Source organism: Streptomonospora nanhaiensis (assembly GCF_026642255.1).
GTDB lineage: Bacteria > Actinomycetota > Actinomycetes > Streptosporangiales > Streptosporangiaceae > Nocardiopsis > Nocardiopsis tropica.
This window is the reverse complement of sequence record NZ_CP113264.1, coordinates 4,387,051-4,843,837: the sequence shown is the minus strand read 5'-3', so window position 1 is coordinate 4,843,837 and position 456,787 is coordinate 4,387,051. Positions and strand designations below refer to the sequence as shown.

Sequence of the window (456,787 nt, the reverse complement as noted above, 5' to 3'; positions counted from 1 at the left end):
ACTCGCCGTTCGAGGCTCTGTGGCAGTGGATCGACCTGTTCGTCGACTTCCTCGTCACCAAGCACGGACTCGCGAACGCGCCGCAACCGGACAGCAGCGGCTTCGTCGCGCTCCACACGTACTTCCTCGACCGCCTGCTGCCCGTCGCCGAGCAGTTGCTCGACGCGGCGATCGAGGCGGGGGAGGTCAGGTCGGGTGTGCAGGCCTACGAACTGATGCGCGGCGTCGGCAACCTCTGCATCGGATCGGACGGGGACCCGCGCTACGATCCGCGCAGGCTGGTCGCGCTGCTTCTCCGGGGGCTTCAGGAATTGGGCGCTTCCTGAGATCTACGGTCGGTTCGGGGGAAGGTTGAGCATCCGTTGTGTCGGCTGGCGTCGCAGGTATTCCTTTTGGGGCTTTTGTTGCTTGTGACTGTTTCTCGAGAAGTTGCAAAATCGGCTGCTTGCCGCTGGTAAGTTGCCAGGTCATCGAGTCTGCTCCCCGCGCACGCGGGGATGGACCCATCGTGGAACTGATCGGTCAGCGCGGCGGACGCTGCTCCCCGCGCACGCGGGGATGGACCCACCAAGTGCGGTTCGTCCATCTGGTCGAGGAGCTGCTCCCCGCGCACGCGGGGATGGACCCCGCGGCCGGAGCGGCAGCCCGGCCGGGGCGGGCTGCTCCCCGCGCACGCGGGGATGGACCCGCGAACCTGAATCGTAGGAATTCTCATCGTCGCTGCTCCCCGCGCACGCGGGGATGGACCCATCGTTGCCAGCGTGGGGGCGGCGGCCACGGCCTGCTCCCCGCGCACGCGGGGATGGACCCGCACCCCCGGCGGGGGCGGTGCTCCCTACTCTCTGCTCCCCGCGCACGCGGGGATGGACCTCGGACCTCCTACTCGCCGGGGCCGAGCGGCGGCTGCTCCCCGCGCACGCGGGGATGGACCCTTCACCCAGTCCAGGGGCGACTCACGGACGACCTGCTCCCCGCGCACGCGGGGATGGACCCTCGGTACCGCCCCGGCGGCCACCGAGCTCGAGCTGCTCCCCGCGCACGCGGGGATGGACCCCGCGAACGTCGGTTTGATGATGGTGGTCCACGCTGCTCCCCGCGCACGCGGGGATGGACCCTGCTCGAGGAGGCCTTGCGCGACCTCCAGCGGCTGCTCCCCGCGCACGCGGGGATGGACCTCGGGCTAGGGCTTCGCGCGCTCACGGTGCTTCCTGCTCCCCGCGCACGCGGGGATGGACCCTTCAGCGAGCCCCACGTCCGGGAGGCGGCGGCCTGCTCCCCGCGCACGCGGGGATGGACCCGGGCCCGGGACGCCGCCATTCTCCGCAGGCGCCTGCTCCCCGCGCACGCGGGGATGGACCCTGAAGCTCGCGAAGATTCGCCGGGACGCGGAGCTGCTCCCCGCGCACGCGGGGATGGACCCCGCCCCCGACCCTGGCCGCCGTCGAGGCCCCGCTGCTCCCCGCGCACGCGGGGATGGACCCCTGCGCCTGGCGGTGGGACTGGCCGACCGCCCCTGCTCCCCGCGCACGCGGGGATGGACCCGGTCCCTCGCCGACGAGCGGGCCCGGGTGCTCCTGCTCCCCGCGCACGCGGGGATGGACCCCCGCAAAGGGAGGGGATCTCCGGGGCGATTGCCTGCTCCCCGCGCACGCGGGGATGGACCCGACGTCGATCGGGAACCGAGCAGACTCGCGAACTGCTCCCCGCGCACGCGGGGATGGACCCCTGTGGGGCGTGGACCCCGCCCGCCTGGACCACTGCTCCCCGCGCACGCGGGGATGGACCCCTCAAGGACAACGCCGACGAGATCGCGCACCTCTGCTCCCCGCGCACGCGGGGATGGACCCTCCCGCACCCGCGAAGTGATCGCGACCGGCGACTGCTCCCCGCGTAGCCAGAACCGGCTGTGGCGGTCCAGCTGCACGGCCACAGGCTTCTGAGGTGGCTATTTCGGCCACGGCTGAAATGTATTGCGACGTGCGAAGCGCCTCCCTAGCCTGACTGTAGGTACTCCCATTCCTGGGAATGGAATGGGAAGGCGATTCACATGGTTCTTTTGTTGAGGAAGTTCTCTTGAAGTCTCTCATGAGCATGAAGCGGATTTCAGTCGCGACGGTGGCGCTGGCTGCGGCGTCCACCTTGTTGTCGCCGGCATCGTTGGCTCTCGCTGCGGAATCGACGACCGATCGCGTCCAGGCTGCGGCGAGATGTGAGGTTCGCAGCAACGGCAAGCTCTACTGTGGCAACTACGGGGGTGCTCCGTTGTACGCCACGCGAAGCTATGACAGTGAAGTTCGCGACTATATCGAAACAACGCAAAGCGTTTTCCTGTGCTGGGGGCGTGGAGACCGGCATAACGGCGGGAACAATGTGTGGTATTGGACCAACGGGGACATGTATGGAAGGTGGGGAAACGTTCCCGCTGAATATGTCTTCACCTCGGTCGATCCCCCCGCTGGAATGACGAAGTGCTAATTTTCCCAGCTGGGTGATCCCCGCTCCCGCGAGGACGGTCCCCAGCCTTCTCGACCCACGCAGTACTCGATCCGACTGTGCGGGTTGAGCGGGAAAGCCGTGAGGACCGTCCGGGCGGCCCGACCCTCACGAAGCTAGGAGGGGCGAGGCGGCCCGAGAGCAGTAGCCGGGCGGAGCGGTGCAGAGCCGGGTGGTGAACTCTCACCGCCCCTCCGACCGGTCGATGGCCAATGCGCGCCCGTCGCCCCCGCCAGACGCGCCGGTCTGGGCGCCTGGCGGGGGCGACCACCGCCTACCCGCGACCGCTTCCCCTGCTTCCGCCGGTGCCAGCTCCGCCCCCGTAGGTAAGGCGGCGCAGCGCCACCTCGGCCGGCCCGCGCATGCCCCGGCGGCGCATGAGGTCGGCGAGCAGCACCGTGGTCAGCCACACGGCCACCGCGATACCCACGCCCACGGCAGGCGACGTCAGGTGCACGTCGAGCGTGTAGGAGGAGAACAGCACCGCCCACGCCACCGACTGGGCCAGGTAGAAGGTCATGGAGCGCTGTCCGAGCGCTGCCAGGGCGTTGGTCACCGGCCCCTGGCGACCGGTGAAGCGGACCGCGATCAGGCCGATGAGCGCCGCGTAGCCCAGGGCGCCCGCGTAACCGCTCACCTGGTGCAGGCCGCTGGTGAGCAGGACGTCCCCGGGGGTGGCGTCGGTCCACACCCCCGCCTTGTCCAGCGCCAGGGGGAGGCCGCCCAGCGCGGCCAGGGGGATGCCCACGAACGCGGTCGTGCGCAGCAGCCGCAGGTGTTCGTGGGGCCGCTCCAGGAGCCGGTGCCGGGCCGCCAGGACGCCGATCATGAACGGCACGAGGGTGCTGATGAACATGATCACGGCCAGCACCGCGAACAGGGTCAGGCGGAAGAGGAGTTCGTTCGCGAACCCGTCGGGCATCAGCGGCATGCCCCCGCCGGTGAGGGCGTTGTCGCTGGCGACCAGGGCGTGGACGGCGGCGGCCACGGGGAGCCAGAGCGCCGCCAGGATCACCAGGGTCCGGTCGCGCAGCCGTAGAACACCCATCAGGAGCAGCGTCACCAGGCCGTACACGGCCAGGATGTCCGCAGGGAAGAGCAGCACCGTGTGCGCCAGCCCGAAGACGATCAGCCACAGGCCGCGCCGGCGCAGGAGGCCGCGGGTCCGGGGCCAGGCGTATCCCTGTTCGCTGCGGCGGCGGTGGATCTGGGCCAGGCCGTAGCCGAACAGGGCCGCGAACATGGGGTAGCTGCGCAGGTCGACGAACATGGTCGTGCCCGCGACGGTGAGCTGGTCCGCGGCGGTGGCGATGTTCTCGGGTCCGCCGATGAACACCGTGAACAGGTGCGTGTGGGCGAGCGCGATGAACAGCAGCATGACGCCGCGTGCCAGGTCCGGGGCCAGGGAACGGCGGTCGAGCGGGAGCGGTCGGTCCGGGGCGGACGCGGTGCCGGGCCCGGCAGTGGATGTGTGGGTCATGGTGGCCTCCGAAAGGGCCGTCGATTTCCGGGGGACGGTGTACGCGCTGAGGTGTACGCCTCTGAGTGGTGCACCTTGCGTACAGAGTACACGCGCTCTGGCTTCAAGAAACCCTCTATTGAAAGGCTTTTTTCGTCCAACAGTACTAGTGCACTAGGGGAGTTGAAGGGCTTCTCGGATCGCCCTGGCGTTTTTGTCGAGGTGCTCGATGTTCCGTCGTGCACTAGTACACTCTGGGCAAACGGAGAAGGATCGAGGGGTCTGTGATGTCCACGACTGCGAAACAGGAGCTGCCGCCCTACGCGCGCGTCGTCGCCGACATCCGCGCGCGCATCGACGCCGGGGAGCTGCGACCGGGGGACCGCGTCCCCTCGACGAGGGAGATCATGCGCGAGTGGGGGGTGGCCATGGCCACCGCCACCAAGGCGCTCGCGGCCCTGCGCCAGGAGGGCTTGGTCGAAGGGGTGCGCGGGGTGGGGACTCTCGTGCGGAAGAGGGAGCCGGACTCCGCACCGGACCCACGAGGCTCCCAGGGACGGAGGGAATACCGGATTCCGCCGGAACGCCCGCGTCGGCCAGAGCCGACGGAACGCCGCCCGGCCGCCGACACCGCCCTCACCAGGGAGGCCATCGTCCGGGTCGCGATCACCATCGCCGACGCCGAGGGCATCGAGGGCCTGTCCATGCGCAGGGTCGCCACCCAGCTGGGGGTGAGCACCATGGCCCTGTACCGCCACGTCGCGAACAAGGACGCGCTGGTGACGGCGATGATCGACCAGGTCTACACGGAGCACGCACTGCCCGAACCACCGCCGGCCGGTTGGCGGGAAGCCCTCGAACTGGCGCTCCGCACGGAGTGGGGCATCTACCGGAGGCACCCCTGGACCGTTCGGCTGACCATGCTCGCCGGAGCCGTCCAGTCCCCCCAGCTCCTGGAGAACGCCGAGTGGATGATGAGGGCCGTCAGCTCCCAGGGGCGTTCACCGGACGAGGCCATGGCGGTGCTCACCTTCGTGTCCGCCTACACCTCGGGGATGGCCCTCCAGGCCACGCGGGCGGTGGTGGAGGACTACGAGTTCGGGATGGACGCCGAGCACTGGTGGCGGTCTCGGGGGCCGGAGTTCCTCCGGCTCGCCGAACAGGGCCGGTACCCGCTCACGTTCAGCATCTCGGGGCCGCCCGACGTGCACGGGGTCTTCGAGCTCGGCATGAAGCACCTGCTCGACGGCCTCACGCCCCTGATCGAGGGGGGAGTGGTCACCGCAGAAGGCCGCAGCGGGGCCGTGCCCCACCCCGACGTCCAGGGTTCTGATCCCGGTCCCGGTTCGTGCCCGCTCCGGCACGGGTAGGCGGTTCCGTGGGTCAGGCCATGTCCCTCGCGAACAGCTCCCACCACCCGCCCGCCCCGGCCGCGTGCGCTCCGGCGCGGCACTCGTGTCCTACCGCACGCAGGCACGGCACTGCGCCTTCCGCCCGTGATAGGGAGTTGCGCATGAAGACCTTCACTCTGCCCGGCACCAAGATCACCGCACCCAACGTGGTGCTCGGTCTGATGCGCATCCAGGAGAAGACCGACGAGGAGGTACGCACCCTCGTCCGCACGGCGATCGACGCGGGCATCGCGTTCCTCGACCACGCCGACATCTACGGCAGCGAACCGCACGGCTGCGAGCGCCGCTTCGCCGAGGCGATGCGGCTGAGCCCTGCCGAGCGCGAACAGCTGGTGATCCAGACCAAGGCCGGGATCGTCACCGACGGCCCGTACTTCGACTTCTCCTACGAGCACCTCATGGAGACGGTGCACGGTTCGCTGAAGGCCCTCGACACGGACTACATCGACATCCTGCTGCTGCACCGGCCGGACGCCCTCGTGGAGCCGGAGGAGGTGGCGCGGGCGTTCGACGACCTCGCCGAGGCCGGCAAGGTGCGCGCCTTCGGCGTCTCCAACCACACGCCGAGACAGATCGACCTGCTGCGCCGGTACGTGAGGCAGCCGATCGTGGCGAACCAGGCGCAGCTCTCCATCACGCACGCGCCGCTCATCGCCCAGGGCGTGGCCGCGAACATGCAGGGGCTGGAGCAGTCGGTCAGCCGCGACGACGGCCTCGTCGACTACTGCCGGCTGCACGACATCACCCTGCAGGCGTGGTCCCCGTTCCAGGCCGGTTTCTTCGACGGGCCGTTCCTCGGCTCGCCGCGCTTCCCGGAGCTGAACGCGGTCATCGACCGAATCGCGGCGAAGTACGACGTGCCGCCGCTCGCGATCGCGACCGCGTGGATCACCAGGCACCCCGCGCGGATGCAGGTGGTCATCGGCACCACCACGCCGGAACGCGTCACCGCGGCGGCTCAGGGCTCGGACATACCGCTGACCCGGCCCGAGTGGTACGAGGTGTTCCGCGCCGCCGGGTACACCGTGCCGTAGACCCATCTCGGGCGGCCCTGCCGGACGGATACCGTGCTTCACGGCTGTCCGTTCGGCAGGCGTTCCGGTGGCCTTCCGGGGACGCGGACGCCGGCGCGAATGTGGATCCGTCCGCTCGGGATAGTCTCGCGTCTCGGATTCGCCGTCCTCGTCGCGCTCGCCGTGTCCGAACGCCGAGAAGGGGCGTCGCTACGATGACCGCATGCGCGACGTGTCGGCGAACCCTCCGCCGCAGGAGCCCTTCCCTTCCTCCACCGACCACAGGACCGACGAGCGTGCGGGCGCCTTCACCGCGGTGCTGGTGGACTGGCGCGGCACCCTGGCCGTGACCCTGAGCCCGGAGCAGTGGATCACCACCGCTCTCGAAGAGGTCGGGCGTTCGGCCTCCCCGGTCGACGCCGCCCCGATCCTCGAGCGCCTCGACGCGGTGAACGCCGACAAACGCCTGCTCAGCCCCGGTATGGACGCGGATCCGGCCCTGCACCGGCGCGTCTTCATGGAGGTCCTGGCCGACGCGGGGCTCGACCACGAGCTCGCCGAGGCGCTCTACCGGGTGGAATCCGACCCCGGACACGACCGCTTCGCGGAGGACGCCCTCCCGTTCCTCGCCCGCGCCCGAGCCTCCGGTGTCCGAACCGTCATCGTCAGCGACATCCACGTCGACATACGTCCCAGGTTCGAGTCCGCGGGCCTCGGCGCGTACGTGGACGCCTACGCGCTCTCCTGTGAACAGGGGGCCGAGAAGCCCGACCCGCGTCTGTTCGAGGCCGCGCTCAGCATGGCGGGCGCCCGCCCCGACGAGGCGCTGATGGTCGGCGACCGGCACACCCATGACGGCGGTGCCGTGGCGCTGGGCATCACCACGCTCATTCTTCCTCCCCTCCGCGACGAGAGCGACCGCCGGTTGAACCTCGCGGAGGCCCTTCTGTACCGGCACGCCTGCCAGATCTAGACGCGAGGACCATGCCCCAAGGAGTGCGCTCCCAGGTGTCGAGGAGGCGGGAGCGGGCGGTCTGAGTCCATCGTCACTTTGCTTAACTCGAAGGCAAGTGAAACACTTAACTCCATGGAAAGTCATGAGTCGCCCCACGACAGGACCCCCGACGCCGCCCGGGAGGCCCTCGACACGCTGAACGCCGACCGCTCGACGCTGGCGGACCACATCGTCACGCCGCCCTGGTTCTATCCGGCGCTCGCGGCCATCACCACCGCCTTCGTGGCCTCTCCTGCGGCCCCCACGCCGTTCGTGCAGAGCATGGTCGTCGTCGCGGGAAGCGTCTCGCTGATCTTCCTGGTGCTCGCCTACCAGAAGCGGACCGGACTGGCGATCAGCCGCACGGCAGGTCCGCGGAGCCTCGGGGTGCTGATCGTGGTGGGGGTGGCCATCGTGGTGCTCCTCGGTCTCTCCCAGGCGCTGACGCTCATGGGCATGCGGCCGTGGGTGGCCGCCGTCGCCGTTTTCACCTTCGTCATGGTGCTGGCCGGATGCCGTGTCTACGACCGCTTCTACGACACCGAGCTGCGCAGTGGCCGCTGATCCCCGCTTCGACGACGCCATCCATGCGCCCAACCGCCTGCGCATCTGCGGACTGTTGCGCCCTGTCGACAGTGCCGACTTCGCGGTTCTCCGTTCGGCCCTGGGGCTGAGCGAGGCCAACCTGTCCAAGACGATCCGCAGTCTGGTCGACCTGGGCTACGTGCGCACCGCCAAGTCCGCTTCGGCTTCCCGTGGGGATGCGCGCCGGACCACGACGGTGTCCCTGACCTCCCTGGGGAGGAGGGCCTTCGACGGTCACCTGGCGGCGCTGCGTGATCTGGCGGAGGGGCGACTCTCTCCGTCCGTTGAACATGGTGACGGCTGAACTCTGGCGTGTGGTCTGTACTTCTGGCGTTCGGTGGTGGGCGGAGTCGTTTCCTCGCGCTCATCGAAGGATGGGTTGACCGGCGGCGGCCTGGAACTGTTCGCGACGTATGGGAGAGTTCCCTGTGGCGCTGCTTCGGGTGTGAGCATGGGAATGTTGGGGTGTCATATGGGCGTGTGGGTGACAATGGGCCTTTCCTGTGTTTCGTTCCGAGTGTCTAATTCTCGAGAAGTTGGAAAATCGGCTGCTTGTCGCTGGTAAGTTCGCAGGTCATCGACCTGCTCCCCGCGCACGCGGGGATGGACCCCGCCGTCGGCAGGGCCGCCGCCGTCGTTTTCACTGCTCCCCGCGCACGCGGGGATGGACCCGATCTGTGACCGGAACTGGCCTTTATGTCCCGCTGCTCCCCGCGCACGCGGGGATGGACCCTCACTAGACGTAGTACGTCAAGCATCCTGGTACTGCTCCCCGCGCACGCGGGGATGGACCCCACATGTTCAGGTGGTCGGCGAGTTGGACCACCTGCTCCCCGCGCACGCGGGGATGGACCCAATCGTCAGTCTCGATAATCGTGAACCACGACCTGCTCCCCGCGCACGCGGGGATGGACCTACGGAACTTTTCGGTTGTGCGCAACCTACCGACTGCTCCCCGCGCACGCGGGGATGGACCGACCGGTGCCCGGTCCTGCACGGGTGTCGGCGGCTGCTCCCCGCGCACGCGGGGATGGACCCACAATGACGGAACGGAAACGGAATGACGGAACCTGCTCCCCGCGCACGCGGGGATGGACCCCAATGTCTAGCCGCCGATAACGCTGGCTTATCCTGCTCCCCGCGCACGCGGGGATGGACCCATCGGGTGCAGCCATAGTCACTCATCTACTAGCTGCTCCCCGCGCACGCGGGGATGGACCCGCGGGCTGGAGCCAGGACCAGGCGGCCCGGCCCTGCTCCCCGCGCACGCGGGGATGGACCCTCCTCTGCGACCTCCGGAGCGTGTTTTGCCAGCTGCTCCCCGCGCACGCGGGGATGGACCCGGGACGCGGACCGCGTCCCTGTACCGGCGCAGCTGCTCCCCGCGCACGCGGGGATGGACCCAGGCGCAACCCGCACAGGCTCCAGTCCTCGGACTGCTCCCCGCGCACGCGGGGATGGACCCGACCCGCCTGAACGTGGTTCTCCGCGACGTCCCTGCTCCCCGCGCACGCGGGGATGGACCTGGTGTCAAGCAGGTCGCGTCTGGCATTTGGACGCTGCTCCCCGCGCACGCGGGGATGGACCCCACGCCGGGTCGTAATTCGTCCACACGGTGACCTGCCTCCCCGCGCGCGCGGGGATTGACCCGCCATCATCGAGCGTGGCCCCGCGACCGGTGACTGTTCCCCGTGCACGCGGGGATGGGCTGCCATCCACGAGCCCCAGCCGTTCCGCTGGCTCAGCCTCCGCTCCGGACGGATGTGTCGAACGAGATCCACACATCAGGAGGCATGTCCTTCCGCCCCGGCACCGGCCGGCGTTCCTCGGACCAGGCGTCACCGGCGATCTCCGTCGCGGCCCGGCGCCAGAACCGCACCGCGGCCGTGTTGGCGTCCTGGAAGGCGACCGCCCACGGCCCGGAATGCCTGGCCACGACCTCGCGGACCATACGCAGCCCCACCCCTGACCTTCGCGCGCCCCGCACCACGAAGAAGCTGTTCAGCACCCGTTCCGGTCCGCTCAGCCCGCGCACGAACACGAAGCCGACGGGTTGGTCTCCGATCATCGCCACGTACGGCGCCCAGTCGGAGTCGGTGAAGGCCGCCCGGAGTCGTTCGCCGCGGAAGGCCCCGTCCGGGCCGGGTAGCAGCCCGCGGAACTCCGACATGTCATGGCTGAACATCAGCCACAGCCGCTCCACGACGAGGTGATCGGCGGTGTGTGCGAGGCGCACGGAGACGTCTGACATGGGACTCCTCTGCATGAATGGCTGACCGGCGGTCCCTTCCCCGCCGACGTCACGCGCCGGCGTGAACGGCACCGGAAAGGAGAGCTGACACCCTTGGATCGTCGGTCCCGGGCATGAAAAAAGCCTCCCCGGTGGAGGTGTGTCCGGCCCGGGGAGGCCTTGTCGTCGGTATGGATTCTAGCAGTGGCAGGCTTTCCTTCCAGGTCGGAAATCAGAGCCCCAGAATCCTGCCGCCTGCCCCCGACACGGGGGTGACCCGTCAGAGAAGGGGCGAGAGCACGTGGTGCGCGAAGGCCCCGAGTGCCGCCGCGAGGACGTGGCAGCACAGGGCCAGGCCAAGGCTTCCGCTTTCACAGACCTTGCGATGGGAGCGATGACGGGGGCGAGTCGGCGGGGCCGCAGTCCGCGTCTCCACGGCGGCGAGGGAGAGGCGGGCGTGCTGGACCTCCATCCACGCGGGCAGGATCCCGTGGCGCTGTCGATAGGCCACGCGCGGGTTGTCACCCATCTGGGCGAGGAGGAGCTCTTCCCTGGCGGAGACGGCAGGAATTCGCGGATGTGAGAAGCGCTGTCCCCGGGGCGCGTCCAGGACGGAGCGGACCCCGGGAGCCAACCGTGCGGAGGAGATGGTCATCGTCCGTCCCCGGGGCTCGAAGCGGGGGCCAGGGCGAACTCGGCCCAGATCACGGTGCCCAGTCCTTCGCAGAAGGGGAAGTCCACGACCCGGCGGGCTCCCCACGCCGTGGCCAGGTGGTCGACGAGGAGCAGGCCGCGCCCGCGTTCGGCTTCCTGCCACTCCTCGCGGGTTCGCTGGCGAGGAATCCGGGGGCGGGAGACCCGTACCCCGTCGTCGATGATCGACAGGCGCAGGGCGGCCCCGGCCAGGGAAGCGGCGGGAACCGCCAGGGTGCGAATGACCCGCCCTTCCTCCTCGCCCGACCGTGAGTGCTCGACGGCATTGGCGAACATCTCGCTCGCGCAGAGTACGACGGTCTCCACCAGATCCGGTTTGATCCCGGTGAGCCGGCCCAGGTCGGTGCGCAGGTCGGAGCGGACCCGGCTGGTGGTGGCCAGGGTTCCTGGGTACAGGCGCGGTTCCCAACGTGGGCAGGGCACAGCCGGGGCGGGGGAGGCTGCAGGGGGCTGCGGCACAATGGTCATGTCGGCATCTCCTTCGTTAAGGGGTGATGGGTGCTGGCCGAGCCCTGGGGGTGCTTTTAACACCCGCCGGGGCATTCGTGTGTCCGGCCAGGGACACGGGGGCGCGGCTGTCAGACCGGTGTGGCCGTGCTCTGCGAGGGACGAAGCGCCGAGCCGATCCCGTCGTCGGCGGGTCCGGTCGTGATGGCACGCGGCCTGGGCTTGTCCGGGAAGCGTTCGATCGCCTCGTCCAGGACACGCAGGGAACTCGCGGCGGGCAGGGAGACGCCCTGGAGGGTGGCGAAGAGGTCGCTGTAGCTCTTGACCTGGGTGGCGTCGGTGACGAGGTGGCCGGGACCGTGGGGGAGCGGGGTGTAGGCCAGGTTGTGCCGGGGTGAGAAGGACAGGGTCCAGAACGCGCCGCGCAGGCCGGGGTGGGGAGCCGTGCCTTCCGGGATGACGTGGACGGTGACGCTGTCCGTCATGGCGAGCTTGCGCAGGTGGATCAGTTGTTCGCGCATGACCTTGGGCGGGGCGACAGGCCGGGTGAGCGCGGCTTCGTCGACGATCAGGCAGTAGTAGGGCGCTCCGGAGAACAGGCCCGAGACCTCGCGCACCGCCGGGCGGTCGGTGAGGAAGGAACTCGACTCCATCGGGCGCTCCGCCTGGAGGAGGGCTCGGGCGTACTCCTCGGTCAGGTAGCCGTCGGGCAGGACCAGGGGCGCGTAGTGGCGGACCTGGTAGGTGTGGAACAGGAGGTCGGCCACAGTCGCCCCGGCCTGGAGCCGGGAGCTGAGGAAGATCTGCGCCCAGGCGTCCCACAGGACGCCCTCCGCTTCCAGGACCTTGTCCAGGTGCCGGATGACGGTGCTGTCCGGCTCGGAGGTGCCGGCCTCGATGTCGCGGACCATGTTCGCGTACGTCAGGGCTTTCTTGGCGACGTACTCGACGGAAAGGTCGAGCCGCTCGCGCGCCGCCCGCACCCGCTCCCCGTACCGCTCCCACCTCGAGACGGGGCCATCTCCGCTCGTAGTCGCACGCTCAGTCCTGCCAACTGCCATGACGCCTCCCTGATGCAGTGAAGAGCTTGGCACCAGTAAACTGAACGCCATGAGCATTTGCAAGTAGCTTTTGAAAGTGGCGAATTTTGTCCCGGGTTGTGAAGAAGGGCATCATCGAAGCATGGCTGACAACCCAACGCTCGCGCAGTGGCAACTGGCGCAGGAGCTACGAGAGCTCCGCGGTGCCCGCAAGTTCGGGGATGTGGTCAAGGCTATGCGTACAGCGCCCAGTAGCCTCTCCCGTTGGGAGACGCCAGGTGACGGCGGCGCTGTTCCGGGCGCTGCGGCGATCGAGCGACTGCTGGGCCTGTACGAGGCAGAAGGCCAACTTGATCGGCTTCTTGCGCTACGAAAGCAGGCGCGCGAGCCCGATCGCTGGCAGCCATACGAGCTGGAGCGGAGCTATAGGTCTTACGCCAACATCGAGGCTCAGGCGACTTCCATCGAGATGTACCAGTCGCAACTCATTCCAGGACTGGCCCAGACGGAAGACTATGCTCGCGCTGTCATCGAGGCAACGATGCGTCCGGACAGTGATCTCGATCGCGAGGTTCAGGTCCGACTCACGCGCCAGGAGATTCTCACCAAGGACCAGGCTCCCGAAGTGTGGATAATCGTTGCAGAAGCCGCTTTGAGGCAGCGCATAGGCAGTGGGAGTCTCATGGCGAACCAGCTCGACCACCTCATCGAACTGGCCTCCCTGGCGAACGTAACGTGCCAGGTGCTCCCGTACAGTGCTGGCGCCCACGCTGCGCTGACCCTCGCTTCGTTTTCCGTGTTGCGAGTAGACCACCACGGACTTGTGACCGTGTACCTCCAAGGACCCTCGTCTCACATGTTCATGTCGAGCGATGAGAACATCGAGCACTACGCAGGGACCTTTAACCGACTCCGCACGTCCGCTCTGGACGACGGCAAACCTACCCTCGGACTGCTTCGGAGCATTGCTCGGGAGCACAAGCAGAACAAGGACTAACCGGATGCAGTCATCGGAATCCCGGCTCATCGACCAGGCGATCTTTCGGAAGTCGAGCTACTCCCAGAGCGAGGCCGCGTGCGTCGAGGTATCCGACCTGGACGATGCCACGGCGATGCGAGACTCCAAGCATCCAGAGATCGGTTTTCTTGCCTTCCCTGTCAGGGAGTGGGATGCTTTCATCCGCGAAGTGCGGAAGAGTGATTGAAGTGCGGTTTTGTTCTCGTGTGTGCTCAGGTATGCGGTATGGGTGTCGGTGTTCCTGATGGCTGTTTCTCGACAAGTTGGAAAAACGGCTGCTTTTCGCTGGTAAGTTCGCAGGTCATCGACTCTGCTCCCCGCGCACGCGGGGATGGACCCCCGACCGCCGGACTCCTGCTCGGCGTCGGTGGCTGCTCCCCGCGCACGCGGGGATGGACCCGCTCGCGACCTCCGCACCGCCCTGGATGAGCTGCTGCTCCCCGCGCACGCGGGGATGGACCCGCCTTCCTGTCCGCCCCCGCCGGTGGCGAGAACTGCTCCCCGCGCACGCGGGGATGGACCCGGCGGCGGGGCCGGGATCGCACCCCGGCCCCACTGCTCCCCGCGCACGCGGGGATGGACCCCTGGGAAATCACCTGGACCGATGGGCGAACAGCTGCTCCCCGCGCACGCGGGGATGGACCCTCCGCGCCGGGCCGCACCGTGATCTCGTAGTCCTGCTCCCCGCGCACGCGGGGATGGACCCGGCAGACGGGCGTTGTGCACCGCCAGGACCGACTGCTCCCCGCGCACGCGGGGATGGACCCAGCGAGATCAGGGAGGCCATCAGCGCCGGGCTCTGCTCCCCGCGCACGCGGGGATGGACCCTTCAGCGATCCCCAGGTCCGGGAGGCGGCGGCCTGCTCCCCGCGCACGCGGGGATGGACCCGCGACAACGCCAGCGGCTCGCTTGCTGCGGCTCTGCTCCCCGCGCACGCGGGGATGGACCCGTCGCCCACGCCCGGCGGGTGGGCGACGACCGCTGCTCCCCGCGCACGCGGGGATGGACCCGTCTGGACGGTCCCGGTTCCGGCAATGGAAATCTGCTCCCCGCGCACGCGGGGATGGACCCCCCCACCACGACCCGAAGATGCGCTACCTGACCTGCTCCCCGCGCACGCGGGGATGGACCCGCTTGATCTGTGATGCGGCCATTGGCCAGGGTCTGCTCCCCGCGCACGCGGGGATGGACCCTGGCCCAGATCATCGGGGAGTCACCCAGGTTGCTGCTCCCCGCGCACGCGGGGATGGACCCCGTCCGGGCCTGTTCCTACAGGTCGTAGATGCTGCTCCCCGCGCACGCGGGGATGGACCCGCAGCCAGGAGCACGCCACCAAGCTCCTGGACCTGCTCCCCGCGCACGCGGGGATGGACCCGTGCCCCCACCACCCATCCCGGTTACCCCTGCCTCGTGCGACACTCACGGGACCAGATACCACAAGAGTCCCGATTCCGTGGCTAAACCCACGAGTAGCAATTGGCCAAAAGTGGTCGGACTAATGTTCGAGAAAGTCCGCGAAACCTCACCCGGGTTCGGTTGAATATCCGGCATGACCCTTCCCGGACAGCCCTTGACCTGGGCTGCCACGTTGTCCCCTGCTGCTCGCGCAGTGTGGGCCAAACACGACTTCGAGTCCGACGGCTGGCTTCCGCTGCACCGCCACATGGCCGACAGCGCCGCCGTCGCGGACAAGCTCTGGGACGCATGGCTTCCCGCCCAGGTGCGCGACCACGTCAGCGCCGCGCTCCCGCAGGGCCCCGACGACGCCCGCCTCCTTGCGGTCTGGCTCGCCGCCACCCACGACATCGGCAAGGCCACGCCCGCCTTCGCCTGCCAGGTCGAACACCTCGCGGACGACATGCGCGCGCACGGTCTGGAAATGCCCCTCCAGAAGCAGATGCCCGACCGGAACCTTGCCCCCCACGGCATCGCCGGTCAGCTCATCCTGCGTGACTGGCTCGTGGACCACCACGGCTGGAACCCCCGCGACACCCACCAGCTCACCATCGTCGCCGGCGGCCACCACGGCGTCCAGCCCGGCTACTCGGCCATCGCCGAACTCGACCGGCACCCCCAGCTCCTGCGCACCCCCGGCCACGAGACCGCCTGGTCGACGGCCCAGACCGAACTCCTCGACACCGCCGCCCGGATCACCGGAGCGGCCGAACGCCTCTCCGACTGGAAGTCGCTCAAGCTCCCGCAGACCGTGCAGGTCCTCCTCAGCGCGCTGGTCATCGTCGCGGACTGGATCGCCAGCAACTCCGATTTCTTCCCCTACTTCCCGGGCGAGCGCAGCACCGACCCCGAGCGCACCCGCGAGGCCTGGCGCCTCCTTGCCCTCCCCCGGCAGTGGAAGGCCGAGGAGCCCGGGGGCACCGCGGCGGAACTCTTCTCGGAACGCTTCGACCTCCCCGAGGACGCGACCGTCCGCCCTGTCCAGGAGCAGGCCGTCGAGGCCGCCCGGCAGATGTCCGGCCCCGGCCTGATGATCGTCGAGGCGCCCATGGGCGAGGGCAAGACCGAGGCCGCCCTCGCCGTCGCCGAGATCTTCGCGGCCCGGTCCGGCGCGGGCGGCTGCTTCGTCGCCCTGCCGACCATGGCCACCAGCAACGCCATGTTCGAGCGCTACCTCACCTGGCTCGAACGCCTCCCCGGAATGCCGGACGAGGCAGCCTCGGTGTTCCTCGCCCATTCCAAGGCGCACCTGAACGAGGAGTTCACGCAGCTCATGGGCGGTGGACGCCGCCTGGCCAGCGACATCGACCGCGATGCCGGGGAGAGCGGCTCCGGCACCGGGCGCCGCGCCCCGGCAGCCCTGACCGCCCACCGCTGGCTCCGGGGCCGCAAGAAGGGCATGCTCTCCTCCTTCGCCGTCGGCACCGTCGACCAGCTCCTCTTCACCGGACTCAAGAGCAAGCACCTGGCCCTGCGCCACCTCGCCATGGCGGGCAAGGTCGTCGTCATCGACGAGGCCCACGCCTACGACACCTATATGAACGCCTACCTCGACCGAGCCCTCTCCTGGCTCGGCAGGTACGGCGTCCCCGTCGTCGTCCTCTCCGCGACCCTGCCCGCCCGGCGCAGGCGCGAGCTGGCCGAGGCCTACACCGGCACGTCGGGGGAGGGGTATGACGAGGTCGGGAAGGCCCGCGCCTACCCCCTGATCACCACGGCCGAGACCGGTGCCGCGCCCCGCCTGCACACCCCCGCCGCCTCCGGTCGCGCGACCGACGTCGTCGTGGAACCCCTGGCCGACGACCTGGACGTTCTCACCACACGCCTGGAGGAGGCCCTGACGGACGGCGGTTGCGCCCTGGTTGTACGCAACACTGTCGCGCGCGTTCACGAGGCCGCCGCGCACCTGCGCGCCCACTTCGGAGACGACACGGTCACCGTCACCCACTCGCGCTTCCTCGCCCTGGATCGCGCCGCCAACGACGACGCCCTGGTGGCCGACTACGGGCCGCCCGCCAAGGTCGCCGATCTCGGCGGGAAACGTCCCGCCCGCCACATCGTGGTCGCCAGCCAGGTCGTGGAGCAGTCCCTGGACGTCGACTTCGACCTCCTGGTCACCGACCTCGCCCCCGTCGACCTCATGCTCCAGCGCATGGGCCGCCTCCACCGCCACCCGCGCGGGCAGGACCAGTCCGACCGTCCCGAGCGCGTGCGCCGGGCCCGCTGCCTGGTCACCGGCGTGGACTGGGGCGAGGCGCCGCCCACGCCGGTCCGGGGCTCGCGGACGGTCTACGGCGAGTACGCCCTCTTGCGTGCTCTCGCGGTGCTCCGCACCCGCCTGGAGGCGGAGCCCGCCGACGCGGGCACTGCCCGCACCGTCCGCCTCCCCGACGACATCAGCCCCCTGGTCCAGGACGCCTACGGCGACGGGTCGATCGCCCCCGATACCTGGGACGAGGCGATGGCCCAGGCCCTCAGGGCCCACGAGACCGAGCAGGCGCGCAAGGGCGAGAAGGCCCAGACCTTCCTGCTCAAACCGGCCGCCCGGGACGGGCGGGCGCTCATCGGCTGGATCGAGGCCGGGGTCGGCGACGCCGAGGACACCCAGGCCGGCAAGGCCCAGGTCCGCGACACCCGCGACAGCCTGGAGGTCCTGGTCGCCCGCCGCTCAGCCGACGGCACAGTGACCACCGTCCCCTGGCTGGCCGACGAACGCGGCGGACTGGACCTGCCCACCGACAGCGCGCCGCCGCCCGCCTCCGCGCGGGCCCTGGCCGCCTCCGCACTGCGGCTGCCCTACCAGTTCACGTTCCCCAAGGAGCTGGACCGGGCCATCGCCGAACTCGAGACCGACCTCGTCCTCGCCTGGCAGACCAAGGACGCCCACTGGATCGCCGAGGAACTCGTCCTCTTCCTGGACGAGGACGACCGCGCCGAACTCGCCGGATTCCGGCTGCACTACACCCCGACCGACGGACTGGAGGTCCACCGTGCCGACTGACGCCTCCGGGCCAGCGTCACCCTCGCCAGACGCGTCCCCACCGACGCCCCCGCCCTCCTTCGACCTGACCAGCAGGCCCTGGATCCCCGTCCAGCGGCTCGACGGGACCGAGGCCGAACTCTCCCTCACCGAGATCTTCGAGCAGGCCCCGCAGGTCCGGCGCCTGGTCGGCGACGTGCCCACCCAGGACTTCTCCCTCCTGCGGCTGCTCCTGGCCGTCCTGCACGACGCGATCGACGGCCCGGAGGACATCGACGACTGGGCCGACCTGTGGAACGGAGGCGAGGGAGACCTCCCCACGGACCGCGTCCGCGACTATCTCCACGAGCACCGCGACCGCCTCGACCTGCTGCACCCGACCACGCCCTTCCTCCAGGTCCCGGACCTGCGCACGACCAAGGGCGAGTACTCCTCCCTCGATCCGATCGTGGCCGACGTGCCCAACAACGCGCGCTTCTTCACCATGCGCGCGAACGGCGCCGAACGCCTGGGCTTCGCCGAGGCCGCACGCTGGCTTCTGCACGCCCACGCCTACGACACCTCGGGGATCAAGTCCGGAGTGGTCGGCGACCCCCGGGTCAAGGGCGGCAAGGTCTACCCGCAAGGGGTGGGCTGGGCCGGGAACCTCGGCGGGGTCTACGTGGAGGGCGACGACCTGCGCGCCACCCTCCTCCTCAACCTGCTGCCCCACGACACCGACAACCTGCGCTCGCGCCCCGACGACCTCCCCGCCTGGCGCCGGCCCCCGGCCACCGCCGAGGCTCTCGGGGGAGCGGAGGCCCAGACCCGCCCCCACGGCCTGCGCGACCTCTACACCTGGCAGAGCCGAAGGGTGCGCCTGCACCACGACGGCGAAGCCGTCCACGGCGTCCTGCTCGCCTACGGCGACCCTCTGACCCCGCGCAACAAGCACGACCGCGAACCCATGACCGCCTGGCGGCGCAGCCCCGCCCAGGAGAAGAAGCTCGGTGAGGAGCAGGTCTACCTGCCCCGGGACCACGACCCGGCCCGCAGCGCCTGGCGCGGCCTCGCCGCCCTGGTCACCGGCCGTGTCCGGGGCGCGGAACAGCGCCGCGAGGCCGCCAAGGTCGTGCGCCCCCGGGTTCTGGACTGGATCGCGCGCCTGACCGTGGAGGGGTTCCTGGACAAGGGCTTCCTCATCCGCACGCGCCTGGTCGGCGCGGTCTACGGCACCCAGCAGTCGGTCATCGACGAGATCGTCGACGACACCGTCGCCATGCCCGTGGTCCTGCTGAACGAGCAGGACAGCACCCTCGGTCAGACGGCCGTCGACGCCGTCAACGACGCCGAGGAGGCGGTCATGGTCCTGGGGGACCTGGCCACCGCACTGGCCGAGGCGGCGGGCGCGGCGACCGAGGCGCCCCGAGCCACCGCCCGCGACCGGGGCTTCGCCGCACTGGACGAGCCCTTCCGCAAGTGGCTGCGCGACCTGCGCCCCTCCGACAACCCGCTCTACCCGGCCGAACAGCGCCGCCAGTGGCAGCTCACGGCACGCCAGATCGTGTCCGGCATCGGTGACGACCTCCTCGTATCCGCCGGTGAGGCCGCCTGGACCGGGCGGGTCGTCGCCACCAAGAACGGCTCGGTCTGGCTCAGCGCCTCCCGCGCCGACCTGCGCTTCCGCTCGGGACTGCGCAGGGCGCTCCCCATGGCCACCCCCGACGACCCGGAGACGCAGCAGTGACCACCACCAGCACATCGACCCCCGCCCGCAAGGGCGCCGCCGCGAACACGGCCTACGTGCCCGACCTCCGTGAGGTCGGCACGTTCGTGGACGAGCGCGTCCGCGCGCTCCAGGGCGGCTACCTCAAGGACCTCTCCGCGGCCGTCTCCACCCTGGCCAAGCTGCGCCGGGGAGCGGGCAAGCCCATCGAGGCGGTCCCGGAGCTGGTGGGGCTGACCCTCGACCACCGCTTCTACGAGACCTTCCCGGTCGAGGCCCCCCGCACCGAGGCGGCCGAGGCCGCCGCCCACGAGGCGCTCACCCTCTACGCCTTGCACCAGCAGTCCAAGAGGGAGCGGGGCATGCACAAGCGGGGCAGCGGGCTCGGCGGCGCGGTGCGCCGCCTCATGCCCGGCGGCGACATCGACGAGCCCCTGCGCAAGAGGTTCGTGCAGGCCGGGAGCGCCGCCGACCACGCCACCCGCCTCGACCGGCTCCGCGGCATCGTCAGCCTCCTGCGCACCGAGGACATCCCGCTCGACTACGGGCTCCTCGCCGACCAGCTCCACGACGCCCGCACTCCGGCGGGGGCCGCCCGGGTGCGCCGGGCCTGGGGGCGCGGCTTCCAGGCCCACCGGCCCGAGCGTGCGGACGGCGCCGCACAGGACGCCGAACCTGGTACCCCGGACGGGGACGGTCCGGACGCCGCCCCGGAGAGCTGAACACCGCCGCCCCCGGCGGACCGCACAAGCCCCGGGGCGACCAGCAGATCCCTCGCGCTGCCCCGGCAGCGCTGTCAGCCGACCCCTCCCACGTGCCCTGACGGGCACCGACAAGACGATGAGGACACCACCATGAGCCGCACCATTCTCGACGTGCACGTGTTGCAGACCGTGCCGCCCAGCAACCTCAACAGGGACGACACCGGCGCCCCCAAGACCGCCGTCTACGGCGGGGTCAAGCGGTCCCGCGTCTCCAGCCAGGCGTGGAAGCGCGCCACCCGGCTCGCGTTCGACGCCCTCCTCGACCCACAGGACCTGGGCACCCGGACCAAGCGCGTCGCCGAGCTGATCGCCGCCCGCATCCGTGAACTCGACCCCTCGGTGGAGGAGGCCGAAGCGCTCGTCCTCGCGGCGGAGACCGTGCAGACGGCCACCGGCTCCAAGATCGAGGTGCCCAAGCGCAAGGCTGACGCCGCGAAGAAGAAGGGCGAGAAGGAGCCCGCCCCCGAGTCCGCCTACCTGATGTTCCTCAGCGCCCAGCAGCGGGACGGCCTGGCCGCACTCGCGCTCGACGGTCGCGAGGACATCAAGGCGTTCCTCAAGGAGAAGGAGAACAAGGCGCGCGCCAAGTCCGTCGCCGACACCCGCCACTCGGTGGACATCGCCCTGTTCGGGCGCATGGTCGCGGACGGCGCCGACATCAACGTGGACGCAGCAGCGCAGGTCGCCCACGCCATCAGCGTCCACGCCGTCGAGAACGAGTCCGACTACTACACGGCCGTGGACGACCGGAACCCGGAGGAGGACACCGGGGCGGGCATGATCGGCACCGTCGAGTTCAACTCCGCCACCCTGTACCGGTACGCGGCCGTCGACGTCGACCTGCTCAAGAAGAACCTGGGGGAGGGGCTGCGCGAGGACGAGCCCGTCACCGAACCGCTGCGCCGCGCCGTCGAGGCGTTCGTGCGCGGGTTCGTGGAGTCGCTGCCCACCGGCAAGATCAACACTTTCGGCAACCACACCCTGCCCGACGCGGTTGTCGTCAAGTTGCGCGACTCCCGGCCGATCAGCTTCGTGGGGGCGTTCGAGGAGCCGGTGACGTCCGGGGCCGGACACGTGGCCGAGGCCAGCGCCCGCCTGGCCGACCACGTCTCCCAGGTCGAGCGCGCCTACGGAGCCGAGGACGGCGTGGACACCTGGGTCGTGCACGTGGGGGAGCGCACCGCCAAGCTCTCCGGCCTGGGCTCCGTCGTCTCCCTCCCCGAGCTGGTCATCCAGGTCGGCGCGGCCGTCGCGCAGCGTCAGGCGCCGACGGCATGAGTGCCCTGCCCCTCGTCCTGGCCGGCCCCCTCCAGGCGTGGGGGTCGGCGTCCCGGTTCGCCCGCCGGGGCACCGAGAACGCCCCCACCAAGAGCGGGATCGTCGGCCTGCTCGCCGCGGCCCTGGGACGCGACCGCACCGCCGACCTCTCCGACCTGGCCGCGCTGCGGTTCGGCGTGCGCGTGGACCAGCCCGGCGTGCGCGTGCGCGACTACCAGACCGCGAAACACCTGGTCACCGGGGTCTCCATGCCGGTGTCGGAGCGCTTCTACCTGTCCGACGCGGTGTTCGTGGCGGCGGTCGAGGGCGACCCCGAACTGGTCGCCGACCTGTACCGGGCCGTCCGCGAACCCGTGTACCTGCCCTACCTGGGCCGGCGCTCGTGCCCGCCCGCGCGGCCCGTGGACCTGGGCGCCCCCGTCGACGGCACGGTCGAGGACGTCCTGGAGCGGACGCCCTGGCAGGCCGCCCGCTGGTTCCAGCTCCAGCGGCGCCGGAAGGGGGAGGAGTTGGTGGAGCTCAGCACCCTCGTCGACGCCGCGCCGGGGGAGACCCGGGCCGACACCCTGCGCGACCTGCCGCTCAGCTTCAACCCCCTGCACCGGCGCTACGCCCTGCGGGCGGTGACCCCGGGGGCGGTGCACGTGCCGAACCCGCTGGTCCGCCGCGCCGCACCCCCCGACCACGACCCCGTGTCCGCACTGGGAGGCAGCTGATGTACCTCACCCGATTCCGGTTCAACACCAACAGGCCGGGAAGCAGGAAGCTGCTGTCCTCGCCGCAGGCCGTGCACGCCGCCGTGCTGGGCGGCTTCCCCGACCTGCTCCCGGGCGACCCGGGGAACCAGGGGGCTGCGGGGGCGCCGCGCGTGCTGTGGCGGGTGGACCGCAACGCCAGGGCGGAGGTGCTGCTGTACGTCGTGAGCCCGGCCGCGCCCGACCTGACCCACCTGGTGGAGCAGGCGGGGTGGCCCAAGGCGGAGGGGGACGGATGGCAGACCCACGACTACGGCGGGTTCCTGGGCAGGCTGGAGGCAGGGCAGACGTGGGCGTTCCGGCTCACCGCCAACCCCGTGCACAGCATCCGGCGCAAGGACGGGGAGCCGACCAAGGTCACCGCCCACGTCACCCCCCGGCACCAGGCGGGGTGGCTGCTGCAGCGGCAGGAGGCGAACGGTTTCGAGATCGTGCGCAGGCCGGTCGACCAGCAGTTGATTCCGGGCGAGGACGAACACGAGCTGGTCGTCCACGGGCGTGACGCAACAGGGTTCGACAAGGCCGACCCCCGTCCCGAGAAGAAGGGGAGGTCCCGTATGCGCGTCCCCCTGGTGACCGCGACCTTCGACGGCAGGCTGACCGTCACCGACCCGGACGCCCTGCGCCGTGTGCTGTGCGCCGGCCTGGGACGGGCCAAGGCGTACGGCTGCGGCCTGATGACCCTGGCGCAGGTGGGCCGATGACCACGGTGAGCAAGCGGCGCGCGTCCACACCGCGCGAACTGACCAGGGTCGGCGAACGGCTCTCCTTCGTCTACCTGGAGCGGTGCGTCGTCCACCGCGACGACAACGCGATCACCGCCGAGGACGGCGAGGGCGTGCGGCACATCCCGGGCGCCACGATCGGCACCCTCCTCCTCGGGCCGGGGACGAGGGTGACCCATCAGGCGATGAGCGTCCTGGGGGAGTGCGGGGCCAGCGTCGTGTGGGTGGGAGAGCAGGGGGTGCGCTTCTACGCGGCCGGCCGCGGCCTGACGCGCTCCTCGCACCTGGTGGAGGCCCAGGCGAAGGCCTGGGCCAACCGGCAGAGCCGCCTCGACGTCGCTCGGGCGATGTACCGGATGCGGTTCCCCGACCTGGACGTGGAGCGGTTCGGCCGCCAGGAACTCCTCGGAAAGGAGGGAAAGAGGGTCCAGGCGTGCTACCGGGCCGAGGCGGAGCGGACGGGTGTGCCCTGGCACGGGCGGCGCTATACGCCGGGACACCACGACAACTCCGACGCGCCGAACAAGGCGATCACCTCGGCCGCCCAGTGCTTCTACGGGGTGGCGCACGCGGTGGCGACGGCGCTCGGGTGCAGCCCGGGGCTGGGCTTCGTCCACTCGGGGCACGAACGGGGGTTCGTGATGGACGTCGCCGACCTGTACAAGGTGGAGATCGGCATCCCGGTGGCCTTCGACGCGGCGGCGCAGGGCGAGGAGGACGTGGACGGGGTGACGCGTCGGCTGCTGCGGGACCGGATCAGCCAGGAGAAGCTGCTCGACCGGTGCGTCGACGACATCAAGAGGCTTCTGCTGGGTCAGGGGCACGACGCGGACGACGGCCGGGAGGGCGAGGCGGACGAGGTCGGACTGGTGGGCGACCGGGGCGAGCTGCTCGAAGCCGGGCGCGACTACTCCCACGAGGTGGTCTGGTGACCGTCGTCGTCCTCACCAAGTGCCCGCCGGGGCTGCGGGGTTTCCTCACCCGGTGGCTGCTGGAGATCTCGGCCGGGGTGTTCATCGGCAACCCGTCGCGGAGGGTCAGGGAGGCGCTGTGGGCGGAGGTGAAGGAGTACGCGGGGAACGGCAGGGCGCTGCTGGCGTACAGCAACGACTCCGAGCAGGGGTTCACCTTCGAGACCTTCGAGCACCACTGGCAGCCGGTGGACCACGAGGGGCTGACCCTCATACACCGTCCCCGCAAGGCGGCGGTCGAAGCCGCTCAGGTGCCGAAGACCGGGTGGAGCAAGGCGTCGAAGCGGCGGCGTTTCGGGGGAAGATGAGCTTCATGTCCGAGGTGAGTGCTTTGGGGTCGGTGTCTGTTTCTCGAGAAGTTGGAAAATCAGTCGCTTGTCACTGGTAAGTTGCCAGGTCATCGACTCTGCTCCCCGCGCACGCGGGGATGGACCCGCACGAACGCCCCCACAGCTCCAGCTGTGGGGCTGCTCCCCGCGCACGCGGGGATGGACCCGCCGGGGGATAGATGGCGATCTTCAGCTCCCACTGCTCCCCGCGCACGCGGGGATGGACCCAGCGAGATCAGTTCAGCCACGGCGGCGACCTCCTGCTCCCCGCGCACGCGGGGATGGACCCGGCGACACCGCCTCGGACGCCCTAGGCTTCGACTGCTCCCCGCGCACGCGGGGATGGACCCGGGCGTCGGCGCGGGGGACCCCTCAGCCTCCGCTGCTCCCCGCGCACGCGGGGATGGACCCGGCCAGATGCCGACGCGGACCTCGTGCTCAATCTGCTCCCCGCGCACGCGGGGATGGACCCGACGAGCCCGGCTTCGACTTCGTCCCCGAAGACTGCTCCCCGCGCACGCGGGGATGGACCCGACTGCGTCGAGGTGGCCGAAGGGCACAAGACCTGCTCCCCGCGCACGCGGGGATGGACCCGACACCCCCCGCCACGCCAAGGAGACCACCCCCTGCTCCCCGCGCACGCGGGGATGGACCCCGCTGCTCGATCTGGGCCCGCCGGCGCACAGCCTGCTCCCCGCGCACGCGGGGATGGACCCGGTGTTGCGTTCGACGCCGAGGAACCCCGCGATCTGCTCCCCGCGCACGCGGGGATGGACCCACCGGCAGGATCTCCGGTTGCAGCTCCTCGGACTGCTCCCCGCGCACGCGGGGATGGACCCTCGGCGATCCACAGCGTCGCCGTTCCGACCTGCTGCTCCCCGCGCACGCGGGGATGGACCCACGAGCAGTACCAGACGCACGGCCACCCCCTCCTGCTCCCCGCGCACGCGGGGATGGACCCCTCGCCCTGCCCGGGTCCGGCGAGGTAGGCGACTGCTCCCCGCGCACGCGGGGATGGACCCTACTCGCCGGGGTCGGGCCGGTGGTTGCAGTACTGCTCCCCGCGCACGCGGGGATGGACCCGATTACTGGCGCGGGCCGTGGTGCATCCGTGAGCTGCTCCCCGCGCACGCGGGGATGGACCCCGGCACATGTCCCGGGGCTGTCCAAGCTCGCCCTGCTCCCCGCGCACGCGGGGATGGACCCAGCGGCTTGAGGGTGTTGTGCCACACGTCCTGGCTGCTCCCCGCGCACGCGGGGATGGACCCAGGAGAACCACCATGCCGCAAACACCCGAGCTCTGCTCCCCGCGCACGCGGGGATGGACCCTGCTCGGCGCCCATCCGGGGCGGGAAGGCGTCCTGCTCCCCGCGCACGCGGGGATGGACCACTTCTTGTTCTGCCCGAAACGGCGGCAGTCGTCTGCTCCCCGCGCACGCGGGGATGGACCCGTCGACAGCAAGCTCCGGCTGTCCTTCGAGGACTGCTCCCCGCGCACGCGGGGATGGACCCTGGACTCAGCCACGGCGGCACTCCTTGTCGTGCTGCTCCCCGCGCACGCGGGGATGGACCCGGCCGCCTCCAGGGCGCCCGCTGGGTCATCACCTACTCCCCGCGCATGCGGGGATGGACCCGACCCGGAGCTGATCAAGCCCATCAAGCCGCGCTGCTCCCCGCGCCTTGCGAGGATCGGGGAGGGCGATCGCCTCGGCCGCCGCACTCAGGGGCGTTCGGCCACAGGCGCGGGCTCCTCGGCGGGCTCGGCAACCCCGGTCCCGTCCCCGACTACACCTTCCGCCCCCGGAACGGGCTCCGCGATGGCGGAGGACGGCAGCCCGAAGATCTTGTCGAAGGCCCAGTTGTAGCCGAACGTGTAGAACGGGATGTAGACGATGAACACCAGGTCCAGCAGGAACGCCTGGACCAGGCTGATGTTCAGCCACCACGCGATGAGCGGGATCAGGTAGCACACCAGCGTCAGCTGGAACGCGACCGCGTGCAGGATTCTGCGCCCCACCGTGCGCTCGCGGCTGACCTGCCGGCGCTCCCACGCCTCGAACAGGTAGTTGAAGGCCATGTTCCACAGGGCCGCCACCGTGGCGATCATGATCGCGAGCGGGGCCGTCGTCCCCGGACCGCTTCCTGTCAGGGCCGTCATCACGGCGGTGCCCACGGCGAAGCCGATGACCTCGTAGCCGCCCACGTACACCAGCTTGCGCTTCAGACCTTGCACTTCGCACTCTTTTCGGGATCTTCCGGATGCAACAGGGTCCGACGCTAACGTCAGCTACGGTGATGGAAAAAGTCAGCTTCTTTCAGATCGGTTGACAGAACGTGGGCCTCTCCAGCGACAACATCGACCTCTTCCTCGCCGTGGTCGACCACGGCTCCTTCTCCGCCGCCGCACGCGCGCTGAACCGGGTCCCCTCTGCGGTGAGCATGGGCATCGCCAACATCGAGGCCGAACTCGGCTACCCGCTGTTCGACCGCTCCCGGCGCGAGCCCGTCCCCACGGCGCGGGCGCAGGCCCTCGTGCCGCACGCCCGGCTGGTCGCGAGCAGGCTGCGCCTGCTCCAGGCCCACGCGGTCGAGCTCTCCGATGACCTGGAGAGCACGCTCACGGTCGGGGTGTCGGCGGGGGTCGACCACCGGCCGCTCCTGGACGCGGTGGCGGAGATCGCGGCGCGCCACCCCCTGCTCTCCGTGGAGATCGCCGACGCCCCGCAGGACGACGTCCGGGAGCAGCTGCACTCGGGGACCGTGGACCTGGCGCTGATGTTCGCCCGCACCCGCAACGACCGGGAGGAGGTGTTCCTCAATGTGGCGGAGGAGACGTTCGTGGCGGTGGCGTCCGCCTCCGTGGAGACCTTCGGGATCCCCGCCGACCTGCGGCGCCTGGAGGACCTCGCCGGGGCCCGCCAGATCGTGGTGTCCAGCCTGGAGCGGCAGCTGACGGAGCGGCGGCTCGTCGTCTCGGACGCCTACTGGCGCGCGAACTCGGTGGAGACCGCGCTCGGCCTGGTGGAGCGCGGGGTCGGCTGGGCCAACCTGCCGCTGCCGGTCGTGCGGGCCAGGGCCGCGGCCGGGGCGGTGCGCGTGATGGAGTTCGAGAACCTCAGGAACGGCCTGGCCATGCCGGTGCAGCTGGTGTGGCTGCGCGGCAGCCCGCTCCGCAAGGCGGCGGGGGAGCTGGTCGACCGGATGGGCCGGGACTGGCGCGTGCGGGACCGGCCCCGGCAGGGCGTTCGGCCGCACCAGGCCCCGCCCGGTCCGTGACACGGTCTGCCAGGGCCTGGTTCGCCCCTCGGCGGAGCACTAGGCTGACCCGGTTCGTGAGCGGAACGCGGACACCCTGAGCAGCGAAAGCGAGAAGATGAGCCCTTCGATCGCCACCAACACCAAGGTCGACCTCGACGGTCTGCTGGAGTTCGCCCGCCCCCGCCACCGGGGGCTCCTCATCACCCGCCGGGCCGACGGCGGCCCCCAGGCCTCGCCGGTCACCTGCGGGGTCGACACCGAGGGCCGCATCGTGGTCTCCACCTACCCCGAGCGCGCCAAGGCCCGCAACGCCGGCCGCGACCCGAAGGTGAGCATCGTGGTGCTCTCCGAGGACTTCGACGGCCCGTGGGTCCAGATCGACGGCGACGCCGAGGTCATCGACGGGGAGGAGGCCGTGGAGCCCCTGGTCGAGTACTTCCGGGTGATCTCCGGCGAGCACCCGGACTGGGACGAGTACCGCGAGGCGATGCGCCGGCAGGGCAAGGCCCTGGTCCGGATCACCCCGAGGCGCTGGGGTCCGGTCGCCACCGGCGGGTTCCCCGCCGACCGCGTCTGACACGGCGCAGGGCCGCGCGGACCGGTGTCCGCTCGGCCCTCCGTGCCTTGTTCCGGCCCTCCCGGCGGCCCGGTGCCGCGTGTCGGACCACTACCGCTCCGGCGGTCCGCCCTCCCGGCCGGGCCCCTCGGGGCCTTCCGGCCCGCCTCCGCGCCCGGAACCCTCAGGTCCTTCCTTCCCACCGGACCCTTCCGGCGGCTCCCCGCCTTGATCCGGGTCCCGTCCCGGCGGGCCGCTCTCCGGCGGGGCGTCGGCCCCGTCACCTTCCTCCGGAGGACTTCCTTCCCGGGACTCGCCCCAACCGGTCGGGTAGCGCCGGCCGTCCGGCCGCTCCTTCCAGTAGTCGGGCGAGCGTACGGCCCGCTGCTTGCGGATCGTGTCCCAGCGGATGACCCACAGCACGAAGAAGAACACCACGACCGGCAGCGCCGCGACCACCGCGACCACGGCCACCCCTGTCGGCATCGGCCCGTCCATCGCCTCCCCCTTCCGTCGGAGCGTCCGCGGCCTCAGAGAGCGGCCAGCAGCTCCCGGCACGCCTGCTCGCAGCGGCGGCACGCCTCCGCGCACAGGCGGCAGTGCTCGTGCTCCCCGGCGTGCCTCTCGCACTCCTCGGCGCACTTGCGGCACGCCTCCGCGCAGGCCTCCAGCAGGAGCCGCAGGACGTCGTCCTCCTCGCCGGTCCGGCGGGAGACCGCGCGGCCGGTCACGGCGCACATGTCAGCGCAGTCCAGGTCGGTGCGGACACAGGCGACCAGGTCGGCCACCGTCTCCTCGCCCAGGCAGGCGTCCGCGCACACCGTGCACACCTGCGCGCACTCCCCGCAGGCCTCGACGCACGCGGTGATCTTCGCGCCGACCCCCTCGGGGTCCTCCGGGTGGGTGTACAGGATCTGTCCGACGGTGCTCATGGCCCCTCCTCAGTGGTCCGCCCGGGCTCGGCGCCCGGGCGGGTTCGGTCTCGGTCGTGCTCGGAACCGGGTGAGGAGGGGCCCCGTCCGGGTTCGTCGTCGGCTCAGGCGCCGCGCCCGGGCAGGGTGAAGCGCAGGGCGAAGTGGTTCAGCGAGGCGGGGAGGCCCGACGCGGGCAGCGGGCCGCGCGCGTCGACACGGGTGAGGTCGCGGTCCCGCACCAGGGAGCGCAGGAACAGCGACAGGGTCAGCGGCACCACCTCGCGCCCCGCGCACCCGGCCGGGCCGTAGCTGAAGGGCAGGATCCCCGGGTCCTCCTCGGCCCGGCCGTCGATCCACACCTCCGGTGCGAACTCGTCGGCGTACGGCAGGCGGGACGGGTCGCGGTGGAAGTAGGCGCTCATGACCACGAACGCCGTCCCGGCGGGGAACACGCGGTCCCGCCACACGGTCTCGCGGTTGCTCTCCCGCAGCACCGCCAGCGTCGTCGGCCACAGCCGTACGGACTCCAGCACCGTCGCGCGCAGCAGCGGCAGGTCCAGCCCCTCGGTCTCCTGGATCTCCTCCCGGGCCGCGTGCGCCCCCGGGCTGTACGACGTCAGGAGCGCCAGGGAGCGGAACGCGGCGATCGCCGCGGCGTCGAACGCGAACAGCCAGTGGGCCGCCTGGTCCTCCGGGTGGGACCCGGCCTTCCGGGACAGGCCCGCAGCGAGGCTGCCGGGCTCGGCCCGGTCGACGGCGCGGCCCACCCGGTCGAGGAACTCCGCCCTCACGGTCCGCTGCACCGGCGCCGCGTACGACCAGTTGCCCCGGGCCCGCAGCCTGCGCAGCAGTTCGGTGGTCCGGACGTCCCCCGCCGCGGAGGCGCCGAACACCACCCGCCGGGCCAGCGCGTCGAAGGACGCGGAGTACCGGTTCCAGTCGAGGACTCCGCCGTCCCCCAGGGCGGCCAGCAGGGCCCGCGCCTCCTCGTCGGCCTGGGCCGCGATCACGTCCCCGTCGGGGTGGAGTACGCGGCCGGTGGCCAGGGCCTGCTCGTTGGAGGCCCGCCGGTGTGGCCGCTCCTCGGGCTCGGAGACCAGTACCGCGTGCGGCTCGAAGTGCGAGAGCGCGCCGCGCTTCTCGCGCCCGCCGGACGAGAACGGGTCCGGGGTGCCCTCCAGCAGCGTCCTCACGTCGTCGGCGGCCAGCACCAGGGCGGCGTCCCTGCCGGCCAGGCGCAGCGGCAGCGGTCCGTCGCCGTGCCTCTCGCGCAGGTCCCGCAGGGTGGAGACGATCCCCCGGTCCGCCTCCAGTGCGCTGACCAGGCTCTCCATCAGGGGGCGCCGTACGAGCACGCCCCGCGCCAGGGTGGGGAGCAGCACCTTCGACAGGAAGCGCGCGGTCTCGGCGGCGTCGGGACCGCCCAGCTCCGCTTCGACGGCGCCCTTCGCCTCTCCCGCGAGTGCCTGCGGCGTTCCGGTCGCGCCCGGCTCCGTGTCCCCGGAGGCTCCGCGCCCCTTCGAGCCGTCCGGCCCCTTCCCGTCCCTGCCTGCGGTGTGCGCCTCGGCGCGTCCCCCGGTGGAGGCCATGGTCCTCCTCCCCTCCCGTGTCGCGGATGTCGGTCCTCGTCAGATGTGGTCCCTGGGCACGCTCTCGCTCCACTGCCTGGAGAAGATCCGCTCGTCCCCCTCGAACGCGTCCAGGGTCGCGTATACCCGGAACTCCGTCTCGGTGCACTCGAGGGAGGTATGGGTCTCGGTACGGGTGCTCCAGTCCCCGCGGGCGAACCGCATCGTCCACGTGGACCGGCCCCGGGCGGACGTGAAGTCGTCCGCCACCGACTCGTACAGCTCGTAGGCCCGCCGTCCGACGTCCAGGTCGATGTCCTCGAAGTGGAGGATCCCGCCGTCCTTGACGATCTCCAGGGACGAGCGGGTGTCGACCATGTCCCGCTGGACGGTCCAGCGGTGGTCCGGGGTCTCCCGCCGCGCGGTCTCGATCTGCGGTGTCCCCTCGGGCTCGCCGAAGGGCTGCGGGTGCAGTTCCTCGTCCTCGGGCACGGGCCGCACCGGCAGGTGCAGCGTGCTCCCCTCGGGGTGGACGGTCATCAGCACCGGGCGCGGCGGGGGCCAGGCCAGGGGCCAGTACGACGTGGACAGCGACAGCCGTATGCGGTGGCCCGCCGGGAAGACCTGGGCGACACCGTTGAGGGTGACCTTCACCCGGCAGCGCTCGCCCGGCTCCATCGCCCGCGGCGTCTCGTGCCCGTCCCGGTGGGTGAGGTTGAGCAGGCCGAAGGTCACCCGGGTGGCGCTGCCGTCGGGCGCCACGTCGCACAGGCGGGCGGCGACCATGGCCACCGGCTCGGTGACGGAGAGCTCGAGTTCGACCTCTGCCTCACCGAGGATCTCGACGTCCTCGGTGAGGACGTCGCTGTCGAAGACCAGGGAGCCGCCGTCCTCCTCGCGCTGGTCGTAGGGCAGGTCAGGCGGGGCGTTGTACGAGGCCCACTTGCCGGCGAACTGCCCGGTGGTCAGCGGCGACCGCAGGGTCAGGGACTCGGCGCTGACCTTCTCCCCGGGGGCGCCGATGCGGTACCTGGCCAGCGGCAGCCCGGTCCGCTCGATGCCGGGGGAGGGCCACGCGTCCTCGCGCACCCACCGGCCGGGGCGCTCCTGGTAGGAGGTGGAGGGCGGGACGCTGTCCTGCATCCACGCCCACAGGGAGGGGCCCTCGTCGACGCCGTTCTCCTCGCCCTTGAGCCAGTGGTCCAGCCAGCGCACGACCTCCTGGAGGTAGCCGATGGCGGGGCCGGGCACGCCCATGTGCGGGTAGCGGTGCGACCAGGGGCCGATCAGGCCGCGGCTGGGCACGTCCAGGTTCTCCAGGACGCGCAGGACGGCGTTGGAGTAGCCGTCGGCCCACCCGCTGGAGGCGAGGACCGGGCAGCGCACGTCCGTGTAGTCGTCGCACACCGAGGCGTGCCGCCAGTAGTCGTCGCGGCGCTGGTGCCGCAGCCACTCCAGGACCCACGGCTCGGTGGCCTCCAGGCGCTCGCGCCACATGTCGCGCCAGCTCTCCCCCACGACGGCGGGGTCGGGCGGGCAGGTGCCGAACGCGAACATGGTCCCGGCCTCCGCCAGGTTGTCCGAGAGCAGGCACCCGCCCATGTAGTGGAAGTCGTCGCCGTACCGGTCGTCGGTGAAGGAGCTGATCACGATCGTGCCCAGGCTCGGCGGCTGCCGGGCCGCGACCTGGAGGGCGGCGAACCCGCCCCAGGACAGCCCCAGCATGCTCGTGCTGCCGTCGCACCAGGGCTGGTCGGCCAGCCAGGCCAGGACCTCCTCCGCGTCCTGCTGCTCGCGTTCGAGGTACTCGTCGACGAGCACCCCCTCGGAGTCGCCCGTGCCCCTCAGGTCGACGCGGACGCAGGCGTAGCCGTGCCCCGCGATGTAGGGGTGGTGCTGGGAGTCGCGCACGGCCGTCAGGTCGCGCCTGCGGTAGGGGATGTACTCCAGGACCGCCGGCACCGGGGTCGCGTCGGAGGAGGTGGGGCGCCACATCCTCGCTGCCAGCCGGACCCCGTCCGACATGGGGATCCAGAAGTGCTCGTCGGAGCGGACCGCGTGCGGCAGGGAACTCACCACGTGCATGTACGGTCCTCCTCAGCGCTCGGCGCCCTGCTCGGGCTTCACGTCCTCGTCCTCTTCCACGAACTCGAATCTCAGCGCCTCGACGCAGCGCTCGTACTTGGCGCGCATCTCGGTCTCGTCCGCGGCGCCGATGGTGATCTTGGCGAGCTCGAAACTGTAGCTGTCCTGGGACCGCATCTGCGAGAGCGGCTCGCCGGGCTCGGGCACCACCTTCACGCTCACGCCCGGCAGGGAGCGCTCCAGCTCGGCCACCTCCTCGTCGGTGGGCACACGCACCGGGACGCCGTCGTCCCCGAAGCGCCGGTGGTACCACTCCGCCGCCACGGCGAACTCGCCCCGGGCCTCGGCGGTCATCCGGGGGTCCCTGCCCAGGCTCAGCAGCAGCATGCGCTCGTGGTTGGCGATCCCGTCCACCAGCTCGAACAGCTCGGCGTGGGACTGGGAGTGCCGGGGGTTGACCTCCAGGAGGTTGAGGCCGTCCTCGACGGGGTCGTAGAAGAACTCGACGCTGAACGTGGAGTTGTCCAGCCCGACCTGGCGGATGACCCGCTCGGAGACGTCGGCCATGCGCTCACGGACCTCCTCGGGGAGCCCCGAGGGGTACTGGTGGCGCAGGAAGGCGGGGCTGCCGGGGTAGTCGACCGAGTCGAGGGACGCGTAGACGACCACGTCGCCCCGGTACACGAAGCCCTCGACGGCGGCCTGCACGCCGTGCAGGGCGCCTTCGGCCAGACAGGTGCGTCCGCCCACCTCGGAGATCTCCGGGGGCAGGTCGACCCGGGAGAGGATCTGCTCGAAGGGGCGCCCGATGCGGTCGATGCCCTCGCGCAGTTCGGAGACGGCCCCCTCGAAGTCCTTGTCGTCGAGCACGTGGAAGGCGAGCTCGGAGGAGGCCGACTTCACGGGCTTGAGCCACATGGGGTAGCCGGGCGGGTCCGGCACCGTGGGGTCGCCGTTCAGCTCGACGAGGGCGAAGGGCGGGTACTCGTCGATGACCTTGCGCTGCTCCAGGCGGCTCCAGTACTTGTGCTCGCACTTGACCACCGACTCCAGGCTCGCGGAGGGGAGGCCGCGGCGCTCGCACAGGATCGGCACGAGCAGCGTCACGGGGAAGTCCCAGTAGCCGCAGATGGCGTCGACGGTGTCGGGGAAGTCGTCGAGGACCTTCTCGGCCTTGTCGATCAGCTGGTCGATGTCGACCTCGCCGGTCTGGAGCTCGTCCAGGCTCAGCAGCTGGTGGAAACGGCAGTCGCGTCCGGTGGGGGTCCGGCGCAGGATCTCGTGGTTCCGCTCGTCCAGTCCGACGACGAAGATGTTCTTCATGGGGCGCACCACCTTTTCTCCTCGGGGAAATGATGCTGGTGGTGCGCCTACCCGCGTGAACCGTTACAAACCCGAAATGTGACGAGGTGCTCGTCAGCCGGCGGGTGCGTACCGGTCGATCTCGGCCAGCTCGGAGGCGTCGAAGTCCAGGTTCCCGACCGCGGCCACGTTGTCCTCCAGCTGCCCGATACTGCTCGCGCCGATCACCGCCGAGGTCACCCGCTCGCCGCGCAGCACCCACGCCAGCGCCGTCTGCGCCAGCGTCTGGCCCCGCCGCCCGGCGATCGCGTCGAGGGCGCGCACCCGCTCCAGGACGTCCCCGGTGACGCCCTCGGCGTTCAGGAACGGACTGCTCCCGGCGGCGCGCGAGCCCTCCGGGACGCCGTTCAGGTACCGGTCGGTCAGCAGGCCCTGGGCGAGCGGGGAGTAGGCGATCGAACCGGCGCCCACCTCGTCCAGCACGTCGAGCAGGCCGTCCTCCACCCACCGGTTGAACATCGAGTACGACGGCTGGTGGATCAGCATCGGCGTGCCCAGGTCCCGCAGGATCGCGGCGGCCTCGCGGGTCTGCTCGGGGGAGTAGTTGGACACCCCCGCGTACAGGGCCTTGCCCCGGCGCACCGCCGTGTCGAGCGCGCCCATGGTCTCCTCCAGGGGCGTGTCCGGGTCGGGGCGGTGGGAGTAGAACACGTCCACGTGGTCCAGGCCCATGCGTCCCAGGCTCTGGTCCAGACTGGCCAGCACGGACTTGCGCGAGCCCCACTCGCCGTACGGGCCGGGCCACATCAGGTACCCGGCCTTGGTGGAGACGACGATCTCGTCCCGGTACCGGCCCAGGTCCCCGGCGAGGATCCTGCCGAAGTTCTCCTCGGCGGCCCCCGGCGGCGGTCCGTAGTTGTTGGCGAGGTCGAAGTGGGTCACGCCCAGGTCGAACGCCCGCAGCACGATCTCCTTCTGCCGTGCGAGGTCGCGGTCGTGTCCGAAGTTGTGCCACAGGCCCAGGGAGAGGGCGGGCAGGCGCAGACCGCTGCGCCCCACCCGCCGGTAGGGCATGGAGTCGTACCGCGTGGGGGCGGCGACGTAGGTCATGGGTCATTCCCCGTTCTCGTGGCCGGACGCCGCTCGTCCGGCGTGCGGAGGCTACAGCGCGGACGCGGACCCGAGCGCGAGCGCCCCCCGCGTGGCGGGTCCGGCGCCGTCCGGGAGGGCCGGCCCGGGGCCGTGGTGACGCCGGTGCGGCTCGAACGCCGGCGGACGGGTGTCCGCGAGCGGGTCCGAGGCAAGCGCGCAGCGCGTCCGCGCGGGCCAAGAGACGCCAAAACACCCCCAAGACTACTTTGAGTGATTTTGTGAGTGCATACGGTTACCAGTCGGGCGTCGTGGACATCTATTCCGCGGGGGCCGTTCACCGAATCCGGCCCTCGCATCCGGCTCCTGCGACGCTCCGCCGACATGTCGGAGCGCCAGGCCACAACGAGAGGGAACTCGTATGAACCGCAAGACCGTGACCCGCCTCGCCTTCGCCGCCATCGTGGCCCCCGCCCTCGCCTTCGGCGCCCCGGCGGCGGCCATGGCGGACAGCTTCTTCGCTGCCGGCATGAGCGAGGCGGGCCCCCACGGGGCCTCCCAGGCGGGCGTCATCGCCGGGGCCACGAGCGGCCACGGGAGCGACCACGAGGACGGCAAGGGCGGCAAGGGCGGCAGCTTCTACATCAAGAAGTGGAACGAGGCCGGCCCCCACGGAGCCTCCGAGGGCGGCGTGGTCAGCGCTGCCGGTTAAGGCGCCCCGGCCGCGGGCCCTCGGGCCCGCGGCCGGACCCGGGTGAACTCCGGCGCGGCGACGAGAGAGCGCCGCGCCGGAGCCTTTTTCCGTCTCAGAACACGATTGGCAGGAACGATGCTTCGTCCGTCCCGCGCCCTGGTCACGACCGCCCTCGCCCTGGGCATCGCCCTGGGCGCACCCGCGGTGGCCTCGGCCGACGCCCGATTCCACAGCCAGGACTCCTTCGCCGGGCCGAAGGGGGCCAGTATCACCGTGGTCCGCAGTGTGGTCACCGACGACGGCAGGGTCTCCTACGAGAAGGTGACCTACACCGCCGGTCCCAAGGGCGCCGGGGTGTCCGGCGTCCGCAGCGGCGCCAGGTGATACCGGGCGCGCACCCGTACCGGAGCGCAGGCTTCCCGGCCGGGCCGTCCCGATGACGGTCGGCCCCCCTCCCCGGAGGCGGGGCCGATCTTCGGCGTGCGGGGACGCGGACGGGGAGCGCGCGAACGGCGCCCCGCCCGAGGCCGGCCCCGGCGGGCACGGAACCGTGCCGACCCCGGTCATCCCCGTGCCGCCAGGAGCGCCGGACGCCACCTGGTCAGGCACTCAGCCCGGATCCTCCGGAAGCACCCCCAGCAGGTGGCGTACCGCGGCCGACGGGGGGCCCGGGGGCACGGCGAGCCGGACCCGGGATCGGACCTCGGCCAGGGGCCGGTAGACGATGCCCGGCAGGGGCGGCGGTTCCCCCACACGGTAGAACAGCGTCCACGACGGCGGCGCGTGCGCCATGTCGGGGAGGGTCTCCTGGAGCCGTGTGAACGGCGGGCCCTCGGGCGGGTCGATCCCCGCAGCGTGGAACGCGCGCTCCACGAGGCGGCGGAACGGCGGATTGCGCCGCCGGTCGGCCAACCGCACCGGCAGGTCGCCCAGGTGCTTCAGCGAGAGCGCGTCCGCGTCGGCCAGCGGGTGTCGGGACGGCAGCGCGACGACCAGCGGGTCGGACCACGCCGGAAGCAGGACGAGCCCCGGCTCGCGTTCGAGGTCGCGCACGAGCGCCGCGTCCAGGCCGCCCGAACGCACCCCCTGGAGCCGCTCCGCGAGACCGGCCTTCGCGATCGCGACCCTCAGCTCCGGCGCGCGGGCGGCCAGCGCCGCGAGCACCGGGTAGAGGCGCTCGTCCGGCGCCGGTCCGGTGCCCAGGCGCAGCGACCCGGCCGCCGCCGCGGTCGCCGCGAGGTCGGAGGCGACCCGACGGGTCCGTTCGGCCGCGGCGAGGACCGCGCGGGCCTCGTCCAGCAGCCGCGCGCCCGCCGGTGTCAGGCGGACATGGCGGGTCGAGCGGTCGAACAGCCTGAGGCCGAGTTCGCGTTCGAGCCTGCGCACCTGCTGGCTCACCGCGGGCTGGCCGACGTGGAGCGCCTCGGCGGCGCGGGCGAACCCGCCCTCGTCGGCCACCGTGGCGAAGTAGGCCAGCTGCCGTAGTTCCATCCGCCCACCCCGCCCCGTATTCATCACGATCGGTGATAACTGTAGGTGCGGAACACGCCTGGTTCGTCGGCCCCGGAACCGGTGGGATCTGACCATGACGAACACGACCCTCACCGCCGCAGCAGCCGACCTCGGACGCCGCGTGCGCGGACCGGTGAGCCTGCCCGGGCAGGGGGACCACGAACTGGAACGGGCCGGGTTCAACCTGGCCGCCGAACTGCGCCCCGCACTGGCCGTCGGGGCGACCGGCCCCGCCGACGTACGGGCGGCGGTTGCCTTCGCCGCCGACCACTCCCTCACGGTCGGTGTGCGCGCCACCGGGCACGGCGGGGGCCGCCCGGCGGACGGCGGGCTGCTCCTCTCCACCCGCAGGATGGACCGCGTGCACGTCGACCCGCGCACGCGGACCGCGAGCGTCGGCGCCGGGGTGCGCTGGCAGCAGGTGATCGACCGGGCCGCGCGTTTCGGGCTCGCACCCCTGAACGGCTCCTCGCCGCTCGTGGGGGCCGTCGGTTACACGCTCGGCGGCGGGCTGCCGGTTCTGGGCCGCACCTTCGGGTGGGCCGCCGACCGCGTCCGCGGCGTCGGGCTGGTCACCGCCGACGGCCGCTCCCTCCACGTCGGGCCCGACGAGAACGCCGACCTGTTCTGGGCGCTGCGCGGCGCCAGGAGCGGTTTCGGGGTGGTGACCTCGATGGACGTCGGACTGGTCCCGCTCGCCTCGCTCTACGGCGGGGGCCTGTACTTCCCGGGCGACCGGGCCGCCCGGGTACTGCACGCCTGGAGGGAATGGGTGGCGGGAGTCCCCCAGGAGACGAACTCCTCGGTGGCGCTGCTGCGGCTCCCCGACGTGGAGGGGGTGCCGGACCCGCTGCGCGGCAGGCTCACCGTCCACGTGCGTGTCGCCCACACGGGGACACCGGAGTCCGGCGAGGCCCTGCTACGACCGCTGCGGAAGGCGGCTCCGCCTCTCCGGGACACGGTAGGGCCGATCCCCGCCACCGCGATCGCCTCCGTCCACGAGGACCCCGTACGGCCCCTGCCCTACGACGAGGGCTCGCTCATGTTGCGCTCGTTCGACGAAAGCGCGGTGGACGCCCTGTTGGGGGCCGTCGGGCCGGACTCCGGGGAGGAGGGGGTGGCCATGGCGGAGGTGCGCCACCTCGGCGGCGCGCTGGACCGGGAGCCGGAGCACCCCCGCGCCCTCGACCACCGGGGCGCGGCCTTCAGCCTGCTCGCGCTCACCCCGTCGACGGGCGCGGCAGCGGGGCGGCCGGCGGGAGAGCGCCTGCTGGAGCGCATGGCGCCGTGGGGGACCGGACTCAGGTTCCTCAACTTTCTCGGCGGCCCCGCAGGTGCGGCGCTCGCACACGAGGCGTTCACCCCGGGGACCAGGTCGGCGCTCGCCGAGGTCAAGGCCCGGCACGACCCCGCCGGGCTGTTCCCGGCCGACCACTTCCTGCCCGCCTCCCCGGGAAGTCGCGTGTGAGCGCCGCGACAGGCCCGGGAGCCGTGCTCTACCGGGCCTTGCACGGGAAGCCGGGCGTGAGCGCCGCGAAGCCTGCGCGCACGGCCGCCGCCCCCGTCGGCCCTGCCCGGACGCGGCTTTCGCAGGAGCTGTGCGTGACCGCCCCCTTGCCCGCCTTCCCCACCCTTCCCAAACCCAGGAGCCGCACATGACCACCGACCTGCCCACCCGCGCCGCACCCGGGGCGCGCTCGTCCGGGCTCCGGCTCGGCGCCCTGTTCGGGCCGGCCGTCTTCGGCGTCACCGCCGCGGGCGTCGCGCTGCCCGCCGTGGGCGCCGACCTGGGGACGGCCCCCTCCTCCACGGCGTGGGTGCTCACCGCGCACGCCCTCGCGCTCGGACTGGGCACCGCCCTGTTCGGCCGCCTGTCCGACATCGCCGGGACACGCGCCGTCCTGGCCGCCGGTAGCGTGCTCCTCGCCACGGGGACCGCCCTGTGCCTGGCAGCCCCGGGCCTCGGCGTGCTCGTCGCGGGCAGGTTCGTCCTGGCCGCCGGATCGGGGGCCGTGTCCGCTGCGGCGCTCGGGCTCGTCGCGGGCGTGCGGGCGGAGCACCGCGCGACGGTCCTCGCGGCGTTCGGCGGGGTGATGGCGGTGTTCTCGGCCTGCGCCACCCTCGCCGCGGGCGTGCTCACCGACCTCCTGTCCTGGCGGATCACCCTCGTACTGCCCGCGCTGTCGTTGCTCGCCGCCCCGCTGTGCCTGCGCCTGGCCGACCGGCCGGGCTCCGGACGGTCCGCCGATCCGCTCGGGGCCGGATTCCTCGCGGTGGCGGCCTCGGCCCTCCTCGTGCTCCTCCAGGCGTCGGTGCTCGCGCTGTCGTCCTCGACCGTCGCCGCGACCGCGGGCCTGGGCGCGGCCGCGAGTGTCGCCGTCGTCCTGCGGGTGCGGCGCGTGCCGGACGGGTTCGTGCCCCGGCGGCTGGTCACGGACCGGAACTTCCTGGTGGCGGCGGCCGCGGGCGGAGGCGTCTACGCCGGCCTGTTCGCGGCGATGTACGCGGTGCCCCAGGTCCTCGTGGAGGGCCACGGGTGGGACGTCCTCACCGTGGGCGCCTGGCTGCTGCCGGGGGGTGTGGCCGGCGCGGTACTGTCGCGGCTTGCCGGACGGGCCGCCACGGGGCACCGGGGCAGGCCCCTGGCCGCGGGCGCGGCGGTCGCCTTCGGCGCGGTGCTGGTACTGGCCGGGTGGACGGGTGGCGGGGCAGCGCTCTCGGTGGCAGGAGCGTCCCTGGGGTTCGCCGCGTTCTCGGTCGTGCAGGTCGTGGTCACCGGCCTCATGGCGCAGAGGCTTCCGGAGGCGGAACGGGGGACCGGCCTGGGCCTGCTCAACCTGGCGTTCTTCGTCGTGGGCGGGGCGGGGACCGCGCTGGTCGGGGCGCTCGCCGCGCGGATCGGCCCGTCGGCCGCACTCGCCGTCGTGGCGGTACTGCCACTGGCGGGCGGAGGGCTCGCCCTCCTCCTGCCCCGGGCGCGCCCCTGAAGGAGCGGCGGGTCGTATGCCGGGGTGCGGGGGCCGGGGACCGCGCGAACGGCGCCCCGCCCGAGGCCGGCCCCGGCGGGCACGGGAACGTGCCGACCCCGGTGATCCCCGGGCCGCCCGCGTCCCGCTCCTGCGGGCCGTGGTGTCCTGGGGGAGCCGGAACGCCCGGCCGACGACGACGAAGGACCAGCCGATGAGCTTTCCACCCACGCTCGACCACCTCGTGTACACCGTGCCCGACCTGGCCGGGGGCGTGGCCGCGTTCGAGGCGCGCACCGGCGTGGCCCCCGCGCGCGGCGGCTCCCACCCGGTCGGGACGGCGAACTCGCTCGTCGCCCTGACCGTGGACGGGGCACGCGCGCCGCACTACCTGGAGGTCATCGGCCCCGACCCCGAGCGCGACGACCCCGGCCCGGTCCGCGTGTTCGGCATCGCCGACCTGGAAGGGCCCCGCATCGCCGCGTTCGCGGTGCGCGTGGACGGCGACCTGGCGGAGGCGGTGGAGCGGGCCCGTGCGGTCGGGCACGACCCCGGCGGGATCGAGCCGTGGTCGCGCGCCACCCCCGGGGGGACGGTCCTGCACTGGCTGCTCGCCAGACGCGAACTGCCGGCCTATCCCGCGCCGGTGCCGTTCCTCATCGACTGGGGGCGGACCCCGCAGCCCGGTCTGGGCGACCTGCCCGCCCTCGAACTGGTCTCCCTGCGCGCGGAGCACCCCGACCCCGGCTCGCTGGAGCCGGCACTGCGGGCCCTGGGCGCGGACCTGGAGGTCGCGACCGGTCCCGCGCCGCTCTTGGAGGCGGTCCTGCGCGGTCCGCGGGGGGAGTTCGTGCTGCGCTGACCGGCCGGGCCGCGGCGTGCGCCGCGGCCCGTAAGGGCCCCTCCACGAGGGGGCGCCCCGTCCCGCCCCGGTCGCCGCTTCCCCAGGTCGGGGGCCCGCCCGTCCCCGTTCTCCGGCGCCTTTCCGCGGCCCTCCCGCCGGTTTCACGCGCCCCGACCCGGGTAGCCGAACCCCTACACCCCATCGTCGAGCAGAAGGGGAGTGAACGCGGTGAACGAGGACACACCCCCGATCGAGGGCTACGAGGGACTGCCGATCGCCACGCTCCAGCACAGGGTCCGATCGCTGGACACGGAGCAGATGCGACGGCTCATCGCCTACGAGGAGGCCCACGCCGACCGGACCGGCGTACTGGAGATCCTCAAGAACCGGTTCCACGGCCTGGAGGAGGGCGCCGAGCCGTCCGGGGGGTCGCAGCAGTTCCAGCCGGAGCGGCCGGGGCCGGCCGCCGGGGGGTCTCCCGTGAACACGGACACGGTCGCGCCCCAGGCGAGCCCGCCGCCGCACGGCGTGCCCGCCCAGCCCGCCAAGCCCAAGGGCGACTACCAGCCCGGCAACCAGTAGGCGGTCGCGAGAGGCCCGGGTCCGGGGGACGCGGGGGCGCCCCCGGGCCGGCACCCGCGCCCGCAAGGCGGGAGCCCGGTTTTTCCCATGGGTTCCCACCTGCGGTTTTCGTCCGACGGGCGGCGGGTAGCCGTATACCCACATCCCCCGACCGGCGTACAGCGAACACGGGGAGTGACATGACGGTGGTGCCACGTACACCCACGGAGACCGGCGACCCCGGGGGGAGGGCCCGGTGATCCGCTGGAAGCCCGTCCTGGCCCTGGCCGGAACCCGGTGGGCGGTGTCCCGGCTCCGGAGCGGGCACGAGCCCCGGCCGCGCCGCCGCCGGGGGGTTGTGCCGTGGGCGGTGGCCGGGGCCGCGGTCGGCCTGACCGCCGCCGCCGTGAGCCGGAACCGCACCACGCTCCTGACCGGACGCGTCGTGCTGGTCACCGGCGGGTCCCGCGGACTCGGCCTCCAGATGGCCCGGGAGTTCGGCTCCCGCGGCGCGTCCGTCGTCGTGTGCGCGCGCGACCGCGACGAGCTCGACCGCGCCGTCGCCGACCTGGTGCGCAGGGGGGTCACGGCGCACGGCGTCCGGTGCGACGTCCGCGACGCCGGGCAGGCCGAGAGGATGGTCGAGGAGGCGGCGGCGCGCTTCGGCCGCCTCGACATCGTCGTCAACAACGCGGGCATCATCCAGGTCGGGCCGCAGTCGGTGCTGACCGAGGACCACTTCCGCGACGCCATGGAGACGATGTTCTGGGCGCCCCTGCACATCTCCCGTGCCGCGCTCGGCCCGCTGGAGAGGACCGGGGGACGCCTCGTCACCATCACCTCGATCGGGGGCCACCTCAGCGTCCCGCACCTGCTGCCCTACTCGTGCGCCAAGTTCGCCGAGGTCGCCCTCTCCGAGGGGCTGGGCGCCGAGGTGGCGGGCCGGGGCGTGAAGGTCACCACGGTGGTGCCCGGGCTCATGCGCACCGGGTCCCACAAGGCCGCGGTGTTCACCGGCGACCCCGAGCGCGAGTACTCGTGGTTCTCCCTGGGCGCGGGCCTTCCGCTGGTCTCGGTGAGCGGCGAGCGCGCGGCCGCCCGGATCGCCGAGGCGACCGCCCGGGGCCGCAGCCACCTCGTGCTCACCCCGCTGGCCCGCGCGGTCATCGTCGCCCGCGGGCTCTCCCCGGCCCTCGTCCAGCGGGCCACGGGGATCATGGCGCGGCTCCTGCCCGCCCCGCCCGAGCATGTCGAGGAGCGGCCCGGCAGGGAGGCCGACCACGGCCTCGTCAACCAGGCGCTCAAGGCGCCCACCGCGCTCAACGAGCGCGCGACCAGGAGACTCAACCAGAAACGGGAGTAGGCGGCCGGGTGCGGGCCCGCGCCGCAGACGGCGCTCGGGCCCGGCCCGCCGCGACGGCGATCGGGGGATGGCGACGTGACGCGTTTCGGATACTTTCTCGCCAGCGAGGAACACGGTCCCGCGAGCCTGGTCCGCCAGGCGCAGGGGGCCGAGGAGGCCGGGTTCGACGCACTGTGGATCTCCGACCACTTCCACCCGTGGCTGGACTCCCAGGGGGAGAGCCCGTTCGTGTGGTCGGTCGTCGGCGCGATCGGCCAGGCCACGTCGCTGCCGGTCACCACGGCGGTGACCTGCCCGACCACGCGCATGCACCCGGCGGTGGTGGCGCACGCCGCCGCCACCTCGGCGGCCCTGGTCAGGGGCGGGTTCACGCTGGGGGTCGGCACGGGGGAGGCGCTCAACGAGCACATCCTCGGACTGCCCTGGCCGCCCGCCGCCCAGCGCATCGCCATGCTGGAGGAGGCCGTCGAGGTGATGCGCAAGCTCTGGACGGGCAAGCTCGTCACCCACCGGGGCGAGTACTACGACGTGGACACCGCGCGCCTGTACACGCTGCCCGAGGAGCCGCCGAAGGTCTACATGTCCGCGTTCGGCCCCAAGGCGACCGCGCTGGCCGCGCGGGAGGCGGACGGCCTGATCCAGGTCGCCCCCAGCCCGGAGACCGTCGAGAGGTTCCGCTCCGAGGGGGGTGCGGGCAAACCCGTCCAGGGCGGGCTCAAGGTCTGCTGGGACCGCGACGAGGCCCGGGCCCGGCGCGTGGTCCACGAGCGGTGGCCCAACGAGGCCCTGCAGGGGGAGGCGGCCCAGATCCTCCCCCTGCCCCGCCACTTCCGGCAGCTCACCGAGGGGCTGGTCACGGAGCAGATGGCGGCGGAGCAGGTGACCTGCGGGCCCGACCCCGAGGCGCACCTCGCCGCGATCAGGCCGTACCTGGAGTCCGGGGTGGACGAGGTGTACGTCTGCCAGGTCGGCGACGACCAGGAGGGCTTCTTCGAGTTCTACCGGAAGGAGATCCTGCCCCGGCTCAGGGCCGGGGGCTGAGCCGGCCCGGCGCGCGGGCGGCCCGCCCGCGCGCCGGGCCCGCAAGGACGACCAGTGAGGAGGAGACATGAACGCACGCACCCGTGACGGCACTCCGGCCCCTGCCGCGCGCTACCCGGACCCGATGCCGCCGATGCCGCCGGACCCGTTCCCCCCGACCCCGATGCCGGACCCCCCGTCCCCGCCGGATCCGCTGCCGGAGCCCCCGGGGCCCGCGCCCACGCCCGAGCCGCCCGGCCCGGAACCCGAGCCCGAACCCGCCTGAGGACGGGCCGGTCCCGGGAGGGGCCGGGGCCCGGTTGCCGAGCCCGCGGACGCGCCGCTCCCGGCGCGCCCGCGGGCTCCGCGCTGTTCGCGGTCCGCCGCCGCGGCCGGTCGCGGGGAGCGCGGCGGGCCCGGGCGGTGGGGCGCACGGGAAGGGTGCGTATTCGTCGCGTAAGGGGGCTTGACCGCTCCGTGACCGAAGTCTAGGTTGCGAGAAAAGAAAAGACTCCTTCCGGTTCGGTGCGACGTCCTCCCCCGGACCGCGCCGGGCCGCCACCCCGCTGGAGGAAGCCCGTGGCGCACCACCCCCCGTCCCCCGCCCGCACACGCCGGACCCCCGCCGGCGCCGCGCTCGTGGGAGCGCTCCTGCTCGCCGTGGCGCTCCTCGTCCTCGCGGGGGCGAACGGCCCCACGGGGGCGGCCCTGGCCTCGACCGGGCAGACCCGGGCGCCCTCCGGCCCCGAGTCCGCCGCAGGCCCCGCGGACACCCACGGGCAGCTCACCGTCTGCGGCGTCAAGCTCTGCGACAGCAACGGCGACCCCGTCCAGCTCACCGGGATGAGCTCGCACGGACTCCAGTGGTACAGCGACTGCCTCACCGACGGATCGCTGGACGCGCTCGCCCACGACTGGAACGCCGACGTGCTGCGCGTGTCCATGTACATCCAGGAGGACGGCTACGAGACCGACCCGCGCGGGTTCACCGACCGGGTCCACGAGCTGATCGAGGAGGCCACCGCCCGCGGCATGTACGTCATCGTCGACTGGCACATGCTCACCCCCGGCGACCCCAACCACAACACCGGGCGCGCCCGCACCTTCTTCTCCGAGATCGCCTCGGTGCACGCCGACAAGGACAACGTCCTGTACGAGATCGCCAACGAGCCCAACGGGGTCTCCTGGGACGCGATCAAGGGCTACGCCGAGGAGATCATCCCGGTCATCCGCGCCGAGGACCCCGAGGCCGTCGTGCTCGTCGGCACCCGCGCCTGGTCCTCCCTGGGCATGTCCGAGGGCTCGGACCACACCGAGATCACCGCCGACCCGGTCGACGCCGACAACATCATGTACGTCTTCCACTTCTACGCCGCCACCCACGGCTCCTACCGGGAGGCGTTCCGGGCCGCCGCCCAGGAGCTCCCGCTGTTCGTCACCGAGTTCGGCACCCAGCAGGCCACGGGCGACGGCCCCAACGACTTCGCGTCGGCCCAGGCCTACCTCGACCTCATGGAGGAGGAGCAGATCAGCTGGGTGAACTGGAACTTCTCCGACGACTTCCGCTCCGGCGCGGTCTTCGAGACCGGCACCTGCGCCGCCGGAGGGCCCTGGACCGGCACCGACTCCCTCAAGCCCGCGGGGGAATGGATCCGCGACCGGATCCGGGAGAGCGGCGCCGCCTGACCCCCGCCGCGCGGCGGCCCCCTGCCGGGGAGGCCGCCGAACGCGGCGGGGACCGCCCCGGGCGGTGAGGGGGCGCACCGGGAGAAGGGTGCGCCGCTTCCCGTCGGGGGCTCCGGGCACGCGGGGGCGCGCCGCGACCGCGGCGCGCCCCTCCGGCCGTCCCGGCCCGCCTCAGAAGGCGGGCGCGGTGGAGATCCGCAGGTCCCCGTCGTCGCCCGCGTCCACGATCACCCGGTCGCCCGGGACGACCTGCCCGTCCAGCACCATGCGCGAGAGGCGGTTGCCGACGGTGCGCTGGATCGTGCGCGCCAGCGGCCGGGCGCCGTACGCGGGCTGGTACCCCTGCTCGGCCAGCCACGCGACCGCCTCGTCGGTGAACCGCACCGTGATGTCCTTGGCCCTGAGCCGCTGTTCGAGGCTCTCCAGCATGAGCCGGGTGATCTGGGCCAGCTCCTCGTTCCCGAGCTGCTTGAAGACGATGACCTCGTCGATCCGGTTGACGAACTCGGGCCGGAACTCCTCGCGCAGCCGCCGCATCACCCGCTGCTCGGTGTCGGGGTCCATCTGGCCGTCGGCGGTGAAACCCATCGGGCCGCCGCCGGTGATCGCCTCCGACCCCAGGTTGCTGGTCATGACGACCACCGTGTTGCGGAAGTCCACCGTCCGTCCCTGGCCGTCGGTCAGCCGTCCGTCGTCCAACAGCTGCAGCAGCAGGTTGAACACGTCCGGGTGCGCCTTCTCGATCTCGTCCAGCAGGAGCACGGAGTAGGGGTTGCGGCGCACCGCCTCGGTGAGCTGGCCCGCCTCCTCGTAGCCGACGAACCCGGGAGGCGCGCCGGTCAGGCGGCTGGTGGTGTGCCGCTCCTGGAACTCGCTCATGTCGATGCGCACCATGGCGTCCTCGGACCCGAACAGGGCCTCGGCCAGCGCCCGGGCCAGCTCCGTCTTGCCCACGCCGGTCGGCCCCAGGAACAGGAAGCTGCCCACCGGCCGGTCGGGGTCGCCCAGCCCGGCCCTGGCGCGGCGGATCGCCTCGGAGACCGCCGTGACCGCCTCGTTCTGGCCGATCACCCGCGTGTGCAGCACCTCCTCCAGGTTGACCAGCCGGTCCCGCTCCTCCTGGGTGAGCTGGGAGACCGGGATGCCGGTGCTGCGGGAGACCACGTCGGCGATGTCGTCGCCGGTCACCTCCGGCACCGCGGAGCCGGTGCCGCGGGCCTGGTGGATCGAGCTCCGGGCGGCGGAGATCTCGTCGCGCACCGCCGACGCCCGCTCGTAGTCCTCCTCCTGGACCGCCCTGTCCTTCTGCTCCTCCAGCTCCTTGAGCCTCTTCTCCAGGTCCCGCAGGGAGGAGCTGGAGGTCTTCAGCCGCAGCCGCACCCGGGCGCCCGCCTGGTCGACCAGGTCGATGGCCTTGTCGGGCAGGAACCGGTCGGTGACGTAGCGGTCCGACAGCTCGGCCGCCGCGACCAGGCTCTCGTCGCTGAACCGCACCTGGTGGTGGGCCTCGTAGCGGTCGCGCAGGCCGCGCAGGATCTCGACGGTGTCCTCCACCGACGGCTCGGGCACCTGGATCGGCTGGAAGCGGCGTTCGAGCGCGGCGTCCTTCTCGATGTTCTTGCGGTACTCGTCCACCGTGGTCGCGCCGATGACGTGCAGCTCGCCGCGGGCGAGCGCGGGCTTGAGCATGTTCCCGGCGTTCATCGACCCCTCGGCCGCCCCGGCGCCCACGATCGTGTGGATCTCGTCGATGAAGATGAGCAGGCCCTCGGACTGCGCGCGGATCTCGTCCACGATCGCGGTCAGGCGCTCCTCGAAGTCGCCCCGGTAGCGCGTGCCCGCCACGATCCCGGCCAGGTCGAGCTGGACCAGGCGGCGTCCGCGCAGGGTCTCGGGGACGTCGTCGTCGAAGATGCGCTGGGCGATGCCCTCGGCGATCGCGGTCTTGCCCACGCCGGGGTCGCCGATGAGCACCGGGTTGTTCTTGCGGCGCCGGGCGAGCACCTCGATGCACTGCTCGACCTCGTCGTCGCGGCCCACGACCGGGTCCAGGCGCCCCTCGCGGGCCAGCGCCGTCATGTCGGTGCCGTACTCGTCCAGGGTGGGCGTGGCCGAGGGCTCTTCCTCGCCCCGGTCGGCGGCGGGCACGGGGCCCGCGGCCTTCTGCAGTGCGGGCGGCGTGATCCCGGAGTCGCGCATGAGCTGGCTCACCGGGCTGTCGGGGTTGACCGCCAGGGCGAACAGCAGGTGCTCGGGCGTGATGCTGGAACTGCCGGTGGCCCGTGCGATCTGGAGCGCGTCCAGCAGGGCCCTCTTGGCGGACGGGGTGAGCCTGGCCGACCCGCGCACCGTCCGGGGCGCCTGCGCCACCGCCTGGTCGATCACCGCGGTGAGCTGGTCGGTGTTGGCGTCGGTGCGGCCCATCAGCTCGCGCGTGGGCTGGTGGCGCAGCAGGGACCACAGCAGGTGGACCGTGTCCACGTCGGCGCCGCCGGCCTCCAGGGCGCGGCGCACCGCGGCGTCGGCCACCTCCTGGGCCTCGGCGCTCATCAGCTTGGACAGGTCCACGCGGCGGACCGGGCCCCGGGCCCCGAGGAACCGGGCCAGGAACTCGTCGAAGGACCCGGGGTCGCTGCCGCGGTCGTCGGGAAAGTCGTGTGTCATCTCGTCTCGTCCCCCGTGCGTGTGGTGGCGTGCCATCGCCAAGTAGTTGCTCGGTAACTCTACGTGAATGACCTTGAAACGGGCGTCGGTGCCCTCCGGTGTGGCCGGGCCGTCGGGGCCCGCGGCCACCGGCCCTCCGGCCGTGCCCGGCGCCCTTCCGGCGTGTGCGCGACGATCGCCCCCCTCCTCGGATCCGGTGCCGCCACGGCAGTGCCGACACGGCCGTCGGCGGGACCACCGGTACCGCCGCGGCGATCGCGGGAGCGCCCCCGGGTCGGGCTCCGGTGGGTGCGGTCCGGCGCACCGCCGGTCCCACGCTACCCAGCAGGGCCGGACCCGATGCCTGTCCCCTTCCGGCGGTCGACCCCCGCCCGCCTCCAGGTCTTCCCGGCGGCGGGCGCGAACACGCCGGTGGGCGCGAGGGCGGGGTGTCGGCGGCTGTCGAGCGGCACGCCTCCGAGCCTCGTCGCGGCGCACCTGCGCAACTCCAGGGGCGTGACTTGTTACTCTGAGTGACCATTGTTGTTTCAGCAGGAGGAGTCCCATGAGTCGTGTCCTGGCAACCCTGGCCCTGTCCGCCGCACTGGTGGGGACCGCGATCGCCCCTGCTGCGGCTGCCGCTGAAGACCACGCCGGCATGGGGGTCCTGACCGACGTCATCCCCGCCGTCCTCTTCGGCGGCACGACCTCCCAGGCCTGACGGGGGAGCGTCCGCACGACCGGTCCCGCCGACTCGTCGGCGGGACCGGTCGCGTTTCCGGCGCCTTCCGCCCGGCCCGTCCTCCCCGGCGAGGCCGCGCCCTCCGACGCCCCGCACGCGGCCCCTGCGCCCGGATTCCCGGCCCCGGCGGCACTCCGCCCGCGTGTCCTCCCGGCCCGAGTGCGCTCCTCGTCGTCACCCGGGGTCACGCTGTCGTCGCCTTCTGGTCGCCTCCACTTCTGGAAAAAATAATTAATTAGTATTTATTCTTGACGTTACCTGCGTCACGGTGGCATGCTCTCAGCGAGCCACAGAGGTGTCCGCGCAGGTGAGAGCGGGCGCTGACATATCAGGGAGGTCCCCCATGGAGAGACGACCGCGGCGCTTCCGCGGGCGCGCGCTCGCCGCACTGGCGGTAGCCGTGTGCGCGGTGACGCTCGCAGGGTGCGCCGGAGGAAGACTCGGCGAGGACGGCCGCATCGGCGTCGTCTACATGGACGCCCAGGGCTACTACGCCGGGGTCCGCCAGGGCATGCAGGACCACGCCGAGGAGTCCGGGCGCGAACTCCAGCTCCTCGAGCTCAACGCCCGCGGCGACGCCTCCGAGGAGAGCACCTTCGTGGACGTGACCGCCTCCGCGGGCGTCGACGTGCTCGTCCTGTCCCCGGTCTCGGCCACCGCCTCCATCCCCGCCCTGCGGCTGGCCCACGAGAGCGGCATCCCCGTCGTCTGCTACAACACCTGCATCGAGGACGAGGCCGCCCGCGAGTACGTCACCTCCTACATCCTCGGTGACCCGCACGAGTTCGGCCGCCTGCTGGGCGAGGCCGCCGCGGAGCACTTCGAGGCCGAGAAGGTCGACGACCCCAAGATCGCCGTCCTCAACTGCGAGTTCGTCGAGGTGTGCGTCCAGCGGCGCGAGGGCTTCGAGGAGGCGCTCTTCGACCGCCTCCCGGACGCCGAGATCGTCGCCAACCAGCAGGGCGCCACCATCGACGAGGCCGTCGACGTGGGCGAGCGCGTCCTCACCGCCCACCCCGACCTCGACGCCTTCTACGGCGAGGCCGGCGGAGCCACCATGGGCGCGGTCCGCGCCGTGAACAGCAGGGGCCGCGACGGCGACGTCGTCGTCTTCGGCAGCGACATGTCCACCGACGCCGCCCGCGCCCTGGCCGACCACACGGTTCTCAAGGCCAACGTCGACATCTCCGGCATCGCGGTGGGCCGCATGGCCGGGCAGACGGTCGAGGACATCATCGCGGGCGAGGAGGGCGGCGAGTTCGTCACCAACGCCCCCATCGACCTCTACACCACGCCGGAGGACGGCTCCCGGTGGCTGGAGGAGCACCCGGACGGCATCCCGTGACCGGCGACCCGCACCCCAGCCATCCCACCCGTCCCACCAGTGGAGCACCCATGAGCGACACCTCCCCGGTAGCGGCCGACGCGCCGGTCGTGGCCCGCACCCGGGCCGCCACCAAGACCTACCCCGGGGTCAGGGCCCTGGACGGCGCCGACTTCGAGGTCCGCGCCGGAGAGGTCCGCGCGCTGCTCGGCCGCAACGGAGCCGGAAAGTCCACCCTCATCCGCATGCTCTCCGGGGTGGAGACCCCGGACACGGGCGAGGTCGAGATCGACGGCGCGCCCCTCGGGGAGGGCGGCGTCCGCCGGGCCGCCGAGCTCGGCGTGGGCACCGTCTACCAGGAGCTCAGCCTGGTCCCGCAGCTGTCCGCCGCCGAGAACCTCTACCTCGGGACGTGGCCCACCACCGCCGGGCGCGTCGACCACGCCGCCATCAGGAACGGCGCCCGCGAGGCCTTCGCCGAACTCGGCGTCGACATCGACCCCGCCGCCGCGGCCGGCGACCTGCCCCTCGCCCAGCAGCAGCTCGTGGAGATCGCGCGCGCCCTGCGCTCGCGCCCCCGCCTGCTGATCCTGGACGAGCCGACCAGCGCCCTCGCCGCGGGCGAGGCCGACATCGTCCTGGAGGCGGTCACGCGCGTCGCCGCGAGCGGCGTCGGCGTCATCTACGTCAGCCACCGCCTGGACGAGATCCGCCGCGTCGCCGACACCGTCACGGTCATGCGCGACGGGACCGTCGTGGAGACCGTCCCCGTCAAGGGGGCCACCACCGCCCGGATCGTCTCCCTCATGCTCGGCCACGACGAGCAGGAGCAGGAGAGGCCCGGCGGTAAGGTCGACCGCTCCGGGACCCCGCTGCTGTCCGTGCGGGGCCTGTCCGTCCCGCCCAAGGTCGGCGACGTCTCCTTCGACGTCCACCCCGGCGAGGTCCTGGGCCTGGGCGGGCTGATGGGCTCCGGCCGCACCGAGATCCTGCGCGCGCTGGCCGGCTTCACCCCCGCCACCGGGACGATCGAGGTCGAGGGCACGCCCGTCGCCAGGCCCACGCCGCGGACCATGAAGCGCCTCGGCGTCGGCATCACGCCCGAGGACCGCAAGGGCGAGGGCGTCGTCCCGCTCCTCGGCGTCTCCGAGAACATGGTGATGACCTGGTTCGGCGGCGCCTCCAGGGCGGGCACGGTCCTGCCCTCCCGGGTGTCGGCCATCGGCGGCGGGCTCATCGAGCGCTTCTCCATCAAGGCCGCACGCCCCGACACACCGATCGTCAACCTCAGCGGCGGCAACCAGCAGAAGGCCGTCATCGGCCGCTGGCTGCACGCCGGGAGCCGCATCCTGCTCCTGGACGAGCCCACGCGGGGCGTGGACGTCGAGGCCAAGGCCCAGATCTACCGCATCGTGCGCGAACTGGCCGCCACGGGCGCGGCGGTCGTCTTCGTCTCCAGCGAACTGGAGGAGCTGCCCCTCGTGTGCGACCGCGTGCTCGCGCTGCGCGGCGGACGCCTCGAAGGCGAGTTCACCGGCGACGACATCACCCTGGACAACATCATGGCCGCCGCGATGGCGGCGTGAACGGCGAGGAACTATGACCACCACCACCCAGGTCACCGGCGAGGCGGTCTCCGCCCGCGGCGACCTCATCGGCCGCTTCGGCCCCCGTCTCAACGAGATCGGCCTGCTGGCCGCCATCGTGCTCCTCTACGTCGTGCTCGGCTCCACGGCCGCCGGGTTCCTGAGCCTGGACAACCAGCTCGGACTCCTGCGCAACGCCGCGATGATCGGCATCGCCGCCTGGGGCGTCACCCTGGTGATCGTCGCCGGCGAGATCGACATCAGCATCGGCCCGGCGGTCGCCTTCGCGTCCGTCATCGTCGCCAAGGGCGCCACCGAGTGGAACATCGGCGTGGGCGGGGCGATCGTCCTCACCCTCGTGATGGGCGTCCTGTGGGGAGCCCTCGCCGGGTGGCTGCGCGCCCGGTTCAACGTCCCCTCGTTCATCACCACGCTCGGACTGTGGAGCGTCCTGGGCGGCCTCGCCCTCTACATGACCGACGCCCTGCCGGTCCCGCTCCCCGAGAGCGCCGTGTTCGACGTCCTGGGCGGATCGGTCCTGGGCGTGCCGACCTCCGCGGTGATCATGCTGGTCCTGTTCGCGGTCTTCGCGTACGTCTCCCGCTACACCGCCTACGGCCGCTCCGTCTTCGCCACCGGCGGCAACGCCGCTGCCGCCCGGCTCGCCGGGATCAACGTCTCCCGGGTGCGGATCGCGCTGTTCGCCACGACCGGCCTGCTCGCCGCCATCACCGGCGTGCTCATGGCGGCCCGCCTGGGGTCGGGCAACGGCGGCGCCGCCGCCGGGCTGGAGTTCGACGTCATCGCCGCCGTCGTCATCGGCGGCACCGCCCTGGCGGGCGGGCGCGGCTCGCTCGGCGGGACCTTCCTCGGCGTCATCTTCATCACCGTCATCGCCAACGGGCTGGTCCTGCTCGGGGTCAACTCGTTCTTCCAGGACGTGGTGCGCGGCCTCATCATCGTGGCGGCCGTCCTCGTCAACGTCATCATCAGCAGGCGCGAGTCCGCCCACAGACTCACCTAGCGGAGCGCCCGCGGGACCGCACGGTCCCGCGGGCGCCCCACCCGAGCCGGGGCGGCCCGCCACACCGCCCCGGCCGTACGCCGTCCGCACGAAGAAACGGGGGAGACCCATGAACGCGACCACCGAACCGCTCCCGGACACCATGCCCGGGGTGCGCCTGCCCGGCGACTCCACCGCCGTCCTCGACACCCTGCCCGTGCCCGAGCCCGGCCCCGGGCAGGTCCTGCTGCGGGTCGGCGCGTCCGGCATCTGCGGCAGCGACATCGGGTTCATCTACCACGAGCACAAGACCCACCGGGGCGTCGACGGCCCCGCCTACCGCGGCGTGGTCGCCGGCCACGAGCCCTCCGGCACCGTCGTGCAGGCGGGGCCGGGCTGCCGCCGCTTCGGCGCCGGGGACCGCGTCATCGTCTACCACATCGCCGGCTGCGGGCTCTGCGACAACTGCCGCCGCGGGTTCATGATCAGCTGCACCGACCCCTCCCGCGCGGCCTACGGGTGGCAGCGCGACGGCGGCCACGCCCGCTACCTGCTGGCCGACGAGTCCACCTGCGTGCCCCTCCCCGACGAGCTGTCGTTCGTGGACGGGGCCCTCATCGCGTGCGGGTTCGGCACCGCCTACGAGGGGCTGCGCCGGATCTCGGTCAACGGCGACGGCGACCTCCTCGTCGTCGGACTGGGCCCCGTCGGGCTGGCCGCCGGCATGATCGGCCGCGGCATGGGCGCCGCCCGCGTCATCGGCGTCGAACCCTCGCAGGTGCGCCGCGACTGGGCCGCCGGCCTCGGCGTCTTCGACGCCCTGGCCTCGCCCGAGGAGGCCGCCGAGACGGTCGGCCGCGCCACCGGCGGACGCGGCGCGGCCACCGTCATCGACTGCTCCGGATCGCGCCCCGGCCGCTCCCTGGCGCTGGAGAACGCCGCCGAGTGGGGGCGCGTGTCCCTGGTGGGCGAGGGCGGGACCCTGGAGACGGAGGTCTCCGACACCCTGCTGCACAAGCAGCTCACCCTGTACGCGTCCTGGGTGACCTCCCTGCCCGCCATGGCCGAGCTGGCGCAGAACCTGGTGCGGTGGGGGCTGAGCCCCGAGCGCGTGGTCTCGGACCGCTTCGCGCTGGCCGACGCGGACGAGGCCTACCGGCTCGCCGCGGGCGGCAGCCGGGGCAAGGTCGTCCTGGTGGACGGGGACCGGTCGTGACCGGGGCCGTCACGGTCGAGCGCGACGCCTCCGGGGCGCACGAGCTCGTCGTCCTCGACAACGGACTGCTCAGGGTGACGGCCGCACCCGCGCTGGGCGGGCGGATCCTGTCCGTCCGCCACCTCGGGCGCGAGCACCTGTACCGCAACCCGCGCCTGCTGGGGGAGGACCTCCAGCCGCTCCCGGGCGTCGTGCTCGGCCCGGTCGGCGGGCCGATGAGCGCGTGGCACAACGTGGGCGGCGACAAGACGTGGCCCGCGCCCCAGGGGTGGGACGGCCCCGGCCAGTGGGCCGGACCGCCCGACCCGGTCCTGGACTCGGGGGCCTACGCCGCCGAGACCTCCACGGCCCCGGACGGCTCGGCCACCCTCACCATGACCAGCGGCGACGACCCGCGCTCGGGGCTGCGCCTGGTCCGGCGCCTGACCCTGGAGCCGGGGGCCTCCGGCTACCGCCTGGAGCTGGAGGCGGTCAACACCTCCGGGGTCCCGCGCGAGTGGGCCCTGTGGAACGTCACCCAGATCGACGGCGGCGACGGACCCGGCGGCGCGGACGGCGGGACGCCCGCGGACGCGCGCGGCCACGGGGTCTACGTCGGTGTGCGCGGCGGGGGCCCGCACACCGTGCCCCTGGTCGCGGGCGACGCCAACCCCGCGACCGCCGAGCACACCCCCTCGGTGGTGCGCGTGCCCGCGCAGGACGTCGTCGGCAAGGTCGGCTTCCCCACCGCCTCGGGCTGGCTGGCCCACGTGGGCGCGGCCGGCACCCTCACCCAGCGCTTCGCCGTGGACGAGGGCGCGGCCTACCCCGACGAGGGGTCGCGGGTCGAGGTGTGGCTGGAGTACCCCGTCGAGCAGCCCCTGGAGCACCTGGGCGGCCTGCGCCCCGTCGACAGGGTGGTCGAGTGCGAGGCGCTGGGCCCGCTCACCGTCATCGCCCCGGGCGCGAGCACCGCCCTCACCGTCGAGTTCGGCTTCGGCACGACCGCCGGACCCGTCCTGGGGGTGACCCCGCAGGGCTACTGGTCGCAGCCGTCCGGCCCCGGGACCGGGCCGGACGCGGACCCGTCCCCTCCCGCGGTCTTCACGGCCCTGCGGGAGGGAACACACGACGGGGGCGCCCCGGCGGGGGAGCCCGCAGGACCCCGGCCGGGAACCGCCCACGGCCCCGGCACGCCCGCGTCCGCCGACCGCGCGCGGACCCACGACCACCACCCGGACCAGGAGTGACATGACGAACAGCAGGCACGACGGGGTCACCGCCGTGGTCACCGGCGCGGCCCAGGGCATCGGCGAGGCCACCGCCCGCCGCCTGGCGGACGAGGGCGCCGCGGTGGTGCTGGCCGACCTCTCGCCCCGTGTGGAGGAGGCGGCCGAGCGCGTGCGCGCGGCCGGGGGCCGGGCCGCCGCCGTCCGCGCCGACGTGTCCGACGAGGGCGACTGGGCGCGCCTGGTCGGGACCGCCCGCTCGGAGTTCGGCCCGGTGGGGATCCTGGTGTCCAACGCCTACACCGTCGAGGTCGCCCCGGCCCACGAGACCACGCTCGCCTCCTGGGAGCGCCAGCTGTCGGTGAACCTCACCGGCGCGTTCCTGGGGATGCGCGCCTGCCTGGACGACCTCACCGCCCAGCGGGGCAGCGTCGTCCTCACGTCGTCCGTGCACGCCTGGTTCGGGCTGCCCGGCCGCCCCGCCTACGCCACCACCAAGGGCGGCCTGACCGCACTGACCAGGCAGCTCGCCGTCGAGTACGGCCCGAGCGTGCGCGTGAACTGCGTCCTGCCCGGACCCATCCTCACCTCCGCCTGGGACGGGGTGGACGAGGAGGACCGGCGCGAGAGCGTCGCCCAGACCGCCGCCCGGCGCTTCGGCGACCCCGCGGAGGTCGCCTCCGCCATCTCCTTCCTCGCCTCCGCGGAGGCCTCCTACGTCACCGGGGTGAGCCTGCCGGTCGACGGAGGGTGGAGTATCTACAAGGCGTCGTCGTGACGCACCGGAAGGGGAGGAACTGATGGCGGCCTACTCGGGGCGCGGGGTCCACGGCCAGACCGTGCGGTTGCTGGGGGAGCGCGTGCTCTCCGGCCGGATCGCCGAGGGCGAGACGATCGACCTGGCCGCACTCAGCGACGAACTCGACCTCAGCCTCACCGCGATCCGCGAGGCGATCAAGGTCCTCGCCGCCAAGGGCCTGGTCGGCTCCCGGCAGCGCAAGGGGACCTTCGTGCGGGCGCGCGCGGACTGGAACCTGCTCGACCCCGACGTGGTCAGGTGGCAGATAGCGGCGGGCGCCGGGGACGTGTTCTTCCGCAACCTGGCCGAACTCCGCGAGGCCCTCGAACCGGCCGCCGCCCGCCTGGCCGCCCTGCGCGGGACCGCGGAGGACGTCGCGGCGCTGCGCGCGGCCGTGGCGGACATGGCCGAGTCCGGGGAGGCCACCCCCGAGGCGGCGGCCGACGCCGACCTGCGCTGGCACCGCGCCCTGTTGGCCGCCACCCGCAACGAGCTGTACACACGCACGGACGTCTTCTTCGCGGCCGGGCTCTCCGAGCGCGACCGCCTGGTGCACGGGGGAGCCCACAAGGACCCCGTGCCCAGCCACGCCGCCGTCACCGAGGCGGTCGCGGCCGGCGACCCGGTCGCGGCGGAGCAGGCCATGCGCTCCCTGCTCGACCAGGCCAGGGAGGACCTCCTCCGCGCCACCGGAGAAGGCGCACACGACGACGATCTGGAGAAGCCCCAGTGAGGATCACCCGCATCGAGACGTTCCTCGTCCCGCCCCGGTGGCTGCTGTGCCGCGTCGAGACCGACGACGGGGTCGTCGGCTGGGGCGAACCGGTGGTGGAGGGCCGCGCCGAGACCGTGCGGGCCGCCGTCGGGGAGCTGTCCGACCTCCTCATCGGCGAGGACCCCACACCCGTCGAGCACCACTGGCAGCGCCTGACCAAGGCCGCGTTCTACCGGGGCGGCCCCGTGCTCTCCAGCGCGGTCGCCGGACTCGACCAGGCCCTGTGGGACATCGCGGGCAAGCGCCTGGGGGTCCCCGTGCACCAGCTCCTGGGCGGTCCGGTCCGCGACCGGGTGCGCGTCTACGGCTGGGTCGGGGGCGACGACCCGGCGGAGCTGGCCGACGCGGTCTCCGCGCGGGTGGAGTCCGGCCTCACCGCCGTGAAGATGAACGCCTCCGGCGTCATGGGCCGCTCCGCCACCGTCCGCGAGATCGACGCCGTCGTGGACCGCCTGGCCCAGGTGCGCGACGTCCTCGGGCCCGACCGCGACGTGGCGGTCGACTTCCACGGCCGGTTCAACGCCGCCACCGCCCGCCGTGTCCTGCCGCTGCTGGAGCCGCTGCGCCCCATGTTCGTGGAGGAGCCGCTCCTGCCCGAGTACGGGCACCTGCTCCCCGACATCGTCCGGTGCAGCCCGGTGCCGATCGCCACGGGCGAGCGCCTCTACAGCAGGACCGACTTCCTGCCCGCGCTCCAGGCCGGGATCGCGGTGGCCCAGCCCGACCTGTCCCACGCCGGCGGCATCTCCGAGGTGCGGCGCATCGCCTCCCTGGCCGAGACCTTCGACGCGGTGCTCGCCCCGCACTGCCCGCTGGGCCCGGTCGCCCTCGCCGCCAGCCTCCAGGTCGCCTTCGCCACCCCCAACTTCCTCATCCAGGAACAGAGCATCGGCATCCACTACAACAAGGACGCCGAAATGCTCGACTACGTCGTGGACGCCGGAGTCTTCGCCTTCCCGGACGGGAACATCCACCGTACGGACGCCCCCGGGCTCGGAGTGGAGGTGGACGAGGACGCGGTGCGCCGCGCCGACCGGGTGGGGCACCGGTGGCGTCCGCCGGTGTGGAGTCACGAGGACGGATCTTTCGCGGAATGGTAGGGGGACCGATGGAACCGGTGGTCAGCGTCTGGAGCGAGGACCGCTTCGAGCTCGGGGAGGGGCTGCGCTGGGTCGGCGGCGACCTGCTCATGGTGGACATCCTCCGGGGCCGCCTGCTGAGACTGGCCCCCGGGGACCCGGGGCCCGCCCACGAGCTCGCGGCCCTCGACGTCCCCTTGGGCGCGGTCGCCCCGGTCCGGCACCGCGCCGGCGCGCTCGTGGCGGCGGCGGGCACCGGCATCGCCCTGCTGACAGGCACCGGCGGCGGTTCCGCCGCCGTGGAGTGGCTGGGCCGCCCCGAGGACGGCGCGGCCACGCCGATGCGCATGAACGACGGCTGCTGCGACCCGCACGGACGGTTCTGGGCGGGGTCCATGGCCTACGACGGCACCCCCGGTGCCGGGTCGCTCTACCGGGCCGACCCCGCCGGAGGGGTCACCCGCGTCCTGGACGGCTACACCGTGCCCAACGGCCCCGCCTTCGCCCCGGACGGCTCCGTGATGTACCTGGCCGACAGCGCGGAGGGGCGCATCGACGCCTACGCACTGGACGCCGAGGGCCTGCCCGGGGAGCGGACCGTGCTGGCCCGCGTCAAGGAGGGCAGCCCGGACGGCATGCAGGTCGACGCCGAGGGGCACCTGTGGGTCGCGGTCTGGGGCGGGGGGCGCGTGCACCGCTACGCGCCCGACGGCACGCTGGACCGGGTGGTGGAGGTGCCCGCCGCGCAGCCCACCAGCGTGTGCGTGGTCGGGGACGATGAGCCCGTGCTCATGGTCACCTCCGCGACCGTGGGGCTCACGGACCCGGGGACCGGCGACGGCGCGGTGTTCGCGCTGCCGGTGGAGGTCCCCGCCGCGCCCGCGCACCACTTCGGCTGAGCCCCCGGGGCGGGCGCGGCACGCCCGCCCCGCCCCGGGCCGTCCGGGCCCCGCGCACCGTGCCCTCCGGGGTCCCGTGCGTGCGTTCGCGCTGCGGGGGCCTGCGCCGTCCCCGCGGCCTGCCCACGAAGGGGCACGGGGCCCGTGCCCCTGGGCCGGGCGCGCCCCCGGGGACCGCAGGGCCGCTGCCGCACCCGTCCGGGGCCGCAGTGGAGGGCTCAGCCGCGGCCCCCTCCGGGACCGCCCCCCTGCCCGGCCGTGCCGGACCCCTCGCCGACGGACTCCTGGTAGAGGTCCGCGTAGGTGCGCGAGTCCTTGACCAGGTCGTCGCAGAAGGCGGCGACGTCGTCGCCGATGAGTTCCAGGACCCCCTTGCCGGCCGCGGCGCCCTCCTCGAAGAACTCGACGATCCCCGGAAGCAGGTCACCGTCGGCCAGGTCGACCGGTCCGACCTTGAAGAAGTACCTCTGGATCTCCTTGTAGACGATCCGGTAGTCCGGCGGAAGCGCCTTGACCCGCGCCACGTGCGCCCGCCACTGCCTCTTGCCCTCGATGATGTCCTGGACGCCCACGTCAGCCTCCCAGCCTGCCCAGTTTCCTTGCGACGTTGCGGTTCAACTGCTCGCGCCACCGGTCGCGGTGGTTCCGGGACCCCTTTCCGCCGGCCAGTGCCGCGCAGAAGCCCGCGATGTCGTCGCCCAGCACGTCATGGATGTCCTGCCCGTCCGCCGCCGTCTCCTCGAGCAGCCCCAGGGCGTTGTCGAGGATCGGCACCAGGTTGCGGCCGGTGAAGTCCGAGTAGGGGAAGAGGTGGGCCTTGATCTGCTCCCACGCCGCCCGGTGGCCGTCCGGCAACGCCTCGGCCCGGACCTCGAACGCCTTCCACTCCCTCGTGAGGTCGCTGCCCGTCATGGTCTCCCAGAGGTTCATCTCCCACCCTTCCTGAGCTCGTCGACGCGTGAGGAGAGGTACTCCCACTTCGCCCAGAACGTCGCGAGTTCCGCGCGCCCCGCGTCGTTGAGCGCGTAGAACTTGCGCGGCGGCCCCATCCCGGACGGTCGTTTGGTCACCTGGACGAGCCCGTTCCTCTCCAGCCGCAGGAGGATGGTGTAGACCGTCCCCTCGACGACGTCGGCGAAGCCGAGTTCGTTCAGCCGCCGCGTGATGGCGTAGCCGTAGGTCTCCTCGCCGCCGATGATCTCCAGCACACAGCCCTCGAGCGTGCCCTTCAGCATCTCCGTCAGGTCGTCCATCGCGGAGCCCTCCGGCCTCTCCTTGGTACTACGTGTCATTAGGTACCGCTACAAAGTAGCACAGGGTAGAGGATCCCGTTCCGCGGACGGGGGTGAAGGCCACGGCCGCCCCTTCGCGACACGGGGACCGGGACGGGAACAGGGACGGCGAAGCCCCGGGACGCCCTTTCTCCGGGGCGGCGGCCTGCCCGTCGCCGCGGACCGGACGGACGACGGGTGTTCGTTGCGTGCTCCCGCGGGTACTTTCCGTAGGGGCGGGTCCGCCCCGCCCCGGGCCGCCCGGCCCGGCGGACACCCCTTCCGCGACGTACCGCCCCCTGCCCCCGGCGGTCGGTGACCCCCGCTCCGCACAGACGCCGTCCGCGGCCACCGCCGACGGCCGGCGCGACCCGGCGCCTCCCCCTTCCGCGAGGCGTCCGGCCACCGCTGCCACGCTCCCGACCCGTATCCCACGGGGAGTGCCGACGCGCTCCGGACGACAGCACCTCGGCCGGGACGCCCGCGACCTCCCCCGCCCCCGAGAGGAAGACGACATGCCCCGACACCGCCGCTTCGAGAAGGACCGGGCCCAGACCCTCACCCCCGGCGAGTGGACGTCGCTGGAGTTCGAGACCGTGGTCGACGCCGACCACGGCGGCACCTCCACCGGCAGCCTGTACAGCCTCGTCGGCGTCAACGAGCCGGACGGCGCCCTCTACGACTTCTCCGTGGGGGTGACCATCAGCGACCTGTCCGCCGGTGCGGAGGTGCAGATCCGCGCCACCGAGTACGAGCCGGACGGCGACGGCGGGTGGCGGTACGCCCGCAACCGGCCGGTCGACAGCCCCGTGCAGGCCGGGGGGAACGGCCACTTCACCTACACGTGGAAGGGCAACCTGGCCAAGGGGCGGCGGGTGCGGGTGCGCCTGGCCCAGCAGGGCGACACCGCCGCGACGATCGTGTCGGCCACCGCGGACGTCTTCTACTGGCCCAAGTAGCGCCGCGGAGCGGAAGGCCGGACCCCCGGGGACCCGGAGGTCCCGGAGGGTCCGGCACCGGAGCCCTCCCGTGGCGCGCCGTCGCGGGAGGGGCGACCCGTGTCCGGCGCGGCCCGGGCACTGCGCATGGGCTCCGCGGAGAGCCGATGCGGCGCCACCGCGAGCCCTCTGCGTGCGGCGGGGCCGGTCGAGTCGTCGTCACGCACCGACCGTGGGACCGGGGTCGGGGTCCGGGGCGATGCCGGTTGCGGAGGCCGTGGCCTGCCACAGCCCGCCCGCGAGCACGGTGTCCCGCGCGGTCGCCGACCGGCGGGCGGGACCGGCCGGACCGCGGGTCTCGAACGGCCCCGTCGGGCCCAGGTAGCTGCCGCCGGGGACCGGCCCGGTGGCCGCGAGCAGCTGGGGGCCGATCCCGGCGGCGACCGGCTGGGAGAGGTAGCGGTCCGGCAGCACGAACAGGCGGTCCTTCCACGTGCCCCCGCGGGCGAGGGCGTTGTTCAGCAGCTCCGAGGTGGTCAGCCCCGGGTGGGCGGCGACCGACAGCACGGGGTCGTCGGCGCGTCGCAGCCGTCGGTCGAGCTCGGCGGCGAACAGCAGGTTCGCGAGCTTGGAGGCCCCGTAGGCGCGCGTCGGCGAGTAGCGCCGGCGCTCCCAGTGCAGGTCGGTGAGGTCGAGTCCGCCGGTGCGGTGTCCCAGGCTCGACGTCGTCACCACCCGGGAGGGCCGCCCCGGGGTCCCGGCCGACCGCAACGCGGGCATCAGCAGCCAGGTCAGCGCGGCCGGACCGAGGTGGTTGGTCCCGATCTGCAGCTCGAACCCGTCGCGGGTCCGTTCGTGCGGTCCGAGCGACACGGCGGCGTTGTTGACCAGCACGTCGACCCGGTCCCCGGTGCGTTCCCGGATGTCGGCGGCGGCGGCGCGCACCGAGTCGAGGTCGGCCAGGTCGAGCAGAACGGCCTCGGCCGATCCCGGGCCGTCGATTCCTGCCCGCACCCGCTCGACGGCCGCCTCTCCGCGCCGGGCGTCGCGAACGGTCATCAGGAGCCGGGCCCCGGCCCCCGCCAGCGCACCGGAGAGGGCGAGGCCGAGGCCGGAGGTCGTCCCGGTGACGACGACGGTGCGGCCCGTGAGGTCGGGGAGGTCGTTGGGCGGAGGCGCCATGGGTTCGTGTCTCCTGTTCGGATGGTCCTGCCCGCCCGAGCCGGCCGACGCGGCGCCGCACACGGTTCGCCCGCGCCCACCGGTGCTGTTCCGGAGGCGGTGGGCAGCCCGGACGGGCGGCGCGCGCGGACATCGTCCGCGGACAATTCATGTGACGGTGTCACGTGAACTACGGTCCCCCATACGGATGACGCTGTCAAACGGATGGGCCGCGTGACGCTGCCCGAGGGCGGGGAGCCGGACGACGCGGTGGGCGCGGGAGCCCGGCGGTCCGCCGCGTCCGCGGTCTCAGCCGCGCCGTTCCGCCTCCCGTTCGAGGAGGGCGCGGAAGGAGCCCGGGGGCCGTCCGGTGACGCGCAGGACGGTGTCGGTGACGCGGTCCTCCGCCCCCTGGGAGATGGCGTGGTCCATGTCGGCCAGCAACGCGGCGAACGCGGGCGGCATCTGCGCCGAGAGGAGGTCGCGCATCTGCTCGCGGGTCAGGCGGCGGTGCTCCACGGGCCGGACGGTGACCCCGGTGACGGCCGCGGCGATGTCGTCGTGGCTGAGCGCCTCCGGCCCGGTGAGGACGAGATCGGTGTCGGGGGCGTGTGCGTCGGTCAGGGCACGGGCGGCGACGGCCGCGATGTCCTCGGCGTCGACGAAGCCGATCCTGCCGTCGCCCGTGGCGGTCCGGATGACGCCCTCCTCGCGGATGCCGGCGGCGTGCACGTGTGTGCCGGTGAAGTTCTGCATGAACCACGAGGGCCGCAGCACCGCCCACTGCCCGAACAGGTCGGGCAGGGCGCGGTGCACCTGTCCCACCGCGGGGCCGTCCTCGGGGACGGCCGAGGAGCTGAGGAGCACCGCGCGGCGCACGCCGCAGGCGCGGGCCAGCCGGAGGAACGGCAGCATGACCGCCGCCGGACCGGGGTCGCCCACGGGCGGGACGAGGTAGACGCGGTCGGCGCCGCCGAGTGCGGCGGCGTGGGTGGCGGGGTCGTACCAGTCGAAGCGGACCGGTTCCGCGCCGGGGACCGGGGTGCCGCGGCGGCTCGCGGCCCTGACGCGGTGTCCGGCGGCCGCCAGCCGGGCGGCGGTGCGGCTGCCGGTGGTGCCGGTGGCGCCGATGACCAGGGTGGTGGAGGTGGCGGTCATCGGCTGCTCCCGGTGAAGTCGGCGCCGGTTTCGAGGACGGCGAGGGGGTTCCAGTAGTCGCGGTAGGAGGAGATGAGCCCGTCCCGGGCCGTCACGACGGCGATGTAGGTCATGTCGAAGGGGCTCCCGCTCTCCACCAGGCGGCCGACGCCGCGCATCTCGGCCACGACGGTCTCGGGCTCGGCGGTCAGGTGGATCCGCAGCTCGGGGAAGTCGTGCAGGTCGATGTGGTCCGGGTAGCGGCTCATGTACGCGGCGACGGCATCCCTGCCCTCCAGGCGCTTCGGCCATCCCTCGGGGGCGAAGGGGAACTCCATGAGGCCGTCCTCGGCCCACAGGGCGACCCATGCGGCGATGTCCTTGTCCAGCAGGAGCCGCAGGCCGTGGCGGTGGAGATCCGCCGGGGAAGTCGGTGCGGACACGGGTGTCCTCCCTCTCGCTCGATGTATTCGGACCGTGGGTCCGTTTAAAACATACGGACTGGCGGTCCGCTTTGCAAGTGCGGGAGCGGCCGGGCGGTGGGCTCTCCGTGGGGCCTGACTCCCGTGCGTCTGCTCGGCGCAACCCTTCTTGGGGTGCGCGTTACCCAGGCATTACTCCAATTGGTAATATGACGATCACTCTGAGTGTCGATGGAGTGCTGTGCCGCGGCCTGTCCGCGGTCCGACGCAACCCCTCGTCCCGCCCGGAGCCGCACCCCGTCGTCCCTCTCCCCGGAACGGAGCAACCCCGCATCCCCCACACCCGACTGAGACCCGTGAAAAAGGACATGAGCAACCGTCAGCCCGAACCCCACGTGAAAGAACTCCACGCCACGGCCCAAGCACTGTGGCGCGCCGTCTACGAAGCCAGCGCCGTGGTCTTCGCGGAGCGCACCGTGCACCAGGCACGGCTGGCTGATCTCGACGCCGCCCAGCAGTGGGCCCGGACCCGGGTCGCCTCCGCCCGCAGGGAGCTGGTCAGGGCCTTCGACGCCAGGGACGCCGTACGGGTCGAAGCCGCCCAACGGCACCTGCGGGAGTGCGAGGACGAGGAGGTGCACATCGACCTCGCGGTGACCGCCGAGGCGCGCGCCCTCGTCCGTACGGGACTGGCGGAGCTGAACTCGACCCTGGAACAGGTCTGCCGCGCCCTCGACGCCGACCGGAGGGTGCAGGAGGCCGTCGCCCGCGAGCACGGGGTGCGGCCGGGCGCGAGGGCCTGAGCGGGGAGGCCCGGCGGCGGTCCGGCGGCGGGCCGACTGCCTCGCCGGGCCGCCCCGCCGGACGCGGAGCGCGTCCCCGCCGTGCCTCGCGCTCCGGGACGGCCGGGTCCGGCCGCCGGCCTCCGCCCGGTCAGGCGCGGGGTGTCCCCGGGCCGCGGCGGCCCGGGGGTTGCCGCCCCATGCCGTGACCAGGCCCCGCGCATCGTCTGCCGGCCGAGCTCCGGGGGCACGGCCCTCCGGATCTGGCGTTCCCGATTGTTTGCGCTCCTCCATTCGGGAGAGGCTCAACTACCTGGGGTAATAAAAGGGAACGGAAGGTAGTCATGCGTCGTTTCGCCACCACTCTGACCCTCGTCCTGCTGTGCGGCGCCGCGCCGGCTGCGTCCGCGCACGCCGCGGCCATCCACACCTGCGCCCGGATCGTCTTCGACGAGGCGAGAGCCGTGGCCGAGGGGACGGACTGCGAGAGCAACGGGGAGTCCAGCCCGGGGGAGATGCACTCCGAGGAGGTCGGCACGAGGTACGCCTGCGAGGAGATCACCCCGTCGGCCGACCGTGCGGACGCCACGGGCGCGGGGTGCCGACCGCTCTCCTGACCGCGGTCGCGAGGGGGCCGCGTCGGTCCGCTCCCCGGTGGTCGCCGTCCCGGCCCCGCCGCCACGGCGCGACCGGGCCCCGCGGGCAGGCCGCTCCGCTCCCCGCCGGGCGGCTCAGCCGTCCGAGGCGGGGCTCCACGACACCCGTACCAGGCACTCCACCGATTCGGGCGGCGGACTGAACCCCGCGGTGCGGGCCTCCTCCGGGGTCATCCACAGGATCAGGTCGGGGAGGTCGTCCTCGTCCTCGTAGGCGGACGCCACCGCGCGGACCCGGTCCGCGTCCAGGTCCGGGCCTCCGCGCACGAACCCCGCCGCCCGCCGGATGATCCTCATGCCGTCCGGCACCAGGTGGTCGAGCGCGGGCACGCCGGCCTCCGCCACCCGCGCGATCTCCTCGGAGGGAGCGTTTCGGGCAGGGTCCGCTTCGACGGCTTCCTCCCCGGTGGCGACGTCGGCGCCCGGCACCTCGTGGCCGCACGGCTCGTACCGGGCGCGTGCGTGGGAGAACGCGCCCGGTTCGGAGCCGGGCAGGGCCGAGTACCTGGGGGAGCGGTGAACTCGGACGGCTGGGGTGCCGCATGTAGGGCAGAGGATCATGGTCCGCCGGTACCCGTCAGGTGTGGTGCTCATGCGGAACGGCCCTTCTGCGGGGGCCTCAAACTCGCTGGTCGAGGACCGAAACCCCGTGCGTTGCCGAGGTGGCGCACGGGGCGGTTCCTGCGGACGCGGGCGGCATGCCTGTCATGTGCCGGGTGTTCGCCGAAGCTTCTCGTCCTGTGTGTGCAGGGTGGTGATGAGGTCGTCGATGTGTGCGGCGGTGGTGTGGGCGCCGGTGTCGGTGGCCAGGTCGCGGGCTTCTTGGAGGGTCTGGAGGAGGCGTCCGTGGTCGGGGCGTGCGTCGAGCAGGGTGTGGAGCTGGGTGCGGGGGTAGCGGCGGTGTCCGCCGAGGGTTTTGACCGAGGCGAGGCGGCCGTCTTTTTCCCAGCGGGCGACGGTCTTGGGGTCCACGCGGAAGAGGCGGGCGACCTCTGCGGGGGTGAGCAGGGCCTCGGCACTCTCGAGCAGGTCGGGCAGGGGTGCGGTGGGCACGGTGGTTCTCCGTCGGTGTCGATCGGCGGTTGTCGATTGTGGGCGGCCGGTGGCCTGTGGAGCGGGCTCGGGGCCGGACCGGGGAAGTACGTCCGGCCCCGAGCGGGTGGGGCGGGGCCGCCGGCCCCCCTTTTTCTTGGCGGCGGCCCCGCGGCCCGGTGGTGGTGTGCCACCGGGCGGGGGAGTGGTTCAGCAGCCGAAGACGGCGCGGACGGTGATCGCTCCGCAGGGGGCCTGGGTCCAGTCCCAGTAGGCGCACACGCCCTCGACCAGCCGCAGGCCGTTGCCGCCGACGCGCAGGGGTCCGGGGTCGGGGACGGCCGGGAGTGTGGGGGCGCTTCCGGGGGTGGGGCCGTTGTCGGTGACGTGGAGTTCGAGGTGGCGGCGGGTGCGGTGGATCTCGATGCGCACGGTGCCGCCGGGCAGGCCGGAGGCGGTGTGGCGCAGGGCGTTGGCGGTCAGCTCGGACACCGTGAGGGTGAGGGGGTCGGTCAGGCCGGGGCGGGAGCGGGTGGCGTGGGCGGCCCACTGGCGGGCGGCCTTGACGTGGCTGGGGTGGGGGCCGATGAGGATGCCCGATGTTGTGGGGGTTCCGCACAGGCGGCGTGGAAGTGCGGGGGGAGGGGCGGTAGGCTGCATTTGTTGCACCTCGGGGCTTTCGGGGTGGGACATCAGCTCCGGCGACCGCTCTCTCACTTCGGTCGCCGGAGCTTTTTGATGCCTTCGTGTGGTCATGTACTCCAGCCACGTTCTTGTGTGGCCGGTGTCCTATCCGATTCCCACCATGCCTGAACTGGGGATAGCCCTTCTAGATGTGGTCGGATATTGAATCCGAAGTTCTTCTCAGCCTTCTCGACTGTAGCTACTAGTGGTTTCATGTAGTCATGACCGTCAAGAGAAGCTCCGCTGAACATGCTGCAATCAAGCAATTCGGCAATGAACTCAAGCGTCTGAGGGAATTGTCTGACATGTCGCAGAAGGAACTAGGTGACCGGATTGGGGTTTCGAAACAGCAGGTCGGAGCGGTGGAGCGTGGAGTCCGCAAGCCGTCGAAGCAGTTCGCTGAACTGACTGATGTGGCTCTGGAGTGCCACGGGAGCCTACGAAACCTGTGGCCCGGGGCGCGCCAGACTCAACCGTGGTGGCTGCAGGAATTTGTGGAACTCGAAGCAAAGGCGCAGGTCATCTACGAGTTTCATCCTCAGGCTGTGCCTGGTCTGCTCCAGACGAAAGGCTACGCCTGTGCCTTGGTTGACGCCGCATTCCCACCCCTGCTGCAACATGAGAAGGATCAGGTGATTACGGCACGTTTTGAGCGACAGAAGATCCTCAACCAGAACGCGCCACCCCTGACTCTGTTCGTCATCGATGAAGCGGCCCTTCGCCGTCCAGTGGGTGGAGAGCAGGTCATGGAGGAACAGTTAAGGGCCTTGCTCGCGGTTGCCTGCAAGCCCCGGGTGCAGATCCAAGTCCTCCCCTTCGCGAGGGGTGCCCATAGCGCCATGAACGGCCCACTGGTCATACTGAACATGGCGCATGCGGAGTCTCTTGTGTACGCCGAGACTCCAGGCTCGGGGCAGGTGATCACGGACCCGGGGGTCGTGGCAAACTGCGTTGAGCAGTTCGGAGACCTGCGCGGCGTCTCACTGTCGCCGGTCGAGAGCTTGCGATTCATCGCATCGCTAGGAGGAGAAGGCACGTGACCCACGAGTGGCACAAGTCCAGCTACAGCGGTAACACCGGGCACTGCGTCGAGGTTTGCGAGGGTGTGGTCACGGGCGTGCGTGACACCCAGAACCGAGAGTTGGGACAACTCGACGTCCCCGCTCCCGAATGGACCGCGCTGCTGAACGCGATGCGCAGCTGGTAGTACCACCCTCACACACGCGAAGAACCGCACCCTGCCGTCTGCCTGGGCAGGGGGCGGTTCCCATGTTTAGGAGATCGGTTCACCCACGGGAGGGTGCACCGCCACGGCCGAGCGTCCTTCGACGTGCTCGGAACAACCACTCCGGCCGATGACCACGGACAATGGCGGATCGGCCTTCCCCGGGGGAACGCGGACAACCTCCGATGTCGCCCACACCCGCGCCACTCGTGAGAAGATGAGACACACCGCCCACCAGGAGGAATCGATGGGTCTCCATTTCTCCCGATCTCCTTTCGCGCCTCTGGTCACCGGCTGGACCTGCACGTACGGCAATCACCCGCACCGCCCCGGGGCTTCGATCCTCGAAAGCCCTTTCTGCGAGGACTGATGAAAACCCTTGCCCCTTTCGGGGGAAATGTCCGAATGCCCGGAAGGTAACTTCCGGCGGCTGTCTGACAGAAGAAAGGCCCGCCTGTGAGCCCCCACCCCCCCACTCCCGCCGAAATACCTCTCCCGATCGACGAACCCTCCACCCCTTCCGCGCCCATCCGCGTCATGGTCGTGGACGACCACGCGCTGTTCCGCCGCGGTCTTGTCTCGGTCCTGGACGAGGAGGAGGACATCAACGTCGTCGGTGAGGCCGGACGGGGGTCGGAGGCCGTCCGGCTCGCCGCGGGGGTACGCCCCGACGTCGTCCTGATGGACGTGTGGATGCCCGGTTCCAACGGCATCGACGCCTGCTCACAGATCCGGCAGGCCGCCCCGAGGACCAAGTTCATCATGCTCACCATGAGCGACGAGAACTCGGACCTGTTCGACGCCCTCAAGGCCGGCGCCACCGGGTACCTCCTCAAGGAGATCGCGGTCACCGACATCGCGCGCGCCGTGCGCGCCATCGCGGACGGCCAGTCGTTCATCAACCCGCGGATGGCCAACAAGCTCATCGGGGAGTTCGCGGAGCTGGCCAAGCAGGAGGCCACCCCGCCGTCCGCCCCCGCCATCCCCGACCTGACCCCGCGCGAGACCGAGGTCCTCAAGCTGCTCGCCCGGTCGCTCAACAACCGTGAGATCGGGGAACGGCTGTTCATCACCGAGAACACGGTGAAGAACCACGTGCGCAACATTCTGGAGAAGCTGCAGGTGCACTCCCGCACCGAGGCCGCCATCTACGCGGTGCGCGCCGAGTACGTCAGCTAGGGTTCCGGAGCCGACGGCCCCGACCGGCCGGCGCCCGAGGTCGCCGAGGCGCTGGAGTCGGCCCGTACCTGCTAGGCGGGGTCGGGCTCCGTCGTGGTTCCGATCCAGCGCAGGTAGTCCGGGGAGCCCGCCACGATCGCGGTCGCGACGACCTCGGGGTTCGTCCACGGGTGGTGCTCGACCAGGTGCGCCTCGATCTGCGGGTACCGGTCCGCGCGCGCCTTCAGCAGGAGCTGCCACTCCTGCCCGGCGCCGAACTCGCCCAGGTGCCAGAACACCGACGTGACGGGCCCGACGATCTGCGCGCCGGCCGCGAGCTTGGCCGTTACGAGGGATTTCGCCAGGTCCACCGCCTGCTCGCGGGTCTCGGTCGCCGTGGACACCTGGACGTAGCCGGTCATGGAGGGGTCCGTTCCGTCGTGGGGATTATCCGGCCAGTTTAGAGTTCATCCCCCTTGTCGAATCGGCGGTAGCAGATCAGTGTGCGGGCGATGCGGGCGAAGGCGCGGAAGCGGTCGTCCCGGTGTTCGTGCAGGTGGCGCGGGAAACGGCATCCGGCCGACCTCGGACGGTTCGCGGTGACGAACGCTAATGTCACGCCCTGTTCCTAAACTGCCGACATGCACATATCCGAAGCAGAAATGGCCGATTCGGGCGCCGGTGCGGACAGCTCGCCCCGGGTGACGGCAGCGGTGCGGGACTGCCTCGCGCCGTTGCGGGTGTCGGAGGTCTTCGAGCCGGTGGCCGAGCACGTACTGCGCGGTACCGGTCCGGAGGTCCTGGCGGCGCTGCGTGAGCGGCCGACCGGCGCCGACATGATCGCCAAGCCGGACGTCACCTGGTCGGCCGCGCGGGTGAGGGCCGTCACCGACCTGCATCCCGGCTGGTCGCCGCAGGACGCCGAGGCCGCACGGCTCACGGTCTACCGGACCGCGCAGGCCGACGTCCTCGCCCGGTTCGGGCAGGTGCTGCACGCCGCCGGCGACAGGACCCCGGCCTCCGGGGAGCCGTCGTGGCTCCTCGTGCTGGCCGACGACGTGACCCGTGCGTACGGCGCCGCCGGGGCCGACGCCGAGGACGTCCAGCGGCGGTGGGACCCCCGCTTCCTCACCGAGGTCGCCCGGGCCGGCGACGCCCCCGGCCGGACCCCCGTGCACGCCACCCTGTCGGCGCTGCTGTACGCGGACTCACGCCATTGGGCGCACCGTCGGCACCAGCTTCTGGAGAGCGACGCGGGCATCGCGTTCCTCGCCCGGTACGCCGACGAGCTCGCGGACGTCGCCACCGGGCTCGCGGACCACAACCGGAGGTCTGTGCTGCGCCTGTGCGCGCGCAGACCGGAAGCGCACGCGGCACTCGCCGCCGAGCTGGCGGCCGACGCCGACGCGGGCGTCCGCACGGAGGCGCTGGACACCCTGTCCCGGCTCGACGGGCCACGGCAGGTGGCCCTGCTGCGACAGCACCTGCGGACCGCGTCGCCGGACCGCCTGTCGGACCCCCTGGCCCGCCTGGCCGACCTCGACGGCGGTGTCGTGGCGATCGAGGAGGCCCTGGCCGAAGGCGGCGACGGGCCGGAGGACCCGGAACGCGAGCAGCTGCTGCGCCGGGTCGTGTACCGCGTACGGGTGCTGAGAGCGGCGGAGGCCGTCGTCCCCGTGCCGCCCGTCGCCGCGCCCCAGGACGCGGACCTCGCGGAGGAACTGCGGGCCCTGGGGGCCGACGGTCCCGGCGGAGACGACCGTTCCTGGCACGGTGTCGAGGGGCGGCTTTCGCTGATGCCCGACGTCCGCGCCCTGCGGGACGCGTACCGTGCCGCCGGGATGCCCGACGCGGACCGGCGGGCCGCCGCGCTCCTGGTCACCCGCACGACCCACGCCCGCCGAAAGATCGGCGCCTTCCTGACACCTGAGGACGCCGAGCGCTGGTGGCCCCTCTTCGCCGAGCGCCTCGACCTCGCGGACGAGTACCTCGACGGCGGCGACGGAAAGCGGCACCCGGACCAGTCCGCCGTCGACACGACGACGATGATCCTGACGATCCTCGAACGGTTCCCCGCCGCACCCGAAGCCCTGGTCCCGCGCCTGACCTCGCTCGCGCTCGGTGCGAACCGCCACCGCCTGCCGGCCCGGCGGGTGCTCGGCGACCACCCGGGCGCCCGGGCGGCGGCGACGGCCGCGCTGTCGGACGCCGACGCGGGGACCCGCTCGTCCGCCGCGGAGTGGCTCGCGGGGCTGGGCGAGCCGGGAGCGGTGGCGCCGGAGCCCGGCTGGGAGTTCGGCGCGGGGGTGCTGTCCCCGGCGGTGAGGGCCCTGCCCGCGTCGACGCTGTGGTGGCTGGACCGGTTCCGGGAGCAGGCGCTGGACAAGGGGGTTCCGGCGGACGACGTGGACCGGTGGCTCGGGCTGGCCCGCCCGAAGCTGCGGACTGCGCGCGACGGCTCCGGCCCGGCCGTCGGCCGGCTCGGCGGTCCGCTGATGCTCCCGCCGGACGTGCCCACCCCGGCCACGGTGTGGGGCCCCGACAACTCCTACGAGTACCAGCTCATCGCGACGCTCGACCTGGCGGCGATCCCGCCGGGCGCCACCGACCTCCCGCTCCCGCCCGACGGCCACGTACTCCTGTTCGCGAACGTCGAGCTGGACGAAGAGCTCCTGCCGGGCGGCGCCGTGTACGTCCCGGCGGGAACCCCGGTCGAGGAACGGGAGGTCTCGCTCGACTACGAGCCCTACGAGTACGACTCCCCCGAGGCCCTGGACGACGAGCTGCGGCGCACCGGCGACCTGCGGCTGACCCCCGGCGTGGGACTGCCCTCCTGCCCTGTCGGGGACGAGGCCCTCGCCCTGCACCCCCACGCGGAGACGCTGCAGGAGGTCTGGTCCGAGCAGTCCGACGAGGGAGGCGAGTGGCAGATCGGTGGCTACGCCGCGGACTTCGACGGCTACGGGGACCCGGCGCCCGCCTCGGCGTACTCGGAGGAGGACGGGCAATGGCCGGGCCCCGGGGACTGGGTCCTGCTCGCGCAGTGGGTCGGGGTCCCGATGGGGATCCTGTACTGGACCATCCCCCGCCAGGACCTCGAGGCGCGCCGCTTCGACCGCGTCGTCGTGCAGATGTACGCCAACCCCTGACCGGCCCGTCTCCTGGGCGCGCGGCCCACTGCGTACAGGTGGGCCGCGCGCGGTGCCGCGACCGGTACGCCGGTGGCCGCGCGCCGGCCGGGGACGCCTCCGGCGCACCCGCCCCGGTTCAGGCGCCGGGCAGCAGGAGTCGGGGGAAGGCCACCCCCGTCAGGGTTTCGGAGGCCTCCCACAGGCGTCGCGCGACCTCGGCGTCCCGCGCCCTCGCCGAGCGGCCGACCAGCTCCGGTGCCCCGCGCCCCTCCAGGAACCCGCCCGGCCCCGCGTAGCTGTCGCCCGGGACCTCCGCCACGGCCGCGTACAGCGTCGGCAGGGCCCCGTCCTCGTCGCTCTGCGCCAGGAAGCGGACCACGGCCTGCTCCACGAGGTGGCGCACACGCCGCCGCGGGTCGGTCTTCAACAGGTTCGTGGCCGCCAGGCCGGGGTGCGCGGCGGTGGCGGTCACCGGGGAGCCGGCCCGGGTGAGCAGCCTCTGGAGTTCCGAGGTGAACAGGAGGTTGGCCAGTTTGGACTGCGCGTACGCGGCCGTCGCCCGGTACGGCTTGCGCTCCCAGTTGAGGTCCTCGAAGTCGATCGCGCCCGCCTTGTGGCCGTTGGACGAGACCGTGACGACCCGGCCCCGCAGGCGTGGCAGCAGCAGGTTCGTGAGCGCGAAGTGCCCGAGGTGGTTGGTCCCGAACTGCAGCTCGAAACCGTCGGCGGTGCGTGTGAGCGGAGGGAACATCACCCCCGCGTTGTTGACCAGCACGTCGACGGGCTCGGTGAGGTCCTCGGCGAAGGAGCGGACCGAGGCGAGGTCGGCGAGGTCGAGCCGCCGGACCTCGACGTCGCCCGTCATCGCGTCGGCGGCGTCGCGCCCCTTGGTGGCGGTGCGCACGGCGAGCACCACGCGTGCGCCCCTGGCCGCGAGGAGGCGGGCGGCCGCCCGGCCGATGCCGCTGTTCGCGCCGGTGACCACGACCGTGCGCCCCGCCATGGAAGGGATGTCCGAAGCAGAGAATGTTGCCATGGGCTACAAAGTAGTCAGTGAAAACAAAGTAGTCAACGAAAACATGGCCTGCTAGACTCGGGTCCCATGTCAGACCCCAACGAAGAGCGGCCCTACCACCACGGAAACCTCCGGGCCGTCCTGCTCGACGCGGCCGATCGCTGCCTCCGGGAGCGCGGCGCGGACCAGCTGTCGCTGCGCGACCTCGCCCGGGAGGTGGGCGTCAGCCACGCCGCGCCGCGCAGGCACTTCTCCGACCGGCAGGCGCTGCTGGACGCGCTCGCCGAATCCGGGTTCGCCCAGCTGGACACGGCGCTGCGCACCGCTCTGGCGGGCGCGGGGGAGGACTTCCCGGCGCGCGTGCGGGGCGCGACGACGGCCTACACCCGCTTCGCGACCGAGAACGCCGCGCTCCTGGAACTGATGTACTCCAGCAAGCACCGGCCGGGGGCGACGCGGGTCATCGAGGCGGCCGAGGCGCCGTTCGGCCTGATGGCCGACCTGATCGAACAGGGGCAGGACGAGGGGGCGCTCCGGGCGGGCGACCCCGAGCGGATCGGGCTCGTCCTGTTCGCGACCCTCCAGGGCATCGCCTCGATCATCAACGGCAACTTCGTCGGACCGGACATGCTCGACGCACTCGTGGAGACCGCCGTCGAGCAGTTCCTCTCCGGGAACCGTCCGGTGGAGTGAGACGATCACCCGAAGCGACCACGCGGTCTCCCACGGTGCGCAAGCATGGAGTGGCACGTCAGCCGCACCGACGAGGAGAACACCGTGTCCCAGCTGCCCGAGAACCTGCGCTACACCGACGACCACCTCTGGGTGCGCGTGGACGGAGACACCGTGACGACCGGCCTGACCGCCCACGGGCAGGAGCTGCTCAGCGAGATCGTCCTCGTGGAGCTCCCCGAGGTCGGGGACGAGGTACAGGTCGGCGGCACGGCCGGGGGAGTGGAGTCGGTCAAGGCCTACAACGACCTCTACGCCTCCGTGGCGGGCGAGGTCGTCGCGGTGAACGAGGCGCTCGTCGAGGAGCCCGGTCTGGTCAACGAGGACCCCTACGGGGACGGATGGATCTACAGGCTCAGGCCCTCCGACCCCGGAGCGGTCGACGAACTGCTGGACGCCGCGGTCTACCGGGCGACCATCGACCAGTGACCCGCACCCGGCGGCCGACCGGGTCGGCCGCCGAACGCGGTGCCGTGCCGTGGTTCGGCACGAGGACGACGCGGGGGCGCATGCCCCGCGCACGGAGCTCGCCGGTCACCTGCCGGAGCCCGAGAGGCCGCCGGTCCACGGCGTGAAGTGGGCCGGATCCGCCGCACGGGCGGGGCGCCGGTGCTCAGGGGCGCGGTGTCCGGGCCGTGCGCGCGAAGGGGGCGGCGTATCAGTACTCAGTCGAAGTCCTCCGCGTACACCACACCTCCGCCGAACAGGCCGGCCTCACGCAACCGGTTCTGAGCCTCCCGGGCCATGTGCGGGCCCAGGTCCTCGTCCTCCGACAGGCCGTGGTCGGCACGGAAGGCCGCTTCCAGCTCGGGGGTCATGGCCGGGTGGACGTCGAACTCGTGGATGGTCATGGTGTCAGCCTAGACCGGGGAAGCCCGCCGAGCGCTCAAGCGCCGGACCTCCGTCGGTCCCCGCCGTCACCGCACCGGTCTCCGTGGTCGGGCGAAGGCAAGGGGCCGGCCGGTCCGGGCGAAGTGTGCCATGAATCTGAGCTTCCGGCGGCGGCTCCGGCGTCGGTTGATCCACTTCCTCTCCTCTGTTGTCGGGGGCGGGCCGTTCGTGCTGTGGCGCGGGCGGCCCGCCGTCGTTTCGGGGATGAGGTCCGGGGGAGTGTCCGCCCGGGACTGTGCGGGTGATCGACCCGCCGTACGGGCACGACGGGTTCCTGATCGAGGTAGACCGGGTGGCCGGGCCGGTCCGCGAACTCCTGGCGGACGGGGACCGAGGCCGGGACAGGGCGCCCTGTCCCGGCCTCCCACGACCTCAGGAGACCCCGGATCCTCCCGGGCCGGAGTCCTCGGACAGCAGCTCGGTCGACTCCTCGTCCAGCCGCAGGTGGTTGACGGCCATCAGGTCGGTGAGCTGGTCGGTGTTGCGTGCGCTGGCCAGGACCGACGCCACGGCCGGCCGGTCCGACAGCCACGACAGCGCGACCGAGGCCGGGGAGACGCCGTTGCGGGCCGCGACCGCGTCCAGGGCCCCCAGGACCAGCTCGGCGCGCGGGTCGTCCAGGTAGGCGCGGGCCGTGCCCGCGCGCGGGCTGTCGACCTCCGCACCGCCCCGCCGGTACTTGCCGGTGAGGAACCCGCGGGCCAGGCCGAAGTAGGGCAGCAGGGACAGGCCGCGCTCCAGGGCCAGGGGCACCAGGTCCTCCTCGACCCCGCGCTCCATCAGGTTGTAGTGGGGCTGCACGCACACCGGGGCGTGGAGCCCCTGGTCGGCGCAGATGTCCAGCCACTCGCGGATGCGCCCGGGGCTGTGGTTGGACAGGCCGATGTACCGGATACGGCCGTCGTCCACCAGCTCGGAGAACGCCCGCGCGCTCTCCGCGAGCGGGGTCCCGGGGTCGTCGTGGTGCGCGTAGTAGAGGTCGATCACCTCCACGCCGAGCCGGGCCCGGGAGGCGTCCACGGCAGCGTGGACGTTGGCGGCGGACAGGCCCGGGAACTCCGGGTGCCCGCTGACCTTGGTCGCGAGGACCAGGCCCTCGGGGCGGCCGCGCGCCGCCAGCCAGCGGCCGATGACCGTCTCGGACTCTCCTCCGCTGTTCCCCTCGACCCAGGCGGAGTAGGAGTCGGCAGTGTCGACGAAGTTGCCGCCCCCGGCGACGAACGTGTCGAGGACCTTGAAGGAAGTGCTCTCGTCGGCGGTCCAGCCGAAGACGTTCCCGCCCAGGCACAGGGGGGATACGCGCAGGTCGGTGCGGCCGAGAGGGCGAAGCCGTACGTCGTTCATGCTCACCGTGTTCCGTCGGGTGTGTGGTGCCGCGGACAGGTTAGGCCAGAGCGGGGCGCCGGGCCACCGTTTCCCGGAGAGTGCGCGGGGCTGCCCCGGCCGCCGTGACGGCGCGCCCCGCCACGCGCGGTCCCGGCCGGGTGTCCGGCCCCACCCGGGCCGGAACCGGTCGCGCACGGCCGGCCCGCGTCACCGGACCCCCGGGTTGGCGGGGGTCTGGAGGACCAGCTCCTCCTCCCGCTCGGGAAGGTAGTGCACCGTCAGCACCCGTCCCACCTGCACGCTCACGACCGAGGACGCGGGAAGGACCTTCACGACGGCCGCGTGGAAGAGGCTTCCGTCCGGGCGGGTCACCCCCAGCCCGATCTCCATCTCCGGGTTGCCGTTGAGCAGGCGCCCGGTCGGCCGCACCGAGGAGACGACCCCCTGCGCCCGCACACCGCGCGCCGCGATGTCCAGGTTGCGTTCCGTCGTCAGACCCGCGCGCACCATCACCGCGTTGTAGGCCGCCTGCACCAGGGCCGGGTCCTCCCCGCGGTCCAGGGAGACCACCCCGGGCCGGTCGTGCAGGTACCGGACCGGCAGCACCGTACCCGGGACCAGTTCGGCCACCTGGGTGATGTCGACGACGTGCTTGGCCACCGCGGAGAACCGGTGCCCCTCCGGCGTCTCGACGTCCATGCTGATCGCCAGCTGGGGCTGGTCGTTGACGCTCAACCCGGTACGGGCCACCCCGGTGACGGTCCCGATCCCGACGGGGGCGTCGGCCGCCTCCTTGCGGCCCAACCCGCCTCCGAGTCCGCCGAGCGCCGAAGCGACCCCCAGCATCGGCAGCGTGGTGCCCAGCATCACCAGCGCCCCGATCGGCGCCCACATGTTGCGCAGCCACGGGCTGACGAACGCGTCCGGGGGCGCGGTCACCCCCGCCCACACGTACCAGCCGACCAGGCCGAGCGCCGCGACCGTCTCGACGAGCACCACCGAACGAACCACCGACCTGCCCATGGATGCCTCCCTCTCACGCTCTCGATGTCCACCGGGACCCATCAGACCCCGCCGCCGCGTCCTACCGATCCCAGGTTCGGACCTGCCGTCGACCGGAGGGGCCGGGCCGGTACCCTCGTCCTGTGCCAGCGACTCCCCTCGGGACGCTCCAGCCCCGGTCCCAGGTCATCGACCGGGCCTGGCGAGCGCTCGGCCCCGGACTGGAACCGCTCAGCGGCCCCGGCGGCGCCCCGCTCACCCGCGCCGTCAAACTCCTCGTCCTCCCGCTCGTCCTGCGCCCCGTCCTGCGCCCGGAACTCGCCGGGGACCTCCTCACCGACGAGGCCGCCGACCTGGCCGCCGGCCTCCTGCGCGGGGACGGGCCGCGACTGGCGGCCGCCGCGGGCTGGTTCACGCTGCTCAAGCGGGTCCGCCGGGCCCTGCGCGTGGTCGGGGGCAACCCGCAGGACCTGTACTTCCAGCGCTGCTACGAGCTCGCCGCCGAGCACGGGGCCCCGCGGCCCCCCGACGCGGAGGAGGTCGCGCGGAAGGTCGTCCTGGAGCTGGCCGCGCGCGACGGCGGGCGCACCGTCGAAGCCCTCAAGGCCCACCTGCGCGATCCCGCGACGGAGAGGTCGGTCGCCCAGGCGCTGTCCCGCGCCTGGGGAGCACGCCCCGTACCCGCCGCCCCCGGCGCCGTCCCCGAGGCGGACGCCCTCTCCCTCGCGGACACCGTCCTGGACGGGTGCGCACCGGCCGACCGGGGCGCCTCCGGGAAGCGCGGCGCCCCCGGCGGCGCCTTCCCCGCCGACGGCCACGTCCCCCGGTACCGGGAGCAGGAGTGCGGGACGGACCTCCGGGACCCCGGTGACACCGCGGAGAGCGCCCTCGCCGCCCTGGTCGGGGGCGGCCACGGCACGCGTCTGGGGTCGGCGCTGTGGGCCGCCGGTCCGGCCTCCGCCTGGGGACCCGAAGGCGTACCGCCCCACCTGGGCCTGAGCGCCGACCCCCCGCCGCCGCGCCCCGGCGTGGGGAGCACGGCGTCCACCGCGACCCTGCCGGCGCCCCTGGACCGCACCCTCTACGAGAGGGTCTTCACCGTCCTGAGGGCGCCCGGACACCACGATCTGCCGCCGGTCCCCGAGCTCGTCGCCGCCGAGACCGCGCGCAGCTGCTCGCCGCTCGGCCTGTCCGACGAGTCGCTGCGCGTGGCGCTCCTGGTCGGAGGACGCCTCGCCGCGGGGCTCGACCCGCTCGGCACCGCCCCGGGTCCCACGCGCGCGCACCGCGCCATCGACCGCCGCTGGCGCCGCGAGTCCTCCGTGGCGCGCGCCCGGCGCATGACCGTGTCGCCCTTCGACGCCCCGAGCGCCCACGGCACGGGGGGCGGGGCTCCCGGCGCCGGTCCCCCGGACGGCGGGGCGCCGGGGACGGGGCCGGCCCCCACGCAACCCCCGGCCCCCACCGGCCCCCCGGCCTCCGGGGAGGACCTTCTCACCGACCTCGGCCGCTCCCTGCGGACCCCGTGGATCGCCTACACCCGCCGCCTGTGGGCCCGCCTGCACGGCCGCGACGCCCACGCGGCCGGGATCGACGGCACCGCCGAGCTGTGGTCCCTCCTCGACGGCGTCTCCTACTCCGTGCTCATGGACCACCGGGCCCGCGTGCGCGCGGCCCTGCGGACGCTGACCGACACCACCTCCGGGAGCGCGGCATGACCTGGATCGAGGTGAGGGCGGAGGAGGACGGCGTGAGCGTGGCCGTCGAGGACCGCCTGAGCGTCCCCGAGTTCGGCCGGTCCGTCCTCGACGCGGCCGGCGCGCTCCTCACCTGGCCCGACATCGCCGGGCCGGGCGCGGTCGCCACCGGGGTCCCCCCGGGAACCGCCCTCTCCGATGCGCGGGAGGGGGCCGCCGCGTCCGGGGCCGCCCCGTTCGGCGGCCCCCGTCCCGACCTCCTCCCCGACGCCCTGGTGGAGTCCGCGCCCGAGGCCCAGACGTGGCTGTGGGCCGTCTACGGGGCCGGGGCGGCGCGCGCCGTGGCGGCCTGCGCGAGCGGCCGGGCGCACGCCCTGCGGGTCGCCGCGGAGCCGGGTGCGCTCGCGCGGGACCTGCACCGGCTGGCCACGGGGCACTGGGCGTCCCGCTGGTGGCCCGCCTCCCACCTGGACGGCGTTCCCGCCCTCGACGCCGACCTGCTCGGCCTGGAGCTGGCCGCGCTCACCCACCGGTGCCAGCAGGTGTGGGACCCGGACGCGGACCCCGCCGCCGACCTGGTCCTCGAACACCGCGCGGGCGTCCGGCCGCTGCTCGACCTGTGGCACGCCCGGCCGGGCGCCGTCTCCGACGTCCTCCGGTCCGTGCGGGCGGTGGCCGACGACGCGGGGCTCGACGTCGACGGTCTCGCCGGACCCGACGACCCCGGGGGCCGGGGCGGCTCCGGCCCCGCCGGGTGGACGGCCCCCGCGGGCGGTGCCGTCCCCCGTCGGCCGGGCGCCCTCCCGCAGGACCACGCCCTCGCCGCCGGCGGCGCCGCGGGGCCGCCCCCCGGCGCCAGGGTGATGGGACGGGGGACGGGGACCAACGACTGGTGCCGGTACCCGCCCGGGTTCGTGGACGCCTCCGAGGACGCCGTCACCTGGACCGCCTTCGCCCACGGCTCCCGGCGCGCGGTCCTGGTGGAGGCGGTTGCGGGGGAGGTTCGCCCCGCCCCCGGCGTGCGGCCGGTCGCGGAGGTCCGGGTCGGCGCCACCGCCCCCGTGCGGGTGCGCTGCGAGCGCGCGGGGGACGCCTGGACCGCCCTCGTGGACACCGCCCTGCCGGACACGGCCGCCCCCTCCCCGGACGTCCAGGTGGTCCTGCCGGGGTTCGACCCCGGACCGCAGGACCCCGCCCGCGCCCGCCGGACCCGTGAGGGGCTGCGCGCGCTGGCCCGCCGCCGCCTCGCCGCGGCCGGGGGCGCCACCGGACCGGACGGAGCGGGAGCGGGGGAGGGGTTCGGCCCCGCGCCCTTCCTCGCCGAGATCGTCGCGGCCCACACGGAGGAGGACTTCTGACATGGCCCACCCCCACGACCCCTCCCGCACCCCGGCCGGGGCCGCTCCCGCCGACCCCCTCGACCCGTCCCACGCCTCCGCCGGGGACGCCCCCGAGGACCGACCCATGGGCTTCGGGGAACCCTTCGACTCGGGGCTGGCCCACAGCGAGGCACTCCTCGCCGGGAGGGAGCTCGCCGCCGCCGAGGACGTCCTCCTCCAGCTCCTCGACGCGGCCGAACGCCTCCCGGACAGCCCCGACGTGCGGTTCCTGCGGGGACTGCTGCTCACGGACGTGGGCATGGTCCGCTCCGAGCGCGGCGCACCGGGCGACGGGGTCCCCGCCCTGGACGGCGCGCTCGTCCTCCTGCGCGCCGTGGAGCCCCACGCCACCGGCCCCCGCGGCCGCCCCCTGTGGCTGTCCATCCTCCTCAAGGCCCTCCTGGAACGCGCCGAGGCCGCCCGCAGGTCGGGCGACCACCGCACCGCGCACACCCTGCTGGACGAGGCCGACCTCAGGGCCGGGGAACCGTGCGACGACGGCGCCCGCCGGGCCGAACTCGCCGACTCCCGGGCGCGCCTGCTCATGGAGCGCGGCGACTGGGGCGCGGCCGAGGAGCTCCTCACCGCCGCCCTGGCCACCGCCCCCGAGGGACCGGCCCCCTACCTGCTGACGTCCATGGGCCTGCTCCTGGCGAGCACCGGCCGGCCCGAGCAGGCCGAGGACCACCTGGACCGCGCGGCCGAGCGCTTCCGCGCGCTCGACCCCGCCGGAGCCGAACCGGCCTTCCTCACAGGCCACCGGGGGTTCGCCGCCGTGCGCCGGGGCGACCTCGACGCGGCCGAACGCCTCTACCGCACGGCCTCCGTCGCCCTCGAACGCCAGGGCGACCACGTGTCCCTGGCGGTGTGCGAACAGGCCCGCTCGCTGATCGCGCAGGCCAGGGGATCGGCCGACGCCGCCCGCGAGCTGGCCGCCTCCTCCCTGTCCCGCTTCGAGGACCTCGGGGTGCGCCTGGCGGCGGCGGACGGCCTCGTCGTGACCGCCCGGCAGGCGTTCGAGGCGGGGGACCACCTCGCGATGAAGGACATGTGCGAGCGGGCCCGCGCCGTCTTCGAGGAGATGGGCGCCTACGAGCGGTGCGCCCAGACCGACTTCCTCGTCGCCCGGGCCGTGGACGGGCTGCTGCGGGCGGGCCGCTTCGAGGGGCACGAGCGGGAGGCCCTGGACTCCGCACTGGCCCTGGCGCTCCCCGCGTCCCTCGCCCTGGAGTCCATGCGGGCCGACTTCGCCACCGGGCACGCCCGCGACCAGTGGTCGGCGCTCTCGCGGAGCGCCGTCCGCCTCGTCTTCGAGCTGGCCCTGCTGCGCCGGGACCAGGGGCTGCTGTTCGAGCTGGTGGAGTTCCGCTGCGCCGGCGCCCCCCTGGCACCCGCGCCCGCGGCGGAGGGGGCCTTCCCGGGGCCGGGGGCCAGAGGACCCCTCGCCCCTCCGGACCCGGAGGGACCGGACCTGTCCCCCTCCGGAGGGGGAGCCGTGGACGTCTCCCTCGCAGCCGGGGGAGGGCAGGACCCGGGCGCCCGGGGCGCCGACGGGGTGAGGGTCGAGCTGCCGCCCCGCGTCCTGATGGGGGAGGGCACCGACCGCACCGCGCTCCAGGAGTACGTCGTCGCGGCCGAGGGCCGGTACCGGCGCAGGGTGACCTCCGACCGGACCGTCGTTGCCACCGCCGGGCCGTCCCCCTCGTTCCCGTATCCGGTGCCGACCGTGCTGGTGCGGCTCGCGGACGCCGGGGACCTGTACATGACCTGGCGGTGGACGCTCGGCGCCCAGGGCTTCGGCACCGGGTACGCACCCGGGGACGACGCCGACGCGGTGACGGCCGAACTCGCCGCCGCGCTCCCCGGACCCGGAGAGGACGTGGCCGCGGCCCTCGCCGACGGGGCCATGACCGACCCCGCGCGGGAGCGGGACCTCGCCGCCCGGCTGGCGTCGGTCCTGTGGCCGGCCGAGCTCACCGACCAGATCCGCCAGGTGGGGGAGGGGACGGGCGTCCGCCCGCTGGTGCGGGTGCAGCCGTCCCCGCGCACCGGCCAGGTGCCCTGGGAACTCCTGGCCGTGGACGGCGGCCGGCGGCTGCTCGACCTGGCGGACGTGGTGCTGGCGGTGCCGCTCGCCCTCGGGGCGCCGACCGACGTCCAACCCGCCCCAACCGCTCTACCCGGAACACCGCCCCCACCGGCGGCGTCCGGGGCGCCCGGCCGTCACGGGCCGGGGGAGCACGGGGCCGCCCCGCCCCCCGACCCGGCCGCGCCCACGGGCCGCACCGCCACCGCCCCCGCCGTCCTCGTCCTCGACCCCCGGGTCCCGGGCTTCCGCGCGGACTCACCGCTCGGGTCGGTCCTGGGAAGACCGGGCACCGACCCCGACCTGCTGGCCCTGGTCCGCGCCCACCGGGACGCGGGCGACATGCTGCCCGCGGTCTCCGCCCCGGAGGAGGCCCTGCGCCGCACCGACCAGGACCGGGAGTGGCTGGGACGCGCCCTGCGATCGGGCGCCCGCCGCCTGCTCTACGTCGGCCACGTCACGTCCGCCCCGGTGGAGGGCGGCCAGAGCGAGGACGCCCGCCTGCACCTGTGCTGCGGCCCCGAAACCGAGGGGCACGCCGAGGTCGTCCGCTCCCACCGGCCGCTCTCCGCCAAGGACCTGCTCACGGGCGGCGCCGACGGCCGCCCCGGGGCCGAGCTCTGGCCCTCGCCTCCCCGGGTGGGGCTCATCGCGTGCGAGAGCGGCGCGGACGCCCGCTTCACCGAGTCCTTCGGGCTGGCGTCGGCCGTGCTCCGCAACGGCGCGGACCTGGTCACCTCCGCCCGGTGGGTGCTGCCCACCAACCTCGCCCTGCACCGCTTCGGGAGGGTGCCCCCCGACGAGCGCCCCCTGTCCGCGCTGGTGGCGGCGGTGGACGCCGCCCACGACGCGCCCGACCCCGTGCGTGCGCTGGCCGATTGGCAGCGCACCCGGCTGGACCGCTGGCGCACGGCAGGGGACCCCTCCGCGACCCCGCTGATGTGGGCCGCCCTGGTCACCGCCACCGCCGAGCCGCCCCGGAGCCGCTGACCCGGAGAACACCCCGCCCCGCCGGACCGGCGCCCGCCCGTGCTCCTGCCGCCCCTCCGGGGCCCCCGTCCGCCCGACCGTCCCCACCCGTGAAAGGCGATCCGCCGTGAACGCACCCCGCCCGCTGTTCGACGCCCACCTGCACATCGTCGACGCCCACCTGCACATCGTCGACACCCGCTTCCCGCTGGTGGCCAACGGCGGCTACCTGCCCGCGGAGTTCACCGCCGAGCACTACCGGCGGCGCGTGGCGGACCTGGGGGTGGTGGGCGGGGCGGTCGTCTCCGGATCCTTCCAGGCCTTCGACCAGGGCTACCTCCTGGACGCCCTGGAGCGGCTGGGACCCGGGTTCGTCGGCGTCACCCAGATCCCCCACGACACCCCCGACGCCCGCATCGCCGAACTCGCCGCCAAGGGGGTGCGCGCGGTCCGGTTCAACCTGCGCCGGGGCGGTTCGGAGGGCGCCGAGCACCTGGAGGCCCTCGCCCGGCGTGTGCACGCCGTGGCCGGGATGCACACCGAGCTCTACGTCGACGCCCGCGACCTGGGGCGGATCGCCGACACCGTGGCCGCGCTCCCGGCGGTGAGCGTGGACCACCTGGGCCTGCACGCCGACGGTCTTCCGGACCTGCTCCGCCTGGTGGAGCGGGGGGTGCGGGTCAAGGCCACCGGTTTCGGGCGCGTGGACCTGGACCCGGTGGCGGCGATGCGCGCGGTGCTGGAGGTCGACCCGTCCGCGCTGATGGTCGGCTCCGACCTGCCCTCCACCCGCGCGCGACGGCCGTTCGAGGACACCGACCTGGACCTGGTCTCCCGGGCCGCCGGGGAGCACCTGGACGCGGTGCTCCACGACAACGCCGCCGCCTTCTACCGCGTGGGGAGCCCGGGGGAGCGGCCGTCCCGGCCCCTCTGACCCGGCTCCGCGGAGGCGGCCGGGGGCCCGGGCCCCCGGCTTCTCCCGCGAGGGCCCGCTTTCGCCGGCCCCGGGACGGGCTGTCCCGGCCGAGCCACCCGAGGAGTTCCCCGTCGCCACCACCACGTGACCCCGAGGCGTCGGGACCGGCTGCAAGTACAAGGTCACCGGGGGCCGGGGCGCGCGCCGGACCGGCCTCCGACCGGCTCACCGCGCCCGGACGGCGTCCGACCCGAGGAAGGCGAGCACGAGCGTGACGACCCGCTCGGGGAACTGGTCGTGCGGGTAGTGCCCCGCGCCCTCGATCATCTCCAGGCGTCCGAGGCCGGACGGCAGGGCGTCGACGATCGCCGTCCCCTCGGCGTGCGGGTCGGCCCAGTCGGGGTCGAGCGTGCCCATCACGACCAGGACCGGGCAGCGGACGTCGCCGAGGTGCGCGCCGGCGTCGGCCGGGGCGCTGCGGCCCATGTTCTGCAGGGCCTTCATCCGGCCAGGCTCGCGCAGCATGGAGTCGATGCGGTCGAGCCGCTCGGCCCAGTGGTCCGGCTTGGCGCCGGGGTAGGCCACGTCGAGGTAGGAGCGCCAGAGCGGCACGCTGCCGAGCACTGCCGCGCCGAGCAGCCGCAGCATGCCCTGCCGGAAGCGCCTCACCCGCAGGTCACTGAGGCCGATCGTCTGCTCGCGGGTGAACGGCGCCAGCTCGACGACCGCGGTGACCAGCGAGGGCTCCTGTGCCGCGGCGATGGTGGCGGCCCCGCCGGAGAACGAGTGGCCGACGAGCACGGCCGGGCCGCCCAGGTGGCGGATCACGGCGAGCAGGTCCGCGGCGACGGCGGTGCGGCTCCATTCCGGCCAGTCGACGCCGGACTCCCCGCTGCCGCGCATGTCCACGGCGGCGACCCGGTAGCCCGCCGCCACCAGCGGCGGGACCACGGCGCGGTAGGCGGCGCGGCTGTCGCCCATGCCGTGCGCGAGGACGACCAGCGGCCCGGTGCCCGACACCTCGTAGGCGATCGTGCCGCCGTCGACGGCGAGGTACTCGGTCATGGCATCCCCCAAGTGGCTAAGTGTGTTAGCTAAAAGCTAATGGCATTAGCCAGCCTTGTCAACGGCGTGTCCGCCGGGGGATCCGCGTCCCCGGCGGCACGCGGGACCGCCCGTGCCGTCGCGCGGGGGCGGCGCCGACCGCAGGGCGGAGCGCGGAGCCCCCGCCGCGTCCACATCCCGCACCCGCACCCGAACGCACCCGTGCCCCCGCCCGAGCCGGGCGGGGGCACGGGACCGGGGTCAGACGCCGTGGAGGGACCCGCGCGCCTCCGCGTAGGCGCGCCGTACGAGGGGCGCGTCGACGGGCTCCAGCTCGGCGCCCTCGCCGAGGTCCCAGACCGGCGGCTCGGCGGTGCCCGCCAGTGCCCAGGCCGCCTGGCGGGCCGCGCCGACCGCGACGTACTCGGCGGGCGGCGGCACCGCCACCGGGACCCCCAGGACCGTCGCCGCGACCTCGCGGACCGCGGCCGACCGGGCGGCCCCGCCCACGAGCAGGACCCGCCCGACCGGCACGCCGGTGCGGGTCATGGCGGACAGGCCGTCGGCCAGCCCGCACAGCATCCCCTCCACCGCCGCGCGCGCGACGTTCTCCGGCCGCATGTTGGCCCGCCGCAGCCCGTGCAGGGAACCGGCGGCGTCGGGCAGCACCGGTGTGCGCTCGCCGTCCAGGTAGGGCAGGAGCACGACCCCCTCCGCGCCCGGTTCGGCGGCCAGCGCGAGCGCGTCCAGCCCGGCCAGGTCCACGCCGAGCATCGCCGCGGTAGCCCCGAGGACCCGCGCCGCGTTCAGCGTGCACACGAGCGGCAGGTACCGCCCGGTCGCGTCGGCGAACCCGTTGACGATCCCGTCCGGGTCCCGGCTCGGCCCCTCGCTCACCGCGAACACGGTCCCGCTGGTCCCCAGGGACACCACGGCGTCGCCCGGCCGCAGCCCCAGCCCCAGGGCGGCGCCCATGTTGTCACCGGTCCCGGGGGCGATCACCGCGCCCGACGGAGTGTGCCCCACGACCTCGGAGGGCCCGGCCACCCGGGGCGCCTCCAGTTCGCGTCCGAACGCTTTGGCCATCAGGTCGGTGCGGTAGGACCCCTCGGCCGGCGACCAGTACCCGGTGCCCGAGGCGTCGCCCCGGTCGGTGACGGGGTCGGCCCCGCCGCCGGCCAGCCGCCAGGTCAGCCAGTCGTGGGGGAGCATCACGCGGGTCGTGCGGGCGGCGTTCTCCGGCTCGCGCTCGGCCAGCCAGCGCAGCTTGCTGACGGTGAGGCTGGCGTTGGGCACGTTGCCCACGGCCCCGGCCCACTCCGCGGGCCCGCCCAGTTCGCCGATCAGGTCCAGGGCCGCCTGAGCCGAGCGGGTGTCGTTCCACAGCAGGGCCGGGCGGACGACCCCGCCGTCCGCGTCCACGGCGATCATGCCGTGCTGCTGTCCGGCGACGGCGACCGCCGCCACGTCGTCGAGCAGGCCCGAGGAGGCCTCCTCCAGGGCGGTCCACCACTCGCGGGGATGGACCTCGGTTCCGTCGGGGTGCGGTGCGCGGGCCTCGCGCACCACCGCTCCGCCGTCGGCGTCGCAGACCACGATCTTGCAGGACTGGGTCGAGCTGTCGATTCCGGCGACCAGTGCCATGTCGGCTCCGTGAGGGTGAGGGGGTGGGTGTTCGGAGGGTGGCGGTTCGGAGTGGGAGGAGGGTTCGGCGCGCGGGCCGGTGCGTGGAGGGGAACGGCCGGGGCGGGCCCGCCGGCGGCTCAGAGGACCGCCGCCTCGATGAGCGTTCGCGCCGTCGTGGTGTCGGTGACGAGGGAGGACACCACACCGGTCTTGAGCACGGAGTGGATCGCCTGCGCCTTGCCGGCGCCTCCGGCGACCGCGACGACCTCGGGCACGTCGCGCAGCTGCTCCAGGGTGATGGCGATGATCCGCGAGGTCAGCTCCGGTGCGGTCGGTGTGCCGTGGACGTCCACGGTCCGGGCGCACACCTCGGCCTGCACACCGTCGCGTTCGAGGGCGGCGCCCTCGGCCGGGGAGAGGGCGTCCCGGACCAGGGACAGGGTCGGTGACCAGGATCCGATGGCGACCACCGCCTTGTCCAGCTCCGTGTAGCGCTGCATCGCCCCGGCCACCTGGGGCTGGGCGCGCAGGGCGTCGGCGGTCGCGGGGTCGGAGACCACGAGCGGGGCGTAGATGGGGTAGGCCGGGCCGCGCGCCAGGCTGGCGACCCGCCGGACCAGCTCCACCGAGTTCTCCTCCACGCCGCCGGGGAGCACGCCGGTCAGCTGCACGACCGTGCACCGGGGCAGCTCGTCCAGCGCCAGCGTCATCGCGTTGAGCGTGCGCGAGCAGGCCAGACCCAGGGTGTCGTCCTCCTCCAGGATCTCGGTGAGGTACTCGGCCGCGATCCGCCCCAGGCCGCGGTGCATGGCGCCGCCCTCGCCGGGGTCGACGACCGCGATCGCCTGGTGCAGCCCGTAGGCGGTCCGCAGCTGGTGGGAGAGGTCGGTGTCGACCTCGGTGGGCTCGGCGATCTCGATGCGCACGATGCCCGCCGCGCGCGCGTCGTCGAGGATGCGCGCGACCTTGAACCGGCTGATCCCGAAGTCCTCGGCGATGCGGATCTTCGACTCCCCGGCGATGTAGTACCTGCGCGCGATGGCGGTGGCGCGGATCAGTTCCGCCGGTCGGAACGCGGGTTTCATCGACATCCTCCAGGGGTTCGCTCATATGAGCATGCTGACGCTCATTATTGCATCCCGTCTTGACCCGTGATGCCAGTCACAACTTAAATGAGCCGCACGTTGCTCATCTGCTCAGGAGTCTGCTCATCTGAGCAGACCCGTGGCGGCCTGACACCCCCACGGGACACGGCTCCCCGCAACCCGGGCCGCCCCCCAGGAGGAAGAACATGCTCACACGCACGACGCGGCGCGGACTTCCCGCCGTGGCCGCCGCCACCGGCCTGGCGCTCCTCGCCACCGCTTGCGCCGGCGCGGGAGGCGGCGGCTCCGACGGGGAGCGCGTCGTCACCGTCGCCACGGTGGCCAACCCCCAGATGGACGACATCCAGGCCCTCGCGGACGAGTTCAACGCCTCGCACCCCGGCATCACCGTCGACTTCGTCGTCCTGCCCGAGAACCAGCTCCGCGACCGCGTCACCCAGGACATCGCCACCCGGGGCGGCCAGTACGACGTGGTCACCGTGGGCACCTACGAGGTGCCCATCTGGGCGGAGAACGGCTGGATCCTCGGCCTCGACGAGTACGCCTCCGACCCCGACTACGACATCGACGACATCATCCCGACCGTGCGCTCCGCCCTCTCCCACGAGGACCGGATGTACGGGGCGCCCTTCTACGGCGAGTCGTCGCTGCTGATGTACCGCGAGGACCTGTTCGAGGAGGCGGGCCTGGAGATGCCCGACGAGCCGACCTGGGAGGACGTCGCCGCCTTCGCGGAGGAGCTGGACGACCCCGAGGGCGGCGTCTCCGGGATCTGCCTGCGCGGCGTCCCCGGCTGGGGAGAGCTCCTCGCCCCGCTCAACACGGTCATCCTCACCCACGGCGGCCGGTGGTACGACGAGGACTGGAACGCGCACCTGGACTCCCCCGAGGTCGAGGAGGCCGTCCGGACCTACGTCGACCTGGTGGGCGGGTACGGGCAGCCCGGGGCGCCCAACGCCGGGTTCACCGAGTGCCTGACCACCATGGCCCAGGGCGACGCCGCCATGTTCTACGACTCCACCGTCGCAGCGGGCAACCTGGAGGACCCCGACTCCAGCAGCGTCGCCGGCGACATCGGCTACGCCTCCGCCCCGGTCGCCCGGACCGAGCACGCGGGCTGGCTGTGGGCATGGGCGCTGTCGATCCCCACGACCTCCACCGACCCCGGGGCCGCCTGGGAGTTCGTCTCCTGGGCCACGTCCCGCGAGTACCACCGCCTGGTCGGGGAGCGCCTCGGCTGGGAGCGCGTGCCGCCCGGCGCCCGCGTCTCGACCTACGACATCCCCGAGTACCGGGAGGCGGCCGAGGCCTTCGCCGGTCCCACCTACGAGGCCATCGGCAACGTCGACGTGGAGCGGCCCGGCCTGCACCCGCAGCCGTGGACCGGCGTCCAGTACGTCGCCATCCCCGAGTTCCAGGACCTGGGCACCCGCGTCTCCCAGGAGATCTCCGCGGCCATCGCCGGACAGCAGTCCGTCGAGGAGGCGCTGCGCAAGTCCCAGGAGTACGCGGAGGAGACGGCCCTGTCCGGCGGCTACCGCGACTGAACCGGGTCCGGGCCACCCCGGCCGCACCACACCGCCACCGCCACGACACCTTCGAGGAAGCCCATGACCGCTCAGACCACGCCGGACACGGCGCGGCGCGGGCCCACCACGCGCGAACCCGCGCGGGGGGAGCGCTGGATACGCCGGACCCCGCTGCTGCCGGGCCTGCTGTTCGTCATCGCGATGACGCAGATCCCGTTCCTGTTCACCGTCTACTACAGCTTCCAGGACAGCAACCTGCTGCGGCCGGACTCCGGCTCCTTCGCCGGGATCGCCAACTACGGCCGGGTCCTGGGGGACCCGCTCTTCCGCAACGCCGTCGCGAACACGGTCGTCCTGACCGCCGGCGCCGTCCTGCTCTCCCTGGCCCTCGGGCTGGCGCTCGCGGTCCTCCTCGACCGCTCCTTCCCCGGCCGAGGGGTCGTGCGCACCCTCCTGATCACACCGTTCCTGGTCATGCCCGTCGCCGCGGCACTGCTGTGGAAGACGTCCGTGTACCACCCCGTCTACGGACTGCTCAACTGGGCGCTGTCCCCGTTCGGGATCGAGGCGGACTGGGTCAACGACTTCCCGCTGCTGTCCGTCGTCATGGTCCTCACCTGGCAGTGGACGCCGTTCATGATGCTCATCATGCTCGCCGGCCTGCAGAGCCAGTCGCCGGAGGTGCTGGAGGCGGCGCGCGTCGACGGCGCCCGGCCCCTCGCCGTCTTCCGACGCATCACCTTCCCGCACCTGCGCCGCTTCGTGGAGCTGGCGCTGCTGCTCGGCACGATCTACATCGTCCAGACCTTCGACGCCGTCTACATGATCACCCAGGGAGGCCCCGGCCAGGCCAGCACCAACCTGCCCTACTTCATCTACCTGCAGGCCTTCCGCGCCTTCGACGTGGGCGAGGCCGCGGCCGCCGGGGTCATCGTGGTGGCCGCCACCCTGGTCGTCGCCATGTTCGCCCTGCGGGTGGTCTCCAGCCTCTTCGAGGAGGAGTCGTGACAAGCGTGACCGAGGCGCCGGCCCCCGCCGCAGCCCCCGAGGCGGGGCCCGCCCCCCGCAGGCGCCGACGCCGGCCGCTCCGCCCCGCCGCGGGCCTGCTCGCCTGGGCCGTGGGACTGCTGTTCTTCTTCCCGGTCCTGTGGATGTTCCTCACCGGGTTCAAACAGGAGTCGCAGGCCTCCACCGACCCGCCGACCCTCTTCTTCCGACCCACCCTGGACCAGTACGCCGCCGTGCTCGGCCGCGACTTCGTGCCGTACCTGCTCAACTCGCTCCAGGCCTCGGTCCTGTCCACGCTCCTGGCCGTCGTCCTGGGCCTCCCGGCCGCCTACGCGCTCTCACTGGTGCGCATCCCCCAGTGGCGGGACTCGCTGTTCTTCTTCCTGTCCACCAAGCTGCTGCCGCCGGTGGCCATGATCCTGCCGCTCTACGTCATCGCCCAGAACCTCGGCGCCCTGGACGACGCCCGCACCCTCACCCTCGTGTACACGGCCATGAACATGCCGATCGCGGTGTGGATGATCCGCTCCTTCCTGGTCGAACTGCCCAAGGAGGTGCTGGAGGCCGCCCGGATGGACGGCGCGCCCAGGCTCACCGAGATGCGGCGCGTCATCCTGCCGATGATCGCGCCCGGACTGGCCGCGACCGCCCTGATCTGCTTCATCTTCGCCTGGAACGAGTTCTTCTTCGCCGTCAACCTCACCGCCACCCGAGCCGCCACCGTGCCCGTGTTCCTCGTCGGCTTCATCAGCGGCGAGGGGCTGTTCTGGGCCCGCCTGTCCGCCGCCTCCACCATGGCGGCCCTGCCCGTGATCATCGCCGGATGGACCGCCCAGCGCTGGCTGGTCCGCGGCCTCTCCCTAGGAGCTGTGAAGTAATGCGTGCACTCGTCGTCAGCGAACCCGGCCACTTCTCCCTCGAGCGGGTGGAGGACCCCGCTCCCGGCCCCCGCGAGGTGGTCGTCGCCCCCTCCGCCGTGGGCGTCTGCGGCACCGACCTGCACATCATCGACGGGGAGTTCGCCCCCACGCCCTACCCGATCGTCCCCGGCCACGAGTTCGCGGGAACGGTCGTCGCGCTCGGATCGGAGGTCACCGGCCTGGCCGTGGACGACCGCGTGGCCGTCGACCCCTCCCTGTTCTGCGGCGCGTGCTCCAAGTGCGTCGTCGGCCGGGGGAACCTGTGCGAGAGCTGGAACGCCATCGGCGTCACCGGCCCCGGGGCCTGCGCCGAACTCGCCGTCGCCCCCGCCGCGTCCTGCTACCCGATCCCCGAGCACATGCCCTTCTCCCACGGCGCGCTCATCGAGCCCCTGTCCTGCGCGGTGCACGGCTTCGACCTGCTCCCGGGCCGGGTCGGGGAGCACTACCTCGTGTACGGGGCGGGAACCATGGGCCTGCTGATGGCCCAGCTCGCGCGTTCCGCCGGGGCCGCGAGCGTGTCCGTCGTGGACCCCAACAAGGACCGGCTGGCGGTGGCCGCCTCCCTCGGCACCGACGCCGTCGCCCCCGGCCCCGACGAGCTCGACCGCCGCGACTGGGAGGTCGTCGTCGACTGCACCGGCGTGGTCGCCGCCATCGAGGACGGGCTGACCCGCGTCGCCCGGGGCGGCACCTTCCAGGTGTTCGGGGTGGCGCCGGCCGAGGCCACCGCGTCCTTCTCGCCGTTCCGCGTCTACAACGACGAGATCACCGTCGTGGGCAGTATGGCCGTCCTGCACAGCTACGGGCGGGCGGTGGACCTCATGGCCAAGGGCGTGGTCGACGCCGACGCCATGGTCACCGACACCTTCGCCCTGGACGGCTTCGGCGACGCCGTCGACGCCTTCCGGGCGGGCCGTGGCCGCAAGCTCCAGATCAACCCCCAGCTGTAGAGGAGGGATCCGCCGTGGCATCGGTCGGTTTCGAGAAGGCCACCCACTTCTACCCGGGCACGGAGGCGCCCGCCGTCGACGAGCTGAGCCTGGAGGTGGAGGACGGGGAGTTCCTGGTGCTCGTGGGTCCCTCCGGGTGCGGGAAGTCCACCTCGCTGAGGATGCTCGCGGGGCTGGAGGAGGTGGACTCGGGGACCATCCGCATCGGGGGCGAGGACGTCACCGACAGCAGCCCGCTGGAGCGCGACATCGCGATGGTCTTCCAGTCCTACGCGCTCTACCCGCACATGTCGGTGGCGCAGAACATGGGGTTCGCCCTGGAGATGGCCAAGGTCGCCAGGCCGGAGCGGGAGCGCAGGGTCCTGGAGGCCGCCCGGCTCCTGGACCTGGAGCCCCTGCTGCACCGCAGGCCCAAGGCGCTCTCCGGGGGGCAGCGCCAGCGCGTCGCGATGGGGCGCGCGATCGTGCGCGAGCCCCGGGTGTTCCTCATGGACGAGCCCCTGTCCAACCTGGACGCCCAGCTGCGCGTGTCCACCCGCACGCAGATCGCCGCGCTCCAGAAGCGGCTGGGCGTGACCACCGTCTACGTCACCCACGACCAGGTCGAGGCGATGACCATGGGCGACCGGGTGGCGGTGCTCAAGGACGGGGTGCTCCAGCAGTGCGACAGCCCCGTGCGGCTGTACGAGCACCCCGCCAACGCCTTCGTCGCCGGGTTCATCGGCTCCCCGGCGATGAACCTGAGGGAGTTCCCCCTGAGCCGGGAGGGGGTCCGGGTCGGCGACGCCGCCCTGCCGCTCACCCCAGGCCAACGGCGCAGGCTCGCCGACGAGGGCGCGTCCTCCGCGCTGCTGGGCTTTCGCCCCGAGGCGGTCGACCTGGTGGGGGAGGGCGAGGGGTTCGCGATGGAGGTGGGCCTGGTCGAACACCTGGGCGCCGACTGCTACCTGTACGGCGGCCTCCCCGGGCATCCGGCCGACGGCGATCTGGTGGTGCGGGTGGCGCCGCACGCGGCTCCGGCGGCGGGTGGGACCGTGCGCCTGGGCGTGCGCCCCGGACGGGTGCACGTGTTCTCGCCGGGAACGGGGGAGCGCCTGGACGGCTGAGCGCCCCGCCGCCGCCCGGCCTCCGGGCGGCGGCGGGCTCCACGGTCCGGACGACGCCCCCTCATGCGCGGGCGGCCCCTCCCGGTGGCACGGCCCTCCGGGGGCACCCCGTGCCAGGGACGCCCCCCGAGTGCGGCGCGGTACGGGAAGGGGTCAGCGCAGGGCCGAGACCCCGCCGAACGCACCCCGGTGGTAGACGAGCGGCGGACGCGGGTCGTCCAGCACCAGCGTGTGCGTCACCTCCCCGACCACCAGCCAGTGGTCGCCGATCAGCCGGGTGTCGAACCGGGAGCAGACCAGGTGCGCCGAGGCCCCGTCCAGCAGCGGGACCTGCGACGGCCCCCGGCTCCACGCCGTCGGCGCGGCGAACCGGTCCTCCCCCCTGCGGGCGAACCGGTCGGCCAGGTCGGACTGCTCCTCGGTCAGCAGCTGCACCCCGAACTCGCCCGCCCTGCGCAGCGCCGGCCAGGTCGTGGAGGACTCCGCGATGTAGAAGGACACCAGCGGCGGGGCGAGGCTGACGCTGGTGAAGGAGGTGGCGGTCAGCCCCACGGGCCGCCCCTCCACGCTGGCGGTGATGATGACGACCCCGGCCGGGTGGTTGCGCAGCGTCGCGCGGAAACGGTCGGCCTCCGCCAAGGACGGGGAAGCGGTCTCGGCGATACTCAACGGACTCTCCCTTGTGGTGGGTGAAGAGAGGGGGGAGGACTCAGGCGGCGGCCGACCGGGTGCGCACCGCCGCGCGCAGCACGGGGGCCGCGCGCCCGGCCCACGGCGCGAGCACCCCGTCCAGGCGCGGAGTGCCGTCGGTCCCGCCGTCGGAGGGGACCGCGTCCTGGAGCAGGGCCAGTCCGGACGCCGGAACGGTCGCGCCCAGTTCGAGCAGCAGCGGGCGCAGGTGCACGTCCACGGCCAGGGTGTGGGCCGCGGACGCCATCACCAGCACGGGCACGGCCGTCACCCCCGCCAGCCCGCCGGACGGCAGCAGGTCCAGGAACACCTTCAGCAGACCGGTGTAGGTCGCCTTGTAGGTGGGGCTGGCCACGACCAGCAGGTCGGTGGCGCGCACCCTCTCCAGGGCGGCCTCCACCTCCGGCTGCGGGCCGGGGGCGAGCAGCAGCTGCCGGATCCGCGACAGGTCGAGCAGGTCGTCCGGTCCGGGCACGTCCGGCAGTCCGGCCGCGTCCGCGGCGTGACGGGCCACGGCCAGGCCGGCGGTGGCGGTACGGGAGTTCGGCCGGGGATTGCCGACGAGGACGGTGGTGGTGGTCATGGCGGTCTCCGGTGCGGGGGCGGTCAGGACGTGGCCGGGGCGGACACGGCGAAGGGGACGTGGGGGGCGGCGGACTCCTCCCCTCCCTCCGGGTGCTCCCACAGCCCGCGCTCCCGCAACAGCGGCAGTACCCCCTCGCCGAACCAGTAGGCCTCCTCCAGGTGGGGGTACCCGGACAGGACGAACTCGGTGGCGCCCGCCCGGTGGTACTCCTCGATCAGGTCGGCCACCTGGGCGTGGCTGCCCACCAGTGCGGTGCCGGCCCCGCCCCTGGCCAGGCCCACACCCGCCCACAGGTTGGGGTGGACCTCCAGGTCGGCGGCGCTTCCGCCGTGCAGTTCGAGCATCCGGCGCTGGCCCTCGGACTCGCTCATGGCCAGGTGGTGCTGCACCTGCCCCACGGTGTCGGGGGCCAGCCCGTCGAGCAGGCGCTGGGCCTGCGCCCACGCCTCCTCCGCGGTGTCCCGGCTGATCACGTGCAGCCGCACGCCGTAGTCGAGTGTGCGGCCGCGCTTGGCCGCCAGGGCGCTGACCCGGTCGATCTTGTCGGCGACCGCGCCGGGCGGCTCACCCCACGTCAGGTACGTCTGCACGCGGCGGGAGGCCACGTCGAGCGCGGCGGGGGAGGAGCCGCCGAAGTAGACCGGCGGCAGGGGGTCCGGCGCCTTCGCGAGCCGGGCCCCCTCCACCGTGACGTGCTCCCCCCGGAAGTCGACGGTCTCCCCGCGCCAGAGCCGTCCGACCACCTGGAGGAACTCGTCGGTGCGCGCGTACCGGGCGTCCTTGCCGAGGAAGTCGCCGTGCTGCCTCTGCTCGGCGGACTCGCCGCCGGTCACCACGTTGAGCAGGAGACGTCCGCCGCTGAGCCGCTGGTAGGTCGCGGCCATCTGCGCCGCCAGGGTGGGCGAGAGGAGCCCGGGGCGGAACGCCACCAGGAACTTCAGCCGCCTCGTGCTCCCGGCCAGCATCGCCGTGGTCAGCCAGGCGTCCTCGCACCACGCGCCGGTGGGGGTGAGGACGCCCTCGAACCCCAGCCGCTCGGCGGCTCCGGCGATCTGGGCGAGGTAGTCCAGGGTCGGCTCGCGGGTCCGCCAGGCCGAGGCCACGACGTCCGCGCCGTGGCCGCCGCCGACGATGCCGCGGCTGTCCCCCTGCGTGGGCAGGAACCAGTGGAAGGTCAGGGGCATTGAGGGACGCTCCTCCGTTGCGGGATCAGATCTGACCGTGCCGCGGTGGGCGGCGACGGTTGAGGGAGTACTCCCCGACGTGCTGGACCTTCCAGCGCACCGGGTCGTGGACGGTGTGGGTGCGGGCGTCGCGCCAGTGGCGGTGCAGGTTCTCGGAGTCGGCCGCGGCCCGCGTGCCCGCCACCTCGAACAGGGCGGAGGAGACCTCCACGGCGGCCCGTCCGCCGGCGACCTTGGCGGCGGCCACGGCGACCGAGGCCTCTGCGGTGGCGTCCTCCGCGCCGGGGGCGCCCCCGGCCAGGACGGCGTCGGCGGCGTCCACCCGGTCGGCGGCGGAGGCCAGCAGGGCCTCCGCGGCGCGCACCTGGATCTCCAGCTCGCCGAACCGGTGGACGAGCAGCGGGTCCTCGGGCGCGGTGTCGACGCCGCTCTCGAACCAGGGGCGGCTCTTGGAGCGCACGAAGGCCGCCGCCTCGGCCAGGGCGCCGCGCGCCGCGCCGACGTCGATGGCGGCGTGCAGCAGCTGCGCGAACGCGCCGTAGGTGGTGGGCCCCTCGAACGTCAGGTACTGGGGCAGGACCAGGTCGTCGGGCACGGCCACGTCGGCCAGATGCACCGTTCCGCTGGCGGTGGTGCGCTGGCCCATGCCGGCCCAGTCGTCCTCGACGCGCACGCCCGGGGCGTCGGCCGGGACGAAGGCGATGTGCGGGCGCGGTCCGTCCGGGGTGGCCGCGGGGGCGACCACGGCGATCCAGTCGGCGAGCAGCGAACCCGTGGCGTAGTACTTGCTGCCGTTGACCCGCCAGCCGTCGCCGCCGCGCTCCAGGCGGGTGGCGTGGGTGTGCGCGGTCCTCCCGGACCGCTCGGCCTGGGCGTTGGAGACGAGCGAGCCGGAGAGGACGTCGCCGAACACCCGGGCCCGCGCGGTCCCGCCCCCGCGCAGGCGCAGCGCGTTGAGGAACGCGAAGTGCGGCTGCGGGATCTGCGCCAGGCTGAGGTCGGCGGTGCCGAGCAGGCGCAGGATCTCGGCGACGGTCCCGGCGTCCGCGCCGGCCCCGCACAGGGCGCGGGGCACGGTGATCCCGAGCAGGCCCGACCGGGCCAGCTCGCGGACCTGCTCCCGGGGCAGACAGCGGTCGCGGTCGCGCCCGGAGGCGCCCTCCGCGAACCGGGGGACCAGGGCGCGGGCGGCCTCGACGGCCTCCGCGTCCGAGGCGATGATCCGGACCTCGCCGCCGGTCGTGCCGGGGGTGGGGCCGGTGACGGTCTCGGACATGGTGAACCTCCTGCTGGGACGCACGCCGACGTGTGCCAGTAAATACCTACCGGAATTATGGGGAATCAAAGCACAGGTCGGTGTGCGGCGGGCGGCGGTTCCGTGTCCTCGGCGTGGTGTTCGACCAGGAGTGCCGTGCGGGGGCGGATTCGGTCGGGGGCCTGTGCGGGGTACGCGGCGGTCCCTGTCGGATGTCGGGCATCGGGTCGGCCTCCCGTCCGATCGCGCGGCGTGGAGGGCGTTCCGGGCCGAGGGTCGGGCGGCTCCGCGCATGGCAGCCCCCTCGGCCCGGAACGCCGGGACCGGCCTCGCGTTCGTCCACCCGGCGGGGTGGCCCGGGCGGCGCGGGTGGTCGGCGGGTCCTGGCCGACGGCTCCGCGATTCCGTCGGCCTCGTCCACCAGCCTGATCCGCTAACCCCATTTTGTCAACCGAAAAAGTAGGGAATCTTCGGTGGTGTGTGCGGGAGGAGTGGGAACGTGCAGGTCGGGCGGGGTGTGTCGAGGGGTGTGGTGACGCCGGGGCGGGTGTGACACGTGCGACGGGAGGCTCCTACCAACTAAACCTGTAGGGAATGTGGTTTACTGCGGTCATGGCAGTCAGAACACCGTCACACCTGCGGCCCCCGGCCTTCGACGGGCACTGTTAGCGGCCGCCGGACCAGCGCAGACTCCGACCGCCCACGAATCCGAGAGCAAGAACCCATGACCGACACCGCAGCCGCGCCCGCCGCGCCGACACCGCTCACCCTGGACCGCCTGTCCGAGCTGACCGCCGCGGTCGCCGAGGAGGTCCGCCAGGGGCTCCACGAGATCCGCTTCGACGCCGAGAACCGCTGGTCGGTCCGCCTGCGCGCCGACGACTACACCGACGTCTGGCTCATCTCCTGGACGCCCGACCAGTCCACCCGGCTCCACGACCACGCCGGTTCGCTGGGCGCGCTCACCGTCGTCGCCGGGGAGCTGGTCGAACGCTACTGGGACGCCGGCCTGTGCGAACGCACCCTCGCCGACGGCGGGGGCGGCCGGTTCCCGCTCGGCCACGTGCACGACGTGGTCAACGCCGCCGCCGCGCCCGCCGTCAGCGTGCACGCCTACTCGCCGCCGCTGACCGCCATGCACTACTACGAGGTCAGCGGCGACAACGCGCTGCGCCGCACCGGCAGCATCCTGACCAGCGACCCCGAGCCCGACGTCCCCACGCTGGACGCCGTGCCCACGGCCGGGGCGGGGGAGCGGCGGTGAGCGCGATCGAACGGCTCCTCGACGGCAAGCGCGCCCGACTCGAACGGCTCTCGCCGGCCGAGGCGCTGCGCGCCCAGGGGGAGGGCGCGCTGCTGGTCGACACCCGGCCCGCCGTCAACCGCGAGGCCGAGGGGGAGATCCCGGGGGCGCTGGTGATCGACCGCAACGTCCTGGAGTGGCGGCTGGACCCCAGCAGTCCCGACCGGGTGCCCGAGGCCGACTCCGTTGACCGGCTCATCGTGCTGTTCTGCAACGAGGGGTACGCCTCCAGCCTGGCCGCCGTCCAGCTCCAGGAGCTGGGGCTGGCGAGGGCCACCGACATGGCCGGCGGTTTCCGCGCCTGGCGCGCCCGCGGGCTGCCCACCACCGAGCCCGTGCTCCGCGCCGAGTCCGGACCCGGGGTCGCACACCGGGGCTGAGGTTCCGGCTCCCCGCGCCGGGGCCGGTCCCGTCGCAGTGTGCCGGACACGAGGGCCGTGCTCCCCGTATCGTCACCGCCGGGCCGTCGGGCCCGGTCCCACGCCCCTTCCGGGCGCCGGAAGCGGGTCTGGCGCCTTACTCGGCCATTAACTACACTAAATGAGTAGGTTTAGTGTAGTTAGTCGCCGTTCCGGTCGTATCCCGTCCCGTCCCCCGAGGGCGCCCCCGCGCCCGGAGATCGAGGAGAACCATGAGCGAGACACCCACCACGCCCGCTTCCACGCCCGAACCGGCTCCCCCGCGCCCCCGGTGGCGGATCGGCGAGGACTGGGCGGCCACCGTCACCGGACTCGTGCTGCTCGGCCTGGCCCTGCTCGGGGTCATCCCGGCGGGACTGGTCCCCTGATGGCCATGCACACCCCCGGCCCCGGAGAGGACGCCTCCCGGGCCGACGGCGCCGGCGCGACCGGGACCGCGGACGGCACTGCGGTCGGCCCCGACGACACCGCCGGCGGCCCTGAGGGCGGCGTGACCGGCGACGGCGGGGCCGACGCCCGGGAGGACGCGGATGCCCCGCGCGGACCCGGCGCACCGCTCTGGTCCGCCCTCGGCCTCCTCGTGGTCCTCGCCCTGGCCGCGGCCACCCGCTTCCTGGAGTCCTGGGTCCCCGCCGCCGCGGAGGGGTCCCCGCTGGGCGGCTTCGCCGAGGCCGTCGAGTACCCCGTCTACGCGATCCTGCTCGGCCTGCTGGGCAACCTGGTGCTCTCCCTCCTGGGGGTGCGCGACCGGCTGGCCCCGGCGTTCAGGACCGAGTTCCTCATCAAGACGGGCCTGGTCCTGCTCGGCTCCACGGTCCTGTTCGACGTCATCGCCCAGGCCGCCGGGCCCGCCGTCCTCCAGGCCCTGTTCCTGGTCACGTCGGTGTTCCTGTTCACCTGGTGGGTGGGCGGCAAGCTCGGCCTGGACGACCGGCTGCGGGCGCTGCTCGCCTCGTCGGTGTCCATCTGCGGGGTCAGCGCCGCCATCGCCGCAGCCGGAGCCGTGCAGGCGCGCAGGGAACAGCTCGCCTACACCGCGAGCCTGGTCATCCTGTTCGCCGTCCCCTCGATCTTCCTGCTGCCGTGGCTGGTCGGCGTGCTCGGACTGAGCACCGCCCAGGCCGGCGCGTGGATCGGCGGCAACATCGACACCACGGCGGCGGTCGCGGCCTCCGGGGCGATCGTCGGCGAGGAGGCCCTCCAGATCGCCTCCATCGTCAAGGCCACCCAGAACGTCCTGATGGGCGTCGTGGCGGTGCTGCTGACCGCCTACTTCGCCTTCCGGGTCGCCCCCGCCGAGGGCGGCGGCGCGGTGGAGCGCCCCGGCCTGCGCACCCTGTGGGACCGGTTCCCCAAGTTCGTGCTGGGGTTCCTGGCCGCCTCGGTCGCCGCGACCCTGTGGTCCAACGGCCCGGCCGCCGACCCGCAGGCGGGCCTGGACACCGCCAGGGCCCTGCGCGACTGGTTCCTGATCGCGGCGTTCACCAGTATCGGCCTGGAGTTCAAGCTCGGCTCGCTGCGCGAGGCGGGCTGGCGGCCGATCGGCGTGTTCGGCCTCGCCACGGTGTTCAACCTGGCGGTCGGACTGCTGCTCGCGGTGCTGCTCTTCCGCGGCTTCGCCTTCTAGGGGCGTCCGGCCGGGCCGCTCCGACCGGCGGAGGAGAGGGGCGCGGCGTGTCCGGGCGGAGGCGCCGCGCCCCGCCGTGTCCGGGAGGCCCGCTCCCCGGACGCCGGCGGCCGGTTCCGGCGGCTGACCGCTTCCGCGGGACCGGGCGGTCCCGACGGCCGTCCCGCGGAGGGGCGGGTCTCCGGTGGGGCCGCCCGGCGGCGGCCCCACCGGTCAGACGCCCAGGGGCGGCGACGGGGGGCCGTGGTAGATGTAGCCGACCTTGCGCACGGTCGCGATGAGGTCCCCGGCCCGGCCGAGCTTGCGGCGGAGCCGGTGGATGTGCACGTCGATGGTGCGCGAGTGCAGGTCCTTGCGGGTGCCCCACACGCGCTCCATCAGCTCGCCGCGGGCGATCGCGCGGCCGGGGGAGTCGGCGAGGCACTCCAGGAGCTCGTACTCCTGGTAGGTGAGCTCGACCTCCTGCCCGCCGGACCAGACCCGGCGGGCGTCGCGGTCGATCAGCAGGGCGGCGCCCGGGACGGGGAGCGGTCTGGCGCGGGCGTGGGGCTCGTCCACCACCACCCCGTAGACCAGCATGTACTTGCCGCTCTCGGGCAGGGGCAGCACGCCGAGGAGCGAGTGGTCGGAGCCGGGCTCTTCGGGGGAGGTCAGGACGGGGCCGCCGACGGCACCGCCCGGCCCCGCCTCCGGCCGGGGCAGGGCGGCCAGGGACGGTTCGCCGCGCAGCGGGGCCGCGCTCCGCAGGGGCACGGCACGGGTGTCGACGCTGGGGAGTGAGCTGTGTGCGCTGAGCATGCCCACCATCATGCGCCGTATTCCCGTTAATTTCTACCGGATTAGTCGGTAATATGGTCCATGTGGTTCATGCCACGCGAAGGGCGGGGCGAAACGGATTATTCCTACCAAACAGGTGGGATAGTGTCTGATTGGGTCGGTAATACCCCACGGGGGGCACTACCCGCCCGGGCCGACGGTGTTCGCGCCGACGCCGGGACCCCCGCGATCCTCCACCCCACGATCCCCTAAGGAGTGCACATGCGCACGACCTCAGCCGTCATCGGCGCCGCCGCCGTCACCCTGGCGCTCTCCGCCTGCGGCGCCCCCAGCGAGCAGGCCGCCGAGGCCGAGAACGGCGGCGGGGACGTCCTGACCGTGGGGGTCAGCCCCGTGCCGCACGGCGACATCCTCGCCTTCATCGACGAGAACCTCGCCGAGGAGGCCGGGCTGGACCTGGACATCGTGGAGATCTCGGACTACAACACCCCCAATGCGGCCCTGGTCGAGGGGGAGCTGGACGCCAACTACTTCCAGCACCGCTCGTTCCTCGGCGAGTGGGTCGAGAACGGTCCCGACGCCGAGCTCACCTACATCACCGACGTCCACATCGAGCGCCTCGGCCTCTACTCCGAGAGCGTCGAGAGCGTCGAGGACCTGCCGGACGGAGCCGAGGTCGCGGTGCCCAACGACCCCGCCAACCTCGCCCGCGCGCTCGGCGTCCTGGAGGCCGAGGGCCTGATCACCGTCGACCCGGAGGCCGGCGAGTCCGCCACCGAGAACGACATCACGGACAACCCCCGGGACATCACCGTCACCCCGCTGGAGGCCGCCCAGCTGCCGCGCTCGATCTCCGACGTGGACGCGGCGATCGTCAACGGCAACTACGCCATCGAGGCGAACCTGCCCGAGGAGTCCAACGTCCTGGCCTGGGAGCCGGAGGGCGAGGACTACGTCGAGGCCTACGCCAACGGCCTGGTCGCCCTGGAGGAGAACGCCGAGGACGAGCGCGTCCAGCTGCTCGCGGAGCTGCTGCACGACGAGCGCGTCCTGGAGTTCGTCCAGGAGTCCTGGCAGGGCGTCGTCCTGGCGGTCGACGGCGACGGCAACGTCGTCGAGACCGGTGGGGCGGCCGACGAGGAGTAGCCGTCCGGCGGCCCGGCCGGCCGCCGCGCACCCTTCCCCGTTCCCCCGAGGGCGGTGGAGCCTCCCGGCTCCACCGCCCTTCGGCGTGTCCGGGGTCGGACGCGGGGTCGTCCGGGGCGCGCACGCAGGCCGCCGGTCACGTTCCGGAAGAAGGGTCGGACCCACCGTGACCAGGGCTCTCCCGTGATGGAGAGGCATACGTGTGACCTGCATCACCATGGGGTAAGTTCCACAAAACCTACTCATTTAGTAGAGTTTTACACGACCGGCCCGACCCTCCCCGAACCCCCGAATGAGGACCCGAGATGAGCATGCGCACGTCTGTGCTTCCGACCGCCGCCGCAGTACTGGCACTGGGACTGGTCGCCACCGGGTGCGGGAGCGAGGGGGAAGGGAGCGGCGGGGACGGGGGCTCCGGCACCCTCACCCTGGGCTACTTCCCCAACATCACCCACGTCCCGGCCCTGGTCGGCGTGGAGAACGGGACCCTCGCCGAGGCCCTCGGCGACACCGCGCTGGAGACCCAGACCTTCAACGCGGGCCCCGACGCCGTCAACGCCCTGTTCGCGGGCGAGGTCGACGCGACCTTCATCGGCCCCAACCCCGCCATCAACGGATGGGCGCAGTCGGAGGGCACCGCGCTGCACATCATCGCCGGGTCCACCTCCCGGGGCGCCGGACTCGTGGTCCGGCCCGGCATCGACAGCGTCGAGGACCTGCCCGGCACCACCCTCTCCACGCCGCAGCTGGGCAACACCCAGGACGTGGCGCTGCGCTGGTTCGCCCAGGAGCAGGGCTGGGAGGTCGACACCGAGGGCGGGGGCGAGCTGTCCGTCCTGCCCCAGGACAACGCCGAGATCATAGACAGCTTCGTCCTCGGCGAGATCGACGGCGCGTGGGTGCCCGAACCGCACCTCAGCCGCCTGGTCGACGAGGCGGACGGCGAACTGCTCGTGGACGAGACCGACCTGTGGCCGGAGACCGGAGGCGAGTTCGTCACCACGCACCTGATCGTCAGCGCCGAGTTCCTGGAGTCCGACCCGGAGGCGGTCGAGAACCTGCTGCGCGGCCACATCGAGACCGTCGACTGGATCAACGAGAACCCCGAGGACGCCCAGACGGCAGCCATCGCCCACCTGGAGGCCCTCACCGGCGGCGGGCTCTCCCCCGAGGTCGTCGCCTCCGCGTTCGAGAACGTGACCTTCACGGTCGACCCGATCGCCCCCTCCCTCCAGGGCGGCGCCGAGCACGCCGAGGCCGTCGGCCTCCTCGACCCGGTGGAGCTGGACGGCATCTACGCCCTGGACCCGCTCAACGGCCTCCTCGCCGAGGCGGGCCGCGACGAGGTCGCCGGGCTCGGCTGACGGACGGCGGAGGGCCTCCGACCCCGGGCCGGTATCCCACGGCCCGGGGCGGCGGCCTCTCGCCGGCGATGGGCCGCGGGCCCACCGCGCGGTGGGCCCGTCCGGCTCAGAGGAGCTGGTGGACGCGGACGAGGTTGCCCGCGGGATCGCGGAAGGCGCAGTCGCGGACCCCGTAGTCCTGGTCGGCGGGTTCCTGGACGACGTCGGCGCCCGAGGCCCGGACGCGGGCGAAGAACCCTTCGAGGTCGTCCGTGGCGAGCGTGACGGAGGTGTAGACGCCCTTGGCGATGAGTTCCAGGACGGTGCGGCGCTCGTCCTCGGAGATGCCCGGATCGGTGGCGGGCGGGTGCAGCACGAGGGAGGTGCCGGGCTGCCCGGCCGGTCCGACGGTGATCCAGCGCATGTCCTCGTAGCCCACGTCGTTGCGGACCTCGAAGCCCAGCGCGTCGCGGTAGAAGCCCAGAGCGGCCTCGGGGTCGGTCTGCGGAAGGAAGGCCTGGTGGATGGTGACGTTCATGGGCGCCACGTTACGCAGGACCACCGGGGCGGGCTTCTCGATTCCTGACCGGCCTGTTCACGCGCTTGGCCAGGCAGGGCGGGATCCCCGCCCCGTCCCGGGAGCGGTCGCGGCGGTAGACGCTCGGCGGCACGCCCACCAGTTCGGTGAACCTCGTGCTGAACGTGCCCAGGGAGGAGAAGCCCACCGCGAAGCAGACCTCGGTGACGCCGAGGTCCCCGCGCCGCAGCAGCGTCATCGCCCGTTCGATCCGCCGGGTCATCAGGTACGAGTACGGGGACTCGCCGTAGACGCGGCGGAACTCCCGGCTCAGGTGCCCGGCCGACATGTACGCCCCGCGTGCCAGCGCCTCGACGTTCAGCGGCTCGGCGAACTCGCGGTCGATCCGGTCGCGGACGCGGCGCATCGCGGCGATGTCGCGCAGGCGTTGCGCCTGCGCGCCTCCAGGTTCCATGTCTCCATCGTTCCACGCCGCACCGACGTTCGGGCGGGTTCGGCCCGCGACCGACCGGTGCCGGGACAGCGGGACCGGGGGTTCCGGCCGCCGCGCGGCATGTGTCGGGAGCGGGGCGGGCACGGGTCGGGAGTCGAGAAGCGGCGGGGTTGCGGGCACGATTGGCGTCGGAGGCGTCTCACACCGATTCCGACCAGGGGAGTGGCAGCGATGAGCGCGAACACGGGCACGACGGGCGGCGGGGCCGCGGAGGGCTTCTCGGAGGAGGAGCGCGCGGCGATGAAGGCGCGGGCCGCCGAACTCAGGAAGGAGGCGGAGCGCGGGCGGGGCGCCAAGGCCGCGGCCGGGGAGCTCGACGTCCTGGCGAAGATCGCGGAGATGGATCCCGCGGACCGCGCGGTGGCCGAGCGCGTCCACGCCATCGTCACCGCCAACGCCCCGGAGCTGACACCGAAGCTCTGGTACGGGCAGCCGGCCTACGCCAGGAAGGGGAAGGTCGTGTGCTTCTTCCGGAGTGGGCAGGCCGACAAGGAGCGCTACTCGACCTTCGGTTTCACCCCCGAGGCGAACCTCGACGACGGCGGCCTGTGGCCCACGTCCTTCGCCGTCACCGGTCTCGGCGAGGTGGCCCGGGAGGAGCTCGCCGCCCTCGTCCGCAGGGCTGTGGGCTGACCCGCCGCCCCGGCGGCCCGGCGGGCCGCCGGGGCGGCGGGCCGCCGGGCCATCTCGGGCCTCCGACACACCCGGGCGAGGCGTGGTGATCTGGATCACATTATGCGAAGTGCTGCCGACCGTGCTGGCGTGGCGCGGGGGTGCGGCGGGTGCCCGGTGGCGCGCATCGCGACCGGCGCGCCGTTCTGACCTGGGTCTTCTCGGTGGGTGGGGTCATCCCTGGAGTGCGGTTCGGGGTGTTTGGGCTGGTCATTCGGGAAGCGGGGGACGATTCGCCTGCTTCCACAAAACCTACTTATTAAGTAGAGTTTTGCTCGTCCTCCGACGCAGCACGAAAAGGACCACTCCATGCGTGTGCCCTCCCTCCCCCTGAGAACCGCCCTGGCGGCCCTGGCCGTCGGCCTGGCCGCCACCGGGTGCGGGGCGGCCGGCGCCGAGGAGGCCGACGGGTCCTCGCTGACCCTCGGCTACTTCCCGAACATCACCCACGCCCCGGCCCTCGTGGGCGTCCAGGACGGGATCATCCCCGGCGCCCTCGGCGAGGACGTCGCCTTCGACACCCGCATCTTCAACAGCGGCCCCGACGCCGTCAACGCCCTGTTCTCCGGCGAGGTCGACGCCGCCTACCTCGGCCCCAGCCCCGCCGTCAACGGGTGGGCGCAGTCCGAGGGCCAGGCGCTGCACGTCGTCGCCGGGGCCGCCACCAGGGGGACCGGGCTCGTCGTGCGCGAGGGCATCGACTCCCTGGACGACCTGCGCGGCACCACCCTGGCCACCCCGCAGCTGGGCGGCACCCAGGACGTGGCGCTGCGCTGGATCGCCGAGGAGCAGGGCTGGGACGTCGACACCGCCGGGGGCGGAGACCTGTCGATCGTGCCCCAGGCCAACGCCGAGACCGTGGACGCCTTCGCCCTCGGCGAGATCGACGGCGCCTGGCTGCCCGAGCCCCACCTGAGTCGGGTGCTCGCCGAGGACGACGCGCACCTGCTCATCGACGAGGCCGACCTGTGGCCGCAGACCGACGGCCGGTTCGTCACCACCCACCTCGCGGTCGGCGCCGAGTTCCTCGACCGCAACCCCGAGGTGGTCGAGGACCTGCTGCGCGGCCACATCGCCTCCGTCGACCTGCTCAACGAGGAGCCCGAACGGGCGCGGGCGGCGGCCGGGGACCATCTGGAGTCGCTCACCGGCGCGCGGCTCGACCCCGGCATCACCGCGTCGGCCTTCGACAACGTGGCCTTTACCGTCGACCCCGTCGCCCCCTCGCTGCTCGCCGGCGCCGACAGAGCCGAGGCCGTCGGACTGCTCGAACCCGTCGACCTGAACGGAATCTACGCCCTCGACCTGCTCAACGGTCTCCTCGCCGAGGACGGCCGCGAGCGGGTCGCCGGGTTGGAAGGGTAGAGGCCCATGACCACCGTCACAGAGACGCCCGCGCGCACCGCCGCCGTGGAGATCCAGGACATCTCCAAGGTCTTCGGACACGGCAAGGGCGCCGTGACCGCGATCGACGGGATGTCCGTCACCGTCGGCACCGGGGAGTTCCTCGCCATCGTGGGCGCGTCCGGCTGCGGGAAGAGCACCCTGCTCTCCCTCGTCGCCGGACTCGAACAGCCCACGACGGGCAGCGTGGACGCGGGCGGCCACAAGGTCGCGATGATGTTCCAGGAGGCCGCGCTGTTCCCGTGGCTGACCGTGGGCGCCAACATCGAGGTGCCCATGAAGGTCAACAAGGTGCCCCGGGCCGAGCGCAGGAAGCGCGTCGCCGAACTCCTGGACCTGGTGCGGCTCACCGGCTTCGACCGCAAGCGCCCCCACGAGCTGTCCGGCGGCATGCGCCAGCGCGTCGCCCTGGCCCGCGCGCTGGCCCAGGACGCGGACGTGCTGCTCATGGACGAGCCGTTCGGCGCGCTGGACGCCATGACCCGCGACATCCTCCACGACGAGCTGGAGCGGATCTGGCGCGAGAAGGAGCTGACCATCCTCTTCGTCACCCACAACGTGCGCGAGGCGGTGCGCCTGGGCGACCGGGTCGTGCTGCTGTCCAGCCGCCCCGGCCGGGTGATCGACGCCTTCCCGGTCGAGGGCGAGCGCCCCCGCCGGATCGACTCGGTGCAGATCGCCGAGCAGGCCGCCACCATCACCGACCGACTCCGCGAGGAGGTCTCGCGCCATGCCTGACACCGATGTGCGGGACGACCGGCGCCGCGTCCGCGGACTCGACGCACTCGAACTCCAGCCCCGGCGCGGTACGGGGGAGCGCAGTGCCGCCGAGACCGCCGGGAGGATCTGGGCAGCGACCTGGCCCAAGCTGGCCGCGGTGGCCCTGGTGCTGCTCGCCTGGCAAGCGGTGGTGTGGTCCGGGTGGCGGACCGAGTTCGTCTTCCCCGGACCGGACAGGGTGCTGCCGACCCTCTTCCGGGAGATCACCACACCCGAGTTCTGGGAGGCCGTCCAGGTCACCATGCGGCGGGCCCTGACCGGCTTCGCCCTGGCCCTGGTCGTGGGCGTGATCATCGGCATCGCGGTCTCGCAGTTCAAGCCGCTGCGGGTGGCGATCGGCTCGCTGATCACCGGGCTCCAGACGATGCCCTCCATCGTGTGGTTCCCGTTCGCGATGCTGCTGTACGGCATCAGCGAGTCGGCGATCATGTTCGTGATCGTGCTGGGCGCGGCCCCCTCCATCGCGGGCGGGCTGACCTCGGGCATCGACTACGTGTCCCCGTCGCTGCTGCGGGCCGGGCAGGTGATGGGCCTGCGGGGGGTGCAGCGGTACACGGTGCTGATCATCCCGGCGGCCCTGCCGATGTTCGTCACCGGCCTCAAGCAGGGCTGGGCCTTCGCCTGGCGCTCGCTGATGGCGGGCGAGCTGCTGGTGATCATCAACCAGCAGAACTCCATCGGGTGGGCGCTCAGCCAGGCGCGCCAGCTCAACGACGCCGAACGGCTGCTCAGCTACATCATCATCGTGCTCGTCGTCGGCATCGTCATCGACGTGTTCTTCAACTGGGCCGACCGGGCCCTGCGCCGCCGCTGGGGCATCACCGGCTCCTGACCGGTACGGGCCCGCGGGAAGGGACGGGGAGGACGTGCGCGGGGGCGCGCGTCCTCCCCGTTCTCGGTGTACAGGGCTGGACCGGGGTGTTAACCCAAGCAAAACCAACAAGAACAACAAGAAGCCAACAAAAAAGCCACACAAACCTGGTTTTTGACGGCTGGTGTGTGGTTGACTGCGTTGCGCCACTACCCCCGGCACGTCCCGGTCCCCGCTCGGCCGGCCCGTACCCCCTATGGTTTTTGGAGACGCACATGTCCATCTTCCGCAGAGGCAAGGCCCTGACCTCGTCGGTGCTCGCCGGCCTGCTCCTCACCTTCGGCCTCGCGCTCGCCGCCGCCTCCCCGGCCTCCGCCGCGGGCACCTTCCGGCTCTGCAACGTCGGCTCCGGCTACTCCGCCCAGGCGACCTTCCCGGACCGCGGCGGCTTCTCCACCTACGTCGTCAACTCCGGCCAGTGCACCAGTGTGAGCACCAACGGCAACGAGGGCTACTACGTGACCATCAGGAACAGCGGCGGGCGCTTGAAGTCGACCGGGGGCTACCGCATCCCGAGCGGCAGGAGCGTGGACTTCTCCACCGGCGGCACCTTCGCCGCTCCGCAGTTCCACGCGCAGGTCTACTAGAGGACCGCTCGTACCGGGGCCGGGCCGCGATGCGCGGCCCGGCCCCGTCGTCGTCGGGCGGAAGGGCCATCGCGACGGGTCCCTGTCCCGGCGGCCTCAGGGCAGCAGGCCGGCCAGGTAGACCACGCCGGTGGCCGTGACGAGCGCGCCGAGCAGGAAGCGCAGCGGCTGCTCTCCCAGGCGGCGGGAGAACCCGATTCCCACCAGGGAGCCGAGCGCGCCGCCGAGCCCCAGCGCCAGGCCCACGCCCCAGTCGGGGGCGGCCGGGGCCGCGCCGAAACCGATACGGTCGAACACCGCGTAGGCGGTCAGGCCCACCACGGACGTGGCCAGGGTGGTGGTCAGGGCCACCACGGCGGCCCGCGAGGTCAGCCACCCGGCCGCGCCGATGAGCAGTGGCGACAGCAGGGAGCCGCCGCCGATGCCCACCGCCGCGCCGAACAGCGCCGCGCCGCCCGCCGCGAGCGCGAGCAGGGCGCGGCCCCCGTGTGCGGGCCGCGCGCCCCCGGCCCCTGTCGGCGGGGGAGCGGAAGCCCGTGCCCGGCGGACCGCGAGGAGGCGCGCCCCCATGGCGAGCATGAGCACGGCGAGCAGGCCGCGGAAGAGCGCGGGATCGGACAGCCAGGTGACGCGCACGGCGGCGCCCGCCACCGCGCAGGGCACGGCGGCGGCCGAGGCCACGAGCATCTCCGCGCCGTGGCCGCGCGCCGACCGGGCCAGGCGGCTCAGGCCCAGCGGCGTGGCCACCACGTTGTAGAGCAGGTTGGTGGCACTGACCGCGGGTCCGTGCATCCCCAGGGCGCTGAGCTGCACGGGAAGCAGGAGGACGGCCCCCGAGATCCCCACGGGGGCCGTCACGGCCGCGACGGCGAATCCGGCCATGACGGCGACGAGGATCTCCATGCGGATAACTCTACTAAACAAGTGGGTTTTAGGGGGATTGTGGGTACTCCACCGCGGATGTCCGGTGGCGGCGGTGTCCCCGGCCCCGGGTCCCCCCGGCGGTCCCGCTCCCGCGCCGTTTCCGAGCGCTACAGGGGTTCCACCGCCCGGGACGCGCGCTCGTCGTAGGCCGCGCGCGCCGAGGCGATCTCGTCCATGTGCTCCTCCGACCACAGGCGGATCGACCCCATCAGCGCCTCCACCTCGGCTCCGAGCGCGGTCAGGCTGTACTCCACGCGCGGCGGGGTCGTCGGGTACACCCGGCGGTCGACCAGCCCCGCCCGCTCCATCTCGCGCAGGGTCTGGGTCAGCATCTTCTGCGTGATGCCGTCCAGGCGGCGGCGCAGCTCGCCGAAGCGCGCGGGGCCCTGGGAGAGCACCCCCACCACCAGGCACAGCCACTTGTTGGACAGCAGGGAGAGGACGTTGCGGGACGCACAGTTCCGCAGGTAGACATCGGCGCCGCCGAGTTCTCGCAAGTCAGGAGTGGTATACACCAGGTACCTACAGATGGGGAAAGTGCCTTCTATACAAGGGATACCTTAGCCGGGAAGCTGGGCGCATGACAGAGCACATGCGCACCGTCCAGCAGAAGTCCGTCGGCGGCCCCGAGGTCCTGGAGATCGTCGAGGCCCCCGTGCCCGAGCCCGCGCCCACCCACATCCGGGTGCGGGTGCACGCGGCCGGCGTCAACCCGACCGACTGGAAGATGCGGACCACCGGCTACTGGTACACGCCCCCCTTCGGCCAGGGCTGGGACGTCTCCGGGGTCGTCACCGCCGTCTCCCCGGGGGTCACCCGCTTCGCCGTCGGCGACGAGGTCTACGGGATGCCGAACTTCCCCGACACCCCCGGCGCCTACGCCGACCAGGTCACCGGCCCCGCGCGGCACTTCGCCCCCAAGCCCGCGGGACTCGACCACGTCCACGCCGCCGCCCTCCCGCTCGCCGCGCTCACCGCCTGGCAGGCCCTGGTGGACACCGCGGACGTCGGAGCAGGACAGCGCGTCCTCGTCCACGCCGCGGCGGGGGGCGTGGGCCACCTGGCCGTCCAGATCGCGAGGGCCCGGGGAGCCCACGTGATCGGTACCGCCAGCGCCGCCAAGCACGACCTCCTCCTGGGCCTGGGGGCGAACGAGGTGGTCGACTACGCGGCCGAGGACTTCGCCGAGGCCGTCGGCGACGTGGACGTGGTGCTCGACGCCATCGGCGGCGACTACCTGGAGCGGTCGCTGCGCACCCTGCGGCCCGGCGGGCTGTACATCGGCCTGGCCAACCCCTTCGACACCGAGGGGGTCGCCCGGGCCGCGGAGAAGGCGGGCGCGGGCGTCCGCGGCGTGACCCTGATGGTCGAACCCGACCACAAGGGCCTGGAGGCGGTCACCGCGCTCGTGGAGGAGGGGCGGTTGAAGCCGCTGGTCGCCGCGACCTTCCCCCTGGAGGAGGCCGCCGAGGCGCACGAGCTGGGGGAGACGGGCCGCACCACCGGAAAGATCGTGCTGACCCTGACCTGACCCGGCCACGGGGCGACGCCGGACGCGGGCACGCGGAGAGGAGCCGGGCCCGGCCCCTCCCGGTCGCGGCAGGTTCCCGCTCCGGGGACCTGCGGGGTCCCGAGCGGACCGGGGCACGAATCCCCGGTGCCCGGGGCGGGCACGCCGTACGCGAACCGGCTGCGGGCGCCCGCGGGCCCCGCACGCCGTCCGGCGGTGCGGGGCCCGGACGCCTCAGGCGTGGACGAGCGGGGTGTCCACCAGGTGCTCGGCCACGAACCAGGCCTGCAGCTCGTTGACGCGGATCACCTCCGAGACCAGCAGGTCGTTCGTCCCGTCGTCGCCCATCTCCTGGGTGCGCGCGGCGGCGTCGTGGCAGTCCTCCAGGATGGTCTCGTGCGCCTCCAGGAGGCGGGAGAGCATCGCGGGCACCTCCTCGACGCCGTTCGGCGGACGCGGGACGTTGGTGATCTCGGCGACGTGCCGAGGGTCCCCGACCGCCACGCCGCCCAGGGTCTGGACGCGCTCGGCGATGGTGTCGATCAGCTCGGTCTGCTCGTCGGCGTGCTTGTCCATCAGCAGGTGGAGCTGGTAGAACGTCTGCCCGCGCATCAGCCAGTGGTGCTTCTTGTACAGGTCGTGCAGGATGCGGGTGTCGCACAGCACCTGGTTCAGCCGCTGGCACGAGTACATCCGCGCGTCGTAGGAGAGGCCGACCGGAAGCTGGCGAACCGTGCCGAACTCCTGGATCTCCTTGCCCTTCTGGTGCAGCCACGGCTGGCTGCTCCTGGGCTTGGGCGTCGTTCCGGCCTTGCGGTCTGCGGTCGTCACTCTGGTCCCCCTCCAGTCGGTGTGACTCGTCTCGCGACTGGAGCGCACACGGTGGCGCGCTCCGTGTGTCAGTCTCGGTTACCCACCGGTGCCGGGCGGCTAACGTCCAGCCAACCGGGAGTAAGTTTTCTGTGCTTTCGCCGCTTCCGGTGCGGGCCCGGAAGGGGCCGCCCGCGACGGGCCCCGCCCGCCGCTACCTCCCCGTACGCACGGGCAGGGCGAACAGGCCGTGCATGATCATGCTCGGCCACCACCGCAGCTCGGACTCGTCCACCGCGAGGCGGAGTCCGGGGAACCGGTCGAGGAGGGCGCCGACCGCCACCCGGGCCTCCATCCGCGCCAGCTGCGCCCCGACGCAGAAGTGCGCCCCGTGCCCGAACGCCAGGTGCGCGTCCCCGCGCCCGGGCCGGAACCCGTCGGCGTCGTCGTAGCGCCCGGGGTCCCGGCCCGCGGACAGCAGGGAGACCAGGACCGGCTCGCCCGCCTCCAGCGCGACCCCGCCCACGGTGGTCGGCTTGCCCGGGAACCGCCAGGTCGCGTTCTGCAGGGGGCTCTCCAGGCGCAGGGACTCCTCGACCGCCGGGCCGAGGAGGGCCGGGTCCGCGCACAGGCCCTCCCAGCGCTCCGGGCGGCGCAGCAGGGTGAAGAGCATGTTCCCGATCAGGGCCACCGTGGTCTCGTGCCCGGCGACCAGCAGCAGGAACGCCGTGGACGTCACCTCGTCGCGGCTCAGCTCCCCGGAGCGGTGCGCCTCGACCAGGTCGCCCAGCAGGTCGTCGGAGGGTTCGGCCAGGCGGGCTTCCATTAGTTCCCCCAGGTAGCGGTCGAACCAGTCGGTGGTCGCGGCGACGGCCTCCATCTCCTCGTAGGACGAGGAGTCGATGACCGCGGCCCGCCGGTGGAACTCGGGCCGGTCCGCCCCGGGAACGCCGAGGATGTCGCAGATGATGGCGATGGGCAGCGGATAGGCCAGGTCCCGGACCAGGTCCGGCCGGTCGGAGGCCGCGATGCGGTCCACCAGGTCCGCGGTGACGCGTTCGGCGCTCTCCTTCAGAGCTCTGACCCGGCGCGGGGTGAACGCCCCTCCCGCGACCCGGCGCAGCCGCGTGTGGTCGGGCGCGTCCACGTTGACCATGCTGCGCACCAGGCTGGGCCGGTGGTCGTAGGGGAGACCGAGGCCGGCCGCGCGCCAGGCGGCGTCGCCCGCCGCGGGGTCCTTGAGCATGTCGGGGTCGGCGAGGACCCGCCGCGCGTCGGCGTGGCGGGTCACCAGCCAGGCCCACGCCCCGCCGGGCAGGTCCACGCGGTGCACGGGGGAGTGCTCGCGCAGCCACCGGTAGGCGGGGTGGGGGTCGGACTCGAACTCGGGACCGTGCAGCTGCGGTGGGGAAACGGACATGGCGTGCCTTTCGTACCGGGGGGTGCTCCGGGTGCTTCCTACCCCCGCGCCCCACGGGGCTACGCCGAAGGGCCCCGGCCGGTGGCCGTTCCGGGGGTCGAGGAGGAGTGCTACGGATGTGGCGCCAGGCCTTCCCGGGCCCACCGGTCGGTGGTGAGCGCCTCCAGCGCGCGGGCCTTGTCCACCTCGCTCGGCAGGGTGTAGCGGCGAGTGGTGTTCAGGTCCGCATGGCCCCTCAGCTCGGCCACCAGCACCACGTCGACCGGCGCGGTGGCCACCTTGCCGCGGCCGCGCACCGGGTCGGTGCCGAAGGTGTGGCGCAGCACGTGCGGTCCGAAGGCCTCGCCGTCGTCGGCCGGCCCGATCCCCGCCGCGGCCCCGAGGGTGCACACGACGGTGTCGGCGGCGCGGGTGGACAGCGCGCGGCCGTCGCGGTCGCGGATGAGCGGCCCGGCGGCGGGACGGCCGAGCTCGCCGAGGAGTTCGGCCGGGGTGGTGCGGGCCCGGGCGTACAGGGGCACGCTGTGGTCCCTGCCGCCCGACCGTCCCTTGCCGCGCACCCGCACGCTCCCCTTCCTCGCCGAGAGGTCGGGGGCCGCCGTCGCGGGGGTGCGGGGCATCCAGAATGTAGAGCGGGTCGCGGACGGCGCCGGGCACCGAAGGCGGTGAAATCCGGATGGTGCGAAAGGAGCAGCAGCGCTAGCGTGCGCGTATGAATCTCGAACCCGGAAAGACCGTGCCCGCCGTTCCCGTTCCTCTCGATGCCGAACTTCGGGTCGCTTATGACGCCTACCTGGCGGAGGAGGCGGACTCGGCGCCGATGAGCCTCGAGAAGCTGTCGGTGATCCGCACGGAGACCGACGCCGCAGTGGCGGCGCTCGGGGACCTCAGCCATGGCGGTCGCTTCACCGTCTTCCAGCCTTCGGTGCCCGGGCTGGACGGCGCCCCCGAGATCCCCCTGCTGGTGTGCACACCCTCCGGCGCGCCCGCATCACGGCCGGTGCTCTACTCCATACACGGCGGCGGCTTCTACTGCGGCGATCACCGCACGGAGCTCGACGAGATACTTGAGACGGCCGAGCGGTTCGGGGCCACGCTGATCTCGGTCGGCTACCGGCTCGCGCCCGAGCACCCCTACCCCGCCCAGATCAACGACGCTTACGCCGGTCTGCTGTGGGTCGCCGACCACGCGGACGAACTCGGCATCGACCCGGAGCGCATCGTCGTCACGGGCTTCAGCGCTGGCGGCACCCTCGGCGCCGCGCTGGCTCTGACCGTGCGCGACAAGGGCGGCCCCCGCCTGCTCGGCCAGCTGCTGATCGCGCCGCTGCTCGACGACCGCAACGACAGCGCCTCGGCCCTGCAGATGGACGACGTCGAACTCTTCGACCGCAGCCGCAACAGGTTCGCCTGGAGCTCGCTGCTCGGCGACGCCCAGGGCGGACCTGACGTGCCGCAGTACGCTGCGCCCGCCCGCGCCACTGACCTGGCCGACCTGCCGCCCACCTTCCTCGACGTCGGCTCCGCCGAGTGTCTGCGCGATGAGATCCTCGCCTACGCCGACCGGATCTGGCAGGCCGGCGGCGAAGCCGAGCTGCACGTGTGGCCCGGCGGAATCCACGGTTTCGACCGGAAAGCCCCCGAGGCGCGGATCAGCAGGGCCGCCGTCGCGGCACGCCGCAACTGGCTGGAGCACCTTCTCGCCACCAACTGACGGTCTCCTCCGGCGGTAGTCGGTCGCGGGATGGCCAACGTGCCGGCCAGGCGTCCGTAGCAACGAGGTCGAGGAGCCTCGCGACGGAACCCAGGCGGATAGCCGCGTGACACGGAGCCCTCCACGGTTCTGGACCGACAAGTGTCCGGCATCCCGGCTCCGTCGAACCCCGAGGGCATGCGTCGGCCTCCGACGAGACGTTGTGGAGGTCACGCGGCAAGTGCTCCCAGCTGCGATGCCTCGATCTTCGGCAAGTCGGATCATCACAGCTCAGGGAGCACTTCTGCGTTCCGACACCAAGATCCGGACCCGCCCGGTGAACGCGTCAGGCCAGTAGTTCCACGGAAGGCTCCCGTGGTCGGGGACGCCATGCTGTGAGGCATGCAGAACGTGAGCATCTGGAGTGAGGGGTTCGGCGCCGACGTCGAGCCGGTGGACGCGCTGCACCGGGTGCGGGCTCCCACGCTGGTCGTGGAGGGCACCCACGAGCCGGTCAAACCGGGGCACGGCGCGGTCATCGCGGGGCGGGTCCCGGGGGCGCGGCTGATGCGCGTGGCGGGCATGGGGCACACGCTGCCGTCGCAGATCCACCAGGAGCTGGCCGAGGCGATCCTCGCCCACACGGCCGAGTGAGGAAGTCCGTTGCAGAATCCCTGTGTTCCCGCCATCGAAGTGGCGGACCTGACGCAGTGCTTCGGCGCCAGGCTCGCCGTCGACCGGCTCAGCCTGAGCATTCCGCCTGGAATGTTCTACGGCATCGTGGGCCCCAACGGCGCCGGAAAGACCACCGCCCTGACGGCGATGTGCGACGACGAACAGTTGCTGTGCGGCCGGGTGCACGGCCACGACGGCCCCGCCCGGGCCCGCCGCCGCACCAGACGCACACCGCTCCGGTCGGCCGGCCGTTGGACGGCCTGCTGCTCGACATCGTCGGCTGGCGGCCGGAAGAGATCGAAGACGGCGTCGCCCTGATGACCGAGCCGGGGCGGTGGCCCGGCGGCCGGTGAGGCGCCCCCCGCCTGCCACGATCGTGCGGCGAGCTCCATGGTGTCGCCCCGCAGAAGTTCGTGGAGGGTATTCAGCGTGATGGCGGCTTGAGCAGGGTCCCGCCGGTCGTCGACGGGGGCGGGGGTTTCGAAGGCGAAGGGGACTGAGCGGCCGGGGCAGCCGGAAGGGTTGATCAGCCGCTGACCGTGCGCAGAAAGTGATCGGCGTCTTCCGGCTCGCCGAGTCGGCCCAACTCCAGCCAGGAACCGTCGGCGAACGCGAGCCGGAAGGTGGCGTACCCGCGCGGCTGGCCCGCCTCACCGTCGATCCGGGCTTGGTCGAGGGTGAACTCCGTGACGGTCCGGAAATCGTCGGCCTTGGTCGGCGACAGCCGACGGCGAGGGGACGCCGCCACGCAGATGCGGTCGCGGGCCAGCATGACCAGGCGCTTAGGGTTGGGCGAGTACCCGTACCAACGCAGCAGCAGCTGGCCCGCGGTCAGGTTCCAGTCCCCGTCGAAGACCCCGTTGGTCGGGTCCTGCCCGCGATCCCTCTCACGAGAGCGGCCACGGCCGGAACGCTGTGTGTCGGGTGGACACGGCTGCCCGGTCTGACCGTCACGGCTCCGTCCCGACAGCCGTTGGTCGAGTCTACGGCTGAGACTGTCCAGCAAGATCATCGGTACGACCACGAAGAAGAACACCACGGCTCCGGCGTACCACAACCAGTGGTGGCGCGATTTCAGGCGTCCTCTGCCTGCAGCACGGTGAACGTCCTTGGGCGGTGCGGGGATGGGCTTGTGGATCTCACACCAGACCAGGGCCACGGGTTTCTCGCCCAGGATCTTCCGCGCCCGCCGCTGCACCTTGCCCTTCGCCATGCCAAGATCCTAGCGTCGGCCTTCTGCCGGTGGGCGGTGGGCGGGCAGTTGGCGGCTGAAGCCCCTCTCCCTCGGCGGAACCGGCCGACGCCGCCGTCCGGGTTGCCGTTCGCGTCGAGCCGGTCGAGTGCAGCCGGGATCGCGGCGGTTCCAGCGACCTACGCTCACGGCGAGGCCGACCAGAGGGGCGGGCAGCCGCTCGCCGCCGGTGCCGTCGGCGACGACGACCGAGCGGCGCCCGTCCGCGCAGGGCCGCCCCGCGCCAGGCCCTCCGCCGGACGCGCACGGCTTCCGGGCGCGGACCGGGTTCGCGGCTCCGGGCCCGCTCCCGTTCCGTGGGAGCCCCCGGCGCCGCCCGGGGGCGCGGGCGTCCGCCCCGGGACGGTCCGCCCCGCGTCAGGGGGCGATGGCGCAGGCGGTCTCCAGCACGAAGCGCGGCCAGGGCCGGTGCGGGTCGTGCCCGGTCAGCTCCCGCACCCGGCGCAGCCGGTAGCGCAGGGTCTGGGGGTGGACGTGCAGGGCCTCCGCCGCGGTGGTCGCCGCCCCCTCCCGGAAGTAGGCGCGCAGCGTCTCCAGCAGGTGCGCGTCGCCCGCCGACAGGAGCGGGCCGAGCACGGCGCGGCGGACCGCGGACGGGGTGACCGGGCCGCCGTTCAGGAGGGCCAGCACGCACGCGTCGGAGTCACGCAGCAGCCCCTCGGGGCCGAACGCGTGCGGGGGCGCGGTCTCCAGCGCGTCGTCGGCCAACCGGTAGGCGGCGGACATGTCGGCGAGGGCGCGCGGCGCCAGGACGCACCCCCGCCAGGGGTGCGCGCCGAGCACGGCGGCCACCCCGGCGGCGTCGGCGGGGGAGACCAGCAGCACCACCCGGCCCGCGCGCGTGGTGAGCAGCGGGTCCGCGCCGACCGGTTCGACCAGGCCGAGCAGCGCCATCCCCGCCGACACCGTGTCCCCCTGCGGGGCGCCGCCGGGGTGAGCCCCCTCCGGCTGCGCCACCACCAGGACCGCGGGGTCGGGCGGGGCGATGCCCAGGGTCCTCGCCCGGTCGCGGATCGCTCCCCGGGAGGCCTGCCGCCCGATGAGGAGGTCGTCCAGGAACGCCCGCCGGGCCCTCTCCAGGTCGGCGTCCAGCCGGTGGGCCGTCTCGGCGTGGCCCACCGCCAGGCTCTCGGAGATCTGGTCGATCGAGGTCAGCAAGAGTTCGCCCAGAGCGAACACGTCCGCCGCGTCGAGCCCCTCGGCCGCCAGCTCGGAGACGGCGCGCACCGCCGCCGCCGACCCGACCCGGTGCGCCCGGACGACGGCGCCGATCGAGCGCCCGTCCGCGGCCCGGGAGCGCCCGATCCCCCGCAGCCGCTCCACGTCGTCCGGGGGCAGCCGGGTCTCCCCGGCCACCCACAGCTCCATCGACCGGGACACCAGCCACCCGGTGATCGCGCGCACCTCCTCCAGCTGCGACCCGTGCAGCGCGCGGTAGGCCGGGACCTCGGCGTACACCTCGGCGACGATCCGCTCCACCAGCCCCGCGCGCTCCCGCGCCAGCCCGGCGCTGACACGGGCGCGCTGTTCGTGCCCCACCGGCCCACCTCCCGTCCCGGGCCGGCAGCCTACCGGGCGCCGCGCGCGGCGACACGCCGGGCGCGGCGGTCCGGGCCGGAGCCGCCTTCGGCCCGGGGCAACGGTAAAAAGCCCGCACACGAGCGGCGCAGCTTCGGTCCGCCACCCGTGTTGACATGGCAGTATGCGACTGCGGCACGGGGAATGCCGTGCACTGTACGACAGCAGGGCCGTTCAGGGCCGACGGGGGATGAAAAAGATGACGGTTCCGGGCATCACACTGGCCAATGGTGTGCGCATTCCACAGCTGGGCTACGGGGTGTGGCAGGTGCCCGACGACGAGGTGGAGCAGGCGGTCTCCACCGCGCTGGAGGCGGGCTACCGCAGCATCGACACCGCGGCCGCCTACGGCAACGAACGCGGGGTCGGCGAGGCCCTGCGCAGATCGGGACTGGACCGCGACGACCTCTTCGTGACCACCAAGCTCGCCAACCCGGACCAGGGCTACGACACCACGCTGCGGGCCTTCGACGCCAGCGCCGACCGCCTGGGCACGGAGACCGTCGACCTGTACCTGGTCCACTGGCCGCTGCCCCGGCGCAACCTCTACGTGCCGACCTGGAAGGCGCTGGAACGCCTCTACGCCGAGGGGCGGGTGCGGGCCATCGGGGTGTGCAACTTCCAGGTGCCGCACCTGGAGAGGGTCATGGAGGAGGGCGGGATCACGCCCATGGTCAACCAGGTCGAGCTGCACCCGCTGCTCACCCAGAAGGCCGTGCGCGACTTCGACGCCGAGCACAACATCGCCACCGAGGCGTGGAGCCCCCTGGGACACGGAAAGCTCCTCGACCACCCCGGTGTCACCGAGGTCGCCGAGGAGCACGAGCGCACCCCGGCCCAGGTGCTCCTGCGCTGGCACGTCCAGCTGGGCAACGTGGTCATCCCGAAGTCGGTGACCCCCGAGCGCATCCGCTCCAACTTCGAGATCTTCGACTTCGAGCTCTCCGAGGAGGAGATGGACCGGATCAGCGGGCTCGACTCCGACACGAGGTTCGGCCCCGACCCCGACGAGTTCGACGGCGACTAGGCGCCGGCCCCGGCCCCGGCCGGCGACGGCCTCCGACCGGCAGCGGCCGGAAGCCGGGGTCCGGGCCGGACGGGCGCGGGCTAGCCGCGCAGCTCCCGGTGCCTGCGGGCGCCGGCCAGGACGGACTCGGTGCCGTTGCGGCGGACACGGCCGACGTAGACGGCGCCTCCGATGAAGATGGCGGCGAACAGCGCCAGCACGGCGACGAGGGCCAGGGCGGACAGCAGCAGTGAGATCGACATGCGCTCATCGTAGCCGCACGTCCTCGGAACACCCTCCGGGGGACCGTTCCGGGACGGGCGACGGGAGCCGCACCAACCCGGAGGGCACGCCGATGGACCGGACACCGCACGAGATCGTCAACCCGCTCTCCCTCGCCGATCCGGTGGGGTACTCCCACGCGCTCGTGGTCAGACCCGGGCGCCTCGTCCGCGTCGGCGGACAGACCTCGCGGCGCCCCGACGGCAAGGTGGTCGGGGACTCCGTGGCGCAGCAGTTCGACCAGGCGCTCGCCAACCTGGTGGAGGCGCTGCGGGCCGCCGGCGCCGAACCCGCCCACGTGGTGGACATGTGCGTGTACACCACGTCGATGCACTCCTACCGGGTCAACAGCGGCACCATCGGGTCCGTCTACCGGCGGCACATGGGCCGCTACTACCCGCCGATGACGGCGGTGGGCGTGACCGACCTGATGGACCCCGACGCCCTCGTGGCGCTGACGTGCACCGCCGTGATCCCCGAGGACGCCGCGGACGACCTCCTCCACAGGGCCGAGGCGCGGGAGCTGGTCGAGGAGGCCGAGGAGACGCTGGCGGCCGACCCCCTCGCGGCGCGCGACCCGGGCGTCCGGCCCGGGCGCACCCGCCCGTAGCCCCGGGGCGCCGGGGCCTGTCCGGGCCCGGCGCCCTGCCGCGCCCCGGTGGTCGGGGTCAGGTCCCGTGGGCGGGCGCGGCGTTCACATGTAGCCGAGCCGGGACAGCTCCACGCCCGCCACCTCGTGCACGTCCGTGTGCTGGGTCCGGGACAGGCGCTCGCGCCACGAACCCACGCCCCACGCCTGCTCGGTCAGCAGCTCCGACGCCGACACCCGGGCCCCGCAGAACTCCCGCAGCCGCTCCGCCGTCTCGACCTCGCCGCCGTGCACGTCCTCGTAGCGCAGGGTCAGCAGCCGGTCGGCCCCGATCTCCCGGCGCAGCAGGGCCGACATGCGCACCGCCCCCCGCCAGCGCATCGCGCACTTGGCGGCGGTGGAGCCCTCCGTGAACGCGTCCAGGTCCGACTGGTCCTCCAGCCCGAAGAAGTGGTTCGGGAACTCGTGGTCCAGTTTCATGAAGCTCGGCTTCAACCAGGCCAGGGAGCGCTCGTCGTCCATCATGTCCGCGATGACGTCGCGGCCGTCCCGGATGATCTGGACGAACAGCGCGTCCGGGAAAGCCGCGTGCAGGGCGCTCGCGGCGAACAGCAGGTCGGGGCTCGCGTCGCCGTAGCGGAGGGCGTCGGCGCTGTGCTCGCACGGTTCCGCGGAGGCGTTCGCGGGCACGCGGGCCCACGGGCCGGGGCACTTGGGACAGGTCAGCGGGGTGAGCTGCCAGGCCTCGGCGTAGGCCTCGCGCAGGAGGCTCGCCGTTCCCGCGACCTTCTCCCGCGCCAGCGAGGGGCGTCTGGCCACGGCGTAGACGGCGTTGAGCACGCCCGGGGACCCCGCCCCCAGGTGGAACCCGGGTGCGCGGGCCAGGGCGCGGGAGACCTCGGAGATCCCGGAGTGGGGGGCGCCCAGGACGAACACCGGGCGTTGGACCTTGGTCCCGTTGACCACGAGGATGTAGGACGGCTGCTTCATTTGTGTCGATTTTTGCACCCTTTGCCCCTCTCGTGTGCATCGGCCGCGCGTTTCACGCTCCGCGTCCGCGAGTTCCCGGCGCCGCGGCCCTCCGGAGGGGCACGGCGGGTCGGGGAGAGCCTCGGGAAGCCCCGGTCCGGTGTCGCTGCAACAATGGGGTATGGCCTCGATGAGCACCCGTTCCGCGCCGTTCGCCGACCCCGAGGAGTTCGAGCGCGCCGCCGACCTCCTCTCCTCAGCCGGGAGCATCACCGTGCTCACCGGCGCCGGCGTCTCCACCGACTCCGGGATCCCCGACTTCCGGGGGCCGAAGGGACTGTGGACGACGAACCCGAGCGCGGAGGCCATGTCGGACATCGACTCCTACATGGGCGACGTGGACGTGCGCCGCGAGGTGTGGTCGCAGCGCCGCGTCCACCCGGTGTGGGAGGCCGAGCCCAACGCCGCGCACCGGGCGTTCGCCGACCTGCGGGCCATGGGCCGGCTGCGGGCTCTCATCACCCAGAACATCGACGGCCTCCACCAGCGCGGCGGGGTGCCCGACGACGCCGTCATCGAGGTGCACGGCACCATGCTGCGCATCATGTGCATGGCGTGCGGGCTGCGCACCCCCACCCCCGTGGTGCTGGAGCGGCTGGACGAGGAGTCCGACCCCCACTGCCTCGTATGCGGCGGCATCCAGAAGGCGGACACCATCTCCTTCGGCCAGCGGCTCGACCCCGACGTCATCGGCGAGGCCACCCGCGCCGCCCAGGAGTGCGACGTGTTCATGGCCGTGGGGACCTCGCTGACCGTCCACCCCGTGGCCGGGCTGTGCGACGTGGCGATGATGGCGCGCGCCGCCCTGGTCGTGGTCAACGCGGAGCCCACCCCCTACGACGACTTCGCGGGGGCGGTCCTGCACGACCCCATCGGGGAGGTCGTCCCGGCCCTGGTGCGCCGCGTCCGCGGGACGGCGCCGCGGAACTAGCCGCCGCCACCGCCGCTGCCGTACTGGTTCGCGGCGGACTCCACCCGCCGGAGGGGGAAGGCCGCGTCGACCGGCGGGGGATCGGACGGGGGCGGCTCCGCCCCAGGGTCGGCCGCGCGCAGGAGCCCCAGGACGTGTTCCCTCACCTGGGCGGTGACGATGTCCCCGGGCAGGGAGGCCAGGACCGGCATGACGAGGTCCGCGCCGAGCAGGGGGCCGGGGACGACCTCCCGCAGGTGCGCGAAGTAGCGGCGCAGCAGCTTCGCCAGCTGCTCGGGCAGCACGGTCGGGAAGGGCGCGGTCGAGGCCGCGGCCAGGTCGGCGGCGGCCTGGGTCAGCGTGATGAGTTCGAGGCGGCCCAGACTCGTCTGGGAGAGCAGCCTCCGGTAGCTGTCCAGGCGCTGGTGGGGGTGGAGCTGAGGGGGCTCCATCCGCAGCCGCTGGACCTCGTGCAGCTCGGCCCAGACCCGGTCGTCCTTCGGGTCCTGGTACCAGGTGCCCAGGTCGTCGGAGACGTGGCGCAGGTACGGCACGAGCCCGAGCGCGAAACGCGCCGCCGTGCCGTTGACGCGCATCGCCATCGACCGGATCAGGCGGGAGGTGACCGAGTCGTAGGGCACGGTGACGCCGTAGGGGTCCATGACCACCGGGCCGGGGTGCCTTCGCCTGCTCAGCTCGAACCCCATGCACTCCCCGACGTCGACGGGCGAGCCGTCCTCCCGCTCCAGCACGGTGACCACGCCGTCCTCCGACCAGCCGTCCAGGTGGCGGACGCGGATCGCGGACATGATGCTGTACCACTCCGAGCCGGGCAGGAGGCGCCACATCGACGTCGTGCCCCGGAGGAACTGGTCGGGCTCCTCGGCCCCGGGGAACAGCTCCAGGGCGTTCACCGGCTCCTGCCTGACCAGGACCAGCAGGATCATGAGGTTGGCGGTGTAGTTCGCCTCGCGGTGGGACAGCCGGAGCCGGGCCGGCTCGTACTCGGTGTAGGACCGGTTGGAGGCCGGGAAGGGCGCCTCCTGGAACAGCTCCACGAGCAGCCCGGCGTAGTCCTCGCGGGCCTCCGGCTCCTCCGCGAACCGCCGCTCCAGCATCTCCGAGAGGAAGTCCACCACCTTGTCGCGTCCGGCATAACTCGCGAACGACGACAGGGCGAACAGCTCGCCGTCGTCCGTGCGGACGCTCCTGCCCCGGCGGCGCGACGAACGCGCCCGGGCGTCGTCCAGGTCGGCCAGGGCCGCGTCCACGGCCCTGGCCACCAGGTACTCGCCGAAGGTGGCGTGCAGGAACTCGAACACGCTCGCGGATCCGTCGCCCACCCGGGCCCGGGACTCGTGGACGAAGAAGAAGCGCCCCAGCACCTGGTGCGCGGCGTCGATCCGCCCGTGCGGGCCCGGGTCCTCGGGGCGCACCGCCGCGTCGGGCATGAGGACCGCGAGGTCCTGCTCCAGCTCGTCCGCGGTGACGCTCTGCTTGCGCCGGGTGAACATCGCCAGGGCGGCGACCTCCAGGCGGCGCAGCTCGTCCTCGACCGCCGCGGCGAAGTCGCGCGTGCCCAGCCCCGAGCGGTGCTTCTCCACCTCGCGCCGGGCGAACATGGTCAGCAGCCGCTCGTACAGCTCGCCCTGCCCGAGGGCGTCGCCCGCCCGGCGCAGGGCGTTGCCCTCGCCGTCGTACACGAGCAGCATCAGCAGGAGGAGGGGCTGCTCGGCCAGCTCCGAGTACGGCGCCAGCACCCCGGGCGTGAGGGGGGCCAGGCCGGAGGAGGCGAAGGCCCGCGCGTTCGCCCCGTTCCACACCTCCAGCATCTGCCCGATCCGCGGTTCGTCGAAGGGCTCCAGCCTGATCACGGTGGTGCCCTCCGGGAAGCGCGCCCGGTCGGCCACCACCGTGCGGCTGGTCACGACGACCACCACCGGCCGGCCCAGGGCCTCCTGCTGGAGCTGGAACTCCTGCACCCGCTCCAGGTAGTCGGAGCGGTCCACCCCGGTCGCCTGGAGGAGTTCGTCGAAGCCGTCCAGGATGATGACGGGGAGCGCGCCGTCCGCGGACTCCGCGAGTTCGCGCCAGGACACCCTGGTGTGGAGGGTGGCGGCCAGCCCCTCCTCGATCTGGACGTGGATGGGGGAGTTGGGCAGGACCGACCGCAGCTCCACCCGGATCGGCAGGAAGTCGGACTCGGGGAGCCTGGCGGAGAGCATCTCCGTGAACTTGGACTTGCCCGCCCCGGGGTGGCCGAGGACGACGGTGGGGAACCCGGTGCTGTCCGTGTGCACGAGGTGGGCGGCGAGGAACCCCTGGAGGTCGTCGAACAGGGTCTGCCGCTGCCACCACTCCTCGGTCGAGGGCGAGGCGCCGCCGTGGATCCGCGCTACCCGGCCGCGCGGCGGGATGTAGGCCTCTTCCAGGGGAGGCAGGACCAGACCCGGCGCGGTCTCGTTCGTCCTCAGGACGGGCTGCCGCAGGACCGCCCGGTAGGAGGCGGCCAGCTCCCGGCGCCGGACGTCCACCCCGCGCCGTGACGCGATCGCCGAGAGCTGCCGGTGCAGCTCCCCGAGGCCGGTGTCCAGGCTCCGGCGCGTGTGCTCGTGCGCCTCGAGCTGCGCCCACATGCCGAACTCGGGGATCTCCGAGGCGAGCCTGCGGTAGTTCTCCCGGTAGCGGTCGTGCGCGCGCCGGGGCAGATCCAGCGCCAGCAGCTGGAGGGAGGGGTGGTCCACGGACGTGATCCCGTGCTCCGCGGCAGCGGCCGCCCCCGGGATCCCCCGGACGAAGGCCTCGGCCGCGCCCAGGTAGAGCACGTCCCCCTGATCGACCCCGCCCGTCTCCTGGAGGTGCGCGGAGGTCAGGGCTCCCGGCAGCGCGGGGTCGGCCGGATCCCCCTGGAGGACCACCGCGAGCTGCCCCTCCGAGGCCGGTCGCAGGTCCTCCAGGGGGAACGGCACCGAGGCCGACTCCCAGGACTCCTCGACCGCCTCCAGGAAGGAGACGGCCAGGAGGATCCGTCGGGCGGCCGCGATCCTCTCGGTCCGCGACATCCGGCTCTCGCCGGAGATCTTGTCCCGGATCCCCTCGACGGCCTGCCGTCCCTTGCCGACCAGGTAGGACCTGGCCCCGAAGAGGTCCGGCACCCCCACCAGGCCGAGCCCGCCGTCGGCCAGCTTCTCCGCGAAGTCCAGGAGGTCCGAGTCGTTCTTGCCGAGGATCTTCAGCGCGTCCGCGTAGGAGAGCCTTTTCGCCATGGCCAGGGGGCCTTTCCGCTTTCAGGGGGTGGAACGCGGTCGGACCCGGCACCGGGGGAGGCGCCGAGTCCGCAGGTCGACAGGGGAAGGGGTGGAGCCGGTGGCGCTAGGGCAGCTGCCAGTCGACCGGCTTGGCGCCCTGCTCCTCCAGCATCGCGTTGGTCTTGCTGAACGGCCGGGAGCCGAAGAAGCCGTTGCGCGCCGACAGCGGGCTGGGGTGCGCGGACTCGACGCACGGCACGCCCGGCATCATCGGGCGCAGGTTGCGGGCGTCGCGTCCCCACAGGATCGCCACCAGCGGCTTGTCGCGCTCGGCCAGTGCCCGGATGGCCTGCTCGGTCACGGCCTCCCACCCCTTGCCGCGGTGCGACCCGGCACTGCCGGGGGCCACCGTCAGCACCCGGTTGAGCAGCAGCACGCCCTGCTCGGTCCACGGGGTGAGGTCGCCGTTGGAGGGCATGGTCGTGCCGACGTCGTCCTGCATCTCCTTGTAGATGTTGCGCAGGCTCGCGGGAAGGCGCACGTCGGGGGCGACGGAGAAGCTCAGCCCCACGGCGTTGCCGGGGGTGGGGTAGGGGTCCTGGCCCACGATGAGCACGCGCACGTCCTCGAAGGGCTGCTGGAAGGCGCGCAGGACGTTGTCCCCGGCGGGCAGGTAGGTGCGTCCCTCGGCGACCTCCCTGCGGAGGAAGTCGCCCATCGCGGCGATCTGCGGCGCGACCGGTTCCAGGGCCTTCGCCCACCCGGCTTCCATGATTTCGTTGAGGTCCTTGGCCATGGCCAGAACCCTAGCGGCAGACAGCGACATCGACGCCCCGTCCGGACGATCGGCTTCCTCGCGATCCACAGATCTCACCCCCGTGCGCTGAGTTCGGCCCTCATCCCGCCTCGGTCGTCCTGCACCACGTGCGGGTGGGCCCGGTCGTACCGGCGGGCCGCTCGTATGCCGACCGGGAGGCGCGGGCGTCGAGGCCGGCGATCTGCGCGGCGAAGAGCCGCAGCAGTTCGCGGGTCCGCGGATCCACCCCGGTACCGGACTCCTCCAGTACCTCCAGCACCCCGTTCACGTCGAGCGGCCGGTCCAGCGTCAGCACCTCGATTCCGACCGGACTGCCGTCGGCGGAGCGGTCGACGAGGAACGATCCGTGGTCGGCCGTCCTCCGCACGGGAGCGTCGGAGAGCGTGAGGTAGCCGGCGTCCGCGTCCTGGTCGACGGTCACCTTGCGAGGAGCTGCCATGGGATCCACGATACTTCCACCGCCGTCCTCGTCACAGGGGCGGCGTGCCGCCCGGGCGGCGGGAGCGGTCCTGCCACTGGCGCAGGTGGGCTCGGATGCGCGCCGTCGCCTCGCTCTGGGCGCCGTGCACCCGCGTGTACCGGGCGAGCAGCGCGTGGTACCGCCGGGCGGCCTCCGCCGGGCGTCCGGCGTGGCCGAGGTAGGCGGCGTGGTAGTGGAGGGCCCGCAGCGTCGCGGCGTCGTCCTCGCCCAGCCGCCGGGTCAGGTCCGGAACCAGCTCCTCCAGCAGCTCCACGGCCCGCTCCGGCCGGCCCGCCTCGCCGACCTCGAACGCCAGGTACAGGCGCGTGGTCAGCACCCTCTCCGAGCCGGGCCCGTGCACGGCCACCAGGTCGGGCACCAGCTCCTCGTGCACCCTCGCCGCCAGCGCGTGGTCGCCCGCCCGCCCCACGTTCGTGGCCAGGTAGTACCGGACGGCCAGCGTCTCCGGGTGCCGGGCCCCGTGGACCCGCAGCAGGTCGGACAGCAGGGCGTCCAGGAGGACCACCGCCCGCCGGTGCTCCCCGCTCTTGCCGGTCAGGTACGCCTCCTGGCGGCGTGCCCGCAGGGTGTCCTGGTGGTCGGGGCCGAACGTCGCCCGCAGCCGGGGCAGCAGTCCGCGCAGCTCCCGCGCGGCCGCCGCGAACTGCCCCGTGTCGGCGGGAGCGCGGGCCTCCTCCACCAGCGCCAGGAGGCGCGCGGGCTCCTCCGGGCCGACCGTCTCCGGGCGGGTGGTCCCCGCCCGCGTGTACGGCCGGGTGCCCGGGACCGGGACCGGGCCGACCGGCCCCGGCAGGGACCGCGGCCGGGACGGCCGCCCGGTGCGGGAGGGGAGGAAGGGCGCCAACCGGTCCCGCACGTCCTCGGCGCTCGCGGGCCGGTCCTCCGGGCGCTTGGCCAGCATCGACGCCACCAGTTCCGACAGCGGCGCCGGAACCTCCGGGCGCAGTTCGGCTGCGGCCACGGGGGTGTCGACCAGGTGCATGCGCAGCACGGCCAGCGGGTTGTCGGAGTGGAACGGGGGTCGCCCCGTCAGCAGCTGGTACAGGATCGTGCCCAGGGCGTAGAGGTCGCCGGACCGCTCGACCTGCTCGCCGCGGACCTGCTCGGGCGGCATGTACAGGGGTGTGCCGATGACCTGGCCCGTCTGGGTGATGCGGCGGCTCTGGGTGGCCGCCGTGATGGCGGCGATCCCGAAGTCCAGCACCTTCACGGTGCCGCCCCCGGAGCCCTCCCCGACCACCATCAGGTTGCCCGGCTTCACGTCCCGGTGCACGACCCCCGCCGCGTGGGCCGCCCCCAGGCCCGACGCGGCCTGCGACACCAGGTCGGCGGCGCGCGGCACCGGCATCGGGCCGCTCTCCCGCAGGACCGCCGTCAGGGAGCGCCCGGACACCAGCTCCATGACCGCGTACACCGAGCCCGGGGCGCCGGGGGAGTCGTCCCGGCCGAAGTCGTGCAGGATCACCACGTTGGGGTGGCCCGCCAGGCGGGCGGTGATCCGCGCCTCGCGGCGGAACCGCGCGGAGACCTCCTCGGACCCCGCCCGGCCGGGCCGGATCAGCTTGACGGCCACATGCCTGTCCAGGAGTTCGTCGACGGCCCGCCAGACCTCGCCCATCCCGCCCCGGCCCAGGAGGGAGAGCAGGCGGTAGCGACCGCCGAGGACCCGTTCTCCGGTCACCGCGGCCCCCGTCCGTGTTCGCGCGCGAGACGGCCGGCGGCCACTTACGGCCTTCCGGTCGTACAGGGCGTAAGAGTACATCCGACCGCGTTACTGTGGTCTCCCGCCCGAGGGCGGGATCCCCTGCGCCCCAGAAGCGCCTACCCCCCGTGTGGAATGAGTGTCAGAGAGTGAGCCTTCATCTCTACGTCGGTCCGGACACCCAACCGGACAAGTACCGCCTGGTGCGATCGGTGGGCCGCGGCGGCGAGGCCACCCTCTACCTCGCCGAGGTGACCCTGGCGGGACAGACCGAGCCCGTCGTGGTCAAGGTCCTCAACTCCGACGTGACCGCGAACGAGGAGCAGTTCGCCGAGCTCAGCGCCAGGTGGGGCGAGCAGGCGGAGCTGCTGCGCTTCATCAACCGGCTCGGGGTGGTCGGCGTCCGCGAGCACTTCGAGGGCGCCCCGGAACACCCGGCCGAAGGATCGGGCGAGTACACCGACCGCGCCCTCTACCTGGTCATGAACTACGTCCAGGGCGTGGACCTGCGCGACTGGCGGGCCGAGCACGCGGTGGAGGGGCCGCGCGGCCAGCGGGAGGCACTGCGCTACCTGGAGCAGGTCGCCCTGGTGCTGGACGTGCTGCACTCCGGCCGCGCCACCCCCTCCAAGCGGGTGGTGGTGCACGGGGACCTGTCGCCCGGCAACGTCATGATCAGCGACGAGGGCCAGGCGACGCTGGTCGACTTCGGGCTGAGCCGGATCGCCGCCCGCCACATGACCGCCCGCCCCTGGTTCACCCCCGGGTACGCGGCCCCGGAGATCTTCACCGGCGAGTACTCGGCGGCCACGGACCGGTACGCGTTCGGCGCCATCGCCTACTTCACCCTCACCGGGGAGGACCCGCCGCCCGCCCCCGAGCAGCTGCGCGAGCGCTTCGGCGCGCTGCCCCTGGTCGCGAACGCGGGGGAGCGGCAGCGCGAGCTCGTCATGGCCATGTTCTCGGCCGAACCGGGCGACCGCCCCGAGGCCGCGGACTGGATCCGGGCCCTGCGGTCGCTGGCCACGTCGGCGCCGTGGACCGGGCCGGCGTCCGACCCGGGCGACGCCGTCCTGGCAGCGGCCGTGACCGAGACCCCCCACGGGGCCGCGGAGCCGTCCGCGCCGGAGTCCTCCGCCGGGGACGCGCCCGGCGCGCCGGACGACCACCGTGCGTCGGTCCCGCGGGCCGAGGACTCCGCCGCCGAGGGGGCCGCGCCGCCGCAGGGCGCCCGGTTCTCCGGCCCGCCCCCGGTGAGCGCCCCGGCCGGAGGCCCGTCCCCGCAGCAGGAGCGGCCCGGCACCGAGGGGACGTCCGCGCCCCCGGAGGCGCCCGCCGCGCAGGCGTCCGCCCCGGCCCCGTCCGGCCCGTCGGTGCCGGACGCCGACGACATGCCCCCGCGCCCCGTCGGCGGGCTGCGCGGCGCGCCCCAGGCCGCCCCGGGGCCCCAGCGGTCCCAGGCGGCGCAACCGCCCGTCGGCGGCCCCCGGGGAACGGGGCAGGGCCCGGCGCCCCGGAGGCCGGGGCAGCCGCTCCGCGGGCCGCACCCCGGCGCACCGGCACAGGGCATGCCGAACCGGCGTCCGCCCGCCGGCGGCGCACAGCCGGGGGCCGGCGCCCACTCGGGCCCGGCCCACCCGCCCCACCAGGCGCCGGCCGGCTCCCGGCCCGGCTGGAGCGTCCCCCCGCGCCCCGAGGCCACCGGAGCCTTCGCCCCCGCGGCCCACGCGCCCGCGGACGCCGCGGCGCCCGCCCGGCGGAAGTCGCGCAAGCCCAAGCTGATCGGGCTGGCGGTCGTCATCGTCCTGGCCATGCTCGCGGGCTCCGCCGGCACCTACTACGTCATGGTCCGGATAGCCTCCGCGACCGCGGCCGCAGAGGAGCCGGACGGAGCGGGAGCGGGGGAACCGGAACCGTCCGGGAGCGACGGGGCGGGCACCGCCTCCGAGCCCGCCGAGGAGGAGACCGGGCCGGTTCCGGGCGACACCGACCCGAGCGGGGACGTGGCGTCCGGCGCCCCGAACGGCGGGGACACCACCCTGCTCACGCAGGTGGTCTCCGTCGACCAGGAGGGGAGCTGGGAGCCGGAGACGGGCCGTGCGCAGGTCGACGGCCAGGTGTACACGCGGGCGCTGGCGCCCGGCGCCTGCGCGGAGTCCGAGTACACCGAGTGCACCGGCTGGGTCGACTACGACCTCGGCCGCAACTGGACCACCTTCACCGCCGTCATCGGGGTGCAGGACGATTCGCGGGCGGACGCCGCCACCACGTTCATCGTCCACGTGGACGGGGAGCCGCAGCTCACCGAGACCCTGGGCCTGGGCGAGCCCCTGGAGATCGAGGTGGACGTGCGCAACGCCCTGCGCCTGCGCCTCGAGGTGGAGAGCGACGACTACAGCGTCCACCCGGTGTGGGCCGACCCCGTCCTCGCCCGGGACTGACCCGGGCCGGATCCGGCCGACCACGCCCCCGCGACCGGTACGGTCGCGGGGGCGTGGTCGTCGGGCCGGCGGGGGAGAGGACCCGTGAGGGGTCCTACTCCGCGCGCCAGCCGCCCTGCCGGGCGGACAGGTTGAGGGCGGTGGTCACCAGGGGCACGTGGCTGAACGCCTGCGGGAAGTTCCCGACCTGGCGTCCGGCCCGCGGGTCCCACTCCTCGGCGAGCAGGCCCACGTCGTTGCGCAGGGACAGCAGCCGCTCGAACAGCTCGCGGGCCTCGTCCTGGCGGCCGATCGCCAGCAGGGCGTTGGCCATCCAGAAGCTGCACGCCAGGAACGCGCCCTCGTCGCCCGGCAGCTGGTCGGCGGAGCTGTCCAGGTCGGTGCGGTAGCGGAGCACGAACCCGTCGACCATGAGGTCCTGGCGGACTGCCTCGATGGTGCCGACGACGCGCGGGTCGTCGTAGGGGAGGAACCCGACCTCGGGGATGAGGAGCAGGGCGGCGTCGAGCTCCTTGCTCCCGTAGTACTGGGTGAAGGTGTTGCGCTGGGGGTCGTAGCCGTACTCGCACACCTCGGCGTGGATGGTGTCGCGCAGGGCCCTCCACCGCTCGATGGGGCCCTCCTTGCCGAACTCCTCGATGCTGCGCACCGCCCGGTCGGCCGCCACCCACGCCATCACCTTGGAGTGCACGAAGTGCTGGCGGGGTCCGCGCACCTCCCACAGCCCCTCGTCGGGCTCGTCCCAGCACCACTCCAGGTAGTTGACCAGGGAGCGCTGCAACCCCCAGAGGTAGTCGCCGCCGCGGATGTTGTGGCGGCGGGCCAGGTGCAGCACGTCCATGACCTCGCCGTACACGTCCAGCTGGTACTGGCCGACGGCGGCGTTGCCCACGCGGACCGGGCGCGAGGCCTCGTAGCCGGGCAGCCAGTCGGCCTCCCACTCGGTGAGGCGGCGCTCGCCCCGGATGCCGTACATGATCTGCATGAGCTGGGGCTCGCCCGCGACCGCCCGCACCAGCCACTCGCGCCAGGCCAGGGCCTCGTCCTTGTACCCGGAGCGGATCATCGCCTCCAGGGTGATGGTGGCGTCGCGCAGCCAGCAGTAGCGGTAGTCCCAGTTGCGGACCCCGCCGATCTCCTCGGGCAGGGACGTGGTGGGGGCGGCGACGATGCCGCCGGTGGGCCGGTAGGTGAGGGCCTTGAGCACGATGAGGGAGCGGATGACCGCCTCCCGGTAGGGGCCCTCGTACGTGCACTGGTTGACCCACTTCTCCCAGAACCGCTCGGTCCGGGAGAGCGCCTTCTCGGCGTCCAGGTGGTCGGACTCCTCCACCTGGGAGGGGTGCCAGGTCATCACGAACGGCACGCGCTGGCCCGCGGTGACGTCGAAGGTGGCGTCGTGGGTGAAGTTGTGGCCCTGGAGCTCGACGGGCGTGCTCAGCCAGACGGCCTCGGGGCCCGCGATCGCGACGAGTTCGGCGCCGGTGCGGTGCACCCACGGCACGACGTGGCCGTAGTCGAAGCGGATGCGCATGGAGGTCTCCATGCGCACCGACCCGCGCAGCCCCTCGACGATGCGGACGATGTGGGGGGCGCCGCCGCGGGGAGGCATGAAGTCGATGACCCGCACCGAACCGGTGGCGGTGTCCCACTCGGACTCCAGGATGAGGGTGTCGCCCCGGTAGCGCCGGCGGGTGGCCCGGGGTTCGCCGTCGGCGGGCCTCAGGGTCCAGCTCCCGTTCTGGTCGTCGCCCAGGAGGGCGGCGAAACAGGCCGAGGAGTCGAAGTCGGGCAGACACGCCCAGTCGATCGAACCGTCACGCCCGACCAGCGCGGCGGTCTGCATGTCGCCGATCATTGCGTAGTCTTCAATCCAGCCGGGCACGCGGCTCACCCCCATCACGTCGTCCTGGTTGCTGCGGTCGGCGCCGATGACTCGCGGGGGTCTGCCGCACCATCGCGGACGGTTTCGCGCACGACCGCGTGCGCGCCCCTCCGGGGTCCCTCCCCCCGCCCGCCAACGGGTGGGAACCCGCTGGTGGGACAGGGCGCCGTTCGGGTCACGCGCGTCCTCCGGCCGGCCCGTCCTCTGCCCTCGTACCCGGGTATGTGCCCAGGTAAGGGCAGCCGAAAAGGCCGGTCGCCGAGGAACCGTGCCGAAGACGGTCCTTCCGTTCACCGCGGTCCCATCTTCCTCCCTCCGCCGGGCCCGCGCTACCCGCAAGTGCACGTGCATCTGGAGGTGCAGCGAAGTATGTGGGGTATTGGGGGAATTTGGTGAGCAGAAGTTATGACGCGGTGATCAACGACCGGTGACGAAATGGCTAAGACCCCTGTGGGACCGGGGTTTCGGGTGTCTCGTCCGGCATGCGGAGCAGTGGTAGGAACAGTTGCGCGAGGGGACCGATCGCCACCGCGAAGACCACGGTTCCCACCCCCACCGTGCCCCCCAGGAGCACCCCGGTCACCACGACCGACACCTCGATCACGGTGCGCGCCAGCCGCACCGACCACCCCCGCGCGGCCAGTCCGGTCATGAGCCCGTCCCGCGGGCCCGGACCGAGCCCGGCCCCGATGTAGCACCCCGTCGCGATCGCGCACACCAGCACCCCGAGCACCAGCAGCCCGACCCGCGCCATCAGGGAGTCGGTTCCGGGCAGCAGCCACAGGAACAGGTCCACCGTCATGCCGACCACGACCACGTTGCTCAGCGTGCCCAGGCCGGGCTTCTGCCGCAGGGGGATCCACAACAGCATCAGCAGGGCGCCCACCAGCACGCTCCACGTGCCGATGGACAGGCCCGTCTGGCGGGCCAGGCCCTGGTGCAGCACGTCCCAGGGCATGGAGCCGAGCTCGGAGTGGACCAGCAGCGCACCGCTCAGGCCGTAGAGGGTCAGTCCCGCGTACAGCCGGACCAGGCGGCGCAGCCGGGGACGCGGCAGGACCGGGGTGATCATCACCCGGCCGAGCAGGCCGGCTGCCGTCGGGCGGACGGGGTGCTGTTCTGCGGTCACTGGGGTTCCTGCCCTTCGGTCGGGGACGCGCTCCCGGCGCGGTGCGGACCGCGCGGGTCCCGGCGGCGCCGGGACCGCCCTGGGGAACGCATTCCTGGGATCATCGGATGAAGCGCCGCGGGGTGAGGCGGCGCAGGAGCGGGGCACGGCGGCAGGCCGCCGGGCGCCCGCGGCTCGACCCCCACCGGCTCGTCCGGACCGGGAGCCATAAGGGGATCCACCTCGATATCGTGGCGGAGGTGGCGCTGGAAATGAAGTGCCAATCCAGTCAACTGGCCCGTTTCGCGACGCGGGGGAAGACGGGGGAACGGCATGGCGAGGCAGAGCGGCCGCCGCCTGGAGCGCACCAGCGGCGGGAGCGGCACCCGGCGGATCAACGGCCGGCTCCTGGCGCGCCTCATCGGAGAGGCCCCCGTCGAACGCCCCTACTACCTCGCCATCTCCCGGGCCGTCAGCGCGCTCGTCCTGGACGGCAGGGTCCCCACCAACACCCGTCTGCCCGCCGAACGCGACCTCGCCGCCGCCCTCGGCGTCAGCCGCAACACCATCACCGCCGCCTACGCGTGGCTGCGCGACAACCGCTTCCTGGAGAGCCGGCAGGGCGCGGGCAGCTGGACCGTCCTCCCCGACGCGGCCACCGGCGAACCCTCGCCCTTCTCGCACGCCTCCGAGCACATCGACCTCGGCGTGGCCGCTCCGCCCGCGGTGGAGGGCCTGCGCGCCGCCGCACTCCAGGCCGCCGAGCAGCTCTCCGCGCACGTCGGCGGACTCGGCTACTACCCCTACGGCCTCCCCGAGCTGAGGCATGCCATCGCCCGCCGCTACGTGGAGCGCGGCCTGCCCACCACCCCGGAGCAGATCTTCGTCACCAACGGCGCCCAGCAGGGCATCGCCCTGATCATGGACCTGCTGGTCCAGCCCGGCGACGAGGTGCTGGTGGAGTCGCCGACCTACCCGCACGCGCTGGACGCCGCCCGCCGAACCGGCGCGCGCGTGCGCACCGTCGGGGTGACCCCCCAGGGGTGGGACATGGAGTACCTCACCGACGCGTTCCGCCAGTGGAGGCCCGAGCTGGCCTACCTCATCCCCGACTTCCAGAACCCCACCGGCGCCCTGATGGACGACGACGAGCGCCGGGTGGTGGTGCGCGAGGCGCGCAGGGCCGGCACCCACCTGATCGTCGACGAGTCGGTCTGCGAGCTGGCCATCGACTCCGGGGACCTGCCCGCCCCGGTGGCCGCCCACGACACGGACGGGCGGGTCCTGACCGTGGGGTCGGTGGCCAAGCTGCTGTGGGGCGGCCTGCGGGTCGGATGGGTGCGGACCACGCCGCCCATGGTCGCCAGGCTGATGGCCACCCGCCAGCGCTTCGACCTGGCCGGGGCGGTCCTGGACCAGCTCACCGCCACCCACCTGCTCGCCGACGTGATGCGCGTCCGGGCCGAGCGCAGCCGCCAGCTGCGCCGCAACCGCGACGCGCTGCTGCACGCGCTGCGCGAGCGGCTGCCCGACTGGCGTTCCAGCGTGCCCGGCGGAGGGCTGGTGCTGTGGACGACCCTGCCCCACCCCGTCGCGGGAGCGCTGTCCGCGGCCGCCGTCCGGCACGGGGTGCACCCGGCGGCCGGCCCGGTGTTCGGCGCGGACGGCACCCTGGAGCGCTACCTGCGTCTGGCCTACACCCAGCCGCCGGACGTCCTCGCCGACGCGGTCGACCGGCTGGCCACCGCCTACTCCGAGACCCTCGCCCACCCCCTCCAGCCCCGCGGCCAGCTGTACGTGTAGCCGTCGGGGCGGGGGCTCCGGTTCGCCCCTCCCGGGGCGGTCCACGGCGGCCCGGGGCCGCCCCGTCGGCCCCTGTGGGCCGGAACCCTCCGCGGCGCCGCCCCGGGCGGGACCGGCGGCACGCCCCGGAAAAGCGGTGGCGGGGGCGCTGTTCGCGGCCGCCGCGCTGCTGTGCGCGCCCGCGGCGCCGCGGTTCCGCGCCTGGGGCGGGAACAGCGGGCGCGGGAGCGGGGCGGGGACGCCCCCGGGCCCTAGAGGGTGACGTTCGCGACCGCGAACCGCTGGGCGAAGCGGACGACCTCGGCCATCACCTCGTCCCGGTTGGTCTCGTTGAACACCTCGTGCCGCGCGCCGGGGAAGATCCGGGCGGTGAAGTCCTCGCCCGCGATCGCCTCGATGCCGACCCTGGTGTCGGCCACCGGCACCAGGCGGTCCTCGGACCCGTGCACCCACAGGAGCGGCAGCGACCCCAGGCTCCCGGATCTGACGCCCCACTCCAGCTCGGCCAGCAGGGCGTCGACGGTCTCCCGCTTGAACGGGCCGTGCCACACCAGCTCGTCGGCCACGTACGCCTCGCCCACGGCGGGGTCGCGCGAGAGCGTGGCCGGGTCGATGGGGGCCTCGGGGATACGCTCGGCGGCGGCGACCTGCTCCAGGGCGGTCCAGCGGCCGAGGACGGGGCCGGAGAGCACCAGCGCCTGGAGCGCCTCGGGGTGGACCTGCGCGTAGCGCGACGCGACCAGTCCGCCCATCGAGTGGCCGATCAGGACCAGCGGCAGCGTCCGGTAGGCGGTGCGCGCCTGCGTGATCAGGCGGTGCACGTCCTCCACCACGCCCGCGTAGTCGTCGATCAGGACCCGCTCCCCGGACGACAGCCCGTGGCCCCGGTGGTCGGCCCCGTAGACGACGGCGCCGGCCGCGACCAGGTCGGCGGCGACCTGGTGGTACCGGCCCAGGTGCTCGCCGTAGCCGTGGACCAGCACGGCCAGCCACGTCGGCTCGCCCTCGGTCGGCGCCCAGGCCCTCGCCGCCAGCTTCCCGGACCCGTCGGGTCCGCCCGCCAGGGCCCACTCGCGTGTGGTGATCACCGTGTCCTGCCTCCTCGCCCGTGTCGTCGTCCGCGGCGGCCGGCCCCGGCCGCGGCGACGGGTGCCGCCGGGACGCTCTCTGGGATGGTCACCCTAAGGGGCTGCGGAGCCCGTGTACACGAGGCCGGAGCGGGCAGGCGGGGCGGGCCGCCGGGCCCGAGGAATCCCGGACGTCCCGGGCCGCGGGCCTGCGGGGCCGGGCCCGTACCTGTGCGATCGCCCTACCAGCCGCTTCAACTTCGTGTTCGACAACGAAATGCGTCATAGGGTGTGATCAGGATGTCCGGTAATGAAAGGGATCTTCTACGCTGATCTCTGCCGAACCCCGCGGGCGGGTATAGCCCACAAGACAAGCCCGATGACTCGGACTGGAGAGGGTGGGGCCCGTGCTGGCCGATTCCTATGGGCGACTGGCGACCGACCTGCGTGTGTCGCTCACCGATCGCTGCAACCTCCGATGCACCTACTGCATGCCCCCCGAGGGCCTGGAGTGGCTGCCCAAACCGGACCTGCTCACCGACGACGAACTCCTCCGACTCATCGGGATCGGGGTGACGCGGCTCGGCATCACCGAGGTCCGCTTCACCGGCGGCGAACCCCTGCTCCGGCGCGGGCTGCCCGGCCTCGTCGCGGGCACCACCGCCCTCGCCCCCCGACCCCGGACCGCCCTCACCACCAACGGCATCGGCCTCGCCCGCATGGCTCCCGCCCTCGCCGAGGCCGGCCTCGACCGGGTCAACGTCTCCCTCGACACCCTCGACCCCGAGGTGTTCGAGACCCTCGCCCGCCGGCGCAGGCTCGACGACGTCCTCGACGGACTGGCGGGCGCCGCCCGGGCCGGGCTCACCCCGGTCAAGGTCAACACCGTCCTCATGCGCGACATCAACGACGCCGAGGCCGCCGGCCTCCTGCGCTACTGCGTCGAACGCGGCTACGAGCTGCGGTTCATCGAGCAGATGCCGCTCGACGCCCAGCACGGATGGCGGCGCGACAACATGATCACGGCCGAGGAGATCCTGGGCCGTCTCGAGGCGGAGTTCACGCTGGAGCCCGCCGACGGCGACACCCGCGGCAGCGCCCCCGCGGAGCTCTTCCACGTGCGCGGGGTCCGCTTCCCCAACGGCGAACCGGCCACCGTCGGAGTCATCGGCTCGGTCACCAGGCCCTTCTGCGGCGCCTGCGACCGGGTCCGGCTCACCGCCGACGGACAGATCCGCAACTGCCTCTTCGCGCGAGAGGAGTCCGACCTGCGCTCCCTGCTGCGCGGCGGCGCCACCGACGACGAGATCGCCGAGCGCTGGATCGCGGCCGTCTCCGCCAAGCTGCCCGGACACGGCATCAACGACCCCAGCTTCCTCCAGCCGTCCCGCCCCATGTCGGCCATCGGCGGGTGACCGCCCACCTCCCGGTCCCGAGCCCCGTCCGAAAACCCGTTGCCGCCGCGCCCCCGTTCTGGCTTGATGTCCGGGGGCACGGCCACGTGCCCGGACCGACGACGCACAGGCCAGATCTGGAAAGGGAGGTGGCCTGACCATGCCCTACACCGAAGTTCCCGGTGATCGCGTTCCCATCCGTATGTGGGCCGCGCCCGACGGGGTCGAGGCCGCGGCGATGGAACAGCTGCGCAACGTCACCCGCATGCCCTGGGTGCACGGACTCGCCGTCATGCCCGACGTCCACTACGGCAAGGGCGCCACGGTCGGCTCGGTCATCGCCATGCGCGACGCCGTCAGCCCCGCCGCCGTCGGCGTCGACATCGGCTGCGGGATGACCGCCGTGCGCACCGACCTGACCGCCGAGCGCCTGCCCGACGACCTCGGGCGGCTCCGCTCCGCCCTGGAGGCGGCCGTCCCCGTCGGGTTCCACGCCCACGACGAACCGGTCGACCCCGCCACCGTCCCCACCGTGCGGGAGACCGACTGGACCGGGTTCTGGAAGGGGTTCGACGACCTGGCCCCCGCGGTGCGCCCCCGCCGGACCCGCGCCCGGCGCCAGATGGGCACGCTGGGCGGCGGGAACCACTTCCTGGAGGTGTGCCTGGACGACGACGGGGCCGTGTGGCTGGTGCTCCACTCCGGATCGCGCAACATCGGCAAGGAACTGGCCTCCCACCACATCGAGCAGGCCCAGGCGCTGCCGCACAACCAGGACCTGCCCGACCGGGACCTGGCGGTGTTCGTCACCGGGACCCCGGAGATGGACGCCTACCGCCGGGACCTGTTCTGGGCCCAGGACTACGCGCGCCGCAACCGCGACGTCATGATGGGCCTGGCCTGCCGGACCCTGGTCGAGCAGATCCCCGGCACCCGCTTCGAGCAGTGGATCTCCTGCCACCACAACTACGTCGCGGAGGAGACCTACGACGGGGTGGACGTCCTCGTGACCCGCAAGGGCGCCATCCGCGCGGGCTCCGGCGACCTGGGGATCATCCCGGGGAGCATGGCCACGGGCACGTACATCGTCCGCGGGCTCGGGAACCCGGCCTCCTTCAACTCCGCGTCGCACGGCGCGGGCCGCAGGATGAGCCGGAACAAGGCCCGCAAGACCTTCACCGAGGCCGACCTGGTCGAGCAGACCCGGGGCGTGGAGTGCCGCAAGGACCGGGGTGTGGTCGACGAGATCCCGGCCGCCTACAAGGACCTGGAGTCGGTCATCGCGGCCCAGACCGACCTGGTCGAGGTGGTCGCCCACCTGCGCCAGGTGGTCTGCGTCAAGGGCTGACCCGCGGGCCCCTCCTCGCCGGAGGGGCCCGCCGTGGTCCATCCTGGGGGCATGGACACCCCGAGCACACGGAGCACGCCGCCGCGCCAGGACCGCCCCGGGGCGCTCGACGCGGTGATCCTCGCCGGGGGCGGAGGGCGCCGCATGGGCGGCGTCGACAAGCCCGGGCTGGCCGTGGCCGGGCGCACGCTGCTGGAGCGCGTGGCCGACGCGGTCCGCGCCCACGGCGCGGCCGCGGCGGGGACGGGGACCGACACCCGCCTGGTCGTGGTCGGCCCGAACCGGGAGAGCCCCCGCGCGCTCTACGTGCGCGAGGACCCGCCGGGCTCGGGACCGGTGCCCGCCCTGCGCGCCGGGATCGCCCACGTGAGCTCCGGCTGGTTCGCCCTGCTCGCCGCCGACCTGCCCCACCTGGCCCCGGAGCACCTGGACGCCCTGGCGGGGGCCGCGGTCCGGGGCGGATCCGGGGCCGTGTTCGTGGACCCCTCGGGCCGGGAGCAGTGGCTCACCGGCGTGTGGCGCACCGACGCCGTCCGCGACGCCCTCGCCGGGTACACCGGCCGCTCGCTGTACGGGCTGCTCGGCCCCCTGCGGCCGCGGCCGGTCCCCGCCGACGACCTCGCCGCTGCCGACTGCGACACCCCCGAGGACCTCGCCCGGGCCCGCGGGCTCCTGGAGCCGCCGGCCCCCTGACGCGGCGGCCCGCGCCCGCGCCGCGCCCCCGCCCACCAGCACGGCTTGCCGGATCCGGCCGCGGTGGTCCATCATGAGCGCCATGACGATCAGGAAGGGCGGATCCCGCCCGGGCCGTTGAGCCCCACCGCGCCGGCGTACGGGTCGGCCGACCACCTCCTCCGCTCCCTCCGGGACGAAGCCGCGTCCCCGCGCATGCGGGCCCTCGCGCTCTACGCCCGCGACCACGCGGGCACACCCCACCTCGCCGGGATCCTCCGGCAGCTCGAAGCCGACGGCCACGGCCGCCTCGCCGTGCACATGGCCACGGCCGCGCGCGACACCGCCGCCGTCGCCCGCCACCTCGCCGGACCCGACCACGCGCTCCGCCGCGCCGCGCTGCGCGCCGTCCGCGAGTTCCCGCTCCCCGACGAGGCCGTCCCGCCCGTGCTGACGGACGCCCCCACGGGTCTGCGCCGCGCCCTCTACCGCACCCTCTTCCACGCCCGCCGCACCTCCGTCGCGGACCTCCTCCTGCCCCGCGTCCGCGCCGACCACGGCGACGCCGAGGCCGCCGCGCTCCTGCCCGCCTGCTCATCCGCACAGGTGGCCCGCCACCTGCCCGACCTCCGCCACGCGGTCCGCTCCTGGACCCGCCTGGCCCGGCGCCACCCGGACATCCTCCTGGAACTCCTCTCCGGCGTCCGGGACGACCTCCGGGAGCACGGCGGCCACCTCCACAGCGTGTTCCCCGACTGGCGGCGCCTCTGCCGGGCGCTCGACCCGGTCCGCCCCGCCGAGCTCGGCGGCCTCGCGAAGGACCTCGGCCCGCGCGTCGCACTCCGCTCCGGGGCCTTCCCGCACACCCTGCGCGCGCTGCCGGCGGACCCCGGCCGCAGACAGTACCCGCAGCGCTTCCCCGCGCTGCCCGACGGAAGCCGCGACGTCCGGGTCCTGTACAGGGAGATGCGCCGCCGCCCCCCGGTGGCGCTGGCGGTCCTGCGGTCCATGCCCCCGGCGGTGCGCGGCGAGCACGTCGACGCGTTCACCGACACGGGCCACGACCGCGGCGGGTTCGCGCTCCTGCCCTTCCTCGGGCTGCTCCCCCGCGACCGGGCCGAGGCCGGGGCGCGCGTCCTGCTGGAGCGGCTCACCGCCTTCCAGGCCCGACACCCCGGGCACTCCGACCCCCACGGCGACCTGGACGCCATCGCCCACCTGCCCTACGGCGAGGCGGCCGCACCGCTGGAGGAGGCGGCCTCGGCCGGGGACGCCGACCGCCGCGCCCGGGGGCTGGCCCGGCTGGTGGAGGCCACCGCGCGCACCGGGGACCCGGGCCTCCTCGCACGGGTCCTCGCGGAGCGGGTCGACCGGTCCCGCTCGGAACGCGATCCGGTCCGCCGCGCCCTGCTGGTCGCACTGGCCGCCGTCCCGCCGGGGCTGCTGGTCGGCGACGAGCCGCACGGGCGCGCCGCACCGGACGGGGAGGCCGACGGATCCGGCGTCCGCACGGCCACCTCGCTCCCCGCCCTGCGCGGGCTGCTCGCCGACACACTCCGGACCCGCGACACCTCACCGCCCACGCGGCGCGCACTGCGCGACCTGGCCGCACGCCTGCTCCGCCACCCTGACACACGCGGGGTCCCGGAAGCGGTCGGATGGGCGCTGGACGCCTACGCCGGCCTGGTAGCGCGCTTCGGCGCCGACGGACTCGGCGAACCGGGACGCCCCCGGTCCGGTCCGCCGTGGTGGGCCGGCGGGGCGCGGGCGGACCGCGTGCCCCGCGCCCCCGAACCCTTCCTCGACCAGGTGATGCCCCGGGGATCGGAACAGGACCTGTACCGGAGGCTCGCACCGGTGCTCCGGGCCGCCCGCGCCCGGGACGACTTCGCGCCCGCGGTCGCCCTGGCCCGGGAACTCGGCCGCCGCGCCCGTTCGCTCCCCGGCCTGGGGGACCAGCTGGTGGCCGCGATCCGCCACGACCCGTCCGGCGCCACCGCCGCCGAGGCGGCGGACCTGTACCTGGCCGGGCCGGACCTCCGGGCCGGCGCCCTGGCGCTGTTCCGGTCCGACCACGCCACCGCGCTGGTCCCGCGCGTGTGGGACGTCCTCTCCCGCCACCACGCCCCCGGGATCGTCCACGCCGCCCTCGGCGCGGCCGAGGCCCGCCGCGCGGCGGCCGCCGCGGACACGGGAGGCCGGGGCGCACCGGGCCCGGGCACGGGTCCCGGAACGGCAGACGCGGCCTCCGCCCCCGCCGGACCGGGGCACAGGGCCAGGGCGCACAAGCCCCACGGCACCGCGCTCCCCCTGCCCGGGGACGGCGCCGGCGCCGGTGCGCCCGCGGACCGCGCGGTCCGCGCCCGCGAACTCGACACCCGCCCGTCCGTCCCCGCGTTCACGGATCCCGCGGCCGGCCTCTTTCGGCCCGGCGCCCGCACGCCCGCCTGGGTGCCTCGCATCGACGCCCGGACGGCCCGCGACTGGCCGGGGGACCTCCGGGACCGCGTCGCCGCGTACCTGGAGGGGCTCGTCGGCGATCCCTCCCTCGCGCTCGACGAGCGCGAGGCCGCGCTGTCCGGCCTGGGCCGCCTGCCCGGGACGACAGACCGCGTCGCCCGCTTCCTGGACGGCCCGGACATCGTCCTGCGGGAGGCCGCCGCCGGGGCGCTCGGCCACGGCGACAGGCCCGAGCACGCCCTGCGCCTGGTGCTGGCCCACGCCGACGGCCCGCAGTCGCGGGCCGCCGCGCCCGCGATGTCGCGCTGTGCCCTGGCGGTCGCGCCCTCCCTGCTGGGCCCGGTCCTGGGGCGGGCGCTGGAGGGCCCGGCCAAGGTCACCGTCCGCAAGGCGGCGGCGCGGCTGCTCGCACACCACCGGCCGCCGGAAGCCGTCGACATCCTCGCCCGTGCCCTGGACGCGGAGGGGTTGCACCGGGACGTGCGCGCCGCCGTGGCGGGCTCGCTGATGCGAGCCCTGGACCACCCGGCCGCGCTTCCCGCGCTGACCGCGAACGTCCGGGGGTTCACGGAGGTGGAGGTCCAGTTCTCCCTGCTCCAGGTGTCCCCGATGCACTGCCCGCCCGCAAGCCGGGAGGCCGTCGCCGCCGTGGTGGCCGCGCTGCCCGACCCGGGCCGCGACCACTGGCGGCTCGGCGGGTGGGCCGGCCGCTGGGCGCCCTGGACCGAGTACGACCTCGACGACGCCGTGGAGGCCCTGTGCGACCCGGACAGCCCCGTCGACCAGGCGTTCCGCGTCTTCCACGCACTCCTGGGCAGGGGCAGGGGACGCGACCGGATCGCGGAGGCGCTCTCCCGGCTGCTGGCCTCCGTCCCCGGGCCGGGTGAGGGCGTTCCCGTGCGGCGGCCGGACGGCGGGTCCGGTGGTGGGCCCCACAAGCGGGTGCTCCGCCTGGTGGACCTCCTGTGCGACGAGGCGGTGCGGGCCCCGGCGGGCGACGACCCCGTCCTGCGCCGGCAGGTGTGCTCGGCGCTCGACCTGCTTGCGGCCAGGGACGAGTACGGGCCCGAGGCGGTGCGGCTCGTGCAGGCGATGATCACCCGGGAGGTCTCACGGGCGGACGGCGACCCGGACCCGGGTGCGCTCGGCGGACTGTTCCTGCGCGCCGCGGCGATCCTGTCCCGGCACGCGCTCCTTCCCGAGGAGGACGCCGAGGGCGTGGTCGACACCGTGGCCCCGCGCTTCGGGCGCGACCCGGTCCCGCGGGAGACGCTGGCCTCGGTGGCGCGGCACGTCTTCGGGGCCGCGGCACGGACCGCGGGGCCGGCGGGGGAGGCGATGGGCCTGATCGGCCTCGGCATCGTGGAGCGGGCGGGGCGCGCCGACGGCTGGCCCGCCCCCTGGCCCGGACTGCTCTCCCGGGCAGGGGAGCTCGGCCACGCACCGGTGCGCCTGGCCGCCTGGCGGCTGGCCGTGGAGTGAGCCCTCCGGGGCGGGACCGGCGGTGTGGGGCCGGTCCCGCCCCGGGTGACGCGGGCGGGTGCCGGACCGGGGAGAACGCGGTCCGGCCCCGTCTCAGCCCTCGAACTCCGCCATGGGGACGCACTCACGCAGGAACCCGCGCACCTCCAGGAAGCCGGACAGGTACTCGCGGTGCTCGTCGCAGGCCAGCCACACCTTGCGGCGGTCCGGGGTGTGCAGCTTGGGGTTGTTCCACACGAGCGCCCACGCGGCCTCGGCGCGGCAGTCGCGCCTGGAGCACCGCGTCGGGGCGGCGGAACCGGTATTACCCAATGGTGACCCCCAGGGAGCGAAACGGCTGCCCCGGTCAAGCCGGGGCCACGATCGGGTCGGTGCACCGATCGAATGCGAACAAAAGGCGACGCCGGGTGGTTACGGGGGCAAACCACCCGGCGTCGCACGCGATGTTCCAACGGGGGCTCGGAACATCGCTCCCGCGCTCCGACGGGGGACCGAAGCGCTAGTCCCAATGTACACCGACGCCCCCCGGTGTACATCAAGAGTCAGTTACGACGTTGTCTCGGGAGAGTCCCGCCGGGCGCGTGTCCTCGGCCCCAGCTCAGGACTTTCCTGGCACGTCGTCCAGGGAAAAGGCCGCTTTCCGGGCGGGAGTCCACACCACCCCGGTCACGTGCGTCCCACGCGTGTACAAAGCATTCCCCGGTCGGGGGTAAAGCGCCCCGGAGGCGCTCCGACCTCGGAACGAGCCGGTCGAGAGGCGTCCTGTGTGGCTCCTGGGGAATCAGGGGAGGCAGTGAAACGGGGGTCGCGCCGTGCGCGACCGCGCAACCGACTACCCAGGGGGTCCCACATGTCCCACCACACCTACCGCGTCACGGAGATCGTCGGCACCTCCCCGCAGGGGATCGACCAGGCCATCCGCAACGGCGTCGACCGCGCCTCGGCCACGCTGCGCGGCCTGGACTGGTTCGAGGTCACCGAGATCCGCGGGCACATCGAGGAGGACGGCGTCGCCCACTTCCAGGTGGGGCTCAAGGTGGGGTTCCGGCTGGAGGACTGACGCCGGGGGACCCGCACGCGCCGACGGCCGGGCCCGGTCTGCCGGGCCCGGCCGTCGGCCGCCCGTCAGCCGCCCGGGGACTCGCTGCCCCGCTGGACGTCCACGTGGACGTGGTCCAGGTGCCGCAGGATCTCGTTGTCCGGGTCCGCCTCGTAGTCCCGCCATCCCAGCGACGGGTAGTAGGTGCTCCAGATGCGGTCGTCGAAGATGATCACGTCGACGGCGTAGTCCGGCGCGTGCGCGATCAGCCAGTGCGCCATCACCCAGCCCTCGCGCCGGTTGTCCGCGTCGACCGGCCGGTAGAAGACGTCGATCGCCCGGCCCTCGTAGTGGGCGGACCCCTCGCCGTGCCCCGTGTCGTAGCCGCCCGGGTAGTAGCCGCCGAGGCTGAGGTCGGAGAAGTGCTCCTCCATCCCGTCCTTGAGCTCCTCTGCCCGCGGGGTCAGGCCGGAGGGCTCCAGGTCCTCCTGGACCCGCAGGTCGGGGTCCTTGACGGACCGGCAGGTCAGCGAGGGGCCCGCGTCCTCCTCCGGGCCCTCCTCCAGGACCGTCATGACGGCGTCCGGGATGTCGTCGGTGCCGGGGGCCTCGACGGGGGCGGAGTCGCCCTGCGCGGAGACGGCGGCGGCCGTGGTCGCCCGCCGGGCCTGGTCCCGGTCCAGGCGCACCTGGTCCTCGCCGGTCCACACCGAGCACTCCGGGCCCCACGGCGTCGACACGGGGAAGACGTCGGTGTTGCGGGCCAGCCAGCGGGCGCCGACGACCGCCACGAGGCCGAGGACGGCCAGGATCGCCACGGCGGCCAGGAGCCCGTGCCAGCGGCGCCCGGGCCGCGCGCTTCTGTGTGTCATGCCCTTCCGCCCCTCCGTGTTCGTGCCCGGCGGCGTGCGGGTGCCGCCGACGCGCGTTCAAGAGTGGTCAGTCTCCGAATATTCCATCAGATTTCAGGCACTAGGGACATATTGCCCAGATCAGTTCCCGTCTACCGCCGCGCCGCACCGGCGGTCACCGGATCGACCAGAGGACGAACACGCCCCCCAGGACCAGGGTCAGCGCCCAGATCCGGTCCATGGTCACCCCCTTCCAGCGCAGGGCGTGCACCCCCAGGAAGTCGTAGGCGATCAGGGCCGCGACCCCCGAGGCGAACAGCATCGCCGCCGTGTGCACCCCCGTCGCGGCGAGCCCCGTCAGGGTCGCGTCCCACAGGGACCACCCCCCGTCGGGCGCGCCGGGCGCCGCTCCCGCCGGGGCCGCCTGCGCGGCAGGGTCCGGCGCCGTCCCCCCGTGCCCCGCGTGGCCGCCCCCCTCCGCGTGCGAGAGGCGGCCGGCCAGGACCGGCATGAGCATGAGCCCCGCCCCGTGCGCGGACGACATCAGGAACGACCAGGCGGCCACCTGCCACAGGGGGAGGCGCACCTCCCGCCAGTGGAAGTGCCGGCGCGACAGCAGCATCAGCAGCCCCACGAGGACGATCACGGACCCGCCCACCACGGGGAACAGCACCGAGGCGGTCACCGAACCGGTGACGGTGACGGCGACCGCGGCGACGGCGACGCTCCCCGCGTGCCCGGCCGCGACCGAGGGGAGGGAGCGGAGCACCTCGGAGCGGCCCCCCTCCTGGAGGCCGCGGGACACGGCCAGCAGCCAGCCCATGCCCGGGTGGAGGCCGTGGAAGGCGCCCAGCGCGACGAGGGTCCAGAGCTGCGCGGTGGTCACCGCGTCAGAGTCACACGGCCCGGACGGGGCGGCAACGCCCCCCGGTGCAGCTGACCGACTCCGGTCAGTCACGGTTGCGCGGGGCCGCGGAGGGGCAGCGGGGACGTCTTCCGAGCTCCCCGCCGGGCGGGCCGGCGGGCGGTGGTGTCCGCGGAGGCCGTGGACGCAGGAGCGGGGCGGGGACCGCGCGCCGCCTCCGGCCGTGCGGGCGCCCGGACGCCCGGGGGCGTAGGGCGGGCCGCGGAGGGGCCGTGCGCGGTCGGCGGGCCCGGACGCCGCAAGCCCCGGGACGCGACGGCGCCCGGGGCCCGACGGGCTCCCGGGCGCCGTCGCGCGCCTGGTCGGATCAGGGGCAGATCGTGTTCAGGTCGGTGGCCTCCGAGCCCACCTGGCGGCCCGGGTCGGCGGGCTCCTCCTCGTCCAGGCCGGTGTACTCCTGCCACTCGGTGCGGTCGTCGCCCTCCCCGGCGGCCTCCTCCGCGTCCTCGCCGCCCTCCTCGGGCGAGGCGGAGGGGGAGGTCTCGTCGGGCATGTCGTCGGTCTCCCCGCTCCCGGCGGCGATCGCCTCGGCGACCAGGTCCCTGACCTCGTCCCAGTCGGGGTTGGCGGTGTTGACCTGGGGCGGGGACAGCTGGAACGTGCTCATCCGCCCGGTGTCGGTGACCAGGTCGGCCAGTTCGATGAACGCGGGCACCTTGCTCTGGGGGATGTCCGTGCTCAGGGTCCGCTTGGTGGCGCCCGCGAGCCTGCGGTAGCTCGTCAGGATCGTCGTCGGCTCGACCTGTTCCGTGACGTACTTGATCAGGCAGCCCTGGCGGCCCATCCGCCCGTAGTCGTCGCTGTTGACCCGGGACCGCCCGTACCAGAGCGCCTCGTGGCCGTCGAGCCTGCGCAGGCCCGGTTCCAGGACCCCTCCGTGGACGCCGTAGGGGATCGGCTCCTCGATGCGGACCTGCACGCCGCCGATGGCGTCGATCAGGTCGCGGAAGCCCATCATGTCGACCATCGCGTAGTAGCCGATGTCCAGGCCGACGTTGTAGCCGATCACCTTCTTGAGGGTGTCGGCGGACGGGTCTCCCACGACGGGGTTGAGCGCCAGCTCGTCCGGCTCCTCGGCCACCGTCTGGTACACGTCGTTGAGGAGGAGGTCGAAGCCGTACGGCTCGGGGTAGCGCTCGGCGAGGGCGCTGTCCTCCGGGAACCGCACGTTCTCCAGGTTGCGGGGCAGGCCCACCAGGACGGCGTCGCCGGTCTCGGGGTCCATGCTGGCGACCATCATGGTGTCCGTGCGGACCCCGTAGCGGTTGTCCGCCGAGTCCGCACCGATCAGCAGGACGTTGACCCGCTCCGCCCCGTTCCAGGGGTCGGCCGCGTCGTGGGGGGGCAGTTCGGGGTCCTCGTCGCCGCTGAACACGTCGGCGAGGGTCTCGTGGGCCGTGTACCCGCCGTGCAGGGCCAGCGCGGAGGGCGCCGCGATGGCCAGGCACAGGACCAGCACCACGGCCCCGCTGAGCAGCCGCCGGCCCAAGGGCATCCCCGCGGGCCTGGTGATCGTCCAGGAGTGGAGGACGACCGCCAGCCACAGGACCGCGGCCACGAACACCAGGCCCATGGCGCCCAGCAGCCAGCGGCTCTGGACCGCCATTCCGGCGAGCAGGGCCATGGCCCCCGACTCGTGTGCGCCGATGCGCCAGGCCGAGAAGGCCAGGGCCGCGATCCCGGCCAGGTACAGGCCGAGGATCACCGCCCCCGCGACCCTGCGCCGCATGCGCAGGTGGGCCAGGCCCGGGAGGGGGACCGACGCCGCGGTCCACAGCAGCGCCCGCCCCGTACTCAGGCGCGCGGGCGCCTCGTCCCGCTGATCGTCCTCCGCTGCCACCGACGATTCCTCTCCAGCATCGGGACGGCTGGGTCCGCCCCGTTCGGTTGTCCCCCGTCGCCCTCGCCGCGCGACGGTCACGCCCCGGGGCCCGGCTCCGTGTCCGGGCCCCTGTCGGGTCCGCGTCCGGCGGGGCCGCGGGGAACCCTCCCCGGCGGCGCCCGTCACGTCGGACGCTCGGTGCGGTACGCCTCCCGCCCCGGGGCACGTGTGCCCTGCCGGAGCGGTGTGCGAGGGTCCGCAAGTTCAGTGTGGCGCTTTGTGAGAGTTGTGCGCACGACTACTCACTCAAGAGGGATGTTCTATACAAGTCTGTTATGTGGTCCCGACGCCGTGGTTGGGGGATTGGATGATGCTTTCGGGCCGATCAAAGGGGTGAATCAACCGATTTCTTTCGCGATCAGTAGTGAACGGGCTCCACAGCTGCGATGATCTGGCCGCAGGAGGGGGCGTCGTCCGGGGGAAGGGCGGCGTCATGGGAACGAAAGGCACCATCGTGCTTGATGCGGTTGACGCCGCGCTTATGCGCGCGTTGCAGGGGGACGGCAGAGCGACGTTCCAGGCGCTGGCCGACGGAGTCGGCCTGTCCCGGACGGCGGTTCGCGCCAGAGTGCGCCAGCTGGTCCAGTCGGGGGCGATCCGGATCGTGGGGGTGCTGCACGCCGGAGTCGTGGGCATGGAGGTCCTCGGTCATGTGTCGTTCCGGGTCAGCGGCCCCGTGGGGCCGCTGCTGGAGGCGCTGGGCGAGCGCGAGGCGGTGACCTTCGCGGCGCAGTCGGCCGGGAGGTTCCCGGCCGTCGCGCAGGTGCGGGTGGCCGACGACGGAGCCCTCACCAAGGAGCTCGCCGACCTCCGCTCGCTGCCGGGGGTGGAGGGCGCGGAGGTCTTCCGCGCCAACGCCGTCTTCAAGGACGCCCACAGCAGCGTGCGGGAACTGCGCGACATCGAGTTGGACGCCCTGGACTGGCGTCTGGTTCGGCAGTTGCTGAAGGACGGCCGGGCCTCGTACGCGGACCTGGCCCGACAGGTGGGCCTGTCGCAGGCGGCGGCCCGCTCGCGGGTCGTGCGGCTCCTGAACTCCGGTGTGGTGCACGTGACCGCGCTGGTGGAGCCGTCGGCGGTGGGGGCCAACGAGCAGTTGGGCTTCGGCCTGCGCTGCCGGGGCGACGCCGAGGCGCTGGGCTCCGCGCTGGCGAACATGCCCCGCGTCTCCTTCATGGCCAGCGGCTTCGGCCGCTACGACATCATCGGCACCCTCACCGCCCCGGACCGCTGCCAGCTGGTGGAGGCGCTGGAGTCGGTGCGGTCCGCGCCGGGCGTGGGCTACGTGGAGACCTGGGACCACCTGTCCGTGCGCAAGGAGCGCAGGGGCGGGGAGCGGCCGGTGGAGTGGTTCCCCGGCTGAGCGGGGCCGTCCGGGCCGACCGGCCCCGACCAGGCGAGGGCCCGGTCGGGGCCGGCCCTGTGCGTGACGCAGGGTGGGAGGCCGCGTGCGCTTCGGGCTCATCTGTAACCATCGGTAGCATTTTTACGTGTTTCCGCCACGTATGGCTTGCGTCACGCTTAAGTTACCCGTGAGTATGGAGGAGGTCGGTCCGAACCGGCCGCACCGGGCGCGGGTGTAGTGGGAGGCTGACGTGGCGCTTGCGAAGACGTTGACGGCTGTGGGAACGGTGGCACTGGCCCGCTGCGGCGGCCGGCCCTTCGGCACGCACCTGTTCTCGGTCTGGCCGGGGGCCGCGTTCGCCGCGACCGCCTTCCCGGTGCGCTGTACACCGGGGGACAACCTCGCCCTCCACGTGGCGGTGGCCCAGGCACCGCCCGGGGCCGCCCTCGTCGTGGACGTGGCGGGGGAGTCCGAGTACGGCTACGTCGACGAGATCCTCGCCGTGGCCGCCCGGACCCGCGGCGTGAGCGGCATCGTCCTGGACGGCTGCGTCCGCGACATCGCCGCCATCGCGCGCTGCGAGCTCCCCGTGTTCGGGGCCGGGGTCGCCGTCCGCGAGGCGGGCCACGAGGCGGGCGGCTCCGTCGGCCGGGAGATCAGCATGACCGCGAGCGGCCCGGCGCCCCTGCCGGTGCGCCGCGGCGACTGGATCGTCGCCGACGACGACGGCGTGGTCTGCCTGCCCCGGGGGCAGGTGAGCGCCATCATCGCCGAGACCATGAGCAGCCTCTCCCGGGAGCAGGAGATCATCGACGCCGTGTACGCGGGGGAGAGCACCCTGGACCTGCTCGGCCTGGACCCCTCGCGGGTCTCGGGCTGGGAGGGGGCCGCCGGGAGCGGGAGCCGGCCCGCCGCGGGGCGCTCCCGGGCCCTGGGCGCGGTGCGCCGCGACACCGCGTCGCTCGCGGCCGAGGGCCACCCTGCGGCGGGGCGACCCCGTGTGGGGCCGCGCCCGGCCGTGGGCGAGGCCTACCGGGGAGACTGAGCCCCGTCCGCGTGCCCGGACCCGTCCTCTCCGGACCGGCCCGGGCTCCCGCCCCGCGCGGCGGCGCCGGCGACGCGCGTCCGGGGCGTCAGTCCTCGGTGAGGGACAGCAGCTCGTCGATGTAGCAGGTGGCCTCCCGGGCGGCCGCCGCCGGGTCCGCGGAGCGGATGGCCTCGGTCAGCTTCGAGTGGTCCACGCCGTCGGTCTCGGACGAGGGCTGGTTCGTGGCGCCGTCGTTCTGCTCGTACGCCGTGTGCGCGATGCTGGCGTACACGACCTGGGCGATGTCGTCGTACAGGTCGATGAGCAGGGTGTTGTGGGTGGCGTTGACGACCGAGCGGTGGAACGTGAAGTCGGCCTCCACGAACGCGCTCATGTCGCGGTCGCGCCAGGCGGCCTCGCGCAGGGCCATCGCGCGGTCGATGTCGGCCATGTCCTCGTCGCTGTGGCGCAGGGCCGCCAGTCTGGCGGCCTCCACCTCCAGCGCGCGGCGCACCTCCAGGTTCTCCCGCAGGCGGGAGCGCTCCAGACGGCGCCGGAGCGCGCCGCCGAGCTCGCTGGAGGCGCGGACGAAGGTGCCCGCACCCTGGCGGATCTCCAGCAGGCCCGCGTGGGCGAGGGCGCGGACGGCCTCACGCACGGTGTTGCGGCCCACCTCGAGCTGGTCGGAGAGCTCCGACTCGGTGGGGATGCGGTCGCCGACGCCCCATTCACCCGAGTCGATCTGCGCTCGTAACTGACTGATGACCTGGTCTACGAGACCGGTCCGGCGTGTCGAGGCGAGGGGCACGCGTTTACCTCCTAGGGGCGGGTCGCCGGATGACAGGGCCAGCGCACAGGTACGGAACGGTTAAGGCCGGAGCTTAGACCAGTTACCGTCGGGAATTGGCCTCGAACGGCAATGCGTTATCCTCATGAAGTACATCCGGTCATCCTACGAATCTGCGAGTCGCCTTCCATGAGCGCCGGATCAGCGCCCCACACGCCCGTGACGAGCGGTCCCCCCGCAGGCACGACCGCCCCCGCCCGCCCGCCGCGGGCCGTCCTCCTGCTCCTCGCGGCCGGCATCGCCCTCGCCGCCCTCAACCTGCGCACGGCGATCACCAGCGTCGGCCCCGTGCTCGGCGAGGTCACCGCCGGACTCGGGATGACCGCGGTCGGCGCCGGCCTGCTCACCACCCTCCCCGTCCTGTGCTTCGCCCTCTTCGGCGGCCTCACCCCGACCCTGGCCCGCCGCCTGGGGGAGCACCACCTGCTGGTCTACGCGCTGACCGCCGTCACCGTCGGCCTCGCCACCCGCGCGCTGGTGCCCGAGCCCTGGATGTTCCTGGCCCTGAGCGCCGTGGCGCTCTCCGGCGGCGCGGTCGGCAACGTCATCCTCCCCGCCCTGGTCAAGCAGCACTTCCCCGACCGCGTCGGCCTGATGACCACGGTGTACACCACCGCCCTGGCCCTGGGCACCACCATCGCGGCGGCCTCCACCGTCCCCCTGGAGCAGTCCACGGGGGAGTGGCGGATCGCCCTGGGCGCCTACGCCCTCTTCGGCGTCGTCGCCGCCGTGCCCTGGCTGCTGGCGCTGCGCCACGAGCCCGCCCCCGGGGACCCCTCCCAGGCGCTGGGCTTCCGCCAGGTGCTGGGCACCGGCATCGGCTGGCAGGCCATGCTGTACTTCGGCACGCAGTCCTCGGTGGCCTACATCATGTTCGGCTGGTACGCGCAGATGCTGCGCGACCAGGGCATGTCCCCCCAGACGGCGGGGCTGGCCCTGTCCTACCTGACCGTCCTGGGCATCCCGATGTCCCTGGTGCTGCCCACCCTGCTCACCCGGCTCCGCGACCAGCGGCCGTTCGTGGTCGTGTTCGCCGCCGCCTACCTCGCGGGCCTGGCCGGGCTGTGGTTCTCCCCGCTCTCGGGGGTGTGGGTGTGGACCACCCTCGTCGGCATCGGCATGGGCAGCTTCGTCTTCGCCCTGACCTCCTTCGCGCTGCGCACCCGCACCGGCGCGGGCACGGCCGCCCTGTCGGCCTCCAGCCAGAGCCTGGGCTACCTGATGGGCGGAGCCGGCCCCTTCCTGTTCGGCCTGCTGCACGAGGCGAGCGGCGGCTGGCACGCCCCGCTGCTGCTGGTGGTGGCCCTGGTCGCGGTCAACCTGGGTGTGGGCCTGCTGCTGGGCAGACCCGGCCACCTGGAGGACGCCATCCGGGACCGCGCGCTCAGAAGGGAAGCCAGTCGATCCGGCCGATGAGGTACACGGAGCCGACGAAGGCCACGATGTCGATGACGGTGTGCGCGACCACCAGCGGCATGACCCGCCCGTAGCGCAGGTAGAACCAGCCGAAGACCAGCCCCATCACCAGGTTGCCGAAGAACATGCCCACCCCCTGGTAGAGGTGGTAGAAGGCGCGCAGCACCGAGCTGGCGAGCACCGCCTTCCACGGCGCCCAGCCGAGCTGGCCCAGCCGGTGCAGCAGGTACCCGACGACGATGACCTCCTCCAGGACGCCGTTCTTGGCGGCCTGGAGCACGAGGACGGGCACGTCCCACCAGTTGCCCTCCAGGGTGCTGGGCACGATCGTCAGGGTCAGCCCCAGGTTCCAGGAGACCACGTACACGGCCAGGCCCCCCGCGCCGATCAGCGCGGCCAGACCGGCGCCGGTGCCCAGGTCGAAGCCCGGCCTGCGCACGTCGAAGCCGATCGTGCGGGAGGACTCCCCCGAGCGGCGCATGAGGTAGGCCACCAGCAGTACCGGGGCCAGTGAGAAGACCAGCGCGTACAGCTGGCGGGACAGGTCCAGCCAGGGGCGGGCGTCGGCGCGCGGGTTCACCAGGCTCGCGGTCTGCTCGGCCAGGCCCCCCGGAGCCGTGAGCACGCCCGCGAAGGAGATGATCGCCGATACCGCGGACGCGCCCAGGGAGAGCGCGAGGACGCACACGACCTCCCAGCGCAGCAGGCCCCGCTCCGGCGGTGCTGTGGGGGAGGACGGCGTCCCCGCGTCCTCGGCGGTGTGAGGTGCTCGGGTCTTGTCGGTCACGCGTCGCAATCTACGCGCTGTGCGCCGGACGCGTGACCGGGGGGCTCAGGGACGGGGCTCCCCGGTGTCAGCTCTCGCCGTCGTCGTCCTGGTCGTCCTGGTCGTCCTGATCGTCGCCGTCGCCGTCCTGGTCGTCCTGGTCGTCGCCGTCGCCGTCCTGGTCGTCCTGGTCGTCGCCGTCGCCGTCCTGGTCGTCCTGGTCGCCGTCGTCCTGCTGCTCCGTGTCCACGTCCGGCAGGACGTCGTCGCAGGCGGCGGTGCCCAGGACCACGAACGCCGACAGGGCGCCCACGGCGAGGACGCGGCGCAGGACGGGAAGGGTCGCGAGGAGCGGGTCGAGGAGTTTCACGGGTGCCTCCTGGTCTTGTGGCGGGCCGGCGGGCGCCGACCCCGCGCGGTCGCCAGCCTAGGTCCCGGTACGGCGGGCGGCCAAAGCGACGCGTGCGCGAATACGCGACGGAGGACGCCCGAAACCGGACACGGACAAGCCGCCGGCCATACGCGTGTGACACGGACCGCGTACGGCCGACGGCCAGGGGGCGGAGTCCGTCCCGCCCCGCCCCAGCCACGAAAGCGGGGAGGGACGGACTCCTGGGAACGAAGACCAGGTCAGTGAGCCGCTGAGAACTGGTCTTCTTCGGTGGAGCCGGTGAGAGCCGTGGTGCTGGCCTCGGGGGAGATGGTCGTGCTGATCGCGTCGAAGTAGCCGGTGCCGACCTCGCGCTGGTGGCGGGTGGCGGTGTAGCCGTCGGCCTCGGACGCGAACTCGGCCTCCTGGAGCTCGACGTACGACGTCATCCCGTTCCGGGCGTAGCCCTTGGCCAGGTTGAACATCGAGTGGTTGAGCGAGTGGAAGCCCGCCAGGGTGATGAACTGGAACTTGTAGCCCATGTGGCCCAGCTCGCGCTGGAACTTCGCGATGGTCGCGTCGTCCAGGTGCCGCTTCCAGTTGAAGGACGGCGAGCAGTTGTAGGCCAGCATCTGGTCCGGGTACTCCGCCTTGATGCGCTCGGCGAAGTCGCGGGCGACCTCCAGGTCGGGGGTCGCGGTCTCCATCCAGAGCAGGTCGGAGTGCGGGGCGTAGGCCAGGCCGCGGGCGACGCAGGCGTCCACGCCGTTGCGGAAGCGGTAGAAGCCCTCGGCGGTGCGCTCGCCGGTCACGAAGGGCCGGTCGCGCTCGTCGATGTCGCTCGTGATCAGGGTCGCGGCCTGGGCGTCGGTCCGCGCGATGACGAGGGAGGGGACACCGGCGACGTCCGCGGCCAGGCGGGCGGCGTTCAGGGTCTTGACGTGCTGGCCGGTCGGGATGAGGACCTTGCCGCCCAGGTGGCCGCACTTCTTCTCGGAGGCCAGCTGGTCCTCCCAGTGCACGCCGGCCGCGCCGGAGGCGATCATGCCCTTCATCAGCTCGTAGGCGTTGAGGACGCCGCCGAAGCCGGCCTCGGCGTCGGCCACGATCGGGGCGAGCCACTCGGGAGCGGTGTCGTCGCCCTCGGACCAGGTGATCTGGTCGGCGCGCAGCAGGGCGTTGTTGATGCGGCGGACCACGGCCGGGACCGAGTTGGCGGGGTAGAGGCTCTGGTCCGGGTAGGTGCTGCCGGAGAGGTTCGCGTCGGCGGCGACCTGCCACCCGGAGAGGTAGATGGCCTTCAGACCGGCGCGGACCTGCTGGACCGCCTGGTTGCCGGTGAGGGCGCCGAGGCTGTTGACGTAGTCCTCGGTGTGGAGCAGGTCCCAGAGGCGCTCGGCGCCCCGGCGGGCCAGGGTGTGCTCCTCGGTGACCGAACCGCGGAGCTTGACCACGTCGTCGGCGGAGTAGGTGCGCTCGATACCGGCCCACCGGGAGTTGGTCTCCCAGTCGCGCTGGAGTTCGGCGCTGGCTTCCTGACGTCGAGCGCTGGTGCCCATGTTCGTTCCCGCCTTACGTGTAGTCCCCAAGGTGTTCGCACCGGTCGAGGGAGTTCCTGCCAGGACCAGGGGCTGAGCCCTGGGCGTATGTTCCCCGCCGGTAACTATGATTCTTGGTGAAGTTCCAGAGCTTTTCCACTTGAAATCGTGCGAAGATCAGCGATTCTTTCCGTAAGATGAACCCATGGCGTACTTTGGTGCTGAAGAAATACCGTCTTTGACAGGTGACCTAGATCTCGTCACCTTTGGTCAGCGGCTCCGTCATCTGCGGCGCGCGCGAGGTATGACCCTCTCCGACCTGGGAGAACGCGTCGGCAGGGCCCCCTCCCAGCTCTCCCTGCTGGAGAACGGCAAGCGCGAGCCCAAGCTCTCCCTCCTCACCTCCCTGGCCTCCGCCCTCGGCGTCTCCGTCGAGGAACTCCTCTCCAAGCAGCCCCCGAGCCGGCGCGCGCAGCTGGAGATCTCCGTGGAGGAGGCCCAGCGCGACTCCCTCTACCAGGAGCTCAACCTCCCCCACCTCAAGGTCGGCAAGAGGGTCCCCAACGACGTGCTCGAACACATCGTCGGCCTCTACGACGAGCTCAAGCGGCGCCACGCCAAGCCCACGGCCAGCCCCGAGGAGGCCAGGCGGGCCAACGCCGACCTGCGCCGGCAGATGCGCGAGCGCGGCAACTACTTCGAGCAGATCGAGAAGGCCGCCACCGAGACCCTGGACGCCGTCAACTACACCGCGGGCGCCCTCTCCCAGGGGCAGATACTCGCGATCGCGACGCACCACGGGTTCAGCCTCAGGTACGTGCAGGACCTGCCCCGCTCGGTGCGCTCCCTCACCGACCACGTCAACCGGCGGATCTACCTCAAGCGCGAGACCACGCTGGGCATGCACAGCCCGCGCACGATCCTCCTCCAGACCCTCGGCCACGTGGTGCTCGGCCACGGCCAGCCCCGGGACTTCGGCGACTTCCTGCGCCAGCGGGTCGAGGCCAACTACTTCGCGGCGGCCGTCCTCATCCCCGAGAGCACCGCCGTCACCTACCTCCAGGAGGCCAAGCACGCACGCGACCTCTCGGTGGAGGACCTGCGCGACGTCTACTCGGTCTCCTACGAGATGGCGGCCCACCGGTTCACCAACCTGGCCCACCGCCACCTGGACCTGGTCTGCCACTTCATCCGCAACGACGAGACCGGCATCATCTACAAGGCCTACGAGAACGACGGCCTGGTCTTCCCCACCGACGAGACCGGCGCCATCGAGGGCCAGCGCATGTGCCGCCAGTGGTCGGGGCGCCAGGTGTTCGCCTCCCCGGACCGCTACTCGATCTACTACCAGTACACGGACAAGCCCAACGGCACCCACTGGTGCGTGGCGCACGTGGACCCGAGCCGGGAGCGCAACTACGCCATCACCCTCGGCGTGCCCTACAAGGAGTCGCGCTGGTTCCGCGGACGGGAGACCACCAACCGGACCCAGTCCAACTGCCCCACCGGCGAGTGCTGCGTGCGCCCGCCCGCGGACCTGGCCGCCCGCTGGGAGGGCAACGTGTGGCCGTCGGCCCGCGCCCACTCCCACGTGCTGTCGGCCCTGCCCTCGGGCACCTTCCCGGGCGTGGACGAGCACGACGTCTACACGTTCCTGGAGAAGCACAGCGGGGAGGACCGCGTCTGAGGCGCCGGAGGAGGACGGACGGAGAGGGGTCGGGGCCAGGGGCCCCGGCCCCTCGGTGTTCCCGTGGCGGGGACGGTCCCGAGCGCGCCGGGGCGACGGCCGCCCACGCGTGGCGGGGCGGCCTCGCCGGGGGACGCCGGGCGCGGGTGCGCCCGCCCGGGAGACCCCCGGCCGTCCGCCGTGTCGGCCGCTGCGGAGGTCCTCCCGAGGGGAACAACCGCACCTCAGGGGGCCGCTACCGGGCGTACCAGCTCCTTGTCGTTTGCCCGAACCGCCTGTACCGGTAGTGGTACCGCCTTCGGGCGGTGCGTGTGCCGGTGCTCCGCCGAGGGGGAACCGCTTCGCGTGGTGCGCCGCTCCGCCCCCTTCGACACCCCTGAGAGGGAGCCCATGAACCTGCCCGCGAACATCCGCACCCTGATTCCCGTCATCGTCGGCGTCATCGTCGGCGCGGCCGTCCACCACGCCAGCTCACGGGGGATCGTCATCCCCGAGGGGTCCCTGGCCGAGGTGGTGACCCCGGTCGTGTCCGGCGCCGTCACCGTGGCCTACTTCGCGGCAGGCCGGTTCCTGGAGACCCGGGTCCCCGCCCGCGTGCGCACCGTGGGGCGTGTGCTGCTGACGTGGGGGCTCACCCGCCAGACGCCGGCGTACGGCCCGGCGGGGGAGGTGGAGGCTTCCCGCGCTGCCGCGTGAGGGGCCCGTTCCTGGTGCCCGGCCTTCGATGAGCACGCCGTTCCGAGCGTGCGTTCGACGGGTGGGGGCCTGCCCGGCAGCGACCGGCCCCCGCGTCCCTTCCCCGGACGCGGGGGCCGCTCCCGTGTTCCACCGTCCTGCTGAGTCCGGTCGAGGTGACTTCCCCTTGGCGCTGCGGATCGCCGGTGAAGCCTGAGACGGCAGGCCAGCCATCCCCCGGCTGGGGCCGTTTCCCCGGTGTCCCACCGGCACAGGCAGGAGAGGGGACGGTGGGCGGCAGGACTCCTCGGACCGGTGTGTCCCCGCCTCACCTTCCACCGTGCCCAGGGTTTCTCCCCCTGGTCAGGCTTCCGCGCCCCTGTTGCCGGCAACAGAACCGGCAACACTCGTGCGGGAAAGACCGGTAAACCCCGGTAACCCCGTCCTCCCCACCCACCCGACACCATCCGTCCGCGACCCGGGGCGCACCGAGGGAACCGGCGCTCCGACCTGCACGGACGTCACCGGATCGGCAGGCCGGTGACGGCGCGGCCGATGATGAGCCTCTGGATCTCGCTGGCCCCCTCGAAGATCGTGAAGATGGACGCGTCGCGGTGCCAGCGCTCCACCGGGTAGTCACGCGTGTAGCCGTTGCCCCCGAGGATGCGCAGGGCGTTCTGGGTGACGAAGGTGGCGGTCTCCGAGGCGTAGAGCTTGCTCATGGAGCCCTCCGCGTTCGTGAAGTCCTTGCCGTTGCGGGCCATCCAGGCGGCGCGCCACACCAGCAGGCGGGCGGCGTCGATGCGGGTGGCCATGTCCGCGAGGAGGAAGGCCACGCCCTGGTTGTCGCCGATGGGGCGGCCGAACTGCTCGCGCTGGGTGGAGTAGTCCCGCGCGTACTCGTAGGCGGCGCGCGCGGTGCCCACCGCCATGACCCCCACGCTCGGGCGGGAGGCCTCGAAGGTCTTCATGGCGGCCTGGCCCTTGGAGCTGCGGCCCTCGCGGGCGCGGGCGAGGCGTTCGTCGAGCTTGTCCTTGCCGCCCAGCAGGCACGAACCGGGGACCCGGACGTCGTCCAGGACGACCTCGGCGGTGTGGGAGGCGCGGATGCCGTGCTTCTTGAACTTCTGGCCCTGGGACAGGCCCGGGGTGTTCGGGGGCACGATGAACGAGGCCTGGCCGCGGGAACCGAACTCCGGCTCGACCGAGGCGACGACGACGTGGACGTCGGCGATGCCGCCGTTGGTCGCCCACGTCTTGACGCCGTTCAGGACCCACTCGTCCTTGGCCTGGTCGTAGACGGCTCGGGTTCTGATGGCCGAGACGTCGGACCCGGCGTCGGGCTCCGACGAGCAGAACGCGCCGAGCTTGACGTCCTCGGCGCTGCCGAACATCTGCGGGACCCACTCGAAGAGCTGCTCCTGGGTGCCGTTGGAGGCGACGGAGACGGCGGCCAGCCCCGTGCCGGTGATGGACAGGGCGATGCCGGGGTCGCCCCAGTAGAGCTCCTCGAAGGCGACGGGGATGCCGAGCCCGCTCGGCTCCAGCCACTGGTTGGCGAAGAAGTCGAGGGAGTAGAGCCCGATCTTGGCCGCCTCCTGGATGATCGGCCAGGGGGTCTCCTCGCGTTCGTCCCACTCGGCCGCGGCGGGGCGGATGACGTCGGCGGCGAACCCGTGGGCCCAGTCCCGGACGTCGCGGACGTCCTCGCTCGGTTCCAGGCTGAAGGCGGGCGCGGGGGCCTCACTCATGCGCTTACATCCTTTGTCGGACCCTCCGGGGGCGGAGGGGCGGTCAATGCGTGTTACCAACGGTAACAGCAGGATCTTCCAGGCACAATCGTCCGCCGGGCGCGGCCTGCCCCTCGGCGGCGGAGGCAGGTCACGCCCGGCGGGGCGAGCGGGCGCCGCCGGTCGCGCCCCCGCCTCCCCCGCCGTTCGACCGACCCCGCCCTGGCCGGATCCGGCCACAGCGCCCGGCCGTCCCCGTTCCGCCGAACCCGCGGCCGGCGCGGCGGATCGTAGAAGTCCCGCGGAGAACGGGGACACGGCCGCCCGGGGCCTTCCCGACACCACCGGGAGCCCTCCGGCGGGCACGAGCACCCCCACCGGACGACACACCGGCGAGCAGTACGACACCCTCCGCGCCGCACGGCGCGGGGAGCCCACCCGGCGGACAGCCCACGCCGGTCCTGTCCGCGGCCCCCTCCGGGCCGCGCCGGGCCCCGCGCCGCTCGCTCCGCTCGCCCCGCCCGCCGTCACGACGAGACCGCCGACCGGACCGGTACACCGGCCGGCGGCGGAGCGGTCCACCTCATCGACTCCCACGACACCCCTAAGGACCCCCGATGACCCCCAACCGCACCACCACCGCCGTCCTCGCGACCGCCGCCCTCGCACTCGGCCTCACCGCCTGCTCCGTCAGCGTGGACCCCGACGAGATGGGGCTGGAGTACAACGCCGGCCTGTTCTCCTCCACCGCCTTCGACCAGTGCGTCGAATCCGGGAACCGGGAGTACTACGGCCCGGGCGACGAGGTGTACGTCTACCCCGGCGGCCAGCGCACGTTCACCTTCTCCGGCGGCGAAGAGGCGGAGATGTCCTCGGAGACGGTCGTCACCGCCGACAACCTGGAGATGACCTCCACCGGCGTCGTGACGTTCCAGCTCAACCCCGACTGCGACGTGTTCCAGCAGATGCACGAGCTGGTCGGGACCAAGTACGAGGCCCACGAGGACGCGGGCTGGAACGAGATGATCCGCGACTACGTGGGGCAGCCGCTGCGCCGGGCCCTGGACGACGCCAGCGCGGAATTCGAGTGGCAGGCCCTGTACTCCGACGACGACGCGAAGCGGGAGTGGGAGTCCCGTGTCGGGGAGCTGCTGGTCGAGTACGTGACCGAGATGGGCGGCGGGGCGTTCTTCATCAGCCCCACCTACACCACCGAGGACGGCGACGACCTGGGCGCCCCGCAGCTCACGCTCCAGCGGCCCGTGCCGCCGGAGACCGTCCGGGAGGCCATGACCGAGGCCCACCAGGTCGCGGAGCAGATCCAGACCGCGGAGGCCCGGGAGGAGCTGGCGGACGCCGAGGCCGAGGCGATGCAGTCGCTCGTGGACCTGCTCGGCCCGGAGGGCGCGGTCCTGTACGAGGCCATCAAGAACGGTGACGTGGACGTGGTGGCGCTGTCCCCGGGCGCGGGGGTGTCGGTGACCGGGAGCGGGGACTGACGCGTCGGCGCGGGCCGGGGGAGCACCCCGTCCCGCGCCGTGCCGTCCCGCCGTCCCGTGCGGGGCCGTGCGTGTGATGCCCGTCCGGCCGGCCGGACGCGCCGGCCCCCGCCCGTGTGCGCGCCGGGCGGTTCTCCGGCCGCGGGCGCCCTGACGGTCCGATTCATCCGACGTCTACGCTGGCGCCATGAACGCCACCACGGGCGAAGGCGCCCCCACCATCACCGTCCCCGCCGCCTACAACGGGCCGGACGGGTCGGGCAACGGCGGCTACACCGCGGGTCTGCTCGCCGCACGGCTCACCGCCGTCGGAGGGCCGGCCGTCCAGGTCACCCTGCGCACCCCGCCGCCCCTGGACCACCCCCTGGCGGTGGAGGGCGACCCCGCCGCCGGCCTCCGCCTCACCGACCCGGCGGTCGGAGAGGGACAGGCGGGCCACCTGGTCGCCGAGGCCGCGGTCGCCGACCTCCCCGGCGGGCCAGGAGCCCCCGGGATACCGGGAGGCCCGATCGGGCTCGCCGAGGCCGCGGAGGCCGAGAGCCGCTACGCCGGACTCTCCGGGCACCCCTTCCCGCGCTGCTACAGCTGCGGCCCCGAGCGCGCCGAGGGCGACGGCCTGCGCCTGTTCGCCGGTTCCGTGCGCCCCGGCGCCGGCCCCGGCGGTGCCGGGAACACCGTCGCCTGCACCTGGACCCCGCACCCCGGACTGGACGACGGGACCGGCGCCGCCGAACCGGTCCAGGTGTGGGCCGCGCTGGACTGCCCCGGCGGCTGGTCCAGCGACGTGGTCGGCCGCCCCGCCGTGCTCGGCCGGTTCACCGTGCGGATCGACGAGGCCCCGCGGATCGGGAGCACCTACGTGGTGGCGGGCCACCTGGCATCGGTCGACGGGCGCAAGATCCACACCACCAGCGCGCTCCTCGACGGGACCGGGAGGACGCTGGCCCGCGCCGCCGCCACCTGGATCGCGCTCCGGGCCTGAGCCGGGGAGCGGTCGATCCGCCCTCCCACCTCGCAGAACCGCTACCGTGAACCCTTGTGGCCCTCGAACACCCGCGCTCGACCGCGCCGACCGACAGCACCGACGCCTCCGGAACCCCCGCCCCGGAGATCCCCCCGGCACGCGGGGGGCGCGGGGGCCGGGGACGCGACCCCGAACGGCGGCGCGCGATCCTGGACGCCGCCGACCGGGTGATCCAGCGCGACGGGCCGGACGCGTCGATGCTGGCCATCGCCGCCGAGGCCGGGATCAGCAAGCCGATCCTCTACCGCCACTTCGGTGACAAGGGCGGGCTGTACCGCGCCCTCGCCCGGCGCCACGTGGACCCGCTCATCGAGCGCATCCGCGAGGAGCTGCACCAGCACACCCGGTTCGAGGTGAGGGCGCGGGCCACCGTCGGCGCGTACCTGTCGATGATCTCCCAGAACCTCAACCTCTACCGGTTCCTCATGGACCGGGCCACGTCCGAGGACTCCCGCATGCGCGGTGACCTGGGCATGATGGTCCGCCGGCTCGGTGAGGAGCTCGCCGAGCAGCTCCTCGCCGAAGCGCGGGTCGGCAGCCGCCTGCGGTCCCAGATCGTGGCGCACGCCGTGGTCGGCATGGTGCAGGCCGCGGGGGAGTGGTGGCTGGAGCATCCCGAGGTCAGCGAGCGGGAGATCATCGACGACCTCACGGACGCGGTCGTCGGTGCGATCCGGGGCGGAAGCGGCTGAGCGCCCCGGCCGGGGGGAAGGCCCCCGCACGGGGAACTTTCCGGCAATTCGTCGGAACCCCTTGACCTGGAGCGCACTCCAGGTCCCATGCTTCTCGACATGAGGGACTACTACACGCCGGGCGAGGTCGCCGAGAGGTTCGCACTGACCCTGGACACACTGCGCTACTACGAGAAGGCGGGCCTGCTCCGCCGCGTGGAGCGCTCGCCCAGCGGTCACCGCCGCTACAGGACCGACGACGTGGAACTCCTCCACCTGGTCCGCTGCCTGCGCGACACCGACATGCCCATCGCACGCCTGCGCGACTTCGCCGAGCTGGTCCGCGCCGGTGACCACACGGTCCCCGACCGCGTCGAGGTGCTCCAGGGACACCAGCGCCGGCTGGACGAGCGCATCGCCGAGCTGCGCGACCGCCAGGCCGTCATCCAGCACAAGATCGACTACTACCTCGGCGTGCTCGCCGAACGCACCCCCGAACCGGTCGAGGAGACCATCTGATGCGCCACACCACCATCGGCGACCGCAGCGTCAGCGCCCTCTGCCTGGGCGCGATGAAGTTCGGCAGCCAGACCGACGACGCCACCTCCGCCGCACTGCTCGACCGCTTCGTCGAGGCCGGGGGCACCTTCGTGGACACCGCCGACTGCTACCAGTTCTGGGTGGAGGGGTTCGAGGGGCACGAGAGCGAGACCTTCCTGGGCCGGTGGCGCCGGGAGCGGGGGATCACCGACGAGGTCGTGATCGCGACCAAGCTCGGCGCCCAGCCCACCGTGCCCGGCACGGGGCCGGAGACGAAGGAGGGGCTGTCGGCGGCGGCCGTCGCCACGGCCGCCGAACGCAGTCGCGAGCGACTGGGGGTGGACCGGCTCGACGTGCTCTACGCCCACCACGAGGACCGGTCGGTCCCGATGGAGGAGACCCTGGGCGCGTTCGCCAAGCTGGTCGCCGAGGACGCGGTCGCCGAGCTGGGCCTGTCCAACCACCGGACCTGGCGGCTGGAGCGTGCCCGCGCCGTCACCGAGGCCAACGGCTGGCCGCGCCCCCGCGTGCTCCAGTACCGGTACAGCTACCTCCAGCCCCGGTTCGACCGGCCCCTCGCCTCCACGGGGCACATGCACGTCACGCCCGAACTCCTCGACTTCGTGCGGGAGGAGGCCGCCGAGGGCCGGGAGCACACGCTGGTCGCCTACACCTCCTTGCTGTGGGGCGCCTACACGAGGCCGGAGAAGGCCGCCGGGCTCGACCCGGTCTACGACCACCCCGGGACCCCGGCCCGGCTGGCGGTCCTGGACGAGGTCGCACGGGAGACCGGTGCCACCCGCAACCAGGTGGTCCTCGCGTGGCTGATGGACAGTGACCCGCGTGTCGTGCCGCTGGTGGGGGTGAGCAGCCTGGACCAGCTGAACGAGGCGATCGAGGCCACCGACCTGACGCTCAGCGCGGAGCAGTGGGGGCGCCTGGCGGACGCCGGGTAGCGGCCACGGGCCGCCGGGCCCGCCGGTCGGGCGCCCGACGGGGCGGGGGCCGACCGGCGCGGCAGCGCCTCCCCGTACCGGTGCGCGGCGGCCCACGGGACGGGAGAGGCGGTGCTCCGGGGGCGGGGGCTCCGCGGGGGACAGGGGTGGCGTGGCCGGGGCCGGTCAACAAGACCGGGGCAAAGTACGCATACGCGCACATAAAACTGTGTGTACGGTTTTTCTCAAGCCATGACCGGATACCTTCCCTAGTGGCGGCGGGGCGGCCGCGCCGCCTCGGTCCGCGAACCCGTGGGAGGGGCGACTTGCCCGAGAGCATGTACCACCAGATCCACTTCGCCTGGGCCGAACCCACCCTCCTCGGCAGAGTCGGACCCGGTCCCGCCTCCTCCTCGCTGCCCGAGACGGAGCAGCCCGTACTGCGCTCCTGGCGCGACCGGCTCATCCCCGCGCTCACCGCCGACTACCGGTCCGCCCTGCCCGACACCGACCCCGCCGACTACCCCGAGACCCTGTGGGCGCACACCTACCCCGACGGGCAGGCGGCCCTGGTCTACCGGTGGCCCGGGGACGTCCGCTCCGCGCACGCCTGGGCCATCGTCGGCCCGGGGTACGGGCTGACCCTGCCGCGCGTCCTGGCGCTGCACGAGAACCCCAACACCCGCCCGGCGCAGCGCCGCCCGCCCGCCCCCGGCTGGGCCGCCATGGACACGCTGCCCGCCCCCGAGCCCTGGGAGCGCACCGCCGCGCCCGGCGCCGTGCGCACCCGCGACCGGCACGCCGCCGAGACCGCCGTCGGCGGAGAACCCCTCCTGGTCGGCGCGGTCGCCGCCGCCCTGGCACGGCCCGACCTGCCCGTCCACATCGCCCTGGCGCCGGAGCGCGCCGACCTGTGGCAGGCGGTACAGCTGCGCTTCCTGTGGGGGATGCACCGGGCGCTGCACGACGTGCTCACACCGCCCCGGGCGATCCCGGCGGCAGGGTGGAGCTGGTCGTTCTCCACCTACGACCCCGTGCTCGGCACCGCCGACGGCCGACACCTGGCCTTCGGTCCGCCCGCGGCCCCGGCGGCGACGCCGTTCCTCAACCCGCCGCCCCCGGACCACCGCAGGACCGCCGAGGCCCTGGTCGCCGTGCTCCGCGAGGAGGGCGGGGACGCGCTCGCCGCCCACTTGGCCGAACGGGGGATCCCGGAGGCCCCCACCTTCGCCGACCGCCGCGACCTGCTGGCCGACTGGCTCGCCCCGTCCCCCCGCCCGTCCCGGACCGTGCCCGCGGAGGCCCCGCAGGCCGTCCCCCTCCCGCCGTGCGACGCGGGGGCGGGCGCCGCGTCCCCGGAACCGGCGGAGGGGATCGAGGCGCACAGAGCCCCGGAATCCGCGCCACCGCGCGGGTTCGGGGAGGAGGCCCCGGAGTCCCCGGCCGAGACCCGCGCCCCCGGATACGGCGATCTCGACGACGACCTCGGACTGGAGGACGTCCCCGAGGCCGAGGCGCTGCCGGACGGCGAACCGGAACCCGGGAGCGGGGACGGCCTCACGGGTGCGCCGGACGCCGACGCGGACAGGGGGTCCGACGGCGACCGCTGTTCCGCCCGCGACCGGCACCCGGGCGGCGACCGCGCCCCGCACGGTGGACGCGGCTCCGCCGGCGACCGAGCCCCTGCCGGCGGCGGGAGCTTCGATACCGCGTCCGAGCAGGACGACATCCCCCTTCCGGACCTCCCCGAGGCCGAGGCCCCGGGGGAGGAGGAGACCGGACCCCGCCCGCCCTCGGAGCCATGGGCGCCCGCCGAGCGCACCGAAGCGGCACGCCCCGCCCCCGGTGCCCGGCTGGGACAGGGCTCGCTCCGGGCGTTCGCCGAGGAGATCGCCCGGGCCGCGGACGCGGAGCGCGAGGCCGGACGAGCGCGGTCCGCCGCAGGGTCCGGACGCGACCCGGACGGGAACGCCCCGCAGGGCCGGACCAACGAAGCGCTCTGGCCCTCGTCCGACCCCGAGCCCCTGCCCGAGGCGCCGGAGCCCGTGGACGGGCCCGATGGCGCCGCCGAGGCTCCCCCCAGGGCCCGCATGCCCCGCATCGCCCCCGCGCCCGGGGAACCGTCGACCTCCGGCGCCCTCCGGACGGGGGAGGCGGACGGGGGCGAACCGCAGGGCGGACACCGGCGGACGACGGGGATCTTCGACGCCCCGGAACCCTACGCGCAGCACGGGCCGGTTCCCGCCCGCGACCCCCTGGCACCGCCCGCCTACTACGAGGCGGGCGAGATCGTCACCGACGACCCGACCCCGGTCGCCGGGCGGCCGCGCATGTTCGGCCGCACCCTCCGCAGGGCCGTCGACCGGGACGCGAGGGCCGCCCAGCGCCGCGCCGCCGAACGCCGGGAGGCCGAGGAGGCCGCCCTGGCTCCCGGGGCGGGGGAGGCGCCGGAGGTGCCCGAGGCCACGGAGACCCAGGAGCCCCCGGCCTGGCGGGAGCCGCACGAGCGGACGGTCGCCGTGCCCCCGGCCGAACGCCGCGACCTCCCCGCAGACGCTCCCCCCGAGGACTTCGCCCCTCCGGCCCCGCTCGAGCCCGTCGCCGCCCCGGAACTCCGGGCCCCCGCCGACGCCCCGCCCCTCGGCGTGGTCGCCGCGGCCGACGGGGAGAACGGGAACCGGGGCGGGAACGAACCCCTCGACTACGCGGCCGAGACCGAGCCCGGGTTCGACGACCCCTTCGACGAGGGGCCGGCCGACGACAACTGGCCCACCCAGTACGCGGACCTGCCCCTGGCCCGCCTTGAGCGCTGGCACTCCCGCCGCGGCCCGGAAGGGGCCCGTGTGGACGTGGTCGACGCCCGCGCCGCCGTCCGCGCCGAACGCGCCGAACTCCAGCGGGTGCGCGAGGAGCGCGACCACTACCACGCGGAGGTCCAGGACCTGCGGCGCGACGTCGCCCGGCTGGACCGCCCCTGGCTGGACCCCGAGGACGAGGAGGAGCACGACGCACCCCTCGCCCCCCGCACCCGCCGCCGGCTCCCGCGCGTCCTGGTGCCGATCCTCCTGGTGGCGTTCCTCGCCACCGGCCTGGAGGCGGGCGCCCGTCTCGACCTGGGCGCCCTGGACCTGCTCGCCCTCCTCGGCGACGGGATCGCCTCGCTGTTCGGGTGACCCCGCCCGGCTCCGGCCCCGGGGGCGTCCCGGACCGTCCCCGCCCAGGACCTCGGCGGATGGGTTTCCCCGGCCACCTGTGGTGGGGGCGTCGGCAGATCCTCGGCAGGATCGTGCCCCCGTACGGCTCGCTCCTGACGTCCGGGACGCTGCCCCGGTACCGGCCGCGGCTGCACCGAGAGGGCTCAAACTGGGCCGTCGGTGTGCCGGAGCGGGGCCCCGCCGGTGGTTTGGGTGTGTCACATGGCACTGCTAGCGTTCCGCGCGTGAAATTGGCGACTCTTGAACAGAGATTACGGGACCACCCCGGTGATGCAGCGATGTGGCTCTCCTACAGTGACCGGCTTCGTGAGCGGGGCGACGCCCGGGGAAGACTGATCCGCCTGGAACAGAGCCGTGCCCGAACCCGCCCCGCCGATCGAGGTGCCGTGGGGCGGGAGATCGAGGAGTTGGTGCGGGAACACCGGCGGAGCTGGGACGCGGGGCTGCCACCGGAAGCGACCGTCCTGGAGCGCCGGTACGGATTCGCCACGAAGATCGCCGTCGAATGGTCCGAGAGCGCACCGGCGCCGGTCGACCGGGCCCTGCGAGGCCCCTTCGTGACCGCACTGCGGATCACGTCGAGGAACGACGTCCCTTCGGACGAATGGGACACGGACCCCGACAGCGATGAGACGGAACCGGCCCCGAACTTCGAGTCCGGCACCCTCGCGACACTCGACCTCAGCCGACTCGACGAGCTCGATCTGTCCTACCAGCGCATCGGCACGCTGGGCGCCCAGGCCCTCGCCGCCTCGGCGTACTTCCACAGCGAGGCCACCGACGTCACGGCACCGGCCACCTCGACCACCGCGGGGCGGCTGAAGACGCTCGACCTGCGCTACTGCCGCGTCGGTGACGTGGGCCTGGCGGCGCTCGCGGCGTCCCCACAGTTCGGGGGCGTCCGATGCCTGCATCTTCAGAGGAACGCCCTCTCCGCCGCGGGGGTGCGCTCACTGCACCGGTTCGCAGGGCTGACCGAGCTCGACCTCCGCTACAACGGGATCGGTGAGGAGGGGGTGAGGGCCCTGCTCGAAGCCCCGTTCGCCGGCTCGCTCGGGCGGATGCTGCTCAACCCCGATGACGTCGGCTCCGACGGCGCGAAACTGCTCGCATCGGCCCCCCACATCCCAGCCGCACTGCGCATGTATTGGAGAAGCGTATGAGCATCGAGCTCCGCGACCGGTTCTTTGCCCTGTCGACAGACCGGGCACCCGAGGAGGAGGTCGCCCGGTACCGCGCCCAGGTCGATGAGGTCGACACCGGTCCCGCGACGACGATCGACGGGTTGGCCGTCTCCTGGCATCCGACCGTGCGGTTCAAGTCGGTGCGCTTCGTCGACGCAGACCTCATCGACGCCGATGTGCGCGAGTTGTTCGCCCGGCCCAGCGATACCGCGCCGTACCTGGCCGCCGTCTTCGTCGACCCCCGCGAGCTGTCGTTTCGCACGTTCGAGAACATCCTCCCCCTCGACCACCTCTTCGCGGACGCCGGACTGGAGCTCCGGCTCACGGAGCGCCAGGAGTTCGCCGAGGGCGCGTACTCGTTCGCGATGCGGCTCCCGGACTCCGCGCGCGCCCGCCTGGCGGACCTCGACTCGCTGGACCTCTACGTCCCGCCCCTCAACGCCGCCTCCCGCGGCGGCGACCGCTTCATCTTCCACTCGGCGCTCCTCGCCGAGGCGCTCACCGCGGCGGTGGCCGCATCCATGCCGCGGGAGCGGCTCGACGGCTTCTCACACGTGAACCCCGTGTTCCGCTGCAACCGCTTCGAGCCGGACGACGCCAACTTCCACCGCCACCTCGACACCCCCTACTACGACGCCGCGCGCCATCACGTCTCCCGCTACACGATCCTGCTGTACCTCACCGGTGGGTCCGGCGAGTCCGTCCTCGACCTCACCGGCGGTGCCTCGCTCACGGAGATCGAGCCCTTCACCTGTGTGGTCTTCGACCAGCGCTACGAGCACGAGGGCGCGCCCTACCGCGATGGCCGCAAGGTCTTCCTGCGTACCGAACTCGTCTTCACCGATCCGGACGTCGAGCACGATCCCGAGATCGGTGCGCTGTTCGGCAAGGCGTGCTACCTGACCGGGGAGAGCGCCTTCGCACCCGAACTCTCCCGCTACGCCGACGCCTACTACAACCGGGTCGCCGAGGCGCACTGGAGAGGCCTCGTCCCCGGTTCCTCCCGCGAACCCTTCGTCCACAAGCGGTTTCGCGACGTGCACTTCGTCGCGAACGGCTACGACTTCTGGTTCGCCAAGAGCGACGGGCTCTCGCTCGCCGAATGCGCCGCGATCACGCTGCTGGACCACTTCAACTGCAAGGTCGGTGACACCGCGTTCCGCGCCCAGTGCCGCTCAGAGGTGATCGAGGCCGACGACAGCGCCTGGATCCCCGCTTTTCTCCAGGGCAGGAGTGGCGGGTCGGCGGTCCCACCGTTCGACAAGTCCGTTCTCTTCCCCGGACCGGAGGAGCCCAACACCGCGGACATGCCCGCCTGCGCCTGCTACTTCTGCGACGGCGACAACGTGGCGAACCCCGATTTCGACACCGCCCGCAACGAGGAGGTCATCGAGGAGTACACGCGCGCACAGGACGCGGCGAAGGCGGAGGTCGACCAGGCGCCGATCCTGATGCTCGGACAGGACGTGGTCCTCGACCCGGAGATGTTCGTCGTCGAGGGCAACCGCATCCACGTCCTCGGCAAGGAGTCGCTGACACCGGTGAACTTCGCCTCCTGCCAGGCCGGTCCCGGCATCCGGCCCGCCAAGGAATTCATCACCGCCGCAGCCACCGTCGGGGCGGCGCACTTCCTCGTCCCGCCGATCCTCTTCACCGAGTCCGACGATTGCTATCACCTGAAGTTCGACTTCTTCCGCAACACCTGGACGGTGCGTCACGAGCAGTCCACCGTGTCCGTCCCGATGATCCGCTCGTTCGACCTTGACTCCGACATCGACCTCGACCACAAGGAGGACTGGTACAACGAGGAGGATGACGAAGAGGACTTCGAGGACGAGGACGAGAAGGTCTCCTGACCGGAGCTCAGGGGACCGGAGACCGGCTACGTCGGCGGTACGGAGGGGGCGGGGCCCTCATCAGGGGGCGTCGCCGGTGAGCCCGGGGTCGGCCACGGACAGCTCGGCCATCCGGGCCAGGGCCGTGAACCAGAAGCGTTGCCGCTCGCGGGTCTGGCCCACGAGATAGGTGGCCCGCAGTTTCGGCGGCAGGTACGGGAGCAGCCGCGCCACCACGTCGATGTGCCTCTCCAGTTGGGACAACTCGGCGTTGGAGAACACCTGGTGGACCAGGTCGGTGTCGTTGGTGCCCTCCTCATCGGTCTCGGTGGCGGCCGACAACCGGGCCGCCCAGACCGGGAGGTCGCCGGCGAGCTGGACCAGGCCGATCTGCCGCCGGTCAGCCAGGCGGGCCTCCAGCTCGGACAACGGTACCGGGGCATACTCGCCGTCACCGAGGTAGATCAGGGCCGGTTCCAGCGGCATCCCCTCCCGGTGCAGCTTCACCAGCCGTTCCAGGGTGCGCTTGGTGACCCAGGCCCGCCCCTCGTCGTCGATGTCGTTCTTCCACCATTCCAGAACCGTCTCGGCCGTCTCGCCGTACGTCGAGATCAGCCACTCGTTGGCGGGGATGTCCTCGGGGAGCACCTCGTAACTGATCGTGAACCGACTGGCCTGGGCCACGTTGTTGCTCGAGACCAGCAACTTGCGGCCGAGGTGGTACGGCGGGTTCTGGAGTGCCACCTGCGCCCGCAGACCGGGGAGCTCTCGTCCTGCCAGGGTCCACTCCTGGGTGATCTCCATCAGCCTCGCGAAAGTGGCCTTGTCCTTCGGCCGGTTGTACTCGTCCCAGACCAGTACCTTCGGTTCCGGGTCGAGCAGGGACCGGGTGAGCATGGCGTCCAGCGCCCCGTCCGGGGTGGGCACCGGCACACACAGATCCTCGACGTTGGTCACCGGCAGGGAGAAGTACACGGGGTCGCGACCGGTCTCCTCCCGGACGATCTGCTTGGTGATCTGTGTCTTCCCGCACCCAGGCGGACCCTGCAGCAGAACCGCCCAGCGGTGGGTCGTCGCGGCCCGGAGGATGCGGCGGACCGGGTCGGCCACGGTGGCCGGATTGCGTGCCCCGACCGACTCGGCGATCGCGTCGAGCACCTCCGAGGTGCGATCCCGGCCCGGCTTGCCTTCCTTCGTCTCCTCTGTCAGCGCCAGCCGGCCGCCGTTCTGCAAGGGCAGGCCCCAGGCCAGCGGAAACCCGGCGCGGGCGCAGTCGAGCACGTGCTGGAGGGTGCGCGGTGAGAGCAGCCGACGTAGCCGGGGGTGGAGGGCGGCCCATTGCCGGAACACCTCGCGCAGATCCCAGTCCGGGTACCGCGCGGCCAGCGCCGACCGCCAAGCGGTGTCGTTCGCGGTCAGCTTCATGGTGACCATCCGGTCCAGGACCGCCAGGTCCGTCCGGCGCGCACCGGTCTCGGCCAGGGACTCGTTGTCGGTGAGGAACACTCCGACGCAGCCCAGTTCACGCAGGTCGTACTCGCCCAGGGACCAGTCGCAGGCGATCTGCATGAGCTGCGACTGCACGGTCTTGCCCGCCTGGAGGGAGTCGTCGATGAGCAAGATGAACGGCTTTCCCGGGGCGAGCTGCCGCATGATGAGCTGGCGGAGCACAAGCTCCCCGCTGTGGTGGTCGCGTACGGGGGCGTTGACCAACAGGTCGTCGGGGGCGAGGTTGGCGGCGGGGACGACCACCAGGGTGGTCCCGGGGAACCGCCGCGGAATGTACGACACGAACGTGGACGTCTTTCCGATGCCGTGCTCGCCGAAGACCTGACCGGTCTGGCCGGTGGCGACCATCGCGTCGATGAACTTCTCGAGCTTTGCGGTGGGATCGCCCTCCGGTGGCGCCGGATAGGTGGCGGTGTTCCCCCACCGCCGTTCCACGCCCGGCTCCACGTCCCCTTCGAAGGGAGCGCTTCCCGGCGTGGTCGGGCGATCCGCCCGGGATGTTCTCACGGTGGGCACGACCCGGCTCTCCTCAGTGTTGTCCGGACACGACTCGGTGGCAGGCCATCGGCGGGTGGTGCCGTTCCGGCCAGTCATTGCCGTTGTCGGTGATCAGCCAGATCCATCGGTCGGGGTCGGCGGGGGTGACGGCGGGCGCGTACCCGTCTGTCACCACGATGATCGCGTCGGGTTCGGTCTCGAACCGCCTGCCGTTCACCTCCAGTCGGCCCTCGGCGTAGTCGACGACGTTCTGGAAATCGGTGCCGCCCCCGCCCAGCACCCGTTCTCCGGGGGCGAACAGCATCAGGGCCCCGTCGAAGCTGAGCCAGTGGCTCTCCACCCCGTCGGTCCGGCCGACCAGGGTGGTCAGCCAGTCGACGACGAAGCCGGGCATCGACCCCGATGTGTCGAACGCGATGAGCACCACCTTCGCCCGTTCCGGTCCTCGACGTGACAGCATCGGTTCGTGGCCCAGCGCCAACATGATCGCCCCCTGCTTCTTCGGGTAGACCAGCCGGTCGCTCTCGGCCAGCTTCGAGGCGAGCACGTCGGTCAGCCACCGCTGCCACCAGTCCACCCGGCGGGTCTTCGGGGTGACGCCGCGCAGTCTGTCCAGACCCAGACCGCCCCACAGGCGGGTCAGCCGTTCCCCGCCGTCGAGCGTGCGGTCGGCCAGGTCGAGCAGCTCACCGCGTGCCGACCTGCCGCCGCGCAGGGCATCGCGCATCACCTCCCCCAGGACCTCCTGGCCCACCCGTTCCACGGTCTCCGGGTCCGCCGGGACGGTCACCCGGCCGCCCGAGCCGTTGGCGCCCGGATCACCGGCCAGGTGCATGCAGAACGTCGGCACGGGCTCGTCGAACGAGGCCATCCGGCGCAGCTCGGCGTACACCGTGAGGTCGGTGTGGACGAACTCGTCGTACGGTAGCGGAGACAGTCCCCGCTGCCGCAGATCCTCCTCGTACGCCTGATGGACGAGCACCGGGTCGATGCCCACGGGCTCCCGTGCGCCGTCGCCAGCCCCTCCGCGGGCCGGAACCGTGGGCAGGTCCGAAAGGTCCAGCCGACGCAGGGCGACGTGGTTGATGACCACCTCGGCGGCCAGGGTGAACGCCGGGTCGCCGCGCAGCTCCTCTTCCACGTGTAGGTGCCGGTGCATCAGGTGCCGGGCCTCGTGGAACAGCACGAACCCGACTCCCTCGGGGTCCAGTTCGACGAAGAAGTACGGGTTGTAGAGCAGTGCGCAGGCGCCGTCGCCGGTGGCGACCACCGCGGCGGTGGGGACCACGGTGGTTGGGATGTGGTGATGGCACTTGGCGTACAGCCACGACGCCACCACGCTCTGCCCGACTCCGAAGCCCAGCAGCGCGGACTCCTTGCGCTGCCGGGCCTGCTCCACGACCTCCGGGGCGGCCGGTTCCTCCGACAACAGACGACGCAGGTCCCACAGGAGGGGCCCGGATCGGTGCCGAGACGTCGGGTGGGTGTGTTGGGAGTCAACCGGACGGTGGTCGGCGGTGCCGGTGTTCTCGATTGCTCTGCGGCTCATGAGAGCCCTTTCGCCGGGGGAGACCGGTGCGGGGTGACGTGGAGGAACCTGCACGATAGCGGCCCGGTGCGACAACGCGAACGGGGTCGTGAACTCCACGGCCACTTCGGGCGTCGAACCCCGTCGTCAACGCGAGATCGTCGCGTCGAATGATGAGGAGCGGTTCGTGTTCGGAATCCTGCGCCCCTGTCGGCACTCCCTGCCCGACGGACTCGCCGAGGAGTGGATGTCCCACATGTGCGGGCTGTGCCTGGCCCTGCGCGACGACCACGGCCAGGCCTCCCGGGTCGCCACCAACTACGACGGACTGGTCGTCTCGGTCCTGACGGCCGCGCAGTCCGAGAAGGAGGCCGACACCCGCGCCGCCGGCCGCTGTCCGCTGCGCGGCATGCGCGGCGCCCGGGCGGCCAACGGTTCGGGGGCGTACCTGGCAGCCGCGGTCTCCCTCATGCTGGCCTCCGCCAAGATCACCGACCACATCGAGGACGGCGACGGCCTCTACGGCCGTCGCGGCGTCCGCTCGCTCGCGGGCCGGGTGGCCGCGCGCTGGCGGCACGGGGCCACGGAGGCGGGGGACAGGCTCGGCTTCGACGGCGCCGGGCTCATCGCGGTGATCGACCGGCAGCGGGAGGTCGAACTCGCCGCGGGGGAGGGGACCGACATCCTCACGGTCACCGCCCCCACCGAGGAGGCCACCGGTGAGGCGTTCGCGCACACCGCCCTCCTCGCCGACCGCCCCGCCAACGCCGCTCCGCTGCGTGAGGCGGGGCGCCTCTTCGGCCGTATCGCCCATCTGCTGGACGCGGTCGAGGACCGTGAGGAGGACCTGGTACGCGGCGCCTGGAACCCGCTCACCGCCACGGACACCGGCCCCGACCGCGCCCGGGAACTGTGCGACGGAGCGGTCCTGGGTGTGCGCCTGGCGCTGGAGGAGGCCGAGTTCACCGACGACCGCCTGGTCCGCGCCCTGCTGGTCCGCGAACTCGGCCGCTCGGTCGACAGGGTCTTCTCCCAGGCGGGATACCCCGCGCCGGGGCCGCACGGCCCCCACCACCCTCAAGGCCCGCACCAGCATCAGGCCCCCGGGCCCCACACGCCCCGCTACTCCCACGGCCCCCACGACGCCTACGGCGTGGAAACCCCGCACCGGGGAGGAGGCCACCACCACGGGGGGCACGGACCCGGCGAGGGCGGCCACGGCTCCGGCTCCGGGGGCGGCAAGTCCGGCGGGGGAGGGTGCTGCGACGCCTGCTCGTGCGACACCCCCGCGCTCTCCAACCCACCGAAGACGCGCGGCTTCTTCAGCGGGTGCGCGGTGGCGCTGTTCATGTGCGGCACGTGCCAGTTCTGCTGCCGGGACCCGCACCCCGGGCCCTGGACCGGGAAACCCCGCAACTCCTGGTGCGACCTGTGCGAGTGCTGCAACTGCTGCCAGTGCTGTGCCTGTTGCGAAGGAGTCTGAGACCAGCCGCCCCCGTACCCCCGGCTTCCGGCGGCGTGCGCGACCGTGCCCGTCGGAAGCCGGGGGCGCCCCGCCCGGCGCCCGCGCCGCCTCCGGGCCCCGGCGGCACCCGGCCGCCCCCCGCGCTCCGGGCGGGGCCGTGACCGGAGTCGGCCAACCCGACCGCCTGCCGCCGACGGCGAAGGAGAATCCCCGGGTACCCCCAGAGGAGAAGAGGACGATCCCCCATGCCCCGACACGGTTTCGGCGGGCTGCTCACCGACCTGGAGTGGGCCCGCCTGACGGTCGCGATCCCCCGAACGCCCTTCACCCCGGGGCAGACCCTGTTGAGGCAGGGGGAGACCGGATCAGGAGTGCACCTCATACTCAGCGGGAGGGCACGCGTCGAGACCACGCGCACCGACGGTACGTCGGTCCCCCTGGCCTTTCGCTCCTACGGAGACGTGCTGGGCGAGTCGGTACTGGCGGGGGAGGGCCGTGCCCGCAACGCCACGGTGACGGCCATGTGCGAGGGCAGCACCGTGTACTTGACCGCGCCCCACTTCCAGAGCAGGCTCACCGAGCTCAAGCTCGTCGCCGCCCTCTGGCGCAGTGTGTTCGAGCGCCAGGACGAGAGCGACCAGATCCGGGTCCAGCAGGCCGTCCTGCCCGCGGAACGCAGGCTGCCCGCCGCACTGGTGCACCTGGCCTCGATGCTGGGGGAGCCGATCCCCGCCATGCTCACCGACCGGCCCGGCGTGCAGAAGGAGGGCCGCCTGCTGCGCATCCCCCTCCCCCAACAGGAGATCGCGGCCTTCGCGGGCCTCTCCCGCACCTCTGTGCACAACGCCTACACCCAGCTGAAGGAGCAGGGTCTCATCCGCACGGGAAGGCAGTACGTGGCCATCCTCGACCTGGTCGGGCTGGAGGCTCTGGCACGCGGAGACAATCGCGACTGACGTGGCTTGCGTCACTCTGCTCCTGCTCTGTTCAGAAGTGAACAGAGGGTCACCGATCCTCCCGGAATGCTGTCGGCAGGCAACAGAAGCCCTGCCGAGCACCCGACGAGGAGATCCCCATGGAACTGATTCCGCCCCGCTACGGAACGGTCGCGCCCCTCCCTCCCTACCGCGCCGTCCTGGCCGTGGACATGGAGAAGTTCAGCGCCACCAGCTCCCTCAACCAGCAGACCATCGGCATCCTCATCCCCCACGTGCTGGAGCTGGCCCTCAACCGCTCTGGCCTGAGCCACGTCTGGGAGGGACGCCGTTTTCCGCGCCACGGAGGAGACGGCTACGTGTTCGGTACCGATCCCGAGCACCTGCCCTTTCTCATCAGCCCCTTTCTGGAGAACCTGCAGCAGGTGCTGCAGGAGGTCCAGCCGAACCTCGCCGGCCTGGACCGGGCCCTCCGGATGAGGCTGCGTGTCAGCGTCGACGTCGGTCCCCTTCCCGACCTCGGGGAGGGGGACCCCATGAACGCCATGGGCGAGGCCATGATCAGCACCCACCGCCTCCTGGACTCCGAACCGGTGCGGGAGGAACTGCGCCGGACCGACGCCGACACCACCCTGGTGGCCGTCATCGTCTCCCGGCGCGTCTACGAGGACGTCGTCCTGGGCGGTTTCACCCCCGTCAAGGCCCCCCGGTGGCAGCCGGTGCAGGCGACCGTCGCCGACAAGGGTTTCCAGGCCGAGGGATACCTGTTCGTCCCTGTGCCGTCGCGGGCCCAGGACGACGCGGCCGCGCCGGAGAAGACGGACCGGGCAGCCGACGTGTCGGCCCCCGTGAACGGTGCTCCTGGGGTCGGTGAGCCCCACATCGGCAACTCGATCAACACCAACCACGGTCAGGTGGTTCAAGCCGAGACCCTGAACGGTGGGGCGGTCTTCGGAGGCGGTGCATCACATGGCGGATGATGTGCCGCTTCCCGAAGATGCGCGAGGAGACGGAGGAAGCGATGAGACCGGAGGCCCCCCAGACACGCCGAAGCCACAGACGGGCCACGACGGCAAGGACGTGCCTCGGCAGTCGCCATGGGGCAACCGGGTCGATGAGAACCGGGGCCAGGCGGTCACCGCAGGTCGGATAGACGGTGGGGTCCATTATCACGAGTACATCGGGGAGGGGACCACTCGACGGCTCCGCCAGACGGCCAAGCTCTCGCCTGAGCGGGTGGGTGAGGTGCGCGCCACCTTCTGTTCCCCCGACGAGGGCAAGTACGCGGCGTTCCAGAGCGACCTGCGGTCCCATGGCGTGGGGGTCATCACCGGTAAGCCCGGCACCGGCCGTGCCTTCACCGCGGTGCACGCATTGGACGGGGTCCGACCCAGGACGTCGATCGAGGAGCTCACCATCGACACGGGGGAGAAGGACGCCGGTATCTCCCTGATCAGCTTGAACTCCGACCACTCCCGTTTCCTCGATCTCACCTCCCTCACCAGGCCGACGACAGCCCAGTTGGTCGCTCTGCGAGGTCTGGTGGAGGATGCCCGTGACGCCCGGGCGCTGCTGGTCCTCATCGCGGGGCCGGGGCAGCGGCAGGAGTTCCTGGCCGAGTACCAGGCCTGGCTGCACATCGACGCCCCCGCCAGCGCTGTCGACGTCTTCCGCCGGGCTATGGGGCAGCGCTGCGGGCTCGAAACCGCTGACCGGTGGTTGAGGTATCCCGAGGTTCGGGACGTTCTGGAGGGGGCCGAACCCTCGAGAGCACTCAGGCTTGCGCAGGAGGCGGACCGGAGTCGTCGCCACGGGCGGATGCCGGGGGAGGACGAGGCCGTCTGGATCAAAGAGGTCCTCGACAGCTTCGCCGACGCCACCGAGGAGATGGCGCGGTGGTTCAACAGGCATGACGCCGAGACGGAGTTCAGCCGCGTGCTGATGACGACGGTCGCCCTGCTCGAGGGCGGACACCGCGAGGTGATCACGCGCCACGCGGATCGGTTGGCCCGAGAGTGGCACATCCCGCCGCTGTGGCGCACGCCCATCTCCGGCGAAGGATTGACCTCGCACCTCTGGGAACTCGGCGCACACGTGATCGAGGACCGGGTCCACTTCAAGCGTCGTGGAGGTGCGGACGATGCGCTCGACTACCTGTGGCGCGAACATCCGGGCACACGCGAACACATCCAGGAATGGGCGAGCACAGCCGTGACCGACCTGGACAGTCCGCAGCGGGCCGTGGCCGCACAGCGGTGGCTGCGCCTTGCACGGCGCCATCGTGACGCCGCGCCCGTACGGGCGCTGATCGAAAGGTGGGGCCGTTCCGGAACCGGTATGTGGGAGGCGGTGCCTGCGATCGCGGAGGCCGCCGTCACGCCGGAACTGGGGACACAGGTGCGTTCCGTGCTGTACCAAGTGGCCCGGGGGGCGGGGGTGACCCTGCGGGACCGGACCGTTCTCGAGGCATGCCGGGTCTACGGTCGGGTCCAACCGTCGACGGCTCTGACCCGGATACGCCACATCGCGGAAAAGGTACCGACCCACTGGGACCAGGCGGTGATCCGGGCTCTGGAGGACATTGCCGGGGAAACCCCCAACGACCCCGTCGTCCTCGAGGAACTGGTCTCCTGGACGGAACGGCCCGAGAGGGGCCGACGGACCTTCGTGGCGGCACTTGCACTGTGCCGGATCCTGGACGCCCGGGAAGACGACACGACACCACGGGTGATGGCCGAGGTGAACCGGCGCGAGATCGACAGAGACCTCGTGGCTGTCGCGTGGCGTGCGGCCTCACGATCGGGCAGCAAGGTGGGAAAACCCCTGTGGTCCTGGTTCGACGCTCTCGAGGCAGGAGGGGGAGGACACCCCGGAGCTTTTGACGTCCTGCGCCGCGCGGGTAGCGGTCACGAAGCCCTCTCCCACACCCTGGCCCGCTCCATCGGGCGGTGGAAGCACGCCCATGCACGCAGGTCCCCCGTTCTCGACGATCTGGCTCACTGCCTGAGCACACATGAGGAGAAGCGATGAGCGCATGGCGACGCAAGGGCGACGGCGGGGAGGTGCCCTCCTGGAGCATCGCCTTCAGGACCCCGGACACGACGCACGCCTTCCAGGCCCGGGTACCGACCAACACCGAGGGCATGTGGTTCGAGGGGGCATTCGAGGTGACCGTCTCCTGGAACGGGGCAGGGGCGGCGGCGCGGGCACATGCACTGGCGAGGATCCAGCGCGAGGTCATCCGCATGGCCTCGAAGGAAAGTGCCCGGTTCTCCTTGGGGGACCACGGCTCGGCCGAGGCCGAGATCGCCTGTGGGCTGGCGGAGGCACGGAACTTCCGTGAGGAGGTGGTGCGCGAGGTCGCGGTGCTGGTGAGCCTGACCGCCGACCAGGAGGACCTGGCGTTGGACCGCGAACGTGAACGGATCGGTCCGCGCAAGGAGATCCAGAGGGCGTTGCACCGGGTGAGTATGGAGAGGGTCGGGGAACTCCGCAAGGACGTGCTCAGCGACCCCCAGGTCGCGCGCGTGTGGTGGTACGAGCAGAACCCGGACCTGCTGCACGACATTGAGAACGCGGGGGTGGCCCTCGACACCATGGCCACCTCCCGTGAGGAGGTGTCCGGAGTCGGGGAGGGGCGGGAGGCCGCGGGCGACCCTGTTCTGGACGCTTTCCTGGAAGGACTGGAGGAGTGGGAGGTCCCCGCGGTTCTGGAGCGCCTGACCACGTTGCTGGAGGGCTTCGAACGCCCCGACCTGGTGAACCTCCTACGCGAGAAGTGGCCGAGCGCATGAGCCCGGGCGACCGGTCCGCTCACGGGTGAAACGAGCCGGGACAGCGGGGCGAACCGGGGAGCGGTCCGGCCTGCCAGGGACCCGGGGAGGGGTCCCGGGGGACGGGACCGGAGGCCACGGGCGGGCCGGTCACCGCAGGTCCGGGCCGCTCCTAACCTGGGAGCATGACCGACAGCGCACCCCTGCCCCCGTCCCCGCTCCCCCCGGAACTGGTGGGGGCCCTCTTCGAGATGGACCTGCCCCAGCGGTACCTGGACGACCTGGCGGCGGCCCCGGACGAGGCGGGGGAGATCCTCCTGAACGCGGCTCAGGGGCTGGGCCCCACGAACCCGCGGACGGCGCGGGATCTGCTGGAGACACTGCGGGAGTTCGCCCCGAACCCCGACCACCGCCAGTACGCGACCCACATGCTGGCGGCCTCCCTCCGCGCCGAGGGCCGCGTGGACGAGGCCGACCACCTGATCGAGGGGCTCATGCGCCCCGGGGTGCTCGGCCGTGCCACGGCCGTCGTGCTCGCCGACGAGTTCGCCCGCGAGGGAGACCTCGACAAGGCGCTGTACTGCTACAACGTCGCCTGTCGCGCCATCCTCGCCCAGCCCGCGCAGATCATCTCCCAGCTGGACCCGTACGGACTCCTGCCGCTCGTCGGCCGGGCCGTGGCCCGCGAGAGGCTCGGACTCGCCCCGGACGCCCACGACCGCGCGGCCCTGGCGGCGGACGGGGCGCCGTCGTCGCTGGAGACCGCCCTGGACCGGGCCGACGACGCCGTCCCCGGCCGGGGCCCGGTCGTCCACGCGGCCTTCGCGCGGGACGCCCTCCCCGAGGCCCGGAACCTCGGCCTCCTGTCCGACGACGCGGACACGGACGCCCACCACCACGGCGTCGAGCGGTCCCTGCGGGCGGAGTCCGCGGAACACACCGGCGCCCTCATGGCCACGGTCCTCACCACCCCGGAGGAACTGGGCGCCTTCGCCGGCGCCCGAGGACTCGACGCGGCGGACGGCGATGCCCTCCGGCTCTGGGCCGGGACGCTGTCCCCGGAGTCCGGGCGCCTGGCCCCCTGGCCCCCCGGACGCAACCACCCCTGCTGGTGCGGTTCGGGGCGCAAGTACAAGAAGTGCTGCGGGTCCCCGGCCGTGCGCTGAGCCCCGCGGTCCCGGGCACGCCGCTCCCGCCCCTGCAGACGGACGGGGGCGGCGGATCGTCCGCCGCCCCCGGCTGACCGGCCCCAGGACCTGTTCGACGCCGCCGACGCGGTGGCCGGGGCCCGTTCTCACCCCTCCAGGCGCTTGAGGACCTCGGGCAGGTCGGAGGTGTGCGCGACCGTCAGCCGCCGGGTGGCGCGCGTGACCGCCACGTAGAGGTCGTTGGCGCCGCGCGGCTGCTCCAGCAGCGTGTCCGGTTCCACGACCACCACCGAGTCGAACTCCAGCCCCTTGGACTCGGTCGCGGTCAGCACCACCACCGACTCCTCCAGGGCGTCCCTGACCGGGCCGGGGCGGGCGGCGTCCGGAAGCGCCTCCGCGACCTCGGCGAGTCGGCGGTCCGACGTGACGACCGCGACGCGGCCCGCGCCGACAGCCGCCGCCTCCTCGGCCACGATCCCCGGCAGCCCCTCGGACAGCGACGCCAGCCGCACGGCGCGCGGCGGCTCACCGTCCTCGCGCACCGACTCGGGGACCTCCTCGCCGGGCGCCGCCTCGCGCAGCACGTCGGCGGCCACCGCCATGATCGGCGCCGGGGTCCGGTAGTTCACGAGCAGCCGCTCCACGTGCACCTTGCCGGGGGCGTAGGGCTCCAGGACGTCCGTCCATGAACGGGCGCCCGCCGCGCTGCCGGTCTGGGCCACGTCGCCGACCACGGTCAACGACCTGGTGGGCACCCGCCGCATCACCGTGCGCCACGCCATCGGCGACAGCTCCTGGGCCTCGTCCACGATCACGTGCCCGTACGCCCACTCCCGGTCCTCGCCCGCCCGCTCGGCGGTGGTGCGGCGCGGGCCGCTGTCGCGGTGCCGGTCGGCCAGGGCCTCCGCGTTCATCATCTCGTCCTCGGCCAGGCCGGTGAACTCCAGCACGCCCTGGGCGAACCGCACCTCCTCGGCGCGCTCCTCCTCGGCCCGGCGCTCCCGGATCCGCTCGTCGGTGTCGTCGCGCCCCAGGACGTCGGCGGCCTCGTCCAGCAGGGGAACGTCCTCGACCGTCCACGGCGACCCGGGGGAGCGCAGCAGCGCCGCCCGGGAGGCCTCGTCCAGGCCGACCCGCGTGCCGACGCGCTCCAGCGCCGCCGCGTCGGTGAGCAGTTCGCGGACCAGCCGCTCCGGCGACAGGTCCGGCCACAGCGCGTCCAGCGCCTGCCGCACCGGCGCCTCGTGCCAGAGCCGCTCGCCCACGAACGGCAGGTCGTCGTCCTGGACGGGGCGGGACAGCAGCACGGACTCGGCCCGCGCCAGCTCGCTCAGCAGGGTCCGCACGACGTACTTGCGCGCCGTGTTGTGGGCCAGCGGAAGCCCGCGCGCGGTGTCCAGCACCCGCCGGCAGGCCTCCTCCGGGACGGTGAGCGCTCCCGCGTCGGCCTCCACCACCAGGTCTCCCGACCCGAACGCCTCCAGCGGAGTGCGCTGGCGGTCGAGCACGGCCGCCGCGACGAGGTCCGCCATGAGCGGGGAGCCCTTGACCGCGGCGGTCGCGTACGCGTCGTGCGCGGTCGCCTCCACCCCCGGGAACAGCTCCCCGAGGGTGCGCATCACCACGTCGGTCTCGCCGAGGGAGGGCAGCACGTCGCTCACGTAGCGCAGGAACGCCGTGTTGGGGCCCACCACCAGCGCCCCGCGGCGCTCCAGTACGTTGCGGTGGGTGTAGAGCAGGTAGGCGGCGCGGTGCAGGGCGGCGACGGTCTTGCCGGTGCCCGGTCCCCCCTGGACGACGAGGACCCCGGCGAGCCGGGCGCGGATGACCCGGTCCTGCTCGGACTGGATGGTGGCGACGATGTCGGCCATCCGCCCGGTCCGCTCGCGGTGCAGCGACTCCAGCAGTGCCGCCTCCCCGACCAGCTGGCGCCGGTCGCCCTCGGAGAGGCCGGCGGAGTCGAACACCTCGTCGTCGAGTCCGGTCACCCTGCGCCGACGCACCCGCAGGTGGCGGCGGCGCGTGAGCCCCTGCGGGTCACCGGGGGTGGCGGCGTAGAACGGCCGGGCCGCCGGGGCGCGCCAGTCCACGAGGATGGTCTCGTGCTCGGTGTCGCGCAGGCCGATCCTGCCCACGTAGCGGGCCTCGGGGCCGTCGTCGTGGGAGAAGTCGATCCGGCCGAAGCACAGCCCCTCCTCGACCGCGCTGAGCTGGGCGCGGCGCCGGGCGTGCTCGTAGGCGCGCGTCTCGCGCTCCACGAGCGCCGCGTAGCCGGTCTGCGCGTCGAGCTGGACCTCGGCGAGCTGCTCGGCGGTGCGGGCGCGCAGGACGTCGAGCCGCTCGTACATCGTGCCGACCCGGGCCTGTTCCGCGGCCAGTGCGGACTGCTCCGGTGACGCCTCCCCGGCGCCGTCTTGACAGAACTGCATGTGCTTGATATCCTACCTGTTGCAGGTAACTATGTTTTTGCTCGGAAAGGCACAGTGGGTTCCGAAGCTTAGCACAGTCCTGCGCTCCCCGACCGACCGGCTCGTCCAGCGTTCCGCACTCCTCCTGCGGGACACGGGCGCCGACTTCCCCGTCGGACTCCCCGAGCCCCCTCGCACCCGCTACACTCGGGCCCATGCGAACCACCTCGCCCCGAGCCCAGTGGTGGCGCCGCCTCTAGGCGGTGCTCCGATTTCGCATACCCCAGCGACCGCCCCGGACCGGCGGTCGTTCGTGTTTTCACGGCCCCGGCCGGTGCGGTCATCCCGTCCGCACACTGCGCAAAAGGACCGGCCGTGAACGCCAGCGCCACACAGACCACCACGTACAGCACCCCGGGCGGCGTGACCGTCCACCGCAGCGCCACCCCCTGCGACCCGGAGGTCCTCACCGACCTCGTCCGGTCGGTCGAGTACCGGCGCGGGGGCGTCCTCTCCTCCGGGATGGAGTACCCGGGCCGCTACGACCGCTGGCACCTGGGGTACGTGGACCCGTGCCTGGAGATCACCACCCGCGGACGCCGCGTCACCGCCACCGCCCTCAACGACCGCGGACGCGTGCTCCTGCCGGTGCTGGCCCGGGCGCTGGGCACCGTCGGCGCCACCGACGGGCGCGACCGCGACCAGGTCTGCGTCGTCGTCCCCGAACCCGACCCCGACGCGTTCTTCACCGAGGAGGAGCGCAGCCGGCGCCCCAGCGTCTTCACCGCGCTGCGGGCCGTCATCGCCTCCCTGCGCAGCCCAGAGGACGCCAACCTGGGCCTGTACGGGGCGTTCGGCTACGACCTGTCCTTCCAGTTCGAGCCGATCGAACAGCACATCGAGCGCGACCCGGACGACCGCGACCTGGTCCTGCACCTGCCCGACGCCGTCATCGTCCGCGACCGCAAGCGCGAGACCTGCGTGCGCTACACCTACGAGTTCACCGTCCCCGCCGAGGGGGACCGCCCCGAGGCCACCACCGAGGGCCTGCCGCGCGAGACCGAGCCGACCCCGCCCGTGGTCGCCTCGGAGGTTCCCGAGGGGCCCGAACCGGGCTCCTACGCCAAGGTCGTCGCCCGGGCCAAGGAGAAGTTCCGCCGGGGCGACCTGTTCGAGGTCGTCCCGGGCCACCGCACCTACGCCCGCTGCTCCTCGCCCGCGCGCTTCTACGAGCTGCTGCGCGAGCGCAACCCCGCGCCCTACGAGTTCTTCTTCAACCTGGGGGAGGGCGAGTACCTGGTCGGCGCCTCCCCGGAGATGTTCGTGCGGGTCACCGGTGAGCCGGGGACCGGCCAGCGCGTGGAGACCTGCCCGATCTCCGGCACCATCCGGCGCGGGGAGGACGCCCTCGGGGACGCCGAGAACATCCAGGAGCTGCTGTCCTCCGTCAAGGAGAAGTCCGAGCTGACCATGTGCACCGACGTGGACCGCAACGACAAGTCGCGCGTGTGCGAGCCCGGCAGCGTCCGGGTGATCGGCCGCCGTCAGATCGAGATGTACTCCCGCCTCATCCACACCGTGGACCACATCGAGGGCACCCTCCGCCGCGACTTCGACGCGCTGGACGCCTTCCTGACCCACATGTGGGCGGTCACCGTCACCGGCGCCCCCAAGACCTGGGCCATGCGGTTCATCGAGCAGAACGAGTCCAGCCCCCGCCGCTGGTACGGAGGCGCCGTCGGCGTCGTCAACTTCGACGGCTCCATGAACACCGGCCTCACCCTGCGCACCGCCCACATCCGTGACGGCGTGGCCGCCGTGCGGGTGGGCGCCACCCTCCTCTACGACTCCGACCCCGAGGCGGAGGAGCGCGAGACCTTCCTCAAGGCGCGCGCACTGCTGGAGACCCTCGCCCTGGGAGAGGAGGCCGCACGCCGGGAGGTCCTCACCGCCGAGGGGGCGCCCGCGGTCCCGGAACCGGTCGCGGCCCCCGCGGCGGACCTGTCCGGCGAGGGGATGAGGGTCCTGCTCGTCGACCACGAGGACTCCTTCGTCAACACCCTCGCCGACTACGTGCGCAGGCACGGGGCCGAGGTCACGACCGTCCGCTACGGGTTCGACCCGTCGCTCCTGGACCGGCTCGCCCCCGACCTGGTGGTGATCTCGCCCGGCCCCGGCCTTCCGGAGGACTTCGGGATGTCCGCCCTGCTGGACGCCCTCGCCGCCCGGAACCTGCCGGTGTTCGGGGTCTGCCTGGGCCTCCAGGGCATGGTGGAGCACGCCGGCGGGGAGCTGCGCACCCTGGCCGATCCGGTGCACGGCAAGCCGGGCCGCGTCAGGGTGTCCGGCGGGCGGCTCCTCAGCGGGCTGAGCGAGGAGGAGGCCTTCCCCGCGGCCCGCTACCACTCCACCTACACCCTTCCCGACCTGGTGAAGGGCTTCGAGGTCACCGCCGTCCTGGAAGACGGCGCGGACGGGGAGGAGGTCGTGATGGCGATCGAGGACCCGGCGACGCGCCGGTACGCCGTCCAGTTCCACCCCGAGTCGATCCTGACCGCGAGCGTCGGGGAGGGGATCGTGGCGCGGGCACTGCGCCTGGCGCGGGACTGACGCCTCCGGAGGGGACGGCGGATCCGGGCCCGCGCGTGGCCTGTGCCACGTGCGGGCCTCCTCACCTGCACCGATGCCACCAAAGCAAAACAAATCACCGCACGCTGTTTGATGATTTCGTTATAGGACAGTGGTTGTGTATGGGTATTTTGCTAACGATCCTCGGAATCATCCTCATCGTCGCCGGTGTTCTCGGAGTGCTGCGGGGACAGCTCCTCTGGGGCATCATCTCCATCGTCGTCGGGCTGGTTCTGGCCCCCGGTACCTTCTACGGCCTCTAGCCGGTGAAGGCAGGCCCGCCGCCGAGCGGGAAACCTCCACCACGCCGACACCACCGATACCGGTCCGAGGGCCGGGTGTCCTCCCAGGAGGACACCCGGCCCTCTCCCGTCCCCGGACGTGTACCCTCGGGTGAGGCTAATCGGCCCCGCCCCCACACACGCCCCCGTGCCCCCGGAACCCCTGGTCACGGTGTTCACGCGTGCCCGGAGGCGGGGCCCACCGAACGGGAGGCAGTGCTGTGAAGAGGGTCGAGCCGCAGGTTCGTCTGGTCGCGCGTCCGCAGGTCGACTACGACGCGATCACCGACTACCTCAAGGAGGTCGGCGGTGAGGCGTGGATCGAGCGGTTCGACCGCGGCGAGCTCGACGCGCACCTCAACGATCCGCAGAACCTCGCCGAGTTCGCCGGGCGCCTGTGCTACCGCTCCTGGGAGCCGGGCCTCAACCCGAACGTCACGCGCGTGCGCACCGACCAGGACCAGTACCTCGGCAACATCCTGGCCAGCCTGCACGGCTCGGTCCTGGAGCACGTCAGCTTCAGCTTCGTCCTGCACAACGTGTCCCGGGTGCTCACCCACGAGCTGATCCGGCACCGTCCCGGCGTCGCCGTCTCGCAGGAGTCGCTGCGCTTCGTGCGCCTGAGCGACCTGCCGTTCTGGTTCCCGGACTGGGCGGAGGAGGACCCGGAGCTGATGGAGCGGGCCACGGCCATGCTCCAGCAGATGGAGGAGTTCCAGCTCTGGATGGCCGACCACTTCGGCCTGGACGACGACGGCGTCAAGTTCGCGGAGAAGAAGCACAAGACGTCCTTCATGCGCCGCTTCGCCCCCGAGGGCGTCGCCACCGGCCTGGTGTGGACCGCGAACGTGCGCACCCTGCGCCACACCCTGGAGGCGCGCACCGCCCCGGGCGCCGAGGAGGAGATCCGCCTGCTCTTCAACCTGATCGGCGAGACCCTCAGGAAGGAGGCCCCCGCCCTCTTCGGCGACTACGAGGTCGAGGACGGCGCGTGGGTGCCGCGGTGGCGCAAGGTCTGACCCCCTTCCGCGCGCGACCGGCCGGTCCGGTCCCGCGCCGGCACACGGCCCGTCCGCCCCGGTTCGCCCGAGGGCGGGCGGGCCGTTCGCACGGGGGCGCGGCACCGTGTCCCCGCGCCGCGCCGGGGGACCGCGTCCGCTAGGTTCGTGGGTAAGGAGCACCCGAGCGGAAGGACCGTGGGCATGGGCGGCGAGGAACCGCGTACCGACCGGGGGACCAGGACGGTGCGGGCGTCCGCCGCCGCGGTCTACCGCGCCATGACCGATCCGGGCTCCCTCGAGGCATGGCTGCCGCCGGAGGGGATGACCGGCCGGATGGAACGCTTCGAGCCGTGGGCCGGCGGAGGTTTCCGCATGGTGCTGACCTACCTCGACCCGGCCGCCGGACACGGCAAGACCTCCGATGCCAGCGACGTCACCGACGTCGGCTTCGCCGAGCTGGTCCCGGGGGAGCGGATCGTGCAGCGCGTCGCCTTCGAGTCCGAGGACCCCGCGTTCGCCGGGACGATGACGATGACCTGGCGGCTGGCCGAGACGGAGGACGGCACCGAGGTGACCGTCGAGGCGACCGACGTGCCCCGGGGCATCTCGCAGGCCGACCACGAGGACGGTCTGGCCTCGTCCCTGGCCAACCTCGCGGCCCACGTCGAGGCCTGAGCACCCGCCGGCGCGCACGCCTCAGCCGTCGGCGGCCAGCCGGAGCAGCCGCGCCTCCACATCTTCGGCACGGGGGTCGCCGTGGTCGCGCAGGTAGTCCAGGGCGGCTCCCAGCCCGAGTGCGGTGTCGAACCCGCCGAGGTCCGCGCGGAAGTCGGCCAGGCTGAGCAGCCCCATGGCCTCCCCCCGCCGCTCTCCCGCCTCGTGAAAGACCCCGATGGCCCGTTCGACGGTCTCCACGGCGCCGCCGCGCTCGCCGCGTTGCCAGGCCACCACACCGAGTTGGCGCAGAGCGAACCCCTCCACCCACGGGTCACCGGCCTCGCGGTTGGAGGCCAGGGCAGCCCGGTAGTGGCGCACGGCCGCGTCCAGGTCGCCCAGCAGCCATTGGGCGTCGCCCGTCCCCAGGTGGTTGCGAGCCGTTCCGAAGGCGTCGCCCGCGCTCTCGGCCGCCCGCAGACCGAGGGTGTGGAGGTCACGCCACTCGTGCCAGTACCGGCGCAGCTCGAACAGACCGTAAACGGTCGCGGGCAGTCTCCAGGCGGTGCCGTGGTGGCCGTGCTCCAGAGCGGCACCCACAACGGCGACCAGGTTCGTACGCTCGGTCTCGAACCAATCCAGCGCGTCACGGACAGAGTCGAGCCCGGGAAGCTCGCGTCCGGCCGGGCGATGAGGCGTTCGGCGGCCACTCGGAGAGCGAGGGGGAGGCGTGCGCAGTGCTCGGCCAGTTCGTGTGCCGCGCGCGGTTCCGAGTCAACCCGGACCCCGACCGTGTTGCGTAGCAGGTTCACCGAATCGGCCACGGGAAGGACGCCCAGCGCGAGACGCCGGGCCCCTTCGCGCGCGACGAGCCCGGCCGGCGCGCTGCGGCTGGTCACCACGACCATGCAACCGGGTGACGCCGGCAGGAGGGGGCGTACCTGCGCGGGGTCGAGCACGTCGTCGACGACGACCAGGATCCGCTTGCCGTCGAGCTCGGACCTGTACAGGGCCGCACGGCCGTCGAGGTCCAAGGGGATGCGGTCCGGTGGGACGCCGAGAGCACGCAGGACGGTGTCGAGGATCTGGCCGGCTTCGGCGCGTGGGCCGGGTCCGTGCCCGTGGACACCGGCGTAGAGGTCCCCGTCGGGGAACCGGTCGCGCGCCCGGTGCGCCCAGTGGACGGCCAGAGCGGTCTTGCCCACACCCGGTGGGCCGACGAGCACCGCGACCGGAACCCCGGTCCCGGCTTCGGCTGCCGGCGCGTCCAGGTGTTGAAGATGAGTGGTGCGGTCCACGAACGCGGTGGCGGCCGGCGGTAGTTGTCGCGGGACCCGAACGGATCTGGCGGACCCGGAGACGATATGGATGCCGCCGTGCACGAGACCCGCTTGCACCGATGTACCGGGGCTGCCGTGCACGGTGTTCGCGGTCCGGTGGTTGTCGATGTCGGTCACAGGGGATGCATGTCGGCGTCGAAACGCTTCTCGTACTCGGGAAAGGGGACAGCCCGGTGCAGGGCCCGGTCGCGTACCGCGTTGGCCCGGACGATCTCCTGCGGGTCGCAGACCAGTTCGGGGGTGAGCATGGTGCCGTCCGGGGCGTAGTTCATGCGCACCAGCCGCTCGGAGTCGAAGAGCCAGTAGTCGTGCCGCGGGATGCCCTCGGGCCAGGTGTCCTCGGTGACGGGGAGGATGTTGACCTCCTCGCCCGCTTGCACGCTGGAGCGGTAACCCCACACCGATGCGAACCGAAGGTAGTCGGTCAGCGGTTCGACGACCACGTGGACCCGGCTGAACCGTCGGCTTCCGCCGACGAGGCGCGCCCAGGACTCGTGCGACTCGGACGTGATGACCTCCCCGTCCTCAGGAATCGGCGGAACGCCTCTTTCTCGTAGCCCACGTCGTAGACCTGGAGGGTCTCCAGCCGGAACGCCGTGTACCGGCAGTCCTCGAAGAATCGGTCGAACTCGTCCCCGCCCACAGGCCGGGAGCGGACACCTGCCAAGGTCACGCGTCCCTCCGCCGGAAGCGTTCGACGGCGGCGAGGACGATCTCGGGGGAGATGCGGACCGCGGTCTCGCCCGGCAGGGGATCGACCAGCTTCGCGAAGTCGGCGTCGTCGAGGCCGGCGTCCTGGACGACGAAGTCCCCCGTATCGCTCAGGTAGACGGAGGGGCAGCCCTTGTTCACCGACTTGTCGTCCTCGGCGAGCAGTTCCAGTTCCATGGCTCTCCGTTCGGGCCCAGTAGAACGTTCCCAGGCCTTCGAAGCTAACACGGAACCCTTGCGCCGTAGGGCTTTCGGTCACATCTGGTCTCAGCCCTCCACGTACCTTCGCCGTATCCGTTCCACTTCGTCCCCATCGTTCTCACGCGACGCGCGAACCAGCCGCTTGACGTCGGCGGCGGCGAGCGCGTCGAGCAGGACACGCATCTGGTCTGTGTCATGCGGATCGGTGCGTTCCCCGGCGTCGTTCATCTCTTCCCTCCCACATGTCTCCTACCCCAACCGGTCGGACGTACGGGGTAGGACGGCCCTCTCCGGTTCGTTCGCGTCCGACCGCGGTCGCCCGGTGCCCGGAGCGGCCGTGGGGAACGAGGCCCTTCCCGTACCGTGGTCGGCGGGCCCTCCTCCAGTGAAGCGCATCCGCCTCCTCCTCAGGAGCCCGTCCGCCCGGACGGCCCGTGCAAGGCGAAGCCCCGCATCCGGCCCCACCTGCGGTGCTGCGCGGTCGGAGGCGTAGCATTCGCCGCGCGTCCGGGGCCGGTCGGTCCCCGGCGCACGTACCGGCACCCGTGTGGAGAGGCCCACCATGGACGAACAGCCCCGTACGACGGTCTTCCGCGACCTGCGCCCCCTGGGCGGCGACCCCGTCGACCTGGTCGTGGTAGACGGAAATGTGGCCGCGGAAGCCGAGGGGGAGACGGCCGTCGTCGACTGCGGTGGGTTGATCGCCCTGCCGACCCTGGTCGACGCCCACATCCACCCGGACAAGACGACCTGGGGCGAGCCCTGGCACTCCCGGAGCCCGGCACAGGGCATCGCCGGGTTCGGGGCCCAGGACGCCGAGCTCTTCCGGACCTCGCCCACGCCGGTCGGCGTCCGCGCGGAGCGGCTCATGGCCCACGCCGTCACCCGGGGCACGCGGGCCATGCGCGCGCACGCCGACGTCGCGCCCGTCTACGGGCTCGAGGGCCTGGAGGGGGTCCGGCGGGCGGCGCGCAACCTGGCGCACGCCCTGGACGTCCAGACCGTCGCCTTCCCGCAGCACGGTGTCCGGCGCTCGCCCGGGACCGACAGCCTTCTGGAGGAGGCCGTCAGGACGGGGCTCGCCGACCTGGTCGGCGGCATCGACCCGGAGGGCTTCGACGGGGACCCCGACGGCCAGCTCGACCTGGTCTTCGACATCGCGGACCGCCACGGCGTCGGCGTCGACATCCACCTGCACGACCGCGGCGACCTGGGCGTGCGCACCATGGACGCCGTCATCGAGCGCACCCGCGCTCTCGACATGGGCGGCTCCGTCACCGTCAGCCACGCCTTCTGCGTGGCCCAGGCGGGTGACGGCTTCGACCGGCTGGCCGCCCGGATCGGCGCCGCCGGAATCTCCCTGACCACGGTCGCCTCCGACGCGGCCCGGGTCCTGCCCGCCGCGCGCCTGCGCGAGCACGGTGTCCGCGTGGGCGTCGGCTCGGACGGTGTCCGCGACTCCTGGAGCCCCTTCGGGGACGCGGACATGCTCCACCGCGCCCACATGATGGCCAGGGCGCTGAGCTCGCGCCTGGACGGGGAGCTGTCCGACGCCTACCTCACCGCCGCGCACTCCGGCGCGGAGGTGGTGGGGCTGCCCGCCGCCGACCTGGCCGTGGGCTCTCCCGCCGACTTCCTGCTGGTGGACGGGGAGTGCCTGCCGCAGGTCGTGGTGGACCTCCCCCGGCGCCGGACGGTCGTCCGTGCCGGGCGCGTGGTCGCCCGGGACGGACGCCTGGTCTGACCCGGGCGCGGCCGGGGGCGCCGGTCCCCGGCCGTCAGTAGAGGTCGTCCAGGGTCCGGAGGAGGGCGCGGAACTCACGGGCACGGCGGGAGGTCATGCGGTGGGCCACGGCCTCCAGCAGGACGCGGGCCTCGTGGGGGTCGCCGCAGCACTCCCATACGCCGCAGCTGTCGTCGCGCTCCTCCCACAGCCGGTGGTACGGGGAGCGCACGAACCGCCGCCAGATCCCGACCAGCTCGCGCGTCCACCCCGGGGACATCTCCGGGTGCCGGTGTTCGAGCCGCGAGATCTCGGCCATCGCGGGTCCGGAGAGGCCGTCGATCGCGGTGTGTCGTCGCCGTTCCCGGGGCGGGGCCCCGGAGCGGACGTCTCCCGGCCGCCTACGCGGCACGGTCCTCTCGGCTGTTGTGCATGGGACGGATTGTGCCAGAACCCCTGTCTCCGTGGCCAGACCCGTGTTCCATGCGTAGTTGCACGGCTACCCGGAATGCGCTTTCCGTGTTAGGTTCCGGACTCCTGGGAGCGCTCCCTGTCCCCGCTCACCCCTCCCGGGACGCAGACGTCCCGGAGTTCGCACAGGAGAAGCACCGATGACACCCACCCCCACCACCGGAGGGCGCGGCCGGACCCGCGCCGCCGGACCGCGACGACGCGCCCGCCGCCTCCTGCTGAACGCGGCGCTCGCCGCCGGCCTCGCCCTGGGAACGGCCGCCGCGGCCGTTCAGGCGCCGGCCGCACCCGAGCCCCACGACATCCGGAACGCGGGCAGCGACCGAAGCACCGCGGCCGCCGCGTGCGGCGACAGCGGCTTCGACGCCGAGGCCTACCTGCTCGGCTCCACCTGGGTCGCGCGCAACGGCGGCACCGTCCTCTACGAGGGCGGTGACATGCTCACCGCCATGCGCACGGCCGTCGGCAGCCTCACCCCCGGCCGCTCCTCCCAGGAGCGCGTGGTGGTGTGGCAGTCGGGCACCGTCCCGGGCAACGCCTCGCTCGACCTGCCGAGCCACACCTCCCTGGAGGTCTGCGGCACCATCCACGTCTCCGGCGCGGTCGCCGCGGACCACGCCCCGGTACGGGTGCGCAACGCCCAGAACGTCTCCGTGCCCCACCTGTCGGTCACCGGCGCCCCCTACTTCGGGGTCTTCGTGCGGGGCTCCCAGCAGGTGCACCTCGGCCAGATCGACCTGCGCCTCTCCTCGGGCCTGGGCATACGCGTCGACAGCCGGGGCAGCGACGCCGTGCGCACCACCCGCGACATCACCATCGACGACGTCTACGTCTCCGGCACGAACAACCACGGCGTGGAGACCTACAGCGTCGACGGGCTCACCATCGGCACCGTCACCGCCCGCGACACCGGGTACTCCGGTCTGCTCCTCAACAACACGGTCAACGCCGACGTCGGCCTGGTGGACGCGGTGGACGCCGGAACGGGCACCGGCTACGCCGCCTTCCGCATGGCCAACCGCAACGGGCGGATCGGGAACGGGTACCCGGACAACATCCGGGTCGGCGAGGTGCGCGCCCGGGGAGGCGGCCGCGGGATCTTCTGCGTCTCCGAGAGCGGAGGCGCGGTGATCGAGCGCGTCGACATCGCGCAGACCGGGAGCAATGCCGTCCTGGTCGAGAACTGCCACAACGTCACCATCGCCGAGGACGGCGGGACGATCGCCGGTCCCGGCGACATCCGGATCGCCGCCCGCTCCGAGTTCGCCAACACCTCGGACATCACGTTCGAGAACCTGAGGCTGGTGAACACCGCGCTCAACGAGAACCCGTGCGCGGCGGGCACGGTCGTCCGGAACATCACCTGGGACAACAGCCGGGACAACACCTGCTGATCCCGTCCGGCGACGACGCCGGGGGCCCGCCGGACCGCTCCGGACGGGCTCCCGGTCGCGCCCCGGGCCGTCTATCCTTCTACGCACTCGACGCCCGGCCCCCGTCGGGCGCGGAACGGAGGAAGCCGAGCCCGTGAAGACCATCGCGACCGTCACCCCCGACGACGTGCTCCGGCGCTTCCGCGCCACCCACCCCGTGAGCGACGAGGTCTCCCGGCGCACCAACGAGTACGCGGAGGGGATCCTCGACCTCGCCTCCCGCCAGCTGGGCGGCACGTGGCACAGGGTCGCCCTGGACCGCGAGGACGTCCTGGCGACGGTCCTGCCCTGGCACACGGGGGAGGGCGGCGAGCTGGTGCTGGTCGACCCCGAGGGGACGACCGTGGCCGACGCCGTGGACACCCTCTCCTCGTGGGAGGGCCGCTACATCGAGAGCAACCCGGTGTGCTGGGGGAAGCTGGCCTGGCACGCCGCGGCCGACCCCAGTCCCGTCTTCCTGAGCTCCTCGGCCGTGGACCACCCCTACTACGAGAGGCTCGAACGCACGGACGCCCTGACCCACCTGGACGGCCTGCACCGCATGCTCGCCTGGGCGCTCTGGGGGCGGCTGCCGGACGGGCCCCGCCTGGAGGCCTACGTGGCCGGCCCCCTGTAGGCCCACGGCCCCGACGGCGCGGGTGCGCGCACGCGCCCCCGCGCGCCCTCCCCGGCCCGTGCCCCCCTCGGGCCCGCACCCCGCTCCCGGAGCCCCGGGGGCAGGGCCCAGCCGTCGCCTCCCTCCTCCGTCGCCCCGGCGCCCTCCGGCCGGGCACGGGTCAGGGGCAGACCGAGGCCAGGGAGCGTGCCAGGGCCGCTGCGCCGACCCGGTCGAGCCCCCGCTCGTCCGCGACCTCCCGGGTGCTCCGGGCGAGGTCCGCCCCGCAGTCCGGCGAGCGCAGGGCGGGGCCGGCGTCGGCCAGCGCACGCACCAGCTCGGGGGTGAGCCGGTCCAGTTCGGCCCGGACCCGGGAGAGGTCGGGTTCCGTTCCCGGCCCGCCGCCGGGGTCCGCGTGCCATCGGGCGTGCAGGCTCCGCTGAACCGTCTTGTTCGCCTCGATCTGGTCGCGCACCACCGCCGCGACGGCCTCCGGCTCCACCCCGAGCGCCGACGCGTGGCGCTCGGCCGCGGCCAGGACCTCCCTCTCGCGTTCGGGGGAGTCGACCGGGTCGCCGCTGTGCCACTTGGCCGCCGCCACGGGCAGGGCCGTCGCGAGCCGGTCGGCGGACAGTTCCACGACCGCGCCCGGCCCCACGGCACGGGTGGAGCCGGCGGCGGGACAGGCGAGCAACAGGACGGCCAGCGGGACGGCCACGGCTGGGCGCACGGCGGATTCCTTCGGACGGTTCTGGCGGGGACCCCTGGAGTGTATCCGTGCGTGTTCGTCCGCATGCCAAGAGTGACCGGCCGTGGTCGAACGTCCATGGAGGACAGCGGCGCCCCTCGCGCGGGTCAAGGACTGGAGGCCGGGAAAAACTTCTGCTCAATTCTCGGCCTCGGCCCGTTAGCGGCTCCCTTTCACGGCTCTTCCCGCAGGCCACGAGGGGTAGGGGTGAGGTCGTACGAGGCCGGGACACCCGGTGTTCCGGCAGGGGACCGCAGAGAAGGGGAGGGACCATGGCACGCGACCGCGCACCCGGAGATCTCATCGGACACCACGTCCTGGACGAGGAGGGCCACAACGTCGGCAAGATCAAGCAGGTCTACCTGGATGACGAGACGAACGAGCCGAGCTGGGTGTCGGTCGAGACCGGCCTCTTCGGCCGTAACGAGACCCTCGTGCCCCTCCAGGGCTCCCGGCCCAAGGAGGAGGACATCCAGGTGCCCTTCGACAAGTCCACGGTGAAGGACGCCCCGAACATCGACGCGGACAGGCACATCTCCCCTGAGGAGGAGCGGCTGGTCCGCGACTACTACGCCCGCCACGGCAGCGCGGACGCCTCCGGCGGCGAGCGCGCGGGCGGCGTTCCCCCGGCGGGCATGGGGGACCGCGCCGGCACGGCTGGTACCGCGGGAACCGCCGGGGCGGCCGGCGACACGGGCCGGCCCGAGGCGGACGACATCTCCATGGTCCGCTCCGAGGAGCGTGTGGACATCGGTGTGGAGCGCCGCGAGGCCGGCCACGCCAGGCTCCACAAGTACGTGGAGACCGAGCAGTACGACGAGACGGTCCCGCTCCATCACGACGAGCTCCAGATGGAGCGCCGTCCGGTGACCGACGAGACCAGGGCCGACGACGCCGGGGACATGCACGAGGAGGATCAGACCTTCACGCTCTACGAGGAGCGGCCGGTCGTCTCCAAGGAGCGCGTGCCCGTCGAGGAGGTCCACGTCCGCAAGCGCGACGTCACCCGTGAGGAGCACGTCCAGGGTGAGCGCCGCAGGGAGAGGATCGAACTGGAGGACGAGGACGGGGAGCCCTCCGGCTCCTGACCGGAGCCGGGGCCGAGCGGTTCCGACCGAGGGCGGGGTGTCGTCCCCGGGCGCGGCCCGGGGACCGCCTACAGTCGCTCGTGTCGGTCACCGGCACGGAGGGGGAGTTCCATGACTGACCCGGGTGACGCGGGCGGGGAGAACACGCAGGGGGAGGACGCCGGACGGGGGGCCGGGAGCGAGCAGGTCGAACCGCGCGGGCGCGAGGCGGGCCCCGGGCGCGGCCACACCGTCGTGGTGGGCGCCGGCATGGCCGGACTCGCCGCCGCGGACCGCCTGGCGCGGGAGGGGGAGCGCGTCACCGTCCTGGAGGGCCGCGACCGCACCGGCGGGCGCATCCACTCCGTGCGCGACTGGGGCGGCTCCACGACGCTGGACGTGGGCGCCTCCTGGATGCGGGGCGAGGAGAACAACCCCCTCGCCGACCTGGTCAACGAGATCGGTCTGCGCACCGCCGTGTTCAACAGGTCCACCGAGACCGCCTACGACCCCAAGGGGCGGAGGCTGCTCTTCGACCGCCACCGCCGCAACATGGAGGACGTCCACCTCCTCCAGGAGCACATGTACTGGGGGACCGTGGGCGCCAACCCCCAGGAGTCGATGGAGGAGGGCATCAAGCAGGCCCTCTACGACGCCAACCTGGTGCGCGCCCGTGCCCGCGACGCCGACGAGATCGTGCACCGCATCGCCGAGAGCGACCACGGCGCGGACGCGGAGGAGATCGCCTTCTCCGCGGTCGCCGCCCGGCACGAGTTCAGCGGTGACGACGTGGTCTTCCCCGACGGGATGGACCGGATCACCGACCACCTGGCGCGCGGTCTGGACGTGCGCCTGGAGCACGTCGTGCTGTCGGTGGGCCACAGCGGCGACGGCGCCAGGGTGCGGGTCGACACCCCCGAGGGGGAGAGGACCCTGACGGCCGACCGCGTCCTGGTCACCGTGCCCCTGGGCGTCCTCAAGGCCGGGCAGGTCGGGTTCGACCCCCCGCTGCCCCAGGAGAAGCGGGACGCCGTCGAGCGCCTGGGCAACGGCAGCCTGGAGAAGCTGTTCCTGCGCTTCGACGAGGTGTTCTGGGGCGACGCGGAGGTCATCGTCCACCTGGGCGCGGAGGAGGGCGCCTGGTTCCACTGGTACGCGGGCCAGCGGGTCCTCGGGGCGCCGGTCCTGGTCAGCCGCAACGGCGGCAACGCGGCCCGGTTCCTGGAGGGGAAGGAGGACGGCGAGGTGGTCGAGCACGCGATGGCCACCCTGCGCGGCATGTTCCGCAAGGCGCCGGACCCGGTGGACCACCTGGTGACCCACTGGGGGGACGACCCGTTCGCGCGGGGCGCCTTCTCCTACACGGCCGTCGGCTCGGGCGACGCGGACCGGGTGGCGCTCGACAACCCGGTGGGGGACAGCCTGTTCTTCGCGGGGGAGGCGACCGAGATCGAGCACACCGCCACGGTGCACGGCGCCCTGCTGTCGGGCCGCCGCGCGGCCGACCGCATCCTCACGCTCTAGCGGCCCCCGCGGTGTCCGGGGGAGCGGCCGCGCCGGGGGAGGCCCATGCGGCCGGGAACCCCGGGGGAGGCCCCTTCGTTGGAACCCGTGGGAGGGAGCGGGCGCCGTGGCCGGAGGCGGCCGGATACGCGTCCGTGCTTTCCGAAACAGACACTGCGCTGGTAAAAGGCCCAAAACGTACACGGTACGATTGGCGGACGATCGTCCCTCGGGCCACGTCGGGGCCGTCGGCCCCCGTGATGGCGGGAAACGACCCACCCGCCCGTTATCGTGGGCGCCATGGGGCGATCCGCGGAAGATGGCAGACTCGAGGCGGGGGGCGATGTGGCCAGCCCGGCGGTCAGTGACCGCATCTGGACGGTTCCCAACCTGCTGAGCATGCTCCGGCTGTTGGGCGTGCCGCTGTTCCTCTGGCTCGTCCTGGTACCCCAGGCCGACTGGTGGGCGCTGCTGGTGCTCGGCTTCGCCGGGCTCAGCGACTGGCTCGACGGCAAGATCGCCCGCGCCTGGAACCAGACCTCGCGCCTGGGCACGGTCCTCGACCCGCTCGCCGACCGGCTCTACATCTTCGCCGCGCTGCTCGGCCTGGTGATCCGGGACATCGTCCCGTGGTGGCTGATGGCCATCCTCGTCCTGCGCGACGTCCTCATCCTCGGCGCGCTGCCGCTCCTGCGCCACTTCGGCTACGGGCCCCTCCCGGTGAACTTCGCCGGGAAGGCCGCCACGCTGTGCCTCCTCTACTCGTTCCCCCTGCTTTTCATCGCGGGCTACGAGTCCACCGTGGCGGATGTGGCGAGAATTATAGGTTGGGCCTTCGCGCTCTGGGGAACTGCTCTCTACTGGTGGGCCGGACTGCTCTACGCCGTACAGGGCCTGCGCCTGATGGCCCAGACCCGCCGCGACGAAAGCGCTGATCACCACGGGGACCGACCGGTCGCCGGAGACAGCGACCACGTCCGCGGCCACGACACGGATCGACCCGATCCAGCCACATCGGCGGCCGCTGACGGCGATCCTGGAGCGGTAGCCGAAGGCTCGGACCGGCCGAGCCGCCCGGATCAGGGACGGACCGGACCCTGATCCACCGACGGACCGGCTCACCGCGAGTCCTGTCGGATCGAAAGGGAGTGTCGTCTCCGTCATGAGAACATGTCCCACCGCGCGCCACGGCGCGCGCTCCGAGAACCCGTCCCCCGCCGCGTCCTCCCACGGCACCGTCCTACGGAGGCACCGGCGATGAGCACCCACGAGGAAACCCCGGAGAGCGCTTTTCAGGCGCCTCCCATGAAGGCCGTCGTGATGGCCGGCGGCGAGGGGACCCGCCTCCGCCCCATGACCGCCAACCAGCCCAAACCCCTGCTTCCGGTGGTCAACAAGCCCATCATGGAGCACGTGCTCCGCCTGCTGCGCAAGCACGGTTTCACCGAGACCGTGGTCACCGTCCAGTTCCTGGCCACCCTCATCCGCAACTACTTCGGGGACGGTGAGGAGCTCGGGATGAAGCTCCACTACGTCGCCGAGGAGGTCCCCCTCGGCACCGCGGGCAGCGTCAAGAACGCGGAGGAGCACCTGCGCGGGGAGCCGTTCATCGTCATCTCCGGCGACGCGCTCACCGACATCGACCTCACCGACATGGTGCGCTTCCACAAGGAGAGCGGCGCCAAGGTCACCATCGCGCTCAAGCGGGTCCCCAACCCGCTGGAGTTCGGCATCATCATCGTCGACGAGCAGGGCCGGATCCAGCGCTTCCTGGAGAAGCCCACCTGGGGCCAGGTCTTCTCCGACACCGTCAACACCGGCATCTACATCATGGAGCCGGACGTCCTGGACCGGGTCGCCGAGGGGGAGGTGGTCGACTGGTCGGGCGACGTCTTCCCCCAGCTCCTGGAGGAGGGCGAGCCCCTCTACGGCTACATCGCCGACGGCTACTGGGAGGACGTGGGCACCCACGAGAGCTACCTGAGCGCCCAGGCCGACGTGCTGTCCGGCAAGGTGGACGTCGACATCGACGGCTTCGAGGTCTCTCCCGGGGTGTGGGTCGGCGAGGGGTCGGAGGTCCACCCCCGCGCGATCCTCAAGGGCCCGCTCTTCATCGGCGACTACGCCAAGGTCGAGGCGGGCGCCGAGCTGCGCGAGTTCACCGTGGTCGGCAGCAACGCCGTGGTGCGGTCCGAGGCCTTCTGCCATCGCACGGTCCTGCACGACAACGTCTTCGTCGGCCGGGGCGCCAACCTGCGCGGCTGCGTCGTCGGCAAGAACACCGACGTCATGGCCGCCGCCCGGATCGAGGAGGGGGCGATCGTCGGCGAGGACTGCGTCATCGAGTCCGAGGCCTACGTCAACGCCGACGTCAAGGTCTACCCCTTCAAGACCATCGAGGCCGGCGCGGTCGTCAGCACCAACGTCATCTGGGAGTCGCGCGGGCAGCGCTCGCTGTTCGGCCCCCGCGGCGTGTCCGGGCTGATCAACGTCGAGATCACCCCCGAACTGGCGGTGCGCCTGGCCAACGCCTACGCCACCACCCTGAAGAAGGGCGCGCTCGTCACCACGTCCCGTGACGTGTCCCGGGCCGCCCGGACGCTCAAGCGCGCGGTGATCAGCGCGCTCACGGCCGCCGCCATCGACGTGCGCGACCTGGAGGTGGTGCCGCTGCCCGTGGCGCGCTTCCACACCTCCCAGAGCGGGGTCAGCGGAGGCATCACGCTCCGCACCACCCCGGGCGACCCGGAGTCGGTGGACATCCTCTTCCTGGACGGGGGCGGGGCCGACCTGTCGCCGGCGGCCCAGCGCAAGCTCGACCGGGTCTTCTCCCGCGCCGAGTACCGCAGGGCCTTCCCCGGGGAGATCGGGGAGCTGACCTTCCCCTCGCGCGGTGTCGAGAACTACTCGCACGACCTGCTGCGCTCGGTCGACACCTCGGGGGTCGCCGAGGCCGGGCTCAAGGTGGTCGTCGACTGCGCGGGCGGCAGCGGCTCGCTCATCCTCCCCTCCCTGCTGGGGCGGATCGGCGTGGACGTCCTCACGGTCAACAACCGGCTCGACGAGGCCTCGCCCACCGACACCGTCGCCAAGCAGAACCGCGACCTGGAGCGGCTGGGCGAGCTCGTCTCGGGGTCGGGAGCCGACTTCGGGGTGCGCTTCGACCCCGTGGCCGAACGGCTGGCCATCGTGGACGGCAACGGCGAGCTGGTCGACAACGACCGCGCCCTGCTGGTCGTCCTGGAGCTGGTCTGCGCCGAGCGCGGGGGAGGCCGGGTGGCGCTTCCCGTCACCACGACCCGGGTCGCCGAGACGGTGGCGGCCGCGCACGGGGTCGAGGTGCACTGGACCGCCACAGCCACGGGCGAACTCACCAAGGCGGTCCAGAGCGGGGGCGAGGACGTCGTTCTGGCCGGGGACGGCCGGGGCGGTTTCGTCGTCCCCGAGTTCAGCCCGACCAGCGACGGCATCGCCGCGTTCGTCCGGCTGCTGGGACTGGTGGCCAGGGACCGCCGCTCGCTGAGCCAGATCGACCGGGCGATCCCCCAGGCGCACCTCCTGCGCCGTTCGGTGCCCACCCCCTGGGCGGTCAAGGGGAGCGTCATGCGCGCCGTCGTGGAGGCGGCTGGGGACCGTCGGCTGGACACCACGGACGGCGTCCGCGTCCTGGAGTCCGACGGCAGCTGGGCGCTCGTCCTCCCGGACACGGCGGAGGCCGTGACCCATCTTTGGGCCGAAGGTCCCGACTCCGACACCGCTCACCGCCTGCTGGACGAGTGGGCGGCCGTGGTCGAACGGGCCGAGGGCTGACCGGTGCGACGCGCGGGCGAGGGCGGTCCCCCCGTCCCCGCCCGTGCGTCGCGCCCGGGGCGGTCACGGCCCTCCGGGCCGCCCTTTTGAGGGATAAAATGGACATATCACCAGGTTGAGGCCGTCCGATGACGGCAGTGCGAATCCGTGGGGGTTCACCGAGAACCAAATCCCCCGGAGGAGCATCAGCATCAGGACAGGTGTTTCACTGTCCCGAGGCCGGCCACCGGTGGAGGCGGCGCCCCGGGCGCCGGGTCCACCGATCCCCGCGCCGCACGAGCGGCCGGGGCGCCTACGGCAGGCCGAGGAGGAGCGAAACCCTTCCTGGACAGGGATATGGTTTAAAGTCGAGTGTTCCCTGGAGCGCCGCGTCGCCCACCGGACCGGGTATCCCGGCAACGGCGGACACCCTGACCGGGGGTGACGAGGAGTACGACACGGGGGATGAGACCTAGCGACCGACCGTGTGAGGCGCACCGCTGCCGCGACAGCGAACCGCCCCACCACGTGCCGGGCGACGTGTGGACCAGGTGTCCGCGCGGGACCCGGGGCGTGTCACCGATCAGCCGAATCAAGCACCGCCCCGTGCGGTAGGAGGCCGAGCCGACCTATGTCGAGCGTTTACTGCACGCAGTGCGGTCACGCCGTTGCGGATGATGCCCGTTTCTGCTCCCACTGTGGAACCCCCGTCCGCAGGGCCGAACAGCAGGGCCCCCGACCCGGTTCGGGTGGGGACGCCGCCGGAGACGTCACGTCCACCATCTCCATCTCGGGGATACAGGCCCTGGAGGAGGAGGAGTCCGGCGACGAGCTGGGCGGTGACGACCCCGCCAACGCCGACGCCCTGCCTCCGGGCACGGCGCTGCTCGTTGTCAGGCGTGGCCCCAACGCGGGAAGCCGCTTCCTGCTGGACAGCGACGTGACCACCGCCGGACGGCATCCCAACAGTGACATCTTCCTTGACGACGTCACCGTGTCCCGACGCCACGTGGAGTTCTTCCGCCGCGGCGACGGGTTCGGCGTCCGCGACGTGGGCAGCCTCAACGGCACCTACGTCAACCGTGAGCCGGTCGACGAGGCCCAACTCGGTGGTGGGGACGAGATCCAGATCGGCAAGTTCCGCATGGTTCTGCTGACCAAGCCGCGCCGCTGAGGGGTCGCTGACCACGGACGACGGCGGCGGGTGGGCCGATGAGGTTTGCGGCCCCCCGCCGCCGGAGAGCTTTGTAACGAAGGGTGCCGATTTCGCCTTCGGGTCCTGAATCCGACGGCGGTCAGGTGACGAGCGCCCATCCGGTATGACGACGCGTGGGACGGAGCCGCTGTGAAGCACATGGAGGTTGTCGGCGTCCGGGTCGAGATGCCCTCGAACCAGCCGATAGTCCTGCTCAAGGAATCCGAGGGGGACCGCTACCTGCCGATCTGGATCGGCGGCGTGGAGGCGACCGCGATCGCGCTGGCGCAACAGGGCGTCGCGCCGGCCAGGCCGCTCACCCACGACCTGTTCAGGGATGTCCTGGACGCCCTGGACACCGGCCTCACCACGGTGAACATCACCGGTCTCAGCGACGGCATCTTCTACGCCGAGCTGGTCTTCAGCAACGGCGTGGAGGTCAGCGCCCGCCCCTCCGACTCCATCGCCCTCGCCTTACGCACGGGTGCGCCGATCTACGCCCACGAGGACGTGATCGCCGAGGCCGGGATGCCGATCCCGGACGAGCAGGAGGACCAGGTCGAGGCGTTCCGGGAGTTCCTGGACAACATCTCGCCCGAGGACTTCGGCAGGAAGGCCGAATAGACCGCTGCGGGGTCCGTGCGGCGAGGGCTCCGACCAGCGTGGAAGCAGAAGGGACACAGCTGCGACCTGCGGCTTTGTCCGACGTGCCGGTGATAGATTGGGCTGGGGAAGTGACCGTGGCGGTCAGGGCCGAAACCCGTGGAGGCGCACAGGGCGCCTCCGGGCGGGCCCCGGGGCACCAACGGCGCGCGCACTTGGCGACGCGCCGGGTCCTGTCGTTGACGCTGCCGGTCGGTAGTCCTACCGTCAGTGCAGTGGAACCCGCGGCGCACCCATCCCCTGAGTGGATATCCCCTGTCGAGGCCGCCGCGGGACGAGAAGCCGGAGGTCGGCGTGGCGGTAGCGAGCGGCAAGCGGAATCCCCATGACAGGCGGTCCGCGCTGCGGCTAGCGGGGCAGCAGGGCCTACTGTGCGAAGAGGACGTGGTGGCGCGGCCTATGGACGTCGGGTATCGGGGCCCAGCGGCGTGTACCGCCGCCGGGATCACCTACCGTCAGCTCGACTACTGGGCGAGAACCGGCCTGGTCGAGCCGAGCGTGCGTACCGGAGCCCAGAACGCCCCCCTGTACAGCCTGCCCGACATCCTGATGCTCAAGGTGGCCAAGCGGCTGCTGGACACGGGCATATCGCTGCAGCAGATCCGGACCGCGGTGGACCACCTGCGCGGACGCCCCGCCCCCGACCTGGCCCGCATCACCCTCATGAGCGACGGCGTCAGCGTCTACGAGTGCACCTCCCCCGACGAGGTCGTGGACCTCATGCAGCGCGGCCAGGGCATGTTCGGCCTGGCGCTGGCCCACGTGTGGCGTGAGCTGGAGGAGGCACTGGGCGTGGTCCCCGACGAGGAGCGGACCGAGCTCCCCTCCGCGCCCCCGCCGGTGGACGAACTCGCCAGGCGGCGCAGGGAGCGCCGGACGGGCTGACCCCGGGGACCTCCGGGCATCCACCGGTGTCGCCCGCGCGCGCCGGAGCAGGCAGGCATTCGAGAGCCGTTCCCCGACCGTGCCGTGCCCGGCCCGTGCCCGGGCGACCGCGGGCCTGCGGTGTGCCCGGGGGCCGAGCAGGGAGCGGCCGCCCGACCGGTCCGCCGTCGAGGCCCCGGGCGCGGGGACCCGGCGCCCGAGGCCGCCCCGTCGGCGGCGGGGACCGTTCCGGCGACCGCACCGGCAAGGCAGGGGTGTACGCGGCCCCCCCGACAGGTGGCGGACCCCTGTGCGCACCGGTGCGCACAGGTGGCCGAAACGCGTGGGCGGGCTCTGCGCCTGCGGTGATGATCGAGTACCGTCGTACTCACAACAGGGACGAAGGGTGGAATTCGCCCTGTCCCCACATGCGTACATAGCGTCAGCAGGCTGTCAATACCGCGCGGGAGAGACCCCGACAGGGGCGCCGACGGGGCAATACTCCCCAGTAACCTCTCAGGCACCACGGACCGCGCGGAGGAGGCCGCTCTGAAGCCGGGGCACGTCCGTGCCCGGTGACAGAGGGGGAGACCGTGAGGAACACCGCCGAGTTGACTCGGCCCTGTCACCAGGAGGTCTCCGTGCCCGATCAGCCCGTGAACACCCCCGGCGCGCCCGCCCGGGTGTTCGCCGACCGCCACATCGGCCCCACCCCGGCCGAGATCCAGGAGATGCTCAAGACGGTCGGCCACGGCTCCACCGCCGAGCTCATGGCGGCGGCCGTACCGGAGTCCATCCTCACCGGCCCCGGCAGCAGCGCCCCGCTCGCCCTCCCCGACGCGATCGGGGAGGCCGAGGCCCTGGCCGAACTCCGCGACCTGGCCGCGCGCAACGACGTGCGCACCTCCCTGCTCGGCCAGGGCTACTACGGCACCTTCACCCCGCCGGTCATCCTGCGCAACATCATGGAGAACCCGGCCTGGTACACGGCCTACACGCCCTACCAGCCCGAGATCTCCCAGGGCCGCCTGGAGGCCCTGCTCAACTTCCAGACCATGGTCTGCGACCTGACCGGCCTGCCGGTCTCGGGCGCCTCCCTGCTGGACGAGTCCACCGCGGCGGCCGAGGCCATGACGCTGGCCCGCCGGGCCTCCAAGAGCAAGGCCGACGTCTTCGTCGTCGACGCCGACGTCTTCCCGCAGACCCTCCAGGTCCTGCGCACCCGCGCCGAACCCCTGGGCATCGAGGTCGTCGTCGCCGACCTGACGCAGGGCCTTCCCCAGGGCGACGCCTTCGGCGTCCTCGTCCAGTACCCGGGCTCCGGCGGCGCCGTGCGCGACCCGGGCGACGTCATCGCCGCGGCCCACGAGCGGGGGGCCCTCGCGGTGGTGGCCGCCGACATCCTCGCCCTGACCCTGCTGCGCAGCCCGGGCGACCTCGGCGCCGACATCGCGGTCGGCTCCACCCAGCGCTTCGGCGTCCCGCTCGGCTTCGGGGGCCCGCACGCCGGCTACATGGCCGTCGGGGAGAAGCTGCGCCGCCAGCTGCCCGGCCGCCTGGTCGGGGTCTCGGTGGACAACGCGGGCAAGCCCGCCTACCGGCTCGCCCTCCAGACCCGGGAACAGCACATCCGCCGCGAGAAGGCCACCAGCAACATCTGCACCGCGCAGGTGCTCCTGGCCGTCATGGCGGGGATGTACGCGGTCTACCACGGCCCCGACGGCCTGCGCGCGATCGCCCGCCAGGTGCACACCCGCACCGCGGCGCTGGCCGACGCCCTCGTCGAGCGCGGTTTCGAGATCGTCCACTCCGCCTACTTCGACACCCTGCGCGTGCGCGTGCCCAGCGCCGCCCGCGTCGTGGAGACCGCACTGGAGGCCGGGTACAACCTCCTCCCCGTCGACCAGCACACGGTCGGCGTGAGCGTGGACGAGACCACCTCCGTGGCCGACCTGGAGGCGGTGCTGGCGGCCTTCGGCGAGGCCGAGCGGGGCTCCGCCAAGGGCCTCCCCGACGTGGACCCGGAGGCCGCACGCCTCCCCGCCGAGCTGGCCAGGGAGGTCGACTACCTCGCGCACCCGGTGTTCAACACCCACCGGAGCGAGACCTCCCTGCTGCGCTACATGCGCCGCCTGTCCGACCGAGACCTGGCCCTGGACCGCACGATGATCCCGCTGGGCTCGTGCACCATGAAGCTCAACTCGACCACGGAGATGGAACCCGTCACCTGGCCCGAGTTCGCGGGCCTGCACCCGTTCGCGCCGATCGACCAGGCCGCCGGGAGCATGACCGTGATCCGCGACCTGGAGGCCTGGCTGGCCGAGGTCACCGGCTACGACGCCGTGTCCCTCCAGCCCAACGCCGGGTCCCAGGGCGAGTTCGCCGGACTGCTCGCCATCCGGGGCTACCACCGCTCGCGCGGCGAGGCCCACCGCGACGTGTGCCTCATCCCCAGCTCCGCGCACGGCACCAACGCCGCGAGCGCCGTGATGGCGGGTATGCGCGTGGCCGTCGTCGCCTGCGACGACAACGGCAACGTCGACCTGGACGACCTGCGCGCCAAGACCGCCGAGCACGCGGACGACCTGGCCGCGATCATGGTCACCTACCCGTCCACGCACGGTGTGTACGAGGACACCATCACCGAGGTGTGCCGCCTGGTCCACGAGGCCGGCGGCCAGGTGTACGTCGACGGCGCCAACCTCAACGCGCTCCTCGGCTGGGCCAAGCCGGGCGAGTTCGGCGCCGACGTCAGCCACCTCAACCTGCACAAGACGTTCTGCATCCCGCACGGGGGCGGGGGCCCGGGCGTGGGGCCGGTCGCGGTCCGCTCGCACCTGGCCGGCTTCCTGCCCAACCACCCGGCCCAGTCCGAGGCGGGCCCGCACACGGGGGTGGGCCCGGTGTCGGCCGCGCCGTTCGGTTCGGCGGGCATCCTGCCCATCTCCTGGGCGTACGTCCGGATGATGGGGGAGGAGGGCCTGCGCTCGGCCACCGAGGTCGCGGTCCTGTCCGCGAACTACCTGGCCAAGCGGCTGGAGCCGTACTTCCCGGTCCTCTACACCGGTGCGGGGGGCCTGGTGGCCCACGAGTGCGTCATCGACATCCGCCCGCTCCAGAAGGCCAGCGGGATCAGCAACGAGGACGTGGCCAAGCGCCTCATGGACTACGGGTTCCACGCCCCGACGATGTCCTTCCCGGTCAACGGCACCCTCATGGTGGAGCCGACCGAGAGCGAGAACCTCGCCGAGCTGGAGCGGTTCGTGGAGGCGATGATCGCGATCCGCGCCGAGATCGACCGGGTGGCCGGCGGGGAGTGGGACGCCGAGGACAACCCCCTGCGCAACGCCCCGCACACCGCCGAGGCGGTCACCGCCGAGAAGTGGGAGCACGGCTACACCCGGGCCGAGGCCGCGTACCCGCTGCCGTCGCTGCGCACGGACAAGTACTGGCCGCCGGTCGGCCGTATCGACCAGGCCTACGGCGACCGCAACCTGGTCTGCTCCTGCCCGCCGCCGGAGGCCTTCGCGATGTAGGCGAGCGGGACGGACGAGGGGCGCCGGTCCGCGGACCGGCGCCCCTCCGCGTGCCCGGGCCGGGTGCCCCCGGAAGTGAATCTACGTCGTAAAGGCGCCGCATGGACAAGCGCCCCGTCCGGTGAGGGGACGAGCACCGGACCGACATCCCCACAGGGCCGCCGCCTCCGGGCGTGAGCCGCGTTAGAGTTGCGGCGACCCGGTCCCGCGTCCCGCCGCGAGACCCGCCGCCCCCATGGAAAGCGGAAGCAATGACCACGACGTCCGGACATCCCGCACGCTCTGGCCCCGCCGACCCGCCCCCGGCCGCCGATCCCCAGGACACCGGGGAGACCGACGCGGTCTCCGCCCAGGACGCCGCCGACGTGTGCGACCAGGCCCAGGACCTCGCCGAGAACGGCCACCTCAAGCGCGCCGCCAAGCTCTACCGCAGAGCCGTCGCCGCTGACCCGCACCCGCGGGTGCTCGCCCGAGCCCTGCTGGGCCTGGCCGTGGTCGAGGATCAGCGGGGGGACCTCCCCGCCTCCCGTGAGGCCGCCCGCGGGGCGGTGGCCACCGGCGACCCCCGGTACGCCCCGCGCGCCGCCTACCACCTCGGCCTGTCCCTCGAACAGGAGGGCGAGCACGTCGAGGCCGAGGGCGTCTGGCGCAGGCTCGTCGACCTGGGGGACCCCTCCTACGCCGCCGTGGCCCACTACGGTCTGGCGAGGTCGGCGGAGGACCGCGGGGACCCCGGAGCGGCCGAGGAGCACTGGGAGGCGGCCCTTCGCCTTCCGCGCGGCTCCGCCCCGCTCGGCCGCCTGCACGCGGCCACCGTCGTCGAGGCGGCCAGGGACCTGGCGGGCCGCCTGCTCGGCCGGGGGCTGCCGGGCGCCGCCTCCGCGGCCGTCGAGCGGGGGCTCTCGGTCGCGGACGACCCCGGCCTGCGCCTGCTGCGCGCGGCGGCCCACCTCGAACACGCCATCGCCGACGTCGGCGCGATCGTCGACCCGGGCGAGGGGGAGCGGGACGCGCCCGCCCCGGACGCGGGGACCTCGGCCTCGGCGGTGGAACTCCTCGCCGGGCTGCTCGCCCTGCGCGGGGAGCCCGACGGCGCCGAGCGGGTCTGGCGCGCGGGCCTGGGGGACGGGGACCCGGAGACCGCGCACGAGGTGCGCCGTCGGCTGCGCCGGGGGTTCGCCGCCCCGGAGGACGAGGGGGCGGGCCCGTGGTGGGAGCCCTACCTGGAGGAGGCCGCGGCGACGGCCACCGCCCCGGCGCTGGCGGGGGAGCTGTTCGCCGTCATCACCCGGATGCACGCGCTGCTGGCGCTCCCGGTGGTGGAGGGGGAGTCGCGCGCCGACGCGCTGCGCGCCGCCATGGAGCAGGCCCTGCGCACCCCGAGCGGCCTGGTGTGGGGCGCCGACGTGCACGCCGACTTCCGGAGCCGGCTGCGGGAGGCGATGGGGGGAGAGGACGTCCTGCCCGAGGGCTGGCCCGACCTGTGACACGGAACCGCCCGGGGCTCGTCGCCTTCCGGGCGGGTGTGCGTCGGCCGGGGACCGCGCCGGCGGTGGCCCGGGGCCGGCGGCGGGCGGTGTCGCCCGCTTCCGGTGCGTGGGCGGGACGGGTCCCTGGCCGTGTTCCCCGGTGTGCGGGGTCAGGCGGCCACGCGGGGCCGGTGCGGGGCGACAACCGCCCCGTCGGGCAGCAGTTCGCCGGTGTCGTCGAAAAGGACGACCCCGTTGCAGAGCAGGCTCCATCCCTGTTCAGGGTGGCTGGAGACGACCCGTGCGGCTTCGCGGTCGGTGTCCTCGAAGGACGGGCAGGCGGGTTGGTGGCTGCACATGGGACAGGCCTTTCGTTCCAGAAGAGCTCGTCGTTGAGCTGACGCCAACTTTAGTGGCTCACATCACATGCTTGCTCTGGTTTAGGCCCACCGCAGTGGTCCCGGTGTCGTCGTCCGCTCTCACACGGTGAGATACCCGCAGGCAGGCAATGGTTCCGGTGTGTCCGGCTCCGGCCAGAACGGTTTCAGTATCCGCCGCGCGTTCGGCGTGCCGCTGGACGGCTGCGCATCCCCGCCCCGGCGAGCCCGCCGCGCTGGAAGGCCCGCACCAGCTCCCCGCCGAGGTTGACCCCGGCGCCCAGCGCCAGGCCCACCATGACCGCCTCCACCACGCTGAGCAGGCCCGACACCGCCGTGCCCTGGGTGATCTCGATCAGTCCCCGGTACAGGATGCTGCCCGGGAGCAGCGGCGCGATCGACGGGACCAGGTACGGCAGGACCGGGCGTCTCGTGCGTCTGGCGAGCCAGTGCCCCACGACGCCCACCGCGACGGCGCCGGCCATCGTGCCCACGACCGGCGGCACGTCCAGGAGCGAGCGCAGACCCGCGTAGATCACCCAGATCATGACGCCCAGGGCCCCGATCGTCGGGAGCATCCGGGGCGGGACCGCCAGCGAGATCGCGAACGCCATCGCGATCCCCGCCGCGCCGATCAGGACGGGGACCTCCAGGGAGGTGCCCGCCGAGGGCAGGCTGTCGAGGTCGACCGGCACGCCCAGGCGGATCGCCGTGTAGGCCACGGCGCCCACCCCCGACACGATCGCGCCCAGGATGAAGAAGGTCTCCAGGAGGCGCGCCGCGGACGACACGTAGCTGCCGCTGATGCCGTCCTGGAGGCTGGACACCAGGGGCCGCCCGGGGAGCAGGGCCATGATGTTGCCGGTGATGATCGCCGCGGCCTGCAGTCCCAGGTCCAGCGTGGTGCTCACCCAGAGCAGGGCCACGCCGATGGTCGCCGCGACCACCGCAGCCGCGGCCATCTGGTAGAACTCGGCGACGCCGCGCCGGGCCAGGAACACCGCGGTCCGGTCGCCCAGCACGGTGGCGAGGAACGCGGCGGCGGCCACGACCAGGCCGCCGCCCATCATCACACTGGCGCTGGAGGCGATCAGGCCGAACCCGAACACGATCACCCAGTTCGGGTACGGCATGCGGGCACGCCGGATCTGGGACAGCCGGGCGGTGGCGTCCTCCAGTTCCAGCAGCCCCAGCGCGGCCTGCTGCACCAGGGTGTGCAGCTCGTTGACGCGGAAGTAGTCCAGGGAGCGCCGGCGCACGACCCGTTCGCCGGTGACGGGCGGCTGGTCGCCGCCCGGGTGGGTGGACAGGGTGATCGTGGTGAAGGTGACCGACACCTCGGACCGGGGCAGTTCGAAGGCGACCGAGAGGCTGAGCATCGACTCGCTGACGGCCTCCGTGCCCTCGCCACTGGCCAGCATGAGCTCGCCGACGCGCAGGACCAGGTCCATGGCCCTCGCGTCGGGCAGGTTGACGGCCTCGTTGTCGTCGAGGCCGTCCGGGGTCAGTTCCCGTTCGTGTTCCGCCCGCCAGTCCCGCATCCTGCTGAGCAGGCGGTCCTCGCTCGGGGGGACCGGTCGCTCCCGCTTGCTTGGCATCCCTGTTCTCCGTTCCCTCCCCGCCTGTACCCCGTGGTGGTCGGCGCGTCGATCACAACCCCAGAGGGGACGCAGTCCGGACGTGTCGGGTTCGCCTGGAACAGGAGCGGGCGCCGGTGAGTTCGATCACCGGCTCATCCTGTCAAGGCGGGATGGACTCCGACAGCGACGCGCCGGGGCCCGCGGGGCGGGTGGCCCGGTGCCGCGGCGCGCCCGGACGGCACCGTGCCTCAGCCGTCCCCGTCGGGCCGTCCGGGCCTGACGAGTCCGTGTTCGTAGGCGTAGACCACGGCCTGTACGCGGTCCCGCAGTCCCAGTTTGGTGAGGATGCTGCCCACGTGCGACTTGACGGTCGTCTCGCCCAGGACGAGGTGGGCGGCGATCTCGGCGTTGGACCAGCCGCGCGCCACCAGCCGCAGGACCTCGTGCTCGCGGGCGGTCAGGGCCGCGGCCGGGGCCTCGTCCCCGGCCGCGGGGGGCAGCAGCGGCGTGAAGCGGTCCAGGAGGCGGCGCAGGACCGGTGGGGCCACGACCGCGGCGCCGCTCGCGACCACCTCCACGGCGGTCACGAGATCGGCGGGCGGGGAGTCCTTGAGGAGGAACCCGGTCGCGCCGGCGCGCAGGATCTCCACCACGTACTCGTCCAGGTCGAAGGTGGTCAGTGCCAGGACCCGCACGCTGTGTCCCAGCGGCTGGGCCCAGGACGTGATCCGGCGGGTGGCCTCGACCCCGTCCATGCCCGCCATGCGGATGTCCATGAGGACGACGTCGGGGACCAGGGTCCGGGCGGCCCGCACCGCCTCGCGGCCGTCGGAGGCCTCCCCGACGACCGACAGGTGCGGGGCGGACTCCAGGATCATGCGGAAACCGGCGCGGACGAGGGGCTGGTCGTCGACCAGCAGTACAGAGACGGGCACACGGCCGATTGTGCCTCATCGGGGGGCTTGTCCGGTCCCCGCCGTCCGGGGCGCGGCGGGCGGGGCCGGGCCGCGGCCGGTCAGGCGGTGGGCAGCGGCGGCGGGGTGCCGCCGAACTCGGGGCACAGGGCCTGGTGCTCGCACCAGCCGCACAGCTTGCTCTTGCGGGGCGCCCACACGCCGGTCCGTCCGGCCTCCTCGATCCGGGCCCAGATGCCGGAGATCTCCTCCTCCGCGGCCCGGAGCTCGTCCTCGGTCGGGTCGTACCAGCGCACGGCCCCGTCGCCGCCCAGGTAGACGAGCTGGAGGCGGGTGGGGACGACGCCGAGGTCGCGCCAGATCATCACGGCGTAGAAGAAGATCTGGAAGCGGGCCTTGTCCTCGAACCTGGGGTGCGGGGACTTGCCGGTCTTGTAGTCCACGATCCGGATCTGTCCGGTCGGGGTGACGTCGAGGCGGTCGACGTAGCCGCGCAGTTTGAGCCCGGTGGGCAGGGCCACGTCCAGGCGCATCTCGCGGTCGCGGGGCTCCAGGGCCGTCGGGTTCTCCAGGTCGAAGTAGCGGCGCACCAGGTCGCGGGCGGACTCCAACCAGGTGTCGCGCTCCGCCTCGTCGGCGAAGAGCTCATCGACCTCGGGCTTCTTCTCGCGCAGAGCGGTCCACTGCGGGTCGACGAGGGCGGCGGCGTTGTGCGGGGTGCGCGACTCCGCGGGGAGTTCGTAGAGGCGTTCGAGGCAGGCGTGGACCAGGGTGCCGCGCAGCGCCGCCGCGCTGGGAGCCTCCGGGAGCCGGTCGATGGTGCGGAACCGGAACAGCAGGGGGCACTGGAGGAAGTCGGAGGCACGCGAGGGCGAGAGGGCGGACGGAAGGGGCGCGGTGGTCATGGGACGAGCCTATGAGAAGGTCGCGACAGGCCGGGCGCGGTAGCCCCGTACCCTGGGGACGTGACCACCGGTAGTGAGCCCTCCGCGCCCAGAACCCGCGACCGCGCCAAGAGCAAGGGGCTGCTCCTGGGCCGCCCCTTCGGGATTCCCGTGTACGTGACGCCGTCGTGGTTGATCGTGGCGGTGCTGATCACCCTCGTCTACGGGGGGATCGTCGAGGGGCGGCTCGCGCTGGGGCCCGCCTCGTACCTGTTGGCGTTCGTCTTCGCGGTCCTGCTGTACGCCTCCGTCCTGGTGCACGAGCTCGCGCACTCGGTGGTGGCGCGCATGTACGGGCTGCCGGTGCGGCGGATCGTGCTGTACGTGCTGGGCGGGGTCTCCGAGATCGAGCGGGAGGCGCCCACCCCGGGGCGGGAGTTCTGGATCGCGTTCTCGGGTCCGCTGTTCTCCCTGATCCTGGCCGCGGGCGCCTTCGGCCTGTACCAGTTCGCCGACCCGTTCAGCGTGGTGGGCGAGCTGCTGTTCCAGCTGTGGATCGCCAACTTCCTGGTGGGCGTGTTCAACCTGTTGCCCGGGCTGCCCCTGGACGGCGGCCGGCTGCTGCGCGCCGGGGTGTGGAAGGCGACCGGCAGGCAGGTCGCGGGGAGTGTGGCGGCGGCCTGGGGCGGCCGGGGGCTGGCCCTGGTGGTGGTGGCGATCCCGTTCGTCCTGGCGTGGTCGTCCGGCGGGCGGTTGAGCCCGTGGGCGGTGGTGTGGGGCCTGCTCCTGGGCGGGTTCATGTGGATGGGCGCCACCGACGCCCTGCGGGCGGCCCGGGTGCGCGAGCGGGTGCCCGGCCTGAGCGCGCGCGACCTGGCCCGGCCGGCGGTGCGGGTGCCGTCCGACACCCCGCTGGCCGAGGCGCAGGGGAAGGCGCGCGAGGCGGGGGTCGTGGAGATCGTCGTGACCGACGCCGACGGCACCCCGACGTCGATCGTGCACCCGGCCTCGGCCGCGGCTATCGCGGAGGGGCGCCGGGCCCGGGTACCGGTGTCGAGTGTGGCGCGGGCGGTGACGGACTCCTCCCTGGTGCCGGTGGACCTGAGGGGCGAGGAGCTGCTCGACGCGCTGACCGGGCACCAGCTGCCGGAGTACCTGGTGGTGGACGAGGCGGGGGGCGGGGTGTTCGGCGTGCTGCGCGCCGCCGACGTCAACGCGGCGATGTCCGGCCGGGCCTGACGCGGCGGACGGCCACGCCGGCGCCGGGCTGCCGCTGAGCGCTCCCGGGGCAGGCCGCGGCGGCCGGCGGTTCCGATGCGGATCACGGGTACCCCCCGCCGCTCCCCGCCCCCTGACCAGGGGCCCCGATACCGGTCATGAGCGACGTGAGCCGGCGGTCCAGGTCGTCGACGCATCCGGCCCGGGGCCCCCGGTACCCGCGCCTGAACCTCCGCACCCGTCCGATCACCCGTTCGGAGTCGAAGCGCACCCCCGTGGCGAGCGCCTCCCGCGCCAGGCGGAACGCCTCGTCCACGTCGCCGGCCTCGGCGTGCGCCGAGGCCAGCTCGACCTGGAGGACCGCCGCCTGCTTGGCGTTGGCGGCCTTCTGGGCGAGGGCCTCCGCGAAGGCCTCGCGGGCCTCGTGCGGGCTCCGCAGGCGCACCCCGACCAGGGCGCGGTAGCCGGCGACCTTGGCCTGGTCGAAGGCGAACACCCACGGCCAGGGCGGGTCGGTGTTGGTCGTGCGGGCGGCCTCCTTCTCCGCCCTGCCGATGGCGCGGGAGGCGGCGGCCCCGTCGCCGGTGCCCGCGTGCGCGAGGGCGCCCACGCAGGCGAGCCAGGCGCGGGCCGTGGGGTGCGCGGAGGGGCCCAGGACGTGCTCGGCCTCCCGCACCAGTCCCAGGCCCAGTTCGGGGTCCTCCGCCGTGTCGATCTCGAAGGCGGCCAGGGACCCCAGCATGTACACGTCGAGCAGGCGCATCCCGGCCTGGCGGGCCCGGACGACCGCCGTGCGGTAGTGGACCCGGGCCGAGCCCATGTCGCCCAGGTCGGCGTGGAGCCAGGCGGCGAACCCGGCGGCCTCGCTGGCCGCCGCGCTGAGCGCCGGGCGGAAGGGCGTCCCGCGCGAGTGCGCGAGCATCTGCTCGGCCAGCTGCACATGCGTCACGGCGCTGGGCAGCAGGTGGCGGGCGGGGGCGGACGCGTCCATGCGGCGCTGGCCGCCGGTGATGGAGCGCAGCGCGGACGCGGTGGTCTCGTCGACCGGGTGGGGCGCCTGCGAAGGCGGGGGAGCGGCGGGGGCGGCGGTGAGAAGGGCCCCGGCGGCGACCGCCTTCCCGAACTCGCGTCGTCTCGTGGTGTCCACCTCCTTCTGGACGGGTCCGACCGGCGGCGGGGCGCCTCCGAAGCGGAGCAGGTGCAGCGGGACGTCCAGGCGCTGGGCGAGGTCCTGGACCTGGCTGACCGTCAGGGCCTGCTGTCCGTTGACCACCCGGGAGACCCAGCTCTGGGAATAGGCGACCGCGCGGGCGAGGTCTCCCTGGGACCATCCGCGCGCAGTGCGCACGCCTTCGAGAACTGTGGCCATGTCGCAGGTCGCCAGCGCGTTCGCCATGCGGGGCCGCGACCACAGGTCCGGTGGCAGAACACCGTCGGGTTGGGGCATGAGCTTAGATTAGGGATTCCGGCCGCCCTGGGTGGCTATGTGTGAAAAAGAAGGTGCGATGCGTGATCCGCATAGAGACGCCCCGTACCGGGGCCGATGCGGGAGAGTGCAAGAGTCGTTGGTCCCGGCAGGCATCCGGGAGGAAAGGGAGGCACCCCGTGACCGTGGAGACCCCGCCGGCGGGCAGCCCGAGTCTGCGGTGGGAACCCGCCGCGGCTGATCCGGCGGACCGCGTGGACCCCGCCGGTCTGGCCCTGCGGGTCCTGGCCGCCGAACTGCGCTCACACGGCGTGGAGGTGCGCGAGGACGGGGATTCCGGAACGGTCGACGCCGGCCCCAGCGCCCGCCCCCAGCGCGCGCTGCTCAGACCGCACAGGGGCGACCTCTGGTGGTGGATGCGCTGGCCGGCCCAGGTGGATGTGCATCCCGCCCTGTCGGGGGTCCCCATCTCCCCCGCCACCCGGACCTCCGACGCCGCCAGGCGGATCGTGGGCGCCCTGTCCATGACCGTCGGCGACGCCTGAACAGGCGCGGGTCCCCCTCCGCGCCTCCCCGGGCGTGAGCGGTGCCCGCGCCCGGGAGGCGGGCGGGGCCGGGTTCCCCCGAAACCCGGTCTCCCTCCGCGCGGGGTCCTGCCCGGTCCCGCCCGCCCACCCGTTCGACCCCCCCCGTGCGCGGGCCGTCCGCCGCCCGGCCCCCTCCGTCCCGGTGTCCGGCGGGCGGCCCGCGCCTTACCTCCGGCGCACCCGGTCCGTCCGCGTCGTCCCGGCCCCCAGGCGTACGGCGCGGCCGTCCGCCGCACGGAACGCCCCCGGGGTGGTGCTGAACCGGGCCCGGTCGCGGGGGCTGGCCGCCGCGCTCTTCACCGAGGACCTCTTCGCCACCGGCAACGACGACGACAACCGGGCCGCCGTGCTCGGGGCGGCCGCCGAGGACCTGGCCCTGGCGGGGGTGGCGGTCCACGGGCCCAGGGGCGACGTCGACAAGGCGCTCAAGGGGCTGCGCCCGCACCCCTGAGGGGCCCGGTGCGGGAGCCGCCCGGATGTCACCGGGGAGACCGCGGGCCGCCGCCCGGCGTGGACGGGACGGCGGCCGGGGCTCAGACCGTCCCGGGCTCGGCCGCCGCCAGCGCGGCGCCGACGATCCCGGCGGTGTTGCGCAGGGCCGCGGGGACGATGGGGGTGCGGATGTCCACATGGGGGAGGAACTTCTCCGACTTGCGGCTCACCCCGCCGCCGACCACGATCAGGTCCGGCCAGAGCAGGTCCTCGACCACCCGGTAGTAGCGGTGCAGGCGCTGGGTCGCCCACTCGTGGTAGGAGAGGTCCTCGCGCTCCTTGGCGCCGGAGGAGGCCCGCGTCTCCGCGTCGTACCCGTCGATCTCCAGGTGCCCGAACTCGGTGTTGGGCACGAGTTTGCCGTCCACCACCAGGGCGGAGCCGATGCCGGTGCCCAGGGTGGTCATCAGCACCACGCCCGGCACCCCCTTGGCGGCGCCGTAGCGGCTCTCCGCGACCGCCGCGGCGTCGGCGTCGTTGAGGACCCGCACCGGTCGGCCGGTCGCCTCGGTGAACAGGGTCCGCGCGTCGGTGCCCACCCAGCTCTTGGGCAGGTTGGCGGAGGTGCGCACGACCCCGCCCTGCACCACCCCTGGGAAGGTGATGCCCAGCGGCGCCTGCGAGACCTCGGGGAAGTGCGCGGCGATCTTGCCGACGATCTCCGCGATCGCCGCGGGGTCGGCGTGGCGGGGCGTGAGGACCTTCATCCGCTCCCGGAGGAACTCCCCGGCGACCAGGTCGACAGGGGCGCCCTTGATGCCGCTGCCCCCGATGTCGATCCCCAGTGCCGTGTTCGGCTGTGACATGGGTCGTCGCCTCCCGTGTTCCTCGTGTGGTGGATGGGCGTCGTCGCGGTCCCGCGGTGTCGATACTGCCCCGGAGGCGGGGTGTTCGCACGTTCGGCCCCGGCGGGAGCCGCCCGTTTCCGGACTTGTGCCCGGACCGCTACGACCGTCCGTAGTCGGTTCGGGCCGCCTCCGGCCGTTCGCCACGGTATCGGGGGGCCGATACCCTGGGCGACTGCCCTGACTCAACCAATTGCGACGTGGGAAGACGAGAGCGACGTTGACCGGTATCCATGGCCGCCGCGGCCCCTTCACCGACGGCGACACCGTGCAGTTGACCGACCCCAAGGGTCGCATGCACACGATCACCCTGCGCGAAGGCAGCACCTTCCACTCCCACAAGGGCAAGGTCGAACACGACGAGCTCATCGGACAGCCCGACGGCAGTGTGGTCCGCTCCAACACCGGCACGGCCTACGTGGCGCTGCGCCCGCTGCTGATCGACTACACGCTGTCGATGAAGCGCGGGGCGACCATCGTCTACCCCAAGGACGCGGCCCAGGTCCTGGTCGAGGCGGACATCTTCCCGGGGGCCCGGGTGGTCGAGGCGGGCGCCGGATCGGGAGCCATGTCCAACTGGCTGCTGCGCGCCGTCGGTGAGAACGGCATGGTGCACTCCTACGAGCGTCGCGCCGACTTCGCCGAGATCGCCCGCAAGAACGTGGAGAGGTTCTACGGCGGCCCGCACCCGGCGTGGAAGCTCACCGTCGGCGACCTGGTGGAGGAGCTCGACGAGACCGACGTGGACCGCGTCTTCCTCGACATGCTCGCCCCCTGGGAGTGCCTGGACGCGGTCGCCGGGGCGCTGATCCCCGGCGGACTGCTCTGCTGCTACGTCGCCACCACCACGCAGCTGTCGCGCGTGGTCGAGGGGCTGCGCGAGGACGACCGCTTCTACGAGCCGCGCTCGTGGGAGACCATGCTCCGCACCTGGCACGTGGAGGGGCTGGCGGTGCGCCCGGACCACCGCATGATCGGGCACACCGGGTTCCTGGTGGTGGCCCGCCGCCTCGCCGACGGGGCCGAGGCCCCCGAGCGCCGCCGCCGGCCGGCCAAGGGCGCCTACGGCAAGGACTTCACCGCGGCCCGCGAGCAGGACGGCCGCGGTCCGGCGCAGACGGCTCCCGGTACGGCGCCCGCCGTGGGCGGGGACGCCCCCGCCGAGGCCGGGGTCCCGCAGGCCCCGGAGACCCCCGACGCGGGCCCGGAGGAGCCGGGCACCGCCGGGGAGTAGCGGGAGCGCCCGCCACGCCCCCGAGTCCCACCGCACCGCGCGAGGCCCGTCCGGAACACCCGGGCGGGCCTCGCGCGTGTCCGGGGCCGCGGCCCCGCCCCTGCGGCCGACCCCCGTCCGAGGTCCTCCGGGGGGAGACCTTCCTTGCCCGGGCCCGGCACGGAGGTTACTTTCTGATTACGTCGGGTCATCCGCTATCACTGTGACCTGGTGTAACGCAAGAGTTCAAAATGAGTCCTACGACACTCCCCACGGCAGACAGGTTAGGAAATGGGCAGGGGTAGGTAGGCTCCGAGTAGTCATACTTCTCCTAGGGAGGTGGCGGACGTGGCCGAGCGCGACGACGAGCGTCAGAGCGACCGGGACCGTGAAGTCGCTGAACTCACGGCTCAGGTCTCCTACATGGAAAAGGAACTCAGCGTGGTTCGGCGCAAGCTCGCCGACTCGCCCCGACATGTACGCCTGCTGGAGGAGCGGCTGAGGGAGGCCCAGGCCAACCTCGCCGCTGCCAACGGCCAGAACGAACGGATCGTCTCCACGCTGAAGGAGGCGCGCGAGCAGATCGTGGCGCTGAAGGAGGAGGTCGACCGGCTGGCGCAGCCGCCGTCCGGATTCGGCGTCTACCTCGGTTCACGTGACGACGAGACCGTCGAGATCTTCACCAACGGCCGCAAGATGCGTGTCAACGTCAGTCCCTCGGTGGACCTCGAGAGCCTGCGCCCCGGCCAGGAGGTCATGCTCAACGAGGCCTTCAACGTCGTCGAGGTCGAGTCCTTCGAGACCGTCGGCGAGGTCGTCATGCTCAAGGAGCTCCTCGAGGACGGCGAACGCGCCCTGGTGATCTCCCACCACGACGAGGAGCGGATCGTCCGCCTGGCCGAACCGCTGCGCGACGAGCCGATCCGCCCCGGCGACTCCCTGCTGCTGGAGCCGCGTTCGGGCTACGTGTACGAGCGGATCCCCAAGTCGGAGGTCGAGGAGCTCATCCTCGAAGAGGTCCCCGACATCGCCTACACCGACATCGGCGGCCTGTCCGGGCAGATCGAGATGATCCGCGACGCCGTCGAGCTGCCCTACCTCTACAAGGAGCTGTTCTACGAGCACAAGCTGCGCCCGCCCAAGGGCGTCCTCCTGTACGGCCCTCCAGGCTGCGGCAAGACGCTCATCGCCAAGGCGGTCGCCAACTCGCTGGCCAAACAGGTCGCCGAGCGCACCGGCCGCGACGTCGGCAAGAGCTTCTTCCTCAACATCAAGGGCCCGGAGCTGCTGAACAAGTACGTGGGCGAGACCGAGCGGCACATCCGCCTGGTCTTCCAACGTGCCCGTGAGAAAGCCTCCGAGGGCACCCCCGTCATCGTCTTCTTCGACGAGATGGACTCGATCTTCCGGACCCGCGGATCGGGTGTGTCCTCCGACGTGGAGAACACGATCGTCCCGCAGCTCCTCAGCGAGATCGACGGCGTCGAGGGCCTGGAGAACGTCATCGTCATCGGCGCCTCCAACCGCGAGGACATGATCGACCCGGCGATCCTGCGGCCCGGCCGCCTGGACGTCAAGATCAAGATCGAGCGGCCCGACGCCGAGGCGGCCCGCGACATCTTCGGCAAGTACATCACCGAGGACCTGCCGCTGCACGAGGAGGACCTCGTCGAGCACGGCGGATCGACCAAGGCCACGGTGGACGCCATGATCCAGCGGGTCGTGGAGCGGATGTACACCGAGGGCGAGGAGAACCGCTTCCTGGAGGTCACCTACGCCAACGGTGACAAGGAGGTCCTGTACTTCAAGGACTTCAACTCCGGCGCGATGATCGAGAACATCGTCTCCAGGGCCAAGAAGATGGCCATCAAGGACTTCATCGACCAGCAGTCCAGGGGCATCCGGGTGTCGCACCTGCTGCAGGCCTGCGTCGACGAGTTCAGCGAGAACGAGGACCTGCCCAACACCACCAACCCCGACGACTGGGCGCGGATCTCCGGCAAGAAGGGCGAGCGCATCGTCTACATCCGGACCCTCGTGACCGGCAAGAAGGGCGCGGACGCGGGCCGCTCCATCGACACCGTCGCCAACACGGGCCAGTACCTGTAACAACGCGCCTGCCACGCGCTCGGAGGGGGCCGACCGGATGTTCCGGTCGGCCCCCTTTCGCGTCGGTTGTCGCCGGGCCCCGTGATGGCGGGGTGATGGCTGTTCAGCCGAGTGAGGGCGCGAACACGCCGTCGAGCCGGTGCTCGATCAGCTCCACGGCCTGCTCGGGACTGTGCTGACCGAGCAGGACGCTGGTCTGCAGGCCGATGGCGCCCGCCACCAGGAACGCGCTCTCGGCCTCGGTGTCGACCTCCGGCGGCACCTCGCCGGACTGCCGGCCCTGGTCGAGCAGACCGGACACGAGGTCCTCCAGGGCGCGTGGTGAGTCGCGGGCCGCGGAGGCCAGGGCGGGATCGGTGACGAAGGGGATGAAGTAGGCGGCGTACACCAGGTGCCGGGTGCGGCGCTCCTCGTCCAGCGGGAGCAGCTCCCACAGCACCCCGCGCACGAGCGCGCGCATGCCGGGGGCCTCGCCCAGCTCGGCCAGGCGTTGCCCGGCCCGCTGCTCGGCGTCGGCGTTGAGGATCTCCAGCGCTCCCAGCAGCAGGCGGTCGCGGGTGCCGAAGTAGTACTGCAGCAGCCGGGCGGAGACCTCGGCCTCGGTGGCGACCTGGCGCAGGGTGACGTGTTCGAGTCCGCCCCTTGTGGCCAGGCGCCACACCGCCTGGGCGATCTGGCGACGGCGCAGGTCGTGGTCCACCTGTCGGGGCATGGCGGTTCTCCTCGGAGTCGCGTGCGGCGGACGCATTTTCGTGGTGCGATCGTACCAAAGCCGTGTTATGGTTCGATCGAACCATAAAGAGACGTGCGTCGGAGGCCCCGGTCCCGGTTCCGCGCGTGCCAGAGGGAGGGCGAACGATGGTGTATGTGGCGTGCCTGGTCGTGGGGCTGGTGATGCTGGTTCTGGGGGTGCAGGGAGGTATCCGGCTGCTGGCCGACCACGGTGAGGCCGGAATTCTCCACCAGGTGCCAGGGGGGTTCGGGGTGTGGCTCGCCTGCTACGCGGCGATGGCGGTTCTCGGCCTCGTCCTGGCCGGTTGGGGCTCGGGAAGGGCCAGGCGGTCCGGGCGCGCCAGGTGAGCGGTCGCCGTGCGCCGCGGCCCACGGCACCTCGCCCCCGGCCGACCGATCGGACGGAACGGTCTTCCTCCACCATTTCCCGAGCGGTACTTTGCGTGCATGAGCGAACAGAAGAAGCCCTCCGCCGTGGAGAACACGCTCGGGGAGACCGGCCCCGGGGCCCACCTCACCCGGCTCGGCCACATCGGCGCCCCTGCGGAGGGCGGGACGGTCCGCAACACCATCGGCAAGGTTTCCGGGAACGCGAAGGTGGTCCAGGCGGGGGACATCGTGGGCGACCTCCACCTGTGATCCGCCCCGGCTCGACGGAGGAGAACGACCTCGCCCCGACACCGCCCGGCGAACCCGCGTGTGACGCTCCACAACGCGCACGGGCGGCCCTGGAAGACCTTTCCAGGGCCGCCATCGCGTTCACGTGATGTGCGCATAGGCGAGCCGTAGACGCTGGCACGGCTCGGCCGAAGAGTTCGGTGGTGACGTGAGGGGGTGAGTTGTTCGGAACACCCTTCTCGCAGGGAGATCCGCGCTCAGCGGTGGCGGGCGGTGGCCAGGCCGGTGTGGGTGGCGCAGCAGGTGAGGACGTCGGTCCGGAGCCCGAGCCGGCGGTCCGGGGAGCGCGGTCCATGGTCTGCGCCGCTCCCGCAGCGCAGCACGGGACACCCCTGACCCCCGGCACGGGAGAGCCCTTCCGGCGCGGTCGTCGGAAGGGCCCGTCCGTCTTCGGTCACCGACCGGGTCAGTGTGCTCCGCTGATCGTGCTCGAGGAACCCGCCCCGTGCTTGCCCGCGTGCGTACAGGACTTCGAGTACCAGGACTTGCCGTCCTTTGCCTTGGACTGCACTTCGCAGTGGTGGGCGCCCTTGGGCCCGGCCGAGCTGGACTCCGACCCGTAGTAGGCGTCGGCCATCGACACCGCAGGGGCTCCGAAGGCCAGAGCGGGAGCGATGGCGGCGATGAGTGCGAAGCGGCGCAGGGTCTTCTTCGGCATGCTGGCTGTGTCCTCTCACGGAAGGTCCGGCTCGGCGCCGGACCCGCTCAGGCCCTTCCCCCGCGGCCACGTCGACGTGGCGGGGTCCCGGACCTCGTCCAGGTCCCACACTGCGGTCCGGGCACACCAACAAAGAACCCCAGCTGTTCCCATATACGCCCAAACCGCTCGTGGAGCACCCGGTCGTCTGGAGCCGAGGCCGCTCCTTGCACTCGTCCGGTCGGCTGAGACGGCGAGGTGCGGACAGCATCGTTTCGCCGCTGAGCGGACGGACCGGCCGAGCGGAGGCGCCGGGTGACCCGGGGTCGTTTTCCGTGGGTCGGGGCTGGGCGGATGTGTCCGCCACCCGGTGCCGGGCCGGATACACCACGCGGAGGGTAGGGACGACGTCCGGAGGAGCAAGGGCGGGCCAAGACATGGCCACAACTACTTTAAGTTAGCATTTGAATACTCAGGGTTGCCAATTGGTTGGTGTGGATATTTATTGCGTGGGGCCGGACACCGACTCCGACCCCCGCACACGGTTCCTGTGACATGTCACCCCACGGGTGGCCTGCCAGGCCCTACCGAGAGGACACACCCTTGGACCGCAAGACCGTGACCCGCCTTGCCTTCGCCGCTGTCGTCGCGCCCGCTCTCGCCTTCGGCGCTCCGACCGCGGCCGTGGCCGACTCCTTCTTCGCGACCGGCCACACCGAGGCCGGTCTCCACGGCGCCTCGCAGAGCGCTGTCGTCGCCTTCGCCACGGACGGCCGCCACGAGAACGGCGAGGGCGGCCACGAAGGCGGCAAGAGCGGCAGCTTCTACATCGAGAAGCACAGCGAGGCCGGTCCCAAGGGCGCCTCCGAGGGCGGCGCCGTCAGCGCCGTCGGCTAGGACGCTCCAGGGGAGCCCGCGGTGACACACCCGCGGGCTCATGAGGACCACAGCCCACAGCCCGAATACGGGTGAGCCCTGGCGCGGTGGTGGTTCCCCCACCGGACCAGGGCCGTTTCCACCTCTGAACACGATAGGCATGATCGATGGTTCTCTCATACCGTGCCCTGGCCGTGACGGTCCTGGCACTCGGCCTCACCCTGGGCGCGCCTGCGGTGGCCTCGGCCGACGCCCGCTTCCAGAGCCTGGACCATTTTTCCGGGCCGGAAGGGGCCGGCATCACGATGATCCGCAGCGTGGCCGCCGACGACGGAACGGTCGTCTACGAGATGGTGACCTACTTCGCGGGTCCGCACGGCGCCGGGATGAGCCGCACCTTCAGCTCCGCGAACTGACGTCGAGCACGAAGCCCGGTCCCCCGCGGCCACGACGTGGCCGCGGGGGACCGGGCGTGAGGGAACAGGGCTTCCCCTGCCCCGGCCACGAACGCGGGAAGGCTACGGCACCTCTCTCTGCGCGAGAACGCGGCCAGGAGGCAGTCCTGCCCGCCGAGGCAGGGCCCTGACAGCCCGGAGCCGGCGCCGACCTTTCCGGACACGAAGCGGGCTCACCCCCCGGTCGTCCGGGCGTGCGCGACCCCGCCGCCCCGATCGCAGGGGCCGGTCCGCCGCGACGGGACCGCCGGTCGTGCCGGCTTCCGTCACGGCGGACCCGTCTGACGCCCGGTCACCAGGTGAGGGATGTGGTCCACGACTCGCCGTCGGCGGCCACGTAGCAGAAGGCCTCCTGGATCCCGTAGTCCCACGATTCCTCGTTCGGGGCGATGTAGCCGACGAAGTACGTGTCCGGCATGCGCGCGGGGTCCAGGGCGCTTTCGCTCATGGGGCTGCACGTGGCGTCGATGTCGGCGGTGAAGGCCGCCTCCCCGGGCCAGTCGCTCCCTGAGGGGGAGTAGGAGCCGATCACCTGGGCGTTGTGCGGCTCGTCGCAGGAGGTGAGCTCGACCTCGTAGAACTCGGCGGTCGCCGGGTCGATGAAGCAGTCGCCGGTCTCCAGCGTGCACACCGTGGCGTATCCGGGCGAGGGCTCGCACAGGTCGACGGGGGAGGGGCCCTCTCCCTCGCCGGAGGCGGAGGGGAGCGTGCCCGGGATGGACAGGTCCGTGTCCTCCGAGGCGTAGGAACCGGAGTCCGCCTGCGCGACGATGACGGCCGCGGCCGTCCACCCGAGGCCCCACATGCCTGCTGCCAGGAGCCCGACCAGGGAGAAGACGACGCTGATCGCCTTGGCGGCCGCGAACCCGCTTCCGGCTGCCGGGACGAAGGGGGCCGACGCCTCGGCGAGCGGAGGTGTGAACGGCGGACCCGCCGCACCGGGCGTGGGCGCCGGTTGCGGGTACACGCCCGCGTGGAATTCCGCCTGGCCTGCGAACCGGTCCGGCGTGATCGGCGCGGCCGGGTCTGCCCCGGGGGGAGTGGCCGAACCCGAGGGGTCGGTCTGGCTCACCGACCGGTCCGGCGTGAACGGAGCGGCGGGGTCCGTGCCCGAGGGCGCCTCGGCGCCGGAAGGCCCCGCCTCGCCCACGCGCCCGTCGGGTGCGCCGGCCGCCGGGTCGGCGGCGGGTCCGGACGGCCAGGCGGGCTCGGTCGGAGGGGGAGTGCTGTTCGCCGCGGCCCCGGCGTCCTTGCCGGTCGGGCCCGCGGGGCCGGTCATCGCTTCCCGGGGCCCCGCCGCGGACGGTCCTCCGGCGGCGGACGCGCCGCCACCGGCCTGGTCGGCGCCCGGGATCTGGGCCTGGGACGGCGACCGGAGCACCCGGGTGAGGGCCAGGAGCCCGAAGACGATGGCGAAGGGGATGGGCAGGACGAGGAAGCCCAGCAGGCCCAGGACGAGCGCGGCGATGGAGAAGCCGCTGATCTTCCGCTCGTGGACGGTGTTGTGCACCGTGTGGTGGACGTTGTGGTGCGTGTTGCTGGTGTTGTCGCCCATGTGGATCGGGCCCTGATGGTCACCGCCCACGCTCACGTTGTGGTGGCCCGTCACCGTGAAGGAGGACACCCGTATGTTCATCATGGCGGCCACCTCCCTGGTCAGACCCGGGTCCTCCTGCAGGGCCTGCCTGATCCGGCCGTGGAGTTCCCCTGCTGCGCCGGGGTCCTCCGGCGCAGCGGCGAGCCCTCTGACCGCGTCCTCGACCTGGGGTGCGGTCCTCCCGCGCCTGAGCACGGCGGCCAGCACCCGCTGGCCGAGCCGCACGGTGCCGCTCGCCGCCGCGTCCTCGGTCTGTGTCAGCACCGCCTGCCCGTAGGCGCTGATCGCGCCTTTCACATAGGGAAACACCTGGGAGGCGAGTGTTTCGGGATCCATCGAAGGCGCTCCTCCTCGGTTCCGGCGGCATGCGTCGCGATGACGCGAGGGGGCCGGCCGGTGGGGGCCACCACTATAACGACGCGGTGCGCGCGCACAAGGAGGAATGCGACAACGGTTTACCGGGTTCGTGGAAAACGGTCGTTCCACAGCCCTCGGAACAGGAAAAGGAACGGTCTGAAATCGTAGAACGCCCTCGGAGTCGGTGGTTGCGCGTCCATGTCCGGAAGTGGACACGGTTTTTCGAAACCGCTCGGGAGTCTGCCGCTCCACCGGCCTCCTCGCGAACCTGACGAAGGTCCCGAACAGGAAAAACCTGGGAGACGGCGAGGAGTCCGCGTTTGTTTATGGGGCTGGAGAGGCGAAGTTCGTGCGCTTTCTGGTTTTGGGCAAAAGGTCGGATTCGGGGTGATTTAGGGTGAATGTAGAAGCTGCTGCGGGCCATGGCGGGGAGGCGCCCCAGCGGCCCGGTTCCGGACTCGGGGCCGCGGCGGACCGTCACCGTGCGGGCGGTTCCCGCGTACACGGGAACCGCCCCTCGTACGGTCCGGGAACGGGCTCAGTCGCCGGCCAGGGGGTCGTAGGCCTCGCCGGTCACCGGGTTGGTGGCCAGACCCGTCGCGGGGTCGTAGTCCACGTCCATGCCCAGCTCGGGGTCGTGGTACAGCCCGGTGTCCGGGTTGCGCGGCAGACCCACCTCGGGGTCGACCTCCCAGCCGGTGACGGGGTCCACGGTCGGCGCGGGAGCCTCGGAGGGCTGGGCCGAGGGCTCCGCCGTCGGCGCGGCGGAGGGCGCGGGCTCCTCCTCCTGCCGCTCCTCCTCCTGCTCCACCGCCACGACGTCGCTCCTGGCCGCCTGCGACTCCGCGCCGCCCTCGGGGTCGAGCACGCCCCAGCTCACCAGGGCCAGGATGAGGATGCCCAGGCCCACGCGGTAGTAGACGAACGGCATGAAGCTGTGCGTGGAGATGAAGCGCATCAGCCAGGCGATCACCACGAACCCGACCACGCCGGCGACGAGGGTTCCCACGATCGTGGCCCCCCACCCCGCGTACTCGTTCCCGCCGATGTCGGTCAGCTTGTACAGGCCGGAGCCGAACACGGCGGGCAGCGCGAGCAGGAAGGAGTACTCGGCCGCGTCCTTGCGCGTGAACCCGAGCAGCATCCCGCCGGTGACGGTGCCGCCAGACCGGGACACGCCCGGGATGAGGGAGAGGGCCTGGAAGAGGCCGAAGACCAGGCCGCGTGAGGCCGTGAGGTCCTCGATCCCCCGGTGCTTGCGCGTGTACCGGTCGACGATGCCGAGGATCACGCCGAAGACGATGAGGGTCAGCGCGATCAGGCGCAGGTCGCGGAAGACGCTGTCGATCTGCTCCTCCAGGAGCAGGCCCAGGACCACGATCGGCAGGGAGCCGAGGATGACGTACCAGCCCAGGCGCGCGTGGATGTCGCCGCGCAGCTCGCGGTCGAACAGCGACCTGGTCCAGGTGGAGAGGATGGCCCAGATCCGCTGCCGGAAGTAGATCAGGACCGCCAGCTCGGTGCCGAGCTGGCTGACGGCGGTGAAGGCGGCCCCGGGGTCGGGCCAGCCGAAGAACGCGGACATCACGCGCAGGTGTCCGCTGGAGGAGACGGGCAGGAACTCGGTCAGCCCCTGGACCAGGCCGAGGACGATGGCTTCGAAGAGGGACACGGCGGGAACTGCTCCAGGCTGCTTCGGGCGCCCCTGGGGAGGGCGGGGTGGCGGGTGAGCGGCGGGGGATGCTCCGGGAAGCCGGCCGAGGGCGGCGGGGCCCACAGCGTCCGTTCCCGGTCGGATCGGCGCCGCGTTCGGCGGGGCGGGCACGGCGGCCCGCTCCCGGGAGGTCCGAGCGTACGCGGAGCCGCCACCGGAATTCCCGGCGGGTCGGCCGCGACGCAGGCGAGGTGGCGCGGGGTGAGGCGACGGCCGTCCGACGAGAGGCGTCCGAGGCGTGACTCAACGTCACACCATAGCTGCGTCGGGTAGCGGTTCGCGACTCGGGGCGGGGCCGACGGCGCAGGGGCCGAACGCGGCAGGGTTCTTGTCCGGAAGCGGCCAGGGTTTCCCTCCGTACGGGTCACCACCGTGAAACGCCTGTTCCGGGGGTGCGCGTCTTCCCGGTCCCGCGCTCCGTGCGGGCCGGGCGAGGCGTGATCCCCTGCCGCCGGCGCCTGCTCCGCCCCTGCCGTACCCGGTCCCCGTTGCCGCGGACGGGGGCGGGTTCTGGGGCGCCCGAGCGGAATGAACAGCGGCTTTTCGCCCATACCCGACCCCGTGCGGGCCTCCCGGAGAGGGCCCCTAGCGTGAGTGCCACGGACGGACAGCACCAGGGGAGAGAGCCATGGACGTCGTCATCATCGGAGCCGGAGTCGGCGGGCTGGCGGCGGCCGTCGGCCTCAGGCGCAGGGGACACGACGTACGGGTCTTCGAGCGGGGCGAGGTACTGCGCACCGGCGGAGCGGCCCTGGCGCTGTGGTCCAACGGCACGGCGGCCCTGGGCGGGCTGGGCATCGACCCGACCGGGCTGGGGCGCCCCACCGAGGTCATCATCGGATCCACGCACACCGGCGCCGAGCTGTACCGGATCGACCTGCGGTCCGTCTCCGCGCGCCTCGGGTGGCCCAACCTGTGCCTCCCGCGCCGCGAGCTGCTGGACCGGCTGGCGTCGCAACTCCCGGACGGCGTCGTCCGCTTCGGTCCGGCGTGCACCGGTGTGCGACAGGACGCCGACGGCGTGACGGCGCTGTTCGAGGACGGCACCACCGCCCGCGCCGACGCCGTGATCGGCGCGGACGGCGTCCACTCGGCGGTCCGTGCCTGCCTGCGCCCCGGCGACGTGCCCCGCCCGCGCGGCTACGCCAGCTGGCAGGGCCTGACCCCGCTGCCGGTTCCGCTCGCCGAGAGCACCACCTCGCGCTGGCTGACCGGACCCGGGGGGACGTGCGGCATCATCCCCACCGGCGGCGGGATGGTGCAGTGGTGGTTCGACCTCCCCTGGGCCCCCGGGGACCCCGAGCCCGCCTCGCCCGCGGAGGTGCTGCGGGAGCGCTTCGGGGCATGGACCGATCCGGACGTCCGCGCGGTGCTGGCCCACGCGAAGGACGAGGACGTCACCAGCTTCCCCCACGTGCAGACCCCGGTCCCGAAGACCTGGGGCAGCGGGCGGATCACCCTCCTGGGCGACGCCGTGCACGCCTTTCCCCCCTCGACCGCGCAGGGGGCGAACCAGGCGCTGGAGGACGCCCTGGTGCTGAGCGCCGCGCTGGACGGCGTCCCGGGGGCCGACGCGGCCCCGGCCCTGCGCCGGTACGAGCGGGTGCGCGGCCCGCGGGCCGCTCGGGCCTCCTGGGTCTCCGGTCACCAGCCGACCCAGCGTATGAGGGGGACGAGGCCGGTACCGCTCTCCCCGGCCGCGATGGGCGGACTGCTGGAGGGGTATCTGAAGCTGGTCAGCAACGCCCTGCGGAACGCTCCGCGAGGACCGCAGGCCCGGGGCTGACCGCAGGCCGGGCGGCGGGGAGGAAAGGCGGGAACGGGACCGGGCACCGGAGGGCGGTTCCGCCGTCTCCACCGCCGCCGGAGAAAAAAGAACGGATGGCGCAAACGCCTCCGATTTTCCCCACTGGTGTTCCGGGATCCGTTGCGACCTGCGATGACAACGGATCCGACGCTTGCGGCGAAACGCCCGGGAAGACGGCGCTTGGGCCACGATTGGCGCGGAAGCGTTCAAGAGCGGGTCGCGGTGGATAACCTCTCACCATGAGTGTGCGGCGGATTATGGGTATCGAGACCGAGTACGGGATCTCCGTGCCAGGCAACCCCGGGGCCAACGCGATGGTCACCTCCACCCAGGTGGTCAACGCCTACCTGGCCGCCTCGGCGGCCCGGGCGCGACGTGCCCGCTGGGACTTCGAGGAGGAGAACCCGCTGCGCGACGCGCGCGGCTTCGACCTCGCGCGTGAGGTCGCCGACCCCACGCAGCTCACGGACGAGGACCTGGGGCTGGCCAACGTCATCCTCACCAACGGCGCCCGCCTGTACGTGGACCACGCCCACCCCGAGTACTCCGCGCCGGAGGTCACCAACCCGCTCGACGCGGTGCTGTGGGACAAGGCCGGGGAGCGCGTGATGGCGGACGCGTCCGCGCGGGCCGGGACCACCCCGGGCATCGACCCCATCCAGCTGTACAAGAACAACACCGACAACAAGGGCGCCTCCTACGGCTGCCACGAGAACTACCTGATGAACCGGTCGACGCCGTTCGGCGACATCGTCCGGCACCTCATCCCGTTCTTCGTCTCCCGGCAGGTGGTGTGCGGCGCGGGCAAGGTCGGCATCGGCTCGGACGGCCAGGGCAGCGGGTTCCAGATCTCCCAGCGCGCCGACTTCTTCGAGGTCGAGGTGGGTCTGGAGACGACCCTCAAGCGCCCCATCATCAACACCCGGGACGAGCCGCACGCCGACCCCGACCGGTACCGGCGGCTGCACGTCATCATCGGCGACGCCAACATGAGCGAGATCTCCACCTACCTCAAGCTGGGGACGACCGCGCTGGTGCTGTCGATGATCGAGGACGGGTTCCTGAGCGTGGACCTGTCGCTGGAGACCCCGGTGGCGGACCTGAGGGCGGTCTCGCACGATCCGGGGCTCACCCACAGGGTGAAGCTGCGCGACGGGCGCAGGATGACCGCGCTGGAACTGCAGGGCGAGTACCTGGACCAGGCGCGCAAGTACGTGGAGGACCGCTTCGGCACCGACGTCGACCCGGACACCGCCGACGTCCTGGACCGGTGGGAGTCGGTGCTGAGCAGGCTGGGGTCCGACCCGATGAGCCTGGCTGCGGAGCTGGACTGGGTCGCCAAGCTGAAGGTGCTGGAGGGGTACCGGTCGCGGGACAACCTGGAGTGGTCGCACCCACGCCTGCAGCTGGTGGACCTCCAGTACTCGGACGTGCGCCCGGAGAAGGGCATCTACAACCGGCTGGTGGCCCGCGGCCGTATGCAGCGCCTGGTGGAGGAGGCCGAGGTGAACCGCGCGGTCACCGAGCCGCCGGAGGACACCCGGGCCTACTTCCGGGGCCGCTGCCTGGCCAAGTACGCGGACGAGGTCGCCGCGGCCTCCTGGGACTCGGTGATCTTCGACCTGCCCGGCTACGACTCCCTCCAGCGGGTTCCCACCCTGGAGCCCCGCCGGGGAACCAAGGAGCACGTGGGAGCCCTGCTGGACGCTTCGGACACCGCGGCGGACCTGGTCGCGGTGCTCACCCGCAGGCAGTGAGGTACTGAGACGACGTCTGGGGCGGGACCGCGAGGTTCCGCCCCTCGGTCGCTGCGGTCCCCCGTTTGATCACGCGGAGATAACGCCCTGCGTTTGCGCAGGTCGGCAACTGTGAGCCCCGCGCACGCGGGGATGGACCGTGGGCGCGGACCGGTGATGTGCAGACCCGGCGGTGAGCCCCGCGCACGCGGGGATGGACCGCTGAGGTTGCGCACCCCGGACTCGGCGTTGGTGTGAGCCCCGCGCACGCGGGGATGGACCGCCGGTTGCTGCATAAATTTGTACGAACGGGTGGTGAGCCCCGCGCACGCGGGGATGGACCGAGATTGTCGCAGGTACCGGTAAGTAACTTGGAGTGAGCCCCGCGCACGCGGGGATGGACCGCACCTGCTTGCGGTACAGCTGGCCGCCCACAGGTGAGCCCCGCGCACGCGGGGATGGACCGGGGGCATCGAGCATCTGGCGGGCGCGGTCGTTGTGAGCCCCGCGCACGCGGGGACAGACTCGGCGGACAGCGGCGGAAGTGTGAGCCCGTGCACACCGGAGTTCCGCACGGGGTGGCCCTCCAAACCGTGCCTGAGGACGGTTTTCGCAGGCCAGGCGCCGACCGCTATGTCCTGAAAGCCTGTGGCGGGATCCCCGCTTCCGAGGCCGCTCCGAGTCGTGTGGCAGTCCCATGTTTGCCCGCGGCGAATCGGGTAGAGAGGGGTGTAACGCATCTGCGCGCCCCGAGGACCAGGGGGTACGGCCTCTACGGTCGTGCGGTCCCGGGATGACACAGCGCGGGTGCGGGGCCGGGCGCTCATGGGGGTGCGCGCGCGGCCCGCGCCGGACCGCCGGTATCGGGGGATGCCGCAGGGTCCGGCGAGACGCGGAGGCCCCCGCGCGACCGAGCGTCGCGCGGGGGCACTTCCCTTTTCCGGGACGGACGGGCGCCCGAGGGCTGCTCCGCAGCCGACCCCTCGCCGGAAGGGGTCACGCCGCCGGCGGCTGCCCGGGCTCGCTCGCGGGCTCGCCCCCCTGGGCTGCGGCCTCGCGTACGGCCTCGGCGATGGCGTGGAAGTCCTTCTTGAGGATCGCGCCGTGGTTGCTGGGGACCTTCGCGCTGACCCGGATGCGGGGGTTGCGCGCGGTCACCTCGTCGAGACTGGTGCGGATCTGTTCCTGCTCGTCACCCTTGCTGCCGAAGGACGTCCCCGAGGCGACCACGTACCGTGTCGGGACGGCGATGGCGTCCAGCACCGGGCCCAGTTCGCCTTCCCGGGAGATCCGGCCGAGCTCGATGTTGCTGTCCGCCATCTGCTCGGCGTTCATCCGCGGGGTCAGGCCCGTCGGACGCATCAGCGTCATGAAGGGGCTCAACCGCTTGAACAGCTTCCGGATCCGCTGCTCCGTGGCCTCGTCGATCCAGTCGTAGGGGAAGGCGCCGTCGACCAGGACCGCGCCCAGGGCCCGGTCCGGGTTGCGGCTGGCCCAGTGCGCTCCGACGAACGCGCCGTAGGACCAGCCCACGACCAGGGCCCGCTCCACGCCCCTGGCCGCCAGGACGGCGTCGACGTCGCGGACGGCGATCTCGAAGGAGTAGTCCGCCGACGTCTGCGACTTCCTGCCGCGGGCCCGTTCGTCGTAGGTGATGTGCCGCCATCCGGGGCCCAGGTCGGCGATGACCCGGCGCCAGTAGCCCTGGGTGGCGAACTGTCCGTTGAGGTAGACAACGGGGGTGCCGGGGCCGCCGGTGTCGGTGACGGCCAGCGCCGTGTCGTCGACCGGCACCATGCCGGTCCATGCCGCGCGGGTCGGGGAAGTGCTGTTCTTCGTCATGTCTCGCCTTGTCCTGTCTGGTTTTCTGCGGGAGTGGTCAGGGCTCCGTGTCGGCCCGGTCGTGCTTTCTCAGAGGCTGCTGGCGGTGATGTCGCCGAGCGAGGTGGTGGCGCGGATGTCGAGTCCGGCGGCGCCGTCGTTCTTGAGGGCGTTGCTGATGCGGCCCCGGTCGGCGCCGGCGTCCAGGGAGGCCGAGACGCCGGTGGCGGCGGTGACCGAGATGTCGCCGGACTGGGTGCGCAGCACGACCGTGCCGCGTACGGCCTCGGCGATGCGGATGTCGCCCCGGGTGGTGCTGATCTCGGCGGGGCCGTTGAGTCGGCCGACCTCGACGTCGCCTTCGACCGCAGTGAGGCGGACGCTCGCGGCCTCGTCGATCTTGGTCCGCCGGTGGGAGCCCTCGAAGGCGACGTCACCGAGGCGTCCGACACCGCGCAGCTCTGTGGCGGCGGACGTGGCCTCGACGGCCGAGCCGGCGGGCAGCCGGACGGTGACGTCCAGGGACCCGGTGGAGCCGAAGAGCCGGTCGGGGGCCGGGGCCGTGATCCGCAGGACGCCGTCGGTGTAGGCGACGGTGGTCTGCTCGGCGGCCCTGGTGTCGCGGTTCTTTGAGGGGTCGGCGGGCCGGACCTCGACGGTGGTGTCGGCACGGTCCGCGGCGATGATCTGGATGCGGCCGGCGGGGACGTCCAGGACGGCGGAGATCGGGGTGGGGGTGGTGAACTTCTGCATCGTGTGCTCCCGTGCTCGTTTGTTTCTGATACGGGAAACGCTACGTTGTCTTTCCTTGTTCGGCAACATCCTTGTTGTGCGAAATTGCCATCAGCGCAGGTGAATACCGTGAAAGTGTTGCAGTGAGAGTCGAGATAATGCAACGACGGGGGTGTTATTCATTGCAATGGTTGAAGGATGAACGCTATGGGGGGCCGGCCGGGGCCGCCGCTCCCGGTCAGCTGTGCCAGATGCCGTCGAAGCAGGGCATGGGGTCCAGGCTCAGCGCGGTCCACAGCTCCAACCGGGTGCGGGGGTCGTCCAGGGACCGGCCCATGACCCGCTCGGCGATGCGCAGCCGCGAACGCAGCGTGTTGCGGTGGATCCCGAGGTCCCGTGCGGTCGCCTCCACCTGGGCGCTGTTGTCCAGGTAGTGCAGCAGCGTGTGCGCCAGCTCCGTCGCGTTGCGCGCGTCGTGGTCGCGCAGCTGCCCCAGGACCGCCTGGTCGAAGACGCGTGCTCCGGTCGCCGGGACCGAGGACCGGAGCAGGGCCCACGCGTCGGCCTCGTCCACGTGCCGGTAGCCGTCGGCGGCGGCGTTGCGGGCCCGGTCCACGGCGGAGGGCAGGTCGTCCGGACGGCGCGCGCCGCACGCACCCGCGGCGGAGGGGCCGTCCGCCTCCGAGGCCAGGGCCGTGAACAGGCGCTCCCCGGTGTGCGGCCGACCGCTCGCGGGCAGCACCGCCAGCAGCACGTCGTCCAGGGCGGCGAGTCCCACCCGGTGGGCCACGTCGGTGTCGCCCAGCACGTCGACCAGCGCGTCCGCCGCGCGGTCCATCAGGGCGACCGGGTCGGGGGTTCGCAGGCACACCACCTCCCACGGGGGGACGGGCAGGGTCAGCTGGACCTGGGGGCGTCCGGTCGCGACGGCGCGGAGCACGGGCGCGCGCTCGCGGTACAGCGCCCGCCGGGCGTCGCGCGAGTGCAGGAGGTCCACCGCCAGCAGCGACGCCGCGTGGTTGGCGAGCATCCGCACGTGGGGGGTGACCGGGAACGGGCAGTGCAGCGCCAACCAGCCCAGCGTCCGCCCGGCCGGGCCCAGCGTCTGGAGCAGGATCGTCGCGTCCCCGTCCGCCAGCAGCGTCATCCCCCGCGGGCGTCCCGCCAGCGCCGAGCGCACCGTCGCGTGCCAGGGGGGCTCGGTGTCCGGCACCGACACACTGGTCATCCCGTTCCGGTCCAGCAGGAGGGACGCCCCGGCCGTCGACGAGGACAGCTCTCCCATCACCCCGGCGGGCCCCGACCGCAGGGCGGCGCGCGCCATCGCGTCCTGCGCGGTCAGCAGCCGGTGCTGTTCCCGTGTCCGCTCGGCCGCGTAGTGGTCGGCGACCGTCTCCACCACCGCGATGAACGGGGTCTCGCCCTCCACCCGCAGGACCGGCAGACCCAGGGCGTCGCCCTCCTCCAGCACCTCGGGCGGGATCTCGCGCAGCCAGACGTCGATCGCGAAGGCCAGTCCCGCGCACCCGGCCCCGTGCAGGCGGCGGACGTACTCCCGGCGCGACCGCTCGTCGGAGCCCAGCCCCAGCCCGACCGTCAGCACCAGTTCGCCGCCGCGGAGCCACCGCACCGGGTCGTGCAGCTCGGTCACGTGCGCCCATCGGATGGACCGGCCCAGGCCGGTGTGCCCGGCCGCGGCCCGCACCTCCAGGGCGGGGTTCGCGGTGATGTCGCCGACCGTGATCGTCACGGGATCCCACCTCCGGAGGGGGTTGTGTGCACCTTGCACATTTGTAACAGCGCGTGGAGTGCGGACCGTCCCGACCCGGGCGGCGTCGGGGTGTCTACGGTCACAACAACATCCGAACCGGCTGTGGCCAGCGGCGACACCCCTCCCAGGGGTGCGGCCGGGACTCACCGAACGCGCAACGGAGTACACATGTCAGACCGGACCGCCCCCACGTCCTCGCACCCGGCGCGTGCGGCGATAGCGGCCTTCGTGGGCACCACCATCGAGTGGTTCGACTTCTACGTCTACGCCACGGCCGCCAGCCTGGTGTTCGGCACCCTGTTCTTCCCGCCCGGCACCGACCCCATGATCGGGCTGATGGCGTCCTTCGCCACCTTCTCCGTGGGCTTCTTCGCGCGCCCGCTCGGCGGGATCGTCTTCGGCCACTTCGGTGACCGGCTCGGCCGCAAGTCGGCGCTGGTCATCACGCTGCTGATGATGGGCGTGGCCACGTTCTGCGTGGGTCTCCTGCCCACCTACGAGCAGGCCGGCTTCATCGCCCCGCTGCTCCTGGTGCTGCTGCGCTTCGTGCAGGGCATCGCCGTGGGCGGGGAGTGGGGCGGCGCCGTCCTGATGGCTGTCGAGCACGCCCCCGAGAACCGCAAGACGTTCTACGGCGCCTTCGCCCAGCTGGGCAACCCCGCCGGCGCCCTGCTCGCCACCGGTTCGTTCGGGCTCATCGCCGCCTGGGACGCCGACCTGCTGTACACCTGGGGCTGGCGCCTGCCCTTCCTCGCCTCGGTCCTGCTGGTCCTGGTGGGCCTGCTGATCCGGTTGAAGGTCGAGGAGTCCCCGGTCTTCGAGGCCGTCCAGGAGAACGACGGCCGGCCGGCGGAGCTGCCCCTGCGCGAGGCCGTGCGCACCTCGTGGCGCCCCCTGCTGCTGGGCATCGGCATCCTGCCCGTGGCCGTCGGCGGCTACTACATCGTCACCACGTTCCTCCAGGCCTACGGCGTCGAGGTCGGCGTCAGCGAACAGGTCATCCTCAACGGCCTGAGCCTGGCCGCGTTCGTCGAGCTGGTCGCCACCCTCGGCGTGTCCTGGCTGGGCGACCGCTTCGGCACCGTCCGGGTCGTCACCATCGGCCTGGTGGGGGTCATCGTCCTGGCCCTGCCCCAGTTCCTGGTCATGGAGACCGGCAGCACCCTCCTGATCTTCGTGATGCTGTGCGTCATGCGCCTGGCCATGGCCGCCGTCTACGGCCCCATCGCCCGCGTCCTCGCCCAGATGTTCCCGCCCCGGGCCCGCTACACCAGCATCTCCATCGCCTACCAGGTCGCGGGCGCCGTCTTCGGCGGCCTGTCCCCGATCGTGTGCACGGCCCTGTTCGCCGTGACCGGCAGCATCCTGCCCGTCGCCGGCCTGCTCATGGCCATGGCCGTGGTGAGCATCGCCTGCCTGGCCAAGGCCCCCCGCCACCAGGACGACGACCTGGTCACCGCCGCCTGACGCGGCCGTCCGCACACCCGCCGCCGCACCGCGGCGGCACCACCGCACACCCACCGCCGCCGGGCCCTTCCGTCCGGCGGCACCCCACCCAGGGAGGAACCGCACCCGTGTCCGGTCTGCTCATCCACAACGCCAACGTCCTGACCATGGACGACACCAACCCGCGGGCCGAGGCCGTCGCCGTGCTCGACGGACGGGTCCGCCTCGCCGGGAGCGTCGAGGCCGCCAGAGCCGCCGCAGGTCCCGGCGCGACCGAGGTGGACGCGGGCGGGCGGACCGTCCTGCCCGGGTTCATCGACCCGCACAACCACCTGCTGTCCACCGCCGAGTCGCTGGCCGCCGTCGACGCCGGCTACCCGCGCGTGGGCAGTGCGGCCGACCTGGTCGCGGTCATCGGGGCCGAGGCCGAGCGGACCCCGCCGGGGCAGTGGATCCGCGCCTTCCACATGGACGACGCCAAGTTCCCCGGGGGCCGCCCCACCCGCCGCGACCTGGACGGCGCCACCGGCGAGCACCCGGTCATCGTCTACCACGTCTCGGGCCACCAGGCGGTGGTGAACTCCGCCGCCCTGGCCTGGAGCGGTATCGGCGAGGACGTCCCCGACCCGTCGGGCGGCTCCTTCGTGCGCGACGAGGGCGGGCGCCTGACCGGGATGGTCCTGGACTCGGCCATGGAGCTGCTGCTGCCCCTGGCGGTCGACATCGGCTGCCACGGCCCCAACTTCCACACCGACCTCCCGGCCGAGCAGCTGCTGGGCTGGCTCTCCGCCGCCGCCGTCCCCTACCTGTCGGCCGGTGTCACCACCGTGTGCGACCCGCAGGTGTCGGCGCGCGAGCTGCGCGTCTACCGGGCTGCCCGCGCCGCCGGGACCCTGCCGCTGCGCACGTTCGGCATGCCGCTCTCCCACCAGCTGGACTCGCTCACCCACGCGGGGCTGGCGAGCCCCTTCGGCGACGACTGGCTGCGCCTGACCGGCATGAAGTTCTACTCCGACGGGACCCTCCTTGGCGGTACAGCCAAGTTCAGCGTCCCCTACGGCGAGCGGGGCGAGTTCGCGGGCAGCCTCTACCACCACCCCGACCAGCTCGTCGACCTGGTGACGCGGGCGGCGGCAGAGGGCTGGCAGGTGGCCATCCACACCCAGGGCGACGCGGCGATGGAGAACACCCTGGCCGCCATCGCCTCGGCCGCGCGCGTGTCCGGCCCGGACCCGCGCCCGCGGGTGGAGCACTGCGGCTACCCGACCCCGGAGCAGGCCAGGCGCTTCACCGACTACGGGGTCATCCCGGTCAACCAGCCCAACTTCCTGTACGACAGCGGCGGCGACTTCGTCCGCCGCCTCGGCGAGCGGGCGCACCGGCTCCAGCCGATGCGCGAGGAGATCGACCTGGGTCTGCGCCCGGTGCTGTCCAGCGACTCGTTCGTGTCCAGCCTGCGTCCGATGGACACCGTCGCCAACGCGGTGTGCCGTACCACCCGGGAGGGCGCCCCGATCGGTGTCGAGCAGGCAGTCACCCTGCACGAGGCGCTGCGCGCCCACACACTGGACGCCGCCCACGCCCTCGGTGTGGAGGACCGGCTGGGGGCCCTGCGCCCCGGATACCTGGCCGACCTGGTGGTCCTGGACCGCGACGTCGAGTCTTTGCCGGAGCAGCGGCTGCGCGAGGTCGACGCCTGGTTGACGGTGCTGGACGGGCGCGTCGCCCACCGCGCCTCCTGAGGGGCCTGCCCGGTCCCGCCGCACGCGGGGGCCGGGCGGAGCACCGGGGCGGCGCCGGGCACCCGGTGCCGCCCCGGGGACATGGGCGTCCCCGCCCGCTGACGCGGACGGGGACGGTCAGGGGTGGTGAGGAGGGTCAGCTGGTGCGGATGCTGACGCCCCAGGAGTTCACCATCGGCAGGACCTCCTGGTAGAAGGTGGTGCCGCCGACGGAGCAGTTGCCGGAGCCACCGGAGGTGACGCCCTGGGCCTGCGAGCCGGAGATGAACGAGCCGCCGGAGTCACCGGGCTCGGCGCACACGTTGGTGCGGGTGAGCGAGTAGACGGTGCCCTGCGGGTAGCTCACCGTCTGGTTGCGGGCCTGGATGGTGCCGCAGTGCCAGCCGGTGGTGGAGCCGGAGCGGCAGATGGCGGAGCCGACGGCGGCCTGGCTGGTGCCGGTGACGCTCTGGTAGCCGCCGGAGTTGTAGCGGGAGACCAGGTTGGTCAGCGTGAAGTTGGAGGTGCCCCGCACGAACGCGGCGTCGTTGCCGGGGAAGACCGAGTTCTGGAAGGTGCCGCGGCCGTTGCCGATGGTCACCGCGGTGCCGACGCGGCCGCAGTGGCCGGCGGTGACGAAGCCGGGCTGTCCGGCGCTGTTGGTGGCGGCGAAGCCGACCGAGCAGCGTCCGCCCATGGTGTAGGCGAGGCCGCCGATGATGTCGGCGTAGGTCTCGGGGGTCTCGCTGGTCTCCTGGACCTGGACGGCGGAGGCGTCCACGCCCGCCTCGGCGAGCAGGGCGTCGATGTCGGCGCCGGAGCCCTCCAGGACCTCGACCACGACGGTGTCGCTCGTGACGTCCGGGTACCAGCCGACGATGCCCTCCGGGACGTCGGCCGCGTTGAGGTCGTCCACGACCTCGGCCAGGCCCTCGGTCCCGTAGGAGACGACGCTCGCCTCGGCGCCGGTCGCCTCGACGGCCTCGACCGCCGCGGCGTCGGTCACCAGGACGGTGAGGGTGTGGGTGTCGATGTCGAAGGTGGAACCGCCGTAGGCGGAGCCGGCTGCCTCGGTGGCCTCTGCGTCGATCTCCAGGGCGGCCTCCTGGGCCTCCAGGAGGGACTCGGCCTCGGACTGGGTGAGGTCGAGGTCCCGCTCGAGGGCCTCGAACATGCTGGCGGCGTTGTCGTCGGCGACGGGGCCCTGGGGGAGGGGGGCGGTCGCCGCGAGGGCTCCCGGTGCCAGGGACAGGGCCAGGCCGAAGGCCAGGGCTCCCGTGCCGATGGCGGAGATGACGGGGGAGGGTCGCATGGGTGTCTACTCTCCAAGGGGGATCAAGGGGGATTCGGAGTGTCCGCGCCGGTAGGGACGGAAACCCCATTTCCGAAGGACGGAGTTGTTCCGACGTCCGGAATTCACCGAGACATCCGGTAAACGATCCCCAACATAAATGGACACTTTGGTGAGGGAAAGACCCGCTCTGTGTTGATCTATTCAGACGTACGAAGGATCGTCCGATGACCCTCTGTTCCGTCATGGCTACGCGTAGCCGTCCGGTGTGCGACCTTGCGGTTTCCGCAGTCGGGCGCTCACGGATCGAAGCGGTGGCCCGTGCGCAAGGGATGCTCCGTGGCCGGATGCGGACACCGGTACCCGGTACCGTTCGTGACAGCCCGGCTACCTGGATGTAACACCAGAGGTCACAGAGGTGCCAAAGGGGCTGTGCGGACGGTTCGCGGCGCGGCCCCGGGCGCGGACGTCTGGCCGGATGCGGACGCGTGGGCGGCCGGCGCCCTTGCGGGACGCCGGCCGCCCACGGGGCGGAGACGGCGGCAGGCCTCAGGAGGTGACCAGCTCCAGGCCCCACATGGCGAGGAGCGGGTTGACGTCCTGGAAGTAGGTGGTGCCGCCCGAGACGCAGCTGCCGGAGCCGCCGGAGGTCACACCCTGGGCCTGCGAGCCCGCGACGAAGGGGGCGCCGGAGCCCCCGGGACCCGAGCACACGTCGGTCCGGGTCAGGCCGTGGACCGTGCCCTGCGGGTAGCTCACCGTGTGGTTGCGGCCCAGGATCCTGCCGCAGCGCCACCCGTTGTAGGGGTTGGACGTGCACACGGTCGATCCGATCGGCGCGGGCTGTGAGCCGGTGACCTCGACGAACCCCCCGGCCTGGTCGTCGACCAGGTTGGTGAGGGTCCACCCGGGCCCCACGCGGACGAACGCGCCGTCGGAGCCGGGGAACTGCGAGTGCTGGAAGGTTCCCGAGGCCCCGGCGGGGATGCTCTCCACCGGGGCGCCCGCGGTGCCGCAGTGCCCCGCGGTCAGGAAGCCGGGCTCCCCCGAGGCGGTGGCGGCGAAGCCGATGGTGCACACGCCTCCGCCGGTCCGGAACAGGCGGCCGCCGACGACCTCGGCGTAGGGGACCGCCTGCTCCGCGCCCTCCCGCACCCGCACGGCGGCGGGGTCCACACCGGCGTCCTCGACGAGGGCGGCGGCCTCGGACGAGGCCCCGCCCACGGTCTCGACGACCACGGCGCCCTCGGACGGGTCCGGATACCAGCCGACGACCCCCGCGCGGGGCCCGGCCGCGTCGAGGCCGGCCACGACGCCGTCCAGCTCGTCGGCGGAGCGCGGGACCACCTCGACCCGCGCTCCGGTCCTTCGCACCTCCTCGGCGACGGAGGGGGTGTCGACCAGGACGGTCAGCCGGAGCGTGCTGCTGTCGAAGACGGAGCCCGCGTAGGCGGGACCGGCGGCCTCGGCGGCCTCCGCGTCCGCACGGGCGGCCTCCTCCTGGGCTCTGAGCAGGTCCCGGGCGGCCGACGGGCTCAGGCCGAACTGCGCTGCGACGGCGTCGGCCGGACCGGCGGAGGACCCGGGGCGGGCGGGCGCGGTGGAGTCCGGGGCGGCGGGGAGGGCGGCCCACGAGGGCGCCGGCGCGGATCCGAAGGCGAGGACGGTGGTCAGGGAGAGCGCGAGGAGGGCGCCGGCGGTTCGCGGCACGGGGGAGGGGGAGGCGTGCATGGTCGTCCGTTCTCCTGGGGGGGGGAGGGGTGTCTCCAGGAGAACCCGGAAGTCCGCTCGGCGCCAGACGTCCTCTGCCCCTGTGGACGACGGAGACGGCAGGCGTCCCCGCCCGCGGGTGCGGACGGGGACGCGCTGCGGTGGGCCGGTCGGCCCGGTCGGCGGCCGGGGTCAGCCGGTCACCAGGCTGAGCCCCCACGAGCTCAGCAGCGGTCCGACCTCCTGGTAGTAGGTCGTACCGCCGGAGGTGCAGTCGCCGGAGCCGCCGGAGGTGACGCCCTGGGCCTGCGAGCCGGAGATGAACGAGCCGCCGGAGTCGCCGGGCTCGGCGCAGACGTCGGTCCGGGTCAGGTCCTCGACCGTGCCCTCCGGGTAGCTCACCGTCTGGCCGCGGGCCTCGATGGTGCCGCAGTGCCAGCCGGTGGTCGAGCCGGAGCGGCACACGGCCGACCCGATCGGCGCCTGGGTGGAGCCGGAGACGGTCGAGGAGCTGCCCTCGACCCGGTTCGTCCCGGTCCAGTTGGACGTGGCAGCGACGTAGGCGCCGTCGCTGCCGGGGAAGACGGACTCCTCGAACACACCGGAGCCGGTGCCGTCGGAGCTCTCGGCGGTGGTGCCGGCGGTGCCGCAGTGGCCCGCCGTCACGAAGCCGCCCTGCACGGCGAAGCCGATGGAGCAGCGGCCGCCGCCCATGTAGTAGGCCTCGCCGCCGACGATCTCGGCCAGCAGTCTGGGCGCCTCGACCGTCTCCTGCACCTCGAAGGCGGAGGCGTCCACCCCGGAGGCCTCGATGAGGCCGTCGGCGCTCGCGCCCTCGGTGACCTGGATGACGACGGTGTCGCGCTCCACGTCCGGGTACCAGCCGACGACGCCCTCGGGCGCGCCGACCGCGTCGAGTTCGTCCACGACCTGTGCCAGGCCCTCGGTGCCGTACGAGACCACGGTGGCCTCGGCGCCGGCGGCCTCGACCGCGTCGACGGCCGCGGCGTCGGTCACCAGGACGGTGAGCTCCTGTGTCTCGGGGTCGAACAGGGAGCCGCCGTAGGCGTCTCCCGCGGCCTCGGTGGCCTCGGTGTCGGTCTCGAAGGCGGATTCCTGGGCCTCGAGAAGTGCTTCGGCCCCGAGCGGGGTGAGGCCGAGGTCCCTCTCGAGGGCTTCCAGCATCGTCGCGGACCCGCCGCTGGCGGCGGGCTCGGCGGGGACGACCGCCGCGGTCGCGCCCGGCGTCACGGAGAACGCCAGGCCGAACGCGAGTGCGCCGGTGCCGATCGCGGAGATAACGGGGGAGGGTCGCATAGATCCCTACTCTCCTTGGGGAATTCTGACGGGGGTTCGGGGCCCGACACCCGCCGGCGAGGGCGTCGGACCCCGGACCGGAGCCCGTGATGAGACGAAAACTCCGGCCGGTTCGCCGTATGTCCTGCAGTCAAGACACTCGGTCAACGTTCATCCACGTTAAGTGCACATCTTGGGCAACGAAAGGACCGAGAACCTGGTATTTCATTCACGTGACGAAAGGATCATGTGATGATCCGATGCTTTTGTCCCGATCACTCATCGTCACGACATGTCTGACCTTGTAGTTTCCTACTGTGATCATTTTCGGATCACACATCGGCTCTCGGCGCAAGGGGTGTTGTGTGGCCGGATCCGGCCACTGGAACCGGGTGCCATCTGTGATGGTTCGGCCACGCATATGTAACTGCAAAGGTCAGAGCGGTAACTCATGGGTAACTTTGTTTGCCTGGCGAACGGGCGTGCGTTTTCCGAACGGCATTGCGATGTATCTCGTTCTGCTCGGAGGTGCGGGCCCGGGGGCCGAACGCCCCGGGAGCCGCTCCGGGAGACACGCCCGGTGCGAAACGGGCGCCCGCGCGGGCCACGACGCGCGCACATCGGACGATCCGAGGTAACTAGCGGGTATCGGGCCCCGGGAAGGGGGTTGAGTCGCGCGGTGTTGGGCCAAGATAAGGGCGAGAGCCCCGAACGGGAGCCCGAACGGGAGGGAAGACGCCATGGCGACGAAGGACACGGGCGGTCAGAAGCACGCCTCGCGCCGCGACGAGGAGGTCGAGGAGACCGAGGCGGCGGCGGACGTCCAGGAACGCAAGGACCAGCTCGACGAGGACGTCGACGACATCCTCGACGAGATCGACGACGTGCTGGAGAGCAACGCCGAGGACTTCGTCCGGCAGTTCGTGCAGAAGGGCGGCGAGTAGCCGCTCCGCGGCGGTTCGCTGACAGCGCACCCGGGCGCCCCCGGCACCGCCGTGCGCCCGACTAGGGTCAGTCTCATCGGCCGGAGCACCGCCCGGCCGCCGAAAACAAGGACAACAGGCGCCCCACCCGCCCCCACGCCGGGGTGGGGCGCGAGTGGAGGGAGTCGCGTGTTCGAAGGGTTCGAGGGCGGACGGTTGCCGGCCGCTTTCATGAGTGCGGGAACCTCGTCCTTCACCGAGTTTCTCAGTTCGGTCAGCCCCGAGATGCTGCCCGGGCACAAGCTCCCGGCCGGAGGTGGGACGGAACACCTCACGCCCGACGCGACGACCATCGTCGCCCTGACCTTCCCCGGGGGAGTCCTGCTGGCGGGCGACCGCCGGGCCACCCAGGGCAACGTCATCGCCAACCGCGACATGGAGAAGGTCTTCCGGACCGACGAGTACTCCGCGGTGGCCATCGCGGGCTCCGCCGGGATCGGTATCGAACTCGCCCGCCTCTACCAGGTCGAACTGGAGCACTACGAGAAGATGGAGGGCCGCTCGCTCTCCCTCGAGGGCAAGGCGAACAAGCTCGCCCAGATGGTCCGAGGCAACCTCGGCATGGCGATGCAGGGCTTCGTCGTCGTCCCGATCCTCGTCGGCTTCGACGAGAACACCGGGGTGGGACGGGTCTTCAGCTACGACGCCGTCGGCGGACGCTACGAGGAGCAGCGCTACCACTCCATCGGCTCCGGGTCGGTCTTCGCCAGGGGCTCCATCAAGAAGCTCTACCGCGACGACCTGGACGAGACCGGCGCCGCCAAGGTGGCGCTCCAGTCCCTCTACGACGCCGCCGACGACGACTCCGCCACGGGCGGACCCGACCTGCACCGCAAGATCTTCCCCCTCGTCGACGTCATCACCGAGGACGGCCACCGCCGCCTGCCCGTCGAGGTCGTCGCCCGCCTGGCGACGGAGGTGGTCGAGGGGCGCGCCGAGCACCCCGACGGCCCCACCGTCGAGTTGGGCTGATCCGGCAGCCGTCCCCACCCCAGACTTCTCCCGACTAGGTAAGGAAACGATCCGCGGTGTCGATGCCGTTCTACGTCGCCCCCGAACAGCAGATGAAGGACAAGGCGGACTACGCGCGCAAGGGCATCGCGCGCGGCCGCAGCGCCGTCGTCCTGCAGTACGAGGGCGGGATCCTCATGGTGGCGGACAACATGTCCCGCACACTGCACAAGATCAGCGAGCTCTACGACCGCATCGGCTTCGCCGCCGTCGGCCGCTACCCCGAGTTCGAGAACCTGCGCCTGATGGGCGTTCGGTTCGCCGACGTGCGCGGGTACCAGTACGACCGCCGCGACGTCAGCGGGCGCCAGCTCGCCAACATCTACGCCCAGACCCTCGGAACCGTCTTCAGCGAGAGCCTCAAGCCCTGGGAGGTGGAGATCGTCGTCGCCGAGGTCGGGGACACCGCCGACGACGACGAGATCTACCGCATCACCTTCGACGGCTCCATCGTCGACGAACAGGGCTTCGTGGCCGTGGGCGGATCGTCCGAACACGTCTCCACCCAGCTCAAGGACCGCTTCGCAGCCGACGCCCCGCTCAGCGCCGCCCTCAACGCGGCCACCCGCGCCCTCGCGCGCGAGAACGGCGAGGAGCGGGAGCTGGAGGCCTCCAACCTGGAGGTCGCGATCCTGGAGCGCTCCAGGCAGCACCGCAAGTTCCGCCGCATCCAAGGCCGTCGCCTGACCGCCCTCATCGAGGAGGGCAAGGCCGGAGGCGCTGCCGCCCCGGGCGGCGACAGCACCGAGGACGAGGCCGACGAGTGATCTGAACGATGACGACGGTGCGGCGCGCCCGAGGCGCCGCACCGGCCGGGCGGGTGCGGACGGCGAGGGCCCGTCGTCCGCACCCCGGTGACGGGAAGTTGGTGAGGCCGCGTGGAACGACGGATCTTCGGGCTGGAGAACGAGTACGGGGTCACGTGCACCTTCCGGGGACAGCGCAGGCTGTCGCCCGACGAGGTCGCCCGGTACCTCTTCCGCAGGGTGGTCTCCTGGGGGCGCAGCAGCAACGTGTTCCTGCGCAACGGCGCCCGGCTGTACCTGGACGTGGGGAGCCACCCCGAGTACGCCACCCCCGAGTGCGACAGCCTCGTGGACCTGGTGGCCCACGACAAGGCCGGCGAGCGCATCCTGGAGGGGCTGCAGGTCGACGCCGAGCAGCGCCTGCACGAGGAGGGCATCGCCGGCGACATCTACCTGTTCAAGAACAACACCGACTCGGCGGGCAACTCCTACGGCTGCCACGAGAACTACCTCGTCGGACGGCACGGGGAGTTCGGCCGCCTGGCCGACGTGCTCATCCCCTTCCTGGTCACCCGCCAGATCATCTGCGGCGCCGGCAAGGTCCTCCAGACCCCCCGGGGCGCCCTCTTCTGCGTCAGCCAGCGGGCCGAGCACATCTGGGAGGGCGTCTCCTCCGCCACCACGCGCTCCCGCCCCATCATCAACACCCGCGACGAGCCGCACGCCGACGCCGAGCGCTTCCGGCGCCTGCACGTCATCGTCGGCGACTCGAACATGAGCGAGACCACCACCCTCCTCAAACTGGGCTCCACCGACCTCGTCCTGCGCATGATCGAGGCCGGGGTCGTCATGCGCGACTACACGCTGGAGAACCCCATCCGGGCGATCCGCGAGGTCAGCCACGACATGACCGGCCGGCGCAAGGTGCGGCTGGCCAACGGCCGCGAGGCCAGCGCACTGGAGATCCAGCGCGAGTACCTGGACAAGGTGCAGAGCTACGTCGACCGGCACGGCACCGACGCCACCGGCAAGCGCATCCTGGACCTGTGGCAGCGCACCCTGGAGGCGGTCGAGACCCAGAACCTGGACACCGTCGCCCGGGAGATCGACTGGGTCGCCAAGTACCAGCTCCTGGAGCGCTACAGGGACAAGCACGACCTGTCGCTGTCGTCGCCGCGCGTGGCCCAGCTCGACCTGACCTACCACGACATCCACCGCGACCGCGGACTCTTCTACCTCATGCAGAAGCGCGGCCAGATGGACCGCGTGGTCGGCGACCTGAAGATCTTCGAGGCCAAGTCGGTGCCCCCGCAGACCACGCGGGCCCGGCTGCGCGGGGAGTTCATCCGCCGTGCCCAGGAGCAGCGCCGCGACTTCACGGTGGACTGGGTGCACCTCAAGCTCAACGACCAGGCGCAGCGGACCGTGCTCTGCAAGGATCCCTTCAAGTCGGTCGACGAGCGCGTGGAGAAGCTCATCGCCGGAATGTGACCTTCCGCAGCAGTCGGACAAGGGCCCCGCCCGGAGGACGAAAGCCCTCCGCGGCGGGGTTCTGGCGTTCGGTGCGCTCCCGGGGGTGGTTACGGCCCTACTTTTCGGTAGTGTGACCCTGTCCCAAGCCGGAAATCAGAGGTTGTGACTCATGCACCGACGTGCCGCCGCCCTCGCGGTGCCGCTGGCCGCCATCACCCTGGCGGTCTCAAGCTGCGGAAGCATCCCAGAGGAATGGCGAACGCCAGCCTTCCTGCGCATGAACGGGGACCAGCTCGACCCACGGCTGCCCACCGTCACCGGCGAGGTCGGTGAGGAACCGGAGGTCGCCTTCCCCGAGTCCGACCCGCCGGACGAGGAGATCTCGGGCATCGTCAGCGCCGGCTCGGGTGAGGACGAGCTGGTGCGCGCGGACGACCTGGTCGTCGCCAACGTGGTCCAGTACCAGTGGACCGGCCCCGGCGAAGGCGAGCTCGCCGAGGGCATGTCCAGCTACGAGACCGGCGCCCCCGACCTGATCCGCATGGAGCAGATGCCGGAGCAGATCAGCGAGGTGCTGGTCAACCAGCCCGTCGGCAGCCGCGCCGTCTACGTCATGCCCCCTCTCACCGAGGACGAGCAGGCCCAGGCGGAGGCGGCCGGACAGGCCGCCCCGGCCGGCGCCAGCGTCCTGGTCATCGACCTGGTCAACAGCTTCAACAAGGGCTCGGTCGTGCCCGGGGAGCAGAGCACCGACGGCGGCGACGGCCTGCCCGTGGTGACCCAGGAGGGCCACAGCGAGCCGACCATCGAGTTCCCGGAGGACGCGGAGGCCCCCGAGGACCTGGAGGTCGTCCCGCTCATCGAGGGCACCGGCGACGAGGTGGAGGAGGGCGAGCAGGTCATCGTCCAGTACACCGGCGTGCGCTGGGAGGCCGACGACAACGGCGAGCACCCGTCCTTCGACTCCACGTGGAGCCGCGGCGGCGACCCGTTCGACACGACCATCGGCGCGGGAGCCGTCATCGAGGGCTGGGACGAGGGCATCGTCGGCCAGCCGGTCGGCAGCCGCCTGCTCCTGTCCGTTCCCGCCGACATGGCCTACGGCGCGACGGAGGAGGAGACCATGGGCGCTCCCGCCGGTCCCCTCGTCTTCGTCGTCGACGTGCTCGGGTCCTACAAGAACCCGCCGCCCGCCGAGGAGGAAGGCGGAGCCGCCCCCGAGGAGGGCGCCGAGGAGGAGGCCGACCCCGCCGAGGGCGGGGAGTAGCCGCCTCCGCGCGTACGCGTACGACCGCCCCCGCCGGCCTCCCGCGGGGGCGGTCGCGTGTCCGGGGCCGTTCGCGCCCCGGCGTGTCCGGGCCCCGGGGCAGGCGGGCCCCTGCGCGGCGCCGGCGCCTGACACGCCCGGTGGGTGCGGTCCCGGGCCGGACGAGGTCCCCGTGCGTAGAGTCGGAGGATCCGTGGACAGGCGAGGGGGAGTGATGTCGGACCGAAGGCGCTACTGCTACGTGTCAGGACTACGCCTCGGGGTTGCGGCCCTGGAGGAGCTCTGCGCCCAGGGGCGCCCGCCCGCCCTGGTGGTGTCCTACTCGGGGGAGCTGGCCCACCGCTGCGGGTACCTCGACTACGAGTCCGTCGTTCGCCGCCACGACCTGACGCACCTGCGCGTCCCGGACATCAACTCCGACGAGGTCCGGGACGCCCTCGCCGCGCACGGCGTCGACCTGATGGTCGTCGCCGGGTGGTCGCAGCTGGTCCAGGAGGACGTGCTGGACCCGCTGGCGCTGGGCGCGGTCGGGCTCCACCCCTCGCCCCTCCCGGTCGGGCGGGGGTACGCGCCCATCCCCTGGACCATCCTGCGCGCCATGCGCTCCAGCGCGGTCACCCTCTTCCACCTCGAACGCGAGCCCGGCACCGGCGACATCGTCGACCAGAGCTGGTTCGACGTCCCGGCCGACGCCACCGCCACCGGCCTCTACGAACGGGTCGGCCACCTCCAGTCGGAGCTGCTGGTCCGGCACCTGGACGACCTCCTGGAGGGCTCGGCCCCGCGGCGGCCGCAGAGCGGACACGCGTCGGTGTGGCCCACCAGGCGGCCCAGCGACGGCCACCTCGACCTCACCGCCGCCGGGAGCGACGTGGACCGGATGGTGCGCGCGCTCGCCTCCCCCTACCCGGGGGCGTTCGCGATGTTCGGCGGCGCGCGGATCACCCTGTGCGCGGGGGCGCTGCACGGGGAGGCCCGGGGCGGGGACCCCGGACAGGTGGTCTCGGTCGGGGAGGGGCGCAGGTGGGGGATCACCTGCGGGGACGGAACGGTGTTCGTGCCCGAGTCCCTGCGGGTCGACGAGGGGGTGCGGGCCGAGCCGACCTCGCTGTCCATGTTCCGCCCGGGCGCCTATTTCGACGCACCCTCCGAGCACATGCTCGCCTCCACCCGCAGGGTGCCGGTGCCCGGGCAGGCGCCGAGCCCGGACGCGCTCCAGAGCGCCTGAGAACCGGGCCTCCGGGGCCCGGGGCCGTGGGGCCCTGCCGCCGGACGGGGCGCGGCGGGCCGGGAGGCGCCCGGGCACCGGGAACGGCAGGGCCGGTGCGGACGGGCGGAACGCCGCGTCCGGCAGGCGCCGGGGCGCACACGGGGCGTCCCCACCCCGTCCCGTCCCGGGCCGGTGCGGGCGGGTCTGGCGGGCGCGAGGGGTGTGCGCACGGGCGGTCCCGGGCAGCACCGGGCCGGCGGAGCCGTGGGCCCCCTGTATCCAGGAAACCCCACCGGAGGGCGCGGGGGAAGGGGCTGTGGACGGTCCCGGGCGGACCCTACAGCAGCGCCGCCGCGTGGCGGCCCGCCGCGGCGGAGCTCAGGAACGCCGCCCGGTCCTCGTCGAGCCCGCGGCCCATCGTCGACACCTTCACCGGCAGGGCCGCCAAAGCCTCCTCCAGGCCGTCGACGCCGACCTCGACCAGGGTGTGCCGCTCACCCAGCGGCCGGGCCTGGGCGCGCACGCGCTCGCCGAACACCCCCGGCAGGACCGGCACCACCACGTCCGCCCGGGCCAGCGCCACGCGCCCGTACGCGGTCATGCTGTGGTGCGACACCCCCCGGTGCCGCTCGCGCTCGTCGGCCTCGCTCACCCGGAGCGCGGCCACCGGGCGCCCGCCCAGCACGGCCGCCGCGTTGACCGCCTCGCCGCAGGAGACCCCCGAGAACCCCCACGGGGTGCCGGTGCCCAGGTTCCCCGGCCCCTGGCACACCACCGCCACCTCCGCGCCCATCACGTGCCGGGCCGCCAGCAGCCCGGAGTGCACGGTGACCGCCTCCAGATCGCCCCCGAAGGCCTGCCCGGTGGTCACGCACCCCTCGACCAGGCCCTCCTCCCGCAGTGCCCCCACCAGCTGCGAGAACGCGGCGGGCAGGGCCCCGCCGTCCAGCATCACGTTGACGATCCGCGTCCCCGGCCGTTCCGCGCGCACCCCGGCGACCACCGCGGGCAGCGCCGAGTGCAGGTCGGCCACCACCACGGGCATGCCGTCCACGCCGTCGGCGGACCGCAGCACCCCGTGGTGGGGCGACCCCTGCTCGTCCGCGCCCAGCACGGTCGCCTGGAGCGGCGTGTAGCGGGCCTTCACCAGGTGTCCGGGCCCCTCCCGGTCGGCGGGGAGGCGGTCCGGGAGAGCCACGACCAGCGCGTACCCGCCCGTCCCCAGACCCAGGTCCAGGGCCCCGGTGTTGAGCAGCACGGAGTCCCCGACCCCGGGCTCCCCGACGAGGTCGGTGTAGGCCAGCGCACGGCACGTCGCCACGGGGCCCGTGCCTGTCCCCTCCGTGACCCCGTCCCCCTCGTCGGCGGGGTCCACCGCCACCAGGGCCAGGGCGACCCCCGGCCAGGACGGGAGGAGCTGACGGACTTCACCACGGCGCCACCGGATCATGCCAGGCACGGTACCGTCGTTGCTGAACCGGAGTAGGGACGACGCGCCAGAGCGCACCCCGGCCGGTCCATCCACCATGCGCGGGCGAGAAGGGTGCGGACGATGTCTCGCAGGAAGACGGAACGACAGCTGAACCTGGTCATCTGTCTGTTGTCCACACGCCGCCACCTGACCGCCCAGGAGATCAGGCAGACGGTGCACGGCTACGCCGAGGCGGACACCGAGTCGGCGTTCAAGCGCATGTTCGAGCGGGACAAGCGCGAACTGCGCGACAGCGGCATCCCCATCCAGGTCGGGACCGGGGACGCGGTCAGCGGCGAGGAGGGCTACCGCATCTCCCGTTCCGACTACGAGCTGCCGGAGATCGAGCTCCTTCCCGACGAGGCCCTCGTCCTGGGCCTGGCCGCCCGCGCCTGGAGGCACGCCTCCCTGGGCGAGGCGGCGGCCAACGCCCTGTTCAAGCTCCGCTCCGCGGGGGTGCCCGTGGACAGCGAGGCCGCACCCGGGCTCACCCCCGCGATGCGCACCGACGAGCCCTCCTTCGGCCCCGTCTGGCAGGCGGTGCGGGACCGGCGCCCCATCTCCTTCGACTACCGCAAGCCGGGGCAGGCCGAGTCCGAGACCCGCGAGGTCGAGCCCTGGGGCATCGTCAACCTGCGCGGCCACTGGTACGTGGTCGGCCACGACCGGCTGCGCGACGCGCGCCGGGTGTTCCGCCTGGGCCGCATCCGGGGAGAGGTGACCGTCCTGCGGGGAGGCCCCGACGTGGTCATCCCCGAGGGGGTCGACCTGCGCTCGGTGGTCGCGGGCCAGACCGCCGAGCCCGAGCGCACCGCCCTCCTGCGGGTGCGCGCCGACTCCGCGCACGCCCTGCGCCGCCGCGCCCTGCGCGTGGTCCCCGGGGAGAGGGACGGTTCGGGCAACGGCTGGGACACCCTCAGCTATCCCTACTCGGACACCCCCGCCCTCGTGCGGCGCGTCGCCTCGTTCGGCTCGCGAGCCGAGATCGTCGAGCCCGCCGGGGCCCGCGAGGCGATGGCGGCCCACCTGGCGGCCACGGCCGGGTCGGCCGGAGCCGCCGCGTCCGAGCCCGTCGGCACGGGCGGAGCCGGGGGGACCGACGCCCCCGCGCGCGGGCCCCGCTCGGCCGACCAGCTGCGCCGGCTGCTCATGCTGGTGCCCTACGCCCTGGGCCGCGACGTGCGCGTCCCGGAGGTCGCCCAGCACTTCGGGCTCAGCGAGAAGCAGGTCGTCGCCGACCTGAGCCTGCTCTGGATGTGCGGGCTGCCCGGCTACACGCCCGGCGACCTCATCGACGTCGACCTCGACGCGGCCAAGGAGACCGGCGAGATCATCATCGCCAACGCCGACACCCTCGCCCAGCCGCTCCGGCTCACCGCCGACGAGGCGGCCAGCCTGGTCGTGGGCCTGTCCCTGCTGGAGGCGCTCCCCGAGACCGAGGGACTGGAGGGCGGTGCGCTCAAGCGGGTCGGGGAGAAGCTGCGCACCGCGGCCGGGGCCGCCCTGGGCTCCCTGGCCGACTCGGTCCAGGTACGGGTGGAGGGGGACGAGCAGGTCGCCCGGACCCAGCGGCGCTGCGCCGACGCCCTGGAGGCCGGGCAGCGCCTGCACCTGCGCTACCTGTCGGGCTACCTGGACCAGGTCACCGAACGCGATGTGGACCCCATGGGCCTGGTCGTCCAGGACGGCTACCCCTTCCTGGAGGGGTACTGCCACCTGCGCGAGGACGTGCGCCTGTTCCGCCTGGACAGGGTGCTGGAGCTCACCGTCCTGCCCTACGCCGCCGAGGTCCCCGAGGGGGTGGGCCGCCGCGACCTGTCCGCGGGGGTGCTCCAGCGCTCGGACCGCGACGCCCAGGTCACCCTCGACCTGGAGCCCACGGCGGGCTGGGTGACCGAGGACTACGTGTGCGAGTCGGTGACCGAGCTCCCCGGGGGAGGGGTCCGCGCCACACTGCGCACGCCCGCCCCCGCCTGGGTGGTGCGCCTCGCGCTGATGCTGGGGCCGGAGGGGCGCGTGGTGGCGCCCGGAGCGCTCGCCGAGGAGGCGCGCGCCGAAGCACTGCGGGCGTTGGAGTACTACCGCACAGAACAATCCTGTGGGAAATTGGTCGAGACCACTTCGTCGCCCGAGTGAGGCCCAGCTGTTCACCGGGGGCAGGGGTGGCGGTCACTCCGCAAGGGATAAGGTGAACGCGTGATCGTCCTCGCCGTCCTGTTCGGTGTGTTCACAGCCGGACTCGCCGTCGTCGCGGCCCTCGCCCTGCGGGTGCGCCGCGCCGCGGGCGTGCTGTCCGAGCGGGTGGCACGGGCGTCGGACGAGTACCGGGCGAGCAGTGATGACCTGCGTGAGCGCGTCGGTCGAAGCGGTGCGGGGACATGACGGACCCGTATCCGCGTACGCGTACCATCGAAGGCGCTTGTTCGCGCCCCACAGAGAGGTAGAACCATGGGACCGTTCAACGGACCTACCCTCGCCATCCTGGCGATCCTGGCCCTGCTGCTGTTCGGAGCCAAGAAGCTGCCGGACCTGGCCAGATCCCTGGGGCGCAGCGCCCGCATCCTCAAGGCCGAGAGCAAGGGCCTGATCGACGAGGACGAGAACGCCGAGGCGAACGGGGCCCAGAACCAGCAGGCCTCCCAGCAGCAGAACCCCGCGGCCGGCCAGCAGTACCCCCAGCAGCCGTCGCAGCCGCAGCAGCAGAACTACCCGCAGCTGCCCCCCGGCCAGCGCATCGTCGACGAGTCCGGTGAGACCACCCACCGCACCTACGGCAACTGATCCAGGCGCCACATCCGCGTGGAGCCGCGCTCCGCGGTGCCCCCCGCACCGCGTGACGCCGCGGTTCCGCCTCAGCGGCCCGCCCGAGGGCGGCGCCGCCGGGCGCCCGACGCCGAGAGGCGGGCGGCTCCCGTGACGGGCACCCCCCGGTGCCGGACACGGGAGCGACACGGGCGCGGCGCCGAGCAGGAGCGCCGCGCCGCACGGCTGTCATGGGGATCCGCGCCGACCGCGCGGACCCGGAGGAGAAGAGAGTGACCACACGATGAGCGCACGAGGCCGGGCGGCCAATCCGGAGGCCCGGATGCCGCTCATGGAGCACCTACGCGAGCTGCGCAGCCGACTGACCAAGGCGGCCATCGCGCTGGCCCTGGGCGCGGTGGTGGGATACCTCGTCTACGACTACGTGTGGGCGTTCCTGGTCGAGCCCTACTGCTCCCTGCCGGTGTCCCAGGTCAACGGACCCGACGACTGCTCCCTCATCGTCACCGGCCCCTTCGACGCCTTCTTCGTGGCCTTCAAGGTCTGGCTGTTCGTCGGGGCACTCGTCTCCGCGCCGTTCTGGCTGTACCAGCTGTGGGCGTTCGTCGCCCCCGCGCTGCACGGGCGCGAGAAGAAGTACGCCTACCTCTTCGCGCCGCTGGCCGCCCTGCTGTTCGCCGGCGGCGCGGCCCTGGCCTACGCCATCACCTCCATGGCGCTCACCATGCTGTTCGGCTTCCTGCCCGAGGACGCCGACCCCTTCCTGACCATCGGCGAGTACCTCAACTACATGCTCATCATGATGGGCATGTTCGGCATCGGCTTCGTGCTGCCCCTGCTGGTGGTCCTGCTCAACATCTCCGGGGTCCTCCCGCACGCCGCCATCGCCAAGTGGCGCCGCGTCATCATCTTCTCCTCGTTCGTGATCGCGGCGGTCATCACCCCGGCCGAACCGATCTCCATGCTCGCGCTGGCGGTCCCGCTCGTCGTCCTCTTCGAGATCGCCGAGCTGTTCGCCTTCCTCAACGACCGCCGCAAGAAGCGCGACGACCCCTACGCCGGCCTGGACGACGACGAGATCTCCGAACTCGACGACACCCCGTCCGCCCTGGACGAGCCCGACGTGGGAGAAGAGTCCGGAAAACGCTCATGAGGGGCCCCGGCACACGCTAGGGTCGGGCGGTGGGGCGGGCTCGTCCCACCGTCGGCTCCGGTGCACCCCCGGGCCGACCCGGGCCGCGGAGAAGGGGAAGACCGATGAGTGAGCAGAGAGAAGCCCGACGGGACCTCCCTCCCGAGGCCATGGGCAACGAGAAGTGGCACGACACCACCGACGCCGTCTGGATGCGCTCCTCCCTGTCCAAGGAGGAGTCCGAGGCGGTCGTGGAGGTCGCGACCTTCGACGACGGCTTCCGCGCCGTACGCGACGGCAAGTCCCCCGAGAAGGGCACGCTGTACTTCACCCCCGCCGAGTGGGAGGCCTTCGTCCTGGGCGCCCGTGACGGCGAGTTCGACATCCCCGAGGAGTACCTCACCGAGGAGGAGCGCCGGATCCAGAACGGCGAGGTCGACGTCGAGGTCGCGTGGGTGCCCTCCCCGCTGAACACCCCCAAGGCGATGGAGGAGTACCATCGCCGCCAGCGTGAGGAAGCCGAACAGCGGGCCGGGGCCTCCGAGACCTCCTGACGCACCCCCGCGCGCACCCGGGCGCGAGGGGTGCGCGGGCGACCTCCACAGCTCCGAACTCCCTCCCTGTCCCTTACGGGGTAGCAAGGACTGGTATGCCCCCTCACATCGCTCTTCTCGTCAACCCCGTTTCCGGCAGGCGCCGCGCCGCCGTCACCGCGGTCCGGCTCAAACAGGCGCTCCGCGACGCCGGGGCCAGAGTGCACGTGTACACCGGGCGCTCGGCCTCCGACAGCCGGAGGATGGCGCGCCTGGCCGCCTCCGACAACCCGGACGCCCTCGTCGCCGTCGGCGGTGACGGCCTCGTCCACCAGGCCCTCCAGGGTGTCGTGGGGACCGGGGTCCCCCTGGCCGTGGTGCCCACCGGGACCGGCAACGACATCGCCCGCGCCTTCGGCCGCCCCAGCGGCCCGGCCCGGGAGGTGGCCGCCGCGATCCTGCGGGGCCGCACCCGCCCCGCCGACACCGTGCGCATGACCCTGGCCGACGGCACCCAGCGCTACTACCTCAGCGTCCTGGCCTGCGGCTTCGACGCCAGGGTCAACGAGCGGGTCAACGACTCCCGGTTCAGGCTCGGTCGCGCCGGCTACGTGGTGGGCCTGCTCGCGGAACTGCGCTCCTTCGCGCCCGTCGACTTCGAGATCGAGGTGGACGGCAGACGCATCGCCGAACCCGGCATGCTCGTCGCGGTCGGCAACACCAGCGCCTACGGCGGAGGCATGCTCGTGTGCCCCGACGCCGAACCCGACGACGGACTCCTCGACGTGGTCTTCGTCCGCGAGGCCCCGGTGGGCCGGTTCCTGCGCCTGTTCCCCCGCGTCTTCAACGGCAGCCACACCGGATGCGACGAGGTGGTGGTCGAACGCGGCCGCTCCGTCACCATCCGCGCCGCGGCCGGCGCCGCCTACGCCGACGGCGAGCGGGTCGGGGAGCCGCCACTGGTCTGCGAGGTCGTCCCCAAATCGGTCGAGATGTTGGAGCTGACCTCATAGGCTGGAGGCCATATGAGTAGTCACTCCGAGCGGTACGCCGCCTTCCGTCGGCGCCAGGCCGCCTCCAGCCCCGCCATCGAGGCCTTCCAGGGCCTCTACGGGTTCGAGTTCGATCCGTTCCAGGTCAGGGCCTGCCGGGTCCTGGAGAACGGCCACGGGGTGCTGGTGGCCGCCCCGACCGGCTCCGGCAAGACCGTGGTCGGCGAGTTCGCCGTGCACCTGGCCCTGTCCGAGGGCACCAAGTGCTTCTACACCACGCCCATCAAGGCCCTGTCCAACCAGAAGTACAACGACCTGGTCAAGCGCTACGGCGCCGACCGGGTCGGACTGCTGACCGGTGACAACAGCGTCAACGGCGAGGCCCCCGTGGTCGTCATGACCACCGAGGTGCTGCGCAACATGCTCTACGAGGGCTCCTCCACCCTCGGCGGGCTCGCCTACGTGGTGATGGACGAGGTCCACTACCTCGCCGACCGCTTCCGCGGCGCGGTGTGGGAGGAGGTCATCATCCACCTGCCCGAGTCGGTGCGCATGGTGGCCCTCTCCGCGACCGTCAGCAACGCCGAGGAGTTCGGCGAGTGGCTGCAGCAGGTGCGCGGCGACACCACCGTCATCGTCGACGAGAAGCGCCCGGTGCCGCTGTGGCAGCACGTCATGGTCGGCAACCGCGTCCACGACCTGTTCGTGGACATGGAGGAGGACACCGGCCCGGAGGAGGAGCCCGACTCCGGCGGCCACCGCAGCAAGGGCAAGCGCAAGCGCGAGAGGCGCCGCCCGCAGCAGCACCGGGAGATCGAGGTCGGCGGCCAGAGGCTGCGGATCAACCCGTCCCTGATCCGGTTCGCCGAGGAGGACTCCCGGATCACCCAGCTGGCCGACCGGCGGCGCCACCCGCAGTCCAGGGCCCGGGGCAGCATCCGCCCGCGCTCGCGTTTCGCGCCGCCCTCCCGGACGGCCATCATCGAGGAACTCGACGACGACGGGCTGCTGCCCGCCATCACCTTCATCTTCAGCCGCGCGGGCTGCGACGACGCCGTCCGCCAGTGCGTGGCCTCCGGCCTGGTGCTCACCAGCCCGGAGGAGGCCGCCGAGATCCGCGAGTACGCGGAGACCCGGTGCGCCGACATCCCCCCGGCCGACCTGGCCGTGCTCGGCTTCGACCAGTGGCTCCGCGCCCTGGAGGCGGGCATCTCCTCCCACCACGCGGGGATGCTCCCCACGTTCAAGGAGATCGTCGAGCACCTGTTCTCCCGGGGGCTCATCCGCGCCGTGTTCGCCACCGAGACCCTCGCCCTGGGCATCAACATGCCCGCGCGGACCGTGGTCATCGAGAAGCTCGACAAGTGGAACGGCGAGGCCCACGTCCGGCTCACCCCGGGCGAGTACACGCAGCTCACCGGCCGTGCCGGACGCCGCGGCATCGACGTGGAGGGCCACGCCGTCGTCGTGTGGCAGGCAGGGACCGACCCCGAGGCCGTCGCCAGCCTCGCGGGCACCCGCACCTACCCGCTCAACTCCAGCTTCCAGCCGTCCTACAACATGGCGGTCAACCTGGTGGGCCAGGTCGGCCGCCGGCGCAGCCGCACCATGCTGGAGGAGTCCTTCGCCCAGTTCCAGGCCGACCGCGCCGTGGTCGGCCTGGTCAAGCAGCTGCGCAAGCACGAGGAGGCGCTGGACGGCTACGCCAAGGCCGCCGAGTGCCACCTGGGCGACTTCATGGAGTACGCCTCGCTGCGCCGCGCCCTGAGCGACCGCGAGTCCGTGCTCTCCAAGACCCGTTCGGCCCAGCGGCGCGACGAGGCCCTGGAGAGCCTGGAGAAACTGCGGCCGGGCGACATCATCCGCATCCCGTCGGGCCGCTTCTCCGGACACGCCGTGGTGCTCGACCCCGGACTGCGCCACGACCTGCCCGCACCGCTGGTGCTCACGGCGGACAAGCAGGTCAAGCGGGTCAACGCCAGCGACTTCACCGTTCCCGTGCATCCGTCCGGGCGGATGCGCATCCCCAAGTCCTTCTCCGCCAAGTCGCCCAGGTCCCGCCAGGACCTGGCCTCCACGCTGCGCAACAAGCTCAAGGAGCGCGGCACCGACCCGGTCTACGAGCGGGGCGGACGCGACGCGGGCGAGGACGCCGAGGTGCTGCGGCTGCGCACCGCGCTGCGCGAGCACCCCTGCCACGGGTGCGCGGACCGCGAGGACCACGCCCGCTGGGCGGAGCGGTACTTCCGGCTGAGCCGTGAGACCGACTCGCTGCGCCGCCGGGTCGAGGGGCGCTCGCACGTCATCTCCCGTACCTTCGACCGGGTGTGCGGCGTCCTGGAGGACCTAGAGTACCTGTCCGGGGACAGCGTGTCCGACGACGGGTCGCGTCTGGCCAAGATCTACTCGGAGCTGGACCTGCTCGTCGCCGAGTGCCTGCGCCGGGGGGTCTGGAAGGGCCTCAACCCGGTGGAGCTGGCCGCGTGCGTGGCGTCCCTGGTCTACGAGGCGCGACGCAACGACGACGCCTACCCCCGCGTCCCCTCCGGCCCGGTCGAGACGACCCTCGCCGAGATGGTGCGGCTGTGGGGCGAGCTCAACGAGGTCGAGGCCCGGCACCGGGTGTCGTTCCTGCGCCAGCCGGACCTGGGGTTCGTGTGGACGGCGCACCGGTGGGCGCGCGGCGACCGGCTGGACGACATCCTGCGCCAGGCGGACATGCCCGCGGGCGACTTCGTGCGCACCGCCAAGATGCTGGTGGACATGCTCAGCCAGATCGCCGGGGCGACCGGTGACGCGGAGGTGCGCTCCACCTCGCGCAAGGCCGCCGACCTGGTGCGCCGCGGCGTGGTCGCCTACTCCTCGTTCAACTAGGCGCGTTCTGCGCGGCGGCCGGTCCGGTGGGGCCGGCCGCCGCGGGGAACACCGGCGGTCGCGGGGGCGTTCGTCGCATTGCGGGACCCCGGTGGTCGCAGCCGCTCCCGGCCGGGTCCATCATGGGAGACGCACGGGACCCCCGACACAGGGGCCTGTAGTTCGCAAGACACCTGAAACGAGGCTCGAACAGTGCTGCGCACCCTCATCAACGGCAAGATCCACCGCGCCACGGTCACCCAGGCCGACCTGCACTACGTCGGCTCCGTCACGATCGACGCCGACCTGATGGACGCCGCCGACATCGTCGACGGGGAGCAGGTCCACATCGTCGACATCGACAACGGAGCCCGCCTGGTCACCTACGCCCTCGTCGGGGAGCGCGGCAGCGGGGTCATCGGCATCAACGGGGCCGCCGCCCGTCTGGTCAGCCCCGGCGACCTCGTCATCATCATCGGCTACGCCCAGGTGGACGAGGCCGAGCGCGCCGAGCACGTCCAGCACATCGTGCACGTGGACCGCGACAACAGGATCGTCAAGCTGGGCAACGACCCGGCGGAGCCGGTCCCCGGCGACACGACACTCGTCGCCGGGCGCTGACCGGCCCGGACACGCGCGAGGCGGACGCCCGTGCCGGCGCCCACGGCGTCGGCACGGGCGTCCTGTCCGTGCAACGGCTTTCGGAGCGCACCTACAACCCTTGCAAACTGGCCGATTCCGGCCTGATCGGTCCTCCCGGCGGCGGGTATGCCCACAGTCGGCATGGACGACACAGGAGACGAGGAACAGCGCCGGATCGCCGAGCACATCGAATGGCAGAAGCAGGGGGCGTGGGTCGTCGTCTGGGGGGCCTACACCCGCTGCTTCTGGGCCTACGCGTGCTGGCCGGTGGTCCCCGAGAGCGGCGTCGTCATCAGTGCGCGCGACCCGCACAACCTCTACGCCGAGATGCGCTACGTCGAGCGCGAGCACGACTTCCTGCGCTGGCGCTACGGCCGGGCCTAGGAGGGCGTCTGCTGATTCGGCCCGAACGCACGCGTTCCGCACACGCCCCCGGACGGCGACCGCGGTAAGGCGTTCGCGTCGCGTGGGAGGCGCCACGGGTGGCGGGGGCGCGCCGACCGGCGCGGGCCCTGTGCGTACCGCCGCCGTCCGCCTCGGGGACGCCCGGAGGAACCAGGGACCCGTGGCACGCATGCGCCCCCGCCCCAGCGGACAGACCGGACGTATGGGAACCCTCTACCTCGCGCTCTCCGCCGCCTCCACCAGGCCGGAGGAGACAGCCCCCGACCTGGTCCGCCTGCTCCAGGGGAAGGGGTGGCGGGTCACCGTCCTGTGCACGCCGACGGGCACCCGTTTCCACGACCTCGACGCACTGGAGGCGCTGACCGGGGAACCGGTCCGCGTGGACTTCCGGCGTCCCGGCACCGGCACGAGCCTGCCCCCTCCGGACGCCGTCCTCGCCTGCCCCTGGTCCTTCAACAGCACGAACAGGACCGCCCTCGGCCTCACCGACACGTTCGCCGTCGCGCTCGTCTGCGAGATGATCGGGCGCGGCGTCCCCACGCTCATGGTTCCCAAGACGGGGGACGGGCTCGCGGGCCATCCCGCACTGGACCGCAGTCTCCGGCTCCTGGACGAGATCCCCCACGTCACGCTTCTGCGCGATCCCGCCCACGGTCTTCCTCCGTGGCGCCGGGTGGCCGAAGCCCTCGCCGGGGCGGCCGTACAGTAGGGGGCGCCCTCCCGTCCCGGTCCCCGGAGCACCGCCCCCGCACGGCTGGATTCAGGCGGTGGTGACCGACCGGGTGTTCCGCGGGCTCGGCCGGGCCCGCGAACGGGTCAACCGCTTCATGGCCGACGCCCGGAACGCGGGGGCGCGGTCGGTGTCCGCCGTCCCTGATGAGGGAGCCGGAGCGGAGGAATTCGCGCTGCTTCCGCGCGAGCGGATCCGCCACCACGCGGGATGACCCCGGGGGAGGATCGCCGGGGACCTCGAAACGCGGTAGACCTCGCCGGTGAGGCCGTGGTGGCCGGTTCCGGCAAGGAACGCCCACCGGGGCGGTTTCCCTGGGATCATCTGCTCCCGACCGAGCCGAACCCCCTGGAAGCGGTGCCATGGCCGACCCCCTGCGAGACAGCGACCCCGCCCACATCGGCCCCTACACGCTGCACGCCCGTCTGGGCGGCGGAGGGATGGGCCAGGTGTTCCTGGGCCGTTCCCCCGGCGGGCACACCGTCGCGGTCAAGGTCGTGCGCCCCGAACTCGCCGACGACGCCGACTTCCGCCGCCGCTTCGCCGCCGAGGTCAAGGCCGCGCGCAAGGTCGGCGGGTTCTACACCGCCCCCGTCGTGGACGCCGACACCGACGCCACCCCGCCCTGGCTGGTCACCGCCTACATCCCCGGCCCCACCCTGCACCGCGCCGTCACCGACCACGGCCCCCTGCCGGCGGAGACGGTGGCTGTTCTCGGCGCCGGCCTGGCCGAGGGCCTGGCCGCCGTGCACGCCCAGGGGATCGTGCACCGCGACCTCAAACCCGCCAACGTCCTGCTGGCCCAGGAGGGGCCCCGCCTCATCGACTTCGGGATCGCCCGCGCCCTGGACACCACCTCCCACACCCACAGTTCCACCGTGCTGGGAACGGCCGCGTTCATGTCCCCCGAACAGGCGAAGGCGCAGAAGGTCGGCCCGGCCTCGGACGTGTTCTCCCTGGGATGCGTGCTCGCTTTCGCCGCCACCGGCTGCAGTCCCTTCGGGGAGGGACCCGCACTCGCGGTCCTCTTCCGGGTGGTCCAGGAGGAGCCCGACCTGGCGGGCCTGCCCGTGCCCCTGGCGGGTCTGATCAGCGCCTGCCTCGCCAAGGACCCTGCGGACCGGCCCGGCCTGGACGACGTGCTGACGGCCCTGACCGCCATATCCTCCGCCCGGGCCCGCGACGGCGGCCGATGGCTGCCCGATGACCTCACCGAGGTCCTGGCCCGCCACACGCTCAACTACACCCGGATCGAGACACCGCAGGCAAGGCCTCCTGCGCGGAAGACGGCCGAGCCGAAGACGAAGCGGTCTCGGGCCTCCGAGCCCGGCACGGCCGCTCCGGACCGGGCGGCACTGGTGGTCGGCAATCTCAGCCTCGAACCGGTGGAGGTTCTCCTCGACGGCATAGCCGTCGGGGCCGTCCCAGTGGGCGGGCGCAGTCGCTTCCCCCTGGAGGCGGGCCAGCACACCGTGCAGGTCGACGCCGGCGGACGGCGCAGCACGGTGCGCCGCATCGAATTCAAGCCGCGCGGCACCGTTCGGAAGGCCTTCGACATCGGAACTGGAAGTAATGCCCGGCCAGAACCGGTGGAGGAGGTGGAATTCAAAGGATCCTGGGGAGTGCCGGAGGTCCTGGGAACAATCTTCCTCCTAGCTTCGATTGTGCTCCTCGGCGGCCTCATCAGCAGCATCGCGAGTCTCATTGACCCCCTGTTGGGTCAACTGTGCATAGCCGCCGGGTTCATCCTGGCCGTCTGGTGGGTCGTCTCCGCGATTGCCGAAGGTCCCCCACATCTTGGTCTGCGCGACAGCGGCCTGACGGCCGGGACCGAGAGGGGGCCAGGAAAGCGGATGGCCTCTTGGCAGGACCTGACTCAGGTCAGCCTGGTCGGTGGGGGAGCCGAGACCCAGTTCGTGATCTGGCCCGGCAAAGACCTCCCCAAGTTCGCCTCGCTCAAGGATTTCCAGGGGGGAAAGGTCGTGTGCCTCGCCAAGGAAATAGGTGCCGCAAAGCATCACGACATCGAGCGCCTGCGCGCGGCGCTGCGGTGGTTCGCCGACGACCGCTGGGTCGAGCAGACCGCCGGACGGCAGGGGGGTCGGTAAGGAAGTGCCACCGGGTGCGGAGCCGTCGGTCCGGGCCCCTGTCCTGTCCGGGGACGGGGGCGTCCTGTCGGCTGTCCGGGGGGAGCGGGTCCGCCGCCGCAGTTCACGGGGCGGGGACCGCCCCCGTGGGGCGGGGACCCGACGCGTCCGCCCCCCTGAGCGGCCGGTTACGATTCCTCCGTAGATAGGACGAATCGGAGAGCAGGCCTCGTGTCGACAGAAAACGCTCATGTCGGGGAGGCCCTCCCCGAGGAGGCGCGCGCCCGCATCCAGCGCCGCACCGTCCTCGTCCTCATGCTCGCCCAGGTGGTCGGCGGCATCGGCATGGGCGCCATGCTCGCCGTGGGCGCGCTCATCGCGCTCGACCTGTCCGGCTCGGACACCTGGTCCGGTATGGCCACCACCATGATCACCCTGGGCGCCGCCGTGTTCGCCCTGCCGCTGGCGTCACTGGCCGCCCGCCGGGGACGCCGTCCCGGCCTGGCGCTGGGCTGGACGCTCGGCGCCTTCGGCGGAACCACCGTCATCGCCGCCACCGTCCTGGAGTCGTTCGCCCTCTTCCTCCTCGGGATGGTGCTCGTCGGAGCGGGGACCGCGACCAACCTCCAGTCCAGGCACGCGGCCGCGGACCTGGCGTCCGAGGCCACGCGCGGCCGCGACCTGTCCGTCGTGGTGTGGGCGACCACCGTCGGCTCGGTGGCGGGCCCCAACCTCATCGGCCCCAGCGGGAGGGTCGCCGCCCTCCTCGGCCTCCCCGAGCTGCTCGGCCCCGTGGTCTTCACCACCACCGGGTTCGTCCTGGGGGCGGTCCTGATCTTCGCCCTGCTGCGCCCCGACCCCCTGCGCACGGCCACCACCGAGCTGGCCCGCAGCGGAGCCCCCGCCGGTGTACGGCTGTCCGTGCCCGGAGCCCTGCGCGTCGTCGGACGCAGCCCAGGAGCCCTCCTCGCGATCGTGGGCATCGTCGCCAGCCACACGGTGATGGTCGCGGTCATGACGATGACGCCCGTGCACATGTCGCACCACGGCGCCGCGCTGACCGTCATCGGCCTGACCATCTCCCTGCACATCGCCGGCATGTACGGCCTGTCGCCGGTGGTGGGCTGGCTCACCGACCGGTTCGGCCGGGTCCCGGTGCTCCTCACCGGCCAGGTGATCCTGCTGGTCGCGACCGCGGTGTCCGGGACGGCCGGTCACGACGAGGTGCTCGTGACGACGGGGCTGGTGCTCCTGGGGCTGGGCTGGTCCTTCGGTCTGGTGGCGGGGACGGCCCTGCTGGCCGAGTCGCTGTCGGCGGACGTGCGCCCGCGGGTGCAGGGGGTCAGCGACCTCACCATGAACCTGGGCGGCGCCGCGGCGGGAGCGCTGTCCGGTGTGGTGCTGGCCCAGGCGGGGTTCGGCGGACTCAACCTGTTCGCGGCGCTGTTCACCCTGCCCGTGTTCGTGCTCGCGGTGCGCGCCCTGGCGTCCCGTTCCCGAAGCACCCCGCGGACGCCGTGAACCGGGCCCCGTAAAAACATCCGGACCTTTACCGGAAACGCCCCCGCAGCTGTCCTACGAGTCCCCGGACCGCGGTTACCGTGCAGTTTTGGGGCGCCTACCGGCCTCGGTGGGCGGATTCCGCTGACAGGGGGTGTTCTCAGTGACCGGTCGAGAGCCCGAGGACGGGGCGGGGGAAGCGTCGGAACCGCGTCCCGACCCGGTGAACCACCACCCGCCGGAGGAGTGGAGGCCCGGGGACCCCGGGGACCCGGTCGAGGGCGGCCGGCAGCCTCCCGGCGAACCGCCGCACGAGTTCCCCCACCACGATCCGCACATGCGGCAGCCCCCTCCGGGCGGGGAAGGAGAGGGGTACACCTCCCAGGACCCGCCCCCGGGCGGGCTCCCCGGCCGGGACCGGCCCTTCGGAGCGCACCCCTACCGGGAGCAGCCCTACGGCGACCACCCGCAGGAGGACGGCGCACCGGGGGAGACCCCCGCCGGCGGATCGTCCGCGCCGGGCGCCGGTGAACTCTCCGAGGGACCCAACGGGCCCGCGCAGGCGGGCTACGAGCACGAGGGGTACCCGCCCGGCTACGGTGAGACGGACACCTCGGAGGCCGGCGCGGGAGGGGCCCCGGACGGAGGCCCGCTCCCCGGGGACCGGAGCTCCGGCCAGGGACCCGGTTACGGCGAGGCGGGCGGCTACCCGTCCGGCCAGGGGCCCGGGTTCGCGTCGGACTCCGGGTACGCGGCCCACCACGACCCCGGACAGGGCTACGGGCAGGGGCCCGGGTACGGCCCGGGACAGCCGCCCGGATACGGCCCGCCGGGCTACGGTCAGGGACCCGCCTACGGCCAGGGCTGGCAGCCGCAGCCCGGCTACACCTACCCGCCCCAGGGCGGTTACGGACCGCCGGAGACCAGACCCACGCCCTGGGGCAAGATCATCGGGATCGGCTGCGGCGTCCTGCTGCTCCTGCTCCTCCTCGGCGGCGGGTGCACGGCCATCGCGCTGATCTCGGCGGGCGTCGGCGACCGGGCCACGGAAGGGTCCGGGGAGCGGGCCCCCGGGGACGAGGGGCTGACCGAGACCCGGGGCGCGGAGGTCACCGCCGGCGAGACCGACTTCGAGCCCAGTCCGCTCTACGCCGAGGGCGTCTACACGAGCGTCGCCGTCTCGGTCACCAACTCCGGCGAGGAACAGCTGGACGTCAACCCGCTCTACTTCAGCATCGTGGACGAGGAGGGCTCCGTCCACAGCACCAGCGAGGCCATCGGCATGGACGCCAACGAGCTCGGCGCGCAGACCCTCGCCCCGGGACAGACCACGTCCGGGGCGATCACGGTCGAGGGCCGGGTGGACGCGGCGCGCGTCGTCTTCGAGCCCTTCTACAGCGGCCCGGTCGAGGCGCCGGTCACCTGAGGCCGGTGGCGGGGGCACAGGACCCCGGGCTGTGCGCAGGCGTGCGTCAGGGGGCCAGGGCGGGGTCGCGCAGCCACTCGGACAGGGCCTCCTGGCGCTCGCCGTCGCACTTGAGGGGGCAGGTGGTGCAGTAGCCGTGCTCGGGGTCGCCCTTGTAGTCGAAGCAGCAGGTGCCCCGTACGGCCCAGGTCCCGCGCGGGTTCTCCGGGGCGAAGGGGAACAGGCGGGGCCGTTTGCGGGTCACGGCGCCCGCCTCGACCACGGCGTCCGCCAGCCGGGTGGCCAGTCCCCAGGCCTCCTCCGCGTCGCGGCCCAGGTACCGGGCCGGGTTGAGCATGTAGAAGTGCAGGGTGTCGAGCACCCACCCCCACAGGGTGCGCCTGCCCGCGCGCGAGTGCGCGTGCAGGGCCTCGACCAGGGGCGAGAAGGTGGCGAACAGGCCCTCGGCGGCCAGGCGCAGCTGGTCGTCCTCGTTCCGGGCGGCCACCGTCCCGGGACGGCCCGCGGCCGGGTCGTCCGGCAGCACGGCCAATCGGGTGTCGACCGACGCGGGGGTGCGGAACCGCGCCTGGACGGTGTCCCAGGGCAGGTACAGGCGGTCCGGGGACAGGACCGGCGCGCGCCCGGTCAGGTACAGGGAGGCGGAGACCAGGAAGATGGGCTCGCGCAGGGTGACCCGGAGGAAGTTGGTGGCTGCCGGGAGCCGGTGCCCGGGACCGTGCTCGGTCTGCAGCTTGTCGAACAGGACCGGCACCCAGCCCTCCGACGCCAGGGAGTCGGACCGGTACCAGTGCACGCCGCCGACCGTGTGGGAGTGCAGGTCGTCGAGGGGGAGGAGGGCGGGCAGAGGCGCGAACCTGAGCCCCGCGCAGGCGTCGCGGAGCGTGTCGAGCGGGTCTGGAGTCACCGCGGAACCTGCCCTTCGTCGCTGATGCCGTCGTGTCCGGGGGTGCGTTGTCGCAGTTCACACCCCGGGGGTACGGGTACATCTGCGTCTCTTAAGTGAGGCTACCCTAACGAGTGGTGATGTCGCAATGAACGTCGGGGTGACCCGGATCCTTCCCCGAAGCGCGGTCGGAAAGTCCGGTTCGCTCGAAATCTGGTGCGTTTTTGTCTTTTGTCCGCTGTTCCGGGTGTCCGGGATGTGCGGTGCGGAGCCGCGGCAGCGCCGTCGCCACCGCGGCCCCGCACCGGATCACGCCGTCCTCGGGGCGCGTGCCCCGCGTCCGCGGGGGCGGCGGTACTTGAGCCACCACTCCACGAACAGCAGGGGGAGCACGGTGTTGAGGAACGCCGCGCCCGGGGCGATGTCCAGGATCAGCGCCTCCATGTCACCGCCGTAACCCGACTCCAGGCGGGGCAGTACGGCGAGCATCAGCAGGGGCACGCTCACCCTGGCGAGGGGGATGGACAGGATCAGCGCGAAGCTGCGCAGCATCCACTCCCGGTGCACGCCGTACCGGCGCCGGCGGGCCATCGTGTAGCCGATGGCGGTGAAGGCCAGCCACGAGAGGGCCCACACGGTGTTGATGAGGGCGACCGAGGTCCCGCCGTGGCTGTACGGCGCGATGAGCAGGGCCGGCACCCCGACGAAGGGGATGCCGAACACGACGTAGGCGCGCCCGCTCCACCGGTGCACGGCGGGGTACGCCAGGCGCAGCCAGGGCCACACCTGGAGGGTCACCAGTGCCATGAGCACGGTGCCGCCGAAGATGTGCGTCAGCAGCATCGGGTAGTACCAGCCGGGTTCCTCCCAGATCGGTATGGGCGCGGTCGCGGGGTCCAGTCGCGCGTAGGGCGGGACGGAGAACGCGGCGAAGGTCCCGCAGAGCAGGGCCAGCGGTGCGATCCAGGGGCGCTCCCACCAGCGCGCGGCGGGCCGCTTACGGCCGGCGCCCGTTCCGGGGGGCTCCGCGGTGAAGGTGGTCATGGGTCTTCTCCTCTGTCGTGAGGGGGCGAGGAGCGGGGCAGGGCTCGCGGTGGCGCGGCGGGACCGGGTCAGCGGCTGAGCCGCCGGAAGCGCCGCACGGCCAGGGGCGCGGCCACGGCGACGGCGAGGACCGGGACGGCCAGCGCCAGCAGGAGGGCGTTCTCCGAAGGCCAGGCGTCGGAGGGCAGCGACGGGTTCCCGAACAGGTCGCGGGTGGCGGTGACCACCGCCGAGAGCGGGTTCCACTCGGACACCGGGGCCAGCCAGGACGGCATCGCCGAGGAGGGGATGAAGCTCGTCGAGAGCATGGTGACCGGGAAGACCAGCGGGTAGACGACCATGCTCACCGCGTCGGGAGTGGGAAGCAGAAGCCCCATGAGCACCCCCAGCCACACCAGGGCCAGCCGGAAGAGCAGGAGCACCCCGATCGCGGCGGCGGCGCCCCCGGGGCCGTCCTCGGCGCGCCAGCCCATCGCCAGCCCGACGAGGAGCAGCACGGCCACCTCGGCGCCCGCACGGGCCATGTCGGTCAGGACGCGGGCGCCCAGCACGGCCACCGGGGACATGGGGAGCGTGCGGAAGCGGCTCATCACGTCGCGGTCGGTGTCGCGGGCGATGCCGGAGGCGGTGCCGCCGACGCCGTAGACCATGACCATCGCGACCATCGCCGGGACCAGGAACGCCCGGTAGCCGTCCGTCCCCGGCGGTGCCATCACGTCCCCGAACACGTAGCCGAAGAGCAGGACCATCATGACCGGCATGGTGATCGCGATGGCCGGCTCGAAGGGGTCGCGCGCCATGTGCAGGAGGTTGCGGCGGGTCAGGACCAGGGTGTCGGAGAGCGCCTTGCGCCACCCGCGGAGGGCGCCCGGCGGGCGGGGCGGGCCGTCCCCGGGCGGTGTCGGGCGGGGCGTGGTTCCGAGGCCGGCGGCGGTCATCGGTACTCCTTCCGGAGGGTGTTGTCGGAGGCTGCCGGGTTCCCGGAGCCCCCGCCGGAGCGGTCGGCGGCGGGCTCCCCGGTGAGGGCGAGGAAGACCTCGTCCAGGCTGGGGCGGCGCACGCCGACGTCCTCCACCCGCAGGCCCGAGCCGTCCAGCGCGCGGACCACCGCGGTCAGCACGGCCATGCGGTCCCCGGCGGGGACGCTGACGCGCTGCTCACGGCGGTGGACGCCGACCGCCCCGGGGACGGCGGAGCGCAGGAGTTCGGCGGCGGCCTCCAGGTCGGCGGGGTCGCGGACGATCACGTCGACGCGGTCGCCGCCCGCCCTGGTCTTGAGGGAGTCGGGCGTGCCCTCGGCGATGACCCGGCCGCGGTCGAGCACGGCGACGGAGTCGGCGAGCCGGTCCGCCTCCTCCATGTACTGGGTGGTGAGGAGCACGGTCGTGCCGGAGGCCGCCAGGGCGCGGACCGAGTCCCAGACCTGGAGGCGGCTGCGCGGGTCGAGCCCCGTGGTGGGCTCGTCCAGGAACAGCACGGCGGGCCCCTGGACGAGGCTCACGGCCAGGTCGAGGCGGCGGCGCATGCCGCCGGAGTAGCCGTCGGCGCGCCGGTCGGCGGCCCCGACCAGGTCGAAGCGCTCCAGGAGGGCCTCGGCGCGGTCCGCGGCCTCGCGGGGGCCGAACCCGTACAGGCGGCTGAACATGACGAGGTTCTCGCGGCCGGTGAGGAGTTCGTCCACCGACGCGTACTGGCCGGTCAGGCCGATCCTGGTGCGGACCAGGTCGGCCTGGGCGACCACGTCGTACCCCGCGACGAGGGCGTGCCCGGCGTCGGGGCGCAGCAGCGTGGCCAGGGTGCGCACGACGGTGGTCTTGCCGGCGCCGTTGGGCCCGAGCAGGCCGAGGACGGTCCCGGGCGGGACCGTCAGGTCGACGCCGTCCAGGGCCCGGGTGGAGCCGTAGCGCTTGCGGAGCCCCCGGGCACTGATGGCCGGGGTCGGGTGGGTCATGGCGTGCGCCCTCTCAACTGTTTATCTCATACACGTATTAGTGTAATAGATACACAGTTTTAGGATGGGTGTCAACGCGACCTGGAAGCCGAAGGGGCGCAGCCGACGACTGGTGGGGTATGACGACCGAGCAGCAGCCGACGAGCCGGACGACGCGGGAGGTGGACCTCCTGTGGGGACTGGACCGGCCCGCCCCCAGACGCGGGCCCCGGCCCAAGCTCAGCCGGGAGGCCGTCGTCGACGCCGCCGTCGCCGTCGCGGACGCGGAGGGCCTGGAGGCCGTCTCCATGCAGCGGGTCGCCAAGGAGCTCGGCTACACCACGATGTCCCTCTACCGGCATGTGGACAGCAAGGAGGACATGCTCGTCCTCATGAGCGACCGGGCCATGGAGGGGACGCCGCCCGCGCCGCGTCCGGACCGGGGGTGGCGGGCCGGGGTCGAGGAGTGGGTCCACGAGGTGATGGAGGTGTACCGCCGCCACCCCTGGGCGATCCAGCTCCCGCTCAGCGGGCCGCCCGTCGGGCCCAACGGCCTTCGCTGGATGGAGGCGGGCCTGCGCGAGGTCGTCCGCTCGGGGCTCGACGTGGGGGGCGCGCTCCAGATGCTCTCGATGCTCTCCTCCCTGCTGCGCGACACGCTCCGCCTGGAGGCGGACATGGCGCGCGCGGCGAGGGAGGCGGGGAGCACGATGGCCGAGGCCGAGCGCGACTACAGCGTGGGCCTGCGCAAGGTCGTCACCCGCGAGGAGTTCCCCACGATCGCGATGATGCTGGAGAGCGCGGTGCTGGAGGAGGAGCCGCCACCGGGGCGTCCGGACCGGCTCGGCGGCCCCGCGGAGGAGTTCGACTTCTCCCTCCACCGCGTCCTGGACGGCATCGAGGTCCACGTCGGGCGACTGCGCGCCGAGCGGGAGGGCGGGGGCGGGGACGCCCCCGCCCGCTAGCCGCGCTCCCGCGACCGGTCAGCGCACCAGCACCAGGTGGTGCCTGGCCAGCACCGCCACGATCTCCGCGGCCCGCTCCGGGGCCACCCCCGCGCGGTCGGCCAGCGCGCCCACCGTGAGCGAGCGCTCCTGCGCCAGCACCGCCAGGACCGGCTCCACCTCGGCGGGGAACCGGTACCGCCGCCCGCTCACCGACACCGCGACCCGCCCGTCCTCGCGGACGAGCGGCGGAGGCAGGATCGGCACGAACTCCACCCGGGCGTCCTCCGGCGGAGCCCCCTCCTGGACGGGCCACGGGAGCGAGAACGACGTCCGGCGCGGGAACCGGGCGTCCCGCTCGGCCAGGAAGTCGTCCACGCCCCACTCCTCGGCCAGCTCCACCAGCCGCGCCGCCAGCTCGTGCTGGTGCTTGCGCCGCACGTCGGGGTCGCAGAAGCGGGGCAGGTCCCGCCGGAACCCCTCCTCTGCGAACAGCCGCCGCACCAGGGCGTCCGCCCAGTCCACCCCGGTCGCGCGGGTGAACCCGAAGGTCAGGTGCATGCTCACGTCGCCCGTCCCGGTCACGGTGTGCCACCAGCCGCGCGGCACGTGGATCACCTGGCCGGGGCGCAGGACCCCCTCCCACACCAGGTGCAGCCCGCCGTCGGCGTCGCGGGGGGGCTCGTGGTCGTGCTCCAGGTCGTTCTTCATCGGGAAGGGGCGCGAACCGGGGCCGTGCACCTGCCAGTGCTTGGTGCCCTCCACCTGCACGATCACGGTGTCGTGGTCGTCCCAGTGGGTGTCGAAGCCGCGCGACTCGCCCCAGATCAGGTACAGGTTGGCCTGCGCGCGCTCGCGTACGAGCCGCATCAGGTCGTCGGCCGCCGCCCCCACGGGCGGGTGCATCCTGTCGACCCCGTCCAGGACCAGGCTCGCCCCCGCGCGCAGTTCCCGGTAGAGCGCCTCGGGGCGCACCACCCGGCGCTCGGTCCGCGAGGCGGTCGCCGTCTCGGTGTAGCGGTCGACCGGGACGGGAGACCCGTCGCGGTGCAGGCGCAGTCTCGGCGGTTCCGGCGAGCACGCGGCCAGCAGCCCGTTGAGGTCGTCGAAGGTCAGCAGCGAGCGCACCGCCTCCGCCCCCAGGTCGGCGAAGACGAACTCCTCCGACAGGCGTGTGGTGAGGGCCTCCCGCCCCACGATGTCGCACAGCGTCCGGGTGAACAGGTGGCCGGGGTCGGTCACGGGTCGTCCTTTCCGTACAAGGGGGAGGGGGCGCCGCCCGGCCCGGGCGACCGGGCCGGGCGGCGCCCCGGTCCCGAGATCAGATGAAGTCGGAACTGGAGTCGGTACCGTCGCTGTCGCCGCCCGCGGTGATGTCGCGCGACGTCACGTCGGCCAGGTCCTCGATCTCGACCTCGATGGGGTCCATACGCACCGCACCTCGCTTTCTGTGTGCTTCTCGTGCTGTTTCCTCTGTCCAGGGCCGCCCGCGCGCGTCAGCGCGGGGACAGCCCCGTTCGGTGGGCCGCGAACGCGTGCGCGTCGGCGGCCAGTCCCACCGCCCGGCCGACCGCGCGCGGGCCGTGCCCGACGTCGCGTTCGTACCGGAGCAGGACCGGTGGGCGCGCCCCGTCCCGCGCGGCCGCCAGGAGCGCCGCGCACATCTTGCGCGGGTGGGCGGCGTCGGTGCGGGTGTCGCCGTGGAAGCCGGTGAGCAGGACGTCCGGGAAGTCCGGCCGCGGCGTGCGCGCGGCGGCCTCCAGGGCCCGGTGGTAGGGGGAGTAGGACATCAGGGCGGCGAAGTCGTCCGGGTCGGCAACGGTGCCGAACTCCCGCGTCCACATCCGGCCCAGGCCCATCCGCTCGAACCGGGCCATGTCCGCGAGCGGAGCCGAGGCGATCACGGCCCCGCACAGGTCGGGACGGGCGGTCGCCGCGGCCAGGACGAGCAGACCGCCCGCCGATCCGCCGGACAGGCACAGCCGGTCCCGCGTGCACAGCCCCGCCGCGACCAGGGCGTCGGCGGAGGCCACCAGGTCCTCGACGGCGCGGGGTTTGGCGCGGCCGGATCCGGCCAGGTGCCACGCGCGGCCGGCGTCGCCGCCCCCGCGCACGTGGGCGACGGCGTACCGCCCCCCGGCGAGCAGCCAGGCCAGCACCGTGGCGCTGAACCCGAACTGGCGCGGGCGGCCGAAGCCCCCGTAGGCGTGCAGGATGGTCGGGGCGGGACCGGAGGGATCGGGCGCACCGGCGCCCGCCGCGCCGAACACCGTGACGGGGACCCTCGTGCCGTCCTCGGAGCCGCACCACAGCACGGTGCGCTCCACGGCGGGGGAGGGCGGGGCGTCCGGGGCGCCCGGGGGCCAGGGGCCGGGCCGCCGCTCCCCGGGCGGCAGGCGCAGGATCCTCTGCTGGGCGGCCACGTCCGCGTACGCCAGGTACACCGATCCGTCGGGGGCGGTCTCGGGGGTGGAGACCATGCCCTCGCCCGGCAGGTCCACGGGGTGCAGGAGCGCGCCGGTGCGGGCGTCGTGGACGGAGGCCTCGCTGATCCCCAGGCGGGTGCGCGACACGAACAGCGCCGGGGCGCCGGCCCCTTCGCCGGGGGAGCGGGCCAGGACCGCGAACGCGTCCAGGGTGGCGCCGCTCTCCTGCGCCACCACCTCGGTCCAGTGCTCCACCCCGGGTTCTTCCGGGGAGACCGCGCAGATGCGCCTCCAGGGCGCTCCCAGGGTGGTGCGCAGGTACAGGAGGCCGTCCGGGCCCAGTCGGGCCTCGGTCTCGCCCTCCTCGCCCACCTGGACGGGTCTCGGCGCGGGCCGTGCGGTCCGGCCGCCGGACAGGTCGGCGAGCCACAGGTCGGTGCGGTGCCCGGTGCCGTGGCTCTCGGTGACCAGCAGCCACCGTCCGCCCAGGACGCGGACCCCGGGCACGGTGCCGGGGGCGGTGCAGGCGTGGACGAGCGTCTCCGCGCCGTCGCGGACGCGGCGCAGCCAGACGCCGCGCACCCCCCGCTCGCCGTCGCGGCGCACGTAGAAGAACGAGGGGTCGCCCTCGGGGGCCCATGCGACGTGGGAGTAGCGCACCCCCGGCACCTGCGGTCCGCACGGGTCGCCGGTGGCGGTGGAGAGCACCCGCAGGATCCCGCGCTCGACGCCGCCGAGGGAGGTCTGCACGGCGACCATGTCGCCGCCGGGGCCGGGTTCCCAGGCGTCCAGGGTGGTGCGTCCGGTGGGGTCCTCGGCCGCGGGGTCGTAGACGGTGCGCGGGGGCGCCGGCCCCTCCAGCACGACGAGGCGGGGGTGTTCGCTCCCGGCGGGGCGCACGGTGGCGAAGGCCCGGCCGGGCCGGTGCGCTGGGACGCTCCACAGGTCGGTGGCCACGAGGGAGCGGATCCGCTCGGCCAGGTGCTCGCGCAGGGGCCAGGCGGCGGCCTCGCGCTCGTACTCGCGGCGGCGCTCGTCGAGCCAGCGGGCGGTCTCGGGGGAGTCGGGGGTCTCGAGCCAGCGGTGGGGGTCGGCCACCCGGCGGCCGTGCAGGGTGTCGACGACGGGGCCGGGGGCGAGGGCTGCTCCGGGGGCTCGGTTGGGCACCATCACATGGTTCAGGTGGGCCGAGTCGGCGGTCAAGCAACAGCTACCTCACCCACAGGAACATGAGTATGTCCGACTGGTCAGGTTTATGCACCTTTTGGGGAAGTGTGAGGGCTCGCGTCCCTTGTGGGCGGAGCGGCTCCGAACGGGTAGGACCCCGGACGCGGGACGCCACGTCCCGCGGACTCGACGGGCACACCGCCCGGGACCGGGAGGAGAGCATGGGGGAGACGGTGGAGCGGCGCGGGGCGCCGCTCGGTCGGTCCGTCCTGGCGGCGGCGGGGTTCGCCGCGGCCGTCGCAGCGGTGGCGGCCGTGGGCGGGGTGGCGGCGAGCGGGTCGGGCGCGGTCTACGCGGGACTGGAGCTGCCGGCCTGGGCGCCGCCCGCCTGGCTGTTCGGCCCCGTCTGGACCGCGCTGTACGTGGTGATCGCGCTGGCCGGATGGCTGGTGTGGAGGGCCTCCGGGACGGCGGGGGCTCCGGCCTTCTTCGCCGTCTACGCCCTCCAGCTCGTGCTCAACGCGGCGTGGACCCCGCTGTTCTTCGGCGCGGGCCTGTACGCCGCGGCGCTCGCCGACATCACCGCCCTGGCCGTGGCGGTGGCCGCCGCGATCGCCCTGGGCCGCCGGCACAGCACCGCCGCGGCGCTGCTGCTCGTGCCGTACCTGCTGTGGGTGCTCTTCGCCGCCGCCCTCAACCTCGCGATCGCGGTGGCGAACTGAGCCCCGCCCGCCACCCGCCGCCCCGGTGACCAGGGGCGGGGCGGCTCCCCGCGTCGCGCGGGGAACCGCCCCCGGGCCCCGGAGGGCGGCGGACCGGCCGGAGGGGCGGGACCGCGGCTTCGGGGCCCCGGTCCCGCCCCCTCCGAACCCACGGCTCACGGAGCCGGAGGGACCGCTCAGGCGTTGTCGGGGTGGCCGATGGCCAGACCGCTCTCCTGGTCGAAGAAGTGCAGCTGGCTCACGTCCACCGACAGGCTGACCTTGCTGCCGGGGCGCACCTGGCTGCGGGGGCTCACCCGGGCGGTGAAGAGCGAGCGGTCGCCGCCCAGGGGCAGTGCGGCCTCGGCGCTCTCCTCGTCGTCGCCCGCGGCGTCCCGGGCCAGCGCGGTGGCGTCCTCGTGGCGCACCGGCGGGGCGTCGACGCCGAAGATGATGTTGATCTCGGTGCCCAGCTCCTCGGTGACGCCCGCGGTCACCTCGATGCGGGGGTCGCCGTTGCCGTCGAACTCGGCGTCGTTGAAGTCCGAGGGGCGGATGCCCAGGATGACCGAGCGGCCCAGGTAGTCGCGCAGCTTCGGACGGGCGTCCAGGACGGCCGCGGGGACGGGCAGCTTGTGCTCGGCGAACGTGAGGGTCGCCCCGCTGCCGTCGGCGGTCAGCTCGGCGTCGACGAAGTTCATCGCGGGCGAGCCGATGAAACCGGCCACGAACAGGTTGACGGGGGAGTCGAACAGGCGCTTGGGGGTGTCGACCTGCTGGAGCCGGCCGTCGCGCAGCACCGCGACCCGGTCGCCGAGGGTCATGGCCTCGATCTGGTCGTGGGTGACGTAGACCGTCGTGACGCCCAGGCGCTCGTGGAGCTGGTTGAGGGAGGCGCGCATCTGCACGCGCAGCTTGGCGTCCAGGTTGGACAGCGGCTCGTCCATGAGGAACGCGCGCGGCTCGCGCACGATCGCGCGGCCCATGGCCACGCGCTGGCGCTGACCGCCGGAGAGCGCGCCCGGCTTGCGCTTGAGGTAGGGCTCCAGGCCCAGCATCTCGGCCGCCTCCTGCACGCGGCGGGCGATCTCGGGCTTGGCGACCTTGCGCAGCTTCAGGCCGAAGGCCAGGTTCTGCTCGACGCTCATGTGGGGGTAGAGCGCGTAGTTCTGGAAGACCATCGCGATGTCGCGGTCCTTCGGCGGGCGGTCGTTGACGATCTCGTCGCCGATGACCAGGGTGCCGGCGGAGATCTCCTCCAGGCCGGCGATCATGCGCAGCGCGGTGGACTTGCCGCAGCCGGACGGGCCGACGAGCACCATGAACTCGCCGTCCTCGATCTTCAGGTTCAGGTCGTCGACGGCCTTGACGTCGCCGCCGTAGATCTTGTCAACGCCCTCAAGGACGATCTCCGCCATGGTTTCAGCTCCCGCGCTGGGCTCGAGGTGGGGGTGACGGGGATCTCGTGGCCGAAGGTCCGCGTCACCCGACCCGGTGTTTCCGAAGTTGATCGAAACGGGCCGATTTACTGATCACATCAGACACGATCGTGATCGAAAAGTCCAGGCTTGGCCTGATGTCGATCCGATTGCGGTCAGACACAAACGGCACCGGTCCAGCTGGCGTGGCGGCCCCAGGTGCGTTAGCCTGTCCGACGGTTCATCGCTATCTCCCCTCCAGGCGCTCGAAGCGGCGGTCACGACACGGCAGCCGGGTTGAGGCATCCGGTTGGGGAGTCTGGGTAACCTAACGACCAGTCCAGCACTGGACGGACCGGTTGTGCGGCCCCCGCTCGTCCGATCGGACGCTGCATCACGCGCCAGGTGCAGTTGGGATCGGGTGAGGGGCGGAGTACCACGACCGGGCGGGGGGTTGGACCCGGAAAAGGCCCGGACATCCAGTAGACAACGGTCTTCCGAGCTCGCCGCCGACGGGACGGAGCCGGTCCGAAGGGTGGCTCGGGCCTTTTCCGCGTCCCCCCAATATGCTGACCGCCAGCACTTCACCCGCCAGCGGAAAGCGAGCACCCCACGTGGTTGCCGAGCACATCGAGCAGGGCGACGCCCCCGGCTCCGACAGACCCTCGCCGGGACCGGAGGGGCGGGAGCGGACGGCGAACCCGGGACGCTCCCTCGCCTCCGCTCTGATGGCGGGACACCGCTGGGGACGCCTCGACCTGCTGTGGCGCGTACTCGCCGCGGTCGGCTCCGGCCTCGCACAGCTGCTCGCCCTGCCGCCCTTCGGCCTGTGGTGGCTGGGCCCCCTCAGCGCGGCCCTGCTCGCCTTCGCCGTCGCCGGGACCCGCATGCGCCGCGCCGCCTGGATCGGCGCCCTCGCCGGAGGCACCCTCATGGTGCCGCTGGTGCACTGGCAGGACATCTTCGGCGTGGACGTGTGGCTGGCCATCGCCGGCGCCGAGACCGTCTACTTCCTCCCCATGGCCATGGGTGTGGCGCTCGTCATGCGCCTGCCCGGCTGGCCGCTCTGGACCGCGGCGCTGTGGGTGGCCCAGGAGGCCGTGCGCGCCCGCTGGCCCCTGGGCGGCTTCCCCTGGGGCAAGCTCGCCTTCGCCCAGCCCGACACGCCCTTCGTCGGCTACGCCGCACTGGGCTCCTCCGCGCTCGTCTCCTTCGCCGTCGCCCTCACCGGCGGGCTGCTGCTGTGGAGCGTGCTGCGCGCGGCCCACGCCCTCCCCGTCGCGCGGGGAACGGCGCCGGACGCCCCACCGGCCCGCACCGGGTGGATCGGCGCGGCCGCGGGACTGGCCGCCTGCGCCGTCATCGTCGCCGGGGGCTCCCTGGCCCCCGCGATCGGCCGCCCCGCCGTCGACGACACCGTCACCGTCGGCATGGTCCAGGGCAACGTGCCCAACGTCGGCCAGATGTCCATCCTCGGCGAGCGCATGCAGGTGCTCAACAACCACGCCGACGGCGTCCACGAGCTCGCCGCCGCCGTTCGCGAGGGGGAGTACCCGAGCCCGGACATGGTGCTGCTGCCCGAGAACGCCACCGACATCGACCCCTTCCGCGACCCGGTCGCCCGCGAGGTCATCGACGCCGCCGCGGCCGACGCGGGCGTCCCCCTGCTGTGGGGCATGAGCCGCTTCAACGACGACGGCACCCGCTACGTCAGCAGTGTCGTCTGGGACCCGGAGACCGGGCCGGGCGAGCTGTACGACAAGCGCTACCTGGTGCCGTTCGGCGAGTACGTCCCCTACCGCGACTTCTTCACGCGGTTCGTCGACCGCCTGCAGCAGGTCAGTTCCGACGCCGTCCCGGGCACCGAACCCGGGGCCCTGGACGTGGCCGGCACCACGCTGGCCGTCGGCATCTGCTTCGACGTCGCCTTCGACCCGCCGGTGCGCGAGTCCGTGGCCGCGGGCGGGCAGGTCATCGTCATCCCCACCAACAACGCCAACTACAACTTCACCGGCCAGTCCGACCAGCAGCTCGCCATCACCCAGCTGCGCGCGGTCGAGCACGGCCGCCCGGCGGTGGTCGTCTCCACCAGCGGCGTCAGCGCCGTGGTGGACCCCGACGGCAGCGTCGTCTACCGGTCCCCCGAGGGCGAGCCCGACATCCACGTGGCCGAGCTCGACGCCATGGACGGCACCACGGTGGCCACCCGGCTCGGCGCCGCCCCCGAGGCGGCCCTGAGCGCCCTCGGCCTGGCCGCGGTCGCCGCCGCACTCGTGATCGGCCGCCGCCGGGCCTGAGGACGCCACGGAACCCGCGCCGGGCGCCCCGCCGGGGCGTCCGGCGCGTTCGCCCGCGGATGAGCGGGCCCGGTCGGGGAACCATCAGGGCCCCGGGCGCGTTCACCCCTGTAAGGGAGGACCCGTTGGCCGACGACCCTGAGGATGGTTCCGCATGCCGCTGCTGACAGTGCTGGCGCTCATGGCGCTGCCCTTCCTCGAAGTGTGGCTGATGATCGTGGTGGGCGGCTGGATCGGTGTCCCCTGGACACTGGCGGCACTGGTCTCGCTGATGGTCCTGGGCGTGGCCGTGCTGCGTCGGGCCGGGACCAAGGCCTTCCAGGACGCCGACAGGGCCATGCGCTCCGGTGAGCCGCCGCGCGGCGGCCTGCTCGACCCGCTCATGCTGATGGCGGGGGGCGTCCTGCTCGTCATCCCCGGCTTCATCACCGCCGCGCTCGGACTCCTGCTCGCCCTGCCGTTCACCCGGCCGGCGCTGCGCTGGGCGTTCGCCGGATGGGCGCAGCGGCGGATGAGGAAGATGCAGGACCGCGTGAACCAGGAGTTCGTCGTGCAGGGCGTCGGCGTCCCCGGACAGGGCGGACGCGCGGGCGACCCCTTCGGGGGAGGCCCCGGAGCCGCCCCCTTCGGCCGCCGCCCCGGCGCCGACGCGGCGGGGGACGCCCCCGCGTCCGACCGCGGACGCGTCATCCAGGGCCGGTTCGAGCCCACCGACGGGGACGACGACACCCCCAGATGATCCATCCACCTCCCGGGGCAGGCGCGCTCCCGGGAGCGACGAGGCCCGCCGCGGATCGCCCCACGGCGGGCCTCGTCACGTCCGGCCCCCGGTCGTCAGTCCCGGTCGTGGAAGTGCGCCTGGAGCGCGCGCACCTCCTCGGCGAGCGCCTCCACGGGGCCCTCCACCTCGACCCCGGGCACGACGTCGTTGACGGGCAGCGCGCGCACGGGTCCCGCGGGCACCCCCCACTCCTCCAGCCAGGAGACCAGCTGCGCCGAGGAACTCGCGTACACGATCCGGCCGAGGCCCGCCCAGCCGTGCGCCGCCGAGCACATGGCGCAGTGCTCCCCGGAGGTGTACACGGTCGCCGCCGCGCGCTCGGCCGGGGTCATGCGGGTCGTCGACCACCGGGCGATCGCGAACTCCGGGTGCTGGGTGCCGTCGCCGCCCGCGACGTGGTTGTGGTCCTCGAACAGCACGGTCCCGTCTGCCGCGACCAGCAGTGATCCGAACGGCTCGTCCCCCGCGGCCAGCGCCTCCGCGGCCAGTTCGACCGCACGCCTCAGGTGCCGCAGGTCGGTGTCGTCCACCATGCCCTCCCTCTCCTCGCGCCGCGGCCCCCGGCCGCGGTCCGCGCCACGGTACCGCCGGGGCGGCCCGGACGGCGAACCCCCTGCGGGAGGCGTCCCGGGGCCAGGCCGGGGTCAGCGTCCGCGGCCGAACCCTCCTTCCCGGACCGCGCCCGCACCGCCCACGGCGCCATCGCCGCGGAGCGGGCCGAACCCCACCGCTGAGGGTCGGGCAGGGGCCGGCCCGACCGGGTCCGCACACGCGGACGGCCGCGCCGGAGCACGTCCGGCGCGGCCGTCGGGGGCCGGTGCGGTCCCCTAGACCATGGAGGCCTCCCGGTGCCCGTCCTCCTCACGGGCCGCCTCCTCGGCGGCGCGGGCCTCGGAGCGGGCTATCCACCGGTCGTCCACCACCCGGATCACCGTGATCGCCACGATCGCCACCCCGGCCACGGCCAGACCGGTGAGGACCTTGGCCGGGTCGCTCACGTCCAGGTCGAAGAACCACTGGCCCAGCGGCGTCACCATGGCCAGTGTCAGCAGGCCGACCATGGAGCCCACCATCAGGACCTTCCACCACACGTACGGCTTGGCCACCAGCAGCAGGACCCACAGGGTGGTCGCGCACAGCGTGATCACCACCGCCGTGCGGTCCGCCGGGTCCGGGACGGTCCGCCCGCCCAGCACCAGCAGGTAGGTCGTCACCGCCGCGAAACCGGCCACCATCCCCGAGGGGATGGCGAGCCGCAGCGTGCGCATCACGAACCCCGGCTTGGCGATGTCGGTGTTGGGCGCCAGGGCCAGGAAGAACGACGGGATGCCGAAGGTCACCGCGTTGATCAGCGTCGCGTGCCGGGGGAAGAACGGGTACGCGACCGCCAGCAGCCCGACGATGATCGCCAGCGTCATCGTGTACACGGTCTTGGTCAGGAACAGGCTGGCCACACGCTCGATGTTGCCGATGACCCGGCGGCCCTCGGCCACCACGCGCGGCAGCACCGCGAAGCGGTTGTCCAGCAGGACCAGCTGCGCCACCGAGCGCGACGCCGGGCTGCCGGAGCCCATCGCCACCCCGATGTCGGCCTCCTTCAGGGCCAGCACGTCGTTGACGCCGTCGCCGGTCATCGCCACCGTGTGCCCGCGGTCCTTCAGCCCGCGCACCATGTCGCGCTTGCGCTCGGGGGTCACCCGGCCGAACGCCGAGCGCCTCTCGACCTCGCGGGCCAGCTCGTCCGCGTCGGCGGACAGGGAGCGGGCGTCCACCGGGTCCTCCGCGCCGGGCAGGCCCAGCTCGCGGCCCACCGCGCCGACCGAGGCCGCGTGGTCGCCGGAGACGATCTTGACGTCGACGCCCTGGCCGGCGAAGTAGTCGAGGGTGGCCCCGGCGTCCTCGCGCACCTTCTGGTCCAGGACCACCAGCGCGACCGGGGCCACCTCGCCGGGGGCGTCGTCGGAGTCCACCCGGGCGGAGGCGCGGGCCAGCAGCAGCACCCGGAGCCCCTGCGAGCCGAGCCGTGCCGCCTCGGCCGCGGCGGGGGAGTCGGGGGAGGACAGCACGTCGGCGGCGCCCAGGACCCAGTGCTCCTCGCCGCCCGGGGTGAGGAAGCCGGCCCCGCTCCACTTGCGGGCCGACGAGAACGGCGCCAGCGCGATGACGGTCCAGTCGGGGGCGGACACCCCGCTCGACCCGAACCCCTGCGCGATGGCGGCCATGCTCGCGTTGTGGTCGGGGTCGCAGGCCGCCAGGGCGGCCAGCACCTGGGTCGGCGAGGGGTCGTCGCCTACCGCGCGCCCTCCCAGGTCGCGGATCTGGGCCAGCTTCATGCCGGCCTCGGTCAGCGTCCCCGTCTTGTCGGTGCACACCACGTCCACGCGGGCCAGGCCCTCGATCGCGGGCAGCTCCTGCACCAGGCACTTGTACTTCCCCAGCCGGATCACACCGACCGCGAAGGCGATGCTGGTGAGCAGGATCAGCCCCTCGGGGATCATCGACACCAGCGCCGCCACCATGCCGCGCAGCGCGTCCGCCAGCGGGCCGGAGATCTGGCCGCCCGCCGTGGGCTCCTCCAGCGTGACGTGGCCGCCCATGAACAGCTGGCTGTAGATCAGCAGGGCACCGATCGGGAACAGCGCGTAGGTGATCCAGGTCAGGATGCGGTTGATGCCCGACCGCAGCTCCGAGTGCACCAGCGAGAACCGGCTCGCCTCCTCGGCCAGGCGTGCCGCGTACGCGTGCCGCCCCACCTTGGTGGCGCGGAAGCGCCCGGCGCCCGCCACCACGAAGCTGCCCGACATCACGGTGTCGCCGGGCCGCTTGAGCACGGGATCGGCCTCGCCGGTCAGCAGGGACTCGTCGACCTCCAGCCCTCCCGCCCAGGTGACGACGCCGTCGACCGCGATCTGGTCGCCCGTGCCGACCTCGAGGACCTCGTCCAGGACGATCTCCTGGGTGGTCACGCGCACCGTCGCGCCGTCGCGCACGACCCGGGGGTGGGCGGCGTTGACGATCGCGAGCTTGTCCAGGGTGCGCTTGGCGCGCAGCTCCTGGACGATGCCGATCAGCGTGTTGATCAGGATCACCATCGCGAACAGCCCGTCCTGGACGGGACCGATCACGGCGATGATCGTGAACAGCACCGCGATCATCGCGTTGATCCGCGTGAACACGTTGGCTCGGATGATCTGCCCGACGCTGCGGCTGGCACGCACGGGGACGTCGTTGGTCCGGCCGGTGGCGACCCGCTCGGCGACTTCCGCCAGGGTCAGCCCGGTCTCGGACGGGGGGCCGTGGAGGCCCGGCCCGGCACGCTCGGGCCGCGCGCCGGCGACGTTCGGGGCAGCCGCCTGCGAATCCCTGTCCGAGGCGCCTTCCGCACCGTCGTCGGGTCGTTCGGGTTGGACGGGCACGCACACTCCTGGGTGGTACGGGAGACGGGTGGACGGGCCCCTGAACACGCGAGGGGGCGCACCGGCCACGGACGTCCGGAGAGTAAGGAGATCCACAGCCTAGAAGACCCCCGGACCACTCGCGGGCGTCCTGCCCCCCCCGATGCCGGGTGGTACCCGCACCACCAGGCGTCCGGGGGGCGGCCGTGTCCGGCGCCCGCCCCGCCCTCCCCGGCAGGCCCCGAGCGGACGTAGAGTCCGGGTACAGTTCCGTCCACCCTCCGGTCGGGCCTCTCGGGCCGTGCCTCCGGGGAGACAGCAGAGGTCCTCATGTGCACCGTCATCGTCGGATTCGATCCCGGCGCCGACACACCACTCGTCATCGCGGCGCTCCGGGACGAGATGTCCCTGCGGCCCTGGGACCCGCCCGCGCGCCACTGGCCCGACCGGCCCGAGCTGGTCGGCGGGCGCGACCTCACGGCGGGGGGAACCTGGCTGGCGGTGAACCCCGCCCGCCCCCGCGTCTGCGCCGTGCTCAACGGGTGGCCCTGGGACGGGAGCATGCCCTGGGAGGGCGTGTACCCGGCGAGCCGGGGGGAGCTGCCGCTGCGCGCCCTCGCGCACCCGGTGCGGGACCCGCTCCAGGGGGAGGACCCCACCCGGTACGCGCCCTTCCACCTCCTGGACGCCGACGCCCACAGGGTCGGCCTGCACAGCTGGGACGGGCGGTGCATGGACACGAGGCCGCTGCCCGCGGGGGTGAGCATCGTGGTGAACACCGGCCTGGACCCGCACGACCCCAGGGCGGCGCGCCACACGCCGGCGTTCGCGGCCACCCGGCCCGACCCGGCGGACCTGGCCGCCGCGAAAGGGGTCGAGGAGATCTGGGGCGAGTGGCCGCGCCTCATCACCGAGGCCGCCGGCGCGACCCCCCGTTCCGTGGGCGCCGACGGCCAGGGCGATCCGTCGGGCCTGGTCGCGCGGGCCGATCTGGGACAGGGGCGGATCTGGGCGACGGGCTCGGTGACGCTGGTCGCGCTGGACCGTGAGACGGTCCGCTACGCCTTCACGGACGCCCCTGCCGACGCCGGGGCGTGGCGGATGGTCGAGGTGTGAGGGGCCGTCGCCGCCCCGGCCCGGGGCGGCGACGGGCCGCGGAGCGAAACCTCCGCGAAGGATTCCCGCAACGGGGTGTTTACAGGAGGTCGGCCGCTGGCTACTCTCATGGGAGCGTTCCCAAATGACTTGGGTCACATTCTTTCGACATCCCCCTCCCCCTGACATCCCCCGACATCCCCCTCCTCCCACACCCCTCGCCCGGCGTCGCACCATGGTGGTCGGGTTTTCTTCGCCTGCCGTGTGGGAGCGCTCCCACATCCCCTGGCGCACCGCGCCCCTGCCAGTACGAGGTCGTCATGCCCCGCGCACCTCCGTCCCCGTCCACGTCTGAGCGGACCTCACGCAACCGTCGCCCGCACCCCCGGTCGACACTCCGCAAGCTCCTTTTGGTCACCCCCCTCCATGAGGAAGAAGACGACATGAGCAGGATCCACCGTGGCGCGAGCACACGCTCGCGGACACGACGAGGCCTCGCCGCGGCCTCGGCCCTCGTACTCGGCACCACCTTGGCACTCCTTCCCACCACGCCCGCGAGCGCCGCCCCGGGCTGCGAGGTGGACTACCAGGTCAACGACTGGGGCTCCGGTTTCACCGCGAGCGTCGAGATCACCAACCTGGGAACCGCCCTCAACGGCTGGACCCTCGACTGGTCCTTCCCCGGGAACCAGCAGGTCACGAACCTGTGGAACGGTACGCACACCCAGTCGGGGCAGGACGTGTCGGTGACCGCCGCCGGTCACAACTCGTCGATCTCCACGAACGGGACCGTCTCCTTCGGGTTCAACGCCTCCTACTCCGGGAGCAACGCCGCACCGTCGGAGTTCACCCTCAACGGCGTGGTGTGCGACGGATCGGTCGACCCCGGTCCCGGACCCGACCCGGACCCGGACCCCGACCCGGAACCGGGGGACCGCGTGGACAATCCGTATGAGGGCGCGGATGTGTACGTGAACCCGATCTGGTCGGCCAACGCCGCCGCCGAGCCCGGCGGGGACGCGATCTCCGACCAGCCCACGGGTGTGTGGCTGGACCAGATCAGCGCGATCGAGGGCAACGACAGCCCCACCACCGGGTCGATGGGCCTGCGCGAGCACCTGGACGAGGCGGTGGCCCAGGCCGCGGGCGAGCCGATGGTCTTCCAGGTGGTGATCTACAACCTGCCCGGCCGCGACTGCGCGGCGCTGGCCTCCAACGGCGAGCTGGGACCGGACGAGATCGACCGCTACAAGCACGAGTACATCGACCCGATCGCGGAGATCCTGGCCGACCCGGCCTACGCGGACCTGCGGATCGTGACGACGGTGGAGATCGACTCGCTGCCCAACCTGGTCACGAACGTGTCCCCGCGCGAGACGGCCACGCCCGAGTGCGACGAGATGCTGGCCAACGGCAACTACGTGGAGGGCGTGGGCTACGCCCTGGCGCAGCTGGGCGCGATCGACAACGTCTACAACTACGTGGACGCGGGCCACCACGGGTGGATCGGCTGGGCCGACAACTTCTCGGCCTCGGCGGCGCTGTTCTACGAGGCGGCCAACACCGCCGGCGCTTCGCCGGACGACGTGCACGGGTTCATCGCGAACACGGCCAACTACTCGGCGCTGGTCGAGGACAACTTCTCGATCGGCCAGACGGTGGCCGGAACGCCGGTGCGCCAGTCGCAGTGGGTGGACTGGAACCAGTTCACCGACGAGCTGTCCTTCTCCCAGGCGCTGCGCGAGGAGCTGGTCTCGCAGGGGTTCGCCTCCGACATCGGGATGCTGATCGACACCTCCCGCAACGGCTGGGGCGGACCGGACCGCCCCACGGGCCCCGGCCCCGAGACCAGTGTGGACGCCTACGTGGACGGGGGCCGCTACGACCGGCGGATCCAGTCGGGCAACTGGTGCAACCAGTCGGGCGCGGGGCTGGGCGAGCGCCCGCAGGCCTCCCCCGAGCCGGGCATCGACGCCTATGTGTGGATGAAGCCCCCGGGCGAGTCCGACGGCTCCAGCGAGTTCATCCCCAACCCCGAGGGCAAGGGCTTCGACCGCATGTGCGACCCGACCTATGAGGGCAACCCCCGCAACGGGTACAACATGAGCGGCGCGCTGGCCGACGCCCCGATCTCGGGCCACTGGTTCTCGGCCCAGTTCCAGGAGCTGCTGGACAACGCCTACCCGCCGCTGAACTGACGCCTCCCCGCCCCTCCGAGGTGCCGAGGGGGATAACTGAACAGGACGCCCGTCCGCTCACCGAGCGGGCGGGCGTCCGCCACGGGAACCCCGGGCGGCGCGCGGGGCGCGGCTCACGCTGATCCGGGAGCCGGCCCGCCGCTGGAGGCGCGTGCGACGAACTCGAAGCCCAGGACCTCGTGCACGGGGTCGTCGTTCACGGTGCGGCCCGCGAGGATCTCCACCACGCGCCGCGCCATGGCCTCCGTGGGTTGCTGCACCGTGGTCAGGGCGGGGATCGACACCAGGCAGTTGCGGGTGCCGTCGAACCCCACGACGGCCAGGTCGTCGGGGACCGTCAGTCCCGCCCGGTGGGCCGCGTACAGGACGCCGAACGCCTGCTCGTCGGTGGTGCAGTAGACGGCACGCGGCCGGTCCGTCCCGCTCAGCAGCGTGTAGGCGGACTCCGCGGCGTCGTGCCGTGAGATCTCCGAGCGGATCGTCCACGCGCGCACGCCCTCCGCGCCCGCGACCGCCCTGTCGAAGCCCGCCCGGTGCTGCCGCGCCCCGGTGGACTCGACCGGGCCGTTGAGCAGCACGATGCTCCCGTAGCCGTGCGCCAGGAGGTGCTCGGTGGCCCGCTGGGCGGCGGCCTCGTAGTCGATGGTGATCGACGAGGCGCGCTCGCGGTCCGAGATCGGGTGCAGCGCGACGACGGGGATGCCGGCCTCGAAGAACTCGCCGAGGTCGGGTTCGTCGCACACCGAGACCAGCACGACCGAGTCGACCTGGCGCTCGACGAGCGAGCGGGTGTGGCGGCGCTCCTGCTCCGCCGAGAGCGCGGAGTCGGCGATGAGCAGCAGGTTGCCCCGGACCCCCGCGGCGTCCTCGATGGCGCGGGCCAGTTCCGCGAAGTAGGGGTTGCAGATGTCGGGCACGATCAGCCCGATCGAGTGCGTCCGGCCGCTGGAGAGGGAGCGCGCCAGCGCGTTCGGCCGGTAGCCGAGCTCGGCCGCCGCGTCGAGGACCTTCTGCCGGGTCGCCGGGGCCACCCCGCGCGGTCCGTCGTTGAACACGTAGGAGACCACGGCGGTGGAGGTACCCGCCCGTCGCGCGACGTCCCGTGCTGTCGCCATGCGGCACCAGTCCCTTCCGTTCTCCCTAGCGTGAGGGTAGCCGTCCCCGCGGGCGGCCCGGGTGCGGGGGCGCCCGGAGGGCGCCGGGTCACGAATCGGGCCCCCGACCTTGTCATTTACCGTTCACATGAGGTTTGCTAGCTTATATCTAAGCGCATAGATCGCTGACTTCCCGGTGAAGGCCTCCGCGACCCAGCAGTGCCGTGCGAGCCGGAACCCGCCTCGAAAGGTCACCGTCCATGAGAAAACGACAGAGAGTCCTGGCGTCCGTCGCCGGAGCGGCATCCCTGGCACTGATCGCGGCCTGCTCCCCGGGCTCCGGTGACGGGGGCGGGGACGGGACGATCCAGTTCCTCGGCCCGGAGGACCCGGCCTTCTTCGAGCCCCTCATCGAGGCCTTCGAGGCATCCCACGAGGGCTACACCGTCGAGTACACCCAGGTGCCCTTCGACCAGTACAACAGCACGGTCCAGCAGCGGCTCTCCGCGGGCGACGAGTCCATCGACGTCTACGCGGTCGACCAGCCCCGCGTGCCGTGGATGGCCGCCCAGGGGCTCCTGGAAGACCTCTCCGACCTGGAGGACCGCGCCCGCGAGGCCACCACGGAGGGCCAGTACTCCACCGGGATCCACCAGGACAAGCTCTGGGCCCTGCCCGTGTGGAACTCCACGCAGCTGATGTTCGTCAACCAGGACGCCCTCGCCGCCGCCGACATCGAGGGACCGGGCACCGACCCCTCCGAGCGCTGGACGTGGGAGCAGACCGCGGAGGCTGCCGAGGCGGCCCAGGAGGCCGGCACCGAGTGGGGCCTGCTCCTGGAGCAGACCGACTTCTACTACCAGCTCCAGCCGCTCATGGAGTCCAAGGGCGGCGGGAGCGGGGTCGTCGGCGAGGACATGCTCGACCAGGACGTCGCCAACGCCGAGTGGGTCGAGGCCATGGAGTGGTTCGGCGCGACCTTCGAGGACGGGCTCTCCCCGCGGGGCGTCGGCACCTTCGAGACCAGCCCCCTCTTCTCCGGCGGGGACGTCGCCTTCTTCGTCGGCGGCCCCTGGGACCTGGGGGAGTTCGCCGACTCCGACGTGGACTGGACGGTCGCGCCGATGCCCTACTTCGAGGGCGGCGAGGAGGTCACCCCCTCCGGGTCGTGGTCCTGGGGCGTCAACCCCGCCTCGCAGGCCAAGGACGCCGCACGCCTGTTCCTGGAGTACGCGGCGCTGGACCCCGCCGGCAACCTCGCCAGCACCGAGCGCCAGACGATCATCCCGGCCAACACCGAGGCCGCCGAGGAGTACCTGCCGCGCATGGACGCCCTGGCGGGCGACCGGAGCGCCGGAGCCGCCGACCTCATCTCCCACGAGGTGGCCAACACCGGGGTGGTGCGGCCCGTCACGGTCGGCTACGCCCAGTTCGAGGAGGTCATGAACACGGCCTTCGCGGACATCCGCAACGGCTCCGACGCCGCGTCCCGGCTGGAACAGGCCGGGGAGCAGCTCGAAGACGCCTGGGCCCCGCTGCGATGAGCGGTCCCTCCACACGGGCCGGGGACGGCGGGCGGGCCGTGAGCGCCCGCCCCCGGCCCGGCCACTACCGGCGCCCGTGGTGGCGCGGGACCGCGGCGGTCGCGCTCGCGTTCCTGCTGCCCTCGCTGGTGGCGCTCACCCTCCTGCGGCTGCTGCCCGGCGCGACGGCCCTCTGGGAGAGCCTGCACCACACGTCCCTGCTGTCCGGCAGGAGCTTCGTCGGACTCGGCAACTACCTCGACCTGTTCGCCAACGCCGACTTCCGCGGCGCGGTGGCGGTGACCCTGCTCTTCACCCTGGTGGTGAACCCGCTGCAGGTGGCGGTCTCCGTCGCGCTGGCGGTGCTGTACACGCGCCGCCGCATGGCCGGCTCCAAGGTGTGGCGTGCGCTGGTGATCCTGCCGATCGCCACCCCGCCCGCGGTCTCCGCCGTGGTCTGGAGCGTGATCTTCCGTCCCGAGGGCGGGCTCGCCAACGCCCTGCTGGCGGTGGTCGGACTGCCCCCTCAGGGGTTCCTGACCTCACCCGACCAGGCGCTGGCCTCGATCATCGTCCTGCTGTCGTGGATCGGCGTCGGCTACTGGATGCTGTTCCTCATCGCGGGGATCAACGACATCCCGGCCGAACTCTACGAGGCGGCGGAGCTGGACGGGGCGTCGCCGGTGCGCGCGTTCCTCAACGTCACCCTGCCGATGCTGCGCAGGCCGCTCTCGTTCGTCCTGGTCGCGGCCACCGTCTCCAACCTGCTGGTCTTCGCGCCCGTGCAGATCCTCACCGGGGGCGGGCCGGAGGGGTCCACGAACCTCCTCATGTACGACATCTACTCCCGCGCCTACTCGCTCGGCGACATGGGGCGCGCCCAGGCGGAGGTGGTCGTGCTGGTGGTGATCACCCTCGTGATCGTCGCCGTCCAGTTCCGCATGCTGCGAAGTGAGGACTGAGCGATGCCGACGAACACCTCCTCCGGCCCCGGGGCGCCGGCCGCCCGGGCGGACCGCCCCGCAGGGCGGACACGGCGGCGCCCCCGCACACGGAGGGCCCTGATCACCGCCACGGGCGCCGTGGTGGGACTCGTCTTCGTGGTCCCGCTGCTCTGGGTGCTCACCAACTCCCTCAGGCCGAGCGCCGACACGTTCCGCTTCCTGTCGCCGGTCGGCTGGGAGACCTTCCTGACCCTGACACCGGCCCTCGACAACTACACGGCCCTGGTGGGGACGGGCCTGGGCCGGGGCATCCTCAACTCGCTGCTCATCAGCGCGGTCACGGTCGTGGTGGGGCTGGTGCTGTGCGCCACGGCCGCGTTCGGGCTCTCCGCGCTGCGGTTCCGCGGCCAGGGCGCGGTGTTCGCGGTGATCGTGGTCAGCTTCCTGATCCCGTTCGACGCGATCGCCATCCCGCTCGCGGACCTGTTCCGCGACTGGAACCTCCAGAACACCTTCACCGGGCTGATCCTGCCCGGCCTCGGCAACGGCATGGCGATCTTCATGCTGCGCAACTTCTTCCTCGCCGTCCCGGAGGAACTGGTGGAGGCCGGCCGCCTGGACGGCCTCAGCTGGTGGGGCGTGTTCTGGCGGATCTACCTGCCCCTGTCCAGGCCCGCGCTCATGGGGGCGGGCCTGATGCTGTTCCTGTTCCAGTGGCAGGCCTACGTGTGGCCGCTGCTCATGGGGACGGACGCCGAGCACGTCGTCGGCCCCGTCGCCCTGGCCAACATGCAGGGCCAGTTCAGCGTGGACTACGGCCTGATGTTCGCCGGGTCCGTGGTGCTGATCCTGGTGCCGCTGGTCGTGATCCTCTCCCTCCAGAAGTACTTCATCCAGTCCGTCTCGACCTCGGGGCTCAAGTGAGCCCGTCGAACCACACGAAAGGCTCCTCCATGCCCGCCGCCCCTACCGCCCGCGCCGTCGTCCTGGACACCGACATCGGAACGGACGTGGACGACGCCATGGCGCTCGCCCTGCTCCTCGGACTGCCGGGGGTGGACCTGCTCGGGGTCGCGACGGTGTACGGGGACACCGCGCTGCGCGCGCGGCTGGCCCGGCGCTACGGGGCCCTGGCCGGGCTCGCCCTGCCCGTGCGGGCCGGGGAGGGGAAGCCGCTCTCCGGCCGCGAGGTGTGGTGGGCGGGGCACGAGGGGTCGCTGCACACGGGCCTGGACGGGGAGGCCTACGAGGACGGGCCCGCCGTCGAGTGGCTGGTCCGCACGGTGGCCGAGCGGCCCGGGGAGGTCGACGTCCTCGCCATCGGTCCGCTGACCAACATCGCCCTGGCGCTGGAGGCCGATCCCGGCTTCGCGGAGAACGTGCGCACCCTGTGGGTGATGGGCGGCGCGTTCGACGACGTCGAGAGGACCGAGCACAACTTCCGGAGCGACGCCCTGGCCGCGCACCGGGTCTTCTCCTCGGGCATCCGCGCCGTGGTCACCGGCCTGGAGGTCACGCGCAGGGTGAAGGTGCTGGAGCCGCACCTGCGCCGACTCGGGGCCGCGGGCGCGCTCGGCGGCGCGCTGGCCGCCGACATCGACCAGTGGTGGAAGTTCTGGGACGAGCAGTGGAACGTGCCCCACGACCCGGTGGCGGTCCTGAGCATGGTCAGACCGGAGCTGTTCACACTGTCCGAGCCGGGCACGGTCCTGATCGAGACGGAGGGGGAGGACGCCGGGGCGAGCGTCTTCAGGCCCGGCGGCGGCGGTCGGACCCGCCTGGTCCGGGACCTGGACACGGCCGAGGTCCCGGAGGAGATCGTGCGGGGGATCGTCGCGGCGGGAACCGGGCGCGAGCCGGCGGCGGCAGAGGCCTGAAGCCGCCCGGGCTCCCCGGGAGGGGATGACGGGGGCCTGCGCGTCCGGGGGCCGCTGCGTTCCACGGCCCCCGGGTGCGGGCCCCCGTGCTGCGGGGGAGCGCCACGCGCGGGCCCCGGTGCCGCGGCCTCAGGCCGCCCCGAGGGCCGCGGCCAGGTCGTCGAGGCTCTTCGCCTCCAGGTCGAACGCGTCCGCCGCCCCGGGCGGGTCCCCGACGGGGCGTTCGACGTAGGCGGTCCTCATGCCCACCGCCTGGGCGCCCCGGAGGTCCCAGGCGTGGGCGGCGACCATGAGCAGGCGTTCCGGCGCGCAGCCCGCGTTGGCGATCGCGAGCCGGTAGACGTCGGGACGGGGCTTGTAGCTGCGCGCCTCCTCGGCCGAGAGCACCTGGTGCCAGCGCAGACCGGCGTGGGCGCCGATGCGGGTGAGCGCCGCGCGGCTCGCGTTCGACAGACCCACCACCGGGAAGCGGGAGGCGATCCTGTCCAGTGCCCGGACGGAGTCCGGCCAGGGGTCCAGCCGCTGCCCGGAGGCTGCCAGGGCGCGGATCGCGTCGGCGTCGCCGACACCGGCCCGGGCCGCGACGCGCGTCGCCGCCTCCAGGTCGAGCACCGTGCTGTCGGCGTAGGCGCGGCGGCCCGCGAGGATCTCCCGCTGCTGCTCGTCGACGTGTCCGTGCCACAGCGCGGCGAGCTCGCCCACCCCGGCCTCGTCGGTGTCCGGGAGCAGTGCGCGCAGGCCGCGCCTGAGACCGGCGGGTTCGTCGACCATGGTCCCGAGGATGTCGAAGACGACCACGTCGATGTCGGAGTGGGGTGTCAAGGGGGTCGCTCCTGGGCGTCTCGGCCCGCGCGGTCCGGCGCGCGGGGCCCCGTCGGAGGGGCGCGGGGTTCGGCGCTGTGCCGGGTTCGCGGGCGAGCATAGTGCGCCGGTCCCCCCGTGTCAGGCGCGTTCGTCCGACCTGCCGGTCCGCTGCCGGTCCCGGCCGGGACCGGCCTCGCGTTCTCCGCCCCTGGAGGCACGAGCTCCGGGCGGCACGCCGCGCCTTCGCGGGTCCACCGCTCAACCCTGCGTCGATCATCCTCGCCCCGGTCCCCGCGACCGGTCGGCGAGGGGCACGGCCGCCCGGCCTCCGCCGCCACGGGAAAGCGCATCGGGCCTCTGACCACGCGGAACTCGCGGACCCCGGAAAATGGCTCGACGGCCGCGCGGAGCCCTGCCACAGTGACGCGGTATGACGAACCCGGAGCTTCTGACCGCCGCGGACGTGCGGCTCATGCAGGGTCTGGCGCAGCGTGTCACCGCCGTCCGCCCGGACCTGGTGAACAGCGACGCGTCGTTCGGCGAGCTGGCGTGGAACTGGGGCAGGGGGCACGCCGCCGTCGGCGCGAGCTGGCGGCGCCGGCTGTGGTTCTCCGGCGGGGAGCTGGTGGCGTGGGGCTGGGCCCACCTGCCGCGCCGTGTGGAGCTGAGCGACGGGTCGGTGAAGGACGTCGCCAGCACCTATCTGGCGTACCAGGTGCATCCCGACCACGCAGGGCTGGTCGACGAGGTGATCGACTGGTACGACACCACAGCGGCCGGTCTCGAGCGCTCCGTGCTGCCGGGAGCCGCCGACGGGTTCGCCCTGCGGCGGTGGACGGAGCACGGGTACACGACCGATCCGGCCTCCCTCGGCGACACGGGGGACTGGACCCAGCTCAACGTGCGGGACCTCGCCGTCGTGGAACAGCCGGTGCTGCCGGCCGGATACCTGTTCCGCACCGCCGACGAGGCCGGGCCGGAGGCCGCGGTCCGGGCCCACCTGGACGCCTGGGCCCCCTCGGCGTACACGGCCGAGGGGTACCGGGGCGTCCGGCAGACGGACGGGTACCGGGGCGACCTGCACCTGCTGGTGGAGGCGCCGGACGGGACGATGGCGGCCTCGGCCGTCATGTGGCTCGACGAGGCGAACAGGACCGTCGAGTTCGAGCCCGTCGGGACGCACCCGGACCACCGGCGCCTGGGGCTGGGAAGGGCGATGCTCCTGCACGGGATGCTTCTGGCGCGGGCGGCCGGGGCCGTTCAGGCGACGGTCGCCTGCCTGGGCGCGCCGGGTCATCCCGGGGCGCGCGGACTGTACTACAGCGTCGGGTTCCGGGAGTTCACACGGGACGCGCCGCTCGTCAAGGCCGGGACCCCGGGCTGAGGGCCGGCCCTCAGCCCGGGGCGCCGGGGGCGCGGCCTCGCTTCAGGGGGACCCGTCGCGCCCGTGCAGCAGGCAGAACTCGTTGCCCTCCGGGTCGGCCAGCACCGTCCACCGGGCGTTCTCGGGCTGCCCCACGTCCACCGTCACCGCACCCAGCCCCCTCAGCCTCTCCAGCTCCTGGGCCACCGTCAGCCCGCCCGTGACCCTCAGGTCCAGGTGCAGGCGGTTCTTGACGGTCTTGCGCTCGGGCACGGGAAACACGTCGATCCCGATCCCGGCGTCCCCGGACGGGGCGAGGACGATCCCGTCCTCCTCCTCTTCCACGATCGGCCAGTCCAGGACACGGCTCCAGAACCCGGCCACGGCCCTGACGTCGATCGCGTCGATGGCGACCACTGCGATTCGGCTTCCCATGGCCGGGACCCTACAGGACGGCCCCGCGGACCGGCCGCACGCTCCCCAGGCGTCCCCGGGGCGCTTCTACTCCCGGCCCCCGTCGCCCAGCCGCGCGTCGCGCACGGCGTTGGCGACGAGGACCCGGTTCGGGGCGTCCAGCTTGGCCATCACCCGGCCCACGACCGCCTTGACGTTGCTGACGCTCATGAAGAGGGCCTCGGCGATCTCGGTGTTGGACAGGCCCCGGCTCACGGCGAGCGCCACCTCGCGTTCGCGGTCCGAGAGCACGGCCACGCGCTCCCGCGCGCCGCGCAGCGCCTCGTCCTCGGCGCTCCCGACGGCGAGGTCGATGAGCCGCCGGGCGGCCGAGTCGGCCAGGTGCGGGCGCCGCCGGTGGACCGCGAGGACGCCCTCGACGAGTTCGTCCGGGGGCGAGTCCTTGAGCAGGAAGCCGCTCGCGCCCGCGCGCAGGGCGCGGACCAGGGCGCGGTCCGAGTCCAGGGTGGTGAGGACGAGCACGGGCGGCGCGCCGGGGGCGCCGCGGATGCGCTCGGTCGCGGCCACCCCGTCGGTGCCGGGCATGCGCAGGTCCATGAGGACCACGTCGGGGGCGTGCTCGGCGACGACCCGCACCGCCTCCTCGCCGTCGCCGGCCTCCGCGACGACCTCGACCGGCCCGCCGCCGAGGAGCAGGCGCAGGCCGCGCCTGACCATCGGGTCGTCGTCGACGACCACCACTCGTACGGGTTCGCTCACGGCGACCATGGTAGGCGCACCCTCAGCTCGAAGCGGTCCTCCGTCTCGCCCCAGTCCAGGGAGCCCCCGCAGATGGCGGCGCGCTCGGCCAGCCCCACGAGCCCCACCCCCGGGTCCGGCGCGCCCTCGGCGGGGGAGCGGGGGAGGGGGTTGGCGACCTCGATGAGGACGGTCCCGCCGGCCTCGGGCACGACGCGCACGTCCACCGGCCCGGGCGCGCCGTGCTTGCGGGCGTTGGTGAGGGCCTCCTGGAGGATGCGGTAGGCGTGGCGGCCCACGTTCGCGGGCGCCGGGAGACGGCCGCTCACCTCGTCGTGCACCCGCAGCCGCACACCCGCCCTGCGGTTCTCCTCCCACAGGCGCCCGAGCTCGTCGAAGGTCGGCTGCGGCCGGTCCCCGTGCCCGTCCTCCGCCGAGCGCAGGTCGGAGAGGACGCCGCGGACCTCCGCGAGCGACTGGCGGGTGTTGGTGAGGATCTCCCGGGCCAGGGCGTCCCGGTCGGCGGGACCGAGGTCCGGGCGGTGGGTGAGCGCGGAGGCGTTCAGCGAGATGAGCGTGAGCCGGTGGGCCAGCACGTCGTGCATCTCCCGGGCGATGCGGTTGCGCTCCTCCATCCTGGCGTTCTCCACGCGGAAGCGCTGCTGCCGCTCGGCGTCGAGTGCCCGCTCCCGCAGCACGCGGACCAGGTCGACGCGGGCGCCCCGGTAGGCCGAGGCCGCGGCCAGGGCGGCGACGGCGGCGGCCACGAGCAGCAGCTCGACCCACAGGGGCCCGATCGGGCTCACGGGGGACCAGGGGTTGTGCAGGCACAAGGCCAGGGCGGCGGCGAAGACCCCGCACAGGGGCACGACCGTCCGCCACCTCCTCCCCGAGGCCTCCCGGGCGACCGCGAGCGCGGCCAGTCCGGCGGAGGCCGACGACACGGCCGGCGCGGCGGCGACCAGCCACGGGGCCCAGGGGCGGTCCCCGAACCGGCGGTTCCCCGCGATGAGCACGGCGCCCAGTGCGGCGTCGGCCGCCAGGAGGGGCCAGGGAACGGTGATCATGTTGCCGAGGTAGGAGTCGGTGGCCGCGAGGGCGGCGAACACCACGGTCGACCAGGGGGCGAGACTGCCGAGAATCCTCACGAGCACACCGTATAGCCGCTGTTCACCGGGGTTGTCCGCAGCGGCGGACCTCCGGGGAAGCGGGTACCGCGGTCCTCCCCGGGCGGTACCCGCGGCCACCCCGCCGGTACCCGGGTACACGCCCCCCGGGCCCCCGGTCGGCCCCGACCGGGACCCGGGGCGGCGGGCCCGGCACCCGGGACACTGCCCTCCACGGCGGCGCCTCCCTAGCGTGATCGGTGCTGCCCCGGAACACGTCCGGGGCACGACCACGACGACAAGGAGTCGCATGTCAGCGGTGCTCTTGGTCGCGTCGATGATCGCGTTCGCGGGCGCGGTCACCATCGCGGCGGCCCGTTTCCTCTCTCCCGGCGGGACGAAGGGGTACGCCCTCCCCGGCGCCCTGCTCCTCGTCTACGCCGTCCTCTTCGGCCTGTGGATCGTGATCCCGTGACCCTGCTCGACATCCGCGGCGTCTCCATGGCCCACGGCCGCCACCAGGTGCTCCGGGACGTCGACCTGCGGGTCGAAACCGGCCGGGTGTACGGACTGCTCGGCCCCAACGGCTCGGGCAAGACCACCCTGCTCAAGTCGGTCCTGGGCGCCAACGACCACACCGGAGCCGTCGAGCACGCCAGGGGCCTGCGCATCGGCCGCCTGATCGAGTACCCGGCGTTCTACGGCAGCCTCTCCCTGCGGGAGAACCTGGAACTGCACGCCCGCTACCTGGGGACCCCTTTGGGCGAGGTCCCCGGTCTGCTGGAGGAGGTCGGCCTGGGCGGCCGGGCGGACCTGCGCTTCTCCCGCACCTCCCTGGGCATGCGGCAGCGGCTCGGCATCGCCCGGGCGCTCCTGGGAGAACCCGGCCTGGTGCTGCTGGACGAGCCGACGAACGGCCTCGACCCCCTCGGCATCCGCGACATCAGGGAGCTGATCCGGGCCGTCCAGAGCGAACGGGGGACGAGCATGATCGTCTCCAGCCACAACCTGACCGAGATCGCCTCCCTCGCCGACCACCTGCTGTTCATGCGGGAGGGCCGGATCGTCCGGCGCATGGACGCCTCCGAGGTCCGGGGCGACCTGGAGGAGCTGTACGCCGCGATCCTGGGGGAGGGCGCATGAGGACGCTGGTCGCCAACGAGGTCCGCAAGATCCGCAGGGAGAGGTTCGTGTGGGCCGTCCTGGTCCTGAACGTCGTCCCCTTCGCCCTGGTGGTCGCCAACCACGCGGTGAACGGCGGGGATCCCACCCCGGACCGCTTCTACTTCACCTTCCACAACCAGTACACGATGGTCCTGCCCCTGGTGGTGTGCGCGACCGTCGCGGCCTGCTTCCACACCGAGTTCAGGAACGGCACCTACTTCGAGTGGCTGACCTGCGGCCGCTCCAGGTCCGCCCTGTGGGCGGCGAAGCTGGCCGTCGCCTGTTCCCTGGTGGTGCTGATGGCGGCGGTGAACCACGTGGGCCTGGTGGTGTTCTTCCTGGTCGAGAACCCCGGAGCCGGGATCCTGCGGATGAGCGCCGCCTACTGGCTCCTCGTCGGCGTCTCGATCGCCTCCGTCGCGCTCCTGTGCGCCCTGCTGACGCTGGTGACCCGCAACGTCGTCATCGTGAACGTCTTCGGGATCGGCCTGACCGTGGCCACCCTCGTGTTCATGGCCGCCGACTTCTCGTACGTGATCCCCACGTGCTTCGCCTACCGGATCAGCCTGGGCATGATCGTCCCCGACGCGGCCTACCCGGACCCCGCGCAGGCCCTCACCGCGGGCTGGGCGGTGACGGCCCTGTCCCTCGTGCTGCCGCTGGCGGCCAACCTCGCGGTCGTCACGCGCCGCCGGTACCTGCGCTGACACGGGGCTGTCTTGCGGAGGTGGACCGGCCCGGGGACGTGCCCCGGGCCGGTCCGCCCGTGCGGCGCGGCGGTGTGCCCGGGCCGGGGCACACGCGCCGGGAACCGGGATCAGCGCCCGGTCGCGCCGTCGATCTGCTCGCGGAGGATGTCGGCGTGGCCGGCGTGGCGGCCGGTCTCCTCGATCATGTGGACGAGGGCCCACCGGACGCTGGGGGCGGGACGGCCCGGCCGCATCCGGGGGAGCGGTGCGCCGAGGTCGGCGCACCCGTCGAGAACGGCGTTCGCGCGCTCGACCGTCCTCTCGTAGCGGGCGACGACGTCGGCCACACCGTCCTCGGGCCCGGCCCGGAACGTCGCCTGCCAGTCGGTGACCTCCTGCCCGAGGAACATCGCGCCCTCGACGGAGGCCAGGTGGTCGAGCAGGCCGAGCAGGTTCGTGCCGGAGGGAACCCCGGCCGACCGGACCTGCGGTTCGGGGGCGCCGGCGACCTTCGCGGCCATCGAGGCCCGCAGGTAGTCGAGGAACCCGCGCAGGACCTCGGCCTCACCGCCGCCGGTCCGCGGCGGAGGGGTGTCGCCGCGGCGGTCGCGGCGGTGGAGGGTCGGCACGGTGGCCTCCTTCGTCGGTGGAGCGGTTCCCTGCACCGGTCAGGCGGTGCGGCGGACGATCAGGACGTGGTCGGTGACCTCGGCGGTGCTCCCGTCCGGACCCGTCGCGATCCGGCGGGGGGCCTCGGCCCGCTCGACCGTCCACGACGCCGGGTCCAGGGCGATGCCCTCGGCGACCTCCTGCGGGGACGGGAACCGGGCGTCGGGGTCCTGGTTCCACGACCACGGCGCGACCGAACCGTGGTCGACGACCAGGAGCCGCCCGCCCGGACGCAGCGCGTGCGCCGCCGAGCGCAGGACGGCCGCCCGGTCCAGGGCGAAGAAGGTCTGGAGGTAGTGGGCGCTGACCAGGTCGAACCGGCCCTGCGGGAAGGACGCGTCCAGGTCGTGCCGCTCGGCGGCGACCAGGTCGCCCAGGCCGTGTGAGCGGGCGAGGCCGGTGAGGCGCTCGACCGCCACGGCCGAGATGTCCACGGCGGTGACCTGCCACCCGCGCCGGGCGAGCCACAGTGCGTCACCGCCGCCTCCGCACCCCAGGTCCAGCACGCGGCCGGGCGGCAGGTCCGCGACCACCTCGGTGAGGCGGGCGTTGGGCCGCGGGTCGGTGGCCGCGGGGTGGGACGAGTGGACGTCGTTCCAGAACGTGACCGCATCGGTGGTGTCCATAAGGGCTCCTTCAGTCGGAATGCTCCCAGTCTCACCGCACCCACCACGATCTGGCACGAAAACTTGCGGTTCTGGCAAGCTGGCGGGATGGACCGTGAAACAGAAGACGTTCTCGACGTGGTCGGACCCCGACTGCGCGCGCTGCGCCGCGAGCGCGGCATCACCCTCGCCGACCTCGCCGCGACGACCGGGGTCTCGGAGAGCACCCTGTCCCGGCTGGAGAGCGGCCGGCGCCGGGCGACCCTGGAACTGCTGCTGCCGCTGGCCCGCACCTACGACGTCCCCCTGGACGTCCTGGTCGGCGCCCCGCGCACCGGGGACCCCCGGATCCACCTGAAGCCGATCCGCCGGTTCGGAATGGTCTTCGTGCCGCTGTCCAGGCGGCCGGGCGGCACGCAGGCGTTCAAGATGGTCATCCCCGCCGTGCCCGCCCCGCTCGAACCGACACCGCAGACCCACGAGGGGTTCGAGTGGCTGTACGTGCTCAACGGGCGCCTGCGGCTCGTGCTTGGCGAGCGGGACCTGACGCTGCCGCCCGGCGAGGTGGCCGAGTTCGACACGTCCCAGCCGCACTGGCTGGGCAGCGCCGACGGCGGCGCGGTCGAGCTCCTCATCCTGTTCGACCTGCAGGGGGTGCGCGCGCACGTGCGCACGGGTACCGCGTCCCAGGGCAGCTGAGACGCGGTCGGGGCCGGGACGAACGCCCGGGCGGGAGCCCCCGGCCGCCCCGCTCCCGGGGCCGGGAGCCGCGCACGGCTCGGGCCCGCTCCGCGGCTCACCGCAGCCCCGGAGCGGGCCCGAACACTGCTCAGAAGAAGAACCCCGCGACGCCCCGACCGGCCGCGACCGCGGTCCGGCACCAGTCCATGCAGGACTCGGCGGCGCTCAGGACGGAGGGGTCGAGGGCGGCCCTGCGCTCCTCGGTGACGGCCTCCCACTGTTCGAGGGCCTTCCGGCACTCGGTGAGGCTCCACTCGCCGTAGCACGGCTCGAGCTCGGGTGCGGGAAGGGGTGAGGGCACACAGCCGAAACTGAACTCCTCGACGCCGACCGCGGTCACCCCCAGCTCCGCCAAGCCCTTGTCGACCGTCTCCAGCCACCCCGACCTCATGGGGCTGAAGTCGTTGTTGAACAGGGAGCGGCCGTGGAACGCGCAGATCCACTTGTAGGCGTAGCCGTACACGAAGCCGTACTGCTCGTCGAAGGGGCCGCCCTCGATGACCGCGCGGATCGCGTCGCGGATGGAGGGGCCGCCCTCGTCGGAGACGTGGGAGAACTGGTCGTCGAAGCCGCTCAGGTGCTGTTTGAACCGGCCGCCGATCATCCGGCGGAGCTTGTCGTCCTTCGACCCCACGGATGCGTGCAGGACGTCGAGGTCGACCACGTATGTCGTCAGCGAGTAGCTCATAGCGGGGAAGCTATCGCCCGGCGACGACATCGGGGAGCGGAGGTCGGTGCCGGTGGTCTCCAGGGGCCAGGGGAGCGAACCCGTGCCGGTGACGCCCGTTTCCGTCGGAGCGCTGCATCCCATGTCGGTCCTCCTCGTCCGTTCCTGTGCCCCTCCGGGGCCGGCCCGGTCCCGGCGCCGGATCCGGTGTCGGCTCCGGTCAGTCCTGCGCGGTGGCGGTGTCGGTCTTGACCAGGCGCTTGGTGGAGCGGCGGAAGGCCCAGACGACGGCGACGGCGGCCAGGGCGGTCAGGGGGAAGCCGGTCACGGTGTCGGCGATGGCCAGGCCGGCGGTGGAGTCGGCGACGTAGAGCCACTGGCGGACGATGAACCGGCCGGCGAAGACCGCGGTTATGGCGAGGGTCGCCAGGTCGTGCACGAGCAGGGTGGGACGGTCCTCGCGCCAGGGGTGGGCGCCGCCGTGGACGGCGTTCCAGATGACGCCGGTGAGCGGGCGGCGGACCAGGAGGGAGAGGAGCGTGATGACCCCTCCGGCGAAGGAGGCCCAGATCCCGATGAGGAAGAAGTCGTTGGCCGACCCGGTCATGGCGGAGACGCCTCCGGCGGCCGCGACGCCGAACACCCCGCCCAGCGCGGACATGAGCTTCTCGCCGCGCCACATCCGGAAGACGGCCAGGGCGGCGGCGATGGCGATCGCGGCGCCGATGGCGGCCATGAGCGACATGAAGGGGACGGCCAGGGCGAAGGCCACGACCGGCAGGGTCGTGTAGACCATCCCGGAGGGGCCGCCCAACCCGTCGAGCACGGCCTGCTTCATGTCCACCGGCTGCTCGGGGGCCCCGTCGGCGCGGTCGGGTCCGGGGACGGGGGGCGGGGTGAGGCCGGTGTCGAGGTCCTTGGCTGCGGTCATCGCGTCCTCCCGGTGGGTTCGTCGTGAGTGGTTCTGTGCCGCTGTGGAACCAGTCAAAACCGTGCCGTTGCGGCATGGTCAACCTGCTCGTCACGAAAAGTCCCCGGGCGCGACGGTGAGTGACACCCTCTCCGGGTTCCTGACCTGCGGAGATCCTGTGCGATGAAAAAATCGAACTTTCCGTCGATCCCTGACGGTTCTCCGCCGCGTCCGTGCCGGGGAGTGCGGCCTTTCGGTCACGTCCGCCCCTCCGGGCCCGTGCGGCGCCCCGGTCCCAGGACTGCGCGGCCCGTTCCGGCGGGGTCGGCCGCGCGTGCCCGGAGCGGAGCGGAGCTTTCTTCGCTCCGCTCTGAGCCGCTCGGGAGACCCGGTGCCCGTGCGGTTGGCCTCAGCCCGCCCCGAGGTGTGGGGGTCGCGTGGCTCGTTTCACTGCCGCCCTCACAGCGTGCTCTCATCGGGATGATGCTCGACCGGCTGGTCGGCGCCGGGAAAGGCCGAGCCGTACCGGCGGTTGTGGGGCGAGGCTGACGTGCCGAGGGGCGACGCCGAGACGGTCGCCGGCCAGGCCTGCATGGAGGCGCCGCAGGGATGACGGAAGCCCGCCCCCAGGGAAGCGGGGCGGGATTCGGTGTCTACATGAGTTCAGCGCGCCGAGCCAGGGCGTGGAGAGTGATGACGCCGACGGCGATCAGGGCCCAGATGGCCCAGGCCCACCACGCTGCGCCCGGCAAGAGGGTGATCAGGGCGAGGGCGAGCGTCGCCCACGAAATCCAGACCCACGTTTTCGTGCTCATGGTCTCCCTCGGGGGTTGGGGGTCAGGTGAGAGTCCACGCCGGATCATAGTCCGGGTGGTCGGTGTAGGGGGCGGGCGGGAATCCGGAGACGCGCCGCCCCGACCGGCTGGTACCACCGCGGTCGGGGCGGTCGTGCATCTGCTGGCCACCGCCATCGAGGTGGGCCGGGACCTGTCCTCGATGAGCGGCATCTGGCCGACAGCTCCTATCGTCTGCTGTCGGCCTGGCGGGCCGGCCTCACTTCAGGTGCCGGGCGAAGAACCGGTTCCCGGCGTCCCCCTCGAACTGCGGGACGCCGGTGTGCCCGCCCATATTGGCGTGCAGCGTCTTCTCCCTGGAACCGAAGGCGTCGAACAGGTCCAGGGCCAGCTGCCGGTCGTTTCCTTCGTCGTCCCACTGCAACAGGACCTGCAGCGGAACGGTGACCTGCCGGGCCTCCTCGAACATGGTGCGGGGCACAAAACTCCCGGCGAACAGAAGGGCTGCCGAGATGCGCGGCTCGACCACCGCCAGCCGGATGCCGATGGAGATCACTCCCCCCGAGAACCCGACCGGGCCGCCGATCTCGGGCAGCGAAAGGAGGGCGTCCAGTGCGGTCCGCCATTCCGGGACCGCCTTCTCGACCAGCGGGAGGACGAGCCGGTCGACGATCTCGTCGTTGACCGGCTCACCGGCCCCCAGCGCCCGGAGCAAGTCGGCGCGGGCCTCCTCGGCGGCGGCCGAACGAGGCCGGTCACCGCCCCCAGGGAGCTCGATGGTGGCCGCGGCGAAGCCCTCCGCCACGGAGTGCCGGGCCCGCTCCGCCAGCCGGGGGTACATCTTGCGCAGTCCGCCGGGGTGGCCGAGCAGGATCAGCGGGGCCGGTGCGGATACGGATCCGGGCGTCCACAGGATGCCGGGGATCTCGCCGAGAGTGAATTCGCGCTCGCGGACGCCTTCGTCGAGGCGCTGTTCGGAAGTGAATCGCACGGTCGTGCCTTTCAGGAGTGCTCTTGAGCGGCGCTCCCGGACGACCTATCGTCCGACCATGACCCCGGAGGGGAGCACCCATGTTGATACTGCGTTCACGGGTACCACCTCCTCGCTCTCCGGCACGGCCTCCGGAAAAGTAGCAGTGGTCGCCGTGGTCCGCCAACGGGTTTTTGCGGAGCCTCCGGGGCCCGCCGCGAAGGCGATCACGCTCAGCCAGCAAGTTCCAACGGATCCACAGCCGCTCGCTCAACAAGTGCAGAGAAGGTCAAGGACATGAGCGCCTGTCCCCCAGGACGGGTTGTCGTCGTGTCCGGGGTGGGGGCCGCCCAGCTGGTAGAACTCGCCCCGCCCGTGTGAACCGCGCACCGCCAGCCTGGCGCGCAGCTCGGCAACCGGGGCGGTCGGGACCACCTGGAGTCGGGCGGTTCGTGAGCCCCACATGTGGGGATCGCGTCGTGGTCCACCGGGTTCGGCTCGCGTGGCGGGACGCGTCAGCCCTCGTGGCCGGGGGAGGTGTTCAAGGGCTGCTGGGTCCCGGCGACGTGGGGGAAGGCCCTGCCGGTGCCGGTCCGGCAGGGCTCTTCCCGTCAGGGGGGCGGGGCCACCCGGTTGTCGGGCTCGTCGATCCACACCTGGTGGCCGATCGCGGTGACGGTGAGCCCGAACCGGTCCCGGCCGGGCATCCCCCATCCCGCCCACGTGAGGTAGGCCCTCTCCACCTCGTCCCACAGGTCGCGCGGGCCCCTCTGCTCGACGCCTGTCCGGGCGTAGCCGGGGTCGTAGGCGATGCGGGCCTGGGAGGAGCCGTCCCACATCCACACCTGGAAGGCGCCCTCCTCCCCGTCGGCTCCGTGCGCCTGGACCCCGGGGACCATGGCGCTGACGGTGACGTGGGCCCCCGGCGCGGCGCGCATGACCCGGCGGGGGTCGAGCAGTGTCGACCCCTCGCGCCAGCCCTCTCCGTCGAAGTCGGGGCCGGCGGGGCGCTGGGCCCGCATCAGCATGTAGGTGCTGCCGCCCGCGAACCGGCCGACGGCGCGGCTGTCGTCGAGGACGGTGAGTCTCACACGGTGGCCGTGGCCGAACCCGGGCACCCACGGCGCGACGACGGTGCCGCCCGGCCGGGTCTGCTCCACCCACGCCATCGGGACCTCGCGCACGCCGCAGGTGGCGTGGACCCCGTCGTAGAGGGCGCCCGACTGCCAGCCCAGTGCCCCGTCGCCCGTGACGAGGGTGGGGGTGAGGCCGGCCCGCTCCAGGTTCACCGCTGCCTGCCGGGCGACCTGTTCGTCGACCTCGATCGAGGTCACGGCGTCGGCGCCGAGCACGGTGGACAGCAGCGCGGCCGTCCACCCGGTCCCGGTGCCTATCTCCAGCACCTGGTCGCCGGGGTAGGGGTCGAGCAGTTCGAGGAAGGCGGCCACCATGCCCGGCGCGGACGCGGAGCTGGTCCCCGTCCCGGTGCCGAGGGTCAGGTCGCCTTCGCCGTCGTCGAGCTGGGTGACGACGGCGGTGTCGGTGTAGACCGCCGCACGCCAGGCGTCGGGGTCCCGGCCCCGGTCGATGGGGTGGGGCGGAGCGCCGTCCGTGGGAACCGCCCACGCCCGGGCCGGGACGAACTTCTCACGCGGTACGGAGCGCAGTGCGTCGCGCCAACGCGGTTCGGTCAGGTACCCCGACCGCGTCAGCGCGTCGACCAGGTTGTCGGTCCCGGGCATTACTTCGGCTTCTCGCGGGTTCCGCCGCCCGGGGGCGGCGTGTCGGGGGACTGCGGCGGCGGTTCGTAGGGCTTGCTGGGCTTGGGAGCACCCTGGTGTTTGGCCGTCATGGCACTGTCCTGTCGCTCAGGGAGAGGATTCAGAGTGACGGTAACTCACCGTGACTGATCTGTCAGTGGACCGGCCGATGCCGGACAGCGCGGGTTGCACCGCGTTGAGCAGGGGCACCGCCAGTCTCCCGGGCCGCCTCACTCGCGAAGGCCGGGTCCTTGAGCGTCCCTTCTTCGCCGGTGTGAGCCCCACGCGCGTCGGGATGGGCCGTCGTGCTGCGCCGGGCCCACGGGCCCGGCGCCGACGGCCTTCTCCCGCCGCGCCTCTGGTGTGGGGAGCGGCCTTCTCGGTCGGTGGGATGTCGGGAGAGGGGGGTAGGGCGCGGTCTGGGAGCAGCAGAGGCAGGACTCCCCGCAGGCGGCCGGCGCGCCGGAGCCGACACCCTCACCGACGCCGGCCTCACGGCAGGAGGTCACGGCCACGGCCTCCGACGCGGCACGCATCCGCGCCTACAGCGTCAGTGGTGAGACCGCTCTGACCGTCCACATCTACCTGGGAGAGTGCACGTCCGGCCATGTTCCGGCCAGTGCTCGGGAAGAGGCGCAGAGGCGCTGCCCCTGACCCCGGCACGAAGGTCCGCGTGGCCGGACGGGGCCCGGGTCGCACATCGTCGGGCGCACACCGCCGCGCCGCGTCCAGGAACAGTGCGGGACACGGGCGGCACCGCAGGTGCGGGAGCGTGCGTCAGGGCTTGCGACCCACCCCGCAGTGCTCGTCCACGTCGTTGGCCGAGCCCACCTCGGTGGGGTCCGGCCGCCAGCGGGGGCAGGAGACGACCCCGGGTTCGAGCAGTTCCAGGCCCTCGAAGAACGCCGCGAGCCGTTCGGGGGTGCGGTTCACGCGGGGACTCCCGCCCGAGGCGTTCCACCGGCGCACCATCGCGTCCATCTCCTCGGGGTGGATCACGTCGGTGTCGTCGGAGACGACCAGGAGGCTCCCCGGGGCCAGGGCCGCCATGAGTTCGGCCACCAGGACACGGGCCTCCCCGTCGTCGGTGACGTGGGCCAGCACCCCGGCCAGGACGAGCGCCACCGGCCGGGAGAGGTCCAGGGTCCGGGCCGCCTCCCGGACGATCCTCCCCGTCTCACGGATGTCGGCCCCCACGTAGCCGGTCGCGCCCTCCGCGGTCCCCACGAGCAGGGCCCGTGCGTGCGCCAGCACGAGCGGGTCGTCGGCCACGTAGACCACGCGCGACTCCGGGGCCGCCGCCTGCGCGATCACGTGGACGTCCTGCGCCGTGGGCAGCTCGCTGCCGACGCACAGGAACTGGCGCACCCCGTGCTCGTGGACCAGCCGGGTGATCGCCCGGCGCAGGAAGTCGCGGGCGGCCCTGGCGATCTCCAGGACGTGCGGGTTCGTCTCCAGGATCTCGTCGGCGACCGCCTTGTCCGCCGGGTAGTAGTCCTTGCCGCCCATCCAGTAGTTCCAGACGCGGGCCGACTGCGGCACGGAGGCGTCGATCATCGGGGGGCGTGCCTCGGAGGGGGTCACATGCGGCTCGCTTCTGTCCTCACGGGTCGACCGGGGGAGGGGACCCTGTCCGGTCGAACAGAGTGGCACAGCGCGGGAAGCCCTGCCACCACGGGACTCCAGTGTCTCAGGCGAGCTGCGGCGGACGGCTACCGCCGCCCGGGACCGGCCGCCGTGCGGCGCCGTAGGGGGGCGAGACCGACGGCCAGGCCGAGCCCGATCACCGCCATCCCCAGCCAGGTCCCGGCCGTGGGGAGGGGCGCGCCGAACAGGGCTCCGATCAGCGCCGCGGCCGGTGCGGCCGCGCCCGCGGCGAGCCCCGCGCCGCCTGCCCCGATGCGCCCCACACCCGTGAACCACAGGACGAACGCCAGCGCGGTCGCCACGACCCCCAGGTAGGCGACCGCCCCCAGCGATGCGGGGGTGAGGAGCAGGCCGAGGTCCGCGCGCTCGGTCGCGGCGGACAGCACGGCGAACACCAGCGCGGCCACGGCCGCGGTCGAGGCCGTGTAGCTCCAAGCCCCCATGCGCGGCAGCGCGGGTGCGCCGAACAGGGTGAGCCCCGCCTCCAGGGCGATCAGGGACAGGGCCATGAGGATGCCGAGGGCGTCGGCGGTGCCCCAGCCGGTCACCGCGACCGCTCCGAGGCTGACGACGACGGCCCCGGCGACAAGCCGCCGCGACGGGCGCTTACCGCGGGTGAGCGGACCGGCCACCGAGAGGACGATCGGGATGCAGGCGACGGCGGCGCCCAGGACGGCGGGTTCGGCGTGCGCGGTGCCGATCACCACGGCGATGTTGAAGCCGACCAGGCCCGAGAGGGCGCCTCCGGTGACCCAGAGGAGGTCGCGGCCCCGGGGGAGTACGAGGCGCTTGCCGAGCAGGCGTGCCAGGGCCGCCACCGTGAGGGCGGCGACGGCGTACCGGGCGCTCTGGAGGCCGAACGCGGGGAGTCCGGCGGTTGCTCCGATGACCGCGACGCTGCTGCCCAGCAGGGCCATGCCGGCGAGGGCGGGCCACAGCCCCCACAGGATGCCGGGGGAGCCGGGGGCGGTGCGGGGGCGCGGGGAGGACGGGACGGGTGTTGTCTGCATGCGGTCCAGACTGGCCCCTCCTTGGTCCCGCCGACAGGGCCAAGTCCGGCGCAATAGAATGGTCCAAATGGGCCAGGGTTCCGACTTCCTCCAACTCGACGCCGCCGGGGTTCCCAGGGGTGGGCGCACCGGCTGGCTGGCCTCCGCCCTGCGCGAGGCGATCGGTACCGGTGTCCTGGGGCCGGGGGCGCGCATGCCCGCGACGAGGGCACTGGCCGAGGACCTCGGCTTCGCGCGCGGCACCGTCGTGGAGGCCTACCGGCGCCTCACGGAGGAGGGGCTCCTCGCCGCCAACCGTGGAGCCGGGACCACGGTGGCGGCGGGCCCCGTCCTCCGGGAGCCGTCGCCCCGCGTGGCGCCCCGCACCCGGTCCGGGGCCGGCTCCCGCCCCGGAGCTGGGGGAACAGGCGACCCCGCCGCCGCACCCTCCCCCGAACCGGGTCGACGGCCCGGGGAGGGGTCCGGGCGGACGCCCGGCCCCGGCGTGACCGCACCGGGTCCCGGACCCGGTGGTGTCGCTCCCGGCAGCACCGCGCCCGCCGAGGTCACGGACCTCTCCACCGGTCTGCCCGACCTCGCGGCGTTCCCGCGCGGCGCGTGGCTGCGGGCCGAGCGCGAGGTCCTGGCCACCGCGACCGCCCGCCAGCTCGGTTACGCCCCGCCCCAGGGCACCCCCGAACTGCGCGTCGAACTGTCCGCCTGGCTGGCCAGGTCGAGGGGCGTGGACGCCCCTCCGGAGCGGATCGTCGTGTCGGCCGGGGTGACCGGGGCGCTCAGCCTCCTCGCCCAGGTGTTGCGCGACCGGGGTGTGGAGGAGGTGGCGCTGGAGGACCCCGGGGCCGACGGCAACCGCCGCATCCTGGGCTACTGGATGGACCGCGTCACGCCGGTCCCCGTGGACGGCGAGGGGATCGACGTGGCCGGGCTGGCGCGCACCTCCGCGACGGCGGTCTCCGTGACCCCCGCGCACCAGTTCCCCACGGGTGTCGTCCTCTCGCCCGGCCGCCGGCGCGACCTGGTGGCCTGGGCGGGGGAGCGGGACGGGATCGTCATCGAGGACGACTACGACGCCGAGTACCGCTACGACCGCTCACCGGTCCGCGCCATGCACTCCCTCGCCCCGCACGCCGTCGCCTACACCTCCAGCCTGTCCAAGACCCTGGCCCCGGCGCTGCGCCTGGGCTGGCTCGTCCCGCCGCCGCGGCTGCTCGACGCGGTGGTGGAGCGGCGCTGGGCCACCGACCTCGGCTCACCGGTGCTGCCCCAGCTCGTCCTGGCCGCACTGCTGAGGGACGGGACGCTGGCCCGGCACCTGCGTTCGATGCGTACCAGGCACCGGGCCCGCCAGCGCGCGGCCGTCGCGGCGGTGCGCGAATACATGCCCGGGTGCCCGGTCCTCGGGGTGGCGGCCGGGGTCCACCTGCTGGTCATGCTGCCGGACGGGGCGGACGACGAGGAGGTCGCGGCCCGCGCCCTGGACGCGGGGGTCGCCGTGCAGCCGCTGAGCCGCAACCGCTCGGCGCCCGGCGCTCCGGGCCTGGTGGTCAGCTACGCGGGCCACGACCCGGAACGGCTCCGCGACGCCGTCGCGCGGCTCGGCCGGGTCGTCTGAGGGGCGGCGGGCCGGAGGTTGTCCACAGGGCGGCGGCCGGGGCTGGTCGGGGGCGCGGACGGGCGCCTACGCTGGAAATCGGGGGGACCCCACGCGGGCGGCCCATGACCGGGCCCCGACGCGCGAACACGCCGACGCCCTCCCCGCCCCAGCGTCGGCTCCCGCGCCCTCCCCGCTCACGCCCCCGCCGCTGCCCGGGGCCCTGGCACAGCGGACGGCCGCCGCCCACCGGGTGGGGAAGGCCCGGTGGGCGGCGGCCGTCGCGCCTGTGTGCTGGTCGAAAGCGACGTGACTCCGGTTCAGAGCGAGTAGACGCGCACGTAGTCGACGACCATCCGCTGCGGGAACTGCGTGCTGCCGTCCGGGTAGCCGGGCCAGTTGCCGCCGACGGCCACGTTGAGGATCATGAAGAACTGCTGGTCGTAGACCCAGGGGTTTCCGCGCGTGTCGGCGGAGGTGTAGGTCTGGTAGGCGTTGCCGTTCACCGACCAGGTGACCGAGCCGGGCCGCCAGTCCACGGCGAACGTGTGGAACGTGTCGGCGAACGACCAGCCCTGCGGGTGCATGTAGGAGCCGGTCAGCGGGTTGCCGCCCGAGTAGCCGGGGCCGTGGAGGGAGCCGTGGACCAGGTGGGGTTCGCGGCCGATGTTCTCCATGATGTCGATCTCGCCGGAGTTGGGCCACGGCGTGCCCGGGAAGCTGCCGCCCAGCATCCAGAACGCGGGCCAGATGCCCTGGCCCCGGGGGATCTGGATGCGGGCCTCGATGCGTCCGTACTGCGGCTGGACCTTGCCCTGGGTGGTCATGCGGGCCGACGTGTAGGAGCCGTTCGCCTCCTGGCGCGCCGTGATGACGAGGTTGCCGTTGCCGTCGAGGGCGGAGTTGTTGCGGCTGTTCGTGTAGTTCTGCAGCTCGTTGTTGCCCCAGCCGTGGTTTCCGGTCTCGTGGTTCCAGTTGGCCGGGTTGGGCGCGCTGCCCGACGGGCCGTTGAACTCGTCGGACCACACCAGGGCGGCCTGGCTGTCCACCGTGTCGGAGGCGGGCGCCGCGGAGGCGGGTGCGGTGGACGCGGAGGCGGCGCCGGGGGAGAGGAGGGCCAGCAGGGTGAGGGCCGCCGTGGCCACGGGGGCGAGGAACGTGCGGGGGGAGCGCTCGGTGCGCATGGTCTGCTCCGGGGGGAGGCCCCGCCTGGGCGGGGCGGTCAGCGGGCGGAGGCGGGCCGTCGGACGCGGCCCCTGGGAGGTCACGGCGGGAGGCGACCCAGCGTGGTCGCCGCGTGACCCGGTGGATTGTAAAGTTACTGTACGTTTAGTCACCTTGGTGTGCAAGGGGTGGGAGCCCTCGCTCTTGCCCGAACCCGGCGAAGCGGTCCCGACGCCGGGCGCCCCATGCCCCGGCCGTGCCCGGAAGGCGCCACCTCGCAGTCCCCGGCCCCGCCGCCCGCCGTCCCCCCGCCGTCCCCCCGCCGAGCGCCCGGCAGGGCCCCGAGCCCCTTGCGCGCCGGCCCGAGCCCCTTGCGCGCCGGCCCGTGCCCCGCACGCCCTCCCGCCCCGCGTCCTTCCCGCCGACCCCTACTTGTAGGCCGCCGCCCCGTGGCGCCAGTAGCCGACGAAGGAGACGTTCGCCTTGGGGACCCCGCGCTCGCGCACCAGGGCGCGGCGCAGGCCGGTGGGCAGGCCCCGCTCCCCGGCCACGAAGCAGTAGGGCGTCCCCGGGGGGAGCTCCGCGGACAGGACGGTCTCCAGGGCCAGCGCCCCGGGCACCGCCGCCGCCCCGCCCCGGGGCAGCCAGTGGACGCGGACGCCCTCGGGCGCCGCCACCTCCCGGACGTCCCCTTCCTCGGGCACCTCGAGGAAGGCCTCGGCCCGCAGGTCCGCGGGGGCCTGCTCGACGATGGACAGCAGCGCGGGGACCGCGCTCTCGTCCCCCACCAGCAGGTGCCAGTCCGCGTTCTCCGGCGGCAGGTATTGACGTCCTCCCCGGGGTGAGCCCCGGGGATTCCCGCAGCCTCGCGGCTGTAGGCGCGAGACGCCTCGCGGCGTCCGCTGGTTCCTGCTTCGCGGACCGGTGCCCCACCCGAAAGCGGTGGTCTTACCCGGCCTCCACAGGCGTTTCAGCTCTCCGCTTCCCGCGCTCCGGCGAGTTTGCGTCCAGCGGCGAGCACGACCCGGGACGCGTTGACGTCCCGATCGTGGATGGCCTTACAGGCCCGGCAGGTCCACTCCCGCACGTGCAGGGGCTTGGGCCCGTCCACCACCCAGCACGTGTGGCAGGTCTGCGAGGAAGGCAGAAACCTGTCGACCCTGGCGAAGGTGCGCCCATACCGTGCGGCCTTGTACTCCAGCATGCTCACGAACGCCGCCCACCCGGCGTCGTGCACGCTCTTGGCCAACCGGGTGCGCCCGAGCCCCTTCACACACAAGTCCTCCACGTACACCGCTTGGTTGTCACGGATGATCGTGGTGGAGAGCTGGTGGTGGAACTCGCGGCGGGCATCGGCCACACGGGCGTGGACGCGGGCGACCCCCAGACGGGCCCTGGCCCGGTTCTTGGACCCCTTGGCCTTGCGGGACAGGGCGCGCTGGGCCTTGCGCAGTTTGCGTTGGGCGCGGCGCAGGAACCGGGGGTTGGCGACCCTGGTGCCCTCGGACAGGACGGCGAAGTGCCCCAACCCCAGGTCGATGCCCACATCATCGGTGGTCTGGGTGAGGGGTTCGTCCTGGGTCCGCACGACGAAGGACGCGAAGTAGCGGTCGGCGGCGTCCTTGAGGAGGGTCACGGTGGCCGGGGCCGAGGGCAGGGGCCTGGACCACTTCACCTTGACCTCGCCGATCTTGGGCAGGGACAGTTTTCCCTGGCCGGTGATCTTCCAGCGGGCGTTGGCGGTGAACCGGGCCGACTGCCGGCGGTCCTTGCGGGACTTGAACCGGGGCGGGCCCGTCTTGGGGCGTTTGCCTTTGAGGCCGTCGAAGAAGTTGCGGTAGGCGGTGTCCGCATCACGCAGCGCTTGCTGGAGCACGACCGCCGACACCCCGCCCAGCCACTCGCGTTCGGGGGTGCGCTTGGCGTCGGTGATCAGCTTCTTGGACAGCTCGCCGGCCGTGGGGAACGCCTGACCCTGGGCGCGCGCGGTCTCACGGGCCCGCAGGGCGTCGTTGTAGACCACGCGAGCGCACCCGAACGCCTTGGCCAGTGCGGTGCGCTGGTCGGCGTCGGGGTACACGCGGAAGGAGTACCGCAGCTGCACACCCGCATCCTAGCGTTGGCCTAGGGGCGAGGAGAGCGATGTCAGGACGGCAGACACTGTGTTTTCGCGATGCACGCGCACTTGGTTTTCGTGACGAAGTACCGGCACCGGGTCTTCACCGACCGCCACCTGTCACGGATGGAGGAGATCATGCGGGCGATGTGCGCCGGCTTCGAGACCGAACTGGAGTCCCATTACTGGCGAGCCGAACGCCTGTGGTCCGGGTCGTACTTCGCCGGGTCGGTGGGCGGCGCGCCGATCGGTGTCCTGCGTCAGTACATCGAGGACCAGAAACGCCCGTCCCGAGGGACGGGCGTGTGTTCGGATCCGATTCACCTCTGGCGTGAACGCCGGAGCACCCTCGGACAAGACAGGTAGCACCCCTCCGCGAACAGCCCGGCCTCGTAGCCGGGCTCGGCCGCGGACGCGGACGACGTGCGCGCGGACCATCGCGCGGCGTTCGGGTTGCCGGATGCGCATGGCGTTCTCTTCTCCAGGGGGCGGGGAGGGGCGGAGGCCGCCGGGGTCGGGCGACCTCGGGCGGGTCAGGAAGAAGTTAGGTTAGCCTACCCAACATTCTTCTCCCCGTGCGGGGCCCGCCGCCCCGGCGGAAGCGGCCACGCGTTCCCGCGGTCCCTGGACGGCCGGAACCACCGCGTCCGCCCCGGTCGGGCGAAGCCTCCCCGCTCCGGCCTGCGGCGATGCCCCGCCCGGCCCGGCCGAACGGAGCCGGTGGCAGGAACCGCGGCGACGGGGGCATAGGGGAGGGCCAGAAGGGGAGGGAGATAGCAAGAGTTGCCGGAAAACGGTGTTGGAGGGACCGGAGTGATCTCCGGGCCGATGCGTCGTCCGCGAGGGCGGCGAAAGGATTCCGAAACCGCGTCATAGGCGCGGCACGGGACCGTGTACTCGGTGAACCCGGGGCACGGAAACCGTGTCGAACCGTGCACCCGGGGCTTTCCTGAACACCGACCCACCTCAAAGGACCATTCCATGAGCGCCACCGCATCCCACCAGGCCCACCCCGTCTCCGACCAGTTCGCGCGGGCCGCCTCCCGTGACACCTCCCGCGCCCGCTGGCGCCTGCGCGCCGTCCGGGCGGAGATCGTCGAGTTCGGTCCCGACGGCGACCCCGACCTCGTGCGCGTGACCGACGAACTGGAGCACCTGGAACTGGCCGCCGCCGCCAGGCCCTGACCGCGGCGGCCTCCGGCCGCCCGGAACCCCCGGGCCGGAGCGCCGGACCGTCCGCGGCCGGCGTCGCGCGGTCCCGACCGGTGGGTCGCGCGGACTCCCCGCACGTCCGCGCCCACACCGGCCCCTTCCGATCCCCGCCCGCCCTCCGATCGCCTCCGGGCGGTCGAGGTACCGGGCAGGGCGGGCAGCAGCCCGCGCCCGCCCCGCGCTCCGCCGCCTCCCCCCGCCCTGTCCGAACTTCGCTCCCGTATGCCGCACGTCCCGGGGCCGTGTGCGGCGTGTCCGCTCCCGGCCGGGGCGCGGTGTCACGCGGAAACGGGAGAGGAACACCCCGCCCCCTGACTCCCGCGCCCGCTCGTGCGCGGTGTCACGGTGCCGGCGCCGGTTCGGCCGTTCCGGCGTCCGGAGAGGGTGCGCCACCGCAGCAGCCGGCCGGGGCGGCCGCTTCCGTGCCGGTCACGGGGAGCAGGTCCCGGCGGAGGGAGGGCACGGGCGTCTCCGCTCCGGACAGGCCGCCGCGGCGACCCCCCTGGTCCACGGCGGGCTCCTCCGCCGCCTCGGCGGGGCCGCAGCAGCCGCTGGCGTCGGCCTTGGTGGCGGTGGGGTCGTCGAACAGCCCGGCGCCGCCGCACACCCCCGTCTCGGGCAGGACCAGCTCCACCCGGGCCGCGCTCTCGTGGTCCCCGGCCAGGTGCGCGGCGATGCTGCGGACCTGCTCGTAGCCGGTCAGGGCCAGGAAGGTGGGGGCGCGACCGTAGGACTTCATCCCCGCGAGGAAGAACCCGGGCTCGGGGTGGGAGAGCTCGGCCGCCCCATGGGGGTAGACGGTGCCGCAGGAGTGCTGGTTGGGGTCGATGAGCGGGGCCAGTTCCACCGGCGCCTGGAGGGCCGGGTCCAGGCCGAGGCGGATCTCGGACAGGAAGGACAGGTCGGGTCGGAACCCGGTCAGGGCCACCACCTCGTCCACCGGCTCCAGCGCGCGCCCGCTCTCGCCGACGAGCACGAGACGGTCGTCCGCCGAGCGGACCTCGGCGGTGCGGAACCCGGTCACCACCTCGATGTGCCCCGCCTCCACGGCCGTGCGGGCCCGTTGGCCCAGGGCGCCTCGCGCGGCGAGCTGGTCGGCGGCCCCGCCACCGAAGGCGTCGCCGACCTCCCCGCGCCGCAGCACCCACACCGCCTTCGTCCCCGGGCTCTCCTGGGCCAGTGAGGCCAGGGCCACCAGCGCGGTCAGCGCCGAGTGCCCGCGCCCGACCACGGCCGTGGTCCGCCCCGCGTGACGCGCCCGGACCGCGGGGTCGGCCAGGTCGGGGATGCGGTAGGTCAGGTGGGCGGCCGCGGCCTCTTCGCCAAGAGCCGGCAGGCCGTCGCCGCCCACGGGGTTGGGCGCGTTCCAGGTGCCGGAGGCGTCCACGACCGCGCGGGCCGGGATCCGCTCCTCCCCGGCGCCGGTGCGCACGCGCACGGTGAAGGGCTGCTCCCCGCGCCCGGCGTCCACGAGCCGGTCCCGGCCCAGGCGGCTCACCCCCCTCACCTCGGCGCCGAAGCGCACACGGTCACCGAGGACCCCGGCCAGGGGAGCGAGGTAGGCGTCGACCCACTCTCGGCCGGTCGGGTACCCGCCGTCGTCCGGGCGCCGCCACCCGGTGGCGGCCAGGAGCTTCTCGGCCGCCGGGTCGACCAGGTCGCGCCACATCGAGAACAGCCGCACGTGCCCCCACTCGGACACGGCCGCCCCGGCCCGGTCGCCCTTCTCCAGGACCAGGACCGGAAGCCCGCGCGCGACCAGCTCCGCTGCCGCCGCCAGCCCCGCGGGGCCGGCGCCGATCACCACGACAGGAGATTCCCCGGCCATGACACACCTCTTTCATCGACTGCTGCCTATGAAGCGTGACTCTATCGATGTGTATCGATGGAAGCAACCATAGATAGTGGTCGATAATGTGGGGCATGACCGTGACCCGGCCCGAGCGCGCCGTACCCGCACTGCCCCAGCCCGAAGCCGAGACCTACGCCGCCTGGTTCGCCTGCCTGGCCGAACCCATGCGCGTCCAACTGCTCCACGCCATCGCCACCACCCCCGGCTCGGTCAGCGTGGGACAGCTCGCCGAGATGGTGGACGTGCGCCAGCCCACCGTCTCGCACCACCTGCGCAAACTCGCCGACGTCGGCTTCGTGACCCTGACCAGGGTGGGCACCTCCACCCGGGTCGCCGTCAACCCCGCCTGCTGCACCGGCCTGCCCCACGCCGCCGACGCCGTCATGGGCATGCTCAACGCCCGGCCCTGCTGCCCCACCGACCTGCCCGCCGACACCACCACCCGTGCCATGGCCGACGCAGACCTGGCCGAGGTGCACCGCATCTACGCCGAGGGCATCGCCACCGGCGACGCCACCTTCGAAACCGAGGCCCCCGCCGTCGAGGACCTGAAGGCCAGGTGGCTCCCGGGGCACCGCTGGGTGGCCGAGACCGACGGGACCGTGGTGGGCTGGGCCTCCGCCTCGCCGGCCTCCTCCCGCGAGGCCTATGTCGGGGTGGCCGAGACGTCGGTGTGCGTCGCCGAGGGCGCCCGCGGCCGGGGCGTGGGCAAGGCGCTGCTGTACCGGCAGGTCACCGAGGCCGACGCCGCGGGCCTGTGGACCCTGCAGACCTCGGTCTTCCCCGAGAACCGGGCAAGCCTGGCCCTGCACCACCAGGCCGGCTACCGCACCGTCGGGGTGCGCGAGCGCATCGCCCGCCACCACGGCGCCTGGCGCGACACCGTCCTCCTCGAACGACGGCGGCCGGAGGGCGACCGGGCCGGATGACACGGCGGGGGCGGCGCGGGCCGGGGCGCGCGACGGCCCGGCCGGGCGGGGCGCCGTCGCGGGAGGCGCGGGCGGAGATTTCGAGACGACGGGGTCCGCCCGCGGGGCCGAACACTCCAGCCACACGGTGCTCGCGCCCCCCACCGCCCCCTGAGCAGCCCCACAGCTCCTCCTCCCCGGTGAACAGGGGTGCGGCCTTCTCCATAACCACCGTCACATTGTTGGTGGGAAAGATCTGTCAACCCCCTGTGTGACCACGGCGTCTCTGAGAGAGACGGTGCTCGCGCCGTCGAGCGCGTGGGAGTCACGCGTACGAGGTAGGGGGAAGCATGGAGGGCCGTCACGGCAACCTGGTGGAGAGCGGGGCGTACTGGCTCCTCTACGTGGTCTCGGTGAGCGGTGCGCTGCTGCACTGGCGGCTGGGCAACGAGGGCCTCGCGGCGGTGTGCGCCGCGGCCGCGGTGTCCGGCGCGCTCCTCATCGGCAGGGGGCACCGCGGCATCGCCGCATAGCGCGGCCGGAGCTCCGGCCGCGGCACTATTCCCGGCTGTACTGGGGGGATTTTCACCCACCGCCCGCACCCGTCCCCGGGCGTTCGCCGCACGGCCGTGCGGATAGTCTTCCGGGTATGCGTTCATGGTCTGCGCCTGACATCGTCCCCCTGCCGGGTACCGGCGGCCCCCTCCGTATCCACGACACCACCACCGGACGGATAGAGACGACGACGCCGGGGCCCCGGGCGGGGATGTACGCCTGCGGGATCACCCCCTACGACGCCGCCCACCTCGGACACGCCTTCACGTACCTCACCTTCGACCTGGTCAACCGGGTCTGGCGCGACGCCGGCCACGACGTCGACTACGTGCAGAACACCACCGACATCGACGATCCGCTCCTGGAGCGGGCCGAGGCCCTGGGCGTGGACTGGCGCGACCTCGCCCACCGCGAGATCGATGTGTTCCGGGACGACATGGCCGCGCTGCGGATCATCCCCCCGACCTCCTACGTCGGGGTCGTGGAGTCCGTCGACCTCATCAGCGAGCTCGCCGCGCGCATCCGCGGCACCGGCGCCGCCTACGAGATCGACGGCGACCTCTACTTCTCCATGGCCGAGGCCGAGCACTTCGGCGAGATCAGCCACATGAGCCGCGAAGAGATGCTGGAGGTGTTCGGCCAGCGCGGCGGCGACCCCGCGCGGGCCGACAAGAAGGACCCGCTCGACTGGCTGCTGTGGCGCGCCGAACGCCCCGGCGAACCCGCCTGGGAGAGCCCGCTCGGTCGCGGCCGTCCCGGCTGGCACATCGAGTGCAGCGCCATCGCCCTCGACAGGCTCGGCCCGAACTTCGACCTCAACGGCGGCGGCAGCGACCTGATCTTCCCGCACCACGAGATGGGCGCGGCCGAGACCCGCGCCACGACGGGCGGCCCCAACGCCCAGCACCACCTGCACGTCGGCATGGTCGGCCTGAACGGCGAGAAGATGTCCAAGTCCCTGGGCAACCTCGTGTTCGTGTCCAAGCTGCGCGAGCAGGGCGTCGAACCGGCCGTGATCCGCCTGGCCATGCTCACGCACCACTACCGCTCCCCGTGGGAGTGGACCGACGTGGAGCTCCCCGCCGCCGCCGAGCGCGCCTCCCGCTGGCGCGCGGCCCTCGCCCTGGGTGCGGGACCGGACGCCGCTCCCGTGCTGGCCGCCGTGCGCTCGGCCCTGGCGAACGACCTGGACTCGCCCGGCGCGCTGGCCGCCGTGGACGCCTGGGCCGACACCGCCCTCACCGCGGGCGGCACGGACGCCGCGGCCCCCGCCCTGGTGCGGGCCACGGTCGACACCCTCCTGGGCGTCGCCCTCTAGGGTTTTCCGGGCCGGGGGCCCGCCCCGGCCCCGGGGCGCTCCGACGCCCCGTCCGCCGCAGGAAGGGCGCACCGCGTCGCGCGCAGGCGGCGCCGCGCCCCTTGCCGGGCACGGGCCCTGTCGGGGCGCGGGGTTTGCCGGAGGCGCCCCGTCAGGGCGCCGAGAAGTCCGGGTAGGGCGACCGGGGCGGGTCGTCGGGGCTCAGCCGCACCACCGGGATGCCGTTCTCCGGATCGGCCCCCACCCTCGCGAAGGACTCCGGGCCGCCGTCCACCTCGTGCCCCAGCCCCCGCATCAGCGCCACCGCGGCCTCGGGGTGGCGCTCCGCGTAGTGCGCCAGCGCCTCCCCGGACTCCTGCGGGGAGAGCACGGTGGCAGTGCCCCGGTGGCGCCGCCCGCCGACCTGGAACAGCACACGCGGCTCCGCGACGATGTTGCGGAACCACTGGGAGCGCCGACCGTAGCCGGAGGCGATCAGCACCGCCCCCGTGGTGTCGTTGCGTCCCACCACCTCCAGCACCGCCTGGCGGGCCTCCCCCGTCGTGCGGCCCCGGTGCGTCAGCAGCACGAACCGGCCTCCGAGGGCCCCGCCCAGCCCCAACCTGTAGATCCAGATCGGCGCGCGGAACAGGGCCCGGCTCAGGGGTGTGGTGGGCGGTTGGGCGAACGGCATGGCGTGGCCTTCCTGGGTACGGTCCCGGGCACGGGCGCCCCGAGTGTAGCGACGACGCCGCCCCGCCCCGCCGCCGCCACGCCCGCGAACCGTCCGAGGGCGGTGCCACAATCCCGGACATGCAGACAGGACCGGACGTACTCCGCGACACCGACTGGACCCGTACCTTCCACGCCTACGGTTCCGGCGCCGACGCCCCCGACCACCTGGCGCCCCTGCTCACCGGAGACCCCGGCGGGAGCGAGCGGGCCCTGGGCTACCTGTACAGCGCGATCCTCCACCAGGGGACCGTGTACTCCGCGACCGTCCCCGCGGCGCTGTTCGTCGCCGGGATCCTGGACCGCCCCGCGCTCGCGGCCCCGGCCACGACGCCGTTCACCGCCTCAGGGGAGTCCGCACCCCTCCGGCAGCTCCTGCTGGGCTTCCTCGCTTCGGCCGCCGAGGGCGCGCTGCACTGCCCCGCCCCCGGGGACCAGGCGCCGCCCGAACCGCCCTCCGAGGCCGACCTCGACCGCGTGTACGCGGCGCTGAACGCCCCGGACGCCGCCGAGGACGCCGAGATCTGGGAGGACCCCGTGATGGACGCCCTCATGTACCGGGTCGGCCCGGACATGCGCGCCGCCGCCCCCGTCCTGTACGAGGCGGTCCACCCCCACCTCACCCACCCCGACCCGGTGACGCGCATGCACGCGGTGGAGGCCGCGACGGCCGCCGCCCGTCTGGGCGGGTTCGACCCGGACCTGTCCGGCGCGGCCGACATGGCCGAGTCCCGCGACGAGGGCGCGGTGATCGTCCTCGCGGTGGGACAGGCCGGGCGGGACACCGCCGAGTTCCTCGCCCACGCGGACCCGGCGATCCGTGCCTGCGCCGCCCTGGCCCCCTCCCAGGCCGGCAACCCGGCCGCCACCGACGAGCTGGCCGCCGCACTGGCCGACCCGGCCGCGGCGGACGCCTGGTTCGGGAGGCGTCCGGCGTACTTCCCCGGCCACGTCCGGTTCACCCTGGCCCGGGCGCTCGCCGAGCGGGCGGCCCCCGACGACGCCGAACGGCTGCTGCCGGTGCTGCGCGCGATGGTGCCGCTGTCCTCCACGTACGTCGGCGCCCAGGACGTCGGCCCGCTCCTGCGGGTGGCGTTCCCCGCGGCCGGGGAGGCCGGCGCGTGCCGGGACCTCACCGCGGTACAGCGCGCCTACCTGTCGGCCCTGCTCGACAACGACGCCCTGTGGGAGGGCAGGATCGCCAACTTCCGGGTCCACCTCAAGGGGCTGGGCCTGCCGGGGGACCGCGTCGGGATCAGCGCCCTGGCCGGGGTCTGAACGCGGGGGCGGACACCGGGTGCGGGGCCCGGCCCGCAGGGGCCCCGTCCGCTCCCGGCAAGGCCCGGAGGGGATTTGTTCATCTTCGTCTCGATATGCACGTGCAGGGTGACCACCTGTGGCCACGACCTCGGCCAAACACCCGTATCAGGGCTCCAGGCGTGGTGGGATAACCCCCATGACAACCCCCACGCGGCACAGCGCGGCCGCCGAACTCATCGCGGACTTCGTCTCCACCGGTGGTCACCTGACGGACCGGGCCGACCTCGCGCGGTTCCTCCGCCGGCACCACCTGGCCACCGAGGGGGCCATCCCCATCACCCTCGCCGACCTCGACGAGGCCATCGCCCTGCGCGACGGGATCCGGGCCGTCCTGGACCGGGACTCCGAACCGGACACCGAGGCGATCGCGCGGGGGCAGAAGGTCCTGGACGGCCTGCGGGTCACCGTGCGGCTGGAGCCCGCCCGCGACTCCGGGGGACAGCTGGCCCCCGCCGTCGTGGACGAGGTGCGGCGCGGCCTGGCCCGCATCGCCGGGGCCTGGGCCGCGGTCCTGGCCACGGGGGAGTGGCGCGGCCTGCGGGTGTGACCGGGACCCTTCCGGCCAGGGGCGGGACCCGGCGGCGGGGTGGCCGCGGCCGGGGCCCGTGGGCGTCGCGCCCGGATGTCAGCCGTCGTCGCGGCGGCGCAGGTAGCGCTCGAAGTCCCGGGCGATCGCGTCGCCCGAGGCCTCGGGGAGCTCGGCGGTGTCCTTGGCCTCCTCCAGGCCGCGCACGTACGACGCGATGTCCTCGTCCTCCGCGGTCAGCTCGTTGACGTTGGCCTCCCACGTCACCGTCTCCTCGGGCAGCGAGCCCAGGGGGACCTGGACGCCCAGGAAGTCCTCCACCCACGCGAGCAGTGCCAGGGTGGCCTTCGGGCACGGCGGCTGGGCCACGTAGTGGGGGATGGCCGCCCACAGCGACACCGTCTCCATGCCCACGGAGCTGAACGTCTCGTGCGCGACGCCCAGGATCCCGGTCGGCCCCGAGTAGGTGGTCGGCTCCAGACCCAGGTCGGTGCCCAGGTCCACCGGCGTGGCCATCCCGGTCACCGGGATCGGCCGCGTGTGCGGGGCGTCCGCCAGCAGCGAGCCCAGCATCACCACGCGGGTGACACCCAGCTCCCGCGCGATCGCCAGCAGGTCGGCCGCGTACGAGCGCCACCGCATGTTCGGCTCGGGCCCGGTGACCAGTACCACGTCGCGCCCGGCCCCGGGCGGAGAGGCCACCTGGACCCGCGTCGTCGGCCATTCGACCTCGCCGACCACGCCCTCCACCACGGACATGCGCGGACGCGTCACCTGGAAGTCGTAGTAGTCGTCCGGAGCCAGGGCGCACAGCTCGTACGCGCCCCACTCCCTGGACAGGTGTTCCACGGCGAGGCTCGCGGCCTCCCCTGCGTCGTTCCAACCCTCGAACGCCGCCACCATGACAGGCTCGACAAGCTCCCGGGCGAGCTTGATCATCGGTGGCCCCTTCCTGCACGTGGACGGAGTCCACCCTATGGGGTGCCGCCCCACCCGGGAAACCGTTATGCGGGCCCGGCCAGGGGGGCCTGGCGCACGCGAGGTGGGACACCTGTCTCACGTGCTGAAACAGCCTATGGGGTAGCCTCGGAGACAGCGACTGAAACGGACGCAGCTGTCCCCGGACGCCCGACCCGCCCCGCGCCGCGGGTCGACCCAGTGCCACGCATCACGGGGACAGAACTGGGCCGCCCCGGTGCTCTTACATAGAGTTGCTGAACATGAGAGCTCGCCTCACCTTCCGTGAAGCACTGTCCCGACGCGTCCTCGTGGCGGACGGAGCTATGGGCACCATGCTCCAGGCTCACGATCTCGACCTCGACCAGTTCGAGGGCCACGAGGGATGCAACGACATCCTCAACCTCACCCGTCCCGACATCGTCCGCGACACCCATGCCGCCTTTCTTGCCGTGGGTTCCGACGCCATCGAGACGAACACCTTCTCCGCCAACTTCTCGGGTCTGGCCGAGTACGGCATCGAGGAGAGGACCTACGAGATCGCGGAGGCCGGAGCACGGGTGGCCCGAGAGGCCGCCGACGCCTACTCCACCCCCGACCAACCCCGCTACGTCCTCGGCTCCGTGGGACCCGGCACCAAGCTGCCGACCCTGGGCCACGCCCCCTACGCCCTCCTGAGGGACTACTACGAGCAGTGCCACCGGGGCCTCATCGACGGTGGCGCCGACGCCATCCTCATCGAGACCTGCCAGGATCTGCTCCAGGTCAAGGCCGCCGTGGTGGCGGCCCAGCGTGCCCGCAAGGCCCTGGGCAAGGACATCCCGATCATCGCCCAGGTCACCATCGAGACCACGGGCACCATGCTGCTCGGATCGGAGATCGGCGCCGCGCTGACCTCCCTCGAACCCCTGGGCATCGACGTCATCGGCCTCAACTGCGCCACCGGCCCCGCCGAGATGAGCGAGCACCTGCGCTACCTCTCGCACCACTCGCGCATCCCCATCTCCTGCATGCCCAACGCGGGCCTGCCCCAGCTGGGCGCCAACGGGGCGGTCTACCCGCTCTCCCCGGCAGAGCTGGCCGACGCCCACGACACGTTCACCACCGAGTTCGGCCTGAGCCTGGCCGGCGGCTGCTGCGGCACCACCCCCGAGCACCTGCGCCAGGTCGTGGAGCGCGTCCAGGGACGCGGCATCAAGGACCGCAAGCCGTTCGTGGAGGCCTCGGCCTCCTCGCTCTACCAGAGCGTGCCCTTCCGGCAGGACGCCAGCTACCTGGCGGTCGGCGAGCGCACCAACGCCAACGGGTCCAAGAAGTTCCGCGAGGCGATGCTGGAGGGCCGCTGGGACGACTGCGTGGAGATGGCGCGCGACCAGATCCGCGACGGCGCCCACCTGCTCGACCTCAACATCGACTACGTGGGCCGCGACGGGGTCAGCGACATGCGCGAGCTGGCCTCACGCTTCGCCACCTCCTCCACCCTGCCGATCATGCTGGACTCCACCGAGCCCCCCGTCCTGGAGGCCGGGCTGGAGTCCCTGGGCGGCCGGGCGGTCGTCAACTCCGTCAACTACGAGGACGGCGACGGCCCCGACTCCCGCTTCACCCGCATCATGGAGCTGGTCAAGGAGCACGGCGCCGCCGTGGTCGGCCTGTGCATCGACGAGGAGGGCCAGGCCCGCACCGCCGAGTGGAAGGTCCGGGTCGCCAGCCGCCTCATCGACGAGATCACCGGCGACTGGGGCCTGCGCACCGGTGACATCCTCATCGACTGCCTCACCTTCCCGATCACCACCGGACAGGAGGAGACGCGCCGCGACGGCATCGAGACGCTGGAGGCGATCCGCGAGCTCAAGCGCCGCTACCCCGAGGTGCAGACCATCCTGGGCCTGTCCAACCTGTCCTTCGGCGTCAACCCGGCCGCCCGTATCGTGCTGAACTCTGTGTTCCTGCACGAGGCGGTCCAGGCGGGGCTCGACTCGGCCATCGTGCACGCCTCCAAGATCGTGCCGATCAACCAGATCCCCGAGGAGCAGCGCAAGGTCGCGCTCGACCTCGTCTACGACCGGCGCGAGGGCGACTACGACCCGCTCTCCGCGTTCATGGACATGTTCGAGGGCGTGGACGCCAAGTCCATGCGTGCCTCCCGCGCGGAGGAGCTGGCCGCGCTGCCCCTGTGGGAGCGACTGGAGCGCCGCATCATCGACGGGGAGCTCACCGGCATCGAGGCCGACCTGGAGGAGGCGCTCCGGTCCAAGCCGGCCCTGGCCATCGTCAACGAGACGCTCCTGTCCGGCATGAAGACCGTCGGCGAGCTGTTCGGCTCCGGCCAGATGCAGCTCCCGTTCGTCCTCAAGTCCGCCGAGGTCATGAAGAAGGCGGTCGCCTTCCTCGAACCGCACATGGAGAAGACCGACGACGACGGCAAGGGCCGCATCGTCCTGGCCACCGTCAAGGGCGACGTCCACGACATCGGCAAGAACCTCGTCGACATCATCCTGTCCAACAACGGCTACGACGTCGTCAACATCGGCATCAAGCAGCCCGTCTCGGCGATCCTGGAGGCGGCCGAGACCGAGCGGGCCGACGTCATCGGCATGTCCGGGCTCCTGGTCAAGTCGACGGTGATCATGCGCGAGAACCTGGAGGAGATGAACTCCCGGGGCATCTCCGAGCGCTTCCCCGTCCTCCTCGGCGGTGCGGCGCTGACCCGCTCCTACGTGGAGCAGGACCTGGCCGAGACCTTCGACGGCGAGGTGCGCTACGCCAAGGACGCCTTCGAGGGCCTGCGCCTGATGGACGCGTTCATGGCGGTCAAGCGCGGCGAGGAGGGCGCCTCGCTGCCGGCCCTGCGCCAGCGCCGCGTCAAGACGGGGGCCAGGCTCAAGGTCACCGAGCCCGAGGAGATGCCCGCACGCAGCGACGTGTCGACCACCAACGCGGTGCCCACCCCGCCGTTCTGGGGGGACCGGATCAGCAAGGGCATTCCGCTGGCCGAGTACTCCGCGTTCCTGGACGAGCGGGCCACCTTCATGGGCCAGTGGGGCCTCAAGGCCGCCCGCGGCGGAGAGGGCCCCTCCTACGAGGAGCTGGTGGAGACCGAGGGCCGCCCGCGCATGCGGATGTGGCTCGACCGCATCCAGACGGACGGCCTGCTGGAGGCGGCCGTGGTGCACGGCCACTACCCCTGCTACAGCGAGGGCGACGACCTGGTGGTCCTGGACGACGACGGGGTCACCGAGCGCACGCGCTTCACGTTCCCGCGCCAGCGCCGCGACCGCCACCTGTGCCTGTCCGACTTCTTCCGGCCCAAGGAGTCGGGGGAGCTGGACGTGGTGTCCTTCCAGGTGGTGACCGTGGGGGCGGCGATCAGCCGCGCCACCGCGGAGCTGTTCGAGAAGAACGCCTACCGCGACTACCTGGAGCTGCACGGGCTGTCGGTGCAGCTCACCGAGGCGCTCGCCGAGTACTGGCACACACGCGTCCGCGCCGAGCTGGGCTTCGCGGGAGAGGACCCGGCGGAGCTGGACGCGTTCTTCAAGCTCGGCTACCGGGGTGCGCGGTTCTCCCTGGGCTACGGGGCGTGCCCCGACCTGGAGGACCGGGCCAAGATCGTGCGCCTGCTGGAGCCCGAGCGGGTGGGCGTGAACCTGTCGGAGGAGTTCCAGCTGGTGCCGGAGCAGGCCACCGACGCGATCGTCATCCACCACCCGGAGGCGACGTACTTCAACGTCTGAGCCGGACGCGCGGCCCCGCCCCCGGACCGGGGGCGGGGCCGCGCCCCTTTTCCCGGGCGCGGACTGTGGGGCAGCTCTCCTCCCGCCCCCGCCCGAGTGTTCGTAGTGTGGAAAGGACGCCGACAGGTCCTCTTCACGGCGCGGGCGCCCCCGGTTCGGCACGATGAACGGCAGGGGCGCCCCGCGGGCGGGCTGGGGTACCCATCACACACGAGGGGAGAGTGCGGCGCTCCGCCCGGCCGGGTGCCGGGACGCGCCGCCGAACGCATGAGTGAACCGAGCACGCTGAGCCGTGAGACCTCCGAGACCGGGACCGGGAGACGGCTCCAGGCCGTGCTGCTGGACATGGACGGCACCCTCATCGAGAGCGAGCACCTGTGGGGCGAGGCCGAGGCCGAGCTGGTCGCCGAGCTGGGCGGGGTGTGGACCGAGAGGGACCACGAGGCCAACGTCGGCAACGCCGCCGAGCCCGTGGGCCGCTACATCGTCGCCCTGACCGGAGCCGACCACCTCACCCCGCGCCAGGTGGCCGACCTGCTCTACGCGAAGTTCCGGACCAAGCTCGAGGGCGGTGCCCAGCTGCGCCCGGGGGCCAAGGAGCTGGTGGACATGCTGTCGCTGGCCGGTGTGCCCGTGGTCCTGGTGACCTCCACCGAACGGCAGCTCATCCAGGCGGCGATCGGCGGCATCGGCATCGACAGCTTCGACGACTCCGTGGCCGGTGACGAGGTCGAGGCCAACAAGCCGCACCCCGACCCCTACCTCAGGGCCGCCCGGCGCCTGGGCGTGGACCCCGAGCGCTGCGTCGCCTTCGAGGACTCGGTGGTGGGCGTGGCCTCGGCGGCCGACGCCGGGTGCGTCACGGTCGCCGTGCCCAACCACGTGGAGATCCCGCCGCGCGAGGGCGTGGTCTTCCGGGACAGCCTGGTGGGCGTGGACCTGGACTGGCTGGAGTCGCTGGTCGCCGACCGCTGACCCTCCTCCCCGGCCCGGGTCGGGGAGGACGGCCGGCGGCGGGCCCGGCGTCCGTGCGCCGGACTTCCCCGCGGCCCCGCCCGGCCCCGGGGGACCGGCGGGCGGGGCCGCCGTCGGGGTGCCCCCGCACCCTCCTCCCGGCCCGCCGGCACGCGGGTAACGTGGGAGAAGGGCCCCGGCACGGGCGCCGGATCGGGGGCAAGCCCTAAGGGATCGACCGGATGTGCGCTCCGGCGCCGGATGGGAGACTGGGCCCATGCCTGAGAACCTGACGTGGATGACCGGTGTGATCCTGGGAGGCGGCCTCACCCTCGTGGGGCTGGTGATCTCCTTCGTCGTGTGGCGCGCGAAGGGCGCCGCCCACGGTCTGCGGGGGGTGGCGTGGTCGCTGCTCCCGCTGGCCGCCGGTCTGATCGGGCTGATGAACGCCGTCTGGCAGTTCGTCATGAGCATCGTCGGCATCCTGGTGGGGCTGCTGTTCAACCCCGCCGTGTGGGCGGGCGTGGCCCTGGCGGGCCTGGCGGTGGTCCTCTACGTCGTCTCCGGCGTCATGGCGGCCCGGGGCGTGGGGACCCGGTCCAGGGGCGGGGCCTCCGAGGAGCCGAAGGCCGCCCGGGGCGGAGGGCAGGCGGGCGCCGCCGGTGCGGCCAAGCCCGCGGCCGGCCAGGTGGGCGCGGCCCCGAAGAACCCGAAGAAGACGGCTGCCGACGACGACCTCGCCGACCTCGGCGACATCGAGGCCCTCCTGCGCAAGCGCGGTATCGACTAGGGCCCCTTCCGCACCGGCCCCGCGCCCTCTTCCCCAGGGCGCGGGGCCGACTGCTGTGCCCGGCTCCCCCCGTTACCACGGACCGGTCGCCGGACGGACCGGGGGCCGGCCCCCGGTCCCGTGGCGGGCGGCCCGGTTCCGGTGACGGAGCGTGCGGACCCCCTGGTTCTCGGGGTGATGACGGCACAGTAACGGCCGAGTCACTGTTCGCTTTGCGCGTTCATGTCGTCACTCTTCGACGCATAGCACTTGCCATAGGACGCCGTTCTCGGGGTGGACGCGGGCAGAAGCGGACGTATCGTGGGGGATCGCGTCAGTGCCACATCGCCCCAGCTCGCGGCCGGTCGTCGGATGAATGCGAACTCTGTCATCATTTGTTGTTATATACGTTTTTTGACAGTGTTTGTCACGATTTAGATACATGGCCGGGGATTGGACGATATGCGCTCAAAGGGCGAGTAGGTTTGTCGCTGTGTAACAGCCCGGGCGTGACGGTCCCCGGATGTGCCCAACTCCTCATGTGAAGCGGCGCACCCCGGCGGCCAGAGTCAGCGAAGGCGGGGCACCCACCCGCCGCGCGGACCAGCGCCCACGCCAGCCAGCGTCGAGAACCGGCCGGCCCCACCGTGAGATCCCCGACGGGTCAACCCCCGGAGGTCTCACGCGTGGGATCTGCGCGTTCCCCTCGGCCAGAAGCGTATGAGTGGAGAGTGGTGGCCTGATGAGCGCGCCCTCGCATGTCCCTGAGTCGGCGGAGCAGTCCGACGCTGTGGACGTCGCAGTGACGGCCCCCGTGGGCCGCAGTGACGCGGGCAACCGGTCCCTCCGGCAGATCGCCTGGCAGCGGCTGCGCAAGGACAAGGTCGCGATGGTCTCCGGGATCGTCGTCGTACTGCTCATCCTGGCCGCGATCCTCGCGCCCCTCCTGGTCAAGTGGTTCGGGTACCCCCCCACCCAGTTCAACCAGGACCTGATCGAGCCCAACACCGGTCTGCCGATGAGGGACCCCGACAACCCGGACCCCTTCGACACCGACCCGTGGGGCGCCATCAGCGGCGACCACCTGCTGGGCATCGAGCCCAAGACCGGCCGCGACCTGTTCAGCCGCATCCTCTACGGCGCCCAGATCTCCCTGCTGGTGGCCTTCCTCTCCACGCTGCTGTGCGTGGCCCTCGGGACCGTCCTCGGCATCATCGCGGGCTACAAGGGCGGCTGGGTCGACACCCTCATCAGCCGGGCGATGGACGTCTTCCTCGCCTTCCCGCTGATGCTCTTCGCCATCGCGCTCGTGGGCGTCATCCCCGACGGGGTCCTCGGCCTCCAGGGCAACGGGCTCCGCGTCGGCGTCATCGTGTTCATCATCGGGTTCTTCAACTGGCCCTACATCGCGCGCATCGTCCGAGGACAGACGCTCTCGCTGCGCGAGCGCGAGTTCGTCGAGGCGGCCAGGAGCCTGGGCGCCAGCAACCGGCACATCCTCTTCCGGGAGATCCTGCCCAACCTGGTCACGCCGATCGTGGTCTACTCCACGCTGCTCATCCCGACCAACATCCTCTTCGAGGCGGCCCTGAGCTTCCTGGGCGTGGGCATCAACCCGCCCACCCCGAGCTGGGGAAAGATGCTCTCCGACGCGGTCCCCCTGGCCCAGTCCGCCCCGTACTACATCCTCTTCCCGGGCCTGGCCATCTTCATCACCGTCCTGGCGTTCAACCTCTTCGGCGACGGCCTCCGGGACGCCTTCGACCCCAAGACCTCCGACTGACCAAGGCCGGTGTGGCTGCCCCGCCCAGCCCACGCCATCCAAGGCACGGGTCCGACCACTGGTCGATCCCATCCCCACATCAGGTTCGCAAGAGAGGCAGTTCCTTGAGGAAACGCACCCTCGGATTCGTCGCGCTGGGCGCGGCCGCGTCCATCTTCCTTTCAGCTTGCGGCGGTGGTGGCTCCGAGGGCGGAGACACCCAGGCCAACGGCGCCTACGACCAGGGCTCCACGGAGATCGTGAACCCGTCCGACCAGACCGGCGGCACCCTGCGCTACGCCATCTCCTCGGACTTCGACTCCACCGACCCGGGCGACACCTACTACGGGTTCAGCTGGAACTTCACCCGGTACTACGCCCGTACGCTCCTGGCGTTCACCCCGGCCCCGGCCAACGCGTCCACCGAGCTGACCACGGACATGGCCACCGGCATGCCCGAGGCCAACGACGACTTCACCGAGTGGACCGTCAAGATCCAGGAGGGCCTCAAGTACGAGGACGGCTCCGAGATCACCGCCCAGGACATCAAGTACGCGATCGCCCGCTCGAACTACAACGGCGGCGAGCTGCCCAACGGGCCGCGCTACTTCGAGGCGCACCTGGACCAGGAGCCGTTCAACGTCTTCGAGAGCGACGACCCGCTGGCGGACTTCACGGCCGTCGAGACGCCGGACGACTACACCCTGGTCTTCCACCTCAAGGACTCCTTCTCCGAGTTCCCGTACATCCTGACCCAGCCGCAGACCGCCCCGGTCCCGCTGGACAGCGACCGCGGCGCGCTCTACAAGGAGAACGTCGTCTCCTCCGGGCCGTACAAGTTCGACGGCGCCTACCAGCCCGGCGTCGCGCTCAACCTGACCCGCAACGAGCACTGGGACAGCGAGACCGACCCGATCCGCCCGGCCCTGCCGGACGAGGTCACCGTCGAGATCGGCGTGGACCAGGACGAGATCGACCAGCGCCTGGTCAACGGCGAGATCGACGTCGACCTCTCCGGTGTCGGCGTCGGCCCGGCCATGAAGAGCACGCTGCTCACCGACGAGGCGGCCCAGCCCAACCTGGACAACCCGCTCTCCGGCGCCCTGCGCTACGTCAACATCCACACCCCGGTCATCGAGGACGTCGCCTGCCGCCAGGCGATCATGTACGCGGCCGACCGTGACAGCCTGCACCGCGCCTGGGGCGGTGAGAGCGGCGGCGACCTCGCCACCAACCTGCTCCCGCCGACCATCCCCGGCGCCGACCCGGAGTCGGACCTCTACCCGTCCACGGACAACAAGGGCGACCTGGAGGCCGCGCAGGCCAAGCTCGAGGAGTGCGGCGAGGACGAGGGCTTCGAGACCACCATCGCCGTCCGCGACGGTCGTCCCAACGACATCGCCACCGCCGAGGCCCTGCAGGAGTCCCTGACGCGCGTCGGCATCCAGACCGACATCCAGACCTTCCCGGCCGAGGACTTCTTCGCCCAGTACGCCGGCTCGCAGGACTACGTCCGTGAGAACAACATCGGTCTGAGCGTCTCCGGCTGGATCCCCGACTGGGCCACCGGGTACGGCTTCGCCTCCAAGATCACCGACGGCGACGCCATCCAGGCGACCGGCAACTACAACACGTCCGAGCTCGACGACCCCGAGGTCAACGGCCTCTGGGACGACGCCCTCAAGACCGAGGACCCGGACGAGCGCGCCAACATCTACACCCAGATCGACACCCTGGTCATGGAGCAGGCGGCCATCCTGCCCGTCGTCTTCGACCGTGCGATGTTCTACCGCTCGGACGAGCTGACCAACGTCTACTACACGTCGTCGTACGCCATGTACGACTTCATGGCCATCGGCGTGGACCGGGGCTAGAGCCCCAGCCGGCCTGAACTAGTACGAGAAGGCAGGTGAACGCGGCGGGGGTCCCACGGCCCCGTGGGTACCCCCGCCGCCGACCGCGATGCTGAACTATATTCTTCGCCGCCTCGGAGCGGGGCTGCTGCTGCTCGCCGTCGTCACGGCGGTGACCTTCTGTATCTTCTACGTCCTGCCCCGGTGGGCGGGCGTGACCCCGCGCGGCATGGCCGCCATGTACGTGGGCAAGGCGCCCACGCCCGAGGCGCTCGACGCCACGGTGGCCCGGCTCGGCCTCGACCAGCCCATCGCCGTGCAGTTCTTCGACTTCGTGAAGTCGCTGCTCTTCGGTTCCGAGTACACCTTCGGTCGGGAGACCGTGGAGTGCGCGGCCCCCTGCCTCGGCTATTCCTTCACCACCAACAGCCCCGTGCTGCCGCAGCTGCTCGACCGCCTGCCGGTCACGATGTCGCTGGCCTTCGGCGCGGCCGTCATCTGGGTCATCGGCGGCGTGGCCGTCGGCGTCCTGTCCGCGGTCAAGAAGGGCAGCCTCTTCGACCGCCTGGCCATGGGAACCGCCCTCGTCGGCGTCTCCATGCCCGTGTACTTCACCGGCCTGCTGGCCCTGGCCTTCCTCGTCCACGAGTGGAACCTGTTCCCCGTCTCGCGGTACGTGCCGCTGGGGGAGGACCCCGTCGGCTGGTTCCAGGTCATGATCCTGCCCTGGGTGACGCTGGCGTTCCTGCACGCGGCCCAGTACGCGCGGCAGACCCGCGCGGGGATGCTGGAGACCCTGGGCGAGGACTACATCCGCACCGCCCGCGCCAAGGGGCTCAGCGAGCGCCGCGTGATCTTCAAGCACGCGCTGCGCCCGACCCTGACCCCCATCGTGACGATCTTCGGCCTGGACCTGGGCCTCGTCCTCGGCGGCGCGATCCTCACGGAGAAGGTGTTCTCCCTCAACGGCGTGGGCGCCTACGCCATCGACGCGATCATCGGCAAGGACCTGCCCGTGGTGCTCGGCGTGACCCTGCTGGGAGCCGTCTTCATCGTCATCTGCAACCTGATCGTCGACCTGCTGTACCCGATCGTCGACCCGCGGGTGCGGATCGCGAAGTAACGCGCGACAGCGTTCGACCAGACCAGCTCTAATGAAGGAATGTGACATGGCCTCGACCGAGCCCGTCGTCCGCGTGGACGACCTGAGGGTGACGTTCCCGACCATGGACGGCGACGTCCAGGCGGTGAACGGGTTGTCCTTCGAGGTGCCCGCCGGCGGCGCCCTCGGCATCGTGGGCGAGTCCGGCTCGGGCAAGAGTGTGACGTCGCTGGCGCTGATGGGCCTGCACCGGGGGAGCCGGGCGCGGATCAGCGGTTCCATCGAGGTGGTGGGCAAGGACGTGGTGTCGGCGTCGGACAAGGAACTGCGGCGCATGCGCGGCAACGACATCGCGATGGTCTTCCAGGACCCGATGCAGTCGCTGCACCCGCAGTACACGATCGGCAACCAGCTCGTCGAGGCCTACCGGATCCACAACCCCAAGGCCTCCAAGGCCGACGCGGTCAAGCGGGCGGTCGAGTCCCTGGACCGGGTGGGCATCCCCGACCCGGCCAAGCGGATCAACTCCTACCCGCACGAGTTCTCGGGCGGCATGCGCCAGCGCGTGGTCATCGCGATGGGGCTGATGTGCGATCCCAAGGTGCTGCTGGCGGACGAGCCGACCACGGCCCTGGACGTGACGGTGCAGGCGCGCATCCTGGACCTGCTGGACGAGCTGCGCCGCGACCTGAACATGGGCCTGATCCTGGTCTCCCACGACCTGGCCGTGGTCGCGGGTTCGGTGGACGAGGTCGTGGTCATGCGCCACGGCGTGGCCGTGGAGCGCGGCGACGTGCGCCGGGTCCTGTCCGCACCCGAACACCCCTACACGCAGGGGCTCCTGGCCGCGGTGCCGCGCGTGGAGGTCTCCCGCGCCCAGCGGCGCGCCCAGGACCGCGCGGACCGGATCGAGAAGGAGCAGCGCGACGGCACGGTCACCGAGCCCGGCGAGTTCAAGGCCTTCGTCCCGCCCGTGAGCGGCACAGGCGACAACGCCGGCGAGCCGCTGCTGCGGGTCGAGGACGTGGCGCAGCGGTTCAAGGTGCGCGGCGGCACGTGGGGCAAGGCCACGGACTTCTGGGCGGTCAAGGGTGTGTCCTTCGATCTGCACCAGGGGGAGACCCTGGGGATCGTGGGCGAGTCCGGATCCGGTAAGAGCACGTTGTCGCGGATGGTGATGCGTCTTCTGGAGCCCACCCGGGGCCGGGTGGAGTTCGAGGGGCGCGACATCACGCACATGTCGGAGCGGGCGCTGCGTCCGCTGCGCCGTGATGTGCAGATGGTGTTCCAGAACCCCTACTCCTCGCTCAACCCGCGTCTGACGGTGGGGGACGCGATCGGTACGGCGCTGCGGGTGCAGGGGGAGAAGGACGGCAGGAAGGTGCGCCGGCAGGTGCAGGAGCTGTTGGAGCGGGTGGGGCTGGAGCCCAACCACTACAACCGGTTCCCGCACGCGTTCTCGGGCGGTCAGCGCCAGCGGATCGCGATCGCGCGGGCGCTGATCCTCAAGCCGAAGCTGATCATCTGCGACGAGCCGGTCTCGGCGCTGGACGTGTCCACGCAGGACCAGGTGCTGCGGCTGCTGTCGGAGCTGCAGGACGACTTCGGTCTGACGTACATCTTCGTGGCGCACGACCTGGCGGTGGTGCGCCAGGTCAGCGACCGCGTCGCCGTCATGCGCGCCGGCGAGGTCGTCGAGTCCGGTGACAGCGACTCGGTGTACGAGAACCCGCAGAGCGATTACACGCGCCAGCTGCTCACGGCGGCGCCCGTGCTGGACCCGGACGAGGCCCGCCGCCTGCGCGCGGAGCGCGTGGAGAAGCGCGCCAAGGGCGAGGCCGCCTGAGCCCGGCCCGGCAGGGACGGGCCGCCGGCGGGGCGGAACGGTAGGACGCGGAGGCGCCGTGGGGACACCCCCGCGGCGCCTCCGCCGTTGCGGCTCACCCCCGCCCGGTGGCCGCTTCGGCGAACAGGTCCGCCATCTCGCGGGCGTAGGCCCCGTGCTCCTCGGCGGGGCGCCGTGCCACGGACCGCGGGGCGGAGCTGAGCGCGGCGAACAGGGCGTCGGTGAAGACCTCGGGGTCGAAGGGGCGGAACTCCCCGTGGCGCTGCCCCTCGGTGAGGAAGCCGACCAGCTCGGCCCGGCCGGCCTCGTTCCCCCGGGCGACGTGCTCCTGGAGCGCGGGCGGGAGCGCGGCGGAGAGCACCTCCCGGCGCGCGACCATCTCCTGGGGGTGGCTCGCGCAGTACGTGACGTGGCCGGTGACGATCCGGCGCAGACCGTCCTCGAAGCCCTCCAGGGGTTCGGGTCCGCCTTCCATCGCGCGGTCCAGGCGGGCGTCGATGTGGCCGAGGACCTCTCTGATCAGGTTCTCCTTGGTCTTGAAGTGATAGGTGATCAGCCCCGGGCTGATCGAGGCCCGTGCGGCGATGCGCACGAAGGAGGCGCGGGAGTACCCCTCCTCGGCGATGGCGGCGATCGCCGCCGTGACGATCTGCCTGCGGCGGGCGTCCTCGATGAAGGACCGGTCTCCGTCCGTCCTGTCGACTGGTTGCATGAATAGAAACCTATATGCTCAACTAGGATCATGGCGAACACCGGCGGAGAGGACCTCGGAACCCCGTGAAGAACGACCGCGTACTCGCCCTCACCGGAGCGACGGTGCTCGTGGGCGCCCCGCTCACGCCACGACGGGACCGCACCGTCCTGGTCTCGCAGGGCCGCGTCGGCGCGGCCGGACCCGGCCGCGCCGCCGACCTCCTCGCCGTGCGCGGGGACCCGCTGACCGACCTCGGCGCGCTGCGCCGGGTCGCCCTGGTACTGCGCGACGGGCGAGCCGTCGTCGACCGAACCCGAGAGAAGGCGTCATGAGCAGGGCCGAGCAGGCGACGAACCGACCGACCGTGGTCCGCGACGGAGCGGTGGCCCACGTGCTGCTGTGGACGTGCTTCCCCCTGCTCGGGGCGGCGGCGGGCTGGGTCCTGTCCATGGTCCCCGGGTGGCTGGCGGCGCTTCCGGAGTGGGTCCACGCGCTTCCCATGGTGCCGGGCCGGGAGCAGGTCGACCTCCTGGCCGGGCTGGACGGACCCGTCCTCACCGCCGTCCTGAGCGCCGTCGGCCTGGGGGCCGGCGCGCTGCTGGCGCTGCTGTCCTACGGCGACATGGTCGTGGTGGAGGTCGGCGACGGGGGCGTGCGGATCACCCGCGGGGGGAAGGGGCCGGAGATCGGACGCGACCGTGTCGGCACGGTCTTCCTGGACGGCAAGGACCTGGTCGTCCTCGGCCCGGACACCGCCGAAGCCGCCCGCGAACGCACCGACCACGGCGCCGGGCGCCTCCGCGCCGCCTTCGAGGCGCACGGCTACCGGTGGCGTGACGGAGACCCGCACGCAGACGAGTTCCAGCGCTGGGTGGACGGGATGCCCGGCCTCGAACAGCACGCGCAGGCGGTCCTGAGGGCGCGCCGGACCGCGTTGGAGTCCGGGGACGCGGACGACTGCGCGGAACTGCGCGGCGAGCTCGCCCGGCTCGGCGTGGTCGTGCGCGAGGAGGGGAAGCGGCAGTACTGGCGCCCGGTGCGGCGCGGAGCCGTGGGGGAGGGCTGACCCGCGCCCGACGGGGGAGCGGAGGGCTGCCGGAGCCGGAGGGCGCGCCCGGCGCGCCCTCCGGACGCTTCAGGGGCGGGAACGCGGCGGAGGCCTCCCCCCTTCCCGGGGGTCGGGCGCTCCGTCCTGGAGTCGCGCTGTTCCCCGGGCTCCTGCCTCCCGGGGGCCGGGGCTTTCCCGGGGACCGGGGCGGTGCGGTGGCCCGGTGCCGGGCCCCTGCGCCGACCGGGCCGGTTCTCGCACCCCCTCGCCGATGCGGTGGTTGCCGCGCGGCCCGTGCGCGGGAGAGCCGATCCTGCGCCTGCAGTACGGACAGGGTCCGGAGACGACCACGGTTGCTCCTCAGTCGTTGATCATGGCCAGGAGCAGGACGCCGCAGAAGACGAGGAAGGCCGTGGTCGGCCATGACGAGAACTGACCCTTGAAGTTGCGTGCGGTCACAGAAGCCTCCGGGTGCCGAGGGAAGGGGAAGACGGAACCTGAGTACCACGCGCCGGTGACACTCCGCAGTTCGTCGCTACGAAAAGTCACCCTCTGTCCTGCTTGTCAGGTGCCCTCCGCCGTGGCCGGGGCGGAAGGCCCCACGGGCGCCGGTGGCGGCCGCTGTGCGGCGAGTCCGCCGTGCGCCGCCTCCCGCCGGTCGGCCCGTCGTCATCGGAGCGGTCGATCCGGGAATGAAAACGGTTATCATTGGCTTATTAGGCGTGAGACCCCGAGGAGGCATCCATGGCACGCAACGAGGTACGCCCCATCATCAAGCTCAAGTCCACTGCGGGCACGGGCTACACCTACGTGACCCGCAAGAACCGGCGCAACACACCCGACCGGCTCACCCTGAGCAAGTACGACCCCCGGGTCCGCCGCCACGTCGAGTTCCGCGAGGAGCGCTGACCCGGCCCGGCCGCCCGCACAGCCGCCGCGCCCCGGCCCCGACCGGGGCCGGCGCCGAGGACACCGCCAGGAGGCACGCATGAAACCCGGAATCCACCCCGCCTACGGGCCCGTCGTCTTCCGCGACCGCGCGGGGGACTTCTCCATCCTCACCAGGTCCACCGCCACCAGCGACAAGACCATCGAGTGGAGCGACGGCAACACCTACCCGCTGATCGACGTCGAGATCTCCAGCGCCAGCCACCCCTTCTACACCGGCAACGCCCGGGTGGTCGACACGGCCGGACGCGTGGAGCGCTTCCAGCGCCGCTACCAGCGCAAGGGCTGACGCCCGACCGCGGCGGGGCGAGCGCCCCGCCGCCCGACCCACCCCACGACAACGACGAGGACAGGGCCGATGGCCGTACCCAAGCGCAGGATGTCGCGCTCCAACACCCGCACGCGCCGTTCCCAGTGGAAGGCCACCACCCCGGACCTGGTGCGCGTCACCCTGGGGGGACGCGAGTACCTGGTGCCGCGCAACCTCGTCCGCGCCTACCGGCGCGGACTGCTCTCCCCGCCCGCCTGAGCGGGACGCGACGACCGCCGCCGCACGCCGGGCCGCCCCGGGGCGCGGCGGCGTCCGTGTTCAGACCACCCGGACGATGTGCTTGCCCCGCACGCCCCCGGCCTCCAGCGCCCGGTGCGCGGCGGCCACGTCCGAGAGCGGGTGCACCGTGTCCACCACGGGTCGCAGGGCGCCCTCCTCGACGTACCGGGTCAGATCGGCGAACAGCGCGTGCCGGGGCTGGCCGCTGAAGAACCGCACCCGCCGTGAACCGAACACGTACGAGGCCAGGACGTAGCCCACCATGGCCGCCGAGTCGAAGGACAGCCCGATCATGCGCCCGCCGGGCGCCAGCAGCCGCCGCAGGGCCGGCAGGTCCGACCCCGCGCTGTCGACGATGACGTCGAACCTCCCCAGATCGGCCAGAGGGGTCGCGGCGTAGTCGAAGGCCTCCTCGGCGCCGAGCTCGCGGACCAGGTCCAGGTTGCGCGCGGACGCGAGCCCGGTGACGCGCCCGCCCATCGCCTTCGCGATCTGAACCGTGGTGTTGCCCACGCCGCCGCTCGCCCCGCGCACGAGCACCCGCTCGCCGCTCCGGAGGCGGGCCTTGTCGCGCAGGGCGGTGATCGAGGTCGTGCCGACCGGCAGTGCCGCAGCCTCGACCAGGTCGATGCCCTCCGGTGCCAGGGACACCTGCCGGGTCGGCACCGCCACGTACTCCGCCGCGCTGCCGAACCCCATTCTCGGCAGCAGGCCCCACACCCGGTCGCCCACCCGGTAGCCGGTGGCGCCCGGCCCGGTCTCCGCGACCTCGCCGGTGAAGTCCATGCCGACCCTCTTGGGGAAGGAGCGGCCCGCCACCCACCGAAGCCCGCCCGAGCGCAGCAGCAGTTCGCCGCCGTTCACGCTGACGGCGTGGACCCGCACGAGCAGCTGCCCGGGGCCGGCGGTCGGGGCCGGGACCCGGCCCTCGTACAGGACCTCCGGGGGGCCGTACCCGTCGTACAGCGCCGCTCTCATCAGGCTCGCCGATCCCATTGCCCACTCCTTCGGATGTGCGGAGGACACACTCCCCGCCTTATGTGGACAGGGTCGTCCGCTTTCTCTCCACGCTAACGCGCCAAACGGACAGCACCATCCGTTTGCCGTAAAGTGAGAGGCATGGCAGAGCGGACCTCTCGGATGGAGCCCGGCGGCGCCGCCCGCGTCGCGGAGAACCCCTCGGGCGCAGGGGCGGAGCCGCCCGCCGTGCGCGAACCCCCGATCGCGGGCCGGGGCCTGCGGTCCGACGCCCGGCACAACCGCCGGCGCATCATGGAGGCCGCCCGGGCGGCGTTCGCCGAGCGCGGGATCGACGTGCCGATGGTCGCGATCGCACGCCGGGCGGGGGTGGGGCCGGCGACCCTCTACCGCCGCTTCCCGACCAGGGAGACCCTGGTCGCCGAGGTCTTCGCCGACGAGATGGCGGAGTGCGCCGGGCTGGTCGACGAGGCGCTCGCCGACCCCGACCCCTGGCGCGCCTTCTGCACGGTGCTCACGGAGGTGTGCGCCATGCAGGCGGCCGACAAGGGCTTCACCGAGGCCTTCCTCGCGGCCTTCCCCGACTCCGACGGCTTCGACGAGCGGCGCGTCCACGTCGAACACGGCCTGGACGAGCTGATCCGCAGGGCCAAGGAGTCGGGGCGGCTGCGCGCCGACTTCGCCCGGGAGGACATCGTCCTGGTGCTCCTGGCCAACGGCGGCATCGTCACATCCGACCCGGAGACGACCCGGGCGGCCTCGCGGCGCCTGGTCGCCCACATGCTCCGGTCCTTCGAGAGCGCGGGCGGCTCCGGGGAGCTGCCCCCGGTGCCCCCGATCGGACTGGGCCAGCTGTACCGGCTGCCGGGGGACTGACGCCGACCGGGGCGCGCCCCGACCGGACGTACGAAACGCCCCCACCCCTGGCATCCGAATCCCCGCGGGTCGGGCAGGCTTGGACCCGTGACGACCCGAACCGCCCCGGACGCCCCCGTCCCGGACCCCAGCACCGCGCGCACACCGCGCAGACCCGTCGACCTCCTCCTGGGCACGGCGGGCCTGCTGCTGGTGGCGGCGATCATGCTCGCCGTCCGCGTGGCCACCGACAGCGGCGACGCGGCCGACCCCGACCGGCTCCGATCGATCATGCCCTCCGGCCTGCTCCTGTTCGTCGCGGTGGGCGCGAACCTGGTGATCATCGTCCTGGTCTGCTACGTGGTCCTGCGCACCCTGTTCACGGGGAGGCCCCGGGACCTCGCGCGCGCCATGGCCTCGGGCGTCGCCGCCTACGTCCTCGCCTCCCTCATCAACGCCGCCCTGGCCACCCTGATCAGCCCCGGCCAGGTCCCCAACCCCCTCACCCCCGCCCCCGACGACGTCTTCACCGGCGCCACCCTGGGCTACGTGGCCGCGGTCCTCGCCTTCATCCGCACGATGCCCACGGGCCTGCCGCGCACCCGCTCCGTCCTGTGGGCGGGGAACACCGCCGTCGCGGTCTGCGCCCTCCTGGCCGGGGTCACCAGCCTGCTCGCCCTCGTGCTCACCGTCCTGGTCGGCCTGACCTGCGCCTTCCTCGCCCGTTACGCCATCGGCGCGGGCGCTCCCGCCCCGGCCGACGACCGGCGCCTGCGCGCCGAGCTGGAACGGTTCGGCATGACCGCGACCACCGTCGCCCGGGCGGGCGAGGACCGGGAGGGCAACCCGCGCCACCTGGCCGAGCTAGACGACGGCGGCCGGGTCGAGGTCACCGTGCTCAGCTCCGAGAACACCTCCGGGTTCTGGCGGCGCCTGCGCGACCTGGTGTTCCTGCGCGGACCGGTCGCCCCCCGGATGCTCTACGGCGTGCGCCGCCGGGCCGAGCACGCCGCGCTGATGAGCTACTCCGCCCGGAACGCCGGCGTCACCGTCCCCCGGGTCCTGGGCGTGGGCGAACTCGGCCCCGGCACCGTCGTCCTCGTCCGCGAACTCCCCGGCTCCCTGCCCCTGGAGGACCTGGACGACGACGCCCTCACCGACGACGTCCTCGACCTGTGCTGGAACGGGCTCGGGACCCTGCACCGCCACCGCATCGCCCACGGCGGGCTCAGCGGGGCCACGGTCGGGATCCTGGGGGCCGCCCCGGAGAGGGCGGGGTTCACCGGCATCGACCGGGGCACGGTGGCCGCACCGCAGATGAGGATCTCCCTCGACCACGCCGCGATGGTCACCCTGCTGGCGATGCGGGTCGGCGCCGAACGCGCGGTGGACTCGGCCGTGCGCTCCCTCGGGGTTCCCGCCACGGCGGCGATCCTGCCCTTCCTGCAACCGGCCGGCCTGCCCTACCCGCTGCGCTCGGGCCTGCGCGCGCACCGCGGGCTCCTGGGCCGGCTGCGTGAGCGCATGGTCGAGACCGCCCCCGAGGCGCCCGCCGAACCGGCCCGCCTGGAGCGCATGCGGCCCCGCACGATCGTCAGCTTCGTGGTCGCGACCGCCGTCGGACTGGTGCTCCTCTACCAGCTGACCGGGGTCGACTTCAGCACCATCGGCCAGGCCGACCCGGCGTGGGCGGCCGCCGCCTTCGTCATGTCCACCGTGTGCATGGTCGCCGCGGCGATGATCCTGGTCGGGTTCGTGCCGGTCCCGCTGCCCTGGTGGCGCACGGTCATGGTCCAGTACGCGGCCTCGTTCGTGCGGATCGCCGCCCCGGCCGGGCTCGGGTCCATCGCGGTCAACACCCGCTTCGTCACCAGGGCGGGAGCCCCCGCCGCGCTGGCGCTGTCGGCCGTGGGCCTCACACAGCTGGTCGGGTTCCTCATCCACGTGCCGCTGCTGCTGGTGTGCGCCTACCTCACCGGCGCCTCGTACTGGACGGGCTTCACCCCCTCGCCGACCGTCGTGGGGATCAGCATCGCGGGGACCGCGGTGGTCGCCGTGGTCCTGCTGTCGCCCCGCATGCGCCGGGCGATCGCCTCCCGGACCCGCCCCTACCTGCAGGGGGTGCTGCCGCGGCTGCTGGACATGCTCCAGAGCCCGTCCTCCCTGCTCCTGGGGTTCGGGGGGACGCTGCTGCTGACCGTGGGGTTCGTGCTGTGCCTGTACGCCTCGGTGGCGGCCTTCACCGACCCGGGCACGCGGGTGAGCCTGGTCGCGGTCGCCGTGGTCTTCCTGGCGGGCAACGCGATCGGCTCGGCCGCGCCCACCCCGGGCGGCCTGGGTGCGGTCGAGGCCGCGCTGATCGGAGGGCTCACGGCCGTGGCGGGCGTGCCCGCGGCCGTGGCGCTTCCCGCGGTGCTGCTGTTCCGGCTGCTGACCTTCTGGTTCCCGGTCCTGCCGGGCTGGGCGGCCTTCAGCCACCTCCAGCGCCGTGAGGCGATCTGACCGGGAGGATTGCGGCGGGGTGCGCGCCCGGCCCCGCCGGGGGCGGGCGGGGGCGCGGTGGCCGGCGCCGCTAACCTGGGAGGACAGGGCCCGTGCGAGCGGGCGGTGCGCGGCCCCCGGTCCCTCCCCGCCTGTCGGCGGGACTCCTGTCCCGGCGCGGGGCGAGGGGGTCGAACACCGCGGCCCCGGCCCCGGAGACGAGCGGTTCGGGCAGGTCAGGCGAGTGATCCCATCATGTGCCGTTTGTCACTGGCGGGCGTCGGCGGGGGTAATCCTCAATTAAGATCGGGAAAATAGGAAATTCTGGTGGCAGGTCGGGTCCGTCCCGTTCCCTCCACCGCACCGCACCCGTGAGGATCCCCTTCATGCGCCGCACCGCCATCGCCGTCCCCGCCACCGCAGTACTCCTGGCGGTGGCCGCCTGTGGCGCCCCGTCCGAGAACGCCTCCGAAGCCGCCTCCGGCGAGGACACCCTCGTGGTCGGCGCGACGGCGGTCCCCGCCGGGGACATCCTGGAGTTCGTCGACGCGGAACTGGCGGCCGGGGCCGGGCTGGACCTGGAGATCGTCGAGTTCTCCGACTACATCGCCCCCAACGCCGCCCTCGACGAGGGGCAGCTGGACGCCAACCTCTACCAGCACGCCCCCTTCCTCGACGAGTTCAACGAGGGCAACGGCACCGACCTCGTCTCCGTCCAGGAGATCTACCTGCCCCCGCTGGGCCTGTACTCCAACAAGGTCGACGCGGTCGAGGACCTGCAGGACGGCGCCGAGGTCGCGCTGCCCAACGACCCGACCAACGAGTTCCGGGCGCTTTTGCTGCTGGAGGAGGGCGGCCTGATCACCCTGGCCGAGGGCGTCGACGAGGCCACCTTCTCGCTCTCCGACATCGAGGAGAACCCGAAGGACCTGGAGTTCCGCGAGGTCGAGGCCGCGCAGCTGCCCCGCTCGCTGGACGACGTGGACGCCGCGATCGTCAACAACAACTACGCCCAGGAGGCGGGCCTGGACTTCGAGGAGGACAGCATCCTCCTGGAGCAGGTCGAGGGCAACCCGTACGTGAACGTCCTCGCCGCCCGCGCCGACAACGCCGACGACCCCCGCGTGGCCACCCTCGTGGAGCTGCTGACCTCGCAGGAGACCGCGGCGTTCATCGAGGAGGAGTACGCCGGCAGCGTCATCCCCGTCACCGCCGGCTGATCCCGGCCTCCCGCGCACCCCGTCCGGAGGCGCACCCGCACGGCCGTCCCACCGCACCGGTGGGGCGGCCGTCGGCCGCTGCCACCGGTGGAGGCCCGGGCGGCCCCCGTGGCCGCCGACGGGTCTCCCCGTAGGCATCGGCTCCGGCCGGAAGGGTCGGCCACGGGTTCGACCGCTCGGACCCGTGGCCGGATGGGGCCATCTCCCTCCGCGGCGGTCCCGCGAACGCCTACCGTGGTGGCCCCTACTTCGGAGGTCCCATGAGAGGCTGTCTCGTCTTCCTGGCTCTGGGCATCGCGGGCGGCATCGGTTACCCGCTGGTGGGAAGGGCGGCGGGCGGCGACCTGTCCGCACTGCTCCCGCTCACCGCACTGGCGGCGGCGACCGCGGCGCTGGTCCTGTTCATCCGCACGCGGCGGAAGGGGGCAGCGGATGACGGCAGCACGTCCGTCGCCGCCGCTGCCGCTGCCGCTGCCGTTGACGGCATCGCCGGCAGCGACGACAGCGACGACAGCGACGACGGTGCCGAGGAGGGCGGGAACGGCGGGAACGGCGATCGGGAACGCGGTGGCGGTGGCCGTGTCCGGAACCGCGTGGCCAGGGCCGGGCTCGTCCTGTTCATCGGCATGTTCCCCGTCCTGTTCCTCCTCGCGTTGTTCGAGGCGGCCTCCTGGCTCGCCCCCTACGCGATGGGCGCGGGCGGCGTCGGGTTCGCGCTCTCCCTCTTCGGTGACGGCGGCAGCACCGGCGGGGACGGCGGTGACGGCGGCGGTGAGTGACGGTGGCCGGGCCCGCACCGCGCCTGCTCGGGCCGGTGGTCCCGAAGCCGCGGTCGAGGGCAGGGCAGCCGGGCCGAGCGGGAGGAAGGCGGTGGGCCGGCCGTCCAGGTCCGCCGACAGGTGTGCGCGGAACCGCCCCGCCCCGGGCCGGGGAGGCGCCGGCAGCACGGCGGGTCCGCGCTCCACGGCGGTTGAGTCTCAAGCCGCTCGAGACCCGATAGTGGCGGTATGCACGACAACGACCTGTACCCGATCGGGGACGCCGCGCGCCGATCCGGCCTGAGCGTCAGCGCCGTCCGGTTCTACTCCGACGCCGGGGTCATTCCCCCCACACGCCTGACCGGGGCCGGCTACCGGCTCTACGACGTCCACGCCATCGCCCGGCTGGAGCTCGTGCGGACCCTGCGCGAGCTGGACGCCGGCCTGGAGGACATCCGCCAGGTGCTCGACGGCGAGAGGACCCTGCACGACCTCCTCACCGCCCACCTGGGGATCGTCGAACGCCAGGAGCGCGGTCTACGCGCGAGGCGCGCCGTTCTGAGGACCCTGGTCCGGCAGGAGGGGACCGCCGCCCAGGCGGCGCTCCTGCACAAACTCGTCTCGATGACCGACGAGGAGCGCGAACGGCTCGTCGACGACTTCTGGAACGAGGTCGGCGAGGGCCTGGACGTGCCCCCGGTGTTCGTCGAGCGGTTGCGGCAGCTGCGGCCCCAGCTGCCGGAGGACCCCACCGCCGCCCAGCTCGAGGCCTGGATCGAGCTGGCCGACCTGGTCAGTGGCCGGGAGTTCCGCACAGCGGTCCACGACTACCTCCAGGTCACCTACACGACCGAGCCGGGGAAGCTCTTCGCCGCCTCACCGGTGCAGGAGTTCATGTACGAGACGGGGGTGCCGATCATGGAGGACATCCTCTCCGTCCACCGTTCCGGGGAGCCCGCGGAGTCCCCACGCGCCCGGGAGGCGGTCGTCCGCCTGGCCGATGCCGCCGCCGCGCTCGGCGGCGCCCGGTCCACCGCCGGGTACCGGGACAACTTGGCGTCGTACCTGGTCGAACTCATCAGGCTGGAAGAGGAGGAGCCGGTGGAGGACCCCTGGTTCGACAGCACGCACGGCAGGTACACGAGCCTGGTGGCGGTGATCAACGGGGGCCCGCCCGGCGGGGAGGAGGGCCCGGTGCCCTGGCCGTGGATCATGGCGGCCCTGCGCGCGTCGGTCCCCGGGGACTGACGGGCGCGGGGCCCGCCCCCGGACGGGCCCCGCGGCACGGGGTCAGCCCGTGAGGGCGTCGGCGAAGAAGGCGAGCGAGCGGTCGACCTCTCCGAGGGAGGGGCCGCGGTTGAGGTGCCCGTGCGGCATCCCCGCCGCGAGGTAGGTCCTGTGGGGAACCCCCGACTCCTCCAGCTGCCTGGCGAGCAGTTCGCCGGAGGGCCGCAGGTCGTCGTACTCGGACAGCAGGATGCTGGTCGCCGGAAGGCCGGACAGGTCCGCGGCCCCGGGCATCGCGTCGGCCGGGAGCCCGCCCACGCGGCCCACGTAGTTGCGCACCATGGCCTCGATCGACTCGGGGGTGAACCGCAGGACCGGCGGCAGGACCTCCATCCGGGCCGCGCCGTCCGCGTCCAGCGCCGGGGTCGGGAAGTGGACGAAGGGGTAGGCCAGCAGCACCGAGCGGGGGAGGGGGAGGCCCCGGTCGCGCAGCCGCAGCGCCGTGGACAGGGCGAGCGCGGAACCCGCGCTCGCCCCTCCGAGGGCGACGGCGCCGGCCTCCGCCCAGCCCGTTCCGGCGAGCCACGTCCACGCCGCGTACGCGTCGTCGACGGGGACCGGGTAGCGGACGCCGTCCACGGCGAGGCGGTAGCCGACGGAGACGACCAGGGCCTGTGCGCGGGCGGCCAGCTCCGAACCGACGGTGTGTGCCTCCGGCATGTCCAGGTCCCCGGCCATGAACCCGCCGCCGTGCAGCCACAGCAGCGCGCGGCCGCTCTGCTCCCGCGGCCGGTAGATCCGTACGGGGACCTCCCCGTGGGGGCCCGGGACGGTGCGGTCCTCGACCGAGACGTCGGGCATCCGCCACTCGGCGGGGTCGCGGTGGTACTCGGCGAAACACCGCGCCGCCTCGGGGTCCGAGCGCGCCATGGCGCGGTCGCCGAGGCCTTCGAGGTGGTGCAGCCTGCCGGCGAGGTAGGGGTCGAGGGTCATTCCGTCTCCGGGTTCTCGGGTCGGTGCGTCCCGGGTGTGTTCCGCGGACCGCGGGGAGCGGCCGGACCGGGCACGCGGAGGACGGCGGTGTCCGTGGCGCACGCGGCAGCGGGGTGGGACGCGGTGATCCTGTCATACCTGGGGTCCGGCGCCCCGAACCGCTCCGGACGGTACGGCCGTTGCGTGCGCGGATCCCGGTCGCCGCGCACCCCGGGGCCGCCTGCCGCCGGCGGCACGGGAGGCCCCGGCACGCCGCCGGACACGGACGAGCCCCGCCCGGGCTCCCCAACCCGGGCGGGGCTTCTCTCCTGTGATGGTCTGGTCAGCGGTTGGGCGGGGCCGCGCTCACGTCCGCCAGCGCGGAGTCCTCGTCGACCACCCGCGCCAGGTCGCCCATGGTCACGATGCCCACGACCTCGGGCCCGTCGACGACGGGCAGGCGGCGCACGCTGGACGCGCGCATGGCGTGGACGGCGTCCCGGAGGCTGCTCTGGCGCGGAACGGTCACGACCTCGGCGCTGCAGACCTGGCCGACCGTGACCCTGTCCGGGTCCCCCTCGTCGGCCACGCAGCGCACCACGATGTCCCGGTCGGTGAGCACCCCGCGGATCCTCCCGGAGTCGGTCACCACGACATCGCCCACGTCCTCGTCCCGCATGATCCTGGCGGCCTCGCGCAGGGTCGTTTCCGGTGCGACCGTGTGAACGGTCTCGCTCATCACTTCGGCGATACTGTCCGCCATGGTCAGCTCCTCTCACGATTGCCGGCCTCGCACAGGGCCCTAGCCGACTTCCCGACGCCTAAACGTTCCCGTCCCTCCTTCCTCGCGTGTCCCGGGGCGCGGCTCCGACGCCCGGGAGGGCGCGGGCCGGGCGATACCTGGTGCGGGCCCGCAGGTGGGAGTCGGGCCGCCGGAGAGGACCGGTTCGACGGCCGGGGGGCCGCGCCGGACCTGTGGGCGGCGGCAGACCCATGCCGGCCGGGGCCGACGCGTTCCGGTGAGCGGGGCGCCTCGGCGCGCTCAGGAGCGGGGGGCAGCGGCGCCCCCGGCGGCGGTGGCGGCCGCCCGTGCTCCGAAGGCGAGGCCCGCGGCCGCCAGCTCCCCGAGGGCTTCGACCGTCCGGGGGTCCTGGGCCGCGTCGGGGGTGACGGTGCGCAGCCCTCCCGGGCCGAGGGAGGCCAGCGCCCTCGTCAGGTCCGGGGACGGAGGGGACACCGGATCCTCGAGGGGGAACGGCGCGAGCACGGCGAGGGCCGCGGCCACCGTCCACAGCTCGTGGAGCAGGCCGTAGCCCAGCGCCCCCTCCAGGGCGCGGCCCGTGGGGGAGGCCGCCCACCGGTCCAGCGCCCCGCACAGGTCCGCGTGCTCGACCCCCGCCTGTCGCAGTTCCTCCCGCATCAGGGCCACGTGGCCCTCGTAGCGGTGTGCCGCGGTGTCCCAGCGGATCGCCGCGGCGCGGGCACGGCGCCAGCTCACGAACGGCACCAGCCCGGGTGCGTGAAGGACGTCCTCGGCCACGGCCTCCCCGGGGCGCGCGAGCAGGGCGGACCGCCGGGCTCCCATCGCGTGGTCGTTGCCCACCAGGCTCGTGTCGCCGTCGTGCTGGACCAGGTTGGGCACCGTGACGAACGCGCTCCGGCCCCGCTCCTCCAGGAACCGGGCGACCACCTCGTCGTCGTGTTCGGCCGGATCGTGGGAGTCGATCGCCCTGACCAGGGCGGAGGCCGTCGCCGCGGGCAGGGCCAGGCCGACGGTGGGCACGAAGGCGTCGACGCACTCGGCGAGGCCGAACCCGCCCATGGACGCCCACCGCGCCATCGACCCCGTCCCCGACCCCCATTCGCAGAACAGGGCGACGGGAAGGTCCGGGTGGGCGCACAGGACCCCGGCCAGGGCGTCCGCCATACCGGCCACCGGTGCGGCGTCGTCCTGGAGCACCAGGTGGTGGGTGGCCCCCGGCGGTGCCGCCGCCCAGGCGGCACGTGCCGTCCGCAGGGTCGCCGGCGGGCCGTCCGGTTCCGGGTCGAGGACGACCCGGGGGGAGAGCCCGGGGAGGGAGGCCGCCAGGCGGTGGGCCGCCGCGGAGCGTTTCGGGTGCGCCATGATCGCGCAGGAGAGGTGGACGCCGGACATCAGTGCCCCCGATGGGTGGAAGGAAGGGCATCCCCGGACCCGGGGACGACGGTGTGGTCGTGGGATCTCGCGGTCGTCCGCAGCCGCGCGGTACACCCGGTAGGACGGGGACACCGGCGCGGGGAGGACGCGGTCATCGCTCCGGCTGCCGGAGCCCGGACACCGGTACGGGACCGGTGACGGCCTCCTCCCCGGCGCCGCGGCCTCCCGGGGCGGCGCCTGTCCCCCGGCCCGCGCCATGCGCTCCTCCAGGGCGTCCAGGGACTGCCAGGCCCGCATGCCCAGGGAGGTCTGGAGGTCGGCCTCCGGGTAGTTGGCGCCGCACATCACCATCGCGGCGGTCGCCTGCAGCGCCAGCGCGAGCCCGGTGAGCGAGACGGCCCCCTGCGCGGCGCCGGAGGCGAGCAGGGCCAGGACGGAGCAGACCGCGAGCAGTCCCAGGGCGGTGTAGCCCAGGTACGGGACGAGGAACACCCGGCGCCTGGCCCGGGACACGCGGTCGTGCGCCCTCGTGTGCTCGTCGACGTAGCGGTCGGTGAACCAGGCGGTGAGCCCGAACAGTCGCAGCTCCTTGGCGTCGCGGGCGCCCATGGCCACGCCGCGCAGGTGGTTCGCGCGGCGCAGCACCGCGCCCACCCCGGTGTCGTACACACGTGACAGCACCCGCAGGCCGCCGCGCTGCCCCGTCCGGAAGACGAGTACCGCCACCAGGAGCGCAGCCGCCATCGCCCAGGAGGCCACGACCCCCAGGAGGGCGGTCAGTGCGGCGAGGCGCACGTAGCGGGCCACGAGCGCCAGCATTCCGGCGCAGGCGCCGCCCGGGGTGTGCGCCCGGGCCTCGAACCAGCGGTTCACCTCGTCCAGGGAGTCGAGCGCGGCCGGGTCCTCCAGCGGGCCGATGCCGGTGCTGCGCAGCGACGCCCGGATGAGGCGCTGCTGCAGGAGGCCGTCCATCCGCCGCGTCATGAGCTCGCCCAGCATGTGCTGCACGGGGGTGAGGAGGGTCTGGAGGGCGAAGAGCGCGGCAGCGGCCAGGAAGGTCCGCACGAGCGCGGACCAGGCCTGCGACCCCACCCCCGCCGCCACCGCCGCGGGCACCTGGCCGATCACGACCGAGGTGGTCACGACGAACGCGACGGGCAGCACGCCCAGGACCACGTTGACCAGGAACAGCGCCGAGGACAGGGCCGGGCCGGTCGAGGGGATCGCCCGGATGATGCGCACACGGGCCAGGACGGCCTCGTCCCACCAGCGTTCCACGCCCGGACGCCGGTCGCGGGTCCCGGCCCGGGAGGACGTGCGGGAGGGGGTGCGTGCTCTCGGTTCCCACTGCTCACGGGCGGCTCCAGGTCGGGGTGTGGCGCGGACGGGACCCGGGTCTGCGGCCTCGGGGCCCCGCGTCGTCGGGTCGACGGGTGTGGGGAGCTGGGGCGGACGGCGTGCTCCTGCTCGTCGGGTCTGCGGGGCGCGCGGCGGGTCTCTTCCGGCCGACGGCTCCAGATCGTAGGCCACGGATCACCGTGTGTCCGGGGTCCGTCCCCGGCGGAGGAACGCCCTCGGAGTCCGTTCCGGTGGACCGGATCCGCTTGACGTGGGAGCGCTTCCATCCCAGGGTGAACAGAAGGAAACCCTGGCCACATCCGGCCAGGGGCGGGGCGTCCGGCCAGGGGTCGGGGCCGGTGGTGGACGCCAGCGGGGACGGGCGCCGTGTTCCCCGTGGTCGCCGCGGGACGGGGGCCTCGCATGCTCCGCCCCCGGTCGGCCGCCCGCGCCGGCCGGCCTGCCCCCGCTGCCGACGGGCCGTGCCCGGACGGGTGGAGGATGGGCGGTGGCCGAAGGAGGAGCGGAGGGCGGATGGCGTTGCGGATTCTGTTGGTGAGCGGGATCAGGCCCTGGGACCCGTTCGGCGGGGCGATGCGGACGAAGGTGATCGCCGGCGCCCTCGCCGGGCTCGGCACCGTTGACCTGCTGGTGCTGCCGCTCGACGGGAAGCACGAGGAGCCGCCCGCGGACTCCGTCTTCGACCGGGTGCTCACCGTGCCGCAGGAGTTCTCCCCGTTGGACCAGGACAGGTCACCGGCGCGCCGGGTCACCGAATTCCTCAGGGGCACCCTCGCCGCGCAGATCGGCAAGACACGCGGGGCCGTCCTGGAGAAGGCTCCCGGCTGGTTGGCGGGTACCCGGTACGACCTCGTCTGGTACATGCGCGAACACGTCTGGTTGATGACCCGTGGCCTGGTCTCCGCGCCCACCGTCATCGACGTGGACGACCTGAGGGACGTGCTGCTGGCCCGCTGGCTCTCCATCGGCAAGGCTGACCGGGGCATGGAGCTCACCCCGGTCCGCAGACTGGACATGCACCGGGTCATCGCCCGCTGGCGGCGTATCCACCGCCGGGCCGCGCAGGGTGCGGACGTGCTGATCTACTCGGGACAGGGCGACCTCCGCCGTTCCGGTTTTCCGAACTCGCTGGTGGTCCCCAACACGTACACACCTCCCGCCGGGGACCGTGTGGACGGCGGGGCGCAAACGGCGGAGGAGAGGGGGCCGGGAAGGCCCACCATCCTCTTCCAGGGGGTCCTGTCCTACGCCCCCAACGCCGACGCGGCCGCATGGCTGGTGAAGGGGATCGCGCCCCTGGTCCGGGAGGAGTTCCCGGACCTGCGCGTGCTGCTCGCCGGCCAGTCCTCGCCGCGCATCGACGCACTCGGCCGGTCCCCGGGGGTCGAGGTCACGGGCATCGTTCCCAGCATGACGCCCTACCTCCGTCAGGCGGACCTGGTGGTCGCGCCCCTGCGCGTGGCCGGGGGCACGCGCATCAAGATCCTGGAGGCCTTCGCCCACCGGGTGCCGGTGGTCTCCACCACCGTGGGGGCGGAGGGGCTGGAGGTCCGGGCCGGCGAGCACTGCGGGATCGCCGACACCACGGAGGCGATCGCCGACGAGTGCGTGCGGCTGCTCTCCGACCGCGCCGCCGCCCGCGCCACGGCCGACCGCGCCCACGAACTCTACGATTCCTCCTACCGCCCGGAGAAGGCCGCCGAGCAGGTGGCCCGGGCGGTCGACACGGCCCTGTCCGGGGGGCGCCGACGGAGGGCGGCGCGGATCCCCCGGGGGCCGCAAAACGAGTGGACCGCCGCGCGGAGGAAGCCGATCATGGGGCGATGAGCGAGCAGCCGACGGTCAGCACCCTGACCCTGCGCCACAGGATCCCGGACGACTGGACGGCGGACCCCTGGGCCGAGGTGCGGCCCCTCGTCGATGGAGCCGACGTCCTGGCGGAGGTCCACCCGGAAGGCAGGGCGCGCAGCTGCCGGTTCTGGACCGGGCCGGCCGCCGGCCGGCCGCTGGCGGTCACGGAGGAACCCCGCAGGACCATGATCACCGAGCCGACCTGCACGGCCGGCTGCTGCGGCGCCCTGTACGCCACCATTCGCCGCGAGGGGGGCCGGGTGGTCTGGGACTCGTGGGAGAACACGAGCGACAGCTCCGTCGTACCGGCGGACCTCCACTTCGACGCCGCCCGGTACGAGGCCGAACTCGCACGGGCCGCCGCCGACCGCAGCTGGGAGGAGCCGGTGGACACCGCCGCCCGGCTCCTCGGGCGGACCCTCGCGGAGAGCCGCTGGTTCGAGCGCTGGGGCTGCGTCCTCACGGAGGTCTCGCCGCGGCGCGAGGATCCCGGCCTGCCGGAGGAGCTCCGGGAACCCGAGGGCGTGGACGTCGGGTTCCACCGGGCCGGGGAGACGGGCGAGCGGATGGACGCCTACCGGTACACGCTGTTCGTCGACCGTGACCGCCCCGTGGCGGAGCAGGTGCGGAGGATGGCGGACCTCGTCCTGGCGGAGGATCCGCGCAGGACCGCAGAGCGGGAGCGCTGAGCCCGGCCTGGAGGGGGAGAGGGCGATCCGGTCCCGGGGGAGACCCCGCCCGCGCGCCTGCGTGTGCCGGCCCCGGGGCTCGCCCAGCATGGTCCCCATGAACGCATTGGCTCTCGTGTGCAGCCTCAAACCGTCGCCCGCCCCGTCGAGCAGCGAACTGATGGCGCGGCAGGTCCTCGACGCCCTGGCCGGCCACGGTGTCGCCGGCGACCTCGTCAGGGTCGTGGACCACGACGTCCGCCCCGGTGTGGAGACCGACATGGGCTCGGGCGACGCCTGGCCGGACATCCGGCGGCGCCTCCTGGCCGCGGACATCCTCGTGATGGCGACGCCGACGTGGGTCGGCCACATGTCCAGCGTCGCCCAGCGGGTCCTGGAGCGGCTCGACGCAGAGCTGGGCGAGACCGACGAGCAGGGGCGTCCGTCCATGTTCGGCAAGGTCGCCGTGACGGCGGTCGTCGGCAACGAGGACGGCGCTCACAAGATCACCGCGGACCTGTTCCAGGCCCTGGGGGACACGGGTTTCACCATTCCGGCCCAGGGCGGCACCTACTGGAACAACGAGGCCATGAACCCCAAGGACTACAAGGACCTGGAGCAGACCCCGGAGGCGGTCGCCTCCACGACGGCCACCCTGGCCCGCAACGCGGCCCACCTGGCACGGAGCCTGCGCGAGAACCCCTACCCCGCACCCTGACGCGGGCCGGGGGAGCGGCGCCGGCCGCTACCGGCCCGGCCCCTCCCCGCGCGCCGGGGACGGCGCGGGGGACGGCCCGGGGGCGGCGGCGCAGGCGGCCAGGACCTCCTCCGCACCGATGGACTCCGGGTCCGGGGCGAGGCGCTCGGAGCGGGGGTCCCCGCGGCTTCCCGCCCACAGGCAGCGGTGGGAGTCCCGGTCGACCAGCGGCCCCCACAGTTCCGCTCGTCCGCGCACCCGTGCAGCCTGACCGCACCGCCACCGACCCGTCGGCGCGAGGACGAACACGGCGGGCCGAAGGCGCTGCGGCCGCGCGGCCGCGGAGCAGACCGTGTGCGGATCCGCCTTGGGACCATGTTTACCGGCGACCGCCTTCGGTAGTCGAGAGGGTGCGTTCGCCATCACACCCCAGTCTCGGAGGGAGCGGTCGCATGCGCATTCTCGGGGTCAACGCCGTGTTTCACGACCCGGCCGCCGCGCTCGTCGTGGACGGGCGGACCGTCGCCGCCGCGGAGGAGGAGAGGTTCTCCCGGCGCAAGCACGGTAAGGAGGCCGTCCCCTACTCCGCCTGGGAGCTGCCGTCGGCGTCGATGCGGTGGTGCTTGGAGCGGGCGGGCCTGCGGCCCGCCGACCTGGACGCGGTCTCCTACTCCTACGATCCGGCCCTGGCCGACCCCTCCGGGCCGGGTCAGGACGTGGCCTGGGAGCAGCTGCGGCTGTTCTACGTCGAGCGCGCGCCCCACTTCCTGGCCTCGGAGCTGCCCGGCCTGGACCCGGCGAAGGTGGTGTACGTCCCCCACCACGTGGCCCACGCCGCCTCCGCCGGGCTCGCCGCCCCGCCCGAGGCGGGGGGCGGGGACTGCGCGGTGTTCGTGGCGGACGGCCGGGGCGAGGCGGCCTCGCACCTGGCCGGCTCCTACACGGACGGGCGCCTGGAGGTCCTGGCGCGCCAGCCCCTGCCGGACTCCCTCGGGCTGGTCCACGAGGAACTCACCGAACACCTGGGGTTCCACCGCTCCAGTGACGCGTACACGGTGACGGCCCTGGCCTCCTACGGTTCACCGACCATGCTCGACCGCTTGCGAGAGAGCATCGGCTACGAGGGGGAGGGGCTGGTCCGGGCGGCGGGCGTGGACTGGAAGTCCCTCACCGAGCCCTGCCGGGAGGGCGAGACGCCCACCCGGGAGCACGCGGACCTGGCCGCGAGCGTCCAGGCCGCCATGGAGGAGGCGCTGCTCGGCGTCCTCGGCTGGCTGCACCTGCGGACGGGGAAGAGGAGCCTGACCATGGCCGGGGGCGTCGCGCTCAACTGCGTCGCCAACAGCCGTATCGCCGCCGAGGGGCCCTTCGACAGCGTGTGGGTGCAGCCCGCAGCCGGGGACGCGGGCACGGCCCTGGGCGGGGCGATGCACCTGGCCTCGCTGTCCGGGGACGCGGTCGAGCCCATGCCGGGAGCCGAACTGGGCCGCTCCTGGGACGAGGAGGAGCTGCGGGCCCTGCTCGACGAGGCCGACGTCGAGTTCGAGCGCCCCTCCGACCTCGCCGACGCCGTCGCCGCCGAACTGGACGCCGACGCCCTGGTCGCCTGGTTCCAGGGAGGGGCGGAGTACGGCCCGCGGGCCCTGGGCCACCGGTCCCTGCTCGCCAACCCGTTCAACGCCGGCAACCTCGAACGGCTCAACGACGTCAAGGGGCGCGAGTGGTTCCGGCCCGTGGCGCCCATCGTGGCCGAGCGCAGGGCGGGGGAGATCTTCTCCGGCGGTCCCCTGCCGAGCCCCTACAAGCTCTTCGTCCACGAGGTGGAGCCCGCCTGGCGCGAGCGCCTGCCGGCGGTGGTCCACGTGGACGGCACCGCCAGGGTGCAGACGGTCTCGCCCGAGGACGACCCGCTCACCGCGCGGCTGCTGGACCGATTCGAGGAGCGCAGCGGCCTCCCCGTCCTGGTCAACACGGGCCTCAGCACGGCGGGGCGGCCCATGGTCGACTCGCCGCGCGACGCCCTGGAGTGCTTCGGGTCGGCGCCGGTGGACATCCTCGCGATCGGCCCCTTCCTGGTGCGCCGCCGCACCCGGGCGGGCCGGCGGTAGCGGCCCCGGGTACGCGGTCGTCGTCCCCGCGGCGGGCCGCCCGGGAGCGGAAGGCGCTGCCCGCCGAGGTCGAGAGCGGGCTCAGGCCGCTCCCGGGCCCGCCGCTACGCCGGGTGAGGGGGACCGCGCGCCGGGTCCCTCCGCCGGGACGCCGCGGGAGGGGCCCTGTCCGGCGACGTCGGCCGCCTCGGACCGTGCCTTCAGCCCGACGCCCGCAGCCGGGCCCCGCCCAGGAGCTCGTCGACGTACTCGAACTCGTCGAGCAGGCGCCGGGTCTCGATGAGGAACACCCCGTAGGGCCGGGTCGGGTCGCCCAGCGGCGGGGTGCCGTCGCTGCCGCCGGCGCAGACGCCCTCCAGGGCGGACCCGTGCCGCCGGACGCCCTCGACCGCCTCGTGGAACCGCTCCGCCTGCGCATGCGTGCGCAACCCGTCCGGCTCCTCCAGCACGCTCAGTGCCGAGGCGACGGACTGCACGAGTTCGCCGCACCTCACCAGGAACTCCCAGTGGGGGTCGGCGCGATCGTCCTTCTGCCAGCGGTCCAGGGCCCGAGCCAGGGACTCGACCTGTCTGACGGCCCTTTCCAGGCTGTCGACGAGCTGCTCGTAGAACTGCGGCCGGGGCTCCGAGCGCCCCCGCCCGCCCAGGACCCGGCGCGGGTTGTAGTACACGCTCTCCCGCGCGGTCCCGACGGCCAGCCGGGACTGCCGGACGGCCGGTTCGAGCGCGTTGGCCCGCTGCCTCCACCACGCGCTCGTGGACTCGTCGATCCGCCCCTCCAGCAGGCCCCGGCTCATGTCCGCGCACAGGTGGCGCAGGGAGCCGACCAGGGTCTGCAGGGCGGACTCGGCGCTGCGGAACCGCAGGGGCGGGAACACGAGGAGGTTGACGGCCACGCCGATCGCGCTCCCCACCAGGACCAGCAGCACGATCTGGCCGAGCTGGGAGAGCCGCTCCGCAGTTCCCGAGGTGGACACGTACGTGGCGAAGGCGAAGAACGCGGCGGTGGCGACCTGGGGCCCGTACCGGCCGAGGGCGCGCCACTGCCCCACGCCCAGGGCGACGAGGGCCACGAGGACGAACGTGAGGATGTCCGGGCCCGCAGTCAGCGCGGACACGGCCTGGAGGGCGACCCCCAGGACGATGGCGCCGACGAAGCGCAGGGACTGCACGACGGACTGGTAGACGGTCACCTGCACCATCAGCACCGCGGAGAACGGGGCGAACGCCGGGCTCGGCGCCGCCATGAGGTGGTGGGCGACGAGCCACGCCAAGGTGGCGGCGAGGGCGCCCTTCGCCACCAGGGCCAGGGTGTGCCGCTCGTAGCTCCCCGAGGCCACGGACCTGGTCAGCCATACCCGGAGCCGTGCGTACCAGTCCGTCCCGGACGCGGCCGGCCCACCGGGGCTCCCCGGCCCCGCGTCCGTGCGCCACGTCCCCACGACTTTTCTCAGGAGGTCTCCTCGCACACCCTCTCCCTCGTCTCGTCCGGAACGGCCGGGAGCGGGCGGGGGAGCGCGCACCGGTCGCGCCGTCCGCCCCCCGGCGCCGACATGCCCGGGGGCGATCGTGCATGTAGCTGCCCCGGAGGGAGCCGCCGAAACGGCCGGTGTGTGTGCGACGTTTCCTGGTCGTCGGGAACGGGGTTCCCTCGGCCGCTTCGGGAGGGGCCGGAAGGGAGGACGGGGAGCGCCGGGAGGGGTTCCGGGAAGCTGACGCAACTCCCACGGACCCGGGGGACGGCGGCCCGGGGCCGCCCACGGCGCACGGTGCGCGCCTGTGGACGGCGGTCCCGGGGGCCTCAGGCGCGGGCGTGCGCGTGGTCGTGCAGGCCGTGGACGTCCCATTCCGGGAAGGGGTCCTGGAGCGATTCCCAGGGCGCGGCGAGCTCGTCGTCGGTGAGCAGGCAGGAGCGCAGGGCCCGGTCCAGGGAGTCGCGCCGCAGGGAGGTGCCGATGAACACCAGTTCCTGGCGGGGCTCCACCGGTTCGCTGTCCGCCAGGTCCTCGGGCGCGTAGCCCAGGGCGGCCCCGTCGGCCGGGTCCCACACCCCCGCGGGCTCGAACCGGGCCACCGGCCCCGCCTGGGACCACAGCCCCGTGGTCCGGGCGCGGGTCGCCAGCCAGAAGAAGCCCTTGGTCCGCAGGATCGTGCCGTGCCGGTCCCCGTCGAAGCCCGCCGAGACCAGCTCCCAGAGCCGTCCGGGGTGGAAGGGGCGGTCGGCGCGGAACACCAGGCTGGAGATCCCGTACTCCTCCGTCTCGGGGACGTGGTCGCCGTTGAGCTCGGCCACCCACCCCGGCGCGCGGGAGGCGCGTTCGAGGTCGAACCGGTCGGCCCCCACCAGTTCGCGCGGGTCGACGCGGCCGTGCGTGACGCGCAGGACCCGGGCGAGGGGGTTGAGCCTGCGCACGGCCGCCTCCACCCGCTCGGCCTCCTGCGCGGTGACCAGGTCGGTCTTGGTGACGAGGAGGAGGTCGGCGAACTCCACCTGGTCGACGAGCAGGTCGCTGACCGTGCGCTCGTCGTCCTCGTAGGCGTCGAGTCCGCGTTCGACCAGGTCGTCGCCCTTGTCGAGTTCCGTGAGGAAGTTCGCGGCGTCGACCACCGACACCATCGTGTCCAGCCGCGCCCCCTCCAGGAGGGGGCGTCCGTCCGGGCCGGGGACGGCGAAGGTCGCCGCCACCGGCATCGGTTCGGAGATGCCGCTGGACTCGATCAGCAGGTGGTCGAAGCGGCCCTGTTCCGCGAGACGGGAGACCTCCTCCAGCAGGTCGTCGCGCAGGGTGCAGCAGATGCAGCCGTTGGTCATCTCCACCAGGCGCTCGTCGGTCCGGGACAGGTGGCCCTCGCCCCGGACCAGCTCGGCGTCGATGTTGATCTCGCTCATGTCGTTGACGATCACCGCCACCCGCAGGCCGTCCAGGTTGCCGAGGAGGTGGTTGAGCAGGGTCGTCTTGCCCGCGCCGAGGAAACCGGACAGCACGGTCACCGGGAGCCCGTCGGGTGCGCTCATGGCCTCAGCCCTCCGGGAGGAGCTTGTACAGCCCGGCCTCGGAGGGGCCGTGCGGCACGGCCCGCAGGCGGTGGGGCGAGGTCTCGGCGCGCAGCGCCTCCTCGGTGATCGTCCACCAGTCGTAGCGGACGTCGTCTGAGGCGAGGACCCGCCCGTCCCCGCGGACCTCGTAGGTCATGTGCCAGTTCACCCGCTCCGGGCCGCTGGGCTCGGCGGCGGCCCAGCCGACGTAGGAGCGGTCGCCGAGGCGGACCTCGCTCATCCGCGCCCGTTCCACCCGCTCGGGCTTCAGCGGTGCGGCGAGGTTGAGCAGGATGAACGCCCCGGGGGCCAGGCGCGGGGCCAGGTCCTCCCAGAGCCGGTCGCGCTCGTGCGGGCTGAAGTGCCCGATGAGGTTGGCCATCACCATCCCGCCGATCCGGTCGGGCAGGTGGGCCGAGAGCAGGTCGTCGCCGTCCACGGTCACCCGGTCGCGCAGGTCGGCGTCCTCGGCGATCCGGGAGAGCAGCACCGTCCTCAGCGGGAGGGAGGGCTCGACGGCCAGGATCCGGGCCCCGGGCAGGGCGGCGGCCACGAGGCGGGTCCCGTGGCCCCCTCCGGCGCCGGCGTCCACCACGGGGCCGGCGTCGGAGGGGAGCTCCCCCAGAGCCTCGACGAGGGTCTCCCCGTGGTGCTCCCACCAGCCTGCGATCATGATGTCGATGTACTGCCCGGAACGGGCGTAGGGGTCGTTGTGTTCAGACACGGTGCGTCTCCTCGCCGAAGTGGTGCGCCCTGGTCGGGGTGGTGGCCGTGGCCGCTCCCGAGGGCCTGCGGCCCTTCCGGCGGGCCCGGCCGGGGCCGGGCGCCCCGCTCCGGCCGGACAGCCGGAGCGGGGACGCCCACGGGTTCTCCGCTACCAACTGGACTTGGTGATGCCCGGCAGCTCCCCGCGGTGGGCCATCTCCCGGAAGCGGATGCGGGAGAGGCCGAACTTGCGGAGGTGTCCCCGCGCGCGGCCGTCCACCGAGTCGCGGTTGCGTACCCGGGTCGCGCTGGCGTCGCGGGGCTGGCGGCGCAGTTCGGCGAGGGCCGCGGCGCGCACGTCCTCGTCGGTGCGGGGGCTCTTGATGAGCTGCTTCAGCTCGGCGCGGCGCTCCGCGTAGCGGGCGACGACGGCCTTGCGCTGCTCGTTGCGGGCGATCTTGCTCTTCTTCGCCATCTCAGACCTTCTCCCCGCGGGCGCGGATGTCCGCGACGACGCGCTCGATCCCGCGCGCGTCGATGACCTTCATGCCCTTCGTGCTCACCCGGAGCTTGACGAAGCGCTGTTCGCCGGGCAGCCAGTACCGCTTGCTCTGGATGTTGGGGTCGAACCTGCGCTTGGTCCGCCTGTGGGAGTGGGAGACGGCGTTTCCGAAGGACGGGGACTTCCCCGTGACCTGGCATACGCGGGACATGGTGACTCCTTGTCTTTCCAGGACCGTTTCCGGTCCTTCTCAGGCCTTCTGCGTCGGCGTGTTGGAGGGGTAGGGCAGCAGGGCCATCTCGCGAGCGTTCTTGACCGCCGCGGCGATCAGCCGCTGCTGGCGTGCGGTGACCCGGGTCACCCTGCGGCTGCGGATCTTCCCCTTCTCGGAGATGAACTTGCGCAGGAGGGCGGTGTCCTTGTAGTCGACGTAGTCCTGTTCGCCCAGGGGGTTCGTGAAGGTCCGCGACGTCTTGCGCTTGTCGGAACGGCGTGCTGAAGCGGGCATGCTCACCTTTCTGAGAACTCCGCGAAGGGGTCGGTGCTGAATTCCTGGCCCGTCTCCTCGTCGGTGACCAGGCAGGAGTCCAGCAGTGATTCCAGGGCCGCGGTGTCGAGGCCGACACCGACGAAGGAGAGGTGCTGGCGCCGGTCGCCCGCCTCGGGGTCCCAGTCCAGGAGCGCGGAGACGCGCCTGGCCTCGGGGGCGAGGTCCATGGCGGCCGGGGGCAGGGCGTCCATCCACGGGCCGCCGTCCTCCACCAGGAGCAGCGCCCCGAACGATTCCCAGACGAGGAGGGAGTCGGCCTGGCTGGCCAGCCAGAAGCGCCCCCGGCCGCGGACGCTCGTGGACAGCACCTGTTCCAGGGCGTCGGCGAACCGCTGGGGGTGCAGGGGGCGGGTGCGTGTCCAGGTGAAGGTGCGCACGCGCCCGTCGAGGCGGTCGCCGTACTGGGCCCAGGCCGGGTTGGACCGGGCGTGGGCGGCCCCCGGGTCGAAGAGGCCCCGTGTCGGGTCGATCGCCCGGGACCCGGGGAGCGCGACGACCGCCGCGGGGTTGAGGTGCTCCACCAGGACGTGCGCCTCGCTCCCGGCGTCGGTCCCGTACAGATCGATCACCGAGGGGTACTCGATCTGCCTGGTGAGCACCTCGCTCACGGTGCGGTTGTCGTCCTCGGCGATGTCCAGGCCGCGGTCGCCCAGGTCGTCGTCGCTGAGCAGGTCCTCGACCAGGCGGCCGGAGTCCACCGCGCCGACGACGGCGACCAGGCGCAGGGCCCCCTCGTGGGCGATCGCCTCGGCGATCAGCTTCGGTTCGACGCCGTCCCAGGCCTCCACGACGCACAGGCCGGGCGGATCCTCCGCCGCCATGCGGAGCAGGTAGGGGATCAGGTCCTCCCGCAGCGTGCACGAGGCGCAGGCGTGGACGAGGTCGACGTGCTCGCGTTCGACCCGGCCCGTGGCGTCCCGGACCACACGGTGGACGATCCCCTCCCCGATCTCCTCCAGGTCGTGGTGCACGGACACCGATCCTGGGGACGTGGCGAGCAGTTCGTCGACCGAGAGTCCACGTGCCGACCGGTGTATGCCGGTGACCAGGACCACGCGCATGTGCCCTCCTTCCCGTAGGGGCTTCCACCAAGGAAGTGAAAACGATTATCGTTTCCGAAAGTCTACAGGGTGTTCGGAAGGGGTGTGTCCACGACCCCCGTGGGCGGGGTCCGGTTCGTCGGTGCTGTACGGCCGGGTCAGGACGCCGGGGCCCTCCGCTGCCCGCGCGGGTCCGGGGGCGGCGCGGGCAGCACGAAGCCCCCGCTCCGGACCGGGGGTCCTGTGGGGAGCGGGGGCTTCTCGTGCCGGGGCGGCGGGCCGGACGGCCCTACCGGTCGGGACGGGCCGCGGGGGAGGTCACCGCCGACTCGGGTCCTCTTCGCTGGCGGGCTCGGCCGGAGAGGCGTCCGTGGGCCGCCCGTCGAGCGTCCGGTCGACGGCCGAGGCCAGCTCGGCCAGCCAGGCCAGGTGGCTCCGCAAAGCCGTGCGGCCCTCGGGGGTCAGGCGGAACCACGTCTTGGGGCGGCGCCCGACCGCTCCCTTGCGGACGTCGAGGTAGCCCGCGGTCTCGAGGGTGCGGCTGTGCTTCGACACCATCGGGTCGCTGACGCCGAGCAGGTCGCGGACGGTGGCGAAGTCGACCCAGTCGGCGCTCTGCAGGAGCGCGCACATCGCCAGCCTGGGACCGGTCTCCAGGATCGGCCGGCGCCCGGTGCCGCTTGCGCCCGGTTCGCCGTCGCCGGGGTGGTCAGGCTCGGTCACGGCTTGACCCGACCGGCCTCGATGCTCCGGCGCATGGCCGCGCGGACGAGCATGTACCCCACGAGCATGACGGTTGCGACGGGGACCAGGGCGGCGAGCGCGAGGCCCATGTGTCCGTGGTCGACCAGGGCCTGGATGCCGAGGAAGCCGGCGCCGGTGGCGGCCAGGGTGGCGACCCACAGGATCCGGGCGCCGGGGTAGGAGGTGACGCGGCGCGGGAGGTACACGCCGGTGCGCCGCCGCCGGACGATCGCGTAGACCGCAGACGCCGCGGCCAGGACGACCAGGCCCCAGTCGAGGTAGGCGCCTGCGGTGGGGAGGAGCGCCCTCCAGATCGGAAGGCCCGCGATCAGAGTGCCGGCGAACGCGAGGAACACCCAGTAGGAGCCGGGCAGTGAGGCGTGGGCGGCGATCCTGCTGCGGGCCTCGGCGACTTGGTCGAGCTCGGGAGTGCTGGCCATGTCTGTCTCCTCTTTGGTATCTGCTTTCCTTTTGGAAAGTAGATACCAAAGAGTGGGTGATGTCAACGGTGGAGAGGCCGCCGCGGGCCGTCGGCTCCGCCGGTGGGCGGGTGTTCTCCCAGGTCGGGGCGGGGCAGGACGAATCCACAGAAAAACGGGGGTCCGGCGGTCCCCCTCGGAGGGGAGCGGGGCGGACAGGACGGGGAACCCGGCCTCGGGTGCCGCGTGGATGAGACGGGCCGATGCGTCGGGAGGGCGGGCGCCCCGCAACCGCCCCGGCCGCAGGAGGTTCGCGGCCCCGGTCACCGGGACGTCGGCTCGTCCTCCCGCGTCACATGCCGACGGAGGGGTCCAGGAGCACGGCCCGGCCCTCCATCCAGTTCTGTCCCGTGAGGCGGCGGAACGCCTGGACGAGGTGGTCGCCGAAGTCGAAGGAGGGGTCCAGGAGCCACTGGGCCTGGAGGCCGTCCCAGGTCGCGAGGAACTGGCGGGCGACCCCGACCGCGTCGAGGCCGGGGTGGGCCGTGCCCGCGCGCTGGCGGTGGCGCACCACCCGGGCGAAGTGCGCCACGGCCTCCCGGTTGTGGCGGGAGAGGAACTCCTGGGCCGGGTGGTCGGGGGAGGTGGCGCGGCCCAGGAGCGCGGTGTGCAGACGCATGATGTGCGTCCGCTCCGCCGTGGTGTCCACGAACGCGCGCAGGTCGTCCAGGCCCATGGCGGGGTCGGACGTGAAGGGCCGCAGCGCGGTCTCCTCGTCGGACAGCTCCAGGGCGGCGACGAGGAGGTGCTCCTTGGTGGGGTAGTGGTACAGCGCGGTGGCCTCGCTGGTCCCGGCCCGCCGGGCGGTCCCTGCCGTGGTGACCCGCTCGTGGCCCTCCTCCAGCACGGTGTCGAGCACCGCTCGGGCGATGCTCCTGCGGCGCTCGGTCGAACGGGCGTAGGGGCCGCGCGACCCGGTGGAGGTGGTGCTCATGGTGATCACTCTAGGCTTCCCCCAAAACCGATGTCGACTCGAATTTCCTCGAAGCGATGCCCTTGTTCCGACTTCAAGCAGGCCGGTATGCTGCGAATCCCTTGCGAAAACTCATCCTCACTCAGTTTTGAGGGGCCGCCCTCGGCGTCCACCGCACGGCGGCGGCACCGCCGTCCCGCGGGCGCGGAACGCGGGATCCGGGGCCTTGCGGGGCCACCGCGACCGCGGCACGGCACCGGGTGAAGCACCGCGAGGGGACCTACGACCGACACGAAGGAGCTCGTGCCTTGAACGCACACCCCGGACCCGTCCCCGACCTGAGCGGGCTCACCCTCGCGGAGCTGGCCTCGCTGAGCGGCGGCGCCGACTTCTGGAGCACCAAGGCCGTGGGGGAGGTCCCCTCCCTCGTGCTCACCGACGGGCCGCACGGGGTGCGCCGCCAGGCCGGAGCCACCGACCACCTCGGGCTCGCCGAGAGCCTTCCCGCGACCTGCTTCCCGCCGGCCGTGGGCCTGGCCCAGAGCTGGGACCCCGACCTGGTCCGGCGGGTGGGCGCCGCACTCGGGACCGAGGCCGGAGCCCTGGGGGTCGACGTGCTCCTGGGCCCGGGGATCAACATCAAGCGCGACCCGCGCGGCGGACGCAACTTCGAGTACTACTCCGAAGACCCCTTCCTCACCGGCGTCCTCGGCGGCGCCTGGGTGACCGGGCTCCAGGGCACCGGCGTGGGCGCCTCGCTCAAGCACTTCGCCGCCAACAACGCCGAACACGACCGGATGCGCTCCAGCTCGAACATCGACCCGCGCACGCTGCGCGAGATCTACCTGCGCGCCTTCCAGAAGGTCGTGCGCACGTCCGCCCCGTGGACCGTGATGTGCTCCTACAACCGCATCAACGGCGTCTACGCCTCCGAGGACCACTGGCTGCTCACCACCGTGCTGCGCGAGGAGTGGGGCTTCGACGGCGTGGTCGTCAGCGACTGGGGCGCGGTGCGGGAGCGCTCCGCCTCGGTCCCGGCGGGGCTGGACCTGGAGATGCCCGGCGACGGCGGGGCGAGCGACGCGCGGCTGGTCGCCGCGGTGGAGGACGGCTCCTGCTCACCGGAGGACGTCCGCACGGCCGCCTCCCGCGTGGCCGCGCTGGCCGCGAAGGCGGCCCACGCCCGCGGGGAGCGGGCGTCGCGGGAGTCGGGGACCCACGAGGTCGCGGCGCAGGACGCCGAGGCACACCACACGCTCGCCCGCGAGGTGGCGGCGCGGTGCGTCGTCCTTCTCAGGAACGAGGGAGGACTCCTGCCGCTGGCGCCGGGCTCCTCGGTCGCCGTCATCGGCGGGTTCGCCCAGAACCCGCGCTACCAGGGCGGCGGCAGCTCCCACGTCAACCCCACGCGCCTGGACGTGCCCCTGGAGGAGATCCGCGCCTTGGCAGGGGAGGGCACGGTCACCTTCTCCCACGGGTACACCGAGGGGGAGGACGTCGACGCGGGCCTGCGCGAGCAGGCGGTGCGCGACGCGGAGAACGCGGACGCCGCCGTGGTCTTCCTCGGCCTCGCCGAGCACCAGGAGTCCGAGGGCTTCGACCGGGACCACATCGAACTGCCCGCCGAGCAGCTCGACCTGCTCGCCGCCGTCGTGGCTGCGCAGCCCCGCACGGTCGTCGTGCTCTCCCACGGCGGCGTGCTGCGCCTGGCCCCGGTCGCCGAACTCGCCCCGGCGATCCTCGACGGGGCACTGCTCGGCCAGGCGGGCGGCGGCGCGATCGCCGACGTGCTGTTCGGCCGGGTCAACCCGTCCGGGCGGCTGGCCGAGACGGTGCCGGTGCGGTTGCAGGACACCCCCGCGTACCTGAACTTCCCCGGGGAGAACTCCGCGGTGCTCTACGGCGAGGGCCTGTACGTGGGCTACCGCTGGTACGACGCCCGTGAGACGGAGGTGGCCTTCCCCTTCGGGCACGGGCTGTCCTACACCAGCTTCGCCTACTCCGACCTGCGGCTGGAGCAGGACGGGACCGGCGTCACGGCGAGCCTGACCGTGACCAACACCGGCGACCGGGCCGGGCGCGAGGTCGTGCAGTTCTACGTCTCCAAGCCCGACTCGGCCGTGTCGCGGGCGCCCCGCGAGCTGAAGGGCTTCGCCGGCGTGACCCTGGAGCCCGGACAGAGCGAGCGGGTCTCCGTGCTCCTGGCCCGTGAGGACCTGGCGTACTGGGAGGTGCGGGTCGACCGCTGGGTGGTCGAGGGCGGCGAGTACACGGTGTCGGCCGGTGCTTCGAGCCGCGACCTGAGGGCCGAGGCCGCGGTCACCGTCGAGGGCGACGAGCTGCGGCTTCCCGTGACGCTCGACTCGACGCTGGGCGAGGTCATGGCCGATCCGAAGGCGGCGGCCGTGCTCGGAGAGGCCCTCTCCTCCTCGCCGCTGGCCTCCGGCGACTCCTCCGCGCTGGGCATGGACATGGTGCGCATGATGGCCTCGATCCCGCTGGGCCGCCTCGCGTCCTTCGGGCCGGTGGGGCGCGAGGAGCTCGAAGCCCTCATCGCCCGCATCAACCAGGAGGCGTGAGCGCAGGGCCGCCGTCCCCGGAGCGGGACGGCGGCCCACCCCCCTCCGGTCCCCGATCGCTGACCCGGCGGATCCGGGATCCGGCGTTCCCCGAGGCGCCGAGCGCAGGAGAAGGTCGAGGCCCGCAACAAGCTGATCGCCGCCGCAGCGGCGGGGCTGGCGCAGCTGGTGGCGGACGAGCTGGGGATCACGGTCGGCCTGGAGTGCTTCACCACGGGTGATCTGGGGGCGTGCGGTGAGACGGCGCTGAACGTCGCGTCGATGTTCGTGGGTGGCCTGGCGGGCAAGATCGACAACCTCTGCGCACCCGGTAACAGCTTTGTGCCCGGTACACGGGTGCTGATGGCCGACGGGTCGACCAGACCCATCGAAGAGGTCGATGTCGGCGAGAAGGTGTTGGCGACCGATCCGGAGACCGGTGAGCAGACCGCGCGGACGGTGCTGGCCACCATCATCGGGTCGGGTGCCAAGCACCTGGTGCAGATCACGGTGGACCCGACCACCGAGCGCGAAGCGGCTGATGAGGATACCGGTTCCGAAACTGAAGGGCAGCAGGCCGAGCAGTCGGGCATCCCTGGCCCGGTAACGACGGGGGACGTGGTCATCGCGACCGACGAGCACCCGTTCTGGGTGCCCGACTTGGGGCAGTGGGTCGACGCGGTCGACCTGGCTCCGGGCACGTGGCTGCAGACCTCGTCGGGCACCTGGGTGCAGGTCTCCGCGGTCCGGGCCTGGACCCAGCCTGCGACGGTCCATAACCTGACCGTCCAAGGCGTCCACACGTTCCACGTGACCGTTGGGGACCTGAACGTCCTCAACCACAACTGCGGTGGTGGAACAACTGTCTATCGCGGAGTCTCGGAAAGAAGCGGGCAAACGGGGGATATGAACCCTGCTTTTGAGGATGCCACTAACGGAGTTGTGAATCCTCGCGGTGGAAGCGCGACCCCTGAGTCGCATCATAACGGTAAGACGAACAGTGAATATACGAGTTGGACAACTAGTCCTAGGGTTGCACTAACTGCGGCAACCAAGGACGGTGGTGCTGGGGTTGTAATCCGATCAAGAATTCCTTCTGGCAGGGTGCATGTCCATTCAAATGAACAGCCTTGGGTGGATTTCCGGGGGGAGTATGAAGTGATAATCCAGGGTCGCATGACAGGAGATGCCATTCCGGCGTGGGTGGGAATGTCTACTGATGATATGGTATTCTGATTCCGTCCGGGATTTAATTTTGTTTTGATCGGGGGCGCGGTGCAGTATCAGATTTCCTTCCCGAGGCTCAGTTTGATGCTTCGTGAGAGTGGTTGTCGATCATTGAAATTCGTTCCAGGGGAGATTCTGGAGGGAGTGTTCGGAGACGTCCGGGAGGCTTTCGATGTCGGAGTTGCGGAGAGTTCGCTGTTCTTGGATACTTACAGGTTCAGGTATGCTTCCTACCCTGATGTCGCGGAGGCCAGGTTCGGGTGGAATGAGTTCTTCGAAGTCCTGCGCAGGGATTCGGAAAATGGCATTTTCGCCGTGAGGTCGTCTTCCTGGAGGGCGATCCTGTTGACAGATTTCCGGGTGCAGAAAATCGAAGCTGCGATCGTCGGTCCGCCCGAAGACTTCACGTGGCCGGAAGGGGCTGCGGATTCTTAGCTGTGGGCTGGTGAGAGCCGGCCAGCTCATGGTCGTCGTCGTTTCTCTGGACATCTCTCAGTGTCCCGAGGTCGGAGAGGGGCTGGCGCACGCGTTCATCGGGTGAAGTCTCAGGGGCGACCGTAGGCGGCCTGTGGACGGTCTTCGAGTGAACGTGAAGTCGGTCGAGTTCGAAGCCGGCCTGTGGGGCTGGCCGGGGTTCAGGACGATGACGGGTGACGCGTCCTTCGTTCCGGTGTGCTTCATGGAGTTGGTGTCCCAGGGCTCCGAGAACGATGCCATGGACCACTACTGGGATCTCGAGAACTCGGTCTTCGTCCAGAGGCAGTTCTTCGAGGTGGCGGAGCCGACCATGGCCCTCGCGATGGCTGCACTCGTTTCTGATCCTTCGCCCCATGTGAGGATTGTGCTCCTCGAGCCTGATATTTCAGATGGTCAATGGTGTGGCCCATGGTGCTGTCATCGACCGAGGAGATCTCGGCCTGGTGTGGAGGTGCAGAGATGTCGCCAGAAGGGGGATCCTGGTTCTGTACGGGGAATCCCTCGGGAAGACGGGTGAGCAGGCTCTGGATGTCGTGGACCTGATCGAAGGCGACCGTTCGAGGCCGGCCGGCTTCAGAGACGTTGCCGCCCGGTTCTGGGGCAGCTGAGAACGGGGTTCCCCGAGTCGGGGAGCGGAAGCAGCGAAGCGCTCATCGCCCGTGCCAACCGGGAGGGGTGAAGCGGGGGCGGAAGAAGCGGCGGCCCTCGACCACCGCCCCGGACACGATCTCCCGCAGTGTCCACGGGTGGGCGGAGTGGTCGTCGACCGTCACACCGCCGTTCGCGAGGAGCAGTGCGACGGCCCGGTGGACCTCCGCGATGCCGTACACGCGCCCGGAGACGTCGATCTGCACCGCCCAGGCGGGGCGGTGCCCGACCGCTGTTGCGAGGCCCGCCACGTCCTCGGGGTCCCAGTCGGAGAACAGGAAGCCCGTCTCCTCGTCGTCGATGTCGATGTAGAGGACGCCGTCCAGGATCCACGGCTCGCGCTGCCCGGGCACGCTCCGGTCCAGGAGGGCGGCGGTCACGGACCGCTCGCCCGGGGGGAAGACGAACACGCTGCGCACGCGGGGAGTGTAGCCGGTGCGGTTCCGCCGCGCCCGTGGACGCTTCCGGGCGTACCCCGCCGCCGACGGGGCGCACGGCACGGCCCGACAGTTCAGCCGTCGCCGTCCCCGGCGGCCGTCCCGGCGCCACCGTGTCCGGGGGAGTGGATGTGCAGCTCGCCTATCCGTCCGGCCTGGATGACGGTGCCCGCTCCGTCGCCGTGGAACTCGTTCCGGCTGATGAGGGGCTGCGCGGCGGGAGGCCCCGTCCCGGCCGGGCCGCACCGGGGTTCCGCCCGCTCCAGCCCGGGCCACCTCTGCGCGGCCTTGTGGGTCATGACCCTCACGAGGAGGTCAGCGGTTCCCGCGGCGACCTTGCAGGCGAACAGGCCCGCGGCGATGACCAGGAGGAACTGGAGGAGCGTGGCGGGGCCGAGGTGGAGGGCGAGTTTTCGGGCAGGCTCCGCCAGCTGTGACGGCTCCGGAAAGACGAAGCCAGAACGCTCAGGGCCAGTGCCTCGATCTTCGCTCGCGCCTTCCTGTTCGCCCGAAGGGTGACCGGGCCGACGCTACCGGAGGCGGACGGCGGCGCGCGAGGGCGGGACGTGTCCGGACCCGGCCACGGAGCCCGCCGGGAGCGCCGAACCGCGCGGACCGGCCACCACGCTGCGGTCGGGCCGACCGGGCCCGGGCCGGCCCGGCCACGGGCGTGTCAGAGGCCGACCATCGCCATCCCCCGGGCGTTGTACCGGTCCCCCCGGACGCCCACCCGTGCGGCGAGTGCGTCCAGGTCGGCGACCTCGTCGGCGGAGAGCGCGATCCGGGTGGCCCCGGAGTTCTCCGCAACCCGGCCCCGTCGGCGCGTGCCGGGGATCGGCACGATCCACGGATGCTGGGCGAGCAGCCAGGCGAGCGAGACCTGGCCCGCCGTGGCCCCCTTCGCCTCGGCGAGGGCGCGGACGTGCCCCACCAGCGCCCCGTTGGCGTCGATGTTGCCGGCGTCGAACCGGGGGATGGTGGAGCGGATGTCGCCCTCGGCGAACTCGGTCGAGGAACCCACGGTCCCCGTCAGGAAGCCCTTGCCGAGCGGGCTGAACGGGACGAACCCGATGCCGAGTCCGCCGCAGGCCGACAGCACCTCCGGCTCGGGGTCGCGGGTCCACAGCGAGTACTCGCTCTGCACCGCCGTGACGGGGTGGACCGCGTGGGCCCGCCGGATCGTCCCGGCGCCCGCCTCGGACAGCCCGAAGTGGCGGACCTTGCCGGCCGCGACGAGTTCGCCGACCGTCCCAGCGACGTCCTCGATCGGCACGTCGGGGTCGACCCGGTGCTGGTAGAAGAGGTCGATCACGTCGGTGCCCAGCCGCCGCAGCGACGCGTCCGCGACGCGTCTGATCTGCTCGGGCCGGGAGTCGGTCCCGACCATCCTGCCGTCCTGGATGTCCCAGCCGAACTTGGTGGCGATCACGACCCGGTCGCGCAGGGGCGCCAGGGCCTCGCCGACGAGTTCCTCGTTGGCGTAGGGCCCGTAGACCTCGGCGGTGTCGAAGAAGGTGACACCCTCCTCCTCCACGGCGTGGCGGATCACGCCGACCATCTCGTCGCGGTCCCCCGGGTTGGGCCCGTAGCTCTGGGACATGCCCATGCAGCCGAGGCCGACGGCGGAGACCTCCAGGCCCTGTCCGAGCGTGCGCGTGTGCATGACGGCCTCCTCAGGCCTCGGGGATCTCGATGCCGAAGTTCTCGCGGGTGATGTCGGCGGCCTCGGGGCCGCCGCGGATGCCGGTGTCCAGCGCGTCGACGGCGGCGAGCTGCTCGCCGGTGAGCTCGAAGTCGAACACGTCGAAGTTCTCCGCGATCCGGGACGGCGTCACCGACTTGGGGATGACCTGGCGGCCCTGCTGGATGTGCCAGCGCAGCATCACCTGTGCGGGTGTCCTGCCGTGCGCGTCCGCGATCTTCCCGATCACCGGGTCCTCCAGGGTGGAGCCCTTCGACCCGTCGCGGTAGAACGTGATGCCCCCGATCGGCGACCAGGCCTGGTTGAGGATGCCGCGCTCGCGGTCGTACTCCAGCAGCTCCGACTGCCGGAAGTAGGGGTGGACCTCGATCTGGTTGACCGCGGGGACGGTCCCGGCCCCGGAGAGCAGCCGGTCGAGGTGGTCGGGCATGAAGTTGGAGACGCCGATCGCGCGCACCCTGCCGTCGGCGTGGAGCTTCTCCAGGGCCTTGTAGGCCTGGACGGTCAGCTCGAACTCGCCGGGCAGCGCCTGGTGCAGGATCAGCAGGTCCAGCTGCTCGACGCCGAGCTTGCCGGCGGACTTGTCGAAGGCGTGCAGGGTCTCGTCGTAGCCGTAGTCGGTGATCCAGACCTTGGTCTCGAGGAAGACCTCGTCGCGCGCCAGACCGGAGCGGCGCACCGCCTCGCCCACCTCGCGCTCGTTCCCGTAGGCCGCGGCGGTGTCGATGTGCCGGTAGCCCGTGGACAGGGCGGTCTCCACGGCCGTGATCGTCTGCTCCGGCGGGGTCTGGTAGACGCCGAAACCGAGGACCGGCATGTCCACGCCGTTGTTGAGAGTGACGCTCGGAATGCTCATGTACGCCACGCTAGATCAGGGGTGACCTGCGGAGGAGTACCTGGTGATCCGGGTACCCGCAGTGCCCCCCACGCACCGGATCCGGTGGCCGGACCGGCGCGTCCCCGGCCGGGCGGGTCCCCGTCCCGCGGCCGTCCCGGGTAACGGCAGTACCTCCCACGCCGCGGGCGGTGCGCCTACCGTGGGGGCATGGCGACGATGGACCTGCGCAGTGAGATCCGCGAATTCCTGAGTTCGCGGCGGGCGCGCATCACCCCGCGGCAGGCGGGCCTTCCGGCGTACGGGGGCAACCGCCGGGTCAAGGGGCTGCGCCGCGAGGAGGTGGCGATGCTCGCCGGGGTCTCGGTGGACTACTACGTGCGCATGGAGCGCGGCAGCCTGGCCGGCGCCTCCGAGGGCGTGCTCGAGGCCCTGGCCTCGGCGCTGCAGCTGGACGAGGCCGAACGCGAACACCTCTTCTCCCTCGCGCGGGAGTCGGGCGCGCGGAGCGGGCGCCGCGGGCGCAGCGCCCCCGCGACCGTCCGACCGGCGCTGCGACAGGTCCTCGACGCGATCACCGACGCCCCGGCCTGGATCCGCAACGGCCGCCACGACGTGCTGGCCATGAACCGGCTCGCCCGGGCCCTCTACGCCCCCGTGCTCGCGGACCCGCGGCGTCCGGCGAACACCGCCAGGTTCGTCTACCTCCAGCCGGAGGCGGCCCGGGAGTTCTTCGTCGACTACGACCAGATCGTCCGCGACGCGGCCGCGATGCTGCGCCTGGAGGCGGGCCGCAACCCGCACGACAAGTCGCTCATCGCCCTGGTCGGCGAACTCTCGACCCGCAGCGAGCTGTTCCGGCAGAGGTGGGCGTCACAGGACGTGCGCTTCCACCGCTCCGGGCGCAAACGGCTCTTCCACCCGGGCGTCGGCCTGCTCGAACTCGACTTCGAGGCGATGGAACTCCCCGCCGAGCCGGGCCTGCAGCTGAACGTCTACACCGCGCCGGCCGACTCACCGGCGGCCGACGGGCTCAAGCTGCTGGCCTCCTGGGCGGCCGACCAGGAGCGGCTCTCCACCGAGGAGCCCCCGGCCATCCGCTGACCCGGCCCCGGGGGACCGCCCGGGCCGGCCCCGGTCCCCCTCCGTCCCCGGGCCGTCCGGAGTGCCGGGCGGGCGCGCGGCGCACCCCTCAGTGGAACACCCGGTCGGACCCGGCGGGGGCGGCCAGCCGGACGGCGGACTCCAGCATCAGCGCGTGCACGAACGCCTGGGGGAGGTTCCCCCGCATCTGGCGCTGGCCGATGTCGTACTCCTCGGCGAACAGCCCGGGCGGTCCGCAGGCGGTGCGGTTGCGCTCGAACCAGCGCAGTGCCTCGCCGTGGTGGCCCTGCTGGTGCTCGGCCAGGGCCGTCACGAACCCGCACAGCAGGAAGGCCCCCTCGGCCTCCTCCAGCGGGCGCCCGTCGTGCCGGAAGCGGTACGCGTAGTGGTCGTGGGTGAGTTCGCGGACGAAGGCCCGCAGGGTGTTCACCGTCCGCGGGTCCCCGGCCGGAAGGGCGCCGCGGAGCGGGGGTAGGAGCAGGGAGGCGTCCAGCCCCGGGTCCTCGGGGCTGCGCTGCCACCGGCCGCCGGGGTGCAGGCTGGTGGCGGCGGTCTCGGCGGCCATGGCGTCGGCCAGACGTGTCCACTCGTTCACGCGGCCCGCGGTGGGGGCCGCGCCGGCCAGGGCACGGAGCCCGGCCGCGCAGGTGAGCCTGCTGTGGGTCCACGCCCGGTCGCCGATCTCCCAGATGCCGGCGTCCGGCCTCCTCCTGTACCGGGCGACGGCGCCGACCGCGGCGTCCGCTGCGCGCCACCCCTCCGGTTCCAGCCGACCGTGCCGGTGGGCGGTGGCCAGCAGGATCAGCGCCTCGCCGAAGGCGTCGAGCTGGAACTGCCGGTTCACCCAGTTGCCGACACGGTCGAAACCGCCCGGGTACCCCTCCAGGCCGAGCGTCTCCTGGCCGGGTATCCGCTCCCCGGCGACGGTGTAGGCCGGGGCCATGTGCGGGCCGTCCTCGAGCAGCCGCGCCGAGACGAAGTCCACCGCGCAGTCCAGGAGGGGGAAGCTCCCCGCCGCGGCCGCGGCCAGGCCCGCGTAGCACTGGTCCCGGATCCAGACGTACCGGTAGTCGTAGTTGCGCCCGGTCCTGGCGCGCTCGGGGAGGCTGGTGGTGGCCGCGGCCACCATCCCCCCTGTGCTGCTGGTCAGCCCCCGCAGGACCGCGTAGGCGTGCCGGGAGTCCCGCGGGGCGAGGCCGTGGTCCAGGGCAGGGACCGTCCTGGACCACTCGGCCGTCGTCGCCTCCCACGCGCGGGAGGCGTCCACCACGGCGCCGAGGGGGCAGTCGGCGATCTCCAGCACCAGGTCGTGGTGTTCGCCGGCCGCGAGGGAGACCTCGGCCGCGAGGCCGGCGGGCTCCCCGCCGCGTGGCACGGGGTGCGCGGAGGGCGCCCCGCTCCACCGCAGGCGCAGGTCGCCCGACCGCGCCGTCCACACGCCCTCCTCCAGGTGGAACGAGGGCGCGCCGCTCCGGCCGAAGTCGGCCGCGGGCTCGAGCCGCAGGTCGAGGCGGGCGTCCCCCTGCACGGCCGTGATGCGCCGCAGCAGCACGGCCCGGTGCGGGTCGCCCGGGAACGCCAGCGCCTCACGGCACTCGGTGATGCCCCCCGAGGTGGTCCAGCGGCTGCGCCAGACCAGTGTGCCGGGCTCGTAGTGGCCGCCGCCGACGAAGCGCCCCCGCGGGGCGACCGTGTAGTGGCCGGGCCCTCCGACGAGGTCGCCGAAGACGGCGCCGGAGTCCCAGCGCGGGGCGCACATCCAGACGATCTCCCCGTGCAGGCCGATGAGGGCCCCGCGCTCGCCGTCCGCGAGCAGCGCGTAGTCCCGCAGGGTCTGCGGCGCGGGCCTTCCGTGTGAGTCCCCCATGGTCCTCCTCGTCCCGGGCGCCGCGTCCGGCACGGCGGCCTCCCGCACCCGGTCCGGCCCCTCCGGCCGTTCAGCCGCGCTTGTGGTGGCGCCCCCGGCCCGGGAGGAAGTCCTGGATCTTGGCCTTGACCCCCTGCCTGACGATGCCGGCGCTCTCGCTGTCCCCTTGGAGGACCGCCGAGGCCGCGGCCTCGATCTGCTCGAGGGTGGCGTGCGGCGGGATCGGGGGGACGTCGGGGTCGGTGCGGAAGTCGATGACGAAGGGCCGGTCCGCGCCCAGCGCCCTGTGCCAGGCGCCCTGGACGTCCTCCGGCCTCTCCACGCGCACCCCGTCGAGGCCGATCAGGCGCGCGAAGTCGGCGTAGGGCACGTCGGGCAGGGACTGCGAGGGCAGGAACTGCGGCGCCCCGGACATGGCGCGCATCTCCCACGTGACCTGGTTGAGGTCGTGGTTGTTGAGGACGGCCACGACCAGCCTGGGGTCCTTCCACTCCTGCCGGTACTTGGCCGCGGTGACGAGTTCGGCCATGCCGTTCATCTGCATGGCCCCGTCGCCCACGAGCGCCACGGCGGGCCGGTCCGGATGGGCGAACTTGGCGCCGATGGCGTAGGGGACCCCCGGCCCCATGGTCGCGAGCGTGCCCGACAGGGACCCCCGCATGGTTCCGCGCATCCGGAGGTGGCGCGCGTACCAGTTCGCCGCCGAACCCGAGTCGGCCGTCAGGATCACGTCGTCCGGCAGGAGCGCGTCCAGGGCGTGCACGACGTACTCGGGGTTGATGGGATCGGCCTCCACGGCGGCCCGGCGCTGCATGACCTCCCACCAGCGCGCCGTGTCCTTCTCGACCTTCCTGCGCCAGGCCTTGCGCTTCCTGTCGCGTTTGAGCTGGGGGAGCAGGGCGGCGAGGGTCTCCTTGGCGTCCCCGACGAGGTTGACCTCGAACGGGTAGCGCAGGCCGATCATGTGCGGGTCGATGTCGATCTGCACCGCGCGCGCCTGGTCGAAATCCGGGAGGAACTGCGAGTAGGGGAAGCTGGACCCCACCACCAGCAGGGTGTCGCAGTCCCGCATGAGCTCGTAGGAGGCCCGGGTGCCGAGGAGACCGATCGAGCCCGTCACGTACGGCAGGTCGTCGGGCAGGACGTCCTTGCCCAGCAGGGCCTTGGCCACCCCGGCGTCCAGGCGCTCCGCGAGCGCGACGACCTCGGCCCGCGCGCCCGCGGCCCCCTGGCCGACCAGGACGGCGATCCGTTCCCCCGCGTTGAGCACCTGCGCGGCCCGGGAGAGGTCCGCGGGCCTCGGGACGGGGACGGGGGAGGACAGGCCGAGGCTGGACGGGACCATCTTGAACTCGTGGGTCGGCGGCGAGTAGTCCAGTTCCTGCACGTCGGCGGGGATGATGACGGCGGTCACCGTCCTCCTCGCGTACGCGGTGCGCATCGCCCTGTCGATGACGTTGGGCAGCTGCTCTGGGACGGTCACCATCGCGCAGTAGTCCGAGGCCACGTCCTTGTAGAGGCTCAGGAGGTCGACCTCCTGCTGGTAGGAGCCGCCCATGGCGCTCCGGTCGGTCTGCCCCACGATCGCCACCACGGGGACGTGGTCGAGCTTGGCGTCGTAGAGGCCGTTGAGCAGGTGGACGGCGCCGGGCCCCGAGGTTGCCGCGCAGACGCCGACCCTGCCGGAGAACTTCGCGTAGCCGACCGCCTCGAAGGCGGCCATCTCCTCGTGCCGGGCCTGGACGAACTTCGGGTCGTTCTCCGCGCGCCCCCAGGCGGCGAGCAGGCCGTTGATGCCGTCGCCGGCGTAGGAGAAGACGTGCTCGACGCCCCATTCGCGCAACCGCTGCAGGACGTGGTCCGAGACCTTGACCGCCATGGGTTCCCTCGCCTTCCTCGTGGTGGGACAGGTTCCGCGACCGTGCGGACCGGCGGCGCGCGGGCGCCGGTCAGGCCCGCCGCCGTGCGCGGTACCGGGCGCCGGCCGCCGCGCCGGGCACGGCGGCCGGGAGGGACGCTTCCGGCTCCCCACCGGATGCGGGCCCGGCCCGGCGCCGCGTCCAGTCGGGGACGACCGGAGCGCCGGTGTCCTGCCCTCCCGAGCCGGTTCCCCCGCCCCGGGAGAGAATGGAGGCGCCGAACCGGGCGCCGACGGAGACGGCCTTCGCAGCGGCCCCGGCGTCGCCGCGCACCATGGCCCCGAGGGGGACCCGGCGGCGGTCGGAGGCGTCCGTGGAGCAGACGCCCGCGTCGCACCGCGCCTCCCCGTCGGCGCGGCGGCGCAGTTCCTTTCGCGGGGCCGCGACGTCCACGGGAGTGCCCTTGCCCGCGGCCGGACCGGAGACTGCGCTTTTCGGCATGGGGGCAGCGTTCCCGCAGGCGGTGTCGGCCACGCCGGGAATTCGGGACGGTCGGCAAAAAATGGCCCGGGCGGCGGCAAAGAAGGCAATGGGAGTGTCTTCGGGAAGAAATTCATGGCCCTGGTGAAGGGAAACGCTGTACGCATTCCCCTTTCCGTTTCCGATCGGGAGGCGTGCGTCGGGCCGCCCCGCCGGAGCCGCCCCCCGCGACGGCCTCCTCCACCTGGAGGCGCGCGGCCACCCCGGGAACCGGTACAGCCACCGCGTCGCCCCGGCCTCCCGGCGGGGCTCCGGGCGCAGGCCGCCGGACCGGGCCGCGCGGTGAGCCCGCCCGCCCGGGCGGGCTCGCCGAACGGCTACTGGCGGAGCGCGCGGCGCGTCAGAGCAGCCCCTTCAGATAGGCGCCGGTCCTGCTGTCCGGGGCGGCGGCGATCCTCGCCGGATCCCCCTGGGCGACGATCCGGCCGCCCTCGGAGCCGCCGCCCGGGCCCAGGTCGATGACGTGGTCGGCGGTGGCCACGACCCGCATGTCGTGCTCGGCCGCCACGACGGTGGCGCCGGCCCCGACCAGGTCGTGCAGGCGGCCCATCAGCACGTCGGTGTCGTACGGGTGGAGCCCGGTGGTGGGCTCGTCGAGCAGGTAGAGGGAGTCGGCGACCCGGCGGCGCTGGAGCTCGGTGGCCAGTTTGATCCGCTGAGCCTCGCCGCCGGAGAGCTCGGTGGCCGGCTGGCCCAGGCGCAGGTAGCCCAGCCCGACCCCGGCCAGGGTCTGCAGCGACCGCCGCACCGACGGCTCCCCGGTGAAGAAGCCCTCCGCCTCCTCGACCGACATGGCCAGCACGTCCGCCACCGTGCGCCCCCGGTACCGCACCCGGAGGGTGTCCTCGTTGTAGCGGGACCCGCCGCAGGCCGGGCACGGGGCGTAGGCGGTGGGCAGGAACAGCAGCTCCACCGACACGAACCCCTCCCCCTCACAGGTCGGGCAGCGCCCGCCCACGACGTTGAAGGAGAACCGGCCCGGCCCGTAGTCCAGGGCCCGCGCCTCCTCGGTGGCGGCGAAGAGCTTGCGCACCGTGTCGAAGAGCCCGGTGTAGGTGGCCAGGTTGGAGCGCGGGGTCCGCCCGATCGGCTGCTGGCTGACCCACACCACCCGCCCGTGCCCGGCGGCGCGGTCCGCGACCGCCGCCAGCAGGGTGGACTTGCCCGAACCGGAGACCCCGGTGACGGCGGTGAACACCCCCAGGGGGACGTCGGCGTCCAGCCCCCTGAGGTTGTTGCGGATGACCCCGCGCAGTTCCAGGTGTCCGCGGGGCGTGTGGGGGCGCCTCTCCGGCAGGGCGTCGTGGAACAGGTAGCGGCGGGTCACCGACTCCGGGACGTCGCGCAGCCCCGCCACCGGACCGCTGTAGAGGACCCTCCCGCCGCGCTCGCCCGCCTCCGGGCCCACGTCCACGATCCAGTCGGCCCCGCGCACGATGTCCAGGTCGTGCTCGACGAAGCACACGGTGTTGCCCCCGTCCCGCAGGCGCCGCAGGATCCCCGACAGCGCCTCGCAGTCGGCCGGGTGCAGGCCCGCCGAGGGCTCGTCCAGGACGTAGACCACGCCGAACAGGCCCGTGCCCAGCTGGGTGGCCAGCCGGATCCGCTGGAACTCGCCGGTGGACAGGGTCGGGGCCGGGCGGTCCACGCTCAGGTAGCCCAGCCCCAGTTCCTCCAGCACCTCGACCCGGCCGGTGATCTCCCCGGCCAGCGCCCCGGCGGCGCCGGCGTCCTCCCGCCAGGGGCGCAGCAGGGCGGCCAGCTCGGTCAGGGGCAGCCCCGCCACCTCGGTGATGGTGCGGCCCGCGAAGGTGACCCGCAGCGCCTCCCGGCGCAGCCGCCTCCCGCCGCACTCGGGACAGGTCCGGTCGACCATGAACCCCGCCGCCCGGCGGCGCCGCGCCTCGCTGGCCGAGGAGGCGTACGCCTTGAGCACCAGACGCCGGGCGCTGCTGTACTCGCCCTGGTAGCTGCGGTGCACGCGGCCCGCCTCCCGGACCGGGTGGACGGTCACCACCGGCTGCTCCTCGGTGAACAGGATCCACTCGCGCTCCTCCCGGGGCAGCTCCCGCCAGGGCCGGTGGATGTTGTACCCGAGGGTGTCGAGGATGTCGCGCAGGTTCTTGCCCTGCCAGGCCCCCGGCCAGGAGGCGACGGCGCCGTCGGCGATGCTCAGCGAGGGGTCGGGCACCAGCGACTCCTCGGTGACCTCGTGCTCGACCCCCTCCCCGTGGCAGACGGGGCAGGCTCCGGCCACGGTGTTGGGGGAGAAGGAGTCCGAGTCCAGGCGGTCCGCGCCGGGCGGGTAGGTCCCGGCGCGGGAGAACAGCATGCGCAGCGTGTTGGAGACCGTGGTGAGGGTGCCCACGGTGGACCGGACCGACGGCGCGGTGCGCGGCTGGGCCAGGGCCACGGCCGGGGGCATGCCGGTGATGTCGTCCACCTCCGGGGCCGGGAGCTGTTGGAGCAGGCGCCGCGCGTACGGCGCCACGGACTCCAGGTACCGGTGCTGGGACTCGGCGTACAGCGTCCCGAAGGCCAGCGAGGACTTGCCCGACCCCGAGACGCCGGTGAAGGCCACCAGCGCGTCGCGGGGCAGCTCCGCGTCCACGTTCCTCAGGTTGTGGATGCGGGCTCCGCGCACCCGGATGCGGTCGTCGTGGTTTTCCATGGGACCAGGCTTACCCGGTCGCGGTCCCCGCCGGATCCATGGACCGTCCGGGTACGGCAAACACCCCGGGCCCCGCACGCCCCGGGCCGGACGGGGCCGGCCCGGGAAGGGCGTGCGCGCTCCCCGGTCACGGGTTCCGGGAGACCCGGCCACGTTCTGTCCAACTCCGGTCGCCCCGGCCGCCGTCGGCGGGCGCGGTCCCGGCCGCCCCGCCCACAGCCCCCGCACCGAGGCGGTCCCGGGGCCCGGCCGCCTCCCCGCCGTACGGGCGCCCGACGCGGCTCTGTGCGCCCCCGGTCGGCCCCGTGTCAGCGGTCGGCGGGACCGCTGTGCGCGCTGCGCGTGCGCCCGGCGGGACCGGTGCCGGCCCCGCGTGGGCGGCCCCTCCTTTCGTGGCCTGGTCCCGACCGCCCACCGAGGGAGACACACCATGTGGACCGGACTGCTGCACACCGCCGAGCGCGAGTTCCTGCGTTCGGACCTGGACCCGCGAGAACTCGCCGCCCTGCTCGAACCGTTCACCGACCCGCGCCCCGCGACGCTGCTGGAGGTGCGCGAGGCCCTGCTCTCGGGCGCGGTCGCGCGCCAGGTGCGCGACGCCGTCTGGCGGCGGGTGATCATCGACGCCCGCCTGTCGGAGGAGTGGATGGTCGCCGCCGTCGGCCTGGCCGTGCCCGGGTTGAAGGCGTGCGCGCGGCGGCTGTGCGAGGGCCTGGAAGCCTGCGCGGCCGAGGACGTCCAGGGGGAGGTCCTGGCGGGTTTCATCGCCGCCGTCCACGAGATCGACACCGGCTGGTACCGGCTGCCGTGGATGCTGCGCTGCCGCGCCCAGCGAGCCGGCCTGCGTGCGCGCCGTGACGCCCTCGCCCACCCGGTGGCGGGGGAGGGGCCCGAGCGGGGCGCCCTCGCGCCCCGGCCGCCCGGGAGCCCCGACCTGGTGCTCCGGGACGCCGTCCGCCAGGGCGTGCTCAGCGAGTCGGAGGCGTGCGTCATCGGCCTCACCCGGCTGGAGGGCGTCCCGCTGACCCGGTTGGCGAGAGAACGGGGGACCGCGTACTGGAAGCTCGCCAAGCGGCGCTCCCGCGCCGAGAAGCGCCTGGCGGACGCGGTCCGCTCCGGCCGGGTCGCCGCCCGCTCGCCGGTCCCGGCGCCGGCCTGAGGGTCCGGACCGGGTAAAGGAATGCCTTGACCCGGTCCAATCCCGCCCCTCCACCGGCTTCTTTCCCAGTAGGCGAGCGGAAGGGGGCGGGATGGGGGATCCGCGCGGTACGGGACGGACGCGGCGCCTGCCGGCGGCACGGACCTGCGTCCTCGCGGCGGGAGCGGCCCTGGCGCTCGTCGCCCTCGGCGGCGACCCGGCCGCGGCCGAGGTGGAGGCCTACACCGTCCACATCAACGAGGTCGTCCGGCGCCTGACCCGGGTGGGGCAGAGCATCGCCGTCTCCTTCGCCGTCCTGTTCACCGTGGTCGCCGGTCTGCGCTGGATCCTGGCGGGCGGCGAGCCGGGGGAGATCGACAAGTCCAAGCGCGCCTTCGCCGGCGCGGGCATGGGCTACCTCGTCGCCTTCTCCGGCGAGGTGATCCTCCTGGCCCTGGACTACGTCAACGGCTACGACGCGTGACGGGGGCGCCGGTGAGGCCGGGGGAGCCGGAGGAGCACGGGGACGCCGCCACGGAGCAGACCTACGCGGAGGTCTTCGACTGCGGTGCCCTCGAGGTCTCCTGCCACATCACCCAGTGGTTCCACGGGCTGGTCGTCGGCGTCCTGGACCCCCTGCTGGGCTGGGTCGCGGGAAAGCTGTTCGCGACCCCCGGGCCGACCGCGGGGGTGACCGCCGTGTGGGAGGGCGTGTCCGCCACGGCCAACGCCCTCTACCTGCTCCTCGTCCTCGCCGCCGGGTTCGTCCTCATGGCACACCACAGCGTCCAGGCCCAGTACGGGGCCAGGGAGGTCCTGCCGCGCCTGGTGGTGGGGTTCGTCGCCTCCAACGCGTCGCTGAACGTGGTGGGCCTGGCGGCGGAGGCCTCCACCGCCGTAGCCCGGGCCGTCGGCGACGACGGCATCGACGCCGGCGCCGCCGCCCGCCACCTGAGCAGCAGGTCCACCCCCTTCCTCGCCGACGAGACCTCGGCGGTGGTGCTGTTCCTGCTGGTCCTCGTGGTCCTGCTCGTGCTGTGGGTGGTCGTGGAGATCGTCCGCGTGGTCATCGTGATCCTGCTGATGGTCGGCGGCCCGCTCATGCTGATGTTCCACGGGCTGCCGCAGACCAACCGGGTCGCGCAGATGTGGTGGCGGACCCTGGCCGCGGTGTGCCTCGTCCCGGTCGCCCAGGCGATCGCGTTCGTGGCGCTGACCCGCGTCTTCTTCGAGGGCGACACCCGTGCGCTGTTCGGGGTCGTGCACATCGTGCGCGGCGAGGCCGACCTCTTCGACCTCTTCCTCCTCCTGGTGCTCGTCTACGTTCAGATCCGCATCCCCGTGTGGGCCTACAGGGCCGTGTGGTCCCCGCCGGCCGGAAGGTCTCCGGCGGCGGACGCCGCCAGGTCCCTGGCCTCGACCGCGGTCCTGGTCGCGGTCACGGCCGCCACCGGAGGGGGAGGGGCGCTCGCCGCCGCGGCCCGGAGCACGGGCGGCCGGACCGGCGCGCTCCTGCGGGCGGTCGAGCGCCGCCCGCGCGCCGAGGCGAGCGTCCCCGCCCTCCCCAGGCGCGTGCGCACCTGGCGCTTCGGCACCCCGGACTCCGGATCCTCCCCCGGCTCCGCGTCCTCCGCGCCGCACCGGTCGGCCGCCGCCCCCACCTCCCGGAGCGCACCGGGACCCGCGCACGCCCCGCCACGGGGACGGGGAGGGCCGGCGGACGCGGCCGCGCACCGGAGGCCCCGCAACGCCCCGGCCCCGCCGCCCGCAGGACCGCCGGACGGACGGGGAGGGACGCCCCGGGCCGTCCCGCGCCGCCCGGGCACACCGCCCGCGACCGGGGCCGACGCCTCCGCCGTCCGGCCGGAGCCGCCACGGGACCGCGGCGCCGAGCCGCGGCGCGGCCGGAACCCGCCGGACCCCGACGCCCGGCCGGTACGACCCCGGGCCGAGCCCGGGCACCGCCGACCCGTTCCGCCCCGGCACCGGCCGCGGCGCGAGACCTGAACCGACACCGAAGGACGGCCTCATGGACCAGGACGCCTCCACCTGGCGGGCACGCGTGCCCGCCGACATCGACCGCCCCGAACCCGTGCTGTGGAACCTCACCGCGCGCCAACTGCTGCTCATGGCCCCCGCGGCACTGGCCTCCTGGGCCGTGTTCTCCGCCGGATCCGGACACCTGCCGGCGTGGCTGCCGGGGATCGCGGCGGCCGTACTGCTCGGCCCCGCCTGGGCCCTGGCGTGCGGACGCAGGGACGGCGTCGGCCTCGACCGCCTCGCCTGGTCGGCCCTGCGCTGGAGGACCGCCCCCCGCACGCGGCGGGCGGACGAGGCCCTGCCCGCGGTCGGCGCCGACGGGGTGGTGGACCTGGGCGGCAGGTCCGCCGTCGTCCTCGCCTGCACCAGCGTCCCGCTCCACCTCCTCTCCGGGGAGGAGCAGGACCGGGCCCTGGCCACGTTCGCCGCCCTGCTCGACTCCCTGGCCGAACCCGTCCAGATCCTCGTCCGGCGGCGCCCCACGGACCTGGCCCCGCACGCCCGGCGGCTGCGCCGCGACGTCCCGAGGCTCCCCGCGGGGCTGCGCCGCGCGGCCCTGGCCCACGCCGCGTTCCTCGACGACCTGCAGGCCCGCCACGAACCCACCCGCCACAGCGTCCTGCTCGTCCTCACCTCCGACGGCGCCCCGGAGACGGCGGGGGAGGCGCTCCTGCGCCGCGCCGAGGACACCGCCTCCCACCTGGCGGCGCTCGACGTCCGCGCCCTGACCTGCGACGGACCCACCGCCGAACGGCTCATCCGGGAGTCCCTCCCCACCGCCGGCACCGAGGGGGCCCACCGGTGACCGCACCCGAGATCCGCCTGCGCCCGCGCCGCCTGGACTCGGACGGCTGGTTCGCCCGGACGATGGTCGTCACCGGCTACCCGCACCAGGTGCGCGCCGGATGGGCCGACCCGCTCCTGTCCTTCCCCGGCAGGGTGGACGTGGCCTGCCACCTCACCCCGGTGCCCGGACCGCTCGCCGCCCGACGCCTGCGCCGGCGCCGCGCACGCCTGGAATCGGCGTGGCGCACCGACACCGCCCACGGACGCCTGGAGGACCCCCAGCGCACCGCCGCGGCCGAGGACGCCGCGGACCTGGCCGAACGCGTGGCGCTGGGGGAGACGCGCCTGTTCCGGCTCGCCGTCTACGCCACCGTGCACGCGCCCACACCGGAAGAGCTGGACGCCGACGTGCGCCGCCTGGCGGCGCTGGCCGGATCGATCCTGGTCGACCTGTCGCCCGCCACCTACCGCGCCTGGGAGGGATGGCGCTCCACCCTGCCGCTGGGCACCGACACCCTGCGCACCGGGCGCACCGTGGACACCGAGGCCGTCGCGGCGCTGATGCCCTTCGCCGGGGCCGAACTCCCCACCGGCGCCGGGCGCACCGCCGTCGTCCACGGGGAGAACGCCCACTCCGGCGGGCTGGTGGTCTGGGACCGCTTCCACGGCGGCCTGGACAACGGCAACGCCGTCATCCTCGCCCGCAGCGGCGCCGGAAAGTCCTACCTCGCCAAACTCGAACTCCTGCGCTCCCTCTACACCGGTGTGCAGGCGAGCGTGATCGACCCCGCCGACGAGTACGGGCGCCTGGCCGAGGCCGTCGGCGGCGACCGCGTCCGGCTCGGGCTGCCCGGGGGCCGCCTCAACCCCTTCGACCTGCCCGCCGCCGAGGACCGGGCCCCCACCACCCGGGCCCTGTTCCTGCACACCCTGGTGACCGCCATGGTCGGCGCCCTCACCGCGGACGAGGGCGCCGTCCTCGACCGTGCCGTCCTGGACGCCTACGCCGGACGCGGCATCACCCCCGACCCCGCCACCTGGCAACGCACACCACCGGTCATGGCGGATCTGGGCACGGCCCTGCGCGACTGGACCGGCCCGGCCGAGCAGGCCGGCGCCGCACGCACCCTGGCCGCCAGGCTCGGCCCCTTCACCCACGGCTCCCGCCGGGACCTGTTCGACGGACCCACCACCGCCCGCCTCACGGGCCACCTCACCGTCGTCTCGCTGCGCCACCTGCCCGAGGAGCTCAAGACCGTCGGACTGCTCCTGATCCTGGACGCCCTGTGGCGCCGGGCCCGCGACCCCGCCGACCGCAGACCCCGGCTCATCACCATCGACGAGGGCTGGACCCTGCTCCGCGACCCGGTCGGGGCCCGCTACCTGTTCGACCTCGCCAAGAACGCCCGCCGCCACTGGACCGGGCTCACGCTCGTCACCCAGGACGTCGCCGACCTGCTCGCCACCGACCTCGGCCGCGCCGTCGCCGCCAACGCCGCCACCCAGATCCTGCTCCGCCAGGCCCCGCAGAACCTCGACGCCGTGTGCGAGTCCTTCCACCTCTCCCGGGGAGAGCGCCGGATCGTCGCCACCGCCGAACGCGGCAGCGCCCTCCTGGCCGCCGGCCGCCACCGCGCCGTGTTCCGCGCCCTCGCCTCACCCGTCGAACACCGGCTGATCACCACCGACCCCGCCGAACTCGCGCACCTGGAAGGCGAAGACCGATGAGCGCCCTGTTCCCGGCCACCGCTGCCGCCACCGCCGGATCCGCCCTGCTGCTGTGGGCCGCCTCCGTCATCGCCCTGCGCCTCGCGCGCACCGCCTACCTCTCCCGAGGGGCCCACACCCTGGAGATCCACGCGCCGCCCCGGACCACCGTCGACCACGCCCTCGCCTTCTGGACCCACACCCTCGGACTCCTGCGCCCGCGCTGGACCCACCGACTCGTCCCACCCCACCTGGCCTGGGAGTACGTCGCCTCCGCCGACGGGGTGCGCATCCAGATCTGGGTCCCGGGCACCGTCGACGCCCACGCCCTCGCCCGCGCCGTGGCCGCCGACTGGCCCGGCGCCACCACCCGCCTGCGCCGCGCCACCGCCGCCGTCCCGCGGGGCGAGCACGTCACCGGGAGCTGGCAGCGGCTGGCCCGCGGGGACCAGTACCCGCTCCGCACCGGCTTCGCCGACGACCCCCTGCGCAACCTGTTCGGCGAACTCTCCGACCTGACCCCGGGCCAGCACGCCGTGGTCCGCGTCTGCGCCCGCCCCGCCGGACCGCGCCGGGCGGCCGGCGCCCGCACCGCCGCCGCACGCCTGCGCGGCCTCGGCACCCCGCTCCTGGCGACCGGCACGCCCTTTCGCGGCGGCGGCCGCACCACCCTGTACCCCGGGACCGCCGACGACGTGCGCGCCATCCTCACCAAGGCCGCCTCACCCCGACTGGCCTGCCAGGTCATCGTCCTGACCAGCACCGAGCACCCCGGCCGCCCGGCGGCCGGACGCCTGCGCGCCCGGGCCAAGGGCATCACCGCCTTCCTGTCCGCCTACACCTCCGGCCTCAACGGGTTCCGCCGCCAGTGGACCCCCTTCCCCGGCCTGTGGACGGGCCGCCGCCACCTGGCCCGCGGCTCCCTGCTCAGCACCGCCGAACTCGCCGCCATCGCCCACCTGCCCACCGACGCAGCCGTCCCCGGACTCACCCGTGCGGGCGCCCGCCGCGTCGCCCCCGACCCGCGGGTGCCCCGCGCCGGCCGCGTCCTGGGCGAGGCCGACGCCGGTCCCCGCCGCCCCGTCGCCACGGGGATCGCGGAGGCCCGCCAGCACACCCACGTCATCGGCAAGACCGGCTCCGGCAAGTCCACGCTCCTGGCGCGCATGGTCCTCCAGGACGCCGAGGCCGGACGCAGCGCCCTGCTCCTCGACCCGCGCGGCGACCTCGTCCTGGACGTCCTCGACCGCCTGCCCAGACGCTCCGTCGACGCCACCGTGCTGTTCGACCCGGCCGACCCGACGCCGCCGCCCCGGCTCAACGTCCTGCGCCTCGGCACCCCCGAGCACGCCGCCGACACCCTCACCGGCATCTTCCGCAGGATCCACGCCTCCTCCTGGGGGCCGCGGACCGAGGACATCCTCAGGGCCACCTCCCTGACCCTCGCCCGGGCCCAGGACCCCGGCCTGACCATCGGGCACATCCCGCGCCTCCTGGCCGACGACGCCTTCCGGGCGGGAGTCCTCACCGGACAGCGCCCCGATACCGCGCTCGACGACTTCTGGCACTGGTACACGCTCCAGTCGCCGCAGATGCGCGCCGCCGCCACCGACCCGCTCCTGAACAAGCTCCGCGCGATCCTGCTCCGACCCTGGGCCGCGTCCGTCCTGGCCTCCGGGGCCTCCACCGTCGACCTGCCCCACCTGCTCGACCACGGCGGCCTGATCCTCATGCGCCTGCCCAAGGGCCGCCTGGGCGAGGACACCGCGTCGCTCGTCGGCACCCTGGTCCTGGCCGCCGCCTGGAACGCCGTCACCGCCCGCGCCACCACGCCCGAGCACCGGCGCCCGGACACCTGCCTCTACCTGGACGAGGCCGCGAACTTCCTGCGCCTGCCCGGCTCGGTCGCCGACATGCTCGCCGAGGCCCGCGGCTACCGCACCGCCATGGTCATCGCCCACCAGGAACTCGGCCAGCTCCCGCCCGCCACCCGCGCCGCCGTGGCCGCGAACTGCCGCACCAAGGTCTTCTTCACCACCTCACCGGACGACGCCGCCACGCTCGCCCAGCACACGCTCCCGCACCTGAACGCCCACGACCTCTCCCACCTGGGACCCCACCAGGCCGCCGTGCGCACTCTGCACGGCGCCGCCGAACTGCCCGCGTCCACCATGCGCACCGAGCCCCTGCCCGAACCCGTCAACGGCCGCGCACGCCAGGTCCGCAAGGCCGCCCGCCGCTTCGCCCCGCAGCCCGAACGCACCCGACGTACCGACCCGCGCCGACAGGAGCACCACCGCTGATGGCCACCATCCGACTCACCGAGCGCGACCTGCGCATCCTGGACACCCTGCACCTCCACCGCGTCCTGACCACCCCGCAGATCGGCGAACTGTTCTTCTCCGGCACCGCCTCGCGCGCGGCACAGCGCCGCCTGCTCGGATTCGCCGAGAACGACCTCGCCGACCGCTTCACACCCCGCCACCACGGCTGGAACGCGCCCCACCACTGGACGCTCGGACCCGAGGGCGCCAGGGTCGTCGCCACCCGGCTCGGCCTCACCCCGAAGCAGATCGGCTACCGGCCCGACACCCACCTGCGCCTGCGCGCCTCCACCCGGCTCGGCCACGCCACCGGCCTGGCCCAGACCTACGTGCGCTTCGCCACCACCGCCCGCGCCACACCCGGCGCCACGCTCCAGCGCTGGTGGTCCGAGGCCCGCTGCCGCACCGCCTGGGGGCACCGCGTCTGCCCCGACGGCTACCTGCGCTGGCGCCAGGACGGAACCACCCTGGACGCCTTCGTCGAGTACGACACCGGCACCGAGCCGCTGGTCCGCCTCACCGAGAAGATCAGCCGCTACCGCGACCTCGCCGTGGAGACACGGCTGGCCACCCCGGTCCTGTTCGTCGTCCCCGGCCCCAGGCGCCTGACCAGCCTGTGCCGCGTCCTGGACGGCGGCCCCCGGGTACCGGTCCACGTGACCACGCACGCCCGGCTCGCCTACCCCGGCCCCACCCGCCCCGTCTGGCGCAGGGCGGGCGACCCCGACTGCGGTGTCCGCCCGCTCGTCGAACTCGCCTGACCGGTGCTCAAACCGGTCGTCGGGACCGCCGCCCTCGTCATGGTGCTGGTCACGGTGCTCGGCGCGGTCGGGACGGGGAGCGGCGAGCGCGAACGCGTCGAGGACGCGCGGGCGCAGGCGGGGGAGGTGCCCGGAATACCCGCGGTCCTCCTCGACGCCTACCGGCGCGCCGCCCGCGGCCTGGAGCAGCGGCACCCGGGCTGCACGGGGATGAGCTGGGCGGTCCTGGCGGGCATCGGCCGTGAGGAGTCCGACCACGCCGCCGGCCACACCATCGCGCCCGACGGGGACACCGACCCGCCCGTCGTCGGACCGAGGCTGGACGGCACCGGAGCGGGCGGCAACCGCACCGCCCACACGGACAGTGACAAGGGACGTTGGGACGGTGACACGGAGTACGACGCCGCGGTGGGGGTAACCCAGTTACTACCGGCGTGGTGGGCCGGGCACGGAGTGGACGGCGACGGGGACGGCGAGGCCGACCCGCACAACGTCTACGACGCCACCGCCTCCACCGCCGCGGAACTGTGCACCGGCCACCCCCTGGCGACGGTGGACTTCACCCACGAGGAACAGCTCGCCGACGCGCTCTCGCGCTACAACCCCTGGGACACCTACGTTGAGAACGTCCTGGCCAACATCGCCGAGTACGAGGAGTTCGACACCGCAGCGGACGGAGGGCACGCCGTGAGCGGATCCGGCGGCGAGAAGGGCCGGACCGCCGCCGAATGGGCCCTCGAACAGGTCGGCAAGCCCTACGTGTGGGGCGGGACGGGCCCCGAGGGGTTCGACTGCTCGGGCCTGGTCATGAAGGCCTGGCAGGCCGCGGGGGTGCGGATCCCGCGCGTGACCACCGACCAGGTCGATGCCGGGGAGACGGTCGCCCTCGACTCCCTCGTCCCCGGCGACCTGCTCTTCTACGACACCGGCAGCGGCCCCGCCCCCTCCCACGTGACCATCTACGCCGGCGACGGCACGATGGTCAACGCCGCCCGGTCGGGGACGGACATCCGCGTCGAGCCCGTCGAGGGGCCGTACTACTCCGCCCGCTTCATGTCCGCGACCCGCCCGGGGTAGGGGAGGGAGAGGGAACCGGGGAGCCGGTGACCTCTGCCGTGCCGAGGTGGTTCAGGGCGGTCGCGATCTGCGCCGATGAGTGCTCGCCCAGGTCGTAAGGTTGCGTTGGGAGACGGTCGCGGCTGTGGAGAGCCACTGGGCGACGGGTGTCCCTCACTCTGGAGCGCAGGGTGGTTTCCGTCCCGGCGAAGGTCCCTCGGTCACCGGAATGGTTGATCGGATGGAGTCCTCCCGCTGGTCACGACGGATCACCGTCGCGGCCGTGCTGCTGCTCGCGGGCATCGCCGCAGTGGTGTCCCGCTCCCACATGTACGAACTCGCCCTGCGCCACGGCTCGGCCCGCCCCGGTGCAGGAGTTCGTGTGTCGACGTCCGGCCCGAAGGGAGCCCCTGCCCATGATGGTCCCCACCGACGCGCTGGCGGAACTGCGGCGGATCCACGAGCACGAGCCCGCACTGCTGGACGGCCCGCTGCCCGAGTGGGGACTCACTCCGTTGTCGGGAGGCCGCAGCAACCGCGTTTACCGATGGGACAGCCCGGCCGGCCCGGTGTGCCTGAAGCTGTACCGCACCGACAAGCGCGACCGCTCCGGCAGCGAAGCCCTGGCTCTGTCCCATCTGGAACGGCACGGTGTGGACCGGGTGCCCCGGCTGTTGTGGCACGACGACCATGATGTGCTGCCTGCCGCAGCCTTGACGCTGCTGCCCGGCGCCCTGCTGGAAGCCGATGCGCACCTGGGCAGGCCCTGGCCTGCGCTGGTCGAAAAGCTGCGCGAGATGCTGAACGTGCCGGTCGGCCCGTTCGCCGAGCTGTCGCGGTCGGAGTCGGCCGGCCACTACATCCACCGCATCACCCGGGTGTGGGCGCCCGCCCTGCGCGAGGCCGAACCGGGCCCGCTCACCCGCGACCTGGAGGCGATGTCGGCGGTGTGGGAGGACGCCGGTGACGCCCACACCTTGGCCGCCCCTGCGCCACGGGTGTTCTCCCATGGCGACAGCAACCTGCTCAACTGGCTGTGGAACGAGGCCACCGGAACGATCGCGGTGGTGGACTTCGAGTTCGCCGGGTACAGCGATACGGCCTACGAGGCCGCCGAACTGGTCGAGCACATCAGCATGCGCCACATCGACGACGACACCCTGCGCGCCCTGGCCGTGGACATAGGCGTCGACGGCGGTCACCGGGAGCGGTTCCTGGCCGCGCAGCGCACCTGCGCGCTGCGGTGGCTGGCGGTGCTGTGGCGGCAGCGCGGCAAGCGGGCAGAGGAGTTCGACGTCCAACGCGAGCGGGTGCGGCTCCTCCAGCAGGCGCCGTTCCTGTGAGCCGCGGGCTCGCCCCCTGAAAGGGTCGGGCCCGCGCCTGCCATCGATAGCTCCGAGCACGGCTGTGCTGGACGCCTCTTTCACGCGCTGAGTTGCCGGGCCTGTGATGCCGTGTCCGCGGTGGGCAGGGCCGCCGAGGCCAGGAGGGCCAGCTTCTCCGCGTCCGAGGACCCGGCGTCCGGGTGGTACACCACGAGTTGCAGGGTCTCGGCCCCGCCGATACTCAGCCGCTCCCTGTTGAGGTTGAGCTCCCCGACCTGCGGGTGGTCGAACCGGAGCTTCTCCCCGCGCTGTCCCCGCACCTCGTGCCGGGCCCAGAGCTGGCGGAACCGGGCGCTGGCCAGGGCCAGCTCTCCGGTGAGTTCGATGAACCGGGGGTCGTCGATCTCGTTGCCCACGGCCTGCCGCAAGTTCGCGATGTAGCATTCCGTGACGTTCTCCCACTCCGGGTGCAGAGCCTGCTCCGCCGGATCCAGGAACATGTCCCGCAGTTGGTTGCCCCCCACCACCAGGCGCGGAGAGAGCTGCCTGGCCAGGGCGTTCGAGGCCAGGATGTCGAAATACCGATCCTCGACGAAGGCCGGTTGGGCGAGGGAGTCCAAGAGCTTGAGCGTGCCAGGAGGCACACTCTCCTTGCGCGGCCGCCGTCTGCGCCTGCGCGGTGTCTCGGCGACCAGGGTCGACAGGTGGGCGAAGTGGGCGTCGTCGAGGCGCAGCACCCGCGCGATCGACTCGAGCACCTGCGCCGAGGGGTTGCGATCGCGGCCCCGCTCCAGCCGCAGGTAGTAGTCCGCGCTGATCCCGGCGAGCATGGCGACCTCCTCGCGCCGCAGCCCGGGAACACGCCGCACGCCGAACTCGGGGATACCCGCCTGCTCGGGTGACACCAGTTCGCGTCGAGCACGCAGGAAAGCGCCCAGGGGGTTCGATGTCTCACTCATACGACCAGCCTAAAGAGTGCCGGGGCGGACAGAGGGGGCCCTGTCGCACCCCAGGCTCCGGAGGGCCCTGTCGTCGACGCGCGACCGTGCATAGCGTTCCCCACGACCCGATCGCGACACCTACTCCGAGGGGACGGGCATGACCGTCACATTGATCACCGGCGCCAACAAAGGCATCGGTTTCGAGACAGCCCAACAGCTGGTGGCGTTGGGCCACACCGTTTACATCGGCGCGCGTGACGTCGGACGGGGCGAGAAGGCGGCGGCGGAGGCCGGCGCGCGCTTCGTGCAGCTCGACGTGACCGACGACGCGTCGGTGGCCGATGCGCTGGGCGCCATCGACTCGGCCGAGGGCCGGCTCGACGTCCTGGTGAACAACGCGGGAATCCAGGTGCTCGGGGCCCCCGACGGTCCCACGGCCCTGCGGGTCTTCGACACCAACGTGGTGGGCATCGTGCGCGTCACGGAAGCGGCGCTGCCCCTGCTGCGCAGATCCTCCAACCCCACGGTGGTGACCGTGTCGAGCAGTGCCGGGTCGTTCTGGGCGGTGACCAACCCCGACCGGCCGGAGTTCCACCTGCCGTCCGCTCTCGCCCTCTACTCCGCGTCCAAGACGGCGGCCACCATGCTGACGCTCCAGTACGCCAAGTCCGAGCCGGGCATCAGGTTCAACGCACTGGAGCCCGGCACCACCGCCACGGACATGACGGCCGCCTTCGGAATCGGAAGGCCGCCCGCGGAGAGCGCGAGGGCCGTCGTGCGTCTGGCGGGTCTCGACGCCCACGGTCCGACCGGGACCTTCCAGGACGAATTCGGGGAGTTGCCCTGGTGAGCCCGTGCGGACCCCGGAGGAGAAGCAGGAGCGACCGCCGTCACGACCGGTCCGCGGAGGGCATCGCGAGTCGTCGGGATTCCGGTGCGGTTCCCGACCGGGTCCGGAGAGGAAGACATCATGGCCGACTTTGACATCCACGAGTTCTACCGTCGTTACGTCGGGGAGCTCAACGCCCACAAGTTCGACGGCATGGACGAGTTCATCCACGACGAAGTCGTGCTGAACGGTGTTCCGGGCACCCGGGACACCGTCATCGCGCTCCAGAAGGCGGACATCGAAGCAGTGCCGGACCTCCACTGGGAGGTCCAGGAGTTCCTCGTCGACGGCGACCGCGCGGCGGTCCGTGCGATCAACACGGGAACCCCCGTGAGGGAATGGCTCGGAGCGGCTCCCACCGGAGCCTCGTTCGAGATCGTCGAATACGCCGTCTACGAGATCCGGGACGGACGCTTCGCACAGATGACAGCCCTGCACGACGCCTCGGACCTGGAACGGCAACTGGCCGGCTGACCACCGGGGCCGCGGCCGGGCCCTCATCGAACCTTCCGGACACCCCGGTCCCCGCCTGCCTCCGCACGAACGCCTCCCGGGCGGCGCCGTAGCGGTTCCGGCAGGCGGGGAGCGTTCTCTCCGTGGGCTTCCGGCGCGGGGGCCTCAGGTCGCCCCGGCCGTCCTCCCGGCCTCGGAAGCCGGTCGTCCTGATCGCCGGGCCCCGGGAGGCCCGCTCCCTCACGCCTCCCAGGCGGATCGGCGCAGCAGGCGTGCGCCGTTGAGCGCGACCAGCACGGTGGATCCCTCGTGCCCTGCCACCGCCAGTGCCAGCGGCAGTGTGGCGACCAGGTCCCACGTGACCAGGACCGTGATCACGGTGGCGGCGACGGCGAGGTTGGCGATCACGTACCGGCGGGCCCTGCGGGACAGCCGCACCAGATTGGCCACCGAGCCGAGCTCGTCCCGCACGATGATCACGTCGGCGGTGTCCAGGGCCAGGTCCGAGCCCCGGCGGCCCATGGCCGCCCCCGTGGAGGCGGCCGCCAGGGCGGGGGCGTCGTTGATGCCGTCGCCGACCAGCAGGACCCTCTCGCCCCGGGCCTCCAGGCCGGTGACGAGGGCGACCTTGTCCGGTGGCAGCAGAGAGGCGTGTACCGTGCCGATGCCGGTGCGCTCGGCCACCGTGGCCGCGGCGGCCGGGTTGTCGCCGGTCAGCAGTACCGCGGGAGCCCCGGTGAGACCGGCTGCGGCACGGACCGCCGCGGGGGCGTCCGGACGCAGCCGGTCCGTCAGCGTGATCGTTCCGATCAGCGACCCGTCGCGTCGCACCTGTACCAGGGTGCCGGTGGTGGAGGAGTCGGCGGCGCCCCGCTCGACGGTCACGGTGCTCCCGTCCACACGGCCGACGACCCCGAGTCCGGGCAGGGCCCGAAAGCCGGTGACCTCCTGCAGGGGCAGGCCGCGTTCGGCGGCGGCGCGCACGATCGCCCGGCCCAAGGGGTGTTCGCTGTAGTGCTCGACCGCCGCGGCCAGGGCCAGGACCGTGTCGGCGCCGTGGCCGGTCATGGGACCGATGTCCGTGACCTCGGGGGCACCCTCGGTGAGGGTGCCGGTCTTGTCGAAGGCGACCACAGTGGTGCGGCCGATGCCCTCCATGACGGTCGCGGACTTGACCAGGACGCCGTGGCGGCCGGCGTTGGCGATGGAGGCCAGCAGCGGCGGCATGGTGGAGAGCACCACCGCGCAGGGGGAGGCGACGATCATGAACACGATCGCGCGCAGCAGCGCGTCCTCGAAGGCGTGGCCGAAGAACAGCATCGGCACGGCCAGTACCAGGAGGGTGGCGACGACCACGCCGAAGGAGTAGGTCTGTTCGACCTTCTCGATGAACAGCTGGGTCCTGGCCTTGGTCTCGGAGGCTTCCTCGACCAGGGTGGCGATGCGCGCGATCACGGAGGCGGAGGCGGGCCGGGTGACCTGCACGGTGAGGGTCCCGGTGCCGTTGACGGTGCCCGAGAGGACCTCGTCGCCCACCCCGCGGACCACGGGCACGGACTCGCCGGTGATGGCCTGCTGGTCGACCTCGCTGGTTCCGTCGACCACGGTCCCGTCACCGCCGATGCGCTCCCCGGGGCGGACCAGGATGCGCTCCCCGGGCTCCAGCTCGCGGCTGGCGACCGTGGTCGTGGTGCCGTCCCCGTGCAGGAGGGTGGCCTGTTCGGGGGCCAGGTTCAGCAGGGAGTCGACCGAGTCCGCGGTGCGCTGGGTGACGACGACCTCCAGTGCGCCGGAGGTCGCGAAGATGACGATGAGCAGGGCCCCGTCGAAGACCTGCCCGATCGAGGCTGCGGCGATGGCGGCGACGATCATCAGGAGGTCGACGTCCAGGGTCTTCTCGCGCAGGGCGCGCAGCCCGGCCAGGGCGGGTTCCCAGCCGCCGGTGGCGTAGCAGGCCAGGTAGAGGCTCCACCACAGCGGCGCCGGGGCGCCGCTCAGCTGGAGCCCCCAACCCAGGAGGAACAGGACCAGCGCGGCCAGGGCCCAGCGCACCTCGGGCAGCTTCAGTCCGGTGGCGAGGACCGAAGGGGGCCGGGGCAGGACCCGGTCCTGGACGACGGCCGGAGCCCGGGGCGGTGTCATGCCTGTTCCTGGGCGGTGTCGCCGGTGTCTGCGGCGGGGCAGGAGGCGGCCGTGCCCCGGTGCGGGCGCGCATCGACTCCGGCACGGTGGTGGGCGGGGGTCTCGTCCAGGGCGTGCTCGGCCTGGAAGACCGCCTGGGCGACCAGTTCTCGGGCGTGCTCGTCCTGGAGGCGGTAGAAGACCCGGGTGCCCTCCTGGCGGGTGGCCACGATCCGGCCCCAGCGCAGTTTGGCCAGGTGCTGGGAGACGGTGGTCGGTGACTTGCCGACGGCTTCGGCGAGCTCGCCGACCGAGTGCTCGGTCTCGCGCAGGGCCAGGATGATCCTGATCCTGGTGGGGTCGGCGAGGAGTCTGAACACCTCCGCCGCGAGATCCACGTAGGGGCTGTCCGGTCCGAAGCTGCAAACCTTCTTACCTTCACTCATGCGAATATAATAAGGTTCGAGTACTCCGAGGGCAAAGCGGGGTGTGAGGCGGCGGGGACGGTGCGGCGCCGACGCGCTCGGGCGCGGGGGCGCCTCGGCCCGCTCCCGGACGGGGTGGGCTCGAAGGCGGGGGCCGGGCCGTCCCACGGGTCGTCACCGACGCCGTGGAACGGCCCGGCCCCGGTGAACGGGGCCGCCTCTCGCGGGGATCTCCGGCCTGGACGACGTCACCGGGGTGCTGCGCGGCGGTGCGGCCCGGCAGGAGATCCTGGTTCAGAAGGCGTCGGGGTAGAGGCGGTGGGCGATCGTCTCCACCGCCTCGATGTTGCCGAGGGTACCGGGGTGCAGATCGCTGGAGGGAACGGCGATGAGGAGGTCGTTCTCCACGGCGGGAAGGTCGGGGAAGGTGCTGCGAAGGTAGTCGAGCGACCGCTCCTCGTTCCCGGGGCCGCTCACTCCGAACACGATGGCGTCGGGGGCACGGCTGATGATCTCCTCGGGGTTGATCTCGGCGGCGAAGAAGTCGGCGAACTCGGGGGAGTCGGGATCGAAGACGTTGTCCCCGCCGGCCGTGGCGATGATGTCCGCCTCGACGCCGGCGCCGATCGCCGACAGCGAGTTGCCCTCGATGAAGACCTGGGCGACGGTGGGGCGCGGCGAGCCGCTGATCGCGGATTCGACGGCGGCCAGCCGTTCCTCCGACTCCTGGGTGAGTTCCTCCGCGGCGTCGGGAACACGCAGGATCTCACCGAGGTTGGCGATGTCCGTCAACAGGTCGGTGACCTCTGCGGTGTTGCGGCGCTCCGCGCATCCCCCGGTCGCGACATAGGCCTCGGCGCCGTTCTGGTTCAGCTGGTCGATTCCGGCGAAGCCCTGTTCGGCGGTGAACTCGTACTCCGTGGGGGAGACGACGAGATCGGGTTCGACGGCGAGCAGGTCCTCACGTGCCGGCGGCGCGTCGGTGCTGATCTCAGGGACGTCGGCCGCGTGTTCGGCGATGTCGTCCGACAACGGTGAGACGGCGGTCTGTGCCTGGCCGACCAGGGAGTCCTGGACGCCGAGCCGGATGAGCAGTTCGGTCTGGGAGGGCATCATCCCGACGATGCTGGTGGGCGTGGTCCCGAAGGAGAGTTCGCGTCCGCAGTTGGTGATCACCACTGCTTCCCCCGCATCTGCGGTCTCCTCCGGGCTGACGACCCCCGTGCCGCAGGCGGTCAGCAGCAAGGGCGTCACGAGAGCGGTGCACGCGACCGCGAGGTTCGGGAGACGGCCGCGGAACACCGACGGGGTCTCGGCTGAGGGATGTGTCATGGGGCTTCGGTCTCTTCCTGGGTTCGGGAGAACTGGTGGGTCGTGGGACGGCCGTCCGGACTCTCCGGACTGCGGGAGTCGAAGAGGAAATGGCGCCGTCCGGAAAGGGGGTGGGCGACCGAGGTCGAGTCCACACCGAAGACCGAGCGGATCAGGTCGGTGTGGAGGACTTCCTCCGGAGCGCCGAGGGAGAGCAGGCGTCCCTGGTGGAGAACGCCGACGGTGTCGCATGAGCGCGCCGCGAGGTTCAGGTCGTGCAGAGCGACCAGGACGGTGCGGTCGGTGGACCTGATCAGATCGAGGAGTTCGATCTGGTGGGCGATGTCGAGGTGGTTCGTCGGTTCGTCGAGGACCAGGACCGGGGTGTCCTGGGCGAGCGCGCGGGCGAACAGGACCCGTTGCCGCTCGCCCCCGGACAGGGCGGAGAACGAGCGGTCCGCCAGGTGCGCGGCTCCCACGCGTTCCAGGGCCTGTTGTGCCGTGGCGATGTCCTGGTCGGAGTCGCGACCGTATCCGCGCCCGTGCGGGATCCGCCCGAGCAGGACCATGTCGAGCACGGGCATCTCGAACTCCTCGCTGTGCTCCTGGGCCATCACCGCCACGCGACGGGCCAGGTCCGTGCGTTTCAGGGCGGTGATGTCGGTGCCGTCCAGGCTCACACGTCCGGACGAGGGCGCGGCCAGGCCGGAGACCACCCGGAGCAGCGTGGACTTGCCGCTCCCGTTGGGACCGAGCAGTCCCAGCACGGAGCCCGAGGGCACCTGGATGCTCACATCGCTCACGACCGGCCGTCCACCGCGGTGGGCGGCCAGGTTCTCGATGTCCACTCTCATCGGTCCACCCCCACGCTTCCCGCGCGGTCCCGTCGCAACAGCCACAGGAAGAAGGGCGCTCCGACCAGTGCGGTGAGCACGCCCAGCGGGATCTCCGACGGGGCTGCGAGGGTGCGGGCCAACAGGTCGCAGGTCGCGAGGAACGCCGCGCCTCCCAGGAGAGCGACCGGGAGCATCTTCCGGTGGTCGGCGCCGACGAGGATGCGTGAGATATGGGGGATGACCAGGCCGACGAAGCCGATGCCGCCGCAGACCGCGACCACGGACCCGGTCAGCAGGGCCGCGGCGACGAGGACCCCGCTGCGCATCCGGTTGACGTTGACGCCCAGTGACGCGGCCGCGTCGTCTCCGATGAGCAGGGCGTTGAGGGCACGCGCCCGGAACACCGCGTAGAGTCCCACGGCGATCAGGGCCGCCACCGGCAGGGCGAGGTGTCCCATCGTGGCGGCGGAGACCGAGCCCAGAAGGAAGAACATGATGCTGAAGACGTTCTGGGCGTCGGTGGCGATGGTCAGGTAGCTGGTCACGGCGCTGAACAGGGAGCCGAGGGCGACCCCCGCGAGGATGAGGCGCTGTGGTGCGATGCGCCCGTTCTTGTGGGCGAGGAGGTAGACGGCCGCCGTGGCCATCAGGGCTCCCACGAACGCCGCGGTCCCCATCCCCAGGGAACTGACACCGACGCCCAGCACGATGAACGACACCGCGCCGACGCCTGCGCCGGCGGAGACGCCCAGAATGTAGGGCTCGGCCAGGGAGTTGTGCACCACGGCCTGCATCAGAGCACCGGCCAGGGCGAGTGCGGCCCCGGCGGTCGCGGCCAGGAGCGCGCGGGGGAGCCGGAACTGCCAGATGGCGTTGTCCTGCAATGTGCTCAGTGATCCGTCGGACATCCAGGGCATGCCGGGCACGAGGTGGCCGATGACGATACGCAGGGCGTCCGTCGGGGAGACGGCGATCGTCCCGACGGTCGTCGACAACAGCAGGACCGCCACCAGGACGAGCACGAGGGTCGGCACGAGTAGGCGAACGGCGAGGGCGCCGCGTCGTCGGCGGCCGGCTGCTTGCGTGGTTCCGGGAGGACCCTGCGGGCCGTCGGGCGCGTCACCCTCTGGCCGCGCCTTGCGCAGCAGGAGGTGAAGGAGGGACGGCGCGCGTCCCCCCGTGGTTGTTCTTGCCATCAGCGGTGGTTGCTCTTTCAGGTGGTCTGTGACCAGGTCGTGCGTGACCCGGTCGGGGCGGCGAAGCTGAGGACGGTCGCCCCGGGAAGGTGGGGGCTGTCGAGGTGGTCGCTGCCGTGACCGGTGCGCGGCACGCGCCACACGGTGGCGTCGCCGCCTGCGCGCCGCACCGCTCGGACCGCCGCGGTGTCGACGGTGTTCACCCGGGCGTCCTCAGCGGGCACGACGCCGAGAACGCGAGGGGGAGCGCAGCCGGGAGTGGGGCCATGGCGCGTTCCAGGGGGAGATCCGGCGCAGGTGCTCGACGCCCTCAGGGGTGTCCGGGTCACCGAACCCACCGAGCCGTCGTCGCCCCAGGGGGTGGGCCCTCATCCCTCACCGCCTGATGTGTCGGTGTCGCCACCGCGCCGGTGGAGGCGTCCGCCCTCGGCGAGCGGGCCGGGCACGGCGACGGTGTCGGGTTCGTCCCCCTCGGTCACGTGCGGCTGTCCGTCGCCGCCCCGCGTGACCGGGAACCCCGTCCCGCCGGGATCGACGGCTACGGCCCGCCTCTGTGCCGGTGAGCCGCCGGCCGGGTCCCGCGGCAGGCGCCCGGGGGCCGGTGGACGCGACATCGGGGGGAGCGGTGTCCGGTGAGGTACGTCCGTCCCGGGCTCGGCGCGGTCGACGGCGAAGGTCGGCGCGGAGCTCCCCCGGCCGCGCGGAGGCAGCTTGAGAACCCCGGCGTGTCCGGCCGGGACCGCGTCGCCGAGCTCACTCGCGGCCCCGCCGCCGACGGCGTACGTGCGTACCGCACGGTAGTCGGGCACAAGGAGCTTCTGGGGGTTCATGGGGCAAAGCTATTGTAAGTGAAAATCATTTTCAAGTACGGTGTGTGGCGTTCGCCCCCACGGACACGCGTCGGTGCGGAGCACCGGCGCGCGATCCGACCGTAAAAGGGGTCTCGTCGTGAACGACCGGATCGTCACCGAGATCGACGAGTCCGCGTAGCCGGCACATCTGCCGGCCTCGCACAGCAACGCCCTCGTCGAGAACCCTTGCGGGTGACCGCCGTCCCCCGACGTGGTCAGTGAGATCCCCCACCCGGTCGGGCGGCCTCCGTGCCGTTCAACCGGTTCGTCGCCACACACAACCGCCGGATCGTCCACGCCCCGGCGATGCTTCCCGGCGGACACGTCCTCGACAAGGAGCCCGACGCATGATGATCGTCCCCCAGCTGTGGCGGGAGGCAGCTCGTTTTCCCGCGGCTCTGGCCTGGAGCGTCGGGCTGCTGGTGCTCGTCTTCCTCACCCATCTCGGCCAGGCCGGGGCGATCGCCTGGTCGATGTCGGCGGTGCTGGACGGACGCCCCCGGGACGTGCTCGTGGCGGTCGCGCTCATCGTCGGTATCGCGCTGCTGAGACTGGCGCTCTCCCTGGCACAGACCTCTGCCGCGACGCTGCTGGGAGGCCGGGTCCGACAAGCGGTGCGCGGCCGCGCCATGGCGGCGGCGCTCGTACCCCGGCGCCTGCACGACACGGTCGCCCGCGACGGGTCGATGCGTTCGGGCCTCAGCGACGGCGTCGACGGCACCGACGCCTACGTTTCCAAGTACATCCCCGCCGTCGTGCACATCTTTCCCACCTGCGCGATCGCCGTGTCCGGCCTGTTCCTGCTCTCACCGGGAGCCGGGCTGCTGGTCGCCGCCGCCATCGTGTTCGCGCTGCTGGGACCCCTGGCCTGGAAGCGGATGATGGCCCGGCGCGGGCTCGATCACTGGGACAGTTACGACGCGCTCAGCGCCGACCTGCTCGAATCACTCCGCGGCATGGCCACCCTGCGCACCCTGGGCGACGTGTCGGGAACCCGGGAACGGTTGGACGACCGTTCAGAGGCACTGCGCCGCGCCACCGAGCGCGTCATGCGCGGTTCCCTGGCCGAAACGGCCGTCACCGACCTCGCCGTCCAGGCAGGGGTGGTCGCCGCCGCGATCGCCGCCACCGCGCACGCGGTCACAGGACAGGCCCCGGCCGTCGAGGTCTACCTGATCCTCCTCCTGGCCTCGGAGGCCTTCCGGCCCGTCCGCGACCTCTCACGGCACTGGCACGCCGGATTCCTCGGCCTCACCGCGGTTCCCGCCCTGGACCGCATCGGGGCGTTCACCGAACCGCGCGGCACCGCTCCGGATCCCGCGACGCCCGCTCCCGGGGGGCGGGCCCCCGCCGACGGTACGGCGGAGCTGCTGAGCGTGAGGGGGTTGACCTTCCGCTACCCCGACGCCCACCGGGACGTCCTCCAGGACTTCGACCTGACCGCCCGGCGGGGGACCCTCACAGCCGTCGTCGGAGCCTCCGGAGCGGGAAAGTCCACCTTCTTCGACCTCCTCCTCGGCTTCCTCGCTCCACGTGCGGGGCACGTCGAACTCGACGGGCGGCCTCTGCGCACCTCCGATATCGCCGTGGTCTCCCAACGGCCCGTGCTCTTCGCCGGGACCATCCGCGACAACCTCGCCGTCACCGGCGACCCCGAGGAGGCGGAGCTGTTCGCCGCCTGCGACGCCGCCGGGATCCTGGACGAGATCCGGAGTCTTCCACTCGGTTTCTCCACCGAGGTCGCCGAAGCCGGCACGAACCTGTCAGGCGGTCAACGCCAGCGCCTCGCCCTCGCCCGTGCGCTGCTCGCGCGCCGGCCGGTTCTCCTCGTGGACGAACCCACGAGCGCGTTGGACGCGGATCGGGCCGCCGGTGTCATCGACACGCTGCACCGCGTCGCCCGCGATCGCGTCGTCGTGATGATCAGCCACCGTCCCGAATCCCTCACCGGGGTCTCTCGCATACTGCGCCTCGACCCGGTGCACCTGGACAGGAACCCGTCATGATCACCCTCTCCGCAGCCGACACCTTCCGCGGGCTGCTTCCCGTGCTGCGACCGGAATGGCGCGGAATGCTGTGGAGCTATGCCGTCGGTACCGCGAGCGCGCTGACCCTGGCCGGCGTCACGATCCTCACCGCCTGGGTCGTCGGCCACGCCGTCGTGGAGCGGACAGCGCCGGAACCCGCGTGGTGGGCCGTCATCATCGGGCTCGTGCTGCTGCGCGTCGTCCTGACATGGCGTGAGATGGACGTCTCGCATGCTCTGGCCTACCGCGTTCTGGCCCGGCTGCGCATGGCGTTGTTCGACGCCTACGCGCGCAGCGTCCCCGGCCGGCGCCGCGAGCACTCGGGCCGCGCCGCCACCGTGGCGATGGACGACATCGAGAAGCTCGAGTTCTTCTACGCCCACACGATCGCCCAGATCGGCGCCTCCCTCACGCTGTTCACCGCTTCCCTGACCACCGCCTCGATCCTGTTGCCTGAGGCCGGGATCGTCGTCTTCACGGGCAGTCTCGTCCTGGCGAGCAGCGCGCTGTACTGGGCGCGAACGGCCAGACGCCTGGGGGAACAGGAGCAGCGGGAACGATCCGACCTGTCCACACGGATCGTCGACGCCCTGGGCGCACTGCGCGAGGTGCTCGCCTACGGCCTGTCCCCGCAGGTCGTCGCCGAGACGGGTGCGGCCACCGCACGCGCCACCGCCATCGCGCGCCGCCGCGAACTGCTCGCGCAACTGGTCACCTCGCTGCGCGAGTTCGTCACCACCGCAGTGGTCATCGGCGTCATCGTCGTGGGCAGCGCCGCCGCCGGCGTCCTCTCGGACACCGCGCAGACGCGGCTGTCCCCCGCCGAGCTGCCCGCCCTGATCGCCCTGGCCCTGGTCGGCGTCGCGGCGGTCACGGACGCCACCGCCACCTTCACGCGGCTGCACCCCCTCGTTGCCGGCGCCGAGCGCGTGTCATCCGGGATCAACCGGCCACCGGTCGTCGCGGTGTCCGACAACCCACGGCAGCTGCCGCCCGGAGCGCTCGGTCTGCGCTTCCGCGACGTGTGCTTCGCCTACGAGGACCGGCCGCCCGTTCTCACCTCCTGGTCCATGGAAGTGGCCCCCGGGGCACACGTGGGGCTGAAGGGGCCCTCCGGCTCGGGCAAGAGCACGGTGATCGCCCTCGCGGCCCGTCTCTGGGATCCTTCGTCCGGCATCGTGGAACTCGTCACGCCCCGAGGCGAGGGAGTGTCCGTCGCGGACGTCGACGACCGCGCTCTACGCGAGGCGGTCGCCCTGGTCGACCAGGATTCCGTGCTCTTCCACGGCACCGTCCGGGACAACCTGCTGCGCGGCGGCGCTCCGCGGCCGGACAGTGAGTTGAACACGATGATGGAACGCGTCGGCGCAGCCGACTGGATCGGTCTCGACGACGATCTCGGTGAAGCCGGTGTACGCCTCTCGGGGGGCCAGCGAGCACGCCTGTGCCTTGCCCGTGCACTCGTACGGCGGCCGCGGGTCCTCCTCGTCGACGAGGTGACGGCCAGCCTCGACCCCGCCACCGAGCGGGTGATCTCGGACGTCATCGCTGACTTCCCCGGTACGGTCCTTGTCGCCTCCCACCGTGCCGAGACCCTCGCGCGTCTGGAACACGTCGTGGAAGTCGCCGGGGCCGCTCCTGCCCGGCCGGGCAGCGCACCCTCCCGCGGACCGGACCCCGATCGCACGTGAGCGGGAGGACCGGCATCCACCGTTCGGTGGATGCCGGGGGTCGGCCGGATGCGCGGGGGATCGGGGCCGGACGGGCGATCCGCTGCGGGCCCCGGGCGGACAGGCTTGTGGGCATGGCGATCGTCGAGGTCACAGAGCTCAGCAAGAGGTACGGCAAGCAGGTGGTCCTGGACCGGGTCTCCTTCTCCGTGGAGGAGGGGGAGGTCTTCGGGATCCTCGGGCCCAACGGGGCGGGCAAGACCACCGCCGTCGAGTGCGTGGAGGGCCTGCGGCGCCCCGACTCCGGGACCGTACGGGTGCTCGGGCTGGACCCCGTCGGGCAGGGGGCGGAGCTCCGGGAGCACATCGGCGTCCAGCTCCAGCACACGCAGCTGCCCGAGAACATCAAGGTGTGGGAGGCGCTGGACCTGTACGCCTCGTTCTACGCGAGGCCCCGCGACTGGCGGGAGCTGCTGGAGCGGTGGGGCCTCGCGGACAAGCGCGACGCCCGGTTCGCGAAGCTGTCCGGCGGGCAGAAGCAGCGCCTGTTCATCGCCCTGGCCCTGGTCGGGGACCCCAGGATCGCGTTCCTGGACGAGCTCACCACCGGGCTCGACCCCCAGGCCCGCCGGGCCACGTGGGAGCTGGTCAAGCGGGTGCGCGCCGAGGGCGTGACCGTGGTCCTGGTCAGCCACTTCATGGACGAGGTCGAGGAGCTGTGCGACAGGGTCGCGGTCTTCGACCGGGGCGGGGTCGTGGCCCTCGACAGCCCCGAGGGGCTGATCGACGGCGTCGACGCCGAGTACCGGATGAGCTTCCGGTTCATGGACGGGCAGGCCCCCGAGCCGGGCGGCCTGCTGGGGAGCCTCCCCGGGGTGGCCTCGGTGTCCCGCACCGGCGACCTGGTCGTCGTGGCCGGGCGGGGGGACTTCGCGACCGAGGTCACCGCGTCCCTGGCCCGGGAGCACGTGCTCGTCCGCGACCTGCGCATCGACAAGCGCACCCTGGACGACGCCTTCATCGCCCTGACCGGCCGCTCCCTCCAGGGCTGGCCTCCACCTCCGGGCCCGAGCGGCCCGGCCCCGAGAACGGAAGAACCGTCGTGAAGACGCTTGCCAAGCTCACCGCCGTCGAGACCAAGCTGCTCGTCCGCGAACCCGGAGCGGTGTTCGCCCTGGCCATCCCCCTCTTCATCCTCGTGGCCTTCGGCAGCGGGATCACGGAGGGCGACACCGTCCTGCTGCCGATGGCGGTGACGCTGGCGATCGGCATGGTCGGCCTCTACCTGCTCCCCACGACCCTGGCCTCCTACCGGGAGAGGGGCATCCTGCGCAGGCTCTCGGTGACCCCGGTCCGCCCCGGCAACCTGCTGGCCGTCCAGCTCCTGCTCCAGCTGGCCCTCACCGTGTTCGCGGTCTCCCTGCTGCTCGTCGCCGGCATCGGCCTCCTCGGGGCCCACGCGCCCGGGGCCGCGGGGTTCCTGGCGGCCTTCCTGGCCGGCACGGCCGCGATGTTCTCCGTCGGTCTGCTCATCGCCGCGCTCGCCCCCAACGGACGGTCCGCCAACGGCTTCGGCGTGCTGCTGTTCTTCCCTCTGGCCTACCTGGGCGGACTCATGCAGCCCGTCGAGCACATGCCCGATATCCTGGCGCTCGCCGGGGGGTACACCCCGATGGGCGCCCTGCGGCAGAGCCTCGACGACGCCTGGAGCGGTGGCGTCCCCGCGCCGCTGCCCCTGGTCACCATGGCCGCGTACGCCGTGGTCCTGGGCCTCGCCGCGGCCAGGTCCTTCCGCTGGGAGTGAGTATGGAGACGGTGTCCGAGCGCGACCTCGGGCTGCGGGAGGAGCGGCTGCGCCGCCACCTGGCCTCCGTGCCCTACGTCCTCCTGGCGGCCTCCACCCTCCTGACCCTGGTCACCCACGACCTCTCCCGGGCGCGGCTCCTGGAGACGCTCGGCCTCGCGGCCCTCACGGCGGTCCTCCTGTGGGCGATGACCGCGCTGAACCCCGACCCGGCCTCCCGCCCGGGGATGACGGCCGCCTCCGTCACCGTGCTGGTCGTCATGATCGCCGTGCTCAGCACCCGCAGTGTCTGGTTCGCGGGCTTCTTCGGCTTCACCGGCTACGTGTACTCCTGGCAGTTCCTGCGGGGCCGGTGGAGGTTCGCGGGGGTGACGGCCACTGCCGCCGTCACGGTCGCCGCCTACATGGGCGGACTGCCCGATCCCACGCCCTCGTCGGTCCTCCTGTACCTGTTCTTCATCGCCGCCATGGTGGTCGTCGTCGCGGCGTTCAGCCTGCTCGGCGAGGTCACCACGGAGCACAGCGACGAGCGCGGGCGCATGGTGGAGCGGCTGCGGGAGACCATCCGGGAGAACGAGGGCCTCCACGCCCAGCTGCTGGTGCAGGCACGCGAGGCCGGGGCGCACGACGAGCGCGAGCGCATGGCCAGGGAGATCCACGACACCCTGGCCCAGGGGTTCGTCGGCATCATCGCGCAGCTCCAGGCGGCCGAGCGGGCCGAGGCCGGGGGAGGGGGCGGGAGCACGCCGGAGGGCGGCGGGACCGCAGGGAGCTCCGCCGGCGGGGCGGAGGGGGACCGTGCCGAGTGGCGGCTCCGGGTCGCCAACGCGATCCGCCTGGCCCGCGAGAACCTGGCGGAGGCGCGCAGGTCCGTGCACGCCCTGGGACCGGCGCCCCTGGAGGACACCCCGTTGCCCGAGGCCCTGGCCGGCCTCACGGCCGAGTGGTCCCGGCTGAACGGTGTGCGCGCCGACTTCACCGCGACCGGACCGGTCCGCCCCCTGCACGGGGAGGTCGAGGCCGTCCTGCTCCGCACCTTCCAGGAGTCGCTGGCCAACGTGGCCAGGCACGCCCGGGCCGCCCGGGTCGGCGTGACCCTGTCGTACATGGAGGACCTGGTCGTCCTGGACGTGCGCGACGACGGTGCGGGCTTCGAGCCGCCCCCGGTCCCGGGGACCGACGGCCGGGGCCCGGACAGCGGGTTCGGCCTGACGTCGATGCGGCAGCGGGTGGGCCGCCTGGCGGGGACACTGGAGATCGAGTCCGAGCCCGGTTCCGGGACGGCGGTCTCCGCCTCCGTCCCGGCCGTTCCCAGGGAGGACCCCGGTGCGTGAGGCCCCCGTCCGCGTCCTGATCGCCGACGACCACCCCGTCGTCCGGGACGGCATCCGCGGCATGTTCGCCCGCGACCCGGGGTTCGAGGTCGTGGGGGAGGCCGCCGACGGCGCCCGTGCCGTCGAGCTCGCGCGGTCCCTGGAGCCCGACGTGGTCCTCATGGACCTGCGCATGCCGGGGACGGGCGGTGTGCACGCCATCCGCGAGCTGGCCCGGCTGGGACTCCCGGCCCGGGTCCTGGTCCTGACCACCTACGCGACCGACAGCGACGTCGGTCCCGCCATCGAGGCCGGGGCCACCGGATACCTCCTCAAGGACGCCCTGCCCGAGGAGCTGATGCGCGCCGTCCGCCTGGCCGCGCGCGGCGAGACCGTGCTCTCCCCGCTGGTGGCGACCCGGCTGGTCGGCCGCGTCCGCGAGCCCGCCGCGGCACTGAGCGACCGGGAACTGGAGATCCTGCGGCTCATCGCCGACGGCTCCACCAACAGGGAGGCGGCGGCCCGTCTGTTCATCAGCGAGGCCACGGTCAAGACCCACGTCCTGCACATCTACGGCAAGCTCGGCGTCAACGACCGGGCCGCCGCCGTCGCGGCGGGTTTCCGGCGCGGCCTGCTGGACCTGGGCGAGGGGTAGACCCCGGTTTCCCGGCGGCCCCTGTGCGGTCCGGGCCGTGGGTCCGGGCGAGCAGTCGGCAGTGCCCCGGCCCGTCGGCATACTCGGACCGGGCCCTCCGCCGGGCGTGCGGGGCTGCCGGTCGGCGAACCCTCGGGGGTCGCGGGAGGGAGGGCCGTGCCCGTTCGGTGAACAGATGTGCGCGCGCCTGCGCGGCGGCGTGATCCGCGCCGATTCGGACGGGTGGCCGGGTCCGTAAGCGTTCGTCCTCAATGCACTTCCACCCCGGGTCGCAGATGCCTGCAAAAGCACCCATCTCCGCTGTGCACAAGGCGTAAAGCTCCGTTTTCTGTTTGCCATCGGGGCGTCTCCGGCAATGATCAGGGCGCACGCGGACATCACCGGCGACGCCGTGTCCTCCCCGTCCCCGAAAGCCCCGCAGCATCCGAGAGGCCGCACATGCTCCCTGCCATGACCCGAGCCGCACGCGAGGAGTTCCTCGCCGGAGTCCACGTGGGCGTCCTCGGCGTCGACGACCCCCGAGCGGGCGGCGCCCCGCTGGTCGTGCCGGTCTGGTACTCCTACGCCCCCGGCGGCGACGTGGTCGTGCAGACCGGCCGCGACTCCCTCAAGGCGCGCCTCATCGGCGCCGCGGGCAGGTTCAGCCTGTGCGCGCAACAGGAGGAGCCCCCCTACCGCTACGTCAGTGTGGAGGGGCCGGTCGTGGACGTCGCCGACCCCGCCGACCCGGACGAGCGCCGCGCCATCGCGGTCCGCTACCTGGGCGCGCGGGAGGCCGGGGACTACCTGGCCGCGACCTCCGGCCAACTCGACGACGACGTCACCTTCCGCATGTGCCCCGAACGCTGGCGGACGGCGGACTTCTCCTCTTTCGCCGCGTCGGTGTTCACCTGACGCCGGCACGACCTCGACTCGACGAGAGGAATTCCTCGTGACGAAGAGTCCGGCAACGCACGCCCCCTCCGAGGCGGACCTACGCGGTCCGGTCACCGACCACCTCCGCGACGCGCTCCTGCACGACATCTTCGCCACCTGGGCAGCCAGACAGCCGGGGGCCCCCGCCGTCCGCCACAGGGGGCGCGAACTCACCTACGGGGAGCTGGCCCGGCGCTCCCGGGACGTGGCCGCGGGCCTGCTGGCCGCCGGGGCGCGTCCCGGCGACGCGGTCGGCGTCTGCGGGCGCCGGTCCCCCGAGGCGCTCGTCGCCTTCCTCGGGGTCCTGCGCGCGGGCTGCGCCTACGTGCCGCTGGACCAGGACCACCCGCCCGCCCGCGTCAACGCGATGGCGGAGGACGCGGGCGTGCGCGTCGCGGTGGTCCTTCCGGGGGCGGTGTGCCGGGTGCGGCGCCTCGCCGCGCGGGTCGGGATCGAGGCCGACGCCGGGCCCGCGGCGGCCGGACCGCTCCCTCCGACGGGCGCCGCGGCCGGCGACTGCGCCTACGTCATGTTCACCTCGGGCTCCACCGGCCGGCCCAAGCCGGTCGCGGTGCCGCACCGGGGGGTCGTCCGCCTGGCGGTGTCCGACCCCCGCCTGCCCCGGCCCGGTCCGGGGGACCGGGTCCTGCACGGCTACGGCCTGTCCTCGGACGCCTCGACCATCGAGATCTGGTCGGCGCTGACGGGCGGCGCCTGCCTGGTCATCGCCGACCGGGAGGAACTGGTCTCCCCCGAGGCACTGCACCGGCGGCTGCGCGAGGACGCCGTCGACATCGCCTACCTCACCACGAGCGTCTTCCACCACGTCGCCCGGACGGACCCCGGGGCGTTCCGCGGCCTCGACTTCGTGTCGGCCGGGGGCGAGGCCATGGACCCGGACCTGGCCCGGGCCGTGCTGCGCGCCTGCCCGGACACCGAGGTCGTCAACTTCTACGGCCCCACCGAGAACACGGTGGTGTCCACGTTCCACAAGGTCCGCGGACTCGCGGACGGGGCGCGCTCGGTGCCCATCGGCCGACCGATCGCCAACTCCACCTGCCGCGTCGTGCGCGCCGACGGGACCACCGCCCCGGTCGGGGAGGAGGGCGAGCTGCTCGTCGGCGGCGCCGGCCTCGCGCTGGGCTACCTGGGCGACGCCGACCTGACCGCCGAGCGCTTCGTGGCGGCGCCCGACGGGAGCGGGGAGCGCCTCTACCGGACCGGCGACCGTGTGCTCCTGGGCGCGGACGGCGCCCTGGAGTACCGGGGCCGGATCGACCGCCAGCTGAAGATCCGGGGGCAGAGGATCGAACCCGACGAGGTCGAGGCGCGCCTGCGCGAACACCCCGACGTCGCCGAGGCCGTCGTGGAGGCCGGCGCCGCGCGCCTGACCGCCCACGTCACCCCGGCCGATCCCGGGCGCGGCGTCGACGTCGACGACCTGCGGGGCTTCTGCGCGGCCTGGCTGCCCCCGGCGGCCGTCCCCCGTGTGTTCCACCGGTGGGCGTCCCTCCCCGTCTCCTCGGCGGGCAAGGTCGACCGGGTCCTGCTCGCCGAGCGGTCCGCCCTCGCGGAGCGGTCCGCCCTCGCGGAGCGGTCCGCGGCCCCCGAACCGTGCGAGCCCGCGTCCCCCGGGCGGGAGGGCGGCGACGGGTCGCTGCGGGACGGTGTCGCCGCGGCCTGGCGGGAGACGCTGGGGGTGACGCCCCGTCCGGGGGACGACTTCTTCCGCATCGGCGGCGACTCGCTGCTGGCGGCGGAGGCGGTCAACCGCACCCGCGCCCTGCTCGGCATCGGCGCGGAGCACGGCAGCACCCTCGTCCGCTCCCTGATCGAGGGGCCGACGGTGGAGGAGTTCACCGCGGCCGTCCGGCGCGCCCGCGCCGGCGCACCCGCCGCACGTGAGCCCGGGGAGGCCACGGACTTCGGCGCCGAGGGGCGCCTCGGTTTCGCGCTGCCCGCACGGCGCGGCCCGGCCCCCGACCCGCGCGACCCCGCGGACGTGCTGGTCACCGGGGCCACCGGCTTCGTCGGCGCCTACCTGGTCGACCGGTTCCTCTCGCGCACCGGCGCACGGGTGCACTGCCCCGTCCGCGCCCGCGACCCCCGGCACGCCCGCCGCAGGGTGCTCGCCAACCTCGCCCGCTACGGGCTGCCGGCACGCGACCACGAGGAACGCCTCGTCTGTTTCCCCGCCGAACTGGAGGCCGACCGGCTCGGTCTGGCCGCCGGCCACGCGGCGGACCTGGCCGACCGGCTCGACCTGATCGTGCACTCCGGCGCCCAGGTCAACTTCATCTACCCCTACTCGGCCCTGCGGTCGGCCAACGTCGAGGGCACCCGCCGGATCGTGCGGCTGGCCGCGCCGCGCCGCGTACCCGTCCACTTCCTGTCCACGATCGCCGTCCTGGCCGGGTTCGGCAGCGCGGGTGTGGGCCTGGTGGGCGAGGAGACGCCCCTGGCCCACGCCGAACGCCTCACCCTGGGCTACGCCGAGAGCAAGTGGGTGGCCGAGCAGGTGCTGCGCGACGCCGCCGGGGCGGGGCTGCCGGTGACCGTCTACCGCCCCTACGAGATCACCGGGGACCGGCGCGGCGGGATCTGCAACACCGAGACCGCGATCTGCTCGATGTTCAAGATGATCGCCGAGACCGGCACGGCGCCCGACATCGACCTGCCGATGGACTTCGTGCCGGTGGACCACCTGGCCGACACCATCGCGCACGTGGCCACGGGCCCCTCCCCGGCGCGCGGGACCTACCACCTCACCAACCCGGCACCGGGCCGCCTGGCCGACGTCGTGCGGCGCATGCGCGCCGCCGGGTGCGAGATCACGACCCTGTCCTACGCGGAGTGGGTCGCCGAACTGGTGCGCCACGTCGCCGAGGACCCCACCAGCCCCACCGCGCCCTTCGTGTCGCTGTGCGTGGACCGGGGCCGGGGCACCGACCTGTCGGTCAAGGAGCTGTACCTGGAGGGGGTCTTCCCGCGCCTGGACCGGACCAACGCCGAGGCGGCCACGGCCGAGGCGGGACTGGCCTGCCCGCCGGTCGACGACGCCCTCATCGACCACTACCTGGACCACCTCTTCGGCTGCGGGTTCATGCGAAGGCCCAGGCCCACCGCCGCGGCCGGGGCCGACCGCCGGCTCGCGGAAGGGGGGAGGGCGTGATGGACGACGCCGCCGGCCTGCGGGCGGTCCTGCCACCGGTCCCCGAGGCGGAGACCGGCTCCCCGGGGTCCCCCTGCGCCTACGCCGCCCTGCGCGCCGACGGCCCGGTGACCCGCGCGCGGCTCCCCGAGGGCGATCCGGTCTGGCTGGTCAGCCGGCACGACGACGTGCGCCGGGCGCTCGCCGACCCCCGGCTGGTGCGCCCCGTCATCGCGACGTGGCCGCCGAGGGAGGGGGAGCAGTGGCCCCGCCGGGTCCTGACCCTGCTGGAGCTGAACGGCGCCGACCACGCCCGGGTGCGCGGCGCGGTCGCGCCCGCCTTCACACCCCGCCGCCTCCAGGACCTCGAGCCCCGTGTCCGGGCCCTGGCCGAGGACCTGACCGCCGACCTGGTACGGCAGGGGCCGCCGGGCGACCTGGTGGCGGGCTTCACCGAACCCTTCCCGCTGCGCGTGCTGTGCGCGTTCCTGGGCATCGACCACACGGGGTTCGCCGCCGTCGCCGAGCACATCGAGACCGTCCTGCAGGCCACCCGGGTCCCGCTCGGCAAGACCCTGGCCGCCCTGGACGCGCTGCGCGACCACGCCGCCGCACTGGTCGACGCCTGTGCGCGCGGGGGCGGCGACGGCCTGCTCGCCAGGCTGGCCGCCACCCCCGCCCACGAGGGCGGCCTCGGGCACGAGGACCTGGTCAGCGTGACCATCAGCATGCTCATGGCGGGCTACAGGACCAACGTCCAGCACTTCGGGGCCGCGCTGGTGACGCTCCTGGAGCGCCCCGGACTGGTCCGGCGCCTGCGGGAGCGGCCCGGGGAGATCCCCGGGGCGGTGGAGGAGCTGCTGCGCCACGTGCCGCTCATGAACGCCATCGTCGTCCTGGTCGCCACCGAGGACCTGGACATCGGTGGGCGGCGCATCCGTGAGGGGGAGGCGGTCATGCCGGTCATCGCCTCCGCCAACCGGGACGGCGACGCCTTCGAGCGCGCCGACGAGTTCGACCCCGGGCGGGACCCCAACCGCCACCTGGTCTTCGGCCGGGGACCGCACTACTGCCCGGGCGGCCACCTGACCCGCATGGAGCTGCGCATCGGACTGGAGACCCTGCTCGCCCGCCTGCCGGACCTGCGCCCGGCCGAGCCGACGGAGCGGCTCGCCTGGAACGAGGACTCGCCGCTGCGCGCACCGCTGCGGCTGCCCGTCCTCTGGTGAGGCCCGCACCCGATCCGACCGCCCACCGGAGGGAGACCACCGCCGTGACCACCACCGACCAGGCGCTGCCGCACTATCCGTTCAGCACCCGGGGAGACCGTCTGGCCGACGAGCTCCGAGGCACCTGCCCCGTCACGCGCGTGACCACCAACGCCGGACACGAGGCGTGGCTCGTCACCGGCTATCCCGAGGCGCGCCGGGTGCTGCGCGAGGAGCGGTTCCGCCGCTCCCGGGTGGCCGACGAGGGCAGCCCCGTCCAGGACGTCCCGGTCTTCGCGCCCGAACTGCTCGACGCCATGGCCTACCTGGGCAGGGCCGGCCTGCTGGAGGAGGCACGGCGCCTGCTGAGCGACCTGCCGGACCTGCCGGAGGAGGAGCTCCGCGCCGAGGCGCGACGGGGGCTGGAGGAGATGGTGGCGCAAGGGGCGCCGGGCGACCTCCAGCACCACTTCGCGGAGCGGGTGGCCGGGCCGGCGATGTGCCGCGTGATGGGGCTGCCCATCGGCGACCTGCCCCGCCTCAGGCACTGGGCCGACACCGACCTCACCATGCTCCTGCCGACCGAGGAGGTCCACCGCAACTGGGAGCAGCTGCGCGACCACCTGCTCGAACGGGCACAGCGATGTGACCCCGGCGTCCCGGGCCTCGTCCCCCGGCTCACGGCGATGAACACCGGGAGCGACGCGCTCACACCGCACCAGCTCGCCAACGTGCTCGGCGTCGTCTTCGTCGCCGGCTACGAGGACCTCGCCAGCTTCCTGGGCGGCGCCGCCTTCCACCTCGCCCGGATGCCCGGCGCCCTCGCCCAGATCCGCACCGACCCCGGAGCCGTCGAGGGGCACGTCGAGGAGCTGTTGCGCTACAGCGTCCTCATGGGCAATGCCCTGGCCCGGATCTGTACCGATGGCACGGAGCTGGGCGGACGGCGGCTGCGCACGGGGGACCTCGTGCTGGTCTCCACCGACGCCGCCAACTACGATCCCGCCACCTTCCCCGCCCCCGACGCCTACGACCCGTCCCGCCGCCCCAACCCGCACATGCGCTTCGGCCACGGTCCGCACTACTGCCCCGGGGCCAGGCTGACACGCCGGGTCGGGGCGCTCGCCCTGACCGAGCTGGCCCGTCTGGAGGGGCTGAGGCTCGCCGTTCCCCCGCAGGACGTCGAGTGGCACCCCGACCGGATGGCGATCATGCCCGCCGCCGTACCCGTCCTCTGGTGAGACCGGCCCCCACCCCGTGGACCGGCCGCCGACGAGCACCGGAACCGCCCCCGGACCCCGAGGAGTGTCCGCCCGTGCAACGACCCCCGCCCGTACCGCGCAACGGCGGACCGGCCCCCGGCCCGGTCCGGCGCCCTCCGTCGACCGGGACACCCGGCCGCGCCCACCCGCAGAAGACCCCGGGGCAGGCCGAGGTCCTGTTCCCCGGCCTTCCCCGGCCCCGGACCGGGGGCGCCCCCGGTCCGCGGCCCGACACCACGACGGCGCCGGGGGTCAGCACGGACCGCCCGCGCCGGAGCCTGTGCCCGCAAGCCCACAAGTATCGGGGGATCCACTGATGGACACCACGGCCGCCACGTACGCACCGGCCCACCACGGCGTCACCGTGCGGCACAACTTCGAGACCGCGCACCGGCTGCCGCACCTGGGCGGCAAGTGCACGAACCTGCACGGCCACTCATGGTGGGTCGAGGTGTCGGCGGTCGCCCCGGCCCTCGATTCCAGCACGGTGGTCGAGTTCGGGGCGTTCAAGGCCGAACTGCGCTCCTGGATCGACACCCACCTGGACCACGGGGCGATGCTCGGCGTCGACGACCCGCTGGCCAAGGTGCTGGCCGACCACGGCAGCAAGCTGTTCCGCTTCGGCGCCCCCCAGCCGCTCCCCGCCGAGGAGTTCGCGGCGAACCTGCCCCACCCGACGGTGGAGGCCGTGGCCGTGCTCCTGGGCCGGGTGGCGATGGACGTCCTGGTGGGGCTGGGCCACGCGCCCGGCGCCAGGATCGAGGGCGTCCGCGTGACGGAGACCCATGTGAACAGCGCCCTGTGGCGCGGCGGGAGCGCGTGAGCGGTCCGCCCCGAGCAGTCCAGAGCCCCCAGCGCGAACGAGGAGTCGGAGCCGTGACCACCAGCGCTACCGCAGCACCGTCCGACCGCCCCCTGCCCGCCTCTCCCGAACAGACAGCCGCCGAGCACGCCCGTGCCATGCTGGAGGCCCTCGGCATCCCCTGCACCGGCGAGTCCATGCACCGCACGCCCGAGCGGTACGTCCGGGCGATCGCGGAGATGACCCGCGGGCTGCGCCTGGACCCGGACCGCCACCTGGGCGTGCTGTTCCCGGCGGAGTCCACCAACCAGGGGATCATCGCGGCCGTGGACGTGCCGTTCGTGGCCCTGTGCGAGCACCACCTCCTGCCGTTCCCCGGCCGTGCCACGGTCGCCTACCTGCCGGCCCCGGGGGCGCGCATCGTCGGACTGTCCAAGCTGGCCCGTGTCCTGCAGGAGTACGCCGCCCGCCCCCAGGTGCAGGAGCGGATCGGCGAGCAGACGGTGGCCGCGCTCGACAAGAACCTGGACGTGCGGGGGGCGGCCTGCGTCATCCGGTCCCGGCACGCCTGCATGACCCTGCGCGGCGTGGAGGCGCACGGCGCCGCCATGCTCACCACACACCTGACCGGGGAGCTGGAGACCGATCCGGCGCTGCGGGCCCAGGTGCTCTCCTACGGGCCGTCGGAGGCGGTATAGCGACCCCCCGCTGAAGGCCCTGGTCGGAGGCGCCACTCCGACCGGGGCCTTCGGTGTGTCCGCGGTGCGCCGCGGCACGGCCGTCCCGGCGCGGGGCCGGCACGGGCGCGGTTCAGGACGGGGAGCCGGCGGACGCACCGCCCTTGCGGGCGACGATCGTCATGGTCTCCGGAGGGTGTCCGGGCTCCCCCCGGTCGGTGGTGGCGGAGTCGGGCCCGGGCATGTGGTGTGCCTCCACGCGCAGTCCCGCCGCGGCGAGCAGGCTCTCGACGCGCGCGGGGGGGGGGGGGGGGGGAAGATCGTCAGGGCGTGACCGGACGTGGTGCGCCGCCACATCCCGCCTTCTTCCCGGGCGAAGTAGTCGATGCGCAGGTCGACCGCCTCCGTGCCCGACGTGGAGCGTTCGGCCCGGAAGACCGACATGCCGCCCTCGTGCTCGACCACCTTGGGCGCGCGGACGAGGGTCTCCACCCCGGCCCGGTCCATCATGTCGAAGACGAACAGGCCGCCCGGCGCCAGCACGCGTGCCGTGCTGCGGAAGGCGGCCGCCAACTCGTCCTCGTCGGCCAGGTAGTTGAGTACCGCGCCCGTGCTCAGCACCGCGTCGAAGGGGCCCAGAGGGGGCAGGTCACGGGCGTCGCCCACGACGAACTCCACTCGCTCGGCCCCGGGCTTGGCCCTGGCGACCTCCAGCATGCGCGCGGAGGAGTCCACCCCCGTGACCTCGAACCCGTCCTCGGCGAGCGGGATCGCGCCCTTGCCGGTGCCGCACCCCAGGTCCAGGAGCCGTCGGCCGGGCGTTCCGTGATGCCGGAGCGCGCGCCGACAGGTGGCGAGCAGGTCCGTGAGGTTGTGGTCCCTGGCCATGCGGTCGTAGGAGTCGGCCGCGACGTCGTAGTCGTTGTAGACGATCGTGTCCATGGGGGGAGTTGTTCCCGGAAAGCGGTCGGCGGGTGCGGCCGCGGTGCGGCTCCCGCCGTGCCCGCCCGGTCTTGTCCGGACTCAGGTGTTTCGTTCCGAGCTCCGACGCCGGATACGGGCATCCGATTCACGGGAAAGGGGCCTCGGAAGGGCAGGGGTCGGACGGTTTGCCGGGTGCCTTTCCCTCCTCCCGGAAGCGTGTCTCCGGAAACTGGGACCACATGACACACCCTCGTTGGAGGATGGTCGCTTTTTGCTCTTCCGGGTGTTGGGTCACGAGTTTCCCGGTGTGCCTCGGCGGGGCGGAGGGGGTCTTCCCGGAGTGGTCGGGGGCTGTGAGGGCGAAGCCCCCGAAGGAGGCTCTCGCCCGGTTCCACGGGTTATGTGCGTACCCGGGAAGGAGCGTCCCGCAGAGGAAAATCCACTGGGAATTCCTCCGTTGCGCGAATGCGGAGAGACGTTTCTCGGCGGGTGCGCGGCGGGTAGTAACCGATTGTCCTCCGAAACTGCAGGGAACGGCTCTTCGGTGTGGTGCTCCATCCCTCTTCATTGCGAAAGGCCGCATATGCCCTCCTCCTGTGTTCGTGTTCCCAGGGGTGGCGGCGCCCTCGCACCGGCGGCGTCCCGCACCGCACTCGGAGAGGCTTCCCGCGCACCGGGCGGGGTACGTCGATGAGCGCCCCCGACCCGTGTCGCGGCACCGTGCTGCGCGGGGCCGCACTGGTCCTGACGATGGACCCGGACATGGGCGAGGGGCCGCTCGGCACACTGGCGCACGCCGACGTCCTCATGGAGGACGGCGTGATCACGGCGGTCGGTCCCGACGTGCGCTGCGGTCCCGGCACGGAGGCCGTCGACGCGCGGGGACGCATCGTCCTCCCCGGGTTCGTCGACGCGCACACGCACCTGTGGCAGAGCGCCATCCGCGGACGCGGCGCCGAGCTGGGGTTCTACGACTGGTACGGAACGTGCGTGGGGCCGGCCCTTCCGGCGATCGGCCCAGAGGAGATGGACCGGTTCGTGCGGCTCTCCGCGGCCGACGCCCTCCAGTCGGGTGTGACCACCGTGGTCGACTGGGTGCCCGCCGTCGACTTCGCCGTGTCCGAGGCCTACGTGCGAGCGGTGGACGAGAGCGGACTGCGCTTCGTGCACGCCCCGTACCAGGAGCTGCCCGACATCGGCCTCGTCCGCAAGGTCGTACAGGACCTGGTGGCCCCGACCGCGCGGGGCACGGCGCAGGTGGGCTCGGCCGCCTGCCCGGGGTACGCGGACACGGTGCGCGCCCACGCCGACCTGGCCCGGGAACTGGGTGTGGGCCTCAACCTCCACCTGCTCGAACACCCCGACGACCGTGCGGACGACCCCGTCGGCATGCTCGGGGAGGCCGGCGCGCTGGGACCGCGCACGCTGCTCAACCACGTCATCCACATCACCGGCGCGGAACTGGACCTGCTCGCCCGCAGCGGCGCCGCCGTCGCCCACTGCCCCCTGAGCAACATGCGCCTGGCGACGGGGGTGATGCCGCTGCCCGAGTTCCGGAGGCGGGGGATCCGGGCCGGCCTGGGTCAGGACGGGGGCACCAACGACTGCGGGGACATGTTCGCCTCGATGAAGGCGGCCGTGGGGCTGCAGAGGGCCGTCTCCCTGGACGCCGGGGTGTATCCCGGACCCCGGGAGGCGTTGGCGATGGCCACCCTGGACGGCGCCCGGGCGATCGGGGAGGCCGATCGCCTCGGATCGCTCACACCCGGCAAACGCGCGGACGTGGTCGTGCTCGAACCGCGGGCGCTGAACTTCGCCCCACGCGGTGACTGGCCGGCGCAACTGGTCCTCAACGGTCGCCCGGACAACGTCACGGACGTGTACGTGGACGGGATACCGCGCAAGAGCGGGGGGATGCTGACCGGCGTGGACGCGCCCCGCCTGGTGGCGGACGCGGAGGCCGCGGCCGACCGGGTGTGGACCTGAGCAGGTGCCCCACGGCGCGGGACGCCTGCTCGGGCCGGCCCCGCACACGGGGCGGGGCGATCCGGGTCAGAGCCGTTCGGCCTCGACGAGCCACGCCGGGTCGCCCCCGGCCGAGGACGGGGCGTCGAGGGCCGAGGCGCGCATGCTCCTGACCCACCACCCGGCCGCGGACAGGGACGTGCGCAGCTCGTGTTCGGAGAGGCGGCGCAGACCGGGGGCGGACTCGGGGGCGCGGTCGGAGAGGCCGAGGAGGACGAGCCGGGTTCCGGGGTGGCTCACCCCGTGCAGTGCCTCCAGGTACAGGGAGCGTTCGGAATCGTCGAGGCAGTGGAAGTGCGCGATGTCCACGACGGTGGCGAAGTCGCCGACCGACGCATCGATCCGTGTGGCGTCCTCGACGCGGAAGTCCACGGACACCCCGGCCTCTCGCGCCCGCAGGGAGGCCTCCTCCACGGCGGTGGGGGAGACGTCGACGGCGACCACCCTGTGACCGTGGCGGGCGAGGTGGATGGCGTTGTCACCCAGCCCGCACCCGATCTCCAGCACCGGTGAGCGGATCCCTCCCTCGTCCTGGATCGCTACCAGCCCCCTCTGGGGGCCGGCGATGTCCCACGGAATGTCCTGGGGGCGTGCGGAGTCGTTCAGCCTGCTCCGGTAGAACACGTCGAAGTCGTTCTGGGTCATCGTTTCTCCGGTATTCATGAGGGTATTTCCCGGTCGAGTGGGGGGCGGCATTGTTGTCGTTCTGCCGGGAATATTCGTTCGCAAGGGGGAAGGGAACACCCTTTGCAGGACGGTAGCACCATGGTTGGCCGCTGTCCCCGCTTTGCGAATGCAGGGACCCCCGGTCGGCCCGGTCCGGATCGGCGTCCCCGGGTGGGACGACGTCGCAATGCCCGCCTGATGCGCCCCCGTGGCCCGGACGCCGGGCAACGCATCGGGGCGCGGTCGGCGAAAGCCGCAAGTCCGATGATTTCCTTTTCCGGGAACTCCGGGCGGTTATCAGGTTCTCTCGGCGTCGGCCGCGAAGGCGAAACGACTTCCCCGCTCCTGAACCCGGCCCCGCGGGCGCCGCCCCGACAGCCGGTGGCCATCGCGCGACGCGGAGAAGGCCCCCGGGGGGGTGGTGCCGGGAACTCCGGGAAGCGCGCCGGGCCGCTCAGGCCCCGGTGAGGCTCACCCGTTCGAGGTAGGCGTCGCGGGAGGGGATCAGGTGGGCCCGGCACGTGCTCGCCAGAAGGTCGCGGTCCCCCTCGCGCAGCGCGTCCAGCATCCGTCCGTGCTCGTGCCGGCTGAGGCGCAGAGACTCCGTCGAGGTGACGGTGACCGAGCGGATGGCGTGGGCGACCCTGGCGTACCGGTTGATCGCCTCCATCAGGGCCTCGTTGTCGGACAGCGCGAACAGCTTGCGGTGGAACTCCATGTTCGCGGTCACCACGGCGCGCGGGTCGTTGGCCTCGACCGCGGCGTCGTGGCGCCGCTGGGCCTCGGCCAGGTCCTCCAGACGGGCGGGGTCGACGGGGAACTCGATGAGCTCGGCGGCCCGCACCTCCAGCAGGTCGCGCAGGACGTAGAGGTCCCTGACCTCCTTGGCCGTGAACGACCGGACGAAGGCCCCGGCGTTGGGCCGGCGCTCGACCACGCCCCGGGACTCCAGGACCTGGAGGGCCTGGCGCACGGCGTGCCTCTTGGCGTCGAAGCGCGCCATCAGCTCGTCCTCGACGAGGCGCTCGCGGGGGAAGCGGACCCCGATGACGATCTCCTCCTCGAGGAGGTCCGCCAGCCTCGCCCCGGTCATCCGGGAGGCGGTGGTGGCCTCGGCCGTCTCGGGCATCTGCGTGCTCCCTTCCCGGCCCCGTAGGCCTTCGCGCTGGTCCGCGTCCAACGGTACTTGCGCCGGGCACGCCTCCTGTGGTTCGCTCTGCGGTGTTCATCACACATATTATCGATAATGAGGGCAATAATGCAGGACGGACCTCCCGGGCTCCGGGGCAACCTCACCAACTACGGGGACAGCGGGTTCGCGCTCTTCCTCCGGAAGGCGTTCATCAAGGGCAGCGGGTACACCGACGACGCCCTGGACCGCACCGTCGTGGGCATCGTGGACACGGGCAGCGGCTTCAACCCCTGCCACGGCAACATGCCCCAGCTCATCGAGGCCGTGAAGCGGGGCGTCATGCTGGCGGGCGGCCTGCCGGTGGAGTTCCCCACCATCTCCGTGCACGAGGCGTTCTCCCAGCCCACGAGCATGTTCCTGCGCAACCTGATGTCGATGGACACCGAGGAGATGATCCGCGCCCTCCCCGTCGACGCGGTCGTCCTCATCGGCGGCTGCGACAAGACCGTGCCCGCCCAGCTCATGGGCGCGGCCTCGGCCGGGAAACCCGCCATCCAGCTCGTCACCGGGTCGATGCTGACCGGCTCGCACCGCGGCGTCCGGGTCGGTGCGTGCACCGACTGCCGCTCCTTCTGGGGCCGCTACCGGGCCGAGGAGATCGACGACGAGGAGATCGCCGAGGTCAACGGGCGGTTGGTGGGCAGCGTGGGCACGTGCTCGGTCGCGGGCACCGCCAGCACCATGGCGTGCGTGGCCGAGGCACTGGGCGTCTCCCTCCCGGGCAGCGCGACCCCGCCCGCCGTCACCGCGGACCGCACGCGCTACGCCGAGATGACCGGCACCCGCGCGGTGGAGATGGCCCGTGAGGGCCTGACCGTCGACAGGATCCTCACACGGGGCGCGTTCGAGAACGCCCTCCGGGTGCTCCTCGCCCTGGGCGGCTCCACCAACGGACTGGTGCACCTGGCCGCCGTGGCGGGCCGGCTCGGCTACTCGCTGGACCTGGAGCGGTTCGACGCCATGAGCAGGGAGACCCCGGTCCTGGTCGACCTCAAACCCGCCGGCGACCACTACATGGAGGACCTCCACCGAGCCGGGGGCGTCCCCAGGCTCCTGCTGGAACTGCGCGACCTGCTCAACACCGACGAGCTCACGGTCACCGGCCGCACCCTCGGAGAGGAGCTCGACCGGGCCCCGGCGCCCTTCCCGCAGGAGGTCGTCCGTACCCGCTCCGCCCCGGTCTACCCCGCCGGGGGCATCGCGGTGCTGCGCGGCAACCTCGCCCCCAACGGCGCGATCATCAAACAGGCCGCCGCCGACCCCGTCCTCATGGAGCACCGGGGGCGCGCGGTCGTCTTCGAGGACTCCGAGGACCTCGCGCGCCGCATCGACGACGAGGACCTGGACGTGACCCCCGACGACGTGCTGGTGCTGCGCGGCATCGGCCCGATCGGCGCCCCCGGCATGCCGGAGGCCGGATACATCCCCATCCCCCGCAAACTGGCCCGCCAGGGGGTGAAGGACATGGTCCGCGTCTCCGACGGCCGCATGTCAGGGACGGCGGCGGGCACGATCGTCCTCCACGTCTCGCCGGAGGCCGCCGCCGGAGGGCCCCTCGCCCTCGTCCGCGACGGCGACACGATCCGGCTCAGCGTCGAGGAGCGCCTCATCCACCTCGACGTCCCCGACGACGAACTCGCCGCACGCGCCCAGGAGGCCCCGCGCGCCGCGGCCGCCCCCCGGCCGGGACGCGGGTACCGCAAGCTGTACGTCGACCACGTCAACCAGGCCGAGCACGGGTGCGACTTCGACTTCCTGAGATCGGAGACCGACCGGGGCGCCGTCCCCGGCGCCCCCGCGGTCCCAGGGGCCGGCGGCGGAGGAGCGCATGTCTGAGACAGCCTGGATTCTGACCGCCTCGGTCCTGGCCGTGGTGCTCCTGCTCCTGCTCATCATCAGGTTCAGGTTCCAGCCCTTCGTCGCCCTGCTGGTCGCCGCGATCACCTTCGGCCTGGCGACCGGAACGGCCCCGCTCGACCTCGCCGAGCAGATCGTCGACCGCATGGGCGGGGCCCTGGGCCAGGTGGCCCTGATCATCGGGCTCGGCGCCATCTTCGGCGAGGTGCTGCAACGGGCGGGGGCAGCCGAGCGCCTGGCCACGACCCTGGTGGAGAGGGTCCCCGACCGCTACCTCTCCTGGGCCCTGGGCCTGGCCGGCTTCCTCGTCTCGATCGCCGTCTTCATCGACGTCGCGATCGTCATCCTCGTCCCCCTGCTCTACGCGATCGCGCGGCGTACGGGCCGCTCCCTGCTCTACTACGGCATCCCCCTGTGCGCCGGGCTGAGCGTCACCCACACCTTCATCCCGCCCACGCCGGGGCCGATCGCCACGGCGGGCATCCTGGGGGCGGACCTCGGCCTCGTCATCGTCTACGGCGTGGTCTGCGGCCTGCCCGCGATGGCGGTGGCGGGCCCGCTCTTCGGCCGGTTCGTCGCCAAGCGGATCTTCGTCCCGGTCCCCGCCGAGGCCGACGCCGTGAGCGTCACCGCCGGCAACGGGGCGGAGGGGGCGCGGAGCGGTTCCGGAGAGGGCCCGTCCGCCATCGGCGGGGCCGAGGACGGCGCGGCCGACCCGCTGCCGAGCTTCGGTTCCGTCCTCGGAGCCCTCCTGCTCCCCCTGGCCCTGATCCTGGGCGGAACCACCAGCAGCCTCCTGCTGCCCGAGGGCACCCAGGCCGCCACCGTTCTCGGATTCGTCGGCCACCCGGTGATCGCGCTCCTGCTCACCTGCCTGTACACCCTCTGGTTCTTCGGGGTGCGCAAGGGGCGCTCGGGCAAGGAGCTCCAGGAGATGGCGACCAAGGCCCTGGCGCCCGCGGGCGTGATCATCCTGATCACCGGCGCCGGCGGGGTGTTCGGCGGACTGCTTGTCGACTCGGGCCTCGGCGAGGTGCTGGCCGCGGGGATGCAGCAGATCAACATGCCGATCGTGCTCTTCGGCTTCCTCGCGGCCGCGGTCATCCGCGTCTCGCAGGGATCCGGGACCGTCGCCATGATCACCGGCGCGACGCTGACGGCGCCCCTGCTGGAGACGATCGGGGCGAGCCCGTCGCTCGCGGCGCTGACCTGTGTCGCCATCGCGTGCGGCGGAACGGCGTTCTCCCACGTGAACGACTCGGGCTTCTGGATGGCCAACCGCTATCTCGGGATGTCGGTCGGGGACACGCTCAGGTCGTGGACCGTGATGAAGACCCTGGTCGGACTGACGGGCCTCACCGTGGCGCTCGTCCTCACCCTGTTCGTCACCTGAGCCGCGGCCCCGGTGGAGGAGCGCCCGGAGGGCTCCTCCACCGGGACACGGGCCGCGGGCACCGGGTCCTCCCCGCCCCCTCGTGCGCGCCGGGCAGCGGACCGCGGCCGAATGAGCGGGGGAGCGCATGCGGCGTCCCGCCCGCGCCCTCTTCCCCGCACCGGAGGCAAGAAGGCGCGGGCCCGGGGAGTGTTTTTTGGAGGCTTTCGGGTCGGCGAGCGGCCGTCCAGGCCATCTCTCGCAAGCCGATGTGCGAAGTTCAGCCTGGTTGTGCTTCACGAGCGCAGAGGCGCAGCGAGAGGCAGCCTGGTGGACGCGAGCCCGGAAGAATCCACAAAACACGACCTAGACTGAGCGGGTGTTCGGGAGAGTCCAGGGATGGTTGCGGCGGCACGAAACGCTCGTCGACGCGCTCTGTGTGGCCCCGTTCCTGGCGTGGTGCCTGATGAGGACACTCTCCTACGCCGGCCCGGACGACCCCGGCCATCTCACCGCGGCCGTCCGGATCGCCTTCACGCTCGTGCTGCTGCTGCCCCTGGCGCTGCGGCGCAGGTATCCGGCGGGGGTCTTCGCGACCGTCGCCGCGGCGACCGTTCTGCAGCTGGCGTTCGGCGTCGACCTGTTCCTGGCCGAACTCGCCGTCGTCGCCGCCATGTACACGGTGGCCGCACACCGCCGCCTCGCGCCGGCGCTGGCCGCTCTGGCCGTGGTCGAGCTCTGCCTGCTGCTGATGATCGTGGGCTCCCCCTATGCGGACCGGGGCTCCTGGACCGTGTTCGTGTTCTACACGTTCTTCATCATGCTCTGCTGGGTCACCGGCCTCTACACGAACGTGCGCCGCAGCCACCTCATCGGCCTGGAGGAGCGCGCGCAGTGGCTCGAGCGCGAGCGCGACGCCCGTGCCCGGGCGGCCATCGCCGAGGAGCGCGCGCGTATCGCCCGGGAGCTGCACGACGTGGTGGCCCACAACGTGAGTGTGATGGTGGTGCAGGCCGACGGCGCCGCATACGCGATCGATGACGATCCCGCGCGGGCCAGGACCGCGATGGAGACCGTTTCCGAGGTGGGCCGGACGGCCCTGTCCGAGATGCGCGGCATCCTCGGGGTGCTCCGCGAGGGGGAACACGAGGAGGGGTTCACACCCCGGCCCGGTGTGGAGCAGTTGGACCAGTTGTTCGCCCAGGTCCGCCGTGCCGGGCTGCAGGTGGAGTACACCGTGGACGGCCCCGTCCGGCGGCTGTCGGCAGGGGCGGGGCTCGTCGTCCACCGGGTGGTGCAGGAGGCGCTGACCAACACCCTCAAGCACGCCGGACCCGGGACGGTCCGCGCCAGGGTACGCCTGCGCTTCGGGGACGACGCCCTGGGGGTCCGGATCCTCGACGACGGGCGCGGCGCGTCCGTGCCGGCGGGGGCGGGCCCCGGGGAGGGGCGCGGTCTGACCGGTATGCGGGAGCGGGTGTCCGTGTACGGGGGCTCCCTGCGCGCCGGGCCGTGCCCGGACGGGGGATACGAGGTCGTGGCATCGCTGCCGATGCGGGCGATCACCACGTGAGTGAACCGGAAGGGAACGCACCTGTGGGCACACCGCCCCGAGACCGGCGCCCGGAGGCGATCCGCGTCGTCCTCGTGGACGACCAGGAACTGGTCAGAACGGGTTTCGGCATGGTCCTGGACGCCCAACCCGACATCCGGGTCGTCGGTGAGGCCGGCGACGGGCACACCGCGCTCGAACTCCTGCGCACCCTCACAGCCGACGTCGCACTCGTCGACGTCCGCATGCCCGGTATGGACGGCATCGAGGCCACACGCCGCATCTGCGCCGACGGCGGAGGGCCGCGGGTCCTGATCCTGACCACCTTCGACATGGACGAGTACGCCTACGCGGCCCTGAGGGCCGGGGCGAGCGGTTTCCTGCTCAAGGACGCCCGGACGCAGGACCTGCTGTCGGCGATCCGCTCCATCCACTCCGGCGACGCGGTGGTCGCCCCCAGCACGACGCGGCGCCTCCTCGACCGTTTCGCGGGCCACCTGCCCACCGGTGACGGGAGGCCGCCCGCCCCCGAGTCCCTCGGCGTGCTGACCCCGCGCGAGAGGGAGGTGCTCGCCCTGGTGGCCCGCGCGCTGTCGAACACCGAGATAGCCGACCGGCTGCACGTGTCCGAGGCCACGGTCAAGACGCACGTGGGGCGGATCCTGACCAAGCTCGGCCTGCGCGACCGCGTCCAGGCGGTGGTCCTCGCCTACGAGACCGGTCTGGTCGACGTGCCCCGGTCCTGAGACGCCCGCGCCTCCCCGGAGCCGGCGGGAGTGCCCTCGGCACACCGCCCGCCCCGGGGCCGCCCCCCGACCTTCGACACGGGTGCGCCTGCCACCTGAGGACCAGGGCGGCGCCCCGGTCCTCCTGGAGGATGACGGAAAAGGTCATCCTCCGGCGAGATGTCCGGAGACCGCCCCGCGGACATGCTGGACCTGTGTCTCACATGATCACGACCCATGACCTGGGCAAGACGTACGGCGACCGAACGGTGGTCGCGAACCTGGACCTGCGCGTGCCCGAAGGGTGCGTGTACGGCTTCCTCGGCCCCAACGGGTCGGGGAAGACCACCACGATGAAGATGCTCCTGTCCCTGGTGCGCCCCACCACGGGCGAGATCCGCATCATGGGCCGCCCCATGGAGCGTTCCACCCGCCGCGAACTGCTGGGCCACATCGGTGCGCTCATCGAGACCCCGCCCTCGTACGAGCACCTCACGGGCCGGGAGAACATGCGCCTGGTGAAGCGGCTCCTGGATCTCGACGAGGGCCGGACCACCCGGGCGGTGCGGACCGTGCGCCTGCAGGACCACCTCGACAAGCGGGTCCGCGACTACTCGCTCGGCATGAGGCAGCGGCTGGGCATCGCGATGGCCCTGGCCCGCGAACCCCGGCTGCTGATCCTCGACGAACCCACCAACGGCCTCGACCCCGCCGGTATCGAGGAGATCCGCCGCCTCCTCGCACAGCTGGCCGGGGACGGGACCACCGTGATGGTCTCCAGCCACCTGCTGGGCGAGATCGACCGGACGGCCACCGTGCTCGGCATCCTCGGCGAGGGCCGCATGCTCTTCCAGGGCACGCGCGACCAGCTCCTCGCGAGGTCCACCCCCGACGTGCTGATCGACACCCCCGAACCCGAGCGGGCGACCGCGCTCACCGCCCGGTGGAGCGCGTACCGGGACGGCCCCGCCGTGCGCCTGCCCGGACTCGACCGGACGGGCACGGCTCGCGTGGTGGCCCATCTCGTGCACGAGCGCGTCGACGTCCACGGCGTGCGCCGCGACGCCCAGTCCCTCGAGGACGTCTTCATGGACCTCACCGGAGGGCGGGGCCTGTGATCGGTCGTGCCGTGGCGAACGAGTTCGCCAAGATGCGCCGCCTGCGCGTCGTGCCCGTGGCGGCCGCCATGACGGTCGGTGTCGTCGCACTGTCCTGCTACGCCCTCGCGGCGCCGGGTTTCCCGGAGTCGGTGGACGACCCCGCCGAGCGGCCCTGGCAGTGGCTGCTCGGAAGCATGGCACTGGCGGTGCTGCTGGTCTCGCCCGTCCTGCTGGCGGTGCTGGCCAGTCGACAGGTCGACATCGAGCACCGGGGAGGCGGCTGGCTGCTCTCCCAGACCTCGGGGCTCACCCCCGGGGCCCTGTGCCGGGCCAAGTTCGCGGCCTCCGGCGCGGTCGTGGTCGCGGCCACCCTGGCCCAGAGCGGCCTGGTGGCCGCCATCGGCGGGCTGGCAGGCATCACGGTGACCTTTCCGGTCGGGCAGTGGCTCGGGTACACCGCCTCGGCCGTCGTCGTGAACCTGGTGCTCTTCGCACTCCACCTCTGGCTGGCGGCACGGACCGCCAACCAGCTCGTGGGGCTCGGGGCCGGGGTGCTGGGCGTGTTCGCGGCCGTCTCCGGTACGGGGATGTCCACAGGGGTCGCCCACTTCCTCCCCCCGTGGGGGTACTACGCGCTGTCCGTGCCCGTCGACGTCCGCGAGGCCGGCGTGGTCTCCCTGGACCCGCCGTACCTGAGCGTGGCCGCCCTCGGGGTCGCGGGCGGGGCCCTGTTCCTGTTCGCCACCCGCCTGTTCGACCGTCGGGAGGTCTGAGCCATGGGTTCGGTCCGAGCCGAGTTCCTCAAGTTGAGGCGTTCCATGAGCTGGGTCGTGGTGGTGCTCCTGCCGCTGACGGCCGTCGTCGCGGGAGCGGTCAACACCGTCGTCGCCGGTGAGCCGCTCGAAGACCACTGGCACACCCTGTGGTTGCGGGCGGTGGTCTTCTACGGCCTGTTCCCCCTGGTCCTCGGCGTGGCCGTCCTGGCCTCGCTGGTCTGGCGCGTCGAGCACCGCGGCGGCAACTGGAACGCGCTCATGGGCCGCCAGGTGTCGAGTCTCCACGTGGTGGTCGGCAAGACGGCGGTGCTGGCCGCGCTCGCCGCGGCCATGCAGGCTGTGCTGGTGGTGGGCATCGTCGTGGTCGGCAAGCTGGTGTTCGCGCTCCCCGGCACCCTGCCGCCCGAGTACTTCCTGGTCAGCGCCGTCATCGTGCTGGCGTGCCTGCCGGTGGCGGCCTTCCAGTCCGGCCTGTCGATGCTCATGAGGTCCTTCGCCGCTCCCATCGCCGTGGCCCTCCTGGCGTCGGCCGCGGGGATGCTGCTGTGGATGACCCGCATCGAGGCCCTGGCGCTGCTCCTGCCCCACGGTCTGGTCGGCCGGGCCACGCAGATGGGGACGGGGATGCTCGCGGACAGCGGGACCGTCACGGCCGGTGCGGTGACCTCCGTCGTCGTGATCGCCCTCGGTCTCACAGCGGTGGTGACCCTGGGTACCGCAGCCGTTCTGGACCGGCGCGACATCCGCTGACCGGGGGCCGCCCGGCGGGGGTGATCCCGCGCCGGGCGTTCCGGGGGAGGGGACGGCACGACGACGGTTCCGCCGGTCCTGGCTCCCAGATCCGCGCCCGACCTCGAACGGTCATCCCACGGACGCGTAGATCACCGTCCAGTGGTCCCGCTCGGCGTCGTGCAGCATCTCGCTCTGGAAGGTCTGCCACCCCCGTGTCGGATGGAACAGGTGCTTGACGGCGGAGTGCCCCACCCCGACCTCCCCCCGGGCCCAGAAGGACCGGAAATCGGCGCTGGTCGCCGAGAGTTCCGCGTGCAGGGACCTCAGGTACCCGTCGTCGGGGTAGCGGCCCATCGCCGAGCGCAGCTCCGCCGTGGCCCATCGGGCGTACCGGTGCGCCCCCTCCTCACCGAGGACATGGCGGGCGTGGGAGGTGAAGCCCTGGTGGACGATGTTGCGCCGGAAACGGCCTTCGCCGGAGAGCGGGCCGAGAAGCTCGGCCGCGGCCGCGTTGCGCGCCATCACGTCCAGGCGGCCGTCGTGAACGGTGACCGGGACGGTGCCGTCGAGGCTGCGCAGCAGCTGGAGCAGGCCCGGCCGGATCTCGCCGCCCGGCGCGAGCGGCTCGGGCGGCAGCTCACCGGCGAGCCGGAACAGGTGGCCGCGCTCGCCGGCGGTGAGACCGAGGACCTGAGCCAGGGCGGTGAGCACCTCGCGGGAGGGGCGGGGCGCCCGCCCCTGTTCGAGGCGGGTGTAGTACTCGACGGAGATCCCGGCGCTCTCGGCCAGTTCCTGCCGTCTCAGCCCGGGGACCCGGCGCCGTGAGGCCGGCACGACGGCCGACGGCTCGGAGGGGACCAGCATGGCCCGCCGACCACGCAGGAACTCCCCTAAGTCTGTTCTCAGCCCGGTTGGCATGCCCACGATGATACCGGGGCGCTCCGCACGATCCCCGCCGTTCTCCCGCCCACGGCGTTTCCCTGACTGGCCCTGCCAGTACCAGGCCCGACGGAGTCTTCCCCGCCTGTCGGGGTTCCCGCACAGTGGTCCTCGAACGCCCGACACAGGTGTTCGACCACCACACCACTACCATCCGAGGACTCTTCACATGCCCACGAACCGCGTCGCTTTGATCACCGGGGCCAACCAGGGCATGGGCAGGCACGTGGCCGGGGAACTGGTCTCCGACGGGGTCGCCGTGTTCCTCGGCTCCCGCGATCTCGCCCGCGGCGAGGCGGCGGCCGCCGAGATCGGCGACGGCGCCACCGCACTCCAGCTCGACGTGACCGACGCGAGGTCCGTCACCGCGGCCGCCGAGAGGATCGAGAAGGAGGCCGGACGGCTCGACCTCCTCGTCAACAACGCCGCCGTCTCCTCCACCCGTACCGGCCTCACCATGGCTCAGCTCCGGGCCACGGCCCGGCCGAGCACGGTCTCGCTCGACGAGGTGCGGGCGGTCTGGGAGGTGAACGTCTTCGGCCCGCTCGCGGTCTTCCAGGCCGTGCTGCCGCTGCTTCGCGCCTCCTCCGACGCACGCGTCGTGAACGTCACGAGCGCGATGGGTTCGCTGACCACCATGGGGGATCCGGCCTTCCCGTTCCACCGTGCCTTCGAACCGGTCTACTCCGCGTCCAAGACAGCGCTCAACGCCGTGACGCTGGCCATGATGGTCGAGCTCGAAGAGACCGACGTCAAGGTCAACCTCGTCTCGCCGGGGTTCGCGAACACCGCACTGGTCGAGTTCGAGGGAACGGAGACGGTCGGGGACGCTGCCCGGGAGGTGGTGCGGGTGGCCCGCCTCGGCCCCGACGGGCCGAGCGGCACCTTCACCTCCTGGGAGGGTGCGGACATCCCCTGGTGACCACCACCGTCGGCCGCCGCTCAGCCGTGCCGGGGATCCGGACAGGCAGATCCCAGGAGGTGGGCGCGCTCGGGGGCTGCCGTGGTGTCACCGCGGCCTCCGGCGGGGTCTGCCGCCGCAACCTGTGGCGGCCCTCCTCGGCCCGGCTGCCCCGCGGATGTCCGCGGTTCCGGGGGGACCGGGCTCACGGGGTCGGGCTACGACCCTGAGGACGGCGGTTCTTCCCGTGCCCCGGTGGTGCGGGCCGGGCGGGCCGCCCCGCGGTAGGTCAGTGTGCGCAGCAGGACCTCGGCGGGTCCGCGCTTGCCCGCCCGGTCGAGCAGGTACGCCGCGAGGACGGTCAGCAGCCAGGTGCCGAAGGCCACCAGGACCGCCGACCAGCTGGACAGGTGCACCCCCAGCCCGAGCCCCCACGCCGCCAGGAACGGGGCGAAGACCACCGACTGGGCGAGGTAGCCGCTCAGGGAGCGCCGACCCAGGGCCACCAGGCCCCGGACCGGCAGGGACGGCCCGCCACCCCGGGCGGTGAGCCGGTGGGCGAGCAGGCCGAAGAGCGCGGCGTAGCCCACCCCGGTGAAGATCCCGGTGTAGAAGTGCACCGAGGCCACCGCCGGGCCGTACACCGGGTCCAGGACCCCCACGTGCTGCAGGCCCAGCACCAGGCCGGGGACCCACCCGGCGGCGATGCCCCACACGGCCACCCGGCGCAGCAGGGGCAGGTGGCGCTGCGGCTCCTCCAGGAACCGGTGCCGCGCCGCGAGCAGGCCGATCAGGAACACCGTGGGCAGGGCCAGGGAGGCCAGCCCCGAGCCGAGCCCGAAGAGCCAGGTGGGCAGGCGCACCGCGGCCGAGAGCAGGTAGCCGGTCTCGGCGATGCTGGCCCTTTGCACGGCGGCCGCGTCCACCCCGGGCGCGCCCGCCGGCGCGGCCATGGCACCGAGCACCGACAGGGCGGTGAACAGGGCGCCGGCCGCGAGCAGGACGGCGGTCCAGACCTTGAGGGTGCGGTCGGTGCGGTGCAGGAACAGGGGCACCATGAGCAGGCCGATGAGGCCGTAGGTGCCGATGATGTCGCCCTGCCACAGCAGGAGGGCGTGCACGGCGCCCAGGGCGAGCATCCACAGGTGGCGTGTGCGCAGGATCCTGCGGGCGTCCGCGTCCCGGGTTCCGTGGGCTTTCTGGCGGGTGTACATCTGCCCGATGCCGTAGGCGAACAGGAACCCGAACATGGTGTGGGTGCGGGCGTCCACCACGACCAGGGACGCGACCTGCGCGATCCGGTCGGCGAGGTTGCCCTGGTCGGGGTGGAGCATGGCCAGGCCGGCGGGGGCGTCGTAGAGGAACCACGGCACATGGGCCAGCGCGATCAGCAGCAGCATCATGCCGCGGGCCAGGTCCGGGGCCAGGGCCCGTTCGGTGAGGGGGGTCGAACGCACCGGGGTCCCGGTGCCGGGGGTGGAGGGCGGACCCTCGGTACGGTGGGTCGTCATGCGGGTGGGCTCCCGGCTGTCTTCTCTGGTGATCGGTGGGTCGGGTCGCGCGGCCTGTCGTGACCACGCGGGGGTCGCGCGGACTCCGCCCGAGGACATGACGCCACCCTCCTCCACCTGCACCGTTCTCCGGCAGTGGGACCGTGTCACCGTTCTCCCGTGACTTTTGCACGGGTGAACCCATGACACGGTGTCACTGGTGGAGGCGCCGGGGCTGCCGCCGACACAGGGGCCGGTCCTCCCGGCCGACCGGCTGTCGTGCCGGAGCCGGTGGTGCACGGCGCGACCGACTTTTCCGGGCGCACGCCGAATCCTTTCGGTGGCCCCGCACCTCCTATACATGTGCCGACAGACGTCGGAACGGGACCAGGAGGCCTTCATGATCACAGGTATCGCCGTCGCCGTCGGGGCCGTGCTGCTCTGCACGTGCAGCTACGTCGTCATCCGCAAGCGCGGGAGAGCCCGTGGCTGACCCGTCCTGGCCCGGTGAGCAGCTGGTCGTCGCCGCCCAGCGCGGTGACGCCGAGGCGATCAGCGCGCTGGTGTCGGGTTCGCATCCGAACGTGCGGAGGTTCGCCCGCTCGCTCTGCGCCACCCCCGAGGACGCCGAGGATGCGGCGCAGGAAGCCCTGATCATCCTCTACCGCAAGATCGGGATGCTGCGGGCCTCCGGTGCGCTGGCGTCGTGGATGTTCCGCATCGTCCGCAACGAGTGCCTGCGGCGCGCACGGACACTGCGGACCCACGCGCCTCTGCCGGACGCGGCCGTGCACTCGGCCGAGGAGGTGGTCCTGCAGCGCATCGAGGCGAGCGAGGTGGCGGAGGCCATCGCCGCTCTTCCGGCCGAGCAGCGCGGCGTGCTCATCATGCGGGACATCCAGGGCTACAGCGGTCGCATGGTCGCCGAAGCGCTCGGTCTCAGCACCGCCGCGATGAAATCCCGGCTGCACCGCGCCCGCACCGCGGTCCAGCAGGCACTCCGCGCCACACCCGAACCTGAATCCGGAGACTCCCATGAGGACGTCCAGAGCCGACGGCCCTGACTTCGCGAGCTCGTCCCTGCCCCGCCACCTGGTTCGGGGCGTGGTCGGCTTCGGCAGCCTGATCGGCTCGGTCGCGCTGATCCCGGTCCTCGGCCCGGGCTGTCTGCTGCTCCTGCCTGTGGGCGTGCTGGCACTGCGCGGCTGTCCGACGTGTTGGACCATCGGCCTGATCCAGACCGTCTCGCGGGGGCGCCTGCAACGCACTTGCGAGGACGGCCGGTGCACGCTGACCCTCCCGGGGCGGGACCATGAGGAGCGCCCGACCGCGCCGGCGCCGCTGTAGCGGAGCCGGGCCCGGTGCTTGTGCCCGGGACACTGCGTCCGCCGAGGTCACCCCGTCGGCCTTCGGCCGGCGGGGTGACCTCGGTGAAGGCGGGCCCGGAACGCCCGGACCCGACGGCCCTCCGCTCTCCGGACTCGGTGAGGGCGGTTCGCCCCGGATACGCGGAGACCGTCCGTCCTCCGTTGGCCGTGCCCGTCCGAACCCCCGCTGTTGCGCGGCATGCTCCTCTCATCGGGGGAATCCGGACCCGCGCCTCGGCGGCGCAGGGGATCCGGCGGCAATGCGCGAGCCGGGCAGGGCCGCCGAATCCGTCCGGGTCGTTCGCGTGCGGTCCCTTGTCGGAGCAGTGGCCTCCGGAAGTTCACCGAGTGCAAGCCCGGTCTGTCGAGAGGCTCCGTGCCATTTCGGGCCTCTGATTCGATTGGCTGTTCCGCCGCACTCCGGGTGATGCCGACCGGAGTCGTATCAGAACGGAACCGCAGGTCATAAACGAAATGCACCCCGGCGGACGTGTCGCCCGAACACGGCTCCCGAGTTTTCTCGGCCGATGACGGAGTTGCGCTCCTCCACCTGGGCTGACGTGCGTATACGTTCTGATCGCAGACCTGGTTCCGGTCGCGCGGTTTTATCGGCGGCGCGCATGTCGGGAACGCGGACGACGCCGCGATCCCTCCGGTGGGAGAACCCGCAGGGGAAATCGGATCGGAAACGCGGGCGGACCTGGTCATCAGTAGCGCAACAAGAGGGAACTCGTCGGGGAATGCCCGGTGAGTCGTGCCAGTCGTCACCGTCCGGTGGTCGGCTGTTGGTCGGAAACTGGTTCCTTGTTCAGTCTTGTCGAGAAAGGTTGCTTCCCGCCGGTCCCCCTGGCCGGTTTCTCTCCCCCGCATATCGGAGGCAACCGCATGCCAACGCCCCATTCACGACATGCGCAGACGCGTCGCGCCCCCAGGGCACGCCGTTACTTTCGCACCGCGATGACGGCCTCGATGGCCGCTGCCATCGCCGGTTCCATCACCATGGTCCCCGCCCCGGCCGCGGCAGAGCCGTCGGAGAACGGGGACGACGCCGCCTACCGCGGCGGGATCGAGGTCGTCCGGTCGCAGCCCGCCGACGACTCGGTGCTGACGGGCCGGGTGTTCGTCGACGCCGACCGCAACAGCGTCAGCGACCGCGGCGAGGACGGCCTGGCCGGCGTCGTGGTCACCAACGGCCGCGACGTGGTCCGCACCGACCGGCGGGGCCGCTACGAGCTGCCCGCGTTCGACAACATGACGGTGTCGATCACGCAGCCCTCGGGCTACCAGGTGCCGATGGACGAGCACAACATCCCGCAGTTCCACTACAACCACCTGCCCGAGGGGTCCCCGGAGCTGCGCTACGGCGGCATCGAGCCCACCGGACCGCTGCCGTCCGCGATCAACTTCCCGGTCGTGGAGAGCGGGGAGACCGGCGACTCGGACCAGAGCTGCGTCATCGCCGGAGACCTGCAGACCTACGACGAGCAGGAGGTCGAGTACGCGCGCGCCGGCGCCATCAGGGACCTGGCCGAGCGCGACGACTACGCCGGCTGCGGCACCCTGTTCGTCGGCGACGTCGTGGGCGACGACCTGTCGCTCTACCCCGCCGTCAAGGACCTGGTCGCCGAGACCAACGGTCCGGCCCGCTTCCTGCCGGGCAACCACGACCTCGACTTCGACGCGCCGAACTCCGAGCACTCCTTCGACACCTTCCGCGCCCAGCTGGCGCCGGAGTACTACTCCTACGACGTCGGCGACGTGCACGTCGTCGCGCTGAACACCGTCGACTACCCGTGCACCGCGGCCGAGGACAGCCCCGCGGGCATCGCCGAGCACTGCGCGGACCCGGAGGGCCGCCCGGCGTACAACGGCCGCATCGACGACGACCAGCTCGCATGGCTCGAACAGGACCTGGCGCACGTCGACCGCGACAAGCTCGTCGTGGTCGCCGGCCACATCGGCCTGCTCAACTACGCCGACGAGAGCTCCCCGGTGCACCAGGTCGACCAGGTCCGCCGCGTGCACGAACTGCTGGAGGGGCGCAGGGCCGTGGCGCTGTCCGGCCACAGCCACAGCATCGAGAACCTCAAGACCGGTGACGACGTCGAGGGGTGGCGCACCCTCTTCGGTGTCGAGGGACTGCCGTTCCCGCACATCACCGCCGGCGCGATCTCGGGCGACTGGTACTCCGGCGAGGTCGGCGAGGAGGGCTACCCGACGGCGATCGGCCGCGACGGCGGCCGCCCCGGACTGGTGACGCTGGACATCGAGGGCAACGAGTTCCAGGAGCGCTACACCGTCACCGGTGAGTCCGACGACGTGCAGACGCAGCTGGGCATCAACAGCCCGACCTACCGCGAGTGGTTCGCGGAGCGCCAGGAGTGGAACGCCGACCCCGTGGGCGAGGCCCCCGAACTGGACGAGCCCCTGGTGGTCGACCGCTCCGACCTGGCAGGCGGGAGCTGGCTGACGACCAACTTCTTCTTCGGCTCCACCGGCTCGACGGTCGAGGTGAGCATCGACGGCGGGCGGACCAGGGAGGCCACGCGTACCCAGCAGATGGAGGGCGAGGACGTCAACGTCGGCGTCGAGTACTCCGACCCGTACGCGATCTCGCAGCAGCTGGTCCACGGCGGCAGCCTCGCCGACCGGACGATGCACCTGTGGCGGTTCGACCTCCCCAGGAACCTGCGCACCGGTGAGCACACCGCCGAGGTGACCGCGACCGACTCCTACGGCCGCGAGTTCACCGACACCATCGAGTTCGAGGTGGTGGGGCGCCGGTAACGGGGCTCCACCCGGAGGGCCGTCACCCGCAGGGGTGGCGGCCCTCCTCCGTGCGGACCGGCCCCGCGGAAAGGAGGCACGGGCCACGGGACTCCGCGCGGCGGTGACGGGTTCTGGCAGGGCCTCCCACCCGGGTTCCCGCGGATGTTTCACTGCGACAGGAGGCCGGAAGTCACGGCCCCCGCCTCGCCCCGCCCGCGTGCGGCGACTCCGCCGCGCCCCGGGCGTCGGCGAGGCCGTTCCGAAGAACACCGCTGAGGAGAAGCATGCCCACCGTTGCCGCCTACACGGCCACCTCGCCGACCGCGCCCCTGACACCGGGTACGGTCGAGCGCCGCGAGGTCGGCCCCAAGGACGTCCTGATCGACATCGCCTACGCCGGGGTCTGCCACTCCGACATCCACACCGTCCGCGGCGACTGGGGCGAGGTCCCCTACCCGCTGACCGTCGGGCACGAGATCGCCGGCGTGGTCGCCCGGGTCGGCGAGGAGGTCACCGCCCACAAGGTCGGCGACCGGGTCGGCGTGGGGTGCATGGTGGACTCCTGCCGCGAGTGCGCCAACTGCCTGGCGGGGGCCGAGCAGTACTGCCTGCGCGGGTTCACCGACACCTACAACGGCACCGACCGGGACGGCACCACCACCCAGGGCGGCTACTCGACCGGCATCGTGGTCGACGAGCACTTCGTCCTGCGCATCCCCGACACGATCCCCTTCGAGAAGGCCGCCCCGCTGCTGTGCGCGGGGATCACCACCTACTCGCCGCTGCGCAACTGGAACGCCGGACCCGGCACGAAGGTCGCCGTGGTGGGACTGGGCGGCCTGGGGCACATGGCCGTCAAGATCGCCCACGCCCTGGGCGCCGAGGTGACGGTGCTCTCCCAGAGCCTGAAGAAGCGCGAGGACGGGCTGCGGTTCGGCGCCGACCACTACCACGCCACCGCGGACCCGGCCACCTTCGAGCAGCTGGCCGGCGCCTTCGACCTGATCGTCAACACCGTCAGCGCGCCCATCGACCTGGACGCCTACCTGAACCTGCTGGCGCTGGACGGCACGATCGTGAGCGTGGGAGCCCCGCCCGAGCCGGTGTCGGTGACCCTGTTCACGCTGTTCGAGAACCGCCGCTCCTTCGCCGGGTCGAAGATCGGCGGCATCGCCCAGACGCAGGAGATGCTGGACTTCTGCGCCGAGCACGGCATCGCCCCGGAGGTCGAGGTCATCGCCGCCGACGAGGTCAACGACGCCTGGGAACGGGTGCTGGCCTCGGACGTGCGGTACCGGTTCGTCATCGACACCTCCACCCTGGGCGGGTCCTGACCCCGGACCGGGGGAGCCGCCGGACGCCCCGGGGAACGGCCGCGGGGGCGGGCCCTGCCGCACCCTGCGGTGAGGGGGTCCGCCAGGGCCTGCCACCCCGCGGACGCTCCGCCTAGCCTGGGGGCATGGACAAGAACACCGTCCGCGAGTTCCTGGTCAGCAGGCGCGCCCGCGTGACACCGGAACAGGCCGGGATCCCCGCCTACGGGAGCGACCGCCGGGTGCCGGGGCTGCGCCGCGAGGAGGTCGCGATGCTCGCCGACGTCAGCCTCGACTACTACACCCGCCTGGAGCGCGGCAACATCGGCGGCGCCTCCGAGGGCGTCCTGGACGCGATCGCCCGGGCGCTGATGCTGGACGAGGTCGAACGGGCCCACCTGTTCGACCTCGCCCGCGCCGCGTCCGGAAGCCGTGCCCGCGCCGCCTCGCCTCCCCCCGGCGGGGTGCGGGCCTCGGTGCAGCGGATGCTGGACGCGATGGACACCCCGGCCATCGTCCACAACGCCCGCCAGGACCTGGTGGCCGCCAACCGGCTGGGCCGGGCCCTGTACGCGCCGCACTTCGACACCGACCAGCGGCCGCCCAACATGGCGCGGTTCATCTTCCTGGACCCCCGCGCCCGCGACTACTACGCCGACTGGCCACTGGCCCGCCACACCACCGCGGCGACGATGCGCCTGGAAGCCGGCCGCAACCCCCTCGACAGGGAGCTGACCGCGCTGATCGGGGAGCTGTCGGCGCACAGCAGCCACTTCGCCGGGGACTGGGCCCGCCACAACGTCCACAGCCACCGCACCGGCACCAAGTCCTTCCGCCACCCCGACGTCGGCCCCGTCGAGGTCGACTTCGACGTGTTCGAGCCGACCGGGCAGGACAGGTTGTGGATCGTCACCTACACCGTCGAGCCGGGCACCCCCTCGGCCGACGCCCTCGCCCTGCTGGGCACCCTGGCCGCCACCGACGAGGACGGCCGGGACCGCGGCGCCGCCGGCGCGGATGCCGAGAGCCGTCGCGGGCGCTGAGGGAGGGGTTCTCCGACCCCTTCCACGTCCCGGAGGCCCCGGCCTCTCCCGCGGTTCCCCCGGTGGCATCGGCGCCGGTGGTGAACCCGGCACGCGCGGCCGCATGTCCGTGTCGTGCGGGCAGGCCGTGTGTGTCGGCGGAAGCCCCTCGCGGATGTCGGGGCGGACGGGCGGCGCGGCGCCCGGCCCGGCGGCGGGAGGACCCTCGGGCAGGCCGTCAGGGCGTGAGGAGCGCCTTGGTGGCGCGGCGCTCGTCCATCGCTCGGTAGCCCTCGGCGGCCTCCTCGAGCGGGAGGGTGAGGTCGAAGACCACGCCGGGGTCGATCCGGCCGCTCATGATGAGGTCGACGAGCTCCGGCAGGAACCGGCGCACGGGGGCCGGGCCGCCGAGGAGGCTCACCGTGGCGAAGAAGAGCTCCAGGCCGTCCAGTTCGACCCCGTGCGAGACGCCCACGTAGCCGACGTGCCCGCCGGGGCGGGTGGCGCCGATGGCCTGCGCCATGGACTCCTGGGTGCCGACGGCCTCGACGGTGGAGTGCGCGCCGTACCCGTCGGTGAGCTCCCTGATCCTCGCGACGCCCTCGGCGCCGCGCTCCTCGACGATGTCGGTGGCGCCGAACCGCCGGGCGAGCGCCTGCCGGTCGGGGTGGCGGGACATGGCGATGATCCGCTCCGAACCGAGGCGCTCGGCGGCCATGACCGCGAGCAGCCCGACCGCGCCGTCGCCGACCACGGCGACCGACTTGCCGAGCCCGGCGTCCGCGGCGACCGCTCCGAACCAGCCGGTGCCGAGAACGTCGGAGGCGGCCAGGAGGCTGCGGGCCTGCTCGGGGGTCGGCTCGCCGGGCACCTTGACGAGGGTGCCGTCGGCGAGGGGGATGCGGGCGTACTCGGCCTGCGTGCCGATCGCGCCCATCATGACCTGGTGGACGCAGCGGGACTGGAAGCCGGACCGGCAGATCTCGCAGGTGTTGTCGCAGGCCACGAAGGAGCCCACGACGAGGTCGCCCGCCCCGACGTAGCGGACACCGGATCCGACCTGCTCGACGACGCCGATGTACTCGTGGCCCATCCGCGCGGGGCCGTCCTGCTGTTCGATGCCGCGGTAGGGCCACAGGTCGGACCCGCAGACACAGGTGGCGGTGACGCGGATGACGGCATCGGTCGGTTCGATGATCGCGGGGTCCGCGACGTCCTCGACCCGGACGTCCCCGGGACCGTGCATGACGACGGCTCGCATGGGTGCTCCTCGGTTGTCGGTTCCTCGAAACCTTCTCCACACCACCACCGTTCCCGTCCGCGTGGAGTTCTACCTGGTGGAGGCGCTGACCGGGGTGTCCTCGCGCGGCCGGGCGCCCCGCCGCCCCCTGAGGAGACGGATCGGGACCACGGCGGCACGGGTGCGGATTCCGGGCGGGGTCCTTCGCCCGGGAGCACCCGTCCGCGCCTGCCGGGGAGGCCGGGAACGGCAACCGTGCAGGCAGGGGTGTCCGATCCGCGGACCCCGGGTAGTGGGGTCGCACGTTCCTGGGCGGAACGGTGACGAAGAGGCGGGTCAGAGCATGTTCCGACACACCGGGCACCTCCAGTGCGAAGCCGAGCCCGAGGCTCCGGACCTCCTGGAGTGAGACTCCGGAGAGGGGTGTGGACACCGCCGCGCCGTCAGCGGGACAGGTGTCCACACCCCCGCGCGGCCGGCCGGCGCCTCACGGCACGTACCCGGCCCGGCCCCGGCCGTCCCGGACGCCGACCCCGCGAAGAGCGCTCCCCAACCATGAAAGGCCGCCCATGATCCGCCCCGAGCCCCGAGGCCCGCTGAGTGAGCGACTGCTCCTCTCCCTGACCCGTCCGCCCCTGGAGGGGGAGGCGACGCTTCCCCGAGGCGTGCCGGCGGTCGCCGACCCGCTCCAGGACGAGGACCTGCAACTGTCCCTGTTCACCTGCTACCAGCTCCACTACTCGGATCTGGAGGGGGTGGACGGCACGTGGGAGTGGAACCCCGCACTGCTCGCCCTGCGCGCGGAGCTGGAGGGCGAGCTGGAGCGCGCCCTGCGCGAGGCCACCCCGGGCCACGGGTGGCAGGGGCAGGAGGACACGCTGCCGTGCGAGGTGCCGACCAGGCTCACGGGGATGACCCGTGCCGCCGGAGGGCCGCCCCTGTCGGCCTTCATGCGGCGGCACGCCACCTTCGGGCAGTACCGGGAGTTCGTCAAGCACCGCTCCCTTTACCACCTGCGCGAGGCCGACCCCCACACCTGGGCGATCCCGCGCGTACAGGGCAGGGCCAAGGCCGCCCTCATCGAGATCCAGGCCGACGAGTACGGGCAGGGGGAGGCCGGGAGAATGCACTCCGAGCTCTTCCGGAACACCATGCGCGGCCTCGGCCTGGACACCGCCTACGGCGTCTACCTGGAGTCGGTCCCGGCGGTGACACTGGCCCTGAACAACACGATGTCGCTCCTCGGCCTCCACCGGCGCCTGCGCGGAGCGCTCCTGGGGCATCTGGCGGCCTTCGAGATGACCTCGACCGGTCCCAACCGCGACCTCTCCCTGGGACTGCAGCGGCTGGGCGTGGCGGTCCAGGTGCGCCGCTACTTCGACGAGCACGTGGAGGCCGATGCCGCGCACGAGCAGATCGCCGCCCGCGACATGTGCGGCTCCTTCGCGGCGGACCACCCCGACCTGGTGCCCGACGTGCTGTTCGGCGCCGCGGCCTGCCTGACCCTGGACCGCCTGTGGGCGGAGCACGTCCTGGGCCGCTGGCAGGAGGGGGAGTCGTCGCTGTCGTCGGCGGACGCCCGGGCGGCCGCGGCCACATGAGTACCCCGGCCGAACTCAGCGTGGTCGTCCCGCTGAAGTGGGAGGACGACGGGGAGGCGGAGGACATGACCGCCTACCTGCGGTTCCTCGCGGGCGTGGTCCACGAGGTGATCGTCGTCGACGGTTCTCCGAAGGCCCTCTTCGACGGGCACGCAGAACTCTGGCGCGGAACGGGGGTACGCCACATCCCCCCGGACCGGGCCGCCGTGTGCGCGAACGGCAAGGTGGCGGGTATCCGCACCGGTGTGACGGCGGCGACCCGCGAGAAGGTCGTGATCGCGGACGACGACGTGAGGTACGACGAGCCCTCGCTGGGGCACGTCTCCCGGCTGCTGGACGGCGCCCACCTGGTCAGGCCCCAGAACTACTTCGACCCGGCGCCCTGGCACGCCGTGTGGGACACCGGGCGCACCCTGCTGAACAGGTCCGTGGGCCAGGACTATCCGGGGACCTTCGGGTTGCGGCGGTCGGCGCTGCTGGGCATCGGCGGCTACGACGGGAACACGCTCTTCGAGAACCTCGAACTGGTGCGCACGGTCCGGGCCGCGGGAGGGACCGAGGTACTGGCGACCGGCCTGTACGTCCGCCGCCTGCCGCCCCGGGCGTCCCGTTTCTGGTCGCAGAGGCCGCGCCAGGCGTACGACGACACGGCCCAGCCCGCGCGCATGGCGCTCTTCCTGTCACTGCTGCCCCTCGCGGGTGTCGCCGCCCTGCGCTCACCCGGGCTCGTGGCGGCCGGGGCCGGGGCCGTCGTCCTGCTCGCCGAAGCGGGCAGGAGGAGGGCGGGGGGAGGCGACGTCTTCCCGGTGCGCGCCTCGCTGGGCGCGCCGTTGTGGGTCCTCGAACGGGCGGTGTGCGCGTGGCCCTCGTTCGCCGCCTGGCTGACGGGGAGAGGCGTTCCCTACGCGGGTTCGAGGCTCACCGCCGCCGCCCACTCACCCCGTCTGCTCAGGCGGAGCCGGGCGGGCACGCTCTCCCTCCGCCCCGCCGGGGGCGGTGAACCCGATCTCCTTGTGCGTGCCGTCGCAGAAGGGGCGGATGGATGACGCACCGCAGCGGCACAGTGCCACCGTCCGGCGGCCCTTGGGGATGGGGTCCCCCTCCGCGTCCAGCAGCCGGAAGGGGCCGCGCAGCAGCAGCGGTCCGTCCGGGCAGGCGGTCACCGAGACCTCCGGGGCGGAAGGGCGTTCGTTCGGCGGGTCGTCTTCCATACGGGGCTCCTGCCCCGGCGGGGGGCACGGAAAACGGCGGCCCCGGAGGGCCCGGCCCTCTCCGCGCCGCCGCGGCCGTCCCGGGCGGGCCGGTGTCGCGGACATACGGGAGGACGGCGTGCGACAGGCGGGAGCGCGGGGAGGGTCACGACGCCTGAGGCGGAACCACGTCCAGGGCCCGGCCGAGAGCGGCGGTGAGTCGCGCAGAACGCCCGGGGAGGTACTGCTCGGCCCACACCCCGGCCGACCGCAGGAAACCGGTCAGGTCGTCCTCGGCGCCGGCCACCAGCCGGCGGAGCCCGGGGGCGGAGGTCTCGATGACCGGGCTGCCCGGCTGTTCCTGGTCGGGAGTCAGGCGCACGGTTCCTCCCGAGACCTCGACGAGCGGGAAGGGGTCGTGGCCGAGGTCGAGCCGAAGACTGCGTTCGTCGAGGTAGTCGAGCCAGTCACGCCACTCGTTGAGGTCGCTGCAGCAGCCGGGCAGCAGGGCGGCGCCGGTCGTGGTGTCGGTGATGCGCATTCCGCCTGCCACGAAGAGCTTGTCCGTCGTGAACAGGGGGTGGAGGAAGCGGTCGAGCGGTTCCGCAGGGCGCGGAGGATCCTCCCCGGGGAACACCCCTTCGACGTCGTTGCAGGCGACGATGAGCATCACCGCCGTACCGATGTCGACGGGGGACATCCCGCCGTGCAGCCGCAGGAAGTCGAAGGTGGTGGGTTTGCCGACGGGCCACAGCGAGAATCCGCCGCGGAAGTGGAGTTCCACCACGGGATGCACGACGATCATGCCGGGAGTCTGCCGCACGGCGGGCGGCGGCGCCACAGGTTTCGGCGGCCGGAGCGGCCCCGGCGGCGCTCGGCACCGGGGGCTTCCCGCACGGGGCGTCCGTCGCAGGGTGGCTGGACCGCTACGCCGCGCACGGCGCCCCTCGTCCGCGTGGTCGCACGGCGGGTCCCCCGTCCTCCTGTGGAGGGGACGGGTTCCCACCGTCCGTCCGCGGTGGGCGGCGGCCCCCGGGACGTGGGAGGCCCTGCCGTGCCCCTGGACGACATGTCCTCCCGGACTCCGGCCGGTGCCCGCGCCCCTGCCTCGACGGCCCCTTCCGGGCGGAGGGCCGCGGCCCCTACGCGTCGGGGACGAGCACGACCTTGCCGATGACGGTGCGGGACTCGGCGAGGGCCAGCGCCGCCGCGGCGTCCGAGAGGGGGATGCGGGCGCCGACCTGCGGCGTCAGGACGCCTTCGGTGAGCAGGCCGAGCACCTGGGCCAGGTCCTCGCGCAGCCGGGCGCGGAAGGCGTCGGCGCGGCGGCTCCCGGCCCAGAAGTTGTAGAAGCCGGCGCTGCGGCCGTTGGGCAGCGCGTTCCACACGCCGAGGCGGCCGAAGAGCTTGAGCACGGGCAGCCGGGAGCCGCCCTCGACGTCCTTGGTCGCGGCGGTCCCGTAGGAGACGAGGGTGCCGCCGCGCCGCAGCAGGCGCCAGGACCGGACGACGCCCTCGCCGCCGACGTGGTCGAACACCGCGTCCACGCCGTGGGGCGCCAGGGAACGGATCCTGTCGTACATGCCCTCGTCGTGGGAGTCGACGGGGGTGGCGCCGAGCTCGCGCACGGCCTCGTGGTGGCGCTGCGCGGCGGTGCCGATCACGGTGATCCCGGAGTGCCGGGCGAGCTGGAGCAGCGTGGTGCCGACCCCGCCGTTGGCGCCGAGGACGACGACCGTGCCGCCGCGCGGCACGGCGGCCGTGCGGTGCAGCATCTGCCACGCGGTGATGCCGTTGACGAGCAGTGTCTCGACGGCCGCGGGGTCCGCGTCCTGCGGCACGGGGACGAGGTCGCGGGCGTCGAGGTGCAGGTGGCTGGTCCAGGCGCCGGTCTTCGTGACGGCGGCGAACCTGCCTCCGAGGAGTGCGGCGTCCACGCCGGGCCCGACGTCGGTGACGGTGCCGACGACGTCGTAGCCGGGCACGAACGGGAACGGGGGCTGGTCGAAGTACTTGCCCCGGCGCATCTGCTGCTCGGCGAACGACACCCCGGTCGCCTCCATGCGGAGCAGGACCCGGCCGGATCCCGGAGCGGCCAGCTGCTGCGTGCGCACCCGCAGGCCGGCGGGCTCCACCTTGCCCGGCAGGAGGATCTGGGTGGCGGTGACGGTGGCGTCTCTGGCGGGGTTCATGCGGGCTCCTCCGGAACATGTTGGGTAACGACTGTAACCTTACGCATGTAATCATGGTGGTGCAAGGTCACCACCGGAAAAACTCGCAGCTGTAAGGTGACGCCATGAAGGTCACGAAGGACACCTCGGCTCCGCGCACCCGCAACCGCCGCGGCCAGGGCGGACGCCTGCGCGAGGACATCGTCGACGCGGCGGTCGCCCTGCTCGACGAGACCGGCGACGAGCGCACCATCACCCTGCGCTCCATCGCGCGCCGGGTCGGGATCGCCGCGCCCTCCATCTACCCGCACTTCTCCGACCAGCCCTCCATCATGCTGGCCGTGGTCCGGCGGGCCTTCGACGAGCTCGAAGCGGCGCTGCGCACGGCACTGGAGCAGGCGGGGGAGGACCCCCGGGCGCGCCTGTACGCCGTGTGCCACGCCTACCTGGACTTCGCCCGCACGCACCCCGAGCGGTACCGCACCATGTTCGGCGGCCTGTGGATGCCCACGCTCGCCGACACCGCGGTCACCGAGGAGGACCTCGTAGCGCTCGGCGACTCCAGCCTGCGGATCCTGTCCGGGGTCCTGGCCGCGTGCGCCGACGCCGGGCTCTCCACGAGTACCGACCCCGGCGCCGACACGTACGCGCTGTGGCTCGGCCTGCACGGGCTCGCGCACCAGCGGTCCGTCACCCGCGTGTTCCCCGGCCCCGACGACATCGGCGAGCGGATGATCCCCGCGCTGGCCCGCCTGCGCGAGGGCTGAGCCCGGCCCGGAGCCGCAGGCGGCCGCTCGCGCGAACGCGGCCGGGCGCGGTCGGCCGCGTCATCCCCGTGCCCGGCGGGCCGCACCGCCGGGTCGCGCGGTCGCGCCGGGCCTCGCGTGTGCCCACGCGAGGAGGCCGGCCAGGGCGTAGGAGGCGCCGAACAGGCAGGAGGCCCACCAGCCCCAGGTGGTGTACGCCCAGGCGGAGGTGACGGCTCCCAGGGCGGAACCCAGGGAGTAGAAGGCCATGTAGGCGCCGATGACGCCACTGGCGCGGTCCGCGTGCGCCGAGGTCAGCAGGTGCTGGTTGCCGACGTGGACGGCCTGGACGGCGAAGTCCAGCAGGACGATCCCGGCGACGAGGGGCCACAGGGTCGGCTCCGTCCGGGCGATGAGCGCCCAGGAGGCGACCAGCAGCACGAGGGACCACCCGCTGATCGGCTGGGCGCGGCCGCCGTCGGCCCACCTTCCCGCCCGGGAGGCCCCGAGGGCCCCGGCGAGGCCCGCCAGCCCGAAGAGGCCGATCTCGGTGGTGCCGAACGACCACGGTTCGGCGCCGAGCGGGAGGGCGAGCCCGCTCCAGAGGGTGCCGAAGGACGCGAAGAGGAAGAAGGCGATGAGGCCCCGGCCGAGGAGCAGGCGGTCGGTGACGGCCAGCCGCGCCATCGTGCCGACCGCCCGCGCGTACGGCTCGCGGGAGGTGCGGGGATCCGGGTGGAGGCCCGCGTGCACGGCCGCGGCGAGCACGGCGCACAGCAGCGCGAGCACGAGGTAGACGGCGCGCCAGCCCACCGTGTCGCCCAGTGCGCCCGCCAGGACGCGGACCCCGAGGATGCCGACCACCACCCCCGACGTGACCGCGCCGATGTTGCGTCCCCGCTCGCCGGGCGCGGAGACGGAGGCGACATGGGCCACGGCGACCTGGACCACGACCGCGAAGAAGCCGGCGGTCGCCAGCCCCGCCGTCGCCACCGCGCCGTTGGGGGCGAGGGCCGTGGTCCCGGCGCCCGCGGCGACGAGCGCCAGGAGCCGGGTGAGGAGCCGCCGCCGGTCCACCACGTCGCCGAGGGGGACCAGCAGGATCAGGCCCGCGAAGTAGCCGAGCTGGCCTGCGGCGGCCAGCTGCCCGAGTGACGCGGGCGCCATCCCCAGGTCGGCGCCCGCGGCTTCCAGGACCGGTTGGATCGCGTACACGGTGGACACCGCCACGGCGCACACCACCGCCAGGACGATGCGCTGAGCACTCGTCACCCCTGTCACCGCCCCACTTCTTTGGTTTCAAAATGCAACCATTGGAGGCTAGGGCATAATGGTTTCAAAGTGCAACCAGCAAAGGAGGGCTTCCATGGCGGAGGCGGAAACCGGCCGTGGCTGGACCGATCCCACGTGCCCGGTCGCCCGAACGGTCGACCTCGTCGGCGACCGGTGGAGCCTGCTCATCGTCCGCGACGCGATGGAGGGCCCGGCGTCCTTCACCGAGTTCCGCCGGCGGCTCGGCATCGCCCGCAACATCCTCAGCGACCGGCTCCGCAAGCTCGTCGACCACGGCGTCCTGGTCACCAGTCCCAGCGGCGGACGACACGTCTACGAGCTGACCGGGGCCGGAAGGGACCTGTTCACCGTCGTGGTGGCGCTGAGGCAGTGGGGGGAGCGCCACGCCTTCGCCGACGGCGAGCCCCGTTCGCGCCTCACCGACGCCGAGGGGCGTCCGCTCGCCGAGCTCCGCCCCCGGGGCCAGGACGGCGCCCCTCTCACCGCCGGTGCGACCCGGGTGGAGAGGGTGGGCTGAAGGGGACCGCGGCGTTCCTCCCGGACGCCGCCGGACGGGACCGGCGGCGCGGCCCGACGCGCGGCGACGCCCCTCCGCGACGCCGTACGGCCGGGTAGGTGTACATGCTGGCCAAACCTGGCCATAGCCTGCGAAAACATCTCATCCAGGTTCGGTGGCCTGCCAGGATGACGCTTCCGACAAGCACTCACCCCTGGAGCGCCCATGCCACGACCCGCCTCGCGCGTCACCGCCGTCGCCGCGGCAGCCGTCGCCGCCCTGTCCCTGCTGTCGGCCCCCGCGCAGGCCGCCTCCTCGACCGGGGCGCTGACGGTGACCCATGTGCGCGCCAACTCGGCGGGCACGGACACCAAGAGCAACCTGAACGGCGAGTACTTCGTCATCAAGAACACCAGCACCAAGACGGTGAACCTGAGGGGGTACGTCCCCGACATCACCAGCAACACCTACGGCCGGGTCCTGCCCTCCTACAACCTCCCTGCGGGAGCGGTGGCCTACGTGCGCACCGGCAGCGGTACCAACCGCCGCGACGCGAGCGGCAACCACCAGGTCTACCGCGGCTACGCCCGCCACGTGCTGCCCAACGACGCCACCGGCCGCAGCCCCGACCTGCGCCTGAAGAGGCCCGGAAGCGCGGACAACAACTCCTCGAGCGGATCCATCAGCTCCTGCAACTGGGGCAGGGCCGCCAACGGCACCACCTACCGCTGCTGACCCGGAGTCCGCAGGCGCCGCGTCTGCGCCACCGGGCCCGCCCTTCCCGGGCGGGCCCGGCCGCCGTGCGGCTGGCCTCCGGGCGCCGGAGCGGCTCCCGCCCCGACCGGTCACCCGGAAATCCCGACACCGAAGTCGGTACCGGACACCGCCCCGGCGGCGATCGGACCGTTTCGGCCACGCGGCGGCCATGCGGTGTGGTAGGTCTCGGGGGACACCCTGGGAAAGGCGGGACGTTGGTCAAGATCGCACTGGTCTGCGGAGACGGACTCCCCGTCAGCGGCCTGCTCACCGTCTTCCGCAACGTCGTGACCCGCTTCCACGGGCGACCGGCCCCGCACGAGCCCGTCCCGGCCGACCTCGGCTACTCGTGGCGCCCCGACAAGCCGGCCTTCTTCCCCGACGGCGCCGGAGCGGACTGCTATCCGCCCTGGCTCCGGGTGAGCCGGGCCCGGCCCTGCGCGGGAGCGGACCTGGCGGGGGAACTCCTCGACGTGCGGCGACAGGTCGCCCGGGCGGACGCCCTCGGCCCAGGGGAGAGGGCACGCCTGCACCGGCGCGTCGAGGCCCTGGCCGGCCCCTACCGGGCCTACTTCTCGGAGTGGCTCCACGAGCACGACGTGGACTGGGTGGTGGCGGTCAACATGACCCTCTCCGACGCGGTCCCGGTGACCCTGGCCCTCCACCGCGCCGCGGAGGAGCGCTGGGGCGGCGGGCGCCCCGGCGGAGTCCTCTTCTGGGACCACGACCTGTTCGGCAGCTACGCCGTGCACGAGGGCGACGAACGGGTCTACCCCCCGGCCCCCAACGAGTTCACCCCGCTGCCGGGCAGGCACCCCGCGCACCGCTGGGCGGTGGTCTCGGAGGCACTGCGTGCCGAGGCCCGCGGGTACCCCACCCCGCTGGAGCCGGTCACGGTCCCCAACGTGCTGCCCGAGGCTCCCCCCGAGGGGCTGGAGGACCGGCACACGGAGTTCTTGGAGCAGATCGGCGCCGCGCCCGACCAGCCCCTGCTGCTGGTCCCCGTCCGCGTCTTCAGGGTCAAGGGTGTGGAGATCTCGGTCCGGCTCTTCTCCCGCATGCGGCAGGTGAGCCGGGAACAGGGGCGTCCCGAACCCCTTCTCCTGGTCTTCGGGGACCTCGGCGAGGATCCGGACTACACCAAGGAGGTGCTCGACGAGGCCTCGCAGGAAGGGGTGCTGGACCACGTGAGGTTCCTGGACGGGGTGCCGCTGCAGAGCCACCGGGGGACGGACCTTCGCTGGCGTCTCGACGAGGTCGACCTCCTGCGCGTGAGCGCCGCCACGGGCGGCGGGGTGCTGTTCACACCCAACCGCCCGGACGTGGAGAGCGTGGGGCTGGGGCCCGCGCTCGCCACCGTCGCGGGCCTGCCCAGCGCGGTCGGGGACTTCCACGCCTTCTCCGACATCTACGGCGACGCGTTCCTGTGCGCCCGCCTGCACCGGGACGGCGACCTGAGGAGGACCGCCGAGGAGATGCTCGGGCTCATGCGCGCCCGGGTGGGCGGCGAGCCCCGGTTCGCCGAGGGCATGCGGCGGAACAGGGCGAGGATGGACTCCCACTTCCCCGTCGAACCGTGGCGGCGGCTCTGGGAGGAGCTGGTCTCCGGGACGGAAGGGGCCGTCCCGGCGCCGGAGGACCCGGCCGGCGCATGAGCGCGGTCCCGCCCGTGCGGAGGGGTGGGACCGCGAGCCGTCCGGCCCCGTTCGCGCCCGGCCCGGGAGCGGCGGAGCCCCCGCGCGACGCCTCGTCGTGCAGGGGCTCCGCCACAGCGCGGCCGGCCGGACCGGAGAGGGCCTCAGCCGGGGAGCTCGCCCGAGCGGGTGGAGCGCAGGGTCAGCGCGGTGAGCAGGCCGACCACCGCCACCCCCATCACCCAGTAGGCCGGGGAGACCGGGTTGCCCGTGGACGCGACCAGTTGGGCCGCGATGTAGGGGGCCGTCCCGCCGGCGACGATGGTCCCGATGTTGAAGCCGAGGGAGACGCCGGTGTAGCGGACCGCCCGCGGGAAGAGCTCGGTGAACAGGGGGAACGCGGGGACCTGCAGTGCCGCGTTGAGGATCATGAACACCAGGTACACCAGCCCCACGACCAGGAGCCCCGAGGCCTCGGACATGGCCAGCAGGATGGGGTAGGCCAGCAGGACGTACCCGACGCACCCCGTGGTGAGCACGGTCAGGCGCCCGAAGCGGTCGGTGAGCATGCCCATGAACGGCATGCACAGGCAGGCCAGGCCGATGATCGCAGCCGAGAGCCAGTACACGTGCTGGGAGTCGTAGCCCAGGTCGTTGATCAGGTAGACGTTCATGTAGGTCAGCCCGATGTACCCCGTGCCATTGGTGGCGACGGCCAGGCCGATGACCTTGAGGACCGATCCCGAGTTGCTCCGCAGCACGTCGACGAAGGGGCTGCGGGTCACCTCCGACCGGGCCTCCATCTCCCTGAAGTCGGGGGTGTCCTCCAGCTTGAGCCGCGCCCACAGGCACAGGAGGGTCAGCGGGATACACAGCAGGAACGGGACGCGCCATCCCCAGGCCGACATCTGATCGGGGGAGAGGAGCCCGACGACGATCCCGGCCACGGCCGCCGCGACCGCGAAGCCCAGGGTGGACCCGGTCGGGGTGAAGGCCCCGAAGAAGCCGCGCAGCCCGGACGGCGAGGACTCCGCGATGTAGGTGGCCGATCCGCCGATCTCGCCCCCGGCAGAGAAGCCCTCCGCCATGCGGACGATCACCAGCAGGATCGGAGCGGTGATGCCGACCTGCGGGTAGGTGGGCAGTACGCCCATCAGGGCGCAGCACAGGCCCATGCTGACGACGGTGGACACCAGTGCCACCTTGCGCCCGCTCCGGTCGCCGAGGCGGCCGAAGAAGATCCCGCCGAGCGGCCGCATCAGGTAGCCGGACCCGAACACGGCCAGGGTGGCCAGGATCGACGTGGCGGGGTTGGAACTGGGGAAGAACAGCGGGGCGATGACGACGGCCAGGAACCCGTAGACGCTGAACGCGTAGTACTCGATCAGGGTTCCCACCCCGCCGGCGACCGCGGCCCGCAGTGCGGTGCGCCGGTCGCGCACGGGTGCGCCGGGTGCGGCGACGGCCGGGGAGCTCCCGGCGCTCTCTGCAGAGGACAAGGCGATACCTCCTGGTGGGGATGGAGCTCGAGCGCCCGTCACGGGCTCTCGGGGGGATGGTGCCTCCCCGTGCGTGCGGGGCGGCGGGGCGCCGGCGTGGTGTTCGCGCCCGTCGGTGAGGCGGACCGGGAGTGCCGGTCAGCCGGTGGCGCGTGCCCGTCGGTGCTCGGCGAGGAGCAGGTTCAGGCTCCCGCCGGCCTCGATGACCTTGACCACGCGCTCGCTGAGCGGTTCCCCGGTCAGCTCGGCGTCCTGGCGGGCGAGGCGGACGGCGGGGCGCCGCCAGTCGATGGAGACGCGGTCCCACCGGCGGACGGCGCGGGTGATGCCCGGGACGGTCAGCAGCGGCATGCCGTTGTAGGTCTCCCCGCGCCAGAAGCCGGGGGAGAAGGACTCGGCGACGACGGCCGCGATCCCCAGGTTGCGCAGCGCGACCATCGGCGGGTAGTGCGGGTGCCCGTAGCCGAAGTTGCGGCCCCCGACGACGACGTCGCCGGGGCGCACCTCGTCGGCGAACGCCGGGTCGTAGTGCCGCATGCACACGCTGCGCAGCACGTCGGGGTCGTAGTGCTTGATGTTCTCCACGCCGATGACGAGGTCGATGTCGAAGTCGTCCCCGAAGATCCAGGCGACACGGCCCTCGATGGTGTCGGGCGGGGGCAGCGCACTCACGGGCCCGTCACCTCCCGTACGTCGGAGATCTCCCCGGTCACGGCGCTGGCGGCGACGGTGTAGGCGGACCCCATGTAGATGTGGGCGCCCGTGTCGCCCATGCGCCCGGAGATGTTGAGCACGCCCGTTGACACGCAGTTCTCCCCGGCCTTCAGCGGTTTCTGGTAGCCGAAGCAGAAGTCGCAGCTGGACGTGGCCACGGCCGCCCCCGCGTCGCGCAGGACGTCGAGCAGCCCCTCCTCCTCCGCCCGCCGGTGGATCGCGGCCGAGGTGGGGACGACGTTGAGCTGCACGCCGTCGGAGACCCTGCGGCCCCGCAGCACCTGCGCGGCGGCGCGGATGTCCTCCAGCCTCCCGCTGGCGCAGGAGCCGATGAACGCCTTGGTGACGGGGGTGCCCTTCAGGGCCGAGACCCCCCTCGTGTTCGCGCCCCGCGCGGAGCCGGGGAGCACGACCTGCGGTTCCAGCTCCGAGAGGTCGATCTCGTGCACGCCGGCGTAGACCGCGTCGGGATCGCTGTACAGCGGTTCGGGGACGGCGCCGGACACCTTTCGGGCGTAGTCCAGGGAGAGCTCGTCCGGGTTGAAGATCGCCGACACCGCGCCGGTGAACATCGCCATGCCGCACAGTCCCTGTCTGCGGTCGATGCTCATGGAGCGCGCTCCGGGCCCGGTGAACTCCATGACCTGGTGGGCGCAGCCGTCGGCGCCGAGCCGGGCGATGATGGTGTGGATCAGGTCGCGGTTGTCCACCCCCTCGGGGAAGCTGCCGGTGAGCTCGAACCGCACCGACTCCGGCACGTCCAGGTGGATCCGTCCGGTGACCCACGCCTCCAGGAGGTCGCGCCGCACCCCCCAGCCGAGGGCCCCGAAGGCTCCCAGTCCGCTGATGTGGCCGTCGAAGTGGATGAGGAACCTGCCGGGGAGCGCGTACCCGAGCTCGGCGGCGACCTGGTGGCCGATCCCCTCGGCCTCGTGCAGGGTGATCCCGTAGAAGTCGCACCAGTCCCGGGTGACCTGGTGGACCGCCTCCTCCTTGGCGTCGCCCCGGGTGAGCATGTGGTCGATGAAGACCAGGTAGCGCTCGGGGTCGTCCAGCTCCGTGATGCCGAAGTCGTCGTGCATCTGGCGGAACATCACGTCGGTGTACCCGGGGAAGTCGTAGGCGATCATGTGGTCGGGGCGGAAGGCGCGGTTGTCGCGGGCGCGGACCGGTGGGCCCTCGGCCGTCCGGCCGAGGATCTTCTCGGTGATGGTGCGGCCCATGGTCAGGCTCCTCCCCGGGCCGCGGGCAGGTAGGCCTTCTGTGCGGCCTCCACCTCGGCGAACCCGATCAGGTCGACGAACTCGTGGTGCGGCAGGGCGTCGGCGCTCACGTCCGCGGGGGGCTCGCCCGCCGCGAGCCGGCCCAGGGCCTGTCGCATGGCCCCGGTGGCCGCCATCAGGACCTGGGTGGGCAGGAGCGCGATCGCGACCCCGACCTCCTCCAGGACCCGGGGGGTGAACTCGCGCTCGGTCCAGGCGGACGCGGTGAGCGTGGCCACGAGGGGGACGCCGGCGGCCTCCCTGCACCGGGCCCATTCGTCGATGGTGGAGAAGGTCCTGGTGACCGGCATGACCATGTCGGCCCCGGCCCCGGCGTAGGACTTCGCCCGGTGCAGCGCCTCCTCGCCCCGGGCGTCGGTGCGCGCGATGACGAGGACGTCGTCGCCGACGGCGTCCTTGACGGCGCGCACCTTCATGGCCGCCTCCTCCGGCGGGACCAACGGCACTGGGTCTCCGACGCAGAGGGGGCAGCGCTTGGGCGACTCCTGGTCCTCCATGAAGACCGCGGCGACCCCCGCGTCGCGGAAGCGCCGGGCCGTCCGGGCGGCGTTGACGGCGTTGCCGTACCCGGTGTCGATGTCGGCGATCAGCGGGAGGCCGCTGGACTCGCGGATGCGGCGGGTGGCCTCCAGGTTCTCCGACATGGTGTAGAGCTCGGCGTCGGGGTAGCCGAGGGACGCGGAGACCGCGAAGCCCGAGGCGCACAGTGCGGAGAAGCCGGCCTGCTCGGCGAGGCGGGCGGTGAGCCCGTCCCACACGCCGGGCGCGTGGACGACCCCCTCGCCCATCAGCTCGCGCAGTCGTCGGGAACTCATCCCAACCCCTTTCGTATTGCGGAACGCGTTTCAAAAGGACACTAGGGAGCGCTAGGATCTTGTGTCAAGGGTCACTATGGTCTGTAACCCAGCAGACACGGAAGTGATCTACGTGCTGAAACGGTCTGTGTCGGCGATCTGCTCCGATCGCGATGCCGACCGGATCAGTAAAAAATGGAACGCATTCCGGTCCACCACGAAGAGGGGAAGCCTCCATGATCTCCGCGATGCAGACCGAACCCCTGGGGTTGCACCACGTCTTCGAGCGGGCCGAGGCGGTCTTCGCCGACCGCGAGGTCACCGGTCGGGAACCCGGAGGAGTCCGCGGACTGGACTACGCCGAGCTCTTCGCCGGGGCCCGCGGGCTCGCCGAGGACCTGGAGGGGCTCGGACTCCGACCCGGCGACCGGGTCGCCACCTACGCCTGGAACACGCTGGACCACATGCGCGCCTACATCGCGATCCCCGGGGCGGGCATGGTCATGCACACGGTGAACATCCGCCTCGGCGCCGACGAGGTCGCCTACACGCTCGCGCACGCCGGAGACCGCGCGGTGCTCGTGGACGGCGCCCTGTGGGAGTCCTGGTCCGCCGTCGACCTTCCCGACACGGTCGAGCACGTGCTCGTCATGGGGGAGGCCCCCGACCTCCCCGCCGTCCAGGGCGGCGCGGCCGTGCACCGGCTGGAGACCCGGCCGGTCCCCGAGCGGCGGGGCTGGTGGCGCCCGCGCGACGAGAACGAGGCCGTGGGCATCTGCTACACGTCCGGCACCACCGGCCGCCCCAAGGCGGTCGTCTACAGCCACCGGTCGGTCTACCTGCACGCGCTCACGCTGTGCGGGACCGACGCGTTCGCCATCGGCCACCACGACGTGGTGCTGCCGGTCGTGCCGATGTTCCACGCGAACGCGTGGAACCTGCCCTACGCCGGCCTGGTGGCGGGGGCCGGGCTGGCGTTCCCCGGACGCCACCTGGACCCGCTCGGCCTCACCGGGTTCATCCGGGACTCCCGGGCGACGTTCGCCGCCGGCGTCCCCACCGTGTGGGCCGCCGTGGTCAGGGCGCTCCACGAGGGGCGGGCGCCAGGAGACGCACTGGCGACCATGGACCGGATCGTCATCGGCGGCTCCTCCGCCCCGGAGAGCCTGCTCGACGCGCTCACCGGCCTCGGGATCCGGCCCGTCCACGCCTGGGGCATGACCGAGTGCTCGCCGGTCGGACTGGTCGCGTCGGAACCGTGCACCCCCGACGGGGCGGTGCGTTCGGCCGCCCGGCGCACGCAGGGCCGACCCCTGCCGGGCCTGGCCGTGCGCTCGTCGGCGGAGGGGCGCGAGGCCGCCCGCGACGGCGCCGCGGTGGGGGAGCTGGAGATCAGCGGCCCCTTCGTCGTCGACCACTACCACGCCCCGGAGAAGGACGACAGCGCCTCCTTCACCGCTTCCCCCGACGGGCGCCGCTGGCTGCGCACGGGGGACATGGTGACGGTCGACGCCCGGGGATACGTGACCCTGGTGGACCGGGCCAAGGACATGGTCAAGTCCGGAGGGGAGTGGATCTCCTCGGTCGACCTGGAGAACAGGCTGGCCGCCCACCCGCGGGTGAACGAGACCGCCGTCATCGCGGTCCCCGACGAGGTCTGGGGAGAGCGGCCCGTCGCCGTCCTCTCGAGCACGGACGGTGAACCGCTCGACCCCGACGAGCTGCGGAGCTTCCTCGGGGCGCAGATCCCGCGCTGGCAGCTGCCCGACCGGTTCGTGGTGGTGGACGAGGTGCCCAAGACCGGCGTGGGCAAGTTCGACAAGAAGCGGATGCGCGCGGAGTACGGCCATGGGCGCTGAACCGGCGGGAGGCCCCGCACCCGGGGCCCGCACACGGTGGCGGGAGCGCCGCGAACCGGCCGTTACCCT

General features: G+C 73.0%; 402 protein-coding genes, 5 pseudogenes, 5 CRISPR repeat arrays and 1 riboswitch (1 of these 413 cut by a window edge). Of the genes and pseudogenes, 242 read left to right on the top strand and 165 right to left on the bottom strand.

The features are described from left to right. On the top strand, positions 1–326 hold the 3' portion of the coding sequence (locus tag OUQ99_RS21125; protein ID WP_267945527.1) for a TetR/AcrR family transcriptional regulator. It extends 271 nt beyond the left edge of the window; the window shows 326 of its 597 coding nt (coding positions 272–597); the start codon falls outside the window, past its left edge; it ends in the stop codon at positions 324–326. A gap of 150 nt (positions 327–476) precedes the next feature. Then, a CRISPR array of direct repeats spans positions 477–1,847; the repeat unit is 29 nt; unit sequence CTGCTCCCCGCGCACGCGGGGATGGACCC. Positions 1,848–2,767: 920 nt separating this feature from the next. On the opposite strand, the gene OUQ99_RS21120 is transcribed toward OUQ99_RS21125, so the two are convergent. Continuing rightward, positions 2,768–3,973: a DUF418 domain-containing protein gene (locus tag OUQ99_RS21120; protein WP_267945526.1), complete on the bottom strand. Its 1,206-nt coding sequence runs from the start codon at positions 3,971–3,973 to the stop codon at positions 2,768–2,770. A 263-nt stretch (positions 3,974–4,236) separates the two neighbouring features. Here OUQ99_RS21120 and OUQ99_RS21115 point away from each other — a divergent pair, with 263 nt between their 5' ends. From OUQ99_RS21115 to OUQ99_RS21095, 5 genes are all read left to right on the top strand, one after another. Next, a complete protein-coding gene (locus tag OUQ99_RS21115) occupies positions 4,237–5,322 on the top strand; it encodes a GntR family transcriptional regulator (protein WP_267945525.1) in 1,086 nt (361 codons plus the stop codon). A 143-nt stretch (positions 5,323–5,465) separates the two neighbouring features. Further along, positions 5,466–6,398, top strand: a complete 933-nt coding sequence (locus OUQ99_RS21110) for an aldo/keto reductase (protein ID WP_267945524.1) — start codon at positions 5,466–5,468, stop codon at positions 6,396–6,398. 202 nt (positions 6,399–6,600) lie between these two features. Next, the gene (locus tag OUQ99_RS21105; protein WP_267945523.1) at positions 6,601–7,350 is read left to right on the top strand and encodes an HAD family hydrolase; all 750 of its coding nucleotides are present in this window, start codon (positions 6,601–6,603) and stop codon (positions 7,348–7,350) included. 114 nt (positions 7,351–7,464) lie between these two features. Then, positions 7,465–7,935 (top strand): hypothetical protein, encoded by a 471-nt coding sequence (locus OUQ99_RS21100; RefSeq protein ID WP_267945522.1) that lies wholly within the window; start codon positions 7,465–7,467, stop codon positions 7,933–7,935. Beyond that, complete coding sequence (locus OUQ99_RS21095) at positions 7,925–8,260, top strand: transcriptional regulator (RefSeq protein ID WP_267945521.1); 336 nt, start codon at positions 7,925–7,927, stop codon at positions 8,258–8,260. Before OUQ99_RS21100 ends, OUQ99_RS21095 begins: the two co-directional genes overlap by 11 nt. 278 nt (positions 8,261–8,538) lie before the next feature. After that, a CRISPR array of direct repeats spans positions 8,539–9,667; the repeat unit is 29 nt; unit sequence CTGCTCCCCGCGCACGCGGGGATGGACCC. Between the two features lie 30 nt (positions 9,668–9,697). Here the strand turns inward: OUQ99_RS21095 and OUQ99_RS21090 are convergent. From OUQ99_RS21090 to OUQ99_RS21075, 4 genes are all read right to left on the bottom strand, one after another. Beyond that, positions 9,698–10,207, bottom strand: a complete 510-nt coding sequence (locus OUQ99_RS21090; RefSeq protein WP_267945520.1) for a GNAT family N-acetyltransferase — start codon at positions 10,205–10,207, stop codon at positions 9,698–9,700. Between the two features lie 259 nt (positions 10,208–10,466). Beyond that, positions 10,467–10,841, bottom strand: coding sequence for a hypothetical protein (locus OUQ99_RS21085; RefSeq protein ID WP_267945519.1), 375 nt, complete (start codon positions 10,839–10,841; stop codon positions 10,467–10,469). Continuing rightward, complete coding sequence (locus OUQ99_RS21080) at positions 10,838–11,368, bottom strand: ATP-binding protein (RefSeq protein WP_267945518.1); 531 nt, start codon at positions 11,366–11,368, stop codon at positions 10,838–10,840. Before OUQ99_RS21080 ends, OUQ99_RS21085 begins: the two co-directional genes overlap by 4 nt. Before the next feature lie 110 nt (positions 11,369–11,478). Then, a complete protein-coding gene (locus OUQ99_RS21075) occupies positions 11,479–12,330 on the bottom strand; it encodes a helix-turn-helix domain-containing protein (protein ID WP_267945517.1) in 852 nt (283 codons plus the stop codon). A 199-nt stretch (positions 12,331–12,529) separates the two neighbouring features. Here OUQ99_RS21075 and OUQ99_RS21070 point away from each other — a divergent pair, with 199 nt between their 5' ends. The 10 genes from OUQ99_RS21070 to cas2e all read left to right on the top strand — a co-directional run bounded on the left by OUQ99_RS21070 (position 12,530) and on the right by cas2e (position 24,347). After that, complete coding sequence (locus OUQ99_RS21070; RefSeq protein ID WP_267945516.1) at positions 12,530–13,384, top strand: helix-turn-helix domain-containing protein; 855 nt, start codon at positions 12,530–12,532, stop codon at positions 13,382–13,384. Positions 13,385–13,388: 4 nt separating this feature from the next. Continuing rightward, a complete protein-coding gene (locus OUQ99_RS21065) occupies positions 13,389–13,592 on the top strand; it encodes a DUF397 domain-containing protein (protein ID WP_267945515.1) in 204 nt (67 codons plus the stop codon). Positions 13,593–13,715: 123 nt separating this feature from the next. Beyond that, positions 13,716–14,781: direct repeats of the CRISPR family, unit length 29 nt; unit sequence CTGCTCCCCGCGCACGCGGGGATGGACCC. A 174-nt stretch (positions 14,782–14,955) separates the two neighbouring features. Beyond that, positions 14,956–17,862, top strand: coding sequence for a CRISPR-associated helicase Cas3' (gene cas3, locus OUQ99_RS21060; protein ID WP_267945514.1), 2,907 nt, complete (start codon positions 14,956–14,958; stop codon positions 17,860–17,862). Then, positions 17,852–19,567 (top strand): type I-E CRISPR-associated protein Cse1/CasA, encoded by a 1,716-nt coding sequence (casA, locus tag OUQ99_RS21055; RefSeq protein WP_267945513.1) that lies wholly within the window; start codon positions 17,852–17,854, stop codon positions 19,565–19,567. The genes cas3 and casA overlap by 11 nt, the downstream gene beginning before the upstream one ends. Further along, positions 19,564–20,268 carry a type I-E CRISPR-associated protein Cse2/CasB gene (gene casB, locus OUQ99_RS21050; protein WP_267945512.1) on the top strand — a complete coding sequence of 235 codons (705 nt, stop codon included), beginning with the start codon at positions 19,564–19,566 and terminating at the stop codon, positions 20,266–20,268. Before casA ends, casB begins: the two co-directional genes overlap by 4 nt. 132 nt (positions 20,269–20,400) lie before the next feature. After that, entirely contained in the window at positions 20,401–21,588 is a 1,188-nt protein-coding gene (gene cas7e, locus OUQ99_RS21045; protein ID WP_267945511.1) for a type I-E CRISPR-associated protein Cas7/Cse4/CasC, read from the top strand. Then, positions 21,585–22,304, top strand: a complete 720-nt coding sequence (cas5e, locus tag OUQ99_RS21040; RefSeq protein WP_267945510.1) for a type I-E CRISPR-associated protein Cas5/CasD — start codon at positions 21,585–21,587, stop codon at positions 22,302–22,304. The genes cas7e and cas5e overlap by 4 nt, the downstream gene beginning before the upstream one ends. Next, on the top strand, positions 22,304–23,047 hold the full coding sequence (gene cas6e / locus OUQ99_RS21035) for a type I-E CRISPR-associated protein Cas6/Cse3/CasE (RefSeq protein WP_267945509.1): 744 nt from the start codon (positions 22,304–22,306) through the stop codon (positions 23,045–23,047). Before cas5e ends, cas6e begins: the two co-directional genes overlap by 1 nt. Then, the gene (gene cas1e, locus OUQ99_RS21030) at positions 23,044–24,000 is read left to right on the top strand and encodes a type I-E CRISPR-associated endonuclease Cas1e (protein ID WP_267945508.1); all 957 of its coding nucleotides are present in this window, start codon (positions 23,044–23,046) and stop codon (positions 23,998–24,000) included. The genes cas6e and cas1e overlap by 4 nt, the downstream gene beginning before the upstream one ends. After that, positions 23,997–24,347 (top strand): type I-E CRISPR-associated endoribonuclease Cas2e, encoded by a 351-nt coding sequence (gene cas2e / locus OUQ99_RS21025; protein ID WP_267945507.1) that lies wholly within the window; start codon positions 23,997–23,999, stop codon positions 24,345–24,347. The genes cas1e and cas2e overlap by 4 nt, the downstream gene beginning before the upstream one ends. Positions 24,348–24,445: 98 nt before the next feature. Beyond that, positions 24,446–26,002: direct repeats of the CRISPR family, unit length 29 nt; unit sequence CTGCTCCCCGCGCACGCGGGGATGGACCC. A gap of 86 nt (positions 26,003–26,088) precedes the next feature. Here the strand turns inward: cas2e and OUQ99_RS21020 are convergent. After that, a complete protein-coding gene (locus tag OUQ99_RS21020; protein ID WP_267945506.1) occupies positions 26,089–26,601 on the bottom strand; it encodes a PACE efflux transporter in 513 nt (170 codons plus the stop codon). Positions 26,602–26,702: 101 nt separating this feature from the next. Between OUQ99_RS21020 and OUQ99_RS21015 the strand changes: the two genes are divergently transcribed. Both OUQ99_RS21015 and OUQ99_RS21010 read left to right on the top strand, forming a co-directional pair. Continuing rightward, entirely contained in the window at positions 26,703–27,644 is a 942-nt protein-coding gene (locus tag OUQ99_RS21015) for a LysR family transcriptional regulator (RefSeq protein ID WP_267945505.1), read from the top strand. Between the two features lie 97 nt (positions 27,645–27,741). Further along, positions 27,742–28,203, top strand: a complete 462-nt coding sequence (locus tag OUQ99_RS21010) for a PPOX class F420-dependent oxidoreductase (RefSeq protein WP_267945504.1) — start codon at positions 27,742–27,744, stop codon at positions 28,201–28,203. Between the two features lie 90 nt (positions 28,204–28,293). Here the strand turns inward: OUQ99_RS21010 and OUQ99_RS21005 are convergent, their stop codons facing one another. The 6 genes from OUQ99_RS21005 to mgrA form a co-directional block, all read right to left on the bottom strand. Further along, the gene (locus tag OUQ99_RS21005; RefSeq protein ID WP_267945503.1) at positions 28,294–28,680 is read right to left on the bottom strand and encodes a hypothetical protein; all 387 of its coding nucleotides are present in this window, start codon (positions 28,678–28,680) and stop codon (positions 28,294–28,296) included. Positions 28,681–28,712: 32 nt separating this feature from the next. Continuing rightward, entirely contained in the window at positions 28,713–29,114 is a 402-nt protein-coding gene (locus OUQ99_RS21000; protein ID WP_267945502.1) for a four-helix bundle copper-binding protein, read from the bottom strand. Between the two features lie 104 nt (positions 29,115–29,218). Further along, positions 29,219–30,685: a cytochrome P450 gene (locus tag OUQ99_RS20995; protein ID WP_267945501.1), complete on the bottom strand. Its 1,467-nt coding sequence runs from the start codon at positions 30,683–30,685 to the stop codon at positions 29,219–29,221. Positions 30,686–30,724: 39 nt separating this feature from the next. Continuing rightward, positions 30,725–32,749 carry a CocE/NonD family hydrolase gene (locus OUQ99_RS20990; protein ID WP_267945500.1) on the bottom strand — a complete coding sequence of 675 codons (2,025 nt, stop codon included), beginning with the start codon at positions 32,747–32,749 and terminating at the stop codon, positions 30,725–30,727. Positions 32,750–32,761: 12 nt separating this feature from the next. After that, positions 32,762–34,072 carry an ATP-grasp domain-containing protein gene (locus OUQ99_RS20985; RefSeq protein WP_267945499.1) on the bottom strand — a complete coding sequence of 437 codons (1,311 nt, stop codon included), beginning with the start codon at positions 34,070–34,072 and terminating at the stop codon, positions 32,762–32,764. A gap of 93 nt (positions 34,073–34,165) precedes the next feature. Further along, positions 34,166–35,161 (bottom strand): L-glyceraldehyde 3-phosphate reductase, encoded by a 996-nt coding sequence (mgrA, locus tag OUQ99_RS20980; protein WP_267945498.1) that lies wholly within the window; start codon positions 35,159–35,161, stop codon positions 34,166–34,168. A 400-nt stretch (positions 35,162–35,561) separates the two neighbouring features. Here mgrA and OUQ99_RS20975 point away from each other — a divergent pair, with 400 nt between their 5' ends. Both OUQ99_RS20975 and OUQ99_RS20970 read left to right on the top strand, forming a co-directional pair. Beyond that, complete coding sequence (locus tag OUQ99_RS20975; RefSeq protein WP_267945497.1) at positions 35,562–35,852, top strand: hypothetical protein; 291 nt, start codon at positions 35,562–35,564, stop codon at positions 35,850–35,852. A 117-nt stretch (positions 35,853–35,969) separates the two neighbouring features. Next, positions 35,970–36,218 (top strand): hypothetical protein, encoded by a 249-nt coding sequence (locus OUQ99_RS20970; protein ID WP_267945496.1) that lies wholly within the window; start codon positions 35,970–35,972, stop codon positions 36,216–36,218. A 225-nt stretch (positions 36,219–36,443) separates the two neighbouring features. Here OUQ99_RS20970 and OUQ99_RS20965 read toward each other — a convergent pair whose 3' ends face one another. Beyond that, positions 36,444–37,325: a LysR family transcriptional regulator gene (locus OUQ99_RS20965; RefSeq protein ID WP_267945495.1), complete on the bottom strand. Its 882-nt coding sequence runs from the start codon at positions 37,323–37,325 to the stop codon at positions 36,444–36,446. A 94-nt stretch (positions 37,326–37,419) separates the two neighbouring features. Here OUQ99_RS20965 and OUQ99_RS20960 point away from each other — a divergent pair, with 94 nt between their 5' ends. The 8 genes from OUQ99_RS20960 to OUQ99_RS20925 all read left to right on the top strand — a co-directional run bounded on the left by OUQ99_RS20960 (position 37,420) and on the right by OUQ99_RS20925 (position 45,786). Further along, positions 37,420–38,814, top strand: a complete 1,395-nt coding sequence (locus OUQ99_RS20960; RefSeq protein WP_267945494.1) for an FAD-binding oxidoreductase — start codon at positions 37,420–37,422, stop codon at positions 38,812–38,814. A gap of 187 nt (positions 38,815–39,001) precedes the next feature. Beyond that, positions 39,002–40,333 carry an MFS transporter gene (locus OUQ99_RS20955; protein WP_267945493.1) on the top strand — a complete coding sequence of 444 codons (1,332 nt, stop codon included), beginning with the start codon at positions 39,002–39,004 and terminating at the stop codon, positions 40,331–40,333. Positions 40,334–40,526: 193 nt separating this feature from the next. Next, positions 40,527–41,174, top strand: coding sequence for a VOC family protein (locus OUQ99_RS20950; RefSeq protein ID WP_267945492.1), 648 nt, complete (start codon positions 40,527–40,529; stop codon positions 41,172–41,174). 210 nt (positions 41,175–41,384) lie between these two features. Next, a complete protein-coding gene (locus OUQ99_RS20945; RefSeq protein ID WP_267945491.1) occupies positions 41,385–41,738 on the top strand; it encodes a hypothetical protein in 354 nt (117 codons plus the stop codon). Positions 41,739–41,973: 235 nt separating this feature from the next. Next, a complete protein-coding gene (locus OUQ99_RS20940) occupies positions 41,974–43,080 on the top strand; it encodes an SDR family NAD(P)-dependent oxidoreductase (protein WP_267945490.1) in 1,107 nt (368 codons plus the stop codon). A 75-nt stretch (positions 43,081–43,155) separates the two neighbouring features. After that, complete coding sequence (locus OUQ99_RS20935; protein ID WP_267945489.1) at positions 43,156–44,121, top strand: TIGR03557 family F420-dependent LLM class oxidoreductase; 966 nt, start codon at positions 43,156–43,158, stop codon at positions 44,119–44,121. A 67-nt stretch (positions 44,122–44,188) separates the two neighbouring features. After that, positions 44,189–44,386 (top strand): hypothetical protein, encoded by a 198-nt coding sequence (locus tag OUQ99_RS20930; RefSeq protein ID WP_267945488.1) that lies wholly within the window; start codon positions 44,189–44,191, stop codon positions 44,384–44,386. A 293-nt stretch (positions 44,387–44,679) separates the two neighbouring features. After that, positions 44,680–45,786: a glycoside hydrolase family 5 protein gene (locus OUQ99_RS20925; RefSeq protein WP_267945487.1), complete on the top strand. Its 1,107-nt coding sequence runs from the start codon at positions 44,680–44,682 to the stop codon at positions 45,784–45,786. Positions 45,787–45,957: 171 nt separating this feature from the next. Here the strand turns inward: OUQ99_RS20925 and OUQ99_RS20920 are convergent, their stop codons facing one another. Then, a complete protein-coding gene (locus tag OUQ99_RS20920) occupies positions 45,958–48,450 on the bottom strand; it encodes an ATP-dependent Clp protease ATP-binding subunit (RefSeq protein ID WP_267945486.1) in 2,493 nt (830 codons plus the stop codon). A 544-nt stretch (positions 48,451–48,994) separates the two neighbouring features. On the opposite strand from OUQ99_RS20920, the gene OUQ99_RS20915 reads away from it, so the two are divergent. The 10 genes from OUQ99_RS20915 (at position 48,995) to OUQ99_RS20870 (ending at position 59,060) form a co-directional block, all read left to right on the top strand. Then, positions 48,995–49,150: a hypothetical protein gene (locus tag OUQ99_RS20915; protein ID WP_267945485.1), complete on the top strand. Its 156-nt coding sequence runs from the start codon at positions 48,995–48,997 to the stop codon at positions 49,148–49,150. 364 nt (positions 49,151–49,514) lie between these two features. Further along, positions 49,515–50,516 carry a substrate-binding domain-containing protein gene (locus OUQ99_RS20910; RefSeq protein WP_267945484.1) on the top strand — a complete coding sequence of 334 codons (1,002 nt, stop codon included), beginning with the start codon at positions 49,515–49,517 and terminating at the stop codon, positions 50,514–50,516. Between the two features lie 50 nt (positions 50,517–50,566). Next, a complete protein-coding gene (locus tag OUQ99_RS20905) occupies positions 50,567–52,081 on the top strand; it encodes a sugar ABC transporter ATP-binding protein (RefSeq protein WP_267945483.1) in 1,515 nt (504 codons plus the stop codon). A 13-nt stretch (positions 52,082–52,094) separates the two neighbouring features. Then, positions 52,095–53,105: an ABC transporter permease gene (locus OUQ99_RS20900; RefSeq protein ID WP_267945482.1), complete on the top strand. Its 1,011-nt coding sequence runs from the start codon at positions 52,095–52,097 to the stop codon at positions 53,103–53,105. Positions 53,106–53,214: 109 nt separating this feature from the next. After that, positions 53,215–54,300: a zinc-dependent alcohol dehydrogenase family protein gene (locus OUQ99_RS20895; RefSeq protein WP_267945481.1), complete on the top strand. Its 1,086-nt coding sequence runs from the start codon at positions 53,215–53,217 to the stop codon at positions 54,298–54,300. After that, positions 54,297–55,529 (top strand): hypothetical protein, encoded by a 1,233-nt coding sequence (locus tag OUQ99_RS20890; RefSeq protein ID WP_267945480.1) that lies wholly within the window; start codon positions 54,297–54,299, stop codon positions 55,527–55,529. Before OUQ99_RS20895 ends, OUQ99_RS20890 begins: the two co-directional genes overlap by 4 nt. Before the next feature lies 1 nt (position 55,530). Beyond that, a complete protein-coding gene (locus OUQ99_RS20885; protein WP_267945479.1) occupies positions 55,531–56,286 on the top strand; it encodes an SDR family NAD(P)-dependent oxidoreductase in 756 nt (251 codons plus the stop codon). A 22-nt stretch (positions 56,287–56,308) separates the two neighbouring features. Further along, on the top strand, positions 56,309–57,040 hold the full coding sequence (locus OUQ99_RS20880) for a FadR/GntR family transcriptional regulator (protein WP_267945478.1): 732 nt from the start codon (positions 56,309–56,311) through the stop codon (positions 57,038–57,040). Beyond that, a complete protein-coding gene (gene dgoD / locus OUQ99_RS20875; protein ID WP_267945477.1) occupies positions 57,037–58,182 on the top strand; it encodes a galactonate dehydratase in 1,146 nt (381 codons plus the stop codon). The genes OUQ99_RS20880 and dgoD overlap by 4 nt, the downstream gene beginning before the upstream one ends. An 8-nt stretch (positions 58,183–58,190) precedes the next feature. Then, positions 58,191–59,060, top strand: a complete 870-nt coding sequence (locus OUQ99_RS20870; RefSeq protein ID WP_267945476.1) for an SMP-30/gluconolactonase/LRE family protein — start codon at positions 58,191–58,193, stop codon at positions 59,058–59,060. 218 nt (positions 59,061–59,278) lie between these two features. Here OUQ99_RS20870 and OUQ99_RS20865 read toward each other — a convergent pair whose 3' ends face one another. Genes OUQ99_RS20865 through OUQ99_RS20855 form a run of 3 tightly spaced genes read right to left on the bottom strand, consistent with a single transcriptional unit; the run spans position 59,279 to position 60,313 of the window. Continuing rightward, positions 59,279–59,632, bottom strand: a complete 354-nt coding sequence (locus tag OUQ99_RS20865) for a DUF1048 domain-containing protein (RefSeq protein ID WP_267945475.1) — start codon at positions 59,630–59,632, stop codon at positions 59,279–59,281. Between the two features lies 1 nt (position 59,633). Continuing rightward, positions 59,634–59,990: a DUF1048 domain-containing protein gene (locus tag OUQ99_RS20860; protein ID WP_267945474.1), complete on the bottom strand. Its 357-nt coding sequence runs from the start codon at positions 59,988–59,990 to the stop codon at positions 59,634–59,636. Further along, positions 59,987–60,313, bottom strand: a complete 327-nt coding sequence (locus tag OUQ99_RS20855; RefSeq protein ID WP_267950435.1) for a PadR family transcriptional regulator — start codon at positions 60,311–60,313, stop codon at positions 59,987–59,989. Before OUQ99_RS20855 ends, OUQ99_RS20860 begins: the two co-directional genes overlap by 4 nt. Before the next feature lie 533 nt (positions 60,314–60,846). Between OUQ99_RS20855 and OUQ99_RS20850 the strand changes: the two genes are divergently transcribed. Then, positions 60,847–61,290: a hypothetical protein gene (locus OUQ99_RS20850; protein WP_267945473.1), complete on the top strand. Its 444-nt coding sequence runs from the start codon at positions 60,847–60,849 to the stop codon at positions 61,288–61,290. Between the two features lie 198 nt (positions 61,291–61,488). Here the strand turns inward: OUQ99_RS20850 and OUQ99_RS20845 are convergent, their stop codons facing one another. From OUQ99_RS20845 to OUQ99_RS20835, 3 genes are all read right to left on the bottom strand, one after another. Beyond that, a complete protein-coding gene (locus tag OUQ99_RS20845; RefSeq protein ID WP_267945472.1) occupies positions 61,489–62,451 on the bottom strand; it encodes an SDR family NAD(P)-dependent oxidoreductase in 963 nt (320 codons plus the stop codon). Positions 62,452–62,739: 288 nt separating this feature from the next. Next, complete coding sequence (locus OUQ99_RS20840; protein ID WP_267945471.1) at positions 62,740–63,588, bottom strand: NAD(P)H-binding protein; 849 nt, start codon at positions 63,586–63,588, stop codon at positions 62,740–62,742. After that, positions 63,585–64,010 carry a nuclear transport factor 2 family protein gene (locus tag OUQ99_RS20835; protein ID WP_267945470.1) on the bottom strand — a complete coding sequence of 142 codons (426 nt, stop codon included), beginning with the start codon at positions 64,008–64,010 and terminating at the stop codon, positions 63,585–63,587. Before OUQ99_RS20835 ends, OUQ99_RS20840 begins: the two co-directional genes overlap by 4 nt. A gap of 347 nt (positions 64,011–64,357) precedes the next feature. On the opposite strand from OUQ99_RS20835, the gene OUQ99_RS20830 reads away from it, so the two are divergent. Both OUQ99_RS20830 and OUQ99_RS20825 read left to right on the top strand, forming a co-directional pair. Beyond that, complete coding sequence (locus OUQ99_RS20830; protein WP_267945469.1) at positions 64,358–64,792, top strand: hypothetical protein; 435 nt, start codon at positions 64,358–64,360, stop codon at positions 64,790–64,792. 323 nt (positions 64,793–65,115) lie between these two features. Continuing rightward, a complete protein-coding gene (locus OUQ99_RS20825; RefSeq protein ID WP_267945468.1) occupies positions 65,116–65,388 on the top strand; it encodes a hypothetical protein in 273 nt (90 codons plus the stop codon). Positions 65,389–65,502: 114 nt separating this feature from the next. On the opposite strand, the gene OUQ99_RS20820 is transcribed toward OUQ99_RS20825, so the two are convergent. From OUQ99_RS20820 to OUQ99_RS20810, 3 genes and pseudogenes are all read right to left on the bottom strand, one after another. Next, complete coding sequence (locus OUQ99_RS20820) at positions 65,503–66,021, bottom strand: hypothetical protein (protein ID WP_267945467.1); 519 nt, start codon at positions 66,019–66,021, stop codon at positions 65,503–65,505. A 258-nt stretch (positions 66,022–66,279) separates the two neighbouring features. Further along, positions 66,280–66,465: pseudogene (locus OUQ99_RS20815) on the bottom strand (BldC family transcriptional regulator); the annotation flags it as partial. Between the two features lie 204 nt (positions 66,466–66,669). Then, positions 66,670–67,119 (bottom strand): ATP-binding protein, encoded by a 450-nt coding sequence (locus OUQ99_RS20810; RefSeq protein WP_267945466.1) that lies wholly within the window; start codon positions 67,117–67,119, stop codon positions 66,670–66,672. Between the two features lie 245 nt (positions 67,120–67,364). Between OUQ99_RS20810 and OUQ99_RS20805 the strand changes: the two genes are divergently transcribed. The 3 genes from OUQ99_RS20805 (at position 67,365) to OUQ99_RS20795 (ending at position 69,547) form a co-directional block, all read left to right on the top strand. Continuing rightward, positions 67,365–68,183 carry a helix-turn-helix domain-containing protein gene (locus tag OUQ99_RS20805; RefSeq protein ID WP_267945465.1) on the top strand — a complete coding sequence of 273 codons (819 nt, stop codon included), beginning with the start codon at positions 67,365–67,367 and terminating at the stop codon, positions 68,181–68,183. Next, entirely contained in the window at positions 68,180–68,350 is a 171-nt protein-coding gene (locus tag OUQ99_RS20800; RefSeq protein WP_267945464.1) for a DUF397 domain-containing protein, read from the top strand. The genes OUQ99_RS20805 and OUQ99_RS20800 overlap by 4 nt, the downstream gene beginning before the upstream one ends. Before the next feature lie 474 nt (positions 68,351–68,824). Continuing rightward, complete coding sequence (locus OUQ99_RS20795) at positions 68,825–69,547, top strand: response regulator (protein WP_267945463.1); 723 nt, start codon at positions 68,825–68,827, stop codon at positions 69,545–69,547. A gap of 71 nt (positions 69,548–69,618) precedes the next feature. Here OUQ99_RS20795 and cutA read toward each other — a convergent pair whose 3' ends face one another. Next, the gene (gene cutA, locus OUQ99_RS20790) at positions 69,619–69,948 is read right to left on the bottom strand and encodes a divalent-cation tolerance protein CutA (RefSeq protein WP_267945462.1); all 330 of its coding nucleotides are present in this window, start codon (positions 69,946–69,948) and stop codon (positions 69,619–69,621) included. Positions 69,949–70,167: 219 nt separating this feature from the next. On the opposite strand from cutA, the gene OUQ99_RS20785 reads away from it, so the two are divergent. Next, the gene (locus tag OUQ99_RS20785) at positions 70,168–72,675 is read left to right on the top strand and encodes a DUF1963 domain-containing protein (RefSeq protein ID WP_267945461.1); all 2,508 of its coding nucleotides are present in this window, start codon (positions 70,168–70,170) and stop codon (positions 72,673–72,675) included. Between the two features lie 118 nt (positions 72,676–72,793). On the opposite strand, the gene OUQ99_RS20780 is transcribed toward OUQ99_RS20785, so the two are convergent. Beyond that, complete coding sequence (locus OUQ99_RS20780; RefSeq protein ID WP_267945460.1) at positions 72,794–73,693, bottom strand: oxidoreductase; 900 nt, start codon at positions 73,691–73,693, stop codon at positions 72,794–72,796. Positions 73,694–73,759: 66 nt separating this feature from the next. Here OUQ99_RS20780 and OUQ99_RS20775 point away from each other — a divergent pair, with 66 nt between their 5' ends. Together OUQ99_RS20775 and gcvH are read left to right on the top strand one after the other, a co-directional pair. After that, positions 73,760–74,365, top strand: coding sequence for a TetR/AcrR family transcriptional regulator (locus OUQ99_RS20775; protein WP_267945459.1), 606 nt, complete (start codon positions 73,760–73,762; stop codon positions 74,363–74,365). Between the two features lie 45 nt (positions 74,366–74,410). Then, positions 74,411–74,833 (top strand): glycine cleavage system protein GcvH, encoded by a 423-nt coding sequence (gene gcvH / locus OUQ99_RS20770; protein ID WP_267945458.1) that lies wholly within the window; start codon positions 74,411–74,413, stop codon positions 74,831–74,833. Positions 74,834–75,069: 236 nt separating this feature from the next. Here gcvH and OUQ99_RS20765 read toward each other — a convergent pair whose 3' ends face one another. The 3 genes from OUQ99_RS20765 to OUQ99_RS20755 form a co-directional block, all read right to left on the bottom strand. Continuing rightward, positions 75,070–75,255 (bottom strand): hypothetical protein, encoded by a 186-nt coding sequence (locus OUQ99_RS20765; RefSeq protein ID WP_267945457.1) that lies wholly within the window; start codon positions 75,253–75,255, stop codon positions 75,070–75,072. Between the two features lie 412 nt (positions 75,256–75,667). Then, positions 75,668–76,639 carry an aldo/keto reductase gene (locus OUQ99_RS20760; RefSeq protein ID WP_267945456.1) on the bottom strand — a complete coding sequence of 324 codons (972 nt, stop codon included), beginning with the start codon at positions 76,637–76,639 and terminating at the stop codon, positions 75,668–75,670. Positions 76,640–76,828: 189 nt separating this feature from the next. Then, complete coding sequence (locus OUQ99_RS20755; protein ID WP_267945455.1) at positions 76,829–77,644, bottom strand: hypothetical protein; 816 nt, start codon at positions 77,642–77,644, stop codon at positions 76,829–76,831. Between the two features lie 122 nt (positions 77,645–77,766). Between OUQ99_RS20755 and OUQ99_RS20750 the strand changes: the two genes are divergently transcribed. From OUQ99_RS20750 to OUQ99_RS20735, 4 genes are all read left to right on the top strand, one after another. Beyond that, positions 77,767–79,341 (top strand): hypothetical protein, encoded by a 1,575-nt coding sequence (locus tag OUQ99_RS20750; protein WP_267945454.1) that lies wholly within the window; start codon positions 77,767–77,769, stop codon positions 79,339–79,341. Next, positions 79,338–80,678 (top strand): hypothetical protein, encoded by a 1,341-nt coding sequence (locus OUQ99_RS20745; protein ID WP_267945453.1) that lies wholly within the window; start codon positions 79,338–79,340, stop codon positions 80,676–80,678. Before OUQ99_RS20750 ends, OUQ99_RS20745 begins: the two co-directional genes overlap by 4 nt. Before the next feature lies 1 nt (position 80,679). Then, positions 80,680–83,775 (top strand): CHAT domain-containing protein, encoded by a 3,096-nt coding sequence (locus OUQ99_RS20740; protein ID WP_267945452.1) that lies wholly within the window; start codon positions 80,680–80,682, stop codon positions 83,773–83,775. A gap of 106 nt (positions 83,776–83,881) precedes the next feature. Next, complete coding sequence (locus tag OUQ99_RS20735; protein ID WP_267945451.1) at positions 83,882–84,688, top strand: amidohydrolase family protein; 807 nt, start codon at positions 83,882–83,884, stop codon at positions 84,686–84,688. Positions 84,689–84,895: 207 nt separating this feature from the next. Here OUQ99_RS20735 and OUQ99_RS20730 read toward each other — a convergent pair whose 3' ends face one another. The 3 genes from OUQ99_RS20730 to OUQ99_RS20720 form a co-directional block, all read right to left on the bottom strand. After that, positions 84,896–85,735, bottom strand: a complete 840-nt coding sequence (locus OUQ99_RS20730; protein WP_267945450.1) for an alpha/beta fold hydrolase — start codon at positions 85,733–85,735, stop codon at positions 84,896–84,898. A gap of 240 nt (positions 85,736–85,975) precedes the next feature. Continuing rightward, positions 85,976–87,358, bottom strand: a complete 1,383-nt coding sequence (xylB, locus tag OUQ99_RS20725) for a xylulokinase (RefSeq protein ID WP_267945449.1) — start codon at positions 87,356–87,358, stop codon at positions 85,976–85,978. Between the two features lie 119 nt (positions 87,359–87,477). Then, positions 87,478–88,425, bottom strand: a complete 948-nt coding sequence (locus OUQ99_RS20720; protein WP_267945448.1) for a sugar-binding transcriptional regulator — start codon at positions 88,423–88,425, stop codon at positions 87,478–87,480. Positions 88,426–88,631: 206 nt separating this feature from the next. Between OUQ99_RS20720 and OUQ99_RS20715 the strand changes: the two genes are divergently transcribed. The 5 genes from OUQ99_RS20715 to OUQ99_RS20695 all read left to right on the top strand — a co-directional run bounded on the left by OUQ99_RS20715 (position 88,632) and on the right by OUQ99_RS20695 (position 93,962). After that, entirely contained in the window at positions 88,632–89,993 is a 1,362-nt protein-coding gene (locus tag OUQ99_RS20715; protein WP_267945447.1) for an ABC transporter substrate-binding protein, read from the top strand. Positions 89,994–90,056: 63 nt separating this feature from the next. After that, positions 90,057–90,983 carry a carbohydrate ABC transporter permease gene (locus OUQ99_RS20710; RefSeq protein WP_267945446.1) on the top strand — a complete coding sequence of 309 codons (927 nt, stop codon included), beginning with the start codon at positions 90,057–90,059 and terminating at the stop codon, positions 90,981–90,983. After that, positions 90,980–91,861 carry a carbohydrate ABC transporter permease gene (locus tag OUQ99_RS20705; protein WP_431061432.1) on the top strand — a complete coding sequence of 294 codons (882 nt, stop codon included), beginning with the start codon at positions 90,980–90,982 and terminating at the stop codon, positions 91,859–91,861. The genes OUQ99_RS20710 and OUQ99_RS20705 overlap by 4 nt, the downstream gene beginning before the upstream one ends. Further along, entirely contained in the window at positions 91,861–92,856 is a 996-nt protein-coding gene (locus OUQ99_RS20700; RefSeq protein ID WP_267945445.1) for a zinc-dependent alcohol dehydrogenase family protein, read from the top strand. The genes OUQ99_RS20705 and OUQ99_RS20700 overlap by 1 nt, the downstream gene beginning before the upstream one ends. A 14-nt stretch (positions 92,857–92,870) precedes the next feature. Then, positions 92,871–93,962 (top strand): ABC transporter ATP-binding protein, encoded by a 1,092-nt coding sequence (locus tag OUQ99_RS20695; RefSeq protein WP_267945444.1) that lies wholly within the window; start codon positions 92,871–92,873, stop codon positions 93,960–93,962. Between the two features lie 153 nt (positions 93,963–94,115). Here the strand turns inward: OUQ99_RS20695 and OUQ99_RS20690 are convergent, their stop codons facing one another. From OUQ99_RS20690 to OUQ99_RS20675, 4 genes are read right to left on the bottom strand one after another with little or no spacing between them, the layout of a single operon-like run. Further along, positions 94,116–94,631 carry a flavin reductase family protein gene (locus tag OUQ99_RS20690; RefSeq protein ID WP_267945443.1) on the bottom strand — a complete coding sequence of 172 codons (516 nt, stop codon included), beginning with the start codon at positions 94,629–94,631 and terminating at the stop codon, positions 94,116–94,118. 40 nt (positions 94,632–94,671) lie between these two features. Continuing rightward, the gene (locus OUQ99_RS20685; protein ID WP_267945442.1) at positions 94,672–95,235 is read right to left on the bottom strand and encodes an NAD(P)H-dependent oxidoreductase; all 564 of its coding nucleotides are present in this window, start codon (positions 95,233–95,235) and stop codon (positions 94,672–94,674) included. Between the two features lie 23 nt (positions 95,236–95,258). Beyond that, positions 95,259–96,422 (bottom strand): LLM class flavin-dependent oxidoreductase, encoded by a 1,164-nt coding sequence (locus OUQ99_RS20680; protein ID WP_267945441.1) that lies wholly within the window; start codon positions 96,420–96,422, stop codon positions 95,259–95,261. 25 nt (positions 96,423–96,447) lie between these two features. Next, complete coding sequence (locus OUQ99_RS20675; protein ID WP_267945440.1) at positions 96,448–97,698, bottom strand: SfnB family sulfur acquisition oxidoreductase; 1,251 nt, start codon at positions 97,696–97,698, stop codon at positions 96,448–96,450. A 703-nt stretch (positions 97,699–98,401) separates the two neighbouring features. On the opposite strand from OUQ99_RS20675, the gene OUQ99_RS20670 reads away from it, so the two are divergent. The 4 genes from OUQ99_RS20670 (at position 98,402) to OUQ99_RS20655 (ending at position 101,026) form a co-directional block, all read left to right on the top strand. Continuing rightward, positions 98,402–98,941, top strand: a complete 540-nt coding sequence (locus OUQ99_RS20670; RefSeq protein WP_267945439.1) for a cysteine dioxygenase — start codon at positions 98,402–98,404, stop codon at positions 98,939–98,941. Then, the gene (locus OUQ99_RS20665; protein ID WP_267945438.1) at positions 98,938–99,360 is read left to right on the top strand and encodes a rhodanese-like domain-containing protein; all 423 of its coding nucleotides are present in this window, start codon (positions 98,938–98,940) and stop codon (positions 99,358–99,360) included. Before OUQ99_RS20670 ends, OUQ99_RS20665 begins: the two co-directional genes overlap by 4 nt. A gap of 251 nt (positions 99,361–99,611) precedes the next feature. Next, a complete protein-coding gene (locus tag OUQ99_RS20660) occupies positions 99,612–99,767 on the top strand; it encodes a hypothetical protein (RefSeq protein WP_267945437.1) in 156 nt (51 codons plus the stop codon). Continuing rightward, positions 99,767–101,026, top strand: coding sequence for a YeiH family protein (locus tag OUQ99_RS20655; RefSeq protein ID WP_267945436.1), 1,260 nt, complete (start codon positions 99,767–99,769; stop codon positions 101,024–101,026). The genes OUQ99_RS20660 and OUQ99_RS20655 overlap by 1 nt, the downstream gene beginning before the upstream one ends. Before the next feature lie 213 nt (positions 101,027–101,239). On the opposite strand, the gene OUQ99_RS20650 is transcribed toward OUQ99_RS20655, so the two are convergent. Further along, positions 101,240–101,824, bottom strand: coding sequence for a winged helix-turn-helix domain-containing protein (locus tag OUQ99_RS20650; RefSeq protein WP_267945435.1), 585 nt, complete (start codon positions 101,822–101,824; stop codon positions 101,240–101,242). Between the two features lie 240 nt (positions 101,825–102,064). On the opposite strand from OUQ99_RS20650, the gene OUQ99_RS20645 reads away from it, so the two are divergent. Both OUQ99_RS20645 and OUQ99_RS20640 read left to right on the top strand, forming a co-directional pair. Continuing rightward, entirely contained in the window at positions 102,065–102,949 is an 885-nt protein-coding gene (locus OUQ99_RS20645) for a MetQ/NlpA family ABC transporter substrate-binding protein (protein WP_267945434.1), read from the top strand. A gap of 305 nt (positions 102,950–103,254) precedes the next feature. Continuing rightward, on the top strand, positions 103,255–104,313 hold the full coding sequence (locus tag OUQ99_RS20640) for an ABC transporter substrate-binding protein (protein WP_267945433.1): 1,059 nt from the start codon (positions 103,255–103,257) through the stop codon (positions 104,311–104,313). Positions 104,314–104,419: 106 nt separating this feature from the next. Here the strand turns inward: OUQ99_RS20640 and OUQ99_RS20635 are convergent, their stop codons facing one another. Both OUQ99_RS20635 and OUQ99_RS20630 read right to left on the bottom strand, forming a co-directional pair. Then, positions 104,420–104,830 carry a VOC family protein gene (locus OUQ99_RS20635; RefSeq protein ID WP_267945432.1) on the bottom strand — a complete coding sequence of 137 codons (411 nt, stop codon included), beginning with the start codon at positions 104,828–104,830 and terminating at the stop codon, positions 104,420–104,422. A gap of 10 nt (positions 104,831–104,840) precedes the next feature. After that, a complete protein-coding gene (locus tag OUQ99_RS20630; protein WP_267945431.1) occupies positions 104,841–105,284 on the bottom strand; it encodes a helix-turn-helix transcriptional regulator in 444 nt (147 codons plus the stop codon). Positions 105,285–105,494: 210 nt separating this feature from the next. On the opposite strand from OUQ99_RS20630, the gene OUQ99_RS20625 reads away from it, so the two are divergent. The 5 genes from OUQ99_RS20625 to OUQ99_RS20605 all read left to right on the top strand — a co-directional run bounded on the left by OUQ99_RS20625 (position 105,495) and on the right by OUQ99_RS20605 (position 109,637). Then, entirely contained in the window at positions 105,495–105,956 is a 462-nt protein-coding gene (locus OUQ99_RS20625) for an iron chaperone (RefSeq protein WP_267945430.1), read from the top strand. Positions 105,957–106,304: 348 nt separating this feature from the next. Next, entirely contained in the window at positions 106,305–107,360 is a 1,056-nt protein-coding gene (locus tag OUQ99_RS20620; protein WP_267945429.1) for an ABC transporter substrate-binding protein, read from the top strand. 6 nt (positions 107,361–107,366) lie between these two features. Next, positions 107,367–108,137 (top strand): ABC transporter ATP-binding protein, encoded by a 771-nt coding sequence (locus OUQ99_RS20615; RefSeq protein ID WP_267945428.1) that lies wholly within the window; start codon positions 107,367–107,369, stop codon positions 108,135–108,137. Further along, positions 108,130–109,011, top strand: a complete 882-nt coding sequence (locus OUQ99_RS20610) for an ABC transporter permease (protein WP_267945427.1) — start codon at positions 108,130–108,132, stop codon at positions 109,009–109,011. Before OUQ99_RS20615 ends, OUQ99_RS20610 begins: the two co-directional genes overlap by 8 nt. 254 nt (positions 109,012–109,265) lie before the next feature. Next, entirely contained in the window at positions 109,266–109,637 is a 372-nt protein-coding gene (locus tag OUQ99_RS20605; RefSeq protein WP_267945426.1) for a hypothetical protein, read from the top strand. Between the two features lie 96 nt (positions 109,638–109,733). On the opposite strand, the gene OUQ99_RS20600 is transcribed toward OUQ99_RS20605, so the two are convergent. Further along, positions 109,734–110,540, bottom strand: coding sequence for a sulfite exporter TauE/SafE family protein (locus OUQ99_RS20600; RefSeq protein ID WP_267945425.1), 807 nt, complete (start codon positions 110,538–110,540; stop codon positions 109,734–109,736). A 128-nt stretch (positions 110,541–110,668) separates the two neighbouring features. Next, positions 110,669–111,058, bottom strand: a complete 390-nt coding sequence (locus tag OUQ99_RS20595; RefSeq protein ID WP_267945424.1) for a winged helix-turn-helix transcriptional regulator — start codon at positions 111,056–111,058, stop codon at positions 110,669–110,671. Positions 111,059–111,141: 83 nt separating this feature from the next. Between OUQ99_RS20595 and OUQ99_RS20590 the strand changes: the two genes are divergently transcribed. After that, a complete protein-coding gene (locus tag OUQ99_RS20590; protein ID WP_267945423.1) occupies positions 111,142–112,092 on the top strand; it encodes an NADP-dependent oxidoreductase in 951 nt (316 codons plus the stop codon). Between the two features lie 213 nt (positions 112,093–112,305). Here OUQ99_RS20590 and OUQ99_RS20585 read toward each other — a convergent pair whose 3' ends face one another. From OUQ99_RS20585 to OUQ99_RS20575, 3 genes are all read right to left on the bottom strand, one after another. Then, a complete protein-coding gene (locus OUQ99_RS20585) occupies positions 112,306–112,902 on the bottom strand; it encodes a Dps family protein (RefSeq protein ID WP_267945422.1) in 597 nt (198 codons plus the stop codon). A 193-nt stretch (positions 112,903–113,095) separates the two neighbouring features. Next, complete coding sequence (locus OUQ99_RS20580; protein ID WP_267945421.1) at positions 113,096–114,301, bottom strand: cytochrome P450 family protein; 1,206 nt, start codon at positions 114,299–114,301, stop codon at positions 113,096–113,098. A gap of 110 nt (positions 114,302–114,411) precedes the next feature. Continuing rightward, positions 114,412–114,921 (bottom strand): site-specific integrase, encoded by a 510-nt coding sequence (locus tag OUQ99_RS20575; protein WP_267945420.1) that lies wholly within the window; start codon positions 114,919–114,921, stop codon positions 114,412–114,414. A gap of 92 nt (positions 114,922–115,013) precedes the next feature. Here OUQ99_RS20575 and OUQ99_RS20570 point away from each other — a divergent pair, with 92 nt between their 5' ends. From OUQ99_RS20570 to OUQ99_RS20560, 3 genes and pseudogenes are all read left to right on the top strand, one after another. Beyond that, on the top strand, positions 115,014–116,015 hold the full coding sequence (locus OUQ99_RS20570; protein WP_267945419.1) for an alpha/beta hydrolase: 1,002 nt from the start codon (positions 115,014–115,016) through the stop codon (positions 116,013–116,015). 381 nt (positions 116,016–116,396) lie between these two features. After that, positions 116,397–116,648, top strand: coding sequence for an alpha/beta fold hydrolase (locus tag OUQ99_RS20565; RefSeq protein ID WP_267945418.1), 252 nt, complete (start codon positions 116,397–116,399; stop codon positions 116,646–116,648). 39 nt (positions 116,649–116,687) lie between these two features. Continuing rightward, positions 116,688–116,861 (top strand): annotated as a pseudogene (locus tag OUQ99_RS20560) (ATP-binding cassette domain-containing protein); the annotation flags it as partial. Positions 116,862–117,195: 334 nt separating this feature from the next. Here the strand turns inward: OUQ99_RS20560 and OUQ99_RS20555 are convergent. Together OUQ99_RS20555 and OUQ99_RS20550 are read right to left on the bottom strand one after the other, a co-directional pair. Further along, positions 117,196–117,882: a hypothetical protein gene (locus OUQ99_RS20555; RefSeq protein WP_267945417.1), complete on the bottom strand. Its 687-nt coding sequence runs from the start codon at positions 117,880–117,882 to the stop codon at positions 117,196–117,198. 396 nt (positions 117,883–118,278) lie between these two features. Then, positions 118,279–119,460, bottom strand: coding sequence for a PucR family transcriptional regulator (locus OUQ99_RS20550; RefSeq protein WP_267945416.1), 1,182 nt, complete (start codon positions 119,458–119,460; stop codon positions 118,279–118,281). 238 nt (positions 119,461–119,698) lie between these two features. Between OUQ99_RS20550 and OUQ99_RS20545 the strand changes: the two genes are divergently transcribed. Further along, positions 119,699–120,526 carry an aldo/keto reductase gene (locus OUQ99_RS20545; protein WP_267945415.1) on the top strand — a complete coding sequence of 276 codons (828 nt, stop codon included), beginning with the start codon at positions 119,699–119,701 and terminating at the stop codon, positions 120,524–120,526. An 80-nt stretch (positions 120,527–120,606) separates the two neighbouring features. On the opposite strand, the gene OUQ99_RS20540 is transcribed toward OUQ99_RS20545, so the two are convergent. Then, positions 120,607–120,768 (bottom strand): hypothetical protein, encoded by a 162-nt coding sequence (locus OUQ99_RS20540; protein WP_267945414.1) that lies wholly within the window; start codon positions 120,766–120,768, stop codon positions 120,607–120,609. Between the two features lie 92 nt (positions 120,769–120,860). On the opposite strand from OUQ99_RS20540, the gene OUQ99_RS20535 reads away from it, so the two are divergent. Continuing rightward, complete coding sequence (locus OUQ99_RS20535; protein ID WP_267945413.1) at positions 120,861–121,397, top strand: RidA family protein; 537 nt, start codon at positions 120,861–120,863, stop codon at positions 121,395–121,397. Between the two features lie 84 nt (positions 121,398–121,481). Here the strand turns inward: OUQ99_RS20535 and OUQ99_RS20530 are convergent, their stop codons facing one another. Next, a complete protein-coding gene (locus OUQ99_RS20530) occupies positions 121,482–122,366 on the bottom strand; it encodes a sulfotransferase family protein (RefSeq protein WP_267945412.1) in 885 nt (294 codons plus the stop codon). 160 nt (positions 122,367–122,526) lie between these two features. Between OUQ99_RS20530 and OUQ99_RS20525 the strand changes: the two genes are divergently transcribed. After that, a complete protein-coding gene (locus OUQ99_RS20525; RefSeq protein ID WP_267945411.1) occupies positions 122,527–123,336 on the top strand; it encodes an SIR2 family NAD-dependent protein deacylase in 810 nt (269 codons plus the stop codon). On the opposite strand, the gene OUQ99_RS20520 is transcribed toward OUQ99_RS20525, so the two are convergent. The 4 genes from OUQ99_RS20520 to OUQ99_RS20505 all read right to left on the bottom strand — a co-directional run bounded on the left by OUQ99_RS20520 (position 123,333) and on the right by OUQ99_RS20505 (position 129,542). Beyond that, positions 123,333–126,581, bottom strand: a complete 3,249-nt coding sequence (locus OUQ99_RS20520; RefSeq protein WP_267945410.1) for an NACHT domain-containing protein — start codon at positions 126,579–126,581, stop codon at positions 123,333–123,335. The genes OUQ99_RS20525 and OUQ99_RS20520 overlap by 4 nt on opposite strands. A gap of 106 nt (positions 126,582–126,687) precedes the next feature. Beyond that, positions 126,688–127,359, bottom strand: coding sequence for a uracil-DNA glycosylase (locus OUQ99_RS20515; RefSeq protein WP_267945409.1), 672 nt, complete (start codon positions 127,357–127,359; stop codon positions 126,688–126,690). A 100-nt stretch (positions 127,360–127,459) separates the two neighbouring features. Next, a complete protein-coding gene (locus OUQ99_RS20510; RefSeq protein WP_267945408.1) occupies positions 127,460–127,819 on the bottom strand; it encodes a DUF2283 domain-containing protein in 360 nt (119 codons plus the stop codon). A 31-nt stretch (positions 127,820–127,850) separates the two neighbouring features. Continuing rightward, positions 127,851–129,542 (bottom strand): serine/threonine-protein kinase, encoded by a 1,692-nt coding sequence (locus OUQ99_RS20505; protein ID WP_267945407.1) that lies wholly within the window; start codon positions 129,540–129,542, stop codon positions 127,851–127,853. Between the two features lie 170 nt (positions 129,543–129,712). Between OUQ99_RS20505 and OUQ99_RS20500 the strand changes: the two genes are divergently transcribed. Further along, complete coding sequence (locus OUQ99_RS20500) at positions 129,713–132,004, top strand: protein kinase domain-containing protein (protein ID WP_267945406.1); 2,292 nt, start codon at positions 129,713–129,715, stop codon at positions 132,002–132,004. 94 nt (positions 132,005–132,098) lie between these two features. On the opposite strand, the gene OUQ99_RS20495 is transcribed toward OUQ99_RS20500, so the two are convergent. Both OUQ99_RS20495 and OUQ99_RS20490 read right to left on the bottom strand, forming a co-directional pair. After that, complete coding sequence (locus OUQ99_RS20495; protein WP_267945405.1) at positions 132,099–133,904, bottom strand: glycoside hydrolase family 15 protein; 1,806 nt, start codon at positions 133,902–133,904, stop codon at positions 132,099–132,101. Positions 133,905–134,328: 424 nt separating this feature from the next. Further along, a complete protein-coding gene (locus tag OUQ99_RS20490; RefSeq protein WP_378553816.1) occupies positions 134,329–134,961 on the bottom strand; it encodes a YczE/YyaS/YitT family protein in 633 nt (210 codons plus the stop codon). Between the two features lie 369 nt (positions 134,962–135,330). Here OUQ99_RS20490 and OUQ99_RS20485 point away from each other — a divergent pair, with 369 nt between their 5' ends. Next, on the top strand, positions 135,331–136,800 hold the full coding sequence (locus OUQ99_RS20485; protein WP_267945403.1) for a PLP-dependent aminotransferase family protein: 1,470 nt from the start codon (positions 135,331–135,333) through the stop codon (positions 136,798–136,800). A gap of 251 nt (positions 136,801–137,051) precedes the next feature. Here OUQ99_RS20485 and OUQ99_RS20480 read toward each other — a convergent pair whose 3' ends face one another. Further along, a complete protein-coding gene (locus tag OUQ99_RS20480) occupies positions 137,052–137,888 on the bottom strand; it encodes an alpha/beta hydrolase (RefSeq protein WP_267945402.1) in 837 nt (278 codons plus the stop codon). A gap of 386 nt (positions 137,889–138,274) precedes the next feature. Between OUQ99_RS20480 and moaA the strand changes: the two genes are divergently transcribed. The 4 genes from moaA to OUQ99_RS20460 all read left to right on the top strand — a co-directional run bounded on the left by moaA (position 138,275) and on the right by OUQ99_RS20460 (position 145,223). Further along, on the top strand, positions 138,275–139,282 hold the full coding sequence (gene moaA, locus OUQ99_RS20475) for a GTP 3',8-cyclase MoaA (protein WP_267945401.1): 1,008 nt from the start codon (positions 138,275–138,277) through the stop codon (positions 139,280–139,282). 139 nt (positions 139,283–139,421) lie between these two features. Then, positions 139,422–140,609, top strand: coding sequence for an RtcB family protein (locus OUQ99_RS20470; protein ID WP_267945400.1), 1,188 nt, complete (start codon positions 139,422–139,424; stop codon positions 140,607–140,609). Positions 140,610–140,660: 51 nt separating this feature from the next. Continuing rightward, the gene (gene mobA, locus OUQ99_RS20465; RefSeq protein ID WP_267945399.1) at positions 140,661–141,302 is read left to right on the top strand and encodes a molybdenum cofactor guanylyltransferase; all 642 of its coding nucleotides are present in this window, start codon (positions 140,661–140,663) and stop codon (positions 141,300–141,302) included. Between the two features lie 117 nt (positions 141,303–141,419). Next, positions 141,420–145,223 carry a HEAT repeat domain-containing protein gene (locus OUQ99_RS20460; protein WP_267945398.1) on the top strand — a complete coding sequence of 1,268 codons (3,804 nt, stop codon included), beginning with the start codon at positions 141,420–141,422 and terminating at the stop codon, positions 145,221–145,223. A gap of 93 nt (positions 145,224–145,316) precedes the next feature. On the opposite strand, the gene OUQ99_RS20455 is transcribed toward OUQ99_RS20460, so the two are convergent. Further along, the gene (locus OUQ99_RS20455) at positions 145,317–145,535 is read right to left on the bottom strand and encodes a hypothetical protein (protein ID WP_267945397.1); all 219 of its coding nucleotides are present in this window, start codon (positions 145,533–145,535) and stop codon (positions 145,317–145,319) included. 538 nt (positions 145,536–146,073) lie between these two features. Between OUQ99_RS20455 and OUQ99_RS20450 the strand changes: the two genes are divergently transcribed. Next, positions 146,074–146,283: a dodecin gene (locus OUQ99_RS20450; RefSeq protein ID WP_267945396.1), complete on the top strand. Its 210-nt coding sequence runs from the start codon at positions 146,074–146,076 to the stop codon at positions 146,281–146,283. Positions 146,284–146,348: 65 nt separating this feature from the next. Here OUQ99_RS20450 and OUQ99_RS20445 read toward each other — a convergent pair whose 3' ends face one another. The 3 genes from OUQ99_RS20445 to OUQ99_RS20435 form a co-directional block, all read right to left on the bottom strand. Then, positions 146,349–147,134, bottom strand: coding sequence for a hypothetical protein (locus OUQ99_RS20445; protein WP_267945395.1), 786 nt, complete (start codon positions 147,132–147,134; stop codon positions 146,349–146,351). 154 nt (positions 147,135–147,288) lie between these two features. Further along, positions 147,289–147,999, bottom strand: a complete 711-nt coding sequence (locus OUQ99_RS20440) for a cell wall anchor protein (protein WP_267945394.1) — start codon at positions 147,997–147,999, stop codon at positions 147,289–147,291. A 346-nt stretch (positions 148,000–148,345) separates the two neighbouring features. Beyond that, a complete protein-coding gene (locus OUQ99_RS20435; RefSeq protein WP_267945393.1) occupies positions 148,346–149,878 on the bottom strand; it encodes an LCP family protein in 1,533 nt (510 codons plus the stop codon). Between the two features lie 496 nt (positions 149,879–150,374). Here OUQ99_RS20435 and OUQ99_RS20430 point away from each other — a divergent pair, with 496 nt between their 5' ends. After that, positions 150,375–151,283, top strand: a complete 909-nt coding sequence (locus OUQ99_RS20430; protein WP_267945392.1) for an Lrp/AsnC family transcriptional regulator — start codon at positions 150,375–150,377, stop codon at positions 151,281–151,283. A 259-nt stretch (positions 151,284–151,542) separates the two neighbouring features. Next, a complete protein-coding gene (locus OUQ99_RS20425) occupies positions 151,543–152,310 on the top strand; it encodes an RraA family protein (protein WP_267950433.1) in 768 nt (255 codons plus the stop codon). Positions 152,311–152,398: 88 nt separating this feature from the next. Here the strand turns inward: OUQ99_RS20425 and OUQ99_RS20420 are convergent, their stop codons facing one another. Continuing rightward, complete coding sequence (locus OUQ99_RS20420; protein ID WP_267945391.1) at positions 152,399–153,100, bottom strand: FadR/GntR family transcriptional regulator; 702 nt, start codon at positions 153,098–153,100, stop codon at positions 152,399–152,401. Between the two features lie 168 nt (positions 153,101–153,268). Here OUQ99_RS20420 and OUQ99_RS20415 point away from each other — a divergent pair, with 168 nt between their 5' ends. After that, positions 153,269–154,555, top strand: coding sequence for a CynX/NimT family MFS transporter (locus OUQ99_RS20415; RefSeq protein WP_267945390.1), 1,287 nt, complete (start codon positions 153,269–153,271; stop codon positions 154,553–154,555). Here OUQ99_RS20415 and OUQ99_RS20410 read toward each other — a convergent pair. The 3 genes from OUQ99_RS20410 to aceA all read right to left on the bottom strand — a co-directional run bounded on the left by OUQ99_RS20410 (position 154,524) and on the right by aceA (position 157,250). Beyond that, complete coding sequence (locus OUQ99_RS20410; protein ID WP_267945389.1) at positions 154,524–155,342, bottom strand: CPBP family intramembrane glutamic endopeptidase; 819 nt, start codon at positions 155,340–155,342, stop codon at positions 154,524–154,526. The two genes, OUQ99_RS20415 and OUQ99_RS20410, sit on opposite strands and share 32 nt — an antisense overlap. 67 nt (positions 155,343–155,409) lie before the next feature. Beyond that, positions 155,410–155,691, bottom strand: a complete 282-nt coding sequence (locus OUQ99_RS20405; protein WP_267945388.1) for a DNA primase — start codon at positions 155,689–155,691, stop codon at positions 155,410–155,412. Positions 155,692–155,951: 260 nt separating this feature from the next. Further along, positions 155,952–157,250: an isocitrate lyase gene (gene aceA / locus OUQ99_RS20400; RefSeq protein ID WP_267945387.1), complete on the bottom strand. Its 1,299-nt coding sequence runs from the start codon at positions 157,248–157,250 to the stop codon at positions 155,952–155,954. A gap of 217 nt (positions 157,251–157,467) precedes the next feature. Between aceA and OUQ99_RS20395 the strand changes: the two genes are divergently transcribed. Then, the gene (locus OUQ99_RS20395) at positions 157,468–158,916 is read left to right on the top strand and encodes an XRE family transcriptional regulator (protein ID WP_267945386.1); all 1,449 of its coding nucleotides are present in this window, start codon (positions 157,468–157,470) and stop codon (positions 158,914–158,916) included. A 345-nt stretch (positions 158,917–159,261) separates the two neighbouring features. Further along, positions 159,262–159,612, top strand: a complete 351-nt coding sequence (locus OUQ99_RS20390) for a hypothetical protein (protein WP_267945385.1) — start codon at positions 159,262–159,264, stop codon at positions 159,610–159,612. Between the two features lie 500 nt (positions 159,613–160,112). Here the strand turns inward: OUQ99_RS20390 and OUQ99_RS20385 are convergent, their stop codons facing one another. Continuing rightward, positions 160,113–161,342, bottom strand: coding sequence for an acyl-CoA dehydrogenase family protein (locus OUQ99_RS20385; RefSeq protein WP_267945384.1), 1,230 nt, complete (start codon positions 161,340–161,342; stop codon positions 160,113–160,115). Positions 161,343–161,938: 596 nt separating this feature from the next. Between OUQ99_RS20385 and OUQ99_RS20380 the strand changes: the two genes are divergently transcribed. The 8 genes from OUQ99_RS20380 to OUQ99_RS20345 all read left to right on the top strand — a co-directional run bounded on the left by OUQ99_RS20380 (position 161,939) and on the right by OUQ99_RS20345 (position 172,245). Beyond that, entirely contained in the window at positions 161,939–162,820 is an 882-nt protein-coding gene (locus OUQ99_RS20380) for an SPFH domain-containing protein (protein ID WP_267945383.1), read from the top strand. A 187-nt stretch (positions 162,821–163,007) separates the two neighbouring features. Next, on the top strand, positions 163,008–163,802 hold the full coding sequence (locus OUQ99_RS20375; RefSeq protein ID WP_267945382.1) for a hypothetical protein: 795 nt from the start codon (positions 163,008–163,010) through the stop codon (positions 163,800–163,802). 56 nt (positions 163,803–163,858) lie between these two features. Beyond that, positions 163,859–164,536 carry a TetR/AcrR family transcriptional regulator gene (locus OUQ99_RS20370; RefSeq protein ID WP_267945381.1) on the top strand — a complete coding sequence of 226 codons (678 nt, stop codon included), beginning with the start codon at positions 163,859–163,861 and terminating at the stop codon, positions 164,534–164,536. 99 nt (positions 164,537–164,635) lie between these two features. Then, positions 164,636–165,034, top strand: a complete 399-nt coding sequence (locus tag OUQ99_RS20365; protein WP_267945380.1) for a MerR family transcriptional regulator — start codon at positions 164,636–164,638, stop codon at positions 165,032–165,034. Further along, entirely contained in the window at positions 165,034–166,011 is a 978-nt protein-coding gene (locus OUQ99_RS20360; protein WP_267945379.1) for an aldo/keto reductase, read from the top strand. Before OUQ99_RS20365 ends, OUQ99_RS20360 begins: the two co-directional genes overlap by 1 nt. Before the next feature lie 305 nt (positions 166,012–166,316). After that, positions 166,317–169,163 carry a hypothetical protein gene (locus OUQ99_RS20355; RefSeq protein ID WP_267945378.1) on the top strand — a complete coding sequence of 949 codons (2,847 nt, stop codon included), beginning with the start codon at positions 166,317–166,319 and terminating at the stop codon, positions 169,161–169,163. Between the two features lie 428 nt (positions 169,164–169,591). Then, positions 169,592–170,368 (top strand): hypothetical protein, encoded by a 777-nt coding sequence (locus OUQ99_RS20350; RefSeq protein ID WP_267945377.1) that lies wholly within the window; start codon positions 169,592–169,594, stop codon positions 170,366–170,368. After that, positions 170,365–172,245: a hypothetical protein gene (locus tag OUQ99_RS20345; RefSeq protein WP_267945376.1), complete on the top strand. Its 1,881-nt coding sequence runs from the start codon at positions 170,365–170,367 to the stop codon at positions 172,243–172,245. The genes OUQ99_RS20350 and OUQ99_RS20345 overlap by 4 nt, the downstream gene beginning before the upstream one ends. A 60-nt stretch (positions 172,246–172,305) precedes the next feature. Here OUQ99_RS20345 and OUQ99_RS20340 read toward each other — a convergent pair whose 3' ends face one another. After that, positions 172,306–174,168, bottom strand: a complete 1,863-nt coding sequence (locus tag OUQ99_RS20340) for an ATP-binding protein (protein WP_267945375.1) — start codon at positions 174,166–174,168, stop codon at positions 172,306–172,308. Between the two features lie 94 nt (positions 174,169–174,262). After that, positions 174,263–175,660 (bottom strand): DUF2201 family putative metallopeptidase, encoded by a 1,398-nt coding sequence (locus OUQ99_RS20335; protein ID WP_267945374.1) that lies wholly within the window; start codon positions 175,658–175,660, stop codon positions 174,263–174,265. A gap of 286 nt (positions 175,661–175,946) precedes the next feature. Here OUQ99_RS20335 and OUQ99_RS20330 point away from each other — a divergent pair, with 286 nt between their 5' ends. From OUQ99_RS20330 to OUQ99_RS20305, 6 genes are all read left to right on the top strand, one after another. Next, the gene (locus OUQ99_RS20330; RefSeq protein WP_267945373.1) at positions 175,947–177,242 is read left to right on the top strand and encodes a DUF5685 family protein; all 1,296 of its coding nucleotides are present in this window, start codon (positions 175,947–175,949) and stop codon (positions 177,240–177,242) included. A 227-nt stretch (positions 177,243–177,469) separates the two neighbouring features. Then, positions 177,470–178,180 (top strand): Crp/Fnr family transcriptional regulator, encoded by a 711-nt coding sequence (locus OUQ99_RS20325; protein WP_267945372.1) that lies wholly within the window; start codon positions 177,470–177,472, stop codon positions 178,178–178,180. A 119-nt stretch (positions 178,181–178,299) separates the two neighbouring features. Beyond that, entirely contained in the window at positions 178,300–179,139 is an 840-nt protein-coding gene (locus tag OUQ99_RS20320) for a hypothetical protein (RefSeq protein ID WP_267945371.1), read from the top strand. Positions 179,140–179,395: 256 nt separating this feature from the next. Beyond that, positions 179,396–181,189: a hypothetical protein gene (locus OUQ99_RS20315; RefSeq protein WP_267945370.1), complete on the top strand. Its 1,794-nt coding sequence runs from the start codon at positions 179,396–179,398 to the stop codon at positions 181,187–181,189. After that, positions 181,186–181,953: a hypothetical protein gene (locus tag OUQ99_RS20310; RefSeq protein WP_267945369.1), complete on the top strand. Its 768-nt coding sequence runs from the start codon at positions 181,186–181,188 to the stop codon at positions 181,951–181,953. Before OUQ99_RS20315 ends, OUQ99_RS20310 begins: the two co-directional genes overlap by 4 nt. 164 nt (positions 181,954–182,117) lie before the next feature. Further along, a complete protein-coding gene (locus tag OUQ99_RS20305) occupies positions 182,118–183,098 on the top strand; it encodes an SEC-C domain-containing protein (RefSeq protein ID WP_267945368.1) in 981 nt (326 codons plus the stop codon). A gap of 128 nt (positions 183,099–183,226) precedes the next feature. On the opposite strand, the gene OUQ99_RS20300 is transcribed toward OUQ99_RS20305, so the two are convergent. Then, the gene (locus OUQ99_RS20300) at positions 183,227–185,509 is read right to left on the bottom strand and encodes a HelD family protein (RefSeq protein WP_267945367.1); all 2,283 of its coding nucleotides are present in this window, start codon (positions 185,507–185,509) and stop codon (positions 183,227–183,229) included. Positions 185,510–185,863: 354 nt separating this feature from the next. Here OUQ99_RS20300 and OUQ99_RS20295 point away from each other — a divergent pair, with 354 nt between their 5' ends. The 4 genes from OUQ99_RS20295 to OUQ99_RS20280 all read left to right on the top strand — a co-directional run bounded on the left by OUQ99_RS20295 (position 185,864) and on the right by OUQ99_RS20280 (position 190,073). Beyond that, the gene (locus OUQ99_RS20295; protein WP_267945366.1) at positions 185,864–188,098 is read left to right on the top strand and encodes an anthranilate synthase component I; all 2,235 of its coding nucleotides are present in this window, start codon (positions 185,864–185,866) and stop codon (positions 188,096–188,098) included. A gap of 140 nt (positions 188,099–188,238) precedes the next feature. Next, on the top strand, positions 188,239–188,379 hold the full coding sequence (locus OUQ99_RS20290) for a GPGG-motif small membrane protein (protein WP_267945365.1): 141 nt from the start codon (positions 188,239–188,241) through the stop codon (positions 188,377–188,379). A gap of 239 nt (positions 188,380–188,618) precedes the next feature. Further along, a complete protein-coding gene (gene thyX, locus OUQ99_RS20285; protein ID WP_267945364.1) occupies positions 188,619–189,416 on the top strand; it encodes an FAD-dependent thymidylate synthase in 798 nt (265 codons plus the stop codon). Between the two features lie 183 nt (positions 189,417–189,599). Further along, entirely contained in the window at positions 189,600–190,073 is a 474-nt protein-coding gene (locus OUQ99_RS20280; protein ID WP_267945363.1) for an SRPBCC domain-containing protein, read from the top strand. 21 nt (positions 190,074–190,094) lie between these two features. Here OUQ99_RS20280 and OUQ99_RS20275 read toward each other — a convergent pair whose 3' ends face one another. The 5 genes and pseudogenes from OUQ99_RS20275 to OUQ99_RS20255 form a co-directional block, all read right to left on the bottom strand. Beyond that, complete coding sequence (locus OUQ99_RS20275; protein ID WP_267945362.1) at positions 190,095–190,652, bottom strand: hypothetical protein; 558 nt, start codon at positions 190,650–190,652, stop codon at positions 190,095–190,097. Between the two features lie 152 nt (positions 190,653–190,804). Next, positions 190,805–191,257, bottom strand: a pseudogene (locus tag OUQ99_RS20270) (hypothetical protein); the annotation flags it as partial. Positions 191,258–191,505: 248 nt separating this feature from the next. Further along, positions 191,506–192,035 (bottom strand): annotated as a pseudogene (locus OUQ99_RS31610) (DUF6879 family protein). A gap of 26 nt (positions 192,036–192,061) precedes the next feature. Further along, positions 192,062–192,280: a hypothetical protein gene (locus OUQ99_RS20260; protein ID WP_267945360.1), complete on the bottom strand. Its 219-nt coding sequence runs from the start codon at positions 192,278–192,280 to the stop codon at positions 192,062–192,064. A 90-nt stretch (positions 192,281–192,370) separates the two neighbouring features. Continuing rightward, complete coding sequence (locus OUQ99_RS20255) at positions 192,371–192,532, bottom strand: hypothetical protein (protein WP_267945359.1); 162 nt, start codon at positions 192,530–192,532, stop codon at positions 192,371–192,373. 334 nt (positions 192,533–192,866) lie between these two features. On the opposite strand from OUQ99_RS20255, the gene OUQ99_RS20250 reads away from it, so the two are divergent. Next, entirely contained in the window at positions 192,867–194,048 is a 1,182-nt protein-coding gene (locus OUQ99_RS20250; RefSeq protein WP_267945358.1) for an amidohydrolase, read from the top strand. A 34-nt stretch (positions 194,049–194,082) separates the two neighbouring features. Here the strand turns inward: OUQ99_RS20250 and OUQ99_RS20245 are convergent, their stop codons facing one another. Beyond that, on the bottom strand, positions 194,083–194,346 hold the full coding sequence (locus OUQ99_RS20245) for a hypothetical protein (RefSeq protein ID WP_267945357.1): 264 nt from the start codon (positions 194,344–194,346) through the stop codon (positions 194,083–194,085). Positions 194,347–194,638: 292 nt separating this feature from the next. Between OUQ99_RS20245 and OUQ99_RS20240 the strand changes: the two genes are divergently transcribed. Then, entirely contained in the window at positions 194,639–195,892 is a 1,254-nt protein-coding gene (locus tag OUQ99_RS20240; RefSeq protein ID WP_267945356.1) for a right-handed parallel beta-helix repeat-containing protein, read from the top strand. 133 nt (positions 195,893–196,025) lie between these two features. Continuing rightward, on the top strand, positions 196,026–196,547 hold the full coding sequence (locus tag OUQ99_RS20235; RefSeq protein ID WP_267945355.1) for a DUF6309 family protein: 522 nt from the start codon (positions 196,026–196,028) through the stop codon (positions 196,545–196,547). A 160-nt stretch (positions 196,548–196,707) separates the two neighbouring features. On the opposite strand, the gene OUQ99_RS20230 is transcribed toward OUQ99_RS20235, so the two are convergent. Next, positions 196,708–197,256: a chorismate mutase gene (locus OUQ99_RS20230; RefSeq protein ID WP_267945354.1), complete on the bottom strand. Its 549-nt coding sequence runs from the start codon at positions 197,254–197,256 to the stop codon at positions 196,708–196,710. A 290-nt stretch (positions 197,257–197,546) separates the two neighbouring features. On the opposite strand from OUQ99_RS20230, the gene OUQ99_RS20225 reads away from it, so the two are divergent. From OUQ99_RS20225 to OUQ99_RS20185, 9 genes are all read left to right on the top strand, one after another. Further along, positions 197,547–198,362 carry a PRC and DUF2382 domain-containing protein gene (locus OUQ99_RS20225; protein WP_267945353.1) on the top strand — a complete coding sequence of 272 codons (816 nt, stop codon included), beginning with the start codon at positions 197,547–197,549 and terminating at the stop codon, positions 198,360–198,362. A gap of 111 nt (positions 198,363–198,473) precedes the next feature. After that, on the top strand, positions 198,474–199,865 hold the full coding sequence (locus OUQ99_RS20220; RefSeq protein ID WP_267945352.1) for a flavin monoamine oxidase family protein: 1,392 nt from the start codon (positions 198,474–198,476) through the stop codon (positions 199,863–199,865). Positions 199,866–200,189: 324 nt separating this feature from the next. Beyond that, positions 200,190–200,945 (top strand): CDP-alcohol phosphatidyltransferase family protein, encoded by a 756-nt coding sequence (locus OUQ99_RS20215; RefSeq protein WP_267950432.1) that lies wholly within the window; start codon positions 200,190–200,192, stop codon positions 200,943–200,945. A gap of 204 nt (positions 200,946–201,149) precedes the next feature. Next, entirely contained in the window at positions 201,150–203,654 is a 2,505-nt protein-coding gene (locus OUQ99_RS20210) for a mannose-1-phosphate guanyltransferase (protein ID WP_267950431.1), read from the top strand. Between the two features lie 610 nt (positions 203,655–204,264). Continuing rightward, on the top strand, positions 204,265–204,807 hold the full coding sequence (locus OUQ99_RS20205; RefSeq protein WP_267945351.1) for an FHA domain-containing protein: 543 nt from the start codon (positions 204,265–204,267) through the stop codon (positions 204,805–204,807). A gap of 171 nt (positions 204,808–204,978) precedes the next feature. Further along, on the top strand, positions 204,979–205,452 hold the full coding sequence (locus OUQ99_RS20200; protein ID WP_267945350.1) for a bifunctional nuclease family protein: 474 nt from the start codon (positions 204,979–204,981) through the stop codon (positions 205,450–205,452). A 438-nt stretch (positions 205,453–205,890) separates the two neighbouring features. Beyond that, complete coding sequence (locus tag OUQ99_RS20195) at positions 205,891–206,376, top strand: MerR family transcriptional regulator (protein WP_267945349.1); 486 nt, start codon at positions 205,891–205,893, stop codon at positions 206,374–206,376. Positions 206,377–206,809: 433 nt separating this feature from the next. Further along, a riboswitch (glycine riboswitch) is annotated at positions 206,810–206,898 on the top strand. A 98-nt stretch (positions 206,899–206,996) separates the two neighbouring features. Continuing rightward, positions 206,997–209,891, top strand: coding sequence for an aminomethyl-transferring glycine dehydrogenase (gene gcvP, locus OUQ99_RS20190; RefSeq protein WP_267945348.1), 2,895 nt, complete (start codon positions 206,997–206,999; stop codon positions 209,889–209,891). Positions 209,892–210,142: 251 nt separating this feature from the next. Next, positions 210,143–211,378: a tetratricopeptide repeat protein gene (locus OUQ99_RS20185; RefSeq protein ID WP_267945347.1), complete on the top strand. Its 1,236-nt coding sequence runs from the start codon at positions 210,143–210,145 to the stop codon at positions 211,376–211,378. 152 nt (positions 211,379–211,530) lie between these two features. On the opposite strand, the gene OUQ99_RS20180 is transcribed toward OUQ99_RS20185, so the two are convergent. The 4 genes from OUQ99_RS20180 to OUQ99_RS20165 all read right to left on the bottom strand — a co-directional run bounded on the left by OUQ99_RS20180 (position 211,531) and on the right by OUQ99_RS20165 (position 215,136). Continuing rightward, complete coding sequence (locus OUQ99_RS20180; protein ID WP_267945346.1) at positions 211,531–211,719, bottom strand: DUF5999 family protein; 189 nt, start codon at positions 211,717–211,719, stop codon at positions 211,531–211,533. Between the two features lie 185 nt (positions 211,720–211,904). Further along, positions 211,905–213,335 (bottom strand): threonine/serine ThrE exporter family protein, encoded by a 1,431-nt coding sequence (locus OUQ99_RS20175; protein WP_267945345.1) that lies wholly within the window; start codon positions 213,333–213,335, stop codon positions 211,905–211,907. 230 nt (positions 213,336–213,565) lie between these two features. Continuing rightward, the gene (locus tag OUQ99_RS20170; RefSeq protein WP_267945344.1) at positions 213,566–214,252 is read right to left on the bottom strand and encodes a response regulator; all 687 of its coding nucleotides are present in this window, start codon (positions 214,250–214,252) and stop codon (positions 213,566–213,568) included. An 80-nt stretch (positions 214,253–214,332) separates the two neighbouring features. Further along, a complete protein-coding gene (locus OUQ99_RS20165; RefSeq protein WP_267945343.1) occupies positions 214,333–215,136 on the bottom strand; it encodes a RecB family exonuclease in 804 nt (267 codons plus the stop codon). Positions 215,137–215,256: 120 nt separating this feature from the next. Here OUQ99_RS20165 and OUQ99_RS20160 point away from each other — a divergent pair, with 120 nt between their 5' ends. Continuing rightward, positions 215,257–216,354: a site-2 protease family protein gene (locus OUQ99_RS20160; protein ID WP_431061533.1), complete on the top strand. Its 1,098-nt coding sequence runs from the start codon at positions 215,257–215,259 to the stop codon at positions 216,352–216,354. A gap of 82 nt (positions 216,355–216,436) precedes the next feature. Here the strand turns inward: OUQ99_RS20160 and OUQ99_RS20155 are convergent, their stop codons facing one another. After that, positions 216,437–217,729, bottom strand: coding sequence for a helix-turn-helix domain-containing protein (locus tag OUQ99_RS20155; RefSeq protein ID WP_267950429.1), 1,293 nt, complete (start codon positions 217,727–217,729; stop codon positions 216,437–216,439). 209 nt (positions 217,730–217,938) lie between these two features. On the opposite strand from OUQ99_RS20155, the gene OUQ99_RS20150 reads away from it, so the two are divergent. Beyond that, positions 217,939–218,304, top strand: coding sequence for a hypothetical protein (locus tag OUQ99_RS20150; protein WP_267945342.1), 366 nt, complete (start codon positions 217,939–217,941; stop codon positions 218,302–218,304). 292 nt (positions 218,305–218,596) lie between these two features. Beyond that, a complete protein-coding gene (locus tag OUQ99_RS20145) occupies positions 218,597–218,797 on the top strand; it encodes a DUF2000 family protein (RefSeq protein ID WP_267945341.1) in 201 nt (66 codons plus the stop codon). 82 nt (positions 218,798–218,879) lie between these two features. On the opposite strand, the gene ppgK is transcribed toward OUQ99_RS20145, so the two are convergent. After that, positions 218,880–219,644: a polyphosphate--glucose phosphotransferase gene (gene ppgK / locus OUQ99_RS20140; protein ID WP_267945340.1), complete on the bottom strand. Its 765-nt coding sequence runs from the start codon at positions 219,642–219,644 to the stop codon at positions 218,880–218,882. Positions 219,645–219,903: 259 nt separating this feature from the next. Between ppgK and OUQ99_RS20135 the strand changes: the two genes are divergently transcribed. Together OUQ99_RS20135 and arc are read left to right on the top strand one after the other, a co-directional pair. Then, on the top strand, positions 219,904–220,917 hold the full coding sequence (locus tag OUQ99_RS20135; protein ID WP_267945339.1) for a tRNA (adenine-N1)-methyltransferase: 1,014 nt from the start codon (positions 219,904–219,906) through the stop codon (positions 220,915–220,917). Between the two features lie 318 nt (positions 220,918–221,235). Further along, positions 221,236–223,005 carry a proteasome ATPase gene (gene arc / locus OUQ99_RS20130; protein WP_267945338.1) on the top strand — a complete coding sequence of 590 codons (1,770 nt, stop codon included), beginning with the start codon at positions 221,236–221,238 and terminating at the stop codon, positions 223,003–223,005. Positions 223,006–223,108: 103 nt separating this feature from the next. Here arc and OUQ99_RS20125 read toward each other — a convergent pair whose 3' ends face one another. After that, complete coding sequence (locus tag OUQ99_RS20125) at positions 223,109–223,717, bottom strand: TetR/AcrR family transcriptional regulator (protein WP_267945337.1); 609 nt, start codon at positions 223,715–223,717, stop codon at positions 223,109–223,111. A 146-nt stretch (positions 223,718–223,863) separates the two neighbouring features. Between OUQ99_RS20125 and OUQ99_RS20120 the strand changes: the two genes are divergently transcribed. Together OUQ99_RS20120 and OUQ99_RS20115 are read left to right on the top strand one after the other, a co-directional pair. Further along, positions 223,864–224,085 (top strand): hypothetical protein, encoded by a 222-nt coding sequence (locus OUQ99_RS20120; protein WP_267945336.1) that lies wholly within the window; start codon positions 223,864–223,866, stop codon positions 224,083–224,085. 99 nt (positions 224,086–224,184) lie between these two features. After that, positions 224,185–224,376, top strand: coding sequence for a hypothetical protein (locus OUQ99_RS20115; protein ID WP_267945335.1), 192 nt, complete (start codon positions 224,185–224,187; stop codon positions 224,374–224,376). Between the two features lie 445 nt (positions 224,377–224,821). On the opposite strand, the gene OUQ99_RS20110 is transcribed toward OUQ99_RS20115, so the two are convergent. Then, positions 224,822–225,073, bottom strand: coding sequence for a hypothetical protein (locus OUQ99_RS20110; protein ID WP_267945334.1), 252 nt, complete (start codon positions 225,071–225,073; stop codon positions 224,822–224,824). Positions 225,074–225,655: 582 nt separating this feature from the next. Between OUQ99_RS20110 and OUQ99_RS20105 the strand changes: the two genes are divergently transcribed. Together OUQ99_RS20105 and OUQ99_RS20100 are read left to right on the top strand one after the other, a co-directional pair. Continuing rightward, entirely contained in the window at positions 225,656–225,949 is a 294-nt protein-coding gene (locus tag OUQ99_RS20105) for a hypothetical protein (protein ID WP_267945333.1), read from the top strand. Positions 225,950–226,095: 146 nt separating this feature from the next. After that, positions 226,096–226,344, top strand: a complete 249-nt coding sequence (locus OUQ99_RS20100) for a hypothetical protein (RefSeq protein WP_267945332.1) — start codon at positions 226,096–226,098, stop codon at positions 226,342–226,344. Between the two features lie 331 nt (positions 226,345–226,675). Here OUQ99_RS20100 and OUQ99_RS20095 read toward each other — a convergent pair whose 3' ends face one another. Continuing rightward, on the bottom strand, positions 226,676–228,316 hold the full coding sequence (locus tag OUQ99_RS20095) for a septum formation family protein (RefSeq protein WP_267945331.1): 1,641 nt from the start codon (positions 228,314–228,316) through the stop codon (positions 226,676–226,678). A 559-nt stretch (positions 228,317–228,875) separates the two neighbouring features. Next, on the bottom strand, positions 228,876–230,009 hold the full coding sequence (locus OUQ99_RS20090) for an undecaprenyl-diphosphate phosphatase (protein WP_267945330.1): 1,134 nt from the start codon (positions 230,007–230,009) through the stop codon (positions 228,876–228,878). Positions 230,010–230,679: 670 nt separating this feature from the next. Between OUQ99_RS20090 and OUQ99_RS20085 the strand changes: the two genes are divergently transcribed. Together OUQ99_RS20085 and dop are read left to right on the top strand one after the other, a co-directional pair. Next, entirely contained in the window at positions 230,680–231,837 is a 1,158-nt protein-coding gene (locus OUQ99_RS20085; protein ID WP_267945329.1) for an FAD-dependent oxidoreductase, read from the top strand. Positions 231,838–232,097: 260 nt separating this feature from the next. Beyond that, positions 232,098–233,615, top strand: coding sequence for a depupylase/deamidase Dop (gene dop / locus OUQ99_RS20080; RefSeq protein WP_344180649.1), 1,518 nt, complete (start codon positions 232,098–232,100; stop codon positions 233,613–233,615). A 111-nt stretch (positions 233,616–233,726) separates the two neighbouring features. After that, positions 233,727–234,121: a CRISPR direct-repeat array (repeat unit 29 nt; unit sequence GTGAGCCCCGCGCACGCGGGGATGGACCG). A gap of 469 nt (positions 234,122–234,590) precedes the next feature. Here the strand turns inward: dop and OUQ99_RS20075 are convergent. The 3 genes from OUQ99_RS20075 to OUQ99_RS20065 all read right to left on the bottom strand — a co-directional run bounded on the left by OUQ99_RS20075 (position 234,591) and on the right by OUQ99_RS20065 (position 237,897). Next, positions 234,591–235,436 carry an alpha/beta fold hydrolase gene (locus OUQ99_RS20075; protein WP_267945328.1) on the bottom strand — a complete coding sequence of 282 codons (846 nt, stop codon included), beginning with the start codon at positions 235,434–235,436 and terminating at the stop codon, positions 234,591–234,593. Between the two features lie 69 nt (positions 235,437–235,505). Beyond that, the gene (locus tag OUQ99_RS20070) at positions 235,506–236,168 is read right to left on the bottom strand and encodes a DUF4097 family beta strand repeat-containing protein (RefSeq protein ID WP_267945327.1); all 663 of its coding nucleotides are present in this window, start codon (positions 236,166–236,168) and stop codon (positions 235,506–235,508) included. 217 nt (positions 236,169–236,385) lie between these two features. After that, on the bottom strand, positions 236,386–237,897 hold the full coding sequence (locus OUQ99_RS20065) for a PucR family transcriptional regulator (RefSeq protein WP_267945326.1): 1,512 nt from the start codon (positions 237,895–237,897) through the stop codon (positions 236,386–236,388). A gap of 189 nt (positions 237,898–238,086) precedes the next feature. On the opposite strand from OUQ99_RS20065, the gene OUQ99_RS20060 reads away from it, so the two are divergent. Together OUQ99_RS20060 and OUQ99_RS20055 are read left to right on the top strand one after the other, a co-directional pair. After that, positions 238,087–239,385 carry an MFS transporter gene (locus OUQ99_RS20060; protein ID WP_267945325.1) on the top strand — a complete coding sequence of 433 codons (1,299 nt, stop codon included), beginning with the start codon at positions 238,087–238,089 and terminating at the stop codon, positions 239,383–239,385. Positions 239,386–239,492: 107 nt separating this feature from the next. Beyond that, positions 239,493–241,106: an amidohydrolase gene (locus tag OUQ99_RS20055; protein WP_267945324.1), complete on the top strand. Its 1,614-nt coding sequence runs from the start codon at positions 239,493–239,495 to the stop codon at positions 241,104–241,106. Positions 241,107–241,242: 136 nt separating this feature from the next. On the opposite strand, the gene OUQ99_RS20050 is transcribed toward OUQ99_RS20055, so the two are convergent. The 3 genes from OUQ99_RS20050 to OUQ99_RS20040 all read right to left on the bottom strand — a co-directional run bounded on the left by OUQ99_RS20050 (position 241,243) and on the right by OUQ99_RS20040 (position 245,403). After that, positions 241,243–242,397, bottom strand: coding sequence for a S1 family peptidase (locus OUQ99_RS20050; protein WP_267945323.1), 1,155 nt, complete (start codon positions 242,395–242,397; stop codon positions 241,243–241,245). 528 nt (positions 242,398–242,925) lie between these two features. Then, the gene (locus tag OUQ99_RS20045) at positions 242,926–244,107 is read right to left on the bottom strand and encodes a S1 family peptidase (RefSeq protein WP_267945322.1); all 1,182 of its coding nucleotides are present in this window, start codon (positions 244,105–244,107) and stop codon (positions 242,926–242,928) included. A gap of 171 nt (positions 244,108–244,278) precedes the next feature. Further along, positions 244,279–245,403 carry a S1 family peptidase gene (locus tag OUQ99_RS20040; RefSeq protein ID WP_267945321.1) on the bottom strand — a complete coding sequence of 375 codons (1,125 nt, stop codon included), beginning with the start codon at positions 245,401–245,403 and terminating at the stop codon, positions 244,279–244,281. A gap of 719 nt (positions 245,404–246,122) precedes the next feature. Between OUQ99_RS20040 and OUQ99_RS20035 the strand changes: the two genes are divergently transcribed. The 6 genes from OUQ99_RS20035 (at position 246,123) to OUQ99_RS20010 (ending at position 252,090) form a co-directional block, all read left to right on the top strand. Then, positions 246,123–246,326 carry a ubiquitin-like protein Pup gene (locus OUQ99_RS20035; RefSeq protein ID WP_267945320.1) on the top strand — a complete coding sequence of 68 codons (204 nt, stop codon included), beginning with the start codon at positions 246,123–246,125 and terminating at the stop codon, positions 246,324–246,326. 168 nt (positions 246,327–246,494) lie between these two features. After that, positions 246,495–247,337, top strand: coding sequence for a proteasome subunit beta (gene prcB, locus OUQ99_RS20030; protein WP_267945319.1), 843 nt, complete (start codon positions 246,495–246,497; stop codon positions 247,335–247,337). 56 nt (positions 247,338–247,393) lie between these two features. Further along, complete coding sequence (gene prcA / locus OUQ99_RS20025; RefSeq protein WP_267945318.1) at positions 247,394–248,143, top strand: proteasome subunit alpha; 750 nt, start codon at positions 247,394–247,396, stop codon at positions 248,141–248,143. 111 nt (positions 248,144–248,254) lie between these two features. Further along, positions 248,255–249,613 (top strand): Pup--protein ligase, encoded by a 1,359-nt coding sequence (gene pafA / locus OUQ99_RS20020; protein WP_267945317.1) that lies wholly within the window; start codon positions 248,255–248,257, stop codon positions 249,611–249,613. Positions 249,614–249,764: 151 nt separating this feature from the next. Further along, a complete protein-coding gene (locus OUQ99_RS20015; protein ID WP_267945316.1) occupies positions 249,765–250,862 on the top strand; it encodes an FKBP-type peptidyl-prolyl cis-trans isomerase in 1,098 nt (365 codons plus the stop codon). A 214-nt stretch (positions 250,863–251,076) separates the two neighbouring features. Then, on the top strand, positions 251,077–252,090 hold the full coding sequence (locus OUQ99_RS20010) for a methionyl-tRNA formyltransferase (RefSeq protein ID WP_267945315.1): 1,014 nt from the start codon (positions 251,077–251,079) through the stop codon (positions 252,088–252,090). Positions 252,091–252,409: 319 nt separating this feature from the next. On the opposite strand, the gene OUQ99_RS20005 is transcribed toward OUQ99_RS20010, so the two are convergent. After that, positions 252,410–253,522 carry a DUF3866 family protein gene (locus OUQ99_RS20005; protein ID WP_267945314.1) on the bottom strand — a complete coding sequence of 371 codons (1,113 nt, stop codon included), beginning with the start codon at positions 253,520–253,522 and terminating at the stop codon, positions 252,410–252,412. Between the two features lie 102 nt (positions 253,523–253,624). Here OUQ99_RS20005 and OUQ99_RS20000 point away from each other — a divergent pair, with 102 nt between their 5' ends. The 14 genes from OUQ99_RS20000 to OUQ99_RS19935 all read left to right on the top strand — a co-directional run bounded on the left by OUQ99_RS20000 (position 253,625) and on the right by OUQ99_RS19935 (position 268,606). Beyond that, the gene (locus tag OUQ99_RS20000; RefSeq protein WP_267945313.1) at positions 253,625–255,679 is read left to right on the top strand and encodes a helix-turn-helix transcriptional regulator; all 2,055 of its coding nucleotides are present in this window, start codon (positions 253,625–253,627) and stop codon (positions 255,677–255,679) included. 60 nt (positions 255,680–255,739) lie between these two features. After that, positions 255,740–255,925: a hypothetical protein gene (locus OUQ99_RS19995; protein WP_267945312.1), complete on the top strand. Its 186-nt coding sequence runs from the start codon at positions 255,740–255,742 to the stop codon at positions 255,923–255,925. A 66-nt stretch (positions 255,926–255,991) separates the two neighbouring features. Then, entirely contained in the window at positions 255,992–256,324 is a 333-nt protein-coding gene (gene tatA, locus OUQ99_RS19990) for a Sec-independent protein translocase subunit TatA (RefSeq protein WP_267945311.1), read from the top strand. A 304-nt stretch (positions 256,325–256,628) separates the two neighbouring features. Next, a complete protein-coding gene (gene tatC, locus OUQ99_RS19985) occupies positions 256,629–257,459 on the top strand; it encodes a twin-arginine translocase subunit TatC (protein ID WP_267950427.1) in 831 nt (276 codons plus the stop codon). Positions 257,460–257,563: 104 nt separating this feature from the next. Further along, positions 257,564–257,992, top strand: coding sequence for a DUF397 domain-containing protein (locus OUQ99_RS19980; RefSeq protein ID WP_267945310.1), 429 nt, complete (start codon positions 257,564–257,566; stop codon positions 257,990–257,992). A gap of 95 nt (positions 257,993–258,087) precedes the next feature. After that, on the top strand, positions 258,088–258,984 hold the full coding sequence (locus OUQ99_RS19975; protein ID WP_267945309.1) for a diacylglycerol/lipid kinase family protein: 897 nt from the start codon (positions 258,088–258,090) through the stop codon (positions 258,982–258,984). Positions 258,985–258,996: 12 nt separating this feature from the next. Beyond that, positions 258,997–261,837, top strand: coding sequence for a DEAD/DEAH box helicase (locus OUQ99_RS19970; RefSeq protein ID WP_267945308.1), 2,841 nt, complete (start codon positions 258,997–258,999; stop codon positions 261,835–261,837). Between the two features lie 192 nt (positions 261,838–262,029). Next, positions 262,030–262,437, top strand: a complete 408-nt coding sequence (panD, locus tag OUQ99_RS19965) for an aspartate 1-decarboxylase (protein ID WP_267945307.1) — start codon at positions 262,030–262,032, stop codon at positions 262,435–262,437. A 147-nt stretch (positions 262,438–262,584) separates the two neighbouring features. Further along, on the top strand, positions 262,585–262,842 hold the full coding sequence (locus OUQ99_RS19960; RefSeq protein WP_378553801.1) for a hypothetical protein: 258 nt from the start codon (positions 262,585–262,587) through the stop codon (positions 262,840–262,842). A 223-nt stretch (positions 262,843–263,065) separates the two neighbouring features. Then, on the top strand, positions 263,066–263,572 hold the full coding sequence (locus OUQ99_RS19955; protein ID WP_267945305.1) for a flavoprotein: 507 nt from the start codon (positions 263,066–263,068) through the stop codon (positions 263,570–263,572). A gap of 58 nt (positions 263,573–263,630) precedes the next feature. Then, complete coding sequence (locus OUQ99_RS19950) at positions 263,631–263,807, top strand: hypothetical protein (RefSeq protein WP_267945304.1); 177 nt, start codon at positions 263,631–263,633, stop codon at positions 263,805–263,807. Positions 263,808–263,955: 148 nt separating this feature from the next. Continuing rightward, positions 263,956–265,701, top strand: coding sequence for a protein kinase domain-containing protein (locus OUQ99_RS19945; protein WP_267945303.1), 1,746 nt, complete (start codon positions 263,956–263,958; stop codon positions 265,699–265,701). A gap of 294 nt (positions 265,702–265,995) precedes the next feature. Then, complete coding sequence (locus tag OUQ99_RS19940) at positions 265,996–267,201, top strand: MFS transporter (RefSeq protein WP_431061532.1); 1,206 nt, start codon at positions 265,996–265,998, stop codon at positions 267,199–267,201. A gap of 142 nt (positions 267,202–267,343) precedes the next feature. After that, entirely contained in the window at positions 267,344–268,606 is a 1,263-nt protein-coding gene (locus tag OUQ99_RS19935; protein WP_267945301.1) for a DUF4352 domain-containing protein, read from the top strand. 46 nt (positions 268,607–268,652) lie between these two features. On the opposite strand, the gene OUQ99_RS19930 is transcribed toward OUQ99_RS19935, so the two are convergent. From OUQ99_RS19930 to OUQ99_RS19915, 4 genes are all read right to left on the bottom strand, one after another. Further along, entirely contained in the window at positions 268,653–269,513 is an 861-nt protein-coding gene (locus OUQ99_RS19930; RefSeq protein WP_267945300.1) for a (2Fe-2S)-binding protein, read from the bottom strand. Between the two features lie 288 nt (positions 269,514–269,801). Continuing rightward, positions 269,802–270,536 (bottom strand): DUF2306 domain-containing protein, encoded by a 735-nt coding sequence (locus OUQ99_RS19925; RefSeq protein ID WP_267945299.1) that lies wholly within the window; start codon positions 270,534–270,536, stop codon positions 269,802–269,804. Positions 270,537–270,604: 68 nt separating this feature from the next. After that, on the bottom strand, positions 270,605–271,474 hold the full coding sequence (locus OUQ99_RS19920; protein ID WP_267945298.1) for an ABC transporter permease: 870 nt from the start codon (positions 271,472–271,474) through the stop codon (positions 270,605–270,607). Then, positions 271,471–272,487: an ATP-binding cassette domain-containing protein gene (locus OUQ99_RS19915; protein ID WP_267945297.1), complete on the bottom strand. Its 1,017-nt coding sequence runs from the start codon at positions 272,485–272,487 to the stop codon at positions 271,471–271,473. Before OUQ99_RS19915 ends, OUQ99_RS19920 begins: the two co-directional genes overlap by 4 nt. Before the next feature lie 119 nt (positions 272,488–272,606). Here OUQ99_RS19915 and OUQ99_RS19910 point away from each other — a divergent pair, with 119 nt between their 5' ends. Then, on the top strand, positions 272,607–273,431 hold the full coding sequence (locus OUQ99_RS19910) for a TetR/AcrR family transcriptional regulator (protein WP_267945296.1): 825 nt from the start codon (positions 272,607–272,609) through the stop codon (positions 273,429–273,431). Between the two features lie 18 nt (positions 273,432–273,449). Here OUQ99_RS19910 and OUQ99_RS19905 read toward each other — a convergent pair whose 3' ends face one another. Together OUQ99_RS19905 and OUQ99_RS19900 are read right to left on the bottom strand one after the other, a co-directional pair. After that, on the bottom strand, positions 273,450–274,652 hold the full coding sequence (locus tag OUQ99_RS19905) for a JmjC domain-containing protein (protein WP_267945295.1): 1,203 nt from the start codon (positions 274,650–274,652) through the stop codon (positions 273,450–273,452). A gap of 254 nt (positions 274,653–274,906) precedes the next feature. After that, positions 274,907–277,006 (bottom strand): prolyl oligopeptidase family serine peptidase, encoded by a 2,100-nt coding sequence (locus OUQ99_RS19900; protein WP_267950426.1) that lies wholly within the window; start codon positions 277,004–277,006, stop codon positions 274,907–274,909. A gap of 218 nt (positions 277,007–277,224) precedes the next feature. Here OUQ99_RS19900 and OUQ99_RS19895 point away from each other — a divergent pair, with 218 nt between their 5' ends. Next, entirely contained in the window at positions 277,225–277,725 is a 501-nt protein-coding gene (locus tag OUQ99_RS19895) for a TspO/MBR family protein (RefSeq protein WP_267945294.1), read from the top strand. Between the two features lie 176 nt (positions 277,726–277,901). Here the strand turns inward: OUQ99_RS19895 and OUQ99_RS19890 are convergent, their stop codons facing one another. Beyond that, positions 277,902–279,122, bottom strand: coding sequence for an ABC transporter ATP-binding protein (locus tag OUQ99_RS19890; protein ID WP_267945293.1), 1,221 nt, complete (start codon positions 279,120–279,122; stop codon positions 277,902–277,904). A gap of 614 nt (positions 279,123–279,736) precedes the next feature. Here OUQ99_RS19890 and lnt point away from each other — a divergent pair. Together lnt and OUQ99_RS19880 are read left to right on the top strand one after the other, a co-directional pair. Beyond that, complete coding sequence (lnt, locus tag OUQ99_RS19885; protein ID WP_378553808.1) at positions 279,737–281,419, top strand: apolipoprotein N-acyltransferase; 1,683 nt, start codon at positions 279,737–279,739, stop codon at positions 281,417–281,419. 154 nt (positions 281,420–281,573) lie between these two features. Continuing rightward, the gene (locus OUQ99_RS19880; protein ID WP_267945292.1) at positions 281,574–282,158 is read left to right on the top strand and encodes an FxsA family protein; all 585 of its coding nucleotides are present in this window, start codon (positions 281,574–281,576) and stop codon (positions 282,156–282,158) included. Positions 282,159–282,253: 95 nt separating this feature from the next. Here OUQ99_RS19880 and OUQ99_RS19875 read toward each other — a convergent pair whose 3' ends face one another. Both OUQ99_RS19875 and OUQ99_RS19870 read right to left on the bottom strand, forming a co-directional pair. After that, positions 282,254–282,733, bottom strand: coding sequence for a nucleoside deaminase (locus OUQ99_RS19875; protein ID WP_267945291.1), 480 nt, complete (start codon positions 282,731–282,733; stop codon positions 282,254–282,256). A 294-nt stretch (positions 282,734–283,027) separates the two neighbouring features. Further along, entirely contained in the window at positions 283,028–285,616 is a 2,589-nt protein-coding gene (locus OUQ99_RS19870; protein ID WP_267945290.1) for an HAD-IC family P-type ATPase, read from the bottom strand. A gap of 309 nt (positions 285,617–285,925) precedes the next feature. Between OUQ99_RS19870 and OUQ99_RS19865 the strand changes: the two genes are divergently transcribed. Continuing rightward, positions 285,926–286,711, top strand: coding sequence for an NRDE family protein (locus OUQ99_RS19865; protein ID WP_267945289.1), 786 nt, complete (start codon positions 285,926–285,928; stop codon positions 286,709–286,711). Between the two features lie 422 nt (positions 286,712–287,133). Beyond that, positions 287,134–288,888, top strand: coding sequence for a glycoside hydrolase family 6 protein (locus OUQ99_RS19860; RefSeq protein WP_267945288.1), 1,755 nt, complete (start codon positions 287,134–287,136; stop codon positions 288,886–288,888). Positions 288,889–289,001: 113 nt separating this feature from the next. On the opposite strand, the gene OUQ99_RS19855 is transcribed toward OUQ99_RS19860, so the two are convergent. Next, positions 289,002–290,003 (bottom strand): LacI family DNA-binding transcriptional regulator, encoded by a 1,002-nt coding sequence (locus tag OUQ99_RS19855; RefSeq protein WP_267945287.1) that lies wholly within the window; start codon positions 290,001–290,003, stop codon positions 289,002–289,004. A 239-nt stretch (positions 290,004–290,242) separates the two neighbouring features. Between OUQ99_RS19855 and OUQ99_RS19850 the strand changes: the two genes are divergently transcribed. The 4 genes from OUQ99_RS19850 to OUQ99_RS19835 are packed head-to-tail and all read left to right on the top strand — an operon-like array spanning position 290,243 to position 294,326. Next, the gene (locus OUQ99_RS19850) at positions 290,243–291,526 is read left to right on the top strand and encodes a sugar ABC transporter substrate-binding protein (RefSeq protein ID WP_267945286.1); all 1,284 of its coding nucleotides are present in this window, start codon (positions 290,243–290,245) and stop codon (positions 291,524–291,526) included. 38 nt (positions 291,527–291,564) lie between these two features. Then, entirely contained in the window at positions 291,565–292,467 is a 903-nt protein-coding gene (locus tag OUQ99_RS19845) for a carbohydrate ABC transporter permease (protein WP_267945285.1), read from the top strand. A 3-nt stretch (positions 292,468–292,470) separates the two neighbouring features. Then, the gene (locus OUQ99_RS19840; RefSeq protein WP_267945284.1) at positions 292,471–293,373 is read left to right on the top strand and encodes a carbohydrate ABC transporter permease; all 903 of its coding nucleotides are present in this window, start codon (positions 292,471–292,473) and stop codon (positions 293,371–293,373) included. A gap of 29 nt (positions 293,374–293,402) precedes the next feature. Further along, positions 293,403–294,326, top strand: coding sequence for a nucleoside hydrolase (locus OUQ99_RS19835; protein ID WP_267945283.1), 924 nt, complete (start codon positions 293,403–293,405; stop codon positions 294,324–294,326). A gap of 129 nt (positions 294,327–294,455) precedes the next feature. Here OUQ99_RS19835 and OUQ99_RS19830 read toward each other — a convergent pair whose 3' ends face one another. Next, entirely contained in the window at positions 294,456–295,148 is a 693-nt protein-coding gene (locus OUQ99_RS19830; RefSeq protein ID WP_267945282.1) for a haloacid dehalogenase type II, read from the bottom strand. 412 nt (positions 295,149–295,560) lie between these two features. Between OUQ99_RS19830 and OUQ99_RS19825 the strand changes: the two genes are divergently transcribed. Then, on the top strand, positions 295,561–296,514 hold the full coding sequence (locus tag OUQ99_RS19825; protein ID WP_267945281.1) for a GNAT family N-acetyltransferase: 954 nt from the start codon (positions 295,561–295,563) through the stop codon (positions 296,512–296,514). 42 nt (positions 296,515–296,556) lie between these two features. On the opposite strand, the gene OUQ99_RS19820 is transcribed toward OUQ99_RS19825, so the two are convergent. The 3 genes from OUQ99_RS19820 to OUQ99_RS19810 all read right to left on the bottom strand — a co-directional run bounded on the left by OUQ99_RS19820 (position 296,557) and on the right by OUQ99_RS19810 (position 298,793). Beyond that, positions 296,557–296,928 (bottom strand): VOC family protein, encoded by a 372-nt coding sequence (locus OUQ99_RS19820; protein WP_267945280.1) that lies wholly within the window; start codon positions 296,926–296,928, stop codon positions 296,557–296,559. A gap of 66 nt (positions 296,929–296,994) precedes the next feature. Continuing rightward, positions 296,995–297,675, bottom strand: a complete 681-nt coding sequence (locus tag OUQ99_RS19815) for a response regulator transcription factor (RefSeq protein ID WP_267945279.1) — start codon at positions 297,673–297,675, stop codon at positions 296,995–296,997. Further along, positions 297,663–298,793, bottom strand: a complete 1,131-nt coding sequence (locus OUQ99_RS19810) for a sensor histidine kinase (RefSeq protein ID WP_267945278.1) — start codon at positions 298,791–298,793, stop codon at positions 297,663–297,665. Before OUQ99_RS19810 ends, OUQ99_RS19815 begins: the two co-directional genes overlap by 13 nt. Before the next feature lie 268 nt (positions 298,794–299,061). Here OUQ99_RS19810 and OUQ99_RS19805 point away from each other — a divergent pair, with 268 nt between their 5' ends. Genes OUQ99_RS19805 through OUQ99_RS19795 form a run of 3 tightly spaced genes read left to right on the top strand, consistent with a single transcriptional unit; the run spans position 299,062 to position 300,622 of the window. Beyond that, positions 299,062–299,226: a histidine kinase gene (locus tag OUQ99_RS19805; protein ID WP_267945277.1), complete on the top strand. Its 165-nt coding sequence runs from the start codon at positions 299,062–299,064 to the stop codon at positions 299,224–299,226. Then, positions 299,223–299,894 (top strand): ABC transporter ATP-binding protein, encoded by a 672-nt coding sequence (locus tag OUQ99_RS19800; protein ID WP_267945276.1) that lies wholly within the window; start codon positions 299,223–299,225, stop codon positions 299,892–299,894. Before OUQ99_RS19805 ends, OUQ99_RS19800 begins: the two co-directional genes overlap by 4 nt. Further along, positions 299,891–300,622: an ABC transporter permease gene (locus tag OUQ99_RS19795; RefSeq protein ID WP_267945275.1), complete on the top strand. Its 732-nt coding sequence runs from the start codon at positions 299,891–299,893 to the stop codon at positions 300,620–300,622. The genes OUQ99_RS19800 and OUQ99_RS19795 overlap by 4 nt, the downstream gene beginning before the upstream one ends. A 110-nt stretch (positions 300,623–300,732) precedes the next feature. On the opposite strand, the gene OUQ99_RS19790 is transcribed toward OUQ99_RS19795, so the two are convergent. Continuing rightward, complete coding sequence (locus OUQ99_RS19790; protein ID WP_267945274.1) at positions 300,733–301,233, bottom strand: DinB family protein; 501 nt, start codon at positions 301,231–301,233, stop codon at positions 300,733–300,735. A 39-nt stretch (positions 301,234–301,272) separates the two neighbouring features. Beyond that, a complete protein-coding gene (locus tag OUQ99_RS19785; protein WP_267945273.1) occupies positions 301,273–301,899 on the bottom strand; it encodes a class I SAM-dependent methyltransferase in 627 nt (208 codons plus the stop codon). Positions 301,900–301,986: 87 nt separating this feature from the next. Between OUQ99_RS19785 and OUQ99_RS19780 the strand changes: the two genes are divergently transcribed. Beyond that, positions 301,987–302,577 carry a helix-turn-helix domain-containing protein gene (locus OUQ99_RS19780; protein WP_267945272.1) on the top strand — a complete coding sequence of 197 codons (591 nt, stop codon included), beginning with the start codon at positions 301,987–301,989 and terminating at the stop codon, positions 302,575–302,577. 130 nt (positions 302,578–302,707) lie between these two features. Here the strand turns inward: OUQ99_RS19780 and OUQ99_RS19775 are convergent, their stop codons facing one another. The 7 genes from OUQ99_RS19775 to OUQ99_RS19745 form a co-directional block, all read right to left on the bottom strand. After that, positions 302,708–303,307 carry a DUF7691 family protein gene (locus OUQ99_RS19775; protein WP_267945271.1) on the bottom strand — a complete coding sequence of 200 codons (600 nt, stop codon included), beginning with the start codon at positions 303,305–303,307 and terminating at the stop codon, positions 302,708–302,710. A gap of 199 nt (positions 303,308–303,506) precedes the next feature. Further along, positions 303,507–304,217: a DUF3159 domain-containing protein gene (locus tag OUQ99_RS19770; protein WP_267945270.1), complete on the bottom strand. Its 711-nt coding sequence runs from the start codon at positions 304,215–304,217 to the stop codon at positions 303,507–303,509. A 632-nt stretch (positions 304,218–304,849) separates the two neighbouring features. Further along, entirely contained in the window at positions 304,850–305,011 is a 162-nt protein-coding gene (locus tag OUQ99_RS19765) for a hypothetical protein (protein ID WP_267945269.1), read from the bottom strand. Between the two features lie 238 nt (positions 305,012–305,249). After that, positions 305,250–305,981 (bottom strand): alpha/beta hydrolase, encoded by a 732-nt coding sequence (locus tag OUQ99_RS19760; protein WP_267945268.1) that lies wholly within the window; start codon positions 305,979–305,981, stop codon positions 305,250–305,252. A 590-nt stretch (positions 305,982–306,571) separates the two neighbouring features. After that, positions 306,572–307,702, bottom strand: coding sequence for a protein-L-isoaspartate(D-aspartate) O-methyltransferase (locus OUQ99_RS19755; RefSeq protein WP_267945267.1), 1,131 nt, complete (start codon positions 307,700–307,702; stop codon positions 306,572–306,574). Positions 307,703–308,497: 795 nt separating this feature from the next. Then, entirely contained in the window at positions 308,498–309,277 is a 780-nt protein-coding gene (locus OUQ99_RS19750) for an SAM-dependent methyltransferase (RefSeq protein WP_267950424.1), read from the bottom strand. A 155-nt stretch (positions 309,278–309,432) separates the two neighbouring features. Beyond that, positions 309,433–310,377, bottom strand: coding sequence for a DMT family transporter (locus tag OUQ99_RS19745; RefSeq protein WP_267945266.1), 945 nt, complete (start codon positions 310,375–310,377; stop codon positions 309,433–309,435). 67 nt (positions 310,378–310,444) lie between these two features. On the opposite strand from OUQ99_RS19745, the gene OUQ99_RS19740 reads away from it, so the two are divergent. Next, complete coding sequence (locus OUQ99_RS19740; protein ID WP_267945265.1) at positions 310,445–311,989, top strand: PLP-dependent aminotransferase family protein; 1,545 nt, start codon at positions 310,445–310,447, stop codon at positions 311,987–311,989. A 299-nt stretch (positions 311,990–312,288) separates the two neighbouring features. Here the strand turns inward: OUQ99_RS19740 and OUQ99_RS19735 are convergent, their stop codons facing one another. The 3 genes and pseudogenes from OUQ99_RS19735 to OUQ99_RS19725 all read right to left on the bottom strand — a co-directional run bounded on the left by OUQ99_RS19735 (position 312,289) and on the right by OUQ99_RS19725 (position 315,236). Continuing rightward, a complete protein-coding gene (locus OUQ99_RS19735; protein WP_267945264.1) occupies positions 312,289–313,152 on the bottom strand; it encodes a glycoside hydrolase family 16 protein in 864 nt (287 codons plus the stop codon). A 408-nt stretch (positions 313,153–313,560) separates the two neighbouring features. After that, positions 313,561–313,965: pseudogene (locus OUQ99_RS19730) on the bottom strand (siderophore-interacting protein); the annotation flags it as partial. Positions 313,966–314,102: 137 nt separating this feature from the next. Beyond that, complete coding sequence (locus OUQ99_RS19725; RefSeq protein WP_267945263.1) at positions 314,103–315,236, bottom strand: RNA-guided endonuclease InsQ/TnpB family protein; 1,134 nt, start codon at positions 315,234–315,236, stop codon at positions 314,103–314,105. Positions 315,237–315,305: 69 nt separating this feature from the next. On the opposite strand from OUQ99_RS19725, the gene OUQ99_RS19720 reads away from it, so the two are divergent. Together OUQ99_RS19720 and OUQ99_RS19715 are read left to right on the top strand one after the other, a co-directional pair. Continuing rightward, entirely contained in the window at positions 315,306–315,614 is a 309-nt protein-coding gene (locus OUQ99_RS19720; protein WP_267945262.1) for a transposase, read from the top strand. Positions 315,615–316,229: 615 nt separating this feature from the next. Beyond that, on the top strand, positions 316,230–316,433 hold the full coding sequence (locus OUQ99_RS19715) for a hypothetical protein (protein ID WP_267945261.1): 204 nt from the start codon (positions 316,230–316,232) through the stop codon (positions 316,431–316,433). 367 nt (positions 316,434–316,800) lie between these two features. Here OUQ99_RS19715 and OUQ99_RS19710 read toward each other — a convergent pair whose 3' ends face one another. Then, a complete protein-coding gene (locus OUQ99_RS19710) occupies positions 316,801–318,288 on the bottom strand; it encodes an FAD-dependent oxidoreductase (RefSeq protein WP_267945260.1) in 1,488 nt (495 codons plus the stop codon). A gap of 95 nt (positions 318,289–318,383) precedes the next feature. Here OUQ99_RS19710 and OUQ99_RS19705 point away from each other — a divergent pair, with 95 nt between their 5' ends. The 3 genes from OUQ99_RS19705 (at position 318,384) to mshC (ending at position 321,093) form a co-directional block, all read left to right on the top strand. After that, positions 318,384–319,241 carry a helix-turn-helix domain-containing GNAT family N-acetyltransferase gene (locus OUQ99_RS19705; RefSeq protein WP_267945259.1) on the top strand — a complete coding sequence of 286 codons (858 nt, stop codon included), beginning with the start codon at positions 318,384–318,386 and terminating at the stop codon, positions 319,239–319,241. A gap of 329 nt (positions 319,242–319,570) precedes the next feature. Continuing rightward, positions 319,571–319,753: a hypothetical protein gene (locus OUQ99_RS19700; protein WP_267945258.1), complete on the top strand. Its 183-nt coding sequence runs from the start codon at positions 319,571–319,573 to the stop codon at positions 319,751–319,753. Positions 319,754–319,869: 116 nt separating this feature from the next. Continuing rightward, positions 319,870–321,093 carry a cysteine--1-D-myo-inosityl 2-amino-2-deoxy-alpha-D-glucopyranoside ligase gene (gene mshC, locus OUQ99_RS19695; protein WP_267945257.1) on the top strand — a complete coding sequence of 408 codons (1,224 nt, stop codon included), beginning with the start codon at positions 319,870–319,872 and terminating at the stop codon, positions 321,091–321,093. Between the two features lie 151 nt (positions 321,094–321,244). On the opposite strand, the gene OUQ99_RS19690 is transcribed toward mshC, so the two are convergent. Further along, positions 321,245–321,766, bottom strand: coding sequence for a nitroreductase family deazaflavin-dependent oxidoreductase (locus tag OUQ99_RS19690; RefSeq protein ID WP_267945256.1), 522 nt, complete (start codon positions 321,764–321,766; stop codon positions 321,245–321,247). Positions 321,767–321,885: 119 nt separating this feature from the next. Between OUQ99_RS19690 and OUQ99_RS19685 the strand changes: the two genes are divergently transcribed. Together OUQ99_RS19685 and OUQ99_RS19680 are read left to right on the top strand one after the other, a co-directional pair. Further along, positions 321,886–323,082 carry a hypothetical protein gene (locus tag OUQ99_RS19685; protein ID WP_267945255.1) on the top strand — a complete coding sequence of 399 codons (1,197 nt, stop codon included), beginning with the start codon at positions 321,886–321,888 and terminating at the stop codon, positions 323,080–323,082. Positions 323,083–323,260: 178 nt separating this feature from the next. Beyond that, positions 323,261–323,671 (top strand): ABATE domain-containing protein, encoded by a 411-nt coding sequence (locus tag OUQ99_RS19680; RefSeq protein WP_267945254.1) that lies wholly within the window; start codon positions 323,261–323,263, stop codon positions 323,669–323,671. Positions 323,672–323,749: 78 nt separating this feature from the next. On the opposite strand, the gene OUQ99_RS19675 is transcribed toward OUQ99_RS19680, so the two are convergent. Then, positions 323,750–324,589, bottom strand: a complete 840-nt coding sequence (locus OUQ99_RS19675; RefSeq protein WP_267945253.1) for a PAC2 family protein — start codon at positions 324,587–324,589, stop codon at positions 323,750–323,752. A 281-nt stretch (positions 324,590–324,870) separates the two neighbouring features. Here OUQ99_RS19675 and metH point away from each other — a divergent pair, with 281 nt between their 5' ends. The 7 genes from metH to OUQ99_RS19640 all read left to right on the top strand — a co-directional run bounded on the left by metH (position 324,871) and on the right by OUQ99_RS19640 (position 336,630). Beyond that, the gene (metH, locus tag OUQ99_RS19670; protein ID WP_267945252.1) at positions 324,871–328,344 is read left to right on the top strand and encodes a methionine synthase; all 3,474 of its coding nucleotides are present in this window, start codon (positions 324,871–324,873) and stop codon (positions 328,342–328,344) included. A gap of 267 nt (positions 328,345–328,611) precedes the next feature. After that, positions 328,612–329,319: an HAD family hydrolase gene (locus tag OUQ99_RS19665; RefSeq protein WP_267945251.1), complete on the top strand. Its 708-nt coding sequence runs from the start codon at positions 328,612–328,614 to the stop codon at positions 329,317–329,319. Between the two features lie 256 nt (positions 329,320–329,575). Beyond that, complete coding sequence (locus tag OUQ99_RS19660) at positions 329,576–330,088, top strand: cellulose synthase (protein ID WP_267945250.1); 513 nt, start codon at positions 329,576–329,578, stop codon at positions 330,086–330,088. A 721-nt stretch (positions 330,089–330,809) separates the two neighbouring features. Further along, a complete protein-coding gene (locus OUQ99_RS19655; protein WP_267945249.1) occupies positions 330,810–331,850 on the top strand; it encodes an ABC transporter permease in 1,041 nt (346 codons plus the stop codon). Positions 331,851–331,954: 104 nt separating this feature from the next. Beyond that, a complete protein-coding gene (locus OUQ99_RS19650) occupies positions 331,955–333,703 on the top strand; it encodes an ABC transporter substrate-binding protein (protein ID WP_267945248.1) in 1,749 nt (582 codons plus the stop codon). 88 nt (positions 333,704–333,791) lie between these two features. Beyond that, positions 333,792–334,805: an ABC transporter permease gene (locus tag OUQ99_RS19645; protein ID WP_267945247.1), complete on the top strand. Its 1,014-nt coding sequence runs from the start codon at positions 333,792–333,794 to the stop codon at positions 334,803–334,805. Between the two features lie 46 nt (positions 334,806–334,851). Continuing rightward, a complete protein-coding gene (locus OUQ99_RS19640; RefSeq protein WP_267945246.1) occupies positions 334,852–336,630 on the top strand; it encodes an ABC transporter ATP-binding protein in 1,779 nt (592 codons plus the stop codon). A 94-nt stretch (positions 336,631–336,724) separates the two neighbouring features. Here the strand turns inward: OUQ99_RS19640 and OUQ99_RS19635 are convergent, their stop codons facing one another. Next, the gene (locus tag OUQ99_RS19635; protein WP_267945245.1) at positions 336,725–337,342 is read right to left on the bottom strand and encodes a TetR/AcrR family transcriptional regulator; all 618 of its coding nucleotides are present in this window, start codon (positions 337,340–337,342) and stop codon (positions 336,725–336,727) included. 65 nt (positions 337,343–337,407) lie between these two features. Here OUQ99_RS19635 and OUQ99_RS19630 point away from each other — a divergent pair, with 65 nt between their 5' ends. From OUQ99_RS19630 to rpmF, 5 genes are all read left to right on the top strand, one after another. Beyond that, positions 337,408–337,656 (top strand): hypothetical protein, encoded by a 249-nt coding sequence (locus OUQ99_RS19630; RefSeq protein WP_267945244.1) that lies wholly within the window; start codon positions 337,408–337,410, stop codon positions 337,654–337,656. Continuing rightward, entirely contained in the window at positions 337,653–338,390 is a 738-nt protein-coding gene (locus OUQ99_RS19625; protein WP_267945243.1) for a YqeB family protein, read from the top strand. The genes OUQ99_RS19630 and OUQ99_RS19625 overlap by 4 nt, the downstream gene beginning before the upstream one ends. 726 nt (positions 338,391–339,116) lie before the next feature. Beyond that, positions 339,117–339,281, top strand: a complete 165-nt coding sequence (gene rpmG / locus OUQ99_RS19620) for a 50S ribosomal protein L33 (RefSeq protein WP_267945242.1) — start codon at positions 339,117–339,119, stop codon at positions 339,279–339,281. A gap of 79 nt (positions 339,282–339,360) precedes the next feature. Continuing rightward, entirely contained in the window at positions 339,361–339,609 is a 249-nt protein-coding gene (locus tag OUQ99_RS19615; RefSeq protein WP_267945241.1) for a type B 50S ribosomal protein L31, read from the top strand. Positions 339,610–339,678: 69 nt separating this feature from the next. Beyond that, positions 339,679–339,849, top strand: coding sequence for a 50S ribosomal protein L32 (gene rpmF, locus OUQ99_RS19610; protein WP_267945240.1), 171 nt, complete (start codon positions 339,679–339,681; stop codon positions 339,847–339,849). A gap of 60 nt (positions 339,850–339,909) precedes the next feature. Here the strand turns inward: rpmF and OUQ99_RS19605 are convergent, their stop codons facing one another. Beyond that, positions 339,910–340,866, bottom strand: coding sequence for an NAD(P)-dependent alcohol dehydrogenase (locus OUQ99_RS19605; protein ID WP_267945239.1), 957 nt, complete (start codon positions 340,864–340,866; stop codon positions 339,910–339,912). A 123-nt stretch (positions 340,867–340,989) separates the two neighbouring features. Between OUQ99_RS19605 and OUQ99_RS19600 the strand changes: the two genes are divergently transcribed. The 5 genes from OUQ99_RS19600 (at position 340,990) to OUQ99_RS19580 (ending at position 347,410) form a co-directional block, all read left to right on the top strand. Then, on the top strand, positions 340,990–341,724 hold the full coding sequence (locus OUQ99_RS19600; RefSeq protein ID WP_267945238.1) for a TetR/AcrR family transcriptional regulator: 735 nt from the start codon (positions 340,990–340,992) through the stop codon (positions 341,722–341,724). An 87-nt stretch (positions 341,725–341,811) separates the two neighbouring features. Continuing rightward, the gene (locus tag OUQ99_RS19595; protein WP_267945237.1) at positions 341,812–344,205 is read left to right on the top strand and encodes a lysylphosphatidylglycerol synthase transmembrane domain-containing protein; all 2,394 of its coding nucleotides are present in this window, start codon (positions 341,812–341,814) and stop codon (positions 344,203–344,205) included. 365 nt (positions 344,206–344,570) lie between these two features. Beyond that, positions 344,571–345,404 carry a MetQ/NlpA family ABC transporter substrate-binding protein gene (locus tag OUQ99_RS19590; protein ID WP_267945236.1) on the top strand — a complete coding sequence of 278 codons (834 nt, stop codon included), beginning with the start codon at positions 344,571–344,573 and terminating at the stop codon, positions 345,402–345,404. 260 nt (positions 345,405–345,664) lie between these two features. Continuing rightward, entirely contained in the window at positions 345,665–346,183 is a 519-nt protein-coding gene (locus OUQ99_RS19585; RefSeq protein ID WP_267945235.1) for a hypothetical protein, read from the top strand. A gap of 228 nt (positions 346,184–346,411) precedes the next feature. Further along, positions 346,412–347,410, top strand: a complete 999-nt coding sequence (locus tag OUQ99_RS19580; RefSeq protein WP_267945234.1) for a MerR family transcriptional regulator — start codon at positions 346,412–346,414, stop codon at positions 347,408–347,410. Positions 347,411–347,452: 42 nt separating this feature from the next. Here the strand turns inward: OUQ99_RS19580 and OUQ99_RS19575 are convergent, their stop codons facing one another. The 3 genes from OUQ99_RS19575 to OUQ99_RS19565 form a co-directional block, all read right to left on the bottom strand. Next, on the bottom strand, positions 347,453–348,382 hold the full coding sequence (locus OUQ99_RS19575) for an alpha/beta hydrolase fold domain-containing protein (RefSeq protein ID WP_267945233.1): 930 nt from the start codon (positions 348,380–348,382) through the stop codon (positions 347,453–347,455). 322 nt (positions 348,383–348,704) lie between these two features. Next, positions 348,705–349,124, bottom strand: coding sequence for a CBS domain-containing protein (locus OUQ99_RS19570; RefSeq protein ID WP_267945232.1), 420 nt, complete (start codon positions 349,122–349,124; stop codon positions 348,705–348,707). A 279-nt stretch (positions 349,125–349,403) separates the two neighbouring features. Then, entirely contained in the window at positions 349,404–351,776 is a 2,373-nt protein-coding gene (locus tag OUQ99_RS19565; protein WP_267945231.1) for a hypothetical protein, read from the bottom strand. Positions 351,777–352,370: 594 nt separating this feature from the next. Here OUQ99_RS19565 and OUQ99_RS19560 point away from each other — a divergent pair. The 3 genes from OUQ99_RS19560 to OUQ99_RS19550 all read left to right on the top strand — a co-directional run bounded on the left by OUQ99_RS19560 (position 352,371) and on the right by OUQ99_RS19550 (position 355,094). After that, positions 352,371–353,684 carry a glycosyltransferase gene (locus tag OUQ99_RS19560; RefSeq protein WP_267945230.1) on the top strand — a complete coding sequence of 438 codons (1,314 nt, stop codon included), beginning with the start codon at positions 352,371–352,373 and terminating at the stop codon, positions 353,682–353,684. Further along, positions 353,681–354,397 (top strand): hypothetical protein, encoded by a 717-nt coding sequence (locus tag OUQ99_RS19555; protein WP_267945229.1) that lies wholly within the window; start codon positions 353,681–353,683, stop codon positions 354,395–354,397. The genes OUQ99_RS19560 and OUQ99_RS19555 overlap by 4 nt, the downstream gene beginning before the upstream one ends. Before the next feature lie 97 nt (positions 354,398–354,494). Then, positions 354,495–355,094, top strand: coding sequence for a flavodoxin family protein (locus tag OUQ99_RS19550; protein ID WP_267945228.1), 600 nt, complete (start codon positions 354,495–354,497; stop codon positions 355,092–355,094). A 27-nt stretch (positions 355,095–355,121) separates the two neighbouring features. Here the strand turns inward: OUQ99_RS19550 and OUQ99_RS19545 are convergent, their stop codons facing one another. Beyond that, on the bottom strand, positions 355,122–355,331 hold the full coding sequence (locus OUQ99_RS19545; RefSeq protein ID WP_267945227.1) for a hypothetical protein: 210 nt from the start codon (positions 355,329–355,331) through the stop codon (positions 355,122–355,124). A 194-nt stretch (positions 355,332–355,525) separates the two neighbouring features. Here OUQ99_RS19545 and OUQ99_RS19540 point away from each other — a divergent pair, with 194 nt between their 5' ends. After that, on the top strand, positions 355,526–357,181 hold the full coding sequence (locus OUQ99_RS19540; protein ID WP_267945226.1) for a carbamoyltransferase family protein: 1,656 nt from the start codon (positions 355,526–355,528) through the stop codon (positions 357,179–357,181). 200 nt (positions 357,182–357,381) lie between these two features. Here the strand turns inward: OUQ99_RS19540 and OUQ99_RS19535 are convergent, their stop codons facing one another. The 10 genes from OUQ99_RS19535 to OUQ99_RS19490 all read right to left on the bottom strand — a co-directional run bounded on the left by OUQ99_RS19535 (position 357,382) and on the right by OUQ99_RS19490 (position 365,172). Then, the gene (locus OUQ99_RS19535; protein ID WP_267945225.1) at positions 357,382–358,650 is read right to left on the bottom strand and encodes an FUSC family protein; all 1,269 of its coding nucleotides are present in this window, start codon (positions 358,648–358,650) and stop codon (positions 357,382–357,384) included. A 332-nt stretch (positions 358,651–358,982) separates the two neighbouring features. Next, the gene (locus OUQ99_RS19530) at positions 358,983–360,197 is read right to left on the bottom strand and encodes a GTP-binding protein (protein ID WP_267945224.1); all 1,215 of its coding nucleotides are present in this window, start codon (positions 360,195–360,197) and stop codon (positions 358,983–358,985) included. Positions 360,198–360,201: 4 nt separating this feature from the next. Further along, positions 360,202–360,942, bottom strand: a complete 741-nt coding sequence (locus OUQ99_RS19525; protein WP_267945223.1) for a class I SAM-dependent methyltransferase — start codon at positions 360,940–360,942, stop codon at positions 360,202–360,204. A 150-nt stretch (positions 360,943–361,092) separates the two neighbouring features. Beyond that, positions 361,093–361,398: a 30S ribosomal protein S14 gene (gene rpsN, locus OUQ99_RS19520; RefSeq protein WP_267945222.1), complete on the bottom strand. Its 306-nt coding sequence runs from the start codon at positions 361,396–361,398 to the stop codon at positions 361,093–361,095. A gap of 1 nt (position 361,399) precedes the next feature. Next, positions 361,400–361,636, bottom strand: coding sequence for a 50S ribosomal protein L28 (rpmB, locus tag OUQ99_RS19515; RefSeq protein WP_267945221.1), 237 nt, complete (start codon positions 361,634–361,636; stop codon positions 361,400–361,402). Between the two features lie 39 nt (positions 361,637–361,675). Next, positions 361,676–361,933 (bottom strand): 30S ribosomal protein S18, encoded by a 258-nt coding sequence (gene rpsR, locus OUQ99_RS19510; protein WP_267945220.1) that lies wholly within the window; start codon positions 361,931–361,933, stop codon positions 361,676–361,678. A gap of 2 nt (positions 361,934–361,935) precedes the next feature. After that, positions 361,936–363,036, bottom strand: coding sequence for a CobW family GTP-binding protein (locus OUQ99_RS19505; RefSeq protein WP_267945219.1), 1,101 nt, complete (start codon positions 363,034–363,036; stop codon positions 361,936–361,938). A gap of 297 nt (positions 363,037–363,333) precedes the next feature. Beyond that, positions 363,334–363,738: a winged helix-turn-helix domain-containing protein gene (locus tag OUQ99_RS19500; protein ID WP_431061431.1), complete on the bottom strand. Its 405-nt coding sequence runs from the start codon at positions 363,736–363,738 to the stop codon at positions 363,334–363,336. Further along, a complete protein-coding gene (locus OUQ99_RS19495) occupies positions 363,735–364,199 on the bottom strand; it encodes a hypothetical protein (protein WP_267945218.1) in 465 nt (154 codons plus the stop codon). The genes OUQ99_RS19500 and OUQ99_RS19495 overlap by 4 nt, the downstream gene beginning before the upstream one ends. A 331-nt stretch (positions 364,200–364,530) precedes the next feature. Next, on the bottom strand, positions 364,531–365,172 hold the full coding sequence (locus OUQ99_RS19490; protein WP_267945217.1) for a TetR/AcrR family transcriptional regulator: 642 nt from the start codon (positions 365,170–365,172) through the stop codon (positions 364,531–364,533). A 287-nt stretch (positions 365,173–365,459) separates the two neighbouring features. Between OUQ99_RS19490 and OUQ99_RS19485 the strand changes: the two genes are divergently transcribed. The 4 genes from OUQ99_RS19485 (at position 365,460) to OUQ99_RS19470 (ending at position 370,021) form a co-directional block, all read left to right on the top strand. Further along, positions 365,460–367,730, top strand: coding sequence for a glycoside hydrolase family 3 C-terminal domain-containing protein (locus OUQ99_RS19485; RefSeq protein ID WP_267945216.1), 2,271 nt, complete (start codon positions 365,460–365,462; stop codon positions 367,728–367,730). A 168-nt stretch (positions 367,731–367,898) separates the two neighbouring features. Next, positions 367,899–368,945, top strand: a complete 1,047-nt coding sequence (locus tag OUQ99_RS19480; RefSeq protein WP_267945215.1) for a polymorphic toxin-type HINT domain-containing protein — start codon at positions 367,899–367,901, stop codon at positions 368,943–368,945. A 75-nt stretch (positions 368,946–369,020) separates the two neighbouring features. Then, positions 369,021–369,371, top strand: coding sequence for a hypothetical protein (locus OUQ99_RS19475; protein ID WP_267945214.1), 351 nt, complete (start codon positions 369,021–369,023; stop codon positions 369,369–369,371). A 431-nt stretch (positions 369,372–369,802) separates the two neighbouring features. Next, the gene (locus OUQ99_RS19470; protein WP_267945213.1) at positions 369,803–370,021 is read left to right on the top strand and encodes a hypothetical protein; all 219 of its coding nucleotides are present in this window, start codon (positions 369,803–369,805) and stop codon (positions 370,019–370,021) included. A gap of 42 nt (positions 370,022–370,063) precedes the next feature. Here OUQ99_RS19470 and OUQ99_RS19465 read toward each other — a convergent pair whose 3' ends face one another. The 4 genes from OUQ99_RS19465 to OUQ99_RS19450 form a co-directional block, all read right to left on the bottom strand. Continuing rightward, positions 370,064–370,480: a hypothetical protein gene (locus OUQ99_RS19465; RefSeq protein WP_267945212.1), complete on the bottom strand. Its 417-nt coding sequence runs from the start codon at positions 370,478–370,480 to the stop codon at positions 370,064–370,066. A gap of 92 nt (positions 370,481–370,572) precedes the next feature. Beyond that, a complete protein-coding gene (locus OUQ99_RS19460) occupies positions 370,573–370,797 on the bottom strand; it encodes a hypothetical protein (RefSeq protein ID WP_267945211.1) in 225 nt (74 codons plus the stop codon). A gap of 374 nt (positions 370,798–371,171) precedes the next feature. Beyond that, positions 371,172–372,161 (bottom strand): aldo/keto reductase, encoded by a 990-nt coding sequence (locus tag OUQ99_RS19455; RefSeq protein ID WP_267945210.1) that lies wholly within the window; start codon positions 372,159–372,161, stop codon positions 371,172–371,174. Between the two features lie 10 nt (positions 372,162–372,171). Beyond that, a complete protein-coding gene (locus tag OUQ99_RS19450; protein ID WP_267945209.1) occupies positions 372,172–373,056 on the bottom strand; it encodes an aldo/keto reductase in 885 nt (294 codons plus the stop codon). A gap of 198 nt (positions 373,057–373,254) precedes the next feature. On the opposite strand from OUQ99_RS19450, the gene OUQ99_RS19445 reads away from it, so the two are divergent. Further along, complete coding sequence (locus OUQ99_RS19445; protein WP_267950422.1) at positions 373,255–374,139, top strand: helix-turn-helix transcriptional regulator; 885 nt, start codon at positions 373,255–373,257, stop codon at positions 374,137–374,139. An 88-nt stretch (positions 374,140–374,227) separates the two neighbouring features. Here the strand turns inward: OUQ99_RS19445 and OUQ99_RS19440 are convergent, their stop codons facing one another. The 4 genes from OUQ99_RS19440 to OUQ99_RS19425 all read right to left on the bottom strand — a co-directional run bounded on the left by OUQ99_RS19440 (position 374,228) and on the right by OUQ99_RS19425 (position 381,076). Continuing rightward, positions 374,228–376,006 carry a glycoside hydrolase family 15 protein gene (locus OUQ99_RS19440; RefSeq protein WP_267945208.1) on the bottom strand — a complete coding sequence of 593 codons (1,779 nt, stop codon included), beginning with the start codon at positions 376,004–376,006 and terminating at the stop codon, positions 374,228–374,230. A 70-nt stretch (positions 376,007–376,076) separates the two neighbouring features. Further along, positions 376,077–377,885, bottom strand: coding sequence for a thiamine pyrophosphate-requiring protein (locus OUQ99_RS19435; RefSeq protein ID WP_267945207.1), 1,809 nt, complete (start codon positions 377,883–377,885; stop codon positions 376,077–376,079). Positions 377,886–377,955: 70 nt separating this feature from the next. Beyond that, positions 377,956–378,366: a hypothetical protein gene (locus OUQ99_RS19430; protein ID WP_267945206.1), complete on the bottom strand. Its 411-nt coding sequence runs from the start codon at positions 378,364–378,366 to the stop codon at positions 377,956–377,958. Positions 378,367–378,745: 379 nt separating this feature from the next. Continuing rightward, positions 378,746–381,076, bottom strand: coding sequence for an excinuclease ABC subunit UvrA (locus OUQ99_RS19425; protein WP_267945205.1), 2,331 nt, complete (start codon positions 381,074–381,076; stop codon positions 378,746–378,748). Positions 381,077–381,506: 430 nt separating this feature from the next. Between OUQ99_RS19425 and OUQ99_RS19420 the strand changes: the two genes are divergently transcribed. The 9 genes from OUQ99_RS19420 (at position 381,507) to OUQ99_RS19380 (ending at position 392,231) form a co-directional block, all read left to right on the top strand. Then, positions 381,507–382,235: a hypothetical protein gene (locus tag OUQ99_RS19420; protein ID WP_267945204.1), complete on the top strand. Its 729-nt coding sequence runs from the start codon at positions 381,507–381,509 to the stop codon at positions 382,233–382,235. A 91-nt stretch (positions 382,236–382,326) separates the two neighbouring features. Next, positions 382,327–382,698 (top strand): hypothetical protein, encoded by a 372-nt coding sequence (locus OUQ99_RS19415; protein WP_267945203.1) that lies wholly within the window; start codon positions 382,327–382,329, stop codon positions 382,696–382,698. An 11-nt stretch (positions 382,699–382,709) separates the two neighbouring features. Then, positions 382,710–384,221 (top strand): hypothetical protein, encoded by a 1,512-nt coding sequence (locus OUQ99_RS19410; RefSeq protein ID WP_267945202.1) that lies wholly within the window; start codon positions 382,710–382,712, stop codon positions 384,219–384,221. Between the two features lie 22 nt (positions 384,222–384,243). Beyond that, positions 384,244–385,059 (top strand): PrgI family protein, encoded by an 816-nt coding sequence (locus tag OUQ99_RS19405; protein WP_267945201.1) that lies wholly within the window; start codon positions 384,244–384,246, stop codon positions 385,057–385,059. After that, positions 385,056–386,768: a VirB4 family type IV secretion system protein gene (locus OUQ99_RS19400; RefSeq protein ID WP_267945200.1), complete on the top strand. Its 1,713-nt coding sequence runs from the start codon at positions 385,056–385,058 to the stop codon at positions 386,766–386,768. The genes OUQ99_RS19405 and OUQ99_RS19400 overlap by 4 nt, the downstream gene beginning before the upstream one ends. Beyond that, entirely contained in the window at positions 386,765–389,050 is a 2,286-nt protein-coding gene (locus tag OUQ99_RS19395) for a type IV secretory system conjugative DNA transfer family protein (protein ID WP_267945199.1), read from the top strand. Before OUQ99_RS19400 ends, OUQ99_RS19395 begins: the two co-directional genes overlap by 4 nt. Next, entirely contained in the window at positions 389,050–389,832 is a 783-nt protein-coding gene (locus tag OUQ99_RS19390) for a replication-relaxation family protein (protein ID WP_267945198.1), read from the top strand. Before OUQ99_RS19395 ends, OUQ99_RS19390 begins: the two co-directional genes overlap by 1 nt. 3 nt (positions 389,833–389,835) lie before the next feature. Then, positions 389,836–390,909, top strand: a complete 1,074-nt coding sequence (locus OUQ99_RS19385; RefSeq protein WP_267945197.1) for a C40 family peptidase — start codon at positions 389,836–389,838, stop codon at positions 390,907–390,909. A gap of 395 nt (positions 390,910–391,304) precedes the next feature. Then, positions 391,305–392,231, top strand: coding sequence for an aminoglycoside phosphotransferase family protein (locus OUQ99_RS19380; protein WP_267945196.1), 927 nt, complete (start codon positions 391,305–391,307; stop codon positions 392,229–392,231). Between the two features lie 80 nt (positions 392,232–392,311). On the opposite strand, the gene OUQ99_RS19375 is transcribed toward OUQ99_RS19380, so the two are convergent. Continuing rightward, positions 392,312–393,172, bottom strand: coding sequence for a helix-turn-helix domain-containing protein (locus OUQ99_RS19375; RefSeq protein WP_267945195.1), 861 nt, complete (start codon positions 393,170–393,172; stop codon positions 392,312–392,314). A gap of 139 nt (positions 393,173–393,311) precedes the next feature. Between OUQ99_RS19375 and OUQ99_RS19370 the strand changes: the two genes are divergently transcribed. Further along, the gene (locus tag OUQ99_RS19370; RefSeq protein ID WP_267945194.1) at positions 393,312–394,004 is read left to right on the top strand and encodes an SDR family NAD(P)-dependent oxidoreductase; all 693 of its coding nucleotides are present in this window, start codon (positions 393,312–393,314) and stop codon (positions 394,002–394,004) included. A 120-nt stretch (positions 394,005–394,124) separates the two neighbouring features. Then, positions 394,125–394,517 carry an ester cyclase gene (locus tag OUQ99_RS19365; RefSeq protein ID WP_267945193.1) on the top strand — a complete coding sequence of 131 codons (393 nt, stop codon included), beginning with the start codon at positions 394,125–394,127 and terminating at the stop codon, positions 394,515–394,517. A gap of 219 nt (positions 394,518–394,736) precedes the next feature. Here OUQ99_RS19365 and OUQ99_RS19360 read toward each other — a convergent pair whose 3' ends face one another. The 7 genes from OUQ99_RS19360 to OUQ99_RS19330 all read right to left on the bottom strand — a co-directional run bounded on the left by OUQ99_RS19360 (position 394,737) and on the right by OUQ99_RS19330 (position 401,215). Beyond that, positions 394,737–396,638: a heavy metal translocating P-type ATPase gene (locus tag OUQ99_RS19360; protein ID WP_267945192.1), complete on the bottom strand. Its 1,902-nt coding sequence runs from the start codon at positions 396,636–396,638 to the stop codon at positions 394,737–394,739. Continuing rightward, a complete protein-coding gene (locus tag OUQ99_RS19355) occupies positions 396,635–397,063 on the bottom strand; it encodes an ArsR/SmtB family transcription factor (protein ID WP_267945191.1) in 429 nt (142 codons plus the stop codon). The genes OUQ99_RS19360 and OUQ99_RS19355 overlap by 4 nt, the downstream gene beginning before the upstream one ends. A 273-nt stretch (positions 397,064–397,336) precedes the next feature. Further along, complete coding sequence (locus OUQ99_RS19350; RefSeq protein ID WP_267945190.1) at positions 397,337–398,374, bottom strand: ABC transporter substrate-binding protein; 1,038 nt, start codon at positions 398,372–398,374, stop codon at positions 397,337–397,339. Beyond that, the gene (locus tag OUQ99_RS19345; protein WP_267945189.1) at positions 398,371–399,207 is read right to left on the bottom strand and encodes an ABC transporter ATP-binding protein; all 837 of its coding nucleotides are present in this window, start codon (positions 399,205–399,207) and stop codon (positions 398,371–398,373) included. Before OUQ99_RS19345 ends, OUQ99_RS19350 begins: the two co-directional genes overlap by 4 nt. Continuing rightward, entirely contained in the window at positions 399,204–400,223 is a 1,020-nt protein-coding gene (locus tag OUQ99_RS19340) for a FecCD family ABC transporter permease (RefSeq protein ID WP_267945188.1), read from the bottom strand. Before OUQ99_RS19340 ends, OUQ99_RS19345 begins: the two co-directional genes overlap by 4 nt. 179 nt (positions 400,224–400,402) lie before the next feature. Further along, the gene (locus OUQ99_RS19335; RefSeq protein ID WP_267945187.1) at positions 400,403–400,588 is read right to left on the bottom strand and encodes a hypothetical protein; all 186 of its coding nucleotides are present in this window, start codon (positions 400,586–400,588) and stop codon (positions 400,403–400,405) included. 165 nt (positions 400,589–400,753) lie between these two features. Beyond that, positions 400,754–401,215: a hypothetical protein gene (locus tag OUQ99_RS19330; RefSeq protein WP_267945186.1), complete on the bottom strand. Its 462-nt coding sequence runs from the start codon at positions 401,213–401,215 to the stop codon at positions 400,754–400,756. 368 nt (positions 401,216–401,583) lie between these two features. Here OUQ99_RS19330 and OUQ99_RS19325 point away from each other — a divergent pair, with 368 nt between their 5' ends. The 12 genes from OUQ99_RS19325 (at position 401,584) to folE (ending at position 416,741) form a co-directional block, all read left to right on the top strand. Then, the gene (locus OUQ99_RS19325) at positions 401,584–403,242 is read left to right on the top strand and encodes an ATP-binding cassette domain-containing protein (protein WP_267945185.1); all 1,659 of its coding nucleotides are present in this window, start codon (positions 401,584–401,586) and stop codon (positions 403,240–403,242) included. After that, complete coding sequence (locus OUQ99_RS19320) at positions 403,239–404,954, top strand: ABC transporter ATP-binding protein (RefSeq protein ID WP_267945184.1); 1,716 nt, start codon at positions 403,239–403,241, stop codon at positions 404,952–404,954. Before OUQ99_RS19325 ends, OUQ99_RS19320 begins: the two co-directional genes overlap by 4 nt. 113 nt (positions 404,955–405,067) lie before the next feature. Further along, positions 405,068–406,039: an ABC transporter ATP-binding protein gene (locus OUQ99_RS19315; protein WP_267945183.1), complete on the top strand. Its 972-nt coding sequence runs from the start codon at positions 405,068–405,070 to the stop codon at positions 406,037–406,039. Further along, positions 406,036–406,737, top strand: a complete 702-nt coding sequence (locus OUQ99_RS19310) for an ABC transporter permease (protein ID WP_267945182.1) — start codon at positions 406,036–406,038, stop codon at positions 406,735–406,737. Before OUQ99_RS19315 ends, OUQ99_RS19310 begins: the two co-directional genes overlap by 4 nt. A 2-nt stretch (positions 406,738–406,739) precedes the next feature. Then, the gene (locus tag OUQ99_RS19305) at positions 406,740–408,071 is read left to right on the top strand and encodes a sensor histidine kinase (protein WP_267945181.1); all 1,332 of its coding nucleotides are present in this window, start codon (positions 406,740–406,742) and stop codon (positions 408,069–408,071) included. After that, positions 408,064–408,705 (top strand): response regulator, encoded by a 642-nt coding sequence (locus tag OUQ99_RS19300; protein WP_267945180.1) that lies wholly within the window; start codon positions 408,064–408,066, stop codon positions 408,703–408,705. The genes OUQ99_RS19305 and OUQ99_RS19300 overlap by 8 nt, the downstream gene beginning before the upstream one ends. Before the next feature lie 450 nt (positions 408,706–409,155). Continuing rightward, positions 409,156–409,599, top strand: coding sequence for a pyridoxamine 5'-phosphate oxidase family protein (locus tag OUQ99_RS19295; RefSeq protein WP_267945179.1), 444 nt, complete (start codon positions 409,156–409,158; stop codon positions 409,597–409,599). Positions 409,600–409,636: 37 nt separating this feature from the next. Beyond that, entirely contained in the window at positions 409,637–412,792 is a 3,156-nt protein-coding gene (locus tag OUQ99_RS19290) for an amino acid adenylation domain-containing SDR family oxidoreductase (RefSeq protein ID WP_267945178.1), read from the top strand. Continuing rightward, positions 412,792–414,000, top strand: coding sequence for a cytochrome P450 (locus OUQ99_RS19285; RefSeq protein WP_267945177.1), 1,209 nt, complete (start codon positions 412,792–412,794; stop codon positions 413,998–414,000). Before OUQ99_RS19290 ends, OUQ99_RS19285 begins: the two co-directional genes overlap by 1 nt. A 44-nt stretch (positions 414,001–414,044) precedes the next feature. Beyond that, positions 414,045–415,220 carry a cytochrome P450 gene (locus OUQ99_RS19280; protein ID WP_267945176.1) on the top strand — a complete coding sequence of 392 codons (1,176 nt, stop codon included), beginning with the start codon at positions 414,045–414,047 and terminating at the stop codon, positions 415,218–415,220. Between the two features lie 337 nt (positions 415,221–415,557). After that, positions 415,558–416,064: a 6-pyruvoyl trahydropterin synthase family protein gene (locus tag OUQ99_RS19275; RefSeq protein WP_267945175.1), complete on the top strand. Its 507-nt coding sequence runs from the start codon at positions 415,558–415,560 to the stop codon at positions 416,062–416,064. A gap of 53 nt (positions 416,065–416,117) precedes the next feature. Further along, a complete protein-coding gene (gene folE / locus OUQ99_RS19270) occupies positions 416,118–416,741 on the top strand; it encodes a GTP cyclohydrolase I (protein WP_267945174.1) in 624 nt (207 codons plus the stop codon). Between the two features lie 159 nt (positions 416,742–416,900). Here the strand turns inward: folE and OUQ99_RS19265 are convergent, their stop codons facing one another. Next, a complete protein-coding gene (locus OUQ99_RS19265; protein WP_267945173.1) occupies positions 416,901–417,662 on the bottom strand; it encodes a class I SAM-dependent DNA methyltransferase in 762 nt (253 codons plus the stop codon). A gap of 672 nt (positions 417,663–418,334) precedes the next feature. Here OUQ99_RS19265 and OUQ99_RS19260 point away from each other — a divergent pair. Beyond that, on the top strand, positions 418,335–419,630 hold the full coding sequence (locus OUQ99_RS19260; RefSeq protein ID WP_267945172.1) for an amidohydrolase family protein: 1,296 nt from the start codon (positions 418,335–418,337) through the stop codon (positions 419,628–419,630). Positions 419,631–419,696: 66 nt separating this feature from the next. On the opposite strand, the gene OUQ99_RS19255 is transcribed toward OUQ99_RS19260, so the two are convergent. Both OUQ99_RS19255 and OUQ99_RS19250 read right to left on the bottom strand, forming a co-directional pair. Further along, a complete protein-coding gene (locus tag OUQ99_RS19255) occupies positions 419,697–420,314 on the bottom strand; it encodes a class I SAM-dependent methyltransferase (RefSeq protein WP_267945171.1) in 618 nt (205 codons plus the stop codon). Between the two features lie 475 nt (positions 420,315–420,789). Next, positions 420,790–421,464, bottom strand: coding sequence for a GntR family transcriptional regulator (locus tag OUQ99_RS19250; protein WP_267945170.1), 675 nt, complete (start codon positions 421,462–421,464; stop codon positions 420,790–420,792). A gap of 129 nt (positions 421,465–421,593) precedes the next feature. Between OUQ99_RS19250 and OUQ99_RS19245 the strand changes: the two genes are divergently transcribed. From OUQ99_RS19245 to OUQ99_RS19215, 7 genes are all read left to right on the top strand, one after another. Beyond that, a complete protein-coding gene (locus tag OUQ99_RS19245; protein ID WP_267945169.1) occupies positions 421,594–423,363 on the top strand; it encodes an IlvD/Edd family dehydratase in 1,770 nt (589 codons plus the stop codon). Continuing rightward, the gene (locus OUQ99_RS19240) at positions 423,356–424,777 is read left to right on the top strand and encodes a GntP family permease (RefSeq protein WP_267945168.1); all 1,422 of its coding nucleotides are present in this window, start codon (positions 423,356–423,358) and stop codon (positions 424,775–424,777) included. The genes OUQ99_RS19245 and OUQ99_RS19240 overlap by 8 nt, the downstream gene beginning before the upstream one ends. 382 nt (positions 424,778–425,159) lie before the next feature. Beyond that, positions 425,160–426,329 carry a sensor histidine kinase gene (locus OUQ99_RS19235; RefSeq protein ID WP_267945167.1) on the top strand — a complete coding sequence of 390 codons (1,170 nt, stop codon included), beginning with the start codon at positions 425,160–425,162 and terminating at the stop codon, positions 426,327–426,329. A gap of 23 nt (positions 426,330–426,352) precedes the next feature. Then, positions 426,353–427,054, top strand: a complete 702-nt coding sequence (locus OUQ99_RS19230; protein ID WP_267945166.1) for a response regulator — start codon at positions 426,353–426,355, stop codon at positions 427,052–427,054. Between the two features lie 194 nt (positions 427,055–427,248). Further along, entirely contained in the window at positions 427,249–428,151 is a 903-nt protein-coding gene (locus tag OUQ99_RS19225; protein WP_267945165.1) for an ABC transporter ATP-binding protein, read from the top strand. Beyond that, a complete protein-coding gene (locus OUQ99_RS19220; RefSeq protein WP_267945164.1) occupies positions 428,148–428,906 on the top strand; it encodes an ABC transporter permease in 759 nt (252 codons plus the stop codon). The genes OUQ99_RS19225 and OUQ99_RS19220 overlap by 4 nt, the downstream gene beginning before the upstream one ends. 3 nt (positions 428,907–428,909) lie before the next feature. Continuing rightward, positions 428,910–429,659, top strand: coding sequence for an ABC transporter permease (locus OUQ99_RS19215; protein WP_267945163.1), 750 nt, complete (start codon positions 428,910–428,912; stop codon positions 429,657–429,659). 111 nt (positions 429,660–429,770) lie between these two features. Here the strand turns inward: OUQ99_RS19215 and OUQ99_RS19210 are convergent, their stop codons facing one another. After that, a complete protein-coding gene (locus OUQ99_RS19210; protein WP_267945162.1) occupies positions 429,771–430,559 on the bottom strand; it encodes a helix-turn-helix domain-containing protein in 789 nt (262 codons plus the stop codon). A gap of 190 nt (positions 430,560–430,749) precedes the next feature. Between OUQ99_RS19210 and OUQ99_RS19205 the strand changes: the two genes are divergently transcribed. After that, the gene (locus tag OUQ99_RS19205) at positions 430,750–431,502 is read left to right on the top strand and encodes an SDR family NAD(P)-dependent oxidoreductase (RefSeq protein ID WP_267945161.1); all 753 of its coding nucleotides are present in this window, start codon (positions 430,750–430,752) and stop codon (positions 431,500–431,502) included. A gap of 197 nt (positions 431,503–431,699) precedes the next feature. Here the strand turns inward: OUQ99_RS19205 and OUQ99_RS19200 are convergent, their stop codons facing one another. Beyond that, positions 431,700–432,992, bottom strand: coding sequence for a DUF418 domain-containing protein (locus tag OUQ99_RS19200; RefSeq protein WP_267945160.1), 1,293 nt, complete (start codon positions 432,990–432,992; stop codon positions 431,700–431,702). A 464-nt stretch (positions 432,993–433,456) separates the two neighbouring features. Between OUQ99_RS19200 and OUQ99_RS19195 the strand changes: the two genes are divergently transcribed. The 5 genes from OUQ99_RS19195 to OUQ99_RS19175 all read left to right on the top strand — a co-directional run bounded on the left by OUQ99_RS19195 (position 433,457) and on the right by OUQ99_RS19175 (position 439,463). Beyond that, positions 433,457–434,035: an RNA polymerase sigma factor gene (locus OUQ99_RS19195; protein WP_267945159.1), complete on the top strand. Its 579-nt coding sequence runs from the start codon at positions 433,457–433,459 to the stop codon at positions 434,033–434,035. Then, entirely contained in the window at positions 434,007–434,318 is a 312-nt protein-coding gene (locus tag OUQ99_RS19190) for a hypothetical protein (RefSeq protein ID WP_267945158.1), read from the top strand. The genes OUQ99_RS19195 and OUQ99_RS19190 overlap by 29 nt, the downstream gene beginning before the upstream one ends. Positions 434,319–435,307: 989 nt before the next feature. Beyond that, positions 435,308–437,125, top strand: a complete 1,818-nt coding sequence (locus OUQ99_RS19185; RefSeq protein ID WP_267945157.1) for a calcineurin-like phosphoesterase family protein — start codon at positions 435,308–435,310, stop codon at positions 437,123–437,125. A gap of 266 nt (positions 437,126–437,391) precedes the next feature. Beyond that, positions 437,392–438,441 (top strand): NAD(P)-dependent alcohol dehydrogenase, encoded by a 1,050-nt coding sequence (locus OUQ99_RS19180; RefSeq protein ID WP_267945156.1) that lies wholly within the window; start codon positions 437,392–437,394, stop codon positions 438,439–438,441. A 125-nt stretch (positions 438,442–438,566) separates the two neighbouring features. Beyond that, on the top strand, positions 438,567–439,463 hold the full coding sequence (locus OUQ99_RS19175; RefSeq protein ID WP_267945155.1) for a helix-turn-helix transcriptional regulator: 897 nt from the start codon (positions 438,567–438,569) through the stop codon (positions 439,461–439,463). Between the two features lie 217 nt (positions 439,464–439,680). Here the strand turns inward: OUQ99_RS19175 and OUQ99_RS19170 are convergent, their stop codons facing one another. Beyond that, complete coding sequence (locus OUQ99_RS19170) at positions 439,681–440,703, bottom strand: zinc-dependent alcohol dehydrogenase family protein (RefSeq protein WP_267945154.1); 1,023 nt, start codon at positions 440,701–440,703, stop codon at positions 439,681–439,683. A 548-nt stretch (positions 440,704–441,251) separates the two neighbouring features. Between OUQ99_RS19170 and OUQ99_RS19165 the strand changes: the two genes are divergently transcribed. Together OUQ99_RS19165 and OUQ99_RS19160 are read left to right on the top strand one after the other, a co-directional pair. Then, complete coding sequence (locus tag OUQ99_RS19165; RefSeq protein WP_267945153.1) at positions 441,252–442,283, top strand: iron-containing redox enzyme family protein; 1,032 nt, start codon at positions 441,252–441,254, stop codon at positions 442,281–442,283. Next, positions 442,280–443,329 carry a glycosyltransferase gene (locus OUQ99_RS19160; RefSeq protein WP_267945152.1) on the top strand — a complete coding sequence of 350 codons (1,050 nt, stop codon included), beginning with the start codon at positions 442,280–442,282 and terminating at the stop codon, positions 443,327–443,329. The genes OUQ99_RS19165 and OUQ99_RS19160 overlap by 4 nt, the downstream gene beginning before the upstream one ends. Here the strand turns inward: OUQ99_RS19160 and OUQ99_RS31730 are convergent. The 3 genes from OUQ99_RS31730 to OUQ99_RS19150 form a co-directional block, all read right to left on the bottom strand. Continuing rightward, a complete protein-coding gene (locus tag OUQ99_RS31730; RefSeq protein ID WP_431061430.1) occupies positions 443,219–443,494 on the bottom strand; it encodes a CDGSH iron-sulfur domain-containing protein in 276 nt (91 codons plus the stop codon). The genes OUQ99_RS19160 and OUQ99_RS31730 overlap by 111 nt on opposite strands. Before the next feature lie 145 nt (positions 443,495–443,639). Then, the gene (locus tag OUQ99_RS19155) at positions 443,640–444,278 is read right to left on the bottom strand and encodes a hypothetical protein (RefSeq protein ID WP_267945151.1); all 639 of its coding nucleotides are present in this window, start codon (positions 444,276–444,278) and stop codon (positions 443,640–443,642) included. A 337-nt stretch (positions 444,279–444,615) separates the two neighbouring features. Beyond that, positions 444,616–445,665, bottom strand: coding sequence for a medium chain dehydrogenase/reductase family protein (locus tag OUQ99_RS19150; RefSeq protein WP_267945150.1), 1,050 nt, complete (start codon positions 445,663–445,665; stop codon positions 444,616–444,618). Positions 445,666–445,769: 104 nt separating this feature from the next. On the opposite strand from OUQ99_RS19150, the gene OUQ99_RS19145 reads away from it, so the two are divergent. Continuing rightward, positions 445,770–446,411, top strand: a complete 642-nt coding sequence (locus OUQ99_RS19145; protein WP_267945149.1) for a TetR/AcrR family transcriptional regulator — start codon at positions 445,770–445,772, stop codon at positions 446,409–446,411. A 60-nt stretch (positions 446,412–446,471) separates the two neighbouring features. Here OUQ99_RS19145 and OUQ99_RS19140 read toward each other — a convergent pair whose 3' ends face one another. Beyond that, complete coding sequence (locus OUQ99_RS19140; RefSeq protein WP_267945148.1) at positions 446,472–447,671, bottom strand: MFS transporter; 1,200 nt, start codon at positions 447,669–447,671, stop codon at positions 446,472–446,474. Positions 447,672–447,756: 85 nt separating this feature from the next. On the opposite strand from OUQ99_RS19140, the gene OUQ99_RS19135 reads away from it, so the two are divergent. The 3 genes from OUQ99_RS19135 (at position 447,757) to OUQ99_RS19125 (ending at position 450,590) form a co-directional block, all read left to right on the top strand. After that, positions 447,757–448,200: a winged helix-turn-helix transcriptional regulator gene (locus OUQ99_RS19135; RefSeq protein WP_267945147.1), complete on the top strand. Its 444-nt coding sequence runs from the start codon at positions 447,757–447,759 to the stop codon at positions 448,198–448,200. A 204-nt stretch (positions 448,201–448,404) separates the two neighbouring features. Further along, positions 448,405–448,914: a lamin tail domain-containing protein gene (locus tag OUQ99_RS19130; RefSeq protein ID WP_267945146.1), complete on the top strand. Its 510-nt coding sequence runs from the start codon at positions 448,405–448,407 to the stop codon at positions 448,912–448,914. Positions 448,915–449,150: 236 nt separating this feature from the next. Beyond that, positions 449,151–450,590, top strand: coding sequence for a hypothetical protein (locus OUQ99_RS19125; protein ID WP_267945145.1), 1,440 nt, complete (start codon positions 449,151–449,153; stop codon positions 450,588–450,590). A 143-nt stretch (positions 450,591–450,733) separates the two neighbouring features. Here the strand turns inward: OUQ99_RS19125 and OUQ99_RS19120 are convergent, their stop codons facing one another. The 4 genes from OUQ99_RS19120 to OUQ99_RS19105 form a co-directional block, all read right to left on the bottom strand. Beyond that, the gene (locus tag OUQ99_RS19120) at positions 450,734–452,068 is read right to left on the bottom strand and encodes an MFS transporter (protein ID WP_267945144.1); all 1,335 of its coding nucleotides are present in this window, start codon (positions 452,066–452,068) and stop codon (positions 450,734–450,736) included. A 138-nt stretch (positions 452,069–452,206) separates the two neighbouring features. Further along, positions 452,207–452,740, bottom strand: a complete 534-nt coding sequence (locus OUQ99_RS19115; RefSeq protein WP_267945143.1) for a 3-isopropylmalate dehydratase — start codon at positions 452,738–452,740, stop codon at positions 452,207–452,209. Then, positions 452,737–454,005, bottom strand: a complete 1,269-nt coding sequence (locus tag OUQ99_RS19110) for a 3-isopropylmalate dehydratase large subunit (RefSeq protein ID WP_267945142.1) — start codon at positions 454,003–454,005, stop codon at positions 452,737–452,739. The genes OUQ99_RS19115 and OUQ99_RS19110 overlap by 4 nt, the downstream gene beginning before the upstream one ends. A 2-nt stretch (positions 454,006–454,007) precedes the next feature. Next, on the bottom strand, positions 454,008–454,880 hold the full coding sequence (locus OUQ99_RS19105) for an isocitrate lyase/PEP mutase family protein (protein WP_267945141.1): 873 nt from the start codon (positions 454,878–454,880) through the stop codon (positions 454,008–454,010). Between the two features lie 227 nt (positions 454,881–455,107). Here OUQ99_RS19105 and OUQ99_RS19100 point away from each other — a divergent pair, with 227 nt between their 5' ends. Continuing rightward, positions 455,108–456,718 (top strand): AMP-binding protein, encoded by a 1,611-nt coding sequence (locus OUQ99_RS19100; RefSeq protein WP_267945140.1) that lies wholly within the window; start codon positions 455,108–455,110, stop codon positions 456,716–456,718. Positions 456,719–456,787 lie beyond the last annotated feature (69 nt).

Coding starts and splice junctions, on each gene's coding strand:
- OUQ99_RS20810 (WP_267945466.1), bottom strand. CDS start 67,119: ATGCAGCCTACCGCCCCTCCCCCCGCACTTCCACGCCGCCTGTGCGGA.
- OUQ99_RS20300 (WP_267945367.1), bottom strand. CDS start 185,509: ATGCAGTTCTGTCAAGACGGCGCCGGGGAGGCGTCACCGGAGCAGTCC.
- OUQ99_RS20615 (WP_267945428.1), top strand. CDS start 107,367: ATGACCACCGTCACAGAGACGCCCGCGCGCACCGCCGCCGTGGAGATC.
- OUQ99_RS19315 (WP_267945183.1), top strand. CDS start 405,068: ATGGCGATCGTCGAGGTCACAGAGCTCAGCAAGAGGTACGGCAAGCAG.
- OUQ99_RS19850 (WP_267945286.1), top strand. CDS start 290,243: ATGAGAAAACGACAGAGAGTCCTGGCGTCCGTCGCCGGAGCGGCATCC.
- OUQ99_RS19110 (WP_267945142.1), bottom strand. CDS start 454,005: ATGGGCCGCACCATCACCGAGAAGATCCTCGGCCGGACGGCCGAGGGC.
- OUQ99_RS20700 (WP_267945445.1), top strand. CDS start 91,861: ATGCGTGCACTCGTCGTCAGCGAACCCGGCCACTTCTCCCTCGAGCGG.
- OUQ99_RS19295 (WP_267945179.1), top strand. CDS start 409,156: ATGACCCGAGCCGCACGCGAGGAGTTCCTCGCCGGAGTCCACGTGGGC.
- mshC (WP_267945257.1), top strand. CDS start 319,870: ATGCGTTCATGGTCTGCGCCTGACATCGTCCCCCTGCCGGGTACCGGC.
- OUQ99_RS19840 (WP_267945284.1), top strand. CDS start 292,471: ATGCCGACGAACACCTCCTCCGGCCCCGGGGCGCCGGCCGCCCGGGCG.
- OUQ99_RS19135 (WP_267945147.1), top strand. CDS start 447,757: ATGGCGGAGGCGGAAACCGGCCGTGGCTGGACCGATCCCACGTGCCCG.
- OUQ99_RS20680 (WP_267945441.1), bottom strand. CDS start 96,422: ATGCCCCTGACCTTCCACTGGTTCCTGCCCACGCAGGGGGACAGCCGC.
- OUQ99_RS19675 (WP_267945253.1), bottom strand. CDS start 324,589: ATGATCAAGCTCGCCCGGGAGCTTGTCGAGCCTGTCATGGTGGCGGCG.
- OUQ99_RS20825 (WP_267945468.1), top strand. CDS start 65,116: ATGCGTCGTTTCGCCACCACTCTGACCCTCGTCCTGCTGTGCGGCGCC.
- OUQ99_RS19155 (WP_267945151.1), bottom strand. CDS start 444,278: ATGATCGTCGTGCATCCCGTGGTGGAACTCCACTTCCGCGGCGGATTC.
- OUQ99_RS20470 (WP_267945400.1), top strand. CDS start 139,422: ATGCCCTACACCGAAGTTCCCGGTGATCGCGTTCCCATCCGTATGTGG.
- cas7e (WP_267945511.1), top strand. CDS start 20,401: ATGAGCCGCACCATTCTCGACGTGCACGTGTTGCAGACCGTGCCGCCC.
- OUQ99_RS20850 (WP_267945473.1), top strand. CDS start 60,847: ATGCCCCGACACCGCCGCTTCGAGAAGGACCGGGCCCAGACCCTCACC.
- OUQ99_RS20920 (WP_267945486.1), bottom strand. CDS start 48,450: ATGACACACGACTTTCCCGACGACCGCGGCAGCGACCCCGGGTCCTTC.
- OUQ99_RS20845 (WP_267945472.1), bottom strand. CDS start 62,451: ATGGCGCCTCCGCCCAACGACCTCCCCGACCTCACGGGCCGCACCGTC.
- OUQ99_RS21065 (WP_267945515.1), top strand. CDS start 13,389: ATGCAGTCATCGGAATCCCGGCTCATCGACCAGGCGATCTTTCGGAAG.
- OUQ99_RS19495 (WP_267945218.1), bottom strand. CDS start 364,199: ATGGCCAGCACTCCCGAGCTCGACCAAGTCGCCGAGGCCCGCAGCAGG.
- OUQ99_RS19360 (WP_267945192.1), bottom strand. CDS start 396,638: ATGACACCGCCCCGGGCTCCGGCCGTCGTCCAGGACCGGGTCCTGCCC.
- OUQ99_RS21110 (WP_267945524.1), top strand. CDS start 5,466: ATGAAGACCTTCACTCTGCCCGGCACCAAGATCACCGCACCCAACGTG.
- OUQ99_RS19920 (WP_267945298.1), bottom strand. CDS start 271,474: ATGACCGCCGCCGGCCTCGGAACCACGCCCCGCCCGACACCGCCCGGG.
- OUQ99_RS20095 (WP_267945331.1), bottom strand. CDS start 228,316: ATGGATCCCGAAACACTCGCCTCCCAGGTGTTTCCCTATGTGAAAGGC.
- OUQ99_RS20720 (WP_267945448.1), bottom strand. CDS start 88,425: ATGAAACCCGCGTTCCGACCGGCGGAACTGATCCGCGCCACCGCCATC.
- OUQ99_RS19855 (WP_267945287.1), bottom strand. CDS start 290,003: ATGGCGACAGCACGGGACGTCGCGCGACGGGCGGGTACCTCCACCGCC.
- OUQ99_RS20255 (WP_267945359.1), bottom strand. CDS start 192,532: ATGAACGACGCCGGGGAACGCACCGATCCGCATGACACAGACCAGATG.
- OUQ99_RS20540 (WP_267945414.1), bottom strand. CDS start 120,768: ATGTCGATCTCACTGCTGCTGTCCGCCCTGGCCCTCGTCGCCGTGCTG.
- OUQ99_RS19720 (WP_267945262.1), top strand. CDS start 315,306: ATGCACGCGCACTTGGTTTTCGTGACGAAGTACCGGCACCGGGTCTTC.
- OUQ99_RS31730 (WP_431061430.1), bottom strand. CDS start 443,494: ATGGAAGACGACCCGCCGAACGAACGCCCTTCCGCCCCGGAGGTCTCG.
- OUQ99_RS20125 (WP_267945337.1), bottom strand. CDS start 223,717: ATGCCCCGACAGGTGGACCACGACCTGCGCCGTCGCCAGATCGCCCAG.
- OUQ99_RS19710 (WP_267945260.1), bottom strand. CDS start 318,288: ATGGCCGGGGAATCTCCTGTCGTGGTGATCGGCGCCGGCCCCGCGGGG.
- OUQ99_RS19420 (WP_267945204.1), top strand. CDS start 381,507: ATGTGGACCGGACTGCTGCACACCGCCGAGCGCGAGTTCCTGCGTTCG.
- ppgK (WP_267945340.1), bottom strand. CDS start 219,644: ATGTCACAGCCGAACACGGCACTGGGGATCGACATCGGGGGCAGCGGC.
- OUQ99_RS20710 (WP_267945446.1), top strand. CDS start 90,057: ATGACCGCTCAGACCACGCCGGACACGGCGCGGCGCGGGCCCACCACG.
- OUQ99_RS19925 (WP_267945299.1), bottom strand. CDS start 270,536: ATGACCACCTTCACCGCGGAGCCCCCCGGAACGGGCGCCGGCCGTAAG.
- OUQ99_RS20375 (WP_267945382.1), top strand. CDS start 163,008: ATGAACGCCACCACGGGCGAAGGCGCCCCCACCATCACCGTCCCCGCC.
- OUQ99_RS19605 (WP_267945239.1), bottom strand. CDS start 340,866: ATGGGATCGGCGAGCCTGATGAGAGCGGCGCTGTACGACGGGTACGGC.
- OUQ99_RS19285 (WP_267945177.1), top strand. CDS start 412,792: ATGGACGACGCCGCCGGCCTGCGGGCGGTCCTGCCACCGGTCCCCGAG.
- OUQ99_RS20485 (WP_267945403.1), top strand. CDS start 135,331: ATGGCGAGGCAGAGCGGCCGCCGCCTGGAGCGCACCAGCGGCGGGAGC.
- OUQ99_RS20175 (WP_267945345.1), bottom strand. CDS start 213,335: ATGCCAAGCAAGCGGGAGCGACCGGTCCCCCCGAGCGAGGACCGCCTG.
- OUQ99_RS20380 (WP_267945383.1), top strand. CDS start 161,939: ATGACCCCCAACCGCACCACCACCGCCGTCCTCGCGACCGCCGCCCTC.
- OUQ99_RS20045 (WP_267945322.1), bottom strand. CDS start 244,107: ATGCACGCCTCCCCCTCCCCCGTGCCGCGAACCGCCGGCGCCCTCCTC.
- OUQ99_RS19345 (WP_267945189.1), bottom strand. CDS start 399,207: ATGAGAGTGGACATCGAGAACCTGGCCGCCCACCGCGGTGGACGGCCG.
- OUQ99_RS19740 (WP_267945265.1), top strand. CDS start 310,445: ATGGGCCAGGGTTCCGACTTCCTCCAACTCGACGCCGCCGGGGTTCCC.
- OUQ99_RS19955 (WP_267945305.1), top strand. CDS start 263,066: ATGGGAACCCTCTACCTCGCGCTCTCCGCCGCCTCCACCAGGCCGGAG.
- OUQ99_RS19265 (WP_267945173.1), bottom strand. CDS start 417,662: ATGGACACGATCGTCTACAACGACTACGACGTCGCGGCCGACTCCTAC.
- OUQ99_RS20860 (WP_267945474.1), bottom strand. CDS start 59,990: ATGAACCTCTGGGAGACCATGACGGGCAGCGACCTCACGAGGGAGTGG.
- OUQ99_RS19975 (WP_267945309.1), top strand. CDS start 258,088: ATGCCCCCTCACATCGCTCTTCTCGTCAACCCCGTTTCCGGCAGGCGC.
- OUQ99_RS20885 (WP_267945479.1), top strand. CDS start 55,531: ATGACGAACAGCAGGCACGACGGGGTCACCGCCGTGGTCACCGGCGCG.
- OUQ99_RS20785 (WP_267945461.1), top strand. CDS start 70,168: ATGCACATATCCGAAGCAGAAATGGCCGATTCGGGCGCCGGTGCGGAC.
- OUQ99_RS19745 (WP_267945266.1), bottom strand. CDS start 310,377: ATGCAGACAACACCCGTCCCGTCCTCCCCGCGCCCCCGCACCGCCCCC.
- OUQ99_RS19245 (WP_267945169.1), top strand. CDS start 421,594: ATGCAGGACGGACCTCCCGGGCTCCGGGGCAACCTCACCAACTACGGG.
- OUQ99_RS20085 (WP_267945329.1), top strand. CDS start 230,680: ATGGACGTCGTCATCATCGGAGCCGGAGTCGGCGGGCTGGCGGCGGCC.
- OUQ99_RS19540 (WP_267945226.1), top strand. CDS start 355,526: ATGCGCATTCTCGGGGTCAACGCCGTGTTTCACGACCCGGCCGCCGCG.
- OUQ99_RS19355 (WP_267945191.1), bottom strand. CDS start 397,063: ATGAGTGAAGGTAAGAAGGTTTGCAGCTTCGGACCGGACAGCCCCTAC.
- OUQ99_RS20035 (WP_267945320.1), top strand. CDS start 246,123: ATGGCGACGAAGGACACGGGCGGTCAGAAGCACGCCTCGCGCCGCGAC.
- OUQ99_RS19960 (WP_378553801.1), top strand. CDS start 262,585: ATGCCCACAGTCGGCATGGACGACACAGGAGACGAGGAACAGCGCCGG.
- OUQ99_RS19550 (WP_267945228.1), top strand. CDS start 354,495: ATGAACGCATTGGCTCTCGTGTGCAGCCTCAAACCGTCGCCCGCCCCG.
- tatA (WP_267945311.1), top strand. CDS start 255,992: ATGGGACCGTTCAACGGACCTACCCTCGCCATCCTGGCGATCCTGGCC.
- OUQ99_RS20745 (WP_267945453.1), top strand. CDS start 79,338: ATGACCTGGATCGAGGTGAGGGCGGAGGAGGACGGCGTGAGCGTGGCC.
- OUQ99_RS19795 (WP_267945275.1), top strand. CDS start 299,891: ATGAGGACGCTGGTCGCCAACGAGGTCCGCAAGATCCGCAGGGAGAGG.
- mgrA (WP_267945498.1), bottom strand. CDS start 35,161: ATGACCTACGTCGCCGCCCCCACGCGGTACGACTCCATGCCCTACCGG.
- OUQ99_RS20415 (WP_267945390.1), top strand. CDS start 153,269: ATGAGCGCCGGATCAGCGCCCCACACGCCCGTGACGAGCGGTCCCCCC.
- OUQ99_RS19645 (WP_267945247.1), top strand. CDS start 333,792: ATGCTGAACTATATTCTTCGCCGCCTCGGAGCGGGGCTGCTGCTGCTC.
- gcvH (WP_267945458.1), top strand. CDS start 74,411: ATGGAGTGGCACGTCAGCCGCACCGACGAGGAGAACACCGTGTCCCAG.
- OUQ99_RS20805 (WP_267945465.1), top strand. CDS start 67,365: ATGACCGTCAAGAGAAGCTCCGCTGAACATGCTGCAATCAAGCAATTC.
- OUQ99_RS21120 (WP_267945526.1), bottom strand. CDS start 3,973: ATGACCCACACATCCACTGCCGGGCCCGGCACCGCGTCCGCCCCGGAC.
- OUQ99_RS20675 (WP_267945440.1), bottom strand. CDS start 97,698: ATGTCCGAGACCGTCACCGGCCCCACCCCCGGCACGACCGGCGGCGAG.
- OUQ99_RS19130 (WP_267945146.1), top strand. CDS start 448,405: ATGCCACGACCCGCCTCGCGCGTCACCGCCGTCGCCGCGGCAGCCGTC.
- OUQ99_RS20070 (WP_267945327.1), bottom strand. CDS start 236,168: ATGCAGAAGTTCACCACCCCCACCCCGATCTCCGCCGTCCTGGACGTC.
- OUQ99_RS19455 (WP_267945210.1), bottom strand. CDS start 372,161: ATGCACACGCGCACGCTCGGACAGGGCCTGGAGGTCTCCGCCGTCGGC.
- OUQ99_RS20780 (WP_267945460.1), bottom strand. CDS start 73,693: ATGGCAACATTCTCTGCTTCGGACATCCCTTCCATGGCGGGGCGCACG.
- OUQ99_RS19860 (WP_267945288.1), top strand. CDS start 287,134: ATGAGCAGGATCCACCGTGGCGCGAGCACACGCTCGCGGACACGACGA.
- rpmF (WP_267945240.1), top strand. CDS start 339,679: ATGGCCGTACCCAAGCGCAGGATGTCGCGCTCCAACACCCGCACGCGC.
- OUQ99_RS20965 (WP_267945495.1), bottom strand. CDS start 37,325: ATGGAACTACGGCAGCTGGCCTACTTCGCCACGGTGGCCGACGAGGGC.
- OUQ99_RS20545 (WP_267945415.1), top strand. CDS start 119,699: ATGACGGTTCCGGGCATCACACTGGCCAATGGTGTGCGCATTCCACAG.
- OUQ99_RS20715 (WP_267945447.1), top strand. CDS start 88,632: ATGCTCACACGCACGACGCGGCGCGGACTTCCCGCCGTGGCCGCCGCC.
- OUQ99_RS20305 (WP_267945368.1), top strand. CDS start 182,118: ATGACCGACAGCGCACCCCTGCCCCCGTCCCCGCTCCCCCCGGAACTG.
- OUQ99_RS20900 (WP_267945482.1), top strand. CDS start 52,095: ATGACCACCACCACCCAGGTCACCGGCGAGGCGGTCTCCGCCCGCGGC.
- OUQ99_RS19865 (WP_267945289.1), top strand. CDS start 285,926: ATGTGCACCGTCATCGTCGGATTCGATCCCGGCGCCGACACACCACTC.
- OUQ99_RS19175 (WP_267945155.1), top strand. CDS start 438,567: ATGGACAAGAACACCGTCCGCGAGTTCCTGGTCAGCAGGCGCGCCCGC.
- OUQ99_RS20995 (WP_267945501.1), bottom strand. CDS start 30,685: ATGGCCTCCACCGGGGGACGCGCCGAGGCGCACACCGCAGGCAGGGAC.
- OUQ99_RS20060 (WP_267945325.1), top strand. CDS start 238,087: ATGTCAGACCGGACCGCCCCCACGTCCTCGCACCCGGCGCGTGCGGCG.
- OUQ99_RS19775 (WP_267945271.1), bottom strand. CDS start 303,307: ATGAGCTACTCGCTGACGACATACGTGGTCGACCTCGACGTCCTGCAC.
- OUQ99_RS19600 (WP_267945238.1), top strand. CDS start 340,990: ATGGCAGAGCGGACCTCTCGGATGGAGCCCGGCGGCGCCGCCCGCGTC.
- OUQ99_RS20685 (WP_267945442.1), bottom strand. CDS start 95,235: ATGACCACCACCACCGTCCTCGTCGGCAATCCCCGGCCGAACTCCCGT.
- OUQ99_RS20015 (WP_267945316.1), top strand. CDS start 249,765: ATGCACCGACGTGCCGCCGCCCTCGCGGTGCCGCTGGCCGCCATCACC.
- OUQ99_RS20225 (WP_267945353.1), top strand. CDS start 197,547: ATGGCACGCGACCGCGCACCCGGAGATCTCATCGGACACCACGTCCTG.
- OUQ99_RS20365 (WP_267945380.1), top strand. CDS start 164,636: ATGAGGGACTACTACACGCCGGGCGAGGTCGCCGAGAGGTTCGCACTG.
- OUQ99_RS20630 (WP_267945431.1), bottom strand. CDS start 105,284: ATGGAACCTGGAGGCGCGCAGGCGCAACGCCTGCGCGACATCGCCGCG.
- OUQ99_RS19900 (WP_267950426.1), bottom strand. CDS start 277,006: ATGGTGCCCAACCGAGCCCCCGGAGCAGCCCTCGCCCCCGGCCCCGTC.
- OUQ99_RS19780 (WP_267945272.1), top strand. CDS start 301,987: ATGGACCGTGAAACAGAAGACGTTCTCGACGTGGTCGGACCCCGACTG.
- OUQ99_RS19685 (WP_267945255.1), top strand. CDS start 321,886: ATGCAGACAGGACCGGACGTACTCCGCGACACCGACTGGACCCGTACC.
- OUQ99_RS20165 (WP_267945343.1), bottom strand. CDS start 215,136: ATGACCACCGCGCCCCTTCCGTCCGCCCTCTCGCCCTCGCGTGCCTCC.
- OUQ99_RS19435 (WP_267945207.1), bottom strand. CDS start 377,885: ATGGCGGTCAAGGTCTCGGACCACGTCCTGCAGCGGTTGCGCGAATGG.
- OUQ99_RS20345 (WP_267945376.1), top strand. CDS start 170,365: ATGAGCATCGAGCTCCGCGACCGGTTCTTTGCCCTGTCGACAGACCGG.
- OUQ99_RS20765 (WP_267945457.1), bottom strand. CDS start 75,255: ATGACCATCCACGAGTTCGACGTCCACCCGGCCATGACCCCCGAGCTG.
- OUQ99_RS20260 (WP_267945360.1), bottom strand. CDS start 192,280: ATGGAACTGGAACTGCTCGCCGAGGACGACAAGTCGGTGAACAAGGGC.
- OUQ99_RS20855 (WP_267950435.1), bottom strand. CDS start 60,313: ATGGACGACCTGACGGAGATGCTGAAGGGCACGCTCGAGGGCTGTGTG.
- OUQ99_RS19530 (WP_267945224.1), bottom strand. CDS start 360,197: ATGAGCGCACCCGACGGGCTCCCGGTGACCGTGCTGTCCGGTTTCCTC.
- OUQ99_RS20280 (WP_267945363.1), top strand. CDS start 189,600: ATGGGCGGCGAGGAACCGCGTACCGACCGGGGGACCAGGACGGTGCGG.
- OUQ99_RS19205 (WP_267945161.1), top strand. CDS start 430,750: ATGCCCACGAACCGCGTCGCTTTGATCACCGGGGCCAACCAGGGCATG.
- OUQ99_RS19105 (WP_267945141.1), bottom strand. CDS start 454,880: ATGAGTTCCCGACGACTGCGCGAGCTGATGGGCGAGGGGGTCGTCCAC.
- OUQ99_RS20075 (WP_267945328.1), bottom strand. CDS start 235,436: ATGACGAAGAACAGCACTTCCCCGACCCGCGCGGCATGGACCGGCATG.
- OUQ99_RS19395 (WP_267945199.1), top strand. CDS start 386,765: ATGAGCGCCCTGTTCCCGGCCACCGCTGCCGCCACCGCCGGATCCGCC.
- OUQ99_RS19690 (WP_267945256.1), bottom strand. CDS start 321,766: ATGCCGTTCGCCCAACCGCCCACCACACCCCTGAGCCGGGCCCTGTTC.
- OUQ99_RS21100 (WP_267945522.1), top strand. CDS start 7,465: ATGGAAAGTCATGAGTCGCCCCACGACAGGACCCCCGACGCCGCCCGG.
- OUQ99_RS19425 (WP_267945205.1), bottom strand. CDS start 381,076: ATGGAAAACCACGACGACCGCATCCGGGTGCGCGGAGCCCGCATCCAC.
- OUQ99_RS20360 (WP_267945379.1), top strand. CDS start 165,034: ATGCGCCACACCACCATCGGCGACCGCAGCGTCAGCGCCCTCTGCCTG.
- OUQ99_RS21105 (WP_267945523.1), top strand. CDS start 6,601: ATGCGCGACGTGTCGGCGAACCCTCCGCCGCAGGAGCCCTTCCCTTCC.
- OUQ99_RS19505 (WP_267945219.1), bottom strand. CDS start 363,036: ATGCGCGTGGTCCTGGTCACCGGCATACACCGGTCGGCACGTGGACTC.
- OUQ99_RS20555 (WP_267945417.1), bottom strand. CDS start 117,882: ATGGCGAAGGGCAAGGTGCAGCGGCGGGCGCGGAAGATCCTGGGCGAG.
- OUQ99_RS20775 (WP_267945459.1), top strand. CDS start 73,760: ATGTCAGACCCCAACGAAGAGCGGCCCTACCACCACGGAAACCTCCGG.
- OUQ99_RS19240 (WP_267945168.1), top strand. CDS start 423,356: ATGTCTGAGACAGCCTGGATTCTGACCGCCTCGGTCCTGGCCGTGGTG.
- OUQ99_RS19350 (WP_267945190.1), bottom strand. CDS start 398,374: ATGACACATCCCTCAGCCGAGACCCCGTCGGTGTTCCGCGGCCGTCTC.
- OUQ99_RS19590 (WP_267945236.1), top strand. CDS start 344,571: ATGCGCCGCACCGCCATCGCCGTCCCCGCCACCGCAGTACTCCTGGCG.
- OUQ99_RS19200 (WP_267945160.1), bottom strand. CDS start 432,992: ATGACGACCCACCGTACCGAGGGTCCGCCCTCCACCCCCGGCACCGGG.
- OUQ99_RS19785 (WP_267945273.1), bottom strand. CDS start 301,899: ATGGACACCACCGATGCGGTCACGTTCTGGAACGACGTCCACTCGTCC.
- OUQ99_RS20010 (WP_267945315.1), top strand. CDS start 251,077: ATGTCGGACCGAAGGCGCTACTGCTACGTGTCAGGACTACGCCTCGGG.
- OUQ99_RS19715 (WP_267945261.1), top strand. CDS start 316,230: ATGAGCGCCACCGCATCCCACCAGGCCCACCCCGTCTCCGACCAGTTC.
- OUQ99_RS19380 (WP_267945196.1), top strand. CDS start 391,305: ATGATGGTCCCCACCGACGCGCTGGCGGAACTGCGGCGGATCCACGAG.
- mobA (WP_267945399.1), top strand. CDS start 140,661: ATGGACACCCCGAGCACACGGAGCACGCCGCCGCGCCAGGACCGCCCC.
- OUQ99_RS19370 (WP_267945194.1), top strand. CDS start 393,312: ATGACCGTCACATTGATCACCGGCGCCAACAAAGGCATCGGTTTCGAG.
- OUQ99_RS19915 (WP_267945297.1), bottom strand. CDS start 272,487: ATGACCCACCCGACCCCGGCCATCAGTGCCCGGGGGCTCCGCAAGCGC.
- OUQ99_RS19570 (WP_267945232.1), bottom strand. CDS start 349,124: ATGGCGGACAGTATCGCCGAAGTGATGAGCGAGACCGTTCACACGGTC.
- OUQ99_RS19880 (WP_267945292.1), top strand. CDS start 281,574: ATGCCGCTGCTGACAGTGCTGGCGCTCATGGCGCTGCCCTTCCTCGAA.
- OUQ99_RS19560 (WP_267945230.1), top strand. CDS start 352,371: ATGGCGTTGCGGATTCTGTTGGTGAGCGGGATCAGGCCCTGGGACCCG.
- OUQ99_RS19165 (WP_267945153.1), top strand. CDS start 441,252: ATGATCCGCCCCGAGCCCCGAGGCCCGCTGAGTGAGCGACTGCTCCTC.
- OUQ99_RS19415 (WP_267945203.1), top strand. CDS start 382,327: ATGGGGGATCCGCGCGGTACGGGACGGACGCGGCGCCTGCCGGCGGCA.
- OUQ99_RS20915 (WP_267945485.1), top strand. CDS start 48,995: ATGAGTCGTGTCCTGGCAACCCTGGCCCTGTCCGCCGCACTGGTGGGG.
- OUQ99_RS20840 (WP_267945471.1), bottom strand. CDS start 63,588: ATGACCGCCACCTCCACCACCCTGGTCATCGGCGCCACCGGCACCACC.
- OUQ99_RS20180 (WP_267945346.1), bottom strand. CDS start 211,719: ATGTGCAGCCACCAACCCGCCTGCCCGTCCTTCGAGGACACCGACCGC.
- OUQ99_RS20950 (WP_267945492.1), top strand. CDS start 40,527: ATGAGCTTTCCACCCACGCTCGACCACCTCGTGTACACCGTGCCCGAC.
- cas6e (WP_267945509.1), top strand. CDS start 22,304: ATGTACCTCACCCGATTCCGGTTCAACACCAACAGGCCGGGAAGCAGG.
- OUQ99_RS20120 (WP_267945336.1), top strand. CDS start 223,864: ATGGTGTATGTGGCGTGCCTGGTCGTGGGGCTGGTGATGCTGGTTCTG.
- OUQ99_RS20955 (WP_267945493.1), top strand. CDS start 39,002: ATGACCACCGACCTGCCCACCCGCGCCGCACCCGGGGCGCGCTCGTCC.
- OUQ99_RS20970 (WP_267945496.1), top strand. CDS start 35,970: ATGCTTCGTCCGTCCCGCGCCCTGGTCACGACCGCCCTCGCCCTGGGC.
- OUQ99_RS19890 (WP_267945293.1), bottom strand. CDS start 279,122: ATGGCGGAGATCGTCCTTGAGGGCGTTGACAAGATCTACGGCGGCGAC.
- OUQ99_RS19805 (WP_267945277.1), top strand. CDS start 299,062: ATGTCAGCGGTGCTCTTGGTCGCGTCGATGATCGCGTTCGCGGGCGCG.
- OUQ99_RS19440 (WP_267945208.1), bottom strand. CDS start 376,006: ATGGGGGACTCACACGGAAGGCCCGCGCCGCAGACCCTGCGGGACTAC.
- cas1e (WP_267945508.1), top strand. CDS start 23,044: ATGACCACGGTGAGCAAGCGGCGCGCGTCCACACCGCGCGAACTGACC.
- OUQ99_RS19970 (WP_267945308.1), top strand. CDS start 258,997: ATGAGTAGTCACTCCGAGCGGTACGCCGCCTTCCGTCGGCGCCAGGCC.
- OUQ99_RS20730 (WP_267945450.1), bottom strand. CDS start 85,735: ATGACCGAGTACCTCGCCGTCGACGGCGGCACGATCGCCTACGAGGTG.
- OUQ99_RS19735 (WP_267945264.1), bottom strand. CDS start 313,152: ATGCGCACCGAGCGCTCCCCCCGCACGTTCCTCGCCCCCGTGGCCACG.
- OUQ99_RS19150 (WP_267945150.1), bottom strand. CDS start 445,665: ATGAACCCCGCCAGAGACGCCACCGTCACCGCCACCCAGATCCTCCTG.
- OUQ99_RS20905 (WP_267945483.1), top strand. CDS start 50,567: ATGAGCGACACCTCCCCGGTAGCGGCCGACGCGCCGGTCGTGGCCCGC.
- OUQ99_RS21000 (WP_267945502.1), bottom strand. CDS start 29,114: ATGAGCACCGTCGGACAGATCCTGTACACCCACCCGGAGGACCCCGAG.
- OUQ99_RS19460 (WP_267945211.1), bottom strand. CDS start 370,797: ATGACCCACAAGGCCGCGCAGAGGTGGCCCGGGCTGGAGCGGGCGGAA.
- OUQ99_RS19815 (WP_267945279.1), bottom strand. CDS start 297,675: ATGGTCGCCGTGAGCGAACCCGTACGAGTGGTGGTCGTCGACGACGAC.
- OUQ99_RS20525 (WP_267945411.1), top strand. CDS start 122,527: ATGGCCTCGATGAGCACCCGTTCCGCGCCGTTCGCCGACCCCGAGGAG.
- OUQ99_RS20495 (WP_267945405.1), bottom strand. CDS start 133,904: ATGGGGGTGAGCCGCGTGCCCGGCTGGATTGAAGACTACGCAATGATC.
- OUQ99_RS20820 (WP_267945467.1), bottom strand. CDS start 66,021: ATGAGCACCACACCTGACGGGTACCGGCGGACCATGATCCTCTGCCCT.
- metH (WP_267945252.1), top strand. CDS start 324,871: ATGAGAGCTCGCCTCACCTTCCGTGAAGCACTGTCCCGACGCGTCCTC.
- OUQ99_RS20610 (WP_267945427.1), top strand. CDS start 108,130: ATGCCTGACACCGATGTGCGGGACGACCGGCGCCGCGTCCGCGGACTC.
- OUQ99_RS20000 (WP_267945313.1), top strand. CDS start 253,625: ATGTCTCGCAGGAAGACGGAACGACAGCTGAACCTGGTCATCTGTCTG.
- OUQ99_RS19320 (WP_267945184.1), top strand. CDS start 403,239: ATGATCACCCTCTCCGCAGCCGACACCTTCCGCGGGCTGCTTCCCGTG.
- OUQ99_RS20490 (WP_378553816.1), bottom strand. CDS start 134,961: ATGATCACCCCGGTCCTGCCGCGTCCCCGGCTGCGCCGCCTGGTCCGG.
- OUQ99_RS19405 (WP_267945201.1), top strand. CDS start 384,244: ATGGACCAGGACGCCTCCACCTGGCGGGCACGCGTGCCCGCCGACATC.
- OUQ99_RS20740 (WP_267945452.1), top strand. CDS start 80,680: ATGGCCCACCCCCACGACCCCTCCCGCACCCCGGCCGGGGCCGCTCCC.
- OUQ99_RS19875 (WP_267945291.1), bottom strand. CDS start 282,733: ATGGTGGACGACACCGACCTGCGGCACCTGAGGCGTGCGGTCGAACTG.
- OUQ99_RS19655 (WP_267945249.1), top strand. CDS start 330,810: ATGAGCGCGCCCTCGCATGTCCCTGAGTCGGCGGAGCAGTCCGACGCT.
- OUQ99_RS20880 (WP_267945478.1), top strand. CDS start 56,309: ATGGCGGCCTACTCGGGGCGCGGGGTCCACGGCCAGACCGTGCGGTTG.
- OUQ99_RS20535 (WP_267945413.1), top strand. CDS start 120,861: ATGGACCGGACACCGCACGAGATCGTCAACCCGCTCTCCCTCGCCGAT.
- OUQ99_RS20250 (WP_267945358.1), top strand. CDS start 192,867: ATGGACGAACAGCCCCGTACGACGGTCTTCCGCGACCTGCGCCCCCTG.
- OUQ99_RS21085 (WP_267945519.1), bottom strand. CDS start 10,841: ATGACCATCTCCTCCGCACGGTTGGCTCCCGGGGTCCGCTCCGTCCTG.
- OUQ99_RS19430 (WP_267945206.1), bottom strand. CDS start 378,366: ATGCCGAAAAGCGCAGTCTCCGGTCCGGCCGCGGGCAAGGGCACTCCC.
- OUQ99_RS20245 (WP_267945357.1), bottom strand. CDS start 194,346: ATGGCCGAGATCTCGCGGCTCGAACACCGGCACCCGGAGATGTCCCCG.
- OUQ99_RS20575 (WP_267945420.1), bottom strand. CDS start 114,921: ATGCCCCGCACCCCCGCGACGGCGGCCCCCGACCTCTCGGCGAGGAAG.
- OUQ99_RS20760 (WP_267945456.1), bottom strand. CDS start 76,639: ATGAACGACGTACGGCTTCGCCCTCTCGGCCGCACCGACCTGCGCGTA.
- OUQ99_RS20110 (WP_267945334.1), bottom strand. CDS start 225,073: ATGCCGAAGAAGACCCTGCGCCGCTTCGCACTCATCGCCGCCATCGCT.
- OUQ99_RS20155 (WP_267950429.1), bottom strand. CDS start 217,729: ATGGCGAACGCGCTGGCGACCTGCGACATGGCCACAGTTCTCGAAGGC.
- OUQ99_RS20450 (WP_267945396.1), top strand. CDS start 146,074: ATGTCCCACCACACCTACCGCGTCACGGAGATCGTCGGCACCTCCCCG.
- OUQ99_RS21090 (WP_267945520.1), bottom strand. CDS start 10,207: ATGTCAGACGTCTCCGTGCGCCTCGCACACACCGCCGATCACCTCGTC.
- OUQ99_RS20210 (WP_267950431.1), top strand. CDS start 201,150: ATGAAGGCCGTCGTGATGGCCGGCGGCGAGGGGACCCGCCTCCGCCCC.
- OUQ99_RS19680 (WP_267945254.1), top strand. CDS start 323,261: ATGACAACCCCCACGCGGCACAGCGCGGCCGCCGAACTCATCGCGGAC.
- OUQ99_RS19470 (WP_267945213.1), top strand. CDS start 369,803: ATGGTCAATGGTGTGGCCCATGGTGCTGTCATCGACCGAGGAGATCTC.
- OUQ99_RS20040 (WP_267945321.1), bottom strand. CDS start 245,403: ATGCGACCCTCCCCCGTTATCTCCGCGATCGGCACCGGCGCACTCGCG.
- OUQ99_RS20310 (WP_267945369.1), top strand. CDS start 181,186: ATGAGCGCATGGCGACGCAAGGGCGACGGCGGGGAGGTGCCCTCCTGG.
- OUQ99_RS19585 (WP_267945235.1), top strand. CDS start 345,665: ATGAGAGGCTGTCTCGTCTTCCTGGCTCTGGGCATCGCGGGCGGCATC.
- OUQ99_RS19475 (WP_267945214.1), top strand. CDS start 369,021: ATGCTTCGTGAGAGTGGTTGTCGATCATTGAAATTCGTTCCAGGGGAG.
- OUQ99_RS20115 (WP_267945335.1), top strand. CDS start 224,185: ATGAGCGAACAGAAGAAGCCCTCCGCCGTGGAGAACACGCTCGGGGAG.
- OUQ99_RS19390 (WP_267945198.1), top strand. CDS start 389,050: ATGGCCACCATCCGACTCACCGAGCGCGACCTGCGCATCCTGGACACC.
- OUQ99_RS19260 (WP_267945172.1), top strand. CDS start 418,335: ATGAGCGCCCCCGACCCGTGTCGCGGCACCGTGCTGCGCGGGGCCGCA.
- OUQ99_RS20590 (WP_267945423.1), top strand. CDS start 111,142: ATGACAGAGCACATGCGCACCGTCCAGCAGAAGTCCGTCGGCGGCCCC.
- OUQ99_RS20205 (WP_267945351.1), top strand. CDS start 204,265: ATGTCGAGCGTTTACTGCACGCAGTGCGGTCACGCCGTTGCGGATGAT.
- OUQ99_RS20640 (WP_267945433.1), top strand. CDS start 103,255: ATGAGCATGCGCACGTCTGTGCTTCCGACCGCCGCCGCAGTACTGGCA.
- OUQ99_RS21005 (WP_267945503.1), bottom strand. CDS start 28,680: ATGGACGGGCCGATGCCGACAGGGGTGGCCGTGGTCGCGGTGGTCGCG.
- tatC (WP_267950427.1), top strand. CDS start 256,629: ATGCCGCTCATGGAGCACCTACGCGAGCTGCGCAGCCGACTGACCAAG.
- OUQ99_RS20645 (WP_267945434.1), top strand. CDS start 102,065: ATGCGCACGACCTCAGCCGTCATCGGCGCCGCCGCCGTCACCCTGGCG.
- OUQ99_RS20005 (WP_267945314.1), bottom strand. CDS start 253,522: ATGATCCGGTGGCGCCGTGGTGAAGTCCGTCAGCTCCTCCCGTCCTGG.
- OUQ99_RS20870 (WP_267945476.1), top strand. CDS start 58,191: ATGGAACCGGTGGTCAGCGTCTGGAGCGAGGACCGCTTCGAGCTCGGG.
- rpmB (WP_267945221.1), bottom strand. CDS start 361,636: ATGTCCCGCGTATGCCAGGTCACGGGGAAGTCCCCGTCCTTCGGAAAC.
- OUQ99_RS20050 (WP_267945323.1), bottom strand. CDS start 242,397: ATGCGACCCTCCCCCGTCATCTCCGCCATCGGCACGGGAGCCCTGGCC.
- OUQ99_RS19255 (WP_267945171.1), bottom strand. CDS start 420,314: ATGACCCAGAACGACTTCGACGTGTTCTACCGGAGCAGGCTGAACGAC.
- OUQ99_RS20930 (WP_267945488.1), top strand. CDS start 44,189: ATGAACGCACGCACCCGTGACGGCACTCCGGCCCCTGCCGCGCGCTAC.
- OUQ99_RS20660 (WP_267945437.1), top strand. CDS start 99,612: ATGAGCGAGACACCCACCACGCCCGCTTCCACGCCCGAACCGGCTCCC.
- OUQ99_RS20195 (WP_267945349.1), top strand. CDS start 205,891: ATGGACGTCGGGTATCGGGGCCCAGCGGCGTGTACCGCCGCCGGGATC.
- OUQ99_RS21010 (WP_267945504.1), top strand. CDS start 27,742: ATGAGCCCTTCGATCGCCACCAACACCAAGGTCGACCTCGACGGTCTG.
- OUQ99_RS19940 (WP_431061532.1), top strand. CDS start 265,996: ATGCTCGCCCAGGTGGTCGGCGGCATCGGCATGGGCGCCATGCTCGCC.
- OUQ99_RS19835 (WP_267945283.1), top strand. CDS start 293,403: ATGCCCGCCGCCCCTACCGCCCGCGCCGTCGTCCTGGACACCGACATC.
- rpmG (WP_267945242.1), top strand. CDS start 339,117: ATGGCACGCAACGAGGTACGCCCCATCATCAAGCTCAAGTCCACTGCG.
- OUQ99_RS20985 (WP_267945499.1), bottom strand. CDS start 34,072: ATGAAGAACATCTTCGTCGTCGGACTGGACGAGCGGAACCACGAGATC.
- OUQ99_RS19580 (WP_267945234.1), top strand. CDS start 346,412: ATGCACGACAACGACCTGTACCCGATCGGGGACGCCGCGCGCCGATCC.
- OUQ99_RS20530 (WP_267945412.1), bottom strand. CDS start 122,366: ATGAAGCAGCCGTCCTACATCCTCGTGGTCAACGGGACCAAGGTCCAA.
- OUQ99_RS20510 (WP_267945408.1), bottom strand. CDS start 127,819: ATGGCAGCTCCTCGCAAGGTGACCGTCGACCAGGACGCGGACGCCGGC.
- OUQ99_RS19825 (WP_267945281.1), top strand. CDS start 295,561: ATGACGAACCCGGAGCTTCTGACCGCCGCGGACGTGCGGCTCATGCAG.
- OUQ99_RS20580 (WP_267945421.1), bottom strand. CDS start 114,301: ATGTCCGTTTCCCCACCGCAGCTGCACGGTCCCGAGTTCGAGTCCGAC.
- OUQ99_RS19750 (WP_267950424.1), bottom strand. CDS start 309,277: ATGATCGACGCCTCCGTGCCGCAGTCGGCCCGCGTCTGGAACTACTGG.
- OUQ99_RS19980 (WP_267945310.1), top strand. CDS start 257,564: ATGAGTGAGCAGAGAGAAGCCCGACGGGACCTCCCTCCCGAGGCCATG.
- OUQ99_RS20830 (WP_267945469.1), top strand. CDS start 64,358: ATGAGCAACCGTCAGCCCGAACCCCACGTGAAAGAACTCCACGCCACG.
- OUQ99_RS19490 (WP_267945217.1), bottom strand. CDS start 365,172: ATGAGCACCACCTCCACCGGGTCGCGCGGCCCCTACGCCCGTTCGACC.
- dop (WP_344180649.1), top strand. CDS start 232,098: ATGAGTGTGCGGCGGATTATGGGTATCGAGACCGAGTACGGGATCTCC.
- OUQ99_RS20990 (WP_267945500.1), bottom strand. CDS start 32,749: ATGCACGTGGTGAGTTCCCTGCCGCACGCGGTCCGCTCCGACGAGCAC.
- OUQ99_RS19820 (WP_267945280.1), bottom strand. CDS start 296,928: ATGGGAAGCCGAATCGCAGTGGTCGCCATCGACGCGATCGACGTCAGG.
- OUQ99_RS20625 (WP_267945430.1), top strand. CDS start 105,495: ATGAGCGCGAACACGGGCACGACGGGCGGCGGGGCCGCGGAGGGCTTC.
- cas5e (WP_267945510.1), top strand. CDS start 21,585: ATGAGTGCCCTGCCCCTCGTCCTGGCCGGCCCCCTCCAGGCGTGGGGG.
- OUQ99_RS20520 (WP_267945410.1), bottom strand. CDS start 126,581: ATGGCGAAAAGGCTCTCCTACGCGGACGCGCTGAAGATCCTCGGCAAG.
- OUQ99_RS19575 (WP_267945233.1), bottom strand. CDS start 348,382: ATGACCCTCGACCCCTACCTCGCCGGCAGGCTGCACCACCTCGAAGGC.
- OUQ99_RS21080 (WP_267945518.1), bottom strand. CDS start 11,368: ATGACCATTGTGCCGCAGCCCCCTGCAGCCTCCCCCGCCCCGGCTGTG.
- OUQ99_RS20240 (WP_267945356.1), top strand. CDS start 194,639: ATGACACCCACCCCCACCACCGGAGGGCGCGGCCGGACCCGCGCCGCC.
- OUQ99_RS19765 (WP_267945269.1), bottom strand. CDS start 305,011: ATGAGCACGAAAACGTGGGTCTGGATTTCGTGGGCGACGCTCGCCCTC.
- OUQ99_RS20910 (WP_267945484.1), top strand. CDS start 49,515: ATGGAGAGACGACCGCGGCGCTTCCGCGGGCGCGCGCTCGCCGCACTG.
- rpsN (WP_267945222.1), bottom strand. CDS start 361,398: ATGGCGAAGAAGAGCAAGATCGCCCGCAACGAGCAGCGCAAGGCCGTC.
- OUQ99_RS19185 (WP_267945157.1), top strand. CDS start 435,308: ATGGCCGCTGCCATCGCCGGTTCCATCACCATGGTCCCCGCCCCGGCC.
- xylB (WP_267945449.1), bottom strand. CDS start 87,358: ATGGCACTGGTCGCCGGAATCGACAGCTCGACCCAGTCCTGCAAGATC.
- OUQ99_RS20975 (WP_267945497.1), top strand. CDS start 35,562: ATGAACCGCAAGACCGTGACCCGCCTCGCCTTCGCCGCCATCGTGGCC.
- OUQ99_RS20960 (WP_267945494.1), top strand. CDS start 37,420: ATGACGAACACGACCCTCACCGCCGCAGCAGCCGACCTCGGACGCCGC.
- OUQ99_RS19170 (WP_267945154.1), bottom strand. CDS start 440,703: ATGCGAGCCGTCGTCATGCACGGTCCCGGGGACGTCCGGGTCGAGGAC.
- rpsR (WP_267945220.1), bottom strand. CDS start 361,933: ATGCCCGCTTCAGCACGCCGTTCCGACAAGCGCAAGACGTCGCGGACC.
- OUQ99_RS19615 (WP_267945241.1), top strand. CDS start 339,361: ATGAAACCCGGAATCCACCCCGCCTACGGGCCCGTCGTCTTCCGCGAC.
- OUQ99_RS20220 (WP_267945352.1), top strand. CDS start 198,474: ATGACTGACCCGGGTGACGCGGGCGGGGAGAACACGCAGGGGGAGGAC.
- OUQ99_RS19180 (WP_267945156.1), top strand. CDS start 437,392: ATGCCCACCGTTGCCGCCTACACGGCCACCTCGCCGACCGCGCCCCTG.
- OUQ99_RS19190 (WP_267945158.1), top strand. CDS start 434,007: ATGAGGACGTCCAGAGCCGACGGCCCTGACTTCGCGAGCTCGTCCCTG.
- cutA (WP_267945462.1), bottom strand. CDS start 69,948: ATGACCGGCTACGTCCAGGTGTCCACGGCGACCGAGACCCGCGAGCAG.
- OUQ99_RS19755 (WP_267945267.1), bottom strand. CDS start 307,702: ATGCCCGGGACCGACAACCTGGTCGACGCGCTGACGCGGTCGGGGTAC.
- OUQ99_RS19635 (WP_267945245.1), bottom strand. CDS start 337,342: ATGCAACCAGTCGACAGGACGGACGGAGACCGGTCCTTCATCGAGGAC.
- OUQ99_RS20320 (WP_267945371.1), top strand. CDS start 178,300: ATGGAACTGATTCCGCCCCGCTACGGAACGGTCGCGCCCCTCCCTCCC.
- OUQ99_RS19215 (WP_267945163.1), top strand. CDS start 428,910: ATGGGTTCGGTCCGAGCCGAGTTCCTCAAGTTGAGGCGTTCCATGAGC.
- OUQ99_RS19895 (WP_267945294.1), top strand. CDS start 277,225: ATGGGGGAGACGGTGGAGCGGCGCGGGGCGCCGCTCGGTCGGTCCGTC.
- OUQ99_RS19705 (WP_267945259.1), top strand. CDS start 318,384: ATGACCGTGACCCGGCCCGAGCGCGCCGTACCCGCACTGCCCCAGCCC.
- OUQ99_RS19555 (WP_267945229.1), top strand. CDS start 353,681: ATGAGCGAGCAGCCGACGGTCAGCACCCTGACCCTGCGCCACAGGATC.
- OUQ99_RS20600 (WP_267945425.1), bottom strand. CDS start 110,540: ATGGAGATCCTCGTCGCCGTCATGGCCGGATTCGCCGTCGCGGCCGTG.
- OUQ99_RS19145 (WP_267945149.1), top strand. CDS start 445,770: ATGAAGGTCACGAAGGACACCTCGGCTCCGCGCACCCGCAACCGCCGC.
- OUQ99_RS19100 (WP_267945140.1), top strand. CDS start 455,108: ATGCAGACCGAACCCCTGGGGTTGCACCACGTCTTCGAGCGGGCCGAG.
- OUQ99_RS20670 (WP_267945439.1), top strand. CDS start 98,402: ATGACCGACACCGCAGCCGCGCCCGCCGCGCCGACACCGCTCACCCTG.
- OUQ99_RS20755 (WP_267945455.1), bottom strand. CDS start 77,644: ATGGGCAGGTCGGTGGTTCGTTCGGTGGTGCTCGTCGAGACGGTCGCG.
- OUQ99_RS20445 (WP_267945395.1), bottom strand. CDS start 147,134: ATGACACACAGAAGCGCGCGGCCCGGGCGCCGCTGGCACGGGCTCCTG.
- OUQ99_RS20515 (WP_267945409.1), bottom strand. CDS start 127,359: ATGGCCAAGGACCTCAACGAAATCATGGAAGCCGGGTGGGCGAAGGCC.
- OUQ99_RS19640 (WP_267945246.1), top strand. CDS start 334,852: ATGGCCTCGACCGAGCCCGTCGTCCGCGTGGACGACCTGAGGGTGACG.
- OUQ99_RS19250 (WP_267945170.1), bottom strand. CDS start 421,464: ATGCCCGAGACGGCCGAGGCCACCACCGCCTCCCGGATGACCGGGGCG.
- OUQ99_RS20100 (WP_267945332.1), top strand. CDS start 226,096: ATGGTTCTCTCATACCGTGCCCTGGCCGTGACGGTCCTGGCACTCGGC.
- OUQ99_RS19330 (WP_267945186.1), bottom strand. CDS start 401,215: ATGAACCCCCAGAAGCTCCTTGTGCCCGACTACCGTGCGGTACGCACG.
- OUQ99_RS19945 (WP_267945303.1), top strand. CDS start 263,956: ATGGCCGACCCCCTGCGAGACAGCGACCCCGCCCACATCGGCCCCTAC.
- OUQ99_RS20565 (WP_267945418.1), top strand. CDS start 116,397: ATGCAGAACGTGAGCATCTGGAGTGAGGGGTTCGGCGCCGACGTCGAG.
- OUQ99_RS19450 (WP_267945209.1), bottom strand. CDS start 373,056: ATGAGCATTCCGAGCGTCACTCTCAACAACGGCGTGGACATGCCGGTC.
- OUQ99_RS19700 (WP_267945258.1), top strand. CDS start 319,571: ATGGAGGGCCGTCACGGCAACCTGGTGGAGAGCGGGGCGTACTGGCTC.
- OUQ99_RS19660 (WP_267945250.1), top strand. CDS start 329,576: ATGCCTGAGAACCTGACGTGGATGACCGGTGTGATCCTGGGAGGCGGC.
- OUQ99_RS20325 (WP_267945372.1), top strand. CDS start 177,470: ATGCCCCGACACGGTTTCGGCGGGCTGCTCACCGACCTGGAGTGGGCC.
- OUQ99_RS20655 (WP_267945436.1), top strand. CDS start 99,767: ATGGCCATGCACACCCCCGGCCCCGGAGAGGACGCCTCCCGGGCCGAC.
- OUQ99_RS20605 (WP_267945426.1), top strand. CDS start 109,266: ATGTCCATCTTCCGCAGAGGCAAGGCCCTGACCTCGTCGGTGCTCGCC.
- OUQ99_RS20635 (WP_267945432.1), bottom strand. CDS start 104,830: ATGAACGTCACCATCCACCAGGCCTTCCTTCCGCAGACCGACCCCGAG.
- OUQ99_RS19770 (WP_267945270.1), bottom strand. CDS start 304,217: ATGACCGCAGCCAAGGACCTCGACACCGGCCTCACCCCGCCCCCCGTC.
- OUQ99_RS19625 (WP_267945243.1), top strand. CDS start 337,653: ATGAGCAGGGCCGAGCAGGCGACGAACCGACCGACCGTGGTCCGCGAC.
- OUQ99_RS20570 (WP_267945419.1), top strand. CDS start 115,014: ATGAATCTCGAACCCGGAAAGACCGTGCCCGCCGTTCCCGTTCCTCTC.
- OUQ99_RS20895 (WP_267945481.1), top strand. CDS start 53,215: ATGAACGCGACCACCGAACCGCTCCCGGACACCATGCCCGGGGTGCGC.
- OUQ99_RS20385 (WP_267945384.1), bottom strand. CDS start 161,342: ATGAGTGAGGCCCCCGCGCCCGCCTTCAGCCTGGAACCGAGCGAGGAC.
- OUQ99_RS20185 (WP_267945347.1), top strand. CDS start 210,143: ATGACCACGACGTCCGGACATCCCGCACGCTCTGGCCCCGCCGACCCG.
- OUQ99_RS20290 (WP_267945365.1), top strand. CDS start 188,239: ATGGGTATTTTGCTAACGATCCTCGGAATCATCCTCATCGTCGCCGGT.
- OUQ99_RS20620 (WP_267945429.1), top strand. CDS start 106,305: ATGCGTGTGCCCTCCCTCCCCCTGAGAACCGCCCTGGCGGCCCTGGCC.
- OUQ99_RS19305 (WP_267945181.1), top strand. CDS start 406,740: ATGGAGACGGTGTCCGAGCGCGACCTCGGGCTGCGGGAGGAGCGGCTG.
- OUQ99_RS21070 (WP_267945516.1), top strand. CDS start 12,530: ATGGCTGACAACCCAACGCTCGCGCAGTGGCAACTGGCGCAGGAGCTA.
- aceA (WP_267945387.1), bottom strand. CDS start 157,250: ATGGGCACCAGCGCTCGACGTCAGGAAGCCAGCGCCGAACTCCAGCGC.
- OUQ99_RS19445 (WP_267950422.1), top strand. CDS start 373,255: ATGGACCTGCGCAGTGAGATCCGCGAATTCCTGAGTTCGCGGCGGGCG.
- OUQ99_RS20650 (WP_267945435.1), bottom strand. CDS start 101,824: ATGCTCAGCGCACACAGCTCACTCCCCAGCGTCGACACCCGTGCCGTG.
- cas3 (WP_267945514.1), top strand. CDS start 14,956: ATGACCCTTCCCGGACAGCCCTTGACCTGGGCTGCCACGTTGTCCCCT.
- OUQ99_RS19910 (WP_267945296.1), top strand. CDS start 272,607: ATGACGACCGAGCAGCAGCCGACGAGCCGGACGACGCGGGAGGTGGAC.
- OUQ99_RS19365 (WP_267945193.1), top strand. CDS start 394,125: ATGGCCGACTTTGACATCCACGAGTTCTACCGTCGTTACGTCGGGGAG.
- OUQ99_RS19210 (WP_267945162.1), bottom strand. CDS start 430,559: ATGCCAACCGGGCTGAGAACAGACTTAGGGGAGTTCCTGCGTGGTCGG.
- OUQ99_RS19160 (WP_267945152.1), top strand. CDS start 442,280: ATGAGTACCCCGGCCGAACTCAGCGTGGTCGTCCCGCTGAAGTGGGAG.
- OUQ99_RS19325 (WP_267945185.1), top strand. CDS start 401,584: ATGATGATCGTCCCCCAGCTGTGGCGGGAGGCAGCTCGTTTTCCCGCG.
- OUQ99_RS19375 (WP_267945195.1), bottom strand. CDS start 393,172: ATGAGTGAGACATCGAACCCCCTGGGCGCTTTCCTGCGTGCTCGACGC.
- OUQ99_RS19665 (WP_267945251.1), top strand. CDS start 328,612: ATGAGTGAACCGAGCACGCTGAGCCGTGAGACCTCCGAGACCGGGACC.
- OUQ99_RS19275 (WP_267945175.1), top strand. CDS start 415,558: ATGGACACCACGGCCGCCACGTACGCACCGGCCCACCACGGCGTCACC.